The organism is Priestia megaterium (assembly GCF_023824195.1).
Lineage (GTDB): Bacteria > Bacillota > Bacilli > Bacillales > Bacillaceae_H > Priestia > Priestia megaterium_D.
Genome location: NZ_CP085442.1, coordinates 3,339,795 through 3,801,167 on the forward strand (window position 1 = coordinate 3,339,795; position 461,373 = coordinate 3,801,167).

The 461,373-nt window shown below is 37.3% G+C and carries 509 protein-coding genes, 1 other RNA gene, 13 pseudogenes and 3 riboswitches (2 of these 526 running past the window's edge); of the genes and pseudogenes, 175 read left to right on the plus strand and 348 right to left on the minus strand.

The features are described from left to right. Positions 1-405, plus strand: partial view of a dimethylsulfone monooxygenase SfnG gene (sfnG, locus tag LIS78_RS17185; protein WP_252284057.1) — the end only. The gene continues 669 nt to the left of window position 1, outside the view; only the last 405 of its 1,074 coding nucleotides appear in the window; its start codon lies beyond the left edge, outside the window; it ends in the stop codon at positions 403-405. Between the two features lie 42 nt (positions 406-447). Then, the gene (locus LIS78_RS17190; RefSeq protein ID WP_252284058.1) at positions 448-1,668 is read left to right on the plus strand and encodes an acyl-CoA dehydrogenase family protein; all 1,221 of its coding nucleotides are present in this window, start codon (positions 448-450) and stop codon (positions 1,666-1,668) included. 46 nt (positions 1,669-1,714) lie between these two features. On the opposite strand, the gene LIS78_RS17195 is transcribed toward LIS78_RS17190, so the two are convergent. Further along, positions 1,715-2,629 carry an NAD(P)-dependent alcohol dehydrogenase gene (locus LIS78_RS17195; RefSeq protein WP_252284059.1) on the minus strand — a complete coding sequence of 305 codons (915 nt, stop codon included), beginning with the start codon at positions 2,627-2,629 and terminating at the stop codon, positions 1,715-1,717. A 170-nt stretch (positions 2,630-2,799) separates the two neighbouring features. Between LIS78_RS17195 and LIS78_RS17200 the strand changes: the two genes are divergently transcribed. From LIS78_RS17200 to LIS78_RS17215, 4 genes are all read left to right on the plus strand, one after another. Then, a complete protein-coding gene (locus LIS78_RS17200) occupies positions 2,800-3,492 on the plus strand; it encodes a response regulator transcription factor (protein WP_252285353.1) in 693 nt (230 codons plus the stop codon). Continuing rightward, positions 3,485-4,489 (plus strand): sensor histidine kinase, encoded by a 1,005-nt coding sequence (locus LIS78_RS17205; protein WP_252284060.1) that lies wholly within the window; start codon positions 3,485-3,487, stop codon positions 4,487-4,489. The genes LIS78_RS17200 and LIS78_RS17205 overlap by 8 nt, the downstream gene beginning before the upstream one ends. A 100-nt stretch (positions 4,490-4,589) precedes the next feature. Next, on the plus strand, positions 4,590-5,351 hold the full coding sequence (locus LIS78_RS17210; RefSeq protein ID WP_195782558.1) for an ABC transporter ATP-binding protein: 762 nt from the start codon (positions 4,590-4,592) through the stop codon (positions 5,349-5,351). Further along, entirely contained in the window at positions 5,341-7,284 is a 1,944-nt protein-coding gene (locus LIS78_RS17215; RefSeq protein ID WP_252284061.1) for an FtsX-like permease family protein, read from the plus strand. Before LIS78_RS17210 ends, LIS78_RS17215 begins: the two co-directional genes overlap by 11 nt. 48 nt (positions 7,285-7,332) lie before the next feature. On the opposite strand, the gene LIS78_RS17220 is transcribed toward LIS78_RS17215, so the two are convergent. The 3 genes from LIS78_RS17220 to LIS78_RS17230 all read right to left on the minus strand — a co-directional run bounded on the left by LIS78_RS17220 (position 7,333) and on the right by LIS78_RS17230 (position 9,864). Then, positions 7,333-7,947 carry a GNAT family N-acetyltransferase gene (locus LIS78_RS17220; protein WP_195782556.1) on the minus strand — a complete coding sequence of 205 codons (615 nt, stop codon included), beginning with the start codon at positions 7,945-7,947 and terminating at the stop codon, positions 7,333-7,335. Between the two features lie 118 nt (positions 7,948-8,065). After that, positions 8,066-8,656, minus strand: a complete 591-nt coding sequence (locus LIS78_RS17225; protein ID WP_252284062.1) for a dienelactone hydrolase family protein — start codon at positions 8,654-8,656, stop codon at positions 8,066-8,068. A gap of 5 nt (positions 8,657-8,661) precedes the next feature. After that, complete coding sequence (locus LIS78_RS17230; protein ID WP_129710624.1) at positions 8,662-9,864, minus strand: aminotransferase-like domain-containing protein; 1,203 nt, start codon at positions 9,862-9,864, stop codon at positions 8,662-8,664. Between the two features lie 438 nt (positions 9,865-10,302). Here LIS78_RS17230 and LIS78_RS17235 point away from each other — a divergent pair, with 438 nt between their 5' ends. Beyond that, on the plus strand, positions 10,303-10,479 hold the full coding sequence (locus LIS78_RS17235) for a hypothetical protein (protein WP_165592324.1): 177 nt from the start codon (positions 10,303-10,305) through the stop codon (positions 10,477-10,479). A gap of 40 nt (positions 10,480-10,519) precedes the next feature. Here the strand turns inward: LIS78_RS17235 and LIS78_RS17240 are convergent, their stop codons facing one another. The 12 genes and pseudogenes from LIS78_RS17240 to LIS78_RS17295 all read right to left on the minus strand — a co-directional run bounded on the left by LIS78_RS17240 (position 10,520) and on the right by LIS78_RS17295 (position 17,715). Then, positions 10,520-11,296, minus strand: coding sequence for a sulfite exporter TauE/SafE family protein (locus tag LIS78_RS17240; protein ID WP_252284063.1), 777 nt, complete (start codon positions 11,294-11,296; stop codon positions 10,520-10,522). A gap of 70 nt (positions 11,297-11,366) precedes the next feature. Beyond that, positions 11,367-11,591, minus strand: coding sequence for a sulfurtransferase TusA family protein (locus tag LIS78_RS17245; RefSeq protein ID WP_195782552.1), 225 nt, complete (start codon positions 11,589-11,591; stop codon positions 11,367-11,369). 35 nt (positions 11,592-11,626) lie between these two features. After that, positions 11,627-12,754 carry an MBL fold metallo-hydrolase gene (locus LIS78_RS17250; protein ID WP_252284064.1) on the minus strand — a complete coding sequence of 376 codons (1,128 nt, stop codon included), beginning with the start codon at positions 12,752-12,754 and terminating at the stop codon, positions 11,627-11,629. A 62-nt stretch (positions 12,755-12,816) separates the two neighbouring features. Further along, positions 12,817-13,368, minus strand: coding sequence for a sulfurtransferase TusA family protein (locus LIS78_RS17255; RefSeq protein WP_252284065.1), 552 nt, complete (start codon positions 13,366-13,368; stop codon positions 12,817-12,819). Positions 13,369-13,423: 55 nt separating this feature from the next. Then, positions 13,424-13,576 (minus strand): annotated as a pseudogene (locus LIS78_RS17260) (rhodanese-like domain-containing protein); the annotation flags it as partial. After that, entirely contained in the window at positions 13,561-14,043 is a 483-nt protein-coding gene (locus tag LIS78_RS17265) for a DsrE/DsrF/DrsH-like family protein (RefSeq protein ID WP_195782549.1), read from the minus strand. The gene LIS78_RS17265 and the pseudogene LIS78_RS17260, both read right to left, overlap by 16 nt. Before the next feature lie 45 nt (positions 14,044-14,088). Continuing rightward, the gene (locus LIS78_RS17270) at positions 14,089-14,316 is read right to left on the minus strand and encodes a sulfurtransferase TusA family protein (protein ID WP_195782548.1); all 228 of its coding nucleotides are present in this window, start codon (positions 14,314-14,316) and stop codon (positions 14,089-14,091) included. A 91-nt stretch (positions 14,317-14,407) separates the two neighbouring features. Continuing rightward, positions 14,408-14,668 (minus strand): metal-sensitive transcriptional regulator, encoded by a 261-nt coding sequence (locus LIS78_RS17275; RefSeq protein ID WP_209150194.1) that lies wholly within the window; start codon positions 14,666-14,668, stop codon positions 14,408-14,410. Then, a complete protein-coding gene (locus LIS78_RS17280) occupies positions 14,658-15,002 on the minus strand; it encodes a hypothetical protein (RefSeq protein WP_013058043.1) in 345 nt (114 codons plus the stop codon). The genes LIS78_RS17275 and LIS78_RS17280 overlap by 11 nt, the downstream gene beginning before the upstream one ends. 365 nt (positions 15,003-15,367) lie before the next feature. After that, on the minus strand, positions 15,368-15,685 hold the full coding sequence (locus LIS78_RS17285) for a hypothetical protein (RefSeq protein WP_195782546.1): 318 nt from the start codon (positions 15,683-15,685) through the stop codon (positions 15,368-15,370). Positions 15,686-15,932: 247 nt separating this feature from the next. Then, positions 15,933-16,712, minus strand: coding sequence for an enoyl-ACP reductase FabI (gene fabI / locus LIS78_RS17290; protein WP_252284067.1), 780 nt, complete (start codon positions 16,710-16,712; stop codon positions 15,933-15,935). A 130-nt stretch (positions 16,713-16,842) separates the two neighbouring features. After that, entirely contained in the window at positions 16,843-17,715 is an 873-nt protein-coding gene (locus LIS78_RS17295; RefSeq protein WP_252284068.1) for a LysR family transcriptional regulator, read from the minus strand. Positions 17,716-17,828: 113 nt separating this feature from the next. On the opposite strand from LIS78_RS17295, the gene LIS78_RS17300 reads away from it, so the two are divergent. After that, positions 17,829-18,722: a DMT family transporter gene (locus tag LIS78_RS17300; protein ID WP_252284069.1), complete on the plus strand. Its 894-nt coding sequence runs from the start codon at positions 17,829-17,831 to the stop codon at positions 18,720-18,722. 75 nt (positions 18,723-18,797) lie between these two features. Here LIS78_RS17300 and LIS78_RS17305 read toward each other — a convergent pair whose 3' ends face one another. The 3 genes from LIS78_RS17305 to LIS78_RS17315 form a co-directional block, all read right to left on the minus strand. Continuing rightward, the gene (locus LIS78_RS17305) at positions 18,798-19,289 is read right to left on the minus strand and encodes a GNAT family N-acetyltransferase (protein ID WP_252284070.1); all 492 of its coding nucleotides are present in this window, start codon (positions 19,287-19,289) and stop codon (positions 18,798-18,800) included. A gap of 23 nt (positions 19,290-19,312) precedes the next feature. Then, positions 19,313-19,495, minus strand: coding sequence for a hypothetical protein (locus LIS78_RS17310; RefSeq protein ID WP_245210720.1), 183 nt, complete (start codon positions 19,493-19,495; stop codon positions 19,313-19,315). Between the two features lie 169 nt (positions 19,496-19,664). Next, positions 19,665-20,375, minus strand: a complete 711-nt coding sequence (locus LIS78_RS17315; protein ID WP_209150204.1) for a GntR family transcriptional regulator — start codon at positions 20,373-20,375, stop codon at positions 19,665-19,667. A 168-nt stretch (positions 20,376-20,543) separates the two neighbouring features. Here LIS78_RS17315 and LIS78_RS17320 point away from each other — a divergent pair, with 168 nt between their 5' ends. Both LIS78_RS17320 and bglA read left to right on the plus strand, forming a co-directional pair. Then, on the plus strand, positions 20,544-22,427 hold the full coding sequence (locus tag LIS78_RS17320) for a beta-glucoside-specific PTS transporter subunit IIABC (RefSeq protein ID WP_252284071.1): 1,884 nt from the start codon (positions 20,544-20,546) through the stop codon (positions 22,425-22,427). Positions 22,428-22,440: 13 nt separating this feature from the next. Further along, positions 22,441-23,880, plus strand: a complete 1,440-nt coding sequence (gene bglA, locus LIS78_RS17325; RefSeq protein ID WP_209150206.1) for a 6-phospho-beta-glucosidase BglA — start codon at positions 22,441-22,443, stop codon at positions 23,878-23,880. An 80-nt stretch (positions 23,881-23,960) separates the two neighbouring features. On the opposite strand, the gene LIS78_RS17330 is transcribed toward bglA, so the two are convergent. The 5 genes from LIS78_RS17330 to LIS78_RS17350 form a co-directional block, all read right to left on the minus strand. Continuing rightward, entirely contained in the window at positions 23,961-24,110 is a 150-nt protein-coding gene (locus tag LIS78_RS17330; RefSeq protein ID WP_013058052.1) for a hypothetical protein, read from the minus strand. Positions 24,111-24,310: 200 nt separating this feature from the next. Continuing rightward, complete coding sequence (locus LIS78_RS17335; protein WP_252284072.1) at positions 24,311-25,708, minus strand: NCS1 family transporter; 1,398 nt, start codon at positions 25,706-25,708, stop codon at positions 24,311-24,313. A 247-nt stretch (positions 25,709-25,955) separates the two neighbouring features. Then, a complete protein-coding gene (locus tag LIS78_RS17340) occupies positions 25,956-26,219 on the minus strand; it encodes an excalibur calcium-binding domain-containing protein (RefSeq protein ID WP_252284073.1) in 264 nt (87 codons plus the stop codon). A 101-nt stretch (positions 26,220-26,320) separates the two neighbouring features. Continuing rightward, entirely contained in the window at positions 26,321-27,253 is a 933-nt protein-coding gene (gene bla, locus LIS78_RS17345) for a class A beta-lactamase (RefSeq protein WP_252284074.1), read from the minus strand. 170 nt (positions 27,254-27,423) lie between these two features. Beyond that, entirely contained in the window at positions 27,424-27,969 is a 546-nt protein-coding gene (locus LIS78_RS17350; protein ID WP_209150212.1) for a cupin domain-containing protein, read from the minus strand. 136 nt (positions 27,970-28,105) lie between these two features. Here LIS78_RS17350 and LIS78_RS17355 point away from each other — a divergent pair, with 136 nt between their 5' ends. Then, the gene (locus LIS78_RS17355) at positions 28,106-28,723 is read left to right on the plus strand and encodes a LysE family translocator (RefSeq protein ID WP_252284075.1); all 618 of its coding nucleotides are present in this window, start codon (positions 28,106-28,108) and stop codon (positions 28,721-28,723) included. A 255-nt stretch (positions 28,724-28,978) separates the two neighbouring features. On the opposite strand, the gene LIS78_RS17360 is transcribed toward LIS78_RS17355, so the two are convergent. Next, complete coding sequence (locus LIS78_RS17360; protein WP_252284076.1) at positions 28,979-29,320, minus strand: MGMT family protein; 342 nt, start codon at positions 29,318-29,320, stop codon at positions 28,979-28,981. 348 nt (positions 29,321-29,668) lie between these two features. Here LIS78_RS17360 and LIS78_RS17365 point away from each other — a divergent pair, with 348 nt between their 5' ends. Next, a complete protein-coding gene (locus tag LIS78_RS17365; RefSeq protein ID WP_209150216.1) occupies positions 29,669-30,217 on the plus strand; it encodes a MerR family transcriptional regulator in 549 nt (182 codons plus the stop codon). 32 nt (positions 30,218-30,249) lie between these two features. Here the strand turns inward: LIS78_RS17365 and LIS78_RS17370 are convergent, their stop codons facing one another. Next, complete coding sequence (locus LIS78_RS17370; RefSeq protein WP_252284077.1) at positions 30,250-31,134, minus strand: LysR family transcriptional regulator; 885 nt, start codon at positions 31,132-31,134, stop codon at positions 30,250-30,252. A 253-nt stretch (positions 31,135-31,387) separates the two neighbouring features. On the opposite strand from LIS78_RS17370, the gene LIS78_RS17375 reads away from it, so the two are divergent. Continuing rightward, positions 31,388-32,605: an MFS transporter gene (locus LIS78_RS17375; RefSeq protein ID WP_209150220.1), complete on the plus strand. Its 1,218-nt coding sequence runs from the start codon at positions 31,388-31,390 to the stop codon at positions 32,603-32,605. Positions 32,606-32,718: 113 nt separating this feature from the next. Here the strand turns inward: LIS78_RS17375 and LIS78_RS17380 are convergent, their stop codons facing one another. Then, positions 32,719-33,108, minus strand: a complete 390-nt coding sequence (locus LIS78_RS17380; RefSeq protein ID WP_116075320.1) for a VOC family protein — start codon at positions 33,106-33,108, stop codon at positions 32,719-32,721. 225 nt (positions 33,109-33,333) lie between these two features. Continuing rightward, positions 33,334-33,722, minus strand: an RNA gene (gene rnpB, locus LIS78_RS17385) — RNase P RNA component class B. Positions 33,723-33,969: 247 nt separating this feature from the next. Here rnpB and LIS78_RS17390 point away from each other — a divergent pair. Continuing rightward, positions 33,970-34,788, plus strand: coding sequence for a histidinol-phosphatase (locus tag LIS78_RS17390; protein ID WP_209150221.1), 819 nt, complete (start codon positions 33,970-33,972; stop codon positions 34,786-34,788). A gap of 91 nt (positions 34,789-34,879) precedes the next feature. Here LIS78_RS17390 and LIS78_RS17395 read toward each other — a convergent pair whose 3' ends face one another. The 3 genes from LIS78_RS17395 to LIS78_RS17405 all read right to left on the minus strand — a co-directional run bounded on the left by LIS78_RS17395 (position 34,880) and on the right by LIS78_RS17405 (position 39,327). Next, positions 34,880-36,373 (minus strand): glycoside hydrolase family 1 protein, encoded by a 1,494-nt coding sequence (locus LIS78_RS17395; protein ID WP_195782528.1) that lies wholly within the window; start codon positions 36,371-36,373, stop codon positions 34,880-34,882. A 42-nt stretch (positions 36,374-36,415) separates the two neighbouring features. Beyond that, a complete protein-coding gene (locus tag LIS78_RS17400; RefSeq protein WP_252284078.1) occupies positions 36,416-38,356 on the minus strand; it encodes a beta-glucoside-specific PTS transporter subunit IIABC in 1,941 nt (646 codons plus the stop codon). A 119-nt stretch (positions 38,357-38,475) separates the two neighbouring features. Further along, positions 38,476-39,327, minus strand: coding sequence for a PRD domain-containing protein (locus tag LIS78_RS17405; RefSeq protein WP_116075312.1), 852 nt, complete (start codon positions 39,325-39,327; stop codon positions 38,476-38,478). Between the two features lie 329 nt (positions 39,328-39,656). Here LIS78_RS17405 and LIS78_RS17410 point away from each other — a divergent pair, with 329 nt between their 5' ends. After that, positions 39,657-41,237, plus strand: a complete 1,581-nt coding sequence (locus LIS78_RS17410) for a histidine kinase N-terminal 7TM domain-containing diguanylate cyclase (RefSeq protein WP_252284079.1) — start codon at positions 39,657-39,659, stop codon at positions 41,235-41,237. 144 nt (positions 41,238-41,381) lie between these two features. Continuing rightward, a complete protein-coding gene (locus LIS78_RS17415) occupies positions 41,382-42,143 on the plus strand; it encodes an MBL fold metallo-hydrolase (protein WP_252284080.1) in 762 nt (253 codons plus the stop codon). A gap of 303 nt (positions 42,144-42,446) precedes the next feature. Here LIS78_RS17415 and LIS78_RS17420 read toward each other — a convergent pair whose 3' ends face one another. After that, complete coding sequence (locus LIS78_RS17420) at positions 42,447-43,499, minus strand: DUF4003 family protein (protein WP_229754566.1); 1,053 nt, start codon at positions 43,497-43,499, stop codon at positions 42,447-42,449. A gap of 81 nt (positions 43,500-43,580) precedes the next feature. Beyond that, entirely contained in the window at positions 43,581-44,366 is a 786-nt protein-coding gene (gene gdh, locus LIS78_RS17425) for a glucose 1-dehydrogenase (RefSeq protein ID WP_252284081.1), read from the minus strand. A 447-nt stretch (positions 44,367-44,813) separates the two neighbouring features. Between gdh and LIS78_RS17430 the strand changes: the two genes are divergently transcribed. Both LIS78_RS17430 and LIS78_RS17435 read left to right on the plus strand, forming a co-directional pair. Further along, positions 44,814-45,440: a nitroreductase family protein gene (locus tag LIS78_RS17430; RefSeq protein ID WP_195782523.1), complete on the plus strand. Its 627-nt coding sequence runs from the start codon at positions 44,814-44,816 to the stop codon at positions 45,438-45,440. Positions 45,441-45,500: 60 nt separating this feature from the next. After that, entirely contained in the window at positions 45,501-46,805 is a 1,305-nt protein-coding gene (locus LIS78_RS17435; protein ID WP_252284082.1) for an aldehyde dehydrogenase, read from the plus strand. 41 nt (positions 46,806-46,846) lie between these two features. Here the strand turns inward: LIS78_RS17435 and LIS78_RS17440 are convergent, their stop codons facing one another. The 6 genes from LIS78_RS17440 to LIS78_RS17465 form a co-directional block, all read right to left on the minus strand. Next, positions 46,847-48,217 carry a DUF2254 domain-containing protein gene (locus LIS78_RS17440; RefSeq protein ID WP_209150231.1) on the minus strand — a complete coding sequence of 457 codons (1,371 nt, stop codon included), beginning with the start codon at positions 48,215-48,217 and terminating at the stop codon, positions 46,847-46,849. Positions 48,218-48,382: 165 nt separating this feature from the next. Next, positions 48,383-49,147 carry a TPM domain-containing protein gene (locus tag LIS78_RS17445; protein ID WP_434092362.1) on the minus strand — a complete coding sequence of 255 codons (765 nt, stop codon included), beginning with the start codon at positions 49,145-49,147 and terminating at the stop codon, positions 48,383-48,385. Beyond that, on the minus strand, positions 49,147-49,716 hold the full coding sequence (locus tag LIS78_RS17450) for a LemA family protein (RefSeq protein WP_195782520.1): 570 nt from the start codon (positions 49,714-49,716) through the stop codon (positions 49,147-49,149). Before LIS78_RS17450 ends, LIS78_RS17445 begins: the two co-directional genes overlap by 1 nt. A gap of 343 nt (positions 49,717-50,059) precedes the next feature. Next, entirely contained in the window at positions 50,060-50,680 is a 621-nt protein-coding gene (locus LIS78_RS17455; protein WP_209150235.1) for a polysaccharide deacetylase family protein, read from the minus strand. Between the two features lie 127 nt (positions 50,681-50,807). Then, positions 50,808-52,547 carry a glycosyltransferase family 2 protein gene (locus tag LIS78_RS17460; RefSeq protein WP_252284084.1) on the minus strand — a complete coding sequence of 580 codons (1,740 nt, stop codon included), beginning with the start codon at positions 52,545-52,547 and terminating at the stop codon, positions 50,808-50,810. Positions 52,548-52,762: 215 nt separating this feature from the next. Next, complete coding sequence (locus LIS78_RS17465) at positions 52,763-53,005, minus strand: spore germination protein (RefSeq protein ID WP_013084095.1); 243 nt, start codon at positions 53,003-53,005, stop codon at positions 52,763-52,765. A gap of 220 nt (positions 53,006-53,225) precedes the next feature. Between LIS78_RS17465 and LIS78_RS17470 the strand changes: the two genes are divergently transcribed. The 4 genes from LIS78_RS17470 to LIS78_RS17480 all read left to right on the plus strand — a co-directional run bounded on the left by LIS78_RS17470 (position 53,226) and on the right by LIS78_RS17480 (position 55,653). Continuing rightward, positions 53,226-53,543: a winged helix-turn-helix transcriptional regulator gene (locus LIS78_RS17470; protein ID WP_252284085.1), complete on the plus strand. Its 318-nt coding sequence runs from the start codon at positions 53,226-53,228 to the stop codon at positions 53,541-53,543. Positions 53,544-53,583: 40 nt separating this feature from the next. Next, positions 53,584-54,219 (plus strand): FMN-dependent NADH-azoreductase, encoded by a 636-nt coding sequence (locus tag LIS78_RS17475; RefSeq protein ID WP_028414603.1) that lies wholly within the window; start codon positions 53,584-53,586, stop codon positions 54,217-54,219. 152 nt (positions 54,220-54,371) lie between these two features. Continuing rightward, positions 54,372-54,506, plus strand: coding sequence for a hypothetical protein (locus tag LIS78_RS31460; RefSeq protein WP_268241092.1), 135 nt, complete (start codon positions 54,372-54,374; stop codon positions 54,504-54,506). A gap of 511 nt (positions 54,507-55,017) precedes the next feature. Further along, positions 55,018-55,653, plus strand: coding sequence for an FMN-dependent NADH-azoreductase (locus LIS78_RS17480; protein ID WP_195782519.1), 636 nt, complete (start codon positions 55,018-55,020; stop codon positions 55,651-55,653). A gap of 61 nt (positions 55,654-55,714) precedes the next feature. On the opposite strand, the gene LIS78_RS17485 is transcribed toward LIS78_RS17480, so the two are convergent. Further along, the gene (locus tag LIS78_RS17485) at positions 55,715-56,254 is read right to left on the minus strand and encodes a GNAT family N-acetyltransferase (protein ID WP_252284086.1); all 540 of its coding nucleotides are present in this window, start codon (positions 56,252-56,254) and stop codon (positions 55,715-55,717) included. A gap of 198 nt (positions 56,255-56,452) precedes the next feature. On the opposite strand from LIS78_RS17485, the gene LIS78_RS17490 reads away from it, so the two are divergent. The 3 genes from LIS78_RS17490 to LIS78_RS17500 all read left to right on the plus strand — a co-directional run bounded on the left by LIS78_RS17490 (position 56,453) and on the right by LIS78_RS17500 (position 57,894). Next, a complete protein-coding gene (locus tag LIS78_RS17490) occupies positions 56,453-56,662 on the plus strand; it encodes a hypothetical protein (RefSeq protein ID WP_195782517.1) in 210 nt (69 codons plus the stop codon). A 4-nt stretch (positions 56,663-56,666) separates the two neighbouring features. After that, positions 56,667-57,167: a hypothetical protein gene (locus LIS78_RS17495; protein ID WP_209150239.1), complete on the plus strand. Its 501-nt coding sequence runs from the start codon at positions 56,667-56,669 to the stop codon at positions 57,165-57,167. A gap of 541 nt (positions 57,168-57,708) precedes the next feature. Further along, on the plus strand, positions 57,709-57,894 hold the full coding sequence (locus tag LIS78_RS17500) for a YjcZ family sporulation protein (protein WP_374726314.1): 186 nt from the start codon (positions 57,709-57,711) through the stop codon (positions 57,892-57,894). A gap of 69 nt (positions 57,895-57,963) precedes the next feature. Here LIS78_RS17500 and LIS78_RS17505 read toward each other — a convergent pair whose 3' ends face one another. The 5 genes from LIS78_RS17505 to LIS78_RS17525 form a co-directional block, all read right to left on the minus strand. Further along, entirely contained in the window at positions 57,964-58,941 is a 978-nt protein-coding gene (locus LIS78_RS17505; protein WP_252284087.1) for a ring-cleaving dioxygenase, read from the minus strand. Between the two features lie 211 nt (positions 58,942-59,152). Continuing rightward, positions 59,153-59,776, minus strand: coding sequence for an FMN-binding negative transcriptional regulator (locus tag LIS78_RS17510; protein WP_252284088.1), 624 nt, complete (start codon positions 59,774-59,776; stop codon positions 59,153-59,155). 274 nt (positions 59,777-60,050) lie between these two features. Continuing rightward, positions 60,051-60,428, minus strand: a complete 378-nt coding sequence (locus LIS78_RS17515) for a hypothetical protein (protein WP_195782513.1) — start codon at positions 60,426-60,428, stop codon at positions 60,051-60,053. 33 nt (positions 60,429-60,461) lie between these two features. Further along, entirely contained in the window at positions 60,462-60,626 is a 165-nt protein-coding gene (locus LIS78_RS17520; protein ID WP_252284089.1) for a glycine zipper domain-containing protein, read from the minus strand. A 103-nt stretch (positions 60,627-60,729) separates the two neighbouring features. Further along, positions 60,730-60,954, minus strand: a complete 225-nt coding sequence (locus tag LIS78_RS17525) for a hypothetical protein (protein ID WP_195782511.1) — start codon at positions 60,952-60,954, stop codon at positions 60,730-60,732. Between the two features lie 270 nt (positions 60,955-61,224). Here LIS78_RS17525 and LIS78_RS17530 point away from each other — a divergent pair, with 270 nt between their 5' ends. Beyond that, a complete protein-coding gene (locus LIS78_RS17530) occupies positions 61,225-61,791 on the plus strand; it encodes a CBO0543 family protein (protein WP_209150244.1) in 567 nt (188 codons plus the stop codon). 181 nt (positions 61,792-61,972) lie between these two features. Here LIS78_RS17530 and phaZ read toward each other — a convergent pair whose 3' ends face one another. The 3 genes from phaZ to LIS78_RS17545 form a co-directional block, all read right to left on the minus strand. Continuing rightward, positions 61,973-62,869 (minus strand): intracellular short-chain-length polyhydroxyalkanoate depolymerase, encoded by an 897-nt coding sequence (phaZ, locus tag LIS78_RS17535; protein ID WP_252284090.1) that lies wholly within the window; start codon positions 62,867-62,869, stop codon positions 61,973-61,975. A gap of 207 nt (positions 62,870-63,076) precedes the next feature. After that, on the minus strand, positions 63,077-63,268 hold the full coding sequence (locus LIS78_RS17540; protein WP_013058089.1) for a hypothetical protein: 192 nt from the start codon (positions 63,266-63,268) through the stop codon (positions 63,077-63,079). A gap of 89 nt (positions 63,269-63,357) precedes the next feature. After that, a complete protein-coding gene (locus LIS78_RS17545) occupies positions 63,358-63,888 on the minus strand; it encodes an ECF transporter S component (RefSeq protein ID WP_028414615.1) in 531 nt (176 codons plus the stop codon). A 422-nt stretch (positions 63,889-64,310) separates the two neighbouring features. On the opposite strand from LIS78_RS17545, the gene LIS78_RS17550 reads away from it, so the two are divergent. Together LIS78_RS17550 and LIS78_RS17555 are read left to right on the plus strand one after the other, a co-directional pair. After that, positions 64,311-64,814, plus strand: a complete 504-nt coding sequence (locus tag LIS78_RS17550; RefSeq protein ID WP_209150248.1) for a YehS family protein — start codon at positions 64,311-64,313, stop codon at positions 64,812-64,814. Between the two features lies 1 nt (position 64,815). Then, a complete protein-coding gene (locus tag LIS78_RS17555; protein ID WP_195782507.1) occupies positions 64,816-65,523 on the plus strand; it encodes a M48 family metallopeptidase in 708 nt (235 codons plus the stop codon). Positions 65,524-65,579: 56 nt separating this feature from the next. Here LIS78_RS17555 and fbp read toward each other — a convergent pair whose 3' ends face one another. Next, a complete protein-coding gene (gene fbp / locus LIS78_RS17560) occupies positions 65,580-67,508 on the minus strand; it encodes a fructose-1,6-bisphosphatase (protein ID WP_195782506.1) in 1,929 nt (642 codons plus the stop codon). An 873-nt stretch (positions 67,509-68,381) separates the two neighbouring features. Beyond that, on the minus strand, positions 68,382-69,257 hold the full coding sequence (locus LIS78_RS17565; RefSeq protein ID WP_013084111.1) for a YitT family protein: 876 nt from the start codon (positions 69,255-69,257) through the stop codon (positions 68,382-68,384). 290 nt (positions 69,258-69,547) lie between these two features. Between LIS78_RS17565 and LIS78_RS17570 the strand changes: the two genes are divergently transcribed. Then, the gene (locus LIS78_RS17570; protein ID WP_013058096.1) at positions 69,548-69,748 is read left to right on the plus strand and encodes a cold-shock protein; all 201 of its coding nucleotides are present in this window, start codon (positions 69,548-69,550) and stop codon (positions 69,746-69,748) included. Between the two features lie 183 nt (positions 69,749-69,931). On the opposite strand, the gene LIS78_RS17575 is transcribed toward LIS78_RS17570, so the two are convergent. The 5 genes from LIS78_RS17575 to LIS78_RS17595 form a co-directional block, all read right to left on the minus strand. Further along, positions 69,932-70,102 (minus strand): hypothetical protein, encoded by a 171-nt coding sequence (locus tag LIS78_RS17575; RefSeq protein ID WP_195782505.1) that lies wholly within the window; start codon positions 70,100-70,102, stop codon positions 69,932-69,934. A gap of 321 nt (positions 70,103-70,423) precedes the next feature. Next, a complete protein-coding gene (locus LIS78_RS17580) occupies positions 70,424-70,627 on the minus strand; it encodes a cold-shock protein (protein ID WP_013056405.1) in 204 nt (67 codons plus the stop codon). 291 nt (positions 70,628-70,918) lie between these two features. After that, the gene (locus LIS78_RS17585) at positions 70,919-72,322 is read right to left on the minus strand and encodes an MFS transporter (RefSeq protein ID WP_252284091.1); all 1,404 of its coding nucleotides are present in this window, start codon (positions 72,320-72,322) and stop codon (positions 70,919-70,921) included. A gap of 1,194 nt (positions 72,323-73,516) precedes the next feature. Further along, complete coding sequence (locus LIS78_RS17590; RefSeq protein WP_252284092.1) at positions 73,517-74,422, minus strand: TauD/TfdA dioxygenase family protein; 906 nt, start codon at positions 74,420-74,422, stop codon at positions 73,517-73,519. 341 nt (positions 74,423-74,763) lie between these two features. Continuing rightward, positions 74,764-75,978: a threonine synthase gene (locus tag LIS78_RS17595; RefSeq protein WP_252284093.1), complete on the minus strand. Its 1,215-nt coding sequence runs from the start codon at positions 75,976-75,978 to the stop codon at positions 74,764-74,766. Between the two features lie 406 nt (positions 75,979-76,384). Between LIS78_RS17595 and LIS78_RS17600 the strand changes: the two genes are divergently transcribed. From LIS78_RS17600 to LIS78_RS17615, 4 genes are all read left to right on the plus strand, one after another. Beyond that, positions 76,385-77,611 carry a dicarboxylate/amino acid:cation symporter gene (locus LIS78_RS17600; RefSeq protein ID WP_209150256.1) on the plus strand — a complete coding sequence of 409 codons (1,227 nt, stop codon included), beginning with the start codon at positions 76,385-76,387 and terminating at the stop codon, positions 77,609-77,611. A 54-nt stretch (positions 77,612-77,665) separates the two neighbouring features. After that, a complete protein-coding gene (locus tag LIS78_RS17605) occupies positions 77,666-77,797 on the plus strand; it encodes an FbpB family small basic protein (RefSeq protein ID WP_195782501.1) in 132 nt (43 codons plus the stop codon). A gap of 273 nt (positions 77,798-78,070) precedes the next feature. Beyond that, a complete protein-coding gene (locus tag LIS78_RS17610) occupies positions 78,071-78,742 on the plus strand; it encodes a MarR family winged helix-turn-helix transcriptional regulator (protein ID WP_195782500.1) in 672 nt (223 codons plus the stop codon). A gap of 53 nt (positions 78,743-78,795) precedes the next feature. Further along, positions 78,796-80,322 (plus strand): MDR family MFS transporter, encoded by a 1,527-nt coding sequence (locus tag LIS78_RS17615; protein ID WP_195782499.1) that lies wholly within the window; start codon positions 78,796-78,798, stop codon positions 80,320-80,322. 267 nt (positions 80,323-80,589) lie between these two features. Here LIS78_RS17615 and LIS78_RS17620 read toward each other — a convergent pair whose 3' ends face one another. Together LIS78_RS17620 and LIS78_RS17625 are read right to left on the minus strand one after the other, a co-directional pair. Continuing rightward, a complete protein-coding gene (locus LIS78_RS17620; RefSeq protein ID WP_252284094.1) occupies positions 80,590-81,366 on the minus strand; it encodes an SDR family NAD(P)-dependent oxidoreductase in 777 nt (258 codons plus the stop codon). 553 nt (positions 81,367-81,919) lie between these two features. After that, positions 81,920-82,357, minus strand: coding sequence for a helix-turn-helix domain-containing protein (locus LIS78_RS17625; RefSeq protein ID WP_209150263.1), 438 nt, complete (start codon positions 82,355-82,357; stop codon positions 81,920-81,922). A 259-nt stretch (positions 82,358-82,616) separates the two neighbouring features. Here LIS78_RS17625 and LIS78_RS17630 point away from each other — a divergent pair, with 259 nt between their 5' ends. After that, the gene (locus tag LIS78_RS17630) at positions 82,617-83,123 is read left to right on the plus strand and encodes a CcdC protein domain-containing protein (RefSeq protein WP_374726315.1); all 507 of its coding nucleotides are present in this window, start codon (positions 82,617-82,619) and stop codon (positions 83,121-83,123) included. Between the two features lie 232 nt (positions 83,124-83,355). Further along, on the plus strand, positions 83,356-84,300 hold the full coding sequence (locus tag LIS78_RS17635; protein WP_195782495.1) for a phosphotriesterase family protein: 945 nt from the start codon (positions 83,356-83,358) through the stop codon (positions 84,298-84,300). A gap of 98 nt (positions 84,301-84,398) precedes the next feature. On the opposite strand, the gene LIS78_RS17640 is transcribed toward LIS78_RS17635, so the two are convergent. From LIS78_RS17640 to uxaC, 9 genes and pseudogenes are all read right to left on the minus strand, one after another. Beyond that, entirely contained in the window at positions 84,399-85,661 is a 1,263-nt protein-coding gene (locus tag LIS78_RS17640; RefSeq protein ID WP_209150265.1) for a SulP family inorganic anion transporter, read from the minus strand. A 464-nt stretch (positions 85,662-86,125) separates the two neighbouring features. Then, the gene (locus tag LIS78_RS17645; RefSeq protein ID WP_195782493.1) at positions 86,126-88,531 is read right to left on the minus strand and encodes a glycoside hydrolase family 31 protein; all 2,406 of its coding nucleotides are present in this window, start codon (positions 88,529-88,531) and stop codon (positions 86,126-86,128) included. Positions 88,532-88,655: 124 nt separating this feature from the next. Further along, the gene (locus tag LIS78_RS17650) at positions 88,656-90,068 is read right to left on the minus strand and encodes a glycoside-pentoside-hexuronide (GPH):cation symporter (RefSeq protein ID WP_209150266.1); all 1,413 of its coding nucleotides are present in this window, start codon (positions 90,066-90,068) and stop codon (positions 88,656-88,658) included. Between the two features lie 121 nt (positions 90,069-90,189). Continuing rightward, positions 90,190-91,659, minus strand: a pseudogene (gene larC / locus LIS78_RS17655) (nickel pincer cofactor biosynthesis protein LarC). Then, on the minus strand, positions 91,640-92,410 hold the full coding sequence (gene larB / locus LIS78_RS17660) for a nickel pincer cofactor biosynthesis protein LarB (RefSeq protein ID WP_195782489.1): 771 nt from the start codon (positions 92,408-92,410) through the stop codon (positions 91,640-91,642). Before larB ends, larC begins: the two are co-directional and overlap by 20 nt. Positions 92,411-92,457: 47 nt before the next feature. After that, on the minus strand, positions 92,458-93,267 hold the full coding sequence (larE, locus tag LIS78_RS17665; protein WP_195782488.1) for an ATP-dependent sacrificial sulfur transferase LarE: 810 nt from the start codon (positions 93,265-93,267) through the stop codon (positions 92,458-92,460). 36 nt (positions 93,268-93,303) lie between these two features. Next, positions 93,304-94,074: an SDR family oxidoreductase gene (locus LIS78_RS17670; protein WP_195782487.1), complete on the minus strand. Its 771-nt coding sequence runs from the start codon at positions 94,072-94,074 to the stop codon at positions 93,304-93,306. Further along, positions 94,058-95,356 carry a nickel pincer cofactor-dependent isomerase, group 22 gene (locus tag LIS78_RS17675; RefSeq protein WP_252284095.1) on the minus strand — a complete coding sequence of 433 codons (1,299 nt, stop codon included), beginning with the start codon at positions 95,354-95,356 and terminating at the stop codon, positions 94,058-94,060. Before LIS78_RS17675 ends, LIS78_RS17670 begins: the two co-directional genes overlap by 17 nt. 70 nt (positions 95,357-95,426) lie before the next feature. Then, positions 95,427-96,830 (minus strand): glucuronate isomerase, encoded by a 1,404-nt coding sequence (gene uxaC / locus LIS78_RS17680; RefSeq protein WP_195782485.1) that lies wholly within the window; start codon positions 96,828-96,830, stop codon positions 95,427-95,429. Between the two features lie 232 nt (positions 96,831-97,062). Between uxaC and LIS78_RS17685 the strand changes: the two genes are divergently transcribed. Beyond that, complete coding sequence (locus LIS78_RS17685; protein WP_195782484.1) at positions 97,063-98,250, plus strand: ROK family protein; 1,188 nt, start codon at positions 97,063-97,065, stop codon at positions 98,248-98,250. A gap of 374 nt (positions 98,251-98,624) precedes the next feature. Here the strand turns inward: LIS78_RS17685 and LIS78_RS17690 are convergent, their stop codons facing one another. The 7 genes and pseudogenes from LIS78_RS17690 to LIS78_RS17715 all read right to left on the minus strand — a co-directional run bounded on the left by LIS78_RS17690 (position 98,625) and on the right by LIS78_RS17715 (position 102,637). Beyond that, entirely contained in the window at positions 98,625-98,837 is a 213-nt protein-coding gene (locus LIS78_RS17690; protein WP_195782483.1) for a hypothetical protein, read from the minus strand. Positions 98,838-99,325: 488 nt separating this feature from the next. Beyond that, positions 99,326-99,631, minus strand: a complete 306-nt coding sequence (locus tag LIS78_RS17695; RefSeq protein WP_209150273.1) for a hypothetical protein — start codon at positions 99,629-99,631, stop codon at positions 99,326-99,328. 90 nt (positions 99,632-99,721) lie between these two features. Beyond that, complete coding sequence (locus LIS78_RS17700; RefSeq protein ID WP_252284096.1) at positions 99,722-100,156, minus strand: YhfM domain-containing protein; 435 nt, start codon at positions 100,154-100,156, stop codon at positions 99,722-99,724. Positions 100,157-100,453: 297 nt separating this feature from the next. Continuing rightward, the gene (locus tag LIS78_RS17705; protein WP_252284097.1) at positions 100,454-101,107 is read right to left on the minus strand and encodes an ABC-2 transporter permease; all 654 of its coding nucleotides are present in this window, start codon (positions 101,105-101,107) and stop codon (positions 100,454-100,456) included. Beyond that, a pseudogene (locus LIS78_RS17710) lies at positions 101,108-101,960 on the minus strand (ABC transporter ATP-binding protein). A gap of 233 nt (positions 101,961-102,193) precedes the next feature. After that, the gene (locus tag LIS78_RS31465) at positions 102,194-102,325 is read right to left on the minus strand and encodes a hypothetical protein (RefSeq protein ID WP_286676928.1); all 132 of its coding nucleotides are present in this window, start codon (positions 102,323-102,325) and stop codon (positions 102,194-102,196) included. Between the two features lie 21 nt (positions 102,326-102,346). Continuing rightward, positions 102,347-102,637: a hypothetical protein gene (locus LIS78_RS17715; RefSeq protein WP_252284098.1), complete on the minus strand. Its 291-nt coding sequence runs from the start codon at positions 102,635-102,637 to the stop codon at positions 102,347-102,349. 263 nt (positions 102,638-102,900) lie between these two features. Here LIS78_RS17715 and LIS78_RS17720 point away from each other — a divergent pair, with 263 nt between their 5' ends. Next, on the plus strand, positions 102,901-103,176 hold the full coding sequence (locus LIS78_RS17720) for a DUF4190 domain-containing protein (protein WP_252284099.1): 276 nt from the start codon (positions 102,901-102,903) through the stop codon (positions 103,174-103,176). 144 nt (positions 103,177-103,320) lie between these two features. Here the strand turns inward: LIS78_RS17720 and LIS78_RS17725 are convergent, their stop codons facing one another. Further along, positions 103,321-103,722 (minus strand): hypothetical protein, encoded by a 402-nt coding sequence (locus tag LIS78_RS17725; RefSeq protein ID WP_252284100.1) that lies wholly within the window; start codon positions 103,720-103,722, stop codon positions 103,321-103,323. Continuing rightward, positions 103,722-103,928: a helix-turn-helix transcriptional regulator gene (locus LIS78_RS17730; protein WP_252284101.1), complete on the minus strand. Its 207-nt coding sequence runs from the start codon at positions 103,926-103,928 to the stop codon at positions 103,722-103,724. Before LIS78_RS17730 ends, LIS78_RS17725 begins: the two co-directional genes overlap by 1 nt. Positions 103,929-104,297: 369 nt before the next feature. Here LIS78_RS17730 and LIS78_RS17735 point away from each other — a divergent pair, with 369 nt between their 5' ends. After that, positions 104,298-104,498: a hypothetical protein gene (locus LIS78_RS17735; protein ID WP_252284102.1), complete on the plus strand. Its 201-nt coding sequence runs from the start codon at positions 104,298-104,300 to the stop codon at positions 104,496-104,498. Positions 104,499-104,551: 53 nt separating this feature from the next. Here LIS78_RS17735 and LIS78_RS17740 read toward each other — a convergent pair whose 3' ends face one another. Then, positions 104,552-105,049, minus strand: coding sequence for a hypothetical protein (locus LIS78_RS17740; protein ID WP_252285354.1), 498 nt, complete (start codon positions 105,047-105,049; stop codon positions 104,552-104,554). A gap of 114 nt (positions 105,050-105,163) precedes the next feature. Between LIS78_RS17740 and LIS78_RS17745 the strand changes: the two genes are divergently transcribed. Both LIS78_RS17745 and LIS78_RS17750 read left to right on the plus strand, forming a co-directional pair. Continuing rightward, positions 105,164-105,334 carry a hypothetical protein gene (locus LIS78_RS17745; protein ID WP_252284103.1) on the plus strand — a complete coding sequence of 57 codons (171 nt, stop codon included), beginning with the start codon at positions 105,164-105,166 and terminating at the stop codon, positions 105,332-105,334. Between the two features lie 14 nt (positions 105,335-105,348). Then, on the plus strand, positions 105,349-106,122 hold the full coding sequence (locus LIS78_RS17750; protein ID WP_252284104.1) for a Cof-type HAD-IIB family hydrolase: 774 nt from the start codon (positions 105,349-105,351) through the stop codon (positions 106,120-106,122). A gap of 26 nt (positions 106,123-106,148) precedes the next feature. Here LIS78_RS17750 and LIS78_RS17755 read toward each other — a convergent pair whose 3' ends face one another. Then, positions 106,149-106,514 carry a cupin domain-containing protein gene (locus tag LIS78_RS17755; RefSeq protein WP_252284105.1) on the minus strand — a complete coding sequence of 122 codons (366 nt, stop codon included), beginning with the start codon at positions 106,512-106,514 and terminating at the stop codon, positions 106,149-106,151. A gap of 45 nt (positions 106,515-106,559) precedes the next feature. Further along, complete coding sequence (locus LIS78_RS17760; protein ID WP_252284106.1) at positions 106,560-107,618, minus strand: beta-carotene 15,15'-monooxygenase; 1,059 nt, start codon at positions 107,616-107,618, stop codon at positions 106,560-106,562. Between the two features lie 233 nt (positions 107,619-107,851). Here LIS78_RS17760 and LIS78_RS17765 point away from each other — a divergent pair, with 233 nt between their 5' ends. Continuing rightward, entirely contained in the window at positions 107,852-108,154 is a 303-nt protein-coding gene (locus tag LIS78_RS17765) for a hypothetical protein (protein ID WP_209150281.1), read from the plus strand. A 447-nt stretch (positions 108,155-108,601) separates the two neighbouring features. Here LIS78_RS17765 and LIS78_RS17770 read toward each other — a convergent pair whose 3' ends face one another. Then, entirely contained in the window at positions 108,602-108,928 is a 327-nt protein-coding gene (locus LIS78_RS17770; RefSeq protein WP_209150283.1) for an antibiotic biosynthesis monooxygenase family protein, read from the minus strand. A 261-nt stretch (positions 108,929-109,189) separates the two neighbouring features. Between LIS78_RS17770 and LIS78_RS17775 the strand changes: the two genes are divergently transcribed. Continuing rightward, complete coding sequence (locus tag LIS78_RS17775) at positions 109,190-109,978, plus strand: hypothetical protein (RefSeq protein ID WP_252284107.1); 789 nt, start codon at positions 109,190-109,192, stop codon at positions 109,976-109,978. 287 nt (positions 109,979-110,265) lie between these two features. Further along, complete coding sequence (locus tag LIS78_RS17780; protein WP_252284108.1) at positions 110,266-111,132, plus strand: alpha/beta fold hydrolase; 867 nt, start codon at positions 110,266-110,268, stop codon at positions 111,130-111,132. Between the two features lie 233 nt (positions 111,133-111,365). On the opposite strand, the gene LIS78_RS17785 is transcribed toward LIS78_RS17780, so the two are convergent. The 9 genes from LIS78_RS17785 to LIS78_RS17825 all read right to left on the minus strand — a co-directional run bounded on the left by LIS78_RS17785 (position 111,366) and on the right by LIS78_RS17825 (position 118,284). Next, positions 111,366-112,829, minus strand: coding sequence for a HAMP domain-containing sensor histidine kinase (locus LIS78_RS17785; protein ID WP_252284109.1), 1,464 nt, complete (start codon positions 112,827-112,829; stop codon positions 111,366-111,368). Then, positions 112,817-113,494 carry a response regulator transcription factor gene (locus tag LIS78_RS17790; protein WP_209150291.1) on the minus strand — a complete coding sequence of 226 codons (678 nt, stop codon included), beginning with the start codon at positions 113,492-113,494 and terminating at the stop codon, positions 112,817-112,819. Before LIS78_RS17790 ends, LIS78_RS17785 begins: the two co-directional genes overlap by 13 nt. Before the next feature lie 7 nt (positions 113,495-113,501). Next, positions 113,502-114,272 (minus strand): ABC transporter permease, encoded by a 771-nt coding sequence (locus LIS78_RS17795; protein WP_209150293.1) that lies wholly within the window; start codon positions 114,270-114,272, stop codon positions 113,502-113,504. 16 nt (positions 114,273-114,288) lie between these two features. Continuing rightward, positions 114,289-115,116 (minus strand): DUF2705 family protein, encoded by an 828-nt coding sequence (locus LIS78_RS17800; RefSeq protein ID WP_195782473.1) that lies wholly within the window; start codon positions 115,114-115,116, stop codon positions 114,289-114,291. Next, positions 115,113-115,838 carry an ABC transporter ATP-binding protein gene (locus LIS78_RS17805; RefSeq protein WP_195782472.1) on the minus strand — a complete coding sequence of 242 codons (726 nt, stop codon included), beginning with the start codon at positions 115,836-115,838 and terminating at the stop codon, positions 115,113-115,115. Before LIS78_RS17805 ends, LIS78_RS17800 begins: the two co-directional genes overlap by 4 nt. Before the next feature lie 63 nt (positions 115,839-115,901). Further along, the gene (locus LIS78_RS17810) at positions 115,902-116,165 is read right to left on the minus strand and encodes a YesK family protein (RefSeq protein ID WP_195782471.1); all 264 of its coding nucleotides are present in this window, start codon (positions 116,163-116,165) and stop codon (positions 115,902-115,904) included. Between the two features lie 67 nt (positions 116,166-116,232). Further along, entirely contained in the window at positions 116,233-117,312 is a 1,080-nt protein-coding gene (locus LIS78_RS17815) for a DUF4030 domain-containing protein (RefSeq protein ID WP_252284110.1), read from the minus strand. Continuing rightward, entirely contained in the window at positions 117,296-117,823 is a 528-nt protein-coding gene (locus LIS78_RS17820) for an RNA polymerase sigma factor (protein WP_252284111.1), read from the minus strand. The genes LIS78_RS17815 and LIS78_RS17820 overlap by 17 nt, the downstream gene beginning before the upstream one ends. A gap of 149 nt (positions 117,824-117,972) precedes the next feature. Continuing rightward, positions 117,973-118,284: a hypothetical protein gene (locus LIS78_RS17825; RefSeq protein WP_195782468.1), complete on the minus strand. Its 312-nt coding sequence runs from the start codon at positions 118,282-118,284 to the stop codon at positions 117,973-117,975. A gap of 444 nt (positions 118,285-118,728) precedes the next feature. Between LIS78_RS17825 and LIS78_RS31470 the strand changes: the two genes are divergently transcribed. From LIS78_RS31470 to LIS78_RS17840, 4 genes are all read left to right on the plus strand, one after another. After that, positions 118,729-118,860, plus strand: coding sequence for a hypothetical protein (locus LIS78_RS31470; RefSeq protein WP_268241091.1), 132 nt, complete (start codon positions 118,729-118,731; stop codon positions 118,858-118,860). 426 nt (positions 118,861-119,286) lie between these two features. Continuing rightward, entirely contained in the window at positions 119,287-119,769 is a 483-nt protein-coding gene (locus tag LIS78_RS17830; RefSeq protein WP_209150299.1) for a DUF2975 domain-containing protein, read from the plus strand. Positions 119,770-119,798: 29 nt separating this feature from the next. After that, the gene (locus LIS78_RS17835) at positions 119,799-120,278 is read left to right on the plus strand and encodes a DUF2975 domain-containing protein (protein ID WP_195782466.1); all 480 of its coding nucleotides are present in this window, start codon (positions 119,799-119,801) and stop codon (positions 120,276-120,278) included. Between the two features lie 10 nt (positions 120,279-120,288). Then, the gene (locus LIS78_RS17840; protein ID WP_195782465.1) at positions 120,289-120,507 is read left to right on the plus strand and encodes a helix-turn-helix domain-containing protein; all 219 of its coding nucleotides are present in this window, start codon (positions 120,289-120,291) and stop codon (positions 120,505-120,507) included. 270 nt (positions 120,508-120,777) lie between these two features. Here the strand turns inward: LIS78_RS17840 and LIS78_RS17845 are convergent, their stop codons facing one another. Next, positions 120,778-121,197 carry a GNAT family N-acetyltransferase gene (locus tag LIS78_RS17845; RefSeq protein ID WP_209150300.1) on the minus strand — a complete coding sequence of 140 codons (420 nt, stop codon included), beginning with the start codon at positions 121,195-121,197 and terminating at the stop codon, positions 120,778-120,780. 222 nt (positions 121,198-121,419) lie between these two features. Beyond that, positions 121,420-122,262, minus strand: a complete 843-nt coding sequence (locus tag LIS78_RS17850; protein WP_252284112.1) for a LysR family transcriptional regulator — start codon at positions 122,260-122,262, stop codon at positions 121,420-121,422. 117 nt (positions 122,263-122,379) lie between these two features. Between LIS78_RS17850 and LIS78_RS17855 the strand changes: the two genes are divergently transcribed. Next, complete coding sequence (locus LIS78_RS17855; protein ID WP_209150304.1) at positions 122,380-123,123, plus strand: SDR family NAD(P)-dependent oxidoreductase; 744 nt, start codon at positions 122,380-122,382, stop codon at positions 123,121-123,123. Positions 123,124-123,210: 87 nt separating this feature from the next. Here the strand turns inward: LIS78_RS17855 and LIS78_RS17860 are convergent, their stop codons facing one another. The 15 genes from LIS78_RS17860 to iolE form a co-directional block, all read right to left on the minus strand. Beyond that, a complete protein-coding gene (locus LIS78_RS17860; RefSeq protein ID WP_209150306.1) occupies positions 123,211-123,930 on the minus strand; it encodes a nucleotidyltransferase domain-containing protein in 720 nt (239 codons plus the stop codon). A gap of 169 nt (positions 123,931-124,099) precedes the next feature. Beyond that, positions 124,100-124,405 (minus strand): hypothetical protein, encoded by a 306-nt coding sequence (locus LIS78_RS17865; protein WP_195782461.1) that lies wholly within the window; start codon positions 124,403-124,405, stop codon positions 124,100-124,102. A 127-nt stretch (positions 124,406-124,532) separates the two neighbouring features. After that, positions 124,533-125,582, minus strand: coding sequence for a LacI family DNA-binding transcriptional regulator (locus tag LIS78_RS17870; RefSeq protein WP_013058160.1), 1,050 nt, complete (start codon positions 125,580-125,582; stop codon positions 124,533-124,535). A 252-nt stretch (positions 125,583-125,834) separates the two neighbouring features. Next, the gene (locus LIS78_RS17875) at positions 125,835-126,716 is read right to left on the minus strand and encodes a sugar phosphate isomerase/epimerase family protein (protein WP_025750868.1); all 882 of its coding nucleotides are present in this window, start codon (positions 126,714-126,716) and stop codon (positions 125,835-125,837) included. A gap of 89 nt (positions 126,717-126,805) precedes the next feature. Beyond that, the gene (gene iolG, locus LIS78_RS17880) at positions 126,806-127,843 is read right to left on the minus strand and encodes a bifunctional inositol 2-dehydrogenase/D-chiro-inositol 1-dehydrogenase (RefSeq protein ID WP_209150307.1); all 1,038 of its coding nucleotides are present in this window, start codon (positions 127,841-127,843) and stop codon (positions 126,806-126,808) included. Positions 127,844-127,920: 77 nt separating this feature from the next. Continuing rightward, the gene (locus tag LIS78_RS17885; RefSeq protein WP_195782459.1) at positions 127,921-129,108 is read right to left on the minus strand and encodes an MFS transporter; all 1,188 of its coding nucleotides are present in this window, start codon (positions 129,106-129,108) and stop codon (positions 127,921-127,923) included. Positions 129,109-129,222: 114 nt separating this feature from the next. Continuing rightward, the gene (locus LIS78_RS17890) at positions 129,223-130,680 is read right to left on the minus strand and encodes a CoA-acylating methylmalonate-semialdehyde dehydrogenase (RefSeq protein ID WP_013058164.1); all 1,458 of its coding nucleotides are present in this window, start codon (positions 130,678-130,680) and stop codon (positions 129,223-129,225) included. Positions 130,681-130,704: 24 nt separating this feature from the next. Further along, positions 130,705-131,712: a 5-dehydro-2-deoxygluconokinase gene (gene iolC, locus LIS78_RS17895; RefSeq protein ID WP_252284113.1), complete on the minus strand. Its 1,008-nt coding sequence runs from the start codon at positions 131,710-131,712 to the stop codon at positions 130,705-130,707. Positions 131,713-131,727: 15 nt separating this feature from the next. After that, positions 131,728-132,546, minus strand: coding sequence for a 5-deoxy-glucuronate isomerase (iolB, locus tag LIS78_RS17900; RefSeq protein ID WP_252284114.1), 819 nt, complete (start codon positions 132,544-132,546; stop codon positions 131,728-131,730). Positions 132,547-132,641: 95 nt separating this feature from the next. After that, on the minus strand, positions 132,642-134,564 hold the full coding sequence (gene iolD / locus LIS78_RS17905; RefSeq protein ID WP_209150311.1) for a 3D-(3,5/4)-trihydroxycyclohexane-1,2-dione acylhydrolase (decyclizing): 1,923 nt from the start codon (positions 134,562-134,564) through the stop codon (positions 132,642-132,644). 596 nt (positions 134,565-135,160) lie between these two features. Continuing rightward, positions 135,161-135,916 (minus strand): DeoR/GlpR family DNA-binding transcription regulator, encoded by a 756-nt coding sequence (locus tag LIS78_RS17910; protein WP_013058168.1) that lies wholly within the window; start codon positions 135,914-135,916, stop codon positions 135,161-135,163. Positions 135,917-136,332: 416 nt separating this feature from the next. Beyond that, positions 136,333-137,172, minus strand: a complete 840-nt coding sequence (gene fba / locus LIS78_RS17915; RefSeq protein WP_252285355.1) for a class II fructose-1,6-bisphosphate aldolase — start codon at positions 137,170-137,172, stop codon at positions 136,333-136,335. 46 nt (positions 137,173-137,218) lie between these two features. Then, positions 137,219-138,076: a 2-keto-myo-inositol isomerase gene (gene iolI, locus LIS78_RS17920; protein ID WP_209150313.1), complete on the minus strand. Its 858-nt coding sequence runs from the start codon at positions 138,074-138,076 to the stop codon at positions 137,219-137,221. Positions 138,077-138,098: 22 nt separating this feature from the next. Continuing rightward, positions 138,099-139,517, minus strand: a complete 1,419-nt coding sequence (locus LIS78_RS17925; RefSeq protein ID WP_057234685.1) for a sugar porter family MFS transporter — start codon at positions 139,515-139,517, stop codon at positions 138,099-138,101. Positions 139,518-139,537: 20 nt separating this feature from the next. Beyond that, the gene (gene iolE / locus LIS78_RS17930) at positions 139,538-140,431 is read right to left on the minus strand and encodes a myo-inosose-2 dehydratase (protein ID WP_252284115.1); all 894 of its coding nucleotides are present in this window, start codon (positions 140,429-140,431) and stop codon (positions 139,538-139,540) included. A 938-nt stretch (positions 140,432-141,369) separates the two neighbouring features. Here iolE and LIS78_RS17935 point away from each other — a divergent pair. Both LIS78_RS17935 and LIS78_RS17940 read left to right on the plus strand, forming a co-directional pair. Further along, positions 141,370-141,627, plus strand: a complete 258-nt coding sequence (locus tag LIS78_RS17935; protein ID WP_195782452.1) for an HPr family phosphocarrier protein — start codon at positions 141,370-141,372, stop codon at positions 141,625-141,627. 161 nt (positions 141,628-141,788) lie between these two features. Further along, positions 141,789-142,850, plus strand: a complete 1,062-nt coding sequence (locus LIS78_RS17940; RefSeq protein WP_209150317.1) for an NAD(P)-dependent alcohol dehydrogenase — start codon at positions 141,789-141,791, stop codon at positions 142,848-142,850. Positions 142,851-142,930: 80 nt separating this feature from the next. Here the strand turns inward: LIS78_RS17940 and LIS78_RS17945 are convergent, their stop codons facing one another. The 3 genes from LIS78_RS17945 to LIS78_RS17955 all read right to left on the minus strand — a co-directional run bounded on the left by LIS78_RS17945 (position 142,931) and on the right by LIS78_RS17955 (position 144,137). Beyond that, a complete protein-coding gene (locus LIS78_RS17945; RefSeq protein ID WP_209150319.1) occupies positions 142,931-143,320 on the minus strand; it encodes a MerR family transcriptional regulator in 390 nt (129 codons plus the stop codon). Positions 143,321-143,529: 209 nt separating this feature from the next. Continuing rightward, a complete protein-coding gene (locus tag LIS78_RS17950; protein ID WP_223260221.1) occupies positions 143,530-143,706 on the minus strand; it encodes an aspartyl-phosphate phosphatase Spo0E family protein in 177 nt (58 codons plus the stop codon). Between the two features lie 242 nt (positions 143,707-143,948). Then, positions 143,949-144,137 carry a hypothetical protein gene (locus LIS78_RS17955; protein ID WP_013058178.1) on the minus strand — a complete coding sequence of 63 codons (189 nt, stop codon included), beginning with the start codon at positions 144,135-144,137 and terminating at the stop codon, positions 143,949-143,951. Between the two features lie 275 nt (positions 144,138-144,412). Between LIS78_RS17955 and LIS78_RS17960 the strand changes: the two genes are divergently transcribed. Further along, on the plus strand, positions 144,413-144,940 hold the full coding sequence (locus LIS78_RS17960; protein ID WP_209150322.1) for a cupin domain-containing protein: 528 nt from the start codon (positions 144,413-144,415) through the stop codon (positions 144,938-144,940). A gap of 344 nt (positions 144,941-145,284) precedes the next feature. After that, the gene (locus LIS78_RS17965; RefSeq protein ID WP_209150324.1) at positions 145,285-145,596 is read left to right on the plus strand and encodes a hypothetical protein; all 312 of its coding nucleotides are present in this window, start codon (positions 145,285-145,287) and stop codon (positions 145,594-145,596) included. Positions 145,597-145,940: 344 nt separating this feature from the next. On the opposite strand, the gene LIS78_RS17970 is transcribed toward LIS78_RS17965, so the two are convergent. The 3 genes from LIS78_RS17970 to LIS78_RS17980 all read right to left on the minus strand — a co-directional run bounded on the left by LIS78_RS17970 (position 145,941) and on the right by LIS78_RS17980 (position 149,235). Further along, positions 145,941-146,648 (minus strand): hypothetical protein, encoded by a 708-nt coding sequence (locus LIS78_RS17970; protein WP_195782447.1) that lies wholly within the window; start codon positions 146,646-146,648, stop codon positions 145,941-145,943. Positions 146,649-146,663: 15 nt separating this feature from the next. Then, positions 146,664-147,818: a ParM/StbA family protein gene (locus LIS78_RS17975; RefSeq protein WP_252284116.1), complete on the minus strand. Its 1,155-nt coding sequence runs from the start codon at positions 147,816-147,818 to the stop codon at positions 146,664-146,666. 547 nt (positions 147,819-148,365) lie between these two features. Continuing rightward, positions 148,366-149,235, minus strand: coding sequence for an STAS domain-containing protein (locus tag LIS78_RS17980; protein WP_195782445.1), 870 nt, complete (start codon positions 149,233-149,235; stop codon positions 148,366-148,368). 233 nt (positions 149,236-149,468) lie between these two features. Between LIS78_RS17980 and LIS78_RS17985 the strand changes: the two genes are divergently transcribed. Further along, on the plus strand, positions 149,469-149,681 hold the full coding sequence (locus tag LIS78_RS17985; protein ID WP_195782444.1) for a cold shock domain-containing protein: 213 nt from the start codon (positions 149,469-149,471) through the stop codon (positions 149,679-149,681). 131 nt (positions 149,682-149,812) lie between these two features. On the opposite strand, the gene LIS78_RS17990 is transcribed toward LIS78_RS17985, so the two are convergent. The 3 genes from LIS78_RS17990 to LIS78_RS31610 form a co-directional block, all read right to left on the minus strand. Then, entirely contained in the window at positions 149,813-150,304 is a 492-nt protein-coding gene (locus tag LIS78_RS17990; protein WP_252284117.1) for a DUF2690 domain-containing protein, read from the minus strand. Between the two features lie 456 nt (positions 150,305-150,760). Further along, positions 150,761-151,192 (minus strand): VOC family protein, encoded by a 432-nt coding sequence (locus LIS78_RS17995; RefSeq protein WP_209150329.1) that lies wholly within the window; start codon positions 151,190-151,192, stop codon positions 150,761-150,763. Between the two features lie 377 nt (positions 151,193-151,569). Next, positions 151,570-152,892 carry an SH3 domain-containing protein gene (locus tag LIS78_RS31610; protein ID WP_350495068.1) on the minus strand — a complete coding sequence of 441 codons (1,323 nt, stop codon included), beginning with the start codon at positions 152,890-152,892 and terminating at the stop codon, positions 151,570-151,572. 348 nt (positions 152,893-153,240) lie between these two features. Between LIS78_RS31610 and LIS78_RS18010 the strand changes: the two genes are divergently transcribed. The 3 genes from LIS78_RS18010 (at position 153,241) to LIS78_RS18020 (ending at position 155,207) form a co-directional block, all read left to right on the plus strand. Further along, positions 153,241-154,452: an AGE family epimerase/isomerase gene (locus LIS78_RS18010; RefSeq protein ID WP_252284118.1), complete on the plus strand. Its 1,212-nt coding sequence runs from the start codon at positions 153,241-153,243 to the stop codon at positions 154,450-154,452. Between the two features lie 132 nt (positions 154,453-154,584). Then, entirely contained in the window at positions 154,585-154,887 is a 303-nt protein-coding gene (locus LIS78_RS18015; protein WP_013084193.1) for a hypothetical protein, read from the plus strand. Between the two features lie 17 nt (positions 154,888-154,904). After that, positions 154,905-155,207 (plus strand): hypothetical protein, encoded by a 303-nt coding sequence (locus tag LIS78_RS18020; RefSeq protein WP_229754560.1) that lies wholly within the window; start codon positions 154,905-154,907, stop codon positions 155,205-155,207. A gap of 46 nt (positions 155,208-155,253) precedes the next feature. On the opposite strand, the gene LIS78_RS18025 is transcribed toward LIS78_RS18020, so the two are convergent. After that, positions 155,254-156,195 carry a magnesium transporter CorA family protein gene (locus tag LIS78_RS18025; protein WP_195782439.1) on the minus strand — a complete coding sequence of 314 codons (942 nt, stop codon included), beginning with the start codon at positions 156,193-156,195 and terminating at the stop codon, positions 155,254-155,256. Between the two features lie 166 nt (positions 156,196-156,361). Here LIS78_RS18025 and LIS78_RS18030 point away from each other — a divergent pair, with 166 nt between their 5' ends. After that, a complete protein-coding gene (locus LIS78_RS18030) occupies positions 156,362-157,219 on the plus strand; it encodes an STAS domain-containing protein (RefSeq protein WP_252284119.1) in 858 nt (285 codons plus the stop codon). A gap of 43 nt (positions 157,220-157,262) precedes the next feature. On the opposite strand, the gene LIS78_RS18035 is transcribed toward LIS78_RS18030, so the two are convergent. Both LIS78_RS18035 and LIS78_RS18040 read right to left on the minus strand, forming a co-directional pair. Beyond that, the gene (locus LIS78_RS18035) at positions 157,263-157,487 is read right to left on the minus strand and encodes a YczO family protein (protein WP_195782437.1); all 225 of its coding nucleotides are present in this window, start codon (positions 157,485-157,487) and stop codon (positions 157,263-157,265) included. Positions 157,488-157,552: 65 nt separating this feature from the next. Continuing rightward, positions 157,553-158,422, minus strand: coding sequence for an SDR family oxidoreductase (locus LIS78_RS18040; RefSeq protein WP_192994671.1), 870 nt, complete (start codon positions 158,420-158,422; stop codon positions 157,553-157,555). 222 nt (positions 158,423-158,644) lie between these two features. Here LIS78_RS18040 and LIS78_RS18045 point away from each other — a divergent pair, with 222 nt between their 5' ends. Both LIS78_RS18045 and LIS78_RS18050 read left to right on the plus strand, forming a co-directional pair. After that, the gene (locus LIS78_RS18045; RefSeq protein ID WP_195782436.1) at positions 158,645-158,983 is read left to right on the plus strand and encodes a YflT domain-containing protein; all 339 of its coding nucleotides are present in this window, start codon (positions 158,645-158,647) and stop codon (positions 158,981-158,983) included. A 381-nt stretch (positions 158,984-159,364) separates the two neighbouring features. Next, positions 159,365-159,553, plus strand: a complete 189-nt coding sequence (locus LIS78_RS18050; RefSeq protein ID WP_252285371.1) for a hypothetical protein — start codon at positions 159,365-159,367, stop codon at positions 159,551-159,553. 27 nt (positions 159,554-159,580) lie between these two features. On the opposite strand, the gene LIS78_RS18055 is transcribed toward LIS78_RS18050, so the two are convergent. Further along, complete coding sequence (locus LIS78_RS18055) at positions 159,581-159,751, minus strand: hypothetical protein (RefSeq protein ID WP_195782435.1); 171 nt, start codon at positions 159,749-159,751, stop codon at positions 159,581-159,583. Between the two features lie 103 nt (positions 159,752-159,854). On the opposite strand from LIS78_RS18055, the gene LIS78_RS18060 reads away from it, so the two are divergent. Further along, on the plus strand, positions 159,855-160,784 hold the full coding sequence (locus LIS78_RS18060) for an SDR family oxidoreductase (RefSeq protein WP_195782434.1): 930 nt from the start codon (positions 159,855-159,857) through the stop codon (positions 160,782-160,784). Between the two features lie 44 nt (positions 160,785-160,828). Here the strand turns inward: LIS78_RS18060 and LIS78_RS18065 are convergent, their stop codons facing one another. The 5 genes from LIS78_RS18065 to LIS78_RS18085 form a co-directional block, all read right to left on the minus strand. After that, on the minus strand, positions 160,829-162,484 hold the full coding sequence (locus LIS78_RS18065) for a M14 family metallopeptidase (RefSeq protein ID WP_252284120.1): 1,656 nt from the start codon (positions 162,482-162,484) through the stop codon (positions 160,829-160,831). Positions 162,485-162,758: 274 nt separating this feature from the next. Then, on the minus strand, positions 162,759-162,938 hold the full coding sequence (locus LIS78_RS18070) for a hypothetical protein (RefSeq protein ID WP_209150339.1): 180 nt from the start codon (positions 162,936-162,938) through the stop codon (positions 162,759-162,761). A 157-nt stretch (positions 162,939-163,095) separates the two neighbouring features. Then, a complete protein-coding gene (locus tag LIS78_RS18075; RefSeq protein WP_209150341.1) occupies positions 163,096-164,175 on the minus strand; it encodes a DNA alkylation repair protein in 1,080 nt (359 codons plus the stop codon). Positions 164,176-164,177: 2 nt separating this feature from the next. Then, positions 164,178-164,660 carry a GNAT family N-acetyltransferase gene (locus LIS78_RS18080; protein ID WP_209150343.1) on the minus strand — a complete coding sequence of 161 codons (483 nt, stop codon included), beginning with the start codon at positions 164,658-164,660 and terminating at the stop codon, positions 164,178-164,180. An 80-nt stretch (positions 164,661-164,740) separates the two neighbouring features. Next, a complete protein-coding gene (locus LIS78_RS18085) occupies positions 164,741-165,226 on the minus strand; it encodes a DUF2306 domain-containing protein (protein ID WP_252284121.1) in 486 nt (161 codons plus the stop codon). A 160-nt stretch (positions 165,227-165,386) separates the two neighbouring features. Between LIS78_RS18085 and LIS78_RS31705 the strand changes: the two genes are divergently transcribed. The 4 genes and pseudogenes from LIS78_RS31705 (at position 165,387) to LIS78_RS18095 (ending at position 166,785) form a co-directional block, all read left to right on the plus strand. Then, positions 165,387-165,518: a GerAB/ArcD/ProY family transporter gene (locus LIS78_RS31705; RefSeq protein ID WP_434092310.1), complete on the plus strand. Its 132-nt coding sequence runs from the start codon at positions 165,387-165,389 to the stop codon at positions 165,516-165,518. 67 nt (positions 165,519-165,585) lie between these two features. After that, a complete protein-coding gene (locus LIS78_RS31710) occupies positions 165,586-165,792 on the plus strand; it encodes a GerAB/ArcD/ProY family transporter (RefSeq protein ID WP_434092363.1) in 207 nt (68 codons plus the stop codon). 4 nt (positions 165,793-165,796) lie between these two features. Next, positions 165,797-166,243: pseudogene (locus LIS78_RS31715) on the plus strand (GerAB/ArcD/ProY family transporter). A 74-nt stretch (positions 166,244-166,317) separates the two neighbouring features. Continuing rightward, complete coding sequence (locus LIS78_RS18095) at positions 166,318-166,785, plus strand: hypothetical protein (protein ID WP_209150346.1); 468 nt, start codon at positions 166,318-166,320, stop codon at positions 166,783-166,785. A gap of 87 nt (positions 166,786-166,872) precedes the next feature. Here LIS78_RS18095 and LIS78_RS18100 read toward each other — a convergent pair whose 3' ends face one another. The 8 genes from LIS78_RS18100 to LIS78_RS18135 form a co-directional block, all read right to left on the minus strand. Continuing rightward, positions 166,873-168,198, minus strand: a complete 1,326-nt coding sequence (locus LIS78_RS18100; RefSeq protein ID WP_245210614.1) for an MFS transporter — start codon at positions 168,196-168,198, stop codon at positions 166,873-166,875. Beyond that, complete coding sequence (locus LIS78_RS18105; protein WP_209150348.1) at positions 168,185-169,819, minus strand: PEP-utilizing enzyme; 1,635 nt, start codon at positions 169,817-169,819, stop codon at positions 168,185-168,187. Before LIS78_RS18105 ends, LIS78_RS18100 begins: the two co-directional genes overlap by 14 nt. Before the next feature lie 22 nt (positions 169,820-169,841). Further along, entirely contained in the window at positions 169,842-170,735 is an 894-nt protein-coding gene (locus tag LIS78_RS18110; protein WP_252284122.1) for a PEP/pyruvate-binding domain-containing protein, read from the minus strand. A gap of 218 nt (positions 170,736-170,953) precedes the next feature. Then, entirely contained in the window at positions 170,954-171,199 is a 246-nt protein-coding gene (locus tag LIS78_RS18115) for a hypothetical protein (RefSeq protein WP_029323294.1), read from the minus strand. Continuing rightward, positions 171,174-172,733, minus strand: coding sequence for a sodium:solute symporter family protein (locus LIS78_RS18120; protein ID WP_252284123.1), 1,560 nt, complete (start codon positions 172,731-172,733; stop codon positions 171,174-171,176). Before LIS78_RS18120 ends, LIS78_RS18115 begins: the two co-directional genes overlap by 26 nt. A gap of 281 nt (positions 172,734-173,014) precedes the next feature. Further along, a complete protein-coding gene (locus tag LIS78_RS18125; RefSeq protein WP_013058211.1) occupies positions 173,015-173,710 on the minus strand; it encodes a FadR/GntR family transcriptional regulator in 696 nt (231 codons plus the stop codon). 224 nt (positions 173,711-173,934) lie between these two features. Then, a complete protein-coding gene (locus LIS78_RS18130; protein ID WP_252284124.1) occupies positions 173,935-174,564 on the minus strand; it encodes a CPBP family intramembrane glutamic endopeptidase in 630 nt (209 codons plus the stop codon). Positions 174,565-174,668: 104 nt separating this feature from the next. Continuing rightward, positions 174,669-175,598 carry a hypothetical protein gene (locus LIS78_RS18135; protein ID WP_252284125.1) on the minus strand — a complete coding sequence of 310 codons (930 nt, stop codon included), beginning with the start codon at positions 175,596-175,598 and terminating at the stop codon, positions 174,669-174,671. 114 nt (positions 175,599-175,712) lie between these two features. On the opposite strand from LIS78_RS18135, the gene LIS78_RS18140 reads away from it, so the two are divergent. From LIS78_RS18140 to LIS78_RS18150, 3 genes are all read left to right on the plus strand, one after another. Beyond that, complete coding sequence (locus LIS78_RS18140; RefSeq protein WP_252284126.1) at positions 175,713-176,213, plus strand: GNAT family N-acetyltransferase; 501 nt, start codon at positions 175,713-175,715, stop codon at positions 176,211-176,213. Positions 176,214-176,286: 73 nt separating this feature from the next. Then, positions 176,287-176,973, plus strand: coding sequence for a YoaK family protein (locus tag LIS78_RS18145; protein WP_252284127.1), 687 nt, complete (start codon positions 176,287-176,289; stop codon positions 176,971-176,973). Positions 176,974-177,108: 135 nt separating this feature from the next. Then, positions 177,109-177,258: a hypothetical protein gene (locus LIS78_RS18150; RefSeq protein ID WP_252284128.1), complete on the plus strand. Its 150-nt coding sequence runs from the start codon at positions 177,109-177,111 to the stop codon at positions 177,256-177,258. A 60-nt stretch (positions 177,259-177,318) separates the two neighbouring features. On the opposite strand, the gene LIS78_RS18155 is transcribed toward LIS78_RS18150, so the two are convergent. After that, the gene (locus tag LIS78_RS18155) at positions 177,319-177,528 is read right to left on the minus strand and encodes a hypothetical protein (protein WP_252284129.1); all 210 of its coding nucleotides are present in this window, start codon (positions 177,526-177,528) and stop codon (positions 177,319-177,321) included. A gap of 52 nt (positions 177,529-177,580) precedes the next feature. Then, positions 177,581-178,339: a DeoR/GlpR family DNA-binding transcription regulator gene (locus tag LIS78_RS18160; protein ID WP_252284130.1), complete on the minus strand. Its 759-nt coding sequence runs from the start codon at positions 178,337-178,339 to the stop codon at positions 177,581-177,583. A 164-nt stretch (positions 178,340-178,503) separates the two neighbouring features. Here LIS78_RS18160 and LIS78_RS18165 point away from each other — a divergent pair, with 164 nt between their 5' ends. Further along, positions 178,504-179,379, plus strand: a complete 876-nt coding sequence (locus LIS78_RS18165) for a Cof-type HAD-IIB family hydrolase (RefSeq protein ID WP_209150363.1) — start codon at positions 178,504-178,506, stop codon at positions 179,377-179,379. A 29-nt stretch (positions 179,380-179,408) separates the two neighbouring features. Here the strand turns inward: LIS78_RS18165 and LIS78_RS18170 are convergent, their stop codons facing one another. Continuing rightward, the gene (locus LIS78_RS18170; protein ID WP_195782408.1) at positions 179,409-179,639 is read right to left on the minus strand and encodes a YczI family protein; all 231 of its coding nucleotides are present in this window, start codon (positions 179,637-179,639) and stop codon (positions 179,409-179,411) included. A gap of 11 nt (positions 179,640-179,650) precedes the next feature. Next, entirely contained in the window at positions 179,651-180,616 is a 966-nt protein-coding gene (locus LIS78_RS18175) for a 2-hydroxyacid dehydrogenase (protein WP_252284131.1), read from the minus strand. A 126-nt stretch (positions 180,617-180,742) separates the two neighbouring features. Between LIS78_RS18175 and LIS78_RS18180 the strand changes: the two genes are divergently transcribed. From LIS78_RS18180 to LIS78_RS18200, 5 genes are all read left to right on the plus strand, one after another. After that, positions 180,743-181,225 (plus strand): DUF2500 domain-containing protein, encoded by a 483-nt coding sequence (locus tag LIS78_RS18180; RefSeq protein WP_209150367.1) that lies wholly within the window; start codon positions 180,743-180,745, stop codon positions 181,223-181,225. 143 nt (positions 181,226-181,368) lie between these two features. Continuing rightward, on the plus strand, positions 181,369-181,554 hold the full coding sequence (locus LIS78_RS18185; RefSeq protein WP_195782405.1) for a hypothetical protein: 186 nt from the start codon (positions 181,369-181,371) through the stop codon (positions 181,552-181,554). A gap of 91 nt (positions 181,555-181,645) precedes the next feature. Beyond that, on the plus strand, positions 181,646-182,083 hold the full coding sequence (locus LIS78_RS18190; RefSeq protein ID WP_252284132.1) for a DUF5391 family protein: 438 nt from the start codon (positions 181,646-181,648) through the stop codon (positions 182,081-182,083). A 195-nt stretch (positions 182,084-182,278) separates the two neighbouring features. Continuing rightward, positions 182,279-182,911 (plus strand): LysE family translocator, encoded by a 633-nt coding sequence (locus LIS78_RS18195; RefSeq protein ID WP_209151761.1) that lies wholly within the window; start codon positions 182,279-182,281, stop codon positions 182,909-182,911. Between the two features lie 166 nt (positions 182,912-183,077). Then, on the plus strand, positions 183,078-183,218 hold the full coding sequence (locus tag LIS78_RS18200; RefSeq protein WP_013058226.1) for a hypothetical protein: 141 nt from the start codon (positions 183,078-183,080) through the stop codon (positions 183,216-183,218). A 119-nt stretch (positions 183,219-183,337) separates the two neighbouring features. Here the strand turns inward: LIS78_RS18200 and LIS78_RS18205 are convergent, their stop codons facing one another. From LIS78_RS18205 to LIS78_RS18260, 12 genes are all read right to left on the minus strand, one after another. Then, positions 183,338-183,751 (minus strand): DUF5301 domain-containing protein, encoded by a 414-nt coding sequence (locus LIS78_RS18205; RefSeq protein ID WP_252284133.1) that lies wholly within the window; start codon positions 183,749-183,751, stop codon positions 183,338-183,340. A 43-nt stretch (positions 183,752-183,794) separates the two neighbouring features. Then, a complete protein-coding gene (locus tag LIS78_RS18210; protein ID WP_252284134.1) occupies positions 183,795-183,980 on the minus strand; it encodes a hypothetical protein in 186 nt (61 codons plus the stop codon). A 168-nt stretch (positions 183,981-184,148) separates the two neighbouring features. After that, positions 184,149-184,349, minus strand: a complete 201-nt coding sequence (locus LIS78_RS18215) for a helix-turn-helix transcriptional regulator (RefSeq protein ID WP_195782400.1) — start codon at positions 184,347-184,349, stop codon at positions 184,149-184,151. 333 nt (positions 184,350-184,682) lie between these two features. Further along, positions 184,683-185,183 (minus strand): GNAT family N-acetyltransferase, encoded by a 501-nt coding sequence (locus LIS78_RS18220; RefSeq protein ID WP_195782399.1) that lies wholly within the window; start codon positions 185,181-185,183, stop codon positions 184,683-184,685. Between the two features lie 119 nt (positions 185,184-185,302). Further along, positions 185,303-185,920 (minus strand): acetate uptake transporter, encoded by a 618-nt coding sequence (locus LIS78_RS18225; RefSeq protein WP_013058231.1) that lies wholly within the window; start codon positions 185,918-185,920, stop codon positions 185,303-185,305. Positions 185,921-186,056: 136 nt separating this feature from the next. Further along, on the minus strand, positions 186,057-188,357 hold the full coding sequence (metE, locus tag LIS78_RS18230) for a 5-methyltetrahydropteroyltriglutamate--homocysteine S-methyltransferase (protein ID WP_252284135.1): 2,301 nt from the start codon (positions 188,355-188,357) through the stop codon (positions 186,057-186,059). Between the two features lie 152 nt (positions 188,358-188,509). Beyond that, positions 188,510-188,698, minus strand: a riboswitch (cobalamin riboswitch). Between the two features lie 79 nt (positions 188,699-188,777). After that, positions 188,778-188,888: riboswitch (SAM riboswitch) on the minus strand. Between the two features lie 80 nt (positions 188,889-188,968). Further along, complete coding sequence (locus LIS78_RS18235) at positions 188,969-189,220, minus strand: hypothetical protein (protein ID WP_028409523.1); 252 nt, start codon at positions 189,218-189,220, stop codon at positions 188,969-188,971. Positions 189,221-189,519: 299 nt separating this feature from the next. Beyond that, positions 189,520-190,395 carry a metallophosphoesterase family protein gene (locus LIS78_RS18240; protein ID WP_252285356.1) on the minus strand — a complete coding sequence of 292 codons (876 nt, stop codon included), beginning with the start codon at positions 190,393-190,395 and terminating at the stop codon, positions 189,520-189,522. 260 nt (positions 190,396-190,655) lie between these two features. After that, entirely contained in the window at positions 190,656-192,035 is a 1,380-nt protein-coding gene (locus LIS78_RS18245) for a sugar porter family MFS transporter (RefSeq protein ID WP_209150375.1), read from the minus strand. 151 nt (positions 192,036-192,186) lie between these two features. Beyond that, entirely contained in the window at positions 192,187-193,611 is a 1,425-nt protein-coding gene (gene araA / locus LIS78_RS18250) for an L-arabinose isomerase (RefSeq protein ID WP_252284136.1), read from the minus strand. Positions 193,612-193,640: 29 nt separating this feature from the next. After that, complete coding sequence (locus tag LIS78_RS18255) at positions 193,641-194,339, minus strand: L-ribulose-5-phosphate 4-epimerase (protein ID WP_209150379.1); 699 nt, start codon at positions 194,337-194,339, stop codon at positions 193,641-193,643. After that, positions 194,333-195,988, minus strand: coding sequence for a xylulokinase (locus tag LIS78_RS18260; RefSeq protein ID WP_434092311.1), 1,656 nt, complete (start codon positions 195,986-195,988; stop codon positions 194,333-194,335). The genes LIS78_RS18255 and LIS78_RS18260 overlap by 7 nt, the downstream gene beginning before the upstream one ends. A gap of 313 nt (positions 195,989-196,301) precedes the next feature. Between LIS78_RS18260 and LIS78_RS18265 the strand changes: the two genes are divergently transcribed. Further along, positions 196,302-197,408: a GntR family transcriptional regulator gene (locus LIS78_RS18265; protein ID WP_209150383.1), complete on the plus strand. Its 1,107-nt coding sequence runs from the start codon at positions 196,302-196,304 to the stop codon at positions 197,406-197,408. 90 nt (positions 197,409-197,498) lie between these two features. Here the strand turns inward: LIS78_RS18265 and LIS78_RS18270 are convergent, their stop codons facing one another. Continuing rightward, complete coding sequence (locus tag LIS78_RS18270; RefSeq protein WP_209150385.1) at positions 197,499-198,482, minus strand: HD domain-containing protein; 984 nt, start codon at positions 198,480-198,482, stop codon at positions 197,499-197,501. 239 nt (positions 198,483-198,721) lie between these two features. Between LIS78_RS18270 and LIS78_RS18275 the strand changes: the two genes are divergently transcribed. Further along, positions 198,722-199,102: a FixH family protein gene (locus LIS78_RS18275; RefSeq protein ID WP_209150387.1), complete on the plus strand. Its 381-nt coding sequence runs from the start codon at positions 198,722-198,724 to the stop codon at positions 199,100-199,102. A 44-nt stretch (positions 199,103-199,146) separates the two neighbouring features. On the opposite strand, the gene LIS78_RS18280 is transcribed toward LIS78_RS18275, so the two are convergent. The 4 genes from LIS78_RS18280 to LIS78_RS18295 all read right to left on the minus strand — a co-directional run bounded on the left by LIS78_RS18280 (position 199,147) and on the right by LIS78_RS18295 (position 202,098). Then, on the minus strand, positions 199,147-199,527 hold the full coding sequence (locus LIS78_RS18280) for a hypothetical protein (RefSeq protein ID WP_209150389.1): 381 nt from the start codon (positions 199,525-199,527) through the stop codon (positions 199,147-199,149). A 208-nt stretch (positions 199,528-199,735) separates the two neighbouring features. Continuing rightward, positions 199,736-201,103 carry a nucleoside recognition domain-containing protein gene (locus LIS78_RS18285; protein WP_425334723.1) on the minus strand — a complete coding sequence of 456 codons (1,368 nt, stop codon included), beginning with the start codon at positions 201,101-201,103 and terminating at the stop codon, positions 199,736-199,738. Between the two features lie 13 nt (positions 201,104-201,116). Next, a complete protein-coding gene (locus LIS78_RS18290; RefSeq protein ID WP_209150393.1) occupies positions 201,117-201,848 on the minus strand; it encodes a FeoB small GTPase domain-containing protein in 732 nt (243 codons plus the stop codon). After that, entirely contained in the window at positions 201,841-202,098 is a 258-nt protein-coding gene (locus tag LIS78_RS18295) for a FeoA family protein (protein ID WP_013058246.1), read from the minus strand. The genes LIS78_RS18290 and LIS78_RS18295 overlap by 8 nt, the downstream gene beginning before the upstream one ends. Positions 202,099-202,525: 427 nt before the next feature. Here LIS78_RS18295 and LIS78_RS18300 point away from each other — a divergent pair, with 427 nt between their 5' ends. Beyond that, a complete protein-coding gene (locus tag LIS78_RS18300) occupies positions 202,526-203,455 on the plus strand; it encodes a DUF3298 and DUF4163 domain-containing protein (protein ID WP_252284138.1) in 930 nt (309 codons plus the stop codon). A gap of 230 nt (positions 203,456-203,685) precedes the next feature. Here the strand turns inward: LIS78_RS18300 and LIS78_RS18305 are convergent, their stop codons facing one another. Then, complete coding sequence (locus LIS78_RS18305; RefSeq protein WP_164796049.1) at positions 203,686-203,853, minus strand: hypothetical protein; 168 nt, start codon at positions 203,851-203,853, stop codon at positions 203,686-203,688. Positions 203,854-204,186: 333 nt separating this feature from the next. Here LIS78_RS18305 and LIS78_RS18310 point away from each other — a divergent pair, with 333 nt between their 5' ends. Further along, the gene (locus LIS78_RS18310; protein WP_209150397.1) at positions 204,187-204,567 is read left to right on the plus strand and encodes a VOC family protein; all 381 of its coding nucleotides are present in this window, start codon (positions 204,187-204,189) and stop codon (positions 204,565-204,567) included. An 80-nt stretch (positions 204,568-204,647) separates the two neighbouring features. Here the strand turns inward: LIS78_RS18310 and LIS78_RS18315 are convergent, their stop codons facing one another. Together LIS78_RS18315 and LIS78_RS18320 are read right to left on the minus strand one after the other, a co-directional pair. Then, on the minus strand, positions 204,648-205,031 hold the full coding sequence (locus LIS78_RS18315) for a FixH family protein (protein ID WP_252284139.1): 384 nt from the start codon (positions 205,029-205,031) through the stop codon (positions 204,648-204,650). 201 nt (positions 205,032-205,232) lie between these two features. Continuing rightward, positions 205,233-205,580, minus strand: a complete 348-nt coding sequence (locus LIS78_RS18320; RefSeq protein WP_088567842.1) for a DUF6054 family protein — start codon at positions 205,578-205,580, stop codon at positions 205,233-205,235. 143 nt (positions 205,581-205,723) lie between these two features. Here LIS78_RS18320 and LIS78_RS18325 point away from each other — a divergent pair, with 143 nt between their 5' ends. After that, positions 205,724-206,143, plus strand: coding sequence for a MarR family winged helix-turn-helix transcriptional regulator (locus LIS78_RS18325; protein ID WP_252284140.1), 420 nt, complete (start codon positions 205,724-205,726; stop codon positions 206,141-206,143). A gap of 48 nt (positions 206,144-206,191) precedes the next feature. Here the strand turns inward: LIS78_RS18325 and LIS78_RS18330 are convergent, their stop codons facing one another. Together LIS78_RS18330 and LIS78_RS18335 are read right to left on the minus strand one after the other, a co-directional pair. After that, complete coding sequence (locus tag LIS78_RS18330) at positions 206,192-207,355, minus strand: DUF4179 domain-containing protein (protein ID WP_252284141.1); 1,164 nt, start codon at positions 207,353-207,355, stop codon at positions 206,192-206,194. Positions 207,356-207,374: 19 nt separating this feature from the next. Next, complete coding sequence (locus LIS78_RS18335) at positions 207,375-207,884, minus strand: sigma-70 family RNA polymerase sigma factor (RefSeq protein ID WP_252284142.1); 510 nt, start codon at positions 207,882-207,884, stop codon at positions 207,375-207,377. A 148-nt stretch (positions 207,885-208,032) separates the two neighbouring features. Between LIS78_RS18335 and LIS78_RS18340 the strand changes: the two genes are divergently transcribed. Beyond that, positions 208,033-209,046 carry a S66 family peptidase gene (locus tag LIS78_RS18340; RefSeq protein ID WP_252284143.1) on the plus strand — a complete coding sequence of 338 codons (1,014 nt, stop codon included), beginning with the start codon at positions 208,033-208,035 and terminating at the stop codon, positions 209,044-209,046. 142 nt (positions 209,047-209,188) lie between these two features. Then, on the plus strand, positions 209,189-209,386 hold the full coding sequence (locus LIS78_RS18345; RefSeq protein WP_195782378.1) for a hypothetical protein: 198 nt from the start codon (positions 209,189-209,191) through the stop codon (positions 209,384-209,386). Here the strand turns inward: LIS78_RS18345 and LIS78_RS18350 are convergent. Beyond that, entirely contained in the window at positions 209,346-209,699 is a 354-nt protein-coding gene (locus LIS78_RS18350; RefSeq protein WP_195782377.1) for a DUF4181 domain-containing protein, read from the minus strand. The genes LIS78_RS18345 and LIS78_RS18350 overlap by 41 nt on opposite strands. Before the next feature lie 193 nt (positions 209,700-209,892). Between LIS78_RS18350 and LIS78_RS18355 the strand changes: the two genes are divergently transcribed. After that, positions 209,893-210,543 (plus strand): DUF975 family protein, encoded by a 651-nt coding sequence (locus tag LIS78_RS18355; protein WP_195782376.1) that lies wholly within the window; start codon positions 209,893-209,895, stop codon positions 210,541-210,543. Between the two features lie 437 nt (positions 210,544-210,980). Continuing rightward, entirely contained in the window at positions 210,981-211,826 is an 846-nt protein-coding gene (locus LIS78_RS18360; RefSeq protein ID WP_252284144.1) for a C40 family peptidase, read from the plus strand. A gap of 57 nt (positions 211,827-211,883) precedes the next feature. Here the strand turns inward: LIS78_RS18360 and LIS78_RS18365 are convergent, their stop codons facing one another. Continuing rightward, the gene (locus tag LIS78_RS18365; protein ID WP_195782374.1) at positions 211,884-212,549 is read right to left on the minus strand and encodes an MOSC domain-containing protein; all 666 of its coding nucleotides are present in this window, start codon (positions 212,547-212,549) and stop codon (positions 211,884-211,886) included. 435 nt (positions 212,550-212,984) lie between these two features. On the opposite strand from LIS78_RS18365, the gene LIS78_RS18370 reads away from it, so the two are divergent. Continuing rightward, entirely contained in the window at positions 212,985-214,160 is a 1,176-nt protein-coding gene (locus LIS78_RS18370; RefSeq protein ID WP_192994763.1) for a NupC/NupG family nucleoside CNT transporter, read from the plus strand. A 267-nt stretch (positions 214,161-214,427) separates the two neighbouring features. Continuing rightward, a complete protein-coding gene (locus LIS78_RS18375; RefSeq protein WP_374726304.1) occupies positions 214,428-215,066 on the plus strand; it encodes a MarC family protein in 639 nt (212 codons plus the stop codon). Between the two features lie 449 nt (positions 215,067-215,515). On the opposite strand, the gene LIS78_RS18380 is transcribed toward LIS78_RS18375, so the two are convergent. Continuing rightward, positions 215,516-215,695, minus strand: a complete 180-nt coding sequence (locus tag LIS78_RS18380; protein ID WP_195782372.1) for a small acid-soluble spore protein H — start codon at positions 215,693-215,695, stop codon at positions 215,516-215,518. Positions 215,696-216,041: 346 nt separating this feature from the next. Here LIS78_RS18380 and LIS78_RS18385 point away from each other — a divergent pair, with 346 nt between their 5' ends. Beyond that, positions 216,042-216,248, plus strand: a complete 207-nt coding sequence (locus LIS78_RS18385; RefSeq protein WP_209150409.1) for a hypothetical protein — start codon at positions 216,042-216,044, stop codon at positions 216,246-216,248. A gap of 458 nt (positions 216,249-216,706) precedes the next feature. Here the strand turns inward: LIS78_RS18385 and LIS78_RS18390 are convergent, their stop codons facing one another. Continuing rightward, complete coding sequence (locus LIS78_RS18390; RefSeq protein ID WP_252284145.1) at positions 216,707-216,967, minus strand: Rpn/YhgA-type helix-turn-helix domain-containing protein; 261 nt, start codon at positions 216,965-216,967, stop codon at positions 216,707-216,709. A gap of 357 nt (positions 216,968-217,324) precedes the next feature. Between LIS78_RS18390 and LIS78_RS18395 the strand changes: the two genes are divergently transcribed. Continuing rightward, on the plus strand, positions 217,325-217,480 hold the full coding sequence (locus LIS78_RS18395) for a hypothetical protein (RefSeq protein ID WP_195782369.1): 156 nt from the start codon (positions 217,325-217,327) through the stop codon (positions 217,478-217,480). A 325-nt stretch (positions 217,481-217,805) separates the two neighbouring features. Here the strand turns inward: LIS78_RS18395 and LIS78_RS18400 are convergent, their stop codons facing one another. Continuing rightward, positions 217,806-218,420 carry a TetR/AcrR family transcriptional regulator gene (locus LIS78_RS18400; RefSeq protein ID WP_252284146.1) on the minus strand — a complete coding sequence of 205 codons (615 nt, stop codon included), beginning with the start codon at positions 218,418-218,420 and terminating at the stop codon, positions 217,806-217,808. 189 nt (positions 218,421-218,609) lie between these two features. Between LIS78_RS18400 and kynU the strand changes: the two genes are divergently transcribed. The 4 genes from kynU (at position 218,610) to kynB (ending at position 223,030) form a co-directional block, all read left to right on the plus strand. Beyond that, positions 218,610-219,896: a kynureninase gene (kynU, locus tag LIS78_RS18405; RefSeq protein ID WP_195782367.1), complete on the plus strand. Its 1,287-nt coding sequence runs from the start codon at positions 218,610-218,612 to the stop codon at positions 219,894-219,896. A gap of 129 nt (positions 219,897-220,025) precedes the next feature. Next, a complete protein-coding gene (locus LIS78_RS18410) occupies positions 220,026-221,468 on the plus strand; it encodes an amino acid permease (RefSeq protein WP_195782366.1) in 1,443 nt (480 codons plus the stop codon). A 48-nt stretch (positions 221,469-221,516) separates the two neighbouring features. Then, on the plus strand, positions 221,517-222,371 hold the full coding sequence (kynA, locus tag LIS78_RS18415) for a tryptophan 2,3-dioxygenase (protein ID WP_252284147.1): 855 nt from the start codon (positions 221,517-221,519) through the stop codon (positions 222,369-222,371). Positions 222,372-222,403: 32 nt separating this feature from the next. Then, on the plus strand, positions 222,404-223,030 hold the full coding sequence (kynB, locus tag LIS78_RS18420; protein WP_252284148.1) for an arylformamidase: 627 nt from the start codon (positions 222,404-222,406) through the stop codon (positions 223,028-223,030). Between the two features lie 117 nt (positions 223,031-223,147). Here the strand turns inward: kynB and LIS78_RS18425 are convergent, their stop codons facing one another. The 12 genes from LIS78_RS18425 to LIS78_RS18480 form a co-directional block, all read right to left on the minus strand. After that, positions 223,148-223,357: a 4-oxalocrotonate tautomerase gene (locus tag LIS78_RS18425; protein ID WP_195782363.1), complete on the minus strand. Its 210-nt coding sequence runs from the start codon at positions 223,355-223,357 to the stop codon at positions 223,148-223,150. Between the two features lie 84 nt (positions 223,358-223,441). Further along, positions 223,442-224,230, minus strand: a complete 789-nt coding sequence (locus tag LIS78_RS18430; RefSeq protein ID WP_209150415.1) for a 2-keto-4-pentenoate hydratase — start codon at positions 224,228-224,230, stop codon at positions 223,442-223,444. Positions 224,231-224,232: 2 nt separating this feature from the next. Beyond that, complete coding sequence (gene dmpG, locus LIS78_RS18435; protein ID WP_195782361.1) at positions 224,233-225,258, minus strand: 4-hydroxy-2-oxovalerate aldolase; 1,026 nt, start codon at positions 225,256-225,258, stop codon at positions 224,233-224,235. Further along, a complete protein-coding gene (locus LIS78_RS18440; protein WP_209150416.1) occupies positions 225,248-226,165 on the minus strand; it encodes an acetaldehyde dehydrogenase (acetylating) in 918 nt (305 codons plus the stop codon). Before LIS78_RS18440 ends, dmpG begins: the two co-directional genes overlap by 11 nt. Positions 226,166-226,188: 23 nt before the next feature. Then, positions 226,189-226,968, minus strand: a complete 780-nt coding sequence (locus LIS78_RS18445) for a 2-keto-4-pentenoate hydratase (RefSeq protein ID WP_252284149.1) — start codon at positions 226,966-226,968, stop codon at positions 226,189-226,191. A 141-nt stretch (positions 226,969-227,109) separates the two neighbouring features. Continuing rightward, positions 227,110-228,579: an aldehyde dehydrogenase gene (locus tag LIS78_RS18450; RefSeq protein ID WP_209150418.1), complete on the minus strand. Its 1,470-nt coding sequence runs from the start codon at positions 228,577-228,579 to the stop codon at positions 227,110-227,112. Beyond that, positions 228,576-229,049: a RidA family protein gene (locus LIS78_RS18455; RefSeq protein WP_195782357.1), complete on the minus strand. Its 474-nt coding sequence runs from the start codon at positions 229,047-229,049 to the stop codon at positions 228,576-228,578. Before LIS78_RS18455 ends, LIS78_RS18450 begins: the two co-directional genes overlap by 4 nt. Further along, positions 229,021-230,064, minus strand: a complete 1,044-nt coding sequence (locus LIS78_RS18460; RefSeq protein WP_252284150.1) for an amidohydrolase family protein — start codon at positions 230,062-230,064, stop codon at positions 229,021-229,023. Before LIS78_RS18460 ends, LIS78_RS18455 begins: the two co-directional genes overlap by 29 nt. Beyond that, positions 230,049-230,597: a 3-hydroxyanthranilate 3,4-dioxygenase gene (locus LIS78_RS18465; RefSeq protein ID WP_252284151.1), complete on the minus strand. Its 549-nt coding sequence runs from the start codon at positions 230,595-230,597 to the stop codon at positions 230,049-230,051. Before LIS78_RS18465 ends, LIS78_RS18460 begins: the two co-directional genes overlap by 16 nt. An 89-nt stretch (positions 230,598-230,686) precedes the next feature. After that, entirely contained in the window at positions 230,687-231,244 is a 558-nt protein-coding gene (locus LIS78_RS18470; protein ID WP_252284152.1) for an NADPH-dependent FMN reductase, read from the minus strand. A gap of 55 nt (positions 231,245-231,299) precedes the next feature. Further along, the gene (locus LIS78_RS18475; protein WP_252284153.1) at positions 231,300-231,845 is read right to left on the minus strand and encodes an FAD synthetase family protein; all 546 of its coding nucleotides are present in this window, start codon (positions 231,843-231,845) and stop codon (positions 231,300-231,302) included. An 87-nt stretch (positions 231,846-231,932) separates the two neighbouring features. Continuing rightward, positions 231,933-233,411 carry a 4-hydroxyphenylacetate 3-hydroxylase family protein gene (locus LIS78_RS18480; protein ID WP_252284154.1) on the minus strand — a complete coding sequence of 493 codons (1,479 nt, stop codon included), beginning with the start codon at positions 233,409-233,411 and terminating at the stop codon, positions 231,933-231,935. A 380-nt stretch (positions 233,412-233,791) separates the two neighbouring features. On the opposite strand from LIS78_RS18480, the gene LIS78_RS18485 reads away from it, so the two are divergent. Next, positions 233,792-234,421, plus strand: a complete 630-nt coding sequence (locus LIS78_RS18485) for a Crp/Fnr family transcriptional regulator (RefSeq protein ID WP_195783234.1) — start codon at positions 233,792-233,794, stop codon at positions 234,419-234,421. 102 nt (positions 234,422-234,523) lie between these two features. Further along, positions 234,524-235,189, plus strand: a complete 666-nt coding sequence (locus LIS78_RS18490; protein WP_252284155.1) for a Crp/Fnr family transcriptional regulator — start codon at positions 234,524-234,526, stop codon at positions 235,187-235,189. Between the two features lie 197 nt (positions 235,190-235,386). Here the strand turns inward: LIS78_RS18490 and LIS78_RS18495 are convergent, their stop codons facing one another. The 4 genes from LIS78_RS18495 to LIS78_RS18505 form a co-directional block, all read right to left on the minus strand. After that, positions 235,387-235,629 (minus strand): hypothetical protein, encoded by a 243-nt coding sequence (locus LIS78_RS18495; RefSeq protein ID WP_195782350.1) that lies wholly within the window; start codon positions 235,627-235,629, stop codon positions 235,387-235,389. 35 nt (positions 235,630-235,664) lie between these two features. Next, positions 235,665-235,787: a DUF8096 family protein gene (locus LIS78_RS31775; protein ID WP_491723625.1), complete on the minus strand. Its 123-nt coding sequence runs from the start codon at positions 235,785-235,787 to the stop codon at positions 235,665-235,667. A 157-nt stretch (positions 235,788-235,944) separates the two neighbouring features. Next, positions 235,945-236,451, minus strand: coding sequence for a MepB family protein (locus LIS78_RS18500; RefSeq protein WP_252284156.1), 507 nt, complete (start codon positions 236,449-236,451; stop codon positions 235,945-235,947). Positions 236,452-236,661: 210 nt separating this feature from the next. Then, positions 236,662-236,967, minus strand: a complete 306-nt coding sequence (locus LIS78_RS18505) for a hypothetical protein (protein ID WP_209150427.1) — start codon at positions 236,965-236,967, stop codon at positions 236,662-236,664. A gap of 763 nt (positions 236,968-237,730) precedes the next feature. On the opposite strand from LIS78_RS18505, the pseudogene LIS78_RS18510 reads away from it, so the two are divergent. Then, a pseudogene (locus tag LIS78_RS18510) lies at positions 237,731-238,027 on the plus strand (IS6 family transposase); the annotation flags it as partial. A 391-nt stretch (positions 238,028-238,418) separates the two neighbouring features. Here the strand turns inward: LIS78_RS18510 and LIS78_RS18515 are convergent. The 7 genes and pseudogenes from LIS78_RS18515 to LIS78_RS18545 form a co-directional block, all read right to left on the minus strand. After that, positions 238,419-239,270 carry a TIGR03943 family putative permease subunit gene (locus LIS78_RS18515; RefSeq protein ID WP_252284157.1) on the minus strand — a complete coding sequence of 284 codons (852 nt, stop codon included), beginning with the start codon at positions 239,268-239,270 and terminating at the stop codon, positions 238,419-238,421. A 15-nt stretch (positions 239,271-239,285) separates the two neighbouring features. Then, positions 239,286-240,155, minus strand: a complete 870-nt coding sequence (locus LIS78_RS18520; protein WP_195782347.1) for a permease — start codon at positions 240,153-240,155, stop codon at positions 239,286-239,288. 500 nt (positions 240,156-240,655) lie between these two features. Further along, a pseudogene (locus tag LIS78_RS18525) lies at positions 240,656-240,781 on the minus strand (permease); the annotation flags it as partial. Positions 240,782-241,099: 318 nt separating this feature from the next. Further along, positions 241,100-242,716: an FAD-dependent monooxygenase gene (locus tag LIS78_RS18530; protein ID WP_209150430.1), complete on the minus strand. Its 1,617-nt coding sequence runs from the start codon at positions 242,714-242,716 to the stop codon at positions 241,100-241,102. 584 nt (positions 242,717-243,300) lie between these two features. Then, a complete protein-coding gene (locus LIS78_RS18535) occupies positions 243,301-243,720 on the minus strand; it encodes a MarR family winged helix-turn-helix transcriptional regulator (protein WP_195782345.1) in 420 nt (139 codons plus the stop codon). 64 nt (positions 243,721-243,784) lie between these two features. Then, entirely contained in the window at positions 243,785-244,405 is a 621-nt protein-coding gene (locus LIS78_RS18540; protein WP_252284158.1) for an NAD(P)-dependent oxidoreductase, read from the minus strand. A gap of 107 nt (positions 244,406-244,512) precedes the next feature. Beyond that, a complete protein-coding gene (locus LIS78_RS18545; RefSeq protein WP_209150432.1) occupies positions 244,513-245,700 on the minus strand; it encodes an MFS transporter in 1,188 nt (395 codons plus the stop codon). Positions 245,701-245,808: 108 nt separating this feature from the next. On the opposite strand from LIS78_RS18545, the gene LIS78_RS18550 reads away from it, so the two are divergent. Beyond that, positions 245,809-246,687 (plus strand): LysR family transcriptional regulator, encoded by an 879-nt coding sequence (locus tag LIS78_RS18550; protein ID WP_252284159.1) that lies wholly within the window; start codon positions 245,809-245,811, stop codon positions 246,685-246,687. A gap of 1,094 nt (positions 246,688-247,781) precedes the next feature. On the opposite strand, the gene LIS78_RS18555 is transcribed toward LIS78_RS18550, so the two are convergent. Continuing rightward, entirely contained in the window at positions 247,782-248,126 is a 345-nt protein-coding gene (locus tag LIS78_RS18555) for a winged helix-turn-helix transcriptional regulator (protein ID WP_013058343.1), read from the minus strand. A gap of 146 nt (positions 248,127-248,272) precedes the next feature. On the opposite strand from LIS78_RS18555, the gene LIS78_RS18560 reads away from it, so the two are divergent. Beyond that, a complete protein-coding gene (locus tag LIS78_RS18560) occupies positions 248,273-248,857 on the plus strand; it encodes an NAD(P)H-dependent oxidoreductase (RefSeq protein ID WP_209150434.1) in 585 nt (194 codons plus the stop codon). Between the two features lie 1,070 nt (positions 248,858-249,927). Here the strand turns inward: LIS78_RS18560 and LIS78_RS18565 are convergent. Further along, on the minus strand, positions 249,928-250,410 hold the full coding sequence (locus tag LIS78_RS18565) for a hypothetical protein (protein WP_195782340.1): 483 nt from the start codon (positions 250,408-250,410) through the stop codon (positions 249,928-249,930). 386 nt (positions 250,411-250,796) lie between these two features. Here LIS78_RS18565 and LIS78_RS18570 point away from each other — a divergent pair, with 386 nt between their 5' ends. Beyond that, positions 250,797-251,804, plus strand: a complete 1,008-nt coding sequence (locus tag LIS78_RS18570; RefSeq protein ID WP_195782339.1) for a DUF3231 family protein — start codon at positions 250,797-250,799, stop codon at positions 251,802-251,804. A 370-nt stretch (positions 251,805-252,174) separates the two neighbouring features. Further along, on the plus strand, positions 252,175-253,287 hold the full coding sequence (locus LIS78_RS18575) for a type II asparaginase (protein ID WP_209150436.1): 1,113 nt from the start codon (positions 252,175-252,177) through the stop codon (positions 253,285-253,287). Between the two features lie 184 nt (positions 253,288-253,471). Here LIS78_RS18575 and LIS78_RS18580 read toward each other — a convergent pair whose 3' ends face one another. Beyond that, the gene (locus tag LIS78_RS18580) at positions 253,472-254,443 is read right to left on the minus strand and encodes a helix-turn-helix domain-containing protein (protein ID WP_252284160.1); all 972 of its coding nucleotides are present in this window, start codon (positions 254,441-254,443) and stop codon (positions 253,472-253,474) included. Between the two features lie 407 nt (positions 254,444-254,850). On the opposite strand from LIS78_RS18580, the gene LIS78_RS18585 reads away from it, so the two are divergent. Next, positions 254,851-255,015 (plus strand): aspartyl-phosphate phosphatase Spo0E family protein, encoded by a 165-nt coding sequence (locus tag LIS78_RS18585; protein WP_245210618.1) that lies wholly within the window; start codon positions 254,851-254,853, stop codon positions 255,013-255,015. Between the two features lie 618 nt (positions 255,016-255,633). Here the strand turns inward: LIS78_RS18585 and LIS78_RS18590 are convergent. Further along, positions 255,634-256,131, minus strand: a complete 498-nt coding sequence (locus tag LIS78_RS18590) for a P-loop nucleotide/nucleoside kinase family protein (protein WP_195782337.1) — start codon at positions 256,129-256,131, stop codon at positions 255,634-255,636. Positions 256,132-256,378: 247 nt separating this feature from the next. Between LIS78_RS18590 and LIS78_RS18595 the strand changes: the two genes are divergently transcribed. After that, positions 256,379-256,639: a hypothetical protein gene (locus tag LIS78_RS18595; protein ID WP_229754555.1), complete on the plus strand. Its 261-nt coding sequence runs from the start codon at positions 256,379-256,381 to the stop codon at positions 256,637-256,639. A 163-nt stretch (positions 256,640-256,802) separates the two neighbouring features. Further along, positions 256,803-257,207, plus strand: a complete 405-nt coding sequence (locus LIS78_RS18600) for a hypothetical protein (RefSeq protein WP_209150438.1) — start codon at positions 256,803-256,805, stop codon at positions 257,205-257,207. A 439-nt stretch (positions 257,208-257,646) separates the two neighbouring features. On the opposite strand, the gene LIS78_RS18605 is transcribed toward LIS78_RS18600, so the two are convergent. Continuing rightward, a complete protein-coding gene (locus tag LIS78_RS18605; protein ID WP_252284161.1) occupies positions 257,647-258,741 on the minus strand; it encodes a tetratricopeptide repeat protein in 1,095 nt (364 codons plus the stop codon). 385 nt (positions 258,742-259,126) lie between these two features. Here LIS78_RS18605 and lepB point away from each other — a divergent pair. Continuing rightward, positions 259,127-259,480 (plus strand): annotated as a pseudogene (lepB, locus tag LIS78_RS18610) (signal peptidase I); the annotation flags it as partial. Between the two features lie 446 nt (positions 259,481-259,926). Here the strand turns inward: lepB and LIS78_RS18615 are convergent. Beyond that, positions 259,927-260,592 (minus strand): annotated as a pseudogene (locus tag LIS78_RS18615) (YqcI/YcgG family protein). A 469-nt stretch (positions 260,593-261,061) separates the two neighbouring features. Between LIS78_RS18615 and LIS78_RS18620 the strand changes: the two are divergent. Beyond that, positions 261,062-261,787 carry a ZIP family metal transporter gene (locus LIS78_RS18620; RefSeq protein ID WP_209150441.1) on the plus strand — a complete coding sequence of 242 codons (726 nt, stop codon included), beginning with the start codon at positions 261,062-261,064 and terminating at the stop codon, positions 261,785-261,787. A gap of 254 nt (positions 261,788-262,041) precedes the next feature. Here LIS78_RS18620 and LIS78_RS18625 read toward each other — a convergent pair whose 3' ends face one another. The 5 genes from LIS78_RS18625 to LIS78_RS18645 all read right to left on the minus strand — a co-directional run bounded on the left by LIS78_RS18625 (position 262,042) and on the right by LIS78_RS18645 (position 265,868). Then, entirely contained in the window at positions 262,042-262,266 is a 225-nt protein-coding gene (locus tag LIS78_RS18625; RefSeq protein WP_195782333.1) for a hypothetical protein, read from the minus strand. Positions 262,267-262,331: 65 nt separating this feature from the next. Then, positions 262,332-262,922 carry an HMA2 domain-containing protein gene (locus tag LIS78_RS18630; RefSeq protein ID WP_057242558.1) on the minus strand — a complete coding sequence of 197 codons (591 nt, stop codon included), beginning with the start codon at positions 262,920-262,922 and terminating at the stop codon, positions 262,332-262,334. Continuing rightward, positions 262,894-265,008 (minus strand): heavy metal translocating P-type ATPase, encoded by a 2,115-nt coding sequence (locus tag LIS78_RS18635; RefSeq protein WP_245210722.1) that lies wholly within the window; start codon positions 265,006-265,008, stop codon positions 262,894-262,896. Before LIS78_RS18635 ends, LIS78_RS18630 begins: the two co-directional genes overlap by 29 nt. Then, complete coding sequence (locus tag LIS78_RS18640) at positions 265,008-265,541, minus strand: HMA2 domain-containing protein (RefSeq protein ID WP_209150444.1); 534 nt, start codon at positions 265,539-265,541, stop codon at positions 265,008-265,010. The genes LIS78_RS18635 and LIS78_RS18640 overlap by 1 nt, the downstream gene beginning before the upstream one ends. 18 nt (positions 265,542-265,559) lie before the next feature. After that, positions 265,560-265,868 (minus strand): HMA2 domain-containing protein, encoded by a 309-nt coding sequence (locus tag LIS78_RS18645; protein WP_229754622.1) that lies wholly within the window; start codon positions 265,866-265,868, stop codon positions 265,560-265,562. Positions 265,869-266,103: 235 nt separating this feature from the next. Between LIS78_RS18645 and LIS78_RS18650 the strand changes: the two genes are divergently transcribed. Genes LIS78_RS18650 through LIS78_RS18660 form a run of 3 tightly spaced genes read left to right on the plus strand, consistent with a single transcriptional unit; the run spans position 266,104 to position 268,289 of the window. Continuing rightward, entirely contained in the window at positions 266,104-267,090 is a 987-nt protein-coding gene (locus LIS78_RS18650) for a permease (RefSeq protein ID WP_252284162.1), read from the plus strand. Between the two features lie 10 nt (positions 267,091-267,100). Continuing rightward, entirely contained in the window at positions 267,101-268,063 is a 963-nt protein-coding gene (locus tag LIS78_RS18655) for a TIGR03943 family putative permease subunit (protein WP_195782330.1), read from the plus strand. Between the two features lie 25 nt (positions 268,064-268,088). Continuing rightward, positions 268,089-268,289: a hypothetical protein gene (locus tag LIS78_RS18660; RefSeq protein ID WP_195782329.1), complete on the plus strand. Its 201-nt coding sequence runs from the start codon at positions 268,089-268,091 to the stop codon at positions 268,287-268,289. Positions 268,290-268,466: 177 nt separating this feature from the next. On the opposite strand, the gene LIS78_RS18665 is transcribed toward LIS78_RS18660, so the two are convergent. The 3 genes from LIS78_RS18665 to LIS78_RS18675 all read right to left on the minus strand — a co-directional run bounded on the left by LIS78_RS18665 (position 268,467) and on the right by LIS78_RS18675 (position 270,786). Further along, positions 268,467-268,895, minus strand: coding sequence for a hypothetical protein (locus LIS78_RS18665; RefSeq protein ID WP_245210619.1), 429 nt, complete (start codon positions 268,893-268,895; stop codon positions 268,467-268,469). A gap of 1,166 nt (positions 268,896-270,061) precedes the next feature. Continuing rightward, the gene (locus LIS78_RS18670; protein ID WP_252284163.1) at positions 270,062-270,373 is read right to left on the minus strand and encodes a carboxymuconolactone decarboxylase family protein; all 312 of its coding nucleotides are present in this window, start codon (positions 270,371-270,373) and stop codon (positions 270,062-270,064) included. Next, positions 270,370-270,786 carry a tautomerase family protein gene (locus LIS78_RS18675; protein WP_252284164.1) on the minus strand — a complete coding sequence of 139 codons (417 nt, stop codon included), beginning with the start codon at positions 270,784-270,786 and terminating at the stop codon, positions 270,370-270,372. Before LIS78_RS18675 ends, LIS78_RS18670 begins: the two co-directional genes overlap by 4 nt. Before the next feature lie 106 nt (positions 270,787-270,892). Here LIS78_RS18675 and LIS78_RS18680 point away from each other — a divergent pair, with 106 nt between their 5' ends. Continuing rightward, positions 270,893-271,768, plus strand: coding sequence for a LysR family transcriptional regulator (locus LIS78_RS18680; RefSeq protein WP_252284165.1), 876 nt, complete (start codon positions 270,893-270,895; stop codon positions 271,766-271,768). 344 nt (positions 271,769-272,112) lie between these two features. Here the strand turns inward: LIS78_RS18680 and LIS78_RS18685 are convergent, their stop codons facing one another. Further along, entirely contained in the window at positions 272,113-272,544 is a 432-nt protein-coding gene (locus LIS78_RS18685; protein ID WP_252284166.1) for a terpene synthase, read from the minus strand. A 245-nt stretch (positions 272,545-272,789) separates the two neighbouring features. Then, on the minus strand, positions 272,790-273,572 hold the full coding sequence (locus tag LIS78_RS18690; protein WP_252284167.1) for a GNAT family N-acetyltransferase: 783 nt from the start codon (positions 273,570-273,572) through the stop codon (positions 272,790-272,792). A 302-nt stretch (positions 273,573-273,874) separates the two neighbouring features. Between LIS78_RS18690 and LIS78_RS18695 the strand changes: the two genes are divergently transcribed. Beyond that, complete coding sequence (locus LIS78_RS18695; RefSeq protein ID WP_195782323.1) at positions 273,875-274,774, plus strand: alpha/beta hydrolase family protein; 900 nt, start codon at positions 273,875-273,877, stop codon at positions 274,772-274,774. Between the two features lie 284 nt (positions 274,775-275,058). Here the strand turns inward: LIS78_RS18695 and ulaA are convergent, their stop codons facing one another. The 32 genes from ulaA to LIS78_RS18855 all read right to left on the minus strand — a co-directional run bounded on the left by ulaA (position 275,059) and on the right by LIS78_RS18855 (position 306,285). Continuing rightward, a complete protein-coding gene (gene ulaA, locus LIS78_RS18700) occupies positions 275,059-276,438 on the minus strand; it encodes a PTS ascorbate transporter subunit IIC (protein WP_221781106.1) in 1,380 nt (459 codons plus the stop codon). A 21-nt stretch (positions 276,439-276,459) separates the two neighbouring features. After that, complete coding sequence (locus tag LIS78_RS18705; protein WP_025753109.1) at positions 276,460-276,741, minus strand: PTS sugar transporter subunit IIB; 282 nt, start codon at positions 276,739-276,741, stop codon at positions 276,460-276,462. Next, complete coding sequence (locus LIS78_RS18710) at positions 276,741-278,783, minus strand: BglG family transcription antiterminator (protein ID WP_195782321.1); 2,043 nt, start codon at positions 278,781-278,783, stop codon at positions 276,741-276,743. Before LIS78_RS18710 ends, LIS78_RS18705 begins: the two co-directional genes overlap by 1 nt. Before the next feature lie 361 nt (positions 278,784-279,144). After that, on the minus strand, positions 279,145-279,981 hold the full coding sequence (locus LIS78_RS18715; RefSeq protein ID WP_252284168.1) for an alpha/beta fold hydrolase: 837 nt from the start codon (positions 279,979-279,981) through the stop codon (positions 279,145-279,147). Between the two features lie 36 nt (positions 279,982-280,017). Further along, a complete protein-coding gene (locus LIS78_RS18720) occupies positions 280,018-281,109 on the minus strand; it encodes a low temperature requirement protein A (RefSeq protein WP_252284169.1) in 1,092 nt (363 codons plus the stop codon). A 256-nt stretch (positions 281,110-281,365) separates the two neighbouring features. After that, complete coding sequence (gene ycaC, locus LIS78_RS18725) at positions 281,366-282,010, minus strand: isochorismate family cysteine hydrolase YcaC (protein WP_013058356.1); 645 nt, start codon at positions 282,008-282,010, stop codon at positions 281,366-281,368. 172 nt (positions 282,011-282,182) lie between these two features. After that, complete coding sequence (locus tag LIS78_RS18730) at positions 282,183-282,749, minus strand: NADPH-dependent FMN reductase (RefSeq protein WP_252284170.1); 567 nt, start codon at positions 282,747-282,749, stop codon at positions 282,183-282,185. A 155-nt stretch (positions 282,750-282,904) separates the two neighbouring features. After that, positions 282,905-283,843, minus strand: coding sequence for a ring-cleaving dioxygenase (locus tag LIS78_RS18735; protein ID WP_252284171.1), 939 nt, complete (start codon positions 283,841-283,843; stop codon positions 282,905-282,907). A 142-nt stretch (positions 283,844-283,985) separates the two neighbouring features. After that, complete coding sequence (locus LIS78_RS18740) at positions 283,986-284,384, minus strand: DoxX family protein (protein ID WP_016766319.1); 399 nt, start codon at positions 284,382-284,384, stop codon at positions 283,986-283,988. Between the two features lie 500 nt (positions 284,385-284,884). Continuing rightward, positions 284,885-285,841: a malate dehydrogenase gene (gene mdh, locus LIS78_RS18745; RefSeq protein ID WP_013058360.1), complete on the minus strand. Its 957-nt coding sequence runs from the start codon at positions 285,839-285,841 to the stop codon at positions 284,885-284,887. A gap of 35 nt (positions 285,842-285,876) precedes the next feature. After that, on the minus strand, positions 285,877-286,290 hold the full coding sequence (locus LIS78_RS18750) for a BMC domain-containing protein (RefSeq protein WP_252284172.1): 414 nt from the start codon (positions 286,288-286,290) through the stop codon (positions 285,877-285,879). Further along, positions 286,283-286,567, minus strand: coding sequence for a EutN/CcmL family microcompartment protein (locus tag LIS78_RS18755; RefSeq protein WP_209150457.1), 285 nt, complete (start codon positions 286,565-286,567; stop codon positions 286,283-286,285). The genes LIS78_RS18750 and LIS78_RS18755 overlap by 8 nt, the downstream gene beginning before the upstream one ends. Continuing rightward, entirely contained in the window at positions 286,564-287,229 is a 666-nt protein-coding gene (locus LIS78_RS18760; RefSeq protein ID WP_195782313.1) for a hypothetical protein, read from the minus strand. Before LIS78_RS18760 ends, LIS78_RS18755 begins: the two co-directional genes overlap by 4 nt. Further along, entirely contained in the window at positions 287,226-287,879 is a 654-nt protein-coding gene (locus LIS78_RS18765; RefSeq protein ID WP_057273746.1) for a phosphate propanoyltransferase, read from the minus strand. Before LIS78_RS18765 ends, LIS78_RS18760 begins: the two co-directional genes overlap by 4 nt. A 25-nt stretch (positions 287,880-287,904) precedes the next feature. Then, the gene (gene eutM / locus LIS78_RS18770) at positions 287,905-288,198 is read right to left on the minus strand and encodes an ethanolamine utilization microcompartment protein EutM (RefSeq protein WP_013058365.1); all 294 of its coding nucleotides are present in this window, start codon (positions 288,196-288,198) and stop codon (positions 287,905-287,907) included. Positions 288,199-288,214: 16 nt separating this feature from the next. Continuing rightward, positions 288,215-289,744, minus strand: a complete 1,530-nt coding sequence (locus LIS78_RS18775) for an acetaldehyde dehydrogenase (acetylating) (protein ID WP_252284173.1) — start codon at positions 289,742-289,744, stop codon at positions 288,215-288,217. Between the two features lie 34 nt (positions 289,745-289,778). Then, positions 289,779-290,432 carry an ethanolamine utilization microcompartment protein EutL gene (gene eutL / locus LIS78_RS18780; protein ID WP_057234380.1) on the minus strand — a complete coding sequence of 218 codons (654 nt, stop codon included), beginning with the start codon at positions 290,430-290,432 and terminating at the stop codon, positions 289,779-289,781. A gap of 12 nt (positions 290,433-290,444) precedes the next feature. Then, positions 290,445-291,470: an ethanolamine ammonia-lyase subunit EutC gene (gene eutC, locus LIS78_RS18785; RefSeq protein ID WP_252284174.1), complete on the minus strand. Its 1,026-nt coding sequence runs from the start codon at positions 291,468-291,470 to the stop codon at positions 290,445-290,447. 12 nt (positions 291,471-291,482) lie between these two features. Further along, entirely contained in the window at positions 291,483-292,847 is a 1,365-nt protein-coding gene (locus tag LIS78_RS18790) for an ethanolamine ammonia-lyase subunit EutB (RefSeq protein ID WP_252284175.1), read from the minus strand. 17 nt (positions 292,848-292,864) lie between these two features. Continuing rightward, positions 292,865-294,310, minus strand: coding sequence for an ethanolamine ammonia-lyase reactivating factor EutA (locus tag LIS78_RS18795; protein ID WP_195782309.1), 1,446 nt, complete (start codon positions 294,308-294,310; stop codon positions 292,865-292,867). 197 nt (positions 294,311-294,507) lie between these two features. Continuing rightward, on the minus strand, positions 294,508-295,005 hold the full coding sequence (locus LIS78_RS18800; protein WP_209150461.1) for a EutP/PduV family microcompartment system protein: 498 nt from the start codon (positions 295,003-295,005) through the stop codon (positions 294,508-294,510). Between the two features lie 20 nt (positions 295,006-295,025). Further along, positions 295,026-295,367, minus strand: a complete 342-nt coding sequence (gene eutS, locus LIS78_RS18805; RefSeq protein WP_195782307.1) for an ethanolamine utilization microcompartment protein EutS — start codon at positions 295,365-295,367, stop codon at positions 295,026-295,028. 41 nt (positions 295,368-295,408) lie between these two features. Further along, positions 295,409-296,698, minus strand: coding sequence for an ethanolamine utilization protein EutH (gene eutH, locus LIS78_RS18810; RefSeq protein WP_252284176.1), 1,290 nt, complete (start codon positions 296,696-296,698; stop codon positions 295,409-295,411). A gap of 215 nt (positions 296,699-296,913) precedes the next feature. Then, on the minus strand, positions 296,914-297,486 hold the full coding sequence (locus tag LIS78_RS18815; RefSeq protein WP_013058374.1) for an ANTAR domain-containing response regulator: 573 nt from the start codon (positions 297,484-297,486) through the stop codon (positions 296,914-296,916). Further along, a complete protein-coding gene (locus LIS78_RS18820) occupies positions 297,479-298,912 on the minus strand; it encodes a sensor histidine kinase (RefSeq protein WP_195782305.1) in 1,434 nt (477 codons plus the stop codon). The genes LIS78_RS18815 and LIS78_RS18820 overlap by 8 nt, the downstream gene beginning before the upstream one ends. A gap of 624 nt (positions 298,913-299,536) precedes the next feature. Next, on the minus strand, positions 299,537-299,818 hold the full coding sequence (locus LIS78_RS18825; protein WP_252284177.1) for a hypothetical protein: 282 nt from the start codon (positions 299,816-299,818) through the stop codon (positions 299,537-299,539). Positions 299,819-299,828: 10 nt separating this feature from the next. After that, positions 299,829-300,218 (minus strand): SHOCT-like domain-containing protein, encoded by a 390-nt coding sequence (locus tag LIS78_RS18830; protein WP_252284178.1) that lies wholly within the window; start codon positions 300,216-300,218, stop codon positions 299,829-299,831. Positions 300,219-300,229: 11 nt separating this feature from the next. Further along, positions 300,230-300,595, minus strand: a complete 366-nt coding sequence (locus LIS78_RS18835; RefSeq protein WP_057273752.1) for a DUF2089 domain-containing protein — start codon at positions 300,593-300,595, stop codon at positions 300,230-300,232. A gap of 376 nt (positions 300,596-300,971) precedes the next feature. Continuing rightward, positions 300,972-302,375 carry an MFS transporter gene (locus tag LIS78_RS18840; protein WP_195782303.1) on the minus strand — a complete coding sequence of 468 codons (1,404 nt, stop codon included), beginning with the start codon at positions 302,373-302,375 and terminating at the stop codon, positions 300,972-300,974. Positions 302,376-302,534: 159 nt separating this feature from the next. Further along, positions 302,535-303,542 carry a LacI family DNA-binding transcriptional regulator gene (locus LIS78_RS18845; RefSeq protein ID WP_195782302.1) on the minus strand — a complete coding sequence of 336 codons (1,008 nt, stop codon included), beginning with the start codon at positions 303,540-303,542 and terminating at the stop codon, positions 302,535-302,537. A gap of 106 nt (positions 303,543-303,648) precedes the next feature. Further along, the gene (locus tag LIS78_RS18850) at positions 303,649-304,596 is read right to left on the minus strand and encodes a dihydrodipicolinate synthase family protein (RefSeq protein ID WP_013058385.1); all 948 of its coding nucleotides are present in this window, start codon (positions 304,594-304,596) and stop codon (positions 303,649-303,651) included. 579 nt (positions 304,597-305,175) lie between these two features. Beyond that, positions 305,176-306,285: a Gfo/Idh/MocA family protein gene (locus LIS78_RS18855; RefSeq protein WP_252284179.1), complete on the minus strand. Its 1,110-nt coding sequence runs from the start codon at positions 306,283-306,285 to the stop codon at positions 305,176-305,178. Positions 306,286-306,410: 125 nt separating this feature from the next. On the opposite strand from LIS78_RS18855, the gene LIS78_RS18860 reads away from it, so the two are divergent. After that, on the plus strand, positions 306,411-307,280 hold the full coding sequence (locus LIS78_RS18860) for a LysR family transcriptional regulator (RefSeq protein WP_195782300.1): 870 nt from the start codon (positions 306,411-306,413) through the stop codon (positions 307,278-307,280). Positions 307,281-307,571: 291 nt separating this feature from the next. On the opposite strand, the gene LIS78_RS18865 is transcribed toward LIS78_RS18860, so the two are convergent. The 4 genes from LIS78_RS18865 to LIS78_RS18880 are packed head-to-tail and all read right to left on the minus strand — an operon-like array spanning position 307,572 to position 309,531. Beyond that, a complete protein-coding gene (locus tag LIS78_RS18865; RefSeq protein WP_252284180.1) occupies positions 307,572-307,742 on the minus strand; it encodes a hypothetical protein in 171 nt (56 codons plus the stop codon). Next, a complete protein-coding gene (locus LIS78_RS18870; RefSeq protein ID WP_252284181.1) occupies positions 307,742-307,894 on the minus strand; it encodes a hypothetical protein in 153 nt (50 codons plus the stop codon). Before LIS78_RS18870 ends, LIS78_RS18865 begins: the two co-directional genes overlap by 1 nt. A 45-nt stretch (positions 307,895-307,939) precedes the next feature. Further along, positions 307,940-308,830, minus strand: a complete 891-nt coding sequence (locus LIS78_RS18875; protein WP_209150468.1) for a prephenate dehydrogenase/arogenate dehydrogenase family protein — start codon at positions 308,828-308,830, stop codon at positions 307,940-307,942. Between the two features lie 20 nt (positions 308,831-308,850). Beyond that, on the minus strand, positions 308,851-309,531 hold the full coding sequence (locus LIS78_RS18880) for an RraA family protein (RefSeq protein WP_209150469.1): 681 nt from the start codon (positions 309,529-309,531) through the stop codon (positions 308,851-308,853). 437 nt (positions 309,532-309,968) lie between these two features. Between LIS78_RS18880 and LIS78_RS18885 the strand changes: the two genes are divergently transcribed. Both LIS78_RS18885 and LIS78_RS18890 read left to right on the plus strand, forming a co-directional pair. Further along, entirely contained in the window at positions 309,969-310,820 is an 852-nt protein-coding gene (locus tag LIS78_RS18885) for a MurR/RpiR family transcriptional regulator (RefSeq protein WP_063672422.1), read from the plus strand. A 722-nt stretch (positions 310,821-311,542) separates the two neighbouring features. Continuing rightward, entirely contained in the window at positions 311,543-312,841 is a 1,299-nt protein-coding gene (locus tag LIS78_RS18890; RefSeq protein WP_053487609.1) for a CitMHS family transporter, read from the plus strand. Positions 312,842-313,111: 270 nt separating this feature from the next. On the opposite strand, the gene LIS78_RS18895 is transcribed toward LIS78_RS18890, so the two are convergent. Further along, positions 313,112-313,573, minus strand: coding sequence for a hypothetical protein (locus LIS78_RS18895; protein WP_252284182.1), 462 nt, complete (start codon positions 313,571-313,573; stop codon positions 313,112-313,114). Positions 313,574-313,669: 96 nt separating this feature from the next. After that, positions 313,670-315,115 carry a DHA2 family efflux MFS transporter permease subunit gene (locus tag LIS78_RS18900; RefSeq protein WP_252284183.1) on the minus strand — a complete coding sequence of 482 codons (1,446 nt, stop codon included), beginning with the start codon at positions 315,113-315,115 and terminating at the stop codon, positions 313,670-313,672. Between the two features lie 564 nt (positions 315,116-315,679). On the opposite strand from LIS78_RS18900, the gene LIS78_RS18905 reads away from it, so the two are divergent. Then, positions 315,680-315,874, plus strand: coding sequence for a hypothetical protein (locus tag LIS78_RS18905; RefSeq protein WP_013058394.1), 195 nt, complete (start codon positions 315,680-315,682; stop codon positions 315,872-315,874). A 315-nt stretch (positions 315,875-316,189) separates the two neighbouring features. Here LIS78_RS18905 and LIS78_RS18910 read toward each other — a convergent pair whose 3' ends face one another. The 3 genes from LIS78_RS18910 to LIS78_RS18920 all read right to left on the minus strand — a co-directional run bounded on the left by LIS78_RS18910 (position 316,190) and on the right by LIS78_RS18920 (position 320,169). Continuing rightward, positions 316,190-317,893 carry an MFS transporter gene (locus LIS78_RS18910; RefSeq protein WP_252284184.1) on the minus strand — a complete coding sequence of 568 codons (1,704 nt, stop codon included), beginning with the start codon at positions 317,891-317,893 and terminating at the stop codon, positions 316,190-316,192. Between the two features lie 135 nt (positions 317,894-318,028). Further along, positions 318,029-318,661, minus strand: a complete 633-nt coding sequence (locus LIS78_RS18915) for a TetR/AcrR family transcriptional regulator (RefSeq protein WP_195782294.1) — start codon at positions 318,659-318,661, stop codon at positions 318,029-318,031. A gap of 692 nt (positions 318,662-319,353) precedes the next feature. After that, the gene (locus LIS78_RS18920; protein ID WP_252284185.1) at positions 319,354-320,169 is read right to left on the minus strand and encodes a DUF2935 domain-containing protein; all 816 of its coding nucleotides are present in this window, start codon (positions 320,167-320,169) and stop codon (positions 319,354-319,356) included. A gap of 164 nt (positions 320,170-320,333) precedes the next feature. Here LIS78_RS18920 and LIS78_RS18925 point away from each other — a divergent pair, with 164 nt between their 5' ends. Then, positions 320,334-320,813, plus strand: a complete 480-nt coding sequence (locus tag LIS78_RS18925; protein WP_013058398.1) for a hypothetical protein — start codon at positions 320,334-320,336, stop codon at positions 320,811-320,813. A 264-nt stretch (positions 320,814-321,077) separates the two neighbouring features. Here LIS78_RS18925 and LIS78_RS18930 read toward each other — a convergent pair whose 3' ends face one another. After that, complete coding sequence (locus LIS78_RS18930; RefSeq protein WP_098547158.1) at positions 321,078-321,311, minus strand: cyclase; 234 nt, start codon at positions 321,309-321,311, stop codon at positions 321,078-321,080. A 218-nt stretch (positions 321,312-321,529) separates the two neighbouring features. On the opposite strand from LIS78_RS18930, the gene LIS78_RS18935 reads away from it, so the two are divergent. Continuing rightward, positions 321,530-321,667, plus strand: a complete 138-nt coding sequence (locus LIS78_RS18935; RefSeq protein WP_252284186.1) for a hypothetical protein — start codon at positions 321,530-321,532, stop codon at positions 321,665-321,667. Between the two features lie 326 nt (positions 321,668-321,993). Here the strand turns inward: LIS78_RS18935 and LIS78_RS18940 are convergent, their stop codons facing one another. Continuing rightward, positions 321,994-322,512 (minus strand): DinB family protein, encoded by a 519-nt coding sequence (locus LIS78_RS18940; RefSeq protein WP_252284187.1) that lies wholly within the window; start codon positions 322,510-322,512, stop codon positions 321,994-321,996. 308 nt (positions 322,513-322,820) lie between these two features. On the opposite strand from LIS78_RS18940, the gene bioF reads away from it, so the two are divergent. The 4 genes from bioF (at position 322,821) to LIS78_RS18960 (ending at position 326,674) form a co-directional block, all read left to right on the plus strand. Then, complete coding sequence (gene bioF / locus LIS78_RS18945; RefSeq protein WP_252284188.1) at positions 322,821-323,999, plus strand: 8-amino-7-oxononanoate synthase; 1,179 nt, start codon at positions 322,821-322,823, stop codon at positions 323,997-323,999. After that, entirely contained in the window at positions 323,996-324,742 is a 747-nt protein-coding gene (locus tag LIS78_RS18950) for an alpha/beta fold hydrolase (RefSeq protein ID WP_286676930.1), read from the plus strand. The genes bioF and LIS78_RS18950 overlap by 4 nt, the downstream gene beginning before the upstream one ends. Next, on the plus strand, positions 324,735-325,559 hold the full coding sequence (gene bioC, locus LIS78_RS18955; protein ID WP_252284190.1) for a malonyl-ACP O-methyltransferase BioC: 825 nt from the start codon (positions 324,735-324,737) through the stop codon (positions 325,557-325,559). The genes LIS78_RS18950 and bioC overlap by 8 nt, the downstream gene beginning before the upstream one ends. Before the next feature lie 854 nt (positions 325,560-326,413). Continuing rightward, on the plus strand, positions 326,414-326,674 hold the full coding sequence (locus tag LIS78_RS18960) for a YnfE family protein (RefSeq protein WP_235567333.1): 261 nt from the start codon (positions 326,414-326,416) through the stop codon (positions 326,672-326,674). 425 nt (positions 326,675-327,099) lie between these two features. On the opposite strand, the gene LIS78_RS18965 is transcribed toward LIS78_RS18960, so the two are convergent. The 6 genes from LIS78_RS18965 to LIS78_RS18990 form a co-directional block, all read right to left on the minus strand. Beyond that, entirely contained in the window at positions 327,100-328,302 is a 1,203-nt protein-coding gene (locus tag LIS78_RS18965; protein WP_252284191.1) for an iron-containing alcohol dehydrogenase, read from the minus strand. 113 nt (positions 328,303-328,415) lie between these two features. After that, positions 328,416-328,925 (minus strand): GNAT family N-acetyltransferase, encoded by a 510-nt coding sequence (locus LIS78_RS18970; RefSeq protein ID WP_195782288.1) that lies wholly within the window; start codon positions 328,923-328,925, stop codon positions 328,416-328,418. Positions 328,926-329,080: 155 nt separating this feature from the next. Beyond that, positions 329,081-329,296, minus strand: coding sequence for a hypothetical protein (locus tag LIS78_RS18975; protein WP_229754553.1), 216 nt, complete (start codon positions 329,294-329,296; stop codon positions 329,081-329,083). A gap of 453 nt (positions 329,297-329,749) precedes the next feature. Next, complete coding sequence (locus LIS78_RS18980) at positions 329,750-330,730, minus strand: carbohydrate kinase family protein (protein ID WP_252284192.1); 981 nt, start codon at positions 330,728-330,730, stop codon at positions 329,750-329,752. 43 nt (positions 330,731-330,773) lie between these two features. Then, positions 330,774-332,168 carry an MFS transporter gene (locus LIS78_RS18985; protein WP_252284193.1) on the minus strand — a complete coding sequence of 465 codons (1,395 nt, stop codon included), beginning with the start codon at positions 332,166-332,168 and terminating at the stop codon, positions 330,774-330,776. 201 nt (positions 332,169-332,369) lie between these two features. Then, positions 332,370-333,431 (minus strand): NAD(P)-dependent alcohol dehydrogenase, encoded by a 1,062-nt coding sequence (locus LIS78_RS18990; RefSeq protein WP_078082457.1) that lies wholly within the window; start codon positions 333,429-333,431, stop codon positions 332,370-332,372. Positions 333,432-333,735: 304 nt separating this feature from the next. Between LIS78_RS18990 and LIS78_RS18995 the strand changes: the two genes are divergently transcribed. Then, the gene (locus tag LIS78_RS18995) at positions 333,736-336,261 is read left to right on the plus strand and encodes a tetratricopeptide repeat protein (protein WP_252284194.1); all 2,526 of its coding nucleotides are present in this window, start codon (positions 333,736-333,738) and stop codon (positions 336,259-336,261) included. Positions 336,262-336,552: 291 nt separating this feature from the next. On the opposite strand, the gene LIS78_RS19000 is transcribed toward LIS78_RS18995, so the two are convergent. The 11 genes from LIS78_RS19000 to LIS78_RS19050 form a co-directional block, all read right to left on the minus strand. After that, positions 336,553-337,347: a DeoR/GlpR family DNA-binding transcription regulator gene (locus LIS78_RS19000; RefSeq protein ID WP_195782283.1), complete on the minus strand. Its 795-nt coding sequence runs from the start codon at positions 337,345-337,347 to the stop codon at positions 336,553-336,555. A 275-nt stretch (positions 337,348-337,622) separates the two neighbouring features. Continuing rightward, positions 337,623-338,546, minus strand: a complete 924-nt coding sequence (locus LIS78_RS19005) for a sugar phosphate isomerase/epimerase family protein (protein WP_252284195.1) — start codon at positions 338,544-338,546, stop codon at positions 337,623-337,625. Positions 338,547-338,741: 195 nt separating this feature from the next. Continuing rightward, positions 338,742-339,764: a Gfo/Idh/MocA family protein gene (locus LIS78_RS19010; protein WP_252284196.1), complete on the minus strand. Its 1,023-nt coding sequence runs from the start codon at positions 339,762-339,764 to the stop codon at positions 338,742-338,744. Positions 339,765-339,913: 149 nt separating this feature from the next. Then, entirely contained in the window at positions 339,914-341,335 is a 1,422-nt protein-coding gene (locus LIS78_RS19015) for a sugar porter family MFS transporter (RefSeq protein WP_286676931.1), read from the minus strand. A 256-nt stretch (positions 341,336-341,591) separates the two neighbouring features. Further along, positions 341,592-341,756, minus strand: coding sequence for a Spo0E family sporulation regulatory protein-aspartic acid phosphatase (locus LIS78_RS19020; RefSeq protein WP_195782281.1), 165 nt, complete (start codon positions 341,754-341,756; stop codon positions 341,592-341,594). Between the two features lie 178 nt (positions 341,757-341,934). After that, the gene (locus tag LIS78_RS19025) at positions 341,935-343,149 is read right to left on the minus strand and encodes a Gfo/Idh/MocA family protein (protein WP_252284197.1); all 1,215 of its coding nucleotides are present in this window, start codon (positions 343,147-343,149) and stop codon (positions 341,935-341,937) included. Positions 343,150-343,258: 109 nt separating this feature from the next. Continuing rightward, complete coding sequence (locus LIS78_RS19030) at positions 343,259-344,200, minus strand: sugar phosphate isomerase/epimerase family protein (RefSeq protein WP_195782279.1); 942 nt, start codon at positions 344,198-344,200, stop codon at positions 343,259-343,261. A gap of 384 nt (positions 344,201-344,584) precedes the next feature. Then, complete coding sequence (locus tag LIS78_RS19035) at positions 344,585-345,484, minus strand: AraC family transcriptional regulator (protein WP_252284198.1); 900 nt, start codon at positions 345,482-345,484, stop codon at positions 344,585-344,587. A gap of 201 nt (positions 345,485-345,685) precedes the next feature. Continuing rightward, a complete protein-coding gene (locus LIS78_RS19040) occupies positions 345,686-346,063 on the minus strand; it encodes a hotdog family protein (RefSeq protein ID WP_195782277.1) in 378 nt (125 codons plus the stop codon). A gap of 75 nt (positions 346,064-346,138) precedes the next feature. Continuing rightward, positions 346,139-346,915, minus strand: a complete 777-nt coding sequence (locus LIS78_RS19045; RefSeq protein WP_195782276.1) for an AraC family transcriptional regulator — start codon at positions 346,913-346,915, stop codon at positions 346,139-346,141. Positions 346,916-346,940: 25 nt separating this feature from the next. Then, a complete protein-coding gene (locus tag LIS78_RS19050) occupies positions 346,941-347,516 on the minus strand; it encodes a LysE family translocator (protein ID WP_195782275.1) in 576 nt (191 codons plus the stop codon). A 381-nt stretch (positions 347,517-347,897) separates the two neighbouring features. Here LIS78_RS19050 and LIS78_RS19055 point away from each other — a divergent pair, with 381 nt between their 5' ends. After that, on the plus strand, positions 347,898-348,089 hold the full coding sequence (locus tag LIS78_RS19055; protein ID WP_195782274.1) for a hypothetical protein: 192 nt from the start codon (positions 347,898-347,900) through the stop codon (positions 348,087-348,089). Between the two features lie 401 nt (positions 348,090-348,490). On the opposite strand, the gene LIS78_RS19060 is transcribed toward LIS78_RS19055, so the two are convergent. From LIS78_RS19060 to LIS78_RS19075, 4 genes are all read right to left on the minus strand, one after another. Continuing rightward, a complete protein-coding gene (locus LIS78_RS19060) occupies positions 348,491-348,658 on the minus strand; it encodes a hypothetical protein (protein WP_192885621.1) in 168 nt (55 codons plus the stop codon). A 198-nt stretch (positions 348,659-348,856) separates the two neighbouring features. Next, on the minus strand, positions 348,857-349,240 hold the full coding sequence (locus tag LIS78_RS19065) for a hypothetical protein (protein WP_252284199.1): 384 nt from the start codon (positions 349,238-349,240) through the stop codon (positions 348,857-348,859). Between the two features lie 429 nt (positions 349,241-349,669). After that, on the minus strand, positions 349,670-349,816 hold the full coding sequence (locus tag LIS78_RS19070) for a hypothetical protein (RefSeq protein WP_165351634.1): 147 nt from the start codon (positions 349,814-349,816) through the stop codon (positions 349,670-349,672). Between the two features lie 43 nt (positions 349,817-349,859). Then, positions 349,860-350,780: a CPBP family intramembrane glutamic endopeptidase gene (locus tag LIS78_RS19075; RefSeq protein ID WP_252284200.1), complete on the minus strand. Its 921-nt coding sequence runs from the start codon at positions 350,778-350,780 to the stop codon at positions 349,860-349,862. A gap of 973 nt (positions 350,781-351,753) precedes the next feature. Between LIS78_RS19075 and LIS78_RS19080 the strand changes: the two genes are divergently transcribed. Both LIS78_RS19080 and LIS78_RS19085 read left to right on the plus strand, forming a co-directional pair. Next, positions 351,754-352,470, plus strand: coding sequence for a hypothetical protein (locus LIS78_RS19080; protein ID WP_252284201.1), 717 nt, complete (start codon positions 351,754-351,756; stop codon positions 352,468-352,470). A gap of 537 nt (positions 352,471-353,007) precedes the next feature. Beyond that, positions 353,008-353,592 carry a YitT family protein gene (locus LIS78_RS19085; RefSeq protein ID WP_195782269.1) on the plus strand — a complete coding sequence of 195 codons (585 nt, stop codon included), beginning with the start codon at positions 353,008-353,010 and terminating at the stop codon, positions 353,590-353,592. Between the two features lie 201 nt (positions 353,593-353,793). Here LIS78_RS19085 and LIS78_RS19090 read toward each other — a convergent pair whose 3' ends face one another. The 7 genes and pseudogenes from LIS78_RS19090 to LIS78_RS19120 form a co-directional block, all read right to left on the minus strand. Beyond that, the gene (locus LIS78_RS19090) at positions 353,794-354,108 is read right to left on the minus strand and encodes a CBO0543 family protein (RefSeq protein ID WP_209150479.1); all 315 of its coding nucleotides are present in this window, start codon (positions 354,106-354,108) and stop codon (positions 353,794-353,796) included. A gap of 23 nt (positions 354,109-354,131) precedes the next feature. Further along, entirely contained in the window at positions 354,132-354,278 is a 147-nt protein-coding gene (locus LIS78_RS19095) for a hypothetical protein (protein WP_195782268.1), read from the minus strand. Between the two features lie 1,050 nt (positions 354,279-355,328). Further along, on the minus strand, positions 355,329-356,192 hold the full coding sequence (locus LIS78_RS19100; RefSeq protein WP_252284202.1) for a DUF4097 family beta strand repeat-containing protein: 864 nt from the start codon (positions 356,190-356,192) through the stop codon (positions 355,329-355,331). After that, positions 356,182-356,745, minus strand: coding sequence for an HAAS signaling domain-containing protein (locus LIS78_RS19105; protein WP_252284203.1), 564 nt, complete (start codon positions 356,743-356,745; stop codon positions 356,182-356,184). Before LIS78_RS19105 ends, LIS78_RS19100 begins: the two co-directional genes overlap by 11 nt. After that, positions 356,732-357,061, minus strand: coding sequence for a PadR family transcriptional regulator (locus LIS78_RS19110; protein WP_013058428.1), 330 nt, complete (start codon positions 357,059-357,061; stop codon positions 356,732-356,734). The genes LIS78_RS19105 and LIS78_RS19110 overlap by 14 nt, the downstream gene beginning before the upstream one ends. Positions 357,062-357,378: 317 nt before the next feature. Then, positions 357,379-357,522, minus strand: a complete 144-nt coding sequence (locus tag LIS78_RS19115; protein ID WP_229754620.1) for a hypothetical protein — start codon at positions 357,520-357,522, stop codon at positions 357,379-357,381. A gap of 331 nt (positions 357,523-357,853) precedes the next feature. Beyond that, positions 357,854-358,705, minus strand: a pseudogene (locus LIS78_RS19120) (aldo/keto reductase). 319 nt (positions 358,706-359,024) lie between these two features. Here LIS78_RS19120 and LIS78_RS19125 point away from each other — a divergent pair. Then, positions 359,025-359,453: a MerR family transcriptional regulator gene (locus LIS78_RS19125; protein WP_209150483.1), complete on the plus strand. Its 429-nt coding sequence runs from the start codon at positions 359,025-359,027 to the stop codon at positions 359,451-359,453. A 182-nt stretch (positions 359,454-359,635) separates the two neighbouring features. Here the strand turns inward: LIS78_RS19125 and LIS78_RS19130 are convergent, their stop codons facing one another. Next, positions 359,636-360,538: a LysR family transcriptional regulator gene (locus tag LIS78_RS19130; protein WP_252284204.1), complete on the minus strand. Its 903-nt coding sequence runs from the start codon at positions 360,536-360,538 to the stop codon at positions 359,636-359,638. Positions 360,539-360,945: 407 nt separating this feature from the next. Between LIS78_RS19130 and LIS78_RS19135 the strand changes: the two are divergent. From LIS78_RS19135 to LIS78_RS19145, 3 genes and pseudogenes are all read left to right on the plus strand, one after another. Further along, positions 360,946-361,238 (plus strand): annotated as a pseudogene (locus LIS78_RS19135) (cyclophilin-like fold protein). 81 nt (positions 361,239-361,319) lie between these two features. After that, positions 361,320-362,489: an MFS transporter gene (locus tag LIS78_RS19140; RefSeq protein WP_252284205.1), complete on the plus strand. Its 1,170-nt coding sequence runs from the start codon at positions 361,320-361,322 to the stop codon at positions 362,487-362,489. Between the two features lie 98 nt (positions 362,490-362,587). Continuing rightward, on the plus strand, positions 362,588-362,827 hold the full coding sequence (locus tag LIS78_RS19145; protein WP_229754550.1) for a YrhK family protein: 240 nt from the start codon (positions 362,588-362,590) through the stop codon (positions 362,825-362,827). A 100-nt stretch (positions 362,828-362,927) separates the two neighbouring features. Here LIS78_RS19145 and LIS78_RS19150 read toward each other — a convergent pair whose 3' ends face one another. Further along, on the minus strand, positions 362,928-363,341 hold the full coding sequence (locus tag LIS78_RS19150; protein WP_252284206.1) for a general stress protein: 414 nt from the start codon (positions 363,339-363,341) through the stop codon (positions 362,928-362,930). Positions 363,342-363,579: 238 nt separating this feature from the next. Between LIS78_RS19150 and LIS78_RS19155 the strand changes: the two genes are divergently transcribed. Continuing rightward, positions 363,580-363,990 (plus strand): YndM family protein, encoded by a 411-nt coding sequence (locus LIS78_RS19155; protein ID WP_252284207.1) that lies wholly within the window; start codon positions 363,580-363,582, stop codon positions 363,988-363,990. A gap of 235 nt (positions 363,991-364,225) precedes the next feature. Here LIS78_RS19155 and LIS78_RS19160 read toward each other — a convergent pair whose 3' ends face one another. After that, positions 364,226-365,941, minus strand: a complete 1,716-nt coding sequence (locus LIS78_RS19160; RefSeq protein ID WP_252284208.1) for an NAD-dependent malic enzyme — start codon at positions 365,939-365,941, stop codon at positions 364,226-364,228. A gap of 326 nt (positions 365,942-366,267) precedes the next feature. Between LIS78_RS19160 and LIS78_RS19165 the strand changes: the two genes are divergently transcribed. Both LIS78_RS19165 and LIS78_RS19170 read left to right on the plus strand, forming a co-directional pair. Continuing rightward, on the plus strand, positions 366,268-367,458 hold the full coding sequence (locus LIS78_RS19165; protein WP_252284209.1) for a DHH family phosphoesterase: 1,191 nt from the start codon (positions 366,268-366,270) through the stop codon (positions 367,456-367,458). Between the two features lie 31 nt (positions 367,459-367,489). Then, the gene (locus LIS78_RS19170; protein ID WP_229754549.1) at positions 367,490-367,657 is read left to right on the plus strand and encodes a hypothetical protein; all 168 of its coding nucleotides are present in this window, start codon (positions 367,490-367,492) and stop codon (positions 367,655-367,657) included. Positions 367,658-367,833: 176 nt separating this feature from the next. Here the strand turns inward: LIS78_RS19170 and LIS78_RS19175 are convergent, their stop codons facing one another. From LIS78_RS19175 to LIS78_RS19210, 8 genes are all read right to left on the minus strand, one after another. Continuing rightward, positions 367,834-368,304, minus strand: coding sequence for a DinB family protein (locus LIS78_RS19175; protein ID WP_057273788.1), 471 nt, complete (start codon positions 368,302-368,304; stop codon positions 367,834-367,836). Between the two features lie 302 nt (positions 368,305-368,606). Then, positions 368,607-368,759, minus strand: a complete 153-nt coding sequence (locus LIS78_RS19180) for a YjcZ family sporulation protein (protein WP_013058439.1) — start codon at positions 368,757-368,759, stop codon at positions 368,607-368,609. Positions 368,760-369,047: 288 nt separating this feature from the next. Further along, positions 369,048-369,155 (minus strand): YjcZ family sporulation protein, encoded by a 108-nt coding sequence (locus LIS78_RS19185; protein ID WP_016766356.1) that lies wholly within the window; start codon positions 369,153-369,155, stop codon positions 369,048-369,050. A 201-nt stretch (positions 369,156-369,356) separates the two neighbouring features. Continuing rightward, positions 369,357-369,695 carry a CotD family spore coat protein gene (locus LIS78_RS19190; protein ID WP_252284210.1) on the minus strand — a complete coding sequence of 113 codons (339 nt, stop codon included), beginning with the start codon at positions 369,693-369,695 and terminating at the stop codon, positions 369,357-369,359. A gap of 186 nt (positions 369,696-369,881) precedes the next feature. Then, on the minus strand, positions 369,882-370,070 hold the full coding sequence (locus tag LIS78_RS19195) for a hypothetical protein (protein WP_013058440.1): 189 nt from the start codon (positions 370,068-370,070) through the stop codon (positions 369,882-369,884). A gap of 137 nt (positions 370,071-370,207) precedes the next feature. After that, positions 370,208-370,951, minus strand: coding sequence for an HAD family hydrolase (locus LIS78_RS19200; RefSeq protein ID WP_252284211.1), 744 nt, complete (start codon positions 370,949-370,951; stop codon positions 370,208-370,210). 221 nt (positions 370,952-371,172) lie between these two features. Further along, positions 371,173-371,352, minus strand: coding sequence for a hypothetical protein (locus LIS78_RS19205; RefSeq protein WP_195782258.1), 180 nt, complete (start codon positions 371,350-371,352; stop codon positions 371,173-371,175). Between the two features lie 133 nt (positions 371,353-371,485). Further along, positions 371,486-371,692, minus strand: coding sequence for a hypothetical protein (locus LIS78_RS19210; RefSeq protein WP_195782257.1), 207 nt, complete (start codon positions 371,690-371,692; stop codon positions 371,486-371,488). A gap of 186 nt (positions 371,693-371,878) precedes the next feature. Here LIS78_RS19210 and LIS78_RS19215 point away from each other — a divergent pair, with 186 nt between their 5' ends. The 4 genes from LIS78_RS19215 to LIS78_RS19230 all read left to right on the plus strand — a co-directional run bounded on the left by LIS78_RS19215 (position 371,879) and on the right by LIS78_RS19230 (position 373,058). Continuing rightward, complete coding sequence (locus LIS78_RS19215; RefSeq protein ID WP_165351636.1) at positions 371,879-372,043, plus strand: hypothetical protein; 165 nt, start codon at positions 371,879-371,881, stop codon at positions 372,041-372,043. Positions 372,044-372,085: 42 nt separating this feature from the next. Next, positions 372,086-372,292, plus strand: a complete 207-nt coding sequence (locus tag LIS78_RS19220; RefSeq protein WP_129703558.1) for a hypothetical protein — start codon at positions 372,086-372,088, stop codon at positions 372,290-372,292. A 314-nt stretch (positions 372,293-372,606) separates the two neighbouring features. Next, the gene (locus LIS78_RS19225) at positions 372,607-372,816 is read left to right on the plus strand and encodes an alpha/beta-type small acid-soluble spore protein (RefSeq protein WP_013084404.1); all 210 of its coding nucleotides are present in this window, start codon (positions 372,607-372,609) and stop codon (positions 372,814-372,816) included. Positions 372,817-372,899: 83 nt separating this feature from the next. Then, positions 372,900-373,058: a hypothetical protein gene (locus LIS78_RS19230; RefSeq protein ID WP_252284212.1), complete on the plus strand. Its 159-nt coding sequence runs from the start codon at positions 372,900-372,902 to the stop codon at positions 373,056-373,058. A gap of 220 nt (positions 373,059-373,278) precedes the next feature. On the opposite strand, the pseudogene LIS78_RS19235 reads toward LIS78_RS19230, so the two are convergent. Beyond that, positions 373,279-373,918: pseudogene (locus LIS78_RS19235) on the minus strand (esterase/lipase family protein). A 190-nt stretch (positions 373,919-374,108) separates the two neighbouring features. Here LIS78_RS19235 and LIS78_RS19240 point away from each other — a divergent pair. Together LIS78_RS19240 and LIS78_RS19245 are read left to right on the plus strand one after the other, a co-directional pair. Further along, the gene (locus LIS78_RS19240) at positions 374,109-374,471 is read left to right on the plus strand and encodes a DMT family transporter (protein WP_195782254.1); all 363 of its coding nucleotides are present in this window, start codon (positions 374,109-374,111) and stop codon (positions 374,469-374,471) included. Positions 374,472-374,475: 4 nt separating this feature from the next. After that, positions 374,476-374,886: a YvaD family protein gene (locus LIS78_RS19245; RefSeq protein WP_195782253.1), complete on the plus strand. Its 411-nt coding sequence runs from the start codon at positions 374,476-374,478 to the stop codon at positions 374,884-374,886. 133 nt (positions 374,887-375,019) lie between these two features. Here LIS78_RS19245 and LIS78_RS19250 read toward each other — a convergent pair whose 3' ends face one another. The 6 genes from LIS78_RS19250 to LIS78_RS19275 form a co-directional block, all read right to left on the minus strand. After that, the gene (locus tag LIS78_RS19250) at positions 375,020-376,534 is read right to left on the minus strand and encodes a glycoside hydrolase family 32 protein (protein WP_252284213.1); all 1,515 of its coding nucleotides are present in this window, start codon (positions 376,532-376,534) and stop codon (positions 375,020-375,022) included. 54 nt (positions 376,535-376,588) lie between these two features. Next, on the minus strand, positions 376,589-377,932 hold the full coding sequence (locus LIS78_RS19255; protein ID WP_252285357.1) for an alpha-amylase family glycosyl hydrolase: 1,344 nt from the start codon (positions 377,930-377,932) through the stop codon (positions 376,589-376,591). Continuing rightward, complete coding sequence (locus tag LIS78_RS19260; protein WP_252284214.1) at positions 377,929-378,402, minus strand: DUF3231 family protein; 474 nt, start codon at positions 378,400-378,402, stop codon at positions 377,929-377,931. Before LIS78_RS19260 ends, LIS78_RS19255 begins: the two co-directional genes overlap by 4 nt. A 214-nt stretch (positions 378,403-378,616) precedes the next feature. Then, positions 378,617-379,108, minus strand: coding sequence for a general stress protein (locus LIS78_RS19265; RefSeq protein ID WP_252284215.1), 492 nt, complete (start codon positions 379,106-379,108; stop codon positions 378,617-378,619). 462 nt (positions 379,109-379,570) lie between these two features. Beyond that, positions 379,571-379,957, minus strand: a complete 387-nt coding sequence (locus tag LIS78_RS19270) for a hypothetical protein (RefSeq protein ID WP_195782251.1) — start codon at positions 379,955-379,957, stop codon at positions 379,571-379,573. An 18-nt stretch (positions 379,958-379,975) separates the two neighbouring features. After that, entirely contained in the window at positions 379,976-380,239 is a 264-nt protein-coding gene (locus LIS78_RS19275) for a DUF1292 domain-containing protein (protein ID WP_013058451.1), read from the minus strand. Between the two features lie 605 nt (positions 380,240-380,844). Between LIS78_RS19275 and LIS78_RS19280 the strand changes: the two genes are divergently transcribed. The 5 genes and pseudogenes from LIS78_RS19280 (at position 380,845) to LIS78_RS19300 (ending at position 384,327) form a co-directional block, all read left to right on the plus strand. Then, positions 380,845-381,072: an alpha/beta-type small acid-soluble spore protein gene (locus tag LIS78_RS19280; protein WP_195782249.1), complete on the plus strand. Its 228-nt coding sequence runs from the start codon at positions 380,845-380,847 to the stop codon at positions 381,070-381,072. Positions 381,073-381,486: 414 nt separating this feature from the next. Beyond that, a complete protein-coding gene (locus LIS78_RS19285) occupies positions 381,487-381,696 on the plus strand; it encodes an alpha/beta-type small acid-soluble spore protein (protein ID WP_013058452.1) in 210 nt (69 codons plus the stop codon). A 331-nt stretch (positions 381,697-382,027) separates the two neighbouring features. Further along, a complete protein-coding gene (locus LIS78_RS19290) occupies positions 382,028-382,540 on the plus strand; it encodes a DUF3231 family protein (protein ID WP_013058453.1) in 513 nt (170 codons plus the stop codon). 524 nt (positions 382,541-383,064) lie between these two features. After that, positions 383,065-383,853, plus strand: a complete 789-nt coding sequence (locus LIS78_RS19295; RefSeq protein WP_195782248.1) for a hypothetical protein — start codon at positions 383,065-383,067, stop codon at positions 383,851-383,853. Between the two features lie 4 nt (positions 383,854-383,857). Continuing rightward, positions 383,858-384,327, plus strand: a pseudogene (locus LIS78_RS19300) (hypothetical protein). 479 nt (positions 384,328-384,806) lie between these two features. On the opposite strand, the gene LIS78_RS19305 reads toward LIS78_RS19300, so the two are convergent. Both LIS78_RS19305 and LIS78_RS19310 read right to left on the minus strand, forming a co-directional pair. Then, positions 384,807-385,211, minus strand: a complete 405-nt coding sequence (locus tag LIS78_RS19305) for a hypothetical protein (RefSeq protein WP_252284216.1) — start codon at positions 385,209-385,211, stop codon at positions 384,807-384,809. A 316-nt stretch (positions 385,212-385,527) separates the two neighbouring features. After that, a complete protein-coding gene (locus LIS78_RS19310; RefSeq protein WP_252284217.1) occupies positions 385,528-386,046 on the minus strand; it encodes a YfiT family bacillithiol transferase in 519 nt (172 codons plus the stop codon). A 280-nt stretch (positions 386,047-386,326) separates the two neighbouring features. Between LIS78_RS19310 and LIS78_RS19315 the strand changes: the two genes are divergently transcribed. Beyond that, the gene (locus LIS78_RS19315; protein WP_195782245.1) at positions 386,327-386,554 is read left to right on the plus strand and encodes a hypothetical protein; all 228 of its coding nucleotides are present in this window, start codon (positions 386,327-386,329) and stop codon (positions 386,552-386,554) included. A gap of 76 nt (positions 386,555-386,630) precedes the next feature. Here the strand turns inward: LIS78_RS19315 and LIS78_RS19320 are convergent, their stop codons facing one another. Then, a complete protein-coding gene (locus tag LIS78_RS19320; protein WP_252284218.1) occupies positions 386,631-387,128 on the minus strand; it encodes an ankyrin repeat domain-containing protein in 498 nt (165 codons plus the stop codon). 168 nt (positions 387,129-387,296) lie between these two features. Between LIS78_RS19320 and LIS78_RS19325 the strand changes: the two genes are divergently transcribed. Further along, positions 387,297-387,749, plus strand: coding sequence for a DUF4288 domain-containing protein (locus LIS78_RS19325; RefSeq protein ID WP_252284219.1), 453 nt, complete (start codon positions 387,297-387,299; stop codon positions 387,747-387,749). A 137-nt stretch (positions 387,750-387,886) separates the two neighbouring features. Here LIS78_RS19325 and LIS78_RS19330 read toward each other — a convergent pair whose 3' ends face one another. Then, positions 387,887-388,456: an MEDS domain-containing protein gene (locus tag LIS78_RS19330; RefSeq protein WP_252284220.1), complete on the minus strand. Its 570-nt coding sequence runs from the start codon at positions 388,454-388,456 to the stop codon at positions 387,887-387,889. A 427-nt stretch (positions 388,457-388,883) separates the two neighbouring features. Next, positions 388,884-389,465 carry a manganese efflux pump gene (locus LIS78_RS19335; protein ID WP_209150489.1) on the minus strand — a complete coding sequence of 194 codons (582 nt, stop codon included), beginning with the start codon at positions 389,463-389,465 and terminating at the stop codon, positions 388,884-388,886. Between the two features lie 119 nt (positions 389,466-389,584). Here LIS78_RS19335 and LIS78_RS19340 point away from each other — a divergent pair, with 119 nt between their 5' ends. Next, the gene (locus LIS78_RS19340) at positions 389,585-390,226 is read left to right on the plus strand and encodes a DUF1232 domain-containing protein (RefSeq protein WP_252284221.1); all 642 of its coding nucleotides are present in this window, start codon (positions 389,585-389,587) and stop codon (positions 390,224-390,226) included. Positions 390,227-390,409: 183 nt separating this feature from the next. Here the strand turns inward: LIS78_RS19340 and LIS78_RS31615 are convergent, their stop codons facing one another. Then, positions 390,410-390,541, minus strand: a complete 132-nt coding sequence (locus LIS78_RS31615; protein ID WP_350495069.1) for a DUF3973 domain-containing protein — start codon at positions 390,539-390,541, stop codon at positions 390,410-390,412. A gap of 193 nt (positions 390,542-390,734) precedes the next feature. Between LIS78_RS31615 and LIS78_RS19345 the strand changes: the two genes are divergently transcribed. Further along, positions 390,735-390,965 carry an SPW repeat protein gene (locus LIS78_RS19345; RefSeq protein WP_229754546.1) on the plus strand — a complete coding sequence of 77 codons (231 nt, stop codon included), beginning with the start codon at positions 390,735-390,737 and terminating at the stop codon, positions 390,963-390,965. A 375-nt stretch (positions 390,966-391,340) separates the two neighbouring features. Here the strand turns inward: LIS78_RS19345 and LIS78_RS19350 are convergent, their stop codons facing one another. After that, on the minus strand, positions 391,341-391,913 hold the full coding sequence (locus LIS78_RS19350) for an NAD(P)H-dependent oxidoreductase (protein ID WP_195782238.1): 573 nt from the start codon (positions 391,911-391,913) through the stop codon (positions 391,341-391,343). 119 nt (positions 391,914-392,032) lie between these two features. Here LIS78_RS19350 and LIS78_RS19355 point away from each other — a divergent pair, with 119 nt between their 5' ends. Further along, positions 392,033-392,410 (plus strand): winged helix-turn-helix transcriptional regulator, encoded by a 378-nt coding sequence (locus LIS78_RS19355; RefSeq protein WP_195782237.1) that lies wholly within the window; start codon positions 392,033-392,035, stop codon positions 392,408-392,410. Positions 392,411-392,702: 292 nt separating this feature from the next. Continuing rightward, positions 392,703-392,822, plus strand: a complete 120-nt coding sequence (locus tag LIS78_RS19360) for a YvrJ family protein (protein WP_306472928.1) — start codon at positions 392,703-392,705, stop codon at positions 392,820-392,822. 14 nt (positions 392,823-392,836) lie between these two features. Here the strand turns inward: LIS78_RS19360 and LIS78_RS19365 are convergent, their stop codons facing one another. Beyond that, positions 392,837-394,102: a molybdopterin molybdotransferase MoeA gene (locus tag LIS78_RS19365; protein ID WP_195782236.1), complete on the minus strand. Its 1,266-nt coding sequence runs from the start codon at positions 394,100-394,102 to the stop codon at positions 392,837-392,839. Positions 394,103-394,216: 114 nt separating this feature from the next. On the opposite strand from LIS78_RS19365, the gene moaC reads away from it, so the two are divergent. Then, positions 394,217-394,705 carry a cyclic pyranopterin monophosphate synthase MoaC gene (moaC, locus tag LIS78_RS19370; RefSeq protein ID WP_045293624.1) on the plus strand — a complete coding sequence of 163 codons (489 nt, stop codon included), beginning with the start codon at positions 394,217-394,219 and terminating at the stop codon, positions 394,703-394,705. A 15-nt stretch (positions 394,706-394,720) separates the two neighbouring features. Next, positions 394,721-395,233 (plus strand): MogA/MoaB family molybdenum cofactor biosynthesis protein, encoded by a 513-nt coding sequence (locus LIS78_RS19375; protein ID WP_252284222.1) that lies wholly within the window; start codon positions 394,721-394,723, stop codon positions 395,231-395,233. 33 nt (positions 395,234-395,266) lie between these two features. Here LIS78_RS19375 and LIS78_RS19380 read toward each other — a convergent pair whose 3' ends face one another. From LIS78_RS19380 to LIS78_RS19400, 5 genes are all read right to left on the minus strand, one after another. Next, a complete protein-coding gene (locus LIS78_RS19380; protein WP_195782234.1) occupies positions 395,267-395,929 on the minus strand; it encodes a sulfite oxidase-like oxidoreductase in 663 nt (220 codons plus the stop codon). 24 nt (positions 395,930-395,953) lie between these two features. Beyond that, positions 395,954-396,871, minus strand: a complete 918-nt coding sequence (locus LIS78_RS19385) for an ABC transporter permease (protein ID WP_098326200.1) — start codon at positions 396,869-396,871, stop codon at positions 395,954-395,956. Continuing rightward, on the minus strand, positions 396,858-397,925 hold the full coding sequence (locus LIS78_RS19390) for an ABC transporter permease (RefSeq protein WP_252284223.1): 1,068 nt from the start codon (positions 397,923-397,925) through the stop codon (positions 396,858-396,860). The genes LIS78_RS19385 and LIS78_RS19390 overlap by 14 nt, the downstream gene beginning before the upstream one ends. Next, a complete protein-coding gene (locus tag LIS78_RS19395; protein WP_252285358.1) occupies positions 397,900-399,432 on the minus strand; it encodes an ABC transporter ATP-binding protein in 1,533 nt (510 codons plus the stop codon). Before LIS78_RS19395 ends, LIS78_RS19390 begins: the two co-directional genes overlap by 26 nt. An 82-nt stretch (positions 399,433-399,514) precedes the next feature. Next, positions 399,515-400,525: a BMP family lipoprotein gene (locus tag LIS78_RS19400; protein ID WP_252284224.1), complete on the minus strand. Its 1,011-nt coding sequence runs from the start codon at positions 400,523-400,525 to the stop codon at positions 399,515-399,517. Positions 400,526-400,600: 75 nt separating this feature from the next. Beyond that, a riboswitch (SAM riboswitch) is annotated at positions 400,601-400,707 on the minus strand. 794 nt (positions 400,708-401,501) lie between these two features. On the opposite strand from LIS78_RS19400, the gene LIS78_RS19405 reads away from it, so the two are divergent. Beyond that, complete coding sequence (locus tag LIS78_RS19405; RefSeq protein WP_252284225.1) at positions 401,502-402,086, plus strand: YjgB family protein; 585 nt, start codon at positions 401,502-401,504, stop codon at positions 402,084-402,086. A 27-nt stretch (positions 402,087-402,113) separates the two neighbouring features. On the opposite strand, the gene LIS78_RS19410 is transcribed toward LIS78_RS19405, so the two are convergent. The 3 genes from LIS78_RS19410 to LIS78_RS19420 all read right to left on the minus strand — a co-directional run bounded on the left by LIS78_RS19410 (position 402,114) and on the right by LIS78_RS19420 (position 404,840). Further along, positions 402,114-402,956 carry a GNAT family N-acetyltransferase gene (locus LIS78_RS19410; protein ID WP_252284226.1) on the minus strand — a complete coding sequence of 281 codons (843 nt, stop codon included), beginning with the start codon at positions 402,954-402,956 and terminating at the stop codon, positions 402,114-402,116. Continuing rightward, complete coding sequence (locus LIS78_RS19415) at positions 402,953-403,618, minus strand: cyclase family protein (RefSeq protein ID WP_252284227.1); 666 nt, start codon at positions 403,616-403,618, stop codon at positions 402,953-402,955. Before LIS78_RS19415 ends, LIS78_RS19410 begins: the two co-directional genes overlap by 4 nt. A gap of 94 nt (positions 403,619-403,712) precedes the next feature. Next, entirely contained in the window at positions 403,713-404,840 is a 1,128-nt protein-coding gene (locus LIS78_RS19420; protein ID WP_252285359.1) for a 2-methylaconitate cis-trans isomerase PrpF family protein, read from the minus strand. Between the two features lie 184 nt (positions 404,841-405,024). Between LIS78_RS19420 and LIS78_RS19425 the strand changes: the two genes are divergently transcribed. Further along, positions 405,025-405,885, plus strand: coding sequence for a LysR family transcriptional regulator (locus LIS78_RS19425; protein ID WP_014458763.1), 861 nt, complete (start codon positions 405,025-405,027; stop codon positions 405,883-405,885). Between the two features lie 296 nt (positions 405,886-406,181). Beyond that, positions 406,182-407,498 carry a CitMHS family transporter gene (locus LIS78_RS19430; protein ID WP_057242832.1) on the plus strand — a complete coding sequence of 439 codons (1,317 nt, stop codon included), beginning with the start codon at positions 406,182-406,184 and terminating at the stop codon, positions 407,496-407,498. Positions 407,499-407,846: 348 nt separating this feature from the next. On the opposite strand, the gene LIS78_RS19435 is transcribed toward LIS78_RS19430, so the two are convergent. Further along, a complete protein-coding gene (locus LIS78_RS19435; RefSeq protein WP_252284228.1) occupies positions 407,847-408,527 on the minus strand; it encodes a hypothetical protein in 681 nt (226 codons plus the stop codon). A gap of 163 nt (positions 408,528-408,690) precedes the next feature. Between LIS78_RS19435 and LIS78_RS19440 the strand changes: the two genes are divergently transcribed. Further along, on the plus strand, positions 408,691-408,933 hold the full coding sequence (locus LIS78_RS19440; RefSeq protein ID WP_195782222.1) for a hypothetical protein: 243 nt from the start codon (positions 408,691-408,693) through the stop codon (positions 408,931-408,933). A 236-nt stretch (positions 408,934-409,169) separates the two neighbouring features. On the opposite strand, the gene LIS78_RS19445 is transcribed toward LIS78_RS19440, so the two are convergent. From LIS78_RS19445 to LIS78_RS19455, 3 genes are all read right to left on the minus strand, one after another. Beyond that, positions 409,170-409,814 (minus strand): Bax inhibitor-1/YccA family protein, encoded by a 645-nt coding sequence (locus LIS78_RS19445; protein WP_013058492.1) that lies wholly within the window; start codon positions 409,812-409,814, stop codon positions 409,170-409,172. A gap of 144 nt (positions 409,815-409,958) precedes the next feature. Continuing rightward, entirely contained in the window at positions 409,959-410,540 is a 582-nt protein-coding gene (clpP, locus tag LIS78_RS19450) for an ATP-dependent Clp endopeptidase proteolytic subunit ClpP (protein ID WP_195782221.1), read from the minus strand. A 29-nt stretch (positions 410,541-410,569) separates the two neighbouring features. Then, a complete protein-coding gene (locus tag LIS78_RS19455; RefSeq protein WP_252284229.1) occupies positions 410,570-411,235 on the minus strand; it encodes a sigma-70 family RNA polymerase sigma factor in 666 nt (221 codons plus the stop codon). A gap of 150 nt (positions 411,236-411,385) precedes the next feature. On the opposite strand from LIS78_RS19455, the gene LIS78_RS19460 reads away from it, so the two are divergent. Next, entirely contained in the window at positions 411,386-411,925 is a 540-nt protein-coding gene (locus LIS78_RS19460) for a DUF2199 domain-containing protein (RefSeq protein WP_252284230.1), read from the plus strand. Positions 411,926-411,963: 38 nt separating this feature from the next. Here LIS78_RS19460 and LIS78_RS19465 read toward each other — a convergent pair whose 3' ends face one another. From LIS78_RS19465 to LIS78_RS19475, 3 genes are all read right to left on the minus strand, one after another. After that, complete coding sequence (locus LIS78_RS19465; RefSeq protein WP_195782218.1) at positions 411,964-413,214, minus strand: C40 family peptidase; 1,251 nt, start codon at positions 413,212-413,214, stop codon at positions 411,964-411,966. Between the two features lie 179 nt (positions 413,215-413,393). Next, on the minus strand, positions 413,394-414,593 hold the full coding sequence (locus tag LIS78_RS19470; protein ID WP_195782217.1) for an MFS transporter: 1,200 nt from the start codon (positions 414,591-414,593) through the stop codon (positions 413,394-413,396). After that, positions 414,562-415,014 carry a MarR family winged helix-turn-helix transcriptional regulator gene (locus tag LIS78_RS19475; protein ID WP_252284231.1) on the minus strand — a complete coding sequence of 151 codons (453 nt, stop codon included), beginning with the start codon at positions 415,012-415,014 and terminating at the stop codon, positions 414,562-414,564. The genes LIS78_RS19470 and LIS78_RS19475 overlap by 32 nt, the downstream gene beginning before the upstream one ends. Positions 415,015-415,266: 252 nt before the next feature. Between LIS78_RS19475 and LIS78_RS19480 the strand changes: the two genes are divergently transcribed. Next, entirely contained in the window at positions 415,267-415,695 is a 429-nt protein-coding gene (locus tag LIS78_RS19480) for a hypothetical protein (protein ID WP_229754544.1), read from the plus strand. Between the two features lie 21 nt (positions 415,696-415,716). On the opposite strand, the gene sigH is transcribed toward LIS78_RS19480, so the two are convergent. The 3 genes from sigH to LIS78_RS19495 form a co-directional block, all read right to left on the minus strand. Next, positions 415,717-416,367 carry an RNA polymerase sporulation sigma factor SigH gene (gene sigH / locus LIS78_RS19485; protein ID WP_013058500.1) on the minus strand — a complete coding sequence of 217 codons (651 nt, stop codon included), beginning with the start codon at positions 416,365-416,367 and terminating at the stop codon, positions 415,717-415,719. Between the two features lie 385 nt (positions 416,368-416,752). After that, positions 416,753-416,908, minus strand: coding sequence for a DUF3934 family protein (locus LIS78_RS19490; RefSeq protein ID WP_162837669.1), 156 nt, complete (start codon positions 416,906-416,908; stop codon positions 416,753-416,755). A 77-nt stretch (positions 416,909-416,985) separates the two neighbouring features. Further along, positions 416,986-417,186, minus strand: coding sequence for a cold-shock protein (locus tag LIS78_RS19495; RefSeq protein ID WP_013058502.1), 201 nt, complete (start codon positions 417,184-417,186; stop codon positions 416,986-416,988). A 481-nt stretch (positions 417,187-417,667) separates the two neighbouring features. On the opposite strand from LIS78_RS19495, the gene LIS78_RS19500 reads away from it, so the two are divergent. Beyond that, positions 417,668-418,342, plus strand: a complete 675-nt coding sequence (locus LIS78_RS19500) for a hypothetical protein (protein WP_252284232.1) — start codon at positions 417,668-417,670, stop codon at positions 418,340-418,342. A gap of 40 nt (positions 418,343-418,382) precedes the next feature. Here LIS78_RS19500 and LIS78_RS19505 read toward each other — a convergent pair whose 3' ends face one another. The 4 genes from LIS78_RS19505 to LIS78_RS19520 form a co-directional block, all read right to left on the minus strand. Next, entirely contained in the window at positions 418,383-418,496 is a 114-nt protein-coding gene (locus tag LIS78_RS19505) for a YjcZ family sporulation protein (protein WP_013058504.1), read from the minus strand. Positions 418,497-418,723: 227 nt separating this feature from the next. After that, entirely contained in the window at positions 418,724-418,870 is a 147-nt protein-coding gene (locus LIS78_RS19510; protein WP_252284233.1) for a hypothetical protein, read from the minus strand. Between the two features lie 129 nt (positions 418,871-418,999). Continuing rightward, positions 419,000-420,388, minus strand: coding sequence for an amino acid permease (locus LIS78_RS19515; protein ID WP_042991972.1), 1,389 nt, complete (start codon positions 420,386-420,388; stop codon positions 419,000-419,002). Positions 420,389-420,427: 39 nt separating this feature from the next. Beyond that, positions 420,428-421,822, minus strand: a complete 1,395-nt coding sequence (locus LIS78_RS19520) for an amino acid permease (RefSeq protein ID WP_013058507.1) — start codon at positions 421,820-421,822, stop codon at positions 420,428-420,430. Positions 421,823-422,351: 529 nt separating this feature from the next. Here LIS78_RS19520 and pruA point away from each other — a divergent pair. The 3 genes from pruA to LIS78_RS19535 all read left to right on the plus strand — a co-directional run bounded on the left by pruA (position 422,352) and on the right by LIS78_RS19535 (position 425,885). Beyond that, positions 422,352-423,920: an L-glutamate gamma-semialdehyde dehydrogenase gene (pruA, locus tag LIS78_RS19525; RefSeq protein ID WP_209150494.1), complete on the plus strand. Its 1,569-nt coding sequence runs from the start codon at positions 422,352-422,354 to the stop codon at positions 423,918-423,920. A gap of 73 nt (positions 423,921-423,993) precedes the next feature. Next, positions 423,994-424,908 carry a proline dehydrogenase family protein gene (locus LIS78_RS19530; RefSeq protein WP_209150495.1) on the plus strand — a complete coding sequence of 305 codons (915 nt, stop codon included), beginning with the start codon at positions 423,994-423,996 and terminating at the stop codon, positions 424,906-424,908. A 173-nt stretch (positions 424,909-425,081) separates the two neighbouring features. Continuing rightward, positions 425,082-425,885, plus strand: a complete 804-nt coding sequence (locus LIS78_RS19535; RefSeq protein ID WP_195782212.1) for a YwqG family protein — start codon at positions 425,082-425,084, stop codon at positions 425,883-425,885. Between the two features lie 62 nt (positions 425,886-425,947). Here LIS78_RS19535 and LIS78_RS19540 read toward each other — a convergent pair whose 3' ends face one another. Continuing rightward, on the minus strand, positions 425,948-426,475 hold the full coding sequence (locus LIS78_RS19540) for a YcxB family protein (RefSeq protein WP_252284234.1): 528 nt from the start codon (positions 426,473-426,475) through the stop codon (positions 425,948-425,950). 172 nt (positions 426,476-426,647) lie between these two features. On the opposite strand from LIS78_RS19540, the gene LIS78_RS19545 reads away from it, so the two are divergent. Next, positions 426,648-427,034 (plus strand): VOC family protein, encoded by a 387-nt coding sequence (locus LIS78_RS19545; protein ID WP_195782210.1) that lies wholly within the window; start codon positions 426,648-426,650, stop codon positions 427,032-427,034. A gap of 123 nt (positions 427,035-427,157) precedes the next feature. Further along, positions 427,158-427,337: a hypothetical protein gene (locus LIS78_RS19550; protein WP_195782209.1), complete on the plus strand. Its 180-nt coding sequence runs from the start codon at positions 427,158-427,160 to the stop codon at positions 427,335-427,337. A 16-nt stretch (positions 427,338-427,353) separates the two neighbouring features. Here LIS78_RS19550 and LIS78_RS19555 read toward each other — a convergent pair whose 3' ends face one another. After that, positions 427,354-427,494, minus strand: coding sequence for a hypothetical protein (locus LIS78_RS19555; RefSeq protein ID WP_209150498.1), 141 nt, complete (start codon positions 427,492-427,494; stop codon positions 427,354-427,356). Positions 427,495-427,886: 392 nt separating this feature from the next. On the opposite strand from LIS78_RS19555, the pseudogene spoIIP reads away from it, so the two are divergent. Next, positions 427,887-428,870, plus strand: a pseudogene (gene spoIIP, locus LIS78_RS19560) (stage II sporulation protein P). Between the two features lie 25 nt (positions 428,871-428,895). Here the strand turns inward: spoIIP and LIS78_RS19565 are convergent. The 3 genes from LIS78_RS19565 to LIS78_RS19575 all read right to left on the minus strand — a co-directional run bounded on the left by LIS78_RS19565 (position 428,896) and on the right by LIS78_RS19575 (position 432,356). Then, entirely contained in the window at positions 428,896-429,045 is a 150-nt protein-coding gene (locus LIS78_RS19565) for a hypothetical protein (protein WP_013084503.1), read from the minus strand. A gap of 83 nt (positions 429,046-429,128) precedes the next feature. Then, positions 429,129-430,844 (minus strand): putative bifunctional diguanylate cyclase/phosphodiesterase, encoded by a 1,716-nt coding sequence (locus LIS78_RS19570; protein ID WP_252284235.1) that lies wholly within the window; start codon positions 430,842-430,844, stop codon positions 429,129-429,131. Positions 430,845-431,492: 648 nt separating this feature from the next. Further along, entirely contained in the window at positions 431,493-432,356 is an 864-nt protein-coding gene (locus LIS78_RS19575; protein ID WP_252284236.1) for a polysaccharide deacetylase family protein, read from the minus strand. A gap of 307 nt (positions 432,357-432,663) precedes the next feature. Between LIS78_RS19575 and LIS78_RS19580 the strand changes: the two genes are divergently transcribed. From LIS78_RS19580 to LIS78_RS19595, 4 genes are all read left to right on the plus strand, one after another. Continuing rightward, positions 432,664-433,182, plus strand: a complete 519-nt coding sequence (locus LIS78_RS19580; protein ID WP_252284237.1) for a ferritin — start codon at positions 432,664-432,666, stop codon at positions 433,180-433,182. Between the two features lie 22 nt (positions 433,183-433,204). Further along, positions 433,205-433,405 (plus strand): hypothetical protein, encoded by a 201-nt coding sequence (locus tag LIS78_RS19585; protein WP_195782203.1) that lies wholly within the window; start codon positions 433,205-433,207, stop codon positions 433,403-433,405. A 144-nt stretch (positions 433,406-433,549) separates the two neighbouring features. Next, positions 433,550-433,705, plus strand: coding sequence for a hypothetical protein (locus tag LIS78_RS19590; protein ID WP_209150501.1), 156 nt, complete (start codon positions 433,550-433,552; stop codon positions 433,703-433,705). Positions 433,706-434,173: 468 nt separating this feature from the next. Continuing rightward, entirely contained in the window at positions 434,174-434,899 is a 726-nt protein-coding gene (locus LIS78_RS19595; protein ID WP_209150502.1) for an AbrB/MazE/SpoVT family DNA-binding domain-containing protein, read from the plus strand. A 100-nt stretch (positions 434,900-434,999) separates the two neighbouring features. Here LIS78_RS19595 and LIS78_RS19600 read toward each other — a convergent pair whose 3' ends face one another. Continuing rightward, the gene (locus tag LIS78_RS19600) at positions 435,000-436,349 is read right to left on the minus strand and encodes a TcaA NTF2-like domain-containing protein (protein WP_252284238.1); all 1,350 of its coding nucleotides are present in this window, start codon (positions 436,347-436,349) and stop codon (positions 435,000-435,002) included. A gap of 156 nt (positions 436,350-436,505) precedes the next feature. On the opposite strand from LIS78_RS19600, the gene LIS78_RS19605 reads away from it, so the two are divergent. After that, positions 436,506-437,240, plus strand: coding sequence for a class I SAM-dependent DNA methyltransferase (locus LIS78_RS19605; protein WP_209150504.1), 735 nt, complete (start codon positions 436,506-436,508; stop codon positions 437,238-437,240). 404 nt (positions 437,241-437,644) lie between these two features. Here the strand turns inward: LIS78_RS19605 and LIS78_RS19610 are convergent, their stop codons facing one another. Continuing rightward, positions 437,645-439,195 carry an ABC transporter substrate-binding protein gene (locus tag LIS78_RS19610; protein WP_252285360.1) on the minus strand — a complete coding sequence of 517 codons (1,551 nt, stop codon included), beginning with the start codon at positions 439,193-439,195 and terminating at the stop codon, positions 437,645-437,647. A gap of 205 nt (positions 439,196-439,400) precedes the next feature. Between LIS78_RS19610 and LIS78_RS19615 the strand changes: the two genes are divergently transcribed. After that, the gene (locus LIS78_RS19615; protein ID WP_252284239.1) at positions 439,401-440,897 is read left to right on the plus strand and encodes a gluzincin family metallopeptidase; all 1,497 of its coding nucleotides are present in this window, start codon (positions 439,401-439,403) and stop codon (positions 440,895-440,897) included. 190 nt (positions 440,898-441,087) lie between these two features. Here LIS78_RS19615 and LIS78_RS19620 read toward each other — a convergent pair whose 3' ends face one another. From LIS78_RS19620 to LIS78_RS19630, 3 genes are all read right to left on the minus strand, one after another. Beyond that, positions 441,088-441,450: a Na-translocating system protein MpsC family protein gene (locus LIS78_RS19620; RefSeq protein WP_209150506.1), complete on the minus strand. Its 363-nt coding sequence runs from the start codon at positions 441,448-441,450 to the stop codon at positions 441,088-441,090. 2 nt (positions 441,451-441,452) lie between these two features. Continuing rightward, complete coding sequence (locus LIS78_RS19625) at positions 441,453-441,875, minus strand: phosphate-starvation-inducible protein PsiE (RefSeq protein WP_195782195.1); 423 nt, start codon at positions 441,873-441,875, stop codon at positions 441,453-441,455. A 383-nt stretch (positions 441,876-442,258) separates the two neighbouring features. Beyond that, positions 442,259-443,275 (minus strand): aldo/keto reductase, encoded by a 1,017-nt coding sequence (locus tag LIS78_RS19630; RefSeq protein WP_209150508.1) that lies wholly within the window; start codon positions 443,273-443,275, stop codon positions 442,259-442,261. A 297-nt stretch (positions 443,276-443,572) separates the two neighbouring features. Between LIS78_RS19630 and LIS78_RS19635 the strand changes: the two genes are divergently transcribed. Next, positions 443,573-443,827: a hypothetical protein gene (locus LIS78_RS19635; protein WP_245210623.1), complete on the plus strand. Its 255-nt coding sequence runs from the start codon at positions 443,573-443,575 to the stop codon at positions 443,825-443,827. A gap of 124 nt (positions 443,828-443,951) precedes the next feature. Beyond that, entirely contained in the window at positions 443,952-444,593 is a 642-nt protein-coding gene (locus tag LIS78_RS19640; protein WP_195782193.1) for a pyridoxamine 5'-phosphate oxidase family protein, read from the plus strand. Between the two features lie 11 nt (positions 444,594-444,604). On the opposite strand, the gene LIS78_RS19645 is transcribed toward LIS78_RS19640, so the two are convergent. From LIS78_RS19645 to LIS78_RS19670, 6 genes are all read right to left on the minus strand, one after another. Then, a complete protein-coding gene (locus LIS78_RS19645; protein WP_195782192.1) occupies positions 444,605-444,772 on the minus strand; it encodes a hypothetical protein in 168 nt (55 codons plus the stop codon). After that, positions 444,756-445,238: a DinB family protein gene (locus LIS78_RS19650; RefSeq protein ID WP_195782191.1), complete on the minus strand. Its 483-nt coding sequence runs from the start codon at positions 445,236-445,238 to the stop codon at positions 444,756-444,758. Before LIS78_RS19650 ends, LIS78_RS19645 begins: the two co-directional genes overlap by 17 nt. A gap of 27 nt (positions 445,239-445,265) precedes the next feature. Continuing rightward, positions 445,266-445,760, minus strand: a complete 495-nt coding sequence (locus LIS78_RS19655) for a GNAT family N-acetyltransferase (protein WP_209150510.1) — start codon at positions 445,758-445,760, stop codon at positions 445,266-445,268. 64 nt (positions 445,761-445,824) lie between these two features. Further along, positions 445,825-446,322, minus strand: coding sequence for a hypothetical protein (locus LIS78_RS19660; RefSeq protein WP_252285361.1), 498 nt, complete (start codon positions 446,320-446,322; stop codon positions 445,825-445,827). Between the two features lie 428 nt (positions 446,323-446,750). After that, the gene (locus LIS78_RS19665) at positions 446,751-446,918 is read right to left on the minus strand and encodes a hypothetical protein (RefSeq protein WP_195782188.1); all 168 of its coding nucleotides are present in this window, start codon (positions 446,916-446,918) and stop codon (positions 446,751-446,753) included. A gap of 53 nt (positions 446,919-446,971) precedes the next feature. Next, complete coding sequence (locus tag LIS78_RS19670) at positions 446,972-447,142, minus strand: hypothetical protein (RefSeq protein ID WP_195782187.1); 171 nt, start codon at positions 447,140-447,142, stop codon at positions 446,972-446,974. A gap of 184 nt (positions 447,143-447,326) precedes the next feature. On the opposite strand from LIS78_RS19670, the gene LIS78_RS19675 reads away from it, so the two are divergent. Beyond that, on the plus strand, positions 447,327-447,713 hold the full coding sequence (locus LIS78_RS19675; RefSeq protein WP_252284240.1) for a MerR family transcriptional regulator: 387 nt from the start codon (positions 447,327-447,329) through the stop codon (positions 447,711-447,713). 36 nt (positions 447,714-447,749) lie between these two features. Here LIS78_RS19675 and LIS78_RS19680 read toward each other — a convergent pair whose 3' ends face one another. Both LIS78_RS19680 and LIS78_RS19685 read right to left on the minus strand, forming a co-directional pair. Further along, positions 447,750-448,082, minus strand: a complete 333-nt coding sequence (locus LIS78_RS19680; protein WP_245210624.1) for an aldo/keto reductase — start codon at positions 448,080-448,082, stop codon at positions 447,750-447,752. A gap of 111 nt (positions 448,083-448,193) precedes the next feature. Continuing rightward, complete coding sequence (locus LIS78_RS19685) at positions 448,194-448,874, minus strand: CPBP family intramembrane glutamic endopeptidase (protein ID WP_252284241.1); 681 nt, start codon at positions 448,872-448,874, stop codon at positions 448,194-448,196. An 83-nt stretch (positions 448,875-448,957) separates the two neighbouring features. Between LIS78_RS19685 and LIS78_RS19690 the strand changes: the two genes are divergently transcribed. Together LIS78_RS19690 and LIS78_RS19695 are read left to right on the plus strand one after the other, a co-directional pair. Continuing rightward, the gene (locus tag LIS78_RS19690; RefSeq protein ID WP_209150514.1) at positions 448,958-449,701 is read left to right on the plus strand and encodes a MerR family transcriptional regulator; all 744 of its coding nucleotides are present in this window, start codon (positions 448,958-448,960) and stop codon (positions 449,699-449,701) included. Then, entirely contained in the window at positions 449,698-450,942 is a 1,245-nt protein-coding gene (locus LIS78_RS19695) for an MFS transporter (RefSeq protein ID WP_252284242.1), read from the plus strand. Before LIS78_RS19690 ends, LIS78_RS19695 begins: the two co-directional genes overlap by 4 nt. A 49-nt stretch (positions 450,943-450,991) precedes the next feature. Here LIS78_RS19695 and LIS78_RS19700 read toward each other — a convergent pair whose 3' ends face one another. Then, the gene (locus LIS78_RS19700; RefSeq protein ID WP_195782186.1) at positions 450,992-451,282 is read right to left on the minus strand and encodes a hypothetical protein; all 291 of its coding nucleotides are present in this window, start codon (positions 451,280-451,282) and stop codon (positions 450,992-450,994) included. A gap of 123 nt (positions 451,283-451,405) precedes the next feature. On the opposite strand from LIS78_RS19700, the gene LIS78_RS19705 reads away from it, so the two are divergent. Together LIS78_RS19705 and LIS78_RS19710 are read left to right on the plus strand one after the other, a co-directional pair. Beyond that, positions 451,406-451,594, plus strand: coding sequence for a hypothetical protein (locus LIS78_RS19705; RefSeq protein WP_013058545.1), 189 nt, complete (start codon positions 451,406-451,408; stop codon positions 451,592-451,594). Positions 451,595-451,680: 86 nt separating this feature from the next. Further along, positions 451,681-451,962 (plus strand): hypothetical protein, encoded by a 282-nt coding sequence (locus LIS78_RS19710; RefSeq protein WP_013058546.1) that lies wholly within the window; start codon positions 451,681-451,683, stop codon positions 451,960-451,962. Between the two features lie 50 nt (positions 451,963-452,012). On the opposite strand, the gene LIS78_RS19715 is transcribed toward LIS78_RS19710, so the two are convergent. Further along, the gene (locus LIS78_RS19715) at positions 452,013-453,488 is read right to left on the minus strand and encodes a glycoside hydrolase family 32 protein (RefSeq protein WP_195782185.1); all 1,476 of its coding nucleotides are present in this window, start codon (positions 453,486-453,488) and stop codon (positions 452,013-452,015) included. A gap of 329 nt (positions 453,489-453,817) precedes the next feature. On the opposite strand from LIS78_RS19715, the gene LIS78_RS19720 reads away from it, so the two are divergent. Further along, positions 453,818-454,291 (plus strand): YtxH domain-containing protein, encoded by a 474-nt coding sequence (locus tag LIS78_RS19720; RefSeq protein WP_013058548.1) that lies wholly within the window; start codon positions 453,818-453,820, stop codon positions 454,289-454,291. A gap of 43 nt (positions 454,292-454,334) precedes the next feature. Here the strand turns inward: LIS78_RS19720 and LIS78_RS19725 are convergent, their stop codons facing one another. The 3 genes from LIS78_RS19725 to LIS78_RS19735 form a co-directional block, all read right to left on the minus strand. Next, positions 454,335-454,673, minus strand: a complete 339-nt coding sequence (locus tag LIS78_RS19725) for a hypothetical protein (protein WP_013058549.1) — start codon at positions 454,671-454,673, stop codon at positions 454,335-454,337. 292 nt (positions 454,674-454,965) lie between these two features. Beyond that, positions 454,966-455,226, minus strand: a complete 261-nt coding sequence (locus LIS78_RS19730) for a hypothetical protein (protein ID WP_013058550.1) — start codon at positions 455,224-455,226, stop codon at positions 454,966-454,968. A gap of 135 nt (positions 455,227-455,361) precedes the next feature. Then, positions 455,362-455,970: a hypothetical protein gene (locus tag LIS78_RS19735; protein ID WP_209150516.1), complete on the minus strand. Its 609-nt coding sequence runs from the start codon at positions 455,968-455,970 to the stop codon at positions 455,362-455,364. Positions 455,971-456,144: 174 nt separating this feature from the next. On the opposite strand from LIS78_RS19735, the gene LIS78_RS19740 reads away from it, so the two are divergent. Then, positions 456,145-456,510 carry a DUF3221 domain-containing protein gene (locus LIS78_RS19740; RefSeq protein ID WP_209150518.1) on the plus strand — a complete coding sequence of 122 codons (366 nt, stop codon included), beginning with the start codon at positions 456,145-456,147 and terminating at the stop codon, positions 456,508-456,510. Between the two features lie 11 nt (positions 456,511-456,521). Here the strand turns inward: LIS78_RS19740 and LIS78_RS19745 are convergent, their stop codons facing one another. The 5 genes from LIS78_RS19745 to LIS78_RS19765 all read right to left on the minus strand — a co-directional run. Then, positions 456,522-457,454, minus strand: coding sequence for a patatin-like phospholipase family protein (locus LIS78_RS19745; protein ID WP_252284243.1), 933 nt, complete (start codon positions 457,452-457,454; stop codon positions 456,522-456,524). Between the two features lie 128 nt (positions 457,455-457,582). Then, entirely contained in the window at positions 457,583-459,493 is a 1,911-nt protein-coding gene (locus LIS78_RS19750; RefSeq protein ID WP_209150522.1) for an ABC transporter permease, read from the minus strand. Further along, a complete protein-coding gene (locus LIS78_RS19755; RefSeq protein ID WP_195782180.1) occupies positions 459,480-460,247 on the minus strand; it encodes an ABC transporter ATP-binding protein in 768 nt (255 codons plus the stop codon). The genes LIS78_RS19750 and LIS78_RS19755 overlap by 14 nt, the downstream gene beginning before the upstream one ends. After that, on the minus strand, positions 460,244-460,600 hold the full coding sequence (locus tag LIS78_RS19760) for a YxeA family protein (protein ID WP_116075514.1): 357 nt from the start codon (positions 460,598-460,600) through the stop codon (positions 460,244-460,246). The genes LIS78_RS19755 and LIS78_RS19760 overlap by 4 nt, the downstream gene beginning before the upstream one ends. Positions 460,601-460,687: 87 nt before the next feature. Then, positions 460,688-461,373 carry the 3' portion of a sensor histidine kinase gene (locus tag LIS78_RS19765; RefSeq protein WP_252284244.1) on the minus strand. The gene runs 349 nt beyond the window's last position, so 686 of the gene's 1,035 nt are visible here — the last part of the coding sequence; its start codon lies beyond the right edge, outside the window; its stop codon occupies positions 460,688-460,690.

Here is a 461,373-nt window from a genome sequence, read left to right on the forward strand (position 1 = left end):
CGGGATATTCAATTTGGCGTAAACGGATTTGTCATTGTCCGTGAAACAGAAGAAGAAGCAAAACAAGTGCTAAAAGAAATTGTTCTACAAGCAGATAAAGAAGCCGTTGAAGGGTTTGAAAGTCAAGTGAAATTTGCAGGCAAAGCTTCTCCTCAAGGTGAAGGCATGTGGGCAAACTCTTCATTTGAAAACTTAGTTCAGTATAATGACGGCTTCCGAACTGGCCTTATCGGCACAGCCGAACAAGTCGCCAATCAAATTATCGAACTGAAAAAAATTGGTGTGGATATTATTTTGACAGGCTTTTTACATTATGAAGAAGAAATCAAAACGTTTGGCGAAACCATTATTCCGCTCGTAAGACAAAAAGAACAGGAACTAAAAGAAAAAGCGGGCGCGTTGTAAATAGTTTATCACAATGAACATTAAAATCTTTGGAGGTATGTTATGTCAGTCGAAATTTCTGCACGTCCTGTATACAATCAATCTACGCGCGCTTATTACGCGTCCATCCGCGAGAAAATTGCGTCTCTCGTAGATGAAGTCATTCGGCCTAATGCAGCCCGTACAGATGAAGAAGGAGCTTTTCCACGAGAAAATTTAGAAGCGCTTATTAAAGCAGGCTGGGGAAACATTCTTGTACCAAAGGCATACAGCGGCTTAGAGCTTGATCACGTGGCTTTTGCAATTGTGGCTGAAGAAATTGCAAAAGCTTGTGCTTCCACTGCTTTAGTTTACGTGATGCATGTCGGAGCGGTTCAAACTATTACGCTGTACGGAAACGATGATCAAAAAAAACGCTGGTTACAACCAATTGACCAAGGGCTGATTGGTACGTATTCTACAAGTGAAAAAGCCTCAGGAGGACATTGGTGGTACAACTTCAGTCAAGCACAGCGAAATGGCGAAGATTATGTAGTTAATGCTGACAAATCATTTACTACAAGCGCCGGGCAAGCTGATTTTTATGTGGTCCAAACACGCAGTCCTGAAGCACAAGAAGCAACGGATATTAGCTTTTTTATTGTAGACGGAACATCAGACGGCATTACTGCAAGTCCATGGGAAGCGCTGGGCGTTCGCGGTAATCACAGCGGTCCCATTTCTTATAAAAATGTACACGTGCCAAAACAAGACCTTCTAGGCAGTGAAGAAACAGGGAAAGAAATCGTCTTAAACGGCGTTTCCCCTATTTATTTAATTGGCCTTGGTTCTGCTTGGCTTGGAGTAGCGGAACATGCGCTAGAGCTTGCGGTTAACCATGCAACGCGAACGATTCACCGCGATTTTAATAACCAGCTTAGCGACTATCAAGTCATTCGCCAGCAGATTGCTGAAGCAAAAGTCCTCATTGAAAGCACAAAACCATGGCAAATTGACTTGGCAGAACAGCTTGATATTTTACAAGCTGAACAAAAAGCACAAGGTGTTCTTACCCTCCCGCTGACTGAATTTAAAGTGCACGCTTCAGAAGTAGCCAACAAAGCAACGCGAATTGCATTGGATGTAAGCGGCGGATACGGCTATAAAAAAGGCCGTATTGAACGTTTGTTCCGAGATGCCAGAGCGGGCATTGCTATGGGCCCTTCTAATAATATTGCCAGAGAATGGATCGGAAAGAACCTTGTAGGGCTTCCGCTTGAACTTTGGATTAAAGGCGGAGAGTAAAGTTTAATATCGTAAAAAAGAGGATCTTTTATAGAGATTCTCTTTTTTACTTTTTTAACGTAACGACTACGCTCCCTATTTTATGTCCGGCTTCTACATACTCATGAGCTTTTGGAATTTGTTCTAAAGAGTAGCATCTATCAATCACTGATTTAATCTGCCCTTCTTCCATCAACTTTTTAAGAAGTAATAAATCTTTCGTCTGCACTTTGGCAATTCCTTGCCCTTCGACCGAAACAAAGCGTCCATTTAAGGCTAACGCTTCCTTGCACTGATTTTTTGTGATTTTCCCAACGGCATCAAAGATAAGATCGTATCTTTCTTCTTTTTCAGTAAAATCTTCGTTTTGGTAGTCGATGACGCGGTCTGCTCCTAAAGACTTTACTAGTTCACTATTTTTAGCACTGCACACGCCTGTCACTTCAGCTCCGTAATAGTTAGCAAGCTGTACAGCGGCAGTTCCTACAGCACCTGAAGCACCGTAGATAAGCACTTTTTGCCCGGCTTGAATGTTTCCTTTTCTAAAAAAATGCAGAGCCGTCGTGCCACCGAAAGAAATAGAGGCGGCTTCTTCATAGGTTACATTCTCTGGCTTTACGGCTATTGTCCCCTTTTCTGGTAAGCAGATATATTCCGCATATCCTCCGAACTTCATACCTGTCATTGCAAACAGCTGGTCGCCTTTTTTGAACCGCGTTACGTTCTTTCCCACTTCCTCTACTTCTCCGGCCAGCTCTACGCCTAGTATTGATTTTCTAGGCTTCCGTAATCCCAAAACTATTCGCATTGGAAGCCACAATAGCAGTGGACTATTAAAGCTCCTCACTCTGCAGTCGCCCGATGTGACCGTGGCGGCATGAATTTTTATCAGTATTTCATTCTCTTTTGGAATAGGCTTTTCCACTTCTTGAAGCTGAAGAACATCTGGTTTACCATACTTTGTACATACCATTGCTTTCATAACAGCTCTCCTTTTTTCACTAGAGTTCAATATATGTTTATAAACTATGCTCGTCGAAAGCTATTCTTTCACATTTTAAAAAGAACGCCGGTGAATCTACTGTCACATATGGTAAATAAAAGGATATTACTATAAAATAAGTATAAAAACAGAAAGCGTGGTACGTGTTATTGTTTAAACTTCTTTTAATTGAAGATGATGTAACGCTGTTTAATGAACTGAAAGAGCGGTTGGAGCAGTGGTCTTATGATGTCTATGGAATTCATGATTTCAGCAACGTGATGCAGGAGTTCAGCGAGGTAAAACCTGATTTGGTTATTATGGATATTCAACTCCCGAAGTATGACGGATTTCACTGGTGCAGAATGATTCGCTCTCACTCAAAAATTCCTATTATCTTTCTATCTTCACGAGATCATCCCTCGGATATGGTGATGTCTATGCAATTTGGAGCTGACGACTTTGTGCAAAAGCCGTTTCATTTTGATGTGCTTGTAGCAAAAATACAGGCTCTTCTTCGCCGCGTGTATAATTACAGCGTTGAACAAGTAAGTCTTCTTTCATGGCAAGGAGCAACGATTGATTACGAAAAAAATAAAGTATCAAACAAATCTAAAACTATTGATTTAACCAAAAATGAAATCTTTATTTTAAAATGCTTAATACATAAAAAGAATACGATTGTAAGCCGAGATGAACTGATTAATAGCCTATGGGAAGATAAACGTTTTATTAGTGATAATACGCTGACTGTAAACGTCAATCGCCTGCGAAAAAAGTTAGATGAAATTGGACTAGGAACGTTTATTGAAACAAAAGTTGGTCAAGGCTATGTAGCCATTGAAGAGGAACGCTATGATTAAACTTTTTATTCGCGAGCGCTTAAGCTGGATCCTTTTCTTTTTTATCATACATCTTTTTATGCTTTTTGTTGCTTATATTGATGAATCTATTCCGCTTTCTTCGATTCTCTATATCGTGTTTTTATCATCGATTACTTTTCTTATTTTTTGCGTATTCCGCTATCAGAAAGAAACGAAGTTTTATCAAGGGCTAAAAGATGAAGACGACTTCTTTGATTCTTCTACTCTTTCTCATCCGCTGCGTCCGTTTGAAAAGGTTGTTCAGCGAAACCTACTGCATCAATTAGAACAAGCGAAAAAAGGTGCGGTGCAAACTCAGCTGCACGTGACGCAGGAAAAAGATGAGCTGTTAGCTTGGATTCACGAAATTAAAACGCCATTAACTGCCATGCATTTAATGATTGAACGCTTAGAAAATCAAGAGGTTAAAGCAAACTTGACGTTCGAATGGCTTCGTATTCACTTTTTACTTGATCAACAGCTGCATCAAAAGCGCATTTTCTTTATCGAAAATGATATGTATATTGAACATCTGGATTTAGAGTCCCTTATTTTCACTGAGATCAAAACGCTGCAAGCTTGGTGTATGAGAAAAAATATTGGATTTGATTTGGACTTACAGGCAGAACGTGTACTGAGTGACGCAAAGTGGCTGGCATTTATTATGAGGCAGCTCTTAACAAACGCCGTTAAGTACAGCGAAGAATCTGACGTGATGATTAGAAGCTACGAGCATAATGGTCAAGTGTATATCGAGGTAAAAGATAGCGGGCGGGGAATTTCTCCACAAGATATGCCGCGCATTTTTGAGAAAGGTTTTACCTCAACTACGCAGCATGAAGACAGCCGTGCCACTGGCATGGGTCTATATCTAGCTCAAAAAGCTGCCCACGCTCTTTCGATTCACATTGGCGTGCAGTCAGTTCTTAACCAAGGCACGACGTTTACGCTTGCCTTTCCTAAATCAAATGATTTTGTTGATATGAAAAGCATGTGACAAAAATGTCACATGCTTTCGTCATTTGTTCGGTGAATCAAAGGAAAACAACAAGCCCTTTTTTTATAATAAACGTATCGAATCAAAGGAGTGAATACATATGAACGTATTAGAAGCTACTAATATTCATAAAAGTTACGGAAATAAGTTTAACAGACAAGAAGTATTAAAAGGTGTAGATATTACCATTATGAAAGGAGAATTTGTAGGAATTATGGGCGCTTCAGGCTCAGGTAAAACGACGCTTCTGAATGTCCTTTCCTCTATTGATAAGATCAACGGCGGAATGATTAAAATTGAAGGAAATGAAATTAGCAGAATGAAAGAAAAGCAATTAGCAAACTTTCGAAAAACCCATCTAGGCTTTATTTTTCAAGACTATAACTTGCTCGACACGCTTACAGTAAAAGAAAATATCCTCTTGCCGCTTTCTGTTGCGAAAACCCCTTCAGCAGTAGCTCACAAAAAATTTGATGCGCTAGCTAAACAGCTCGGCATCTATGAGCTAAAAGATAAATACCCAAACGAAATTTCGGGCGGACAAAAGCAGCGCACCTCTGCTGCAAGAGCCTTTATTCATGAGCCAAGCATGATTTTTGCTGACGAACCAACGGGTGCACTTGACTCAAAAGCGGCCAGCGATTTGTTAAACAAACTGACCGAGCTTAATGATAAAAGAAGCGCAACGATTGTGATGGTAACGCATGATCCAGTGGCAGCCAGCTATTGCAGCAAAGTCATTTTTATAAAAGACGGACAAATTTATACGCAGCTGTATAAAGGCGACCAAACGCGAAAAGACTTTTTTGAAGATATTATGAAAACGCAAGGCGTACTAGGCGGAGTTCAAGATGAATATTAATCAGCTCGTCTTCCGCAACTTCAAAAAGAATGTAAAAAACTATTATTTGTACGTTTTTGCACTGATTTTCAGCGCAGCTTTATATTTTGCTTTCGTAACGCTTCAGTACGATCCTGCTCTTGATGCAACCAAAGGTTCGATTAAAGGAGGCGCAGCAGTTCGAGCGGCTTCCGTTTTACTTGTAGCCATTGTCTCTATCTTTCTTTTATATGCAAATACCATTTTTATCAAACGACGCAGCAAAGAAATTGGCTTATTTCAGCTAATTGGCATGACCAAAACAAAAATTTTCCGTATTTTGACGGCTGAAAATTTTATGCTGTACTTTAGCTCGCTGATTGTCGGCATTTTAATTGGATTTTCGTTTTCTAAAGTAATTATTATGATTTTATTTAAAATCACCGATACAAAAGGCATTGCCAAGCTTCACTTTTCAGAAGAAGCCTTGATTCAAACGCTGATTGTGTTTGGAGTCATCTATTTGCTAATTATGACGATGAACTATCTTTTTATTAAAAGACAGACCATTTTAGCACTATTCCGCGTTACTTCATCAACAGAAGGCAAAACAAAAAAAATCAGTATACTTGAAATTATTATTGGAATTCTTGGCATGATCTTTATTGCTTCCGGCTACTATATTTCTGCTAAATTGTTTGACGGTTCTTTTACAAGCATGAATGCTTTGTCAATCGCAATGGTGTCTATTTTAGCTTCAGTTATCCTCGGAACCTATTTGTTTTATAAAGGCTCGGTTCGATTTTTATTAAATCTTATGCGAAAAAGCAAAAAAGGCTATTTGTCGATTAACGACGTATTATCTCTTTCTTCCATTATGTTTCGGATGAAATCAAACGCATTATTGCTGACGGTTATTACAACCGTATCGGCTCTTGCTATTGGTCTGTTGTGCTTGAGCTACATCTCTTATTACTCTGCTGAAAAGTCAGCCGAAGATTATGTCCCTAACGATTTTGCTATCAATAATTCAAAAGACGCTGCTTCGTTTAAAGCCGCGCTGAATGAAAAGAAAATAGCATATACGGAAAAAAAGATCGACGTCATCCAAGTAAAAGCAAACGTAAAAAACATCTTAGAAAATAATTTGGAAGGCCCAATGGTAGACTCGTCCGCTATGATTTTTTCGGTTGTGAGTGAAAAATCTGTTAGTGGTGTAAATGTAGCTCAAAATGAAACTTTGTTTACCGGCTATAATGATATGCTTCAACGAGTAAATTCATTTAAAGATTCCGGAGAAATTGAGCTAAAAGGAAAGAAAGAAGTCATTCCGCAAAAGTATATAGGTTTAAATCGAAAATTTCTCTTATCTACCTATTTTACGAGCGGTATGCCTACTGTGATTGTAGACGATTCCGTGTTTAATGAACTGGAAAAAGACGCGGATCCTTCTATTCAAAAAGAATCTTCTGTGTACACAGGGATAGACATATCACAAGAAAATGACTTACCAAAAGCAAATGAGATTTTCAAAGAAGTGAAATTGGGCAATCATACCTTCAATGACTCGCGTATCGAAACGGTAAAAAGCCAAAAGCAGACTATGGGTCTAATTATGTTCATTGTCGCTTTTCTTGGACTAGCCTTTTTAATCACATCAGGGTGCATTCTATACTTTAAGCAAATGAATGAAAGTGAAGATGAAAAGCCAAACTATACGATTCTTAGAAAATTAGGCTTTACCGAAAAAGACTTACTAACTGGCATAATAATTAAGCAGCTTTTTAACTTCGGCATTCCGTTAATCGTAGGCTTGCTTCACAGCTATTTTGCCGTCCAATCCGGCTGGTTCTGGTTTGGAACCGAGCTTTGGACACCTATAATTATCGTCATGATTGTCTATACCGCCCTCTACTCTATTTTTGGTATTCTGTCTGTTCTTTACTACAAAAAAATTATTAAAGCGGCTCTCTAAAGATAAAAAGCACAGGCTAAGCTTGTGCTTTTTCTTGTTTACATGCAATTAATTACTTACATTCTCTTTGTTTACCTTACTGGCTGCGTGCAAAAATTCTTCTAATCGCTTTTTTACCGCCGGCCATTCGTCATCAATAATACTGAAGATAACCGAATCTCGGACGTATCCTTCAGGTAAAACCATGTGTTTTCTGATAATGCCTTCTTGAGTGGCCCCTAACCTCATAATGGCCGCTCTGGACCGTTTGTTTTGCACATCCGTTTTAAATTGAACTCTATGAAGCTTCAGCTCTTCAAAACAGTATTTTAATAATAAATACTTACACTCCGTATTGACCCGGGTGCGCCACACGGATGGATGGTACCACGTCCACCCTATTTCTAGGCTTTTGTTTGGAAGTGATATATCTAAAAATCTCGTGCTTCCTACAATGGAGTTTGATTCTACGTCAAACACAGCATAAGGAAATTCTCTTCCTTCTTGCTTTGCTGTTAAAGCACTTTCGATCAGCTGTTTCATATCACTTAGACTATGAACTTTTACGGGGAGATGCTCCCAAATCTCTTTCGGTTTTGCAGCTTCATAGAGTCCTTGCTCATGCATTTTTTCAAGCGGCACTAGCTTTACCGCTGTTCCTACAAGCTCACCTGACTTTAGCATAACCTCGCTCCTTTTCGATACGTCTAAAGAAAATGTTAATACATGTATACGTACTGAAAAAGGGTCAGTTTCTGCTTATTGTAAGGTATCACTTTCAGCATATATAGCTAGTGATCAGCTAAGTTTTTTTGAGAAAATCACTTATTGTTTGGAAGGCTTGGTCTGCTGATTCTTTATTAAAGGTTTGTGAAAAAGGATTCATAAAACCATGAAATCCATAAAACTTTTTGATTTCCAAAAGCGGCTCTCTTTTTTGCTCTAATGAATTTATTAAAGAGTCTACATCAAATGTTTGCTCTTCAGCAGGAAAAATAAGAAGAGTCGGGCAAACAGGGCTTCTATTTACATAATCTCTAATACGCGATCCGTAACAGCCAATCACAAAGTTACACAAATTGTTTTCACTGCATAGCCACGACATTGTTGCTCCTACACTGAAGCCTATAACTCCTACTTCTTCATATTCTTGTTTTAGTTGAATTAACATGTTATTAATTTGTCTTGAACCCTCATCAATACCAATGTTTTGAACAAAGTTTTGATAAGCCATTCCTTCTTCTTCATAACTATAAGGAACGTCTTTAGATAATAAGTTAGGACAGATAATATCTGCCTCTAACTTAGACAATTTCTCTTTCATAAACTTCATATGATCGTTCACACCGTATATTTCATGAATCAATAAAATCGCTTTATTTGATTTTTTCATTCCTTTTATAAAACAGTCGTTTCCCTTGTCAATTCACGATGCAATACGTCTCCCATGCGCTTCATGCCTTCAACGATTTGTTCAGCAGACATATTAGAATAATTCAAGCGCAGCGCGTTGTTTCTTGTGCCGTTTGGAAAGAATGGTGTTCCCGGAACACAGGCTACGTTATTTTTTAGACATTCTGAAAAGATATGCGCCGAATCGATTCCTTGGGGCAGTTCCACCCAAATAAACAATCCGCCTTCTGGCTTACTGTAAGACAAATTCTCCGGGAAAAATTCTTCGATGCACGATAACATTTGGGTACATCGCTCTTTGTATACGGCTTTAATTTTTTGAATGTGCTCTTCGATATCATAAAGCTCCATGTACTTAGCCGTTACGCGCTGAGCAAAGCTGTCCGTATGCAAGTCAGCCACTTGCTTAAACGCCACATACTTATCAATAAAAGCTTCATCTGCACACACCCAGCCGATTCGAAGGCCTGGTGCAAAGATTTTAGAGAATGTGCTGATGTAAATAACTCTGCCTTCTGTATCAAAATGCTTAACCGGCGGCAGCGTTTCTCCTGCAAATCGAACGCCTCCGTACGGATTATCTTCTACAATCAGCACATCGTATGCGTTCGCAAGTTCGATCATTCGCTGACGTCTTTCCCGCGTTAATGTGCGCCCTGTAGGGTTTTGAAAATCTGGGATTGTATAGATAAATTTCGCATGCGGATTTTCCTGAAGTTTTTTCTCTAGCTCTTCCATAATCATTCCGTCTTCGTCCATATCTACTTCTACAAACGTTGCATTGTAAGATTTGAAAACGTTGATGGCTGCTAGATACGTTGGACTTTCACAGATTACCACGTCTCCGTCATTAAGAAACAGTCTTCCGGTAAGATCGATTGCCTGCTGAGATCCGGACGTAATTAAAATATTCGAAACAGTGGATTCGATGCCGATATGCTGCATTCGTTTAGAAATCGCTTCTCTTAAAGGAATATACCCTTCTGTTGTACTGTATTGAAGCGAAGCCGCTCCGTCTTCATTTAATACGGCGCGGCACGCATCGTTCATTGCTTCAACGGGAAATAGCTCCGGTGCGGGAAGTCCTCCTGCAAACGAAATGACTTCTGGTCGTTCCGTTACTTTTAAGATTTCACGCGTTTCAGAGGATTTTACAAGACTAGCTCGTTGGGCAAATTTATCTTTCATTGATGATCATTCCTTTTCTAGATTTTAACTTTTAATAACAGATTAATTATTCGAATAGTCAGAAAAATCAAAGCGGAAGCCTTGGAAGATGCCTTTTTAATAGACAACTAGCATCTGCTTGCTCTCTGACTCTTCATTTCTTCTTGATGTCACGTTCTCCTTTCGGTACATATTTTTCTCATTCACTATTTGTAATACAAATCAAAGGTCGTACGATAATTATGGCCTTGTATTTAATGTATGTTAAAAAGGATAACATAAAAATCAAATAAATAAACAATAAATTCTACAAATTCTTAATTTTTTATACAAATATATTTATCTCAGTAAATTATTTTGTAAGATTCCTTTCCTTTTCATTGACCTTCCGTATAAAACCCTTTATAATCCTTATTAACTCGATAAGATTTAAAGGTTTTAATACAGGAGTGATAAAAAGTGAAATGGCTTCATTTGCTGTTTAATGAACGATGCCCTAAATGCAAGCAAGTGTTAAATACATCAAAATCCAATGCGCTTCGCTCTACTGTTGTGAAAGTATGTCCGTCTAACCACTATCAAAAAGAATTTCATCCTGCGCTTGAAACGTTTGTGGAAAGTGATGAAGTACTATAAAAAAAGCTAAAGCTATGGGAATCCATAGCTTTAGCTTTTTTTATAGCAGCCCCCACCAAATCTTAATTGCCGTTGCTAAAATTAAACCGGCAAGGATCCACTGAAGCACTTTTGTATTCATTTTCTGCCCCACTTTTGCACCGATTGGAGAGGCAATTAGGCTTGCAGCAACTAAAATAAGTGCAGGTATAAATGGGACTTGATGCGTTATCAGCTTTCCAACCGTCGAACCAATGGAAGAAATAAAGGTAACGGCTAGTGAAGTTGCGATGGTAATTCGAGTTGGGATTTTAAGCACCACGAGCATCACAGGAACTAAAATAAAGGCTCCTCCTGCTCCTAACACGCCTGCTACGGCTCCGATAAGCAGTGATAAAATAGAAGCTAATCCTTTATTGAATTGAAGTTCGCCTTCTTCTATCTCATCTAAATTTTTCTTTGGAATAAACATCATAATAACCGCAATAAGAGCTAAAACTCCATATACAACATTTAATCCTTGTTCACTCATATAATGTGAGCTGTAGCTTCCAAGCATGCTGCCAATTAGAATATTGCTGCCCATATATAAAATTAATGATTTGTTTAAAAATCCGCTTTTTCGATACGCCCATACGCCGCCTATTGTCGCAAAGAATACTTGAACAGCTCCTGCACCTGAGACTTGATGAACCGTTACTGCTCCTACTCCTACTAATGGAGGAATATATAACAGCATCGGATAATTAATAACAGACCCGCCAATACCTACCATACCGGAAATAAACGACCCAATAAATCCAATAAGAAAAAGCGTGATGATAAATGTAAGATCCATCTATAGTCGCTCCGTTTCATATAAGGAAAGGGTACCTTTTACAAGAGATACCCTTTTCGTCCATTATTTCTTATCCTTTTTTAATCCAAAACTTAAAAACGTCGCCTTCTTCTGTATGAAGAAGCTCGTGACCGCCAGATTTTGCCCAGGCTGCAAGATCGGTTTTTGCCCCTTTATCCGTTGCATGAATTTCTAACACTTGACCTGCTTCAAGCTCATTCATTGCTTTTTTCGTTTTAACAATCGGCATTGGACATGCCAGCCCTTTTGCATCTAGTACTTTAGTTGATTCCATTTCTCTCTCTCCTTTGTTTAAGTTGAATTTTTTACTTAGCGAATCGCACAGCCGTTTGGTCCAATTTCCATTTCACGCTGTTTTTCTTCATCTGGGCTTACTTTTCCCATATTAGTTTCACGAATTTCTTGATACGCATTTGGCTGCGGCGGTAAATTATCTGTTACTAAGTGTCTGAACTCTGCTTCGTCTTCAATATTTAATCCATGATTTTCAGCAAACAAAGTACCTAACTTTTCAGCCACGCTGCCGTTGTCATTTAGCTCATCAATAATCATAAAATGAGCTGGCAATACGATTAGCTCATCTGATAATGCTTTATAGCGTTTATAAAGTGTCTCCCACAGATCGCCTACCCAGTCTTCAGCCATACCAGCTAAATCAGGACGTCCAATTGAATCGATGAACAAAATATCACCTGAAAGCAAGTATTGATCGTCTACGATAAAAGAAGTTGATCCAATCGTATGACCCGGTGAATAAAGAGGTTGAATCGTAATCGTTGTGTTACCAATCACGACATCGCTGCCTTCTTCTAGCGGCTTGTAGTCAAAAATCACTTCTTCTGCATCTTTTGGAGGCAGCCAGTACGCCGCATTAGTTTGTTCAGCAATGACTCTTCCTCCTGAAATGTGATCTGCATGAAGGTGAGTATCAAACACATGCTTAATTGTGACACCAAGTTCTTTGGCAAAGTTGATATACACATCCGCCATACGTGTCGCATCAATAATAGCAGCTTCACCGTTCGATACGATCATATAAGATAAGCATCCTTTGCCGATACGAACAAACTGATAAATTTCTCCGCCGTCTTTCAAATCGCCGACTTTAACAGGCTCTAAATATTCACTCCATGCTTTCATACCTCCCTTAAGGTACGATACTGTAAGGCCAGCTTCTGAAAGCATTTCAGCTACCATCACCGATGAACCTTCTTTGGCACAAACAACTACTACTTCTTTATCAGAAGGGATTTTTTCTAAGATTTCTTCTACTCCGTCTAAAAGATCGAAGTATGGAACGTTTAAATGATCGAAGTAATGACCTTCAATTTTCCAATCGCTAAAATCACTTTCGTTACGCACGTCCAAGATAAATAACGGTTCTTTATTAATAATTTTAGATGTAACTTCTTTTGCAGTAAGTGCATGCACTGTCATATTAAAATACCTCCTTAGGTATATAAAATATCAAAATTTTTTAATTCACTATGATTCATTGGTTATTCTACTTTACCGGTCCAGTCACGCATACCAGGAACCACGTTAATTAAGTTTTTAAATCCTTGCTTTTTCATCGTTTGCCCTGCCATTTCACTTCGTCTTCCAGAGTGGCAAATAATATAAATTTCATTCTCTTTATTTAATTCAATCGAACGTTTTTCTACTTCACCAAGCGGAATATGAACAACGCCTGGAATATGAGCTTCATCATATTCTTCTACTTCACGAACGTCTAAAATATGAAGGTGTTCATCACTTTCTACTTTTTTCGCAAATTCTTCTAATGAAATTTCAGGAATTGGCGTTACGTTTTCTTCGGCGCCGCCTTTACGAAGAAAGTGATGGAGAACGTCACCTTCTGTCTCTGTACCTAAATACTCATGACCTGTGCTTTTTGCCCACGCTTGTAAGTCCGCCGTAGAGCCTTTATCCGTTGCTTGAATTTCTAGCACTTGACCTGCTTCTAATTCATTCATTTTCTTCTTTGTTCTTACGATTGGCATTGGACACGCTAGTCCTTTTGCATCTAATGCGAAGTTTGCTTGCATCATTTCTTTTTCCTCCTTGGTTTAAATACTAGTAAGGGTATATTTTTCTCTAAAAAAATTAGACCGTTTCCCCTTTCCGCTCCATCATTCCGCCGGTCATATTCGTTACACTGTAGCCTTGCTGCTCAAGAAAACGAGCTGCCATTCCGCTTCTGCCTCCAGAACGACAGACGACAATGTAGTTCTTTGATTTGTCTAAATGAATAAGTTTACGTTTCCGTCTTCTGCATCGGCTAAATACGCCGCTACGCCCGCATATTCAATATTATCTAGCAGCTCTTTTTCCTGTAATCCTAGAAGATCCATCGTCATCGTACAAGCTACTAGCTTCACATCTTGTTCTTGCGCCATTTCAATAAGCTGCGGCAAGGTTAGAGCATTATGCTTTTTCATTACGTTTTTAATCATTTTAGGTCCCATACCTGCAAAGTTCATTTTAGATAAGCCCATTTTATCCGCACCGCGCGGCATCATTTTGCCGAATATCTTTTCTAAAAATCCTTTTTTCACCGGCACCATTTCTTCTTTACGAAGCGCATTCAATCCCCAAAACGTATGGAATATCGTCACTTCATGGTCATAAGCAGCCGCTCCGTTGGCAATAATATAAGCTGCCATCACTTTGTCATAATCACCGCTAAATAATACAATTGTTGTTCGTTTCTTTTGTTCAGTCATGTTGTCCCTCCTATTACCCTATGGGGTATATTTAATTCTAAAAAATTAGCCTTTTTGAATGTAAAAGATAAATGTGCTGCCTTCTTCTTTAAAATCAATAAGCTCGTGTCCTGTTGATTTTGCCCACGCTGTTAAATCACTTTTAGCACCTTTATCTGTCGTTTGCACTTCTAATAGTTGACCTGTTGTTAAAGTATCCATTGCTTTTTTTGTTTTTACGATTGGCATTGGACATGCTAATCCTTTTGCATCTAATACATGATCACTTTTCATAGTGTTTATCTCTCCTTTTTATATACATATACCTGTAAGGGTATATTATACTAAATAATTATATTCGTCAACTTTAATAAAGTGATGACAATTAGCGGCTTTTTACTAATAACTGTACAGCTTCTTGCACTAGCCCTGCCGTTGGCTCTCCTTGCTGAAGGCTCTCTCTGACGCACTGTTCAAGATTGCTGCTCACAATGACTCCCATTGTGCGATCAATAGCACTTCTTGCAGCGGATAATTGAGTCACGACGTCTCGGCAGTCTTTTCCTTGCTCCATCATGCTGAGCACACCTTTTAGCTGCCCTTCAATTCGGCGCAGGCGATTTTTCACTTGTTGGTTATACTCCATAATCGAATACCCCTTTCTTTCCTTTACTTTTACACTTACACGCTGCTAACTCATAGCTGCGCACTTGAAAACCTCTTTTTCGTAAGAACCTTACGCCTACATTTAATTCCACTCTATCTCCGGCAATTAGATGAACGCTGCCCTGTGGAATTTCTGAATAAAAGCGTTTGAGGTAAGCATACGGAATAACTAACCCCTTAGAATCATGAACTTCATGGTAATGGCGAATATCTACAACCGTTCGCCCAAGTTCTTTCCCTTCAGATTCACGCATGCACTGTATCCCTTTAACAGGATAATAACGTCTGTATGCAATAAATAAAATAGCAAGCAACAACACTGCTATATAGCAGCATAACAATCACCGCCTTGCTATCGATTTGATGTTGTTTACAAGACTTATATTATACCCCTATAGGTATATTGTCAAGCGAGAAAATTATATTTAATTTTGCTTATTTACATGGATGCTTTACTACGAACTAACCCACTTTATACAGCTTAGAAATCATGAATGTTTTCTTTAACCTGCTTTATTTGTGTACCCCCTCCCCTATAGAACAAACATACTTTTCCATTTTCATGCACCACGCGGGCTCGTATATAGCACTAAAAAATAAGCTGACTACGCCATTCACCATCTGCGCACAAAAAGTCCAGTTCCTAAGGAGAACTGGACCTTTTATGTTAAAAAGCTGATTAGCTTTGATGATAAATATTATGCCATTGATTCCATGAACTGTGTGGATGCTGCTGGTGCCATTGATTCCAAGGCACATATGGATTTTGCTGGTGCCACTGATGCCACGTGCCGTGCGGATACTGATGATGCCACTGATGCCAAGGTGTGTATGGATGTTGTTGATGCCATTGATTCCATGTGCCGTGCGGATACTGTTTGTGCCACTGCTCCCAAGGTACGTGGGGATGTTGCTGATGCCATTGATTCCACGTGCCGTGCGGATGCTGATGATGCCATTGTTCCCATGGAACATAATGCTGCTGTCCTTGATGCATGTTTCTTCAACTCCTTTTCCTTTGCCACATCATATGTTCATTCTTTGATTTAGAGCTTATCTTTTCTTAAATATGGGCGTTTTGATTTCTTATGTATTCATATTGACAGTTATAAAAAAAGTACGCTTTACAGCTATATAGTTCAATTGTGAATAAAAAGAACTGATCATTTTAATAGAGTAAAAGGCATTAAATTTCTGAACTTGGCACAAAAAAACACCTTCTCATTTAAGAAGGTGTCTAGGAATTAACCTACAATATTGTAACCAGCGTCTACGTGTACGATTTCTCCCGTTACGCCGCGTGAAAGGTGGCTCAGTAATACAACCGTCATGTCGCCAACTTCTGCTTGTGTTACGTTACGCTTAAGAGGTGCTTTTTCTTCAACTTTGTGAAGAATTTGGTTAAAGTCAGAAATGCCTTTCGCTGCAAGCGTACGAATTGGGCCTGCTGAAATCGCATTTACGCGGATATTGTCTTTCCCTAAGTCTAATGCTAAGTATTTTACTGAAGACTCAAGTGCTGCTTTCGCTACGCCCATTACGTTATAGCCTTCAACTGCGCGCTCTGCACCAAGATAGCTCATCGCTACAAGAGAACCGCCTTCTGTCATAAGAGGTTTTACTGCTTTCGCTACCGCGATAAATGAATAAGCGCTTGTATCTTGAGCAAATGCATATCCACTTCTTGATGTATTAATGAACTCACCGTTTAAATCTTCTGAATGAGCAAACGCAACAGAGTGAATCAATCCGTGAATTGTACCTGCTTCTTCTCCGATTTTTTTGAAAGCTGCTTCAATGCTTTCGTCGCTGTTTACGTCACATTCAGCAATTAATGTCGCTTGAATTTCATTTTTTTCTAGCAGCTTGTTTAATTTTCCTAGTGAACGTTCTTTACGGTATGTAAAAATTAAGTTTGCTCCTACTTGATGAAGGGCTTTTGCAACACCCCAAGCAATACTTCTGTCGTTTGCAACTCCCATAATAACAATGTTCTTGTTCTTTAATTGTAATAAATCTTCCATATTATCCTCCAAAAAAAATTAGTCATCATCGATGACTAATAGGTAATTGTATAGTTTTATTATAGCACAAAGATGCTCTTAGTTCCTAAAGGTCTTATGAATTATCCATTTTTGGTCTATAAATGATCTCTTACTTGTCCGAATTCTGCAGCCATGCTTGTGTTGCTTCAGCAAATTTTTTAGCTGCAGGTGAGAGATGATAACGAGTAGCTAGACCAATTGAACGGTAGCTGTCCACTTGAAACGGAATCGCACGCAGCTCTTGCGGGATGGAATCTAAAAGCATTTCAGGTAAAATACTAATGCCTAAGTGATGCGTAATCATAGATAAAATAGCACTTTCATCCATTAATTCAAAGCGAATTTCAGGCTGAACGCCCTGTTCTTCAAACAGTTGCTTAATATCATGATATCCTCCGTACGTCGGCATAATAAACGGCTCTTTCTCTAAATCTTCAAAAGAAACGTTTTTTTGATGGTATAGAGCACTTTGATTTGATACGACGCACAGCAGCCGGTCTTTTTTCAAAGAAATAATGTGAAATTGATTTGAATGCGTGATGTTAATAAAGCCGCAGTCGATTTCTCCGCTTAGCAGCCACTGTTCAATTTCAAGATAATCGCCTTCTTTGAGCTGAATTTGAATTGCCGGATAGTTTTTTTCCATAAGCTGAATAATTTCAGGAAGCCACTTGGTCGATACGCTTTTAAAAATGCCGATTTTAATCGTTCCTTTTGCAAGACCTAACAGACTGGCTGCTTCTTGATGAACTTTTTCATTTTCTTGGAGCACCTTGCGAATAGCAAGAAGCATCGTTTCGCCTTCTGTTGTTAAGGTAATACCCGATCTGTTTCGATTTACAAGCGGGAAGCCAAATTCCGATTCAAGGTTTGTAATGGCATGACTGACCGCTGACTGCGTGAGCGCCAGCGCATCTGCCGCTTTTGTAAAGCTTTTCACTTCCGCTACTTTATTTAATATTTCATATTTTACTAAGCTCATTTTATCCCGCCTAACATGAATTTAATTCATGTTCATCATTATAAAGATTCATTTTATTAATATCAATTTCCTTTGTATACTGTGAGTACATCATAAACAATGGAGGGTTGAACGTGAGTTACCGCACACGAGCAAATATGATGATGGTTGGTGTGAATGTATTTTGGGGCATGTCGTACGTGTTTATGAAAATGGGGCTGAGTTCGCTCGGGTCATTTACTATTATTGCGCTTAGATGTTTGATTGCTTTTTTTATTGCCGGACTCTTTTTTTATAAGCCTTTACGACAAATCACGCGCAAAACAATTGGGTCATCAGCTATTTTAGGCTTTTTACTGTTTTCCGTTTTTTCATTTGTCACGTTTGGCGTCAGCATGACGTCTGCTTCAAATGCCGGATTTCTTGTCAGTTTAACGGTCATTTTTGTTCCATTGCTCAATTGCTTGTTAGTAAAGAAGCTTCCTTCTTGGCCGATTGGACTTGGCGTTATCACTACCCTAACCGGTATAGGTGTTTTAACTTTAAAGCACTCCTTTCATATGAATGCTGGTGATTTACTTTGCATTGGAACGGCGCTATGTTATGCCATTCATATCACGCTGACCGGCACGTTTACGAAAAACGAAAACCCAATTGCTCTCGGCATTTTACAGCTAGGGTTTGCTGGATTATTTGCACTGATTTGCAGCTTTTTATTTGAACACCCTAGCATCCCAACTACTTTATCATCATGGATTGCAATATTAGGTCTTGGCGTTCTTTGCAGCGCGATTGGATTCATTTGTCAAGCTATTGCGCAGCGCTATACAACTCCTACTCACACAGGACTTATTTTTGCAACAGAGCCTATTTTTGCTGCGCTGTTTGCCGTTCTCTTTTTGCATGAGCTGTTTACGCTTAAAGAACTGATTGGTTCTGTTATTGTGGTTGCCGGGATTTTAATTGCTCAATTAGACGATTTACTATTTAAAAAAAGAGTTCACTATCAAGAGACATTGCCAAAGTAAAAGCCGCTAGATAAGAATCTAGCGGCTTTTATTTCTAAATTAAACGTCCTTCTTCCTAACCATAACCGGTTAGGCTTATACCTTATATGTATAAAACTTTTTATCTACGTCCATCACCGGGAAATTCGCAGGCAGATTTTCTTTCTCTATAGCTTGAAATCCATTTTTCTCATAAAATCGATGTGCAGCCCTATATTGTAACGTCGTTCCTAAGTATATTCTTTCCACTTCTCTCTCTTTTGCCCACGCGATGGCTGTATGCAATAACCGGTGAGCTGTTTTGAAGGTCGCTCCTCTATAAGACTTTGCTACAAACATTTTCCGTAGCGCTACTTGGCGGCTGCCAATGTCTATTAAAGCTACGCTTCCTACTACTTTTTCGTTGCAAACAGCAACCCAGAAGTTTCCGTTTCCCTGTTGATAAAAGCTTTCGATTTCAAACAAATCAGGCTGATCTTTTTCCGTTATTGGAATTTGGTATTCTTGCTGCTGAATATGAAGAATTAAATCCACTACTTCTTGTTGATACTTGCTAGCATATGGCTGAATAATGATACTTTCACTCAAAACCTCTACCGCCTCTAATCAGTTTACTCCATCTTATTTTTGGCTGTTTTTAATACTGCACAGCCTATGTTAATTATAAAACCAATCACAACACCTGCAAGAATCGATATCACACCTACAGCGATAAAATCGCCTTTAGTCGGCTGAAATACATTCATAGAAAGCAAACCAAACATAAAAAGCATTGGAATAAGATAACTCAGCATCTTTTTCAACTTAGCACCTCATTTCCTTATCTCTATAAACCCTGTAACCATTTTATCGTATATTAATTTCCTATTTATTACAATCTTTATCTTGTTTCATATTTTTATCAAAGAAATGAAAAAAAGTGCCTGCCTCTCGTTCCTTACTAATTGAGAGACGGGCACTTTTTTATAAAACATGACTCGTTGCTTGTAAAAAGAACTGAGACTGTTCGTAGTTATACGTCACTTTTGAAAAGTCAAACGGCTGTCCGTTGGCTAAGTGAAAAAGTGTTTCAATAAATAATTTAGGATCGCCTTCTTTTAACCCCAAGTACTTTGCTTCTTCTTCGTTCAGCTTACCGACGTGAAGATATAGATCAGAAAACCCGATTTTTAGGCCAAGTCCTTCTTTAATGTAATGAAAAATAGACTGAGAAACAATTTCGTTATTTAAGTATGTAACGATGGATTTATTATAAAACGATTCTTCTAGACAAAGCGTCTGGCCGTTAATATAACGGACTCTCTTCACATAATACGCGTCGCTATCTTCTGCTATGTTTAAATTTAACGCGGCTTCTTGCGTCGGCTTTCGTACATCTAGCTCAATTACTTCCGACGTTAACTGAAAATCTTCAAGTTCACTTGTAAATCCTTGATTGGAAAGCAAGCCAATATATCCTTTTCGTTTATGGCGGCGGACAAAAATGCCGCTTCCTCTTACTTGAAAAACAACGCCTTTTTTCTCCAGCAGATCTAGAGCTTTTGTTACTGTACTTTTACTCGCCTTAAACTGCGCCATCAGCGTTTCTAATACCGGCAGCTTGTCTCCTTGCTGAAGCTTGTGTTCTTCAATATAGGTTTCAATTTCAATTGCAATTTGTTGGTATTTAATCATAGCTATACCTCTTTACTGAATTTGTGTCAAGAATAACACGATTATACCATAATCTAACTCCATACCATAAACTTAAATTATTTATTGATTATTATTTTATTTAGGTATTGATAAATTGTATCGATACAATTATACTGAAAGCGTATACTCAACAAGGGGGTTAAACGTATGGGAGGTAAAATTAGAAATTATCACAAGCTTGCAGCAGACATTTTAGATGCAGTAGGCGGCGAAGAAAATATCGTAAGCGCTACACGCTGTGCCACGAGGCTGCGAATTGTGTTAAAGCGCTCGAAGCCAGAAGCCAAACGCAAGGTGTCTTCTATGCCTGGTGTCATTACGGTTGTTGAAAACAGCGGACAGTTTCAAGTTGTTATTGGACAGCACGTAGGAGACGTTTATGAAGAGTTTGCTAGTTTAGTAAACTTGGATACCACAGAGGAGCAAACTGAAAACAAAGGGACAATCTTAAACCGTATGATTGCCACGATGTCCGCTGTGTTTGCGCCGTTTGTATACATCTTAGCAGCAGCAGGAATTTTACAGGGCTCGCTAATTTTAATTAACTTAATTTCTAGCAGCTTTGCAAAAACAGGCACGTATCAAGTATTGAGCTTCATTTCGTGGGCACCGTTTGTTTTTTTACCTATATTTATTGCCATCACAGCATCCAAGCATTTTAAAACCAACACCTACATCGCAGTGGCGTGCTGTGCGGCATTAGTCAGTCCAACATGGGCAGAAATGGCGGCTAAAATTGCCGACGGAAGCAGCATTACGTTTTTAGGTCTTTCCCTATCCGAAACGGTCTATACTTCTTCTGTTTTACCGCCTTTATTCTTAGTATGGATTTTGTCTTATCTTGAAAGGTTCCTAAACAAGAGCATTCATGAAGTGGTTAGACCGCTGTTTGTCCCATTTTTATGTATGGTAATTATGGTTCCTGTAACGATTTTACTGATTGGTCCTGTTACAACAATGGGAGCTAATGGAATTGCTCACGGCTATAACTTTTTAGCAGAAAACGTCCCTGCCTTAGCAGGAGCCATCATTGGCGGCTTCTGGCAAATTGTTGTTATTTTTGGAGTACATTGGGGAATTACGCCGATGGTACTTGCAAACTTTGATTTAAACGGCAGAGATTCATTTCAAGCGTATCAAACAATTGCCGTGGTAGCTCAAGTTGGAGCGGTGCTTGGAGTTATTTTAAAAGCAAAAAGCCAGGAAGCACGCAAAGTGAGCGTGTCCGCTGGGATCACAGGGTTATTTGGTATTACCGAACCAGCTATTTACGGCGTAAACTTACGTTTTAAAAAGCCGTTTATCTTTGGCTGCGTTTCTGGTGCTATTGGTGCCGTTGTAGCAAGTTTCTTTCACCCTTACTACTTTGCTTACGCGGGGTTGCCTGGACCGCTGACTGTTGTAAACGGTATCAGCCAAGACTATCCCATGTCGATCTGGGGCATTTTAATTGGATGTGCCATTGCGATTATTCTTCCAGTTGTGCTTATTCAACTGTTCGGCTACGGAGAAGATGCAGCAAAAGACGCAGCTACTGCTCCTTTAAAAGAAGTAGCTATCAGTAACCCAAAGGAAAATGAAGAAACGATCAGCGCGCCATTTAGCGGGAAAGTCATTCCTCTTTCCAGCGTACCAGACGAAGTATTCAGCTCAGGTGCTATGGGACAAGGGTTAGCCATTGATCCTTCAGATAATAAGCTTTATGCACCTTTTGACGGAACGGTAGTCATGGTAGCACCAACCAAGCACGCCATCGGTCTTCGTTCAGAATACGGTGTTGAGCTGCTTGTTCATATTGGATTAGATACCGTTACGTTAGACGGCACGCCGTTTACGCTGCATGTAGAAGACGGTACAAAGTTTAAAAAAGGCGATTTACTTATTGAATTTGATAAAGAATTTATTGAAACAAAAGGATTAAAAACAATCACGCCGGTTATTATCACAAACTCAAGCGCTTATCGAGAAATAATCGTTGAAGATATTGAAAATAGCGGGCTGAATCAAACATTATTTACCGTAGTGAAATAAGGAGGAACTAACAATGACAAAGATGCCAAAGAATTTTTTATGGGGCGGCGCATTAGCAGCTCATCAATTTGAAGGTGGATGGAACCAAGGCGGAAAAGGACCGAGTGTAGTAGACGTTATGACTGCTGGTGCGCACGGTGTAGCGCGACAAATCACTGAAACAGTGGAAGACGATAAATTTTATCCGAATCACGAAGCGATTGATTTTTATCACCGCTATAAAGAAGATATCGCACTGTTTGCAGAAATGGGCTTAAAATGTTTGCGAACGTCTATTGGCTGGAGCCGTATTTTCCCTAAAGGCGATGAAGCTGAGCCAAACGAAGAAGGACTAAAATTCTACGACGATGTATTTGATGAACTGTTAAAGCATGGAATTGAGCCGGTTATTACGCTTTCTCACTTTGAAATGCCCCTGCATTTAGCTCGAGAATACGGCGGATTTAGAAGCCGAAAAACAGTGGATTGCTTTGTGAAGTTCGCTGAAGTTTGTTTTAACCGCTATAAAGACAAAGTGACTTACTGGATGACGTTTAATGAAATTAACAACAAAATGGACGTGAACAACCCTCTTTTTCTATGGACGAACTCAGGTGTCTCTGTAAAACCGGGTGAAAATGCAAAAGAAGTGATGTATCAAGCGGGACATCATGAACTGCTCGCAAGCGCTCTTGCCGTATCAAAAGGAAAAGAAATTAATCCAAATTTCCAAATCGGTGCGATGGTGTCACATGTGCCAATCTATCCGTATTCTTCAAACCCTGAAGATGTGATGTTAGCAGAAGAAACAATGAGACAGCGCTACTTCTTCCCTGACGTTCAAGTTCGCGGCTATTACCCAAGCTATGCGTTAAAAGAATTCGAACGAGAAGGCTATCATATTCCGTTTGAAGAAGGCGACGAAGAAATTTTACGAAACGGAAAAGTCGATTATTTAGGCTTCAGCTATTACATGTCAACAACGGTTAAAAGCGACGTTGAAGCTGATAACACGGGTGATATCGTAAACGGCGGATTGCCAAACGGCGTAGCAAACCCTTATATCAAATCAAGCGATTGGGGCTGGTCTATTGATCCAACGGGCTTGCGCTATACGTTAAACCGCTTCTACGACCGCTATCAAATTCCGCTGTTCATCGTAGAAAACGGATTCGGTGCCATTGATACGATTGAAGAAGACGGATCCATTCATGACGCATCGCGAATTGAATATTTAAAATCACACATCGAAGCGTTAGAAAAAGCCGTGACGTACGATGGTGTTGATTTAATGGGCTATACTCCGTGGGGAATTATTGATATTGTTTCCTTTACAACAGGCGAAATGAAAAAACGATACGGCATGATTTATGTGGATCGTGACAACGAAGGAAACGGATCGATGAAGCGCTACAAAAAAGATTCCTTTAACTGGTATAAACATGTAATTGAAACAAACGGCAAAGAACTATAAGAAATGAAAAAATCCGGGGTTCTGTGTGAAGACACAGGAACCCGGGTTTTTTAAAACGTGTAAAAATAAAGGCAAATACGTTATCTCGGTTTATCTACTAGCTGCGTTTGAGCGATTTCGGTTTGCTTAATTCCCGCTCGTTGAATTTCATCAGCAAACGATTCATGTTTCAGGGTTTTGATTACCTTTTCGCTTCCATCTCGAAGAGTATACACTCTAAATTCATACATACTCTGCCCTCTCCTTTAAGATATGATTGATGCGATACACTCGATGCTCTCCTGTTAAAAGCAACCTATACAGAGGTAACTTTTTACTCTTATTTACTTTACCCACTTCTTTTGGGAACTAGACAAAGAGTTTTAATCTGACGCGATAGAAAACAAACAAAAAGCCTTTGCGGCAAGCAAAGGCTTTTATCTATTGAATGTTATTGTTCAAAGATGGTTCCTTTTTTAAATTTTGAATGTTTAAAAGCAAATTTCGTCAAAAGAATATACGCAACTCCTGCAACTACTACTCCTATAATCCAGCCTAAATCAACTTCTATAAACGCAGCACCTGCACCGATGAGCATCGCAAGCATGGCGCACGGATTGTAGCCGGAAAACGGCCCTTTTTCTTGATACAATTCTTCTACGTTTACTCTTTGTTTCCGTAAAATATAGTAATCGACTAGTAAAATAGAAACAATCGGACCTAAAAAAGCAGAGTAAATCAAAATGAACAGCCCAAGACCTGCAGCTGACGAATCTTGAACAAGCACCCAAGGGAACGAGCAAAAGGCAAGCAGTCCAGTAATGGTAACCGCCACTTTATAATTTGCTTTTGTCAGCAGCGTAATAACATACGTAGGCGGAATAATATTTGCCACCATATTTACGGCAATAACCCCAATTACAATAAATGTCGATACAGCAGCGGTGATATACGAATTATCCACTACAACCGCGAACGCTTTGACAGGATTGGAAATACCTGTAGCAGAAGCAAGCATTGCCCCGATTGTAAGAACGAATCCGTAGGCTACTAGAATCGGTGTAAAGTATAAGAACCCACGCTTTGTGTCGCTAATTCCTGGCTTCAGTTCTCTAGAGTAATCGGCTGCGCTTAGAAAAATCGCCGCATAATTTCCCATAAACATCATAATGAAAGAAAAGAACGGAAGTCCCCATGAACCTTTGGTATTCACCCACTTCTCTGCTACTACCTCACTATGAGAGGTTAGAAGAACACCAAATACATAAACAAGGCCAAGCAATATGATGATTGAAGCAAGCATCTCTACCCATTTAACCGCATGGAAGCTGTACAGTGAAAGTACAATTTGCAGCAGTTGAATGATAATAAAACAAAGAACAAGGTTGTCAAAAGACCCTTTGCTCACAATTTTTCCAATTTCATTCAAAGCTGTACCACCTGTCCAGCTTTGGAAACCATACCAAATGATAGCTGGAATACCTCGTAAAAGTGACGATATAACGGAGCCTTTTATTCCAAAAGACATTCGAAGCTGCATTACATAGGGTATACCCGTCTTGTAGCCAATTCGATCGTTTAACATAAAAAAAGTAGAAATAATACCAATGGCAATAATCGCTGCCACAAACGTTTGGAAAAGATTTAATACCGCTGTGCCTGCTACTACCAAGCTCGCGCCAAGCGTCATATTTCCTAAATTAACGCCGTCTCCAATCCACATAAACATATAGGACATCGGAGTTAGCTTTCGATCACTTTCCGCTTTTGGCTGCAGTGACGGATCAAGACCTCTATCTTGATGAGCATGTACCTCTTCTATAACGGAACTTGTTGCATTTGTAGACACTATACACTCAACTCCTTTTTTATGATGTTTCCACTCTTATTTCTAACATTAGATGTGAGTTAACTTAACATGTACATAGTGTATACGAATTTCACCGTAAGTTCATTATTATTTATGTGAATTTTCTGATATTATTTTGTGCGATTTGACTAATTTTTAGGGAGACTTCAGCTCGCAACATACAGGAGTTGATGATAATAAAAAATCCAAGCGCTTACAATAAGCGCTTGGATGAGTCAGCTAGTATTTATTTTTCACAGGCAATGTAGTCTTTATCTCGATCTAGCTTTGTATTGGCATCATACAGTGATTTTGATACGTACGGTTTGTACTTTGTTTTGCCGCCTTTATTTGTTACATTAGCCGCACGAGCTACGCCGCCGTTGTAGTCTTTGTTTAATTCCGTGCAGTTTTTGTAAGATTTAGCTGCCGCATCTACGTTTGAAACTGTGCTAAAAGATACGCTTGTTAATAAACCGAAAGATAGAACAATTGGAAAAATCTTTTTCATAACAGATACTTCCTTCCTATATTTTGTCTAATTAATAATAGAATGTTCTATCAATCTTTTCAATCTTTTTTTTACATTTAAACTACTATTATCCAATTTTTTTATTTACGAGTAGCTTTAAGAGTCTTCACCGCTTGTTTAGCCGCTTCTGCAATCAGTTTATCATTATACTCGGCATCTTTTTCCGTACGATTGGAAAGGATCGCTAGAACAATTGGATCTCCGTTTGGCGGCCAAAGGATGGCAATATCATTTCGCGTCGCGTATGAGCCTGCGCCTGTCTTATCCGCTACTTCCCAGCTTTTCGGCACGCCCGCTCTTATCAACGCATCGCCTGTTGTATTTCGCTTCATCCAATCCGTTAGAAGTTCACGTTTTTCTTCAGGAAGTGCCTGTCCAAGTACATATGTTTGAAGACTTGTAGCGAGTGCTCTTGCTGTACTTGTATCATGGGTTTCTCCTCGATTCACTTCATTTAAATCCGGTTCAAACCGCTCAGGCAGCGTTACATCGTCTCCTATTTTTTCTAAAGCTTCTTTAAATCCATCCGGTCCGCCCAGCTGCTGCAGAATTAAGTTCCCTGCCGTATTGTCGCTGTAGCGAAGCGATGCATCCGCTAGTTCTTTAAGCGTCATGCCTGTATCAACATGTTTTTCTGTAATTGGGTTATAGTTCACAAGGTCATCGCGCGTATAAAAGATCCGCTCGTTAAGATCTTCGATTGATTTGTGCTGTAAAAGTGCACCGACAGCGAGAGCCTTATGAGTAGACGTATAAGCAAAACGCTCGTCCGGGTGATACATTACCGTTTTATTTGTACCCGTATCTAAAGCAAAAACGCCAAGATTAGCATCGTATTTGTCTTCAAGCTTAGCAAACTCTCGATCACTCTTAGTTTCTTGTCTTTGACATTTTACCGTTTCAGCATGTACCTCGCTGCTTGAAAAGCCTACAACCACCGCGCACGACAGAGCGAATACAGGCACCATTTTTTTAAGCTTTGAAGTACGAAACATCTCTTTCCATGTCTTCATTACCCTTCAACACCTTTCCAAAAAGTATTTAGTATGTATTCTCTTAGGTAGAGATTACCAACAATGCTATTTTATCAATTGTTTATCCCCACAAACATGATAGCTTTATCACATTTATATAATAAAAGTGTCTAACACTGAAGATGAACAGTATGAAAACCGTAAGTATTTTAAAAAATAGGCGGTGTAACTGAGAATAAAATCACGGCTTTCTCCTCAAATGGATTGTCCCATTTGTGCTTCAGATGTGAAGGAATTTTAACGCTATCTCCTTTTTCTAGCACGTATACTTCCTCTTCCAAATACACCTTAATTTTCCCTTCTAAGACATATGCTACTTCCTCCCCTTTATGCGCTAAAGGAGATTCTGATGAAGACTTCATCGGAGGAACTTCCATAATCGCCGTAGCTAGATTTCCCGTAAAGTCTGGTGATACTAGCGAATACGTTAACTCTTTTACCTTCATCGTTTTACGCTCGTTCGAACGTACAACTAAATGAGAAGTGTTTATTTCTTCAAGTAAAAAGCTAAAGGTAGGCACGTCTAGGCATTTAGCTAAAATTTTAAGCGTTGAAATGGACGGATTAGCTAACCCTCGTTCAATTTGACTTAACATAGACGGCGTAATCTCCGCTAATCTGGATAATTCTCGACTGCTTAGTCCCTTTTCTTTTCGAAATTTCTCTACTTTTTTTCCAATATCTATATTTTCCATTATAATTCCTCCACAAAAATGTTTAATTATATTTAATTTTATTAAATAACACTTAATAAACTGAGATAAGTGTGTTAAATTATATTTAATAAATAAAATGTAGTTTGATTTTATCACAGCAAGGAGGAAGAAAAAAATGAATGACATCTTGACCTTTTTGGTTCTTACATTGTTTGTTATTATGAGTCCCGGTATTGATACTGCTCTTATTACCAAACGAACAATGGCAGATGGACAAACGGGCGGCTATAAAATGGCATTAGGCTTAGCGAGCGGCTCTTTAGTTCATACACTCGCCGCCGCGTTTGGTTTATCTGCTCTTCTCCTTCAGTCAGCTCTGGCATTTGAAATCGTAAAATATGCAGGAGCCCTGTACTTAATGTACTTAGGAATCTCTGCTTTTCTTTCTAAAAAAAGCGATACAGCTTCTCCTGTAAAAGAGGAAAAGTCAAAAGAAACATCCGCTTTTCGTCAAGGTCTTGTCTCAAACGTCCTTAATCCAAAAGTGGCGGTGTTTTTCTTAACTTTTTTACCTCAATTTGTTCAAAGTGATCAAAATGTAGCGATTCAATTACTTCTGATGGGAATAACATATACGATTCTAGCTATCACGTGGTTTTTCGTATTTGTCTTTTTTATCAACTATTTACGAAAATGGCTCACAACACCTAGCGTTCAGCGCTTTATGGATAAAGCAACAGGAGTCGTTTTAATCGGGTTTGGATTAAAGCTCGCTTTTGAAAAACATAAATGACAAAAGTATTCTAGTTAAAGGAAGATCCGAACGAGTTTGATTCTTGATGGAGAATCAACTTCGTTCGGATTTTTTCATTGTGTTGGTGAACATAGGTTTCACGTATGTAGGTGCTTCTAGCGGTTGATTGTAGGGCAAGACGAAGACTCCTGCGGGAAAAGCGGAAGCGATGAGGAGGCTCATCGGCCGCCCGCGGAAAGCGAAGTCTTGCACGGAAATCAACTGCGATGTAACAAGCGATTCATACTAGATCAGTTATCTCATTTGTTCGTCTGTAGATTGGATGGTATGCACATCAGGTTCATAGAGATAGAGTTTGAGACCAAGCTTTCCATCCGAAGAAACGAGTATTCCTTCCGCTTCGAGTGAAAGTTTTTGAACAAAATGCATTTCTTCGTCTTTAAACCCAATTTCTCCTTTGGAATTAATGACTCGGTGCCAAGGCAGTTTATGTTTTTTACTCATCGAGTGCAATACTCTTACAACTTGTCTTGCGCCTCGCGGACTTCCGGCCAGGCGGGCAATTTGTCCGTATGTCATTACTTTTCCACGAGGGATTTGTTTAATAAGTGCTACTGCTCGTTCTGTAAAACTCATGCTGCCCCTCCTTTTATTCTTTAGTACAACATTACCATAATCATTAAACAGTGAAGTAATCACTCGATTTTTCTTCACCAACATTATAAGATAATAATAAGAAGTACGCTCATCATTGTTCAACATACTCCAAGCAAATGCTTACTGATTATTTCCTATTCTTCAACTAACAAATCTTTGTGCGAGTGGCAGCTTATACCTTATTTATGACACTATGATTATAAAAACGTTACAGAAATCAACACAGCAAGGTACGTAGAAGCGTTACATGATAAGATAAACAGTAATACTAGTACAATTTCAAATTGATGCTGACGAATAAGTAATCATTTAAAAAGTGGTGAGAAAATGACAAAATGGCTTAGTGTAAAAGAGTTATCTGAAGAAACGAGTATTCCTACTTCAACCATCAGAAGATATATAGATAAATTCCAATATTTCTTTATACAAAAAGAGGATCATCGACCAAAACAATATGAAGCTGCGGCTGCGACCGTTTTACTGAAAATCAAGCAGCTTTATGATGAGGGCTATCAAGCAGAAGAAATCAATGAAGCGCTGCAAAAAGAATTTTCTTCGACTACAAGCAAAGATCAAGCTGCTGTTTCTCTAGAAGAGGCTGAAGACACAGAGGACACAGCAGAAGCAGTTGACCACCCAGAAGCGGACAACCAACAGCCGACACCTCCCGAACAGCCGGTACAGCCTGCACCCCAACAAGAGCCTGATACAAAACAAATTCTTCAGGAAAAAGATAAGCAGCTTATTCAATCCTTGCGTAAAAGCTTGCGAGAACAGCAGGCCATTTCAGAATTAGTAGAAGCTTCAAAAGAAAGCAGCGTAGTAGGTAAAAAACGATCCATTTTAAAAAGGTTATTTAAAAGAAAAAAGCACTAGGTTTGTAAACAAACCTAGGCTAGAAAATACCTTCATTTCTGGGCATTAAACTTATGTAAAATAAATGTTTTAAACTGTTTAGCAGCCGGCGATAGATATCTCCCTTCAATCCATGCTAGTCCGATTACCCGGTGGCAATTGGCTTTAGCTAATGGGATTTTTACTATTTTGCTTTGATCTATCCCGTGTAAATCTGGAAGGATAGAAATTCCTAAGCCGGCTCCTACTAGTCCCGCTACGGTATCAGCTTCTTCTCCTTCAAACGTTATGTTAGGCGTTCTCCCTGTCTCTTCAAATAACTGCTCGAACGTAAGGCGAAGAGAAAAGCCTTCTTTTAAATGAATAAATGATTCTTCAGCAATTTCTTCTAGTAAAATACTTTTACGATGAGCATACCGATGATTTTTTGGCACAATCACAAACAGCTCTTCACTCCAAAGATGCTGCCACTTAATGAACGATTTCTCTTCCATAGGCGCAATCAAACAAAGATCCAATTCGCCGAGCTCCAGCTGTTCAAGAAGCACGTGCGAAGGGCTTTGCCTCAGCTGAAAATTCACCTTAGGATATGTACAGCGAAACGAAGCGATTAAATCCGGAATCAAATCTGTGCTGAGCGTATGTAAAAATCCAAGTGATACCTGCCCTCTTTCAGGATCTAGCAGCGCTTGAATTTCCTCTTGTCCTTTATCAAATTCTTTCATCATATTGTCTACACGCTTCAAAAAAACTTTACCATATTGATTTAATATAATGGAACGTCCTTGCCGGTCAAATAACGGAGCTCCTACTTCCTCTTCAAAACGAGCGATTGAACGACTGAGCGCAGGCTGCGTAATTAACAGCTCTTCTGCTGCTCGCGTCATATGCTGCGTACGTGCTAGCGTTTGAAAATATTTAAACTGCTGCCATTCCACTTCGTACCATCTCCTTATCAAGCGACTCTATTCATTACATAGATGTATGAAAAATATGATTATAATGAATTATACATTATAAATAGCGGGTGTTACTATAAAAAATGGAAACATACTCGAGGATGTTTTTAGTTCCTTTTAATGACTGCTGTATACGGCTCCTACAAAATTTTATAATCATCATTTTCTAGCAGAAAGAAGGATTTGTTATGAAACGTATCGTACATCATAGAAAGTGTAAGCTGATTGCTCTATGAGTTACATAAAAAAAGGAACGCCCGTTTTTCGCAAAACGAGCTTTGCATTTTTTGCAGCCGGGTTTAATACATTTGCAATTTTATACTGCGCACAGCCTTTAATGCTGGCGTTCACAAAAGAATTTCATATTTCTCCGACAACTTCTAGCCTATCACTTTCCGTTACAACCATAGCTTTGGCTATTAGTATGCTTATTTTCGGTTCGTTATCGGAAGTATGGGGAAGAAAGCCTGTCATGGTCTATTCCATGCTTGCTGCTTCTGTGTTATGCCTGTTGACTGCATGTAGTCCTACTTTTCACGTTCTATTGTTTTTTCGAACAGCGGTGGGAATTACGCTAGCCGGTCTGCCTTCAGTGGCAATGGCTTATTTAGGAGAAGAAATTGAAGCTAAAAGCCTCGGTTCGGCAATGGGTCTCTACATAAGCGGTAATGCAATTGGCGCCGTTGGAGGGAGAGTGATTTCAGGCACGCTTAGTGATTATTTCGGCTGGCACGGTGCGTTAGTCGGCATTGGCATTATAAGCGTCGCAGCGACCGTTATCTTCTGGATTAGCCTGCCTCCTTCCCAGCACTTTCAATCTCGTAAATTAGAGGTTGGAAAGCTAGGGAAATCGTTACTTGATCATCTTAAAGATCCAGGATTAGTTTGTTTATACGGCTTAGGCTTTTTGCTGTTAGGCAGCAACGTCGCATTATTTAACTATATTGGGTATGTACTGACCGCTCCACCTTATTCCTTAAGTCAAACGATTGTCAGCTGGGTCTTTTTAATTCTCATTATCGGAATGTTTAGTTCGATGTGGACCGGCAGACTGGTAGACCGCTACGGAAAACGAAAAATACTTATGATGAACCTTGTGATTACGCTAGTTGGTGTGATTTTAACGTTAGATCCTGCTTTACTTGCTAAAATAGCCGGTTTGGGCTTGTTTACGTTTGGATTTTTCGGCAGCCATTCGATTGCCAGCAGCTGGGTAGGTCAGCGCGCTTTCAAAAATAAGGCTCAGGCTTCTTCACTTTATTTGTTTCTATATTACACGGGTTCAAGTGTAGGCGGAACGCTCGGGGGAGTCTTTTGGTCAATGTTCGGCTGGAAAGGCCTTATTTGTATGATTATTGTTTTTTTACTGATTGCTTTTATCCTTTCTGGTTTTCTTTTGAAGAGCTCAGTAAAGGCAAGACGCGTGACAAATGTTAAGGAAAGTTATTAGCTCTCATAGTAAATACACATCAAAAAAGACCCTTCTATCATCATAAAAGAAAGGTCTTTTTTGAGAATGTAAAACACATTTTTTCTTGTATGTACCCCTTAAAGCAAGCTTTTTTAGACTTTAACCCGTTCTACTAACTGCAGCAATTCACCGTTAGGCCCGTGAAATAAAATCATACGTCCGCCTTCGAGCGTTGGCTGAGGCTCAGATGATAAAAATTCAATTCCTTTGTTCTTATAATGTTGAATTGCCTTATTTATATCCTCTACCGTAAACGCAAGGTGGTTAACAATTCCACTTTTGTTATACTCGCCAATTGGATCAATGTCGCGAATGAGCTCAATTTCGATACCCGGCTGTTCTTCAAGATACAAAAAAGCCATCTCTCTTTTTTTGGTAGAGCCTTGAAGGCGAACTTTAAAGCCAAACATATCACAGTAGTAGTGAATTGTTTCATCCATATTTCCAACAATAATCGCTGTATGTTCCATTTTTTTAATCATCGATATTCTCCCTTTCCCCCATAATTAGTAAGTACAAGTAAACTATACAGCAATTTAGGCAATATGTATTTACAAATACCTTAAGTCTCCATACTACGGTAAGGGAAATTCAAGCACTTTATCAATGAGTCTGCGCTATGATTTGAAAAAATAACAAATAAAAAAACAAACCTCATTGGTTTGTTATGGGTACATCTTATATAGTCAGTCTCTGTTTCAACAACGTTCGATAAGCCATGTTTTGTACCTTTGTACTGCAAACGATTTTACTCTCGTACTCAGGTGGTAATCATCTATCTACGATTACGCATGTAACCGTCCGTCTCTCCGTTGGATTCCTTCAAGACGGTTCCCCTACCATTGTTTGGGTTTCTCGCTCGTGGGGTTTACCGCGTTCCACCTTTGCTGTTTCCAGCAAAGCTTCGTCACTGTGGCACTTTCAGGGATACTCAACCATATCCGAAGACGTAGGCGTTTTTTCCCGCCGTCAGCTAAGCTATAAGCGAAGCTGCCCTAGCTTATTTTTTCACTAGGCACGAACACTACGGGCATCTCAGCACCGTGCGAGCATGGACTTTCCTCTACATCAAATTATGCAGCGATTACCTGAACGTTGTTTCAGATCGTGTATTAGTAGTATACGCATTTTAGCTTGCCGAATCAAATGTAACTTTTGGTATGGGTTCCATTTCAATTTTTGCAGCGAGTTAAATAAAATAACTTGTTTCTGTACACTCTTTTTAGTAGATGAAGCATCAGAAAGCCCAAGAAATATTCTCTTCATCCATTTCTACGGGGATATTTTGTTTCTTTGTAGAATATTCTATACGCTACATAAAAAGATGACAGAGGTGATGAAAAATGAACGCTGATTTAAAATTTGATTTTCATACCCATCACGACCGATGCGGACATGCTCGCGGAACCATTCGAGATTATATAGAGGCGTCTATTGATAAAGGCCTTGATATCATTGGGATTTCGGATCATTCTCCTTATTTTGCGAGCGAAGAAGACCAGCCGTATCCTCATATTGCTATGGGAAAAAGCGCATTCTCCGGATATGTAGCTGAGATTTTGAAACTAAAAGAAGAATATAAAGAAAAAATTGAAGTGCTGTTAGGCGTGGAGTCCGATTTCTTTCCCGAGCATGCAAAAATATACCAAAGCCACTATGAAAAATATCCGTTTGACTACATAATCGGCTCTGTCCATCAAGTTGAGGAAATCAGCATCTTCCACAAAAAACGGTGGGAAGGACTTTCTCAGCAAGAAAAGCAGCGCACGAAAGAAACGTATTATCGATTGATCGAAGAATCCGCCCAGAGCAGAATGTTTCAGATTCTTGGCCATATTGATGCCATGAAAGGATTCTATCCTTCTTTTTCTTCTATCGAGACAGCTGTAATCGATCAGACGCTAAAAGTGATTTCAGCACATGATATTGCCATAGAAGTGAATACATCAGGCAAAACCAAAGACTGCGGAGGCTGGTATCCTGCAGATGATATTTTGGAAAGAGCCCTGCACTACGGGGTACACATTACATTTGGCTCCGATGCTCATGACCCGGAACGCATTGGCGACGACTTTGAACTAGTAAAAAAGCGTCTTAAAGAAATCGGCTTTACAGATTGGGTCTTTTTTAGACAGAAAAAAATGCAGGTAGCACCTTTGTAAAACGGTGAACTTAAATAGACTGTACACCAATACAAATATGCCTGAAGACACGCAGATGAAGGAACATCTCGTGTTTTCAGGCATGTGTTTTTTACTGAGAAACTTTGACTTTTGGAGATGAAGATAAATCTTCTCCATTTGCCTGAATCACTTGTTTATACCAGTAAAAGGAATCTTTTTTAGATCGTTCAAGCGTACCATTTCCTTCATCGTCTTGATCTACGTAAATAAAGCCGTATCGTTTTGACATTTCGTTTGTTGACACACTGATTAAATCAATAGGTCCCCACGCTGTATATCCCATTAAGTCTACACCATCTTTGACGGCTTCTTTCATTTGTTCAATATGCTGTCTTAAGTAATCTACACGATACGGATCATGAATCGAGCCGTCTTCTTCTACTTTGTCATACGCTCCTAACCCATTTTCAACAATAAACAGTGGTTTGCCGTAACGGTTATGAAAATCTTGTAACGTATAGCGAAGTCCTTTCGGATCGATTTGCCATCCCCAATCGGACGTTTGAAGATGAGGATTTTTTACACTTCCTGCAATCATATTTCCTAGGACATTTTCTTCTTCACTTTGAGTTGTTACAGAAAGAGACATATAGTAGCTAAATGAAATAAAGTCAACGGGATATTGCTTGATAATCTCATCATCCCCTACTTCTTTTACTATTTGAATGTTGTTCTCTTTAAAGTAACGCTCCATTACCTTTGGATATTCTCCGCGTACTTGAACATCTGTAAAAAATAAGTTTAAGTCATTTTTATGTTGAGCTAATAAAATATCGTCCGGATGATTCGTCACGGGATACGTTGTCATACGTGCAAGCATACACCCTACTTTTACATCAGGAATAATCTCGTGAGCTAGCTTAGTGGCAAGTGCACTCGCAACAAACTGATGATGCGCTCCTTGATACGCAATTTGTTCCGCTGACTGATTCGGAACATTTTCAACTAAGATACCGCCGCCTGTATAAGGACTATGCGTAATCACATTGATTTCATTAAACGTCAGCCAGTATTTTACTTTGTTTTTATAGCGCGTAAATACCGTTTCGGCGTAGCGTGTATAAAAGCCAATTAGCTTGCGGCTGTACCAGCCATTGTATTTACGCGTAAGCTCCAGCGGCGTTTCATAATGCGAAAGCGTCACTAACGGCTCAATTCCGTACTTTAACATTTCATCAAATAGGTTATCGTAAAATTGCAACCCTGCTTCGTTTGGCTTCACATCATCTCCATTAGGGAAAATTCTCGCCCAGTTGATCGAAATGCGAAGAGTTTTAAACCCCATTTCTGCGAACAGTGCGATATCTTCTTTATAGCGATGATAAAAGTCGATAGCCGTACGCTTTGGAAAACGATCGTTTACTTTGTTGTTAAGCACATCTTCAATATAATCTGCTTTTACATCCATTGAATAACCAGTTCGCTCGTCTTTTGGGATAAATCGGATCATATCTGCAGTAGACAGCCCTTTTCCATCAACGTCATAAGCTCCTTCAATTTGGTTAGCAGCTGTTGCTCCTCCCCATAAAAATCCCTTTTTAAATACAGTATCATTTGTTAACATAGTCCCCACGTCCTTTTTTCATATTTTTATTAAAAATAGCATTTATTTTACTACAGAAAGTAGCTGTTCCCCTTCAAAAATTGGACCTATTTCATTGACAGACAGCACATCTAAATACTCTGCGGTGTTTGTGACAATAACCATCGTAACAGTTTCAAATCCAGCTTCTGCAATCGCATGTCGGTCAAATTCAACTAGCGGCTGCCCTGCATTTACATGATCTTTTTCTTTCACCAGTGCCTTAAAATGCTCTCCTTTTAAAGAAACGGTATCAATTCCAATATGAATTAAAATTTCCGCTCCGTCCTCTCCTTTAATGCCGATTGCGTGTTGAGAATCAGGTAACACCATAATCGTTCCAGCGATAGGCGAGACTACGCGGTTTTCACTAGGTTTAATCGCAATTCCTTTACCCATAATTTCTTGAGCAAATGTTGGATCTGACACTTGATGCAGCGGCACAAGTTCTCCGTGCAACGGAGAGAAGACGCTTTTTGTTTTACCACTTTTTTTCTCCTCTACTGCTAGAGAAACATTTTGCAGTAGCGCTTCTTCTTTGACAGGATGTTCTTCAAGTTTTATTGTATTTTTTTCTGGTTCTTCTGAAGCAATATCTTTAAACCCAAGAGTAAGTACCAAGACAGCTGGTAAAATAACGGCCGCTGCCAGTAGCGCTACTGCGACAATCAAATTACCTGCTGCCCCGCTTGGGTCTGCAAACGTAGGAATAGCAAATATTCCGACTAATCCTCCTAATGTAAAAGCTTTAAACCCATACCACCCGGCAAAGCCACCGAGCAGTGCGCTAGAGGCAATAGCGTAATAAAAAGGCTTTTTCAACTTCATGTTTACCCCGTACATGGCAGGCTCTGTAATTCCGATAACAGCTGAAATGGCTGATGAAAACGCAACTTGTTTTAAATCTTTATTTTTTGTCTTCAACGCTACTCCAAAAGCTGCTCCTCCTTGAGCAAGGTTGCTGATATACATCATCGGCATCAAAACATTGTCAAACCCATACACTTTTAGATTTTGAATCGCAATAGGAGCTATTGCATAGTGCATACCGGTCATGATAATAAGAGGCATAAGACCTGCTAGTAAAAGACCTGCCAGCGGACCTGCTGTTTCAAACATCCATGAGAACATACTTGCTAATCCGTCTCCCATATACGTTCCAAGCGGACCGATTAACCATAACGTAATAGGTGCGGCGATTAGAAGTGCAAGCAGTGGTGAAAACATGACCGTAACGGTAGCCGGCATCCATGAACGAACAAATTTGTATATATATTTTAATAGAAGTACACCTAAAATAATCGGTATTACACTAGACGTATAGTTAACCACTGGAATGGATATAAAATCGATTCCAAATAACGTGAATTCTTTTATTTTCGTAATGCCTCTCGCTGCATCTACAAAGGTCGGATACAGCATGGCAGCTGCTAAAGCAAGCGCTAAGTATTCATTTGTTTTAAACTTGCGAGCTGCTGAAACAGCTAAGAAAAATGGCAGAAAGTAAAAGACTCCGTCCCCAATTGCATTCAGCACTGCGTACGTATCACTTTCTATGCTCAGCCATCCTAGCGTAGCAAATAAAGCGACAAAAGCTTTTAGCATACCCGCACCAATAAGGGCTGGTAAGATAGGAGTAAAAATTCCTGAAATACTATCCATTAGAAGTGAAACAACGCCTTGTTTTTGGCTACTTTTATCCTCGGTAGCTCTTCCACTGCCCAGCAATGGTTCAACTTCTTCAAAAACTTCAGCAACTCTGTTTCCAATAATGACTTGAAACTGATCACCGGAAAATTGAGCGCCCATCACTCCTTTTATTTGCTTAATTTCCTCCACCTGCACCTTATTCTTGTCGTGAAGATTAAAGCGAAGTCTTGTCACGCAGTGCCAAGCCTGGTTAACATTTTGTGCTCCACCGATTTTATCTACTACTTGTTTAGCTGTTTCTTTATATGAAGTCATTTATATCCCTCCTTTTTTCAATAAAAAAACCCAAACAGATCACCGCATGTTTGTAACATGCAAATGTCTGCTTGGGTAATGCCTGATCGAGTCAGTAACAATCCTCCAATGAAGAACGATTATTCAGTTTCTACTAAATTCGTCACTCGCCAAATGTGTAGCGTTAAGTAAAGCTTTTCATCTGAAGTTAAAGACCAACCATGCTGTTTATGAAGTAAATTAGCCACTTTTTCAACAGCTTTATATGCTTTTTCATACTTTGTTTTTACGACATCCAGCAGCGTAGCATCAACTTCTGGAGAAACATGTGGGTTCTGATCCAGCTGACGTAAAACAAAAAATCGTAGATGCGTGACAAAGCGAGAATAATTCATGGATTCTTCGTCAAGTTTGAGCTGAAAATGATATTGAACAACATCGATAATTCGATTAATCACTTCAGTCATCTTCATCGTTTCTTCCACTTTTGCTTGTACATTCTGTGCGTTTACAAAATGATAGGTGAGAAACGTTTCTTCACTTTTAGGAAGCAGCACATCAAGCCGGTCATACACTAGTCGAATAGCGTTAACCGAAGCATTATACTCTTTCGGATAAAGCTTCTTGACTTCCCAGCGGCTTGGCTGCGCGTATTCAAGGCCATTATGGCTTCGTTCAATCGCAAAATTTAAGTGATCCGCAAGAGTCAAGTGAATATTGGTGCGAAAAGGCTCACCTATTTCCCTTTCTGCTTGCTTGATTAACTCTACAGAAACCTCGAGAATTTCTGGTTTGATGCTCTCTAGAATTTGAGCCAGCGGTCTACGAATATTGGACGACTCCGCCACAAACTTTCGTCGAATGACAGCCTTATCAACTGGATCACCTTTTTTCTTTTGGAAACCGACGCCTGTTCCCATGATGACCCATTCTACATTAGAGGAGTCTTTGACCAATGCTACGTTATTATTAAATACTTTAACAAATTTCATAGATGCTTCCCCCACATCAGAACAAACGTAAAAATCCCATCTTAAAAACACATGAACACATCACGTATTTTTAACACAGGTAATGCCTGATCGAATCAGTAACAATCCAGGTTTAAGTTATTACTGAAATTATATTCTACTATGAAAGCGATGTCAATACATAAAATACTGAATTTTTAATAATCTACTATTCTCATAAAGAAGCTGCTTATAAACGAGTTATCCCTCTACTATCTCCGGCACTGCTCATTTCCCACATAAAACATCCACATTTTATTTCAACTGTGCTACATTTAACTAAAAATGCTTTCTTAATGAGGGATACAATTGTGAATTTAGATTTAACAGCTTATATAACGCTTATCTGCACGTCCGGTGTTCTTAATCTATACTTATGTTTTTACGTATTCATTAAGCGTCACCACTACGCTAACATTGCGCATTTATTTATTCTTCATACGGGCTTCACCACCGTTTATTGTATTGGTGCGGCATTTAGCTTACTATCTGTTAACCTCGAGGAAATGAAATTTTGGACCGTTATTCAATACGTGGGCATGCCTTTTTCACCTCCTGCAGGACTGCTGTTTGTTATGCAGTATGTCGGCATAAAGGTGAGGAAAAAACATATTTTTGCACTTTTTATCATTCCGTTTATTAGTTTGATCATGGTCGCAACAAATGACTGGCATCACCTTCATTACCGAGTGTTTGAAGTTGACCCAGTTTTAGGTGCTCCTTACATTTATCAAGAAATTGGGACCTGGTACATGATTCATGGAATGTTCATCTTTTCGTCTATGTTTGTTGCTTTTTTACTCGCCGTTTACCGCTGGAAAGAAACAGCCAAAGCTTACCGCCTGCAGTTAATTGCATTAATGGTCGGGCAATTAGTCCCTATCGTCACAGCTTTTGTCTATTTAATGGGCTTTACGCCGCAGGGAATTGATCCAGTTCCGATGGTTTTATGGGTTTCTTCTTCTTTATATTTATGGTCCATTAACTCATCGCGTATGTTTACAGTCATGCCCGTTGCTAAAGATGCGATATTTAACAGCATCAATGACGGTGTTATCGTGCTTGATGAAGCTTACAGATTAATTGAATTTAACTTAGCGTCGAAGAACATGTTTCCGCAGCTAAAAAAAGCAATGTTTGGAAAACGTTTTGCTGATATTTGGTTCACGCTATCGGGCAGTTCATTTCCTTTTACATTAGAAAATAAAAAAAGCAGTCAAGAGCTGCAGCTTTTTTCTGCGGATCAATCTCAGTATACGTATCAAGTTCGCACCTCTCCTTTGCAGTATGCTAACAACAGTCACGGCTTGCTGCTTATTTTTACGGATATCACGGAGCTAAAAAGACTTCAGCTAAAGCTTGAAAATCAGGCTTATTACGATGAGCTGACGCAAATTTATAATCGCAGGGCATTTTTTCAGTACAGCAAGCAAGCATTCGATGAAGCAAAACAGTCCGCATCTTCTTTTACGCTTCTTTTACTTGATATTGATTATTTTAAAAAAGTGAACGATACGTATGGTCATTATACCGGCGATCAGGTGCTTGTACATGCCGTAAAATCCTGCCAGTCCGTATTACCGCAAGGAGCCCTTTTTGCTCGGTACGGCGGTGAAGAATTTGTACTCGCGCTAAAGGGCTATACTTTATCCGAAGGCGAAACGCTTGCTGAACAAATTCGCCGTCACATCGAGACTCAGCCCTTGCTGATTAATGAAGAAGCGATCTCTGTTACGCTAAGTCTTGGAGTAGCACAAGCGGAAAAACAAGAAAATGAAACGTTAGATGAGCTGTTGAATAAAGCAGATATCGCCCTGTACGCTGCCAAACAACATGGACGCAACCAAGTACGTGTATATAAAGAGATAAAAGAAATCCTAAAAAGAACCTAAACAGCACTGTTTCGGTTCTTTTTGCTTTTGACTACTATTCTTTCATTTATCAAGTGAAAGTGTTAAAAGACTTGATTTTATCTATGTATTTGCAACTAGAGTATCCTATAAACTATACGTAGATCAAAAAAAGGAGAGATACAGATGAAGATTACACATATTCGTAATGCTACTCTAATTGTTGAATACGGGGGAAAAACGTTTTTAATTGATCCCATGTTAGCGGAAAAAGGCACTTACCCTCCTTTCCCAAATTCAATCAGACAAGATCAAAACAACCCTTTAGTGAACTTACCGATATCCGTTGAAGAGATTATTGATGGTGTAGATGCAGTTATTGTCACTCACCTCCATTTAGACCATTTTGACGATGCGGCTAAACAGGCTTTGCCAAAGGACATCAAAATGTTCGTTCAAAATGAAGAAGATGCCGCAGTAGTGAAAGATGCTGGTTTTAAAAATGTAGAAGTACTTACACAAAACACCGTTTTTGAAGACATTCAATTAATCAAAACAAAAGGAGAGCACGGAAGAGGAGAAATTTTAAAGCGTACCGGTTTAGTATGCGGCGTTGTTCTTAAACACAAGAGCGAAAAAACGCTTTATGTAGCTGGTGATACGGTATGGTATTCCGCTGTTGGAGAAGAAATCAACACACATAAACCAGAGGTCATTGTCGTAAACGGCGGAGATAATCAATTTTTAGAAGGCGGTTCTCTTGTGATGGGGAAAGAAGATATTTACGAAGTATACAAAGCCGCTCCTCATGCTACGATTATTTCTGTCCATATGGAAGCTGTAAATCACTGGATGTTATCACGAGAAGAATTAAAAAGCTTTATCAAAGAAAAAGAAATGGCGTCCCGCGTCTTTGTTCCAAATGATGGCAAGGTTTATGCTTTTTAAGAGAGAAGATGAGACAAAAGTATTTTAGTTGAAGGTAAATCCGAACGAGTTTGATTCTTGGTTGAGAATCAAATACGTTCGGAATTTTCCATTGGTATGATGAACGTAGGTTTCATGTATGTAGGTACTTCTAACGGTTGATCGGAAGGCAAGGCGAAGACTCCCGCGGAAAGCGAAGCCTTGCATGGAAATCAACAGCGGTGTCATAATCGATCCATACGAGCTCATTTATCCCACTGGTTCATCTTTAGGTTAGATTGATGTGGTTATGTCTCAATCTCTCTTTTATAATCTTTTAATTTATCAAGTAGTAGTCGTAGTAGCAACTGCTGAAGTGCTCGCAATAACCGCTATCATAGCTGCTTGCTGAGCTTGAATAATTGTTTCAATCGATGTGTAGATGCCTGTTTCGACCACTCCAGAATCCTTCAGCTTTTCACTTATAACCAAATTAACCGCGAGCATAACATTGATGTCTTTATGCCACTTAAAAAGTTTGTCTGTATTTAACTGTTTCACCACTTCATAAATGATTTCAATTTCATTTTCTGGTTTTTCAAACAGTGCTAATAAGCCAATGACTGGATAATGCATCGCTTTCACTTTAATGCCTGCCGATTCACAGGTTTCTTTTACTGCTAGGCATCTTTCAATAAGGGTATCCCCATGTAAATTTTTATCGATTGCGAGAATATGACTTAAAAATTGAAGGTCATTCCCTCTTTTAAATCCATACTGTGCCAATGTGGTATAGAAGTGTTCAATTTCATGCATCAGATCATCAACAAATTCGCTCGTTTCAGCTAATAGCACAGCAAGAGGTACATCACCGCTTGATGTGAGGAAGAGATGCTTTTTTTTCATGCCTTGATAAATTTCTACTGACCTTCGAACCATTTCTTTATGACTTCGACTTGACTCATTCGACAGCATAGCGGAAGCCGCGATATACGTAAATGCGCCTCTAGTAAACCCGCCTTGTACCAATTGATCATATACATCCAGAAATTCATGAAACGTTTCTTTTGGATTCTCATAGCGGGTATCTAGCATGGCTGCGATCGTAAACCGCTGTGATGATTTTAATGTAGAAAACATTCCTACTTGATTTTTAATATAGTCACTTAACTCAATATAAGGCTGCAGCTGAAGTAATTTGCCTTTCACTACATACATAGAAGCGATGCCCATAAACTGCTTCGGATCTGCCACTTTCCATTTAAGCTCATTTTTTAAACGTGTATAAAAATCACTATACTGATCTACTTTTTGTTGAATCGTTTCCGGTAGCATATCAACACGTCCTTTATTAGTTGTTAGTTTATATACGTAATACTTCAACAGAAGTTTCAACATTTGGTAAATTCACCCTATATTTGTTGCATACAAAAAAGACATCGGGATATCCCGAGGTCTTTTTCCGTTCAGTTTTATTTATTAACCTCTTCCCGCTTGGAAAGAAGGATATTTTGTCATACCGCCATCAGCAAATAGTGTAATACCTGTTACATAGCTTGCTTGTGATGATGCTAAGAATGCTGCAACTGATGCGATTTCTTCCGTGTTGCCGATGTAACCCATTGGAATCATGCTTTCTACGTCTGCACGCTGCTCTGGATCTGCGAATTTTTCAGCGTTGATTGGCGTATCGATTGCACCAGGTCCAATGTTATTCACGCGGATACCTTTTGGCGCATATTCAAGAGCCAATGTTTCCGTCATTAGTTTCATACCCCCTTTACTTGCTGCATAGTGAACAAATAGTGGCCAAGGAATCATTTCGTGAACGCTAGACATGTTAATAACGTTTCCTTTAATGTCATTTTCAACGAAATATTTAATCGCTTCACGGCTTCCTAAAAACGCGCCTGTTAAGTTTGTATCGATGACTTGATTCCAATTTTCTAATGATAATTCATGAGAAGGAACGGGATTTTCAACACCTGCATTATTAATCATAACGTCTAATGTACCAAATTCTTTAACAGCTGTCTCTACAAGATTCACAACGTCTTCTTCTTTTGTTACGTCACCTCGAACAATAATCGCTTGACCGCCAGCTTGTTCAATTTCTTTTTTTACTTCTAGCGCTTCATCTTCATTGCTTCGGTAGTTTACAACCACTTTTGACTGTTCTTGACCAAAACGAACGGCCATTGCTCGGCCTAATCCTTTTGATCCGCCTGTTACAACAACTACTTTATCTTTTAAATCTGTATACATCTTGAAGTCCTCCTACTTTTCCTGTTTAATATGTCTTGCTATACTGTACTAATTAAAAATACAGTTTAGGTTTTAAAAAGAGAATAAACATTTCTCTATCTCTTCTTTCCCAAACGGTCATTCATTTGAAAAGTAGCAAATTCACTTTTGCTTCTTTTCGTTACTTATCGTAACCAAGAGAAATAAAGTAGTCAAACTTTTTGTTTTATCATTCTTATTATTTATTTTTACCACTTACTCTCTTCATGTCTGTTCCCCGTAGGATGTGGCTTCACACTTCCAATTAACACCACTTCAAAAGTTTAAACTTTTTCCCTTGCAATTCTTAAATCAATGTATTATATTGTTGATGTATCAATTATTGATATATCAAACAATCGTCCACAATCAAAAATACGGAAATGACAATAAGTAAGTTTAACGCCTAAAAAGAAAGGAATAATGACTATGACTATAAAAGACTTTAACGAAATTGCTTTAAAACGTCGTTCAATTAAAAAATATGATCCTTCAGTAAAAATTAGCCGTGAGGAAATGGAAGAAATCCTTACCGAAGCTATGCGCGCTCCTTCTTCTGTTAATATGCAGCCATGGCGCTTTGTTGTGATTGAAACACCTGAAGGAAAAGAAAAATTAGCTGAACTTGCGAAATTTAACAGCGAACAAGTTAATACATCTTCAGCTGTTATTGCTGTATTTGGTGACATGAACAACGTCGAATATGCAGACGAAATTTTTGGCAAAGCCGTAGAACTTGGCTATATGCCTCAAGACATTAAAGAACAGCAGTTAAATTTCTTCAAGCCAATTTATGAAAACATGCCAAAAGCAGATATGAAAGACATCGTTCTGATTGATTCAGGACTTGTGTCTATGCAGCTTATGCTTGTTGCTCGTGCTCACGGATATGACACAAATCCAATCGGCGGATACGAAAAAGAATTAATCGCAGAAGCATTCGGTCTGGATAAAGAACGTTATGTTCCGATTATGCTTATCTCAATCGGAAAAGCAGCAAGCGAAGGTCATGCTTCTTACCGTTTACCGGTCAATACGGTTACAACTTGGAAATAAGCAGCTAGTTCTATTCAATAAATAAAGAGCTAAAAATGTGAAGTAAAAGGAGACTTTCCAATGAATAACTATCAAGAACTTACAAAAAAACAACTTTCATTCTTTCGCAGCGGTAAAACAAAAGACGTTGCGTTCCGTATCGAAACGCTAAAGAAATTAAGAGAACTTGTTGTACGTCATGAAGACGACATTTTAAAAGCAGTAAAAGCTGATCTTAACAAACCAGAATTTGAAGCAAAACGTGCAGAAGTTGGTCTTGTGCTAAGCGAAATCGACTTTGCAGTTAAGAATCTTGCAGAATGGGCAGCGCCAAAAGAAGTAGAAACACCATCTACTCACGCCGGAGCAAAAAGCTATATTTATCAAGATCCGTACGGTTTAGCTCTAGTGATTGCACCTTGGAACTATCCGTTCCAACTTGCTGTATCACCAGTAGTAGGCGCGATTGCTGCAGGTAACTGCGTGGTGTTAAAGCCTTCTGAATTAACACCTCATACGTCAAGCCTTCTTGCTAAGATGTTTAATGAAAACTTCCCTGAAGAATACATGACTGTAGTCGAAGGTGAAGTGGAAACAAGCACTGCTTTACTAAAAGAAAACTTTGATTACATCTTCTTTACAGGAAGTACAATGGTCGGCAAAATTGTGGCAGAAGCTGCTGCTAAACATTTAACGCCTGTTACGCTAGAGCTAGGTGGAAAAAGTCCTACAATTGTACACGAAGATGCAAATATTGAAGAAGCGGCAAAACGTATTGCGCGTGGAAAATTTGCAAATGCTGGTCAAACTTGCGTAGCGCCAGACTACATTCTTGTTCAACGAAATGTAAAAGACGAGCTGCTAGCTAAGTTAAAAGAAGTGGTAACAAACACGTACGGTGAAGATGTTTCACAAAATCTAGATTTCCCTCACGTGGTGAGCGAAAAACATTTTGATCGCCTCAGCAATTTCTTAACGAACGGAAATGTCGTGATGGGAGGCAAAACGGACCGTTCTCGTCTGTTCATTGAGCCAACCGTTCTTGACAACATCTTATGGGAAAACGATGTGATGCAAGATGAAATCTTTGGACCAATTCTTCCAGTGATGGTATACGATGAAATCTCAGAAGTGATTGAGGCAATCGTAAAACGTCCAAAACCATTAGCACTTTATCTTTTCTCTGAAGATGAAGCAGTCCAAGATCAAATTTTAAACAGCGTGTCATTCGGCGGCGGTTCTATTAACGATACGATTAACCATATGACATCTCACTACCTTCCATTTGGCGGCGTTGGTGACAGCGGAATGGGTGCGTATCACGGAAAAGCAAGCTTTGATACATTTTCACATGCAAAAAGCATCTTAAAACGTTCAAATAAATAAATAAAAGAAAAGCCGAAGTCACGAGTTGACTCCGGCTTTTTTTACTCGTTCATTTGTTTAGTTATTTGTTCATATTGCTCTTCCTTTTCTGTAGAAATAGCTAAATCATAAAGAATATGTAAAAAATATTTTTTATCTTGAACAAATAAATATTCTTCTTCAAAGCCTTGAGACGTGTAGACGGCAAACTCCCAAATGTCGTCGTAATAAGCTGGACCAATGGCTTCAGCGAGATTTCCAAGCGTTTTAAGCAGCTCCATTGTAATGATAATATTACGTCTAGCATAGTGCCGGATATTGGCAAATCCATCATATAAAAAGTCCTCAAACTTTTTGTCTGGTATCACCATTCGTATGACGCCTTTATCATCAACTAAGTAAGAAGAAAATTGGCTAGCGTCACAAATTTCCCGAAGAATATCGCTAATTTGGTGAATCGAGTTAACCGCCGTTTTGAAGTCATCATTTCCTAATGATTTAATCGCCATCTCCACAAACTTCGTAATAATATACGTAGTGTCTTGAATATCAGTTTGAGATTTCCCTACATGGACATATTGGTGAAAAACGGTGCAATCCATTTCATCATGCTCTATCGAATCTCTATGCCAATAATAAAACAATACGGTTCCGTTAAGCACATAATCCCCTACTTCACGCTCCATTTTTATGACTAAATTATGCTCTTTGGCACAGTGAATCAATTGGCTGTAGTTCACTGTTTGAATATAGCCAGATGTTTGAATACATACCGGCTTTTTCTCTCCTTCTGGAAAGGAAAATTGTTCACTATGACTAGACTGCGTTCGATGAATCTCCAGTTCCTCGCGGATTGTTGTCTTAATTGCTTTTATGGACGCTGTTTTCATCGATTGAGTCATATGATTTACTTGCAGCCACTTAACAGAGTGATTAATAAAGTAGACAAACGTGCCCGCACTAAAAACCGATAGCGCCGTCGTCACAAACGGAATCGCAAAATACCCGTCTACTTGAGAACTGTTTAAAAAGAGAAAGACAAAAAGTGTATACAAAAAACTCCCTATAAAAATCCCCAGAATTCGCTGAGTAGATTTAGAAGAAGCAAAGTTTTTTAACACGCGCGGAGAAAACTGAGCTGCAAATGATGTAAACACAACAAGCATTAAATTAAACGTAAACGTCGTAATTGATAGAATTCCAGGCATAATTGTGCTCACTAACGTATTCGTTAAATCCATGTTAATTGAAAAAAATGAAGGAACTTTCTCTCCTACTTTGCAATAATAGTCAAGAAACAGCGTCAGTGCAGCTAAAAGAACAGAAAAAAAAGCATAAATTAAGGGACTAAACCATATTTGACTAGTTAACTCATCTTTAAAAGCACGAGGAGAAAGCTGTTTCCTTGCAGCTATCCATCTAAATGTATTCATACAAAACCTTCCTTTTTATTTGTAAATCTCTAACTTTTTTCTTAGTTCCCTTAATTTTTCTAATTATGCTTATATAATGGAAAAAATCTATTTTTTTAGCTATAGCCATACAGAGCAAAAAAACCAAGCAGGTTCTATATCCGCTTGGTTTTTTGTGTTATTTTATTACCAGCCTCGGCTCGCTCCGCCGCCTCCAGAGCTTCCCCCTCCGCCTCCTCGAGGACCGCTGCCACCTCCGCCGCCTCTTCCTCCAAACATGACAAGGAAGTTTAGCAGAAATTGAGTGATTGCTCCTTTAAAAAAGACAAAGTCGAGGATAAGCAAGCCCACAATAACAGCTGCAATCAGTAGTGTTTGAAGTGTTGTAAAATGAACACCGCTATCGGAAGGCGGAGATGCTTTTGGCACTTTTTGTTCAAAATCTGTTCCTAAATCATACTCTTTCACCACTTGGTTATAAACAGCTTTGTATGTACTTTCTAGAGCCGTATCGTATTTTTCATTTTTCAAGTTAGGAATGGCATAAGAATCTAAAATTTTTCCAGACTTGATGTCGGTAATGGCTCCTTCTAGCCCGTATCCTACTTCAATCCGAATTTTTCGTTCCTTTTTAGCGAGCAAAATGAGAACGCCATTATTCAGCTTTTTATCACCAAGTTGGTACTTTCGAAAAGCTTCATTTGCATACTCTTCTACATCCGAATCACCTAATGAATTCACGGTAAGAATAGCGACTTGAGCTTTGGTTTCATCATCTAACTTTTTGCCCATTTGGTTTATATCAGCTTTTTCCTGATCATTTAACAGATGAGCAAAATCTTGAACGTAAATATCGCCTACCGGATTCGGAATATCAGGTGCAGCAAAAGCAACGCTTACCGTATTACATAAAAGAGACAATAACAAAGCAAACGAAGCTAAGAATTTCATCATTTACCGCTCCCAAAATCAACTTTCGGCGCTTCTTTCTCTTCATTTGTTACTTCAAAGTATGGCTTTTTGTCAAAGCCAAACGTACGCGCTAACATGTTTTTAGGAAATCGCTTAACGGATTTATTGTATTGTGTGACTTCATCGTTATAGTCTTTACGCGCTACAGCGAGTCGGTTTTCAGTTCCTTCTAAGCTATCCATTAAGCTTCTGAAGTTTTCATTAGCTTTTAAATCCGGGTACTTTTCAACCACTACAAGCAAACGGTTTAATGCGCCGCTTAATTGTTGATCAGCATCAGCTTTGTCCTCAGGAGTTTTCGCTCCCGCTAGCTGCGCTCTTGCCTGAGTTACTGAGTCAATTGCTTCCTGTTCATGCTTAGCGTAGCCTTTTACAGTTTCCACTAAGTTAGGAATTAAATCAGATCGTCTTTTTAATTGGTTATCTACTTGGGAAAATTTATTATCTACATTCTCCTCTGCGCTAACGAAGCTATTGTAAGAGCTCACTCCGTAAATCGCAACAACCACTAACACAATGATCGTAGCGATCAAACCTTTGTTTTTCAATGTACTACCTCTTTTCCTCATCAAAATAATTACTCTATTTACTAATACGAGCCATGGGCAAAAAAGATTCACTATTTACCAATTTTATTTATTTTGAACGTATGCTGTAGATAAAGCATCTTCTAACACCCACTCCCTCTATAAGATGAAATACTTTCATACTACTCTCATCGCAAACTTCTCATTTCTCAAACACTTTTCTCTATCTAGTCTTTCTATAATTTAGCACACGTAATCCTTGTCGATTTTATTCCGTTTCATAATATAAAAAAGGAATGGCTAAGAACCATTCCTTTTTTGGCTTTTTCCTCGCTAATAACCAATTTCACGAATAATTTTTGGCTTAAGACCATCCTTCGATCTTGTAGGCCACTTGCTGAAATTCAGGAACCGTTATAAAACGATAATCGTTCTTTATTAAATACTTAATAAGTTTCGGCAATGAAGTAACAATGTGATCCCTCGCTCCGCTGCCGTATCGATCCCCATCGTGCATGACAATAAGATTCTTTTCTTTTAGGTTTTTAATAGTATGTTGATAGATGGCCAATGGATCTTCTTCACGCCAATCCTGACTATCTACATTCCACAGAACAGACGTCATTCCCAATTCCTTAATAGCAGCAAGAGTTGTATCATTTATTGAACTGTAAGGTGGACGAAATAGCTTTGGAGAATAACCTATTATTTTCTCTATTTGAACATTTGTAGAAGTAATTTCTTTCCACAATTCACGCTTAGAAAGCGTTGTGATATTAGGATGACTCCACGTATGATTTCCGATTACGTGCTTTTCTCTATGAATACGTCGGATCAACTTTGGAAATTTTTCCACTTCTGAACCTACGACAAAAAATGTCGCACGTACATTATATCTTTTTAGAATTTTTAAAATAGCAGCCGTGTAAGCTGAGGGTCCATCATCAAACGTTAACGCAACATACTTTGGTGAATTTCGGTTCATGTTTTCTCCCCTTATATAAAATAGATATAGAAATAAACCCCTCAATTGATTTGCGTAAGTTGAGGGGTTTTACGACGAGACAATTTTCACGAGGTGATGTTATATCTTCTTCTGAATGTAATAACCACTAAAGGTAATAGATTTGTTCAAAAGAACTCGCCAAGTAGTCAAATCCGCGAGGACGCAGCGTTTCAAACTGCTGATGAATTTTTATTCTTTCCTCTGAGCCTCCAGGAAGATCGTAAAGTTTCGTCACAGGCTGTCCATTATTTAAATATTCAATAATTCTAAAAAGCATGACGCGAAAAGCATGTTTAAGTTCATTATATTCGTCAGGAAAACGTTCCTCCAGTTGGTTATATTCAACTAGTGTTTGATGCATATGCATAAACGGAAGCTCTTTCCATTCAAGAGATAGAATAAGAACGTCTATATTTGGATGTTTTTTCACAAAACGATAGTGATTACCCCATTGTTCTTTCACTTTCCGCTTAGATATCCCATGTTCTTGATGATAAGCAACTGTAGAGGGATCTAAAACAAACTGCACGCCATTTTTATACAATCGATATCCAAGTTCCCAGTCTTCTGCCCCGTAGCCGACAAAAGTCTCATCAAAATAGCCGGATTTCTTTAATTGCGCTTTTCTTACTGATACATTTCCACTTAAAAATGCAATATAAGGTAGCGTAAATCCCTCAAGTCGCTCTCCGAAATGTTTTAGCCCGCTGTTAAGGAAATAGCGATTAGGAAATGATAAACGCTGAAAACGGTTTGTATCAATATCTTCTTTTGTTACAAGAGGGCAAGGACCATTTGAATGCTGCTTCGTCTGCTCATAGTTTTCATACAATCTTCTATACTCAGCATCGTTATTTACTAGTTCTTTTAAATGAGCCATTTGATCTTCATTATAGTCTGGCATAATAAACGTGTAGACTCCCTCATAATGCATGGCTCCGGTAACCACAAGATTTGATTCGTGCATATGATGTTTATAATGATTTTCAATAAAAGAAGGAGGAGCTAGCATTTCTCCATCTAAAAAGATTAAAAGATCTCCTTCAGCATGATTAATTCCTATATTACGTACTGAGGAACGCCCTTTATTTTGTTTCATTTGAATATATTTAAATTTGAACGGGACATCCACTTCTTTTAAAATATCAGAAGTGTTATCAGAAGAAGCATCATCTACTAGAATGACTTCATACTCAGCGTGGGAAAACGTTTGTTTTGATAAACCGTAAAGTGAAAGAGAAGTTTGATGATATTTATTATAAGTGGGCATAATGATACTAACTTTAATAGGATGTTTGTGATTATTTTTTATGCTCATTTTATATAATGAATGGTCTGTTTGATCAACTTTACTCATTTTTTCATCTAATTTATTCATTTCATTCGCTGTTTCAGCTTTGTCATGGAATTTATTCATTTCATTCACTGTGTTAGCTCTGTCGTGGGGTTTATTCATTTCATTCACTGTGTTAGCTCTGTCGTGGGGTTTATTCATTTCATTCACTGTGTTAGCTCTGTCGTGGGATTTATTCGTTTCATTCGCTGTATTAGCTTTGTTGTGGGATTTATTCGTTTCATTCGCTGTATTAGCTTTGTCGTGGGATTTATTCGTTTCATTCGCTGTATTAGCTTTGTCGTGGGATTTATTCACTTTATTAGTTGCATCGTCTGACCTATTCCCTTTATTCCCTTTACGTGTTTTATCTTTTCTATCCTTTTTATCCTTTGACTTATTAAGTTTGTCTTTGAGCTTTTTTAAGGAATGTGGACTATTTTTTTTCTTTCTAATATAATACTTTCCATCTTCAGGGTTGTAGTAGTATTTATACGAGTCTATTTTAATCATCCTTTCTTTGTTTTTCTCCTATATACTATTCAATAAGTGACAAGGTGCTTGTATTATATATAAAAAGTTTTAGAAAAGGCGTATATAATAGATTCGCGAACTTTTGTAGGTCGTTCTATTTAATTAACAAAACATTCTCTTATCATAAATAAATGTCCTACTCACCAACATGAAAAAGCTGCTTACAACTTCATGTGTTATAAGCAGCCTCCCTTTTATAGCTGATTTCCATATACCCCATCAATATTCGCAACAGCCGTTTGATCAAATATATCTGCATCCATATTTGTGTTTTTCATTCGCGCACAAGCAGCTGAAATGTCTCCGTATGTTGAGTTGATTCCAACAGATTTAACATCTGCTGTGTGTCCGTTGTGAAGAACTTCTCCAAAATTCATCGATCCGTTTCTTGCCATACCATTAATTCTCGTGTTACAGATGTTAATAACTCCTGCCATGACCATACCACCTTTTCTTAAAATGAATTCGTACATCGTATGTTGTGACAAGCCTATGTGTGAAAAGTTTTTATAAAACCAAAAGCAAGGTACAAACATTAGTGAATTTATTCATTTCCCCCTGCTTCACCCAAAGTTTCCACATGTTTTTATGCTTTTTCTGTTACAATAAATGCATAAGTTATTTTTCATCCATATTGTTTGAAGGAGGATACGTAATATGGACGAACCAAAAGATATTCAACCTAAAGTAGAAAAAAGTTTCGAACTGATTGGCAAGAAGTGGACAGGATTAATCATTTATGTGCTTATGAGCGGTCCTAAACGCTTTAGTGAATTAAATGAAAGTATACCAACCTTAAGCAGAAGGCTTTTGACAGAACGGATTAAAGAGCTTGAAGACCACGGAATCGTTGTCCGAAATGTCATTCCGGACCGCCCTATTCGTTCTGAATATTCGCTGACTCAAAAAGGAACAGAGTTAGGTAAAATATTAGGACCGATTAGCCAGTGGGCAGAAAGCTGGGTCCAAGATTAGTTTTCGTTATTAAAATTACTCCATAGAAAGGATGAGCATCATGGCAAATGTTCTCTATATTACTGCACACCCTTTAGCTGAAGACGAATCGCTTAGCATGGCTGTAGGGAAAGAATTTATTGACGTGTATAAGCAAACACATCCAGAAGATGATGTGGTGCATTTAGATTTATATCAAGCAGATATTCCATACTTAGATGCAGACGTATTTAACGGATGGAAAAAGCTTCGTTCTCACTCCTCCATCCAGGATTTATCAACGGATGAACGATTAAAAGTGGGACGATTAGCCGAACTAGGCGGACAGTTCGTACTCGCTGACAAATATATTTTTGTTACGCCAATGTGGAATTTCTCTGTTCCTGCGATTATGAAAACGTACATTGATGCGATTACCGTGTCAGGTAAAACCTTTACATATACAAAAGAAGGCGCTCAGGGATTGCTTAAAGGAAAAAAAGCAATTCACATTCAATCCCGCGGAGACGTGTATTCAGAAGGCCCTGAAATGGCAAGAGAAATGGGCCACCGCTATTTAGAAATCATGATGGACTTCTTTGGAATCGAAGCGTTTGAAAGCATTATTATTGAAGGGCAAGTAAAATTCCCGGATCAAATTCCGCAAATTAAAGAAAAAGCACTCCAAAAAGCCCATTCAATGGCCAAGACGTTTTAAATTCAATAAGAAAAGAAAAAAGGCTGGGACAAAAGTATTTTAGTTGAAGGAAGATCCGAACAAGTTTGATTCTTAATCAAGAATCAAACTTGTTCGGATTTTTTCATGGTTATGGTTAATGTAGGTTTCATGTATGTAGTGGCTTCTAGCTGTTGATTGGAGGGGAAGGCGAAGACTCCTGCGGGAAAAGCGGAATAGGTGAGACCCCGCAGGAGCGTACGCGACGAGGAGGCTCAGCGGCCGCCCGCGGAAAGCGAAGTCTTGCACGGAAATCAGCAACGGTGTAAAGAGTGATTCATATTAGCTCATTTATTCTATTTGTTCGTCCATTGATTTAGTTCTGTCTCACTCTCTTTTCCTTTCCTCTTCCCTACATTATATTTCCCTTGAAATAATCCTCTCTTTCCGGCTCGTTTTACGCTAAAAATATATCTTAAATGAATGATTAAACGCTGTTATTTTTTGTTACTATTAATAACGCACGCAACAAAAATATATGATTTTTCTTTCTCGTTTTTTAATTATCTACCTTCAAAAAAGATTTTTCCTCTAAAAGAATAACGTTCAAAATCACCCTTCAAAACGAAACATCCCCTTGTCTTTAAAGGATTAAGCTATAAAACCCAAAAGCGTAATACTCTTAAAGACGTTCGTGAATATGATAAAACCAAATAAAAAACCTTTGACTAAATTTGTTACGTAAGTTACTATTAATAACGTAGTAGATGTTTTCGAACATATTATCTTTAATTCATGAAACAACATTTATATATTGAAGACGGAAAGGTGAAAAGAATTATGGCAAAAGTATTATATATTACAGCAAACCCTAACGATGCTACGCAATCATTCAGTATGGCTGCGGGAGACGCATTCATTAACGAGTATAAAGAAGTAAACCCAACGGATGAGGTTGTTCATGTTAATTTATATCAAGAACATATCCCTCACATCGACGGCGATGTATTCAGCGGATGGGGTAAACTTGGAAGCGGCGTAGAATTTGACGCGCTTACTTCTGAAGAACAGCGCAAAGTTGCTCGCTTAAACGAGTTAAGTGACCAATTTGCTCAAGCAGACAAATATGTATTTGTTACACCAATGTGGAACTTCTCATTCCCTCCAGTGATGAAAGCATACTTAGATGCTGTAGCAGTAGCTGGAAAATCATTTAAATATACAGCAGAAGGTTCTGTAGGTCTATTAACAGATAAAAAAGCGTATCATATTCAAGCAAACGGCGGTATCTACTCTCGCGGCCCTGCTGGTGAACTAGAAATGGGTCACCGCTATATGCGCATTATGATGAACTTCTTCGGGGTTCCTTCTATCGGAAGCCTATTTGTAGAAGGACAGGCTGCAATGCCAGATAAAGCACAAGAAATTAAAGAAGACGGCATTGCTCGCGCTAAAGAAGCTGCACGTACGTTCTAATAAAAAATGTAAGCATAAAAAAAGGAACATCTCCCCATGTTCCTTTTTTTTATGCTTACAATTATATCTTGGCTTCCCCGCGCAGTAGCGAATAAACATATGTATCAAACGGGATGCCGTTTTGGAACATGTACTCTCTTAGCGTCCCTTCCTTTTTAAATCCTAATTTGCTCAACAAGGCGATAGATCCACTATTTTGCGTAAATACAATCGCTCCTATGCGATTTAATTGAAGTTCGTTGAAGCCATAAACAATGGATTCATGAACGGCTTCTGTTGCGTATCCTTTGCTCCAATACTCCGGAAAAAGAGCATAACTTACGTTTGCTTTTTTATGCTCGAAAGACCACTCTTGAAACCCTATTGTTCCAATCAGCTTTTCTTTTCCTTTTAGCTGAATCCCCCATTTAATCAATTGCTTTTCTTGGTAGCCTTTAGAAAAATTCTTAATGATCTTTTTCACTTGGTTGATCGATTCTAAAGATTTTTGCCCGTAATAGCGCAGCACCTCTTCATCAGAAAAGCATTCTAAAATCTCACCCGCATCATCTTCTACAATTTTTCTTAATATCAGCCGTTTTGTCTCTAATTCCGGAAACATTTTCTTCCCTCTTTTCTGCCCAGCTCATCTATCTACGGTAAACCATACTATTCTCCTCTCAACTAGCAATATCCTGCTAAAACCTCACCCGGGAGGACTCATTTCCTATCCAAATAGTCGATTTACAGCGGAGATAATGGTATTTTATATAGTGGGCATAAGTTGCTTTTTATCAACACAGAGGCGGTGAACGCAGAAATGAACCAAGATAAAGAATTGCTGTCCACGATACACGCTCTTCAAAAAGAGCTGCAGCAAGAAAAAGAAAACCGTGCGTATATGCAAAAAGATATGGACGAACTAAGAAGCGCTTTATTACAATCAGAACAAGTAAAACAAAACTTAATTGATCAGCTAGACAAGAAAGTAGATTTAATTTTAACGTTGATTCAAAAAGGAGAAGCATAAAGTAATGGATTTTTTAAAAAACAGCAAAATAGTATACACCATTGTAGCACTTGTTATTGCCCTCATCGCTGTATTTACCAACAACTCGCCCATTTCCCTCATTCAGCAGCATGAAAATTCAAGCAGCACATCGGACACTACATCAAGCAACCAATGCTCTGCAGAGACTCAAAGCGACAGGTTATTTACCGGCAAAGAACTTGTCTTACAAGAAGGAAATGATAAATACGGATATTGCCACATTGTCGCGCATATGCAAAAACCAGGCGTTGACAATTACCAAGGTAAAAGCCAATTCAGCAAGTATTTAAATGAAAAACAAGCGATGTCTATTGCCGAAGAAGTCATCAACGAAGGTGAAGACGGCACCAATAATAAATCTGGCAATTACGTTAAAGAAAAGTATATTAGTTCTTTAAACCAAGAAGTTAGAGTTGTGTACACCGACTACAGAGGCAAAGACTACGACTACAGCGTAACGACCATGTATCCAATTGGTCATTAATAAGGATGAAGTGAAAAAAAGCAGGCGCATGCCTGCTTTTTTTTATTATACCTCTGCTTATTATCTACAACTCTTAAAGAAGCCTCTGCAACAATAAATTGATCGTTTGGTTGATACATAAAAAATGTAAAATCTTGCAGGCATTACAGTAGCATTTTTACTTCTTGGACATATTCTGAATATAAAAAAGAAACAGCTGCTTTAGTAATTAAAACGTTCATAATAATCGTTTCTAGAAGCATCGGTTATATACTAAAAAGATTGAATAACTTTCCCTTCCGAAACAATTTAAACAGTCACAAGCCGCGCGAAGCTTTAACATGAAACCATCGTAAAACTCATTACTTCATTTCCATTCACCATAAAATATAGTCAATCAACCATAATTGGGCTGTGAATAAGCTTCACATAAGGGCCTTGGAACATATGAATAGTTTATCAAAGCTTTATAAAAGTTTTATACACGAAGGGAAGATATGAAATGCATGATAATGTAAACGCACCGTTTAGTTCTCACGAGAATATACCGTTCTCACCTGCTATGTCTCACGGCTATACAGCTCCTTCTTATGGGCATATGATTCCAGATTGTGGATATATAACTCCTGACTATGGATATGGGGTTCCCCACCACAGAGGTAATGGTTTTGCCATTATCATCGTACTGTTTATTTTACTCATTATTATTGGTGCATGTGGTTTCGGTTTCCATCACGATGATTGTTAATCTAAAAAACTCCAGTATAACTACTGGAGTTTTTTAATGTCTTAATAGTCAACAATCAATTTGGAAATCCTATAGCGTGTCATCCAAATCTAGCGGTCTCAGCTTCGCTTCAATTGCTTTGCGCTTCGGCTCTAAAAACGGCGGCAGGGCTAATGTTTTACCCATCGTTTCAAGCGGTTCATCGGTCGCAAATCCAGGTGTGTCCGTTGATAATTCAAATAAAATGCCGTTTGGTTCTCTGAAATAAAGTGCTTTGAAATAGTATCGTTCTACTTTACCGGAATTCGGCAGACTGTTTTCATTTAATCGACTTGCCCACTTATTGTATTCTTCTTCATTTGGCACGCGGAATGCAACGTGATGAACGCCACCGCGCCCTAAGCGAACTTTCGGCAAATCGGGTCTCGTTTCAATATGGACTTCGGCTCCGCTTCCGCCTTCACCTGTTGCATAAACCAAAATATCTCCATGATCTCCTGCAAGAGATGGATAAGAACTCACGTAGCGAAATCCCATGATGTTTGTCAGTACGTCAACAGTTGGGTCTGCCGTTCCCACGGTTAGTGTGACCGGTCCTAAGCCGATAATCGCATGTTCTAACGGAATGTCTTCGCGCTTCCACGGCACGCCTGCTCTTACCCCTTTTTCACCGTTGTCCGCGACAAGAAGCAAACGTGTACCTTCATAATCTTTAAATGCTAACGTATCACGATTAGCTCGTTTAGCTATTTCTTCATATTCCACTCCGTACTGCTCGAAGCGCTCTTTCCAAAAGTGTAAAGAATCCGTACTTTTAACGCGAAGCGACACAGTCGAAATGTCAGATGCACCTTGATTCGTTCTGGCAAGCCCCGGAATATCAAAAAACGTTACTTCCGTTCCTGGCGTCCCTTCTCCATCTGCATAAAACAAGTGGTAAGACTGAGTGTTATCTTGATTCACCGTTTTTTTTACTAAACGCATGCCTAAAACTTTAGTGAAAAACTGATAGTTTTTCTCAGCTTTTCCCGTCAAAATAGATACATGATGCAACCCTAACAATTCCATCTGCTCCGCCTCTTTTCATAATATATAAATTTTTAAACTTCCGCTGAAATTATCTTTAATTTAATTATCTTTAATTAAAGATAATTTTAAAGGATGTACAGCCTGTTTGTCAATAACAAGAAAATGTTGTGAACATAAAAAAGAAACTAAACACATAGTTAGTTTCTTTTTATCTTCCCTTTAACAAACTGCTGATCTTTTCCAACAGCCCTTACTTCTTAAGCACGCGCTGCACATTTTGCTTCATCAGCTCCGCAATTTTCGTTTCATTTTCACGAGACGTCTGCTCTAACTTTTCTATAACTAACTGCTGTCTTTCTACTGAATGATTTTGACTTATCTTTTGTTTGCCTTCCATTTTGCTGATGTCGATTTTAAACCCAATGATTCCTTTGCTTAAACCATTCATATAAGCAGGATCAACGTCATTTAGTGTATATGTACTGCTCGGGCTTTCATATTTCTCCACCATCTTACTCAGCAGCCCAAGCAGTTCAGTTGGGTCTTCAATCATTTTCATGGTTCCATACACGTGAACAGCTTCATAATTCCATGTTGGTACAGCTTGATTCGTTTCATACCAAGACGGTGAAATATAACAGTGAGGCCCTTGAAATACAACCAAAATTTCTTGATTTTCAGCATCTTTCCACTGTTGATTCGGACGAGCAAAATGTCCGTATAAAGCTTTTTCTTTCCAGTTTAACATCAGGGGCAAATGAGTAGCATAAGGCTTTTCATTATGATACGAAAACAAAGTGGCGAATCCATTGTCTTCAATAAAATCATACATTATTTGTTCATCATTCACTTTAAAATACTTTGGAATATACATCGGCGCTTCTCCTTTATCTCTTATTTAGTAAAAGATATAATACTATACGTGTTTGCAACAGCGTCAGTTATGAACTTTTTATGGAGGTCAGCGAACATTTAACCATTTATGAATCGATTTTTTATGAAGTTTATGCTACACTGCTGTGATGTAAACCGCTGCTTTTTTATATGTATTTATTTAGCACATGATGTAATTAGATACCTGTTGGTTAAATAAAGCTTCAGGAACTCAAAAAAAGAAGAGCTTGTTTAAAACAGCTCCTTTCTCACGTTTATCTATACAATTGAGGATTTCTTTCTCGTTTGATAGGTCCGCCTTTGGCTATATGCCACTCAATGACGCGGTCCGTCAAACGATCGTATACGTCGTCTTCTAAATACGGATCTTCTGCCGAAGTGAGCAAGGTGTGAACATCGGCTTTTATTTCGGCTAAAATAGCTGCGCTGAATACGGCCGGGTCATTTAATACGTCTAGTATATATAACACTAGCATCTCAAATCTGCCGTCCCAATTGGCATTTCCGTTGCCTTGAGCTTCACAGCGAAGCTTTTCAATGGCTCGGATGACCTCTCCTTCTACGATATCCGACTGCCCATTTCTCGGGACATAGTTTAACCATAGTTCTTTTGCTTCGTCAAAATATTTCATTCTGCACTCCTTCTTTCAGAATTTTATTCCTTTTTATTTCTTTGATTCATTTCCGTTCCAAAAAGCAACTCCTAAGGACGTTCCGATCGCAATACCGAACCCAATATTATCCGTCAGCATCCCAAGAGAAGCCCCCATCGCAACGCCCAGACCTAACCCCATTCCTAGATAATCAGTCTTTTTCTTTTCTTCAGACAAAAAACCACTCCTTTTTTCTACTATTTTATTGATACCTTTTATACGTAAAAACTGCGCTAAAAGTTTCATAAAAATGGAAAAAAGCAGTCGCTGTAACTGCTTTTTAAATGATGAGCTGATAAACGGCAACTCCAAGTAGCCAAATCGATGAAAGCATCAAGACAATCCCGAATACATATAGCCACTTACGCACAAATCGTTCAAACGATACGCCAAAGCGTCCTTTAGCTATCCAATACATGGGGATAAGAAGACCTTTAATCCGAACCCGCTTCATTGATTCATCGGATAATGACCGAGATAAAGAAAGAATAATTAAACCAACCATAGTAAAAAAACCGCTATCACTATGTCTAAAATATGACTATTCATACGCTCCCTGCTTTTTCTTTTTTCATAGCTACTATTTTAGCATAGCGGAAAGCCGAGGAGTGCCTATAGAAGAATGAAATACTACATACTTTACACTTAATGTACCAAACGCATAATTTCTCCTCAGAAAGTTACGAATATCTTAATAGGAAAAGGTATCCAGACCTTAAGAAAAGGGCATTTTAAAAATAAAAAAACTTTTCTTACTGAAAAAGGATGGATCACGTTGACAACCAATCAAAAGGAATATCTTGAAAAAATAAACGACCTACAGGAAAAGCTAGCCAAAACGTGGACTGAATACTGGCATCACTACTCCAGTCCAGGCTCTTGGCAGTTTTGGGCTACGTTGGCCGCTTTTATTTTACCTTTAGTTATTCTCTATTTTTTAATTGACCGAAAAAAAGCGTTTCATTTAGGATTTTATGGATTTAACGTGCACGTTTGGTTTCATTATATTGATACCGCTGGCGTTTATAACGGGCTATGGACGTATCCTTATCAAATGAATACCGTTATACCCGTAAGCTTTAGCCTAGATGCTTCGCTTATTCCCGTGACTTTTATGCTGCTTTATCAATGGACAATCAATCATCATAAAAATTACTATTTATATGCAGCTGGTCTTTGTCTTTTTCTCGCTTTTATTTTTAAACCACTGTTAGAAATGCTAGGCTTTTTTCAACTGCATGAATGGGCTACTTACGGCCATTTATTCTTGTTTTATCTCATTGTGATGCTGCTATCGAAATGGATTACCAATCTGTTTCTTTATTTTGAAAAACAGAATTGAATAGGGTAAGTGCAATCCAAAAAACGTAAGGCTCTTCAAAAAGACCTTACGTTTTTTATAATTGTTTTATTTACTAGTTGCCTGCTTTCTCAGAGGACAGAATGGGTTTCTCATGTTAATTTAGAACATGCTGCATCTAGCAATAAAAAAACTTCTGTTAGCAGCGAAAATCTCACTTTTTCTAAGCCCTGCTTAAATTAGAGTTATATAAGTCCATTAAACTGCTTAAATCATCTAACAACGGGCAGTGACCCACACCTTTCATAATTTTTAATGTTGCATTTTCCCCTATGCCTTTCGCGATGTCAGATGCATCTCTTGTCGAAACCATCTTATCTTCGTCTCCTTGAATAACCATAGTAGGAATCTTAATTTTTTCCACCTCTCCTGTTCCTTGAACAACACCATTAAAATCGTTTGAAATATTAAATCTCATTAGTGCGTAATTTATATCAATTAAATTTCGCTGCTTGATCGTTTCTTCTAAATACTTTTCAAATTGATCAGCAGACGGCTTATTTTTTGTATATAAAAATTGACGCAGCATCATTTTTAAAAACCATGTGTTTTTTGTTTCTTTCGCGTTTTCTACCATTCTAAATGCTTCTTTTACTTCTTCTTTGGTTTGTATAAAGTTGTTAGGAACAGGGAGTTCTAGAAACGTTCTTCTTGGAATGGGATATCCTTTGATGTTGACGGAGCTTAAGAGAATTAAATTTTTGGCATCATTCGGATGATCAATCACATATTGCATAGCGACTGCTCCTCCTAATGACCATCCGCTTATTGTAAAAGCAGACAACTTTAAAGCATCTGCAAACAGTTTGACATCATCTGATAAGTCTTTGATTGTGTGGATAGGTGTATGATAAGTGGAGTCTCCAAATCCTCTTAAATCGATCGCATAAGCTGTGATATGTTCTGGAAGTTCGTTCATTAACACATCCCAGTTAAGGGAAGAATTCATGTTTCCGTGAATTAACAAAAGTACCTCTTTTCCGCCCTTTTTCATTCGGTAATTTACTGTTTCTCCATTTGATAATTCTACTTTTGCTTGTTCTAAAGCAGATACGGTCATCGCTATTTTCCTCTTTTCTTATATAATTAGAACGATCGCTAGCATTTATTTTTTAATACCCTATTTATCAAGATTTAAGCAGTTAGACAGAAGTTGTGCAAAAGCCAAAATAATTCTATGTTATTCTATTTGCTAAAAAAGACAGCCAAATAAGCGATTTGGCTGCCTTTTTATGATGAAGAAATATACGAATGAGCAAGAAGGCCATTACTTTTTCGGTGCGTCTAATGCTTGGTAGGCAAGCTGATATTTCCCGCCTTCAGCAACTTCTGCATGGTACAGAGCTTTAAGGGCAAAGTTTTTTTCAAGACTGTGCTCTTTCATCAGTCCATTCAGCTTACCTTGCAGTTCCTGATTGTCTTTAATAAGCTGTTTCATCTGTGATTTTAAATATTTCATGGTGTCTTCCGCTCCTTTCACTTGATGAATATCTATCAAGTATATCACTTAAGGATAGGATAATGGTAAAACGACTTACGATTGACCAATTAAATCTGTACAGCTCTGTTCTTTAGACGTCCTACAAGCGGAACGACGATGATACCGGCGATAACAACTTGCATCACATTTCCTGGTATAGAGCCAAGCGGAAGGATCCAGTTACCGTAAAGAATCACTTCGGCAAAATAGTAGCCTACGATTTTTACAATCAGCGCAGCAACAACTGCCAGTGTGTTCACAAGTGCTCTTTTACCAGGTGCTTTTTCAGATATAAGACCTGCTAAAAAGCCCATGGCCCCTACGATAATAAATGTAAACGGCGCCCATGCTGTCCAGCCGGAGATCAGATCGAATAACCCCATCCCAAAAGCCCCTGCGATGGCTCCTGTTTTTTTACCGTAAATAAAGGCTGCTATAAAAAGAGGAACGTTGCCTAAATGGATGAGGCCTCCGTTACCCATGATTGGAAGCTTTATGTTGATAAACATTGTAGCTACAAACGTCAGTGCGATAAAAAGCGCATGCATGGATAAAGCTTTGATTTTGGTTGATTCTCTTGGTGAGTATGTTGAATTCATTTGTTGACCTCTTTCTTTTTTTACTACTATCATACTCCTAATTACATACTAAATAAATACGTAAAACTATTTATTTAGTAAGGTATATCATTCTAGCAACACACAGGGATCCTCCAACTTCAAAAATTTTCCTATCCGTTCTTAAAAAAATAAAGCTGCCTCTGCTTCCTTTAGCAGACTGCGGCGCCTAATTTTTGTTATGGTAAAGAGTCTGTTCGGGCATAATATGAGCAAATCGTTCTTTTTCAAGAGTTGACGAAGGCTGATAAATATGAGAAGTTATATGTTTGTAGAAATGAATGGAATAACCTAGAATTCCAGCGGAACCTGTTACTATAATTGTACTGATATTGACCAAGTCCGTTCAGATTGTGACAGTCATGATTTTTACATACAGCAAGCAAGTTATAGGAGGAGCAAGAATGGATAATAACGATATTTTAATTAGATTACGATATGCCTTAGATTTAAAAAATACAGAAATGGTAGAGATCTTTAATCTTGGCGGAGTAGACGTAACAAAAGAAGACGTATTAAAGATCCTTACGAGAACACCGGACGAAGAGGACGAAGATGCAGTTCATGCGGACGATCATATACCGTGCACGAACAGTATGTTAGATTCTTTTTTAAACGGTTTTATTACCTTTAAAAGAGGAGAACAAGACCCTAAACCAGGGCAAGCTCCTCCAGCGCCGGTTCAGAGCAATCAAAATATGTATAACGTCTTATTAAAGAAAGTAAAAATTGCTTTATCCCTAACAAGTGAAGAGATGTTAGAAATATTCGACGACGGTGGAATACGCGTATCTAAAGCAGAATTAGGTGCATTATTAAGAAAAAAAGGCCATAAAAATTATAAAGCGTGCAAAGAGAATTTTGCTCGAAAATTCCTAAGAGGCTTAACCGTACAATATAGAGGATAAAATGATACACACTTTTTCAAATCAGAGTATCCATTATGAAATACGATATAAAAACCGAAGTTCTTTTGCGATCAAAGTAGACGGATACGGAACGGTCGAAGTCCTTGCTCCTAAAGGAACATCTACTGAACAAGTACGTATGTTATTAGAGAACAACTGGGCATTGATTCAGCAAAAAATAAACGAAATGAAAGATAGAACGCGTGGACCAAAGAAAAAAGTCTATGAACACGGAGAAAGCTTTTTGTATGTAGGAAAAAACTATCCGATACAGATTCATCACGATTCGACCATTACAAAGGATTCTGTAGTGTTTGAAGCGAACACGCTTCAGATTTATGTCAATCAGCACGACGATGAAGCGATAAAACAAGCGCTCAAACGCTTTTACTATCAACAATGTAAAGCGCTAGTAACCAAGAGTATCTCCTCCTATCAAAAACATTTTAAAACAAAGCCGCGCTCCATCTCGATTTCGGATAGTAAAAAAGCGTGGGGCACGTGTGACTCTAAGCGTCAGCTAACCTTTAACTGGCGGCTGGCAATGGCACCGCAACACGTAATTGATTACGTAGTCGTTCATGAAATGTGCCACATGGTTCACATGAATCATGATCGGTCCTTTTGGCGTCTTGTCGGGAAAATCATGCCCGATTATCGTGAACAAGAGAACTGGCTGGAAATGTCGAGCTGGGAAATGACGGTGTAGTACCGCTAAATAAAAAAGAGCAGAAGCCCCAGGGGCATACTGCTCTTTTTTTATCTTTAACTATAGCGATATTTTCTTAAATCTTTTAAAATAGAAATTTCTTTTAACAATTCTTCTCCAACGTTTGTTTCTAAAACCATTTTTCTTTCTAGTTCTTTGTCAACCAATCGCTTTACGGATAAGACGTCCGTTCCTTCTAATAAAATCTCTTCTTTTGAATTAAAGTGTTTGTGAGCGACTAGCTGCATGCCGTAAGAATTATATAATAACGTGTAGCCAGCAATCCCTGTTGTGGATTGATACGCTTTTGAAAAACCGCCGTCAATAACAATCATCTTTCCATTTGCTTTGACCGGGTTTTCTCCTTCAATTTCTTTGACTGGCGTATGACCATTAATAATATGACCGTGATCAGGATTCAGATTAAATTCTGCGAGGATGTTTTGGCAGACTTCCTCATTTTCCCGTAAATAGTAGTATGGATTCTTCTTCTCTTTATGCGTTGTCTTATCACTTATAAAATATCTTTCAAACGTCGTCATTGCGCGTTTCCCAAAGAGTGATGAATATTCTCCTGTCCATAGGTACCAGACCATATCTGTTGCCAAATCATCCGTTTCTTCAGGATGTGCAAAAGCCTCTTGTAAATAATGTTCAAACACATCAAGCAAGTTACGGCCTGCATATGTTTTATCTTCTATCGTCATTTTTTCCATGTTTCCTTCTTCATCTAAAGGAATGCAGCCGTGTATTAATAAGTTTCCGTTGTATTTCAAATAAAGGCTGCCTTTTTTCATAAGAAACTTCATATGTCTCGCCAGCTTTTCCGAATGCTGGACAGAAAGCAGCAGTCTTTCCATTACCTGCTCTTCTTCTTCTAATAGCTGATCAGGCTGCGCCGGATTAATCGTTGCAAAGCAGCTGTTTTCTAGCTGATACGTGTTTCCGTATATCGTAATTTCATTTTTGTCATAATCAATTTTTTCAAGCAACAGCCTTTCTGACATATTAAAGAAAGGACGTCTTTTTATAATCGGACTTTCAAGCTTGAACTGAATCATCGCAATGGCCTGATGAATTTTAGTAATTTGTAAGCGTTCGTGATCGGACAGTTTGTCACTCGAGCTTACTTTTGGTCTAAAAGCGGGATTATCATCATAGTATTTCTCCGCCAGGTTAAGCAGCGGTCTCAGGTTAATGCCATATACGTCTTCAATAATATCTAGATTGTCGTATCTCGCGCAGATACGAATAATATTTGCCAAGCACACTTTCGAACCGGCAAAAGCGCCTAGCCATAACACATCGTGATTTCCCCACTGAATATCAACGGAGTGATAGTTAATCAGCGTATCCATAATTTTATCCGGTTCAGGTCCGCGGTCATAAATATCCCCTACTACGTGCAGATGGTCCACAACCAATCTTTGCGTCGTATAAGCAAGCCCTATAATAAGCTTATCCGCTTGTCCCAGAGAAATAATCTGCTGAACAATCTTTGTATAGTACTGTTCTTTATTTGTAAATTCATCCGTTTTATATAGCAGCTCTTCAATAATGTACACAAATTGATCTGGCAATGCTTTACGCAGTTTAGAGCGCGTGTATTTAGAAGAAGCGTACGAAATGAGATTAAGCATGCGATCGATGATTTCGGTGTACCATTCATATAGTTCTTTTTTGTTTCGAAACTGCGCTTTAATCAACGGTAATTTTTCTTCAGGATAATACACTAATGTCGCAAATTCATTGATTTCTTTGTCAGATAATACATTTTTAAAAAGGTCCTTGATTTTCTCTTTTACATTTCCTGAACCATTTCGCAGCACGTGCTGAAAGGCTTGATACTCGCCGTGTAAATCACTGACAAAATGTTCGGTCCCCTTTGGCAGATGAAGAATAGCTTCAAGGTTAATAATTTCGGTTACCACTTTTTCTTCCGTATCATACTTTTGTGCAAGTAAATCTAGATATTTTGTGTTCAAAACTATGTATCCCCTTTCAACGTTCACCATTTAGTATAATCACCGTTATAACCCTGTAAGATAAATTGTGATTATAATGTTACGCACCTCTTATTTAACTCTTTTCTCTCCATGCCTCACCTCTTTATTTTAACCTATTTTACGTATAGGTAAAATGGTATAAAGTCTATTTGTCTATAAAGATTAATCGATCTTGCCCCCTTGAAGATGAAAACTAGCTGGTAACATAAAAAAACCTGCTGATCTCAGTCAGCAGGTCCGATACATATGAAAGAAGCGCACATAATTAAGAAAGTTTACTCCGACCTCTATACAATAGCAGATTTTTTCTTCCCCCGCTGTGAGAAAACGCACAGCGCCAAGTCCTTGGTGATGGTACGATAAAGATGACCTTTCTGAGACAGGAAAAGTCATCCTTTGTATTATATAAGAACCATCATTCTGTTGAATCTCTGTTCTTTTATGTTCAGAGATTTTTTCTGCTGGATTTGTTAGATGAAGCACGATAGGAAAGTTAATACAAATACATATGGTACACGTAGGCTATCTGAGTCTGCTGTTTATTCATTAACGAAGGAAGAATTTGGATGCGTCTTTTACTAGTAGCAATTGCTTCTATTATAATATAGAGCGCTGTATCAAAAGAAATTGTTAAATCTTCAAAGAAGAAAAACAAAGGAACAATCATCACTTTAACTCTGACCGTTTCACTTTTTCAGCATATCCGGTTTTAAAACCCTCCGCTAAGCAAGTGGATTTTACGATATAAAAAAGCAGCGGATGTAAAACATCACGCTGCTTTTCTTACCTCTACACCCCCGTCTAAAAGTGGATTATTGTAGAGTGTTCGTACAAATGTAGTGATTTATGAACTTAGTGAATATTATTCTTTCTGAAATTACCGCCTTTAACTTCCGCTACGTCATATACCGTAACAAAAGCCGTTGGGTCAATTTCGTTGATAATTTCTTTCATTTTGCTTTCTTCCAAGCGGTTGATTACGCAAGTGATTTCCTTAAATTTTTCATGAGAATAACCGCCGTAAGCTTCTTTGTATGTAGCGCTTCGACCTAAACGATCACGTATTGTCTCTACCATTAATGCAGGCTGAGAAGTGATAATCTGGAAGGTTTTCGATCCGCTTAACCCTACCTCTACGATGTGAATAACTTTGGATGCAATAAAGTATGCAATTGCAGAAAGAATCGCGCCTTGCAGACCAAATACTAATGAAACGAAAATAAATACAAATGCATTTAAGAACAAAATAAGATCACTTGTTCCAAACGGCAGTTTTCGAGAAAGCAGCACGGCCAGCATATCGATGCCATCTAAGGCTCCGCCGTTACGAAGTGCAATTCCCATTCCAAACCCAAGGATAATACCGCCAACAACGGTTACGAGTAGTGTATCTCCTTCAATAATTGCTGGAGTGTGATGCATGAGGCTAGTACCGACAGCTAATGAGACGATTCCGAGGATGGAAAATATGGCAAAGCTTTTCCCGATTTGTTGATATCCTAACCATACAAAAGGAATGTTAATAACGGCAATGAGAACCCCGAGTGGCAAGCCAAATAGGTTTGAAGCAACGATGCTAATGCCTGTTACTCCTCCATCTGAAACATGATTTGGAATTAAGACAGTTTCTAAGCCGTAAGCTGCAATAATCCCTCCGATAATGACCATTAATGCTCGGAAAGCAATTTTTAGCCGCTTAGGCCTGTGATGTTTTTTAGGTGTGTTCATATAATTCCTCACTTTTAAATGTTTTTTACTATTTAAGTGTACCACAAACATTCTCTTTATTTGAACTAAGGAGGCTTACGTATCGTTTTTTAGCTCACATAGTGCAAACATAGATAAAGGAGAACTTCTAGCTGTACAGACTCTATCCTTGCAATAAGTCCCTATTTCTGTTAAGTTTAAGAAGAATTATTTTTGTTCGGTAAAGATTGATAAGTTAATTAACTTTCGTCTGTAGATTTGGGCAAGGATAGTAACACAATGTGTGCGTGTCACACTAGGAGGCAACACTTATGGAACAAGGTAAAGTAAAATGGTTTAACGCAGAAAAAGGTTTTGGATTCATCGAACGCGAAAACGGAGACGATGTATTCGTACATTTCTCAGCAATCCAAAGCGAAGGCTTCAAATCTTTAGACGAAGGTCAAGCAGTTACATTTGACGTAGAACAAGGTCAACGCGGCCCTCAAGCTTCTAACGTTCAAAAAGCGTAATCCATCATAAATATAAAAAGACAGACTCCATGGAGTCTGTCTTTTTCGTTTCCTTGAAAATGTAATAATAAAACCCTATCCACTGAGGAATAGGGCTTATTAATACAAAAATAGTAATCGGTAATACAAATGGTAAATTCAGTATAGCATAGTATAGACAAAATCCAAACTATAAATCAATATTTATTCATGTTTCATTAATTCTTCTTCAAAGAAAAACGTACTTGGATATTTATCCACTGTATAAGAGTATCTTTTCATGTTTTTTACATAATGGCTTTTTAAGATGATCACTATTTCATTAGATGCTTTTATATTTACAATTTCTCCATTAGTAAATAAGCTTATACTCATATCCCTCATCCTCTCTCCTATCAAAAATAATCAAATTTTTAACTTTATTTGTCGGGAAATATAATGTGCATCTCTCAATGGCTAATCCAGCGAAGGTTAGTTATTTTTGATACCTTCAGGCGTATATGTACTCCTAAAGCATATAGTTCTATAACCATAAGGGGTTTTTTCTATTTTTTGCGACACGGGATTTTACATATAGGTAAACCTTCGTTAATAGCATTCTGTCTCCAATGTCTGTACTTATTTTTTAAGTAATCTTTTTAAATTATTAAAATCCAAAGTAAAAAGACCCCTATGTGGAGTCTTTTTTAGTTTTAATTATGCTACTTTATGAACGTTAGCAGCTTGTGCTCCACGTTGACCTTGTTCGATATCAAACGTCACTTTTTGACCTTCTTCTAGTGATTTAAAGCCTTCACCTTGAATAGAGCTGAAATGTACGAATACATCGTCTCCGCCTTCAATTTCGATAAAGCCGAAGCCTTTGTCTGCATTAAACCATTTCACTGTACCTTGTTCCATAAGTGTTGCCTCCTGGTGTGGAATACTCCACGCTTGTATTACTACCCTTGTCCAACCATACTATCTTAAGATAAAAAATTCTATGGAAGAGATTTCTCTTCTCTCAATCTTATACCGAACAAAAATAATTAACTCAATCGTAACATACAGAATCAAAGATAGCAAATACAGGGAATGGGATAAATTATTGAATGATAAAAAGAGCCTTCTCTATGCTATACAAGGAGAAGGCTCTTTTTAAGTGTTCATATTTTGCGCAGCAGTTAATGTAGCAGCTGCTTTTTATTTACTTTATTTTTCTGTTTGCTCTGTGTGCCACCATAATGAATCTTTTGGATTTTCAACTGCTTCATTGTATTCAGATTTAGAAGCAACCGTTGGGTATGAACCTTTGAGTGATTTTCCTGCCGTGTTCGCAAACAAGAATAAAATCACGAAAAATCCGATGATGCTCACGATGGTTAAATAGAACGCTGGAGCCAAATGATTGCCTGTTGCGTGAACTAACCATGTCGCAACTAATGGCGTCGTTCCTCCAAAGATAGAAACTGAAACATTAAACGTGATCGCTAATGTTCGGTAGCGAATATCTGTGTAGAACATTGTTGGCAGCGTTCCTGGCATTGTTCCTTCATACGTAGCAAGGAGGATACCTAGAATAAGAATACCGATTGAAACAAAGACTAAACCATTTAAGTTGATTAAATAGAACGAAAAGGCTGACAGTAAGCTCAATCCGCCTAAACCGATTAAGAAAACTTTCTTGTTTCCGATTTTGTCGCTCAGTTTTCCAAACATAAGAGCAAGCGGCACCATTAAAATCATAACTGCCGTAATTAATACCGTACCAACTGTGTTTGATAAACCAATAATTTCATTTAAATAAGAAGGCATGTACGATAATAGCATATAGTTTGTAATGTTAAAGAAAGCCACGGCCACGAAACAAACAAACACATCTTTTTTGTGATTTTTTAAAATAGAGAGGAAGCTTTCTTCTTCAACTTCGTCTTCGTTGGAAAGTTCATTTTCAAAAATAGGTGTTTCCCCTAAACTTCTTCGTAAATAAAAACCAATAAGTCCTAAAGGCAATCCTAATAAGAAGGGAATTCTCCAGCCCCATGAGGCCATCTGTTCATCCGACAGAACAAAAAACAGTAAGCTAGCTAGCAGTGAAGCAAGAATATAACCAACAAGTGTACCGATTTCTAGTCCACTTCCAAGCACATTTCGCTTATTGTCTGGAGACGATTCTGCAATATACACCATCGCACCAGCATATTCACCACCAGTTGAAAAACCTTGAATGATTCGTGCAATTAATAAAAGGATGGGTGCCCATATACCGATTTGATCATATGTAGGTAACAACCCAATGAGTAATGTGGAAAAGGCCATTAAAATAATGGTGGTGGTTAAAACGACTTTCCTTCCTAACTTGTCTCCAATTTTACCGAATATAATACCGCCTAATGGACGCATTAAAAAGGCAATCGCAAATGTGGCAAATGTGAATACTAATTTGAGCTGATCATTTTCAACTGCGCTAAAAAAGTTTTGACTAATAATCACGGCTAAATATGAATACAAGCCAAAGTCAAACCATTCCATTGCGTTTCCTACTCCTGTAGCAAAGACGCTTTTTTTAGCTTTGTCAATATCTACGACGTTAATTTTTTTCTTGTTAAACTTCATTTCATTACGTCACCTCCGCGGTATACGATTATACAAGACTGAGTAGTAAAGTCAAATTTGACTTACTGTATTTCACACTTAAATGTGTTGGAACACTCCTTATTTTTAAGTAAAAAACGAAAACTATTCATCTGACGTTAAATATAAAAAAGGTTAGAGCTAAGGGGGTTAGAGCCAAAAAAATGCTGAAGAATGAACGTTGATAAAGAAATTAATTAAAACTAAAATAAATTTTTTTATTTCAGCCTGAATTAAGTTACAATCCAGCTCCGCTAAAGAAATAATCTTTATCAAACATAGAAATCGCTTTCTACGGGGTTTCACTCGCTGAAACAGTACCTTGTCGTTAAAAATAACGCATTTAGTTTATAATGTGCTCGTTATTAATTTTCACTCAGATCACCTGACAATTATTGTTATAATCTGTTAGATATAAACTTCAAGAGCTGGCTGGGGTTCTAGAGATAAAAATTCAACTCCTTTCTCGGTATAATCGTTCATGGCTTCAGGTAAGGCTTCTACTGTACAAGTAAGCTGATTTACAATGTGACTTTTGGCATATTCTTCAAGAAGAATACTATAAATGAGCTCAGCTTCCTCACCAAGCTGTTTCTCCAGATGGAAAGATGCCCTCTTTCTTTTCTTAGTTACCCCATAAGACGAACTTTAAACCTAAATATATCCGTATAGATTTGAACATAAAGATTCACACTTATTACAATTATTTACATATAATGAACGTCTTATCTATGATAAATGAAGACGATTTATAATGTGCTGAGTGTTGTATTTTTTTGAAAATTACTGATTTTTCTCGTCTTCTCTCTAAAAATAGAGAGAAACTAGCACCGCTGTTAATTTCCGTGCAAGGCTTCGCTTTCCGCGGGCGGCCGATGAGCCTCCTCGTCCCTTCTGCTCCTGCGGGGTCTCACCTATTCCGCTTTTCCCGCAGGAGTCTTCGTTTTGCCCTCCAAATCAACAGCTAGAAGCAACTACATACATGCAACCTGCGTTCACCATAACAATGAAAAAATCCGAACGAGTTTGATTCTTATTCAAGAATCTCGACTCATCGTTCGGATTTCCCTTCAACTAAAATACTTTTGTCTCAGCCTTTTCTTATAGGTGCCAAACTTTTATCTCACCTGCCTTTGTTTTAAAAGAAACATACTGATACAAAATAGAACCCTATTTTCATTCTTCTCTTTTATAAGTAATACTCGTTTGTCCATCGATACTCACTGGCACTTCACCAATTAAGGTAACTCGTCTCATAACGCGGTGCGTTTCCCCGTAGTCATTAATTGCATAATGCTGGGTTGCGCGGTTATCCCATATAGCAATATCACCAGCTTTCCAGTGCCAGCGAACTGTGTTTTCTAATCTTGTTACATGATCTTGCAGAACCGAAAAAAGATGATTTGAATCCGAAGAAGATAACCTTTTGATTTTTTTCACAAAATGTCCTAACACTAACGTACGCTCTCCCGTTTCGGGGTGAATTCTTACAACTGGATGTTCTGTTTCATAGACAGTAGAAGCGAATACTTTACGGTGACGTTCTAATTCTTCTTGCGAACGATTAGGATGTCTTCCGCCGTAATCATAGTCATTCGTATGCACCGCCCAAAGCTGATCAGCTAGCTGACGAAGCTCTGACGGGAGGCTTTGATAGGCAACTGCTGTATTTGCCCAAACTGTATCCCCTCCCGCTTCTGGAACAACTACGGCTCGAAGGATAGATGCCTTTGGATATGTATCGATGAACGTTACATCGGTATGCCAAGAATTAGCTCGTCCTCCTTGTTCAGAATCAAGTTCGAATAAATAATTGCTGCCTTCTTTGATAGGAACGGTAGGATGTGCTTCTGGTTCACCAAATAACGTAGCGAAAGCCTCTTGTTCAGCATCGTCAATATGCCCTTGTCCTCTAAAAAAGATTACTTTATGCTTTAGCAGCGCTTTGTTAATGGCATTGACTGTCTCAGCATCCAAATTCGAAGACAAATGTACTCCTTTTATTTCTGCTCCAATGTGACCAGCGATGGGCTGTACTTCTAAAACCGAATTTTTTGCTACGCTTTTGCTAACTGTACTCATGATACGTCCTCCTCGTAAGTTCCCTAAAAAGAGAGCTTTTCATTTTTTAATAACAAATTCATTTTCTCGAATATAGCCGTATTCCTAAAACGCAAAAAGGACCAGTCCATTCGCTTGAGCGATCGTCCGGCCCAAGTTGCCTGGTAGCATTACATACAGTTTAATTCCAAGTAAATCAATTTGTTTAATTGAATAATAGATTACCAGTGAAAATAAGTCAATATATTTAAAATAGTCTAAATTTTAAGTTTACTATTCATGATGTGAAAGAAGATGAAATTAAAAAATAGATCTCCGCTTAGACTGTTTAAAGTCGGAGATCTATTTGGGTGTTTCTTGCTTTATTTTTTAGTTAGGCTGCCATTTCGCTCTAAAATAGGTACTTCAATATCTACTGTGTTTGGATATTTAACTCCAAGTCCTGTATTTAAAGCAACAACCGTTTCATTTTCTTTAATCCATCCTTCTTCTCTCAAACGGCGTGCAGCTAAGAACGTAGCAGCACCTTCAGGACAAATGAACGAACCTTCAAGCTGCGCAACCTTTTTTTGCTCTTCAACAATCTTATCTTCGTCCACCGCAATAGCACATCCATTTGTATTGTAGACTGCTTCTAAAACAAGAAAGTCCCCGATCGCTTTTGGTACATTGATACCAAAGGCAATCGTTGAAGAATCTGGCCAAAATTCAGATTCTTGTTTTCTCTCATTCCATGCTTTTACAATAGGGGCGCAGTTTTCAGCTTGTACGGCAACTAGGCGAGGAAGATCACCTTTAATCCAGCCAAGCTCTTTTAATTCATTTAACGCTTTATAGATGCCGATTAAACCAACGCCTCCTCCTGTTGGATATAAAATCACATCAGGAAGATTCCAAGAAAACTGTTCAGCAATTTCCAGGCCCATTGTTTTTTTACCTTCTATTCGGTACGGCTCCTTAAGCGTAGAAGCATCATAAAGACCCCAGGCTTTAATAGCCTCACCGACAATTTTACCCGCATCGCTGATGAGTCCATCTACTAAGTAAAGGTCAGCTCCAGCGACAGCACACTCATTTCGTGTAATAACAGGCGCATCTTTTGGCATGACAACGGTTGCTTTTATGTCAGCGCGTGACGAATAAAGCGACCAAGCAGCTCCTGCGTTGCCATTTGTAGGCATCGCTAACTGTTCAACGCCAAGTTCTTTTGCTTTTGACACACCTACAGCGGCGCCTCTAGCTTTAAATGATCCCGTTGGAATAATGCCTTCATCTTTCATATATAAGTTTTGAATATTCATTTCTTTACCTAGCTTAGGCATTTTTATAAGCGGAGTCATCCCTTCTCCTAAGGAAACGACGTTTTCTGGATCCTCTACTGGAAGCAGTTCATGATATCTCCATAGATTTGGTTCTCTGCTTTGGAGATCTTCTGGACTTAGATTGTCTTTCAGTCTCTCTAAATCATACGCTACTAATAAAGGTGAGCCACATTCACATAATTGATGTTTTTCTTTTGGACTATATTCTTTTTTACATTTAGGACAATATAAATGAGAAACATAACTAAACGGCATCATACACACTCCTTTAAATTCTTTAAACATAATACCATATATAAAATATAAATTATAGTATTTTTATCAGAATTATAAGGTATGATATCTCCATCATGTTATTAGTCATTAATAAAAGCACAAAAACCCTAGTAAATTAGGGTTTTTGTGCTTTTTTCGACTTTATATATATTACTTTTTTTAGAATTAATCCCAGTAATTTTAGATAGAAACGTAAAAAATAAACGAAATTCACACTTTACTTATAGGAATAATTGTTTTAGTATGTAAAAAGATATTTGAAGGAGGTAGTTAAGGTGAATGCACTTTCGATAGTGAGTAAACGTAATAACAGAATCTGTACTTGTCTAATTCTCAAAGGTTACTAACACATAAACAATACTACACTACAAGGAGAATTAGACAGATGGCTGCAAAAAATAGATTTAAACTTAATTTAGGATTACAAGTGATTATTGGATTAATTCTTGGATTGATCGTTGGTTACTTCAGTAAAGAAGTTGGTTTGAAGTTAGAGATACTGGGAAAAGCTTTTATTCAGCTTATTCAAATGGTGATTGTTCCTCTTGTTTTTCCCTTAATCGTATTAGGGATAACAGGGATGCATGATACAAAAAAGCTGGGACGAGTAGCATTTAAAACCCTTCTCTATTTTGAGATTGTTACTACAGTATTGATTATATTAGGAATACTCATTGCTAAAGTAACAAATGTAGGTGGACATATGCATGTAGGTGCAGTGGATACTTCTTCGTTAGGAAACCTGGCAAAAGGCATCGATTTTGGAGAGTTTTTCTTAAGTATTATTCCAAGTAATATTGTAGAAGCAATGGCGCAAGGAAAGCTGTTGCCGATTATTTTCTTTGGCATTTTTGTAGGGTTAGCTCTTACATCACTTGAGGAGAAAGCCAAACCGGTTATTACATTCTTTGAAGCATGGTTACAAGCGATGTTTAAAGTAGTCGAATACGCGGTATCATTTGCCCCAGTTGGCGTATTTGGATTTATCTCTTTCAGCGTGGCTAAATACGGGATTGGCAGCTTGCTTTCTTTAGGTCAATTTGTAGGTATTACGTATTTATCTTTTGCCATTACGGCATTTGTGGTGTTTCCTATTATCGCACTTATTTTCCGTATCCCTTATAAAGAACTGTTAAAAAGAACGGCAGATTTAATTTTATTAACGTTTACAACGCGCAGCTCAGAAGCTTCTATGCCGCTGCTCATTCATCGATTAGAAAAGTTCGGAGTGTCACGTTCTGTCACTTCTTTTGTATTACCAACCGGCTACTCTTTTAATCTAGATGGAGCTAGCATCTATATCAGTGTTGCTATTATCTTTCTTGCCAATGTATATAACTTACCTCTTAGTCTTGAACAAATTATTGTGATTATTGGTTTATTAATGCTTATGACGAAAGGATTAGCAGGCGTCCCTTCAGCTGTCATCGTTGTACTGTTAGCTGCCGCGAAAGAAATTGGCTTACCTGCAGAAGGAGTCGCTTTATTATTAGCAGTTGATTTCTTTGTAGACATGGGCCGTTCAGCATTAAATGTCGTAGGAAACTCTTTAGCTACTGTTATTATCGCAAAGTCTGAGAAGTCGTTTCATTTTAATGCCGAGGACAAATAACAGTACATTCACCCTCATGATTCAAAAACACGATAGTCAGAAAGAAGTGTTAGTTTGTTTAAACAAAGAAAATCATTTGAAGAGCTGGTAAAAGAAAATAAACAAGCATTATTAAAAGACAAAAAAGCAATGGAGAAAATCGAAAAACGTATTGAAAAACGCCATGAAGTGATAAAGCTAACTTAGTACAGTTAGCTTTATCACTTTATTTTGTAATCATATCTTTTAGCAAACTTACTTAATCAAGTAAGGGATTTCTATAGAATATACAGCTTTTATGCATATGTTTAACTTTGTCAAAGTATCTTTTTTATAAGAAATTGACATTTTAGTAAGGTACCTTTATTATTTGATAAGGTACCTTATTTTTATTTCAAATGAATCCTTCCTATCTTATTAAAAGGATAAAATTTTTTATGTAGATAAGTGCAGCGTTAAATTAGTAAGGAGGCTTTTATCATGAATGAAAGAGATAACGAATATTTACACGAGCAAGATTTGATTGATCAATTTTTCAGGTTCCAGAGACAGCTGGCAAGATACCAGCGACACTACTTTATTAATCGAAGAGATGCTGGAGCACTAGGTGATCAGCACCGGGGGCAAGGACGGATATTAAAATTATTAAAATTGCAGCCTAAAACTACACAAAAAGAGCTGTCGTACTTACTGGATATGAGACCTCAGTCAATAGGTGAATTACTTAGTAAGTTAGAAAGAAAAGGTTACATTGTTCGTACGCCATCTGAGAAAGATCGGCGAGTACTTTCCGTTGAGCTAACAGAAGCTGGACTAGAAGCTATCGAGGCTACGGAGGAACAAAACAATAACTCAGGCATCTTTGATGTTCTTTCAGAAGAAGAGCAGGATACTCTTTCACATTTAATGCAAAAGTTAAATACTTATTTAGATGAAGAAATGTTAAAACAAGGTCATGATGAAAATCAAGAATTTCGACGCCATAATGACCTACGAGGATTTGGACCTCACCACAGATTCTTTGGTGGTGATCCAGAGCATGGGCCAAGAGGTTTTGGGCGCGGACCTTGGGGAGACGGTGCTGAATTTAGAACACCGAGATTTAGAAACCGAAATCCCCGAGAAACTAATAGAGATAATAACGAGAAATGATTCACATGCTGTTTAGTGATCATTTCTAATAATTTCACGAGAGGAAACGCAATATGGAAAACATCTCAAATGTTGGAGAACAAGTTTTAAATAATAAAAACAATAAAATACTAGTAATGACTGGATTAATGATTGGAATTATTTTTTCTGAGCTTGATGAAACGGTTGTAAATACAGCCATGCCGACGATTATACGTGATCTTGGCGGATTATCTATGTATGGCTGGGTTGCAGGCATCTATATGCTAGCGCTATCTGCTTTCATGCCTATACTAGGAAAATTAGCCGATTTATTTAGTCGAAAAAAAGTCTACTTCGCTTCTATGGCTTTCTTTATTGGAGGCTCCATTATATGCGGGCTTTCTCATTCAATGATTATGCTTTTAATTGGAAGAGGAATTCAAGGACTTGGCGCGGGTGGCCTCATGCCATTAGCCATGACGATTTCGAGTGATTTGTTCCCTGTTGAACAACGAGCAAAAGTTCAAGCGTTTATGGGTCCAGTTATGTTTATCCCTATGCTTTTAGGCCCGCTAATGGGAGGCTTTTTTGTAGATCAAGCAAGCTGGCATTGGATTTTCTTCGTGAATATTCCAGTGGGATTAATAGCAGTCATTTTTTTAGCAAGTGGGTTAAAAGAAGTACATGAAAGAAAAAAAGTAACAATTGATTGGGCAGGAGCTATTCTTCTAGTAGCTGCAATCATTTCGTTATTAATTACGCCTGTTTTAGTGGAGAACGAAGGGTATACGTGGAGCTCTCCATTTATCATTTCGCTACTATGTGTAGGCGTGATTTTAATTGGACTGTTTATTTGGGTGGAATCAAAAGTGATTGAACCTATTGTACCGCTGCATCTATTTAGAAATCGTAATATTTTAGTATTATCACTGCTTGTTTTTACTGTAGGCTGTGGATTAATGGGATCATTCTCATCTTTCCCTTACTTTGCACAAAACGTATTAGGCCTTACTCCTACAGAATCTGGGTATTTAACTTTGCCCATGATGGTAGGTGCTGTTGCAACCTCAATCGTTTCTGGGTTTCTATTAACAAAAGTGCGGTATCGCGAATTATTCATGATTTCTTTCATTATGCCTGTTATTGGTTTTTATTTATTCTCCAAATTAAACATTAGCACCACTACCCTACAGGTTATCATTTTCTTTTTCATCACGGGACTTGGCTTAGGGGTCATGTTTGGCGGAGATAATTTAATTGTTCAAGAATCTGTAGAAAAGGAACACAAAGGGATTGCATTAGCAACGGTTCCATTGTTTCAGTCTATCGGCGCAACTGTGGGAGTAAGTATGTTTGGTACGCTATTATCCTCCACACTTACTTCAAAGCTAAGTAGCTTAGGCAATGAATTGCCGAAAAGTATGGCAGATAATATGAATAGCCTAGCAGCAGGAGGAATTCCAAATGGCCTTACTCCAGAATTATTTATGAAAATTAAAATATTATTTATTGAATCATTTCAGCATATCTATACTTACGCATTTGTGCTTACAATCATTGCATTTGTTTTATGCTTCTTTCTAAAAAAAGAAGTGCTATCTTCAAAATCAGAAGAATAATAGATTATTGGCTTAGTTGGTTATAAAGAAAGCCTTTGCTACAATATTTTCTGTGTTAATGCACGTGTAATATACAAGAAGCAGACTGTTTATAGACAGTCTGCTTTTTATTGTCTCTATGAACATAATCACCGGCGAATTTGGTCTGAGAAAAGGTTATTTCTATTAACTATGAGTAAATTCCCTTTAAAATATTTCATACACTATTAATTAGTTACCAGGATGTCATCTATCCAGAGTAAGAAATAGTATCTTTACCCCTCCAACTTATTCAAACCTAAATCCAATTCCACCGTCTACGATAATGTTTTGACCCGTAACAAAAGAAGCATCGTCCGAAAGAAGCCACTTTACTGCTTTTGCCGCTTCAAGAGGATCACCAATCCTGCCCAGCGCGTTTAGCTTTTGATAGGATTCATTAAGCTTTACTTTTTCGTCCTCAGGTAGAGTTAAAAATTTTTCTTCTAACATAGACGTACGAAAGGCACCTGGGCAAAGAGAGTTAATTCTTATATGTTGATGGCCATATTCTTGAGCAACTGATTTCGTTAAAGCGATCACACCGCTTTTTCCAGCCGCATACACGCCTGTCCCTGCCGAACATAAAATAGCATCCATTGACGACGTATTCACAATAACACCGCTGTTTTGTTTGGTCATTACCTGCAGCTGATATTTCATACAAAGCCATACACTTTTTAACGTAACGTTAATTAAATGATCAAAGTCCTCTTCTTTGAATTCATGCGTAGCACTAGAGGAAGCCTCTGTGTTAGCCGGATTGTTAAAGCCCACATCAATTTTCCCAAATGTGGAGTATGTTTGGCTAACAAGGTTTTTGACATCTTGACTATTCGTTACATCGGTTTTGATAAAAATAGATCGAGGAGACCACTTTCTTAATATAGAAAGGGCTTCTTCTCCTTTTCCACTATTTCTAGAAGCGATCACAACGTGCATGCCCTCTTTTGCGAGTAATTCCGCTGTTGCTAAACCAATCCCCGACGTTCCACCCGTAATAATACCTACCTTTTCTTCAAACATATATTTCTCCCCTTTTGCGTTCAATAAGATCCCAAGAAATTAAATTTAGTAACACTAGCCATAGAAGTTATTCAGCTTTGGGTAGATTAATACCTGCTTGGAAACACCAAAAAGAGCACCTAATGAGCATATTAGGTGCTCGTGCATGATAAGTTAGCTACTACCTTGATGAGGAGAAACAGCTAAAGTAGATTTTCACTTCCATAAATAGAATGCATACGCGCTTAAAAATAAAGAAATTCCTCCTCCTTCTTAACTATGATTACACAAGGTACAAAAATGCACAAAATGCTGCCCATACAGTGTAGTCACTAAGATCCATTCTCTTGCCGCCCCTAACAAGGACACTGAGCGCCCAATTCAAAACACTTCCCTCAGACGTTTTGTCTACATACTTTCTGGCTAAAAAGTATGCGCCCACTCGAAATAAGTAATAGCTGGCTAAACATAAAAGAGATAGGATCACAAAATTCAATTTCAGTTCTTTCACCTGGTACACCTCATCATTTTTCTGCTTTTTCATAGAATTGCTTTTATATGTAGCTAGCTTCTTTTATCCTTGTTCATGAAAATCTTTTTTGACGTCTTTTAAAAGTTTTAAGATATCTTTATAAAAACAAGTAATTAACATTCCAGCGATGTTGGTCACCATCATAATCATAAGATTGCCGATAATCAGGCTAAGAAAAGTACCAAGAAATATGATGCCTATTCCAATATAAAAACCTGGGTGAAACAGTTCATCGTCGTCTTCTTTTTCTTCTTCGCTAATGTTTATTTTGTTCTGTAATGCAGCATCATTTTTAATAAATTCATCAATGGTTGTTTGATAGATGTCGCTTAACTTTAAAAGATGCTGAATTTCAGGATAGCTCTTATTATTTCCCCACTTATGTATATGCTGTACAGATACGCTCAGCCGTTGAGCACCCTCCTCTTGAGACATCTTTTGTTCTTCTCTTAACTTCTTCAGCTGATCTCCTAGCCTCAACTCATTCACCTCTATAAACCCGACAATGTGTAAGCTTGCCTTGCGTTTTCTCATTTTCTACAATTATAACATATTATGGTAAAAAAGAAATAAACAGTTAATGAGTCATATACAAAAACCTAAACGATAGTAATAAAAAATAATGAGAATTCTCATGTGTAAAAAATGAAAGAATGCACTTTTATCTCCGTCCTTTTATTGTTTATACTAAATAGTGGATTGTACGAACATAGAAATGAAAAAAGGAGGCAAAATGAATATGGAAATGCTGCTGATTTATATATTTGTTATCGCTCTTATTGGATTCATTATTTGGAGAAAAATGAAAAAGAGAAATAAACCCATTAAAAAGAATGGACTTGGTATATTAGCGCCCATTTTTTTCATATTGATTGCATTTTCACTTAGTCTAAGTCAGCTGATGCACATACCGGGCCAGCCCTTTCACTTACCTCCCTACTGGGAAATGGTGATTGCTGGTGTATTAGGTGTTATATTTGGACTTATTATGCTTAGCCAAACGGACTATGAAGTAAGAGAAGATGGCTTCATTTATTCAAAGCCAAATAAAAATTTTAAATATGTGATTATCGCTATTATCTTCATAAGAATGGCTTTGAGCCAATACTTCAAAGGCTTAGATTCCATAGACTTCGCGGTCTTAACAATGACGCTAGCCTTTATATATGTTGCCATTTGGAGAATTGGAAGCTATTTAAAATTCCGTAAATTAAATGGAGACAGCTACAGCGTAAATGCTGGGTAATGATGAATACTGCTTGCAACTAAAAAATCCTTCTTCCTGCTTGGAAAGAAGGATTTTTTGTCATAGTAAGTAAAAGGCCCTTGTGTTGTGTAAGACCGTATATATGTTGTATAATGCAATATGTATTTTTTATAATAGAAAGTCTATATATAGAAACAAACCAGATGAAATTAAAACTGTACCTAATCACCCCCTTTTTAATTTACAGGTATATCATGAAAGGAATCATACTATGACATTTATCAATTCTGTAACAGGCCCAGTCAAAGCGTCCGAACTAGGGCTAACGTTAATTCATGAACATATGCGCGTTCGTTCTGAATCTGTTTACGCACAGTTTCCTCATTTATATGATGAAGAACAAGAAGTTGCGAAAGCAGTCGAACAAGTAAATCGTGCGAAGGAGCTCGGAGTCAAAACAATCTGTGATCCTACGGTGATGGAACAAGGACGCGATATTCGTTTTATTGAACGAATTGCCCGTGAAACGGATACTCAAATCATTGCAGCTACAGGAATCTATACGTATAACTACATCCCTACCCATTTTCAAACTCGAAGCATTGACTATATGGCAGACCTGTTTGTTCGAGACATTGAAGTCGGCATTCAAAACACGTCGATTAAAGCAGGTTTTCTAAAATGCGCTACGGATGCACCTGGCGTAACGGCTGATGTAGAAAAAGTAATGCGTGCCGTAGCACGAGCTCATAAAAAAACGGGCGTGCCGATTATGACCCATTCACATCCTGCAAGCGGTACAGGCTTAAAGCAGCTTGACATCTTACTGGATGAAGGCGCTAATCCAAATCAAATTCTGATTGGACATACGGGAGATACGGATAATCTCGAGTATATTTCAAACATATTAAATCAAGGCGCTTTTATCGGGATGGACCGCTACGGCCTGACAAGAGAGTGTTCAACTGAAAATAGAAATGAAACAGTTATTGAGTTAGCTAAACAAGGATATTCAAACCGCATGTTTCTATCACAAGACTACTGCTGTACAATGGACTGGTTTCCTGAAGGCGTGATTGAAGAGCGTTTTCCAAAATGGTCGATGAGCTTTGTATTAGAAGAAGTCGTGCCTGAGTTAAAAAGAAAAGGCGTAACGGAACAGCAGATTCAGCACATGCTTTTTGATAACGCTCGCTGCTGGTTTGAAGGAAAGTAATTGGGATATTCTTTTTCTTTACTATAAAAAACCCCCACTGCGCAAGCATACAGTGGGGGTTTTTTCGGGCATTATTGATAAAGCATTTTATACCTGCGTTAACCAGTTTTTCTTAATAATTTTTGCTTTTCTTTGCTCTTTTTTATCATAAAGTTTACACCAGACAGGCATAACCCAACGGCTATTCCTACTGTTAAGTTTGTAAACACCGTTAACAAAAAGGTCGTGAGTAAAATCAGCGAATGAAATGATCTTTCTTTTACCATCTTTAAAAACTGTTCTTTTTTACTTATGTTCCATGCTACGACCATCAAAACTGGCGCGAGACTGGCAAGCGCCACGTATGAAGCGTACGGAGCGAGCACTAGCAGCACAATCAACACAAAGATAGCATGCGTGATTCCTGCAATTGGAGATGAAGCGCCGTTTTTAATATTGGTAACGGTTCTTGCAATCTCTCCTGCCGCGGGAATACCTGAAAACATCGGCGTTACCATGTTTACGATTCCCTGGCCAATCAGTTCTTTTTTGCTGCTGTGCTTTGATTTTGTCATTTCATCTGCAACGCGAGCTGTCAGTAAAGATTGTAACCCTACAAGTATAGCAATCACAAATGCAGAAGGTAAAAGAGTTACCACCCTCTCCACTGTTATATCTGGAAACGCTGGCGCCGGGAAATGACGAGGTATCTCTCCGTAAATGGAACCAATGGTTTCAAACTGATTTGCAAAGAAAAAAGATGCCAAGCCCGTTGATACAATAATTCCAAGTAAATAGGACATTCCCAACGACTTAGGTGAAAAGTAAAGAACAATTAAAATCGTAGCTAAGCACAATCCTGCTGTAGCGATACTATAGATGTTGATGAAGTGTAAATTACCAAAGATCTCTTTTATATTTAAATGAAAATACTGATATTTTTCAATAGCGTGTAATCCAAGGAAGTTTGGAATCTGCCCGCTAAAGATAATCAGCGCAATTCCCGACTGAAATCCTACAATAATAGAGGACGGAAAATACTTGATTAAAGCTCCTACTTTACATAGCGCAAAGATAATGAGGAGAATTCCGGACATAAAGCCGGCAATTAATAAGTTTTCATAGCCATATTGCAACACAATCCCTAATAAAACAGGAACAAACGCACCGGTAGGTCCCGCGATTTGAAACCTACATCCACCTAAAATAGCAATTAACAATCCCGCTACAATCGTTGTATAAAGTCCTGTAACAGGCGATATTCCAGAAGCTATCGCAAACCCTAATCCCAAAGGTATAGCTATAATACCAACAACGATACCCGATAGTATATCTTTCTTCAAATGATGCAAGGAGTAATTTCGAAAAACCTCTAGATTCATAAGTGTACATCAGCCTCCATTTTAAGTAGTGAGGTTACCCATTCGTATTTTCGTCATACAACCTTATTGAGCTTTCTCAAAATAAGGTGGGCTACTCGATTACTTCTATCTTAAAGGAGACAACTTACAAAAAAATAAAGAGGAAATTAGAAGTTTCTTAGCAAGTTATTAAAATTTTCTTAAAAATTCTTGCTATTTATTCTTTTAGTTATTTTTTAGATAGAGCTAGGTAAAACCGGTACGCTTTTATCAATATAAGGCTTTAAGAGCTATAAACTGAGCGAATAATGAAGTCTTTGTTCACGTAGACCCTAGGTAGAGGCTTGAAACAGAGTCTTCTAGGCATGCAATTTTTGATACTTATCGCTTTTAGTAAATAAATCTTTTTTACTCAACTACGCTATAAATGTAGAAATAAAAACAACTAGACCCTATAGTAGCTATAGGGTCAATGATTATATTTATTAACAGCTCAGATTATAACTAAATGTTCCTTTTCCAACATTTTGATCTAATCCATTGATAGTTAGCTTGCGCTGCTCTTTTTCCGGAAGGTAAAACGTAATCTGATTATAAGGTAATTCATAAGAACCTTCCTTGTTAATTTTTATTTGAATCTCATCTTCTGTAGTTTCCATATCAACATTAATGTACGCAAATGTGTGCAAATATTCGTTTGTTAACCCATCATCTTCGTATAAGCTATAAGAAGACTTCCCTTTTCCTCTACAAGGAAATAATAAAAATCCTCTTTCATCCATATTTTTCGTTGAAAAAGTAACTTCTGCTTGATTAATCGGAATGATTGCTCCCGCCTTAGCTAGTAACGGCGTGTAGTGTAAAGGTGCCGGAATTTCAACCTTCTTTCCTCCTTCATACCATGTTCCAATATGAAAATCGTACCACCCGCCAGGATTATTTGGCAAATACACTTCTCTCTCTTTCTTCCCTTTTTCAACAACGGATGCAACCAAAAGAGACTCGCCTAACATAAAATCATCATTTTCCTCAAAGGTAGTTTCATCATGTTCAAAATCATAAAAAGTGGGCCTTATAATAGGATGGTAGCTATTATAGGTCTGATGCAACTCACTATAAAGATATGGAATGATTTTTGTTCTAAATTTAATTAATTCCCTAATTGAGCCTAGAACTTCAGGATACATCCACGGTTCATTAACTGTTTGGTCATCGTTCCAAGAGTGTATAGTGAACCTTGGATGAACAATTCCATTTTGTATCCATCTTACGAATAGTTCAGGTTCAGGAGCAGGACCTGAAAATCCGCCTACATCATGTCCAAAATTATAAATACCCGATAAACTTAGTCCTATCCCCATCTTAATATTGAATTTCAATGTTTTCCAACTGGTGCGATTATCGCCTGTCCAAGTTTGCACATAACGATGCATTCCCACAGAGCCAGATCGTGATATTAAATAAGGACGCAACTGAGGATTATGCTCCAACTGTGCTTCATAGGAAGCCTTCATCATGAGCAGTGGATGAAGTGCACGAATGAGCTCAAACTCTTTTTGGTTTCCAAAACCGTGACAGGTGGCATCCTTACTCCAGATTTCAAACTCATTATTGTCATTCCAAGTGGAATCAATTCCATAATCCAATAGCTTTTCTTTTACTTGGTCTTTCCACCAGTCGTAGGTTTCTTTATTGGTAAAATCTAAATAGGCACCTATTTCATCCCAAAATTGTGCCATTTCAGGTTCTTCGTTATGACCATTTGTTATAAACATCTTTTTTTCTTTTAACTCATTAAATAAGGGATGATCTTTTAATAAACAAGGCTTAATATTTGCACATAAACGTAGACCCTTATCATGAAAGTCGTTTACCATCTTTTTTGGTGAAGGAATTTTTGATTGATTCCAATTAAACACATAACGCTTATCTTCAATTGACGTATAGCCCGACGACAACTGGAATGAATCACATAAGATATCATGTTTTTCACACAGCTTTAAGAATTCGTTCAACTGCATTTGTGCATCTGGAGCATCGGTATAACTCATTGTCGATCCAGAATACCCCAAGCTCCACTTCGGTGGAAAGATTGTTTGTCCAGTTAACCATGAAAATTTCCGAGTAACATCTTTAACTTTCGGTCCTCCAATAATATAATAATCTAAATCACCGTTTTTAGCTTGATAGTATCTGTATAGCTCATGATAGTTATCGAGTTCCGTACCTAGTTCGAAAATTGAACTGGACAAATTATCATAAAAGATCCCAAATGAAAATCCTGTTTTTTTATGCCTTGTGATGTAAAAAGGAATATGTTTATAAAGAGGGTCGCTATATTCTGCATCATACCCCATTGCATCAATTGACTGCATCCGATAACGCTTTCCATGTTTATCAACTGAACCTGTCTTTTCTCCCAATCCAAAATATTGTTCATTTAAATCACGCTTTAAATAATGAACGATCCCCTCACCAAGTGAACCATCAAGATTATACGCCTGAGTTTTTCGGTCATTCGCAAAATTCACCCACCCAGAATCCTCGCGGTAAAACCAGCTAATCTTAAATCCATCTAAATCAACATTAAGCTTTAACGCTGAAGTTTCTACGGTGCATTCACTGTTATTATTACTAAATTCATAGCTTGGTAGTGAAAAACCGCTTGTATCCAAACGTTTGCGCCCCTCCAATGGAACATCTACCTGCCCGGGTGCGACACTCCAAGTTTTATCTAGTTGTAATTCCTCACCGTCTGTAAACAAAATCCTGATAATGTCTGTTTCAAGTATCATAATTTTCGCATATATGTTATTCTCTGCTAGTTCAAATTGAAGAATGTTATCAGTTTCATTTATGAAAGTAAATTGATAATTTCCCTTAATACTCATGTGGTATCTCCTTTACTATGCATGTATTATAAAATAGTATGTCAAACTGCTCTCTAATAAGAGTTTATAAATATTGTCTTTAGTAGCTCCTATTAAAAAATACTTTTTTATCAAATCTTCTTTTTTAGTTAAAGTTGCTTCTCTCTTTCAAATCGGCAACAATTTTACTGTATAAGTTATCTGTAAGGTTATAAAAGAAAAATAAAATGATTAACCCAATAATATTAAGAGACGCCGGAGCAAGAAATAATAACCCTTTAAGACCTAACAATGTATCTGAAGACTGCTGAATATTTGGAACGTACCCAATTAAACTCAGTGCAACTCCTGGAATAAAACCTGCCAGCGCCTGCGCAAGCTTTCGGAAGAAACTGTATGTTGAGTAAACAATGCCTTCTGTACGTTCTCCCGAATTCCACTCATGATAGTCAATGGAATCAGCAATCATTACCCACGGTAGACCAAGCGCAAATGCTAATGCAAAGTTTCCTAATGAAAAAATAGTTAAAAATGTTACTGTACTGGTTGGTAATACAAAATTTAAAACATCACAGGCAACGCAAACTAAAAGCCCAAGCATAAAAGTATTTTTCTTCCCGATTCTTTTTACCATTGCTGGGATAAACATTGAACCAACTACGGCAAGCCCTATACTTAAAAAGGAAAGTATTGACATTAATTCCGGACTTTTTAAATTATACTCCAAATAGTACAACTGAACAGCGTTGCGAATATTTGAAGAAGCAATCATGAATAACGCTGCTAAACACAATACAATAAGAGGACGATTTGAAAACAATGCTTTGAATAGTTTAGATAAAGGCACCTTTTCTTTTCTTGGTGCTCTAATGACATTTTCTTTAGTATTACGATAGCAAATCAAATGAAATAATATTCCGAATATTGACATTACAGATATAGCTACGATGTACCCGACTTCTTTATTAGCAAATTGTAGTACAATAGGAATTACTACTACTCCTGAAATAAGAAGAGCTGTTTGACTACCAATTGCTCTAAATGAACCTAAAGATGCACGGTCAATTGGATCTTGTGTCATCGCTGCAGACAAAGAACCATATGGAATATTAACGAATGAATAGGCTAGCCCGAATCCCATATAGGTAGCGAATGCCCAAATAATCTTTCCTGTGTCTGAAAAGTTTGGAGCCAAAAACGAAATGACTGTCATTAATGCCAGGGGAACTGTGCCCCATAAAATGAATGGTCGGAACTTTCCTCTTTTTGAGATATTTGTTCTTGAATCTACAAATGCACCAACACTTGTATCCGCAAATGCGTCAAATATTTTAGAAATTAAAAATACCAGCCCTCCCCAGTAAGCAGAGATTCCCAAAACATCTGTATAAAATTTTAGAAGGTATAACTGCCCCATATCAAACATAAGTCCGTTACCAATATCACCAAAACCATAAGACATCTTTTCTTTGAAAGTTAGCTTTTTAGAAACAGTAACTACTGGCCTTTTACTTGGAACCACTGGTAATGCCATATAACTATCCCCTCTTTCTCTCATTTACAATCCCCTTTTTGTAAACCCTTTCATTAAGAAGCAGACATAGATGTTTAATACTTAAAATCTACCACACGCCTTTCAGATTTCCATTTTTAAGCTAGTAGCCCACAAGCTTAAAGCATCAATTTTCTCTTTTCTTTAACTCTTTCCATACTTGTTCATATACTTTTTTTAAAGGAACGCTGTAATTTTCAGCAATGGACTTACAGTCTTCAAATTCTGGTGCCCTTTGTACAACTTCACCTTTCATGATTCCGATTTTTACTGTAACAATTCCCCATTCTGTTTCTACTTTATGGAATTCTCGTTCCAGCCGGTGAACCGATAATGGATAATAGCGAATTCCCAATGTTGTTGTTTCCTTAAATAAAATCTCCTTTATCTTATCTACATACGCTTCTGCACAAAGCAGCTGAAGTAAAACACCCGGCCTGTTTTTTTTCATGTAAATAGGCGTGTAAAAGACGTCGTTGGCTCCGGACTCTAAAAGCAAGTCCATAACATACCCCAGCAACTCCCCAGAAATATCGTCGAGGTTCACTTCCATTTTTATCATTTTACGATCAATGTGCTCTGAATTAAGAGGAATGTGTGAAGGCAAAATAGTCTCTCCTTTCTTTTAGTTCTTGTTTAGTTTGAGATACGATACTTCAAATTTTCAATCTTCCTCACCAATAATTACTCGGAGCACATTAGGATGTTTTTCAAAATCTTTTGTTCCTGCTCCATACCCGACTGATTGTACTGTCATAGAAGGAACTGTGCAGAATTCTTCTGAAAGTACTGACACAATAGCTGCACCTGTAGGCGTGGTTAGCTCGCTTTTTATACTGCTTTGCTGAAGAGGAACACCCTTTAATATCTCTAAAGTAGCAGGTGCAGGGATTGGATAAATGCCATGATCAATATGCACTTTGCCAGTACCTACACAAACAGGTGATGATTTTATTTTTTGAATTTCTAATTTATTTATCAAAATAGAAGCTCCTACAATATCTATAATAGAGTCCACCGCCCCGACTTCGTGAAAGTGTACTTTTTCTAAAGAAATACCGTGAATGAGACCTTCCGCTTCTCCAATTTTTCTAAAAATGTTTAATGAAGTCTCTTTCACTTCTTGAGATAACTGACTTCTCTCGATTAGCTTTACAATATCTTGATAGGCACGATGACTATGGTGATGGCTGTGTTCGTGCTGATGGTCGCCATGTTCATGTTGATGATCATGTTCATGTTTGTGCTGATGGTCGCTATGTTCATGTTGATGATCATGTTCATGTTTGTGCTGATGGTCGCTATGTTCATGTTGATGATCATGTTCATGTTCGTGCTGATGGTCGCTATGTTCATGTTGATGATCATGTTCAGCAGCATACTTGTGCTCAACTGTCTCTGTTAACTCTACATCAAACTTCGTACTAGAGATTCCATTTTTCACGACTTTTCTCCAGCTCAATTTATACTCTTCAGAAATATTTAGTTTTTGAAGCTCCTCTTCTAAAAGAATTGAATCTCCTCCAGCATCAATAAGTGCACCAATGAACATGTCACCACTAATACCTGAAAAGCAGTCAAGATAAAGCGTTCTCATTATGTTTAGCTCCTTTTTGAATTAATCGGTGAATCAAAGCAGCGTTGTAAGCAGCGCCGAACCCATTATCAATATTAACTACGCTAATTCCGGAAGAACATGAATTTAGCATAGTTAACAAAGCTGATAATCCGTTAAAATTTGCTCCATAACCAATGCTAGTAGGCACAGCAATGACTGGATGGGAAACCAGTCCACCCACAACGCTTGGAAGAGCTCCTTCCATACCAGCTACGACCACTGTTACAGTAGCATTTTGAATCTCTTCAATATTATTTAAGAGTCGATGAATACCAGCTACTCCTACATCATAAATACGTCGAACTTTACAGCCGAGTATTTCTGCAGTTACTGCAGCTTCTTCTGCTACAGGCAAGTCAGAGGTTCCTGCACAAACAACAGCAATATACCCTTCAAAAGAAGAATCCTGATCTGAGTCCTTCCAAAAAAGGATTTTTGCTACTTCGCTGTATGTAAAACTTGGACATGCATCAAGCACTTGATTTGCTTTTTCTTTTGATATCCGTGTCACAAGTACAGACTTATCTTTCAGTTGTAACGCTTTAATAATAGAAATGATTTGTTCCGCTGTTTTCCCTTCACCAAATACTACTTCTGAAAAACCTTGACGTTTTTTTCGATGATAATCTACCTTAGCAAACCCTAGATCTTCATATGTAGCTAACTCTTTTTCAGCATCTCCCACAGTTAGTTTCCCTTGCTGAACTTGTTTCAAAATTTCTTTTATCATTGTTTGTCACACACCTTAGATTGTTTATTCAGTGAAGTTTAGTGTCACTATTCCACTTTTGACAAAGCTTGATTCATACTACCACTTTGATACCCAGTCAAATCTAATGTAATATATTTATAGCCTAGTCCCTTCAATTGCCTAGTAATGATATTGTTTTTTTCCATAATAAAGTTCATATCCTGAGGTTCCACTTCAATTCTAGCAATCTCTTTATGAGTTCGAACTCTCACTTGACCAACACCCAGCTCTTTTAAATAGGCCTCTGCTTTTTCTACTTTGGTTAATTTTTCTTTCGTAATATACTCCCCGTAAGCAATTCTAGAAGATAAGCAAGCAAACGAAGGCTTATTCCAAGTTGGTAACCCTAATTGCTGAGATAACTCTCTAATTTCTTTTTTAAACAAATTAGCCTCGAGTAAAGGTCCTCGTATTCCCTTTTCCTTTGCTGCTTTCATGCCAGGTCGGTGTTCATTCATATCATCAGCTATAGCCCCATATACAACCGTTTTAAATTGGTATTCTTCAATAATTGGCATCAGATGATCAAATAAGCTACTTTTACAAAAATAACATCTATTTTTGTTGTTTTCCGAATAGCCTGGAATAGCTAATTCCGATGTCGCAATGATCTGATGTCTTACTCCGATTTGCCTTGCTAATACCTTAGCTTCTTCTAGTTCACTTGATGGATAGGTCTCCGAATCTGCAGTTACTGCAATCACATTCTCATTTCCTAATGTTTCAACAGCCACCTTTAATAAAAAAGTACTATCGACTCCTCCTGAGAAAGCTACAACAACTGATTCCATATCCTTAAGAATAGAAGTTAAAGTCTCATATTTTTTGCCTACCATGTTCTTATCCTCCCGTCTTTGACAATCTTCTTGCTTTTAAATTGTCATGCTTCCAAATCCACCATCCACCCGTATTAGCGTTCCTGTTACGAAACTAGAAGCCTTTTCTGAAGAAAGCCAAACCGCTGCCCCTTGCAGTTCTTCTGGCTTACCAAATCGCTTCATAGGTGTATGTCCCATAATGGCTTCTACCCTCTGTGAACTTAGTAATTTTTTATTTTGTTCTGCTGGAAAAAATCCAGGAATAATTGCGTTGACCCGAATACCGGTCGGCGCTAATTCTCTAGCTAAGAATTGCGTTACACTATTAAGACCGGCTTTTGACACAGAATACGTAAATACTTTAGATAACGGAGTAGTCGAAGAAACAGAAGAAATGTTAATAATACTGCCTTTTCTTTTTTGTTCAATCATTTTTTTAGCGAAAATTTGACACGTAAGTACGATTCCTTTTAAATTGACATCCATAATATCATCCCATTCGTCCATATCTAGCTCAAAAAAAGGAGTTCCACTATTTTTACCAGGAGCGTTAAGAAGAATATCCCATCCTCCTGACCATTTTTCGATAGCACTAGCTACTTCAATTAAGGATTCACGAGCACTGACATCAGCTTGAAAAGCTTTTGCTTTTCCTCCGTTACGTTCTATTTCCTTCACTACATCTTCTGCTTTTTCTAGATTACGGCCTACAATAGCAACTGTTGCTCCATGATTAGCTAGTCCTATCGCTATAGATGAACCTAAAACGCTATTCCCACCAATTACGACTGCAGTTTTTTTAGTTAAATCAAATAATTGTTTCATTCCTGTCCTCCGCTCTTAAGAAGTTTCCTTCTTTATTAAATGATATAGAATAAAGCTCTGAACTTTGTTGCATGTGAGGATGAGAATGGATATGATTCAACAATGCCTCAGAAATCTCAATTTCACTTAACTCTAACGTATTTTTAATTCGCACCATCTTTACTTGAGTAAAGTCTAATATATTACTTGTTTTAATAGCTGCCTGAATTGCTTGGCGATCATTGGGTAACGTAGTAGGTATTTTTGTAGGCGCCACAACCGTTGAAGTTAAGCCATTGGCATACATAAATTCTAGGTTTGCCTTATCTACCAATCTTTGAGTTGTAAAGTCTGCAGTTCCCACTCCATTTGCATTTCCTTCTGTTTGAGGAGTCAAGTCCAAAACAACCATCTTATTAACGGCCGGTCCCCCATGAGCATATGGAGTTGGGTAGCGTCCTGTGACATTAGGGTCCATTCCATCCCCACTGATATTTTTGCCAATTTCATCAATAACCAGCACGTCTAGCTCATCAAAGTACAGTTTCGGTAAAAGCTGTTTAGCTATAATTTGTAGATTAGTCTCTTTATCCTCAATTTGTTCAGAAGGCAACACTTCTATTACAGCTACCTTATCAAATGAGTTTTCAATACTAGCAATACCAAATAGAATAGGAAGTTCTTGCATAATAACTTTAGCCATTGCAGGAACGTTTTCAGCCATATATTTAAACCCTAGCTGATGGCAAGCTTCTGCTCCTTTTTGTTTTCCTAAACCGATGCTAATCATTTTCATGAGACCACTTTCCACTGGACCGCGAAAAGCTGTATGTGGTTTTATTCGATTTACAACAATAATTCCATCAGCTTTTGAAGCATGCTTATCTACAAAGACAGGTAATCCATTGGATAATTGTCCAATTTCCACTACCTCCATTGAAGAACGAATCTCACATTGTACACTCTCTTCGGTTATTCCAAGATGGCGTAAAACTTCTTGCTGGCCTTCAGCAGTTGCTCCGCCATGACTACCCATGCTTGGAACAATAAAAGGAATAGCTCCAAGTCCTTTTATGAACTGTACTGTGGTAGCTGTCATTTCTACTATTTGATCAAGCCCTCTACTGCCTACTGCAATGGCAATTTCCATTCCAGGTGTTATTCTTCTTTTTATATTTTCTTGATTTAATTTTTCTGTTAATACATGTTGAACGTCATGGATTTTTTTATCATCAAATGCCACTTGTACCTTGGCCATTTTAGGAATAGGAATATCTTTTAATAAATCTTGCAAAATACCCATCCTTTTCCCGCCCTTCTTTTAATCTTCAACATCAGCATGATCTGTAATAAGAAAAAGAACTTTATTCATATTAACGTTGTAAAAAGTATTTCTCTGCATTGTAATAAGAAATATTTTCAATCAGCGCTTGCAGAATTGTAGAATCATTGGGAACCTTTCCTTGCTCTACCCACTCGCCAATTAGGTTGCATAGTATTCTACGAAAATAATCATGTCTTTCATAGGAGAGAAAGCTGCGAGAGTCTGTCAACATACCGATAAAATGACTGAATAACCCAACGTTAGCAAAATCTTTCATTTGTCGCTCCATTCCATCAATGTGATCGTTAAACCACCAAGCTGTACCAAACTGAATTTTTCCAGTAACGCCATTTTCATAAAAATTCCCCATCATCGAGGCAAGTACAGGATTGTCTTTAGGATTTAAATTAAATAATACGACTCTCGGCAGCGCATCTTCTTGATCAAGCGTATTAAGAAATTCCGATAATCCTCGTGCGATATCTGCTTCTCCAATTGAATCAAACCCTGCATCCGACCCTAAAAGTTTTTTCATTTTTGTGTTGTTGTTTCGCATAGCTCCAATATGTAGTTGCATTACCCATTGTTTGTGAGCGTATATTTTTCCTAGTTCTTTTAAAAGAAACGATCGGTACTTAATTAATTCATCTTGTGAAAGACGTTCGCCATTCATACGTCTTGTAAAAATTGTTTCTGCTTCGGCTAGAGTCACTTCTTGATATTGCATGTAAGGAATATCATGATCCGCTGCTCTTCCCCCATTGTCATGAAAATAATCAACTCGCTGTTTAAGCGCTTTTATTAATTCTGCTAAAGATGTTACTTGTTCCTTAGCTACGTGTTCAAGGTTCTTGATCCACTCCTGGAAAGTTGGACGTTCAATAAACATTGCTCCATCAGGACGAAAGGTTGGAACAACTTTTGTTTCAAACGTAGAATTCTGCTTTAGCAATTGATGATATTTAAGGGTAGAGGTAGGATCATCCGTAGTCCCTATAAATCGTACATTAGATTTCTTAATTAACGATTGAGGTGTAAAATCGGCACTTTGCAGTTTTTGGTTGCATTCGTTCCAAATTTCAAGTGCGGTATCTGGACTAAGTCTTTTATTAATATTAAAAAAATTCTTTAATTCCATGTGAGTCCAGTGATACAGCGGATTTCCAATTAAAGAGGGCACCGTCTCTGCCCAAGCAAAAAATTTTTCCCAGTCACTAGCTTCCCCCGTAATGAAATGCTCAGCTATACCATTCATTCTCATTGTTCGCCACTTGTAATGATCTCCTGCTAACCATAGCTGAGTAAGATTTTTATATTGTTTATTTTCCAAAATTTCTTTTGGATCTAAATGGCAGTGAAAATCAAAAATCGGCATTTCTTTAGCAAAGTATTTATATAACTTAACAGCTGTAGGCGTGTATAGTAAGAAATCGTCTGCTAAAAACTCTTTCATGTTATTTTCCTCCTAAGGAAACAAAATTGACTTTATGGATAAAAGGATATGTAAACACTTTCATTTTCTGTTATAATTAATTTGTTCGTTTACTAAACTAATTAATTATAAAAATAATTTAGCATGTATATAAAATTCAGTCAATTAAATATTTTAAATTTTACAATTATTTTTTTTCATATGAAGATGCTATAATAAAAAAAATGTCAACGAAAATTCGGAGGATATATTTATGCCTAACGGTGATGCAGCTTACATCAAAAAATTAAATCGATCTTTAATTATTAGCAAAATTGTAGAGACAGGAATGATTTCACGAGCTGAATTGTCTAAGGTTACAGCATTAACAAAAGCTACTATCTCAGCACAGGTTGCAAGTTTACTTGAAGAAGATATTATTATTGAGACACAGCAAGACTATTCAAACGTTGGAAGAAAGCCTATAATGCTATCTTTGAATGAAACTGCAGGATACGCACTAGGAATTGATCTAGATTATGGTCAAATCTCATTTACTCTCTCTAACCTTCTTGGTCGTCCAGTTTCTTCAGATACAGTCAAAATACATGATACAAATTACTCGAATATCTTTAATGTATTAGTAAAAAAAATTAACGACTATAAAGATAAATGTCTTATGTCTAGATACGGCCTGATTGGTGTAGCTATTTCCATACATGGTCTCGTTACCACTGATGAAATTATTCATTATATCCCTAGGTTGCAGTGGCATGATATTAGTTTAAAAGAGGACTTAGAAGCAGCGGTAAAAGTGGATGTGTATCTTGAAAATAATGCAAATTTACTAGCTTTTGCTGAGCGATCTTACACACATCATAAATCCGATAACTTAGTATGTATAACGCTTCGTTCAGGTATAGGTCTTGGAATCTTAATAAACAATAAATTATCTAAAGGCCATGATGGCTATGCGGGAGAAATTGGTCACATGATTGTTCAACCAAATGGAGAGCTTTGTGCCTGTGGAAACAAAGGATGTTGGGAGAAATATGCCTCTGAGTCAGTCTTTTTAAAGAACCTTTCCCAAAGGAAACAAGTTCGTAATATGACTTTTAAACATATTGAAGAAGAGCTCGATAGAAAAGATATTGAAACACATCAAGAAATGGAAAATTTTATTTATTATATTTCAATTGGTTTAAATAATATCATCAATATCTATAATCCTGAAATTTTGATTATTGATAGTGAACTACTTTCTCGATACCCAGATTCTATACAAAAAATTAAGAGCAACCTTTCTTCCTCTATAAGTCACTACCGTGAACTATTAATCTCCTCAACCGGAAAAAAGGCATATGAATTGGGTGCATGTGCATTAGTAATTAAGCATTTCCTTGAAATTACAATGCCGAACTTGGTATATTCTGAGTCAACAGAAAACTCTATTTTAAAATAATCGCCATCTACATTTCAGTTTGCATAGTAAGAATGATTAAAAAGGGTAACTATTTTATCTAGAGAGCAAACAAGAATTGACTCCTACTTACTAGGAGTCAATTGTTTTCCTTCTCTATTTTAATCACCATAATAAAACTTCAAAAAGTTCAGGATGGATAACAAGATGATCAAAATAACTAAAACTCCTCTTATTAATATCCTTCTTGCTTCTTTTGGGGATGTTTTTTGTTTTTCATGCGCATAAAAAATCAGTTTTCGAAAGGCAATGTGAAGTAAAATGACGAAGGCAAACATACCAATCTTTGCAAGAATAAACAGATCATCACATCCATTTCAACAAAATAAACAACTAACGGGCATTCGGTACGTAGCTTAGCTATGAAACTTTCTCTTTTCTTTGTTTTTTTGATACTCTATAAAAAAAGAGGCTGGGACTGCACCAATACCTATACCCATTGAAATAAACAGTGCCTGGTTCAGCTGAAGACTCGAGTCTGCCGTCACTTTACTATAAATCATAAAACATACGAAGCTTAAAATGCCTATAGCAAAAGGAATCAGCGCATGCTTATACCATTTCGTCATATTGTCCTCCCCTCTTCACATCTCATCTAGATGGTCTACACAATTTCAAGTGCGTATTTGTAGTGCATATTCTATTCATAAGCATTTTCTAGATTGAGAGATGCGCGCATCAGTATTTAATAAGACTCCTTTTTAGGAAAAAAAGTGATTTCCTGCAATAAAGCTGGCTAAAAGAACAATTACAGCTAGCCCTCTCATTATATAGGTTTGGCTTTCACTTAAAGGTTTCCCCTTGCTTTCGCTTATAGCAGGATAAACATAAAAAAGATAAAAGAAACCCCACACCTGCTGCCAAGGTTATGAATATTTCCAAATTATCACAGCTCCTTTTTCTTCCTTTTCCTTCTTTTTTTCTTGTTAAACAAGTCTCTTTAAGGAAAGCCAAATAGTTAGCAGCGCTTCTCCAGAAAATACGAATCAACTTGAAATCTCACAAAAATAAAAAGGCAGGATTTCTCCTGCCTTTTTGCATATGTAATTCCTCTTCACTATGTCAACTCAGCGCTTTTAGCGAGCATAAAAGCAGAGATACTAAACAAGACAATGAATAGAGAAGCGGCATGTAACAGTAAAAAAAGAAATTTTTGGCCGCCTTTAATAAAGAACGAATAAATCATTCCCAGGATTGTCACTAAGATTAAAAGTGCTGCTGCTATTTTAATTACTATAGCAAAGAAAGCTCCCGCAAATACAATTGACGGAATAAAAGACGCTACAATAATGACATACAAAATCAGCGTAGCAAGAAAAGCGTTTTTTGATACATTTGAAGCCTGTTTCAAGAAATTCCCCATATAATCTCCTCTCTCATTTTAAAACTGCATCTTTTACTATAATACATGTGTATAAAGGAAACAATTAACTTTTGTAAAAGCTCCCATAAATTAAGCTTTATCACCAATGATATCAGCTATATTTTTAAGGTCTTTTTTGCTCAGTTTATAAAATTTTATTGCTGTTTCTTTGTTTGAATTATTTGTTGATAAATAGCCTTGTTTTCCTCTGTCTGTTAAGGTTAAATGCATTTCTTTACGGGAAGAATCTTTGTATTCCACATAAATATCGTACATGGGTCTTAGAATCATCACGTCCTTATTGGTCGGAGCAGCTGATTCAATAGCTCTTTCTATCGTTTCTGTCACCTTTTTATCTCGTGAAGAGTAAAAATAGTCATTATAAAAACCATTGTATCCTTTCGATTGCGAAATAGAGATGATTTTTGGCTCCTTTTTTAGTTTTACGGTCTCATTGTTACTTTGACATGCAGTAAGTCCACATGCAAGAAGCACGCTGCTCAGGCTTAAAGCAAATCGTTTCAAGATCATACGTCCTTCCCTATCCGTGAAAATAAATGACAATACATAACATTTTTACACATTTCACCTAATTATAAAAGGTTTTGTTACCTTTAAGGTTCAACTTCTTTTTTATGATTCAATCGTAGAAAATATATAGCTAGATGAAGGAAAAAGCTGCAGGGCTCTCCTTAAATAGACGGCATAGCAGCTAAAAACAGCTTATGCAGATAGTGGTTACATCATAAAAAAACAGCCTCTATCGGCTGCTTTTTATTGCTTTATTTTATGAAAATGTAGAGATACTTCGCCATTAGTATACTAAAATTGTCTCTTACGATAGATAGACAGCGCAATAAAATAAGAAAGAATATATATCACAATTCCAAACAGTGTATATACGATAGGAATATAAAAAGAAGAAGCGACCGGCAAGCTTGATGCCGATAACATCTCAACTAAGTACCCAACGACTCCCTGTAAAGAAATCGCAACAAAGAGACCCCCCATGCCACCTCCAAGTACAATCCCATCAGATTTCTCTGCTCCGAATACGTAAAGAAGCGGATAAGCAAGTGCACCGGCAAAAAGAACGATAAATGTACCAAACGAAACGAGGTTTACTATATCCTCTACTCCACTCTTGGAAATAAGCGAATACATTGAAAAAACCGCATAGGATAGTATGGTTCCGCTGACGACAATCAAAGAGTAAAAAATATAGTGACTTTGCACCACATTTTTCCGACTAATCGGAAGAGTAAGAACGTATTTGTCATAGCCGGTTTTGCTTTCTAGTTTGATCACTTCAAGCGCCGGCATTGCCATCAATAAAATAATTAACATCGCTATAATACGGTAAAATGAAGGATCCGCAAAATAAAAGATGACCGCAGAAATAACTATGGCGAGGGCTGTGTACGTCAAAAAGCTTCGGTGAATGAGGTAGTAGTTCGTTAACAATAGACCTCTCATTTACGTTTCACTCCTTGTTAAAAGCACGCTTAGTTCTTCCATCGACACCGGTTCAGTTACAGTTCCTTCTGGCAGTTGATGCTTATCTGATACTAGTACACGGACAGACGTATCATACTTTCTTTTTGCCACTACTAAATCTTCAGGAAGTACATTCAGCTGTTCTTCATTCATGACGGCAATTGCATACTTCTGAAAAACCTTCTCTTTTTCTTCATTTAATAAGACCTCACCGCTTTTAATTACAACAAGATGGCTAGCGATTTTTTCGACGTCGCTCATAATGTGAGACGACAGCAGTATTCCGCTGTTGCCATCGCTGACAAATGCTTTTAACTCATCTAGTATTTGCCTCTCTCGACGACGGATCCAGTCCTCCTGTCGCTTCATCTAGCAGCAATAATTTAGCATGGTGAGACAGCGCTACCGCTAGAGATAATTTCATCGACATGCCGCGTGAAAACATATGTATTTTTTTATCTTCTGGCAATGAAAAAGAAGGAATCAGCCGGTAAAAATCAGCTTCTTCCCAAGAATTAAATAGTTTCTTAAAAACGTTGTTTAGCTGTTTTATGGTCAAAGAAACCGGCAGATTAATCGCATCAAACACGACTCCAATGTCTTCTTTAATCGTCGCATCTTTATTTAAATTGTCTTCACCAAATATTTCTACAGTTCCGCTATCTCTCGAAATTAATCCTAATACTGCTTTAAACGTCGTTGATTTCCCCGCTCCGTTATCACCAATAAATCCCACAATCGATCCAGGAGGTACATTAAATGAAACATCTTTTAAAACCTTATTTTGGCCAAACGATTTTTCTACGTTTCTAACTTCCAAAAGATTTGTCATTTGCTCACTTCACTTTCTCTATTAGTAGTTAGGTGTAATCATAGAAATCAAAAAGTTAATCATTTTGATGACATCCAAAATCACCTTTTATTTACAAAAATGAATATTCACTACCAATTATAGCTAGCAAACTATAAAAAGTCGATGACGACATAACCTTTTTTTGCTCCTCCGTTCATTCTTTATGACCGTAATATGTATGACAACATCTGCCTGTACTATTCTTGCCTTACTCATTTAGCGAAATCACAAATAAAAAAAGGATCTGCTATAAAAGATCCTTTTCCTTCACTTGCTGAATCACAGCCGGCAAGCAGGCAAATAGAAACGCCGATAAGCAAAATTATTTTTTTATATTTTAACATCTATATTCCTCCAGTATTTTTTTAGTTAAATGAAAAAAATACTGGTGAATGCGGACCTTCATCGTCTTGTTCACCTATTGCCTCTTGTCTGTGAACGGAATGTATAAATTTGTATTTATAATACACGCAGCAGATGAGGTCCTGAGCACGTAAAAGATTTACGTTTTGTATGAGATACATGTCTTTTTGCTGCAGGCAAACATGTTTATGTATTGTTTGAAATGCAGCTAGTTTAATAGCAGCATGTACAAAAAACGCTGTCATAATCACAAATGATAAATACACTAAAGCATCCGGTATAAACAATTCCATTTATTCACATCCTTGTGGATTATTCTATCATAATTTCCTTAATTTAGGTTAAATGATTTTGTGAGCAGATCTGCTATCTCATTAAATATACTCTACAATCCTGCGTTTCTTTTTGTACATACCTTCATATGTTTGATGAAACAACGCATAGAAAATATACGGAGACACATATAATTCTAAAAATTTCTAATTTTATTAGTAAAAAGGAGATTATTCCTTTTTATGGTATAATCAAAAAATATAATTCATAGGGAGTGAATATGTTGGAAACTAATACAAAACCTCAAATAAACACCAACTCTATTGTTTCTCTAACTCTAGGTGTCCTGTCCATTTTTATTCCAATCATCGGGTTTGTTACAGGTATTATTGGAATTATCCTCTACAAAAAAGCATCAAATCAAATAGCTGCTACCAATCAAGGCGGTAAAGGGCTCGCTATCGCCGGGCTGATTTGCAGTATAGTAGGCGTGATTTCTCAGCTGTTTTTTGTATTGGGGATTATTACGTTTGTGTTTGCGGGGACGACTGTAGACTAAAATGACTTACTTTTTATCACAAATGGCGAAAAGAAACGTACGAAGATAATGATCTTACATAAGGTTATTAGTATTTCTACGTTAGTTGCATACTACTAGCTTTAAAAAGCCTAGAAACATAGTGTTTCTAGGCTTTTTGACTGTTTATCTATATCGTCTAGCAGAAAAGAATTGAACGATTGGAAAGATAACCAATGCCAGACATAAAGCTGCAAATAAAGAGATATTTCCAAAATCATTTTTTCTTACAAAAATAATACGATCTAAAATCCAAAGGAGGAAAAGACCTATAGTTAAGATATGATAGCTTCTTTTAGCACTCAAAGTAGCAATTTTCTTACCCATCTCGTCTTTTTGAATTTCTCGATCAAATCCCCACGTAGCAAGTTGACATAAAGTAGTGATAACCAAGACTATTGCTATAACTCCCGTTACACCTAACCTCACTCCATCTTTAAAATCTGTTATATAAATTGTATACAATGCAAAAGCACAGCTTAGCAAAATAATGGCAGCCCATACATAATTGTTTTTTACATTTTTCATTATGAATTCCCCCTGTTTTTGTATAAAAATAATTCTTCTACACTAACCTCCAAATTATCTGCTAACTGAAATGCTAGCTCTAAGCTTGGATCGTACTTATTATTCTCAATCGCATTAATCGTTTGTCTTGACACATTGCAAGCAATAGCCAGCGCTTCTTGAGACAGCTTTTTAAATTTCCTTAGTTCTTTAATCCGATTATCCATTCATCCCAAACCACCCTTAAACTGTAAAACATGTTTTACATTTATAGTTTATGGTAATATTTTCATTATGTCAAATATATTTTACAAAAACAGTTATTTTTGTGTGCGTGGAGTTCATTTTTAGAGTGCGTAAGATATGTTCTAGAAGTAAAATAAGCGCTGATAAATGAATGCCAGCGCTTGCTTTGCTCGTCCTTATGGATTGAATAATTTATCATTCATTTTCTAACTTTCTTATAAACTTTATATTTTTTATAAAAAGTCAGTTAAAGATATAGATTACATATAAGTTTTATCATTTTTATAATTAATTGGATAATAAGTTATATTGTTACAAATATAAATTATGAATTGAAAGTTAGGATACATATGGGCTTATTAATAATTACTGTTATTATCACGTTATCTGTCATTTTAGATTACTTCATTTTTGACCATGATGATAAGCATTGGGGCTGGCTAAAAAAAGCTTCTAAACCAGTTAGAAGAAGTGTTATTGGCTGTTACTTGCTTATGTCATTTGTTATTTATGTTGGTTTAAGCCTTCCATATATCAAACCTTTTTTATAAATATCAGTCTGGTTAGCCTATAACTCTTATCCAAAAGTTACAGGCTAACCCACTCACTTAACCACCACTACAAATTGTTTATCTTCAAACTTAAACATTTCCCCTAATTCATAGATATACTTCTTTTTGTCCAATTTATAATGTTTTCCAAAATAAAGCGTTTTTAAGTTAATAATCATATTTAAATTGAGATCTTTTTCTTTGGTTTCATCTCCGTCTAAGCAAGAATATAATTCAATGTGACAACCCTCTATCAGCTGTTTTTCAATAAAAGCAAAAAGCTCTCTTATGGATTTAGGGTGCACATCGCAAGATAATTCGTAGATATATGGCAAGGTAAATGCATGCTTAATGTCGCTGTACCCGTCAGTTAAGCGATTGATACTAATACCGTACGCATCTTCTTCTTTCTCGTAGATTGTAATTAGCTTATCTTTCTTTTGATTTTGATCAAACGAAGCAACCTTGGATAAAGGCACCAGCGTTTCTTTTGTGCCAAAACTTCCTGTAGGCAATTCATAAGGAGAACCTATATAGTGATGTATCGTCATATTCGTCACTTCTCTTTCTCTTTGCTTATGTAAAATACTATTATTCTATCGCTCTCACTAAGGTTACATACAAATACAAGGAAAATATGTATAATAAAACCAGGAGGTGACAACATGAAGAAACTACTGCCTATTCTATTTTTAGCCGCTCTTTATTTGTATGACTCTTCATACAATCATACTGCTTTTTTACATAAACCGGTTGTTTCTGTGATTTTATACGTGGCAGCGATTTTAGCCTGTGCGCTATTGCTTATAAATGTAAAAAGAGATAAAGCTGTTTAAACAAGGAGATTACTATGAGCTATAAAATTGTATTCTTTGACGTGGACGGAACCCTTACGCACCACGAAAACGGGACTATTTCCGCTAAAACCCGAGAGATTATAAAATGTTTAAAGCACAAAGGATTAAAAATCGTAGCCGCTACTGGAAGGCCTTTATCTCTATGTGAAGAAGTTAAAGAATTAGGTATAGATACGCTCATTACCGCAAACGGAGCGTTTACTGTACATAATGAAAAAGTCATTCACAAGCTGTCCATGGATAAGCACGTTGCGCGCGAAGTCTTTGAATACGCAGCAACAGAAAATCACGGCCTTTCATTTTATACAAAAGAGCTCAGCATGAACGGGATTAAAGATGATAATATTTTAAAAGCACTGAAAGAAACATTATCGCTCAGTGATTATCCTCAAATTAATGAGCGTATTTATGACGAAGATATTTATTTAATGTGCTTATACGCTGATGACAAAACCGCCGAGCAGTATGCACAGCAATTTCCACATTTAATGTTTAAAAGATGGCATCCTTTTATAGTAAGTGTTCTTCAAAAAGAAATCACAAAGTCGGGAGCCATCCTGAAGGTCTTAAACTATTTTAACATCCATCAATCCGAGGCTATCGCATTCGGAGACGGAGAAAATGACATCGATATGTTAGAGTTAGCCGGCCTTGGAATTGCAATGGGCAACGGATCTGATAAGTTAAAAAGCGCCGCTGATTTTGTCACGAAGAAATCGAGTGAAGACGGGATTGAGTTTGCTCTCAAAAAATTCAGCATTTTATAAGAAAGCCGCACGCTTGGACAACTTATCTAAGCGTGCTTTTTTCTCTCCATAAATGTTTCAGGATGTAGCTCCTCCGATTGAATGACAATGGCAGTCATACCTTCTTCACTTCCCGACGTATGCCACTCTCCTTTTTCCCACAGTGCTGCTTCTCCACGTTTAATCGAAATTCGTTTTTGGTCCTCTCCTGTTACCCATCCTTCACCTTCGACAACGATAAATAGCTGGGGTATAGGAGCTTGATGATGCCCTACCGTTCCTTCTCCGTCTATATACATATAGCCAATGGTAGCTGCTTCATTTGTTTGTGCCATTTTTACGTAAGTGGCTAAATGCGACTGATATTTTTCTACTTTATTGCCATGTTCTTTACTGAATTTATAAATTTTCAATGTGCATGACCTCTTTGTTCGTTAATTTTGAATTCAATCCATCGATTACATACTTTGTTTATTTTTCTCCAAACGCTCTTTGACTATTTTTTTAAACGCATGAGGATCATCTACGCGAATGGCGACCTGCTGGTATTTCTTTTTGATTCCCATAAAAAGTGTTGCTTCAATTGGAGACTTTAATGTTAGTAAAAGATCAGGATAAACTTTTTCAAAATCGCGTGCGATAAATTCAATCGTGGTGTTAGGTATTTTTTGCTGGAGGATGTGAGTGTCTTCTACTATTTCTTCAATATCTTTAAAAGAGATTTCCATACGCTTAGCTAAACCAAACGAAATGTATATGCGATCATCTTCCACTCGTAAAGGGTTAAGCCTTAATGCTTGAATATCTCCTATGAAGAAAACAGTGCTATAAATATTAAGGATCAGTAAAACGATTGAAAGAGTCATAGACGTATTGTGCAGCAGCCAATGAAGCCCTAATGTTTCAATGACAATCGCATGAATAATCATAATTTGAAACGTAATAAAACTTGAGCGTTTATACAGAGTAAAGGTGTTGGCTTCAGCACTCGGCTTCTTCTTCCACGTTCCAAACGCGTAGTAAAACATTAGCATTTCTGAACACAGTATGTGTATAAAAATTTGTTTGGGGAATCTTTCGTTTAGAGCACGCGAAAAAGAAAATAAAAGCGGCAAAGAACTTGATTTGACTCTTTTAAAAATAGGCGGTACGTTTTTAACCAGCATAAACAGCAGTGAAAGTTCGAATAGAATGAGTACCCCTTCTATTCCAACACCTAGCCACATAACCGACTGAAAAGAAGCCAAGTATTCACTCGGAATGATAAAACGCGCAGCAATAAGGCCTGTGGCCATTAATACAATAAAATATTTTACGCTGAACTTACGCTGCCAAGCTAAAAACAACAGCGGAGCCACAAGGCTTAAATCTACAATAGAGCCTACTACTACTCCGTTGAGATCATCTGGCAAAGACTGAAGACCAAAAGAAGAGTGGTACAACACGTAATTTGAACTTATTACTAACAGCAGTAAAAAAAGAGCGACAAGTGACACTGTTTTTTTATGAAGAACCAAACAACCCACCTCACTTTTAGTTGGTGAAACATAATAATTCCTTTTACTTCCATTTTACCAGTGGAGTTGATTTAAGTCACTTTGTAACGCGGCATTGTGTTATAAAATCATTTTATATTAACCATTCTTTTATACAAATAATTTACAATGTAAAAAGAGTTTGACATTTTTGGAACTGATGCTACAACAATAAATGTAAAATACTTTTTACATTTATAATAAGGAGGAGTAAAATGGATTGGGTTAAAATTGTGTATTCATTCATCCTGTTAGTTTGCGGAATTTTGATTTTTGTTTCATCATCTTCTCGAAAGGGGGATGAAAGAAGGAAATTTATCAGCACGAAGGCTCAATCATATGCATTTGTGGTAGTTATAGGTATGCTAATTTTAGAAGTTGTAGAGTCAATTTATCGGACTTTTCAAGGGAAAAGTTCTTATGGTGGCAATGGTATTTCACCGCTAATATTTCTGACGATGATTTCAGTTGTATATTTGGTAACGTTTCTCACGTACAGAAAAAAATACGGTGATTAAATGAAAAATCCTAGTATGAAATTACGAAGTTTAGCTAATTTTTCCCGATGAAACGATAAATATAGCCTCCCTTTATAATTACAACCTTTGAATGACATACGACAGTAAATGAGCTTGTTATAAGGGCTTTTATTAAAAAGGAATAACTAGACCTCCTACTGAGGTTTTTTTTATGCACTCCTAAACATTTGTTTTAATATTAAACTTAAAATAAAACATCTCCCGTAACTAGAGTCAGGAGATGATATTATAAACGTTGAGTCCATTAGCGTTTTCTTACTTTCTATTCTGTTTCTCAAGTAATTCAATGAATCTATCATTTTGTTTGACAATCGTTCTTAGCTTTGCTTCTAACGAACACAAAGGGATAAAAACGGCTATAAATCCTATAACGCCATAAAACATAACGGCTTCTCCCCTTTTTTAAAGCAATCAACCATATACGCCTTACATCTCAAAAAAGCTATGTCTCTCCACTTTACAAACCCGAAGCGAAAACTTTTGATACCATTCTGTTTTCCCTTTGTGCTGTGCTGCGCGATGGGCTGAGTTTTCTTTCCATATTTTGATTGATTCTAAGGAATCCCAGTATGAAACGGTAATGCCTAAGTCTTGATCTCTGGCACTTTCTATTCCTAAAAAGCCTTTTTGTTTAGATGCAAGCTCTACCATTTTGTCTGCCATTATTCCATAACCCTTCTCACCTTCCGTTCTTTCAGAAGCAAAAATAACGGCATAATAAGGCGGTTCGGGGGTTTTAGCGATTCCAGCCATATTGATTTCCTCCTTTAGAAGTCAAATTAATAGTAAAAAAGTATAAGTGCATGGTTATTTGTTTGTTTTTTCTTTTAACACTATTTTTATAAATTCCATTATAATACTTTTTTTAGTTTATCTACACGAAATGTAACATTTAATAGTATATAAAGATAAATATTCCATTTATGTGATATAGTCTTTTATATGCAAGTAATAAACAAATAGAAATGAAGTTTCAACATGAGGAACATAAGCAAGGTAACAACAGGGACCATTATGATAGCTTTGGCGCTTGGATTAATGGGGTGCAGTCCCACGCGTTCAAGCAATGAAAGCATAGATGGAAGTGAGGCAAAAAAAGAGCTAGCCATAGAGCTGAAATTCCTGCAAAACGAGTCCGAACGCTTAATCAACAAAGACGGAAAGATAGAAGATAAAACGTTTCAAAGCTATAAAAATGATTTTAACTTGCTGTCTGCGTCTATTAATAGTACGTCAAAAGTAAAAACACAAAGTGATAGCGAGCTAAAAGAAAGCATAGCGCACTTAGCAAAAGACGTAGATACTTTAACAGAAAAAGAGTATGTAAAATCCTATAAAAAATTTAATTCAAGTAAGACTATCTATGAAGTTACGCTCATGAACAATATGCATGATATTATAGATGCAACAAAAGATTGGGATGAAGACCATAACGAGTTGGCCTTATTTGATAATAAACATATGCGTTCTTCTAAAGCACAAATAAAAAAAGATATGGGACCTGCGATTGATCATATTAACACCCTATCTAAATATAAAATAGAGCTTATGCAAGATGAAATCCAAAAACATCGTGACAGTTATACAAAACTGCAGCTCGAACAATTAAAAAAAGCCACTCATAATTTTGATTTGTCTTTAGACAACCAAATTAAATCTATTCAAGCTTATGAACCTATAGGTGAAGATTATAGTGTAAGTAGAGACTTTAGCTATAAAGCATCTGAAAAGTATACCAATGCCTGTGTGTACATTACCGACTTTGAATCTAATTTAGGAATTGCAAAAGCCGGTGATTTTTAAAAAAGCTCTCTAAAAGTACTTTTAGAGAGCTTTTTTGCTGTATTCATTACAAACGCGAGTTCTTTATTTCTAACGTTCTATAAATATTTGCTTCTCATGAGCCAGATAAACGTCGCGTATACCTTAGGAATATCGGGGTTATATTTCATAAATAATAACCAAAATAAGGGTTTTAAAAGAGCTTTATAGCTCATTTATCGCGTAAAGAAACCTTATTATTTGATACATCAACTAATAAAGAGTAAAGTTTTTCTATAATAAAGATTAAAAGCGAAAGGATGAGTAAGATGTTTAAAGACGGTTATGTGAAAGTGAATGATGTAAACCTTCATTACGTAACAAAAGGTGAAGGCGAGCTTATGCTATTTTTACACGGATTCCCTTACTTTTGGTATACGTGGCACCATCAGTTAGAAGAGTTTTCTAAAGATTATCGCGTGGTAGCTGTAGATATGCGAGGCTATAACTTATCAGATAAGCCAGAAGAAATTTCTTCTTACAGCATGCCCCTTCTAATGGAAGATGTAAAACAGTTAATTGAAGCATTTGGTGAAAAAGAGTGTGTGTTAGTGGCACATGATTGGGGCGGTGCTGTTGCATGGGCATTTGCTTATACATATCCCCAGTATGTCAAAAAATTAGTGATGTTTGATGCACCGCATCCTTACACATTTATAAGAGAGCTTGCTGAAAATCCTGCTCAACGAGAAGCAAGCAGCTATATGAGCTTTTTCCAACAGCCAAATTCTCAAGATGAGTTACTAGCGAATAATAGTGAAAAACTAAGAAAAATGCTGACGGAGCCCGGCATTAAAAAAGGCTATTTAACAAAAGAAGAAGAAGCTAAATATGTAGAGGCGTGGAACCAGCCTAATGCGATGAAATCCATGCTTAACTACTACCGTGCGTCTTCTCTTTATCCATTTGAAGAGCGCGTTCATAAACCTGTGGTACTGCCGCATAAAGTGTTCCAATCTCCAACTTTAATTGTGTGGGGAAATGCGGATGAAGCTTTTGAAAACAGTAATTTAGACGGCATTGAAGAGTACGTTCCAAACGTAACGATTCATCGCTTAGACGGTGTAGGACATGCTCCTCAACATGAGCAGCCAGAAAAAGTGAACGGATTTATGAGAGAGTTTTTAAGCAAATAAACTAGAGAAAGACTGCAGAATACGGTATACAGCCGCTTTGCAGTCTTTTTTATGAATGGTAAAAGCTAATCCAATCTTTTTTTACATTATTGGTTTATTTTTCAATGTTTTAACAGGTGTACACCGGGTATAAATTTCACTGTACAGATGCAGTCCCCCCAAAGGAACATGTACATTTCTTTCTTACTTACCCTTTTTGGAGCTCTCTTTTTGGAGGGTTCTTTTTTACGGTTTTATTCTTTCCCTATCGGAAGAACAATCTTAAACAGTGCTCCTCCCGTCTCCTTATTATCGGCTGTGATGCTTCCTCCATGGTTTTTCACAATGGAATGAGCAATATAAAGACCTAGCCCTAAGTTTCCGTGGCCGCTTGTTCTCGACGCATCTTCTCTGTAAAACTTTTTAAACAGCTGCTCTTTGTTCGATAACGTAAATCCAGGACCCGTATCATGTATTTCAAAGATTACTTCATTATGATAAATCATGGTATTCCAAGCTATCTCCCCTCGTTCAGGCGTGTACCGAATACAGTTTGTAATGATATTATCTAATACTTGAGAAATGCGCTGAGGATCTCCGTAAAATTGGGTTGACGCTTCTGTTTCACTAATTGAAGATACAAATGCAATTTCTTTTTTTTGACATAAAAGCTGAAATTCGTTTGCTTTTTCATGAACAAATGTGTTGATATCAATGGGCTCACTCTTTACGGTAAAGCCCGGATTTTCTATAACAGATACTTCTTGCAGCTGATTTAATAGTTGAATAGAACGCTGTGTATTTATGTAGATGGTATGTAAATATCTATCGAGCCTCTCTGGATCCTTTTTGCTTCCTTCTACTAAAATCTCCGTATGACCATGGATAATCGTAAGAGGCGTTCTTAAATCATGCGCAATCGCAGCGGTCATATCTTTGCGGTCTTCTTCTAGCTGCCACTGTTTAGATAGCGATTGCTTTAATTCTTTTCTCATTTCTTCAAAGGCATGCAGCAGCTGACTTAATTCTTTGGCGTCTTGAGTTACAGACAGCGAAAAATCCAAATTATTATGCTGAATGTTTTTTGCAGCGGTCATCAGCTCATTAAAAGGTCGTTCAATTTTTTTACTAAATCTTCTTCCAAATAAATAAGCAAACAAGTAAAAGTAAAGAAACGGACTGGCTAACGATAAAAACGTTACAAGCACAACCATCCATTTAATATTTGGGTTAGTAGAAGCCATATTTAATTGATATCTTAATGCAATGGCTCCATTTACTTCGTCTTTTGAATTAAAAAGCGGATAGACTTTTATAATATATTTACCTGCATGGATATTCGTATTGACCTGAGAATAAAAATCACGTTTGCTCTTAATATATGAAGTGGACATGGAGCCATACACGATTTGTCCTTCTTTATTTATAATTTGATAATCCATTCCTTCTAGCGGAACAACAGATTCTACTTGGCTTTTGGCACTTTTAGAAAGAAGCGCATCTTCCTTTTCGTTCACAAACTGGATAATTTCCGGAATTTTCTTTTCGTAATAATTGGCGGGATTCAGTGCTCCGGGCATAAAAAACCAGTTCACTGTGATGACAATTCCCCACGTTAAAAGCGTAGCGAGCAAGCTATATAGCAAAATCAAATGAAAAGATAAAACAAACTGAGCCTTTAACGTTGCTCGGTGCATCCATTTTTTTATTTTACCCATTTGTAGCCAATGCCCCAAACGGTCGAGATATAAGGTGTTTCGTCATATTTTAATAGTTTTGCTCTAATTTTTTTCACGTGTTCTGTAATAGTAGACGAATCTCCTTCCGCGTCGTAGCCCCAAACTTTTTCATACAGCTGCTCACGTGTAAAAACCTGTCCTGGATGAAGAGCTAAAAAATGAAGAATCTCAAATTCTCTCGAAGTAAACGGAATCACTTCATTGTTATGTAAAATTTGATAGCCATTTAAATCAATGGTTAACTCTCCAAAATGAAGCCTGTTATAGGAGTTACTGCTAATTCTCTGTTCTCGGCGCAGATGGGCATAAATCCGGGCTTTTAGTTCCTTCATGCTAAAAGGTTTAACTAAATAATCATCTCCACCCACTAATAGTCCTTTTACCCGGTCCTGCTCCGTTTGTTTGGCGCTTAAAAAGATAATGGGGCATGATATGCTTTTTCGGATCAGTTCACAAAGAGCAAAGCCGTCCATGCCTGGCATCATTACGTCCAGCACAATTAAGTCTGGATTTATTTTTAACTTTTTTAGCGCTTCCTGCCCTTCGTAAGCGAACAGCACCTCATATCCTTCATCCTGCAGCGCATCTTTCATAAATGAAATAATGTCTTTTTCGTCGTCTACTAGTAAAATTGTTTGCTTCATCTCCAGCTCACCCTACCCATTCTTTCTTTTTCCATACGAATAGGTTTATTATAAGGCTAATGAGTAAAATTGGAAATAATAGGTTTACTAAAAATTCAGAGTTTGAACTGCTCAATTCATGAAAAACAGAATCAGTTACGGAGAAAAAGAAGCTTAGTTTATCCGAAACATAAACACTTCCAATTAAAGCACCAATGGTTGCCACGTAAGATAAAATAGAGTTAGGCATTAGAATACTCATGATGCTGGCGATACTAATTACCGCTATAAAGATACAAAAACAAATGCCGTAAAATTTTAGCGAATATAGTAACGCCCCTAAAGTCCCTAGCGTATGTCCGCCTAAAAACGTTGTTTCATTCACGTGAGGCATAGCTACTTTTCCAAGGCACGTCCCCACTACCCAAGTAATACAAAGAATAAAAAAAACTAGCAAACATTGAACGGTCCATTTCACAAAAAACAGCTTCAAACGATGATGCGGTCGAATTAATACCATGCGCAAAGCTCCCGACGTGTACTCGCCGTTAAAACTATCTGCAACAAACATAGGAATGACAATAAACGTAATAACAAACGACAGCTCTCGAAGAAATAAAGGTGCGGAATTTAAAGAATCAATTTTTACGTCATGGTCTGCATCAAAAAAAGAAATACCTCCCATTTGAAATAAAAAGAGCCAAATAACAGCAAGTAACCCTGCGTACACGGCTAATACAGCCGCTGTCTTTTTTCGTTTAAACGTTCGCTCTAATTCACTGATAAAAAGTCCTGTCATAATTTCTTCTCTCCTTTTATAGAAATGATTCTTTTTTTCGAATAGCTAAATACGTTAAACCGCTAAAGAATAGAACATAAAACCCTAAAACGCCGAAATTCCAGCCTACAAACTGCGGTTTTTCTGCCATCATGACTGTGATCCCCTGCCATTGAATCATCGGTACGGAAGTAAAAAACAGCTGTCCAAAGAGCTCTTCACTCATCCACTGCTTAAACCCTGTTAATAAAGTCGGATACGAAAGCGAGATTAGTATAAAAGCAACACCAATTCCAACAGCCGTAGTAGCCGTTTTGCTGATGACAGAGATAAAAAACAGCACACAGCATATCGCAACAGTCGTTAAATAGGCATATCCATAGAATGAAAGATTATATAGCAGCGCTTCTTTTATGTTGAAAGCATGACTGTGATAAAACACAAAGTAGGTTTGCGGATGTTCAAACATCAGAAAGCCTATCGCATAGCTCATGCAGAAATACGTAATAAAAAACAGTAAATTAAACAGCAGAATCACTGCGGCTTTCGCTATGATGATTTCTTTAAACGAATACGATCGTATCATAACCATTCGCAGCTGTCCCGATCTGTACTCTCCGGTAACAACGAGCGTAATAAAAACTAAGAACATCGCATTAAAAACGGTAAATAACATTTCGGCTAAGCTTAGTACAGGAAAGTTTCCCGCAAACGTATACTGTGGTAAATCGACTGTAACTGTTCCATTTTGTTTTTGGAGATAAGAAGAAGCAACTAACAGCACCACCGGCACTAATAGAAAGGTCAGCCACGCCACTTTTCTTTTCCAGAGTCTTTCCCACTCCGCTACTAACAGCTCCTTCATTGTGACACCAGCTCTACAAACGCATCTTCAAGATTTTTACCGGATGCTAACTGATCCAAAGCCCCGTCCCACATTAACTCTCCTTCTCTCATCACGACAATTTGATCACATACTCGCTGTAATTCATCCAGCAAATGACTAGAAATCAGAATCGTTTTGTTATAGTCGCGTTTTAAGGTAAAAAGCAGCTCGCGGAGTTCACGTACGCCCATTGGATCTAAGCCGTTGGCCGGCTCATCTAGTATCAACAAGTCCGGGTTACCTAAGAGCGCTTGGGCAATTCCAAGTCTTTGCTTCATCCCAAGAGAATACGTTCGAACTTTATCGTTTTCTCTGCCCGTTAACCCCACGATATCAAGCACTTCTTTTACTCTTTGTTGCCTTTCTTGTTTTGTGTGAAATGAATGCAGGCGAGCTAAATTCGTTAGATTTTCTTTTCCCGTCATATAAGGAAAAAAGATGGGCGACTCTACAATTGCGCCAACGCTTTGCATCGCTTCTTTTCTTTGTGAAAGAATATGTTTATTATTAATAAAAACTTCTCCCGAGGTTGGTTTAATCAACCCCGTCAGCAAACGAATCAAAGTCGTTTTACCAGCTCCGTTTGGTCCTAACAGTCCGCATATTTCCCCTTCGTTAATTTGAAACGATACTTCTTTCACTAAGTGACGACGTCTTACTTTTTTTGAAACGCTTCTTACATCTAAAATGATATTTTTCATATTAAATCCCCCCTACACGTAGTATAGGAGGGATTTATAAAGAATTTATAAAGTTTATAAAAATTATCGTACAGGCTTTTTAGCTACGATATAGGATACCACTGCAAATAAAAGCAAAAATACAGATAAAAACAAATAGCCAGCACCTTCAAAGCCTCTTACCTCTACATAACCAATGTAAAAAAGAACAGCGGCAGCAATAACGGTTAGCATTGAAGGAATCATTCTAATGACCTTGTTCCATTTCATCTCTCTGAACAGCCAAGTTACAAGAAGTACAAGTACACCAGGCAGCAGTGCAATCAATAAAGGGGCGCCTATCATCATAATCTATCAACCTTTCAAGATATCTGTTATTGATTAACATATACAGAAAAATATTTAAGTGCTGTGTTTAATTTAGTTTTTTCTTCCCTTTTCCGTAAATCACAACTTTGTAAGGATCATCTTTCACTTTATTTTTCATTTCTTTTGTTTTAAGAAATTCATCGATAATTCCTTTAAGTTCATCAGCAAATTTCTTATTATCTTCCGAAATGCTTAATGAAGTGTAAATAAATACTTGTGGTTCGGGATGAACAGAATAGCCTACCATCTTTACATGATACTTCTCTTTCCCTAATAAATCTTCTCCCACATCTGTAACAATATTTCCCCATCGATTGTCTTGATCACGTTTCTTAAGGTTTATTTTCTTTATTTTTATTGAAGTATTCTCTGTCTTATTTTCAGCCAGGACAGCATGAATAACGGCTTTTATTTCTTTCACTCTCGTTTCTGTATTAGGAATTTCCAGCTCTACCCTTAGCAGAGAATGAAAACTAACGTTAGCTACTAAAAAGTCATAATGATGCTTCTCTAACTCTGTAGAAATATCAGTTTGAATCTTTTCAATTCTTTTCTCTTGCTCACTCGGTTCTGTATAGACATACGGCTCCATTCTTTCAATCTTGAAAGTGTAGGCATCATATTGCCTTTTGGACAAAATGTTGGTTGCAATATCAGTTATGTCTCCTCGTACCTTATTAAAATACTTCTCCGACCCTTCTACCGATACAACTAATTCTTTTTTTCCTCCATAATAGGTCTGCCCCACACTAGCCGTTTTATATCCCTTTTTCTCAAGTTCTTGATACAATACATCGGCTACAGGCTTTTGCTTAAAAAGCTGTCCTAAATACGGGATTTTAGCAGCCATTTGTGCCATTGCTGGAGAAACAAAAGCTGAACTAATGAATGCACCGCTCAAAAGAAAAAGGGCAATACCACAATATACAACATTTTTTAAAAGAAGATTTTGTTTTATAGAAAATAGATTTTTTTTAGACCTTACAGGTTGTGAAGATTCTAATTGATCAATTGTTTCTAAAAGTCTTTGTTTATGCTCTTGCTTCCTTTTTGGTTCCCAAATCAAATCCTCATTCAATTTTTCTAGTGAATTGTCATCTATATAAGAATTAAACGGTTTCTTCATATACATACCCATCCTTTACTAACTGCTTTCTTAAAGCAGGAATTGCCCTGAACTGCGCTGATTTCACTTTACTTTCCGACCATCCTAAAATCGCAGCTGTATCTTTCACGGAAAAACCTTGAACTTTACGCAGTAAAATAACTTTACGATGTGAATCTTTGAGCTTTCCTAATGCTTGATACAGTTCTAGAGAAGTTTCTTTAAGCTCAATCATTTCTTGAGGTAAACGAGCATGATCCTTTTTCGAAAGAAGAAAGTCTTTTAAAAGACTAGTAGGCTTTTGTTTTCTAAAATAATCAATCGTTACATTATGAGCAATACGAAATAACCAAGTCTTTTCACTAGCGTTTTGCTGAAATAAATCATAGGAAAGATAGGCTTTTACGAATGTTTCATGGGTCAAATCTTCAGCTTGCTGATAATCTTTTACGAGCATCAAAATAAATTTTAATAAGGCGTCACTATGTTCGTCATACCAACGCTCAATCTCTTCTTTTTTCGTATTTTCCAATGTCCTGACCATCCTTTTAACTAATATTCGTTACTTAGACGTAATCTAGAAAAAAAAGTTGTGGTTTTTATTTACAAAAATAAAAAAGCTCTCCTAATTAAGAAAGCTTTTACTATTGCAATCTATGAAATTTTTAGTTAATCAAAGGCTTACGGCTCAGAAATCCCATTCGCAATCGCTAATAAAAACATCAAGCCAGAAAGCAAAACAAAAAAGATACTGTTTGCTATAATGCTAAACCACACAACGCTCGGTTTTTTGGTTTGGACTCCTAAAACTAATGCCACAATAAAGCCAACGTCTATCGCGAAAAACAGCCCCAGCGGAATAGTTAAGTCACCGGTTTCACTTGGGAAAATTGAATTTTGAGGAAACAGCCAATTTGCAAAAAATACAACAAACGCAGCCGCCATCAAAATAACTGTCAGTAAAAATGGCTTATTTTCCTTTGGAATACTCATTTCAAATACCTCCTAACCAAAGAAAATAATACCATATATTATTAAATAGAAATATACAAATTCCATAGTCTCAACATCAAAAAGAAAAAAGGACATAGATTTTTATTAAAGGGTTCTTTTCTGAGGTGCAAAATTTAATTTCATAATGCATTTTTAGCGTGAATTCACACATGAATTCACGTTTTTTATTTGCTTGGTATTACTTCTATATTTGCTATTTCCCCTTAAATTCAAGCAGGAATTCGCATAAAAATTCTCGAATATGGAAATAATCATTTGAATTTAACCGTGAATTATTTAGTGAATTTTGGAGGATAAACGGATATGGAGTTTATTACCCCTAAGAAAACTCAAGGATGAAAAGTTAACTGGATAGTCTCTGAACACACTAGAGCAATCGTTGAATACTATACTCAATACACTGAATATAGCGAAGATGAAGTTGTGGATACATTCTTAAATAATCTGCTCAAAGACGAAGATTTTATGGAATGGATTCAAAAGAAGCGTTTTAACAAGCGAATTACAGACCAACTCTTAATCAATGCTGAGGAGGAAGAAGAACAGCTTGTCTAAAGTGAAAAGACTTGCTATCAAGGAAGATAATGTACTCAATAAGCTTTAACTATCCTTCGTATTTTCTACAACTATTGTTGGTCGTAAAATTCATGGGATAAAGTGAAGGCTACACCAACTCAAAGATTTGGGATTGCCAATAAACAATTTACGATGAAGGATATTATTTATTTTAAGTAGGTTCTGATATCTTTCGTTGTTGATTTACTTTATTAAACTGTTTGGAAGTTTTGTTGAACAAGTTGTAAATTTAACATTTTAAAGTAAGGGCATTTCTTTGTAATGAGAAATGTTTTTTATTTTGTTTAAAATTAAAAGGATATTTCAATAACAACAATAATATAATAAAAAACGATAACATTTTATTGTAAAACGATAAATTATATGTTAAATTCTTATTATTATTAAATAAGTGAGGTGTTTTTTATGAATGTTAAACCAGGTTCTACCACTTTCTTAAAGATAATAATTTTTCTGATTGGAATTGCAGTGCTTGCCGCATGTATATTTTTGTTGCCTGAAGCAGCCAGAAGAGATGCTATAGAGCGTCCTGGTGATTATTCGTTATATCCACTTTTGGTATGTATATATGGAATATGTATTACGTTTTCTTTGGCGTGGTATCAAATTTTTAAACTTTTAACCTATATCGAAAAGAATAATGCTTTCTCTGAGTTATCTCTTCAATCTTTGAAGGTAATAAAAAAATGCACTTTTACTGTCATTTTCTTTATTTTGTTAGCAATAGTTTATTTAAGAGTCCATGCTCAATTCACAGGTGATGATGCAGCAGGTCCAATATCTCTAGGTCTAATGGGCATCTTGGCAACAAGTATCATCGCAGCCATTGTGGACGTGTTTCAAAAACCTATAAAGAATGTCATGGATTCACAGCCAAAAAACAATTAACATTTCGAAATATAGGAGAGGTGTTTTTTATGAAGATAGCAACCACATTATTTTTGAAGATAGCAGTTATTCTCATTGGAATTCTGGTTCTCACTTTGTGCATATTTCTAGTTCCTGAACTGGCAGATGCGGTAGCGGATTTCTTAGGTATTCATTCCATAAAATATATCATTTTCATCCTTTTATATGGAGGAACATTACCTTTTTACTTCGCCCTTTATCAAGCTGTTAAACTGTTGAGTTATATTGACAAGAACATTGCTTTCTCTGAATTATCTGTTCGAATTTTAATGGGAATCAAATACTGCGCCATTTGTATCTGTAGTTTGCATGTCTTAGGTTTGCCCGTCTATTATCTCGTGGCAGATAAAGACGATGCCCCAGGTCTCATATTTGTTGGAATGGTCATTCCTTTTGCTTCGTTGGTTATCGCAGTTTTTGCTGCTGTTCTCCAAAGGCTTTTGCAAGAAGCGATTAACATAAAATCAGAAAATGATTTGACGGTCTGAGGTGGAGGATATGGCAATTATTATTAATATTGATGTGATGTTAGCAAAACGAAAAATGAGCGTAACGGAGCTTTCAGAGAGGGTTGGAATTACTATGGCGAATCTTTCCATCCTGAAAAATGGGAAAGCAAAAGCGGTTCGTTTTTCAACATTAGAAGCGATATGTAAGACTTTGGATTGTCAGCCAGGTGATATTTTGGAGTACAAAAGCGACGACGACAATCAATAATAAAAGACAACAAATTTCTTCAACCATGAGGATTAGGTAGTGAAATTAAAATGAAGGGGCAGCTTAATTGCTGTCCCTTCTCAGCTTTTATTGATTTATTTAAATAGAGAATTCCATTGAGAATTATATTAATATTGGTGACAAAAAGTGTGAGGTGATTTGCAATGTTTGCACCTCAAAAGGGAACACGTTAGATTTTTCTACGTCCTCTTTATTATTCATTTGGTACATACTCTAAAATGTCCCTTGGTTTACAATCTAACACATAACTTATTCTAAATATTCTTCCTCTAAAGCAGGTTTTAAATAACGAGCCATGCCGGTTTTCATTTTCCGAAATCCTGCTTTTCTATAAAACTCTTCATTACCCGCTGTGGAAACAAGATGAACGCATGAAATATCATTAAGCTGAGCAAGCAGGTTTTCTATAATTTGCTGTCCAATTCCTTGATTCTGAAAATGCTTGTCAACCACAACATCATAGATAGCAGCATTAAACACACCGTCTGAAAGAGCTCTGCCGAACCCTACTATTTTATTTTCATCATAAGCAACCGCTACTACATTGCTTGATTGAAATATTTTTTTGATTTTGTTTTTATCATGGTTCTTCCACCCTACAGATCGGTAAATTTCTTTCATTCTCGACCACTCAACATTTTCTATAGAATTTGAAAAGGAAACCTTCATAGAATCTACTCCTTTTGTTTTTATATAAACTATTTCGGCCTCCAAGATACAAGTCCCTGGCATATCATCCATTTATCTTTCAAATCATGACGAGTATTCTGCTATAAAAAACATATATTCAATATATCAAAGTAGATTTTAAAAGGAGTAACATTTAATCACAATGTAGACAAAAATAAAAGTTCAAATCATATAGATTTGAACTTAAGATAAAAACTTGATTTATAGACTCTCTAAAAAATGAATAAACTTTTTAAGACTTTGAGAGCGCTGCTTCCCTTTCTTTACTACAAAATCAATATGAACGTCTTCTGAAAGCTCTTGATATTGAATGCTCTTCATGTCACCACGAGATTTTACTACACTAGTGGGGACTACACTCATTCCAAGTCCATCACGGACGCCTTGTAAAATAGCTTCTAATGAATCAAATTCCATGATGTTGGCTTTATGTAGATGATGTTCTTTTGAAAACTCTAATAGTCTGTTTCTATAGATGCAGTTTACATCACTATTGATGAGTAGCGTTGGTTGGTCTTTTTCTTCTGGAGCTTCATATAGAGGTGAGATAAGCACCATTTTTTCTGCATAGTGATACACCGTTTCAAACTGAGCCTCGTTATAGGTACCGCTAAGAAAAAGTCCATCAATTTCTCCGTACGAAAGCATTTCTCGCAAGACTTGTTTTCTATCTGTTTTTATTTTAACTTCAATATTTCGATGTTCTTTCAGAAAAGATGAAAATAAAGAAGGAATTTTAATAGCTGAGACGGTCTGCGAGGCACCAATGATCAAGAATCTTTTAAACTTATTCGGATTAACTTCTGCTTTAGCTTCCTCCATTAAACGTAAAATACGCTGGGTGTAGCTAAACAAAGCTTCCCCTTCATTTGTTAACGTGACTCCTCGATTCGTACGTATCAATAATTTGGTGCCTAATTCTTCCTCTAGATTTTTAATCCGCTGGCTGATATGCGGTTGAACATATCCTAATACCTCCGCAGCTTTTGATAGTGATTTTGTTTCTGCCACACATTTGAAAATTCGTAAGTCTTGGCTTTCCAATTTCAATTCCCCCGTTGATATCATTTTAAATGATACCTCTCTTAGTATTACCTATTATATCCTTTTTCTGATCGAAGATATAATAAAAGATGTTAAGAGAAAGGAAGGTTTATAGAAGTGAACAATTTTAAAAATAAAGTATTTATTATTACGGGCGGCGGCACTGGTATAGGCAAAGCAACGGCTTTAAAGTTAGCAGATAGAGAGGCAAAACTTGTGATAAACTACAGTTCCTCAGAAACAGAAGCGAAAAAAGTTGTGGAGGAGATTGCTGAAAAAGGAGGCATTGCGTTTGCTTTTAAAGCGAACGTAGCCAGTGAGCACGAAGTTAATAATATGATTGATCAAACCATTGCACAATTCGGACGGTTAGATGGATTAGTGAATAACGCTAGTATTACAGCTCAAATCCCCATGAATGACTTAGAGTCTGCAACTGATGACGTATGGGACTCTTTATATGATGTAAACGTAAAAGGCATGTTTCACTGTGTAAAAGCAGCCGTTCCACATATAAAAAAGCAAAAGTCAGGGGCGATTGTTAATGTAGGAAGCGTTGCGGGTACAACTGGAATCGGCTCGTCTATTCCCTATGCAGCAACAAAAGCAGCAATTCATACGATGACGAAATCGTTAGCGATCGCACTGGCACCCCATATTCGAGTAAACTGCATTTCTCCCGGTGCAGTCGACACAGGATGGTGGTCTGGCAACGAAGATAAAATGTATCAGCTTGCAGGAAATCTACCTCTTCAGCGCATTTCTTCCCCCGAAGATATCGCAGATGCTATTCTGTTTCAGTTAAAGCAAGAGTCCGTGACGGGCCAAGTGTTTACGATTGATAACGGACAAACTCTTTAAGCATATATGAATATTCCTAAAAAACAAACCCCGCTACTAGCAAGAAATAGTAGTGGGGTTATAACAAGCTCTATGCTACTGATTTTATCATTCTTTCCCCAAGGAAAACCCTTCAAACAGCCGGCCTCCATGTGGTGCTAACACTTTATCGACTAGTTGAATCACTTTATCTTTACTCCCTGTTTTATAAAAGGTATCGAATGCCTCCACAAACTCTTTACTAAAGTTTTTATTATAGTCATTCAAAGATCGTACAATCCATTTAGAATCCCCGATCCAATGACCGTTTGTTCTTAAAACAAATTCGTGCGTTATGTAAGCGAGCGTGTTAGCAATAAAAAGCGCTTCACTTTCATTTGACGAACCAATTAAATCATCTAAGGCATCGCTTATAAAATACCTTTTTAATCTAATCGTCTCTTCCGGCCATTTTTCCGGACCTTTTTCAAGTAAGTGTTTTGCTTCTTTTTTTATAGACTGAACAATCCCATTATCCACTAAAATAATTCCCTCGGAAATCATTCTCGGTAGTGACGGTCTAGCCCTCTTACAGTCGCTTTTAAAAAAGGCTTGGTATGAAGTCAGATTATGAGCAAAAACTTCAATTGCCCATCCAAATTCAATGAGTGACTCCCTAAAAGAAGAGGTGAAATTCTCATCAAAAATAACAAGATCAAGGTCGGACGTGCGCGTAGCTTCTCCTCTCACCACGCTTCCAGCGAGTAATGCACCTTGACAGTTAGGGTAATGTTTAAAAATGAATTGTGTAGCTGCTTGCAGCGGTTCTAACCTTTTTAGCTCTTTCATCGTATTCCTCCAGAAAATGATATATATTCCTTTTCTGGTTAGAACGCGGAAATTCCTTTAAAAAATAGATTTGAATAAATATGTGATTTATAAGAAATTTCAGAATTCAATTCACATTAAAATGTACACATGGTTTATGATAATGAACAGCAGTTTTATGGCTGACAACTTAACTAGTTATCGGAGAAGGTTTTATTTCTTTAATTGTTTTGACGATAAACACAGGGACAGGCAGAAGGCTGAGTTTTCCTAATGAAGTAATGATGCGAATGTACTTCATTTCACCTTCCACATCAATTTCATCTCCAATATTCCAGCATTCCATTGATTTTTGACTAAGAACAGGAATGATTTTCAGCACATCGCCATCAAACTGGATGTTATCTTTCACCTCTAAAAAAGAAAGGTGATCCATCCTTTTATAGTGATGCTTTGGATATGTTCTTTTTTTGAATACCGTTCCCGTAATCCTCACTAAAGTCACCTTCTATTTTTTATCAAATTATCAATTCCGCTTTGCTGTAAACAAGAGAAGACAAAGATGATAGTCTCTCTTGTTTACTTCTCAGCAAAAAACATCATAGCATAGCATTTAAACAGCACTAGTTAATTTTCTTAGCTGAGCCTTCAAGCTGGATAAAATTTTTCACTGTAGATTTACTTCCGCAAGACTCGCGTACGATTAGTTCATCTTTTAATACAAACTTTTTTTGTTCTAACGCTTTTCCGCTCATTAACCCAAGCAATAATTCCATCGCTTTTTTTCCAATTTCATATTTAGGCTGTTCAATCGTTGTAATATGAGGTTCAATGATATCCGACATTTTTGAGTTATCAAACCCTACTACAGCTATATCTTCAGGCACTTTTAAACCGCTGTCTTTTGCCGCTTTTATCGCTCCTATCGCCATTTCATCGTTAAAAACAAATACAGAAGTTGGTCGTTGCTCTAACGATAATAGCCTGATCATTTGATGATAACCGGACTCTAAGCTAAAATCTCCTTCTTGAATAAAAGCGGAATCCACGGGTAAATCGTGACTAATCATCGCCTGGCGGTACCCTTTTAACCGGTCACGGCTTAAGATAACATTCATAGGGCCCGTGATGTGCGCGATTTTCGTATGCCCAAGGCTTATTAAATGCTCCGTTATTTTTCGCGCGCCGCTAATATTATCAATAGATACGGTAGAGATATCTAAGCCATCTATATACTCGCACGCAAGAACCGTAGGGAACTGTCTGGAGACTTGTTCAATTCTGTCTTTATCCATGCGGGCTGTTAGAAGGATCATGCCGTCCGCTTGCTTTTGGAATAATAAATCAACAAACTCTCCTTCTCGCTCAATGTCATTTTCTGTATCTCCTAAAATCACTCGGTAGCCGCTTTTAATGGCCGTATGCTGAATTCCTTTAAGAACTTCAGAAAAAAACGGGTGGGTAATATCAGGAACAACTACTAAAATGGTTTTTGTTTCTTTTTTTCTGAACTGTCTTGCGATGATATGGGGCTGATAATTTAATTCTTCAATGGCTTTTAAAACTTTTTCCTGCGTTTCTTTGCTTACTAGGTGGGGCTGACTAAGAACTCGCGAGACAGTAGCTGGAGCTACATTAGCTAGTTTGGCCACATCACTCATTTTAACTGACATACGTTCACTCACCTTTATCTGTAGTAATTAACATTTTATAATAAAAAGTTCTATCCGCTTTGCATCTATCTTTATTATACATTACTAGCATAATAAAGCCTCTCTTTATCATCATGATGGAGGCCGAATAGAACAATTAAGACTATTTTAAACTAGCTATGCCCACAAGTTCTGATCTTCTTTCAAGCATAAACCATGAAAAGTGATGCAAAACATATCTTTTTATGCTTCGCATCACTTCAGTCAATCACATTAAATGTTTAGGCCTTCTTTAATATTTAATCCTTCTCTAATTGACTTTAACGTTACTTCGTTTGACCATTCTGGTCGATCAGGGTAGGCAAATACAGAGTTTGTTACGATGCCGTCAAATTTAATTTCTCTTAATTTGCGATACAGTGCGTCAAAATCAATTTCTCCTTCACCAGGATTTAAATGCTGGTGAATCGTTACCTTCGCATCAGGCGGATTTACAATATAGCGCAGTCCAAACGCTGCTTTATGGTTCAGCGTATCAGCTATCAGAACGTGTGCAAGCAAATCACCTGCTTCATCGATATGCTTTGCTACATCACCAATGCCATCGTCATAAAAGAAAGCATGAGGGACAGAATAAACTAATTTAATCCAGTCTTTATCCAGCGCACGAATCATTGCAATAGCTTCTGTATTTAACTCAATAAAATCATTTGGATGCGATTGGAGGTTAAGCTTAATTCCTTCTTTTTCAAAAATCGGCATCAGCTCTTCCATCGATTTAACAAAAGCTGCTTCGCTTTCAACAGGCCGGCTCTTGTCGCCGCTGAATTCACTGTTCATTAAATCTACTTCCAGCTCAGAAGTAATTTCAATTGTACGCTTCCAGTTCCTTACTGCCGCTTCGCGTTCCTGCTCATTTGGTGAAGACCACTGCTGCACCGGAAGCACAGAAGAAATTTTTACCCCAGCATCGGCACAGTATCTTTTTAAGTCTTTTATACGCTGTTTATCAACTTTTGGGTATTCATAAAACCAAATAAAATCTTTGCGCGGAGATAACTCTACGTATTCATAACCTAATCTTGCAACTGTATCAATCGTATCTTTTAAACTTGTATTGTCACGGTAATGTGACGGATCATATGCTAAACGCAATGTAAAACTCCCCTTTCTTTTATGCACACTAGACGTGTCCATCCCCTAAGTTTTAATTAAGCTGTTTCGTAAGCAAAACGTTTTTACGCTTACAGTTTGCCGGCTGCGGTTAACGTTTTATAATAAAAATCCGGACGTTCGCCTAACGAAATAGGAACAATGTTTCCTGATTTTTTCGCTTCTAAGCAAGCATCTGAAGTAACGGCCGCAACGTAACCATCCCATGCTGTTGGTCCATTCACTTCGCCTTTAAGCGTTGAATTAATCCAGTCTTGCAGCTCTGTATCATAAGAGTCGATGAATCGATCTTTCCAATCTACTAAAATTTCAGTAGATTTTTTTGCTTCGCTGCGTAACACGACGCTTGAAGGTTCAGGTAAGTTGGCAATTCCTGTTTCTCCTACTACTTGACATTGAATATCATAGCCGTACTGGCAGTTTACAAAAACCTCAGCATCAATTCGGACGCCTTGCTTTGTTTCAAGCAGCACCATGATTGGATCTTGCAGATGTTCAAGTGCCTTGCTCGTTTTTCGCGGTGCCACGATTTGAACAGATACATAATCGTCATTTAATAACCAGCGCAACACGTCAATTTCGTGGATGAATGTATCAACAATTGACATATCGCCCGTGTATGTATCAGGTACCGTAGGATTTCTGTGTGCGCAGTGAACCATTAATGCTTCACCAATTTGCCCGCTTTCAATCACTTTCTTTAAAGCGCGATACCCTGTATCATAGCGGCGCATATAGCCGACTTGCACCAATGGCTTGCCGTGTGTAATTTCAGCGTCAACGATTCTTTTGCAGCCCTCTGCTGTTGTAGCAAGCGGCTTTTCGCAAAATACAGATTTTCCAGCTTGAATCGCTGCCAGCACAAACTCCTCGTGTGTCGGTCCCCAAGACGTAACAACAACTGCATCTACATCTTTTGACTTAATCAGCTCATGTCCGTCATCATAAATAACGGCATCCAAGTTTTGATTTTTTACAACAGCTTTTGCTTGTTCTTGATTTACATCCGTAACCGCAACAATTTTGCCGCCTGATAATGTATTGGTAATTCTTCTAATATGATCTTGTCCAATTGCTCCTGTTCCAATAACGCCAATTTTTAATACCATAATCAATGGCCTCCTTTAATATGTGAACTTAAATAATAGTGCTTAAAAATAGAAATAGATGCTTGCTGCCATACTTTTTATTTTGCTTTAAAAACTTTATATGACGCTTCTTTCTTATCCCATGCCGCTGCAAAAACAGTAGCAGTTAACCCTAAGGCTGCTGCAAAAAAGAAGCCTGCTTTAAGTCCCATCCAAGAATTTAATATTCCTGCAGCAAAAGGACCTCCGAATATTCCTAACGCATACAGCGCTTGGTAGCCTCCCATCGCCGTAGCTCTTTTTTCTACAGCTATTCTTTCAATAGACATTCCTAACATAAGAGGAAACACTAATCCTAATGAAAAACCGTTCACACTTTGAATGATACAAAGCAAAAGTTTATTTTCCGTCATAGGAATCATACAGGTAAAGAATGCGGCCAGAAAAAATGCGGCCTTCAAGATGCTCCATTTTCCAAAGCGCCAAACAAATAGCTTTTCCATAATAAGAGGAGCAGCTGCATGAGGGATCATAAAGGAAAAGACAATCAAACTCAGCTCGCTCTCTCTAAATCCTGCGCTTAATGCGTACGCAGGAGTAAAACCAAACATAGTCGTGAAAATAATGCTGTGTGCTAAAATAGACAGCAGCGAAATTTTTAATAGCGAAGGCTCTTTTATTACGCCGATTAATTCCTTAAGCTTTATAGGCGATCTCTTTATGTTCTGTTTAGGCTCGTGAATGAAAAGAGAAAGAACGGCGCCTATTACACTCAAGATCGTCCCTATCCAAAACGGAGCGTGCCATCCCCACTTACTCACGATGTAACCGCTTAAACTCATGCCCAAAAGCTGAGCCAAAACCACTATAAATGAGATGATATTCATAGCACGAGTAGTTTTTTCACGTTCAAAGTAGCTTGAATATAAAATCGTAAAGGCAACCCACGTTGCCGCTGCCAATCCAGCTAAACAGCGTGATATAAACACGCCTATTAAGCTATCGGTCAACGAAAATAGCAGGCAGCTCGACATGCTGGCTATCATGCCGAAGATAACAAACGGTTTTCTCATTTTCACAAAGTCTGAAAAGATCCCGAGCGGAAGGCGACATAACAGCTGCATGAGTCCATAGCTGCTTAACACTAAACCAATAAAGGCATACTTGCCTCCTAGCCCTTCCATATAAGGAGACAAAATAGGTACGTAAATAAACTGCGAGAACCAAAAGATAAACGAAACAGCTGCAAAAAGATATTTATCTTTGACGGTACTTATAGCACTCAACTAATCACTTCCATTTTGTTACTACGAAAAAACCGACTTTTATTTTTTTTATTAGATTGTACTACAGGGTACTAGCAAATGTCGCTAGTATCCCATAGTACAATAAGTGAATTCTTAGTAGCGGGCCGTAACCATTTTCTTTCTTGTATAGAACTCTACGCCGTCCGTACCGTTGGCATGAAGATCGCCGTAGAAAGAGTCTTTCCAGCCTGAGAATGGGAAAAACGCCATAGGTGCTGGCACCCCTACATTCACTCCTAGCATGCCTGACTCAATATTTTCACGGAACTCCCGTACGCTTGCGCCGCTGTCTGTATAGATACAAGCTCCGTTTGCGAATCGGGAGTTATTGGCAACGTCAATTGCTTCTTCTAACGTTTTTACACGTACGATAGAAAGCACCGGTGCAAAGATTTCATCTTGCCAGATTTTCATTTCTTGTGTAACGTTATCAAAAATAGTTGGTCCAACAAAATAGCCGTTCTCTTTTACTGCATGATCTTCACGGCCGTCACGAACTAAGCGAGCTCCTTCTTCTACGCCAGATTCAATATAGCTAAGCGTACGTTCTTTATGGTTTTCACGAATAACCGGTCCTAAGAAAACATCTTTTTCTAATCCGTTTCCAATGACGATGTTGTTTGACTCTTGAACAAGTCGTGAAATTAATTCATCTGCCACGTCTTCTTGCACCGTTACGACAGATGCTGCCATGCAGCGTTCACCTGCTGATCCGAAAGCAGCTCCGATAATTTGTTTTGTTGCTACGTTTAAGTCAGCATCGTTTAATACGATTGAGTGGTTTTTAGCACCCGCTAATGCTTGAACACGCTTTAAGTTTTCTGTACCTTTTTTATACACATATTCAGCTACTGGCTGCGAACCTACAAACGAAATAGCTTTCACTAATTTATGTTCAAGAAGGCCATTTACCACATCATGCGCGCCGTTTACAATGTTTAATACGCCTTTTGGCAATCCAGCTTCTTCAAATAATTCTACTAATCTTGCTGCTAAAAGCGGCGTGCGCTCAGACGGCTTTAATACAAATGTATTACCGCAAGCAATTGCAAGAGGGAACATCCAGCAAGGAACCATCATTGGGAAGTTGAACGGCGTGATCCCGCCAATAACGCCGATTGGATAACGATACATGCCAGACTCAATGCCAGTTGCAATGTCAGGAAGCTGTTTTCCCATCATTAACGTAGGAGCACCTGCTGCAAATTCTACGCATTCAATTCCGCGCTGTACTTCTCCGCGCGCTTCATTAAAGCTTTTTCCGTTTTCGAGCGTCACAAGTTTTGCTAACTCGTCCCAGTTATCTACTAATAGCTGCTGATATTTAAATAAGATACGCGCACGTTTTGGCACCGCAGTTTTTGACCATCCTTTGAATGCTTCATTCGCAGCTTGCACCGCTTGATCTACATCTGCTTTTGTTGAAAGAGGCACCTCTGCAATGACTTCACCCGTTGCAGGGTTATAAACTGGTTCTGTAAGACTTGTAGATGAATCCACCCATTCGCCGCCAATATAGTTTTTTACTGTTTTTACTGTTGTTTGTGTCATGTTCATTCTCCTCTCAATTTTTGATTACGCTTGTTGCAGTACTTCTTCAGCTGTTTCCATAAACTGCTTAATTTCTTCTACAGTTGGCATTGCATCGGAAGAGCTGTGTTTTGAAATAACGATGGAAGCAGAAGCACCGCCAAATCTCATAGCTTCAGGAATTGTAAACCCTTGCATTAATCCGTAAATAAAGGCAGATGCGTAGGAGTCGCCAGCTCCAAATGTTTTGAGCACTTTTGTTTTAAAGATGCCGCCTCGATGAGACTGGCCGTCTTTTGTATAAGCAATCGACCCTTCTCCTCCGTGCTTGATGACAACAATCTTAGCATGATGAGAAAACCATCGTTCAGCTGTAACTTGATCATTTGATTCTTCATAATTTAAAAGCTTTTCCATCATATCGAATTCTTCTCGCGTACCGATAATCACGTCTGATTTTTCTGCTGCTAAATTATAGTAGACGGCCGTTTCAGCTTCTGACTCCCACGTATACGGGCGGTAGTCAACATCAAAGAATACAACCACGCTATGTTTTCTCGCATATTCAAGAGCAAGAAACACAGCTTCTCTTGAAGGATTTTTAGCAAGAGCAGTTCCAGAGATGAGCAGCGCTTTTGATTGCTTGATGTACTCTTCAGAAACTTCCGTTGGATCAAGCTTTAAATCTGCCACGTTATCACGGTACATAAGGATGCTGCATTCTTCAGGACTTTTTATTTCAGTAAAGGCCAGTCCGGTTACGGCTCCTGTTTGATCAACTACAATGCCTTCTGTGTTGATGTTATGTTGATTTAAATATCTGGTGCTGAAGCGGCCCATTTGGTCATTTGACACTTTTCCAATAAAGCCTGTCTTCATTCCAAGTCTAGAAAGACCAATAGCAATGTTAGCAGGAGATCCTCCTACGTATTTTGTAAACGTCATCGTGTCTTCCATCGGGCGATTAAATTCATTTGCATTTAAGTCGATGCAAAGCCTTCCTACTGCAAGAAGGTCAAATCGCTTTTGCGAATCGAATGTTAAATAACTCATAGTCACGTCGTCTCCTTACTTTAATGCTAATTTTTCTTCCATAATCCATTCATGATCTTTGCTATTATTAAATTTCCATGTTCGAACAGGACCAGCCATGACGTTTAAATAATAAACTTCATAACCCGGAGGAGCAGATACCGGGTGATAGCCTTTAGGAACCAAGACTGCATCTCCATCTTTAATGACCATTGTTTCATCTAGAGATTGATCGTCCGTATATACCCGTTGAATCGCAAATCCATGTCCTGGGTTAACTTTATGATAGTACGTCTCCTCTAAATACGATTCATGCGGCAAGTTATCTTGATCGTGCTTATGAGGAGGATAGCTTGACCAGTTTCCTTCCGGCGTAAACACTTCGACTACTAGCAGACTATCAGCCGGCTTTTGTTCTGGAAGAATGTTATGGACTTGTCTCGCGATATTTCCTGCTCCGCGATGCTCTACGCCCACATCCTGCGGCGTAATTAAACGAGCAGGGTATGTACCTTTTCCAGGTGCTGCGCACACCGCAATTTCCAAGTCGGTTACAGCTTCTACTTCATAGTGATCATCATTCGATACATATACGGAGTACGGAGGGATTTTTTCAAAGATATCCATTCGCTGTCCGATGTTTTCCCATTTCTCTTCTTTTGTAGAAACGTTGGACTTACCGGTTAAAATCACAATACAAATCTCTTGATTTTCCGTGTTCTTTTTAAGCTTTTGACCTTTTTTTAATGAGTAAACGTCAAAGCCAATGTGCTCCCATCCTGCAGATTGTGGGGTGATGCTTAGTACGTTTCCATCACTGTCAGCTGTTTTTGTTGGTACGATTAAATCAGCCATTACTTTCCACACCTTTCTATTTCTTATTTTTTAACGTGTTTATGCTAGGGACACTCTTTAACCGAGTAAGCTAAAGCTTCTAGTTTTTTAAGAGCTTAATATTTTCTTGCTTTTTGCAACTGGCTTTCTTTGCCTTCAAACGCCGTTTGAACGTCTGAGCTTTCAGATACGGCTGCTACTCCTACATGCCACCAAGAATCGTAGCCGTCCGTCATTGTTTTTGGAAGAACTTTAATGTCAATCAGTGTACTAACACTTTGCTTTTTTGAATCTTCAATGGCACATTCAAGCTCTTCCATCGTATACACTTCATATGTTTTTGCTCCGTACGCAGCTCCAGATTGAGCAAAGTTGATGCGCATAATATCTCCATCAAGCTGCCCCGTTCGTGGATTACGAACGCGGAATTCTGTGCCGAAGCTTTCAATTCCATTATCCATTTGCAAGTTGTTGATGCAGCCAAAGCCGGAATTATCAAAAAGAACAATATTTATTTTAATTCCTTCTTGAATGCTCGTTACCAGCTCACTATGAAGCATTAAGTAGCTTCCGTCTCCTACCATCGCATACACTTCTTTATCCGGCTCAGCCATCTTAGCGCCCAAGGCAGAAGCAATTTCATAGCCCATGCATGAATATCCGTATTCAAGGTGATACGTATTACGTTCATTTGAGATCCACATGCGCTGAAGGTCACCCGGGAGGCTTCCCGCTGCACATGTAATAATAGAATCAGGTGCAATTAGTTCGTTTACTTTACCTAGCACAGTCGTTTGGACAAGTTCGGTGCTCAGGCTATCTTTATACTCCGACAGGCTTTGATCAAAATGCCCTTTAATTTCCGGAATAAATTCTTCGCCTGTGTATGCAATATTTTTTAGACGAGTCAGCTCTTGATTCCACTCTGATTTGGCTTCTTCAATTTCAGTTTCATAGCCTGATTTATAGCCTTCTAATGCAGACGAAAGAACTTCAAGACCCACTTTGGCATCCGCGACAATTTTAGTAGCCTCCAATTTTGATGCGTGAAATTCAGAAATGTTAATGGTTAATACATCCGTCTCAGCGTAAAACAGCTTTGAAGAAGTCGTAAAATCTGTAAAACGTGTACCCACACCAATAATTAAATCCGCTGATTGCGCTATTTTATTAGCAGCGCTGTTACCCGTTACGCCAACTCCTCCTAGATTTAAAGGGTGATTGCTTTCAAGACCGCTTTTTCCAGCTTGCGTTTCGCTAAACGGAATATGAAACTTTTCAGCAAATGCAGCAAATGTATCCGCAGCCTCTGAATAACGAACGCCGCCTCCTAAAATAAGAAGAGGCTTTTTCTTTGATTTAATCAGCTCCACCGCATTTCTAATACTTTCTTGCGAAGGCTCGCGGCGTTCAATCAGGTGGGTACGCTCACGGAAGAAACTTTCTGGAAAATCCCACGCTTCCCCTTGTACATCCTGCGGCAGCGCGATTGTAACGGCTCCTGTATCTGCCGGATCTGTTAATACACGCATCGCATTGATCATAGCCGACATCAGCTGTTCTGGACGGCTGACTCGATCCCAGTACTTGCTGACGGACCGGAAGGCATCATTTGTAGAAAGAGATAAATCATGCGTTTGTTCAATTTGTTGAAGAACCGGATCCGGCTGGCGAGTTGCAAACACATCGCTTGGCAAAAGCAGCACCGGAATATTGTTTGCAGTAGCCGTCGCAGCCGATGTAACCATATTCGCTGAGCCTGGACCAACGGAAGAAGAGCAGGCCATGATTTGCTTTCGATGTTTTTGTTTTGCAAAAGCTACTGCAGCATGAGCCATTCCCTGCTCGTTTCTGCCTTGATACACTTCAAGCTCCCCTGGGTTTTCCTGCAGCGCTTGCCCGATCCCCACCACATTTCCATGTCCAAAAATGGTGAATACTCCTTTGATGAAACGCTCTTTTTTTCCATCAAACTCTACATATTGCTGATTTAGAAATTTTACTAAAGCTTGACTAGTTGTTAACCTTATCGTTTTCATATACCTTCCTACCTTATCTTCTGAAATTAATCACCATCAGATTGATTTTTCTACCCTTTTTTCTCTTTTTTAAATGAAATCGATTTCATTCCATGTGATAAATGAGGTTCTATCCTCTTACTTCCTAGCTCTTTCCTTTGTTTCAGCTACTATTTAGCGATGAGACAAATACTTTCAATCCCTGTACTTTTTAATACTTGAAGATGGAGAAAAGCTCGAAAATTCATCATAAATTCCACTTTCTAATGAAATCGATTTCATTTGGTGTTAAAAAAATATTTTTCAAACTCCATCCTTAACTTCCCCATCAATTTTTCATGTTCTGTCTTACCTGTAAAACCAATCTTATTATACATTTAGCTTCGTTCGATGAAATCGATTTCATCTAGTTTTAAAAGCGCTTTCTTATCTATGAACCTAGTTTATAATATTCAGTTTACTTTGTAAACACTTTTTTAAAAATTTTGTTAGTTTATCTTTTTATTCACTGTAACCGCTTTATAGAGGAGCACGATGTGAAGAAAAAAGAAAAGGCATACTTCTATGTATGCCTACTGGCTCTAGATCTAAGCATATGTATAATACCTCAAAAACACTTATTCTTCCGCAAGGATAAGTGTAATCTCATTTTCTTTTGCATAGTGCTGATAGCTGACGTCCACTTTATCTGTAATTAAATAATCCACTTCATGCAGCTGACAATACGTAATCATTGCATACTTATCAAATTTCGTATGATCTGCTAATAAAAACACTTTTGTACTTCTTTTTATGACCGTTTCTTTGATTTCACTTTCAACGGGCGATGAATTGGTAACCCCATTTGATATGGAAATACCCGTAGAAGCCATAAATACTTTATCAAAGTTGTAGTTCTTTACAGGATTGGCATGGTTAAAGCTTGAAAATGATTGAGTTTCACGCTCAAGATAGCCGCCCGTAGAAATTACTTTTAACGCATCAAAAGGCAAGGCTTTTACTATAACATCTAAACTATTTGTAACAATCGTTATCGATTTGTCTTTTAGAAATTCAATCATTTCTAACGTGGTGGTTCCTGAATCAATAAAGATGACGTCTCCGTCTTCTACGTACTGAGCTGCCGTTTTGGCAATTAAACGCTTTTGAAACTGGTTTCTTGTTTGTCTTTCATTAAATGATTCCAGCTTCACATGATTAACGGCTACTCCGCCATATACTTTTTTAATATGCCCTTCATCCACTAACTTTTGAACGTCGCGTCGAATCGTGTTTTTGGAGACTTCAAACACCGAAACCAAATCATCTAATGAGACAGATTCATGTTCAAAAACATACTCTTGAATTTGTTGAATTCGCTTCGTTTTTAACATTTCTACCTCCCCCGCTTATCTTTCTTTTCGCTTTTTTGTTATTTACTATTATAACCTTTACAAAAGGCATTTTCTAGAAGAGTAACTGCTAAAACAAAGAGAGTTTGAGACATAACTACATCAATTTCAGCTAAAGACAAACAAGTTAGATACATAAGCTAGTATAAATCGTTTGTTGCACCGCTGGTGATTTTCGTGCAAGGCTTCGCTTCCTGCGGGGTCTCACCTCTTCCGCTTTTCCGGCAGGAGTCTTCGCCTTCCCCTCCAATCAACAGCTAGAAGTAACTACATACCTGAAACCTACGCTCATCATCACCATGAAAAAATCCGAACGAGTTTGATTCTCCATCAAGAATCTCCATTCATCGTTCGGATCTTGCTTCAACTATAATGCTTTTGTCCCAGCCTCTTTTTTATTAAGCCTTATGACTTGTATGAAACTCTCTCATTTTCTCTTTTACAGTCGCCATAACCGCTTCTTTTCCCGGTGTAAGAATGGTTCGCGGATCATACACTGCACTGTCGCTTTCCAATGTTTGACGGACAGCGCGCGTCCAGGCCTGAAGGCACTCTGTGTTCACATTGATTTTCGCATGTCCAAGAGCTATTGCTTTTTGAATTTGATAGTTTGGTATACCGGAACCGCCGTGTAAAACCAGCGGTACATCTGTTAAGTCAGCTATTTCTTTCATTTCATCAAAGCCTAGCTGCGGTTCGCCTTGGTACTGTCCGTGAACTGAACCTAAAGCAGCCGCTAACGCATCGACTCCCGTTTCTTTTACAAGACGCAGACATTCGGCAGGGGCAGCGTACACGATGTTGCCAACAAGCCCGTCTTCCATGCCTCCGACTGTTCCAACTTCGGCTTCAACGGAGACATACTGAGCAGCAGCATAGTCTACTACTTGCTTAGTCATGGCAATATTTTCATCAATTGGATAATGAGAACCGTCAAACATGACCGAGCTAAACCCAGCGTCGATAGCTTTTTTACACCTTTCTACACTCATACCGTGATCTAAGTGAAGCGCGACAGGAACAGTAATATTCATTTCCTCTAACAAACCTTCGATCATGCCTACAATCGTTTTAAATCCGCCTAAATAGTCCACAAGCCTGTCTGAAACGGCTGCAATGACAGGCGCTTTTTCCTCTTCGGCAGCTTGTAAAATGGCTTGTGCCCACTGCAGGCTGTTAATATTATACTGACCAACCGCATAGTTTCCTTTTTTAGCGGCATGAAGCATATCTTTCATTGATACTAGTTTTGAAGATACTAACGTCACCGACTGACACTCCTTATCATGAATATGATTTTGTTGTTTGAAAGCTGTAGTATTCCGAGATAGCCTTAATGGTTGTCTCTTTAGCTGTCTTAATTGCTTCTTCTGCGCTTAATTGATAATATTCAGGTCGAAATAGCTCTACAGATACCGCATCATTATAGCCTTTTTCTTTTAATGTTGAGAAAATAGCATCTAAATCAATCGCTCCTAGACCTGGCCATACTCGGTCTTCATCTGTTAAGAAGCCAATAGGAAAATCTTCCGTGTCATCAATATGAACGATAAATATTTTAGAAATATCCGCTTGTTTTAAGTCTTCTAGTTTTGATCCCATTGCATGGAAGTGGAAGCAGTCAAGTACTAAGCCTACGTTATCGTGGTTTACAGCTTGAACAATATCATAAGCTTGATCAAACGTATTAACCGTGCACTGAGGGTGTCCTACAAACTCAACGGCGATTTTAACTCCGTAAGGTTCAGCCAATTCCGATAATTCATTCAGCACTTGTACGCAGCTATTCTTAATCTCTGCTTTTACTATTTTTTGTTCCGTTACTAAAGGAACGGCTACAATATACTGAGCACCTATCTTTTGAGCGGTTTCTAGCATACTCTTAAACTCTTCTATCACTGCCTGGTACTCTTTTTCACTGCGGTTATTAAAGAAGACTAAAGCGTTCAACGCTAGCGGTTTAATATGATTTGTATTAAAAAACTGCGCTAAATCATCCATTGAGTGACTTTCTAAATACTCAGGCAGCTTATCCATTGTACGAATTTCGATATAATCATATCCGTGCTTGTTGCAATACTCAAGGTCCTTTACAAGATTTGAATTTTCTAATGTTGTTGCTTCGTTAAAACATAGTTTCATAATCATTCTCTCCATTCTTTGTTTAAATAATTTTATTGTCATTCATGACGTCAGCGTCTTCATTATCGTAGCTGCGGAACCTTTGCTCCAGTTCTTCAAGTGTAAGCCCTTTCGTTTCCGGTAAAAACTTTTTAACAAATAAAATCGCTCCGATTCCGAGTACAACAAAAACAAAAAACGTAGTGGATAAGCCAATGCTGGCCAGTAAAACCGGAAACGTTAATCCTACAAGGAAGTTAATTCCCCACAGACAAAATACGGTAACACCCATTCCTAAGCCTCTTAATCGTAAAGGGAAAATTTCTGAAAGCATTAGCCAGGTTACCGGAGATATAGCTCCTTGCTGAAACGCGAGGAACGTAATCGTTAGTGCTAATACGATATATGGAAGTGCCGCAGATCCTTCAAATACAAGAGAAAATATGCCAATCAGCAGCAGGGCAGTAGTGGTTCCCACTAACCCAGTTATAAGCATTGGTCTGCGCCCTACTTTACCTAACAGCCAAATCCCTACAAAAGTGGCTAAAACGGAGATGACTCCATTTCCGATATTTCCAATAAGAGCAGCTTCTGTTTGAAAACCTGCGTCTTTTAAAATTTCAGTGCCGTAATACATGATGGAGTTTACGCCGGTAATTTGCTGTACGACAGCAATTCCAATACCAAGGAAAACGACTCTTCGAACCCACGGAGTTGTTAAATCTTTAAACGTTGCTTTTTCCATTTTTGCTTCTTGCTCGTAAGCGCTCTCAATCTCCTGCAGCTCTGATTTGGCTCTTTTACTTTCTCGTATCTTTTGAAGAACCGTTAGCGCTTCGTTATTTTTCCCTTTTGACACAAGCCAGCGCGGACTTTCTGGTACTCTAAGCATGCCAAAGAATAAAAAGACAGCTGGAATGGCAGCGATTGGCAGCATATATCGCCAAACGTGAGGGTTTTCTCCTAGCATATTTCCGATAATCGCGTTAAACGTAAAGGCAAGAAGTTGACCAGTAACGATCATAAGTTCATTTTGAGTTACCATTTTTCCTCGACTTTCAGCTGGTGACATTTCAGCTAAATATGTCGGTACGGTAACAGATGCGCCCCCTACAGCAAGTCCTAATAGGAAACGGCAAAGAATCATAATGGCTGCGTTTGGCGAAATTGTACATCCAATTGTGGAAACAAAAAATAGAATGGCGAGATACAGAATCGTTTTACGCCGCCCGTTATAATCTGCTAGCCTGCCGCCTACTACCGCACCAAATGCAGCACCAAATAACAGAGCGCTCGTTACAAGACCTTGAGTAAAAGAGTTGAGATTCAATTGATCAGATTCAGACATATAAGGCAGTGCCCCATTAATAACTCCCGTGTCATATCCAAAAAGCAGTCCACCAAACGTAGAAACTAAAATGATCGTACGTAAAAATGAATGTTGATTTCCCTGTTTACCCATGCTAATTCCCCCGTCTTATTTTAAGAATGAATAACTAACTTTTCGTTAATGTACTTTCGGGCCATTAAAGCATATTCCAATGGATGCGCAATGGAAGGGTCCTGTTCCGCCTCAACCACAATCCATCCTTTGTAATTATAGTCAACTAACGCTTTATACACGTTTGTAAAATCTACACATCCATCACCCGGCACGGTAAACATACCCGCTAGAAACGACTGCAAAAATGACTTTCCTTCTCGCTTGCACTGCTCTAGTACGTTTCTTCTTGCATCCTTAAAATGAACGTGTTTAATACGATCTATATGTTTATGTAATAGCTCCATATAGTCTCCGTCAGAAACATAAATATGTCCCGTATCATATAGGAGATGAACATGATTTGCGTCCGTTCCTTCCATTAACCGATCAATTTCAGCTAATGTTTGTACACCTGTTCCCATATGGTGATGATAGACAAGGTGTAAACCGTATTCTGCTGCGATTTTTCCCAGCTCATTTAATCCTGCACATAAAGCTTCCCATTCTTGATCACTGAAATAAGGTTTTTCAGCAAAAACATTTCTTTCAATCCCTTGAACACTGTAAGTTTGCTCAGATACGACCGCCACGTCAGCATCCACTTCCTGTAGATACTGACAATGTTTGTGAAATAAACTTAACGTTTCCTCTATGCCATCACGAATGATAAAACTGCTAAACCATTGACCCGCAATTCTTAAATTTCGAAGCTCAAGCTCTTTGTTTAATATGCTTGGTTCAGGAAAAAAACCTCCCACTTCTGTTCCTTGAAAGCCCGCTACGACGATATCGCTTAACAGATGCTGCAATGTGTTTTCTGCACCAATTTCAGGAATATCATCATTTCTCCAGCCGATTGGAGCAATTCCCCACAAAATATTTTCGTTTCCCATTTTGATTCCTCTTTTCCCCTTATTGTGTAATGCTGCCTCACTAGCAATAGATAGTGATAAAACTTACCAATCTTATAACTCTACAAATGAAATCGATTTCATTTGTAGATAAAAAAACTCTTTTGTTATGTGTTGGTTAAATATTGGTTAAGTTTGAATTAATATTAATATTAAAAACGCTTTCAGTCAATAATAAAATTTCAGAATTTTTTATACACTGCATCTGCCTAAAGGCTTATTCCTTCTAAAAATGCTGGTTATAAAAGATATCACATCCACTTATATAACCACACAAAAAAGCTTTGTCTACTGTTATTTCAACAATAGACAAAGCTTTTATCAGCGAAGTTATATTTCTTATTTTAATAGCATTATTATTTAGTATGAATTTATGGAATGGATTTATAAAAAAATGACCTGCATCTTTTTATAATCAGTTTCCTTTTACTTTTATAATAGCTTCTCCGTAGCTTGTCATTGACGTTTTAAATTCAGTTATGAACTTCTCTACTTTTAAAATAGATTTTTTCATTTCATCGTCCCCTTTGCCTCTTATATAGCTCTATTATCAACAATTGTCTGCTGTTTGACAAAGTCAGTGGAAACGGAAACATTCCGCATGAAAACGTACACATACCTGTTAAAAGAGGCAAATCTTCTCATTTGCTTAGTATTTCATCATTTTTCTTTCTTTTTTGGGGTCTCTTCTTACGTGTTTTGCTCATCCAACAAAAGGATTTATGAGAACTTTCCTTTAAAAGCGGCATTACGCTTCGCTCGCATTCCCTCATACTAACAGCAGGATCACTATGTGCATTAACATTAGGCTTAGCTTTTATTCCCTTTCCTCTTTTTATCCAAATTACCTCTTGCATTAAAGTAGGCTTTAACGTTTAAGCTAGTTTTATAGCTTTAAAAAACAAAAAAGGAGAAATACTATGGTGATTAAAAGGATTACGGTGCAACTCCCCGGCGGACTTCAGGCTAGACATACAGCTTTATTTGTACATAGAGCTTTCTCTTTTAAAAGTGACATTCTTCTTGCGAAAGACGGAAAATCTGCGAATGCCAAAAGCATAATGAAGGTTATGGAGCTAGCTGTTAACGAAGGAGATGAAATTACCTTAATGACAGGTGGAATCGATGAACACGCCGCCGCTCGCACTCTTGAAGAATTTCTTTTAACTAAAACATAGATAAAAAGCTGCTACACTATTCCTTACTCTCCTTTTTTCATAAAATCATAGAAAGCAAGAGTTTTTTTAAAAAAACTCTTGCTTTAAAGTCGACTTTAACGTTTAAGCTAGTGTTGTAGCTTTTAAATACATCAAATTACGAAAGGATTGTGTTTTTACTTATGTGTAATAATCATCAACATACAACAACATCACGTGTTTTAAGTGCGCCGCATGCAAAGGCAAAATTTGAGAATACGACGATTGAACGCAGAGAACTGCGAGCAGATGACGTTTTAATTGATATTAAGTTTAGCGGCATCTGTCACTCTGATATTCATAGTGCATTTGATGAGTGGGGCGGCGGAATGTTCCCGATGGTTCCTGGTCACGAAATCGCCGGAGTAGTTGAAGCTGTTGGAGAAAACGTAACAAAATACAAGGTTGGCGATCGCGTGGGCGTTGGATGTTTCGTTGACTCTTGCGGAGAGTGCGAGTACTGTGTGAACGGTGACGAGCAATACTGTACAAAAGGCGTTGTTCAAACGTATAATTCGTTGGATTACGACGGAAATCCTACATACGGCGGCTACAGCCAAAAAATCGTCGTAAAAGAAGGATTCGTTGTTCGTATTCCTGATAATTTAAGTATGGATGCAGCAAGTCCTCTTCTATGTGCAGGGATTACAACATTTTCTCCGTTAAAGCACTGGAATGCTGGTCCTGGCAAAAAAGTTGCGATTGTAGGAATGGGCGGTCTTGGACATGTTGCGATTCAATTTGCACATGCAATGGGTGCTGAAGTTACGGTATTGAGCCGTTCTAACAATAAAAAAGAAGAAGCTCTAAGCTTTGGTGCAGATCATTATTTTGCAACAAGTGATGAGACGACATTTACTGAATTAGCGGGTCGCTTTGACCTTATCTTAAACACGGTATCGGCTAACCTGAACGTGGATCAATACTTATCATTACTTCGCGTAGATGGAACGCTTGTTAACGTTGGCGCACCTGCTAACCCAGATCAATACAGCGTATTCTCACTTATCATGGGACGTCGCAGCATTGCTGGTTCACTTGTAGGCGGCATTCGTGAAACACAAGAAATGCTTGATTTTGCGGCTGAACACGGCGTTGCTCCTATGATTGAAGTTATCGATGCTAATCAAGTAGACGAAGCGTACGAGCGCGTTCTTAGCAGCGATGTTCGCTATCGATTTGTTATTGACATTTCTACACTGTAAATTTAGAGAAAAGCGGGCAGCTAATTGGATTAGCTGCCCGCTTTTTATTTCTTTATAAAATAAGAAAAACAAACGGTAAATTAGGCTTTAGATGAAAGCTCTTCCTGATACTTTTGTTCTAATTTATCATAGTAGTCAATTTTCGTTTCAACTTTTCTAAAAGCTGCGTCCAGCTCTCTTTGTTTTTCCATCATTTTCTCTCTATGCTTTTTAAATATCTGCTTGCGCAAACCGATTGTATCATCGCCTTCTTGTGTTAATTCAACAATTTTACGTAATTCTAAAAGAGCGATATCCGTTTTTCGTAAGCAAATAATAAATTCTAGCCACTCGATATCGGACTCGCTAAAAATACGATTTCCGTTCTCGTCTCTTTTTATAAAAGGTAAAAGCCCTTGCTGTTCGTAGTATCGAAGCGTATGCGTAGGCAGCCCTACCTTTGCAGCGGCCTCTTTAATATGATATTCCATTCCACTATACCTCCATCGCCATTCTTAGTACGGCGTTTGCTTTATGTATCTAAGCTTCCCTTTTCACGGGCGCTTTCAACTCATTTTCTAGGTTTCAACTTTATATTTAGCTTCAATAGTATTATAAACATTAAAGTAAACAGTAAGGCAACTTATAAAGAGCTGCTTTGAAGTCAGCAGCTCTTTTCATTTTTATATAAAAAATACGATTAATCTGCGGCCATCACTTTACTTAGTTCATTTAATAAATAATCAAGGGTTTGACTGATTCGAACTGTATTACGACTTGTAAGACCTTCTGTAAGTCCTAACATAACCATATGCTCTCTTGCTGTTTCGATTTCTGTCATTAAGACTTGCATGACAACTCCTTTATACCACTTCACAGCTCATCACCCCTTTTTACTATACATATATCTCATATGCGGTAATCTTAAACCTATCATACAGGTTTTTGGGGGTGAATAGCGAGTTTTAGAGCTTCAACAGTTTTATTTTTTATAAAGTAAATATACTAATATACTTATTGAAATAGAAAGTATCACTCCACTTTCTACTAGAAGTTAAGAAAAGGCCTCCTAAATGGAGGCCTTTTCTTATTTCTCATAAAGCAGTCTAATACAAAGCCTTAGCCTCTAAAATATTCTCTATAATACGAACCTTTCTCACACTCTATCTCATAGCGCAGCCTAGTTTGCTTTCTGTAAAGCTCTTCGGACAGCTCATTAAATTCACCTTCTGTGATAGATCCATGAATTAAATTGTTGAATAAATTATTAAGATGTTCAGTTAATTCTTGAAGTTTTTTTTCTTTCAATGAACGTCACCCTTTAAAATAATTTTCATCTCCTAAAATTATATCAAATAAAACGTTTTCATACGATATATTTTTTAATGAATTATCGTATTAAAGTGATGAAAGTATTTTTTAACCACCGCAAAACAATCAAAGAGCTCAGATAAATTATTAATCACATGATTTCAGCAAAAAATAAGTGGATAAAGACCGCAGACAAAAAGGCAAATGGTATCAACCGTTTTGACAAAAGCATAGGATGAAAAGAAAAATTAAACGAGAAAAGGAGAATGAGTATGCACTATACACCTTATTATCATCAGTGGCAGACCCCAGTGTACTATAGCTGGCAGCCATATAGTTATTATGTGCCGAATCACTATCACACCAACGAACAGTTTCAGCAAAGAAACGGTAAATTAAAGGACTATGGACCAAGGCCATTTGTTATTAACATTAATGAAGCGTCAAAGCAAAACAATACGTACCGCACTGCTTTATGGACGGGAACACATTTACAAGTGACGTTAATGAGTCTCAAGCCCGGTGAAGATATCGGCTTAGAAATCCACCCTAACGTTGATCAATTCCTGCGCATTGAACAAGGGCAAGGCGTTGTTCAAATGGGCAAAAGTAAAAACAACCTAACCTTTAAACGAAAAGTCTACGATGATGATGCGATATTTATCCCTGCCGGAACGTGGCATGATGTAACCAATACCGGTACCACCCCGCTAAAACTTTACTCTATCTATGCTCCTCCAAACCATCCATTTGGAACGGTTCATGTGACAAAAGCAAACGCCCTGGCTGAAGAACATTAAAGATGAGCAGGGAGTTATGCAGGATTGGAACGCTTTTTCAGGATCATTACTAAGTAAATAGATGGATTTTCACTAAAAGAGCTGACTAGAAAATGAGTGCACCACGTTTTCGAGTCAGTCTTTTTTTATGTAGCTTATATATAAACGATGACTTCTCCCTACGTTATTATCAAAAATGCAGCATAAAAAGCTTTATCTATATCACTAAACAATAGGCCTCCACTCGATACATATAAAACTTGCTATACATAAAAGAGACGTAAAGGATTTTGTAGCCAAGGAAAGAATTATAGAATAAAATAATCTTTTTAAACAGCTTAAAATAACTGAAAGGCAAACAGGCGATGAAATTATTTTATAAAATTCCCAAATCAAACGTAAATCCTTCTCTTAAACTAGCAAGAAAAATTCTATATATATCTGTAGAAGCAGTCATTATGACCATGCTTGTGATTAAATCTTTTACTGTGGCCTATGAAAATGACATAAATTTAATTCTCAGGCAGCTAAATGAACTAAAAGCTTCGATTGGCGGATTTGGCATAAACGAATCGTTATTTTGGTTTATGATAGAATGCAGTATCTTCACCATCGTTACATTTGATCTTTGCTTATACTTCCGAAAGAAGCTAAAAAGAAACAAAAGAGCTTTATGATTTATACGCTAAAGCTTTTACATTGGTCCGCTGTTGATTTCAGTGCCAGACTTCGCTTTCCGCGGGCGGTGAGCTTCCTCGTCGCTTACGCTTCTGCGGGGTTTTACCTATTCCGCTTTTCCCTCAGGAGTCTTCGTCTTGCGCTCCAATCAACAGGTAGAAGCAACGACATATATGAAATCTACGTTCAACCTACCACTGAAAAATTGCAAACGAGTTGGATTTTCCATCAAGAATCTAGACTCATCATTCGGATCTTCCTTTAGCTAAAACACTTTTGCCCCAGCCCCATTTTAAATAGAAAAATAATAAAAGTAGAGGCATATCATGCCTCTACTTTCTGTTTAGAAATCTACATCGATATCTTCTTGAATGGTTCCGGTCACTTTTTCACTTTTAATTAATTGACCTTCTTTAAATGTTTCTTCTTCCTCATTTTTAACGGGTTTCAGCTGCTTATAGGAAGGAGCTGACGCAGAGCCAAGCTCTTTTTTAAGCAAATGAATTTCGCCTAACAGCTCGGTTCTTAAAGAATGAACTAACGTTCGAAACTCTTCTTCCTGGGTATTTGTTTCCCCGTTTTGTTTAACAAGCTTGGCTACATAATCCTGAAGTTCCTTTGCCTGCGAGGCCTCATACTCATCGCGATTTGCAGCAAGACGTGAATTCATTTCTTTTTTTAGTAAGTCAATTTCTCCCAACAGCTCTTTTCGAAGTGAATGAACTAACGTCTCCACTTCATTTTCTTTACTCATTTTTTGCAAGTCTTGCTGTATTAGTCTTACTATATAGCCCTGCAGCTCGTTTTCCTGCTGTTTTTCTTTCAGAAATGAAGACACTTCTGACGGAATGTCAGCAGTTTCGATTGTAAAATTTGCACGTTCATCTCTATTACTTACGGTCTTTTCCCTTGCTCCCATCATATCTGCTGATAGATTACCAGCTGTCAGAAACGCATTTGATAGTAAGTAAAATGGTGCAGCCATTTGGGAGCTTAGTTGACCGTACCAATCGTCTAATGCTTCCTTAAGGCGAGTGTTTTGATGACTCATGTATGCTCCCCCTTTTTAAACGTGAACTGCGTTTGTTTCATGTCTACTTAAAATTTCAAGACCGTATAAATTTAATTTGCGTGTCTCTGGCAAGAAAAGATGATTTTCTTCTCTGATTTCTTCCCCGTACATGTTATCAATCTGCTCTCCAATAAACTGTTGAAGGATAGGAGCCAGTCCTCCAATATAAATATATTTATAGACTTTATCTTTTGGCGACGGAAATAGATTTTCAACTTTCGTTAATAAAATTTGCGTGTATTCTCTAAGCGAAGCGTGAATAGGCTCCGTGAGATCTACTTTTTTCCCGCTATTGCCGTCTCTTTGCTCCATTTTTGCTTTATGGATATTGGCAATAATAAATTCTTCTAATGAACGAACATCGTCAAAATACTCAAGCAGTTTTTCATTTCTTAGCTTTTCAATATGCTTCAAATATGAAATATCCGTAAGACACTTCAACGAATTTCTGCTTTTAGGAGCTTGAAGCCCTGCAGGAAGCAACGCAAGGTCAACCGTGCCTCCGCCCAAATCTACAATTAGTGTTTCAAAATGTTTGAATGCATTTGCTTCTTCTCTATCTTGTAATTCAAAATCTTTTTTAATCGCCCAGCGAGCGACTTCGCTTTCAATACGGCATTTGCTCGTTTCAATGTTCACAGTGACCGTTTTTTCTAACCCAGGAGTCAATACCGTAACCGTATGCTCTCCTTGAAAACGTTCGGCCATCTTCTGCTGCATTTCACTGAATTTATTTGTTTTCTTAAGCAGCCAAATCGGAAGCATAGTCGAGAAATAATTAATCGTCACACTATTATCCTCTTTGTCTTTTCCTTTAAGTATGTTGTAATAAGCAACTGAAGCTAAAAACATCACATAAGGAATATCAGATTCAGTTTTATTATGTAACTTATTAATATGGATATTGCCTAGCACATGTTTCTCTGCTGCGTCTCCTACTAAATAATACTTTTCTACTCCTTCGATTGTTGTAGAAATCAGTAAATTTTGAAGAAGTAATTCCGGTTCATTTACACTTGAAGGAAAATGACCCTCTGCCTGATCTTTTGTGATTTCTACTACGTTTGTAGGAATTTCATAGTAATAACCATCCACTAGCGTTTGAAAAATTGAGTTACCAAAATCAACGTTTTGACGTTTGATATCCATCCTTGTTTCTCCCCTTTATCTTTTCGTGACAACACTAATAAGTATATATTTTCCTCATTTGTTTGTCTAAGTATTTAAATAATTTATGTTATTCGAAATTGACAATTAATTAATTTTAGACGACTAATGTGATTGAAAAGCGCTTGAAATGCTTCTTTTTACCAATACCCATTTTTACAAGGAATGTAACATGTGACGCTGTGAGTTATGCCTGGATTTTTCACAATAGAAGCCTTCTTTTCACCTTGTAGAGACACAAAAAAACAAGAAATTGAGACATAACTACATCCATCCCGATCAAATTGGATGAATGAACTGGTATGGATCACTAGCCTCCTCGTCGCTTACGCTCCTGCGGGGTCTCATCCCTTCCGCTTTTCCCGGAGGAGTCTTCACCTTGCTCTCCAAACAACCCATAGAAGCACGGAAACATCTGAAACATACGTTCACTATAACAACAAAAAATCCGAACCATCAATCAGATTAATAGTTCGGATTTAACTTCAACTAAAATATTTTTGTCCCAGCCTCTTGGTTTTTTTATTTATTAATAACGCCATTTGGCTCTTTTTCTTTGTGGATTTTCTGGCAGTTTACTAAAGCCTATTTCTTCAAGACCTTTTTCTAACGTCGCTCTTGTTTTGATTGTTCCAAAATCGACGCCTAAATCCACAACGGTTTGCGCGATTTCCGGACGTATTCCGGTAATCATCGTTTTAGTGCCGATAAGCTGTAAGGCTTTTACAATTTGAAAAATATTGTCTGCTACCATCGTATCGACGATAAGAACACCTGAAATATCAAATATTAAATAACTCAACTGCAGCTGAGCGCTTTTTTCTAAAGCCGTTTCCATAATAAGCTGCGAACGATGCGTATCAATTTGTCCAACGATTGGCATCACAGCGATTCCTTCAGAAAGAGGAACGATGGGAACTGATAATTCTTCTAGCGCTGCATAAGCGCGTTTTATGGTTTCCGTATTATGTTCTTCATAGATTTCGACAAATATATGATTAAGCTGATCAAGCATCGGATCAATTTTTTTACTTACATCAAGCATCGTAATAGGAGCAAACTGCTTCTGCTGCAGCTCTTCTGTAAAAACACCCCATATCACTGTTCGAAACAGCGCGAGTGATTTTAACGTTTGACTCAAAGAAAGTCCGTTTTCCACAGCCACTTTTCCTATATCTGTACCCCACTGAATGATTTTCTTTAAAACGACCGAGTGCTCTTCGAATAACGACTCGCCTAAATACTCAATGAGTTCTGCTCTCCATTTTAAAACTTCGCTGTCTTCGTGGTAAACAAGCTTCCGCTTATATTCAGAGTCCATCAGATCAGAAAATTGTATCGCTAATTCCTGTTTATTATCGATAATTTTCTTCCCTATATATAACAACTCATCCCTCATTTTTTTCTTTATCTCCTTTAGTTAGCAGAATTAACGATTACATTTTATAACAATAGTTATATCACATACAATATAAAAATATAACCGAAATGAAAAAATTGTTAAGCCATCACTATTTACTGTTATAAGTACTCTTCTAATCGGTATAAGTAACATAGAAATGATTGAAATTTCAGCGTTTGGGTAAAAAACTACTATGAATTTATTTCTATACTTATGAGGGGGATTTTTAAATGAGTAAACATAAAGGAACCGTTACATCGTTCAACGAATCAAAGAGATCTGGATTTATCACACCCGAGGACGGATCAAAAGAAGTGTTCGTTCACTCCAATGCGATCGACTGTGAGGAATATAAAAACCTGTCAGAAGGACAAAAAGTAGAGTTTGAAATCCAAGAAGGTGCTAAAGGACCGAGCGCTATAAAAGTATACCTTGTAAATTGATAGAATGGTTATTTACATATAATTACTCCGCATACACAAAATTACATGTTGATTTTCCTATCGATCTCTTTGAACACAAAAACACCTCTTAGATTTTTATTCCTAAGAGGCGTTCATTTATATTATTTCTATTAATGCCTGCCGGTCTGCGCTTGGGCAATAACCTTTCCATCTGAACTATAAACAAATACAACGGCTAAGGAATTGTACGGGTCTTTATCCCATAATTGACTTGTATAACATGACGTCTCTCCTTTGTTTACCATGCCGTTTCCACCGGAACTGCTACAGAATGTTCTAGCATTAGAAGAACTCGAAGACCCTTCATATCTGTACGTTCCGACGTTTGCATACCCGTTGTAAGGGGAGTTATTATAAAATTTTACATATCCCCATGCTGTATGGCAATAAGCGCTTCCTTTTAACTGAACATAACCAATTTTTACCCCGCTTTTATAAATATACTTCGTTTCATAAGTGATGGGGCTCTTGCTTGCACACCCTGTTGTGTAAGGATTTGAACCATCATACGATAATGCAGATGCCTTACCCGTAGGTCCAACGCCAAGAAATAAACCAAAAACCAGGAAAAAGAGAACTCCGATATTGAATACTTTCTTCATCAAAAACCATCCTCCTTTATTTCATTGACAAACACAACTATTATTTTATTTAAAATTTCTGAATTTTACATCGAACTATACTACTGTTACATCATAATAAATAGCCGTGTTTTTTTGGAGGAATATGGTTTGAGCTAGTTATTTTTGCTGATAAGGCCTGCCATGCTGATGAGCTGCGTATTAATGATACAAAAAATATATCAAATTATTTTTTCATTTGAGGCTACAGCTAAATGTATATGTAGGTAAATCATAAGAATATAAAACAGCTTAACAAATAAAAAAAGCGCGTTTTGAAAAAGATAATTCAAAATACGCTTTTACTATTTTATATGGATAATCTTTTCGTAAATGATGTTCTTTATTAATTTATGACTTTTCGTTCTAAGAAATCAGGCAACATATTTACTACTAATCTTCTTCTAAAGTTCTCTTGAGTCAGAAGAACGCTTGCTATCAGCTATCACTATCCGCTTGCGTTGAAACTTGCCAGGTTACTCCGAATTTGTCTGTTACTTGTCCATATAACGGACTCCAAAAAGTTTTTTGAAGCGGCATCATTACTTCGCCACCTTCTTGAAGCTTTGCGAATATTTCTTTCGATTTTTCCACATGACTTACCGTGATGGCTAAAGTGACTTGTGATCCAATCTGATAAGGCTGACCTGGAAACGTATCAGAAAACATCAGGTCAGTATTGCCCACTTTTAAATGTGCATTTAATATGCGGTCTTTGGCTTCAGCTGGAATGGAGGACTCTGAGTTTTTGGGCATTTCCCCGAAAGTTTGAACACTAATCACTTGTGCATCTAATGCATTCTCATAAAATTCAACTGCTTCTTGACCATTCCCATTCAAAACTAAATAAGGGTGGATTCCTAAAATCATACTGAGCACCTCTTTTTACATTTTAGTTAGCTGTTTAAAACTAACACAATACAGAACGTTTGTTCTACACTATGTTACCATTTCCTTTCTATTTATACAACAACTTTATTTCTGTATCCTGCTCTATCCGACAAGACAATTTCTAAAATGATGTGCTTTATTTTTGCTTAACATTCCATAAAGTTTGTGATATAATTCACAATTGTAGATATCCATAACAAACTAACTCTTGAGTACTTTCTCAAACAAGAAGCTACCTCGCTCCAATGCCAATGAAACGAGGTAGCTTCTTTCATACATAATTGATTTTAGTTCTACACTTTACGATCGCTTCTTCTCAGATTAAAGTCATTTCGTGCAGACTTATCCCTTTTCCATTACTTGATGCCGTAATATTCTTCAAGCGTAATACCTTTACTCTTAATCGCCTGCGCCACTGGTTTGCCTACATATCGCAAGTGCCATGGCTCATATTTATAGCCGGTTACCGCTTCTTTTCCTTTTGGATAACGAATAATAAATCCATATTCTGCTGCGTGAGCATCGAGCCAAGTTGCTTCTTTTGTTCCGCCAAAGCAGTCTTGAGCGGCACATGTACCGTCTCCTTTTGTTACGTCAATTCCAAGACCCGTTTCATGTTCACTCGTGCCTGGCAACGCGCTGTAAGTGGCCGCTTTGTCATAACCGTCTCTTTGGACATACGAACTAAAAAGCGCGCTTTGCGTTGCGTGTGAACGGTAAGCCGATACCCCAAGAAGCGTAACCCCTTGTTTTTTAGCACCTGCAAATAACTGTGCAATAGCTGCTGCTGCTTCACTGCGCATTTTTTTCTTCTCCGTTTGTTCTTTGAATGTAAACGGAATTGTTGTATATACTAAATCTTTCGGAACGTAGTTTTCCGGAAGCTTATTTTGTTTATTTACGACAACTTGTATGCTTTCAGGGTTCGAAACCACTTTCATGCCAGCTAATGCTCGTACGTATTGACCGCTTACATAGCCAACCTTACCTTGATAAGTAATTTTCAGCCAGCCGTTTGCTGCTTTAGCCGTTACGTCTAACTGTGTACCGGCTTTAATTGTTGCCATGACGGCACCAGCAGTTGAAGGAGTTGTTCGAACATTTACATTCGATGTCGCCACATAAACAGAAGACGCCGGAGCCGTTTCAGAAGAACCCGTTGATTCTTTTAGGTACTGTGTGCTTACATAGCCCGTTTTCCCTTGATAGCTCACTTTTAGCCAGCCGTTTGATGGTTGTTCCGTTGCCGTGAGCTGCGTGCCTTGTTTGACCGTTACAACAATCGAGCTTGACGTCGATGGACCGCTTCGGATATTTAAATTTGCCGTTGTTACATACGTTTTTGTCGTTGAAGTCACTGACTTTTTAACATAATCACTGCTTACGTAGCCCGTTTTCCCTTGGTAGCTTACTTTTAGCCAGCCGTTTGCTGCTTGTCCAACTACCGTTAGCTGCGTGCCTTGTTTGACTGTCGCAATAATTGCGTTAGACGTCGATGGACCGCTTCGAATATTTAAATTCGCCGTTGTTGTATACGTTTCCGCCGCTGCGCTTGCTACAGTTGGCTCACCCATTAATTTCGAAGAATGAAGACCTAGAGTTCCTCCCCCTACAAGTGTAAAAGCAAGGCCTGTTACCACTAACTTTTTGTAAAATGTTTGTCTGTTCACTTCTGTCATTTTTTATACCTCATTTGCAAAATATAATAGAAATACATGTTGCTAGTTTAATAGGTTAAGTGAAAACAGGATCCGATGTTTAAGCTAAACCTTAAACCAACAACATTAAATAAAATCATTCGACGTCTAGAGGCTTTGTACCATTACTTTGCTCCAGCTAGCACGTATCTTTAGAATACCGGATAATCGTGTCAAAAGTATATCAAAATATTTCAAACTTGTTTCCAAACTGATACATTTTCAACAAAAATAGAATAATAGAGCAAAAACAGCAAAAAAACCCTTACGTTTACTCTCAATTGCTTAGGGTAAAAAACAACTAAAAACAAAGATTGAGATGGTGATAAAATGGACACAGCAACGGATTTTTCCTCAACTACGTTTCGAGAACCTCACACATTAAAACAGCATATTTTTGATACTCTTCATTTTTACTACCCCGCTTGTATCGACCAAAAAAACGGCGGGTATATCCATGAATACTACGACGACGGCACCGTTAACAACACGCATTCAAAGCACTTGGTAAGTACGGCGCGCTTTATTTATATCTTTAGCGTAGGCGCTCTTTTAGACGGTCCGGATTGGTGCAAAGAAGCGGCTCAGCACGGCATTCGTTTTTTACAAAACAACCATTATGATAGAGATCACGGCGGGTATTTTTTTGAAGTAACCGATGACGGAGAAGTAAAAGACGATTCCAAACAAGCATACGGCCACGCTTTTGCCCTTTTAGCTTATTCCATCGCGTATCAAGCCGGCATTCAAGAAGCAAAAGAAACCATTGAACAGATATATGACGTGATGGAAAAGCACTTTTGGGAAGATGCGCACGGCTTTTACCGAGACGAATGGGACGCATCGTGGTCAGCTTCTTCTTTATATCGCGGACAGAATGCAAATATGCATATGTGTGAAGCGATGCTTTCTGCGTTTGACGCAACAAGAGATAAAAAATACTTAGAACGAGCGTACACGCTTGCAAAAGGCGTTACTCAGCAGCTTGCTGAACGATCTGGCGGCATGATTTGGGAGCATTATGGTACAGACTGGCAGCCAGATTGGGACTACAATAAAAACAATACAAAAGATGAATTTCGCCCGTACGGCTTTATACCAGGACATCAGTTTGAATGGAGCAAGCTGCTTTTATGGCTTGATCGGCACCGTTCGGAAAACTGGATGACAGAACGTGCAAAAGATTTGTTTGATAAGGGCTGGAACCGAGGCTGGGATGCTAAGTACGGAGGTCTTTACTTTGCGCTGCCTCCCCAAGAAGAGGTCATTGATCGGGATAAAAACTACTGGGTGATGGCCGAAGCCATTTCTGCGGCTTCACTGCTCGGGGTAAAAACCGGAGACAGCGGATATTGTAAAGCATACGACGCCCTGTTCTCCTACTGTCAGAAACACTTTATCGATCACACATATGGAGGGTGGTATCAGCTGTTAAATCAGCAAAACGAACGCTACAGCTCGAAAAAAAGCCCGGCTCCTAAAGCCGATTATCACCCTGTGGCAGCTTGCTATCAAACGCTGATAGCACTGAATTCTCGTTGAAATAATAATCATAAAGAAACCGTTTTTTCCAGATGCGTTTATTTCTTTTATTTAAGGGAATTTACTTACTAACAATCATTGTTTACACATTTTAGAAAAAGCTCGACTATATATATGCAAGGAGTGATGACGATGTATTTTTATGCGTTAGCACAAGGAACAGATTCTGGAGACCCAGTAACACTGCACCATGAGAAGAAATTTTCGAAAAAAGAATTTTTAGAGATGTTTAATGAAGCATTAGATGAGTTGGATACGCATCCAGCTCCAAGCGATGTCGGTGAATACCTTTGCCGTGCGTACGGATTTCAAGAAATTGAAATCGAGACGGGTGTTGTATGCTACTGCGCTCCTTTTAGAAAGCTAGACGACTCGGATATTATAGAAGACCGTACGTACATGGATGCCACGACCGGAACACTAAAATACAACTAATCAAAAAGAAAGGTTGGATGCGTGTGAAGACCGTACAGAACATTTATCGAACGAGTGAAGCTGTACCAAAATCGGGCGCTTACGTTTGTGCGGAAGGTGAAATTAAACTCTTTCAAAAAGATGACCTTTTTACACCTTGCCCCCACACACGTGAATCAACGACGTGGAAGCCTGTAGATGACGCCTTTTCAACCGGAGAATTGGTTCCGCAAACCGGTCGCTATACCGACGAAAACGGCAATCAAGTAAAGCTAAAAGAAAATGATTTATTTCCAAGATGCCTTCGTTCAGGTGAGCCTACGACGTGGAGACGAGGATAACAGACAACAAAGCAGCCGCTTATTAAGCGGCTGCTTTTATTAAAGCTTATTTAAAAAATGAATTCTTTTTTCTTCCTTTTAACAGATCGCCCGTCCACCCTTTCATTCGTAAATAGAGATAAATGGCAACGGTTGAAAGAACAATTAAAATGAGTGCATAGATATAGCCAAACTTCAAATCAAGCTCAGGCATCCCTTTAAAGTTCATTCCCCAAAGAGCTCCAAAAGCCGTTAAAGGCGTACTGATTGCTGTCAGCAGCGTTAAAGCTTTCATAATCTCATTTCCTCGATGAGTAGACACGACTTCTTCTAATTTAATTAACGCGTCAAATTCTTTTTGATATTGTTCAATTAGCGTTAAGCCGATTTCGATTTTTTTACACATCCGCTGATATTCGACCGTTTGGTTAATTTTTTTATGAAATGCTTCTTCTATTCCCATTGTGACTTCTCGAACAGAACTGATTAAATTTGTCCATATAAGCAGGTCATACCTCGCTTTATGAATATCATCTAATACGTCGGTGTTGTTATTATGGCGCACTTCCCACAGAAGCTCTCTGAAATGACTTTCAAACTGATCGAATCCATTTAAGTGCTTTTTCATAATTTCGCCTAAAAGAATAAAAAAGCTTTCTGCCGTGTTAGCAGACTGCTTCATGCGTTCAATCATTCGTTCATGATGGGTGTCTTGTAGGATTTCCAAATCAATTCCTGCCGTTATAATAAACTCCTCGGTGATATAAAAATGAAACGAATCGTAATTTTTTTGATCAAAAGACTCTTTATGATAAATCAATGAACCATAAATGAGCTCACTTTCTCCTACTACATCTACTTGAATATGATTAGAATTTTTCTTTTGCAGCTGCTGGCAAAACCATTCATTTCTTGGATACTGATAGTCTTTGATCACACCAGCTATTCCATCTGCTTCTTCTAAATCAAACTGATACCATTTCCACTGATCGTTCGTCACGGTATTCATACTTTCCCTCTTTCCCCTTTTATTAGGATTTTTCCCTATATACAATCACTTAAAACCTAACACGCAAAATAAACATACATTTCATATCCATCTTTATAAAAAAGGTGCTATAATAAATACGTTGCGCACATGCGCAATGCTTTATCAGTTTGAGAGGAGAATAACAGTGAAGAAAGATATCGCTTTACGTTCTTATCTGCTAGAAAATGCACCAAATATGACGGAAGAATGGTATGAATCTTTGGACAAAAAGTCTTCTGAAGGCGTATATACCTCTAGTGACCCCGATGTCATTCAACGCTTAAAAGCGCAAAACTATGAATTTCATTTATATATCAGCAACGTCTTTATAGAAGATGAAAAAAGCTTTTTTGAATCTTTTAACACGTGGCTGAATAAAGTTGCCAAAGACCAAGAACATATCAGAACACCCATTCAAAGTATTATTAAAGAATTTATGAACGTCCGCAAACAATACTGTGATTATATTCGACGGTTTGTAGAACTTCATGATGACGTTGCTCAGCAGCATCTCGATGTGTGGAATGAAAAAGTAGTAAGGGTATTTGATATTATTATTTTGAAATTCATCACAGAAGCGCAAGAATATGCATCAAATCGACTACGCTCTCAGCAGGAAATGATTCATGAATTAAGTTCACCTGTTATTGTGATTAAAAAAGACGTTGCTCTTTTACCGTTAGTCGGCGATATTGATACGGCAAGAGCCAAAATGATCCTAGAAAGCACGTTAAAACAGTGTGCAGAGAAGCAAATCTCTCATTTGTATATTGATTTGTCAGGAGTCGTGATGATCGATACAATGGTCGCGCACGAGCTGTTTCAGCTGATAAATGCGCTTGATTTAATCGGCGTTAAATCGATTTTATCGGGCATTCGTCCTGAATTAGCCACTACTGCGATGCAGCTAGGGCTGAAATTTGACCATATACGAATTAAATCAAATCTTGCTCAAGCATTAGAAGATGATTCAAAAATTGTAATTGCTTCTAGCACTCATTAATATAGGGATACAGACAAAAAAAACAGCCCGAGAAGGCTGTTTTTTATTTTCTATGATGAATGTTTTCAGAACCCGATTCATCTTTCGTTTTCGTTTTCTTTTTCTCTTCTTTTTGTTCAAGTCTTATGTCTTCCATTGGCATAGGATCCACCGTTTCTTCTTCTTTGAAACGTTCAAATAACGTTTCGTCTTGATCTGTTACACGCTGTTCCGTTTCATCTCTTTTTTTAGGTGTATTTGAAATAGATCTTTTCTGGCGTTCTCCCATCTTTTCTCCTCCTTTATTATAGGTGAAGCAATTATGTGTTCATGAAATTATTATAGGTGAAGCAATTATGTGTTCATGAAATCTCCGCCGTTAACATGAAGCGTTTGACCCGTCATATAAGATGAATCATTTGAAGCTAGCAGCACATAGCAGCCTACGTGCTCCACAGGATGCCCAGGTCTGCCCATCGGTGTATCTGTACCGAATTCTCCTACTTTATCACTTGAGAAAGTAGACGGGATAAGCGGTGTCCAGATTGGTCCCGGCGCTACAGCATTCACGCGAATGCCATCTTTGACAAGCGCTTGCGCCATACTGCGCGTAAAGCCGTTGATTGCACCTTTTGTCGCCGTATAATCGATCAGCTGAGGATTTCCACGGTAAGGATTAATTGACGTTGTATTAATGATCGCACTGCCTTTTCCTAAATAATCAAGCGCTTTTTTCGTAAAATAAAAGTAGGAATAAAAGTTCGTTTTAAACGTTCGTTCAAGCTGTTCACTCGTAATTTCTTTAATGCTTTCTTTTGGATGCTGCTCTCCTGCATTGTTCACAAGGATATCAAGCTTTCCAAGCTCACTCACCGTTTTTTCTACCGCTTCGTTACAGAACGATTCGTCTCCTACGTCTCCTGCAATCAGCAAGCATCTTACACCTTCTTCTTCAATGCGGGCTTTTGTTTCCTCGGCGTCGCTATGTTCGTTTAAGTAAACGATGGCTACGTCCGCTCCTTCTTTCGCATAAGCAATGGATACAGCTCGTCCAATTCCGCTGTCTCCCCCGGTAACTAGCGCTACTTTTCCTTTTAATTTTCCTGTACCAATGTAATTGTCATCCTCATAAATAGGGAGAGGATTCATCTCGCTTTCGATACCCGGCTGGCGGTCTTGCGTTTGTTGGGGCTGACCTTGTGTTTGTTGATCTTGTAAATTCATTTTAATCTCCTCCTATTTTTGATGGAACTTTTTAGTATAGTCTAGGTTTAGCCTTCTGTTTTGAAGTTCAAACATCTTTTTTTAAAAATTTATGATGTTTCTATTCTCTTTTACTATCTTAGAAAATTCATAGAAAACAAGTTTAAAGTTGGAAACAAAGGCTACATGATGAGTAGAAGATGTATTTCAGAAATATCTTTTATCAGGAGGTTTGGTTCGTGTATGAAACACATTCAAGTAGCAGAAAACCAAAAGGAGGCAGCCTGCGTCATCCGTTCTTTTTTAAAGAAAGGATTTACAAGCAAAGATATTTATCTGCTGGCCTACGATAAAGAATGGGCTCAGAATTTAACGGAGGCAACACATACAAAAAAGTACAGAATGGCAGAGCAAGGTATTTTTGAAACGGCGGTAAATATGCTTCTTTCAAGAGAAGATGAGCTTCTTTCAAAGATGGCTTCGCTCGGCTTATCCAATCAAGAAGCAAACCGGTATAAAGAAGAAATGAAACAAGGACATATCGTGGTTATTGGCGCACAGAGTCAATCAATTCCCTACTAAAACAGCGGAAACGTTTTTTATTAGCTTATAAGGGTATTTAGTAAAATAAGCCATTGTCTATCAAGAAAGGAAGTTATAACAATGTTAAATTATTTGGGAATTCAGATAGGCTCTCTTTACTTTCCTACTAGTATTTTGCTTATCACGTTTCTTGTATTAATCGGCTTTTTCATTTATTTCCTCTCTAGAAGAAGAAAAAACCGCCAGGAATCACGTGAGCAATCACGAGGAAAATAAAAGAGAATGTCAATTTAAAGAGGCTGGGACAAAAGTATGTTAGCCAACGTGAATGGCGAACTATTGATCAAAATGTTTGATTGGTGGTTCGTTTTTTGTTGGGATGGTGAACGTAGGTTTCATCTGTTTAGTTCCTTCTAGCAGTTGATTGGAGGGCAAGGCGAAGACTCCTGCGGGAAAAGCGGACTAGATGAGACCCCGCAGGAGCCTAGCGACGAGGAGGCTCATCGGCCGCCCGCGGAAAGCGAAGCCTTGCACGGAAATCAACAGCGGTGTAACAAGCTATTCATACTAGAGCGGTTATCTAATTTGCTCGTCTTTAAATGGAAGTGATTTAGTTATGTCTCAACCTCCTTTGTACTATAAAACAGGCAGATACTTCTCATAGCGAGGGTTTACATAAAAAGGCGGACGAGGTCCTAAAAGCGGCAGCAGAAAAGGCTGAGAGTCAGAGTTATAGGTTACTTCCACCGTCTGATTTGATCCGTCCATTAGCAATAGCTTCACTTCTTCACTGTAGTAATATCGCATGAACCCACCTTCTTTCTCGCATTCTACACTCTTTATACGTATGCATGAGAGATAGATCTATGTCATAGAGTGAAAGAGTGATGCTTTTTGAGGAGGTTGTTTTATGTGTCCAAACAATGAATTTTATCAGGACAAGCAAGGGTATCCGATGCAGCCGAATTACGGAAAAATTACGCGCTATGAAGACGTTCCGATTACGGTTCCTGAACAGCGGCAGCTTCGCCAGCCCGGGTTAGAAAGTTTGATGGTTCCGCGTCCTATTATCGAAAATCCGCATTACAAAGGAAGCGGCAAATTAAAAGGAAAGGTTGCTCTCATTACAGGCGGTGACAGCGGAATTGGAGCAGCCGCTGCCATTGCCTTCGCTAAAGAAGGAGCAAACGTCGCCATTGCTTATTTAGATGAACATGAAGACGCGAACCGAACGAAAGCACGCATTGAAGAACTGGGTCAAAAATGTGTGCTGCTTCCAGGCGACGTGCGGGAAAAACAGCACTGTAAAGACATCGTCGAAAAAACGGTAGAAACGTTCGGCCAGCTTGATATTTTGTGCAATAACGTAGGCGTTCAGTTTCAGCAGATGAGTCTTTTAGACATCACCGATGAGCAGTTTGATCATACGTTCAAAGTGAATATTTACTCGCACTTTTACACGACGCGTGCCGCTCTGCCGCATTTAAAAGCCGGCAGCTCGATTATCAATACTGCTTCAATTGTGACATATAAAGGCTATGAGCAGTTAATTGACTATACGGCAACCAAAGGAGCCATTGTCGGTTTCACTCGTGCGCTTTCCAATAGTGTGATTAAAGACGGCATTCGCGTAAACGCAGTAGCGCCGGGCCGCATCTGGACGCCGCTCATTCCATCAAGCTTTTCAGCTGATCAAGTAACGCAAGTGGACAATCCGATGGAGCGCCAAGGACAGCCGTTTGAACTTGCTCCGACCTACGTGTATCTCGCAAGCGACGACTCACGGTTTGTCACAGGGCAAACGCTTCATGTAAACGGCGGAGAGTGGGTTTCTTCTTAAGCATCTCAATAAAAAAAGCGTGAAGCCAAGCTCCACGCTTTTTTTTATTTACGGGATTCTTTTTGCAAAGGTGATTTTTCAATTGAACGCGTAAACCGGTAAACATCAAGTTCTTGTCCTACCTCTGAAGGCAAATACCCAAACGTTGTGAAGCTGTCCACAGATTCCGGCTCAAGTGATAGAGACAATAAATTGTTTTGAGGCTGAGACGTTAAAAAGACGTAGCTTCCTTTTGGGAACGTCACCGTTTTTGGCTTGACGATTGTTTGTACGTCTACATTTGGTTTGTTTTCGTAGGCTTCATTTTCAATGCGGCTGCTGACGTTATACGCTTCTACTGAAAGAGCCGTTTCTTTCGTTAACTTGAAGCCTTTTACTCCTTGTCCCTGCAGTTTTGCTGCTAACTCTTCATGTCCTGGTTTTAAAATATAAGCAGTCGGACGTTCGCGGACAAGCGTCGGCGTTGCTTTCTTTGCACTGTAGTATGTCACAGGAATTTCTTTAACAGACGCGCTTTCCACATCAACCATTTCTAACGTGGAATTTGGTATTTTTTTATTTTCACTGTTCACAACAATTGGATCATGATCATTTGCATTTTTTCCTTTTTTGACAAACGCTGCTTTTTCTTTTGCAATCAGCGCTTTAATTTGTTTGGCATGATCGGCTGTTTGCGTAATCAGCTTTTCTTGCGTAGCAATTTGCGCACTCACTCGCCGCGGAAAATCTTCTCGTCCAATGCCGATTCCCCTGCTTTCGACTAAAAACGAAAACGATGGATACAAGCCTAGTGAGTTTCGGCCGATCCGCGGTTCAACTGAGCCTTCTTCCACTTCAAGCTGCCCTTGTTTATTCACTTGAGACGTATAGTATACCTCTCCTGAATATCCTTGCTTTTCAATTGCTGTAAGCGTGCTGTTCACAAACAGCTCATCAGACATGTCTCGAATGCGCTGCGGAATATTTAAGTTTCGACCGGACTGCAGTAAAATATCGTGATACTTCCACACGCCTTCTTTACCGATATTTTTAAATCCGCTGCTGTAAGGCGTATATTCATGAGCGTCAATAACAACTTCTGGTGAAAAACGGTTAAATTCAGCTCGCACGCTCTGCACTTCCGGGCTTTCAAGCTTTATGTAGTCGCGGTTTCCGTCTAAATTATTCGCTAGCTGACGTTTAAATGCATAAGACCCGTCTGGATTAATGCGCGGCACAATGACAATGTTCACTTTATTTAGCACATCTTTCCCAAAGTCTTCTGTTAAACGCGTTGCAACGGCGAGTACGGATTCACCGCTTGCAGGTTCATTTCCGTGAATTTGACTTTGAAGCCAAATCGTTGGCTTTTTGGATGTCTTTCCATCTGCAAATTTCTTTTCCTTCGAAAAGTACAGAGCCGGAATGTCTCGCCCTTGCTGTGATTTACCGATAATCTTCAGCTTTACGTACGGACTTTTATGAGCAAGCTTTTGAACATAACCCATCATTTCTTCTTGAGTCGTAAACGCGTCTTGTCCTTTTGTAAATGCCGGCGTTGCTTCATTCACCTTTATTTCTGGATAAAGCGCTTTAATTTTTTCCGGCTGACTATAGTCTTTTCCGTAATAAGGCATCTCAGCTTGTACCGCAAGCGGCGACAGCAATAATCCAATCGACAAAATCGCCGGCGCCGCTGTTCGTTTTACAGTTTTTTTCATTCATTGACTCCTCCCCATCCCCTTGGTTAGACATTTTAAATTTTTAAAATATTTAAAATGTTACATAAATAATTATACCGTTTAAGGAAATAACTTCAAGATAAGGGAGCTGAACCTTTTTGACTATTTTAGTGTATTGTACGCTTTTTATAGATATAAGCAAAGATTGATTATACCTTATACTTTTATACGTACCTATTACATACAGAAAAACGAAATTTCCACCTCTACCTTATAGATAAAAGAGGTTGAGACATAACTGAATGAATTCAATCTAAAGACAAACAAATGGGATACATGACCTCGTATGGAGTGCTTGTGACACCGCAGTTGATTTCCGTGCAAGACTTCGCTTTCCGCGGGCGGCCGGTGAGCCTCCTCGTCGCTTGCGCTCCTGCGGGGTCTCACCTGTTCCGCTTTTCCCGCAGGAGTCTTCGCCTTGCCCTCCAATCAACTGCTAGAAGGAACTAAACAGATGAAACCTACGTTCGCCATAACAAAAAAATGAACCACTAATCGAACATGTTGATCAAAAGAGGCAGCAACCTATTGAATTAAGTTTCCTCATCAGCTCTATAGAAACATAAAAAGCTCTCTCCATGAGGAAAGAGCTACTCTATCACAAAGTCCGCTTCTGCTTTTACCACTCCGTTTACAATAACAGAAAGCGTATGCGTACCACTGTAATGTTTTCTTGTACTTAAATCTTTAAACGCATGCTTTTTTGTGACTGTCAGCGTTTGGGCTGCTTTTGCTTGAACATTTTTTAGCATAAACACTTTTTGAGTGCGGTTTCCTTTTGCTTTTACGTAATGAATTCCGTACTCTATGCGAAGCGGCATGTTTTTTTCTACCGATAGCTCAAAGGAAAAGTCAATGCTATCACCAATCGTAATGGCATGCGGCTGTAAGCTAAGCCCTGTGACATTCACTCCGGGGTCATCTCCATAGCCAAAAAGAGCAAGTGCTTCAGGATCTCCTTTTTTCAGCAGTGAACGGCACGCATGTTTAACGATCCAGTCGGTTTTAGAGTCTTTTCCGTACCAGCTTTTCACCACATCAAGCATCCAATCTTTTTCGATGTAAGAAATATCATTTAAATGATTGGCTACGCTTTTGCGGACATATAGCGATTCATCGCATTTTAACTGCTCTAAAATCGGCAGCGTTTGTTTTGGATCTTGCTTTAACGCAGGTACTGACTGTCCCCATGGAAGTCTAGGCCGGCTCCCTTCGCTTGCTAATCTGCGAATATGATAGTTTTGATCCCCCGCCCACTCAATCATTTGCTCAAGCATTCGTTTTGGATCTTGAATTAAAAATGGACGCACCGCAAATTCTGACGTAGAAAACGGCGTAAAAAAAGCGAGTGCTTTTATTGAAGCTTCCCAAGCGTTCAACCCGTAAAGCTCAACATAATCTGGAAAAATCGTACCTTGAAGTCCTCCTACCGTTGGAGCCACTTTATATAGGATATGAAGTGCTTCTTCATAATCCGCCGGCAGCACTTCATGCATGGAAAGGGTAATCCTTCTCATTCGCTCTTTCAGCGCCAACTCTTCCCAATCTTGTTGAAAAACCAGCTTATGAAATACTTCTTTATCAAAGGAACTCATTTCACGTGAAAAAGCGTCGCTTAAGTGCGTAATCAATTCTTCATTAAACACGCTTTTACGTAATTCTTCAGCCATACCTATCCCTCTTTTCCCGGTACCATGTTATTTTCTTCCGAATAAAGCGCTCGTTCGTACATGCCTTTTTTAAAAATTTGCATAAACAGCTGCTTATTTTTGACTTCTTTAAATCCATACTGACTATACAAACCGTGAGCATCTTTTGTCGCCAATAAAATTTTCCGTACGTTTTGAATCGGCTGATAGCGAATCATTTCTTGTACCAGCGCTTTTCCAAGCCCGTTGCCTCGTGCGTGCGGAAGAATAAACACATCCGCCAAATAAGCAAACGTCGCAAAATCTGAAATAATCCGTCCAAACCCTACTTGTTTATCGCACTCATCATACACGCCAAAACAAGCGGAATGTTCAATAGACGTTTGAACAAGGTGAAGCGGAATTCCTTTTGCCCAGTATGATTCATGATGAAGGTAAGAGTAGATGACATCTATATCAAGCTTTTCTTTATCCGTATGTATGGTAAACTGATGATTTTCTTTCATGCTGCATCCTCCTTGCTTCTCTATCATAGCACAAATGTTCGTAACAGAAAAAAGCCTTTTGCGGTAAAAGGCTTTTTTGGTTAGTATGATATTTTTTTAGAAACGGAAGGAGTTTTTCTATAGCGTCTTCCCACTATGTAAATAAGCGGACTGCCAATAATCGTCGGCAAAAACCAATATGAAAGATCGGGAAGCTTGTTTAACAGCGGAATACTGTCTCCAATATTCACAAGCAGCGCGGTAACGGCTCCGATATAAGACCCCAGCATACCGCGAATATGGTGTTGAAGCCAGCTCTTCCATTTTTGCTTACGGGCTGCATATCCATAAATCGCTAATCCGTATGAAAACACCGCAATATAAAATAAATAAGCAATTTCATTCCATTTCCAAATCGATAACATGATAGCCGTAGCTGCTAGTGCTGCATAAGCACCGTGATACACTTCTCCCCATTTTGTATGCCGTCCTTTTTTCTTAGCCGCTAGCATGGACACCGCTCCTGCAAGCAAACAAATCATGCCGAGTCCAATATGTATACTTAATATAACTTTAAATAAATCCAACGCGCTCTCTCCTTATACGTCCTTCTCTTTTATATCTTCGGCTAACACATCTATTTTTTAACAAAATATCCCTATTTATTTTCCAACTCTTTACTTACATGATGCATATGCTCCATATTAAGAAGCGCATACTAGCTGTAGAAAAGGAGGCGGATAGATAGTGGAAAATGCTCGAATTAGCGGATGGCAGCTGTTTGTGTTAATTACGCTCTTTGAGATTGGCAGCGCCTTTTTAGTCGGCTTAGCAATGGATGCTAAGCAAGATGCTTGGATTGCCAAGGAATTGAAGTAATGGCACGTTCGGCAGAACTGCTGTTTTTCTTCATTTATGTACTCTCGCCGTCGCTGGCTTTATTCTTATCTTCGTTTCTGGCCTCCTTGATTTTTCAAGCCTAAAGCCAATGCTTGAAAATGGTATTTCTTTAGTGCTGAGGGTTGCCTACAGCCAGACGCTGTATTTTCCTTTTGGCGAAGTCATTGTATTTGCCATGATTTTTCCTCATACAAAAAATGTAAAAAAAGACCGCATTCATTGTATTCAGCGCAATTACGTTAAACGGCATTAACCTTATGATTACTATGATTGTGAATATAAGTGTGCTAGGAGTTGCCCTAACGTCCAGATCTGCTTTTCCGCTTTTAAGCACTGTTTAAAGCATTCAATTCGCAGGTTTTTTAGAACGGCTTGATGTATTTTTTATGCTGGCTTTAATCACTGGCGGCTTCTTTAAAATCGGTCTGTTTTTCTACGCCACTGTGCTGGGCCTTTCTCACATGTTTAAAATTAAAAACCCGTCACCGCTTGTATTTCCAATTGGCTTAGTCGTTTTGTTTTATTCATTGTCTCTTGCTCAAAACTATTTCGAACACGTATATGAAGGATTAAAAATCATTCCGTTCACTTTACATCTTCCGTTTCAAATTGTCATTCCTGCTCTTTTACTCGTGATCGCATTTTTAAGAAATCGAAAAAAAGTACAGTCCGTCACTGTGAAAAATACCGCAGAAAATTCGTAGTATGTCCATTTCTCTATTGGATTTAATCTCCTAAAATTATACAATATAATCAAGAAGCCAAAAGGAGAACCAATATGATTGGATTAATTCTTTCTATTTTAGTATTCAACATTCTTGCTTTTAAAACAAACAAGCGCTTCACAGCAAATCAAATTGTACACATTTGGATGTTCACCATTGCTGCTCAGCATATCTTTGACGTCTTCATTAATTTCAAATTTCACGGCTACTGGTATTTTGCACAAGAGACAGACTGGCAAGGTATTTTTGCCTATACTGTTCTCATTCCGCCTGTAAACATGCTTTTTCTTACTTACTATCCTTTTGCTGGGAAACTCACAAAAAAAGCCGCCTATATTTTACTTTGGTCGGTTGCTGTTTTATTTTACGAAATGGTTGCTCTTCTCCCTGCTCCTTGGGGGTATTTTCACTATGGATGGTGGACGTGGTGGTATTCGCTTTTCTTAAACCCGCTGTTGTTTTGGATGGTGGTGCAGTATTACCGGTGGGTGTGTAAAATTGAAAAAAGAGCGATAACTTAAAAATAGAATAGCCTTTGGACCAGCACATCATCATTTTCAGCACGTGCAATAAAACGAATGTCTGCTTCTCCGCTGGCTATTCTTTTTTTATTTAAAAACGTCTTTGGACAAGGAAACTTGCTTTTCTTTTTCTTTTCCAACTAACGACACAAGGAATCCTGCTATTCCAGCTATACATAGAACCACCAATAGACCAGTAGTACCTACTAACAAGCTCACCGCAGCTGAAGCTAACATTCCTCCAACATAACGAAAAGTGGAATAAATGCCCGATGCAGTGCCTGATTGCTCTTTTTTGACAGATTGAATATTCATAGCCTGCATAGATGAAACACCGATCCCTGCTCCCACTCCTCCTACTAATAAAGATACAATTGTATAAGAAATGGAGGCATTCGCTAAGTGAAAATAAAGCATCGCCGCAAGCAGTGAAATAAGAAACGATAATCGTATCGGATGTTCTTTCCCTACCTTTTCTGCTAACAATCCTCCTAGCCAAGAAGAAATAGACATGGCTAATGAAAAAAAGAAAAGAAGCAAACCAATTAAACGAATATCATACTGCTTCTCTAGCAAAAGCGGAACAAACAAAATGGTACTATACATCATAAAATTACTGCATAAAATAGAAAGGTTTGAAGAAAAAAAAGGCCGAACCTTAAAAAGTTTAAAATCAATCAGCGGCTCTTGAACCTTGCGTTCTTGCACAATGAAAAGAACGATAGATGCTATGCATATGAAAATAGTCCAAGCATTAAACAAATCACGGTGCGTCAGCATTAGCGTAAAGCTCGTCATGCTTACTCCAAGTAAAAAAGCGCCCCCTATATCCAGCGTTTTTGCTTTTTGTTTTACGGTAGACGGCACATAGATAAATGAACAAATCAACGACAGAACAGCAAAAGGAACGTTAAACCAAAAAATCGACGTCCACCCAAGATACTTAATTAAAAAAGCTCCTAACACAGGTCCTACAGCTGCTCCTAGCCCCATTGATAATCCAAATAACCCAAGCGTCCTTCCAAGCTTTTCTTTTGGTAAACTGTGCCTCATAATCGCTGTTGCATTAGGCGTAGCTAGTGCGCCTCCTAATGCTTGCAGCGTTCGAAAGACCGTGAGCGAAAGTAAGTTATATGAAAACACACAGGCCGCTGATCCCACTAAAAAAATAATCATTCCAGCTACAAACATGGTCTTATTTCCATATAAATCACCCAGTTTCCCCGCGATGGGCTGAGCAACTGCCATCACAATTAAATAGATCGTTACCACTACTGATACATGTACGATGGAAAGATCAAGCGCTTGAGCAATAGACGGTAAGCCTACTGCAATCATAGTGGAATTAACGGGAATTAAAAAAGTTCCCGTTAAAATAGAAAAGATAATCAAAGACGGCTTACTGCTGTTCAATCGTCACCACTCCGTTGGTTCCGTCTACGGTAATAACATCTCCGTCTTTTAGTAGATCCACGGCTACTTTTGTGCCAAGAACCGCTGGAAGTTTATATTCACGAGCCACTGTTCCTGCATGAGATAAAATTCCTCCTGCATTGGTTACAATTGCGCCAGCAAGCGAAAATAACGTGGTCCAAGCGGGTGCTGTTGTTTCACACACAAGAATATCTCCTTGTTCAAGTTTAGAAAATTGACTTGGATCTGAAATGATTTTTACCACTCCCGTATAAACACCTCTTGAAGCGGCACTTCCTTTAAAGATTTTTTGAGTTTCATCTACTTCTGGAGGCCCCATTTTTCCGAATACCCGCTCCAATAAAGGATCTTCTCCTGTTTGAGGAGGCGTTCCATAAGCAGGCGGCGTCTTTTTATGACGATTTTCTTCAAACTCCTGCTTTCTATTGACGATAAGTTCATGAGATGCCACGGGTTTTTTTAATACTTCCAGCAATTCATCATAATAAAAATGAAAAATATCTTGAGGCTGATGAATCACTTGGTGATCAGCTAAAAGAGTTCCTACATTAAGCAAAAACAGTCTTGCTGTAGCAGGCAGCATCGCATCGATATAAAAATGATGATCTTCATCCAACCCCCATGCGTCCAAAGCCCATCCATAAAACAGCTTAAACTGCTCTTTTTCTTTGCACTCCGGCATTTTTGCGAGTACATCACGATAGCTTTCTTCTCTCTTTTTTACGACGTCTTCATAATTTTTCTTGAAGTCGTAATCTTTACGCACATAGCCAGCAATAATCGATAGCGCATGTAAAGGATTCTCTACCCACGTCTCATCAATAAACTCGTGCGAATTTGCAGAACGATAGCCATACTCATTCAAAAAGCTTTGCAGATTCTTTAAAAATTCTCTGCCTTCAGCTGTGCCTAATAGATTTGCTTCTATTTCTTCTGACTTCTGTTCCGTAAAAGCTTGTTTTAATGGGTCAGAACGCTTTACCGTGTCAGTTAGTTCCCACAGTGCTTGATCCGTTTCAAGTGACTTGTTCATTACGCCTTCCAGCAGATCATATACGTAAGCGGTATTCGCGTCTCCGGTCAAGGTTCCATATAGCTCTTCTAAAATCATTCCTAAATCATTTCTCGGCATGACAATTTCAAAGTGAAGCTGCCAAGCTTTTTTATAAAAATCATGCAGTTCTTTTACTTTTTCTTCTGCTTCTTTTAAAGATAAAGGACGTTCTGCATTTCTTTTGACTTCCGTATAAAAAGGTAAAAACACCTCATCAACGTACTCGTATAATCTAGGTTTAAGTCGAGGTAACAGCGGCTTAACTGCTTCTTGGTGCTCCTTTAAGCGATCATTTACGTCACCGGGAAACGGGATATTTTGCTGATACATTTTTCCATCAGCTAATTTCACTACAAATTGATAGATAGGCAGTTTTAACGTTTCAAAACCTTGCTTTGTCCCGTAAGTCATTGCCGGAAGCTGAAAGGAAGCGTATAAAGGGCTTAGCGCATGTGCGATATGTAGGTTGTCTTGTACCCAAAATCCCGTTTGTTTTTCTTCCTCACTTAAAAATAGGTCGTTTTGAAATGCAGATAATACGTTCATTTCATTTCCCCTTTCCTTTTCATTATGTAGTAACAGGTCTCACTTGAAGCAAATAAATATGTTCATTTTTTATGGCAAATTCAATGTCTACAGCGTACTGACAATACTGCTCTACTTGATTCGTTAAACGAAGCAGCTGTAATGCTGTTTCATCTGATATAGAAAATTCATTTTTTTCTTTATCCGTTGTCACAGCTTTTGTTATTCCTGTAAAACCTGACACTAGCTTATACTCTTTTAATCCTAGTTCTTTCATTATATTTTTTGTCTGTTTATGAATAATAAATAAATCCGGCGTAATAGCACCTGATACCATTCCCTCTCCTAAGCCGTACGCCACGTTAATGACTACTTCATCTTCACTTTCTGTAATAGGATTTACGCTAAAAATCACACCGGATACATCGGCTTCAACCATTCCTTGTACAAGGACACCCATCTGGGGATTAGAAAGCGAAATTTCTTTATCTTCGGCATACGCTTGAACCACGGATGAAAAATAAGAAGCCCAGCATTTTTTTATACTTGTCAAAAGTTCTTCTCTGTTTCTTACGTTTAATATCGTTTCATACTGTCCGGCAAAAGACGCATTCTCCAAATCTTCAAGTGCGGAAGAAGATCTTACGGCTACGGCTTTTACACCAGCACCTTGAATATTGGCATACGAAAAGACAATTTCTTTTTGCAGAGCTAAAGGAAACGTGCCGCTTTGAATCTTCTTTTCTATGACCCTGCTATCTTCTGCTTTTATTTCTATTTGGTTAAACGTTAAAAAGGAAAGTAATGCGTGAGATGTTAAAACAAATCCTTTAGGGATATGAGAAACGTGCTGAATCATTTTTGAGAGATTGTAAGCTTTTGAACCTACTGCTTGAAGTTCTGCATAACATGCTTTTTCTAAAGAGACGATGTGCAATCACTTCACCTCCTTTCATTTATGTCAAAGACAATCAAATTAAATAGAAAAACACCATTTAAAACCATAATATAATTTTATAGAACTACGTCTATTTTACTAAAAATTAACATAATTTTAAATATCTTTACAAAAAAATCACAAACCATATTCAATAGAATATGATTTGTGATTTTTTTTATAACTAACACATTTGAAATTCATATTGTTTTGACAAATTAAACTGTATCTCTCTCCTTCTTCTCCCTCACAAACTCCACCACAGGCCCCACAATAATACAAATCCCTGCGATAATCAGCCATCCAAACGCAAGATACGTCCAGCCTTTAAAAAATGAGAGCGTGTATTGATAGCCCGTTAAAAACATGACGCCTGGAAATAAGAGGACAAATAAGAATGTAAGTCCCAGCGCCCAGCGCGTACATAGCTTTGCGTCTTTATTTAACTGTTGTTGTGGATCCATAAGCCACTTCCTCTCTTAATGGTTCATCTCCATGTTCATCAAAGCTTTTGAATTTGTCTTTTAGTTCATCAAAGTCAAATTCTTTTTTAGCAAGTAAGCCGTGTCCGATTGATATGATTCCGCTGATGATAAAGACGGTAGAATTTCCAATAAGCATTGGATACAGTCCGCCAAGGGTTTCTACATTAATGTGACCGTTAATCAAGTAAGCAGATGCATTCCATGCGACAACGCCGCCAATCATCCCTAATAAAGCGCCGTAAAATGCACCTGTATTCGTCGCTTTTTTCCACATCAGTCCAAGCGTAACGGGAATAACGGCTCCGCTGACGAAAATGCCCATGGCCATATACACAAACCCGAGACTAATTCCTAAGTAAAACAGCAAAATGGAAAACACGCCCATCGCCAGCCCGAATCCAAGCGTCACTTTTCGAGACGTACTTAAGATTTTTTTGCTGCTTGCTTTTGGGTTGATGGAACGCAGGTAAATGTCCGTTACGATAATATTCGTGATCGCCGTTAATTCAGCCGCTCCTGTCGACATTACCGCCATAAACAGCATCGTTAAAAACAAAATAGAACCTAGATTTCCAAGCACATGTGACGCCATAACGGGCGCGATAGAATCCGGTGAATCTACAGCAATTCCAAGCCCAGCCGCACTTACACCTAGGAAAGTGGCAACGGCAAAGGGAATCGAAAACCAGGCAATTCCGCCGTAAATATACGCTTTTGAAGCAGCGCTGTTTTTACTTGCGATGGCACGCTGCCAGTAAGCTTGATCCACAAAGACCGTACCAAAGTTCCCGATAATATTGATCATCCCAAACAAAAGGCCCGGCACCGATGCCATTGTGAGCATATGCTGTGACGAAGGAAGGTTTTTCAGCCCTTCGTATACACTTGTCACGCCGAATTTATAATAGACGGCAGCAGCAAAAATAAATAAAATAATGAAAATAAAAACGGTGTTAAAATAATCAGCCACAAATGAAGCCTTTAACCCCCCAATCATGGTGTAGATGGTAAACGTAAGAGGAATTAAAAAAGCGGCAACAAAAATATTCATTCCGGTGAGAGAGTTTAAAGCAATTGCTCCTCCTAAAATAACCATGGCGGTGACAATAATATTCGTCATAAGAGCAAATCCAAGCATTAAACGATGATTTTTCACGTCGAAGCGCTGTGCAATAAATTCTAAAAATGTATGAGCGTTCGGTGCTTTTTTCTTCAGGTTAATCGCTACAATTGCAAACAGCAAAATTTGAATGCTTGCTCCCGCTGCGTACCAATACGGTCCACTAATGCCGTACTGATAGCCTGTGGAAGAAGACATCATTAACGTAGCGGCCCATGTCCATGCGGCAATAATGGACGCACTCGCTAGCCCAACGCCTACATTTCTTCCGGCTGTACTAAACTGCTCAGCCGTCATTTCCTTTCCTTGACGACGCTGCATAATGATTGTAACGGCCGTAAATCCTCCTCCAAAAATCAGTAAAATCAAATACCCTACGCTTGATGAAAGCATCTGATCCCTCCCCTTCTTCTTTATGTTACTCTTTATAACATAACATGTAAATAAAAGTAACATTTGTTAATAAAATACCATGCTGTAAAATTATTAACAATACTGTATTTTCTGATTATTTAAGAGTATAATTAGATATTTTCTCCTTTTACACACAAAAAAAGCGGCACATTCGCACCGGCTTGCGCGTAAATTTTCGTTTTCAACGTGTTGTATTTCCTCACATGAACGAACCACCTCAATAAAAAAACGATAACCACAAGGGCTATCGTTTTTTTTTATTATTGAGACACCATTACTTTTTGGCGAACGTGCTCTAAGTGATCACGAACCGCTTCAGCTGCTTCTTCTGGCTCTCCATTTTTAATCGCTTCAAAAATGCGTTCATGGTCAGCATCCGTTTGCTTGCGATTTTCTTTTTGACTTTTATTTAACGAATAAGCAAGCGCTTTTCGATATAAATGACCTAAATCTTCTACAGCATGAAGAAGGAATGAATTATGAGCAGCTTTTACAATATCATGATGGAAACGATAGTCCGCTTCATGTCCAATTTCTTCACTGTTGTGAACCGTCTTTTTAAACGCTTCTAACGATTCTTTAATTTCAATCAGTTCTTCATCCGTACGGCGCAGCGCAGCTAAGCTTGCAGCCTGCGACTCAATGATAATACGCATTTCAATTAGTTCAAGAACCTGATCTGCTTCCACCATTTCAAACGTCATTGGATCAAGCATACCAACTAAGTTTACACGCTTTACGTAGCTCCCTCCGCCTTGTCTTGATTCAATCAATCCGCTGGCGGAAAGAACGCTTAGCGCCTCACGAATTGGTGCGCGGCTCACTCCAAACATTTTTGATAATTCATGTTCCGACGGCAAACGAGACTCTGGCGGGAACGTTTTCTCTTTAATCATCTTTTTTAATTGATCAAGCACTTGACTAGACACTTTTTTACGCTCAATAGGTACAAACATACTTCTATTCCTCCTCCAAGTAATTATCTCTCTCTTTTTTATAGTGTTCATCGGATTCAGTATAACTGAGTGTATTCCGATTTATGTAAACGCTTCAATCTTTGTATTACAAGTATACATTATTTCAATTCAAATGTGTTGATAAAATTTTACTATTATTGTTATTATACCATGAAAACAAGTTATAAATGAATAACGATTCATGTTTTTTTGACATAATACCACTATCTTACATATAATCCATATACAATCATAATGGCCGCATCCGCTAACACATGGCTGATGATCGCCCCTTCAATGCCATATCGCTCTTTTATATACGCCCACATCATACCTGCTGAAAAGACGCCTGCAACTGAGATCCAATTAAACGGAAAAACAAAAACAGGGAGGATGATGAATACGTGATAAAGCGTATAAAAGCTTGATGTAACAATGCTTGAAGCAAGTACAGAAACATGCTTTTTTACTTTATTTTGCACATACACCCGCCAATACATTTCTTCTAAAACAGGATTAATGAAAATCAAAATGACGGCCAAAATGGTAACTTTCCATCCGCTAAATCCCCATATTTGCAAAACCGCTTGCATATCTTCTGCATGAAAGATTTTACCAGAAAAAAGCATACTACTTCCAATTATAGCAGCGACACATAGAACTCCGCTGAGAGTTCCCACATACAGAGATTTTTTTGTAAGCGCTACCTTTAAGTTAATTTTATTATTCGCATATAAAATCATAAACATCCAGCCGTAAAAGCAAACAAATGTTACCAACACATTTTGGATAAGCCACAAACCGAAAAAAACAAAGATTGTTGGCATGAACAGCAAAAACAAAAATTTTATCATGTTTATGGCGCACCTTCTTTAAAAGCGGCTTTTCTTTTACTTAGTAAACCTTTCGTATTCAAAAGGTTTACTATCTTTTATCTTATAAAAGTCCAGTGGGATTTTCAATTATTTTTTAATTCCCGCTCCAGCTCACGAAGACTTTCAGCAAGCTTTTTCTTTTCTTCTTCAAAGTGAACATCGTCTTTAAAAGCAGGAGCTGAAGGCTCTGTCTCTTCATTTTCTCTTAGCCAATCCGGCGTCAATTCCTTGCGAATGACACGCTTTTTATTAGCGTAGGAAAGCGGCTTTTCAGTCTGCTGATTTGCAAGCGTACGCTGTGACGTTAAATAATGCTTATGAAAAAGATGCTGTTTAATATAGGCAAATGCTCGAATGGTATCGCCGCTGTACTTAGGTGCGTAGTGATCAAATGCTTCATGCAGTCCAGCTAGCGCCTCTTCTACAGGTATTTCGCTTTTTGCGACTTCGTACATATGCTTCAAGTCACTCGCTGAAGGATACACTCCTCGGTTTCTTCTAGCAATAAAAGCGGCTTCTAACGTTTGTACATAAGCGTCATGCGCGGCTTCTTCTCTTTTTATTTGATTTGTATTTTCTGCTGTAGTCTCTGTTAATGAAGCCTTCACTGTGACCGGCTCCGCTGCTTCAATTTGACTATTCCCTTCTGTCAAATTGACATCTTCGAGCTCTTCAAACTCATCGCTTGGCATAAGCTTCTCTAATTTTGCGTAATCAATCCGGTACCAAACGGTGTTGTTAAATTTAGAGCGGTTGTACTTTCCTTTTATAATCAACCCTTCTTTTTCAAGCTTTGAAATGATGCGTTGAATCGTTGAAAGCGACCAAAACGGAAACTGCTGCAGCCACTGCTGATTTGTATTATAAACCCACGTATATCCGTCCTGCACATTTACGCTTTTTTCAAGCCAGTAGTGAAGCTGCTGAAGAAACAGTGCTCCGTTCACTCCTACTTTAACTGCAAGCGCCGGCAGTACAATTAACGGCTGATCTTTTAATAATAATTTACTCATTATATCATCTCCTTTGTTATGTAAAATAGCTACTATATATATACAAAGAAAACGGAAAAACAGGGATGCCCGCTTTAAAATTATGTTAAAATATAGAAAAAATGAGGTGAGCATATGATACGTCAAGGCAGAATTGGCGATGAAGCAGGCATTGCGAATGTACACGTAGAGAGCTGGAAATCGACTTATAAAGGACTTGTTCCGGATTCTTTTTTAGATTCTTTAAGCGCTGAAAAGCGAAAACCTCTTTGGAAAAAGCAGCTGGAGTCAAATTCTATTTTCGTTGCAGAAGAAAACGGCCAAATCGTAGGCTTCGCTTCTTATGGCAAAGAAAGAACCAGCAAGCATCCTTCCTATACCGGAGAACTGTATGCCATGTATTTACTCGCAGAGCATCAGCGAAAAGGAATTGGAAAAGCGCTCATGCATAAAATAGCGCAAGAGTTGGCAAACCACCATATACATACGATGCTCACATGGGCTTTTGAACAAAACAGCGCCTGTCAATTTTACGAGGCGCTTGGCGGAAAAAGAATCGATCGTGCTGACGTGATCATTGAGGGTACGTCTCTATCTGAAGTAGCTTTTGGATGGGACACGCTTAAAAATTTGTAGGACAACTCTCTGGACAGATTTTTTTCTTCACGGTAAACTGTTTAGTTGGTATAAAAAGAAAGGATGACTTACCGTGACGAATTCTACTTATCGAAACATTATTTTGCTGGTTCTTTGCGTAACGGCAGGTATTGTAGATGTGATCGGCTACTTAAGCCTTGGCCATATCTTTACCGCAAACATGACCGGAAACATCGTGCTGCTTGGATTAGCAATTGGAAACTCACTTGAAACAACTGTTTTTCATTCCCTGACAGCTTTAGGAGGTTTTATTGTAGGAGTTGTAGGCGCTGCAATCCTTGTTGGAAACAAAGAAAAAACATTTTGGCCTAAAGCCGTAACGATCGCACTTGGAATAGAAGGATTACTTTTACTTGTTTTTGCACTTTTATCTTCGTTTTCTCCTTCTTTACACTTAACTTACTTGTTTATTTTTTTATTAAGCTCAGCAATGGGACTTCAAACAACAGCTGCTCGAAAGCTTGGCGTAGCCGGAATTTCAACAACCGTATTAACGGGAACGCTTGCTAACTTCTTTGAAGACGTAACGGCACGTTTGCGCAGCCCTCGCTACCGCAAAACGTTTACAACCGATGCAGTTCTCCGCGCGCTGTCTCTTGTACTTTACTGCTTTGGCGCTGTTATCGCCGCACTTGCAGAGCCTGCTTATAAATTTGAAATTATTTGGCTGCCAATTGTTATTTTGTTAGCCATTATCATTTTTGTCAGCACGAAGTTTCGTTCTGATTCAGAAAAATAATAATAAAAAAAGGCTGGGACAAAAGTATTTTAGTCAAAGGAAAATCCGAGCGAGTTTGATTCTTGATTGAGAATCAAACTCGCTCGGATTTTTATTAGTATAGTGAACGTTCATATATGTAGCGGCTTCTAGCTGTTGATTGGAGGGCAAGACGAAGACTCCTGCGGGAAAAGAGGACTAGGTGAGACCCGGCAGGAGCGAAAGCGACGAGGAGGCTCACCAGCCCTCGCGGAAAGCGAAGTCTTGCACCGAGATCAACAGCGGTGTAACAAGCGAACATACTAGATCATTTATCCAATTTGTTCGCCTTGAGATTATATTGATTTAGTTATGTCTCAACCTTTTTCATTTTCCCGCTAGTGCCGCTAAAACGCCAAGAATGATTGCTGCTACAGGTCCTACAATGAATAGTCCAATTAAAATCGATCGTATAGCTTCCCATAATGACCGCAAAGGACCTTGCTTGGACTCTGCTTTTTCCACTCTTTTCTCTAGGTGTTCGACTCTTTGCTGAAGCTTCGCTAATTCATGCGTAACATCTACTTGTTCGCTCATCGCTCAAGCTCCTTTTTACTCTACATTACCATATACTTCCTCACTAAAACTACTATTTATTTGTGATCACTTCAATGCCGATTTCGCGGTAAGCATTTAACAAGGTTTCGTTCACATGCTCTTCTGTAATGAGCCAATCTAACGAGTTGGCTGAGCTGAACGTGTACGTTGACGATGTATTGAGTTTTTTAGCTGTTACAATAGCCGCTACTTCACTCGCACTTTTAATCATTTGGCTTTTAATGTGCATTTCTTCAAGCAAAGGAATGCTCATGCCGATTTTAGGATCGATTGCGTATACGCCTAAAAAACAAAGATCCGCTCGAATTTGTTTAAGCGTATCTACCACGCTTTGTCCTACCGTAACCATCGATTCTTTTCGAAACGTCCCTCCAAGAGAAACAACTTCTACAAAGTCATGTTCTGCTAGTGCAACGGTAATTAACGGACTGTTTGTAATAACCGTAACGTTTAAATTCTTTGGAAAAGCTTTGACGAGCTGAATATTTGTTGTACTTCCGTCCATCAGCAGCACCTGCCCGTCTTTAATTAAAGGAAGCGCCGCTACGGCAAGTGAATGCTTAACATCCATCAATTCGTGTTTTCGCTCTTTGTAATCAACCGCAGACGTGGAACGCGGAAGCGCTCCTCCGTGTACGCGCTGCAGCAGACCAAGCGCGTCCATTTCCCGCAGATCTCTGCGGATTGTATCTTCTGAAACATTCAGCGTTTGGCTAAGCGTAGTAGCCACAATTCGCCCTTCTTTTTCAAGCAAATTCATAATTTGTTTGCGTCTTTCTTGTTTTAACATTGCTTGTTCACCTGTTTTCTTTCTGCTTTTTACTTCATTATACTTGTTTCTTTTGTAAAAACAATGTAAAAACGCTTGATTATCAGTGTTTTTTCGTTTATTGTAGGATAAACAAGATAAAACATGCAAAAACAAGTAATAATAGTCAAAGGGAGAGATATTTTATGAAGATGATTTTTACAGACTTAGATGGAACTCTTTTAAATAGCAGCAGTGAAATTAGCACAATTAATGCAGAAGCAATTAAAAAAGCGCAAAAACACGGAGTTGAAATCGTGGTTGCTACAGGGCGCGCTTATTTCGACGTGCAGGAAATTTTAAAAAAAGCTGAGCTTTCAAATCTTTGGGTGATTGCCGCAAACGGAGCGACTATTCATGATCCAAACGGACAGCTAAGACATTCTGTTCCGATTGATGCACATCACGTAAAAGAGGCGCTTCAGTGGCTGGATGCAAACGAATTTTACTATGAAGTGTTTGCCGAACATGCGATTTATACGCCAAACTCGGGCCGTGAGCTGCTGGCCATTGAAATTGACCGAGTAAAAAGCGCCAATAAAAACGTGGATGAAGAAAGACTTCATCACGCAGCGGCTAAGCAATACAGCCAAACGGGATTTGCCTTTGTTGCATCTTATGAAGATATTTTAAATACAAACGCTGAGCTTTATAACGTATTGGCTTTTTCATTTGATGATGAAAAACGAAAAAAAGGCTGGGATCACTTTAGCAAGCAGCATGATATGACCCTTGTCTCTTCCGCTGATCATAACTTTGAACTTGAACACAAAGACGCGTCAAAAGGAAACGCATTAACATACGTGGTAAAAGATCTTGGCGGCTCTCTTCATGATACCATCGCCATTGGAGACAGCTTTAACGACGTATCGATGCTGCAAACGGCTGGAAAAGGAATCGCTATGGCAAATGCGCACGCGGAAATTAAAGCGTTAGCTGATGATGTTACATTAACGAACGATGAAAACGGAGTAGCTTCCGTCATTGAAAAAGTGTTAGAAGCACAGCTGGAAGCACATTAAAAAAAACGCTTGGCGTATGCCAAGCGTTTTTAAATGGTCATGCGGTAAATACCGACAAACCAGCTAAACAGCGCAACTAAAAACAACAGCCACGCGCTGGTTTTCTTTCTTTTTTGCCACTCGATTGCTCCTAAAACTAGCATGGTAAACCCGAGCAGTATATTTAAAAACGAAAGAAACTGGTATCTGTGAGTGAGCATGATATAAAGAGCCAGTCCAACAGTAATAATTGAAAAAATAAGCTGTAATGCTTTTAACAAAAAATCTCTCCTTACTTGTAATTCACTTCTTCATTTACACACGTCACTAAAGGTTTTTTTTCAAGACCTAAAAGCAGGTTCTGGACGGCTAAATCTGCCATGCGATTGCGCGTTTCGTACGTAGCACTTCCAATATGCGGTGTTACCAGCACGTTTGAAAGCTGCAGCAGCTTATGATCTGCCGGAAGCGGCTCTGGGTCTGTTACGTCCAGTGCGGCATACGCAATTTCTTCATTTTTCAGCGCTTCGTACAACGCTTCAGTGTCCACTAATCCTCCGCGCGCTGCGTTCACAAAATACGCGCTGCTTTTCATTGCTTTAAATTCAGCTTCTCCGAACATGCCTTTACTTTCATTTGAAAGCGGCACTAAGCATACGATACAGTCCGCTGTGTGAAGCAGTTCTTCAAATGAAAGGTATACGGCATCAAGCTCTTTTTCGACTTCATGCTTGCGGCTTCGGTTGTGGTAAACGATGTTCATGCCCGATGCCTTTGCTCGTCTGGCAACGGCGCTTCCGATATCGCCCATTCCAACAATACCAAGCGTTTTTCCAAATAAATCGACGCCAAATACCGTTTCCCAGTTTCCTTGTTTCACTTTTTCATAGCCTTCATGAATGCGGCGAGCTGCTGACAGCAAGAGACCAAACGTTAAGTCAGCCGTTGCTTCTACTAACACGCCTGGCGTATTACTAAACGGCACGCCTTTTTTGGTGCATGCTTCGACATCTACACTGTCATACCCTACGCCTGATTGAGAAATAACGCGCAGGTTCGGTGCTGCTTCTAACAGCTCTTCATCCACTGTGATGTGTCCGATATTAAAAAAGCCGTCGGCGTCACGAAGCCAGTCGCGCAGCGTTTCTTGTGGAATCTTTCCTTCTCCTTCCCACATTTGAATATCGCAGTGCTCCGCTAGCTTCTCGTAAGCGTTTGGCCACGTTTTTCCAGACATAACAACTTTGTATTTCCCCATGTGTATCTCTCCTTTTCCTTGTTCACTCATATGTATGAATAGTAACTAGCTATCCTATCATAAGCCTACTACAAAGATGAAACTTTTTCCATTCAGTAATCGTATTTATAGTAAGGGGGAATACGAATGTTTGAAGATGAAATCATATTTGAAGACGATCCGTCCGGAGATGACATTGTTTTTGAAGGTGATGCTGACCTAAGCGGAGGCGCTTTTTTTCCAGACGATGCGTTATTTAACGGAATGCCTACGTTTGTGATGCTGTTTTTTGTTATTGTTATTGGTATTTTTTTATTTTCTATTTTTAAAGGAATCAGCACGTGGAGTAAAAATGAGCAGTCTCCCCGTCTATCCGTAAAAGCAAAAATTACGGGCAAACGGACAAATGTCCACCGCCACAACAGTCACGCTCACGAACATCATCACTCTCACACGTCTACAACCTACTACGTAACCTTTCAGTTTGAAAGCACCGATCGCTCTGAATTTGTTGTTTCAGGCAGCGAATACGGCATGCTTGCAGAAGGCGATGAAGGAATGCTGACGTTTCAAGGAACTCGTTTTTTGGATTTTCAAAGGAATCCAAGTGAAGAACATACAGATGCCTAGCTTATAACCTCTTGCTTTTAGAGGTCTTTTTGAGCATTCATACAGCCAATGACCTATTTGTGCCCTTTTTACGCTGTAGAAGAACGTTAATCAGTATAAAAACATACCGTGTAACACATTCATTTAAATAAGCAGGTGATTTTATGTATTCTCCTTATTCAGGCAGCGGCCTCTACTACGGACATTACGGAGAAGCCCCTCATTCGCATCCTATTCAAACGCTGCTGACGCAATACTGGCACGAAACCCACTATCCAGGTCCACACAAAAAATATGTTCACGTGTATTATCTTAACCCGGCTTCTCTTCATTATTATCCAACCTATTAAACATTTTTTTGTAAAAAATTGGTGATTTCCAAACTTTTGTATTGTAAAATTAATCCATATACTTATTTACTGGAAAGGAGGTTAAAAAACAGTGCGTAATTCTACAGCAAAAAATAGTGTGGCAATCACCACTTTGCTTTCTGCCCTATTTTTCTGCTTTATTTTAGTTCTTGGTTCGCTTTCTCCCCTAGCAGATTCAGGCCCCAACGTTAATACGTTCGGTTCAACAGGGCTGTGGTTATCTCTTGGCATGATTCTGTTTTTATATTTGTTGCCTTTAGCTTTTTATCTGATAGGAATGCATTTCTTAAAATTTGTGATGGCTGCTTTTTGCAGCATCGGACTTTTAATTGCTGCTAGTACTCTATTACTAATGCCGGCTCTGTTTTTATTCGGATTAGAAGATTTCTCAGGAAACTTAGCTTCAATTATAGGAATAATGATTTCTTGTTTAGGTTTGCTGATCACGAATATTGTGTGGTTTGTTGTTGCTTTTAAAAGGCAGTCTACCGTACAGGAAAGCGTTTAAAATGGTGAAGAGGAGCAGCAGCTGCTCCTCTTTTTATAATTCCCTAAGCAAAAGGTACAAAGATATATCGAAGCAGCCTTTGTGCTTACTGTTTTTATACATAACATCAAATTTTATTACATATTTTTATATAATGAAAGACCACTTAAACGGAAAACGATAGTAGATACGAGATTGAAAGAGGTTTTGTTTTTGGTGACGTTATTTTTAACAAATGTACTGCTCGGTCTTTCGATTGCCCTTCCCGTTGGCACGGTGACGATTGAAATGACAAAGCAAGGTTTAAAAAACGGGTTTCTTCACGGATGGGTTGTCGGACTTGGGGGCATGACGGTTGATTTATTATTAATTGTGCTGCTTTACTCTGGACTGGCTTCTTTTTTATCCGCTCCTTTTATCCAACTTATTATGTGGCTTGTAGGGGCACTTTTTTTATTTTATATTGGCTATGACAGCATTAGACATGCGGATCATGATATAACGGCTCCTGGAGAACACGTAAAAAAGTCGTTTGCATCTTCTTATGTGAACGGGATCTTTGTTGCGATTTCTCCTAGCAATCTCATTTTTTGGCTGAGCGTGTTTGGAACGGTGCTTACCAATTCGCTTCAATCCTCTCACTCTTTTCACTTCCTGCTGATTGCCGCAGGAATATTAACCGGGATTTTAATTCATGACTTGGGCTTAATGACAATTGTCTCTGGAACTAGAAAAGTGCTGAATCAGCTTTATATTAAATGGGTTTCTGTAGCAGCTGGATGTATATTGATTGGCTTTTCATGCTATTTTCTTTATCGTTTCATTGGGAATCTGCGCATGTATTTTTAATTTTTCTACATATTTTATGACTTATAATGCCCCCTCTCTGTCTAGTACAAAGAGGGGGTTTTTATCATCTAGTCGTGACTATCAGACAAAAAGTTCACAATTCCGTCACATTTCTATTGATTTTTTTCTCTTTTTATACGAAAATATAAAAAAGGGAGGAAATATCATGAAAATCAAAAAAGCACTTCGCATCTTTATTGGATCAAACGTTCTTGTATTATTAACATTCGGCCTTCTTCCAGCACTATTGGTTAACCCTGATATTGACCTAATACAATCATTTATTAATTATATAGGCAAGGATTAATTCCGCTTTAAATAGTCATAATTTTCAATCTATTATTTCAATAAAAAAAAGACAGCCTGCGCTGTCTTTTTTGGTAGGTTTGAAAAACCCTATGGCACTTTTCCCTATCAATACAAGGTTTATTTAGTTGAAAACAGCTTTTCAACATCTATTTTTTGGTCTTTAACGATCGTATACGTAGCCTGCTTTTTACTTTTAAAGTTAAATGCTTTTATGTAATCATCATCGTAAATCGTCAAACCATACGCATCTTTTCCGTTTTCAACGATTTTTACCCAGTAAGCCTGGTCAAACTTTGGATCGCGCTCCTTGCTTTTTTTCACTTCTACCTGTGACAAAGAGTGTACGATCTCTTTCATATTCTTTTTATCGTCTACTACACGCTTTCCTTCGTCCGTATCTATTTCAATACGCGTAACGCTTGCTTCGTCTACTTTTATGACATCTTTTAACTGATAGGTTTTCCCCGTATATGTAAAGTAAAATACTACGATAAATAGAAGTACACATATAATAACCGTTCTTTTTTTCAAAAGAATCCTCCTTTCTTTCACCACTTCACATCTATGAAAACTTTTATTGTGGAGCCTTCTGCGTTTTGTTTATTCTTCTTTTTATTACTCCTGTTCCACAGCCCTTTAGTAGAATACTGCTTCCCATAAGCAAGCTATACGTTAATCCTGGAACAGGAAGTACTAACGTCGCCATTAACAGTACCATCCCCGTGCTTGTAAGAGCTAATCCTGCAGCTCGATTTTCCATTCATCTCATCACCATCGCTCTGTAAATCTTTTTTTATATAAAGTGATCGAACTATTTTCGATTTTCTGTTCACTTATTAGCTATGTACTTTTCGCTTATAATACAGAAGTGTCAAAACGCCTACTAGTAAGATCGTTGCTTCAGATTACCTTCTACTCTTTAACTAAATCATGATTTTCTAAATAAAAACAGCTCATCTACTGTTGCTCCAAGCTCTGCAGCCAGTTGAAAAGCAAGGGTCAAGCTTGGATCATACTTATTGTTTTCAATGGCATTAATCGTTTGTCTCGATACGCCGCATACTTTTGCCAGTTCATCTTGAGACATTCGCTTGCTTTTACGCAGTTCTTTAATTCGGTTTTCCACCATTCATCACTCATCTCTAAAATGTAAAAAACTTTTTACATTCATATCTTATATTATCTTCCTCGTTACTGTCAAATATGTTTGACAAACTAGTATTTCTTATATACTTGAAATAGAGGCTGGGACAAAATTAGGTTAGTTGAAGGACAATCCGAACGAGTTTAATTAAGAATCAAACTCGTTCGGATTTTTTACTGCTATGGTAAATATTTCGTTGCTTCTAGCTGATGATTGGAGGACAAGGCTCACCTGCCGCCCGCGGAAAGCGAAGCCTGACACGGAAATCAACAGCGGTGTAACAAGCAATCCATACTAGATCATTTTTCTTGGCTAACATTAAAGATTTTTACTCATATTAAACCACTGCACGCCTGCATGCTGAGACTCCGCAACCCCTTGATTCACATATCCGTTTTTTTCGTAAAAAGGAATCAATTCTTCTTTACATGTTAATGTAACCGTTAAGCGCTGTTTATCCTGCGCTTGTTTTTCAAACTCGCTTAACAGCATACTCGCAATTCCTTTGTGATGATGCTTGGGATTTACAACGATACCTAAAATACTTTGATAACCGCCTGTCTCAGGGTTCGAAATCGTTTTTTCAAACAAATCATCCGTGATAAACGGAGCTGAAATGACGGGACCGTTCACATATCCGATTAATTCTTCATTTTCTTCGGCAATGATAAACGTATCAGGAATGGTTTTGATCCGCGTCATAAACGCGTCTTTTGATGCAGCTTCTTCAGGTGTAAAGCCTTTGTTTTCTAACGTAATTAATTGGTTTAAATCCTTTTCATCTACTTGTCTTATAATCATTGGAACGTTTCCTTTCATTAAAAGCTACTATTATATATCTCTCTTTCTACTATATATAAAAACGCCCAAACAAAAAAGGATTGACCTCTGCATCATACAGAATTCAACCCTACTTCGCTTTTTAATTAACGTCTTGATTATTTGATAAATGCACCAAATGGCTTGCCCACCGGAAGCACAACTCGACCGTAGTGAGTATTTAATACAGCCGCTGCAGATCCATAGAATGAAAACAGAGCAATTAATAGCTCTGACACTGCTGCTAGTAAGTGCGTGTATTCATATGCTACACCAAATGTACTTAGCGATAATCCAATGAATAAGAAATCAATTAACACAAAAATAATAAATAATACTTTATGAGTGCCCATTGCTCCAACTGTCATAAAAACGCTGAAAATCAAGTAGCCGACAAAAGCAAATGCGAGCTGCTTTGGATCCGCTTCTTTTGCGAGCGCTTCCCCAAATGCTCCAAGCTGAATAAGCCATGTCATAGCTACACCTAGCCAAAATAACCCGAAGGCACCAAAAGCAGTTGCGCCGAAGGTATTATTATGTTTGAAATCTTGCATAGACGCGATTAACTGTCCTATTCCGCCTAAAAAAATCGCCCATGGCAATACCAATGAAACACCGTCGGTTACCCCAAGCTTTTGAAACGATGCAACAAGTGTCACCATGGCAAGTCCAAATAGACCTAGTGCTGATGGATCCGCTGTTACAATTTTAACGTGCTGCGTGCTGTTGTTACTCATGTTGTACCTCCCTGATTTTAAAAACACCTTTAAAAAGATACAAAAATGTACGGGAAGTGTCAATGGATATTTTTGGCCTTTTAAAATCCCGTAAAAACAAGCAGTGTAAACGCTACACTGCTTGTCTTTTAATTCCTTATGATTGAACGTTTTGTAATAAATTTTGTCTTGTTTGTTTTGCTGAAGCAACCATCACTTTTAAAGCTTCAACCGTCTCGCTGATTCCTCTTGTTTTAAGGCCGCAGTCAGGATTAATCCAAAATAATGCAGGATCAAGTACCTGCAGAGCGCGGTCAATGTTTCGCTGAAGCTCTTCAAGCTTCGGTACGCGCGGGCTGTGGATATCATACACGCCAAGCCCGATTCCTTGATTGTACGTATGTTTTTCAAACGCATAAATTAATTCACCGTGGCTTTTAGACGTTTCAATGGAAATCACGTCCGCATCAAGCGCTTTAATCGCATCAATAATCTCTTCGAATTCTGAATAGCACATATGCGTGTGAATTTGCGTCTCGTTTTGTACCGATACCGTCGCTAGTTTAAATGCATACACCGCAGCATTTAAGTAGCTGTCCCAGTTTTCTCGTTTTAACGGCAATCCTTCACGCAGCGCCGGTTCATCTACTTGAATCATCGAGATGCCCTGACTTTCAAGTGCTTCTACTTCTTTTCTAAGAGCAAGCGCGATTTGATTTGCGACGTCGTAGCGCGGGATATCATCACGCACAAACGACCAGTTTAAAATCGTAATCGGACCCGTCAGCATTCCTTTAACCGGCTTATTTGTTAGAGACTGTGCGTAGACCGTTTCTTTTATCGTCATCGCCTGCTCGTACGATACATCTCCGTAAATAAGCGGCGGCTTCACGCAGCGAGAACCGTAAGATTGCACCCAGCCAAACTTCGTAAACTGAAAGCCTCCTAATTTTTCACCGAAGTATTCAACCATATCCGTACGCTCAAACTCTCCGTGCACAAGGACATCTAAGTCGATTTCTTCTTGAATTTTAATCCATTTTTTTATTTCATCGTTAATGTACGCTTCATACGCTTCGTCTGTTAGTTCTCCTTTACGCCACTTTAGACGCTCTTTTCGCACTTCTTTTGTTTGCGGAAAGCTTCCAATTGTTGTGGTTGGAAGAAGCGGCAGTTGAAAAGCTTCTTGTTGAATGCGCTGACGTACGTCAAACGGCGCTTGTCGCTCTGCTTTATAGCTGTGTAGCTGCTTCAGCGCTTCCTGCACGTCCTGATGATTTCGAAAAGATGATCCATTTAATGCTTGAATCGCCTGTTTGCTTACGCTTATTTCTTCTTCTATTGTTTCTTTTCCTTTCTGCACTGCTTTTGTTAAAAGCGTAATTTCCTTCAGCTTTTCATCTGCAAAAGAGAGGGCATTTTTTAACACTGGCTCAATGGTTTCTTCATTTTTCACTGTGACAGGAACATGTAATAAACTTGATGAAGGCTGCAGGATCAAACGGTCTTTTGATACGGCTTCTTCAATTTCACTAAGCGTTAAAAGCTGTTCGTCCAAATTTTCACGCCAAATGTTCCGTCCGTCAATAATTCCTGCTGCCAGCACTTTATCACGTGGAAAACCATATTTATTAAGCGCAGTGAGATTTTCTCCGCGGTCATGCACAAAGTCTAAACCAATTCCTTCAACAGGAAGAGAAACAACTTCTTTGTAATGATCAACGCTGTCAAAATACGATTGTAAAATAATTTTTATATTCGGTACTGCTTCCTTCAAAGCTTGATAGACTTCTTTGTACAGCACCAGGTCTTCTTTTGATAGCGTTGTAGCTAAAACCGGCTCATCTACCTGTACCCACTCGACGCCTTCTGCCTGCAGCTCCGCTAAGATAATTGCATAAAGAGGAACAAACTGTTCAACTACTCTTTTAAACTCACTTTCTTTATATCCTTTTGACAGCTTCACAAATGTTACTGGACCTAAAATCACGGGCTTGCCTTCAATATTCAGCTTCTGTTTTGCTTCTTTGTAAAACTGAAGCGGGCGATTTTCTACAAGAGACGGCGTACCTTGGTCAAGCTCTGGTACGATGTAGTGATAATTTGTGTTAAACCATTTTGTCATCGTAGAGGCTACCGCACCTTTTGTTCCTCGGGCGATGTCAAAATACGTTTCAAGCGATACCGGTCCTCCGTCATAATCAAAGCGCTTTGGCACCAAACCAAACATAGCCGCTGTATCTAACACGTGGTCGTATAAACTGAAATCGCCGACTGGAATTAATTCAATTCCTGCGTCACGCTGTTTTTTCAGATGCCCAAGACGAAGAGCCTCAATTTCCTGCAGAAAGATATCTTTCTCTAGCTTTCCTGCCCAAAACTGCTCAAGCGCTTTTTTCCATTCTCGTTTTTCACCAATTCTTGGATAACCTAAGTTTGAACTTTTTACACTGCTCATTTTTTCCACTCCCTGTCGTTTCTTTTTTTTCGCTAAACTAAAAAATCTCTCTTTTCGAAATGAAAAGAGAGATGATACGCATACTTAACTAGAGTTGAGATAGCCTGTTTTTCTCAACACGTATTCCTCACTCCTCTCTATATCCCGTAGAGCTTAAGTGCATACAACAGGCAGGTCTCCTGACTTAGGTTCATCGCTTCCTATCCCTTCCCATTTCAGAATGAAACAGTGGTTAATAAGTTGCTCTCCATTACAGTGGCGGGACCGCGCCGGCTTTTCACCGGTCTTCCCTTTTAAGCTGGTCACATTCGTTACACAGCACCTGATGCATTTTTATAAAATTGTTCATTCAAAACATATTCACATAAAATAAAAAGCCTCTCTATCACGAATAGAGAGGCATAGTATCTATGAAATCCTCTCTTATTTTTCAAAGCTGTACGCTTTGCAGGATGTAGCACCTTTTCAACAAGAATGTTAAATGGTTGCCGGGCTTCACAGGGCCAGTCCCTCCGCCTCTCTCAATAAGAGTTTTAATTGTTTATAATATTTTGAATGTAGAGTCATCTTAACACCTTACATTTACGTTGTCAAAAAAAATTTCAAAAAAATCAGTTTTCAGGAGGTGCTGACGCTAATTTTTGCCTTAACAATTTGTAATCATCTTTTCGATGTGTTTCAATTAAATCTTTTGCTCCTTGGTGATATCCTGACGAATAAATATACTCTACCGCTGTTTCGATAAGCTTTCTTTTTTCTTCGGCACACTCCCGGTCCATTAAGGGGAACAGTCTACCTAAAAGGTCATTTAAATCTTCCTTGATAAAACGATCAAGTCCTTCTTGCATCTTTTCGTTTGCCATGATTGCTCCTCCATTTGCTGTGTATGTTCTAAGCCTCTATAAACAGGCATTTCACTGTAAATTTTAAGATAAAGTTAAGTCATTAAACAGTATATCAAGTGAATGTTTTTCTTCAATTACATATGTAATACAAATATATGACAAATATAGAGAATATATCATCATTCATTATCTATTATAACGTTTGACTGAGCCTTCTGCTACAAGGTTTCTTTAAACATTATGCATAATCTTCCAAAAGTCTGCCTGTGAATTACGGGCAGGCTTTTGGCTAAACATAGCTTTCTATTCTCTTGTTTTTACAAACAATTTCTTCGAGGTCGTCCAAAATCCTTCCAAAGAAGAGGTCCTAATATGTTGTACCTGCTTACAAAAAACTCCGTAAAATTATAATTATTTAAAATTAAAGGCAGCTCAAAATCAAGAGGAGCACCGGCGCCTCCTGACAATACAAAATTAGTGCCTCTTCCAAGCGTAAATGTCCCGTTTCTATTTTTTCTAATAAACTGTTCGTCATATGCATGCACGTGGCTAATGAGAACTTTTTTCACGCGGTGCTCTTGAATCAAATCAAAAAACCGCTGACTTTGAGGAGTCGTTACAGGAAACCCTTCAAGATTTGACCACCGGCCAATATTTGGCTGCGCATGCATGGCTACAACGGTATTACGAGGAGCATCCTCTAGCTGCTGCTCTAAATAATTCAGCTCTCTATCTGTAAATCCATATATTTTATTCTTGGGACTGATGACATTATTTAATGCGATGCACCGAAAGTTGAAGATAGGAATATCAATGACCCAGTGTACTTTTCCGATAGTGGCTCTGAAGTTTTCGAGATTGCTTTCATCAAGGTACAGTTCATCATGATTCCCTACGCATACAAACACAGGAATGTTTGGTGCGATTTTTTCAACAACCTTAACAAAGTGCTCCAAATACTCTTTTTTCCCTGTATAGACGGTGTCTCCCCCATGAATAATAAACAGCGGGTCCAATTCCACCGCCTTTTTTAATACAAGCTCAAATTCACCGCTCATCGTGTAACAATTATCGTTTGGTCCGTCACCTCTACTGTCGCCCATAAAAACAAAGTTAAATGGATCTCTCGGATTTAATTGTTTAATTCTTTGCTTTAATAACTTTTCAGAACGTTCATGAAGCGTCAAATTCATCAACTAGTTAATCCCCCTATTAATAAATATATTTAGTTAAAAGTAAACAAGCTTACTTATTTATATGAGAATTTGTTGATGAAGGTCACTACCTTCTTGTAAGCAGAACTCACATTTAAATTTAGTTTCCATAGCCTATCTATCCCTTCATTTTGTTAAGCACTGATAGGACAACATAAAAGCTAGAATCCTACTAATCTAAAAAAAGAACCCCTTGCTGAGATAGCAAAGGGTTCTTACAATTAGAGCGTTCACAATAATCAAACGTATTTATTACGCTCAACCGGACTTAAAGACTTCCTTGCAGAACGAGCTGCCATGTCCGTTTCAATTTGCTCTAGGCTACGTCCTTTTGTTTCAACAACTACAAAGCGTATGAAGAATAATCCGAGAATACAAATGATCCCGAACGTTGAAAAGATAACGCCTAAACTAAATTGGTCAGCTAAAATTGGGAACACAAGCCCTACTGCCAGCGATCCTGTCCAGTTAAAGGCAGATGAAATCCCAGCACCGATTCCGCGTACAGAAAGCGGGAAAATTTCTCCTACGATGATCCACGTAAGCGGCGCCCAAGAAAACGCATAGCAAAGGATGAAACAGCAAAGAGCAATTAACGTAACCCAGTTAACAACGACTTCATTAACGCCTAATGCTCCTAGAATAGCCGGTGTGAAAAATGAAAGAGCCATACCCGCGCCGCCAATCGTAAGAATGGTACGGCGGTTGAATTTATCAACAAACTGCAGGAAGATAAGTGTTGTCACCACGAAGATTACCCCAACAATAACCGTAAAACCAGCAGCTACCTGCGGGGCTAAACCAACTTGACGAGCAATGCTTGTTGCATAATAAACAATTGAGTTTGAGCCTTGAATCTGCTGAAAAGTTGCCATTCCGACGCCAATTATTAATGCTAAACGAAACTTTTTATGAAACAGCTGCTTGATGCCTGATTGTTCATGAACAGCTACGCTTTCAATTTCAGACACTTCAGCTTCCACTTCAGCTGTTGACCGGCGAAGCGTGCGAAGCACTTCACGCGCTTTATCTGCCATTCCATTTTTAATTAAGTAGCGAGGCGACTCTGGAAGCTTGATCATACCGATGCATAAGACGATCGCAAAAATACCGGCACTACCAAGCATGAGTCGCCAGCTGTTTGGAACCGGCTCAAAAATAAAGGCTACGATATAGCTTAATAATAGTCCAATTACAATCATTAGCTGATTCAAACCTGAAAGCTTCCCGCGAATATTAGCAGGTGCGATTTCTGACATATAGGCAGGAACTAAAGAAGAAGCCGTTCCTACTGCTGTACCTAAAAAGACGCGCGCAATCGTTAACGTAATTTCCTCTGGTGCAATCGCGGAACCGATGGAGCCTAAAAGAAAGATGATAGACGAAATTAAAATTAACTTTCTTCGTCCAAACTTATCCCCTAATAATCCGCTTAAAATGGAACCGATAATTGCTCCGCCCATTAAAGACGAAACCACAATTCCTAGCCACAGCGGACTTAAATGAAACGCTTCACGGATATGACCTTCTGCACCAGCAATAATCCCAATATCATAACCGAATAAAATACCGGCAAATGAGCCGAAGAAGAAGATAAACTTACTTGATACTTTACTCATGATTATATATCCCCTTTTGGTTGTCTTAGTTTTGCTTCCTATCACACAAATTTAAAACGCTTTCATTTATTTCTAAAAACGGCATTCTTTTACTAAGTTGCGTTATATTTTCACTTCCAAGGAAGCAGCGCTCCCTCGGAAGTAGTGATGCTTACTTAATAATGACGTACTCTAGATCAACAAGCTTTGCATAGCTCACGATTTGATCGGTCGTTAAATTCAATGAAAGAACCGTATGATGGCCTCCTCCGTTTTCAATCCACGCTTTAACGCCGTCTTGAAAGTTCGGCTTAATGTTCCAAAGCACGCGCGCTACCGGAAGATTTGGAGCTGGAACTTCCGGCTCAAATGCCGATACTTCGTTAATTAACAGCTTGTAATGCGTGCCGAAGTCAGCCATGGAAACCACTACGCCTTCTCCTTGTTTACCGTCAAACACTAAGCGGGCCGGATCTTCGCGGTTACCGATACCTAGCGGAGAAACGATTAGTTTTGGCTTGTTTACCGCTAGCGTTGGGTCTACTTCAAGCATGTGTGATTGAAGCACAGACTCACGTCCGGGAGCCAATTCATACGTGTAGTCTTCCATAAAGCCAGTTGACTGATTATGGCTCATTACTTTGAGCAGGCGGTCAAGCGCCGCTGTTTTCCAGTCTCCTTCACCAGCAAAGCCGTATCCCTGTGCCATCAAGCGCTGGACAGCAAGACCAGGAAGCTGTTTCATACCGTATAAATCTTCAAAGTTAGTGGTAAAAGCGCTGTAGCCGCCTTCGTCTAGAAAACGTTTAATCGCAATTTCATAGCTTGCCTGTACTTTTACGCTAGATTCCCAGTCTTCTACAGAATAATCGCCGTAGACAAACTCATACGCGTTGGCATATTCAGCAAATAAATCATTGATTTCTTCTTCCGTAACGGCATTTACATATTGAACAAGGTCGCCGATTCCAAAGTAGTCAACCGTCCAGCCAAATTGAATTTGCGCTTCAATTTTGTCTCCTTCCGTTACTCCGACGTTGCGCATATTGTCACCGAAACGGGCAACTTTGATGTTGAAGCTTTCATTATAAGCAGCGGCTACATCCATCCATTGTGCAATTTGCTGCTGTACGTCGGGGCGCTCCCAGTAGCCTACTACAATTTTATTTTGCTTGTTCAAACGCGCGTTGATAAAGCCGTATTCACGATCACCGTGAGCGGACTGATTCAAGTTCATAAAATCCATATCAATCGTTTCCCAAGGAATGCTTTCATTAAATTGTGTTGCTAAGTGAAGCAACGGTTTTTGCAGTAATTTTGTGCCGCGGATCCACATTTTTGCAGGCGAGAACGTATGCATCCACGTAATTACACCGGCAACTTCATCTCGGTAATTCACTTCTTTCATCATGTTTGTAATTGTATCCGCATTAACAGCTAAATCTTGCAGCACAAGCGGATAAGATAAGACACCGCTTTCATTTAAAGCATCAGTCATCGTTTGCGCGTGTTCTTTTACTTCTGCTAGTGCTTCTTTTCCATAAAGATGCTGTGAACCAACAATAAACCAAAATTCTTTTTGAGCTGTTTTTAACATGATAATCCCCTTTTCTGCATGTAAGTCTTTTACTGTCCTTGCCCGTAATACGCGTTTTGCCCGTGTTTTCGTAAATAATGTTTGTCTAATATACGCTGTGGCAGCTCTTCAGCCAGCCCGTTTAATTTTTGTGTAAAGAAATTCATTTTGGATACTTCGTCTAGTACGACGCTGTTCATTACCGCCGATTTGGCATCTTTTCCCCACGTAAACGGCCCGTGCCCTTGAAGTAAAATACCAGGAACCGCTAACACATCTAAGCCGCGCTCTTCAAACGTTTCAATAATCACCTTGCCCGTTTCCACTTCATATCCGTCATTCACTTCTTTTTCTGTCAAAAAACGCGCGCACGGTACGGAACCATAGAATGTATCAGCATGAGTGGTCCCCATTGCCTGCACATCAAGTCCTGCTTGAGCCCAAATGGTCGCCCAGGTTGAATGTGTATGGGCAATACCGCCGATTTGCGGGTAGTGCTTATACAATACGGCGTGTGTCAGCGTATCAGATGACGGATTAAGCTCACCTTCTACCACGCGGCCATCTAAATCAACGACTACCATATCTTTGGCTGTCATTTTTTCATACGTAACGCCGCTTGGTTTAATTACAAACAAACCGCTGTCTCGATCAATTGCACTTACATTTCCCCACGTGTACTTAACCAGTCCGTGTTTTGGCAAATCGACGTTTGCTTGAAATACTTCTTCTTTTAATTTATCTAGCACATTAACTCCTCCCGTTCTTCGCTGTGGTGCTCTGCAGCTGCTTTTTCAATCACTAACCCTTTTTTATATCTTTTGATAAATGCTTCAAACCCTTTTACATCTAGTTCGTCAGGATAAATTTCTTGTGCGGTCACTTCTTTAAAAACTTTATCATCCAAGAAATCTTCTAAACTTGCATTCTCACTTTTATTGAGCATATAAGAAGAAAGAATAGCCATTCCCCACGCGCCTCCTTCTCCTGCTGTATCCATGACGGAAACCGGGGTATTAATTGCCGCTGCCATCATTTTTTGACCAACTACCGGCGTTTTAAATAATCCTCCGTGCGCTAAAACACTGTGAATCTTTACATTTTCTTCTTTGACTAAAAGATCCATCCCTATTTTTAAAGCGCCAAAAGCTGTAAAAAGATGCGTACGCATAAAGTTTGCTAGATTAAAATTGCTTTTTGCTGAACGGACAAATAATGGACGGCCACTTTCTACTCCTGTAATATTTTCGCCTGAGAAATAGCCGTAGCTAAGCAAGCCCCCTCCATCAGGATCAGCTTCTAGCGCTTTATTTAACATCACTTCGAATAATTTATCCGCCTCTACTTTTTGTCCCATAGCCTCCGAAAATTCACGAAATAATCCGAGCCAAGCGTTCAAGTCGCTTGAGCAGTTATTCGCGTGAACCATTCCAACTGGACTGCCGTTTGGCGTAGTAACCAAATCAATTTCGGGATAAACTTTTGAAAGCTTTTTATCTAGTACAATCATCGCAAAAACGGACGTTCCTACTGAAACATTTCCCGTGCGCTTTCTTACGCTGTTTGTCGCAACCATTCCCGTTCCTGCATCTCCTTCTGGAGGACAAAATGGAATGCCAGGCTGCAAGTTTTTAGACTGATCTAAAATGCTAGCTCCTATCGCTGTTAACGTACCTGCTTGTTTCCCTGAAGTATGGACTGCAGGCAGAATATCTGATAGTTGCCACGGATACCCTTTATGACAAATGAGGTCATCAAACTGCTTCATCATAGCTTCACTGTAATTTTGCGTGCGTTCATCAATTGGAAACATCCCTGAAGCATCTCCAATACCAAGCGATTTACTGCCTGTTAGCAGCCAGTGAATATAGCCGGCTAGCGTTGTCATGTAATCAATGCGCGGCAGGTGTTTTTCTTGATTGATGATTGCCTGATACAGATGCGCAATGCTCCATCGTTCAGGAATATTAAATTGGAAATGTTCAGTTAATTCTTTTGCTGCTGTGCTTGTTGTTGCATTACGCCACGTTCGAAACGGAACTAGCAGCTCACCCGTTTTATCAAACGCCATATATCCGTGCATCATAGCTGAAACACCAATGGAGCCAACTGTTCGAATGGTGATCCCGTAGCTTCGTTCTACTTCTTGCTTCATTTCACGGTAAGCACTTTGCAAACCTGTAATAATATCGAGTAAGTTGTACGTCCAAAAACCGTCTTCTAAAAGATTTTCCCATTCATAGCTGCCCGATGCGATCGTTTCAAAATTTTCGTTAATCAGCACCGCTTTGATACGAGTAGATCCAAGTTCAATTCCAAGTGACGTTTTCCCTTTAGCAATTGCTTGTTTTATGCTTTCTTGAGTTGTTTTCACGTTATTCTCCTTTCTGATAGCCATAAAGATACCTATAGCAGTAAGGAAGCGCTTTCCGTTTTATGTAACGCTGTTTGAATTTGTTAACAACCTAAGTATATTTATTTGTACGTACATTTGTCAATAATAAAATTATATATGCAAACAAATATCTAAAACGACCTACCTTTCCTTCTTTAGAGTTTTAAACAACGTGTATCCAATCGTTAAATCATTCTGCTTTCAATTAAAAACCAGAGAAATCTTTTCAATTATTCACGTTCATGATAAAATATGTCCATACAAATTCTACACACAGAAAAAGTTGAATGTATACAACTACGAAAGAAGTGAAAACATGAAGCCAAAATATCAGGTGATTATTGAGGATATAAAAAGCAAAATTCTTTCAGGAGATTACAGCACCGGCGAACAAATCCCTACTGAATCGGTCATGCAAGAAACGTATAACGTCAGCAGACATACGGTTCGAAAAGCCATTTTAGAGCTGTCGAATGAAGGATTTTTAAGAAGCGAAAAAGGATCTGGCACCTATGTAAGTAATCAGTATCAATCAAAAGCAAGCGGGGCTTCTGCAAATAAAACAATCGGCGTTATTACTACGTACATTTCCGACTATATTTTCCCTTCTATTATTCGCGGAATTGAAAGCAGGTTAAATAAAGATAACTATTCGCTGCTGCTGGCGAGCACAAATAACGATGTGGAACAAGAAAAAAAAGCGCTGGAAATGATGCTTTCCTACGGAGTAGACGGCTTAATTGTTGAGCCTACAAAAAGCAATTTGTACAATCCAAATATCTCTTATTATTTGTCATTTAAGGAACAAGACGTTCCGTTTACGATGATCAACGCCTACTACGAAGAATTAGACGTTCCGTTTTTTTGTCTAGACGACGTTCAGTCAAGCTACCTTGCCACAAACGAATTAATTTCAAAAGGGCACACACAAATTGGGCTGATTGCAAAAATGGATGACCTGCAGGGAAAGTACCGAATGAAAGGCTACATAAAAGCGCTCGGTGAAGCAAAGCTCCGCTTTCAGCCTGAGCATATTTTGTCTTTTAATACAGAAACAAAGCTTGATTTGTACGCTAATTTAAAAACGTTTCTCACTGAAAACAAAGACCAAATGACCGCTCTTGTCTGCTATAACGATGAAGTCGGATTAGAAGTCGTAAATGTATGCAGACAGCTTGGTATTTCCATTCCGGACAAGTTGTCAATTATTGGTCAAGATAATTCATACATGGCTAAAAATGCGACGATTAATTTAACAACTTTAACACACCCGCAGGAACAAATGGGACACGACGCAGCGGATTGGATTATTAAAAAGCTGCAGGGCAAAAAAGACTTGCCAAATGAAACTTACTATCAGCCTGTGTTAGTCGAAGGAGAAACGATTAAAGAGTTGAATGCGAAGCGTGATGAAGTTCGTTAAGAGAAGGCTTCCTTAGAGGTCTATAAAACTTCTTATGAGATAAGGGGATGCACTTTATTATGCATCCCCTTCTTTATGTAATGATTCCCTTTATAACGGAGCCGGAATGTTGAGATATACTCCTTTTTCTATCCTTTGTTTTGCTTCTTCTATTACTCTTTTAGCAGTAATAGATAGTTTGGATACAGGAACGACTTGTTCTGAAACGACAACAAGAGGATCAACCCAGCGCATTTTTGTCTTTTGGTGAACGTCATGACAAGACGCCGTTCCTTTTTGTACTTTGCTGTTAAAAAGAGCAGATAACATCCCTTCAATGCTGCTATCTCCAGCATTTTTCAGCAACCGAACCACATCTTCATCCTGCTTTAAAAAATCTTCTATAGATAAAATATCTTTTTGCAAAGCGAGCTTGATAATTTCCGTCAGCTGATAGTTTCCAAACATATTAAGCGGATTCATAAAAAAGCCAATCACTTCTTTGTAGTAAGCATCCACAAACCACTCTGCCGCTGATAAATTACTGCACGCCATTTGTCCATTAAATACGACAAGCTGACCCAAAAACGCATGCACTTCTTGTAAAGTAATCTCCCCACATACGTACAAATCCCGCAATGTATAATCAACGCGATCAGCGCATAAGTGCGGAGCTTTCAGTTCGAGCAGCGTCCATTGGCTTTCATCAAGTAAGATATCTCGCCAGTTTAAACCGGCGCTCTTTAAAATATGAGGAATAGACGACTGGGTCACAATTTGTTCGTAAATCATTTCATGATAATTTTCTTCTTTTTGTTCCAAAACATAGTCAATCACATGAGAAAATGCCGTATGTGAAACATCATGTAATAAAGCCGCTATTTGCTCTTCCAAAGAGCCTCCTAATCTGTTGACAAGCATCATCGCACCAACGGAATGATCATATCGAGTAGTATTCCAGTTTTCATTTACAAACCGGCTCGCTCCGCCTTGGTAAATTCCTTTTAAACGCTGTACGGGATCACTTTGAATGAGTTCTAAAAGAACGCCGTCTATTTCAAATTTTCCGTACAGCTCATCATAAAGTATGAGCATATTTCTCTCTCCTTTTACTAGCTTATTATTTTTAATCCTAAACGTATGGCACAATGCTGTAAAGCACCTCTCGTCGTGTTGTGATAGTAAACTATTTTTTGTAACAAAATGTTCAATTCTTTCACATGAACAATCGTAAAAATCACTCATTGGGATGATTTTATTTTATGACTTCAGTGATAAAGTTTTATGGAAGAATTTATTTACTAATAGGATATAAGATAAAAAAGGAGATATTTATGAAAAAACTTAGCATTCTGCTGCTCGTTTTAGTCATTGCCGTAGTCGGCTGTTCAAAAGGAAATGAGCAAAAGTCACAGGAAGTTAAAGGGGAAATTGAAGTACCCCAAACCATTAATGCCAATAAAACAGTTTCTATTGAAGTACTCGTTACACAAGGAGACAAAAAGATAAAAAATGCAGACGCTGTACAGATTCAAGTTGAAAAAGAAGGCTATATTAATCAAGAGATGATTGATGCAAAACATCAGGGTAACGGCGCATACAGCACCGACTATACGTTCAAAGACGACGGCGAATATACGATTACCGCTCATGTTACGATAAAAGGCGACATGAAAATGTTTACGAAAAAAGTGACGGTTGGCAAGAAAGAATAAACTATATATCAAAAAAACGACCTCTTCTTGTCAGAGGTCGTTTTTTATGATTCACTTGACGCTTTAATACGATCAAAATACTGCTTCGCATGAAGCAAACCAAGATTTTTTTCTTTCCGTATGTATTTAATAACATCAACGTCTCTTCGGCCATTTCGAATCAAAAGATTGACTTTGTTTTCAAAAGCCTCGTCTTTGTCTATTTCTAGCTGCTTCCACTCTTCATTAGAATCGCGTTTAGGTGTTTTAAGCAGAAATACCACTAGTATAACAAGGATACTGCTTGTGGTCATATAAAGCCAAAACCAATCGAGAAACCAGCTGTTGATCACATTCACTATGATGAGAATGGTGAAGCAAGAATATAGCCTTGTTTGATACTTATTAGCTTTTTGTGAATTTGTTTTGCTGAAAAATAATCCCACAGTCAGTCTCCTTTTAGCAATCTATCTGCACGTTTTGTCTATTAATTTCTCTTATAAGTGAAATGAATCTACATCATACAAATTACCATTTAACCTAATAAATAGCAATTAAGTTCACCCTATCATACTATTCATCTCATTGACTACTTATAAAAAAAGCAGGGCTCTTTTCAAAGCCCTGCACTTTTATTTCATATACACTTTATATTTAAATAAGGTTAAACGCTTTTACCACTTGAGCAACAGTAAACGTAACGCCAATCGCAATCACTGTTGGAATCGCAAAAGCAAGAAACGTCCACTTTGCATTTTTGGTTTCTTTATAAATATTCACAAGCGTCGTTCCGCACGGAAAATGCAGGAGTGAAAACAACATCATGTTAAGAGCCGTTAACCACGTCCAGTGGTGATCAAGAAAAATTTGCTTTAATCTTGTGGCATCTTCAATTTCAATTAATGAGCCTGTTGATAAATAAGCCATTAATAGAACCGGTACAACAATTTCATTAGCCGGTAAACCAATAATAAAAGCCGCTAGTATATAACCGTCTAGTCCTAGCGATTGAGCAAACGGATCAAGAAACTGAACAAAATGCATTAAAATGCTCGTATCACCGATATAAATATTGGCCAATACCCACGTTAACACCGCTGCGGGTGCTGCGACAATAATGGCACGCTTTAACACGTATAGCGATTTATCAAGCGTCGCGCGCACGATTGTATCCACAAATTTCGGCTTGCGGTAAGGCGGAAGCTCTAGCGTATAGTGGGTTGGAACTCCGCGCAATGCCGTTTTAGACAGTGCCCACGATACGAACAGTGTCACCACAATTCCAAATAACACTGTTCCGACCACAACAAGCGCCGTTACAAAGGTTTTAGCGCTCCCTGTAAAGCCGGTTGCCATAAATAAAGAAGCTAATAAAATCAGCGTAGGCCATCTGCCGTTACACGGAACAAAATTATTCGTTAAAATCGCCATCATACGTTCACGCGGCGATTCAATAATACGCGTCGACATAATCGCTGCGGCGTTACATCCAAATCCCATCGCCATCGTCAGCGACTGCTTGCCGTGGGCGCCTGCTCGTTTGAACAAACGATCCATATTAAACGCTACCCGAGGCAAGTAGCCGTAGTTTTCTAAAAGCGCAAAAACAGGAAAAAAGATTGCCATTGGAGGCAGCATCACGCTAATAACCCATCCCGTGCCTCGAAACAGTCCTAATACAAGAATTCCGTGCAGCCATTCTGGCGCGTGCATCGCTTGAAAGAAAGCTGTTAAATACCCTTCGGCCCAGCCAAAACCTTGTGCGATTAATCCGGAAGGAACGTTTGCGCCTGCTATGGTGATATAAAAAATCACCGATAAAATACCAAGCATAATTGGAAATCCCCAGATTGGCGAAGTGAAGACTTTATCCAATTTCTCCGTGCGCTGAAGCTTTGATCGATCTTCGTACACAACCGATTTTTTACATATTTGCTGCGACGACTTGTAAATACTTGCGACCATATTTGAACGATGATCTTTTTCTTTTGCCTGCTGCGCATAGCGCGTTAGCTGTTCCATTGCTAATGAGTTTTCAGGAGTTAACGGATTTCCCATATGCGCTGTTCCTCCTTTCTGTGTGAATGATGTCTTTTTGCTGACGCTGCTGAATCGTTTCTAAAAATGACGTGTCTCCATCAAGAACCCGTAAAGCAATCCAGCGCAAAGGAAATTGATTTCCAACAATAGAAGCGACTTGAGGTTCTAGCTCCTTTAGTGACGCTTCAATTTCTTTTGTGTACTGCACCTGGTAAGGATTAAGCTTTACTTGCCCTCGCACGACTTGTTCAATCGCATCTAGCAAATTCGTAATTCCTTTTTTATTACGTGCTGATATAGGTACAACCGGTACGCCTAACGATTCAGCCAGCTTTTTTTCGTTAATCACAATTCCTTTTTTCTTTGCTTCATCCATTAAGTTCACGCAAATCACGACGTTTTCAGTCATTTCCATCACTTGCAGCGCTAAATTAAGATTTCGTTCCATCGCCGTCGCATCCACCACAACAACCGTAACGTCAGGTCTTTCAAATAAAATATAATCACGCGCTACTTCTTCGTCCGCCGAGTTTGAATACAGTGAATACGTTCCAGGCAAATCGACAATTGTATAGAGCTGCTGGTGATGTTCAAACGTCCCTTCTGCTTTAGCTACTGTTTTTCCCGTCCAGTTTCCCGTATGCTGCTTAAGACCGGTTAATCCATTAAATAACGTGCTTTTTCCTGTGTTCGGATTTCCTGCTAATGCAATACGATACTTACTCACCGTCGTCACCTACTTTTTTTACATAAATTTTTGAGCTTTCTTCTTTTCTAAGTCCAATCGTTGTATGACTTACTTGATAAGCAACAGGATCTCCTAGCGGGCTTTTTTGAAGCACTTTAATGATGGCTCCTGGAATAAATCCTAAATCTAACAAGCGGCGCTTTAAGGCACCTTCTATCTCAATTCGCTCTAGCTGTACTGTTTCACCTGTCGTAAATGTAGACAATGGATAATTATTTACACTAGCCATCTATTTTTCATCCCTTCTCTTTTTTTATCTGAGGTTATATTTTTTTCATTAGACCAACTTTTAGAGTGAAAAAATATGCTCGTTGATTTTTAATAGGGTATTCTGCTGGTGCAGAAAAATGAACATGTCAGCATCATTTATTTAAAATTTTCAGTTTTTACTTGTCATGATACCGAAAGTTTACCACAGGAAACTTTTTTAGTCTAGGGTAAAATACGATGTTTTTTTCTGCTTTCTACCGGGGGCATAAAGTGTTAAACGGTGGTTTATTTTATTTAATAATGTAGTAAGGAAAATGAGGTCAAAAAATAATTTAGTAAAAACGAATTCAGAAAAGTAAAAAAATGTAAAGGTGTGCTATACTAGTGAATGAGCTTTTTTGGAAAATAAAGTTTTAAAACCTACAAAATCACTTTAGGGGGCTTTTATGAAAATGTTCAAAAGGGTTAGCGCAGTTGTTTTAGGTTTTGCTTTGTTATTCTCACCGCTTGCACCGCAAACCGTTGCAGAAGCAAAAGTCGTGTGGGGGAATCAGGAACTGGTTAAAGGGCAAATAGGACGCGTTACAGTTTTAAAGAACACTAATCTTTACAACATTAAAAACAACAAGTTAGTAGCGGCTAGAAAAGTGACAAAAGGGCAAGTATTCCGCGTGTATTCTGAATCTAGTAAATTTGGTGGTCTTTACGGCGTATCAAAGGGTACCTATGCTCAAAAGTCAGCAAGTATTAAGTATGAAAAAGCGCCTAGTGACAAAGTTCAGGCCTTAGGAGTAACGGTCACGAAGAAATCTTTAGCAAGCAACATTAGTTATCCGCAGGTATCTGGCCTTATCAATAAACCATTTGAGGCTAGCTATAATCGAAAGTTTTTAAACATTGCGAAAGAAGCACAAAAAGAACATAACGAGCTAAAAGAACAAGAGAAGGAAGACCGCAAAAACGGTTGGGCACCAGGTCCTTATTCTCGTAATATGACATACTCTGTACCTTACAACCAAGATAATATTTTAAGTGTTGCTGTTACGAATGATGCGTACGCTGGCGGCGCTCACGGCAACGCTTGGATTGATACTTACAATTACGATTTGTTAAAAGCTCGACAAATTAGCTTAAAAGATATTATTAACAATAACACTAAGTTAAATAAGGTTAATAACTATATTCGCAATGAAATGATTGCCCGTAATAAAAAAGGTGCTCAGTTCTGGGTTAATGAATTTAAGTCTGTAAATTTAAAAGAAGATCAGTTTTATTACACAAGTGGCGGCATTGCCATTATATTTGGTGAGTATGAGTACGGCCCGTATTCTAACGGCATTCATACGTTTAAAATTCCGTCCAGCGTTTATAAATAAGATAATCGTATAAAACAAAAAAGAAGCTTACGAATCATCAGTTCATAAGCTTCTTTTTGTTTTTTACAAAATAAGCGGAGCAAAAAAGAAAGGTGATTCCTAAGCCGCTTCCCTTTTACCATCATTTTTTGGGATGTTGCAGAAAACCGAATTATACAACCATGGAAGAACTCAGAACTGCCCAAACTACGCTTCTTGTAGCTGCTGAAAAACCGCTTTTTGAGATATTTTTATAGTGTTTGAAAAAGTGAAATGGTCAGAACTAACGTCAGCAAGGAGCCTGCGGATGTTAACATCATTATTTTTCGGTTACTCTGATTCTTTTCAGGTTTTAAAAACTCTTGAATGGCTACAAACCAGATAACAAAAGTGATTAAAGAAATAATCCCCATAGACATATGAGCATCTCCATTCTTATATGTATTTAAATTTTCAACACATCTACTCAACAAACTTTCCCGACCAAGTTACTAAAATAAATGCTACTCTCCACCTAATATTAACATAAAATTCCATAAATTTTTAGTGTGCGATGTAAAAACCGCAACATTTTAGAAAACAGGCTATATATAAAACGCTCTTTTGACGCAGAAGCCGCTAAAAAATCTGCCTTTGACTATTCTCCACTTTACAGATGATATACTTATTTATAGAAAAGCCTTTCAGATCTTACCTACAGCGATTACTCTACTGTCAGAGGAAGAAAGTTTACATTGTTAGGAGGAAACGAAATGATTAAAAAATTAGACCATTTTGTGCTAACGGTAAAAGACATTGAAAAAACCATTCACTTTTATACGGTTATTTTAGGCATGCAAAAAGAAACGTTTGGAGAAGGAAGAATAGCGCTTCGTTTTGGTAAACAAAAAATAAACTTACATGAAGCAGGCCATGAATTTGAGCCAAAAGCAAAGCACCCTCTTCCGGGCTCTGCTGATTTATGTTTCATTACAGAAGAAAAAATCGAAAGCGTAATCCATCACTTACAAAAAAATAATGTAGATATTGAAGAAGGACCGGTCAAACGAACAGGTGCTTTAGGGCCTATTGTTTCTGTCTATATTAGAGATCCAGACCACAATTTGATTGAACTATCAAATTACGTAGATTAAAGCAACCCTATAAAAAAAGAGAATGCGCGAGGCATTCTCTTTTCACATGGCTATATAAGCACCTTATTTAACTATAAATTTTACTCTTTAGACTTACCTACCTCTACTTTTTTCGTGAACATTTTCATGTCACCGTCTACCGTCACGTGAGCTGTGATTGTATATTCACCGTTTTCTTTAAACGTATAGTCCGTGCTGTAGACGCCTTTTCCTTCGTGCGGTGCTTTTGTCATTTCTTGATTGATGTAGCCTTCTTTTTCAACTTGGAACTGCACGTCATCGGCGTTTTCCACTTTTTTGTCTCCTTGCGTCACAAGGACTTTAAGCTTCACTTTTTCATTTGGCTGAATGGATTCCGGTGCTTCAATTGTTCCTTTTACTTCTTTTGAACTTGAATCATTTCCTTTTGAACAGCCTACTATAGCTATCATTAACACAAATAATACAATGCTGAGTTTTTTCATTATGTTCTCCTTTATTATGTAAATGTGAAGTCTTCCTGCAATTTCATATTATACCCATTTATCCGGTGAAAAGAGAAAAAATGCTTATTGTCCACATAAAGTTCTTATTTCTACAGTAGTTTTTACATTTTTTCATTTCTCTAATCGTCATTTCCTTCACAAAAAAGCTGAAGAAGCTTATTGCCTTCTCCAGCTTTGCCTTTATCTTTGCGGTTCTTCTAACGTGTACGACGACAGTGCGTTTTCTACCCATCGTACAAAATCCTTGCTTGCTCCCCAGTCAATATTCAATACCCCTTCTGCGCTTCCTGAAGGAATACACTTAACTTTGTTTGGACCGGACACATTTTCTAAAATAATCGTTAGTGATCCTCTGCCGCCGGTGCGGAAAAAATAGCGTTCAAACACAAGCGTGCACATCTGCTTGCCGTCTCCGAGGTCATAATATTCCTTGTATAATAAGTCACTTTCAGAATTATTTGCGTTCACAAGTTTCTTTGCTCCATCAAAAGGAAGCAGCGTCGTTTTAAACTCAATTACCTTTTCCATCACTCAAGCCCCTTTCTATCGCAACAGATATCTACTACTTCTCTTTTTCTCTCTAAAAAACCTGCCGCTTCTCTTTATGTACAATATGGTACAATAGAAAAGAAAAAGAATTGTTTGAACGGAAAAAGGAGCATACAACCTCTATGAATACACGAGATCAACTTATCCAAAATGTGGTTTCCACGATGCGAAACCAAACGAAAAAAATGCAGCTATCGGTTATTCCCATTTTAAAATCATATATTCCTTTAAATGAATTTTTAGCGCTTCGCCTGCTGTATAAAGAAGGCAATCATATCGTTTCTGAGATTGCAGAGCATATGCACATCTCAAACAGCAGCATGACGTGCGTCAGCGACCGTCTCATGGAAAGAGAATTTGTCACGCGCGTACGCAGTCAAAAAGACCGCCGCGTTGTCTACTTATCCATTACGGATAAAGGAAAAGCGTTTGCAGAAGAAATGGAAAAAGTGCTCACCAAAGAATATGGTGAAAAGCTTAGCCATTTTACGAATGAGGAATTACAAACGTTTCTTCGCTTGTTAAATAAAATGGATATTTAGTAAAAAACCAGATGCCCCTTACACAGCAGGCATCTGGTTTTTATTTTGTTATTTGTTATTTACCTTCAAATTAAATGCGTCTGAGGTTAAGTCTTTTGACGTTTCACTTTTTTCGTCGTAAACATAAGGAATAAACCGAAGCATAGTCACGTCTTTATCATTTCGGTACTCTCCGTCCATCTCTAGCACTGTGTCTGTTCCTCCTCCACTGCCGCTTTCAGAAAGATCTCTTCCATTTTGGTCTTTGATTTTGACATCGACGTCCGTTCCGCCTCGGATGCTTCCTTTTGACGATGTAAACGTATAGTGCATTTTAATCGAAACAGGCGATACGCGAACTTCTTTAATAGACAATACGCCTTCTATTCCTTTTTCGTTAATCGGAATTTCCTTGTTTAACGGATACACTTTAGTATCAGCGATAATTTTTGAGCCGTTTACGCTTGTGTGTACCGTCCAATTCCCTTTAATTTCTCCGTACGAATCCCGGTAGTTCCCACTTTTCGTCTTAGCAGGATTCTTTTCAAAATCAAGGCTCGTGAACTGAGCGCTGATTTGATAATTTTTATTTGGATCAATATGGTCTAGCACGTTGTAGCCATGAACATCAATTTTCCCGTCTCCGTCCGTGTCCGCCTGCGTTAATTGTAATGCGTACAGATAGCTCCAGCTTCCGTCTTTGTTTTTGATTGTTTCATTCGTAATAGTTGTAGCTGAATCAAAAAACGACATATTGCCAATTTTCACGCGCAGCTCTCCCGGTCGAATTGGGGTGTCTTGGTTAAGACCTAGTGCCGTTTTTCTAAATTCATCTGCGCTAATTGTTAACCCAAGTAGCACCTGTCCGTCATCAAGCATCAGTTCATTTATTTTCACTTGAATGCCTTGGTCCGTTGCCGTTTCATTTACCGTTTTTTTATAGCTGCTCAAGCTGCCTTCAGGCTTGTTCATAAGCAGCTCGATTTGCTGACCAAGTTGCTGACTGATTCGCACAGCCGATGCCCATACCGTTTCGTTTTGCATCATCACAGGCGTCACAGCAAGCAGCAGCACCGCAGCGGCAATCAGCGGACGTACTTTTTTCCGCGCCGGCTTTATGTCACGTTTTAAACGTTTTTTCATTCGTTTTTTCTCACTTGCCGTTAGCTCGATCTCTTCATATTCCTCAAATTCTACAGAAGATCCGTTTAATAAGTCATATTGATTTTTCATACCTATCCCTCCTTGTTTCTCATTTAAAAATCGCTTTTAATTTTTTTCGTCCGCGCGACAGCCGGTTATATAAATTGCTGATAGTCGTCTGTTGCTTTTTCGCAATTTGTTTTAGCTCGACTTCCTGTAAGTAATACGCTTTAAACAGCTCGCGGTCTCCTTCATTTAAGTGACCTAAAAGTTCTTCCACGTCGTCTGCTTGGACGTTACCTCCTGCTTTTTCACCAAATTCCGCTTCGTCAAACGCTTCGTGCTGCGTTTTTATGTATTTGCGCTGATAGTCAATGGCTTTGTACTTGGCAACAGCCGCAACCCAATTTTTAAACGTATTTTTCTCCGAATCAAAGCGATCAATATGATGCCACACCGCTAACAATACGTCGTTTATGCACTCTTCTTCATAGCTTTTTAACGTACCTAAGTGCTTGCGTACAATAGAGGTAATTAATCCTCCGTACTGATCGATTAACAGCTCCAATCCTTTTTCTTTTTTACGCGTTATACACGCAATAATCCAGTCATCTTCCATGGTATTGCTCCTTTCCGCTTGCTTTTACATCTATTAATACGGATTCTTTTTACAAAACCTATCAATCTTCCTAAATTAAATTAAAAATAAGCTTGTTCAGTATTTATCTCGCTGGTAAAATAAGCTAAAACCTTTGAAGGAGGCCGCTATGATTACTTATCCTTTTCTTACATCTAACCCTACCGTCTGCATAACCGCACCTTCTTCTGGTGTACCTCAAGCTCTTCATTCCATGTTTTCTTTATCGTGTGAACGAATGAAGGAAAAAGGCTTTTCTGTCATACCGGGAGAAACCGTTTGGACGCAGCATAAAGCAAAATCCGCTTCTCCTAAAAAACGTGCGAATGAACTTCAAGCCATGATAGAAGATGAAAACATTGATATCATTATTCCTCCTTGGGGAGGCGAGCTGCTGATTGAAATTCTTGAACATCTCGACTTTACAAAATGGACAGCAAAATGGGTGCTTGGCTATTCTGACACCAGCGTTCTTTTGCTGGCTATTACACTTAATACCGGGATTGCAACAGCTCATGGAACCAACTTTGTGGATTTGCGAGGAGAATACTGGGATCCAACGACTGCGATGTGGCAGCAGGTGCTGACGACCAAAAAAGGAGAAAGCGTGGTTCAAGTGTCTTCCCAGCGCTATCAAAAAAAATGGCAGCACGACAATCCGTCACCATGCGTGTTTCATTTAACGGAACAAACGGCTTGGAAGCATACAGAGTCAAGCGACGTTCACATCGAAGGGCGACTGCTCGGAGGATGTATTGACGTGATTAGGCACTTAGCAGGCACTCCTTTTGGAGATGTAAAAGTCTTTCGAGAAAAACATATTCCTTCAGAACCGGTCATTTGGTACTTTGACAACTGTGAACTGACGACCGCTGACCTTCGCCGTTCACTTCTTCAGCTTAAGCTAGCGGGCTGGTTTGATAACTGCTCGGGTATTTTATTCGGAAGAAGCAGCGCTAATGAGCCCGTTGATTCCTATACCGCTGAAGATGTGTATCGCGACCTTGCCTCTGACTTACATATTCCAGTTATCTATGACATCGACTGCGGCCACCTCCCTCCTCAGCTCACGCTTATTAACGGCGCGTATGCGAGTGTTAACGTAGAGAAAAATAAAGGGACAGTTGTTCAATACTTTACGTAAAAAAAGAGGCTTGTATAAAAGTAGTTTAATTGAAGGAAGATCCGAACGAACTTGATTCTTGATGGAGAATCCAATTCTTTCGGATTTTTTCATGGGTATGGTGAACGTAGGCTTGTTCCATATATGTAGGTGTTTCTAGTGGTTGATTGGAGGGCAAGACGAAGACTTCTGCGGGGAAAACGGAACAGGTGAGACCCCGCAGGAGCGCACGCGACGAGGAGGCTCACCGGCCGCCCGCGGAAAGCGAAGTCTTGCACGGAAATCAACCGCTGTTCATTTCGTTGTTTCTCAATCTTGTTTTACATATCTCTCATCAACGCTAAAAACGAAGCAAACATGAAAAAAGTTGCACCAAGCCACGAGTGATAGTGCTCTTTTTGATTTCTTTCAAACTTCCATTCTTCGAATCCTCGAAGCACGTACAGGAGAAACAAGAAAAGAAACATAAAAACAGAGGTGTAGGCTGGAGGTATAACGAAGATCAGCACTAAAAACGAAGCAAGCATCACCATTTCAATTGTGATAAACAGCGGCCGCCTTCCTTTAAAGCTTCTCCAATAGCTTTTTGTCATCTTTGTATGCAGCTTTTTTCGCAGGCAAAAATCCAGAAAGATATAGACGACTGCCAAAATCAGCAAATACACAAGCGTCATTTTTATTCCTCCTTCCGACTAAAAATATCCTTATACTTCCATCTCAAAGAACTTTCCACAAATTTCAAGCGTATAAAAAATCTTTATACAACTTATTGGTGCAAGCATTCATATATTCAAAAATCGCTAATATATTGACTAATGTACAGGTTAAATTCTCTGTATAAACTCACCTATAGGGGGACATCAAGTTATGAGAATAAAAGAAGTGAAGCAAGGTGCACTCGCAGCGCTGAAAAACCGCTGGGGATTCGCCGTACTGCTTACGTTCGTTACGTATCTAATTGCTGCCGGCATTCCAGCACTTATTGACTTTTTAATCAACGGATTTCCAAGCGGGTCCGAAACTGAATACTCTCAGTCTACCTTAGCTAATATTGTATCCCTGCTGCTCGTACCGCTCTTTTTTTCTTACTACTGGGTACTTTTGCGTTTAGTGAGAGGAGAAAGCGTCCGTGTTGGAAATGTGTTTGATTCGTTTTCATCTGCGGGATTATATTTTAGAACACTCGGACTTTACTTGCTAACGATTATTTATACCGTGCTATGGAGTATTTTATTAATCATTCCTGGCATCATCAAAAGTCTTGCCTATTCACAGGCTTACTACGTATTCCGCGATAACCCAGATTATTCGGTCAACCAGTCTATTACCGAAAGCAGAAGGTTAATGAACGGCTATAAGTGGAATTACTTTTTACTCCTTTTAAGCTTTATCGGCTGGGGAATTTTAAGTATCATTACGCTTGGCATCGGGTTATTATGGCTCGTTCCGTACGTAACGACTTCGCTTGGCGTATTTTATGAAAAGCTAAAAGCGAATGAAACTGAAGCTGCTGAATAAACGAAAAACCGTATTCGAGTTGCGAATACGGTTTTTTTATTTAGTTTTGGTATTCTCTCTATATACATTAGTTGAAATTTACAACCTGTTATTCACTAAATGAGCTGGTAAACTATATTACCATCGAACTATATCTCCTAGAAACAGTAGCTAAATAGCCGCTGTTTTTTTAATTCCCCCTCTTTTTTAACATAAAAATAGAAAAATTCCATACCCTTTACATATTTTCTAATAAATCTATGAATTCCCTAAACATTTCTACCTAGATAAATTGTCAGAATTATTACAGAGAAGGTGACAGTTCTACTTATATCGCCCTTTAATATTAAAACTATGTTACAAAATGTCGTAATTTGGAATTAGATGTTTACTTTTCCTGTAAGGATTGATAGACTCACAGTTGTGAATAAAACAAGTTATGGAAAGGGAGAAAGAACATGCTAAAGAAAGCAAATCGTACAGTTATGAATATGGGGTTAGCAGCATTACTTGTTCCCGCTGCCCTAACATTTAGCACAACTTCAGCAAGTGCAAATGACGGAGGCGCTGCACCAGCACCCGTACAAGAAAAGGTAACGCCAAGCGTACCTCAACAACAAGCAACTACTACTAATCAAAAAGTCATCGTAAACGTGAGTGCGTTAAATATTCGTCAAGGAGCTAGCTTTTCATCTCCAGTCGTTGGAACTGCAACACAAGGTCAAGAGTTTGCTATTTTAAAAGAAGCAAACGGCTTAGTTGAAATTGCACCAAACAAATGGATTTCAAAAAGCTCAAGCTACGTAACAATTGCATCAGGTAAACCAAGCACAACAAGCCAAGTAAAAGGTGTAAGCACATCAACTCCTTCTACTTCTACAGCGTCTGCATCTACATCTGCAGCACAAGAAACAAGCACACCAGCACCGGCTCCAACAACAAGCACGGCTTCTGGAAGCACAGTAAGTGTTGCACGTAGTTTAGTAGGATCACCTTACCAATGGGCAGGAAACACACCAAGCGGATTTGACTGCTCAGGCTTTATCGCATACGTGTTCAACCATAGCGGTCACAGCATTTCACGTACAAGCGTAGCAAATTATTGGAACATGGCGACAAAAATTTCGTCTCCACAACCAGGCGATCTAGTATTCTTCCAAAACACATACACAAGCGGCCCATCTCACATGGGAATCTACATCGGAAACGGCCAAATGATTCATGCTGGTTCACACGGTGTAGCTGTAGCTGACCTAGATGTTTCTTACTATCAAGATCATTTCTTAGGATACGGACGTTTCTAAGAAAAAAATGCCCTCTAATCGTTAGATACGTTCTAACGATTAGAGGGCATTTACTTTTTATCGCTGCGCTACGGAAAGCGCCTTTTCAATACGCGTTTGAAATTTATGCTTCCAGTCTTCAGCAAGCTCAGCCACTTCTAAAGCCCGCTTCATCCCTTCTACATCTTTTGGACGATGGAAATATAAATCAAGCGTAAACCAAACGGATACTTGGTTTGGATGAGCTTCAATCAATTTCACTTCTGAATCCTGTGTAATCGTACCTTCTTTCAGCACGCGGCAAAGATAGCCGGTATAGCTTGTCTCAATCATTCGTTTTAAAAGTCCTTTTACGCCCGTTCGTTTTGTAATCGTGTCGCATGGATTTCGCCCTTGCGTCACTTGAATGACGGCGTCTCCGACTCCATAAATGTCTCCAATGCATACTTCTTTTTCAAGCATGCCTGCTACAACAAGATTTTCTCCGAACGCAGACATCGGCAGCTCCGTATCAAACTCTTCGTTCCATTTTTTATAGTGCTCATACGGATACACGCACACCGCACGATCCGGTCCGCCGTGATACTTTAAGTTCGCTACGCCGTCGCCTTGAAACCCTTCTTTTGCTAAAAAGGTCTCGTCTACTTGCTTCTTGCATATGCCTGTGCGCATTTCTTTGTCAGGACTGTATGCCATTTGTTCAGGCATGCCGGTTGCTAAATGAATTATTTTACGTTGATTCATTCGTACCTCTCCCTTCCCCGTTTTCCCTTACTAATTACGTCATATTTTACCACATTTTAAAGATGATGCTCTTATTTTTCATGTATTCCACTAAAATCTTGGCAATATCATGAAAATTTTAAAAAATATTTCACAATTATATTAAAAATATCTTCATTTCCTCTTTTTCTTTTGTTCGAAATGATTTAAGATAGTAAGGGCTGTCGAAATATAAGTTATTATGTCAGTTCTGCATGTTTTTTTACATATTAGCACATAGTAAATATTATTTTACAATTACGTCATTTTTTACAATGGCCTAAAAAATTTTGCCCATTTTTACTAAAACTAGCGTGAAAGTCCTGATTTTTATATAAAATAGAGGCCGATTTACATAGTCATTTCTATGCACGTCCCTCTTTTATAAATATAGAGTACATGTAAGGAGAAAAGTAAATGTCAATTTTAATGGGAATTATCGGAATTTTAATTGTCTTAGCAGTTGCGTTCCTCATGTCAAACGACAAGAAACTTATCAACTACAAAGGCATCGCAGTTATGCTGGTTATTCAGCTCGCTATCTCTGCTTTTATGATGAATACATCGATTGGTCGCAAGGTGCTTGACTTTATTACGAGTGTATTTACAAAGATCTTATCATTTGGTAACGACGGAATTTCGTTCGTGTTTGGAGATCTTGCAGGAAAAGGCATTTTCTTTATCCAAACGTTAGTTATGATTGTATTCGTTTCAGCATTATTAAGTATTTTAAACTACTCTCGTATTTTACCCTTTGGGATCAAATATATCGGAGGACTTGTTTCAAAAATTACCGGACTTCCCCAAATTGAAAGCTTCACAGCGGTGAATGCCATGATTTTTGGTGATACAACGGCGCTAATTGCGGTGAAAAACCACATCGGAGGTTTAACACCAAACCGTTTATTTATCGTCACAACAACATCTTTAGTATCCGTTTCTTGTTCAATTCTAGGCGCATACATGCAGATGATTCCGGCGGAATACGTATTAATTGCCCTACCGCTAAACGTATTCTCTGGTTTAATTGTTTCTTCTATCGTTGCACCTGTAAAAGTGGAAGATGAAAACGAAGTCGATATCAAAGCGCCTGCTAAGCAAGGCACGCTGTTTGAAGCAATCGGTGACGGTGCCCTAGACGGCGGACGCGTTGCGTTAATCGTAGCAGCGATGCTTGTGACGTATGTTGGTCTTTTAGCATTAGTGAACTATGTATTAAACGGCGTCATCGGATTAACTGTTCAAGACATTTTAGGATATATCTTCTACCCAATTGCCTTTATCATGGGTATTCCGGCAGATGAACTAATGAGAGCCGGCGGCGTAATGGGAACAAAAGTAGTAGCAAACGAATTCGTTGCCATGCTTGACTTCCAAAAAATGATGCCTCACCTTTCTGAAAAAACGGTCGGTATCGTATCAGCTTACTTAATCTCATTTGCAAACTTCAGCTCAATTGGAATTGTCCTTGGTACTATCCAAGCGATCAACGGCGAACAAGCTTCACGAGTTGCCAAGTTCGGCTTGAAGATGCTGTTAGTCGCTACAATGGGCTCTATTTTAACAGGTATTATGGTTGGATTGTTTATTTAATGAAAAAGCACTCACTTTTAGTGAGTGCTTTTTTTCTGTTTGGGTTGTTTCTTTTGGAATTATAGGTGTAGTGATTTGTTCGCTCTTCAAGACTCAATTACCTTATGTTGTTTAATGGTTCTTGAACAGGATATGAAGCTAAAGACTTAAAAATCGTTTACATAACATAAAAGTTTCTTTTTAAGATGGTCCTTTTTTACTTAAAAGTAAAAATACAGATGAATAGGTTAAGGGATAAAACCAAGCGGGTATTCTTTTACTATTAAGATGAAAGGAGTTTTTACTGTGTTAGCTTTAATTCTTAAACTTACTGTCTCATTTTTTGCTGTGATGAATCCACTAGGAAACATACCTATCTTCATCACTCTTACGAATGATTACTCCCTTCAGGAAAGGCGTCATAGCGCGAGGAAGGCTGTCATTATTTCTTTTATTATTCTTACTCTATTCTTACTTTTAGGCGGTTTCATCTTTTCAATGTTTGGCATCACAATTCATGCTTTTCGCGTAGCGGGAGGAATTTTAATCTTTGGCATCGCATATAGTTTGCTGCATGCTAAACCGTCTAATGCACAAAGCCCTCATTCGCATGAGCAAGAAGCTGCAGCTTCTCAAAACGATATTTCGATTACTCCTCTTGCTCTTCCGATTATGGCTGGACCTGGAACAATTGCGACAGTCATGTCTCATAGCTCATATTCGATAGAAAATCTGGGGAGTGTACTCATTAGTTACACACTTATACTGGGAGTAACGTTTCTCCTTTTTTATTATTCTACATCCATTATTAACAAGCTTGGTCAGAATGGATTAAACGTTATTTCACGGTTAATGGGACTAATATTGGCTGTAATGGCTATACAGATGATTGCAGAAGGAGTTCACGGCTTATTTCCTCATCTGTAATACTTAAGAAAACAATCATATGAATAAGCGTACGGCTTTTTGTACATATTGTATTTACTCATCCATTGAATGTTATTAAATTAAAGGTGTATAAAAAGCTGCATATTAAACAAAAGAATCCTTACCGGCACCCTGGGACTGCCTCTACTGCTGCAAGGGTTCTTTTTGTATTGGATTCTTATAAGAGACATTATTTTAACTAAGAGTGTGTATTATATACAGCCCAAAATAGAAAGACCTACTGCACCCAGGGTAGCTTTTTATTTTGCCGTCTTTTAATCTAGAAGAAATATAAGATTATAGGGTATTTTATATTTGCACATGTTTCATCTTTTATCGAATATTTGTAGAAACCACACACATCAGAAAAGCTCTCATTAATGAGAGCTTTTCTGATGTCTTTATTTTTTCTTCCCATCCTCTATACATAAAAATGGGAGAAAAATAAATTATTGTTCTGTTAGTTCAGATATAGAAACACTTTGCTTATTATTTGGTTCATCCAGGTTATGAATTGTAGCTACCTCATTTTGTTGGTCTACATGCTCAATGTAAATACTTTTCCCATTATATATTACATTGGCCATGTCCACTGAATCGGCAATTTCTTGTGCTCTTTGTGCATCCACCTTTATCTAGCCTCCTTTTTATTTATGACAGTGAAAGTATTTGTTTTTAATTAATTTTTATGCATCTAATTCCCCTATATAAAATCAATTTTAATTTTTCAAATGAGACATTAAGTAGTAAAGAGAATCTCGATAAATGAATAAAATTTATTAAAGGATTTGCAAAACTTTTAGTGTAGTATATAGACCATAAAGCAGGCGGTATTCAATGTCATCAACTAGCTTATTTAATACAAAAGAAAATCAGCAGCATAGTAGCGGGGCTTGTTTTTTTGTGGTAAAATCTATAGCTTCATAAAATCATTATGTCATTTGTTGATGAGTTGATCAAAGGAGGAGCTGTTACATGAATAAAATCAGAGTTTACACCTTGGTAGATGGAAGTGAGCGAACCATCAAAATGAAAAAAAGAATGACATTAAGAGAAGAGATGAATATCTTAAGGATAAGAGAGTCAGATATATTACATATAAAATTAATTTCAGAGGATAAAAATAGAAGGTTAGATACATGGACTGAAACACTTACTAGTAGTGGATTTTATCGTATATAGTTCAAATTGAAAATGAACAATGTAAGCCAGGAAAAAGACCCTTTTATCTTACATATGAAAATAACGTTAAACATATTTTATTTGTAAAAGATCCACTTATTATTTACCTTGTAGGCAAACAATTTATTTTGCTACTTAAAATAATGCCTCTTAAAGTAAAGAAGCTATCTCCTTCATTATTTGAGATAGCTTTTTATTTTATTATTCAGTTTAATCTTCTTCTGGAATCTTAATTAAAATGGCTATAGCTATTGTTGTCAAAAATATAACCCCTAAAGTTATCAATAGACTCGTACTCATGTGCCTCATCTACCCTTCTATCTTCATCCCTATGATTCCATTTTAGCAGAGGAAATTAGTTAATAAAATTGGAAATGATAGCGTTTTACTAAAAATTTTATACATGTTAAAATAATTTAGTTGGTTTAATATTCCTTCCTACCCTCGGTTTACATTCGTTATTTACGAATCTGTTCAATCTCTTCTTCTGTAAGCTCAGTTAATTCAGATATTGTTTGGTTATCCATACCTTTTTGTACCATTCTTAACGTCACTCTCTTAATAGCTCTTTTTTCCCCTTGTTTTTCAGCTTTTTTTAATGTCAATTTTTCATCTACTTGGAATTCCTGGTTTACTTCATAAGTCATTAAAATTTGTGGATCCTCAGTTACACGTGCCCATTCATTCATCGCATTTTTCAAAGTTTGATCTTTCTCCATGACAACTTCCTCCAAAAATGAGTAAAATCTTCATCTCTTGACACATTAAACAACAGTAATTGTTTCACTAATTATGTGTCCTTTTTACGATACTATTCTCACTTATTCCAAAATCAAATTAATCCCATAAAGCTTGTCCGTTCACCCTAAAACTAAAAAAGAAAAATTACTGCATTAGGTGAGGAATAGGTAGTAATGTAAGATGTGCTCGGTTGTTTATATGCTGGAGTTAGCCTAGTGGTAAATAGGGCTTTGATTCAGAAGCAAATAACAATTTATTTATTTAATTTATATGTTTTTTTCTTATAGTTGCACATATTAAAAACAATACTAGATGAAAGCGAGATGAGATAAGTAATGTCAAAACAAGGGATACAGAAAAAGAATCAGACAAGAGAGCAAATAGAGAAGCAAGATAAAAGAAATGATGTTGAATTAGGTAATGAATTTCAAATTGGCAACACAAGTTCCCAGAGCCAGAAAAAAAGTGGACGTCAAGTAAATAAAAAATAAACTCAATCTTTCGAGGATAATAAGAAACCTCAGTTCAAATTTATGACTTGAACTGAGGTTTCTTTTATAGAGTGAAGAAGACTTATGTGCAAAAGAGGAACCAAGCTAAAGAGAATTTAAATTCTATTATGAAAACAGAATTAAAATAAAAAAGAAAGTATATCACATTAGATAATCGTTAAGTAATGAGGAAATATTTTTTTGGAAACCACCTGTCCAAAATCAAGTCAAATTCATTCATCACCTATTTGGATTAGTTTCACAAAGTTGAATATTAATGGGATATTATATACTTGTTTCAAACAAATGTAATTTACGCACCAAATTATAAATAGAGTCCTTTAATATAAATAGACGCGATATTCTTAGCAATTTGTTCTACAGGGTGCTCATATTCATTACGAACAATTTCCCAAAGGTACATTTCATTAGTGAAAAACCACCCTCTTGCTACTAACTCGTTATGTACATCTTTACGTGCTAATCCATTGCGCTGCGCATAGGCAATGTCTTGTGAAATTCGTTGAATAAACTTTTCCCGAATGTTCTTCCATTTCTCTGAAACGAGAGGAGAAATGCCAATAGCCTGCTCAAACACTTGCAGCATTTTTCGTTCATCCTCAGCCATTTTTAAAAATTCATTTGTTTGTTTATGAATCATTCCTTCTGCTTCATTTACAGATGCGGGTAAAAATGCAGCCTCGGCAATTTCATAAAATTTCTCCATAACATTCTCCATTAATACAACTAAAAAGTCTTCTTTTCCTTCGAAATGAACATATGCAGTACCATACCCAACCCTTGCCTTTTTTATTATTTGAGTGATAGTTGCTTTGTGAAAACCTTCTTGTATAAATACTTCTCTTGCAGCTTCTAATAATTTTTGTCGAGTCTTTATTGAACGTAAATGCCGTTTATCTGCAATGTTATTTTCATTCATTAAGGTTCATTCCTCCCTATCCGTTTTACTCTCTAGGATATAGAAGTTTTCACAAAACTAAAAGAAATAAAGAGAATTTATTACAAAAATTATTTTTTTAATTTTCAAAATTATATTATTGACACTATGTCATATTCTTTGTTACGATTCTTCTAGGATACATATTAAGTAATGCAGAGGAGGAAAATTATGCAATTAAATACCTTTAAACCCACACTAGAGTATGCAAAACAGTTAGATCAAGAAGACTCACTTTCAAGTTTTCGGGATGAATTTTATTTAAAGCCTCATTCAATATATATGGATGGAAACTCATTGGGGCTTCTTTCTAAAAGAGCTGAACGCAGACTTATAGAAGTTTTAAATGATTGGAAAGAACAAGGAATTGATGGATGGACTCAGGGGAAACACCCATGGTTTTCCTTGTCCGAAAAATTAGGTGAAATGAGTGCGCCATTAGTTGGGGCTTCCAGCGAAGAAGTCATTGTAACTGGTTCGACGACGGTTAACCTTCATCAGCTTGTAGCTACTTTCTACAACCCAAAAGGAACACGCACAAAGATCTTAGCTGATGAATTGACCTTCCCATCTGATATTTATGCGCTTCAAAGTCAGCTGCGAACCCATGGATACAGTCCAGATACTCACCTTATACGTGTAAAAAGCCGCGATGGCCGTTTTTTAGAAGAAGATGACATTATTGAGGCTATGACGGATGAGATTGCTTTAATTATCTTACCGACTGTACTCTATCGCAGCGGCCAAATATTAGATATGGAACGGTTGACGGCTGAAGCACACAAACGTGGAATTTTGATTGGATTTGATGGCTGCCACTCTATTGGTGCGATTCCTCACTCCTTTAGTAAATGGGATGTTGACTTTGCATATTGGTGTAATTATAAGCACTTAAACGGTGGACCTGGCTGTGTAGGCGGTTTATATGTAAATAAAAAACATTTTGGAACAGCACCTGGTTTAGCAGGCTGGTTTAGTTCAAAAAAAGAAAAGCAGTTTGATATGGAGCACACATTAACACCTGCTGATTCAGCCGGTGCTTATCAAATTGGAACACCCCATGTTTTAAGTCTTGCGCCTTTAATTGGATCGCTAGAAATTTTTACTGAGGCTGGTATAGATAATATTCGATTTAAATCTCTTAAAATCAATCATTATTTAATGTATTTATTAGAAAAAGAGCTCAGTGGCTTCAATTTTACCCTTGGAAGCCCTAAAGAAGATAAAAAGCGTGGAGGGCACGTAAGTCTTGAACATAAGGAAGCAGCACGCATTTGTAAAGCATTAAAAGAGAATGGTATCATTCCAGATTTTCGCGCTCCAAATATTATTCGTCTTGCTCCTGTTGCTCTTTACACTTCTTATACAGAAGTCTGGGAAGTAGTACAAACTTTGAAGAAAATTATGAATGATAAAGAATATGAAAAATTTAAAAATGAACGTGAAGTAGTGGCATAAAACCTAAACTACTTGTTTTTCTAACAAAAAAGTAAGCGCTTTCTAAACTTTAAGAAGACTATTTATAAAACGTAAAATATTTAGATATGCAGCCAAAACATTATTTTGAAACTATGAGGGAGATGAAATATGAAAACCCACAATACTCAATTGCCAAACAAAAATGAAGCAGAAAAGGGATTAAAACGAAATTTAAAAACAAGTCAATTAACAATGATTTCAATGGGCTGTGCAATTGGCACTGGACTATTCTTAGGCAGTGGACTTGCGATTCAAACAGCTGGACCTAGTGTATTGGTTAGTTATGCCTTAGGAGCTTTTGTTGTATTACTTTTAATGGGCTGTTTGGCAGAAATGACTGTCGCCCACCCTACTTCTGGATCGTTTGGAACAATTTCTGAAAAATATGTGCACCCCATGGCAGGTTTTTTGGTTCGCTATTCATATTGGATAGCCAACGTTCTCGCCGTTGGAGTAGAAGTAAGTGCAATAGCCGTGTATATGAAGTACTGGTTTCCAAGCGTTCCGGGTATTGTCTGGATTTTAGTGTTTGCTATTATACTAATCTATGTAAACGCAACTAGTGTTAATACGTTTGCTACTTTTGAGTATTGGTTTTCTATGATAAAAATTAGTGCAATTGTGGGCTTTATTCTTTTAGGGTCCTATATTCTATTTGGAACAGATGCACGTCCTAATATGGGTACAGGTAATTTTGTAAATGATGGTGGATTCCTTCCTTTCGGGTGGTGGGGAATGTGGGTAGCTGTCTTTATTTCCCTCTTTAGTTTCTTAGGAACAGAAATGATTGCAGTTACAGCTGGAGAAGCAAAAGAGCCTGATATAGCCGTTCCGAAGGCTTTAAAAGCAACTGTGTTTCGTTTAACTACTTTTTACGTTTTGACTATAGGCATCATGTTAATGATTGTTCCATGGAAGTTAGCTCAAGTTGATAAAAGTCCATTTGTGAAAGTAATGGAAATTCTGAATATCCCGGCTGCCTCTGGAATCATGAATTTTATTATTTTAACGGCTGCTTTATCAGCTATGAATAGTCAGTTATATGCTTCAACACGTATGATGTTCTCACTCTCTCAAAGTAAACATGCGCCAACTTTTTTAGGGAGACTAAGCAAGAAAGGTGTACCGCTATGGGCCCTTGCTGTATCAACTCTGGGCATTTTTCTTGCTGCAGCAGTTAATGGACTGCTCCCAAGCTCTTCATATGCCTTCATGATGGGTATTTCAATGTTCGGAGCTATGTTCACATGGCTTATGATATTTGTTTCTCACCTATACTTTCGAAAAAAATGGGAGAAATTAGGTGGAAGGAAATTACCCGTAAGAATGCTTGGTTTCCCTTATTTAACGATTTTAGGAGCTATCTTATTACTCGGTTTGATGATTACAACTTGGTTTACAGATTTTAAAATTATGCTTCAGTTTGGAATTCCTTGGTTAGCATTCTTATCAATTGTTTATTTTATCTCTAAAAAAAGAAAAGTTAACCATCATTTTGTAGAAGATATGGCTAATAGCAACTTGAAAGAGGAATTAGAGGAATTACGTTAAAGTTCGTCATTTAAAAGTTATTTTACATAAAAATAAGGGGGATACAAAATGAAAACGGCAAATAATAAGGAACCAAATGCAATTGAACTAGAGAAAGAACTTCAAACGGACTTTCAGAAAGCTATGTCGTACGGAGATTACCTGCACCTTGATAAAATATTATCTAGTCAGCATAGACTTTCTAATCACCATGATGAAATGCTGTTTATTGTCATCCATCAAGCTAGTGAACTATGGATGAAACTAATTATACATGAGGTAACAGCTGCTATTCAGTGCATCCGTGCTAATAACCTGGAACCTTCATTTAAAATGTTATCACGTGTTTCAAGAATTCAGCAGCAGCTAATTCAATCTTGGAGTGTTCTCTCTACATTAACACCAGCAGAGTACATGGAATTTAGAGATAAATTAGGTCAATCTTCTGGATTTCAATCTTATCAAAATCGCCTAATAGAATTTGCTTTAGGAAATAAAAATGTCCATACACTATCTGTTTACCAGCATGACACAGATTTGTATCAAAAAATGCAAACGGCTCTTCATGAGCCTAGTATCTATGATGCTGCTATTAATGCTCTTATGAAACGCGGACTGCCGATAGATCAAGAAATCTTACAAAGAGATTGTTCACAGCCTTATGAACCGAATGCCAGTGTAGAGGATGCGTGGCTAACTGTATACCGGAATGTAGATCAGTATTGGGACTTATACGAATTAGCAGAAAAATTAGTCGATATCGGAAATCAACAGCAAATGTGGCGATTTAGTCATATGAGTACAGTAGAAAGAATTATTGGAAACAAACAAGGTACAGGCGGATCTTCTGGAGTGAATTACTTAAAGAGAGCTCTGGATCAGCACTTCTTTCCAGAACTATGGAGCCTGCGAACTAAGTTATAAATATTCTATAAAAAGATAGAGAGGTAGTAAGAATGAGCAGATGGATTGATATTTCACAACCTCTAGACGAAAAAATAGCAGGATGGCCTGGTGATACTCCCTTTTCTTATGAAGTGAATTGGAGTAAAGAAGAGACCGGTTCTGTAAATGTTGGAAAAATAACAATGAGTATCCATACCGGCACTCATATCGATGCACCTTTTCATTTCGATAATCAGGGAAAAAAGGTTATAGATTTAGACTTAGATTTATATATTGGACGTACAAAAGTTGTCCATATCCCAGCTAATAAGAGCATTGGAATAAATGAATTGTCAGATGTTGATTTAAAAGGTGTTACACGCTTATTGATTCGAACAGAAGCATGGCAAGACCGAAGTGTTTTCCCTGAAACCATTCCTTATATTGAACCAAGCTTAGCTCCTTACCTTGCTAAGCTTGGAATTCGCCTGCTAGGAATTGATTTACCTTCAGTAGATCCACTCGATAGTAAAGAACTAGCTGCTCACCATGAACTTGCATACCACGAAATTCATATTTTAGAAGGTGTTGTACTAGATAAAATCCCTTCAGGGGACTATGAACTAATCGCAGCTCCTCTTCCTCTAGCTGAAGCTGATGGAAGTCCTGTGCGTGCGCTTCTGAAAAAAATCAACTAACTTAAATCAACTATTGAAAGAACGAATCTTTTTCCTTAGATAGTTTCTGATGTATATAAAAAAGAACGGTATATAAACATACCGCTCTTTTTTTATAGCTAATCAAATTTTTTCAACTCATTTTTTATTAACCTTATCTATATCTATTTCTTTTCTTGATACTCCTGCAATTCCCCAGTGTGAGGATGGAACCTCGTTGACAATGATCCTTACTCTCTCCTTTTCAACGTGAAGGCTGTTAGAAATTGCTTCGGTTACTTCTAATAACATGTTTTTAATATCTTTTTCTTCTCTTCCTTCCAAAAGGTGAACTTGTACAATCGGCATACTATAGCCTTCCCTTAAAGTTTTCTATACAACAAAGGGTCTTTATTTCTATTTTAAAAACAAAATAATTATAATAAATTCTAGTTAGCTGCAACTGAATGATACGCTTCCTAAATCAGCGAACTGTGCATGGATACTATCACCTGATCTAAAAGAAATTGCTTCAGATACTGCCCCAGTTAATACGATATCCCCTTTTCTCAACCCTTCTTTATGTTCACCTAGTTTATTAACCGCCCAGGCGACAGCTTTAGCGGGGTTTCCTAGCACGGCAGCACCCGCGCCTACTGTAGCAACCTCCCCGTTTTTAGACATCACCATTCCGATATGAGCTAGATTCACTCGGTCAGGCTTTACCCAATTGCTCCCTACAATGAAACGTGAAGACGAACAGTTGTCAGCTACTACATCAGGAAGAGTAAATTTAAAATCCAAGTAACGGCTGTCAATAATTTCAAGAGCTGGTGCAACATATTTTACTGCTTTTAAAACATCTTCTTCAGTTAGGTTAGTTCCACAAAGGTCTTCCCCCATTAGAAAAGCAATTTCAGGCTCAGCCTTTGGATGAATAAGCTGATTAAATACTATAGGTTCCCATTCAAGTCCTAGCATGTCGCTTGTTAAATATCCATAAATCGCTTCATGTACCCCCATCATTTCCTGCTTAGCTTTACTTGTTAAACCAAGCTTTACACCTACTCGTTTTACACCGTCTTGCACTTTTCGTTCAATCAATTGTTTTTGCAAGTTGTAAGCGTCATCAATTGTCAAATCAGGGTAGCGTTCCGTCACTTTTGTTACTTCATACCCTTCTCTTTCTGCAGATAGAAGATAGTCAACGATTTCTAAATTTCCGCTTTTCGTTAAAGGCATTATCACATTTCCACCTTTCTTTGAGCTAACTCAGCAGCCACGTCTAGAATCATATCTTCTTGACCGCCGACTGCTTTTCTTTTACCAAGTTCAAGTAGAATATCGCGTGAATCCAAATTAAAACGCTTTGCAGCACGCTCTGCATGAAGTAAGAAACTGGAATACACGCCTGCATAACCCATTGCGAGGCTGCCTTTTCGAATCTCTTGGGAGCCCGGCAGAATAGGTGCTACTACCTCTTCAGCCAGATCCATTATTTTATACAGATCAATACCTACATCTATTCCTAAACGGTTTAACACGGCTATTAGTGCTTCAGTTTGAGTGTTACCTGCTCCGGCTCCTAAACAACGAACACTTCCGTCTATTCTCGTGGCGCCTTCTTCAATAGCAGCAAGCGTATTTGCAACAGCTAACGAAAGGTTATTATGAGCGTGAAAACCTACTTCAACTTGAAGAGATTGACGAAGTGCTCTAACACGTTCACGAACTTCATGAGGCAAAAGAGCTCCTGCTGAATCAGTTATGTAAACCCCTTGTGCCCCATACCTTTCCATTAACTTTGCTTGCTCCACAAGCTTTTCTACGGGTGCTGAATGGGCCATCATCAGAAAACCAAAGGTTTCCATCCCAAGTTTCCGAGCATATTCGATGTGCTGAGCAGAAACATCTGCTTCCGTCACATGTGTAGCTACTCGAACTAAGCCTGCCCCAAGGCTATTTGCTTGCTTTAGCTCATGTACCGTTCCAATTCCCGGAATTAAAAGAACAGCAACGGTGGCTTGTTTAGCTTCTTCTACCGCAGCCTCAATTAATTTCATTTCGTCAACAAGGGACTTTCCGTATTGCAGAGTCGAGCCTCCTAACCCGTCCCCATGACTAACCTCTATATAGTGCATCCCTGCATCGTCCAGCGCTCTCGTTACACTTTTTACTTGTGCTTCTGTGAATTGATGTTTGACTACGTGACTTCCATCTCTGAGGCTGACCTCTGTAATCTTAATAGGCTTATCACTGTTACGTTTCATTCGTCATAGCCCTCTCTTTCTTTATTCCTCCATATAAGCTTTCTTCGAGTTTATAGCGGGCATAATCTTCCGCAACCTTCGCAGCAGCAGCCGTCATAATATCTAAGTTACCGGCATAAGAAGGAAAATAATCTCCAGCTCCAGTTACCTCTAAAAAGACTGTTACTTGATTACTATCAAATAATGGTTCCTGCTTTAAATTATAGCCTGGTACATATTCTTGTACTTTTTTGACCATATCCTTAATAGCCTTTTGAATAGCTTCCTTATTCATATTTTTCACTTTACAATAAATTGTATCGCGCATTAAGATAGGTGGATCAGCCGGATTTAAGAGAATAATAGCTTTTCCGCAGTCTGCACCTCCTACTTTTTCAATAGCTTTTCTTGTGGTAACAGTAAACTCATCAATATTTGCTCGTGTTCCTGGTCCAGCGCTTAGGCTAGAAATAGTAGCTACAATTTCTCCATATGTTACATCTGCAACTTGGTTGATTGCATAAATGATAGGAATAGTCGCTTGGCCGCCGCACGTAATCATGTTTACATTTTCTGATTCAAGATTTTCTCCAAGATTAACAGGAGGACACACGAAAGGTCCTTTAGCAGCAGGAGTTAAGTCGATAACCATTTTTCCTAAGTCTTTTAAAATCTTTGCATGTCTAACGTGAGCCTTAGCCGATGTAGCATCAAAAACAATTTCCGCCAGGTCTGGATTTTCAGCAAGGGCTTTTATTCCATTGCTGTATGTTTTATATCCTGCTTCTCTCGCTCTCTTTAGACCATCTGAATCCGGATCAATTCCAAGGACAGCTGTTAACTCGATAAATTCGCTGCGCTGAAGCTTATACATTAAATCTGTCCCAATATTTCCTGAGCCAATAATTGCGGCTTTTACTTTTTCCAACACTCTTCACCTTCTTTCCTGTATTATTCAAAACGTACGGATACTGAACCAAGTGAGCCAAATTCTGCTTTTACTACATCCCCACTCGTGACTGGTACTGCTGCAGATAGAGCGCCTGGTAAGATTAATTCGCCGGCTTTTAAACAAATATCGAAATCAGATAGCTTATTTGCCAGCCATGCAACCGCATGTGCTGGATGTCCAAGGGCAGCTGCCCCAGCTCCTGTTGCGACAAGCTCTTTGTTTTTATAGAGAAGCATACTAGTGGTACGTAGATCGGCTTGCTCAATTGTGGAATATTTATTCCCTACCACTACTTTGGCAGAGGAGCCATTGTCTGCAACCGTATCGACTAATTTGATTTTCCAATCGGCAATACGGCTATCAATTACTTCGATGGTCGGCACCACGTATTTCGTTGCCATTAAGACATCTAAGTAGGTAACATTTGGCCCTTTTAAATCTTCCTCTAGAATAAATCCAATTTCCGCTTCAATTTTTGGAGCCACCATTGAATTAATGTTGATTATTTCATTATCAGTTACTTTCATATCATCAAATAAGTGTCCATAATCAGGCTCACTAACTCCTAACATATCTTGCATTGCTTTACTGGTTAGACCAACTTTTTTACCAATAATTTTTTTTCCTTCTTCCAGCTTTCTTTTTACAATCTCTAATTGAATATGGTAAGAATCAGTTACTGATAAAGAAACATGTCGTTCTGTAATAGGAGAAATTGGCTGATTCGTCTTTTCTGCTTCTAAAAGTTCTTCTGCAAGCTCACTAACGAGTGTACGCATCCGTTAACCACCTCTTTTTTTGATACAACATAACTCACCAGGAGAAAGAAGTAAGCTATGTGTTTAAACTAAGTTCTATACACATAAAAGAATGAGGAAACTCTTTAAATGAAGTCTAGCTAGTTACTTCTAACTATAGAGTTAAAGTTTCATCGTAATTGTTTTGGCTTCGGTATAAAATTCAAAGCTGTGTCGGCCGCCTTCACGACCAATTCCACTTGCTTTTGCTCCACCAAATGGCGTTCTTAAATCACGAATATACCAGCAGTTGATCCAAAGTAATCCAGCAGTAACTTGAGAAGCAACTCGTTGTGCTCTTCGTAAATCATTTGTCCAAACGACCCCTGCTAATCCATAAATAGAATCATTAGCAATTTGAATCGCTTCCTCTTCTGTTTTAAATGGAATGACAACAAGTACAGGACCAAAAATTTCTTCTTGAGCTACACGCATTTTGTTATCTACGTCGTAAAGAACAGTCGGCTCATAAAAATTTCCTGTTTCTAAACCTTCTACTCTTTTTCCTCCGCATGCAAGTTTAGCTCCTTCCGCCAAACCAATTCGGACATATTCATCGACCGTTTCTAAGTGACTTTGTGATACAAGTGCTCCCATGTTTGTCTCTTCACTCAGGGGATCGCCTACTTTAATATTTCTTACCGCTGCTGTGAACTTTTCAAGAAACTGCTTATAAATGCTTTCTTGTACAAGCAAACGAGAACCTGCTAAGCATATCTCTCCTTGATTTCGATAGATTGCTTCGATAGATCCTTTTACTGCTTCATCCAAATCCGCATCTTCAAATACAATATTGGCTGATTTGCCTCCAAGCTCTAGCGAAACAGGAATGAGGTTTTCTGCTGCATTTCGCATGACCGTTTTTCCTGTATTACTTTCCCCTACAAATGAAATACGACGAACGGACGGGTGAGTAGACATAGTAGTCCCTACCGTATTCCCTGGACCCGTAATAATATTCAATACACCGGGAGGCAATCCAGCCTCCTTAGCGATTTCTCCAAGCATCACTGCACTTAATGGTGTATAAGAAGCGGGCTTAATAACCACTGTATTACCAGATGCCAAAGCAGCTGAAGCTTTCCATGTCATCTGCATAAAAGGTAGATTCCAAGGGATAATGAGGCTTGTAACTCCCGCTGGTGAATACTTGGCATAAGACATTACATTATGCTTTTCGTAATGCTCATGCACCATGTATTTAGCCATCTCAGCAAAGAAACGGAAGTTTTGAGCTGCTCGTGGAATATCAAACTCTCGACTTTCTTTAATAGGTTTTCCTACATCTAGAGTTTCTAAATAAGCAAGTTCATCTACTTTCTCCATAATTAAGTCAGCCATTTTACAAAGGATGGCAGAGCGCTCTTCAACGGGCATCTTGCTCCAAATACCGCTTTCAAATGCACGTTGAGCTGCGTCGATAGCGCGCTTTGCATCTTCTGTGCCGCCATTAGCTACAGAAGCTAATTTCTCGTTCGTTGCTGGATTAAAGGTATCAAAGGTTTGACCGGATAGAGCATCTACGTATTCTCCATTAATAAAAAGCTTTGCATCTTTTACTGTCATTTTTTCAATAACTGCCTCTTTACTCATCGGATATCCTCCTCATCCTCAATCTCTAAAACCATTTCAATCTCTACAGCTGTGTTATTGGGGAGCTGGGCCATTCCTACAGCTGAACGGCCGTGTTTCCCTTTATCCCCAAATACTTTTACGAGCAAGTCTGAAGCGCCATCCATTACTTTAGGCTGGTCTGTAAAGTCCTCTGTACTATTTACAAAACCAAGAATTTTAACGATACGTTTCACTTTGCTTAACCCGTTTAACTCATAACTTACCGCACTCAATAAATTCAGCATGGATTGCTGAGCGGCCTTATAACCTTCTTCAATTGTTAAATCCTTACCTAACTTGCCGTGATATTGATCTACACCTTGGCCAGCAGTAAACAATAAATTACCTGTTCGTACACAGCTGACGTAGTTTCCTACTGAAGGACGAACCTTTGACAGCGTTAAGCCAAGTTCTTGTAATCTATTCTCTGGTGTTTGCACTGTTGGCATAAATGTCACTCCTTTTCTCTTGCCCAATGTTTAAAAACTTCGCGGCATTTCCACCTAACATATCTAACCTTTGTTGTTCAGTTAAATCTAGCGTTTCATCCAGAACTTTTCCAGGAATCACTTCACGTAGTAAAAATGGATAATCTGACCCCATAAAGATCTTTTCGTGTCCAAAACGTTCAATCATGTACTTTATGTTTAGTGGATCGTAGTTTAACGAATCAAAATAAAATTGCTTTGCATAATAACTAGGAGGATGTGTTGTCAATCTGAGGTGTGGCCACACTTCCCACCCTTTATCTAATCTAGGAAGAATATAAGGGAAAGATCCTCCTCCATGTGCAAAACAGACTTTTAATTTAGGGAATTTCTCCATAATGCCGCTCCATAGAAGAGTTGCAGCCGCTAGTGCTGTTTCACTTGGCATTCCTACGGTATACATAAAGTTATGGTTCGGCATTCGATCACGGCCTAACGTTTCCCATGGGTGAATGAAAATTGGCACTTCCCACCTTTCAGCCATTTGAAAAAACTCAATGAAAGATGGATGGTCTAAATTTTGACCATTGACGTTTGTCCCAATTTCAATTCCATGCAGTTTTAATTCATTCATGCACCGTTCCATTTCTTTAATAGCCGTAGGTCCGTCTTGCATAGGAACCGTCCCTAACCCAACAAAGCGATCAGGGTACTTAGCAACTGTTTCTGCAATAAAATCATTTTGGATTTTAGCCATTTCTAATGCATGTTCGGGCTGAGCCCAATAAGAGAAAGTAACAGGGATAGGAGATAACACTTGAATATCTACTCCTTCTTTATCCATGTCAGCTATACGTTTTTCAGGGCTCCATACTTGGTCCGTTACGTCTCTGAAATTTTTTCCTCCAACCATAATCGATGCGCCGCATGTGCATGTACGTTCTAGCACTGGCCAGCGTTCACCGCCATATTTTTGAGCAAAATCAGGGAAACTTTCCGGAATGATATGTGTATGAAAATCTATTCGCATTTCCATTCACTCGCTTCCGGTGCCATGACATGATTACACTTTTTACATGTGCGTAATTCTAAACTGCTGTTGAACTCCTGAATGGCTTCTTTTACTTGAATTTCAATATTGGTTAGCTGAACTTTCACACGATGCATCTCCGTATCACATTCATCACAGAACCATACAAAGTCTTCTAACTCCCCTTCACTTCTGTTTCGCTCGATAACAATACCGATTGTATCTGCTACACGGTGTGGAGAATGCGGAACGTTTGGAGGAAGTAAATACACTTCTCCTTCTTTCACCGTTACAACTTCACGCTTGCCTTCTTCATTAATGATTTCAACATAGCAATCACCTTTTAATTGATAAAAGATCTCTTCGGAAGGATCTACGTGGAAATCACGGCGTTTATTTGGTCCTCCCAAAACCATAAACATCAATTCTGAATCTTTCCATACCACTTTATTGTTGACAGGTGGTTTCAACTGATCTTTATGCTCTTCGATAAACTTCCAAAGATTTAATGGCTTAGATGATTGAATAGTATTTGTCATTGAGATAATCTCCTTTTAATAAATTTTAATTTCCAAAAAATAAAAGTTATTTTTCCTGCACTTGAAAATACTAAAATCTTAAAATGTGATTAATTAAGGATTTCCAGCTCGCTTACTTTTAGCTTTTTCTGCATGTAGACGACTTCATTTGCTAAATTCTTAATGCGATCTAACACTTCCGGATCTCCTACCTCATTCTTTTGATTAAAGTGAGTGGTATGAGCGTATACATAACTCGGTGCCACAAAAGCACGAAAGTAACCCGCAATAGGCTTTAACTGATTTTCAATTACTAAATAATGCTGATAAGTCCCGCCTGTGGCAATGAACCCCATTACTTTATTTCGGAAAACCTGGGGATGTATTAAATCAAATACATTCTTAAGAGCACCAGTGATTGAGCCTTGGAAAATAGGTGAACCAATTATATAAAAATCAGCACTAGAGATAATTTCAATGACTTTTTTAGTATCTTCTGAATAAGCAGAGGGATCGCGACCATCACAAAATTGAATAGTGTAATCTCGTAAATCTAAAAATTCAATTTCGATGTCTGGATGCCGCAATTTAGCTTCTTCAAGTACTTGTTGAACAACAGCGCCTGTTTTAGAACCTATAATCGTGCCTGATATGCCTAATAATTTCATTTTCACTTTCCTCCTTCTAAAGAAGTATCATACTTAGCTTCAAACACTAATTTTTCTATACATATTCCTTTTCTAAAGACCAGCCTAATAAATCATTTGATTGTTCAATTGCGCCTTGCTGGAGTAACTGACGAATTCTAGTAGAAGAGATTCTTGTTCCTTCTGCACAACAGACAGGCGGGATGATATCTACTAGAAAGTGCTTTGCTAGCAGTTTGATATCTCCTTCTCTATTTCGGCCGAAACGAAAATCGTTGCCTACTATGATCTCCGATGGATTAAGCTTTTTTAAGTTACTGATAAAATCGATTGATGGGCGCTTAGCGTATAACTCATCAAAATGGATAATAACTGCGTAGTCTACTCCTAATCTAGCTATCAGATGTACCTTTTGATCAATAGGCGTTAACACTTGATCTTTTTGAAAATGAAAACGAGGAGGAGGATCAAATGTATAAACAACACTGGGTACCTTTAAAGCTTTACTTCGAGTTACAGCTCGCTTAATTACTGCTTGATGTCCTTGATGCACGCCATCGAATGCACCTATAGCTATTACTGATGCTGGTAAAGTTAGTATTCCGTCCTCATACCTTTGCATCTTTACACCTCCCTTATTAAGAACGTGATGAACCTAGGCTCTGTATCTATTAACAAAGTTCATTTTTAGATAAAAGGAGTATGGGTATCAGCTATTTGTTACTTCTTTCTTTTTAGCTTCTGTATTTAATACAGCATCTACCATGTCAAATGAGTGGCTGCGCTTGTAGCTATTGTAGAAAATAGCTCTTTTACGGATTGGATCTCCTGTATAGTATCGCTCGTATTGAAGTAACCTTTGGCCAAATGCTTCTCCACATAGGTCCCATGCTAATTTAAATAATTGAACACGATCTATAGCAGGTACTCCTTCTCGGCCTCCATAATAACGATTTAAATCCTCTCTTAATTCAAGATTTTCAAAATCTGCTCCTGTAGGAGACATAAGCAAACCGCCTGCACCAATTGTTTGCATGACTTCAATAGCACGAGGGTACATTATAGGAAGCAATCCACGAATTGTTTCTAAAGCCGTTTCATTTGGAAGAGCTTCTCCTTTTTCATTAATCGTATACTCATACTCTGATGTTCGAAGCAAAGCCCTAATAGATTCTACTGACTGTACCAATTCCCCTAAGCTCTCTTGAACGTTCAGATATCCATCTACACCGATTGCATCCGCTACTTTACAAGCTACTTCCGTTGCAAATTGGAGTTTGATTAATCCTCTTACACCAGATTGATGTGCAGGTTGTTGAGCGATTCCTGTTTTAGGATAAAGAAGATTTGCAGCTTCAATATTGTTATATAAAAACACTCGGTTCCAAGGAATCAGCACATCATTAAAAATCAATACTGCATCCATCTCTTCAAATCGAGAGGCTAGTGGATGATCAAACACTGATCTTGTTCCGTCTTGCATAGCTTCCCGGCAAAGAATTCGAAGTCCCGGTGTATCAATTGGCAGCGCAAAAGCAAGTGCGTAACGTTCATCTCCAGGTTTAAATCCTGGGAATGAATAAACAATAACTTCATCGGTAATAGGTGAAAGTGTAGCTAGCATTTTAGCTCCCTTTACAACAAGGCCATCTGGTGTTTCTTTGACAGCACCTAAATGAGTAAAGAGATCTTGCTGTTCATGTGAGGCTTTGCTTCGGTCATTCTGCGGGTTAATAATAGCATGAGTTAAAAACAAGTCATTATCACGAATATAACGATAATAATCTCTTATATTTTTGCCCCACTGTTCATTGTAATTATCTAGGAAACTAGCATTATGAAATAAAGAAGTGACCACAACATTTAAGAAATCCGGTGTTCTTCCCATCAGTCCAAAGGTAGCTTTTGCAAATGCTTCAAACACTTCTCGGCGAGCTACTAAATCTTCGTAACTTTTAGGAATTAAGAAGGCATTTGATATTCTCTCTCCTGTTTCTTCGCAAATATGAGTAATGTTCTCTTGGTAAGCTGGGTCATGCTGCATATCGTACAGCTTAGCAATTTCTAAAATAGGCTGTTGAAATACCTTTTCCTCAAATACATTCGTAATTTTTCTTCCCCCTAACCAAATTTCTGGCTGGCGTGATCTTAATGCACCGATATATTGAGCACCTGTACGAATCCCCATATTTGTTCATCCCCCTAAGGTTTAATAGTAATTAATTGAATTATAGTATTTGATTTTTTTTAGGGGTGTAGTCCCGTTAACATTTTTTTGGAGTTTTTTATTTTTGGAATAGACGGAGTAACTCGAATAAGAATAAGAAATTTATATTATTGCTTTTAAGCATCTTTCGCTTTAAGATATTGTAAAGAGCTTAACGTTTTTATAAAAATATTGGCTTTTTAAAAAAGAGATCAAACAAAGCGCACATATTTGTAAGCGCTTACTTATTTTGTTTTTTATAGCAACGTAAATAAAATGCCCCACTCTATAGTTTGTTACTTGATCTTACAATTGCCTTTTCAATTTTTAAGCGTATCTTATATTTTGGTTAAGGAGTGAGTATTATGGCTATTCTCTTCAATCATGAAAATAATTTCAAAAACTACTTAATGTACGGAAAAAGGCAATATATGAAACAAAAAAATGTGGTATATGAACAAGGAGACATAGGAGAAGGATTTTATTACCTGGACAGTGGATTAATTAAAGTCCATACCTCTACCCCATTAGGGAAAGAGCGTGTATTAAACATTGTATTGCCAGGTCAATTGTTGGGAGTTCAAGCAATGGACCAACAAGCTCATTTCACTACTGCTACTACGGTAAAAGATTCTGTACTATATTATTTTAGTTATGACGATTTCAAAACGCTTATAACTCTCCATCCGCCCATACTAAACCTTATTACAAAGAGTATTATTCAAAAAATGCATATCTTAGCCGAACAAATTAATTTAAATACATTAACTACCGAACAGCAAATCGCCGCTGTGCTCTTAAACATCTATCATGACTTTAAAAATTATGAAATTCCTTTAACACAAAAGGACTTAGCAACATGTACCGGTTTAACGAGGGTTACTGTTTATAAAACATTAAAAAAATGGAAAGAAAAAAAACTAATAGATAGTAAAAATAAAAGATTTCTAATTAAGAACCCGGATCTGTTAAAAAATTATCTCTTTCATTGATAAACGCTTTAGTCACGTTATCAAAATATAGAATAATACTTCTGCTTCATCTATTAAATGTTTCTATAAGTTTAAAATACACTTTTATAGAAAGGTGATTGAATGGTAAACCTTCGATACATATGGCGTCCCTTTTTAAAGTACGGACAGATGATAAAATTAGAAGAAAACACCACTATCTATTATCAAGGAGAAGTCGGTAAAGGATTTTATTATTTAGATAAAGGAAGTGTAAAGATTACTCTCTTAACTGAGAAAGGAGCAGAACGTACGGTTAATTATGTACCTGAGGGCATGTTATTAGGTGAAAATGGGATTAATAAAGAGCCTTATTTAACAACCGCCGTAACCACAACTCCATCCGTTTTATATTATTTTACTAATGAAGCAATGCTAAAAATATATGAGAAGGAACCGAAGGCAGTAATTCACTTTACAAATTCTCTTCTCTATAAGTTTAGACTGCTAGCAGAAATTATTACGTTTCTTAATCTTCCCGTCGAGCAACAGATGGCTCATTATTTATTAAAGCTCGTAAAAGAAAATGAGGAATTTCCCTTTAATCAAACATCCTTTGCCCGCTACGTTGGGACTTCCCGTATTACTGTGAATAAAATCATTCAAAAATGGAGTAAAGAAAAATTGATTGAGCTGTCTAATCAAAATATCTATATTAAAAACATCAGTAAACTTAAAGAAATAAGAGATCAAAACAGCAAAAATATAGGAGATTTAGATATGCTAATGCTCCCCTTAATGCCATTATAAATATACTTATGATACTGCTTCGCAAACAGAAGGTATGGAGGGAAATACAGCGCAAGTGAAAATATAATTGAATAAAAAAGAGGTTGAGACATAACGAAATGAATCCAACCTAAAGACGAACCACGAATCAAATATTTTGATCAATGGTTCGTTTTTCACTTGGGCTAAAATACTTTTTTCCCGCCTCTTTCCCCCTCTTAATATGCATGTGTTATCACGATAAAAAGGAAAAATAAGGACCAAACAGTCCCGAAAATCATAAGCGAGATACGCAAAAGTTTCTCTGCTGAAATCTTAAATATTTTTCCGATGATATCAAAGAAGATTTCTACTATCCATATATCAGGAGCCGAACTAATTTCATCATACGAACGCTTCCATCCTCCATAAATAAAGATAAACCCTACTAAAATCATGCAACAAATAATAACAACTGCCATTTAAGTCCCGCTTTCTTTTATAGTCCAAATACTAACTAAATGATTTTCTTCATGCTGCTGTCTCGGCATTCACGTAAGAGAACCTCAACTTTTACGGAGCTTTTGAAGTAAGCTGAATTGCGATTGTCGCATCGCTCACTTACCTTATTATTAAGAATAAATTTTAAATAATATAGATAAACTAAGAGGAATTACATACTAGACATATATAATTTGTAATAACCCTTCTATTCAACAAACTCCCTCGTTACTTTAATTATACTTCTTCACAAATTATAATTTTAACAGGTCATTTATTATAAGAATGTTGACACCTTAGGAATATAGCTTTAATAATTCTTGGTGAGGCCAACTATTGATATTATTCATCTCAACAAAATATTCTAATTGCCATTTTTGTGTTTCAATAGCTTGTTTGCTAGTTGGTTTATCCCATATCGGATACACTCTAATTGCCATTTTACCTTTTGTGGTAGCCGTTTTAAGAATTTTTTGTTTTAAAAGAACTTCTTTTGGAAAGACGAATTGTCCAAATCTTTTTTTACTAGTGAAGGTATTAATAACCAATAAATCGGTAGCTTTTCCATATGAAAAGGCTTGGTTTTTATGATTCTCATCTTTCTCCCAAAAGGATACAAACTGCCCTACCTTATTAGGTGTATTTTTCGCCACCCTAAATCGTACAGATTTTGAATTTAGTTGAAATATACCAGCACCATAATCTGAATTCTGAGCTTCTTCTTGAATAGCTTTTATAGCGAAGTGATTTGGTTCATAAAAGTTCTCATTTACATATGTTAATGCATTATAAAATTCATTCATTATTTTCACCCCTTGTATTTGCAGCCGAGACTCAAGGCCTTTTTAATCAATAGTATGTAGTTGTATTGCTTTTTTCTAAGCAGCATCTAAATATTTTAAATAGCTTAGTACTGGTAGTATAGGAAAGCTATCCACATCTACTAACATTTCTTGAACCCTCATAAGCTGCTATCTTTCCAACATAGTTAATACCGTACATATTAAATTAATTTATTTTATCTTGAATATGCTCTTTCTGTGATCCTGTTTTATACGTTTCAAGCGCAGCTCTATTTTTCTATCTAACATTTTATGTGCGATTTGGAAAGTTACACATATGAACAGTAAGATGACAGTAATAATTATAGCTTCTGGCACTTGAAAGCAAAAACATAATATTGCTAAAAGAAAAGATATAGTACAAGTAAAGTTGATTATCCATTTTCTATTTCTATGAGCTTGAAGACTTTTTTCAAGCAGCTGCTTTTGTCCTTCTTCCCTTTTTATATCTTCTGAATTATTGAGTGTAGAGTTCAATGTTATTTCTCCTTAGAAAACTAATTTTATATAATTTGTATACTGGTTATCTTTGCCCTTTAAGATGATAGTATAGTTGGGTACTCTTAAAGAGAAAGCCAACTTCGAATAATCATTTATATTTACTGCCTCCATGCATCTATCCTATACGAATCGAACATCAATAAGTTCGTTTAACCTCATTTTATTTTTTAACTCAAATACGTCATCCATAAAAACAAATACATCCCCAAGGGAATCAACAAACTGAATGAGTCCTGTCTCTTTTATGCATTGGCCTCTCGTATAATATATAAGGTACACTTCTTTATTTGTATGTAAGGCTTAAGGGGAAATTAATCTGTTCCATTTGCTCTTCTGTTAAAACAGGTTGAAAGCCAAATTTCATCAATCGTTTTGGCAAGCGCATAGGCTTCTTTCACGCTGATCACAATATCCTCAAACAAGCTCATTTTCTCCTCTTCCTCAATGCTTGTATTTGATATAGAAAAAACCAAAGCAAAGAATGCCTTCATGTCGATACATATAATGACTCCGTTTGGTAGCTGCCCATAATCGACCGAAAGAACTCCTCAAACAAAGACAAAGAACGTTCGTTCTCTATATTATACAAGAACGAATGTTCCCTTTTCAATAAAAACTCTAAAGTTTTCCCAATTATTCCTATGAATGGTTCTGGTGCAAAAAATCAATCTAACTTGCAATTAATCTCTAAACCTTGGACATACTGATACTAGTACTCTAAAAAAGGGACGTGATCAGTATGGAAAAGCAGAATCTATTTAAGTGGAAACATTATCAGCCGGACATTATTTTACTAACCGCCCGATGGTACCTGCGGTACAACCTTAGTTTTCGTGATTTAGTGGAAATGATGGAAGAACGAGGTTTATCAATAGCTCACACTACGATTATGCGTTGGGTTCACCAATATGGACCAGAGTTAGATGAACGCGTGCGACGTCACCTTAAGACAACAAATGATTCTTGGCGAGTGGATGAGACCTATGTGAAAGCGAAAGGAAAATGGATGTACCTCTACCATCGATTTATTAAAAAACGAGTTCGATCTATATTCTCCTATCTATATTCGTAAAAACGTGGTGGATTGCCTTTTTTGCGCAAAAAAAATGACGCCTATAATGGCACCTATATCGAATGAAATAGTTTGGGAAAGGGTAAAGAAAAAAACATACGTTATAAGTAAGAAAAATAAGCTACTTAAATTCTCTATTCGATTCTGTTGCTTTACCTCTACAATGTTTTTTACACTTAATGTGAAAAAATATCGAATGTGTCTTCTCCATTATTGCATTAGTATTAGGCGTTATTTCATTGATCTTTAGTTTAAGAAGAAAGAAGCAGAACTAATTATTTTTATTAAAGATCTAATTATACAGTAATCTAAAAACGCAGGTTAACATTTGTTAGCCTGCGTTTTCTATTCTTATTTATTGATTATTACGATATACATAAGGATCATCTGGTTTTTCTTCACGTTTTACTTTTGTTACTTTTACAATGGGGATTGTCTTTTTAAATGGTTGATAATACATCGTACTTACTTCACCAGTTACCATTACCCAATCATCATTTTTAAATGATACATCATCCGGAAATTGAACTAACATACCAAATACGCCTGAATCAGCTATACAATGAATGATTCCAAAACGAAATAAAAAGTACTGATTGTCTTTTAATTCTTTGGTGTGGTACATAAATCCCTTAAACTTAATTTGTTTTCCAGTAAACTCACCAGGATATCGATAAATGGTTTCCATCGCATTTAAAAATTCTTCATCTTCTAAATTAATGGTTTTCCCTTTTGAAAACTTTTTTAAATCTTTATGAATCATTTTATCGTATGCATCTTCTCCATAAAAAGAACTCGTATCTGGTTGTAGAAACTGATGTGAGGAGTAAGGATCTTTTTTATCATAAATAGGAAAATGAAATCCTTTTGCTTCAACAATATTTGAATCAAGTGTAGCTACAGGCAAAAAGAAGACGGTTAAAACAGGTAAGAAATAAAGAGGGTACCATGCCCGTCTTTTCCACTTGTTCGGTGATTCATGACTATGACCGCATCCGGAGTCACAATTATGGTCATGACCTTGCTCTTTCTCATCAGATCCTGTCATATAAAAAACTAGCTCTGCAATAGTTAAAAACCACAGTAAAAAAATTGTTCCATATGAAATCCATGAATATTTCATGTTAATATATTTTGAAATATCTCCAGTTGCATGAAGGTGCATAAAGATCATAGTAAAGCCTAACAAAATCAAAACTCTAAACATTAATATCCCTCCTTTTTAATGAATGATTAGTAGAGATAGGACTAATACTAGAATAAACACGTATACAAATAGTGAGAAAACAAATTTTGTCTTAAATTGGCTCAACATCATTAATGTATTTTTTATATCGAACATAGGACCAAATACTAGAAAGGCTATAATTGCACTATCATTAAATGTACTTCGAAACGATGAAGCAATAAAAGCATCAGCTGAAGAACATAGCGATAAAATATAAGATAGGCCCATCATTACTACATTTGAAGATACTACTCCGTGCCCGAGATCCATCAGGGTAGAGGTCTTCACATAAGTTTGCATGACAGCCGCGATTAACCCACCGATAATAACAAATTTTCCAACAGAAAAGAATTCATCAATAGTATGTTTAAGAGCATCTCCTATTTTTTCACTCATCTTCTTGGAAGCAGTGTGTACATGTATTTCATTTTTAACTTGTGGCGTTTTAAATTGAAAGGCTAAAATTAAACCTACTATTAAAGATACAAGAAAGGCAACAACACCACGTTCAATCATGATTTTCCAATCATTACCGAAAGCCACAAATGTCGCGAATAGGACAACAGGATTAATAATAGGCCCTGTTAACATGAACGGAATAGCAGCATATAAGGGAACACCTTTTGCCATTAAACGTCTTGTAATTGGGACAATCCCACATTCACAAGCTGGAAATAAAGCCCCAATTACACTTGCTAGAACAATTGCGCCAAATTTATTTTTAGGGATAGCTTTTGCCATCATTTCGTCCGTTACAAAAATTTGAATAATACCGGAAATAATTACACCTAATAATATAAATGGTAAAGCTTCAATTAGAATACTAATAAAAATGGTGTTCATTTGTAAAAGAGATGAACTCATTATACTCACTCCAACTAAGAAATAATCATGGTGCTTTATATTTAAATTTTCTATTTGTTTCTAAACATAGAAAAAGCCCCTTTAAATAGAGAGTAATATCACTTACAAACATTGATATTACACTATTTACCTAAAGGGGACAATCTCACAATAAAATGCATATATACAATAGCCGTAATAAAAAATTATCTTTATAACATAAACAAATAGTAGTCTCAAGGAAAGTGAGCTTAATCAAAACCATAAAGACCATATTATTTAAAAATGCAAATTCAAACAAATCTTTGGATATCATATTCTTTTTATACAAAGATCATTTAATATTTACATGAACATTTCTTTTTACATTTGTACTTTATCATAGAAAAATGAAAGAATGGTGAAAAGTCATTTAATATTTGTTACTTTCATTTCTAGTCATACGTTTCGCAGCACTTTAACATAATAATAGAAGAATATAACTATTTTGAATGCGTATAGCTTATCATTAATGAAGTAGGTCTATCTAAAAAGGTTTGAAATAAACTTGCTACGAGTGCACCAAATAATAAGTATATGCCCATGTCGAAAAATTCATCACTGGCATGATACAACGTTTGTTTTAACTTATTTCCTACTTTTGCTTCCTACTTTTGCTTCCTCGTGTTTGTGAACGTATAGTTTATAGTCACTGTTTACACCTTTCTAATTATGCAATTGTATCTAATTCACTAATGTTATCCAACTAAATCCATTTAATTGATTATATTTCCATATTTAAAATCTGGAATTTATTTGATAAAATAGTTTTCGACAAACCCTATATGCATTATCTGATATTTATAATTTGGGATTTTTTATGAAAGCTCACTTAAAAGGCATACGTTTTAAAACGTATGCCTTTTAAGATTTTTATTATTTAATTTTTAAACAAATTTAAATCAGAAGCATTCGTATTAGTTTATTTACCATAGTATGCTAGTCATGACTTGTTTAAGGATTAGAGGAGGATTTGATTCTCCCTCTTTTGTACGCCATGCTACAAAACCGTCTGGTCTTATCAATACAGCTCCTTGAGAGGTAACATCGTACAATGCTTCCCACTTATCATTATAATCAACACAATCCCCTTGTAAACCGATACCATAAACATTAATAGGGATACCTAAGTGAGAAGATACATTTCGGGCAGCAGTGCGCCAAAGGCTATTATCTTCTCCCGTAAATAAAACGAAATTTTCACCTATTAAATCTAAGGTAGATATACACTTATCTTGATACTTCAACCACATATGCGGAGCACGTGTACCTGGTCTTCCGTTTAGTTCTAATTGATCCATTCTATGTGTTGTATCGGAGTTTTCCTTGATAATGGCTGTTGAGTTATATTTATACCCTACAGTAACTGCAAGATGATCCATACTATTGAGGGTGCTTACACCTTTCTTTATAGCACTAAATAACAAATCACTGGCATATTTCGTTGTTAATTCTGCAGCATAGTGTCTTTCATCATGATAAGTCTGGAGCAATCGTGGATGAGCTTGTTTGTGTATCACTGCAGCCAGCTTCCAAGCTAAATTATGAGCATCTTGAATACCTGTATTCGAGCCAAATCCGCCAGCAGGTGGCATAAGATGAGCTGCGTCTCCAATTAGAAAGACTCGATTATCTTGAAAACGAGTGGCTGTCTGTTCTGCAGCTGCCCAAGGTAAAATACTAAAGATGACAATATCAAGATTTGAAACTCCTATAGCTTTTTTTATAATCTCACAGCATCGCTCTTCAGAAAAATCTTCCGGACTTTCTCCCTGTGAGGGATTATAGGCCACGTGGTAAACCCATTCATCAAGATTATTAACGGTGATAAGCGCACCAAATACTTCTGCCTTTAGGATTTGAATCCAACCGAACTGGCTGCCTTTCAGAAAATGACTCAGATCTGCCTGAAAATAGATATTAATATAATGTCCACCGATGACGCCTCTTCCGGTAGTTGGAATTTTTGTATATTGACGAATTGTACTTTTAGCACCATCTGCCGCAACTAAATAATCACTTCGGATAATTTCCTTCATTCCTGTCGCTCGATTCATTATAGTAGCTGTTACCCCTAAATCGTCTTGTTGATACTCTATAAGTTCAGTATTATAGCGTATATCCCCCTTTCTTTCTTTAGCAGCTTGAAGAAGGATAGGTTCTAATTCCATTTGATTACAAGATGCTGGCTTTGAAGGGCTAACCTTTTCAAAATTTTCTATTCTCTCTTTGTCAATAGCCTTTTGGGAGTCCTCCGCAGTTTCTAATTTCTTAGGGTCTATGCTTTTGATTGTCTCTACAGCAATCCTTCCGCGAATATTATCTAACGGTTCACTAGCAGTACGGATAGCTGCCTCTAGTCCAAGTTGTCTAAATACTTCCATCGTACGAAATGTAATACCTCCGGCTTTTGGATGCATAGCTGTTCCGGCGTGTTTTTCAATGAGTAAATAATCAATGTTATGACGTGCCAAAAAAAGAGCAGAGGTAAGTCCACTAAGACCTCCCCCCACTATTAAAACAGGAACGTGTTTGTGTGTCATAGAAATTTTCCTTTCAATTTTAAATGTACCCATGGGCATTACTGAATTCAGTAATCAAACTATAATATAAAAAAAAATGAAATTGTAGACTTTTTTTAGGTTATGTTTTATAATAACAATAGAGTGCGCCCCAAATAAGGGGCGTTTTTTTTTGCTATAATTTCACTAAAATATACAATTCATAAAACCTAATTAAGTAACCAAAACACCTACTGACTAGGCCTAGTCAGTAGGTGTTTTGGTTTTAAGATATATATCGTATACCACTTTAGTTAACATAATAAGTATTACAATAACCAGTAAAAGTCCGTAAAAGTATACTTTTGCGGACGATTGATTTGATTATATTTCAAAATGCAAAAAGAACAAAATTAAGGATTTTCTTTGAATTGTTAAATTGATTTTAATGATTCGTTAGATCTTCTGGATTATAGTGGTATTTCCAACGTGTTTATCTTTCTTTTAACTTGAAACAATTCACGCGACAGTCATGCTAAATCGTATTTCATCATAAAAAATTCCTGCATATCAATACAGGAATTTTAATCAAAATAAAGAAAGTTTATATTTATAAGGAATATTGATTAACATGGAGTATTATATACCTTATTTAACAATGTTTTGAGTTGATCAATCTCTTCATCACTTAATTGACGCGTAACGAAGAGATGAGCGTCTTTAACTAAAGGCGAAAGGGTCTTCTTTATCTCTTCCCCTTTTTCTGTAAGAAACAGATAATGTGAGCGACGATCCTGTTCACTGAATATTCTTTTTATTAGTCCTTTTTCCTCCATAGCATAAATCATTTCTACGATAGTTGTTTGTTTCTTATCAATAACTTCTGCTAGTTCTTTTTGAGTTATCCCTTTTTGAGTGTCTAGAACGCTAATAATGGTCCATCGCACTGGAGTCATGCCATAAGGTTTGAGCTTTTTCTTAAAATAATTCATTAATCTTACATCTGTACGATGAATAAGATAACCTGTTAAATCATGTAAATCCATAACGTCACCTCTGAAAGATAGAAAAATATATCTTAAGCTAATAACCGAGTAATATAAGACTTTATTAGTAGGCGATACCTACACGTGATTTTATGTAATCGTTACTTTTTGTCTGGCTAAATGTAAATTCTGCTGTATCTGACACGGATATTTCAGTTCCGCCCTCTGGCAAAAAGTCATAGTCCACGCGATATTTACCTATGCTTTCTCCATCCGACAAATACGTAGGGCAGACAATTGTCCATTCGAGTCTGGATTGTTTTAGCATATTGTAAACTTCATGATGTTCTTTTGCTGCACGGACTGACTTATGCTTTGATTCCCTTAACTGATAACGCATTGATTGTGGAGTGCTTCTACTTTGTAAGATACCAGCAGTTCCTATAGTTATAATCCGTTGTATACCTTCGCTTTTCATTGCTTCGATAATTAGTGGCATACTTTCTGACAGAGTAGTTGTCCCATCAGTATTTAGTGCACTAATAATTACATCAACCCCATCTATTGCATGGACAAGATCGTCTTTATTTAAAACATTCCCTTGAATAATCGTTAAATTTTCATTATTTATTTGAATTTTCTCTGGAGTGCGAACTAATACAGTAACATGATGTCTGTCATGAAGAGCATGATTCACTATTTGACCTCCAACTCGTCTAGTTGCACCTAAAATTAAAATATTCATGAGACCAAACCTCCTCTTGCGAATACAAATATTACTCTATACTTTAAAAGTTGTTATATTATCTTTTTCAATAGCTAAAATAAAAACCACGAAATAGAACGTGGTTTTTATTTCACAGGTAGGCTCTCTACTTTAACCTTAGCTGGTTTAGTGATTTTCCATCCTAGTAAGATAACAATGAATCCTATAATTATAAGAAGATATAATGTCGGAACGAAACTTCCTAGATAATCATGAAGAAATCCAATTATAAATGGGCCCACTGCACCAATCATATATCCAATCGCTTGAGTCATCGCTGACCAAGTACTTGCTTCCATAGGGGAAGATGCCTTATCTATTGGTAACAATAAGGTTAGCGAGACAAGACCGCCGCCACCAATCCCTAAACATATACTTGAAACAATAGGTGTTAAGTTTGTAAAACATAAAAGGGATAAACCAATAATTACACTAAAAGTAAAGAATGTAATCCAAAATCTTCTACTCGGTATTACTCTCAAAAGACTAGGCAACAAAAGAGTAGCTGGTAGCTGTGCAATCATAACTATTGTACCTACAAGACCACCAAATGCTGGCGTCCACCCTTTTTCCTCTACAATTGCTGGTAGCCATGCTGCAAAACAATAAAATAAAAGAGTTACAAGTCCTACAAAAGAAGTTAATAACCAGGCCTTTTTATTTTTTAATGGTAAAGAAGCATTCCTCTTTTGTGAAAATTTACTTGTATGCGTATGAGAGTGTTTTATTACCATAAACCAAAGTGGAATAGCGAGTAGAGCAAGAATACTCCAAAATGCTAATCCATTTTTCCATGAATTATTGAGCCAGTGTTGAAGTGGTGTGGTTAGCCCAATAGAAATGGATGCACCAACTACCATTGAAGTAGAATATATGCCGATCATAGATGCTGCCTTCTCTGGAAAGTAACTTTTGATGAAACCAGAAAGTAAAGGACTTACAATACCAATTCCTGCACCAATTAATAAAGCCGTTATTAATAGGTAGATTGAGGAATTTGTAAAGACGCGTAGAAACGTTGCAATACCTATACAGGCTATAAAAAATGTAATAATTTTCTCTGATTGATAACGATTTGCTAAACGGCCAGCAAATAACGAACAAAAACCAAAACATAATAAAGGAATAGAAGTGAGCAAACTAGCTAAAGTAGAACTCATACCTAGTTCCTTCGTTATCCCATGTAAAACTGGGCTAACTGAAGTTATACCAGGCCTAAGGTTAAATGCAGCTAGTATAAGTGCAAATAGAAATAATATATTACGATTAATCATACTAATTACCTCCGGTTAATTTCTTGAAGTTTAATTCTCTTTTATGGTACATTAGGTTCTAACATAAATAAAATGCATATTAATTATATAGGAGATAACAAAAATGATATGAATAAATCACAAATTCAACTTATTGTTCAGATATCGGAAACAGGAAGTTTTACAAAAGCTGGTGAGGAACTACATATGACACAACCTGCGGTAAGTCGTGCCGTAGCAGCTATTGAATCAGAATTAGGAACGACGTTGATTAAGAGAAATAAGAAGAATGGATTATTTTTTACGGATGTTGGAGAGCTTATATTAATTATTTTTAGAAATATTCTGTGTGAATTACAAAAAGTAGATGAATTAATTGCGGCTGAAAAAGGATTAGAAATTGGAAAGGTTCATATTGGAGCTTACCCAACTGCTTGTACTAGGTTTATTCCCAAAATTATACGTACAATGGAAGATAAGTATCCCGGTCTAGAAGTCAAGCTCTCAGAAGGAAGTGTAGATCAAGTGAAAGAGTGGTTACGTTCTAAATCCATTGATGTAGGAATTATTATTCCTCCTGATAAAGATTTTGATATCGTACCCTTAATGAAAGATCAATTGATTGTAATTATGCACTCGAGTCATCCTTTATATGAGAAAGAAACAATAGGTATTCCCGATTTACAAGGTGAAGATATAATCCTTGGAAGAGGCGGTTATGAGGTACAAGTCCATGATTTATTCAAAGAATTTAAATTGAAGCCTCAAATACGATTTGAAGTTGATTATATAGACACGGCGTTAAGTATGGTACAAGAAGGGTTAGGGATTACAATTACAACTAAAAAAAATATTTTGTCGCTACCAGAACAAGTAGTTTTTCGTGAGTTGAAGCCAAACACGTTCAGAGAAATTAATATAGCAGCGCTAGATATTAAAGGTATATCAAAAGCAACAGATGCCTTTATCCAAACAGCTCGTACTCTTTTTACTAACGAAGATGCTTAAATCTCGCTCGATATCTTTTAAAAAGGAAAGTTATAAAATAGTACTTAAATAAATGATCTTGTGTTGGTATCTATTCAGTTCGTATATACAGAGAAAGACAGCCACTTTTTAAATTGAATGGCTGTCTCCTTATTTCTACTATTTTTAAAGGTTGTTAACCACACAAAAGAACGCTGTAAAAATCAGTACATAATCCCCCATCAGAGAAATAGACACTTTCGATAAAGTGTTACTTGAAGTCATTGCTTCCACGAATCCAACTTTAAATATGTTCATTACAAACAATACACATGTCATACTTAATGCTAACATCAAAATAAGTAGTGTCACCTGTACCAATATCGTCAACTCCTGTTTTAATCTGCGGGTAAACGCTTATTTACTTTCGATAATTTTACATATAATAAATTAATAAACAGTGTATAAGTTAAATTAGCAAGGGCAAACTACAAAAGATGTTTTCAAAAAAGCATCGCCTTAAAATAATGGTATGCAAGACAGAAAAACTACTGATCTCTGATGATCGGGTAGTTTTTTCTTTTTTAAGCTGTATATGATGTACAACTGTAGTTAACATAAAATATGTTACAGGTACAAAAAAACACAAACTAGTTGTTCTCCAACCAATTTATGCTTTTTCTTTTCCTTTAGTTATACTATTACGGGCAACATATTCAAATCTATTACAAAATGTTAAAGTAATTATTATCGTTAACAAAATAAAAAGCCACCCAGTATTTGCAGGACAGGTGGCTTTTTACTATAAAATGCATGTGCATATAAATAATATCACATTTTTTCCATATGGACTATATTTTTCCGTGCGAGCATATGTATAAAAGGTGCACTTCTTATACATTAGTTTCTCAACCACCTACTGAGAAAACGTTGATAAATCAACAGTGTATAAAAAGCTGCATACTCCGGAAAAAGAACCCTTGTCAGAGTCCTTCTGCCACATGGGTTCTTTTTTGTGGTGTGTTCCGGAAAGAGTGATTATGTTAACTATAAGTGAATATTACATACACTCTAATTTTGATGTTCTTTAAAGCTAAAATAGAATCTTCTTTTCCTTGGAAGAGTAATATTCCTGTTTATTTACTCTTTAAATATTTTTTGCTCCATTCGCCCATACTATGCAGGATAGGAAGGAAACTTTTCCCTAAGGGTGTTAAAGAGTATTCTACTTTTGGAGGAACTTCTTTATATACTTCTCTGTGTACCATTTGGTCTTCTTCTAATTCTCTTAGCTGACGTGTTAGGATTCCTTTTGAAATATTAGGTAGCAGCCTTTGAAGTTCATTAAATCTCCTGGTTTTTGTGCTTAAATGCCATAAAATGATGATTTTCCATTTTCCTGCAATTATGTCTTGAGTTTGTGTAACTGGACAAACTTCTTTATGCTCTTCTGGAGGTTGAGTGAACCAACTTCGTGCCATAATCAATACCTCTCCTTCTTTATGGTTCTATTTTTGTGACTATGTTATAAAAAAATGACTACTTTTAAAAAAACGTCTAAGACTATAATATTAGATTACCCCTAATAATCAAATGAAAATAAATAAATACTTGGAGGTTATTTGAAATGAAACATCTTATTGTTTATGCACATCCAAATCCAGAAAGCTTAAACCATGCAATCTTGGATACAACAGTTAATACATTAAAGAAAAACGGTCACGAAGTTGTTGTACGTGATTTATATGCACTGGATTTTCAACCTGTATTGAAACCAGAAGATACTGAAGCTATGAAAGCAGGACACACTCCTAATGATATTAAAACAGAACAAGAATTTATTTCTGAAGCAGACGCTATAACATTTATTTATCCTATTTGGTGGACAGGTCTTCCAGCCATTCTTAAAGGATATGTAGATCGAGTATTTGCATACGGGTTTGCTTATGCTCCTGGTGAAGAAGGGATCATTAAGCTTTTGAAAGGTAAAAAAGGCTTTATCATTAATACTCACGGCACTCCTAATGAAGTTTACGATGAGATTGGAATGACTGCTGGTCTGAAAATAACATCTGACATTGGAATATTTGATTTCACTGGAATTGAGACTGTAGAACATTTACTGTTTGGAAGTATTGGATACCTTGATGAAGAAGGATATAAAGGTATGTTAAACAAAGTTGAAGATACAATTAATCGTCATTTCTCATAAAAAGATAAAAATACTGCCTAATTAGGCAGTATTTTTTGATGGCACCTCTTTTATTTAGTGAGCTTTAAAAATTGTAATATTTAGCTCTTTAGGTTCCTAGAACATCCATTATGGTGCGACAAGATGTCGCTTTTATATAGTGTGGCTTATGCCACTGGTTTAGACGCAAAAGCTATCCCCGTCCAAAACTGCGTTTCTGGTAACGGATTCGTGGGTTGCATGCGGAAATGCGGAAACAGAGAGTCAGTGCACGACTCGGAACACTGCTAGGGGAAGATGAGCATGGTGAACATTAGTGAAGGTTTGTAAGCTTCGTCAATGTTAGCTCAGGATAGTGCACAGATTTGCCTGGGTATTGGCAAGAGGAAAAGCAGATTCATAATGCTGCTGTGACGCGTCCCGTATCTTGCCCGGAGTAAAGAACCCACCTAACCTCGTTGTATCTATAAGATGCGGAACTTGGTAAGCCCTTTGTCATCTGTGTAAACAGTAGGATGACTGCAAAGTCAAACGATGTGGCAGAGGGTAAAGGATACGAGAGAAAGCAAATGCCATTATCTCGAAAGAGAACAGGAAAGCAGGAAACTGTATAACTGGATGGATACTATCGTCCTTACGGACAAACCCATGATAGGCCCGAAAAGGAGCTGACTTCTCGTTGGTCTCTCGTAGGAACATAAGGTTGTGGCTATCTTCTGACGAAAGAAACGTACTGTTATGTATACCTCCATTTGGAGCGTCGGCGTACGTTTTACTTACCGATATGGTATGTGATGAGGATACGACAGCAAATGGATCTGCAATGGGAGGCTTGAGCCGATGTGTCTTGAAAGGGACTCGCACGGTTCTTAGGGGAGGCAGGGGCAGCGATGCCCCTAACTTACCCGACTGAACTTAAAAAGAAAACCCCTTACATTTGAGGGGTTTTCTTTTTTTAGATATTAAGGGTGTAATTGCTTATTACTTACATATCATTTAATATTTTTGTAGATATTCATTATAACCTATCCAGTCATTTCGATAAAGTATAAATGAAAGCGATTACGAAATATTTAAATTGAGGTAGCTTTCTATTTTTCCTTCTTACATACTAATAACTTGCTTTCCAGCTTACATATCCACTTATAACACCCTAACATAATGAGTAGGAGCACAGGGTCAATAATAGCTGAATAACCTAAATTCCACCAGCCATAGTGAAAGTACCCCCAGGGTTCTGGGAGTAATGTAATCATTTCATAAAGTAAAATACCTACTAACCAAAAGATAAGGTAGCAAATCTTTTTCATAATTGGCATCTTAAAAGGGTACCAATTAAGAAACATCATGTTAACAGGTGGAAGCAGTACAGTATGGACAAGGATCCCCTTCCAATCAGCATGTTTTGTAAAATACCAGTAGGCGTGATATTTCAAATCAATAAAAACATCAAACATATGTTGAAAGGCAATGGTAAACATCCAAATATGAAAAATTTGATTTCCTGTTAATCTTTTATTTGTAGTAAATGCAATAAAATTAAATGCAATAATAGCAATAACAAGTCCTGTCATATCCTGTATTTTCCTTTTCAGCCTAGAATATCGTATATTATTGAATGTAAAATTATCTTTAGGCTAATGTTTTTTATGAGAAAAGTTACAATTTGAATATAGAATGAGTTTTTAATAAAGGAAAGAAAAAGATAAGCATATTTTATACAGCTTCAAAAAAGAAAAAGATTACCTCTGTACAGAAAAGCATAACTTTTTTTGAGTGGTAGTAGTTAACTGACGTTTTTTGTAATTTGCCCACAAAATAAAATCTCATTCAAATAAAGAAAAGATGTCTGAGGGAGTGGAAGATCTTTCTTCTAGAGAATGAAAGTGAGCATTTTAAGAATACTTACAGATTGATTTCACATACTAAAAGAAGATTAAATCTGTGAGGAGATAAGTAAATGGAAACCGAACATAATGTTAAATTGAGTGCTTCAGAGATTGCTCAACTGTGGTCATCTTACATGAATAGTAGCATGTGTCACTGCTTATTTACCTATTTTTCAAAAGTGGTAGAAGATACTCAGGTACAATCAATTCTAGCTAAGGGTTTAGAATTAACGGAAAAGCATTTACAAAAACTAACTACTATTTTCCATAAAGAAAGATTCCCTGTACCCCAAGGGTTTGTAGTAAAAGATGATGTAAATACTTCTGCTCCAAAGTTGTTTTCAGATAGCTTTATGTTATATTTCAGCTACAGTATGGGGGCAATGGCTCTTAATTTTTATGCTGTTGCGAAGACAGTATCTGTACGTTCAGATATAGATACATACTTCTCTGAATGTATCCATGAACTCAGTGAGTTTGAGAGTTCAACTAAAAATTTATTGTTATCAAAAGGTTTATTCATCCGTTCTCCATACCTGAACCCCTCTCAAGAAGTAAGCTTTGTTAAGGACCAAAAGTTTATGTCTGGTTGGTTCGGTGACAAAAGACCTTTATCAGCAATTGAAATTACACACCTCTTTTTAAACTTGCAAAGAAATGCTTTGGGGAAAGCTGTAATGATAGGATTCAGTCAAGTCGCTCAGTCCAAGGAAGTAGGAAAGTTTATGCTGCGTGGAAAAGAAATTGCGTTTAAACATACAGAGGTATTTGGTTCCGTGTTAAAAGATAATGATTTGCCAGTCCCTATGACTTGGGATAACGAGATAACGAATTCAAAAACGGCTCCTTTTTCAGATAAATTGATGATGTTTATGACTACAGCTTTGATCGGTCTTAGTATAGGCTTTTATGGTACAGCAATGGCAACAAGCACAAGAAAAGATTTATCTGTGCATTATGTTCGTTTGTCTGCGGAAATTGCTAAATATGCAGAAGATGGCGCAAAGATTCTGATAGATAATGGTTGGTTAGAGGAACCACCACTTTCCGAAGATCGTGACAAATTAGCTAATACGTAAACTATAAGCCATAAGGATAGTACTTAGAAGTGAAACATACTGATAAAACTCCTCATCTTAACTAGGAAAAAGATATATTATATACGGGCTAAAATAAGAAAAAACTACCAACCGGAAAGGAAGGTAGTTTTTTCTTTTCGACTTTATCCAATGATGCCTCACGGCGTCTTGAGTAGTTTACTCAATTAAGATATAAACCATTCAAATAAATGTTTCAGCAAATATGGAACATTTCATGTAGCAGAAGGAAGCTTAAATCGACCACTTTAGTGATCTTTCTCGTTTATTAACAAATAACTTTAGGATATTCTACACGTGAATCACCAATAATACCATTAAATGTATTTTGCGTGGAAGGAGATAAATACGTATGGAACTAAAAAAGATAGTAGGAATCACGTTTTTATCAAGTGTTATATTATTTTCCGGACCTTTATCATCAGTCAATGCATCAGTAAATACTTCTAAAATGACTGTAAAAAATTCAGTGAAAGAAGAGTTGCCGAATATAAAGATTTTGGCTACTGGGGGTACTATTGCAGGTTCTTCTGAAAGTAGCACAGATACAACTGGATACGAATCAGGAGCTCTTGATATTAAAACCATAATCAAGGCTGTTCCTCAGTTGAAAAAACTAGCAAATGTAAGTGGAGAGCAGATTGTAAATGTAGGGAGCCAAAATATAGATAACTCCACTTTATTAAAGTTAGCCAAACGAATTAATACTTTATTAGCATCTAAAGATGTAGATGGGGTTGTAGTGACACATGGATCCGATACTATGGAGGAAACGGCTTATTTTCTAAATTTAGTAGTAAAGAATGAAAAACCTGTGGTTGTGGTTGGCTCAATGAGACCAGCTACAGCTATAAGTGCGGATGGGCCACTAAACTTATATAATGCAGTGAAAATTGCTTCTACCAAAGAAGCAAAAAATACCGGAGTTTTAGTAGCGCTTAACGACCGAATTGGGGCAGCTCGTTATATAACAAAAACACATACAACGGCAGTAGATACGTTTAAATCTCCAGAACAGGGATACGTAGGAGAAATAGCCGGAGATAAGGTATTATTTTATAACAAACCAACTCGTAAGCATACAACACAATCAGTATTTGATGTTTCAAAATTTGATAAACTTCCTCAAGTAGACATCATATATGGGTATCAAAACGATTCTAGATACTTTTATGACGCAGCCGTAAAAGCTGGAACAAAAGGAATAATAGTTGCAGGAGCAGGAAATGGGTTACTATCTGATGCTGCTTTAGCAGGCGCTAGGGATGCAGTAAAAAAAGGCGTAGTGATTACTAGATCTAGCCGCGTAGGAAGTGGGGTTGTGACACATGAGAAATCAGATGATAAAGATCAGTTTGTTACGTCCGATTCGTTAAATCCACAAAAAGCCCGTATTCTCTTAATGCTTGCTTTAACGAAAACAAAAGACCCTAAAAAAACCCAAAAATATTTTAATGAATATTAATAAAATCAAGAAAATATCATTCATCATCTGTTCTGACTAGGTTTATAAGAACAATTATCGACGAGAGCTTATAAACCTATATTCAAGCTCCCTCCTTTGTATGGAAAGGCATAAACCCATGTTAATAGCTATTAACATGGGTTTTAAAAACAAAAGAAATCATCAGTGGACTTCTTATTCTATTTTATAGTCTTTGTACTGCGTATAGTAACAATTCCTCGATGTTTCTTTTCCCTAGTTCTTTCGCTTTTTGCTGTAATTCTTCCTTTAAATCGCTTGTTACTTTTACTCGTACGACTTCCAGGTCGCTATCAATATAAATGCCACGGCTACGCTTGTTAATTTTCCCTGATACAAGAACCGACTCTAATAACTCTACGAGTTCCTGCGAGGATTCTGTCAGCAATACCGGTTTGGTTTCAATGATAAATTGCTCTTTCTCTTCTTGTGGCGTGATTCGCATATTGGTCGGACTGAGATACTGATAAAATAAATCCATGAGTTTATAAAGGTGCGATTTTGCATAAGCTGTTTGCTTAAAGGCAAACGTGGCATAACCTTCTTTGGTAATCATCTTTTTCGATTCAATCGTATAAGCTGATTCAAATCCTTGATCGATTAGTTCCTCCAACGTTAACTCTTCGTGCTTTTCTGTAATCGCCATAATCGGATCTTCTACCGAGATAATACGGGCGAACTCTTCTTTTTCGTCCTGCTTGTTCACAAAAAGCTGAAATAACGCAATGTTTTTCTCCGCATGATAAAAATGACGCTTACTCGGTTTGCGTCCGACTTCATGCGTGCGCTTAAACTGCTCTAAATCTTCTTCATAAACAAAATAACAATTCATTCCCCGGTATTCTGCTTGGAACGCAGGTAATAGTTCTTGTTTAATGTATTTATTGACCGTTGTGACCGATATATCGAGTTGCTGCGCCACTTCTTTTGTTGTAAGTCCTGGCTTTTTTAATTCTTCTTGTAAACGAACCACATCTTCTAGATCAAATTCATAACGTCCTTCGATATGCCAGTCATCTTTATTAATCGGATGCAGTTTTCTTTGTTGAATATATGTATAAATGGTTTTCTTCGATGAAATAGCTAACATATCCATGACATCTTCGATTGTAATGATTTTACTAGGATTCTCAATCACAAGAAACACTCCTTCTATATTTCTATTAATCAATAATTTATTATACCATATTATCTTATGGTCAATAATTAAATGTTTTTATATCATGTGTGTAAATAGTATAACTAACTTATAAAAAATAATGTTTTATGTTTTATCTTTTACTCTAACTGACGATAAATAAGCAATTTTTCTACAATATAAATAATAGTTAACACTAGTTTTAAGAAAGTATGTTAACTATTACATACTTTCTTAAAAGAATATCATTAAATTCAGTTAGTTATTACGTAGTACTTTACCGTTATAAAAATTATAATTTTCTCCTTCTCAAATTGTAAAAATTTGAGTATTGAAAAATACATTATAAAAAGTTAGTGTAAAATTTATCAATATTTAACATGGGAACTAATTAGGTGATGATGGGGATGGGAAATAAACATGTAACACAGGAAGTTCTATTAGAAGAAATAGAGCGTATTAGGGAAATTATGATATATACTGCTTTAAAGGAAGGACTTGTAAGTGATAACACAGTAAAGGTTAGTCAAGTATTGGATAAGAAGTTAAATGAATTAGAAGAAATTTATTAAAAAAAGCCCTTATTTATGAAATAAGGGCTTTTTTGCATGTGGTTTCCGATACCTGAACTTTATTAACTAGTAAGCTTTTTTCTCAAATTGTTCTTTCACATAGATACAATTTCGTTTATGTTCACGAGAAAAGAAATGATCATGTTTATAATGTACTGTGGCTTCACACGAAGGAAAGACAAAAAAAACCATCTTGTTTTATCTTGATTGACCTCATGCGCATAAAACTCCCCTGTAGCTTTAAACATGACCACATGTTTAGCTTTTTCGGTTTTTGCTCGCATAGCCCTATCCTCCTTCACCATATTTTTCATCTATTTCTATGATAAGGGCTATATGGAAAGAAGGAAGACAAAGAAAAAACAGCATCCCGTCACACGGAATGCTGCTTAATCATTAATTATTTTTCAACTTGTAACCCTTAAATTTATAACCATAAATTTCTGTCAATTGGTTGTGAATTAGAAAAAACGAGTTCATAAGGCGAAGATCAAGGTGAATCGCGTGTTTTAGACAACAAAACCACATAGAAAAACGCAGAGGTTTTAGCATCCTCTGCGTTTTTTATACTCTAATGACCTGTTCTTTCTATTTCTATAACGCTGTGTTGAAACTTTATTATTCCTTTCCACTAGACTCTAAAATATTTAAACCCTCAGATGCTTCTGGTTCTTCAAAAAAACCCGTAACATGAATAAACATGGCTTCAGTGTCAAAAGCCGCCCTTTCTGGCTGCTCCTTACGCCTTTGTGCGATTTGACGCAAGCATTGCTCGTTATTTAGATTAAGGAAAATTAATTGATGGTTTGCGTTTACCTCTGACGCCATATCCAAAAACCACTTCCGCAGTTTTTGAGTGTTAGCTGGAAAATCCATTACTACATCTGTACCGACACTTAATATGTTTTGGACATGCTTTTTCAAAAATGGCTTGAGTAGCTCTGAGAATTTTAGATAGTCCTCAAATGATGCGACTTGATTTGGATAAAGAGATGAAATCCATTCATCCTCCGACAGCAGTACAGCATGTTTATCTAACGCCAGTTGTTTTGATTTAGTTGATTTTCCTGCACCCATTTTTCCACAGAAAAAGTATAGCGTCCCCGATGGTTTCATATTTTTAACCCCCTACTTATTTTAGTAGTTTTTGCTCGGACTTATAAAACTATCATTTTATTTTTTACATTTTTTCATTAATGTGGCACTTATTTAATGTTAACACTAAAGCAACAATCTTTACGTAAGCGGCCATTTATAAAAAGGTATGCTTTTGGGACAATCACAATCATATAAAAGATAAGCACCTTTTACATCATTATCTACGGATCCCCTACTGCTGCAGTAAGGTTTTTTTATTTTTTGAGTGAACAGGCAAGCCGATGCCACAAATGAGAAATTAGTGGGAGTGATGAAAGCAGAAGAAATTGATATAGCAGCCACATTCCCTTTGGTTATTTTGATTACACCAGTTCGTTATACGGTCTCTTCAGAGCACATCCGCATCTTACAAGTAACAAGTATTCATGGATTAATGGAGAAATACAAAAATTCAGCTAAACAGCAAAGAGATGAAAAACCAAGAAGTGCGTCCTCTTCGGGTGGAATTAAAATCAACTTAACGTAGCTTATTCATATATTAAATAGAATAATAGTGAAGCTTGAATAAAACCTGATCATCTATAATAAAATCTAGGGAAAAACCTTTTTGATAATACTATGTAGGTTTTTATTAGGTTAATTCTATGAAATTTGATAGATTATTCAGATGGGAAAAGGAGTGAACACAAATGAGCTTAGCCACCTATATAGGTTCGAATGTAGAATTACCTATTAATGATGAATTGGATGATGTAGTTACTATTGGAAGTTGCTTTTCAGATGAAATGCATCGATTAAACATAAAGAAACATCATTTTACTACTCCTTATGTTTATGAAGTTTCAAGTAACTGGGGAATTGAAATTACGGAGTATATGAATAAAAGCAGACTTAAAGAATCAAAAGAGAAACTGATTGCACTGTGTCAATTAATGGACGGCTATCTTAAGTCAGGAGATTTTTTTGAATTGTATAGTTGTTGGATAGGGGAAGAAGCTGAAGAGCGAGAAGGAGAACTAACTTTAAGCATCCATTATTTTGATATAGATGCTATTGAAATGCCTGAAAAAACATTAGTTAGAATCGAGAAATAAATTTCCCCTATTATGCTAACAATTTTTTTCGTATTTATAATCTGAACGTAAAAAAGCTATTTCAATCGTATTGGCATCGGAGTGAAATAGCTTTTCTACTTTACATTCAAGAGTGTGTTAGATCATTATGGATATCTTCACATGTGAATTATATCACAAACTTTTCTGCGTGTGAAGATGAAAAGCATAATTTGTATGACAAATATCACAAAATAAAAAAACAACCTCGTTTGCCAATGGCGAGATTGCTATTTATAAGGGTTCATTCATACGTATTCGAGTACGAACGATAGCAGCATTATAACATCTGCTTTATTTTAAACCCCACCATTTTATAAAACTCATCGTTTAAATGTTCTTCTTCAATCCAAACTTCACTCATATAAAACCTCCTTCACTTAATCATTTTGTGTATTCATTCTAAAAGAGTTGTACCATCTTATATAGAAAAATAGCTAGGGTTTGCATCTGTATGTCTAAAGCAGCCATACAAATAACAGCGAGTTTCCAATGTAGGTTCATACTTTACAGTAGGGGCTTTTCCCCAATACACTTCTTTAACTGTATTTTTAATGAAAGCAATATCTTCTTTTGTTACTTCTTCGCACTCTACTTTAAACTCTTCTTCTTCATCTGTATCTTGAATAACTTCTTTCATTTCTTTTTCTTTCCTTTGGATAGTCTTAGAAGCAAGTTCTTCAATTTCTTTTGTTTTTGAAAGCTTCCATAACGAATAAAAATAAGTCGGAAAGAATTCTTCTGAATAAAATTCCCAATCTAACTTGGAGTAGATTTTAACAACCTCTTCATAATCCTCCAGAATATAATATATCTCTGCTATATCAGCTTCTAATGCCTCTTCCTCTTTTTCACTCAGCAGCAGTAATTCTTTTGCAGCTTCTTTTGCTTCTGATTTCTTTCCCAAATGCGCTAGACAAATTCCATAGCTAAGGAACGGAAACAAACTATAGTTGTTAGAAGATCGCAGTAAGTGCGCTTTACGAAAACATTCCGCTGCTTCAGGTAACCTTCCTTTTTTGTAGTAACATAACCCAAGATTATTTAGATTTTCTAGTGACGGGGTTAAAGTGATGGCTTCTTCTAATATGCCTATCGCTTCTTCATACTTTTCTTTTTTAATATACATTTCACCCATTACGTTATAGGGAAAATAATGCCTTGGTTTGTTTTTCAATAAATCTTCTACTATATCAAATGCTTCTTTATCCGCTATTTCCCATGTATAAGACATTTCTTCCTCTTCTGCATCTTCTTCAAAACTTCCTGATCCTATGTCTTCTATAATTGGTTTGCCTTCTGCAAAATAAAAATAGCCTAAATTATAAAGGGTTTGAACAGAAGGTTTTATTTCAGCAGCAGCTTGTAGCTGAAAAAAAGCATCCTCATACTGATTTATTTCCATAAAAACGATAGCTAGCTCATTTCTTAGCTGTACGTTGTTTGGGTCTTTTTTGACTTGCTTCTGCATTTGAAGCGCAATTTTTTCAAAATCTATTTCATCATACTTGCTCATAGTCATACTCCTTTTAAATAGCAAACTTAATTTTATATCTAGGATTAGTAAAGCCCTTCACGTACTAAAACTTAAAAGCCACCTCGGATTGTCAGGGAAGGTAGCTTTTAAGAGGCATTTAATATAGATTTGTTTCATTATGAATTATAGTATATTTTTCCGACAAAAACTATATTTTCCTGTAAGGACACACCCGTAAAACCTAAGATTTTTATACATTTTGTTAGTTAATCCTACCAATTAAAATTTAAATCTATCAGCGATGTATAGAAAGCTACATATTCTAGAAAAACGACTCTACTCTAAACCCTTTTTCCGTAAGAGCTCGTTTTTTAGGTGTGTTCCGAAAACGTTAATTGTGGTAACTAGCATATAAAACCTTTAATTGTTAAATGCTACAAAGGAAAAAGATTATATTAAAAGGGTAATTGGTTTACCTGGTGATCATATAGAATATCGCAATGACACGCTATATATAAACGGGAAAAAATATGAAGAGCCCTATCTAGACCAATACAAAAAAGAAATGGTAACAGGTCCCTTAACTGAGGATTTTAAACTTGAGGATTATACAGGCAGCAAAACAGTTCCAGAGGGTCAATTATTTGTCATGGGAGATAATAGAATGTATAGCTTAGATAGCAGATCACCTAAAGTAGGAACAATCTCCACAGACAAAATCGTAGGAAAAGCTAAAGTAGCTTATTGGCCTATAAAAGAATTTCAATGGATTAAGTAAAGTCTTTAGAAGCTCCCTTACCAGAGGGAGCTTTTTCTATTAAAAACAAACTAAAAATTAGTGATATTTATCTTCTTTATCTTCATTATTGCTTCCCTACTATATTTAATGCTGCAGATGCTTTTGGCCACCTTACGTAAAAAGCTATATGGATTAGTAATGCGATGCTTTCTTTCAGCAGCTTGGACTCAATACGGCTATTCATTTTTACTTTTCCTTATTTGGATTCACCATTTCCTTATCAGTTATTATGAACAGCTCATGAAAAAACTTCCCCTTGCAAGGTCGGAGAAGTTTTTTTCTTTTATAGATAAGGGTTTGAAGAAAGTAAACTCACTATTTAATCCATAGTGAGTTTATTTTTATTTGTTTTCTTTATTAATCAAGCCTCTTAAAAAGGGACACTTAGGCAATTCGCTATCGTCATCTCTTAAAAAATATTGTTTCTACTCATGATTATCTATATTTCCATAGCTGTTTAAAACAGAGTGGGTAGCGATATGATCATATTTCTTCAGTCTTTTCCTTACTTGTTCCTTAATTTTTTTAGCATATCTTTCGTTCTCATTAAATTCTTGAAGAACCCAACGCGGAGTAATAGCCATCATCATATAAGGGAAGTATCTACTCTTTCTATTCTTATGCTTGGGAGTAGCACAGTACATAAAATATTGTTCTCCGTGAAAACAATACTCCCATTCATGTTCTGAGGGATTATGAGGAATATGGTTGGGCCAATCTTTTTTATCTAATTTATTTAGATTACTAAGTTGCTTCCAAAACAATAATTCAAAATCTTCGACAGTACGATTAGTAATGAGATTCTGAGGAGTTTCAAAGAATATAATTAATGTCGTTTATTTTCCATACTGTTTACAATTTATAGTGAATTCTTTTAATAAATCAGCTAATTCAATAGATGTTTGACTGCTTTCAAGGTGACCTACAAACCCATATCTTAGATGTCCAAGTGAAAAAGATTGAGTAGCCGGAATACAAGGAAAGAGATGTTCTCTATCTTTTATTTTTGCACTAAAAGCTTTTAGTTCATTGTTCTGCCAAGGCAAAAGATCTGTTTGACTTACTTTTTCAATATCTTTAAATAATCTCATTATACAATAGCCTTCTTGATGCCTTATTAGACTATTGCATAAAAGTTGTATAGGTGAATGTCCTATTAACAATTGGGCGTTCGACCTTAGATGTATGCTAATAACACGTTTTATGCTACTTGATAGATAAATAAATGGTGTCCTTAACCATCTATTTAATTCTTTGAGGAACAAATTGAAAAGACTTTTGAATCAATATTCATTGTGGTTATCGATGCTTGGAATTTTTATAAGGGTGGGACACTATTTTACATCAATATATAGCTCAAATATTCTTTATGTAAGAGTTGTTATTTATCTTGCAGGTTTTTCTTGTGGAGGAATTCTTTTGGAAAACATAAAAAAGGAGAGAAAAACATCAAATATGTTTATCTACTATGCTGAGAAACGCTCTCTGAGGGAATGAATTATCCGTCCTTTGAATAGGTTATTTGTAAAATACTAATATAGCCGAAAGGAAGTAACAGCTATGCATATCGAAATGAATATCTTGTTCACTTTAGGTTCTTTACTGGGGTTATTAGCAGGAGGAGGACTTCTTAAATTAGTAAGTCATCTGGCTCGGGGGAAAATTCAATTTATGTATGCTGTATGCGGAGGAATCTTATTAGGCTTATTGTTCTTTGATATCCTTCCGTCTACTTGGCACCTATATGATTTAAGAGGGGTTTTATTAGGAATTGTAGCCGGATATATTATCATGCTATGCATTGACCTCTTTTTGCATAAGCAGAACACAGAAATTTCACCTTTACAAGCACTTATCTTATTAACGGTTGCTATCTTTTTTCATAATGTCATCACAGGTATTACCTTTGGAATAACAGATATGCACCAGTCAGCTTCCGTATTCGCAGCTACTCTTTTACATCAAGTTCCAGAAGGAATGGCAATTATGACTGTTCTCTCTATAGCAAAAGTACCTAACATCTTCTTTTTACTGATTATTGCTCTCTTATCCCTGTCCTTAGGCGGCAGTTTACTAATCGGTGAAACTGTACAAGCTTCCTCGCTTAAAGTACAAGCTTTATCCACTGGCGCAGCAATTGGTACACTGTCTTTTGTGATCTTTCATGAAATAATAGGCAAGACCGTCACTCACTTTAGAAATCTGCATGTGTGGCTATTAATTTTACTAGGCGTGTTAATCATTTATGTTTATCAATATTCCCTCTCACTGTTACACGGACATTAGAATGATTAAGTTTAATGGTATTAAAAGGAAACTGTGAATGTATAAAAATTAATCTGTCCATTTATAAAATCAGAACACTTTCTTTCATAATTATTGATAATTTTCAAATCACAGAATATAATAATAACAAGAGTTTACCCAAGGAAACTTTTTAGCGTTCGGTAAATAAGCGCTTCATCATTTAAACATGATTCCCTCATTACGAATAAAAAGAGTGAGAGGTAGCCTGGAACTACCTCTCACTCTTTTTAACATTATTTTACTTGTAGCTCGGCAATCATATCTTCTAAACGCTCTTTCTGTGCTTGAAGTTCTTCCATAGAAGGTTGATAAGATGAAATAGCTTGTTGCCCGCCATATCCCTGTTTAGGCTGGACAAGACGTTGTAGCTGTCCACCATTCTGTTCATATAAACGGTAGCCTACTGCGCCTACTACTGTTCCTGATACGAATCCCATTAGAAAATCGCGATTAATCATTCTAAAACTCCCCCATAATCCTAAGTTTTTTATATCAATTCATACAAAAGGTATGAATGAATATCTTACGTAATTGTAGATAACTTTTGTGATTGCACTTTCTGCTTCTCGTGTAACAATTCCAAAACATTTACAATCCATGTAATCATTGCTACATATAGCATATTTGATGGCCCCAGAGATAACATCGTAACAATGCCAGTTAAAATGTCGGGATGCCTCATTTTATTGCTCGTACCATGGGATAAGACCGTATAGCCTGTTGCAACTACTGCTCCATATACGAGTGCATCTGGTTTATAAAAAGATGATTTTCGAATACCTGCTAGTAGGAGTAGTCCCCCAGAAAACAATGTACGTAGCCAATCATTTCGTGTGGCAGGATCCATTTGAATCATAATATCATCTAGTGGATCTAAACGCGTTTGCTGAAAAAAGATAGATACATAACGAAAAATGGTATTGCGAGAAAGTTGTGAAACATCATAGTGAATAAGCATGGTTTGAATGGTGGGTTCTATTCTCACACTCGTTATACCTTTTAAAGCAGAAAACATATGCTCAATTTCCACATGGTTTTTCTTATCTCTCAATGCTGGGATATGAAATCGAATACGACCTGGTATATCATGCAGAACGTAGAATTTGGGATTCATTGGTTTCCCTCCCTAACCATAAGATTCTTGCACTATTTATTACTACACCAATAGTGGCCGCATTATGAATAGCCGCTCCCACAATTGGAGAGAAGATACCTAAAGCACCGAATAAAATTGCCATACCATTAATAGCAAATGTAGCAATAAAATTTTGTTTAATGATGTTCATGGTTTTTCTAGATAATCCAACTAACTCAGAGAGCATCTCTGGATTATCAGACGTGATGATAACATCGCTGGCTTCTGAAGCAATGTCTGTTCGTTTAGCCCCCATGGTTACACCTACATGAGCATGAGCTAAAGCTGGAGCATCGTTAATGCCGTCACCTACCATCATGACAGCCCCTGTTGTCCTATACCTTTTTACATAAAAGGCTTTATCCTCTGGCAAAGCTTCTGCATGGTACCAGTTCAGTTTTAAGCGACGCGCCATCTCTCTTGCGACCGTTCTCTTGTCTCCAGTAAGCATAATGATATCGTTAATACCTTGATGCCGAAGATTGTTCACTGCGCGATGCATCCCAGAACGTATTTTGTCAAAAATGCTAACTACCCCTACAAGTGTTTGATCATAGGCTACATAAATTGCATTTTCGTCGTTTTGAATTTGTTGAAGTAAGCTATTCGTCTTAATCTTTAATTCATTCATAAAACGTAAACTTCCAACAACAACTCTTTTACCATTTAGCCAAGTGGAAATTCCTTTTCCTACCGTTGTTTCTACCTGAGCATTATTGTCTCTAATCGGAATTAAAATGTTCCAGTCCTTCGCTTGCTTCATAATTGCATCAGCAATAGGATGGGTAGAGTTTTTCTCAGCTGCTGCAGCTAAACGAATGACATCTTCTTGATTAAAGCCTTCAGCAGCAATCACCTGCTGAACCACAGGTGTTCCTTCTGTAATGGTTCCAGTCTTATCAAGAATGACTGTATTTAGTTTAGACATCTTTTCAATATGATCACTGCCTTTAACAATAGCCCCTTCTTTTGCAGCGCGTCCAATTGATGCGTATAAAGCTGTTGCCGTTGATAATTTAATTCCGCAAATAAAATCAATAACTAACATATTCATCGCTCTATTAAGATTTCGAGTGAAGAAAAAAGTAAGTAGTGCCAATCCAAAAGAAACAGGTACCATTTTTTCAGCTACTGTATCGGCTATATTCTGAATAGGAGCGCGTTTATCTTGCGCTTCCTCTAACAGTTTTATAATTTTAGAAAGAGACGTATCCTCTCCTACTTTCTCCACAGTCACTGTAAGGTGTCCACTCTGCAAGACACTTCCAGCATACACGTTATCTCCGCCGCTTACCTCGCGTGGCATATACTCCCCGGTAATTGAAGCTTCATCCGCTGTACCGTTCCCGTCTATTATGATTCCATCCACAGGAATTTTTTCTCCAGTAAACACAACAACCTGATCACCAACTTGAATATCCTCGACTAAAACCTTCTCCTCAACGCCCTTTTCCTTTACTCTCCAAGCATATGAGATATCTAATTTTAAAACGGAGTGAATATAATGTTTGGTTTGTTCGGACGTATAGTCTGTTAATAGCTCACTAATAGCAGACATCAAAGTAATAATTAAAGCCGATCCTGGATTCTTCATATACAACGAAGCGAATATAGAAGCAGCTGTTAATGTATTAGCGTTCCCTTTTCGTTCTTTTACGACATGCACAATCCCGTCTTTGATTACATCATAGGAAGTACTAATAGCAGTAAAGGTGCTAATCCAATAAGAAAGTGCCTTTAATATTGCAGAATACGAAGAACGTTGCAGATACCAGTTAACTAAAAATACGGTTCCACAAGCTATGATTGGTATAGCTTTTTTCCATGAATATGCTGCTTGCTTAAGTGTATGTTTATATTTATAGATGAACGATTTTAAGTTATATAAAGAAAGAGTAATATGATGATAAATAAGTAGACTTCCCGTTACTTGATTATAGCTTGCAGAATATACTCCTGGAAAAGAACGCAACCAAGTTTCAATACGGCTTATTTCTAGCTGTTTAGGTATATAAAATCGGGTTCTTCCAGGGAGAGAATGAGCTACCTTTACCCCGAACATCATCACCTATTCTTTTCCCCCTTATCCTTAATGATGGTGTACGACCAGTAAAGTAAGCTTGCAGAAAAAGCAGGCGAACTTCCAAACGTCTGAATTCCTTTTCCTAGTAAAAACAAAACAAATAAACTATCAAAGTCAGCAAAACCATTGGTTTGCTTTTTAATTCCTTTATCTATAAATCCAAGTGTATTGGTCATGCCATTCATCAATGCAGCATCTTTGTTTAAAATGGCGTTAGATGCTATTTGTACGATATAACTCATCAGTTCATCCAGCTCTTCTTGGTTAATATGAGGTACAACAAATTGAAGCACTAAACTTCCAGTTAGTTCTGAAGCTTTTGATGTTAGAATAAGAGGGTGTTTTTTTACTTCTTCCGTTAGAGCCTTTGCAATGATACGGTGCTTCCAACTGTCACATTGTATACGCAGTCGCCCCGGCATCGCATGCAGTACTTTTATTTTTTGATCACGGAATTGAGACATAATTTTAGGAGCAATAAAAGAGGCACCTAAACCAATTACAGTAGGAAGCATGCTCATTCCTCCCTTTCCTTAAGCTCTATATTCTTCTTGATATATTTGCTCAATAAGTTGAAACCACTCTTCAATCTCTTTGTTATTTGTCATATGAGAAGCCTTATATGTAATAAGTAAACTTCCTGTATCTGGTGTAAATACTGCATCATACACAAGGACTTGAGACTTCAAATTTAAAATAATTAATTCAACTAGTTTTTTATTTTCTTTCCAAACAGCTGATCGAAGTCTAATTCTTCCTGGAATGAAATGTACAAGATCAATTTGTAATTTATGTAATTTTCTTTCTGCATGTTTCATTAGTATCTTTTCTTTAATACTCATCAATGTCTAACGACCACCAATCATTTTTCTTCATTTTACCAACTTACGTATTTTATAACAATATAAGTATTAAAATACTGTAAATTTTATTACGTGCAAGTAAGCAATAAAACATATGTTTATAGTTATTTTATAGGTAATATAACCATCATTATATTAACTCTTTTTAATTAGCGGCATAATTTGTCCAAACTCTAGCATATAGTTCTAGTAATTGGAGGTGGAATGATAGATTATGACAACTCTCTCACAATTAAGTAAAGACCTAATAGGTATGTTATTACTACTGCTTTTTGGTTATTGTTTTTTCTTTGTAGATATAAATACGAAAGATTTAGCTATTCCAGTATCTCTATTAAATGTAAACTCCATTTTTTTAAGCATTGTACTTGAAGCTATCCCTTTTATCCTGCTTGGAGTATTTGCATCTGCTCTTATTCAAGTATTTGTCTCAGAAGAACTTATTCAGCGTCTGATTCCAAAAAATCCATATATAGCTCTTTTACCAGCCGTTCTAGTAAGTGCTCTTTTACCCGTTTGTGAATGTGCCATCATTCCAGTTATAAGGCGGTTATTAAAAAAAGGAATGCCTCTTCATATTGGTGTTGTTATTCTAGTCGGGGCACCCATTTTAAATCCAGTTGTATTTGCTGCTACTTTTTATGCATTCCAATCAAATACGTCCATCGTCTACAGCCGTATGGGGCTAGCTGTTGTTGCTTGTCTATTAATTGGTCTATCCGTTTATTTCTTCTTTAAAAACTCCAATCAGTTACGAGATGTATACCTTCACGAACATGAGGAAACAAAAGCAGGAAATAAGTTAAAACAAACGTTGTATCATGCCAGTGATGAATTTTTCGATATGGGCAAATACTTATTATTTGGTGCACTTGTAGCAAGCCTATTTCAAACCTTTTTAGATAGACAACTATTAACGAACCTTGCAAGTAACGAATTTATGTCTTCTGCCGCTATGATGGGATTTGCTTATGTACTGTCACTTTGTTCAGAGGCAGATGCTTTTGTTGCTTCATCTTTGTCTCATACATTTTCACCTACAGCTCTTCTTGCCTTTCTACTGTATGGACCTATGATGGATTTTAAAAACACCATTATGCTATTGTCTTTTTTTAAAAAACGTTTTGCATGTAGCCTGATTCTTATCATTACTGTGATTGTGTACCTTATTGTCATGACTTACGGAATAGTTAGCAGATAGGAGAAGTGGTATGAAAAAAATTGATCAGCAATTTGTCATTTATATAAGGGGCATATTACTAATTGGTTTTTCCCTCCTTATGTTTAAACTCATGTTAACAGGTAAAATCATTCAATTTATTGCGCCTAAAATGATGCCTTTTATATTGTTTTCTTCTGGCACCTTTTTTTTGCTGGGCATTATACAAATTTGGCGAAGTAGTGTAAATAAAGATTTATCATGTGAATGCGGTCATGACCATATGGAAAAAGGAAAAATCCGAACAACTTTTATTTACTCTCTATTTCTATTGCCTATTATGACTGGCTTTTTATTTTCTAATCATACACTTGATAGTTCGGTTGCAGTAAAAAGAGGGTTAAGTTTTTCAGTTATTAAACCTGATACTCAACAACAAGCCGGAGGTGATGGTAAAATTGACACAACTAATTCAACATTAGAAAAGGATACGAATGATTTATTAACTGGAAATTCAGAGGAAACACCAAAGGACGTTCCAACAAAACATCAAAACAGTATTACTCCTAAAGTAGCACCTAAAGGCTTTTATGAACTGCTTCAAAAGAAGATACTCAACCAATCGGTAATTTCTATAAATGACAATGATTATGTTCCAGTCATGAATATTATTGAAAACAACACAGATCAATTTGTTGGAAAAACAATCGAAGTCAGTGGCTTTGTCTATCATGAAAAAGGATTTAAAGATAATCAATTTGTTGTTGCTCGTTTTGGAATATCTTGTTGTGCAGCAGATGCATCTGTATACGGCTTATTATCTACAATAGAAAATGCGTCAGCATTAAAAAAAGATACTTGGGTTCATATAAAAGGAATCCTACAAAAAACTACGTACAACGGAGAAGATGTCCCCTATATTCAGGTTCAACAGATTAAGTCCATTCATCAGCCTGATAATCCGTACGTATATGAACTTTATCAAGGTGAACAGCTCATAGGTCCTAGTGAGTAGAAAGACTATAAAGAGTGATTAAATGATGTCCAAGAAACTGTTTGATTCACTGATGAATAATAAACACAGGCGTTATAGTAGCCATGATTATAAAAGAGGAAAATCAAACCCTTTTAAGAGTTATAGCAGTAGTGGTAACTATAGGAAGAAACGTGACTACCACGGAAGTTATGGATATCATCATTATAAGAGAAAAAGAAAGAGTGGCAGTTTTTTCAGCAGTTAAAATTGTAAATACCTTCTATAAAAATTATAATACGAAATTTAATAAAGCTCATCTAACAATAATCTAAGATGGGTCTGCAATTCTGTAAGATGAACTTTACTTTTTGTATAAATTCCCTATAAAATCCATTATGGCAACTAATTTTGTATATCATATTTATCCTAAAAAAAGAAAAACTTAGTGTTTTCTTATGTTAAACATCTTAGTAACATTGTTTAAATGCTTTTCTGATTCTTCTAACCGTTTTTGAGTATTTACTAAAGATTTTTGAATAGATAAAACCGATGGAACTTCAATATTTTTGGCTTCTGTACATACTAGATGACCTATACCATCTTGCCATTGGATCGTACATTTGAAATTCATAAATAGCTTGTTACTTGTTTGCAACATGAGATGTTGAGTTACAGGACGAGAATTAGTGTTCTGTGACAGCATTACTATTGCTTTATTTCGGTCTTCTTTATAGATGATATTCCATATATTAGAGGCAGGCTGAACATATGAATGAGTTATATTCGAAAAATTTAGAATCGTACCATCTTGCTTAATTTGAAAATAAGGAACGGGCATCCATTTCGCTATACTACTAATATCCATATCCATGTTCTAGCTCCTTTTAAGTTAATGAATTTTTTTACTTACGACAATAGGTCTCTAGAGCAGTAACCATGGTAAATTAAGATGTATATAGCATACATCTTAAAAGTTAAAAAACTATCCTACCTAAAGATGTCCCGATAATCCATTTTATTAAAACTGCATATACAGTCTAAAAAAGTGAAAAATCACTGTTTTCGTCAGTGATTTTTCTAGTTACCAGTCTACTATTTATTATTCGTACTATAATTATCAAGAAAAGAAACAAACTTTAAAAAATGTTTCTTTGAAATTCAACCCAGCTTAGTACTATACCCCTATTATAAGAATCCAAACATATTTTTATAAAATATGTTTGGATTCTTATAATTTGTTTTCTGTTAACTAAAGATATATATATCATATACACCTCACAAACAGAAAAAATTAACGACCCATCAGAGGACTGACCCCAAATCAGATAGTTTTTTCTTTTTTAATACATAAGTTGTCAATAGCTTGAACAAACTAAACAAGACGCTGTGATAGAGTCAATTACGACTACAATTCAACGAACGGGAGAAGTCCATCTCTTTTGACTGGGAAGAGATGGTCTTTTTCTATTTTTAAACTGTATATAATGTATAAATTCAGTTAGTGTACTCACAATTATTAAAAATAAGACAACAAATATACTTAACATGAATAAAGCACGAAAACTTGATCAAACTATTGACTAAATGGAGAGATGTTCATTCTCAATTTCTCATTGTGTACTATAAGCAACCTATGAACAGAGCTTCCCTTAGGCAGACAGGGGAAGTTTTTCTCTTTATATCATATTTTAATCATCACGATTAATGTTACTAGAAATCTTCTTAACAAAAATAAAATGTTTCTATAGTGAATATAGTCTTCCCGTAATAACTAATGAAAATTTCATTGATTTTAAACGCTTGAGAACCAATAGGAAATTGTGTTGAATGAACTGTCAGATAGAAAAAGATTATAACTTCGTAAATTGCATTATCCTTAACGAAAAAGTATTCATTAGCTGATTTTGGAGTGAAAAAAGTAATATGTTGAAACGTGAAGCTAAACTTAACAAAGATTCTAGGAAGTAGCCTCTCTAACCTCTGGGTCACCAAAGGTTACACACACTGCCTTGTTTTCACACGTGATTTTTATTTTTGTTATTGCTTCGCTACCATATTCAGTGCTGCAGCTGCTTTTGGCCAGCCCACGTAAAAAGCCATATGGGTTATCAATGCAATCATTTCTTTTTCAGTCACTCCATTCTTTTTTGCCAATTGCAGATGGAAAGGTATTTGTTCAGTGTTGCCAATACTGATTAAAGCAGAAAGTGTACTCAAGCTTCTTTCTTTTGAAGTCAAGGTCGGGTCTCTCCACACTTCCCCAAATAAGATATTTTCTCCATATTTCACGAAGTCAGGAGCAATATCTCTCATGTCGTTCAGTAGCTTTGACTCAATACGGTCATTCATTTTTGTTGTCCCTCCTTTTGCGTCACCATTTGTGCTATTCCTTGCCCAAATGACCAGTTTTCAAGGGGTGTCTCGTTTAATGTAATAAAAATATTGTCTGTAGAAATATCTAAGTCAGTGTGAAGTTCCTCTGCAATGGATCGATATAGCTTCTTTTTCTGCTGAATCGTCCTTCCCTGCCCACATGTAATGGAAATATAAATCATTTGATTTGTTCTTTTTTCTCCGTTTTCTAAGAGGTACTGTGAGTCATAGAAAAAATGCTGAGATGGATACGGTAAAAATAGTTGGAAATAATCGTCTTTTGGGATGTGAAAATGTTGGATTAAAGACTGATGAATACAATTGCTTACTTTTTTTAGTTCCTTATCGTTTAATTGATGTTCTAGATAATAAACGTTAACAAATGGCATCTATCATCTTCCTTTCTATATTCAGTGTACTTCCATACTCTTCATTTGTATAATTGAAAATAAGTCAAATAATTATCGAAAAAACCGATAGAGATGGGGTTAGAAAGTGGAAATTAAAGAATTAACGACGTTTAAAACAATTGTTGCCGAAGGAACGTTTTCACTTGCAGCAAAAAAACTAAACTATGCCCAGTCTACCGTCACCACTCATATTAAAAAGTTAGAAAAAGACCTTGGGTTTCTTTTATTTGAACGAGGCTGGGAAGCAAAATTAACAAAGGAAGGTACGTTATTTGTAGAAGAGGTAGATAGCTTGTTGAAGCACTGGGAGTATTCAATATCTCAAGCGCAGCGTATAAGCAAAGAGGAAAAAGGCACGGTCAAAATAGGCTTGTCAGAATCGATTGCTCAAAAGCTCATGCCTTCTATATTAAGCTATTTAAATGATGAAAAACCGTACATACACTGCGATTTCACCATTGGAAACACCGCCCTTTTATCGGAACTATTACATCAAGATAAAATTGACTTTGCTGTTTGCGGACAGAATAAAAACCTTTCCGGCGTGACTTTTACTCCGCTTGGCAAAGAAAAAATCGAATTTATTGTGAATACGCCTAACCATCCTTTATTACGACAAGAAACAGTGGAAATAGCAGATGTTATTCACTATCCCATTTTAATAGGAGAAAATAGCTGTTATTACTATCAATCCGTCAACCATTTTTTAGCAGAGAATAATTTAGCATTTAAAACAGTTTACAACTGTAGTGCCTTGCACCTTATTCCAGAAATGGTGTTTGGACATACAGTAGGAATTATCCCTAGAGGAACTAGTTTAAAACCAAGTAATATCTCGTTTAAAGTAAAAGGGTTTGATCCTCAAATGCCCATAGGATTATTGATTTCTTCTGAGAAAAGAAGCTATTTGAGTCAGACAAAAAAACAGATTATAGAGGTAATTAAATCTTCGTTATCGTAGACGGAAACTTATTTAACGTCATGAATTTATTCACAAAAAAATCCTTTGCTTCCAGGGCAAAGGATTTTCAAATTTATAGGAATATTTAAGTCTGTACTTGTCTTTTCATAAATCAACATACTATGAGTATACCTATCTGTTCCGGATTTTTAAATTAAATTACGTCTCCAGACTTTGCATTCTTAATAATATTAAATTTACTTGTACTAGAGTATGCACCTTGGTTTTTATTACTTTACTTGAATTTACTGAAACCATACTATATAGACTAAAGATAAAAAGCTGCATGCTCTGAAAAAGTGTTTATGTAAACTAGCTTTGTATATGGTACACACCGTTATATTTTAATCTTGAGATAAATAAATCCAATTCATTTCATCAAATTCTTCAATAATATAATTCGAACCTACATGTTGTAAAATTTTATTAAAAAATTTTATATTAACTTCATGATCATACAAATCTTCTTGAATATATTCCGTAATAATAAAATTTGTTAAATTTGTATTATTAACAAAATCTGAAAAGAACGATCTTAGAAAAAGTGAATCTTCTTCATTTAATTTTTCATCATTGATTAATGAAATCCTAAACACATTTAAAATCGCGTTAATATCTTCTTCCTCCATATAACATAATGGATCTAGTTTTTTATCTTCTTCTGTAAATGGATTTCTAGTGTCTTCAATGACTGCATAAGAAAAGATTTTTCCGTTTTTTGATACTCGAAAAATTTCCAAATCCCGCAATTTTATAATTCTATTAAACGATATCATAAGTTCCTCCTGCCCAAATAAGAATTCAGGATATTTTAATAAATTAGATACTGTTAAACCTAACGAGTATAGTATTCAGTTTACAGTAAAATCATCTTGTGTGCTGTTAATTGGAGGGCAAGGCTTATCGGCCGCCCACCGAAAACGAAGTCTTGTACGGAAATCAACCGCGGTGTAACAAGCGATTCGCTCATGCATTCCATTCGTTCGTCTATAGGTGTATTGATTTATTTCTCATTCTCTTTTCATTTTAATACATATAAAGCGTAATCCTCTTCATTAGAAAATCCAAGTTTATTGGCTAATGCTTTCGACGCTTTATTGTTATTATCGCAATCCCAAGCAGGCATAACGTTCTTTTCTAAACATTTATTTATAAACGCTTGGCCCACTATCTTTCCCAATCCTTGTCCTCTATAGTTAGGATTAGTAACAATATCGATTTCAGCTATTGCTCCACTATGAAAAATAGACACACATTCAGCGATAATATTTTCTTTGTGGATAAGACAAACTCCTAATCCGTTTTTCAGAAAATTACTCTCTGATCCCCAGTACTCCACTGTATATAATTCATTGAAATTCTCACTTTTCCTTAAAGAATCAGCGTTAAAGTCTTTTAACTCATAGAGATTAGACAGGCTGTACTTAGAATGAACTTTTGAAGGAAGAAACCTATACTTAGAACGCGTCATTTTCTTTACATACGTCTTGAAAGTTTCGTCAAAAAAAGTTTCCCAGTCAGTCGATGGAGTAAAAACCGTAAACCGTTTCTCCTTACCATACACGTTCTCAACAAAATAACGATAGAGAAAGTTATTAAATACCACGTCATTTCCTTGTCCAAATACATAATAGTCACCTGCACGTATTCTAAGAAATCCTGATGAAGGCCTCATAATATCATTTACGTACACAGCTCCTTCAATAACATGATTAACGACAGAAAAAGCAAATGTAGGAGTCTTAAATGACGCTTTTAACATGCGATTTATCTTGTAATAATCTTTTGGTTCTAAACAATACATTTTATTTCCCCCCCTTAATAAATATCACTGTCTTCATTATATAAGTGCATGCACAAATTTAGTTATTATAATGTGCCTTATCGGTACAAAAACAGCCCGATGAATAATTAAAATACATCTTAACTACCAGGTTGTTCTTCAGAATTTATTTTATCGAGTTCATATAAAAACAAAGTGAAATATATTCCAATATACAGAATTAAAATAAAGGTTAATTAATATTTTTCAAGAGAGCTAAATCAATAAAATTTCATATATAAGTTTGTTATAATAAGGATTGTTAAAAGCAAGGAGGAGTATAAGTGCACATAAGAAAACATGAAAGACAGTCATTTTATGCCGGATGTCAATTCGTAGATATAGAAGATCAAGCAAATGAACACGCCTTGCCTCTGCTTATTATGTATCCTACATATAAAGAAGAACAAGTTGAAAAGATGGGACCTTACACGATAAGCGCTGCTCAAGATGCTCCACTTTCAAATGGATCATTTCCTTTAGTCATTATTTCTCATGGAGATGGAAGCACACCTCTTGCTTATCGAACAATTGCTCAGTTTTTAGCACGTAATGGGTTTATTGTAGGGATACCTCAACATCCGTTTAATAATCGAGAGAATAATACGCTATCTGGAACAATAGATAATCTAAAAAATCGGCCTACCCATATACGTACTGTAATAGATTGGTTTTTTAAAAAAAGTTCTTTTTCTCCATCCATTAAATCAAATACCATTTCTCTTATTGGCCATTCAATGGGAGGATATACGGCTCTTGCTGTAGCAGGTGGGGTCCCCACTTCTTTTCCTTCTGAATCTCCTGATCAAAAGCCTTATTGTTTATCTGTTGATCATGATAAACGTGTTCAATCACTTATTCTTTTAGCCCCAGCCGCTGGATGGTTCAGGGAAAAAGGAGCCCTTGAAGATGTGGATCTACCTATTTTAATGATTACAGGCGAAAAGGATACGATTACTCCTTCTTTTCATGGAGAATTTGTGTTAAATGGAGTTCTTGATGCGGAACAAGTTCAGCATATAGTTGTAAAAAATGGAGGACATTTTTCATTTCTCAGCCCATTCCCCGACTTTATGAGATCTCCTACCTTCCTTCCCTCTCAGGATCCGGAAGGTTTTAATCGTAAGGAATTTCATGAGGACCTGCAAAACACTATATTGAACTTTTTATTACATTCTTGTTAACTATTTTTATTCTATATATTCTTGAGACTTTTAAAGATGCTAGAGGCATTGTTAAATCCCCTATAAATAAAAAAGAATCCATTTTGATTAACGTTCTTCAAAATGGATTCTTTTCAAATAGATTAAGATCTATAAAAGTTGCCCGTTTTTTCGTCATCTTCCGTTCGTTTAAACCCGCCTCTAAAAGCGCCCAATTATCATACCCTCCATCGCTCCTTTGACAATTGCATTAACTGATAATGAACAGATTGACGATACTGCTTAAAGCTTTGACGTATCAATTTTTATTTCTCAACTTTTTTGTAGGGCACCGCATGACTTTCTTGCTTGCGTATACTTGCCAAGATCATTATCAGTAACACTAAACCAATGCCAACCATAATTGTGGTTTTCCCACCGAAATGAGCTAGTCCACTTAAGAATAGTCCCACTATACCGAAGTCTGAATCTGAAAATGTAGCATTTGATAGACCCAAATCTCCCAACACAGGTATTAATAGAATTGGCATGAAACTGATTAAAAGACCGTTCACAAATGAGCCTAAAATCGCACCGCGTACACCACCCATTGCATTTCCAAACACCCCTGCAGCAGCACCCGTAAAGAAGTGAGGTACTACACCTGGTAAAATAATGATTCCTCCTGATAACACTAGTATTAACATACTAACAATACCGCCCAAAAAACTTGAAAAGAAACCAATTAATACAGCGTTTGGTGCATAGGTATATATAATTGGAACATCTAATGCCGGTTTTGAATTTGGCACAATTTTAGAAGATATTCCTTTAAATGCTGGTACAATTTCAGCTAATACTAATCGTACACCAGCTAAAATGACGAAAACGCCGGCAGAAAACATTCCTGCTTGAAGTACCGCAAATAAAATATAGTTTTTTCCGTCACTTAATTTACCTTCGACATAACCCGGCCCTGCAAAAAGAGCCACAATAACGTAGAAAATCGCCATAGTCAACGCAATACTAACTGTACTGTCTCGTAAGAAGCCAAGCCCTTTTGGAAAGTTAATTTTTTCTGTTGATACAATCTCTTTCTTTCCCTTTACAGCCATCCCCACAAGACCGCCAACTGCAAAACCAACTGCCCCAGAATGTCCCAGTGCCACGTTGTCATTACCTGTTAATTTACGGATAAAAGGTTGAACGAGTGCTGGAGAAAGCGTCATGAAAATCCCCACTGTTAAAGCACCGAAGAGAATTAATGAAAACGATGTAAAACCACTTACGGATAAAATGATGGCAATCATACATGACATGTACAAAGTGATATGTCCTGTCAGAAAAATATATTTAAATCGTGTAAAACGAGCAATCAGCAGGTTTACAATCATACCAAAAAACATAATTAATGCGGTTGAAGAACCATATTTACTCAGTGCAATCGCAACGATGGCTTCATTATTTGGAACGACACCGTTTACGTTAAATGCTGCTTTGAACATTTCTCCAAATGGAGCGAGGGCTTGTTGAAGAATCCCTGCACCTGCTGTAATAACAAGGAATCCAACAAACGTTTTTGTTGTTCCTTTTAGTGTATCTGAAAGATTTTTCTTTTGTGCAAGTAGACCTACTAAAGCAATTATGGCTACTAAAACTGAGGGTTCACTCAGAACGTTAATTAATACATTTAACACCTGATTCATCTCTATCACCTCTCAATTTCTTTACAGCAGATTTTTTTCTTGCAGAACCCCTGTTAATTTGGTGCGTAATTCTTCTAAGTCAATAATATTATCCAAAATTACGACGTTTCCTAAGCTTGCACCGCCCTCTGCAATATCTTTTGCAAGGAAGAACACGTCTGCATCCTCTGGTGTTGCAGAACCTAAATCAGAATGATTTACTTCTACGCCACTTACTCCCATCTCGTTCAGCAACTGTTGAATATTCATTTCTACCATAAAACTTGTTCCTAATCCTGATCCGCATACTGTTAAAATTTTCATTATTCATCTTCTCCTTTTTTTCGCATCATAGCTATAATTTCAGCTGAGGTTTCAGCGTCTTTTAAACGTTTTAATGAGTCTTCATTTACTAAAAATGATGTCAATTCTGACAGCGCTTTTAAATGTAATTTGTTATCAATGGCTGCTAGGCAGATAAACAGGTCAATTGCATGTTCTTCTTGGTTCAGTAACAAAACTGGTTCCTTCATTCGTAAAAGGGACATACCAAGCTCTTGTACACCTTGTTCTGGCCGGGCATGAGGAATAGCAATTCCTTTCCCTATATGAATAAAAGCTCCCATTTCTAAAACTCTATCAATCATTGCTTGAGTATAGGCTGAAGTAATATAATGCTGTTCCTCCAAAGGTTTTGCTGCTAATTGGATTGCTTCTTCCCACTCTAGTGAAGCGTCAGAGAATTGAATCTTATCCTCTGTTAAAAGTTCAGAAAGCATAGGCGCGTAACTCCTTTCACGTGTATGGCTCTGTCTTAAATGTTTCGTTAAATCTTCATAAAGCGCTTTTTCATTTTTAATAGTTGCATATTTTCGTATGGTCGCCATTACCTTATCCATTGGTATAGTTGATTGAACCGGCAAATTAAAATCAGCTGCAACAGCCTGTTGCAAATAGTTTTCCTCCAACGCTGTTAATAATGGGCGTGTTAAATAAACAGGTTTTGATGATTCCAAATAAATAGTTGAAAAAATCATATCGTAACTGTCTGGTGACAGTTTTTCGATTTCCGCAGCTGAATATGATTCCGTAAAATGCAATTTTGGAAACAATTGTCGTAATTGAGTTCGCAGCATCATAGAGGAACTAATCCCGTTTGGGCAAACGATTGTGGCTCTATACACTTTAGGTTTAGCCTCTAGTTTTCGAACATGCCCACCGAATAAAATCGTAAAATATCCTATCTCTTCATCTGAAATACATTTTCCCGTATATTCAGAAAGTGGTTTCAACGCCTGTTTAACAAATTCAAAGAGTACACCGTGCTCTGTTTTAATTGTGTCAATCAACGGATTTGATAATGGCACTTCACAGATGATTCTAAAATAGGCTGGAACCAAATGTTTATATAAGAGCGATTTTAAAATAGGCTTTTCCTTAAATGGTACTAATGTTAAGCGCTCTACTTCTGAAATGATAGTACTCGATACAAGGTCAAGCGTTTCATCAATATGGAGCTCATCTATATTCTGCATAGCAGATAACAATTGAATCGTTAGATAGATAACCTCTGCTTCAGCCACTTCACCAAATAAATAAGCTGATAGCTCTTCCCCCATTTTTAATAAGGGCTGTTCTGTAATTAATTTGATTTGCTTGATTGGTAGAATCAGTTTATGATGCCCAGACCTGCACCGTAGAAATAAGAGTTCATAAACTAGCTGATCTAGTCGGTTACTAACAAAATTAACCCTATATTTTTCAGCTAAATCATTTACGTTCTCTCTAATTGCTGAACCCGTATTATCATAATTCCAACTATCAAGAACTTGCTTCATCCCTGAAATGCCCATTGGCAATTGCAAAAGCGTTCCGATACAAATAGTTGCAAATCGACGCTTAAGCCGCTCTTCTCCCTCTAGGTGAAAGCCATCTGTCCGGTTATAAGATAACTGGATGCCTTCTTTCTCACAATACGAACGGAGCTTTTTAATATCCGCTAGTGCTGTATTCCTGCTTACCTGCAGAAAAGACTGATAATGTATATTTGCTATCGCTTCTCTTCGAATATACGTGTATAAATAAATCAAGTATATTCGCTCAGTCTCTTGAAAAACTGACTGCTGGCGGTTAAGCGATGTTCCTTCTTGTTTCCAATAATTTTTAATTCTTTCATCAACCTTAAATTCTATATCAATCACTTGAATTTTTGGTAAGTCTAAATTACTTAATGCATTGTTCAACTTATCAAGCGTATAGGCAAATTGTCGAGGTGATAAATTTATTTGAAGTCTCAACTCCGGAATTGACAACTTCGGGTAATTAATCATCTGCTCAAGCAGCTGCAATGATTTATGATCAAACATCTTATTATCCTCCTCATATTTATTATAAAATAGAAGTGTTAGCGATTACATAACTGTTCAATCCAATCTTTGTTGTGGTTTTAGAATAGCTATTGGACTGAAGGTTATATTTTCCATTTAAAAGTTTAATATAAGCCCTCGCACCACAGAATGACAAACGTTTATTTTTCATTTTGAGACTGATTTTTATCTTTTAAAGTTACAGTAGAGCAATTTAAATTGCCTCCCCTCCCTACCTATAGTAAGCATTTCTATCTACGTAAAAAACAAAAAAGAAGCGACCCTTCGGCAACTTCTTCCCTCTTTTACTATTCACACATCATGATCCGAATTATTGCACCTGCAAAATAATCACTTGTATTTAACTTCTTAAAAACGACAGCAGCGCTTCGTTAAATTCTTGTGCATGCGTTGCATTTAAGCCGTGTGGACCGCCCTTTATTAAGGCTACCTTGGAATTAGGAATTGCTTCATGCGTTCGCATTCCGCTATATTCAAATGGGACAATGGCATCTGAATCACCATGAATAACAAGCGTAGGTATCGTAAACTTGGCTAAATCTTCTCTGAAATCTGTTTTGCTGAAAGCAGCTATACAGTCTAGTGTGCCTTTAGGCGATGCAGCTGCTGCAATATCCCAATTGTACAGTCGAAATGGTTCACTGACTAAGTCAGTTCGATCTCCAGCCCCAAAAAATGTTTTTGTAAAATTATCAAGAAAAGCTAAACGATCATTTTTTACGCCGTTTTCAAATTCTTGAATGGCTGCATCATCCAACACTCCTTCAGGATGATCCTCTGACTTATAAAGAAATGGTGGTACTGCTCCTGCAAATACAGCTTTTTCTACTCTATTTGTTCCATAAGTTCCTATATAGCGAGCTACTTCTCCGCCCCCCATTGAAAACCCGACTAGTGTCACATTTGTTAGATCCAAATGTTCTAGTAACTGATGTAAATCAGCCGCAAAGGTATCATAATCATAGCCGTTCCATGGCTGAGAAGACTTTCCGAATCCTCGGCGGTCATAGGTTATAACTCTGTGTCCCGCCTCAACAAGAGCCGGAACTTGATATTCCCAAGATCGCCCGCTTAGTGGCCAGCCGTGAATTAAGACAACCGGCTTCCCCGTACCATGATCCTCATAGTATAGTTCAATAGGTGCTTTATTTTCTGTTCCTACCGTAATTTTTGCCATTTCGCTACCTCCAATATATAGTCTTTCTCTATTCGGTTAAGTGGTTGTAAACCTAGCATAGATAATAAAAAAGATCGCTAATTCTCCTATAATAAAAGTGCTGGGAACAATCAGTATTAAGTTAACAATGAAAAACAGAGCTAAAATCCCTAAAAACAATCCTAAATGATAAACTTTCAAACGATGTTCTTCGAATCTATACTGGTGAAAAACAAGAGTCGTTGCTGTGAAGTAGAGCAGCACGGAGCCGAATACAAAATATAAGCTGAATGTATAATGAACTTCATGTAAAAACATGAGTTTGATCGATGCTGCAATCATGCTTAGAGACATGAGGATAATTAAATGTCCGTAAATAATCGTTTGTCCCGCTCTTTGAATGGCCTTGTTTACTTTCTTTTCTACGTTCTCAAAGTATTGCCACCACATTGCGATGATCAGGACAAATGAAATACCCGCAAATAAAATGGTATTCCAATCCCCTTTTTGAGGCTGTATCACAGCAAGAATGCTGACAACGGATTCTCCAAACAGGATTAATGTTAATAAAGCAAAGCGTTCTAACAAATGAGCGGTGTTGGTCGGTAATTTCGCTAACCGTTTATGCCCTAAAATAGGTAAAATCATGTCCACTGCAATTCCTGTATACAACACGGCGTAGCGGACCCACGAATCAAAAAAGAGCGAAAGAAGCGAGATGAAAATCCCGATTCCAAAGCATGTGCCTAAAAACACTGCAACTTTTTTTCTCTCATCTCGTTCAAATTTCTGCACGATAAGATATTGAAGAGCCGTTAACGCCCTTAGCCCAATATAGCCAATTAAAAAAGAGACGTAATATTGATCAAAATCTACGGACAAACTTGAAATCATAATCAGGACAAACAGCATTTGAAGAATCATAAAGATGCGCTGATGCAAGAAATCCTGTCCAAACCGATTGATAAACATCGTTTGTCCCGTCCACGCCCACCATATCGGGATAAAGATCAGTACAAACTTTAGCAAGTACTCCGCATGAATATGCCCTTGTTCAACGTGAAGCAAAACATGAGTAGCAGTCGCAACAGCTGCCACAAACAACAAATCATAAAAAAGCTCCAGCCACGTAACTTTTTTTTCTTCCACTACTCCGCATCCCTTCTTATCATTTATCAGGCTGTCGTTAATGTATTTTATTTTATATACAAGAGACGCATACTTCATGACAGGTAGCGTAGTAAAAGATAGGTGAGCCAACTCTTCATCAGTCGGCTCACCTACCTAACAATTGCTTTTATGTCGTTACGTTTTCTCCGTCACATAAATGCTCCACAGATGCCATTCTACTTTCATGTCTTATATGTAAAGAGAACGACCTATGCAAAACTTAGTTTCTGCTAAGTTAGACACTTTGCTTGCTGAAATCGCGCTGAGCTCCTCTATAGCTGCCCATTAAGTTTTGATAACCAGGAAGATGACTAGAAATTAAATTGCCAAAACCTTCAACGTCGTTGCGCCAGTCACGCTGAAGCTCGCACGCTACGCTAAACCAGTTCATAAGCTGTGCGCCCCCGTGAGCCATACGCGTTAACGCTGCATCTGCGACTTGCTTATTAAAAGTGCCAGAAGCATCTGTCACAACAAACACTTCGTAGCCTGCTTTAATGGCAGAAAGCGCAGGAAAAGCAACGCAGACATCTGTCACTACACCGGCGATAATCAGCTGTTTTTTGCCAGTTGCTTCAATGGCTTTAACAAAGTCTTCGTTGTCCCATGCGTTAATTTGTCCGGGACGAGCTATTTTTGGCGCATCAGGAAACAAATCAACGAGTTCTTGCATGAGCGGGCCGTTGGGTCCATTTTCAAAGCTTGTTGTTAAAATAACCGGTAAATCAAAGAATTTAGCCGTATCACCAAGAGCCAAGACGTTGTTTTTAAATTCATCAACACCATAGTCACGTACAAGGCCGGAAATAAGACCCGTTTGATGGTCAACTAAAAGCACGGCAGCATCATCTTTTGAAAGGCGAGAGTAAAGATCAGACATTTTATAATCCTCCTTAAATTAAGGCAAGTAAGGATACATGTACCTCTTCCATTCCTTACAAGCGGTCTATAATTTGAATGGTTTTTTGGATTTCATTTATGATCTGTTAGGTTAAAACATGTATAAAAAGAAAAGCTATTTCTGAGGTGAATATTCGTGAAGTCTGCATCTATTAATCTAGAACAGGAACAGGCGCTTGATCAATCCAATGAATGAACTGCTGTAAGTAGCGTTGAAGATAACGTTTCGTTGATTCATCGGTCAGTATTTTTTGTTGAGAATCAAATTTTTCATGAACTTGCGAAATCAGCATTTTTTGAAATGGTAAAACGTTGACTTGCATAGCTTCCAGTACTTCTCTCGTTTGCATTTGAGCAAAGGCCGTACCGAAGCCTCCAGGGGTTGCGCCAATTAGACCAACTGGTTTTCTGTTTAAAACAGAAGAGGTGCGAGGTCTTGATGCCCAGTCCAAGGCATTTTTTAACACTCCTGGAATTCCGGAATTGTACTCTGGACTTACAATGATGACGCCGTCAACGTCTTGAATCGCAGCTCTAAAGGATGCGACAGATTCTGGTGCTCCATCAGCTTCTAGGTCTTCATTAAAAAAAGGCAGGCTGCTTATTTCAATCCAGCGATATTGAGCTGAGTCATCTAATGTAGTTAATGACTCAGCAATCATTCGATTATACGAATCTTTACGCAAGCTTCCACAAATAAGACCAATGGTTTTCGTCATATATTCACCTCCTTACTTGGAATTAATTTCATATTAACACGGTGTTTCAAATATAGATATTAGTTTTATATATAGATAAATTAATTCCTTCTTTATACCTAAATTACGGTTGAACTAGCGTTTTACTATTACTAAAAGAATTTTCTCGTTAAAGTCTAATCTAATTCTCTCACTTCAAAAGGAATTAAATTTCCTTCAATTTTATCTCGATGGATTTCATACTGTTCAGGCAGCATGAGTTTTTCTCCCATTGTTTCGATTGACTCATCATGAGCAAAACCTGGAGGGTCTGTTGCAATTTCAAATAGAATTTCTCCGTGCTCTTTAAAATAAATCGCATTAAAGTAATTTCGATCTCGAACAGCCGTCACTCCGTATCCGCTGTCGGCTACGTATTTCTGCCACTCTAACTGATCTTCATCATCTTTCGCTCGCCATGCAATATGGTGAACCGTTCCAACACCCATTTGCCCGCGTCCAACTGTTGTTAATTTTAAATCGATCACATTTCCAATTTCAGCTGATGATTGAAAACGTATAAAATCGCCTTCTTCGCCTATCTTTGTTAGCCCCATTACTTCTTCTAATAATTGAGCTGTTTCATGAGGCTTAACAGATAGTAACGTGGCGCCTCCGAATCCTTTAATAGCAACATCAGGTTTAATTTCACCGACTTGCCACGTGTTCTTTTCGCCTTCTTCTCTTTCAACAATCTCTAGATGCAAACCATGAGGGTCGTCAAACTCTAAGTACTGTTCTCCAAATCGCTCCATCTTTGTAGCTGGAACCCCAAACTTAGCTAATCGCTGTTCCCAAAAGTCCATCGCACCTTTTGGAACCACATAAGAAGTTACGCCAACTTGCCCGTCACCTATTTTTCCTTGTCTTGCATTTGCCCACGGGAAGAATGTGATAATCGTTCCAGGTTTTCCGCCTTCATTTCCAAAGTAAAGGTGATACGTTCCTGGATCATCAAAGTTTACCGTTTGTTTGACCAAACGTAACCCTAACACACCTGCATAGAAATCAACATTTTCCTGAGGATGACCTACAATCGCCGTGATATGATGAATACCCGCTGTTTTTTTACTCATTACTACCATCTCCTTTGATACATTTTTCGTCATATGTTTCGTTATCCCTCTTAAAATTACAACTATTTATCATAAATATCTCGAATTCGAGATATTAATCAAAAAATAAAAGCGTCTTTCTTATTCCAACCCATTTTCTCTTTTAGAAAATAAAAGTGTCTATCGCATAATAACCTGGTCCAGCAATTGCTACACCAATCGCTACAACTAAAAGCGTAAGATTATATTCATACCCATTTTGTGTTGCCCAGTATCCATTTGGACCGTGTACTTTCACAATAGCCATTACCATTGTTCCCGCAATCAAAAGCGCTCCTAGCGGTGTAAGAAGTCCTGCAGCAAACAAAGCCCCGCCTACCAGTTCTGATAAGCCAGCCATTAAAGCCATTCTAACACCTGGTTTCATTCCGATGGATTCAAACCACCCGCCCGTTCCTTTTAATCCGTGGCCGCCAAACCATCCGAATAATTTCTGAGTTCCATGGGCCATAAAAGATAATCCAATGACTAAACGTATTAATAATAAACCAATGCTCACCATTTTTTATTCCTCCTATTTTTTCATCACTTTAAAATCTCGAATTAAAATATCTTTAATTAAGGATAATTATAAAACCATATGATTCCACTGTCAATATGAATTTTTATATTTTTTTGTAGCTAGTTGAAACGCTTAACGACGTATTAAAAACATATTCATGATTTTATATGGATATGAGCATGGAAGCGGAAAATATAACGGCTGAACTTTGTTGTTTATTAATCATATTAAAAAAGGAAGCAAGGAAGGTTTATTTACTTTTCGGTGAAATATAAAAGTAATATCACTTATTCATACAAAAATGCACCCTACAAATGTAGCAGGATGCATTTCACTCAGTTTTCTGTATCGTTATTATTTTTTCTGCTGAAAAGTTCCTTAACACACTCAAATGATTAGAAAATATTCAGCAGTTTCTATTGGTCCAATTCCTTCAAGTACGTAACTTGAAAATACCTCTAAATTTTACTACTAGGCAACTAAAATAAAAAGAAGTTAGTTTAGCTGAATACTTCTGATGATTCTAAGATAGCCATAACACTTTGTACGGATTCGATTGAACGTTTTAGCCCTTCATTTTCCTTTTCCGTTAAAGGAAGTTCAATGATATGTTCAATTCCATCTCCCCCTAGGATTGTTGGTACACCTAAGTAAAGATTATTACAGCCATACTCACCTTCTAGATAAGCTACGGAAGGGAGAATTCGCTTCTTATCCTTTAGGATCGCTTCTGCCATTTGAACCATAGAAGCAGCAGGAGCATAATAGGCACTTCCATTTCCAAGCAGGTTAACGATTTCTCCTCCACCTTTGCGTGTTCGCTCTACAATAGCTTCTATACGTTCAGGTGAAATGATTTTATCAAGTGGAATTCCTCCGGCATACGAATAACGAACTAATGGTACCATATCATCTCCATGGCCGCCTAAAACAAATCCTGATACATCTTCAACAGAGATATTTAATTCTTGAGCCACAAATGTATTAAAGCGGGCTGTATCTAATACACCAGATTGACCTATTACTCTATTCTTAGGGAACCCAGTAGTTTTATAACAAACGTATGTCATTGCATCGACTGGATTACTCAGCACAATAATATAACTATTTGGTGCGTGTTTTTTTACATTTTCCGATACTTCTTTCATAATTTTTGCGTTTGTTGAGACTAGGTCGTCACGACTCATTCCCGGTTTTCTTGGAAGTCCTGCAGTAATTAATACTAGATCTGCATCCTGAATGTCCTCATAGCTAGATGTTCCCTTGATATTAGCATCAAACCCTTGAACCGGGCTTGCCTCTAACATATCAAGTGCTTTTCCTTTGGTTGGGTTAGTCTGGGAAGGAATATCAACTAATACTACGTCTCCAAGTTCTTTTTGCGCCATCATTAATGCTGCAGTGGCCCCTGTAAATCCCGCTCCGATTACAGCTATTTTTTTACGCTTAAATGCCATGATTTATCCCCCATTCCTCGTCGTTTATATGTATGTTATTCTACTTTTTGATCTTCTTCTACAGTAGCAGAATCTGCTTTTGCTTTATATTGAATACTGGATTTTGTCTTAGCAGCCGATGATTTTTTAGCCGTTTTATTTTCTTTAAGTGCTGCTTTTGACTGCGATTCTTTAGTCTCATCTTTTAATAGGCTATTTCCAACTTCTTCGTCGGGATGGGGAATTACGTGTGCTGACACTAATTCTCCAACACGAGCCGCTTCTTCTTTTCCCATATCTACAGCTGCCTGTACTGCACTAACATCACCTTCAACTAACACTGTTACAAGAGCTGCATCCACTTTTTCTTGCTTCACTAAGCGGACATCAGCTGATTTTAGCATCGCATCCGCTGCGACGATCGAACCTATTAAGCCTCTTGTTTCAATCATGCCAAGAGCTTTAGCCATTCTCTCCACCTCTTTCTATATCAACAGAGTCTATAATCCCGATAATAATTGCATCAATGGGTAATGGAGTGTCGGATGCCATATGTGCTGCAGCACTTCCTTGAGTAACCATTACCTTATCACCAATCCCGGCTCCAATACGATCAACTGCAATAAAAGAAGAGTCTTTATTCGATTTATTTAAAAGTTCAGGTTGAACAACTAAAAACTTTAAACCGCGTAAATTATCTTCTTTTCTTGTTGCCCAGACGTTGCCAATTACTGTCCCTATTTTCATAAAACATCCGCTCCCTCTACGTCTATCACGCAAATTTCTTTTCCTAATTCTCTTGCTGTATCGCGCGCTAGAGGAGTGATAATCGTTTTAGGTAAAACGGTAATTTTTTCTTCTTCTACTAATTTCACATGTCTTTGGGTTAGCACTCGTTCTGTAAATGATAAAGAATGTCTGTTTAAGCCTGATTGCAAAAATCTCTCAAATGATTGGATTTTTACCCCAAAGCTTTCTAATGTATTTTTATAAGCGATTAAATGTGCTGCATATTTGTTGTTTACTGGTTTTTTTTGATTACTGGATAGCAAAACGTTTCCTAAAGTTACAGAAGGAATGAGTGAAACAGAAATTCCTGCTAGCAAAGCCTCCGCCAAAAGACAGCTTTCTAGTGTATCTGTAATACCAAGAGCCCCTTTTACTAGGAGGTCCTGCTTTGCTTCTGCAAATAAAATACTTTGTATATCTTTTGGAAGGTTTTCTTTTTGGTCATCGCTGTAAACCAGTGTCCAGCTTGTTTCTAACTTTTTGATTTGAATTGGATCGATTGCTGCCGACTCTTTCACGATCAGCAGCTTTGGCTTTACCTTTAGGTGCTGCTTGTCTGATTTATCTAATCGTTTTAAAACTTCTACTACAATTTGTTCAATCAGAGCATGATGGTTCATAAAGCTTCCTCGTATAGAGAAAGAACCCCTGTAGCTCCAGTAGAAATTAGCCCAGCATTCGCTTCATCTGTATCAATATGCATTTCAAGCTTAAACTTTGGTGAAACTCGAATTAATACACGTTCGAGCGTAGTAGGTCTTTCTCCTTGAGAAGTAATGCGAACACACTGACCATTTTTTACACCATAAGCTTCAGCATCACCTGGCGTCATATGAATATGAGCTCGTGCAATGATTAACCCTTCTTTCTTGTAAATGCTCCCCTTTGGTCCAACTAATGTAATCGCTTCTGAATTCTTTATATCTCCAGACTCACGTAGTGGAGGAACAGAACCAAGTTTAATTGAATCTGTTTTACTGACCTCCACTTGAGTTATACTCCTTGCTGGGCCAAGGACTCGAACCTTTTCGATGCTTCCTTTAGGCCCCACAATAGTAACTGTTTCATTAGCTGCAAATTGCCCAGGCTGAGACAGGTCTGATTTTTTTGTTAGCTCATACCCTGCTCCAAAAAGAGCTTCTACATCTTCTATACTTAAGTGACAGTGTCTAGCAGATACAGCCATTGGGACTGTATTGCTTTGCTTGGTTGTTTGACTTAACTGCTGAACAACCTCTGCTACAATCGATTGAATGGCCTGCTTATTCATGCGCTATGCTCCTAACTTTTTAAGCTTATAGTTCACTATCAATTTTTGGTAAAATACTTTCTAATTCATTGTGTGGGCGTGGGATAACATGAACGGAAATAAGTTCTCCAACGCGCTGTGCAGCCGCCGCACCAGAATCTGTTGCTGCTTTTACCGCGCCTACGTCACCGCGTACTAAAACCGTTACAATTCCTCCACCTACGTGCACTTTACCAACTAAATGTACGTTTGCTGCTTTTACCATTGCGTCTGCTGCCTCTACTGATGCTACTAATCCTTTTGTTTCAATCATTCCTAATGCTGTTAGTTCTCTTGCCATTTTTAATTCCCCCTAATTAGTTTGTTTGATATTTTTGAAGTGCTTGATTAACCATTTCAGAAATTGCTGCCGAATCAATTGGTCCCTGTGGTTTTAATTGATTCATAACTTCGTTGACAATTTCCTGTACGTCTTGATGATCTTTTGTATCTGAGGAAGCAGAGGTAAAAGATACGGATGGTTTTGGAATTGTCACCTCTTTTGTACCATAAGCCATTCGCTTAATATTTAATAAATGTCGAGCGGTCACATTGTCTGACGTAATGTTACCTCCGAACGAACCACATCCTAGTGTAAAGGAAGGCTTAAGTCCCGTCGTACCACCCACAGCTCCAACTGACGAGAGTGTGTTAACCATCAGTCTTGAGACCGGCATTTCAAGAGCAAACGTTTTAGCTACAGCATCATCGTTTGTATGAAGCGATAAGCTGTGACCTCTTCCTCCAAGATTTAATAAGCTTAAACATAATTCCCTTGCTTGTTCGTCGTTCTTAGCTGTATACAATGGGAAGATAGGTGCTAGCTTTTCAATCGAAAATGGTACATCCTTTGCCACCTTTGTTTCTTCAGCAACTAAGATGCGTGTATCAGAAGGTACTGTAATACCTGCCATTTCAGCAATTTTCACAGCACTTTGACCAACAATATTTGGGTTAAGCTTCTTTGGAATGGGTGAAATCACTTTTTCCATCTTGGCTTTCTCTTCTGAATTTAAGAAGTAGGCTCCATTATTCTTTAATTCTCTAATAGCCATTTGTTGAATATTGAGGTCGACAACAATCGCTTGCTCGGTTGCACAGATCGTGCCGTTGTCGAACGTTTTGCTATCGACAATCATTTTTACTGCTTGGTCAACCTTCGCAGTCTTTTCAATATATACAGGTACATTTCCTGGACCTACACCATAAGCTGGTTTCCCAGAACTATACGCTGCGCGAACGAGGCCACTTCCACCTGTTGCTAAAATTAAGTTCACATCTTTATGCTTCATTAATTCATTGGTTGCTGCCATAGAAGGATTGGAAATCCACCCAATAAGCCCTTCTGGAGCTCCTGCTTCAACTGCTGCACGGGAACAAATTTTAAGCGCTTCCACTGTACAATTCATTGCCCGAGGATGAGGACTGACCACTAAAGCATTTCTAGTTTTTAAACTAATTAATGTCTTGAAGATAGCCGTTGAAGTTGGGTTAGTTGTAGGAATAATTCCAGCAACAACTCCAAAAGGAGAGGCGACTTCTACCACTTTGTTCGCTTTATCTTCGTGAACAATACCTACTGTTTTTTCATTTTTAATTGATTCATAAACAGCTCTAGATCCTACCTCATTTTTGATTTTCTTATGTTCTACAACACCCATTCGCGTTTCTTCCACTGCCATTTTCGCTAGTTCTAACGCTTTAGAATAGGCTGCTTCGGCCACTCGTTCAACAATGCGATCTACTTGCTCTTGTGAAAAATTCAAGTATACCTGCTGTGCGGCTTTTGCCTTTTCCACTGCATCTCGCATCTCTTGTAAAGATTGAAGATCTTGATCAAACTGCATATCCAACAACTCCTTTCTACTGTCTATAAGCTTTTTAATAATGAACTGGATTTCTTGCAATGTCTAAAATAGCCTGGCGAAACGCATCAGCAGCTGCTTGACAGGCTGATTGAGACCCTGTTAAAAACCCACCGCCAAAATTTGTTTCAGAAGGAGGGCCAAAAAATTTCACAAGTTCTACATCAGCTGCTTTAAGCGCTACATCAAGTCCATACATAGCCTCTAGTGGAGGGGCAATTAAATAAGCTAGTGGTTCGCCAATATCGATTCCTGCTTCTTTAGAAAGGTAAGAACCTGTCCTTGCCACCACATGTGCATACAGCGCGTGATTTTTCTCTTCATCTAACGCTTCAAAATAAGCATCGGATTTTGTCACTTGTAAAACAGCCTCAATGCCAGCTTTAACTTCATCTGGGCTTGGACCCGCTAATACCCCAATCATTTCACCTGATAGCGGACCTGACGCATGGGCAGCGCCAGCATAAAAGGAACGGGCATAAGCTACCTCAACGTCTGCTCTTTTAGTGGCTTCATCTAAAGCTGTATAGCCCACGTCATCAATACTTGATGTAAACATGGCTAAACTTCTATGGTAAGGCTGCAAGTTAAACTGTTGAACTAAGGCGTCATCCACATTTGGAATCACACGAACAGCTAAAATGTCAGCATGGATACGTGTTAAAGCCACTCTTATTCACCTCTATTGTTCTTTTTGAACAAGCGATACTCCGCTAGCTTCATATTTTAAAATTTTTTGAACCAATGTACCGAGATAAGCACCCGCTTCAACTGGAGGAATACCGCCTTTATGAATATTGGAAACCACCATTCTCTCAGCTTCGATCATTCCTTTTCTCGGTTCATAGCATAAATAGGCACTTAAAGATTCTGCACTTATAAGTCCTGGGCGTTCTCCAATCAAAAGCACCACCACTTTTGGCGTCAGAAGTTCTCCGATGTCATCCATTACAGCAACCCGGCCTTTTTCTATGTAAAATGGAATGCCTACATCTAAATCTGCGCTTTTTAAGGATTGTTGAAGAGATAAATAAACATCTTCCACATTTTCCTCAATGGCTTTGGAGCTTAAACCGTCAGAAACAATAATTTGAACAGTTGGTGATTTGGTACATTTTTCTTGAATGCACTTTTTTGCTTCATCTGATAGCTTTCGTCCATAATCCGGTCGGCGAATGTACACTTCTTTATCTTTTACCTGAGTATTTACTTTAAATAAATTCAATCGTTTTAAAAGGTCGTCGTTCACATTGCCATACACAGCGTCAACGGCTGCTGCATGGTCATAGCGGAATTTCAGCCATGTCTCTGTTCGTGGACGCAAGCCTGCTCTGCCAATCCCGATTCGAGCAGGTGTTTTCTGAATCAATGTGTCTAATTCTTCTTGATTCACTGGATTTTTAATACCAGACACCTGCTGTTTTGATTCAATATCTTCTTCCTGTTGAATAGCCATTTTACTTTCAGGCAGAGATGTTAAATTATTTTCTTGAATATTCGGAAATTTAATTAATTCCTTTACCGAATCATCTTCTACTACTTCAGCTAGAGGACCATTAATTACTTTCTTATTTGCACTGGATGTATGATCCCAGAAAGTTACGCTGCTTTGACGATCGTCAGTAGGAAAGCTTTGTTCGAAACAAGATTGTTTTTCTAGCTTTTCGACAATGGATCGTGTAATTTTTTCAATCAATTCAGGATTCATCTTCTTTATCACCTACCTTGTAAAAATACTTGGATCTCCTGCATATTTACTTAATTTCCCTTGTTCAAAAATCCCCATTTTCTCGAGCCACTCTGCAAACAAAGGAGAAGGCTGTTTCCCCAATGTTTGCCTTAAAGTCGCTACATCATGGTAGCTCATTGATTGGTAGTTAAGCATACAATCATCACCCATTGGTGTTGCGATAATAAAATTAACGCCTGCAGCTGTTAGCAATACACCTAGATCTTCAATATCATTTTGATCTGCTTTAATATGATTGGTGTAACAAATATCTACACCCATTGGAATTCCATGCATCTTTGCCATAAAATGATCTTCTAAGCCTGCGCGAATAACTTGCTTGTTGTTGTATAAGTACTCGGGTCCAATAAAGCCAACCACGGTATTTACAATGTAAGGGTCGTAATGACGTGCAAACCCATAGTTACGCGACTCTAACGTTAGCTGATCCATTCCAAAGTGCGCTTCAGCTGATAGCTCGGAACCTTGTCCTGTTTCAAAATATAAGCACTGAGGCCCTGTTCCTGTTCCGTGACTCTTAGCTAATTGATTTGCCTCTTCTAGTAAGGCTGCACTGATTCCAAATGAACGGTTAGCGGCTTCTGTTCCAGCGATACTTTGGAAAATCATATCCGCTGGTGCTCCTTGTTCAATGGCTTTCATCTGAGTCGTAACATGAGCTAAAACACAGTTTTGAGTTGGAATCTCCCAATCATTCATAAAGTTTTTTGTGGCGTGGAGCAGCCGTTTTACACTTTCAACCGAATCATCTACAGGGTTAATACCAATAACGGCGTCTCCAATTCCGTAAGACAGGCCTTCTTTTAACGAAGCAATCATGCCTTCTACATTGTCTGTAGGATGGTTAGGCTGCAGTCTAGAAGCTAAGACTCCTTTTTGGCCAATCGTAATATTGCATTTTGTTAAAATTTCAATCTTATTTGCGGCGTGAACTAAATCGAGGTTTGACATTAATTTTGCTACTGCAGCAATAATTTCACTATTTAACCCTCGACTAATCCTCTTTAAATCCTCACTCGTTGTTTCATCACTTAAGATATACTCTCTAAGCTCTGCTATGGACCAATTTTTCATTGCTTGATAGATAGGTTCATTTACTTGACTCTCAATAATTTGAGATACTTCGTCTTCTTCAGGTGAGATCATTGGGTTTTCGCGAATATCAGCAAGTGTTAATTCACTAAGCACTTCCTTTGCAGCAATCCTTTCTTGAACGTTTTCTGCAGCTAGACCCGCCAGACGGTCACCAGACTTTTCTTCATTTGCCTTAGCAAACAAATCTTTTAAATCAGAAAATTGATAGACAGCACCTAAATAATGTGTATGTAACTTCAACAGTGAAGCCCCCTTTCTTATGAATGGAACGTAAGGGTTTTGACTACTACCGGTACCACACTTGTTTGTAGCAATTGGCCAATATCTAAGTAGTCACCGTGTTCCACCTTAATTTGATCAATACAAATAATGCTTTGCGACGAATCTTGGGCAACAAGCGTTTGGCCCAATACCTTGGCATGATCGCTCTCAAGAACAATAATCAGCGGCTGATCTGTTTTGTTTTTTTGTTTCACTGCTTCTAGCAGACCTTTTGCCAATTGTTGAATATCTCGAAATCCTACGTATGGAAGCCCAGATAAGTACAAGGCAAAATTTTGTCCCTCCTGTTGTGGGTCATGTATCTCAATTGCATCTTTTACAGCATCCTTTAAGTGATGAACACTTTTTTGAAACCCATCCTTAAAAGAAATTTGATAAACAGGTACATTTCGTACAGGTAAATCTTTGGTTTCTACTTGAATCGTGGCTCCACTGATTTCAGTCGTTTGTGTACCAGCACCAAGAACAGTTGCGCGAACGGTTTCATCAGGCTGAATCCATGACCATCCTTTCAAACTCTGACTATCTCTTAAAGAGTCCGCAAGCATCATTCCTATGTCGTGGTAAGGAGCTTGTTCAAAACCTTTAGACTCATATCGATAGAGGCACTCACTGATTCCACCAGAAAACATAATGACATCAATTTCTTCTTTCCAATTCGGTTCATGACCTAAAAGTAGTACCTTGTCTTCTGCTGTCATGGTACGTGTTAGCATTCGACTAATCACATCAGCCATATAATTTGTTATTTTCTTTACCTCTTCTTCCACCAGTACATCACCTGTTGCAAGAGTACTATTCCATTCTTTTAATAGGTTTCTAACGGGTGGCGAAATGCTGCTGATTTTATCTTCCGAAAACTCTATCAACCTTCCGCCTATATGTAGTGTGCAGGTTCCACACAGCCTTCCCATTCGATAAACTGCTACATTAGCGGTTCCTCCACCAACATCTACATTGGCAATAGTTTTGCTCGTTTTTTTAGAGTATTGGTAAGCTCCTGATCCTTTTGCAGCAATAATCCCCTCTAGATCGGGGCCTGCAGTTGCTACTAAAAACTCACCGGCATGATTTGAAAGATGGTGAATCATTTCTTCCGCATTTTGCTTAGTTGCTGTTTCACCTGTAATAATCACTGCACCTGTTTTAATATCTTCAGAACCAACGTTTGCTTTATCATACTCATCTCTAACAAGCTTCTCTATTGCTTCAATATCGACTGTTGTTGATGTGAGAAGTGGTGTTCGATAAATTGGGCTGCGATGAATAATTTCTTTATCAATAATCTCAATACGCGGCAAGTGTGTTCCTCCTGCCATATTCATCAGAGAAAATTGGCTTAACACAATTTTGGTTGTGCTTGTTCCTATATCAATTCCTGCGCTGATAATCTCCTCTTTTAGCGGTTCGTATTGTTTCATATCCCTCCACCTCGTCAACCTTCAATCAGCAAAAGGTTTTATTCATTACTGATTGCTAATTAGTCGTGTTTTAGTCAAATAAAAAAGGCACCTCATACGAACTATCTCCTGAAAGATAGCTGTATAAGGCGCCTTTGCCCGTATTTTTTTGTATATTTAGAATATAACTGATTTCTTACAAATTGTAAAGGTTTTCATTAAAAAATAATATATTTCGATTTCCAGTTATCACTACACTCTTTCATCTCTTGTAAAGACTGACACTGTACCAAAGCTCGAACCTCTTCAAGCCCTTCTTTATTGCGGGAAGAAGTGACAACAATAGGCCCATTTACAACTACTTGTTTTGCTTTTTTAATAGCTAAGCTTACATCAGCACCTTCCGCATCACTTTTTGTAATGACCCCAATAGCTAACTTATTGATGCCTGTACTAAAATTGGGTGGAAAGACTGTCTTTTTCTTTGTGGCGTCCTGCAGGTATAACACATGTGTAACTTCAAAGGCGGTTGCCATAATATTTTTATAAAAAAAAGGGTTTTCAACATACTCTCCTGGTGTATCAACGATCCAATCATAGTAGATTAAAGCTTGAGTTTTAACTGCCTCCACCGACTTTCCAAGCAGAGCATTTGTTAATGTTGATTTGCCGGCCCCAATTGAGCCAATGAGCATGGCTCTGTTTTTTTTTTGCATAATTCTTCCCTCCTATATTATTAGGATTTTGTAATAATTGAAGGCGTGTACCCTAATGTTTCGGAGAGAAAACGATTAATTTCTCTCATGGCCATATCTACTTCTGAAACGCTTCCTACAATAACAAGACTTCCTGTAAAACGATCTAAAAAACCTAATTGAACATGTGCAGCTTTTGTAGCTAAATCACCTGCAATGATAACCGTCTCGCTTGGAGTCAATGTTAGAATACCTAGAGCTCCTTCTTGTTGTATACCTAATTTATCAAACATATCCGGATCTGGATTTGCAATCAAATGGCTCAATGTAATTTGTTTTCCAGGCACAAACTCTTGAATAAAACGCTTTTTTTCTTCACTCATAAAAATTATCTCTCCCTTATCGTACAAATTCTATACATTGCTTACATCACTTGTGTCTTACTTCTTTTCTCTTCTATCTTTTCGTTTTCTTCAGCCGCTGAACTTAAGTACTCGTCTTTTCCAATAATACCTGCTTCACGGTCCTTCCTTTCTAGCTCTAAGGCTTTTGGAACAGATAGCCAATATGCTAAACCGATGCCTATCACACCCGCAGAGAACTTCCCGATAATAACGGGGAGAATTAATGTTGGCTGGAAATTGGCTGTAAAGGATAAATGATCTCCTAATAAAAATGCCGAGCAAACTGCAAACGAAATATTAATAACTTTGTCTTTTGGAGGCATGCTGCGAATGAGCTTAAACATCGCCAAAATATTAGCAATTGTAGCTAAAATACCTGCACTGCCTTCTTTACTTAATCCAAGTTTTTTCCCTACAGCTTCAAGCGGCTTTCCTGCATATTTTTGAAGCAAATAAACCATTGGAAATGCACCAGCAAGCATGATGCCAATATAACCTGCTGTTTCTAGCGCACGGAATTGATCCGCTTTATCTGCCATGATCGGATGAAATCCCCAGCTTCCAAATAGATGAGAGAATAAGCCTGTAAAAATTTCAACGATGGAGAAAACAAGAACTAGCTTAATTCCAGCATCCATGATACGCCCAAACCACATAAACCCTTTAATCATTAAATCAGGCAAGAAATATAGTCCTACCGCTAACAACACAACAAATAATAAAAGTGGAGATAAATTCAAAATAATTTTTAAATAACTTATCGTAAATTCGTATGTTGAATCACTTGTAGTGGAAATAATTTTACGCACATCAGAATTGGTTACCATAATTAAAACACTTGAAATAAAAGCACCAATAGGAATCGTTAATACACCTGACATAACGCCCAGCGCCATATACTTATGGTCGCGTTTATCAAGCATGGCCAGTCCTACTGGAATCGAGAATACAATGGTTGCTCCGGCCATAAAACCTACTATCATGGCCATAATCCATCCTTCGTACGACTCCTTTAATACGTGTGCTAATTGATATCCTCCCATATCCGTTGCCAAGATAGACGTGGCAGCAATAGCAGGATCTGCCCCAATAGCTGAGAAAAAAGGACCGCATACAGTACTAATAAACCAAGAAAGATATGGAGTTGCGGCCATAATACCAGCTGCTGGTATAAAAATGTACCCGATAGAATGCAAACCCTCCATAAATTGCTTTCCTAATCCTTCATCACTATTTCTAATCGCAGCAATAGCCCCACACACTGCACAAGTCATGATAATATAAATCACGATTTTTCCAATGATAACCACACCCAATTCCCCCTATATGATGATTTTTTATTTAAACAGATAATAGTTTAACTATTTCTATCTATTTAAAGCATATGAAATAATCTGTTAAGAGCTTTGCTACGAGAGAAAGATTAAAATTGTTCCCTTAAAAAAGACAAAAAGGTGCCAGGTGGTTTTTTATCACTTAAAACCACTAAGCACCTTTGCTCAAACTATTTACTTGTACAGTGAGGTTAAGTTCCATATTTCTCAATGATGTGTTTTGCTAACTTCTCTAGTGTAACCTGTTTTTTCATGCTAATAGTCCGCATTTTTTTGAAAGCACGATCTTCTGTTAAATTATATTTATCCATTAAAATTCCTTTTGCTTTTTCAACAATTTTTCTTTTCTTCAGTTCATTATTCATTTCCTGAACTTTTTGCTCATACATTTTTGCATTTTCTGCTTGCTGTAGAGCGATTTCAACTGCTGGAATTAAATTTGATTCAGCTATCGGTTTTACTAAATAGCCTACTATATTCGCTTTTTTTGCTTTATCAATAAACTCCCTCTGACTGTATGCCGTCAACAGCAGAATAGGAATATTATATTTATTTGAAATAATTTCGCTTGCTTTTAGTCCATTTAACTTAGGCATTTTTATATCCATAATAATTAGATCTGGCTTTAGTGCAAAAGCTAATTCAACCGCTTTTTCTCCATCTCCAGCTTCTCCTACTATTTCATAACCATTATCAGAGAGCATCATTGATAAATCTAGACGTACAATTGACTCATCTTCAACAATCATAATTCGTTTAGTCATGGTGTCCCCCTCTTTCTAATGGGAACCTAGCTGATGCCATGGTGCCATTTGAAGTTCTCTCAATCGAAAATTGACCAGATAAATCATGAGTAACCATCATGGTAACTATATCTAATCCTAAAGATGGTTTGGCTTCTTTTGAGTACCCAATACCATTATCTTTAATTGTAACCTCTATCTCACAGTTATTCTGTTGAAAAGAAACGTGGATCTTACCTTCTTCTCGCCCCTTGAACGCATGTTTCATACAGTTTTGAATGAGCTCATTAATAATTAATGCTATGGAAACAGCTTTATCCGACTTTGTAAAAAGCTGAGTGCCCGAATATTCAATTGAAATATTTTTATTTTCATCAGTAGCGCTATACACTAGCATATTACCAATTTTCTCAATCAAACTAAGAATATCTACATTGTCTACGCTAGAGTTAGAAAGAATAATCTCGTATACAGAAGCGATACTTAAAATCCGGTTAAGACTCTCGACAAAATGAGCCTTGCTTTCTTCAGGAAGGCCCCTTCTCATCTGAAGCCTCAATAAACTCGCAATAGTCTGTAAATTATTTTTGACGCGATGATGAATTTCTTGAATCATGACTGATTTGACAACAAGTTCTCTTTCTCGTTCTCTAAGTTCAGTCATATCTCGAAATGTAATAAAAGCACCATTTGTCGGGTTTTCTTGTTTTAAACTAACTTTTTTGACTTGAAACACCTTATTTAAAATAGTCACTTCTTGCATAAACAACTTTTCCCGATGATAAAATAACTCTTCTAAACAAGGGAAATATTCGATAATTTGATTCCCTACCTTACATTCTGAGGAACAGACTTCAGAAACCAAATTAAAAGCAGCTGAATTAAAATATAGAATGTTTAAATTGGGATCAATAAAGAAAAGTGCCTCTCCAATAAACTCTGGAATAAGCGAAGCATTTTCTGTCATCTCCATTAAAATTTCGCTTAACGTATCATTTGTATTTGATAACGTTTTCATTTTTTCTTGACGTTCAACTACTTCACTGATATCTTTCTCCATAATCAATGTAGCAATTACACGATTATTAAACCCTTTAATAGGAACCACACTTTGTTCTACCGTTTTTCCTTCTTGTGTTAAGGCACGATTTAAAGACATCGGTTTTCCATTTTTCAGCGTGTAAAATACTGCTGGTTCAAACGCTTCGTACACAAATTTCCCTGCGACTGGACGTTCATAAACTGACGGTGCAGTTTCTGGTGCCGCTTCTGCCACTACAACTGCATGCTGTCCTTCTTTTGTTAAACAATCAATAAACACATTTGCTCGGTTTAAATCAGCAATAAGCGGCAAATTTTTAGCAACTTCATCAATCTTTTGAATATCGACTTCTGCTAGATTTGTATGAAGCCTGCATAAAGAATTTAAGGATAATGTATGAGTCATATGTAAACTCCTAGCTGCTTTTAAACATTTAAGCATTAAAATATTAGAATATAATAAGTATTATATTTTTCTGAACTTTCTTTGTCAATGACCCATTTTGACGCGAAAATATTTACTTTGTGAAGGAAACCTTATTTCTTCTATGACTTATCACTTCTTTTTCTAAAGGTCAAAGGGGACAATAGTGGTATATCTATCAGTTGAATTTGCACAAATATGGTCCCTTTGCTTTAGAACTTTTTTACATAAAATTAGTATTCTGTTATTTTGTTAGTAATAGCTTATATAGTGAGTTTTAGATTTAACAGAAAAAGATAAAATCAATTAAGGAGCTGCTTGATAAAAAGAAATACTTAATAAAATCATGTAGCAAAGGGGCGCTTTAATACGATTTCGGTGTGAATAGGAATCTAGATCGTTACATTTGTTTCCACATTTTAGGGCACATACTCCGGGTATAGATTAAATAGAAAAAGGAAAGAAGCAGAAAAAAAGAGATTATACAGCAAGATAGCACGCTGTGTAGTCTCTTTTTTCTGCCTTTTCGTTTTTATATAGACTAATAAGGTTTCATTTTTACACGAAGGTAGACACCTGAAGCGATTTTCACTTTACAAAGCTACATCATAGTCTAACTCTTACCTCAGTACCATCAGTAGCTTTAACATCTACTAGCACCATTCCCTTATGTTTCTTTAGTTCCTTAACGATAGGCTTTAGCTCGCTTTTATCTATTAAAGGAAAAGTAAAATTCAGCTCTTTTCTTTTGAAGTACTCTTTTGTCCATTTATCTACATGCTTCTGAAAAAATTCCAAACTCACAATGCTAATAGCAACGTTTAAAAGAGCATATGGAATAGGGATGTTAAACCGAGCTTCTTTGGTTTTCACTTTTACATGAATCATAAGCGAACCATTACTCAATGATGACTGAAACGGTATCACCGTTTGCCGATTTAATATCAACAATTTGACCATCTAACTCGTTTTCGATTGCTTCAACAATAAGGTTTATGTCTATATCTTTCACATATTTTTCTGATTGAGGAATACTCGCTGCTATGCTGTGTCCAGCCATTAATACCAGCTTGACAAGCTTTATAGGCAAATTAACCTTCACATTGTCGTTTTCAGTTGACACAACTCGAATTTTTAACGTTTTGTCTAAATACGCAGTCGGTTTCTTCAAAAGCTTATCGCCTGTTTCTTCTTTTTCTTTTAATACTTGTATCAGTTCTGATCCCTTTTCTGCATCAATTTTACCTTCTTGAACCATTGTTAACACTCTTGTAATTTCCTCTTTCATAAACTATCCCCCTATTCTTCTTTTAACAGCTTGATGGCTTCTTCTGCTGTAATTTCACCATTTTCTAGCATAGACACAACTTTTTTCTCATCTACTTCATTTTTCTTCTTTTCTACATATCCAAGAGATGAAATGATGTCAGTCAGCTTGCCTCGGACCGTTGGATATGAAACGCCCAGTTCTTTCTCAACTTCTTTGATATTTCCTCTGCAGGTTAAAAATACTTCTACAAAATGAAGCTGATCACTTGATAAGGATGCCAGCTTAGATAATTCAAACTCATTTTCAATCGTAGTGTGACAATGGGTGCACTGCAGCTTTGTAATTTTTAACGTTTCACTGCAGACAGGACAATTTGTAATTACTTTATAAGCCATAATCAAATCTCCTTCTTTTAGTTAATTTGATTATATAACAAATAATTAAAATTAAAATTAAAAACAATAAAATTAAACTATCTTAATAAAAAAATTAAAAATTTCAATCTTAATTTTAAAAATGTTAATATTCTATTTTAAATCATACCCACTAAGAAATGAGATGCTTCAAACCTACAAAAATGAACATAAGATAAGATTAAATAAAAAAAGAGAAGGATAAAACCCTTCTCTTAAAACACATACTTGTTTTTAGCTATCATTCAAACCATCTATTTATCCTGCTTTTCAAAAAGTATATGTGCTGTCTTCAGCGCAGACTTCACTAATAAAAGAGGTAAGATTGGCTTAACCTTACCTCTTGGAACTTGCTCTTTTATGGTGCAATATCTTCTAACACCTTCTCACGTGTTTCAATCATCTTAAATGCCATAAATGCCCCGACCGCAGCTACACAAGCAAACAGAACAAAAACAGAAGTAATCCCTTTAGCTCCTAACACAAAGCCAAGTATCGTAGGAGCAATAGCTGAAGCTAGTCGTAACCAGGCTGTCGCAAACGCGATTCCAAGTACTCGCATACGCGTTGGATAAATTTCTGGTGTATAGAGGTAGAGAAGAACCGTAATTGTTCCCATGACGCCGTATGCTGCTGAACCTAAATACATAACACTTTCAGCAGATTTGGCACCGTTAAACCAAAGCGTTGTTAAAAGTAACCCTACAACTAGAAAAGCGATAGTTGCCCACCTTTTACGTCCAACTCTATCAATAAGTAATGCGCAAGCAAACACAGCCACGGTTTGAATCACATTCGTTAGTGACGCTGCGTGTAGAGAATCCTCTAATGGAAGATTATAAACTGTTTTATATAAACTTGGGAGCCAGTTGTTAAGTCCATTCGCAACAAAGTAGGAAGAAAACCAAAGTGTCCAGACAATTAGCGTTCTACTGCGGTAAAAAGGGGAAAATAATTCTTTCCAATTTCCTTTTACTACAGCTTGAGGTGCACTAATTTTTGCTTCTATACGTTTATCCGTACTCGATTCAATTTCTTCAATTACTCGTTCTGCTTCGTCAAACCTGCCCTTTGAAATTAACCAACGAGGCGATTCACGCAGCTTAAAGAAAAATAAAAAGACAATTAATCCGCCGATACCACCGATCAAAAACATCCACTTCCACCCAAAGCTAGGTACAACTAAAGCACCAATCTGCGCGGATATCATTAACCCTAGCGGAAAAATCATCTCATACAGCATAAAAAAACGTCCCCGTCCTTGTGCAACTGAAAGTTCATTTATATAAGCTGCAGCAACAGGAACTTCACCACCTACTCCGATGCCTTGTACAAAACGCAGCCATAGTAGGGCATGGAAATTCCCCGCAAACGCACAAGCAATGCTCATTACTGACATTAAAAAGATGGTCCATTTAGCACTATAAACACGCCCAAACCGTTCAGCTAACCAACCAAAAAAGATAGCTCCAATCGCTTGTCCAAGGTATCCAGAACCAATAAGAATACCGATTTGACCAGGAGTTAAATTCCATATTCCAATTAATACAGGTAAAACGAACGCCAGAGATAGCGCATCGAAAGCATCAAAAAACGTGGCTGAACCCATAATAACACGTGGTTTAATATGCCAACGTGAAAAGGGAACGCTCTCTATACGTGTAAGCAGCTGGGTAGCACGATTTGACAAGCCAATTTCTTCGTGATTATAGTTGATATTCTTAGTAGGTTCTGAAGAATTTCTGTTCAATTCTGTATTCATACATAAATCCTCCTTAGTAGCGATTCCCTCAAATCGGAATGACATTGACCCTAAGATGCGTGAAACAAAACTTATTAAACTAGGAATTCAATGAAAGGGTTTACAGTTAAAGACAGCAAATAGCAGACTCTAAAATTTTTTAGAGCCTAGGTATAAATTTTAGTTATATTTTGGACTATCGGTTGTGGACCTGTTGATATATTCCATCTTAAATACGACATCTTTTTTTCGAATCTGTTTTCCTTCGAGCATATTCATCAGTATCGAGGTTGCTCTTTGACCAATACCTAATAAATCGACATGAACTGTAGATAAAGCAGGCGTGATAAAATCTGAAATTGGAACATCATCTGCCCCAACCACAGATAGATCTTTGGGTACAGATAGTCCAAGCATATTGGCTGCCTTAATAACACCGATGGCTAAATAATCAGATGAGCAAACGACCCCTGTAATGTTGCTATGTTTCTTTAAAAATGTCGCTACTTCTGTTGTTGCTTTTAGAGCGTCAAATTCATCAATCTCAAATACGTTTTCAGAAGAAAAAGGTAAACCTAGTTCATCCATTTTCTCTTTATATCCATTTAAACACCTGACACTATGCATGGAACTCATCGGTCCATTTACGATTCCGATATTCCGGTGTCCTAGCTGATAAAGAGCATCCACTGCTTGTTTGATACCATCTTCATCATCCGGTCGTACGCATGGAAAAGGAGATCCTTCTAAATAGCTCCCTACTACGACAATCGGTAACCGGATACTTTCTAACCATTCTAGACTTAGCTCTTCATTTCTAGGTGCAAAAAGAATAACACCATCTACAGCCTGAGTTTCAAGCAACCGCTTCTGTTGAGAAGAGGTAAATGACATCATCATATTATAGTCTGTTTGGTCGATCCCTTTCGCTATTCCTTCTAAAACGGTTGAAAAAAATGGATTGTTCAGAATAAATGATCCCCGCGGAACCACAACCGCAATATTTCCTGTGTTTTGTTTAACAAGTCCTCTAGCTCCTAAATTAGGGCGATAATCTAATTCTTCCATTACTTTACGAATTCGTTCTGCGGTTTTCGCGCCAACACCAGGTTTATTTGTTAATACTCGTGAGACAGAAGCTGTTGAAACACCAGCTTTAAGTGCCACGTCCTTAATACTTACACTCATAGTACATACCTCCATGGGTCAAGTATATCTATCTATTATAAACGAGTCCCACCTAAATACTAAAGAATAGTGGTTGCAATCTTGCAACCACTACCTACAATATTTATTACGCTTTCACTTCATCTTTTAATAATCCGACTTTTAGTAAGCCTTGACGAATTTCTTCTACTTCCTCTTCTTTTAAAGGTAATACTGGACGTCTCGCTAATGAACTACTAATTAATCCACGTTGATACATTGCTTCTTTCATACGTAAGTGAGAGGTAGAAGAAGGCTCATCCATTTTATATACAGCCTGCTTTAATTCAAAAATACGGTCATACACAGCATTCGCAGCCGTTAAGTCTTGATCTTTCACACATTTCACTAGTTCTGCAATTAAATCTGGCACAAAACAACCAAAGCCAACTAATGCACCGTCAATTCCTTGAACTAAAGTAGGTAACAAGTATTCATCATGGCACGTTAACAGTGAAACATCAGGCGCATTCTTTTTTAATGCTCGAATATCTACTTCATATTGTGCAATATCTCGTTGGCCGACTTTAATAGACACAACGTTTGGAATAGCAGCCATTTCTAATAATTGACTGGTTGTATACGAAGTTTTTGTCCAAGTTGGATATTGGTGAACAACGATTGAGATGTTAATAGCTTCTGCCACATCTTTAAAAAACTGAACAGGTGATTCTTCTTGCATCCCAAAACGCAACCAAGAATGTGGGGGCATAAGTAGGATTCCACTTCCTCCTGCTTTTTCTACAGCTTGCGCATGTTGGATGGCCTCGATTGTTCCTTCTGCCGATACACCAGAGATAACAGGAATACGACCTTTTAATTCGTCAGCTGCAATTCTTACAGCCTCTGCACGTTCTTCAGGTAGTAAAGTCATAATTTCTCCTGTATGTCCATTTACTACAATTCCATTAACCCCTTCATGACTTGCAACCCAGCGAACTAAAGAGCGAAAACCTTCTTCATCGATTGAATAGTCGTCCTTAAATGGGATAAGAACTGCTGGAAATACGCCACTCCATTTTACTTTGTTTTTCATTAAAAACATCCCCTTTGTTATTTTAGTTTTTAATTTCAATTTATAGTAAACGTTTACGTAAATAATCATAAAATGAAAACGCTTAATTGTCAATATAATTTTTATTTTCTGATAAAATAAGACAAAAAAGCTTTCAAGCGCAGAATATACCAATGAAAATATAATTATCACAGAATAACTTAATAGTAAACGTTTACTATTAAGTTTATAGGGGAGATTCAAGGTTTAAAGTTTAAATTGTCCTTGGGCTTTAGAGGATTTCTTACATAAAGGTTAGTATTTCTGCTGTTATTTCTCTAGCAATAGCTTATATGATGGGTTGTGGATTCAAAAGAAAAAGATAAGGTCAACTAAGGTGCTGCTTGATAAAAGAGGGTTTCTAACATAGCTTTTATATTTGAGGGAGCAATGCCAAATGACTTACATGAGAATTTACACAAATATAATTCTAGTTGTTCAAATTACTGAGAAGGCAGCCACATAACACCTTTAGCTGCCTTTTACCTTTAATTGTATACGTTCCAAGAAGTGATAAACCTAAATTATTTTACATAATATACATGTTGTTATGAATATGCCTTACCTATCAAGTACTACTTTTTCACCAGTCTCTGCAGATGTCCGAACCGCATCCAATAGCTGATGAAGCTTAACGGCATCATGGAAGTTGGGAATTTGACCTCTATTTTCGAATATATCTTTTGCCAACATATTATAAGCCTTTTCAACATAGCCTTTTGGATTATTATCTTTTACTGAAGATACGTTTATTTCTTCAAAATAAACACCTTTAGCACTTAATAAATAAGTAGGATATTTAACTTTTTCGACTTTGAGATCACCAAATTGCACGTGTCCTGAGGAATGATTTTGTGTTAAACGAAAAACCCCCTTTTCCCCTCTAATCTCTAATTGAAAAGCTGGATAAACTCCGCCTTGAATATGGACAGAAGCCGAAATGTCATCGATGAGTGTCCCCTGTATTAAGATTTGGTCCGCTGTATCTTTTGATATCGTAACTCCTGTTCCTTGTATGAGAGCTTCTGTATAATGCGTATTCATTACAGCCGATAACTCTCTAAAATCACCTAAGATGTAGCAAAGAACATCAAGCGAGTGCCCACCGTTAATGGTAAGAAGGTTCGCTCCGTTTTCTTTTTTCAAAATATAACTGTTTGCTTCATCTGTTACTCCCCCTTTCCCTTGTGTGGCTACCTGCATGGTGCAGGAAATGATTCTCCCAATTTCTCCTTGTTTAATAGCCTCCTTTATATAATTCACTTCGGGAGATTGTCTTGCTTGTAATCCAATAGCATGGTGAATGTTCGCCTGACCCGCTAACCTTGCTAGTTTAACAGCCTGCATAGTATCTATGCCTAACGGCCACTCGCAATAAATATGTTTATTTTTCTCTATGGCTGCAATTGAAGCTTTGTAATGGAATGGAACTTTTACACTAACTACTACTAAATCAACATCTCTAGATTGGGCTAATTTCTTATAATCTGTGAAACTATGGGAAGCATGAAGTACCCTCGCACTTTCCTTTGCGGTTTCTGCTTTTGATGTTCCAATCGCGGTTATTTGATAAAAAGGGTTTTCTTTAAGTACTGGAATATGTGTTTTACTCGCCCATTGATTATTCAAAGATCCTCCTATAATTCCTACTTTTATTAATTGATCCGTCATTAGACATTCCTCCAAAATTTTGTAGAAAATCTTACCTTTTAATCAAGTATAATTAAAATGAATCATCATTTTAAATGTTAAAATATGATGGATATATCACTTTTTTTGATGGATGGTGAAAATGAATGGATATTGAAAACATGAAAGCTTTCGTTTCAGTGGCGGAATTAAGAAGTATATCTGCTGCTGCGATGAAATTGAATCATCTGCAATCTAATATGACCGCAAAAATAAAGAAAATTGAAATATATTATAACCAAGAACTGTTTATCAGAAATTCAAAAGGAGTTAAATTAACAAAACAAGGAGAAAAATTGTACCATCAATTTAAAAAAATATTGCATCTTTGGGAAGAAACTGAAAATAAAATGAAAAAACAAGACGAAAAACTCCGTATTGGCACCATGATATCAGTTGGGGGAACTGAATTCTCAAGCGCTTTAAACAAACTTTATAACACATATCCCGATTTAGCAGTAACGTTAAAAACCGGTTCAACCGAATATATTGAAAATCAAGTTCTACTTGGACAAATTGATGTAGCTTATACAATTGGATCATTAAACAACAAAAAGATAAGGTATAAAGAAGTAGGAGTAGAAGAAATGGTTGTAATTGGTCGAGGGATTGATCAACACACAACATTTGATGATTATGTAAGACAAAAAAATATACTTGTACTATCTGATAAGTGCTTGTACATGACAATACTACATAATATTTATGTGAGCTTAAATATTGAACAAGGTGACATTATTGAAGTGGGTGATCCAGAAACATTAGTACAATTTGCATTAATGGGTATGGGTATTTCCTTAGTATCTAAGCGTATCGCAAATCGTTATAACATCAACAATTATTTAGAAGTTCCATCACCCTATAGATACACTGACTTTTATCTCATCTCTCGCCTCAATTATGAATTTACCCCTATAGAAAAACAGTTTATTGAGTTAAATAACTTTAGCGACACTTTTAAAGGAATGGAAGTTTAACATCGAGGTTACAGTTTTTCCTGTAACCTCTTTTACAATTCCTTACCTGCAATTATCTTTTATATAAGAGTCATATGGGGTATTTTTTAATTTCCACAAGTTTGATCATGGGAAGCAGCCTTTCTAATTCCTGTGCCGCCATTGGTTACCAACACTATCTTATTTTTAAACATAACGTTTACATCTCTTTTATTGTCAAGCTCTGGAGAATTACTATATTTGCGTGTTCATTCATTTTGCTTGGCCTTCTTCACTATCTTTTCTAAGTAGATCTCCTAAACCTAAAAGAACTCAGTTAACAACTAGAGTAGAAGCTGGATTATAACAACAGATAATTTCAGAAAAAATTTTATGGTTTTGTAATTTCATGAAAGTTTCTTTTGCCTCCCTTTCTGTTTTAAATTCAAACATGATAATATTATTTTCTCTTGAATAAGCATTGATTACAGTAACCACCCACATTAAAAATCTCCTAGGGCTGTTACAATTAAATTTGATTCTGATAAATGAATATCTCTGGCATTCTTATGAGTAACTGTTATACCGGTAGACTTATTTGGAATGAACCCCTTTTCTAACCAAATAGAACCGCTTTGAAAATTCCATGTTCCCAAGTAAATCCCCCCGTATCTTACTATTGATACAATAAATTAGTTTATTTAATTGTTTACAGCAGCATCTTCTTTACACGCTTTGATAACATCCAACCAGTGATCTGGCTTTTGCCCTTTAAACTTCTCTTTCAAATTAAATGATGCTAATGTTTCTAACTTACTTTTTGCTGCTTTAGACATAACCGAGTTTAAATTAGAAGCCTCTAGCATTTGAATAGAGCCGTCTAACTCAATTGATCTTCTTAACGCATGTATAGAAGTCCCCGTTACTAATCGGTTCATTGTTTCTCTAAAGCTCTTACTATCTAGAGTTTCACTAATAGAATCTAAGACTAATTGTTCTACATTAAATTCATGAGAAGCTTCTAATAACTCTAGATAAAGAGCAACTACACCTTTCATATAAATGCTGCGAATTAGTTTTACAGCAGAGGCATCACCAGGTTTTTCACTTACTTTAGTTATGTCCATACTGTACGGAGTCATTAAGGAAATCAGTCGATCTACACCATTCCCACTTGCTGAAATAGGAACCTTATGCTTATAAACCGGCAAGGGACCTAGCATTGCAGCATCCACAAAGAATGCATTCTTTTCTTGTATATTTGTGTTGATTTTTTGTTTCACGATAGGAGTGGAAGCTGATACATCTACATAGATACATTCTTTCTTTATAAATGGTTTTAGCATCTCACTAACTTCAAGTGCTTTATCTGCGGGTACTGCTACCATTACTATATCTACTTGTTTTAAAACTTCTTCGGGTCTATAAAGAAGTTCTACTTGAGCTTGAGCAGCCCGTTCTTTAATTTGTGGACCATATGTAGGATGGTCTATCATAACATCATGAGCAAAAATGGTTTCTAAACCTTCGCCTTTTAAGCCAACTGACAACTCAAAAGCCGCCTCTCCAAATCCAATAAAACCTAATTTCACTTTAAAGCTCTCCCTTCTGTTTATAATCCGTATGCTTTCATCTGTTCTCTTAACCATGAAGGCTGAATGTTACCTTCAGATTCACCTTGCAGACGCGCTCTTTCAAATGCTTCGATTGTTTCTAAACGTGTTTTCTCATACTCTAGTTTTTTTTCAGCTTTAAAAAGAACCTCTTCAATCTTTTCTTTTGGAACTACAACAACTCCATCGTCATCACCTATAATTAGATCTCCTGGAATGACGGATACTCCTCCACAAGAAATAGGCTTATGCAACTCACCTGGCCCGTCCTTAAGGGGGCCATTTGGAATAAATCCTTTTGAGAAAATAGGAAACTCTGATTGGCTAAGAGTCTCCTTATCACGAACTGCCCCGTCTATAATAATGCCCTCTATTCCCATAGCTTTAGCTGCAGCTGCCATTAATTCTCCAAGGTAAGCATTTGCGGTATGACCCTTTCCATCAGCAACTAATACATAACCTTCTGTCCCGTCATAGATCGCCTGGTGAAGAAATAAGTTATCTCCAGGTCTTAAACTTACAGTTAGAGCGGTTCCAACTACCTTCATTCCTGTAGATACAGGCTTAATTTTATAATCCATTGAGCCTGTACACCCCATTGCATCGGATATAAGAGTTGTGTTAAGAAGTTTTGCTCTCTTAATAATGTCTTCAGATAATACTGGTGCTAAATTACTCACTGATATACACTCCTCTTCTCTTTTAATATATTCTAATCAATGCCCTACTTAGGATAACGCTTACAAAAATTAATTTAGTAAAATTAGATATTGCCCCCCTATTCGCAGAATATCTACAGTTTATTTGCTGCATTTTCGAAAAAGATAGAGAAACATCGTAAAAAATAAATAAAGTAATAAAAATTACTACATTTCATATTTATGTAATATTTATTACCACAACCTTAAATGTATCTTATCACCGGTTCTTAATAAAGTAAATCTATTTTTGTAAATACAACACAGGAAAAACATATCGTAAGCTTTATTACTTAGAAGAAACATTTTTACATAAAAAAGTAAACATGCTAAAATTCAAGTAAGTATTGTGATAAATACTTTTTATATACTTAAAAAAATAAAATTTACAATATAATCTGTTTAATTGGAGCGAAGGTATGGAAAATCCAATATTAAAATTAAAAGATAATATCTCACAACTAACAGAAACTCAACGGAGAGTAGCAGACTACATCCTTAAAAATCCTGTCGATGTAGCTTTTTTAACGGTTGATCAATTGGCCTTGACAGTAAAAACTAGTACGACCACGATAATGAGATTAACTTTTAGTCTAGGTTATTCTGGATATGCAGAGTTTCAAAAAGGACTTCAGGAGCTTTTACGTAACAATGCTGCTCCTCAAATCAGATTAGAAACAAATTTGAAGGGCTTAGATGAGAGTGATTTGTGGATGCGCTGTGCAGAAAGTCAATTCAATAACATTCAATCAACAGTAGAAATGATTTCTACAGAGAGTCTAAATAAAGCGTTAGAAATGATTGTCTCTGCAGACCGAATATTTTGTACAAGCGTTAGAAGTGGTTTACCCGTGGCACAGCATCTATCTTTTGGACTTAACCGATTACTCGGAAACTGTGAGCTAATTGTCTCTGACTTAAGTGATTGGGTGGATAAAGGAATTACTTTTACTTCTAGAGATTTAGTTATTGCAACCTCTTTTCCAAGATACGCTAGAAGAACTGTTGAGTTTGTAACAGCTGCCAAAAGCAACGATGCCAAGGTCATTTCAATTACTGACAGTTATTCTTCTCCTTTAGTTAAGTACTCAGATTTAGTATTACCTTGTAGCTCTAGTAGTATTGCTTTTCATAATTCGCCCATATCATCACTACTCGTAGCCGATTACCTTGTAAGTGCAATAGCTATAAATTATCCCGAAAAGACAAAAGATCGTCTGGATAAAATCAATTCAGTCCTTACAAAAATTAATTATCATTACACTGATTAAATTTACGAATGTGGTAAAAGTATGAAATATCGAATGTATAAAATAATTCGACATTTCATGTTTTTACCACTTTTTTATTTTTTTAATTAAGTCTAATACTTCCCTTTCACTTTTCATTTCTGTAAAAAAACATTTACTTTTCATTAGAAGCCATGATAGTATACTTTTAAATAGTCACAATTATTACAACAATTAAATAAAAAGTAATAATTATTACTTTACACTAAGGGTTGTAATAATGAATATAGTTAGTTCTGTAAAATCATTTTTAGATATCATCCGGAGATATCTGACTACTCCATTACTTAGATACTACAAAGTGACTATAAGTTTATTAACTCTAACATTTGTATTTTGCTTGTTAAAACGCAAATGATACGAGCACTACCGTTGGTTCTGAGCAATCATCAACAAAGGATTTTAGTAAAGGAGTGATTAGTTCAAGGAACACGAGAATAGAAGATAATTTGTTAATGATTCTATATATCCAGTAGGCTTAAGGGGGAATTCACGTTAGATTTTTTGTAAACCCTTACATTTATTCCAGGAACAGAATTTACAATAAATTATAAAAGTTCCTAATTATTTTTAATCATAAATAATTGTGAAAAGCAGCTTTATAATAAAGAATGATAGTTAGATAGTTTCATGAGAATTTAAAAAGTATGACATTAAAGATAAACAAGAGGGAAAATGAAGGAAAGTTCTAGAGGGGGTATAATATGTTAACATTTTTAGGTTTTTCGATGATTGTAGTATTTATGTATTTAATTATGAGTAAGCGTTTGTCTGCCTTTAGTGCATTAACGGTGGTTCCTATTGTTTTTGCTTTATTGGGCGGATTCACTGATTTAGGACCAATGATGATGAAGGGTCTTGAAACCATTGCTCCGACAGCAATTATGATTATCTTTGCCATTCTCTATTTTGGCGTGCTGATTGATACAGGGTTATTTGATCCTCTGGTCGCAAGAATTATAAAGATGGTTGGCGGCGATCCTTTAAAAATCGTGATGGGTACTGCGGTGCTTTCTCTGATAGTTGCTCTAGATGGTGACGGTACCATTACATATCTAATTGTAGTAACTGCCTTTCTCCCACTATACAATCGATTAGGTATGAATAAACTTATTTTAGCCTGTATTCCTGCACTAGCAATGGGTATCATGAATTTGACTCCGTGGGGTGGTCCTGCTGTACAAGCTACGGCGGCGGTAAAAGCAGATGTAACGGACTTACTGTTACCACTTATTCCTTCTATGATTGCAGGCACGATTTGGGTTTTAGGGGTTTCTTATTTTCTTGGACGACGTGAACGTAAAAGACTAGGAGTTATCAATATAGATACAGAATTTAACGATGAAATTGCTGCAGCTCTTGATGTAGGAATGGATGCATCAATAAAGCGCCCAAAATTATTCTGGTTCAACTTAATCCTAACACTTTTACTTCTAACTGCTCTAGTTCTAGGGTTCTTGCCGTTACCAGCTTTGTTTATGATTGGTTTTGCTATCGTGATGATTGTTAATTACCCAAATTTACAAGATCAAAAAGAGCGCTTGCACGCTCATGCAGGAAATATATTAACGGTGGTTTCCATGATATTTGCTGCAGGTATATTTACTGGAATTATAGATGGAACAGGTATTGTTAAAGCTATGGCGGATACTTTAATAGCAGTTATTCCTGATGCTCTTGGACCAAAATTAACAGTAATTGTTGCGCTTATAAGTATGCCATTTACTTTTTTTATGGCAAATGCTCCCTTCTATTTCGGGATTATTCCTATTATGTCTGAAACGGCTGCGCACTTTGGTATCCCTCCACTAGAAATTGGCCAAGCTTCTCTACTGGGACAACCCTTGCATCTATTAAGTCCGCTTCAAGGTTCTATTTATGTCTTAGTGGGACTCCTAGGTATTGATATAGGTGACCATATTCGCTTTGCTGCCAAGTATGCCATTGGAACAGCGTTAGTTATGACGATTGTGGCTGTATTATTTGGAATACTATCTATATGAATGATTTATAGAAACATAAAAAAGGAGGGCTGATTCTTGAAAACAGCTCTCTCTTCTATATATTTAACTTTAATTACATTAAAGATTGAAATACAGCATAAGCCAATTACTAATCAATCATGACTGATACAGTATCTCCGTTTGTCAATTTGATCTCAACAATTTGGCTACCTAATTCATTTTCAATTGCTTGAATAATAAGATTGGTGTCTATATCTGTAAAACTTTAAAAGGTGCTTACATAGTTCTACTTAAGTTTTTAAATCAACTTCATTTTTTTGCCTTTTCAAATAAATACTGCACTCCATATAACAAATATGCTTTGTAGTGAAGGTAGATAAAAAATTGAAAATGATTTAACCGGTTTAGACTTACAATTTTCAACCTTTTAAGAACATCAATGAAGAAAAAAGCAAAGATTCCATCAACTACAATATTCAGTAGTAAAAACTTCTTAAAGTTTCCGTATGAACATTTAAGTAACCACATTGAAAGAGGCATATAAGGCCCAATGCTAAAAGGAAGTTCATCTTTTATAAACGAATTTTTTTTATCATAAAATTTCCACCACTTCCTCTGATGCCCATACAAATGATTAATAATTTCAAAGATAATAATAAAAATCCCTGCTAAAGAATAACGTCTTATGCTGCGTTTTCCTATAAAAAACAACGATAACCACGGAATTGCTATTATAGATAAGTTAAATCCTAAGTGTTTTCTTGATATCATAAGTGAACTCACCTCAATGTACTTTATCTGGTTCTTCTTATAGTGTCCGCCTATTACAAAAAAACACAAACCATATATAATGGTCTGTGTTTTTTATTAATGCGCCTTCTGTTCAACATTGACTCTCTTGATAAAAAACGAGATAACCAATCCAACAATTGAAACAATGATCGCAAAGATGAACGCATGTTGAACACCGTTGGTAAAGGCAAGAACTTGGTTTAATGGATCCATTTTATCTGATACCGTCTCAAGGAAGCTTCTTGAGCCTGATGAAAGAATGGAAATTCCAACAGCTGTTCCAATTGCGCCTGAAACCTGCTGTAAAGTGTTCATAATCGCTGTTCCATGCGGATACAGCTCCGGTGGAAGCTGGTTTAATCCATTTGTTTGAGCTGGCATCATAATCATCGAAATGGCTATCATAAGCGCAATGTGCAAGGCAACGATAAACCCTGTTGATGTTTCCAGCGTTACGGTTGAGAAACCATACATGGTGCCGGTTACAATCACAAGTCCAAGAATAACTAGCCATTTGGGACCAAAACGGTCAAATAATCCGCCCATAACCGGTGAAAGAATTCCGTTAATAACTCCTCCAGGAAGAAGCATTAGACCAGCGGCAAAGGTTGATAAAGCTAATGATGTTTGTAAGTACAAGGGTAAAATCATCATCGCAGACAGCAGTACCATCATGCAGACTAGAATTAATAAAAGACCAATTGTAAACATCGGATACTTAAAGGCTTTAAGGTCTAACATTGGCTCTTTCATCTTCGTTTGACGAATAGAGAATGCCACTAATGCAATAGCTCCAATCACAAGAGTTAGAACAACTTGTAAGCTTCCCCAGCCTCCACCTTCTCCGGCACTGCTAAATCCAAACACAATTCCTCCAAAACCTACTGTTGAAAAAACAACAGAAATCATATCGATTTTTGGCTTCGTTGGTGTGGTGACGTTCTGCATAAAGAAAGCTCCAAACACTAAGGCAACAAATAACAGTGGAAGTGAAATCCAGAAAATCCAGTGCCACGTTAATGTTTTTAAGATTAAGCCTGATACGGTTGGTCCAACAGCTGGCGCAAACATAATAACAAGGCCGATAATCCCCATTGACTTTCCACGTTTATGCGGCGGGATAATAACAAGAATCGTGTTAAACATAAGCGGTAAAAGTAAAGCAGTTCCAACGGCTTGCACTACACGGGCAATCATCAGTACCCCAAACGTTGGTGCAATAGCGGCAATAAATGTTCCAATGATGGAGCAGATTAGAGATGCTATAAAAAGCTGTCTGGTCGTAAATCGCTGAAGAATAAAACCTGAAATAGGTACCAGAATTCCTAACGTTAACAGGTACCCTGTTGTCAGCCACTGTGCGGTTGTTTCGTGAATGCCAAAGCCAGAAATTAGCTCCTTTAACGCCATATTTAAAGCTGTTTCACTAAATAAACCAATAAATCCGGCAATAAGAAACGACGTAATAATCGGCAGCGCTTTGATGTTAGAGCTTTCGGCTACTGTTTGTTGATTACTCATATTAAATTGTCTTCCTCTCTTTTACATACTCTTTTTGTTGAACGTTTTTTCTATCTCAATGATAAGTTGATTAGCAGACAAACAATGCATATTGATATAAAGATTAGTGATAGGTTTAAGGCATTATGTTGACTAAGCTTTTTCTTTCTCTTCTCTTTTGACCGAAGTGCTTTTTGTCTTCTAAATTCGTTTCTTTCCACAGATACCTCTCCATTTCATTTCTAAATTAGCTTTAGAAACCTTCGTATGTAAACTAATTTCCATTCATAATATGGACTTTTTAATAAGTAAGTTAAAACGAAATAGAACTATAAAATGAATTTCACTCTATATAACAGGAATATTGTAACACAGCTATAAGTACTGTTTCTATCTAAAATATACTAAATAACAACAGCTATATACCTAACTTGGTGCCATGTGACAATTAAAATTTGTTTCTGTTATATACTTTTTGCTCTGTTCGCCCTAACAGAACACAACTAACTTTTTAATCATCAGTCAAAAGAAATAGTATCAGAAATTAAGTAATAGTAAAAATTGATACTATGGAGGTGTTTTCTTATGAAAAAGTATGAAGTAACGTTTCATCTAATTAATGGTGAAATAAGTCATTTAGTTGAAGCTAAATCACTTATTCGTGCAAAGAACTACATACAGTATAGGTTTGAAGATAAAAGTAAAATATTGGATCTAGCAAATGATTTAGTCATTGTTAAAAGGAACGTCCAATACTTTACGGTAGTTGAAAAAGAATAATTAGCTATGTAAAAGGACGTTATCTACAAAAGTAATGTCCTTTTATATCGATATAATATCTTATAGGGTAGTCTCTTTTTTTCCATTCTGGTCACTAAAATTTTTCTCCAACTCGAAGCCAAAATAGATTTGTCTCCCTCCAAACGTATTTTTAATTTAAGCTTATAATACATGCTTAAATTCAGCATAATATGTTTTATGTTAACTATTGATTTACATAAAACATATCTGTGGTAGTAAAAAAAAGCAAACTCCCTGCCACCCGAGTTTGCTCTTTCTATTCTTTACTCAAATTCCTTAAGTTCAACTTTTGACTTATTTCCCTATATCTTTAATCCTTTTAAGAGCTTTTCTATATTCTTGATCTCTCATATGCAACATTTTATCAGGAGAAGATTTAGGCTGATCAAATTTTTTCAAAGCTTCTCTATACTCGCTATCACCAATAACTTGATTAGAAAACGACTCTTTTGATGAACCCTCAAACGGCAAAACGGGAGTAGCTTTTTTACTGTGAAGCTCTTCCGTACTCAGCTTTTCTTTATTTTTTTCTTTGTCGTGAGGCTTATGAGCCAGCTTGTGGCCTTTCCCTGTTAGGAACATCAAAACCGAGAGAATTAATACTACAAAGCTCAATGCACACGAAAACGTAGAAAACGTATGATAAGTAATGATTTCAGATTTTACATGTAGAGATTGAGTGAAATTTTCTTTACTAGCAATCTGGCTCTCTGCGCTTACCGTCGCAAGGTGATCTTTATATACCTTTGCAAAGACGATACTACTGATTACAGGGATTACTGCAGATACTGTAACTCTTATAAATTGAACCGTGACCATTCTAGGGACTAAACTTGGTAGCGGTCCGCCTAAAGCTGCACCCATAAGACCTGCAGCAACTGTGAACCCTACTCCTGCGATTAAAGCTGCAAAGCTGCTAACAAAGAGAAAAGCCGGAACATTACCGTCTAAATAAATCCACTGTATGTTCACTCCCATAATAATGACCGCTCCTATAATACCTAATACGCCCGGTCCAACTTTATCATATAATACGGCACTTAATATGGCCGCAATTACTATTCCCGCAAAAAGCCCTATATATATAAGTGAAATGTCTCCTTTATCAAAACTAGATCCATTTTTAAGCAATCCCTGTAAGGATAAAAGAGTTAAACTCATACTAATATTGCCTATAATAGCGATTAGGATTGCAAGAGCTGGTTTTCGAGAAACCACTAACCTAAAGGGAATTAAAGGATTTTTAATATGCCATTCTGCTACGAATAAAAAGCATAAAAAAATGATGCTTCCTACTATGCCTATCCATACATAAGTAGATGTCCATCCTGATTTTTGGAGATTAAGTAATGTAAAAGTAATAAATGCGGTAACCATAAACATTAACGTTACACCTATGATGTCAAATGGGTCATGATTTTTGTGCTGTTGCTTGGCGTGATCATTTGTTAAAAATTTGTAGCTGAAGCATATTCCTAGTAAGGAAAGTACGGCCGCTATATAGAATAACCCTCTCCAATGTCCGTAGCTGTTCACTAACATTCCCAGAAAGATGCCCGCAACGCTAGATCCATAAAATCCGCCAATAAGGATCAGTAATGCCAAATTCCGTTTATGAATAGGAAAAGAAAGAACGAGCATTGGAATCATCATCATAAGTGCTAAACCAGTTCCTATTCCTTGTAAAAAACGCCCAATGCCCATTCCTAAGAAGCTGTTGGAAGCAATGCTTACGATAGCTCCTATAAGAAACAAACACATCGAAAGAACATAAGTCCTTCTCTCCCCTAGCTTATGTCGAAGGATAGGTCCAAACGGAATACAAAATGCAAAGCTCATAACCCCTATTAAAACCGGTGTTATCGAAATATAAGATTGATCGTTAAACGTTTTTTGGAGAATTTCACGTATAGAATTTAATGAAGTGTTTAACATTAAACCAGGACCAATAGCTAAAACTGCAAGTAAAGCAATCCCCCAGTGTTTTTCTATTTTCATACTACAATTCCTTTCTGCCTTTCATGATTGTAAAAAACTAAAAATGCGGCGTTCATGTTTCTTCAAACCATCACAGTAGCTATGGTAAAGAAGAAAGATATTTATCCGCATTTGAACAAACTAAAAAATAAAGCTTCAGTAAGGAAGCTTTATTTTATTTTCTAAACCTGCCACTCGAATTGGCCCTAAAAGTGTTAGGCTGGTTAATTTTTCAGCCATAAATGCAGGGCTAAATTTCATATCACTTTCTAACCAAGAACAAATGACACCTATATGAGCTGATGTGATATAACTAATCAGAATATCTTTAGGGATATCAAGTCCATCCTCTGCTTCTCCAATCGAAGAGATTAGCTCTCCATACACTCTTTTCTTTACAATTTCCGTCATATGACTTCTAAATTGAGGTAATCCTCGATCACTTAGCATAACTTTAAAATAATCGGCATGATCATAGATGAATTCAAAAAGCTTTAAGAAAGAAACGGATTCATTTTTTTCTTCTACTGCTGCGGAATCCTCATTATTTTGTTTTGGTTTTACTTTCTCTATTAGCTCTTCTAGAACTTCATTCATACTCTGCATAAGAAAGTCTTGCTTATCTTGATAATGCAAATAAAATGTTCCCCGCGTTAATTCCGCTTTTTCCGTAATTTCTTGAATCGTAATGGATGTAACGTCTTTCTCTTTAAGAAGTTCGACTAAAGCGTCTCTTAAGTATTTATTTGTTCTTTTTATCCTAGGATCTACTTTTTCTTTTTTAGTCATAGTTGCTCTCCTTGTATCACTGTTATTAAGTATTAGACATATGATTATGACTTGTATAGGTGTAGCCATTTAGGCCTTTTCTGATGGTTGACTATTTAAATTAAACTACCCTGTATCAACAACATACATTCTGCACACGATGTAAACTAATGAACATTATGTATATTAAGTCTCACAAAATATAATCAATCTGTCAATATCAAAAACTGATTAAGAACGAATCATTTGGTTGTTAGATATGGATGGCGCGAACGTAAGAGCAAAATCTTTGGTAATGAAAGAAAAAGAACTAAAAGATATAACTGGCGATGTAAGAAGTGCTGGTTTTTATATGCTGGAGATTGGACTATTGAGATAGCTTTTACATAGCAAACTACTCAAAAAGCAGAGACTGGGGCAAAAGTATTTTCGTTCAAGGAAGATCCGAACGCGTTTGATTCTTGATTAAGAATCAAACGCGTTCGGATTTTTTCATTGGTAGGGTAAACGTAGGTTTCATATATGCTGTTTCTTCTAGCTGTTGATTTCCGTGTAACAAGTGATCTCTACTAGCTCATTTATCCCATTTGTTCATCTTTAGATTGAATGGATATAGTTATGTCTCAATCTCTTCTTTTATATGCCTATAAATAAAGCTTACAGAAATATAAAATAGGAATGGATTTAGGTCCTATGAAATGTTTTAGCTTATCTTAAAGATAAGAAATTCTTCTTAATGAGCATTGGTTGGCTTCTTGCTGCAATTCGGGAGCATAATAACTCAATTTTTTAATGAAATAACAAGTCTCAGGGAAATGATGTATCAGAAACCTTAACGTTTCCTTATTTAAAAGCTTGTTCTCCTTATATTTTTCGGTCATAGCATAAACAAACCGGCTCATTTCAATAGTTGTTTTCCCTACTTCTAAGGCAAACTCTGTTTGTCTTGCAAAACCTGGCTGCTTAAATCGTAAATAACCTTTTAAATGATGGTTTTGCACAATGAATGTTTGAAACTTTCCGATATATGAATCCGCTTGTTTAGATATCATAATCTCAATCGGGTCAAGCAGGTTTTTAAACAAAACAGCATGTCCGAGCTGATCTTCCAGCCATAAATCCATTAATTCGACTAAGCTAAGAGGAACAGGCTCCTTTCCTTGTACTAAATAAGATAGAAATCTTAAATATTCCTGATTTTCACTTAACGTACCATTAAGATAAGTAGGAGATAAGTTTAGATTCACTGCGTTTTCAATTCGAAGAGCCTGAAGAGACCCTTCAAAATCAAAATACCCTTTGGCAATTGGCCAGGCCTTTCTTGAGAATTCTATTAATGCAGGATCGTTATGCATAACATCAGGGGATAAATAGTTCAGTTGTTTTAGCAAGTCATCAAACAAATGAATATATTGCTTAGCTGTTCGGACGTATTCGACTTCCTTCACCGATAAGTGATCTCGAACAAAATAAGTATGGTCCTGAATTATTTCTAACCAAAATAAATGTTCCTCCCATAATGAAATCATTACTAGCTCTCCCTTCGGTTTTCTTATTACTACATGTTTATTAGAAGCTCTAGAAGAAATGAACCAAAGTAATAAAAAACAGGATCTCTTATTTCATCACATAAACACTCACGAAAAAGGGAATATATATACATATCCATATTTTTAAAAAGGGAGAATATCATTTGAAGAAAAAAGATAAATTGCTAATCATTTTAATGACCATTTTACCTTGGCTTAGTATTCCGTTTATTGGTAAAAGAACGCTAAAAAGATTCCTTCCAGGAAGTCTTTTTATGAGTTTATATCTTATTGCCGAAGGCAGGTTTGCAGAGAAGAAAAAATGGTGGTGGTTTCCGTACTCAATCAAGCCCAATGTTCTAGCAGAATTACCGTTAATATTTGGCCCCTTTTTAGTTGGAGCTTTGTGGATATTAAAATATACTTACGGAAAGTTCAACTTATATCTTTTAGTAAATATACTTATTGATTCTTTTTTTACTTACTTCGGACTAAAATGGTTAAAAAAAATAGGATACGTCTCTTTAGCCCGGTTGACTAGATTTCAATTATCCATTGTTTTTTTAATAAAAACGTTTGTGCTGTATGGGTTTCAGATTGTTTATGAAAAGTGTTGCCATCTATCAAAGAATTCGTCCTTATAAATTTTGCAGTCTAAGATACAAAAAACAAAACAAAATGTCTATAAATGGGAGTATATTAAAGAAAAACATTAATGAAATAGATACTGATTGCTAAGTGGAATTATGATTTTTTAGATACTATGTAGTTACCTCAGGAACCTAATGAATCATATGCCTTAAGGCTTAAAAAGAGTGAAAACAAGGTTAAATAAAAAAGAAGTCACCTTTTGGTAACTTCTTTTTTTACTATGCATATGTGGTTAAAACAAAAAACATATAAGTTTTTTATTTTTCACTATCTTCATCAGCAGGTTTTCGTTTATGTTTCTCACTAATAATTCTCTTGTTCAGTATCCTTACCTCACCAACCATTAGCAGCCTCATATCTTTTACAATATATTTAGCCAATTCTTCATCAGAGATATCATCACCATCAATATCAAGACGAAATTCCTGCCCTTGTATTCCACCGCCATTAGTAAAATCGACTTCAAAGTCAAAAATGACTCTTTTATCCATGTCTAATCCACCTTACTTTGTTTTAATTACCTAATATATATTCGGTTTAGGAAAACAAATTCCCGGTCTAACTATCTAAGGAAGCATATTGTCTGATAAGTCCCGATAAAAGAACTTTTAAGTTCTAGAATGTTATTTAAAAAGGACAATGGGTTGAATAAGCTCCGCTCTATTAACTCATCTTAACAGTGTAACTACATTTGAAGGGAGATTTAAAAATGAGTCAGAAACGCGATAAAGGCAATAGTCAGAAAGGCAAATCAACTAGCAATACGGTAGATCCAGTAATCGCAGCAGAAGACGTGGAAAAAGCAATTTTTCCAACTAACAAGCCTCCTGGCAATACAAAACCTTAAATGAAAATTAAAGCTGTATTATTAGCTGCCTATTTGGCAGCTTTTTCATTAAGAAAAGAAATTAATTAATAAATACGAATATGCTCAGACTTTTACGTTTTTTATACGATTTTTAGTACAAATGTTGGGACTTAGATGATGTAAAATCCTCTCTCATTTCTACTTAATTACTCTTCTTCAGCCCGCATTCTCAACATTCCTATAAGAATACGCGACCCTTTACAGAACTTTTGAAGTAAGATGAATTGCAGTTGTCAAATCGTCCTCTTAACTTATTATTAAGATTAATTTTTAGAGAGTTTTTAACTTAGAACGCTTTAAGATATCTAACTGTTACTTACCTTCATTGCATATAAATAAGCAACATAGTCAGTCATAACTCCAGGATATCCCATTTGGCGTAACATAGCTGTTATATTTCCACGATGATATGTTCCATGATTAACTACATGTTGGATTAATTCAAATAGATTAGTTTCTAGCTGGCCAAAATTAGGATGTGCGCAGAAAACGAGTTGATCAAGGTTATCTTGGTGGTCAAAAAATGATTTAAATTGCTCAGATAAGTTAAGAAACATCATCTCCATTTCCTCGATGCTTTTGCCTTTTATATTCTCTCTTAGTTGTTTTCCTGATTTGATAATTTCATCAAAACTATAACCTGACATGACACTTAACCATATAGTATCAGTAGCATAAATATGTCCTAACACCTCCGATACAGAAGAAAAAACATTCTTAACCTCCTTGTGGTAAATATCCTGAGGCAAGCCTTTTAAGTGACTAAAAATCCTTTGATTTGCCCATACATGGTAGTTATAAAACTGTAATTCTTGACCCTTCACTTGAGATTCCTCCCTATTCTAAAATCCACGACCAATATTAGGTATTCCTCATTGTTTTCAAAACACCTTCAAATGATTATTGAAAAAAGTATTGATTCTTTACGTTTTATTTAGGTACCGAAGTAAGGCTGCATGTGTACTCATGAGATTCAAAAAATGAACTGTAGTAGGCTATGTGGAGACAATCATCTAGTATCTCTTCTTTAAACTATTTTATCTTGACACTGTTCCAAAGGCGTGATTAGATATAATTGTTAACTTTGAATAAAATTAAGTTAACATATATTATTTTCGGTGGTGAAAGTGCATTGTATTGGGAAGAAGATATAAAAAGAGAACTTGCCTATTTAGATGAAATTTTTCAAAAACGGCACCTTGTTACTACAGAATTTGCTGAACAACCATGGCTTACAGTCAATGGACATAGGATGTTAAACCTTGCCTCTAATAACTATTTAGGCTACGCAGGAGATAAGGGGCTGAAGAAAACAATGAGTGATGCTGTGATGACATATGGAATAGGAGCAACAGCTTCACGCTTAATAGTAGGAAATCACTCTCTTTATGAGAAAGCAGAAAGAGCACTTGTTAATTGGAAGAAAGCTGAGGCAGGACTTATTATCAATAGTGGTTATAATGCAAACCTAGGAATCATCTCAGCCTTGGTTCCGCGTAATGGCTTCATCTTCAGCGATAAGTTAAATCATGCAAGTATCATTGATGGAGCCCTACTGAGCCGTGCAAAACTTCAACGCTATCGCCATAACGATATGAACCACCTAGAAAATTTATTGAAAAAAGTTCCATTTGAGTCAAGGAAGTTGATTGTAACAGATACTGTTTTCAGCATGGATGGTGATTTTGCCAAGCTCGAGGATCTTGTTCAATTAAAAGAGCAATATAACGCCCTACTAATGGTTGATGAAGCTCATGCAAGCGGTGTATACGGAAAAAATGGTGAAGGCTACTCGCATTTTCTTGATCTGCAAGATAGAATTGATATTCAAATGGGAACGTTTAGTAAAGCGCTAGGGTCATTTGGAGCTTATGTTACCGGAAAACAGTGGCTCATAGATTATTTGAAAAATAGAATGCGAGGATTCATTTATTCAACTGCACTTCCCCCTGCTATACTCGGTGCAATAACGGCTGCGATTGAAAAGGTACAACAAGACACAGAGCGTCGCGCACTTCTTCAACAAAATGCATTATTTTTTAGGAAGGCACTTACATACGAAGGATTTAACACATGCAAAAGTCAATCTCAAATCATTCCAATTTTGACGGGAGAAAACAAAAGAACAATGCAGTTTGCAGAGCGTTTACAGAAAGAAGGAATTGCTGCTATTGCAGTTAGGCCCCCTACTGTTCCTGAAAATAAAGCAAGAATTCGTTTTACTGTAACAGCAGATCATACTCGCGAAGATTTAGATTGGGCCATAAAGAGAGTTTCTCTAATTGGAAAAGAAATGAGTGTGATTCAATGAAACAATCCACTATTATAATATTTCCCGGATGGGGAATGGAAAAAGCAGCGTTTCACCCAATAATAAAATCATTATCTACTATATGTAACGTTTTGTGTACAGACTGGAGAGGTGTAAAAGAACTAAGTGACTTTAGAGAACGAGCAATTCAATTGCTTACTTCCACTCAAGGTACTGTTTATTTAATTGGTTGGTCATTAGGTTCCCTTGTAACGCTTGAACTTGCAAGTCTATACCCTAACAAGATAGAGGGACTCATATTAATTGGCGGAACTAGTCGCTTTACGAACGACGTGCATAATACATTCGGATGGGAGCAACGTATCGTTGAACTTATGAAAAAACAACTACAGCGTAATAAGGAAAAAACACTTACTGCATTTTATAACGCTATGTTCACTAAATCTGAAAAAGAAGAAGAATTTCATCAACAATTTATTGAAGTTGCTCAGCGTAATTATCAAGGAGACAGTACGTACTCCCTCCTTACAGGGCTGGATTATTTACTCCAAAAAGATGTTAGAATGCAACTCAGTCAAATTCAAACTCCTTGTTTATTAATCCATGGAAGAGATGATCAAATATGTTTACCTGAGTCTTCTTCTTTCATAGCTGAAAGGATTGGTGAAAAAGCGCAGCTGTGTATTCTAGAAAAAGCTGGCCATATTCCTTTTTTTACGAAGCCTCAGCAATGTACGCAACTTATAGAGAAATTTCTAAAAAAGGAGCTCATTTATGATTAATAAGCAACTCTTAAAGAAAAGGTTCAATAATCACGCCACCACGTATGATGCTTACGCCGATGTACAAAAAAGTATGGCAAACCAATTAATAGATCAACTTTCCACCAAATTCTTCAATCAAGAAATAACGATTCTTGAAATTGGCTGCGGTACGGGTTATTTAACACAATTATTGTGCAAAAACTTTCCTAAGGCTACTATTACAGCAGTTGATTTGTCATCAGGAATGATTGAGTTAGCAAAGAAAAAAGTAATGGAAGATCGAGTTTCTTTCATATGCGGAGATATCGAGGAACTAAGTATAGAAAGACATTATGACCTTATTATTTCGAATGCAACATTTCAGTGGTTTAATAGTCTTCATACGACAATGAAAAAATTGTATAAACAACTTAAGCCTACAGGCATCCTGCTATTTTCAACCTTTGGAACTCGTACATTTCAAGAGCTTCATTCATGCTACAGCCATGCGAAACAAAAGCTTGGTCTTTTCAGTAACAGTTCACCTGGCCAATCGTTTTTTTCTCTTGAAGAGTTGTCTCAAATTTGTGAACAAGCATTAGTTCCATTGAGAGAGCATCCATTTAAACTATCAAAAATGGAGAAACTAGAGGTTCAATACTTTCCAACGGTTCAGGCATTTTTTACATCAATAAAAAAAATTGGAGCAAGTAACAGTAACGAGGAAAGCTACTGTCAACGCCCTTCTTTTTTTCGTGAATTAATCAACCTATATGAAAATGATTATCGTAATGAGAACGGAATAAAAGTAACCTACCATTGCTTAATATTTAATGTTACAAAAACGAACCAATAGTTAATCCTGCCCTGGTTACTCTCTAGAAGTGATGAATTGCAACTAAATTAAAAAGCTTAATACAAGAAAGTATTTCATATAAAAACTTGGATCAACTCATATCAATTTCTATGTGAAAGAGCACGTTTCTTCATACTGTTATTTTGTTTAATAGGTTTTTGCTCAATCTGAGAGAAGATATAAATTGAGATTATAGTTGCTTGGAACATATGCATTTTCGTATGAAACATCTAAAATTATTCTCGTAGTAATATATCGAGAAGGATTATAACACTTTTTGTCGAAATTACAGGCAGAAAGTTGGTGAATTAGAGGATGAAAATTCAATTTGATTTTAAAGTGCTAAATATTATAGAGGAAAAAGGCGTAAAGTGCTACACTGTACAATGCTCAAGGGAGAAGTTCAAACGTATTATTAAAGCACGTTATGATGGAAGTGTATATATACCTGATTACAATCAACAATTATGGAACATACCAGCTCTACATCGGACCTTTATTGATATTGAACTAGCAAGCTTCATCATGAAAACTGAGAGACGCAAAGTATAGCAAATCTCCTCAGGATTTACGTTGTGAAAACAGCACCTTTTCCAGTAGTGTGCTCCTCTTCTGTTTTACGTATAAATTTAAGAAAATAACACATACTATAAGCAATCCGCCGTTCCCTTTGCGGGTGAATGGTCTCTCCTTTCAATAAAGAAGGTTTTCTAAAAGCACCCTTTATGGGTGTTTTAGTTTTCAAATGTATAATTTCGGAAGGTTAACACAATATTTATAAAGGGAAAGTGTCCCTTTACCTTCCCAGTGTTTCATATTTTTGACCTATGTATTACTTCAAAAATGTAAGGAGAATGATAAGCGTGGAAGAATTAAGACGGTATGTTGATGTTGTTAAGAAAAATATCGAAACTATGAAAGCTCCTGATTACGAAGGGAAAGAGAGGGATTTAGAAAACCAGCAAGAGGAACTAGAGCAGTATGAGCGATATCTCAAAGCAGAAAGTATCTCACCTGAAGGTTTTGATGGAATTGTGGATGCTGCTGTAGGTTATGCATCTAAAGATATCTCTTTTTCAGAACTAGAAGAAGTGTATAATCAATTAACTAAATAGTATTTTGATAATGGATGCCTGTTGAATTACGTGAAATACGTATAATTACGAATATAAAAAGATATATTAAAATTTAAAATAAAAAGAAGCCTTAGTCTTTATGTAACAAGGCTTCTTTTTGAGGTTATGTTCTGGATACGTTTTATATTAACTAAAGGCGTATATCATACACTACTTAAAAATAGATAAAGCTTTTGTTCCTAAACTAACCCTAAACTCCCCCCCATCAATAGACACAGACTAACAATTGGGGTCCAGTTCATTTTATCTCTATTTTTATTATCTTTTTTTGTTTCCTTTTATTTTACGTATATTTAATCTTTATCCTTAATTAAGGTTAATTCATTGGTTTGAGCTATTAAATCAATTTTCTTATTTCCTTTTTCATAATAAGTGAAGGCCCCTTCTCGGTCCCTCTCCTTCCATTAATTCAAGCTCTCTACTCCAGAATCCCAATTTCTATCTACACGGTTAGAGTAAGCGTGTTCAAGAATTTGCATATAATCAGTCTCCGTAATTAAACGGACGTTACTTGATGTTGAGTTGTTTTGCATGGCCAACCTTACAATGCTCGGAAAGTCTTCTTTCTTTACACCCTCTAAATCTTTCAATTTAGGAATGTTTAATGATTCTGTTAATTCTATAATCCCTTGAATTAATTTTTCAACAGCTATTTCATCTGAATCTGAATCCTTGGCAAAGTTCATATACCTTGCTAATGTAGCATGTAGTTGCTTATTCTCCATAGAATTAAATCTTAATACGTATGGTAAAAATATTGCATTGGCAACTCCATGTGGAGTATCATAAAGTCCTCCAAGCGCTTCTGCTAAGCAGTGTACTGAGGCAACATCTGCAGATCCAAAACAAAGGCCTGCTAAGAGACTTCCTTCCAGCATATCTTGACGAGCTGCTTCATTTTTACCATCGTAGAAAACGATAGGCAATGCCGAAACAATGGTTCTCATTGCTTGAGCCCCAAGTGCTTGTGAAATAGGATTTGTTACTTTACATGTATAACCTTCAATCGCATGAACTAATGCATCAATGCCAGTAGCGGCAGTAACAGAAGGAGGAAGACTTAATGTTAGTTCAGGATCAAGAATCGCCAAGACGGGTCTTAATGAAGCATGTTTGAGTGTCATCTTTCGATGTGTAGATGCTTCCGTAATAACAGCAGAACGAGTAACCTCTGAGCCCGTACCTGAAGTAGTTGGAATACAAATAACTGGTGCAATGTTTGTATATAGGAGTCGGCCGTCTGCATAGTCAGATGGTATCCCACCGTTTGGACCGCACAGTGCAATAACTTTTCCTGTATCCATTGCACTTCCACCACCAATGGCAACAACTGCATCTGCACCAAAGTCACAAAATAATTTTGCACCTTCCAAGCAATTCTTATCTCGAGGATTTTGTTCAATGGAGTCGAATAACAATACTCGATAACCAGAAGCCTCCAGGGCCGTTATAATTGGTGAAACTAGTCCTGTACGGACCACACCTGGATCACTCACAATTAAAATTGATGAACCAATATTTAAGAATTTTAACATTTCTGGTAATTCTTTAGCTTTCCCCATCCCTACCTCAATTTGAGTAGAACAAAAATAGTTATAGGACTTCATTTATACCCCTCCCATTGTCTGTTGTCTAAAATTAAATACCTATCTTAAGAAGCACTAGTTTTTTAATTTCATGATAGCAAGTGCATTTAGCTTTTTGTGTTAAAGAAGTAAGTTTACTTGTTCCATTCTGAGGCCAGTATACCCATAAAATATGTATCTACGTACTTCCCATCCACATAAGCATGATTTCTTAATTTTCCTTCGGTAACAAAACCAATTTTTTCATATAATGCAATCGCCTGTTCGTTTATTCCTCTTGTTGTTAAATAGATTTTATTTAGACGAAGCTGTTTAAACCCTAGATCAATCATTTGCTCCATAGCCATTCGACCGTACCCGTGACCCCTAGATTCTGAAGATAAAAGAATCCCTATACTAGCTCTTCCATGTGCGTAGTCTATATCTTTCAAAAATACCCATCCAACTAATTCTTTTTCATCGCTTTCAATTCCTAAAATTAAATCGTTGTTCATTCTTTTCTTTTCTACTTCTTGTACCACCTCTTCATAAGTTAAAGGTGTCCTGCCTATCATTCGTATTGCTCGTTCATCATTTAACCATTTATGTAAATATTGAATGTGAGTTGTTTCAAATGGCGTAAGGTATATTCTTTTTGTACTCATTTATTTATCTGCTCCTTCTAAAAAAGTTAACCATAAACTATAATCCATTCCATACTTGATTCAATAAATATCGCTGACAAAAGTAAATATGTATTTCTAATTACGATACACAACAGTCAAATTAAAATAAGTAGATGCATAATTGAATTAAACCATTAATCTGTTTTTAATTTTGAATATACATTATCTTTTCCTTTATAGATCATACTGCCTTGCCCGTTTTGAGTATTCTCTCCTTTATTTAAAAGATATAAAGCTTTCCAATGATCTCCTTCACCTTCGAAACGCACACTTTCTTCCTTGCTACCACAGCTACCCAATACTAACAAAAGAATAGATATAAGTCCTAAAAACAAAAACTTCCTTTTCAATTTAAATCCTCCTACACGGTAAAAAACACCCACCTATCCTATTAGGTGATTTTTTGTTATTATCTGTTCTTTTTTTCAAGTAATTTAATTAATCTATTATTTTGTTCGACTATCGTTCTTACCTTAGCTTCTAACGAACATAAAGTTACAAAGACGGCTATAATCCTATAATGATAAAAACATATTAGCTGATATCCCCTATACATCATTTTATTTGTGAATCCACAACTACATAATAACATTTTTTCCGTATTTTACATATTTATGTTGTATACATTCTTAGTTATCCTAATGTTCTTTACTAGAGCAAAAAGGCTCTTCTAGCCTATATAAGCTATGAAATAATACGTGAATTACCTAATGTATTTAACGTAGCAAAAAGCCACTTATGTAATAACAAGTGGCTTTTGTACTGTGCGTGTTTTAGTTATTGTATTGTTACGGCTAGGATATTTATATGGTACTAATTTCTATTTCTTCAATACTTGGCAGTGCCTCAATTGCGCCTATTTTTGTACACACAAGCGCTCCAATCCGATTTGCAAACGTGATAATGTCGAGTAACTGATCAAAATCTTTTTCAATGAATTTGATATCATGTATGTTCGATAATTTGAATAAAGTTGCACCTACAAAAGCATCCCCTGCTCCTGTAGAGTCAATTGACATAATAGGAATACTTTTTACTAGTTTCTTTTTGCTACTGTTAGATATTAATGTTCCTCTTTTCCCAAGCGTAACCGCTACAATTCTAGCTCCAATGCGATGAAGGATATCAACACCTAACTCATGATTCTTAGTGCCTGTGATAATCTCTAATTCCTCATCACTTACTTTTACAAAATCACTTAAAGAAATAGCTTTCTTAGCAATTGAGATGAAATCAATCAATCTTTCCTTCCATAAATCCCCTCGATAATTAGGATCAAAAGAAATAAATTTCTCTTTTTCTCTAGCACTAGATATAAGGCTTAAATAAGTTTCACGGAATGGAGAAGTTAACATAGCCGTGGCTGAACCAAAATGAAGGATTTCAGCTTTATTTATTTCATTTAGGTCAATGTCATCCATTGTCATTAAAGCGTCAGCTCCTCTATGAAACACAAAGTCTCGCTCACCATTTTCTTGTAGTGACACAAAGGCTAGAGTAGTTGCTGTTTTCTCATCCCAAGCAAGCATGGAAGTATCTACGTTTAATGAATTTAAGGTTTCTTCTAAAAAGTAACCGAATGGGTCCTTACCTACTTTACCACTAAATGATGCATTACCCCCTAGTTTGGCTATGGTCGCGCATACATTTGCTGGTGCTCCGCCGGCACTTTTTAAAAATTGGCGTCCCTCTATTAAATTGGAATTAATATTGCTACAAAAGAAATCAATTAATAATTCTCCTACACAAACAACTGGAGCATTTTCACTTATGCTATTTTGCACTTATATCACACTCATTTACTTAATTTTAAAATTGAATCAATTTTTACCTGGATTTTTTCTCTAAATCCAAAATTATTTTATTGTATGTTTTTTCAGTTAAAGGATAAAAGCATATTATTAATACAGAAAGTAAAATAAAAATTCCTGGCACTAAAGCATTCATATTTTTAATAGCATTTAGCGAAGCTGCGGTTTGTTCCGCATTAGCTACATAACCTGCTATGCCCAAATAGATGGCTGAGAATGATCCAGCAAGTGCAACCCCTAACTTATTAGTAAAACTCATTAAGGAAATAACAACGCCATCTGCTCGAACTCCAGTTTTCCATTCAGCATAATCTACACAATCGGCAACCATCCCCCAAGCTAGTGTGTTTAGTGGAGTGGTAAAGAATCCCGAAACAAACAGCCAAAATAAAATTAAAGAAACTGAATTAAAAGAAGTAAATTGGAGTCCTATATATGAAATAAGAGATATGGTAGCTGATACAATCATCACACTCTTTCTACCCCATTTATCAGAGAATAAAGGAATAAATAAGTTACTAATTAGTGCAGCTCCAAAAAATAAAACAGTGCCCCAAAATACTAATTCCTTTTGATGAACATTGTAAGTAAAATAGTAAACCATTGTACTAAGTTTAATATTAAAACCAATAGCAAATGCCAAGAAAGATGAAACTAATACTAGTAGTGGCTTGTTTTTAACCAAAACAGATAAAGTTACTTTAAGTCCATGCTTTTTAATCTTTTTAGGAGCAATACGCTCTCGTACTGTAAAGAAGCTAAATAAATTTAAAATTATACTTACAACAGCATAGACTAGCGCAGTCATCTGAAATCCAAATTCTTGATTTTCTCCTCCAATAGCTGTTACAAGAGGGGTTGCGCATGAAATGGAGAGAAGTATTCCTACATAAACCAATATCATACGAATAGTTGTTAAAACTGTACGCTCCTGAACATTGTTAGTAATTCGTCCTGTTAAGCTATTAACTGGAATCGTTTGCATACTAAACGTCATCCCTAGTAAGATGTAGGTAATATACATATATATAATATTTCCAGTTGACCCTAAGTGAGGGTTGGTAAAACATAGGATAGTGAATAACGCAAAAGGAAGTGAGACCCATAACAAATATGGTCTTGCTTTTCCCCAACGTGTATTAGTTTTATCTAAAATAACTCCCATTATAGGGTCGCAAATAGCATCCAGAACTCGTACTACTAAAAATAATGTCGCAACAACTGCAGGATGGATACCTCCAACATCAGTATAATAAAAAAGTAGATAGGCATTAACGAATTGAAAAACAATATTATATGCCATGTCTCCTGATCCATATCCAAACCGTTCTAACCAGGATAACCTAGTAATAGAATTAGATTTATCTTTATTTTCAGCCTCTAATATTTGTGATTGTTCTGCGTTTAACATAGGTAATACCCCCAGAATGCGTTTTCAAAAATATGCTAAGAAAAATAGTAGAAAGTCCGTATTATCAACATTAATCTTAAAGAAAAAACAGATGCGGTTTAGTTGCAATTGTTCTATTTTTAAATCCGCATCTGAAAATTAGAAGTTCAAGAATTTTGTTGTAAATACCAACTAGAACTTAGCTTTCAAGTATAATGTTTTTTATTGGTTTGGATACACTATAATTTTTAAACATTCGTTTTTAAAATTTAGTGCTCTCTCCATCGCTTCACGTGTGTCAGCTAATGGATATCTATCTGTTACAAGGTTCTTAGTATCAGTTACACCAGAAGCGAGAAATTTAATTCCTTTAGGATAAGTGTTGGCATAACGGAAAATACCATATATATCAATCTCATTATCAGCAATAAATGGTACATCGAGTGGAATTTCGCTTTGAGAAGGTAAACCTACGATTGCTAATTTTCCACCACGACGAACTGAAGCTAGTGAAGATTGTAATGCTTTTGGATTCCCTGCTGTCTCCCATGCAACGTCAACGCCTACGTTTTCAGTAATATTTTTAATTTCATTAAGAGGATCTTTCTCTCTAATATTAATAACATGAGTCGCTCCCATTCGTTTTGCTGCCTCAAGACGCAATGGTTCTAAGTCTGTTGCTATTATTGTACTTGCTCCAAATGCTTTTGCTGCTGCTACAGCCATTAGACCTACCGGTCCCATTCCCATAATAGCAATTGTTGACCCAGGCTGAAGTTTTGTTCTCGTCGCTGCATGAATGCCAACTGAAAAAGGCTCTATTAAGGCAGCATCTTCGTAGGAAAGGGTATCTGGGATTGAAAAGATAAAATCCTGACGCATTTTTATATATTGAACAAAGGCACCATCAACCGGTGGTGTTGCCAAGAATTGAACATCTGGACAAAGATTATATCGTCCCTCTTTGCATGCTTCACAATGTCCGCAGGTTACTCCTGGTTCAACGGCTACGCGGTCCCCTACTTTAAATCTTTCAACAGATGATCCGATAGCTACAACCTCACCTGAGCACTCATGTCCAAGGATAAATGGTTTCTCTACTTTGTATTTACCGATTCTACCATGGGTATAATAATGTAAGTCTGAGCCACAAATTCCTACAGCCATTACTTTAATTAAAACTTCATTATCATCAATTTGTGGTACAGGCAATGTTTCAATACTGATTTCTCTTGTGCCGTGCATGACAGCTGCTTTCATGGTTTTAGGTAAGTTGTTATTCATCAATAATTTTCCTTTCTTTAATAGAATTTCTATATAAACTCACAACGTAAAAATTAATATGAATTTATTTTTAACTCATAAATCTCTAATGTACTTAACTGTAACTTAAACATATTTCTGCCGTCATGTAAGTGCATACATTTTAGTTTTTTTTATTACATGAGCTAATTTTACCTGTTAACGTTACGTTACCAATAGCTTTTTGTACTGTATAAAAGTACAGTAGCACTGTACTTTTCTTTTTTATATACAATAAAAAAAGATATAGCGTTAAAATAAAGCTAATAGGAGGTGTAAAATTCTTATGGCTGAAATTGAAGATCAGAAGAAGTTTGCGGAACTGTTATCTTTGGGTGTTAAAGAACTAAAACTTCACCCTGATTATAAGATTAAAAGAAAAAAGGGCGAAGATAGCTCACTAGGACAATCTTATATAGCTAATATCGCAAATGAATTAGGTGTATCTTCTAATACAATTAAAAGTTGGATAGGTCAGATGGGAGTAAAATATATTCCTGGTCGTATTGACGATGGAAAGCTCTTCGGCATCATATGGATAATACTAAAAAAAACGAATTTAGATATAAGTTGGTTCTCAAAACTGATGGAAACAACTTCTATACCCACTCTTAAACCTGCTTTACCTGCTTGGGTGTCTTCGTGTCTAGAAAAGGCAAAAATATTAGGGGCAGACAACTCATTTGGTACACCTCTTGATAAAGATATTGAGGAAGTAGTTAAAAAAATATTTCATAGTAAACTTCAGACTGAGGATGCTACTCCAAAGGAACATTCTACAATACATAACCTACCAACACGCTGGTCAGGAGTTTTTATTGGAAGACACTTTGACTTAGAGGCAATTCGTCAGTGGGTAATTTCTCCTTCTCCATTATGTTTAATTTCTGGATGGGCTGGTATTGGAAAAACAACTATTGCTCTTGAGGTAGCATATGCATGTGTTCAGGAGCATCATAAGGAAGCAGAAAACCTTGAAATGGATTGGCCAAAATTCAACTCAATAATATGGTTTAGTGCCGATTGGAAAGGACTAACCTTTAGTGACTTTCTAAATACAATTGCTTACCAACTTGGACGGATAGAACAAATAAACCGATCAATTAATGAAAAACGTTTTGTGGTTCGTAATGCACTGGCTAATTATGCAAAAGAAGAATCCGTATTACTTGTTATAGATAGCATCGATACAGCTGAAAGTGAAATTTATGAATTTATTACTAATCTTCCACAAGGCGTTAAAGTATTACTCACATCTCGTGAGAACCTACAACAAAAATATAGAAACAACTTTAGAGATATGGTAACCATTCAACTAAAGGGTCTGGAAAAAGATGACGCTCTTAACTATCTTTCTTATGAAGTGCAACAACATATGAAAATGTCTAATTCTTCAACTAAACAAGAACAAATGGAACAGTTATTAAATAGCCCTCGCGAAATTCGCGAAGAGCTAATTTCGGCTACTGCTGGAAATCCTAAAGCTATCGCGCTTAGCATAGCTTACATTGCAGATGATGACATTCCTGCTCAGCAACTCATTGAGGAACTAGGTAAAGCAGGTTACTCTCTGTTAGAATTATTTGATTTTCTTTTCGGACGCACGTGGGAGCGATGTAATGAGGACACTTTACTTCTATGGAAAGTGTTATGTTTTTTCAGTAAACCTCCTGAAGAGGAAAGTTGGGCAACAGTGGCTGGACTAGACGCTCGAAGATTCCATTTTGCTGTTGATCAAATGAAACTGTTTGCACTTATTCAAGGAGAACGTATAGAAGGAAAAATTCATTATTTAGGGCATCAAACCGTAGTAACGTATGGTGAACAACGATTGTTAGAAGATAAACAATTTGAAAATATAGCACGTAAGCGTTGGAGCCAATACTATATCCAGTATTTAGACAACCATTTAAAACGAGATCTTCCTGATTCTATTTATTGGAGTTATTTACTTGGTCGTGATTTGGAGGAAATTAAGAAAGAATGGCTAAATATACTTAAGATTATAAAATGGGCAAACAAATCCGACCAAAAAGAGCTTTTGATTGAACTTGTAATTCGTATAAGCCATTTTCTAAGTCGAATTAATTTACCTTTAAGGATTAAATATGGGAAAATAGCAGCTGATTATGCAAAACAACTTAGAAAACATACCCATGAAGCATTTTTTCGAATCGACACATTGGGATGGGCACTGATGGAGGTCAATAACCTAGATGATTCCCTACTACAAATAGATTCCGGTCTAAAGACACTAGATCAGTTAAGCTCAGACAATTCTGATGTTTACGATTTGAAGGCTTGGGGACTTGCCTTAAAAGCAAGGCTTTTTTTAAAGAAGAATAATCCTAAGAAAGCAGAACGTATTCTTAAAGAAGTTAGGGAGATTTCTACTACACCAGTTATTCAGCATAGAATTTTGCTAGTGCGCGGTGATTTGTTTATGCTGTATAAAAATTATGAAGCAGCCATCCGGTTATATGAAGAAGCTAATGAAATCAGTTTAATCTATGGAGGAGAAAAGACCATTGAAGCTTACTTCAATTTAGGAGTAGCTTATGTCATTTGTGATAAGCGTGAGGAAGCAGAAAAATGCTTTAATAGCCTTCTTTATCAGAAAGATAAAGCCAACCAAATTGAGTTAATATATTACCACTATGGGATGGCCCAAGTGTTATTGCGAAAAGGAGAGCATATGGAGGCTTTACAATCAAGCCAAAAAGCTATCAGCCTTATTGATTCTTGGGGACCAACCATTAGTATTCGAAAAGAAGTAGAAGAATTTAATGACGTCATTAAACATAATATTTGAAAGAATTAAGTAGCAAAAAGCCACTTGAATGAAACAAGTGGCTTTTTGTTTGTATATATTGCTTCAATCAAGGTGAAATTAACCTGTTCCATTTACTCTTGTGTTAAGGGAGGTTGAGATACTTCTACTTGCTTATTTATCACTTTCTGTAATCCCATATTGCTCTGGCATAGAGGCGAATGGGCAAGACACAATTTGTTTATCAAATGGAAAGTCAACTAGTTTCATGAAGAAAAACACTCTCTAAAGAAATTACTTTTGATAACTGATCACTCGATGCAAATTTAAAATTCAGCGTTCTAGAAACTTTTGTTTTCTTGCTATACAATGATTAACAATGACGATTTCAATATTATTTTTTGTAGCACACTCTTGATAACTTTCATCTAGGAAATCATCTGTTATTAAGTAATCAATTTCTTCCAATCCGCAATAAGTGAAAATAGCATATTTTTCAAATTTAGTATGATCTACTAATAAAAAAACCTCTGCATTTCCTTTTACTATTGTTTCTTTAATTTCACTTTCAATGGGCGATGTGCATGTGACTCCTTTTGATACTGACACACCTGATGAAGCCATAAATACCTTATCAAAATTATATTTTCCAAATGAATTTCGTTTACTATAAGTAGAAAATGATTTCGTGTCACGTTCGAGTAAACCATCAGTTGAAATCACGTTTAAATTTTCAAAAGGCAAGGCTTGAACTATAATATCCAAGCTATTAGTAATGATAATTACGTGTTTGTTTTTTAGAAATGTAATCATTTCTAATGTGTCTGTTCCTGAATCTATAAATATTACCTCTCCATTTTCTACATAATTAGCTGCAGCTTTAGCAATTAAATGCTTTTGAAACTGTTTTTTTGTTTTTTCCTCGTTAAATGATTCAAGTTCTGCATGATTATTTATAGCTACCCCGCCATATACTTTTTTAATAGTCCCATCATTAATAAGCCTTTGAATATCACGTCTTACTGTGGTCTTAGAGACACCAAAAACGGTACCGAGATCATCTAACGAGACAAATTGGTGTTTGAAGACATATTCCTGCATTTGTTGAATTCGCTTTACTTTTAACATTCCTATCCTCATCCTTAACTTGTAAATTTCAAACCTTCTTCGGAATGAATCTCTCGTTAAATTTGCTGAAGGTCTTTAACTTTTATTATTTAACATGGTAATTTTTTAACTTCGGGAAAATGAGTGGTGAGGTTAATGCTCAGTTTTTCCAGAGAACAAAAGATTAAAAAGTGCTTTACCTCTTAGTTGAAGTAAAGCACAGTTAGATGTTGTTTCTTATCATTTGTTTAATTATCAAAAGAAATCCAAACTTGCTTTTTAAGCATAAATTCTGATTAATAGCCGACACTCTTTAAATAGTCAACGCTTTGTTTAATATCACGTAAACTCGTATCAGAGTTTCTAGGATCCCGCTCTTGCTCAATTGTGATGTATCCATGGTAATTAATGTCTTTCAATAATTTATGAATAGAGTGATAATCAATGATACCTTGTCCAATCGGGCACATAACCCCTTTACCGCAAGCATCGAAAAAGCGAATACGTTCTTCCATTACTTGTTTATATATATCGGGATTAATATCTTTAAAGTGAATATAATCTAGTCGATTTGCACACTTTTGAAGCCACTTTATTGGATCCATTTTTGAATAATATAAATGCCCTGTATCTAAGCAAAGTCCTGCTATTTCATAAGGTATATCTTCTAAAAGTTTTTCAATTTCGTCTTCAAATTCAATGTAACCGCCCGCATGCGGGTGAATAACCGAGCGTACTCCATATTTTTCCCATGCCCTTACTGCTAGAGCACGAATATGAGCCATCATATTGTCCCAGTCTCTTTCAGACAATCGTACCGCTTTTTCTGGATGCCCTGCATCATACTCTCTCTCATCGTGTCCCCAATCAATCATTACTAAATAAGGAGTTGGAAATTTTTGTCCTTTTTCTTGAAGAGTTGAAGGCAGCTTTGTTATTAATGAACAAATATCATCTACTTGAGGCAGTAAATTTTCTAAATTAGACTCTGATACTAAATCATCAAAAATTGTTCCTGCTATTATCGTTAAATCATTTTTAGAGAGCTCTGCTTGCACTTTTTCGATGTTCATGGGTATATATCCATAAGGACCCAGCTCAATCCCTTTATAACCAGCTTGCGAGGCTTCATGTAAAACCCTTTCCCAAGGTGGTAGATAGGGATTTTCGGGATTATCAACGCCCCAACAACAAGGCGCCCCTGAAATTTTTACACTCATCTATAACACTCCTAGCTCCTATAATAAAATAGATACTACTCAATGAATTGAAAAAACGCCATTGAAATAAATCGATGTTTTATTCCTTCTAATCCAACTGTAAGGAACATACTTTCCTTATGTAAAAACCAATATATAAGCGATGGAATTTGGAAAACACACTTTAATATATTTTCGTTTCGTTCAATTGATTGTTTAATGAGAAACCTTTAATTCCTCTGATGAAACGTCTACAAGAGCTCCTTTTTCAACAGATTTAAAGCAGGCATCAATAACTTTCATATTATAGCTCGTATTTTCTGCAAAATGGTTAGGTATTTTCCTTTCTAATATACAGCTAGAGAAATATTCAACTTGAAGTTTATACTGATCTCCAAAGACCTTTTCTTCTCTGTATCTTCCCTCCTCTGTATATGTCAAAATAAGCGCCTCGCCATTAAACAATTGCGGTGCAAAAGCTCTTGGCACTTGAATACTACCTTTTGTTCCAATAATTTTGTAATAATCTATTACTGTACGGTCCATGGCAGCATCAAATATAGCTTTCATACCATTATCAAGCTCCATTAACCCAGTTACGGAAATATCTACTTGACTATCGTGATCTTTCTGCATAGAAGCAAAAACTTTCTTAGGATTCGAGCTTAATAGAGTTTGAATGGCATGAATACAGTAGCAGCCCATATCATATAAGCTACCCCCACCTAATTCACCATTCATACGAATATTTCCATCCTGGTTTTCAAGATAGGATGAAAGACTTGCCTTCATCATTTTTAACTCTCCAATTTCTCCGGAATCTATAATTTCTCTTACTCTTTGATGCTGTGGATGAAACTGATACATAAATGCTTCCATAAACATAACGCCATTTTCTTTGCATATCTCAATCATTTCCTCAGCTTCTTTGAAAGTTAATGCTGCTGGCTTTTCACAAAGTACGTGCTTCCCTTTTTTTGCAGCTTTCTTTACCCAATGTGAATGAAGTGCATTTGGCAATGGAATATAAACAGCATCAATGTCTGGGTCTTCCAATAATTTATCGTAGGAGTCATACATTTTTGAAATCCTGAATTTTCCAGTAATTCCCTTAACTTTTATATTCGAACTAGCTATAGCTGTAGCTTCTGCATTCGTGGCCTTCATATAAGCAGGCAGTAATTCATTTTGTGCAATTTGCGCAGTACTTAAGATTCCCCACCGTACGTAAGTTTTCACTTATTCCAACTCCTTTGACTATTATTTCTTTATCTATATATAAGTCAAACTCCACTCACTGTAAGGGCAAGCTTTCACAGGATTAAGTGGAGTATATCTAACTAATTGAAACTGGATTCAAACTTTGTAAGCTCTATACATTTAGTAAATTAACTCTTTTTAAAGTTAGCCTCTATCTGCTCTAATGACAGCCCTCTAGTTTCTGGTAAGAATTTTGCCACATATATTATTCCTACAATACCAAACACAGCGAACAGGAAAAATGTTGATGATAAACCTACTACATCTAGTAGAAGAGGGAAGAATAATCCTACTAAAAAGTTGCAAAGCCACAAAAATAATACAGCTAACCCCATACCAATACCACGTAAACGAACAGGGAAGATTTCAGCAAGTATAAGCCATGACATTGGACCAATAGCTCCTTGAAAGAAGGCTAAGTATACTACCGTCATTGATAATACTACATATGGCAGCACCGGAGATCCTGTAAGTAGTAGAGCAGAAATACCAATCGTGAGAAGTGCAACCGTAACACCTGTTAAACCTGTAAGCAACATAGGTCTTCTATTCACTTTATTTAGTAGTGACATACCAACAATAACTGCTACAACGGCAATTAATCCGTTTGCTACGTTTGCAATTAACGCTGTTTTTGTACCAAAACCAGAGTTTTCAAGAATTTGTGTTCCATAATACATAATAGAGTTGATACCCACTAGTTGTGAGATTGAGCCAATAAAAATACCAAGAACCACAATCCGGCGAATCCAAGGAGTCCTTAAATCTTTGAAGCTCATTTTTTCTATTTTTTGCTCTTCTGAAATATGTGCTTTTATATCCTTTAATTCTTGTTGAGCAATACTTTCACTACGAATCTTTTGGAGGACTTTCAATGCGTCGGCCATTTTTCCTTTTGATGCTAACCATCGAGGACTTTCAGGTAAAATGAGTACTCCAATCCAAAGCGCCAAAGCTGGCAATGTCGCAATCACTAACATATAACGCCATGCATGTCCTGCATCTCCAAAAACATTACCAATAACTGCATTAAATATATAAGCAAGGAACTGTCCAGTAACAATCATCAATTCATTTTGTGTAACCAAAATGCCGCGCCTGTCTGTTGGTGCTATTTCAGCAAGATAAGAGGGGATGACCACAGAAGATCCGCCAACAGCAAGTCCCAACAGAAAGCGGAAAACAACCATTATAGTTGTATTTGGCGCTATAACACAACCAACTGCGGAAAAGAAAAATAATATCGCAAGGTACAAAATAACCTTCCTTCGTCCTTTGTTATCAGATAAGCGTCCACCAAATATCGAACCAAAAGCCGCACCTAATACTAAAGAACTTGCTACTAGACCTTCCGTAAAAGGATTTAAGTTTAATTGATCAGGACGAGCCATAAATGGAAGCGCACCATTAATAACCCCTGTATCATATCCAAATAATAGCCCTCCAAACGTTGACACAATGGTGATTAATTTCAAAAACTTTTTTGATTCCTTTTCCTTTACCTGTTCCGTTTGGGCTGAGTACTCACTAGGCAATTTGAGATTTTCCACGTTAAATTCCCCCTTTATTAATTGTATTTCTTCTAATAAAACCCTTATTCATCAAGCTTTTTACTAAATATAAGTACAAAAGAAATACCTCTCTTTTAACAAACATTGATAACAAATGTTCTTACATCTAAATAAAAACCACCAACTAGGATATATTGTAAATAAAATCCTTTTTCGATTTACCCGAACCTTTAAAACGCTTTCATTTTACTCTTCGGCTACACTTTAACCGAGTGTATATGTGTAGAACGAATGATTATCCCTTTATTATATTTTTAATATTCTGAATTTTAAAATCTAACTGTTGGTTGATTTTTAATACATCTGGATCAGAGAAACCTTTATTCTTTGCTAGTTCATGCATATCCACACGATAGTTTGCTATGCTTTTACTTAAATCTAGTATTTCCCTCAAAATCATCAGGACTCTTTCCCTTCTACTATTTTAAATTTTTTAATTCGCTCTTTTCTTTAAAACACTAAAAATTCATGATTCTTTTTCATATCCTTTTATTAAAAGCCGTGACATTAGCTTTCAAAACCAATTCCACGGCTTTAATTTACTATTTTGATGCTTTTAATTGCCTTCTCACCTAAATTTAAAGAGTTTTCCCTACCAATGCAGCTTCTTTGTTACTCTCGAAATCTACCCATACGGATCCTTGATCTGCTGAACGTACACAATTTTCAATCCAGCGAACGCCTTCGAGTCCTGCATTAATGTCTGGGTAAACAAGTGTATCTAACGTTTCTTGATCACCACGCATTTTTGCATCAATTGCAATCGCAAACTTCAGGTAAATATTTGACCATGACTCTGAAAGCCCTTCCTGATGTAAAGCACCTAAACGCTCATCCGCATTACAGCTTTCATCTAAGTAAGGCATTGATCGAATCAGCGTTTGGATTGGTTGCCCTTGCACTTCATATCGTAATTCATTCGGCTTGCTGTCCCACCATTCTAAGCTTGCTTTTGAACCCACAATGCGAATTCGATGACCATCCATACAACCCGCATCAATAGAAGATGTCCACAGTCTACCTACCGCTCCATTTTCATAGTGCATTAAAACGTAAGCATTGTCTTCTAGGGGCGCACGACTGCCGATAAAACTCTGGCGATCACATAATAACTTTTTAATTTTCATTTGAGGCATAATCAACTGTGACATATAATACGTGTGGGTAGAAAGATCGCCTAACACATAGCTTGGTCCTGCAATTTTAGGATCCACGCGCCACTTTTGCGCAGCATTTACTTTGTCACCGTCATCAGTGGCATTAAATCCATGCGTATACTGCAATTCAACTACTCGTACATCGCCGATTTCTCCTTTTTCAACCATTGCTCTCATTTGAAGCAGCAGCTGATTACCAGAGAATCCATACGTTACCCCAACGATTTTCCCTTTTTCTTCAGCTAATGCTTTAATCTCTAGCACCTCATCACTTGTGAAAAACAAAGGCTTTTCGCAAATTACATGTAAACCTGCGTGTAATGCCGCCTTACAAATTTCATAATGAGTACCATTAGGCGTAGCAATTGATACAACTTCAAGTCCATCTTTTCGCTTCGCTTCTTCTGCAAACATCATTTCATAATTTGGATAACAACGGCCCTCAGAGACTCCAATATTCACACCAAAGTCTTTTCCTCTAGCAGGATCAATATCGAATGCCCCAGCTACCAGTTGAAAAGCCGTGTTATCTCTAAGTGCCCCAATTCGATGCTTATAGCCAACCTGCCCTAGTCTTCCTCCACCAACCATACCCCATCGTAACGGTCTTGCAATTTTTTTCTCTCCATTTAACATAGTAAAATTCCTCTCTTTCACGTAGTATTTATTTTAGATAGCTCTGATAAAAATTCTAATATTCAGAAATATATAACCTCACGTACTCAAAGCAATTCAGCTCTTTTACTTAAAAGCTAAGTGTTTGTTTTAATGCATTAATTGAAGTTCGAACCCCGGCTTCAACCGACATTGTTAAATCTTCCATTTCTAAAGAAACTTCTTCATCATAGCCCATCATCTTAACAACAGAGAAAAACTCTTTCCACCACTGTAAATCCTGTCCACAACCTACTGCTACGTAATTCCAAGCTCTATTTGCTACATCCGTCACTTCTTTTGTTTCCATTACTCCGTTAACTCCTGATAGATGTCTCTCAAGGCGCACGTCTTTTCCATGAACATGGTGGATAGCTGCCCCTAATTCTCTAGCTGACAAAATTGGGTCTGCGCCCATCCAGATTAAGTGGCTTGGATCTAAATTTAGTCCTACAATAGGGCCTACCGCATTACGCAATTTAAATAATGTTTCAGGATTATAGACTAATTGAGAGCTAAAGTTTTCAAGAGCGATTTTTTCAATACCGCAGGATTCCGCTTTATCAACCAGTTTTTTCCAGTAGGGTATAGCTACTTCATTCCATTGATAGTCTAAAATATCTTTTAACACTGGAGGCCAGCTTACCGTATACGTAATCCAGTTTGGAATTTTATCTTCAGGACTTCCAGCTGGTAATCCACTCATCATAATTACTTTTTTTACACCTAACAATTTGGCTAATTCGAATGTTTTATCTGTCACTTCTCGATGCTCTTTACCCAACTCACCTGGATCCAATGGATTCCCAGAACAATTTAATGCACAAAGTTTAATATTGCGTTTTTCCAATTCATTTAAAAATTCAGCTCTTTTGTAATCGCTCTCCAAAAGTTCATGTAGTCTCAAGTGAGGCGCTGGTGACCAACCTCCTGTGGTCATTTCAATCGTATCGATTCCCATCTCTGCTATCACGTCTAACATTTCTTCAAAAGGTAAATGTCCTAAACTGTCTGTTACATAAGATAATTTCATGATTTTCTCCTCCTAAAAAATCTGTCTAAAATCACTCACCAAGATTATAATTATAGGACAAATATTTTCAACAATTTTTATCACTTAACAACTTTGTTTATAACTTAGCGATATCGTTGTTGGTTAACTAGACTTGTCCATTTTCATAAGATAATCTTAATACATTGAGAAACAAGTGATTGGAAACGCTTTTATTTAATTGAGTATTCAATAAATTTCGTTTCTATAGTAATTAGTATAAATTATGAAATCTTAATCGTCTTTGTTTTAAGAGGACTACTTTTTATCTTTTAAGGACAATTTTATAAAACATTACTAATTTTATTTAATAAAAATAACCCTTCTCTACTTTTTCATAAATGACCTTGAGTAGAGAAGGGTTGACTAATCTTTATATATAACCGTTTTTAACTTTGTATATAGGGCACGAAAACGCCCTGGTGAGCTGTGCATCGAAGCAGTAAAAACACGTGTAAAGTAATGAACGTCTGGAAAACCTGTTTCTTGAGCAATATCTCTAATAGATAAATCGGTTGTTTTAAGCAATGTAGCAGCTTTTTGAATTCTTTCATTTTGTACATACTCTGAGTAGCTGATCCCTAATTCAGCTTTAAATAGCCGAGAGAGGTGTCGACTAGATAGGTGTAAATAAGTGGCTGTATCCGTAAGTTTAATAGAATTTGATAAATTATCTTTAATATATAATTTCGCAAGGGTAAGAATCAAAGAAGACTTTTTTGGAACAGTCTTCTGACTATGGTAATTCGGAGACACAACAAAGGTTTGTATTAATGAAAGAATAAGAGAATGAGCTAAATTGGATAGTATCTCCTCAAAAAAAGCGCTTTCACTCTTTGCTGCTTGAATTAAAAGAGACTTCCACATTAACGGTGCAGCGGTATCGTCTTTTACATCTATCACTACTTCCGAACATTGTTTTGCCTCTTCAATTATTGTTACCCACTTTTCACTTGATTCTGATTCATTTAGTTCAAACCCCACATATAACAGAAAAAGTCCGGTGTCGCTTTTTATTTGATGTAAAACACCCGGTTTTGAAAGAAACATTGTATTTTCTTTTAATTGATATGTACATCCCTGGTCTATATAAGTTCCTTCTCCTTCGAGAACGTAACACGCCTCAAAGAATGAATGTTTATGAAGTAAATTATTGTAATGCTTTGGCATAACTCCCCAGTAGTGAATATAAAAAGATACTCCATTGCTTTCTGTACACTGAATATATTCATTTAAAGTGATTTTCCCCGAGACAAACTTATCCAACAAAACGCCCCTCCCTTTATAAAATTAGAAAATTTATTCATTAATTATAATTATTAATACACACTATAATTTAAATGAAAAAATTTGTCTATAAGGACTCTAAATGAAAGTAAAGAACAATAAATTGAAGAAGAATTAAATAAAAAGCTAAATAGAAACCTTTTAATTTGTGTAAGTTATTATATGGGATCTGAGGAAAGATTAATTTTTTATAATTCCCGAGAAATCCCCTTTTAAAACTTCTTTCTCATTTTGATTGTGACATATAAAAGAAGCAGTAATAAGAGTTCGTTCACCCTGCTTTTCGAATTGTTCGATTGTGACTTCACAACGAATAGTATCGCTCGTAAAGACGGGCCGCAAAAATTCAAAAGTCATTTTACGAGCAAGTACACTGTGATCACCGCCAATTTTTGTTGGCAATGTAGCAGTTAGTAATCCTTGGATGACAAGCCTTCCTTGTTCACCGGGCGTCACATGATGAGATCCTTGATCCCCTGAAACCTTTGTAAACAGTTCAACATCCTCTATTGTGAAAGTCCGTTCAAATGTAATGATATCTCCTACCTTTAAAGACAATTTTATTCCCCCTTTATTTGAAAACCATTTATCTTCTCTAAGTATAACTATAAACTTAGTAGTGAAAATTCCTACTTAATTTAAATGTGACATATATTCAAAAGCTGTTGTTCCATATACGCTTTTAAAGTGTTTGTTTAAATGAGTTAAATCAACAAAACCACACTCAGCCACTGCTGCATAAATATCTCTATTCTTCTCTATTAATTGTTTTGCACGTTCTATTTTGTAGTTAAGAAAATACTGATATGGTGAAATGCCAGTATGAGCTTTAAATATCCGTATAAACTGAAACTTTGATAAATTAAGCTCTCTACATATTTCTTCAAGTTTAAGCACATTTTCTAAATTATGATGAAGGATATCCTTTGCTTTTCTAATTAGAGCGTTATCTTTCTTAAAACCACTAGAAAGATCAGTTTGGATAAGGCTTTCTGTCAGCGATAACAGTAATTCATTGCACAAAGCCTCATCTTTTTGGTTTAATATTGCATCAGCAAGACTTAATACTCTTTGTTCAAGTCTATAATCATATACAATAGGGTTTGAAAAACGTACGATATCCTTTTTCTCAATAACTTCTAATAGCAATTCTGGATCAATATATAGCATTACGTAATCAAGGCCTGTCTTATCATGTGCCATTCCGTCATGTGCTTGTTCTGGATTAAAAAGCATAATACCATTTTGATGTGATAAGTGTAAGCTGCCATCTAAGTTATATTGTTGAATACCACGCAGTGTAACCCCTATTGCATACTCTTTGTGAGAATGTTTTTTATACGTAAAATCGGTCATACTTGCTGACAAAGCTGTAATCCCTGCTGATTTTTTATAAATAAATTTGTCCATTTCTTTCACCTCCTGAGTAGCTTACCTACACCCATATCATAATTGCGGCATAAACTAAAAACAATGCCATCAATACATTAACAACCTTTTTATGCTTCTGTAAAAACTCCTTGAAGATTGCACCGAAAAGTATCCAAGTAATAAATGCTAAAAATCCAATAACAGTTATAGCCACAACACCTATGGTAATCGCAGGCATTGAAACATAATAAGGCAGAATATAGGTAGGAATAACGGTCAGTGTAAATAATACGACCTTTGGATTTAAAAACTGTGTAAGGAAGCCAGATATAAAGGTACCCGTGTGGTTTAAAGTTGGCTTGGATGAATCCATTTTATAAACTTGATGAGCAAGATACAACATATAAAAGCTTCCAAGTATCTGCATAACAATTAAAATTTTGGGTATTACTGCTGCAAGTAATGTATTCAGCATGGAAGAAATAGCAAGTAAGAAACCAAAAGCAATCGTTGCTCCATACGTATATTCCATCGCCTTTTTGGCCCCAGAATTATGCACGGTAGATAATATGACGATATTAGTAGGGCCTGGTGTAAAGGTAACAATAAAACAATAAAAGATAAAAGATGTAATATTCATGAGGGAAACTCCTTTCAAGATATCCTCATATAATCGTACATCTGAACATTCATTGGTATATAGTATATTATTGCGGGATTATATAAAGCTGCAGTTTTATCTTTGCTACCTCTGTATCATATAACTATGAATTAGGAAAAAACTTATTTGATACTATTTTACTTAAGCTGTATTATGTACATAAAAAAGATGTTTTTCATCCAAGAATTGCATCCTCAAATGTAAACTAGCTCTGTATATAATATACAGAGCTTTTTATTCTTAACTATTGGAGTTGTTCCTTCTGATAACCCCCATTACGTTAATCCGATTTAATAGAAGAAGGATTTTTTTAAAAAAAGATAGAATAGTTCCTTAAAGAATCATAAAGGAGTTGATTTCATGTCTAAACAAATAAAAGATAGAAAAGAAATAAAGCTTTTGGATTCTCAAATTTATTTATGTGATGAAATTAGAAAGTTGTTGAGGAAAAAAGAAAAAAGAAGTCTAGCCTTTGAACAAGAGTATACAGAACATGATATATTACACATTGCTTTAAACAGATTAATGAGCGAGTTAATCTCTAGACATTAAAAATTTCACCTATCATATTTGATATTATTCGAAATAGATAAGTTTAATATAAAAAATAGACAGAATATTTCATCAATATCTTTACTTTGTAAACGCTTTCGTTTATACTAAGTATAGGTTGGATGGCATGAGTGGCTGTCATAGTATTTAGCGTAGGCGGGGCTGATACGAGGGAACAGGACATAGAAGAAATGTCCTTTTTTGTCTGGGCAATATTTCTTAGAAACTAGGAAATATTATAAAATGCTTTCAAACGCTTTTTTTTACTTAGTATGCCCTATCCAGTCTGGAAATTGAAAAAGACCACCTCTTCCCAGTCAAAAGAGGTAGCCATTTTTTAAAGTTGAATTAACAGTAGTCGTTAGATAATGCTTTATTGCATCTTGAGTAGTTTGCTTAATTTAATAAACTGTATTCGTAGACAACATATTCACCGCTTTTTCTAAAAGTAAAATATCTTCTTTAACCATTCTTTTCACATCGTCGAGATCAAGTTGAATATATTCTTCTTTTAAACGTTCTAATTCCCTGACGAACAGGGATCCCGTATAGTACCTATAATTTGTCACTAATATTTATCCCCTTTGTGTGCTCTTAGTATATGTAATTCCCCTATATTTAGATTAACAACCAATAAAAGCAAGATTTATAAAAAAATAATCCTTCCCTGATGTAGGCAAAGGATTTTTAACTTTATTAGAATAGGGAGAATACGTTATTAGTGTGGCCAGAATTGTAGTTTCATATACATACAACGTTTTATCGTTCTACTTTGATGTTAAATCAAATTTATCTTCTTTACCATTCCATTTTATTGTCACATGAAAAGGAGCGTTGCTGCTTTGGGTCGAACACCCACTGCAGCTCCCATTTAAATTAATTTTCCCTTCTGTCTCGTCATCCGTACCTGATAATTTACTTGTTCCCCCTTCCACAACATAAGAAACTTCTCCTACTTTCTCCTTGTCTTTTCCTTTATAGATGATACTGCCTTGCCCGTTTTGAGTATTCTCTCCTTTATTTAAAAGATATAAAGCTTTCCAATGATCTCCTTCACCTTCGAAACGCACACTTTCTTCCTTGCTACCACAGCTACCCAATACTAATAAAAAAATAGATATAAGTCCTAAAAACAAAAACTTCCTTTTCAATTTAAATCCTCCTACACGGTAAAAAAGCACCCAAATCCTATTAGCTGATATCCCCTATACATCATTTTATTTTTAAATCATTATCTATATAATAACATTTTTTCCATATTTTATATCTTAATTTTGTATATATTCTTAGCTAAGATACTGCAGGAATAAAAAGAGGTTGAGACATAACAAAATGAATTCCATCTAAAGACGAACAAATAAGATACATGAGCTGAACCGCTTGTGACATCGCAGTTGATTTCCGTGCAAGACTCCTGCGGGAAAAGCGGAGTCTTCGCCTTGCCCTCCAATCAACGGCTAGAAGGAAGGAAACAGATGAAACCTATGTTCACCATAACAAAAAAAACGAACCACTAATCAAAAATTTTGATCAGTGGTTCGTTTTTCACTTCAGCTAAAGTACTTTTGTCCCAGCCTCTTCTAAAGTATTGTTTTTATAGCTAGATACACTGCAGCAATTGATGCAAGAACGATAAGTACATTTAAAATACGATGTTGAGTAGCTAAGTGGCCTCGCTTCATTTCTGCACGAGTCAATGGTTTCTTTTCATCGTGATTTCCACTCACTATGTTACATCTCCCATCTTATTTGGTTATTGGTTCCACTAATTTAAGCAATAAGCTGATCTTTGTTAGCTGCTTCTTCCTTTTTTATTTTCCCTCTACATAAGATATAAAAAACACTAAAGGTAATAATCGACCAAATAAGGTTAGCTCCTGGTTCAGTGTTAGCTACCTTAAACAAACTTGGTATAGATCCGAAGACAGAATCGTCGGTTGTAAGGAACAGAGCCAGAAACATATTATTTGCTGCATGTGCTCCAATGGTAATTTCTAAACTTTTTGTTTGAATGGCGATATATGTAAGAGCAAAACCAGCTACAATGTACTCCAGTCCGACTAATATAATGGATTTATTCATTTCAGGATTAGCAAAATGTCCTATTGAAAACATTAATCCAACAATAATAGCAAGTAAAATAGGGCGTTTCACTCTCTTGCTCACCCATTGGAGAAGAAGCCCCCTAAAGAACAGTTCCTCCGTTGTTGTTTGAATAGGTACTAATAAAAGCGTAATAAGAATTAAGAAAACATACTCTTTCAGACTTACATGATTCCATGAATAATCCGAATGGTTAAACACGACATCAATTACTTGCCCGACCATTAATAACAGGCTGAAAGCTCCAAAGGACCATATTATTTTCTTCCAGTTCACACGTTTGTTAGAGGTTATTAATGATTTCATTTTTCTTTTATGAATAAAACGAATTCCGATCCACAAACCAAAAATCCAACATATGTACACAATATGAGATAACAGAAAATCAAGATTAGCATTGATTCCTACAGCAACTCCACTATCGAAATCAAAGTATGACTTTCCACTTTCATCTGCTGCAACCATAACCATGTCAGCTATAATATAAATAATCGACCCTAATAGCATGAACGCAGAAGCCAGTATCGCTGTGCTTAAATAACGCTTCCAGCCATTTTTTCCTTCTTCCACATCTAGATAGTTCTTCATTTTATTCTTACTCCCTCAGCGTTCTCTTCTCAATCAAATATTTCTTCTCTACTTCGTTTTCGTCCAGGCAATATATAAATTTATTAGGACGAGTAGCCCTGTATATATTTTAAATACCGCTGACGTAGCCCTTTTCAAATGACGCTGCCTTTAGAGATAAACCCAAAGAGACTGCCAAAGCCAGTAAAGCATCACCTTATTTATCCCTTGATTCTTCACACAGAATTTTTTCTTCTTCTCTTACTTAGCGTCATGGAAGCCGTTAAAAAACAGCTTTTTCTGAAAGAAGACTAGACAGCAAATCATCTTGAACAGTTATATGTTGCTCATATGTACCCGCATACACATAATTTTGAAGAAAGTACTTGCTACTCAAGAATATATATCCTAAAACAACTAAAATAAATATTTTTTTCAACATTTTCCTCACCTTTTTATTCAAACTTTTACCCTCATGGCTGTTACCACAACACCTAAGAGTTTATCCATAAACAACTTTTTTAGTTTTTAAATTAGCAACCAACTTATATAACACTATAAAAATGTATATAAGTTACAATAATATTACATTATTATTACAAATGTAACAACAATATTATAACTAAGAAAAATAGGATAATCAATAAGAAGTGTCTAGTAAAACTGATAAAATTGCTAGATTCGTATCATGCGGTAAATAAATCGAAAACTTTTGGAAAAAGGGTGTTAGTTGTCCCGCAGGAATATTTAAAGAAACAAAAAAGCAAACTCCCTATCATTAGGAGTTTGCTTCTTTTATTTAAATCTCAGATAGAGTTTTTATAACCTTTTTCATCTCATTTAGTATGGAGATAATACGTTTTAAGAAAATAATTAAGGTACAATATCCCCTTAATGAATGCGCCTCTTTAAGAAGTATCCACCCAAAGTATGGTTTCTCTTTTTCTTCTAAAGGGAACTAAACCCTAAAATTCAACCTTAAAAGGAGACAATCATGGTTACAATTGAATCAATTATAATAGGCATTGTATTTATCCTCATTCAACTATACGCATTAACAATTGTCGAACGTTCTCCAATCGGGGAGCAAAAGCTGCTCTCATTATCAGGTGGTGTCGCTATTGCTTATGTGTTTATTTATATCTTACCGACGCTTCATAAGAAACAAGAAGAGTTTGGAGGATCGCTGGCCCTTGATACTGAACTATATTTTCTTGGTCTTCTCGGCTTACTCGTCTATTTTTCCGTTTATTCATTCGCTCAGACGAAGGCAGCAGCCACACACCTAACGGAACTGACCGTTTATATGGTACAGGCGAGTTTCTTTATGGTTTATTCTTTTATCATTTCTTATGTTGTGTTCTCAATCGATGTCAAGCGAGTTGAATCACTATTCTATGGATTGGCTATCAGCCTTCACTTTATCGGGTGGTCCTACCATCTAGGAAAAAAACATCATCGCTTGCACAAAAACAGAGGTCGCTATATGCTTGCCGGGGCAACTTTTCTTGGATCAATCATGGGCGTCTTCGGGCCCTCATCCGGCCTGCTTATTGAGTCGATGATTGCATTTAGTTCAGGTGCAATGTTATTTAACGTTATCAGTAAAGAACTACCTTTTGAAAAACACGCGCACTTGCCAACCTTTTTAATCTCATCTCTTGTCTACGCTGCTACAATGATTGCGTTAAAAGCTTTTTTTGATTGGTAATTAAGTGGCGATAGAGCAATAGATTTTTCGTCTAATACATTAGGTTTTCCAATTTCCCAACAGTTGTGATATAAAAATGGCCACTTTACTGAATTCAAGAAAGAAGGCCTTTGAACATCTTGGTTGTATCTATGGGGACATACTAGACTGGGTCTCTGGCTCCCTAGAAATTTTTCTTCGTTAGAAGAAATAAAACAAGTTGATAACACTGACTTATGAAACTTACTTTTCTTTCTCCGAACTCCTCACTTAAACTTTACAGCCAAAAAGTTGTATGAACTCTATCACTTCGTAAATTATCTACGTTTAAAACAATAAGTAAAGATCTAAACAGTTTAAAAATAAAAAAGCTACTAATTAGGGACTTCCCCTCTAATTAGTGGCTTTTTCTTTCCTCCTAAGGAGTGGAGAGCTATTTTATGATGCCCTCACGGCGCCTTGGGTAGTTTGCTCAAGAGATAAATCTTTATTCATTTACATAAAAAGAAAAAAATTCATAATAGGTAGTAAAAACATATAAATATAGTAAGAGATAAATTGATTAAAAAGGTGATTATTATTTTCCAAAAAATACTGATTGTTTTTGTAGGAAGCTTATTATTAAGCATAGGAATTAATGGATTTTTAGTTCCTCATTATTTATTAGATGGAGGAACAATTGGAATTGCTCTCATCCTTCACTATTATTTTGAATTCCCTACAGGTGTAACGATGATTATTTTAGGTCTCCCATTATGTTGGTTTGCTTGGATTTATGAGCGTCATTATTTTTATAATAGTTTTTATGGGCTAATTATTTCTTCTTTATTGATTGATTGGCTAGAACCTATTAAAAACCAGTTCCAATTTTCTGTTTTTCCTAGTGTAATCTTTGGAGGGATATTTATTGGGACGGGGGTTGGTCTTATGCTTCGGTATGAGACAAGCACTGGAGGAACAGATTTACTAGCTCAACTAATATCAAAAGCTTTTTCTTTGAACATAGGGATAGTTATTTTAAGTATAGACGGTTTGATTATAACAGCAGGTCTTCCTTTATTAGGACCTAAAACGTTTCTTTTTTCATGTTCAACAATTTTTATAGGGGGAATGACGACTTCGTTAATTACTAAAAAAAAATGATTTGAATTATAAAATTAGTACCTTCTATCCCCTGTTTTTTTAAGATTTCTTTATTTTCACAAATAAAAAAAGACCATCTCTTCCCACTCCAAAGAGATAGTCTTTCTCTATAAGTTGAATTAACAATAGTCGTTAGTTGATGCTCTATTGCATCTTGAGTAGCTTGCTCTAATTATTGAACATTAGTCTTAGCATTTCCACCTATAGTTTTTCAAACTTTCTTCTAGAAGCTATGTAAGATGCAGCTAAGTAAATAACAATTAGAATAGCAAAGGAATAAATGTACCTCCAGTGCAGCGGTTTATAAATGCCAATCCAATTAAGTAGTGGAAGACCAATAAAAGCAGCTACTGCTGAATAAATCAGTGCTTTGATTACAGGGTTAATTTTAGGCTTTACTTGTATAAAAACCATCATGGAAATGGGTAATAAAAATAAGTCCCACGGCAAGTAGTTAGAAGTTAATGGAAATACTTCATATCGGTAATCCCACAGCCCTAAAAAGTCTCCAATCATATCAAGAAATGAAGAAAAGATCGCTACAAAAAGAACTGAGAAAAGTTTTGACTTAGCTGCGAAATTGCTTGATGAATGCTTCCCAGTTCTTGTCCTAATTCAGTATCAGTAATATTCCCTCCAAGCAGCTGAGCATCTTTTTGCTTATAACGTTGATTGTTTTTAGTCATTCTTAAAAACCTCCTTAAAGTAGATAGAACGTACTTGTTTATAATTGTCTGTTCCTTGAAGAAAAATGTTTGGGAAAAATGAACAATTTTTTGTTCACAAGCTATTTATTATAACTGGTAGAAAAATGTTTATTTTGTATGGTTTTCTGCTGATTGTGAGGAATAAGAACATATATTCGATGCAAGTTAAAAAATGGAAAACACACTGTCGTCTCTTATTGTTTGTTCGGGTCATTAGGAGTTAGATGCAGAATAGCGATTCCTCTATGGTGAGTGATTTGTTCTAGCTACAAATTTTTATTTATTACGTTTTATGAAGAATTATATAATTATTTCAAGATCTTCTATCATGTTAATTCAAACAGTATCCTTTACAAGTAAGAAAACCTTTATTTTTCTTTTCTACAAATCTTACATTTTCGATCGAACTTTTAATGTACGATTTTTTTTAAAAAGATATTATATTAACTAAATTTTATAGAGGATCCAAATAGAGCATGTGATATTTATTATAGAAGAAGTTAAATTATAGGAGATTTACATAAAAGAAATTGTAGTTCATCATTATCATGCCCTTAGTAAAACACTAAAAAAGAACCCTGCAGCATGAGTAAATAAGAATATAATCATGGGGGCAGTTTTTATCTCAGGAAATAGGATGGAGAAATTAGTGATATCATAAAACAGGTAAATAACTAATGATAAAGCAGTCTGGACATTACTAGATTGCTTTATCTTTTTCTAAAATCTGTTCTATGTTTACATCTAGAACATCAATCTACATTCACCTATCAAATTATAAATTAAGTTGAATAAAAATTCAAAAAAAATATGACGTTAATGTTCGTTTTTTTGTTTAATGATAAGCTTTTAACTTATTAAACTTGCATAAAAAAAGTTCCACTCATCAACGTTCAATGAGTGAAACCTTTTTAAAATTATTTTAGGCTAGCTATACCCTAGCTTTTTTTACTATAGTTTAAACAAAAATGCACGAATTATTTAACACACTTTTATGCTGGATGCGCTTTATGCTAGATAGCTAACAGGTTACTTTGTTACTGAAATACTGCCGTTATGAGTGGCTAGTTTAATCGTATTCTTTCCTTTTCCAATAACAGCGTTCCTATCATATTTATTTAAGATATCTACTTTCCCGTTGTCGACAGAAACGTTAAATTGAACGTCACTTGGTTCTTTTTTCGTTCTAATCTTAATCTTTCCATTGTGCGTTTGAAAGTCAATATTTCGATCAAGTTCTTCGGTTTCTAAAGCAATACTTCCGTTATGAGTTTCACCTTTTAAACTACCTTCCACGTTACTCAGCGTTATTTTTCCATTATTTCCTTTTGCTTGAACCGTTTTTGCTGCAACATTTTTTATGCTTGTAAGTCCATTGTGTACGCTGGTTTTCAGGTTTTGTGAATCGATGTCCTCTAATTCCACACGTCCATTGTTTGCACGAACAGACACATCTGCTGCGCGTAATTTTTTAACAGACACATACCCATTGTTACTGGAAATTCCCAATGAATTATATTGCTTTTCAGGCAGATAAACGTTGATGGATAGCGGTTTTAATACACTAACAATATCAAAATTGACCCAGCTTCGCTGCTGTTCACTATAAGAGATAAAAAGGGTTGAATTTCTAACGTCAGTAGTGAAGTCTCTTTTTATGTTAGGAGATGTTTCACCTTTTAATGTTACTTTGATATCATTGCCTTCGATAGGGTACATATGAACACGAGTATTATCCGTGTCGATGTTTATTTTTGATACTTGATTGCTGTTAATGACTTTTTCTTTTGAAATAGGTTGAGGATCAATAGCACGATAGGTAAGGAGGCCTCCTACCATCCCAACAAGGATGAGAATGCCTGCAAGAACAGAGAGTTTCTTTTTATTCAACACGTTTTAAACCGCCTTTCACCAGTGATACATTGTATTTTAGATAACGTACAAAGCCTTTTATAACTAGCTTCGTTACAACTAACATACCTAACATAATAAAATATCCAAGTCCGCAGAATGCTAAAGACATAAATAAATTAAAGAGAAAAAAGCCGCTTGAATGTACAATAGCCTCACCTAGAACTAGAATAGGAGATAGCAAGAAACATAGGCCTATGCCCCAAGCTGACAGAATGAAGCCAGCTAATGCAACGGCAGGCCCAAGAACAATCACTACATTGAAAAAAGCTAAACCAATTACGGCCCAAGTAGCTCTCAAAATATTTTGAGTTGTTGCCTTAGCTGTTGCTTGCTCAACGTGATAATCTGCCAGCAATTCTTTAGCTATTTGATTCGGAGAACCTAGCGACGTTACAATTTCTTCTTCTGTTTTTCCTTCCTCTAAACCAATGGAGAAATGTTCTTCATAATCTTGTAAAATATCTGCTCGTTCTTTTGCGGATAATGGTTTTAAGGATTCATTTAATTGTTGTAAAAATTTACTCTTCGACATTGTTCACACCTTCTTTAATTAATTGATTAACACCTCTTGAAAACTCGTTCCATTCATCGATAAGTTCGTATAAATAATCCCTGCCTTTAGCTGTAAGCTGATAATATTTCCTTGAAGGACCTTCTGTAGATTCTTTTAAGTAGGTTGTGAAGTATTCTTCTTTTGTTAATCGGCGCAGAAGAGGATATACTGATCCTTCTGATATTTCAATTTGATCGGAGATTTTTTGAACTAATTCATATCCATAGCGGTCTTTCTTATCAAGTAACACAAGGACACAAAGCTCCAAAACTCCTTTTTTAAATTGTACGTTCAACGTTCTTCACCCTTTTCTTTTCAAATTCGACTACTGTTTATTGTATAGTACTGATTCACAATAATCTTCCTAATAATTACAATATATCACCAGCTATTGTTTATTGCAAGGTACTGTTTAATGTTTTTTAAAATTTTAACCATTTTTACAGTCGTAATGAAGTTTTAAACCCAGATGGATAATAATTAAATAAGGTGTTTTTTATGAAGTAAGGTTCAACCTTCTTTTTCTAATTAGCTTATAGATGGAATTATTTTTAACGCGGTCAAAAAAAAGCAGCCTATAACTATAGACTACACAGCAGCGATCATTCTAGGCTATTTTTCTTTCGCTTGTTTAATAAATAAAAAGAAAACCGTTATTAAGATAAAATAATTTAGCGGGTTTTTGAAAACAATCCCGCCTAAAGCCAATTGTAATAAAATCCATAAAGCGAATATAACTAGTATGGCTGGTATTATAAATTTGTTCTTACATCACTCATCCTTCGTTTAAGAGTAATAAAGCAATCGTGGCTCTCCATATTTTTTATACTGTAAAATCAAATCCATAAATAGCTTTGAAAGCATACTGATTGAATGTTTATAAGAATATCACTTTTAAGATAAAATTTAACAGCTGTTATCACAATTGATAGAAATGTCTTAAGTAAATTTGATTTTTTTGTAATAAGTTGAAGAAAAAAGCAACCGTTATTTTACATTTGTTAATAATAAAAAACAGTCAATTTTATGACTGTTTTAAGTAGATTGCTATCAAAAATTTAATTTTCTGGGTGGTGCAAGTATTTCATTATTCATGAATTTTCCATCCATTTAAGGCTTTAGCCGTATCGGCGGTAAAATGATCAATAATTTCACTTTTCCCGCTGTCCATAGCAGTAATTGCTGCTATGTCTTCATCACTTAAAGTGAAATCCCAGATGTTAAAGTTTTCAGCAATGCGTTCTTTACGAACAGATTTTGGAATAGTAACAACCCCACGTTGAATGTGCCAGCGTAAAATAACTTGTGCTACTGTTTTTCCATATTTCGCTCTGATATCAGAAAGTAATTCATTTTGGAAGATATTATTCTGACCTTCTGCAAATGGTCCCCATGCTTGCATTTGCACACCGTATTCTTCCATAACTTTCTTTGGAGCTTCCTGTTGAAAGAACGGATGGTTTTCCACTTGGTTTACAGCCGGAACAACTTCACTATTTAGGATTAAATCAACTAAACGATCCGAATAAAAGTTGGATACACCGATAGCACGCATTTTCCCTTACCTATAAAGTTCCTCCATTGCGCGCCAAGAACCATAATAGTCATTAAATGGTTGGTGAATTAGGTATAAATCAAGATAGTCAAGCCCTAGTTTTTCCAAAGAAACATTAAAGGCTTTTTTAGCACTTTCATAACCTTGGTCCTGAATCCAAAGCTTTGTTGTGATAAAAAGCTCTTCTCTTGGAATGCCACTTTTTTTGATGGCTGCACCAACTGCCTCCTCATTCATATAGGCCGCCGCTGTATCAATTAGACGATATCCTGCTTCAAGCGCATTGGATACTGCTTGTTCACATTGAGCTGAATCAGGAACTTGAAATACACCGAAGCCTAAGATTGGCATTTCGACACCATTGTTTAAAGTAACTTTTCGCATATAAAATTCCTCCTGTTTTACATAGTAAGTTTCGTTAACCTTGCACAAGTATTATCCTAATACCTTCGTGTAACACGAGGTCAAGGCTTTTAAATAAATTACGTTAAATCTCTTAATGAAAAATTAAAGCGTATACGGTGAAGGAAGTGGATAAACTATACTTCAGCTTTATGTTCAGCTGGGTGTTTGTATAGATTACTTTGATGGTACGAACAAATTTATTAACTTGAACGATAATCATCCTATTGCCTTCGTGTTACATGAATGTGATAGGATTTTAAACAGTAATGAAGAAAAAATGTTTATGGGAGTGGCTAAAATGTATACGGTGAAAGATGTAGCTAAGCTACTTGATATAACAGAACATACCGTTCGTTTCTACACGGATAAAGGATTAGTTCCGAGTGTACAGCGTGATAAAAACAATATTCGCCTTTTTGATCAAGAGTCCATTAACTGGCTTACAGGCGTAAAATATTTAAAACAATGCGGAATGACAGTGGAAGACATTAAAACTTATGTAGATTTGTGTTTAGAAGGTGGCAGTACCATTCATGAGCGCTATCAAATCATTTTAAAGCAAAAAGAGATCGCTCAAGCTCAGTTAGAGGAAGCTAAAAAAACCGTAAAGTATATGGAGGAGAAAGCAAACCACTATCTTGATATTATTAACGGGTTATCTCCAGATGACACTAACCCTGGCGAATGGGAGTTAATACATGCTAATAAAACATCCAAAGAATCTTAACATCACCTCTATATCAGCATGTATTTATATCAGCAGTAAAAAGACTTATCTATCATACCGTATAGATAAGTCTTTTTACTGTCCTCGGTTTTCAACTTTAACTCTCTTTAAAATGTCCCGGGCGATTACAAATCAGATGGAAGCTGTTTTACTCCATTTGTTTGAGCTAGACCGATGCCCTGTCAGTTTAGAGTGTGTGAAAATTCCTCCTGCAGTTCTTTTAAAAACGCATCAGCCGCAGCTGAAAGAACATGATGCTTTTTCCATACAATATTTAAACCTGATTCAAGCCTTGGCTGTAAGGGCCTGAAACAAAAGTTACTATTAGTAGATGTATTGACTATTTTATCAAGTGTTATTGCATATCCAACGCCTTCTTCAACCATAATGGCAGCATTATATGCAAGATTGTATGTAATGACGATGTTTAATTTATGAAAATCTTCGCCAAACCAATCCGCAAATTCATTTTTTGAAAAAGTCTGTTTCATGGCCTGTCGTGAACAAATCAGTGGAACTTTTAATAAATCCGCAGCTTGAATGCTTTCTTTGACGGCAAGAGGGCTGTCTTCTCTCATAACAACGCCCCAAACATCTTTGGCAGGCATGTTAAGATAATTGTATTTTGAAATATCGGCTGGCTGAATTAAAATACCGAAATCAAGCAGACCCTTGTCAAGCCGTTCCGTTATATCTTCTTCGTTTCCGCTGTAGAGGTGATATCGTATATTGGGATAACGTAACTGTACATCTTTTGCTACTCGTGCAATGTGTTTCATCGCTTCAGTTTCCCCGCCGCCTATATAGACATCACCACCTATTGTTTCTTCCATAGAACTAAATTCTGCCTCTAATTTATCCACCATATTAACGATTTCCTCTGCCCTGTTTCGCAACAGCATTCCTTCATCTGTCAGAATGACACTGTGACTGCTGCGAATAAATAGTTTTTTACCTAACTCTTGTTCAAGATCTTTTAATTGTCTCGACAGAGTTGGCTGTGTCACATGCAAAAAATCAGCAGCTCTCGTGATGTTTCCTTCTCTTGCAACCGTAAGAAAATAGCGCAAAACTCGAAATTCCACATCCCCCTCCTCCTTTCACATTTCACAAGCTTTAGTATATACATTCCAGAAATGCTTATCAAACATATCAGGATATAAGATATAAGTATTTTTTATATCCTGAAGGAACCGTTAGAATAAATATCAATGAAGTTCATATCACAAAAGCAACACTTTAAATTATTCAAAATTGAAAGGAGCTTAAAATGAAAAAGCTGTTGGGCCTAGCTTCTATCTTAGTAATAAGCGCTGCCCTCGCTTCTTGTGGCAACAATAATTCATCTGCAGCGGACAAAGATCATAATGCAAGTAATCCTTTAAACCAAGCACCAGAACAACAAAAAGAAGATAGTATTTCAGATACAAGAATGAAATTGACGTTTAACAACAAAGAAGTATTCGTTAGGATGTACGATAACCCAGCAAGTATGGCTTTTCTAGCTCAACTGCCTTTAACAATAACTTTTGAAGATTATATAGGCAAAGAGAAAATTAGTATTTTACAAAAAAGATTATCAGCAGATGATGTACAAGCCGGAGATCTATCAAAAAAAGAGACTTTGCTTATTACGCTCCTTGGGGAAATGTAGCTATTTTTTATAAAGATTTTGAGGATGCCACAAATGACCTTATCATACTAGGTCAAATTGAATCAGGAAAAGAAAACGTGGAAAATATTCATGGTGATTTTACAGTTACCATCGAAAAAGTGACTAAGTAAAAACATGACAATTGCTCTTTAAACAGCCTGCTTTGAAGCAGCTAGAACATAACACTTTTTAGAAAGAGGGAAATTTATTTTATGGCTAAACAAAATAAGTTACTTATATTTATCTTAACCCTAGGAGCTTTCGGTATTATAAATACCGAAATGGGGGTTATAGGGATACTGCCCTACATTGCTGATCACTTCAATATCAGTGTATCGAAGGCCGGGTGGCTAGTGAGTCTCTTTGCGCTTACTGTATCAATATCCGGTCCAACTATGCCGTTATTATTTTCAGGAGTCAATCGTAAGAAGGCGATGTTGCTTGTACTTGGTATTTTCGTTTTAGGTAACATTATCTCTATATTTACCTCTAACTTTGCTATTGCCATAATTGCGCGTGTGATTCCAGCCATCTTTCATCCAATTTATTTTTCAGCAGCTTTTACAATGGCTGCGAACTCAGTTAGCAAGGAAGACGCTCCAAAAGCTGTCTCAAAAGTCTTTATTGGCGTATCTGCAGGTATGGTACTTGGTGTACCGATCGCAAGTTTTCTTGCAAGCACAGTTTCGTTTCAAATATCAATGACGTTTTTTGCTGTCATTAACGCTATAGTATTTATTGCTACGTGGGCATTCTTCCCTTCAATGCCTGTTAAAGAAAGACTTTCATACGGAGCACAGCTAAGCGTATTAAAAAAATCTGTTACTTGGCTTTCCATTATTGCTGTCCTTTTACTGAATTCAGCAGTATTTGGGGTATACAGTTATCTTGCTGAGTATCTTAAAACCGTTACAAATATCTCTGGAAAATTAATTAGCTTCATGTTGATTCTATTCGGTGTGGCAAATATTATTGGAAACATTATCGCAGGGAGGTTGCTTACAAAAAACGCCATCAGAACTGTAGTAGTATTCCCTTTCGCATTGGGAGTCGTTTACATCATTTTATTCTTCACCGGACAGTTTACTTGGCCTATGGCTATCATGACTTTAGTTTGGGGAATATTCGCTGGTATAGGAACGAATATTAATCAATATTGGATTTCATCAGCAGCTCCAGAAGCTCCTGATTTCGCGAACGGATTGTTTTTATCATCCGTTAACTTAGGAACAACGATTGGTACAGCTGTAGGTGGACTGTTTATATCAGAAATGGGTACACAATACGTTGTACTAGTGGGGATCTTGTCATTAGTATTGAGCGTAGTATTTATTTTACCAAGAAGCTACATGCATCGTCCTGTAAGTCAACTTTTAAAATAAGACATCAATGCAACTTTTCTTGGGGGACCCTATGTAGGGTCCCTTTGTTTTCTTTTATTACATGATGAGAGTGCTTACTAATCTGCCTATAAATTAAAGTGATTAATTGCACCGTAAAAATTATTGGTCATTATAAAGTTATAAATACGATTAATGACTTCTTGATAGGCATCTGGTTCCTAATTGGCAGTATTTTATTCTTCTATGATTCCTTAAAAAATATAGGGGTTTGGTTATTTATTCTTTGGAGCGTGCAATTGCTCATTCGTTCAACGATTAAATTAGTGCATGATTTTCACTTACGAAAATATTTAAAGGCAGGTTATCGTAATAAATAATCTTCTTTGTGAAAAATTTTTCTTATGAATTCTATATATCAAAAGGGGGTGTAGGCGTTAGCCTACACCCCCTTTTGATTTCATTTTTAAATCAAATATATCACTCTATGTCTAACCCTTTTTCATTCAATTTATGAGAAGTCACAGCAATTACAAACTTTCCATCATCTAAATCTTTTTTATGAGAGGTTAGCTCCTCTGTGGGAATACCTAAATTTGCTGCACGGTCTTCTTCATTTGAGTAATTTTGCACCACAAAAAATTTCTTTAATTTATCTAAGAAAGAATCCGGCTGGGCCCCTCCAGTCATATCTTCATGAGTGACTTCATCTTGGTCAACAGCAGATAGCTTATCCACGTTTACATTCGTTCTATAAGCTAGATTGCCCGCTGCGGTCTCTTGATTAGTTAGAACTGTAATTTCATTATCCTCATACCCTATCATTCTTAATTTCTCAATTCTAGTTAATGTTTCTTCTGGCGACTCATATACACCTATAATACTTTTACTCATAGAGCTTTCCTCCTTCATTAAGATCTTTTCTCCTTACTTTTTATGTACCCGCTATTCTACCCTTATTAACAATAGACCCGTAGTTAAAAGAGTGAATAAAATGATTTTCCCTTTTTAAGGAATTCGATTAAATAAATGCTAGCTTGCTTAAAGCAAAACGTTTATCTAAAAAAGATTGCCTCCCCTTGGACTGGGTATATATTCATTAAAAGATAATAAAAGGGAGATGAGAAAAAAGATGAAACATGTAAAGGCTCTTATTATAAAGTTTGTAATGAGCGCTGTGGTCTTAGGTACAGTATTTACAGGCATTTATAATTACGATTTTAGTGACAGCATACTAATCGGTTTAGTCCTCACAGTTGTCGCTTATGCCCTTGGCGATTTGTTAGTATACCGCAATGCTGCTGATGACTCAGACTACAAAAAAAGAAACATTGTTGCTACAATTTCTGATCTTATTTTATCTTTTTTAGTCATCTGGATAATGGGGGCATCCTTTTTTGGAAATACCATAACTGTTATTCAGGCTTCTGTAGTATCAGCTATTGTTATAGCCGTCGGTGAATGGTTCTTCCATAAGTATCTAGATAAACATGTTCTTAACACTGATAACTATAAACATACCGATGCGACATATAATAAATAACTTATTAACAGGAAGAGCAAACATCAAAAATAGACAGATTAGTAAAAAGAGCCGTATATATAATAAACGGCTCTTTTGTAATTCTGAGAGATGCAATTATGGTAGAGAATTCATATATCATATAAGAAAAAGCCCACTCCTTTTCAGCTGAAAGAGATGGGCTCTTCTTAACATTGGATGTATCTGTTTATATCAACTCACGAAAGGAATAACCTTAAAAAAACTTACTGGGAGATCAATTCGCTTCTGCCTTACTTATTGGTCGGATAGTCTTATATTCTGGTTTCCACATAGCTTTTTCTATTAATTTTTCTACATCCTGTTCTTGAACTCTAGATACACCATCTTTAATAGCAGCTTTTGCAACAGCTATAGCCACTGTTTTGGATACGCTTTGAAGATCTTTAATATGAGGAAGTAACGTATCACCTTTGGTTTGAGTTTCGGCCATATGGGCGACTGCATTTGCAGCTTCAGCGAACATCGTCTCTGTAAATTTTTCAGCTTTTACAGCAATTGCGCCTAGACCAAGACCGGGAAATACAAATGCATTATTAGCTTGGCCAATTTCATATGCTTTTCCTCTATACTCCACTGAATCAAATGGACTTCCTGTTGCAATTAATGCTTTGCCATCTGTCCAATTTATAATATCTTTCGGGATAGCTTCAGCTAACTTAGTAGGATTAGATAAAGGCATAATCACAGGTCTTTCTACATGGCGAGCCATTTCTCTAATAATTTCTTCCTTAAATGCCCCTGTTATCCCCGATGTTCCAATTAGGATAGTAGGTTTTACTTGTTTGATTACTTCTAACAAAGGTACTTTATTTTCCTTATCTTTTTTCCAATTCTTTATTTCTTCTAATTTACGGGCATAAGGCTGCTGGAATGAAGCTAAATCATTTATCTCCTCCGTTAACAGTCCTCTATAATCATAGGCCCAAAACCTATCATATGCTTCCTCTTCCGAAAGACCTTCAAGAACCATTGCACTGTGGATTCGATCAGCGTTTCCAATACCTGCAGAACCTGGTCCAAAGACAACAATACGATGATCTTTTAGGGAGGTCTTTGTAATTTTTAAAGCAGTCAATACAGCACCTAATGTAATCACACCCGTACCTTGGATATCATCGTTAAATGTTAAAAGATAATCCCCATACTCTTCTATAATGCGTCTGGCATTTTTATTCCCTAAGTCCTCCCAATGTAACAATGCTTTTGGGAACTTATTTATTATTTTATTTACAAATTGATCGATAAATTGATTGTAAGCTTCGCCTGTCACACGCTCATGGCGATTACCTAAATAAAGCGGATCTTTAAGTAATTCTTTATTATTGGTTCCTACGTCTAACACAATGGGAAGAACACGGCTCGGATCAATACCAGCAGCAGCTGTATATACTGCTAATTTACCCACTGCAATGTTAATTCCGCCTACTCCCCAGTCACCTATCCCAAGAATACTTTCAGAGTCTGTAACCACGATTAAATCAATATCCTCTGAGCTTAATTCTACATTTCCTATCGCTTTGTCCATTTTATCCGCTTCATCAATAGACAAATACAGACCATCAGGACGGTGATATTGATGGCTATATTCTTGAATAGCTTCTCCGACGGTTGGTGTGTAAATAATCGGTAGCATTTCACTTAAATGATCTTTTAATAATCGATAAAACAATACCACATTTCGATTATGCAGATCGTTTAATAAATTATTTTTTTGCAGATCATTTGATGCATTCTTAAACTGTTGATAAGCACGTTGTACCTGTTCTTCTAATGTCAGTACGGTGGGCGGTAATAATCCATCTAAATTGAGTTCTTCTCTTTCTGTTTTTGTAAATGCAGACCCTTTGTTTAGATAAGGTCTCGATAAAATATTTTTCCCTTTTAATGGTGTTTGAACGAAACTCTTTTGTGCTTCAGCAGAAGATCTCATATATTATCCCCTTTCCGTTCTTAAAAGAATGTAAAAAACCAATGTTTTTCTTATACCATAGATATCATTATGGTTAACCAAGATGTTTTCTTGTTGCATACAATACTTTTAAACGGAGAAGCTCTTCCTTAAACATATAATTAAGGCGGCAATTTAGTTTGTATTCAGATAGATCAAGTGGAAAGAAGCTTTATATGTTATGCTCTTGGGACGTTAACATAGTTAACTAAAGAAAAATTAGTTTTACTATAGTGCTCTTCAGCAATCTAAAGCTTCAGTGGTTAAAAATCTTTCTCTCGTATCATAATAATTTCGAGGTGAAAGATATGTATAAACTGTTATCGCATACGGATTTAGATGGAGTTGGATGCGGAATTTTAGCAAAGTTAGCTTTTGGAGACAGAATAAAAATTCGTTATAACTCTATTGCATCGCTTAACCGTGAAGTAGAATGGTTTTTAGAAAATGAAGAAAGAAATACACATTTATTTATTACGGATTTATCAGTAAACGAAGAGAATGAAAAAAGACTTGAAGAGTTTTATCAAACAGGAGGAAAAGTCCAGCTGCTTGATCATCATAAAACAGCTCTTCATTTCAACGAATATGAATGGGGACACGTTGTCGTGGAAGATAACGAAGGGAACTTAGCCTCAGGAACGTCCTTATTTTATGAATACCTTATAGAAAATGAACTTATACAGACTTCCAATGCGGTTGATGAATTTGTAGAACTAGTAAGGCAGTATGATACTTGGGAATGGGAAAAGAACAACAACCAAGAGGCACACAGGCTAAATGCTCTCTTCTTTTTAATATCTATTGACGAGTTTGAAGAAAAAATGGTTAATAGGCTTCAAAACAGTGACCACTTCTTTTTTGACGAGTTTGAACAGAAGATATTAGATATGGAAGAAGATAAAGTAGAACGTTATATTCGTCGAAAAAGACGAGAATTGGTGCAAACCTCTATAGGTGACTATTTAGCAGGAATCGTGTACGCTGAATCGTATCATTCAGAACTTGGAAACGAATTAGGAAAAGAATATCCTCACCTTGATTACATTGCCATGTTGAATATGGGAGGAAAGAGAATTAGCCTTCGGACTATTCATGATCATGTGGATGTATCAGAAGTTGCTGGTCACTATGGAGGCGGAGGTCACGCAAAAGCTGCTGGATGTTCGTTAACTAATGAGGCTTATAACCAGTTTGTAACAGATACATTTCATCTGGATCCTGTGCGAGAGGATGCAAAGAGAAACCGATATAATTTGAAAGAATCTTCATCTGGTTCTCTCTACGAAACTCAAAATGATGATATGTTCCTTGTTTCTCTTCAGGATGAAGATGAATGGATAATTGAAAATAGCAAAGGGCTATCGGTTCATACATTTAAAAGCTTTAAGGAAGCAGAAATTTTTCTAAAAAGGAATTATGCCGCTTGGTTAGTAAGAGATGATATCTTTGTAAAGTACTTAATAAGGTATATAAAAAAACTAAAGCACGGAGAATAAGCACCGAAACATATTTTGTTTAATCTAATGAATGAAAGACGTAGAAAAGCTATTAAACGAAAATGAAGCAGCTTTCCCCCCAGCTCCGCCTGAACGTTCAGAAGCAGGTTTGGATGATATTCCATGCGGGGCACGTTTTCAAAATCCAGAAGTCGCAGCGGCTATCTCCATGGAGATAGCCGCTGGTATAGTTTTATAGCTAATTAATTGGCTCGTCTATTCGGAAAGATATTGCAGCGATGTTTGGTCAAATTCACATGCAAAAAGCACAGATTACAAACAATGAGCTTTCTATAAATACAAAAAATGTTTCTTAGCAAATAGGGACATTACGATAACTAACTTTATCTATGATATACATATTATTTAATTGATTTAATCCCATATTCTAGGTCGATCAACCTCCATGATTCTCAAATACTGTAAGAGTTGTCCAGCGTGTACCGATTCATGATAGCCTATCCGCATCAACATATCCCCTAAAGAACGAATATAACCAACATCTGAACGGTCTATTTGAATGTTAGTTAAATCTTCTTCAGAAAAAGTAGTAATCATGTCTAAAAATTGTTGGTGGTATGATGCTGCAAACTCCAATTCATCCTTTATAGATTGTAATGGTCTTTTTTCAAAAGGAGAATCAAATTCCTTTAAGCTGCCCAAATTTTTGATAGCTAGATGATAATAGTATTCTGACTCCAAGACATGACGAACCATTTCTACGCATGTCATAGCTTCTTTATCTGGCTTCCAATCGAGTTTATCATCAGGAATTGCTTGCCAAACCTTTATACTTCTTCTTCTAATCTCTTTTATATTTAATACTATTGTGTCTGTTCCATTCATTTCCATTCCTCCTCTTATCATTATTTTACATGATTTCTCCAAAACAAAGAGGTGAATTTTCAACTAAACTTATTTCAAATATTCATGGTTCTTATGCTGAGTATAATAACTTTCATACTTTAGGAATCGTATATTCAATTCTTTTATGTAAAAAACTCCATAAACGCTTAGTAACAAGCTGTAAACCATTGGTTAACACAGAAGGTATTAGTACTAATCACTATACATGTCCCCATTTAACAAATAAAAAAAGCTAGCATAAAGCTAACTTTTTTAAGTTAGAGATAAAGGCAGGCTAATAATTAGCAACCGCCAAATCCTCCCCAACAAGCACAGCCAATAATGATTAATAAGATAAACAGCACGATAATTAAAGCAAAACCACTGCCACCGCCGTAACCGCAGCCGCCGCCATAACCATAGCCACAACCTCCGCCATAACCGCCAAAGAACATAAACTTCACCTCCTTCTCGTTCATACATTTAGCATATGATGAAAAACGAAATTTGCTCCACGAAGTGGATAGACTACGTTTTATATCACTATAAATAAAAAAATAATAACCTTTTAGTTTCTTTTACATACAATGAAGCATCCTCAGATCCCATATATGAGTTTTACTCCCTCTGCAATAGATTGTTTGAATTCCGCCCAATCAGTTCTATTGCGTATAAAAGCACTCCCTGCACAACCTAGAATAAAAAAGTCTTTCTCAAATTAGAGAAAGACTTTTTTATTGTTATTAATAGCCAAATCCGCGGCCGTAACAGCTGCATCCAATAATGACAAGAAGAATAAACAGGACAACTAATAAAGCAAAACCAGAACCAGCTCCACCATAACTAGACATATAAACACCTCTTTTCGTGGTATTTAACTAAAGGAAAAAACTTTAAATATACATGGGTTAAGGTATTATATGTAGACATAGCTCATATCGATTGGATTTTGGTCTAAAATAGGCTACTTTGTTTAACGATAGCTAGATAACATCATAAATTTCACATAGTAAAAACCCTTCATTGTTAAAATGAAGGGGCTTTTTTGGCTATCAGCACCAAGGACGTGGTCTAGGAGGACAGCTTGGAGCACAAAAATGTTGATGCGTTTCCTGACATACAACGGATTCTATGTGCGGGAATGAGTGCATATATTTATAATTTTTTTGATAAACATTTGTGGTATGACTAGGATGAACCACTGGCACAAACACATGTTGACCAGTAAAAGATGTATTTTGTTTAACTGGGTCATACTGAGCAGGCATGGTTTGAGGAGGCAATTGACCACAAGGTTTAGATTGAGGATAACCGCAGTTACCTTGCTGAGGATACATAGCCCCTTGATAACCACCGTAATTAGAGTGCTGATAAGGATAGTTGTTTCTCATATTAAAAATCTTCTCCTTGCTGTTAGTAGACTCCTATTACTGTATCTGAAACAACCATAGAATGTTTGGGGAAATACCTAAAAAAGACCCTAATTATTTAAGGTCTTCTTTACTAAGAGAAAAAGAAATGTGTATCCTTAATAACATAGCTATGATATTAAGAAATAGAAGGTTTTTTTATGTCCATTATTCCTCAAGATTCACATCCATCGCTGCGTTATCAATATTATTTAAAATGGTTTTGTTTTTATCGTCTAATTCATTGCGTAAAAGTGAATTACGGGTCGCTTCGTATAAATCGTAGCTTCTTTCATCAACTGGAGAATTATGATCTTCACATATCATTTTTTCTGATTCTTTGGATTGATCTGCCATATCAGTCACCTCCTTTGTATATTATGTGAGTTGATTAAGAAAAACATAAGAACTTTATCTGCTTATTGTTGAGTAAGGTTTAGATTTATATCAACGGTTAGCTGCTTCTGTGCATTGTGTTTACATATGACCTAATATTAGGTGGACACAACCGTTTCTTGAGCATGCTTTTGAATGATTTCTGGAACTTCCAGCAATGAATTAACGGTTATCAATTTACCTTTTGGCGCAATATCAATTTTAACTTGGTTGTAGCTCCACTCCAGTTCAGAAGGTACGTGAATCGCATGTATTCCAACTTCTACTGCCGGTCTTATATCGGTTTTTAATGAATTGCCAATCATCCAAGTCTTTTTTGGATCGTACTTAATTTGGTTTAGTATTTCTTTTAATGCAGGTGTATCTTTTTGTTCAGAAATGAACACCCTTTTTTCAAAGTATTTAGCTAGCTCTAGCTGAACAATTTTTCTACCTTGATTTTCCTCGTCTCCACCTGTGTGTAAATAGAGATTATGTCCTTGTTCTTTAAGCTTATCTAATACTTCATACATATTTGGCAGAGGCTCTATCGGTACTTCAAATACACTTTGACCAATTTTCTTGACTCTTTCGACTCTATCTTCATGGATATCTTGATGATTTTGTTCACTAAAAAATAAATAAGTAGCTGCTAATGATTCTGGAAAACGAGAAGAGTGAAGGCCATACTTTTCGATACTTTTTAAATCTATCTCTAACTGCTTTTGTTTTATTTCTTCCTTAGTCAGATTCTCAAACCATTCCTGCAATTGAGCCACAAAAGCATTTATGGTGTCTCTAAAATATTTATTACAGTGAACAAGCGTATCGTCTAAATTAAAAATTAAGGTTTGCTTCTGCATTTCGTTAAATCCTTTCTACAATGGATGTACAGACAGTATATAAAAAAATACTAACCACTTTTATTACCTATCCACACCTAAAACCAAGATGAAATCTCCAATACGTTAGGAATAAGCAGTTGATTTACTATACTGAAATGAGAATATTTAGTGGAAAGATCCTTCTAGCGTATAAAATAGAAGGATCTTTTTATAAGATAAAAAGCTGCAGGATATCCCTGCTAATAAATATAACGTTCAAAATGTTTTCTATTCATGTTTGTTTTGAACGTAGAGGTACTCAGTCCTGAACGATTTATTAGCGGTTGGCTGCCTTCTTCTTTAGGTATATTCATTTCAAGACCTTGTATAGTGAAAGGATCATACATATACGTTGTTCGTTCAGTTTCTGTATGCGACATTAACTTCACCTCTATTAATAGCCCTCATTTTTTTAAATCATGTTAACTCGTTTACAGCAGGTTCTTTAATGAAAATATCTACGTTTCATAGGTCTTTTCGCTAAAAAAGATCCGCCGTTTTCTACTTTTTTTATTAAGTTGTAATTTCTTGTGTCTCTTCACCTTCAAGGTCAGTAAAGAAATTTTCTAAGGTTTCCCTTGGGTCAAGAGCACGCCCATCCTCTTCGACGACACGGTTAAGCGTAGGATCATTATTGCTATCCTTATTTTTATAGTTGTTATAATCGACTCTTTCTGCAATTCCTGAATTATCAACGCCTTTAAAGTCTTTCTTTGGCATAAAAACACCTCCTAGCCCTATTGTTTGAAAATTTGAAGAGAAAATAAGTGGAAGGTTAAGTTATATTTTTATTTCCCGAGAATTAAATAGATACTTGTTGCTAAGAGACATGTACAACATGCTTAATTGTTTTACGAAATGGGGAAACTAAAACGTCAAAATTTAATTTACTGAGGAGGAATATAAGTGGAAAGAAATCCAAGCACAAGACAGTTTCAGGATGATTTAAAGCAGTATCAAATGCCAGAGTCAGTAAAGCAACAAAAATCAGGAACTTATCGAGTCGGATTTGAATCAAACACTGGAATTGAAAAAGTACAAAATCAGCAAGAAGGAAGAGAAAATAAATAAGTTTGATCACTCTATACTTTTACATGACGAGGAGGGCATCCCATGGATCAACAAAAAATGTTAGCAAATGAATTAAGTAACATGCTTACAGAAAATAAGCTGCCGATTACAATTGAAGAAGATATCCATGAAATTTGCAGAGGTTTACAATCAGGTGAAATTAGCGTGAATGATTTGAAAGAAAAAGACCCTTTTGTTGTAAATGCAGTTCAAGAAGCAATGGGTAGAATAACTAAACACAATTCTTAAAATAGCTATAAAAAGCAATCATTTTTATTAAGCCAAAGACTAACTCTTTAAAGAGTTAGTCTTTTATCATTCAAATGGTATACACATGAACATGAAAAAAGAATGACAAACGAAATGTCATTCTCTCTCTTACACATGGCAAGCGTTTAGTTTTTAGTCACAAGGAAATGAAACATCTAATCCCACTTTTTACAGTGTCGGTTGTTTCTAAAAATTAGTATGTCATTCTAATAAGGAAATATACATCCATTATTTACCACGAATGCATTTCTTCCACAATAGGAAACTTAAGAAAAACAAGGAGGTGACACAACATGGCAAACAACAAAAGCAGCAACAACAATGAATTATTAGTATACGGTGCTGAACAAGCAATCGATCAAATGAAATATGAAATCGCTAGCGAATTTGGTGTAAACCTTGGTGCTGATACAACTGCACGTGCAAACGGATCAGTAGGTGGCGAAATCACAAAACGTCTTGTACAAATGGCTGAGCAACAACTTGGCGGCGGACGTTTCTAAGACAACTTTATAATTGATGGCTGAAGGAAGAATGGGTCTCCATTCTTCCTTTTTGTTCGAATAAAAAAGGAAGGAGAGATTATATGCAGCAAAATCAATCAGCTAAAGAAAATGCGGGTTTTACTGAGAAACCAGCAGCTTCTGCAACAAATGCACAAAAAGTAAAACAAGAAATCCAAAGAGACGTAAGTGAAGGACAAGGTGCAATGACTTCTCGAGAAGCAGGTGCAATGCGCGATTAAAAATCAATTTGAGCGGTTTTTAATCACGGACTCTTTGTACAAAAACCTAAAAAAGTACCTCGATTAACCGAGGTACTTTTAGCAGTCTACTCTATTTCGATGCGGAAGATGCTGTGATTTCGGCTGTGTTTCATCGGGTCCATACTGTTGAAAAACAAAGGAAAACAGTCTAATCCCTAATATATATAAGTCGAGCCTGCCTTGTCCACCTGAAAAATGATTAGTTTGTATTTTGTCCCCCGCCATTCAGCCCTTCTTTTATGTACGCGTTAACCTTACTATTTGAAAGCAATCCAATATGTCCAATGCCATAAAGCTGAATATTTCTTGCTCCTTGCAGCCTAGAGAGACTATTAACAACAATTTGATCATTTATGCTGTAGATCGACGTATAAAGAATTTTTTGATTGAGATCTGTACCTGGGAGTGCTGTCGAAGAAACTAAACCATTCGCTCCTCCTAACGTCACGACATTTTCAATCTTATCCCCTCCCCCTAGATATTTAATATAGTACAGCGTGTTTGCTCCCCCCATACTATGAGCAACAATATCTACCTTCTTAGCTCCCGTCTCCCGTCTCTTTCAACACTTGATCAACGTATCGAGCAAGCTGAGGTCCATTATTCAAATTGTTGCCTGTCTTATCTATAAAATCAATAGCATAAAGATCATTGCGATCCCACCCTTGAGCAATTAAATAGTTTTTGATAGCAATAAAGTTATAGGACGCACCGCTGATTCCATGAACAAGAACAACCGGATTGTGATGTGCTTCAGCCTTAACATTCGAAGGCTGAATTCCTAATGCAGATACAACCAGGGATAAAGCAAAAATTAATGCGACAAACTTTTTCTTCATTTCTTTTCTCCTCCTCAAAATATGTAAATAACAACATCTATAGATTATATATAAAAATCCTAATATGGTAAACTTATACTTATGAGGTATTTAAAGTTATATCCATTTGTTATCTATGAGTATTTTTATAATTTATATGACAAAAATCCTCACCTAAGCTTTTCTGTAAAAAATAAGGAGGCGAAGAAAGTTGCATTGGATTTATCTATGTTTAGCTATTCTTTTTGAAGTTGCTGGAACTACGACCATGAAGTTATCAGACGGCTTTACTAAAGTTATGCCAAGTGTATTGCTTATACTTTTTTATATTTGTAGTTTATGCTTTTTGACATTAACGTTAAAAAGTTTAGAGGTTTCAATTGCTTACGCTATTTGGTCAGGTATGGGGATTATAATTATTACGCTAATTGGATTTATGTACTTTAATGAAAGTGTAAGTCTGCTAAAGATCGTTGCTATAGCTCTAATTATTATCGGCGTAGTGACATTAAATATAACCGGGGAAAAAGAAGCTGATACTAGTAAATCCACTTTGGAAGAACACATTAGATAAAAAGATGAAATATTTAAAACCTTTTTTTCTTGTCACCGATATAGGATTTATTATCTATTGGATTGTTACTTATTTTCAGCTTATACCTCAAAGTGCAGCTTTTAAAGATTATAATAATCCCATAATCATAGCTTGGAACTGGTCGTTCTTCCCTCTAGATATTCTTATTTCATTCACTGGCTTATTTAGTCTATATTTATACAAGCTAAATAAGGAATCATGGAAGGGATACGCTTTAATTTCTCTGGTTTTAACATTTTGCTCAGGGCTACAAGCTATTGCGTATTGGGCATTTATTAAAGATTTCGATTTCACATGGTGGGCTTTTAATTTGTACTTGATGATTTATCCTCTATTCTTTATAAAACTATTTATAAAAGATAACAGTAATCAAAAAAAGCACCTTTCCAGGTAATAAAGATATTAATGTATATATAAAAAGAACAGATCCCCTTAAGGCGATCTGTTCTTCAAGTTAATTTAGTTGCATAAATTGTTGTAATTTCTTTCTTGTACGTTGCTTGGCTACTATCTTTATATAGTTCCTATTAGCCTTTAAAAATCAGTGGGGAAACGGCTTTTCCTAAGTTCCATTTATTTAAGGTAATCAATTCAATTTCTTGATCTGCAAAGAAACAAATACCTTTTGCATTGTCTCCAGGATAGATTCTGCCTGTCATCACTTTCTCGCCTTCATTAATAAAAACTTCAATGGACGATTTATCAACAAACAGATGAAGATGCAAGTGATTATCATTCAATTGAACAGATACTTTTCTTACTCCCCCATCACCTTCACCTGATTTATCACGATTAAAGATAAACAAACTTTCTAGCCTATCATAAGTTAAGAGAGTTTCCTGGTGAGTTTCATTATCTGTTCTCAATTTTATTCCGAATTGTGAAGCAGCTTTTACGTTAATTTTCACTTCAAGTTCGTAACAATCACCTGAAATACCTGCAAGTTCTTGTTCTCCGTTAACCGTGATATTTTTATACTGTACGTGATGTTGACGAAGCTGCTTAAGCTCTGAAATTGGTTTACTAATTATATCCCCGTGTTTAGTAGAAAGCTCACGCGGAATAGTCATTGCTCCTGCCCAATTGTGTTTTTGTTCAGGCATGCTGCTTTCCCACATAGCCATCCACGCTATCATAATTCGTCTACCATGTTCATCTTCTGTTGTTTGAGGAGCATAAAAGTCAAACCCGTAGTCCAAAAGCTGAAAGTCTTCGTGTTGAAGCAGCCCTGTTTTATAGTCTAATTTCCTTTTTACATATCCAGCCTGATGTAAGTTATGATAGAGATTCCCTTCTGGTTTTACCCCTTGAGGCGACATGACAAGCACGTCCCGTCCATCGAGACTAAAAAGATCCGGACACTCCCACATAAAACCAAGATCTCCTTGACTTTTGGCCATTATATTTATAAACTCCCATTTCATCAGATCCTTTGAACGATACAAAAGAACTTGGCCCTCATGATCCTTTGTGCGTGATCCAAGAACGCAATAATAATATTCACCCTTTTTCCATACTTTTGGATCCCTAAAATGATAAGGGTGAATATCCCCTTCAGGCACTGAATCAATAACTGGATTTTGAGGCACTTTATTAAAATGAACGCCGTCTTCGCTTACAGCAAGACACTGAACCTGTCTCAAATCTGTATCATAGTTATCCCCTGTCCACACATTCCCTGTGTACATTGCATAAAGCTTTCCGTCTTTTTCAATTGCACTTCCTGAAAAACATCCATCCTGATCGTATTCTTCACTCGGAGCAAGAGCGATAGGAAGGTGTTCCCAGTAAGTAAGATCCTTACTTTTTATATGCCCCCAATACATTGGCCCCCACTTGGGAGAGTAAGGATGATGTTGATAAAACAAATGATACTCACCTTTATAAAAGCTGAATCCGTTTGGGTCATTCATCCAGTATGCTGGTGTAGACACATGATATTGTAGTCGCCAATGATTCTGATTAACAGACTCCTGCTCGTTTAGCACAGATTCCATTGCCTTTAAGATTTTTTCTTGATGTTGATTTCTTAATGTTTTCAAAAGATTTCACCCTGCCTTTCTATACGTGAATAAGTTAATTGTGATAAAAAGAGATTAAAATGATAAATCGATTTCACAAACAATGGACTCGTAAGGTCGTAATTTTATCTGATTTAGGTGTAATTCTAAATGATCATAGTTCGATAAAATAACCTTTTTAATATTAAAATCTAAGTTTAGAGTTAACTCTTTATTATCAAAGTTAGCAATCACCGCTATTTTTTTATCGTTAAACTCTCTCGTGTAGGCCATGATTTGTAGGCTATCTTTAAACATGTCTTCGTATTTACCAAAAGCAATAACATCTGAATATGGACTGCTTTTTCTTAAACTAATTAAATTTTTATAGAAATAAAATAAAGAATTACGATCTTTTAAAGCATTCTCGACGTTAATAGAAGAGTAATTAGGATTTATCTCTAACCACGGTGTGCCTTGGCTAAACCCTGCATATTCAGAATGATTCCACTGCATAGGTGTTCGAGAATTATCACGACTGCGTCTCCAAATCGCTGCTAATGCTTCCTCTTTTGAGAATCCTTCTTTCAGCGCAGAGTAATATTGATCGATTGAAGCTAAGTCATTGTAATGCTCAATTGATGGATACTCTACATTTGTCATTCCAATTTCTTGCCCTTGATAGATAAATGGCGTCCCTTTTAATAAGAAATAGACGGTAGCTAACATTTTAGCTGGAATAGGCCCTATATCTTCTGGTTTAATAAATTTGTTTAAAGAACGAGGCTGGTCATGGTTTTCTAAATAAAGCGCTCCCCACCCTGTGTTGTTATAGAACGTTTGACTGTCAGAAATGGCTTTTTTGAAATCAAGTAGATTCCAATTATACGGTTCATACCATTTTCCTCCTTTTCCTACATCTAGATCGACATGATCGAACTCAAAAAGCATACTAAAATGCCCGTCTTCTCCCGCATAAATAGGCAGTTCTTTGTGTGATACCCCAGGTGCTTCTGCCACGGTTAAGATATCATGTGAAGTAAAAGCTTCTTTACTTAGTTCACTTAAAAATTCATGAATGCCTTGTTGATTTGTTTCAATTACATTCATTCCATCATGCGAATCAGCAAATATATCCTCAAAGTCTTGTCGTTTTTTTATAAATGTAATGGCATCTACTCTAAAGCCGCTAATTCCTTTATCTAACCACCATGTGACCATTTTATGGACGGCATTTCGAAGATCAGGGTTTTCCCAATTAAGATCAGGCTGTTTTTTAGAAAATGCATGAAGATAATACTGTCCGGTTTGCTCATCATACTCCCAGCACGAACCGCCAAAAATAAATTTCCAATTGTTAGGCGGAGTCCCGTCTTCTCTTCCGTTTCTCCAAATATACCAATCTCTTTTAGGATGATTTACATCACTTTTTGATTCTATGAACCATTCATGTTCATCCGTGGTTGCTGATAAAGTTGTTTTGAAACAAGAAGGTCCTTAGATTTTTTATAAATCTCCATCGCATCAAGGTTGCATTGATAATAAAAATCTACAATGTCTGGGCGTAAGGAAGTCGTAAAAGATAGGCTCATTTCATTATGTCCGTGTGTGCTCATCATATAAAGGGATTTCAGACACAAAACGTCCGTAAATAGAGGAGGAGCTTCTAAGTTCACGTCTTCTTCTGTAAATCCTTTAGGAATAGGAAACTTCTCTTTCTTAAATAATGCTTTTAAAGCATCTATGTGTTTAAGTGAATAGTGAAGAGCTGTTTGAAAAAGGCTATGTATCTCAGGATCTTGGATCGTGTGAAGCATATATTTATTTACACATACAGATAATGTTTCACGGATATAGTGTGTCCATAAATTTGCCATTTCAGGAGATGTTAATCGATTCTTTTTTTGCAATTTTCTGTTCCTCCGTATCAAAGCTCATTTTTCTTAGCTTCCCTTCCTTTTAAGCTTTCATACAAGAAGTCAGCTTTTCACCTAATATTTCCGCTAAAAAAGAAAAAGCTACTCAAATGAGCAGCTTTTAAAAAAACACATACTTAGGGAAAGATGAGGAATTGGGGTTCCTATATCCTTAGTGTGCTCACAAACTTGAATTTTATTCTTCTTTCTATTCATGCTTACGATGTTCTCCGTATAATGATTTATCATAAACGGAGTCACCCCTTGCAAAAGGAGAATCTTCTCTATTTCCTAAGAACTGATTTGTTTTTGTCTCTCTATTAGCTCTTACTAGCAATAATACTTTTCCTTTTTGCAGATCATCTGCATAAGGTCCCGCTTCTGTAAGAGGGACACCTAAGTTAATTAAACGCTTTTCTACTCTTGCTTTATCCCTATGAGTCTCTTTAGGGTGATCTGGTGAAAACATATGTTTAATTTTATCCATAATCGACTCATCGTGATGATTTTGTGCTGTGGTTTCAACTTTCTTTACGTCAATGCCCTCTCTGCTTTCTACGCCCGAATAGTCCTCTTTATCGATATCTTTGCTGGTTACAAGAGAAAGATCCTTCTCTTGAAAACCTTGTGTTTTTAAGTTTTGAATAGCCGTTACAATAGCTTCTTCATTATCATACGTGCCTATCACATTTTTTGTCATGAGTAGTTCCTCCTTCTAGTAAAAAATGGTTTATATCAATTAATTCGTTTATGGTACTTGTAATACCCTGGCATCTTTTTCTAAAACATTCAAAAAGTTAGACGATCATTGTTTAGATAGTCCTTATGGAAACGGCAACACCAAAAGTTCGCAAAGTATTAAAAAGCAAGTAGACGAAGCTATTGAGCTTCATAAAAAGATCGCTCATTATATGATTGATAATGAAATGTATCCTGCCTATGATATTGAAGAGTAAGTATGGATCGCTTGTGACGCCGCTATCGATTTCCGTGCAAGACTTCGCTTTCCGCGGGCGGCCGCTAGAAGCAACAAAACACATGAAACCTACGTTTACCATCACAATAAAAAAATCCGAACGATTCATCGTTCGGATCTTTCTTCAACTAAAATACGTTTGTCCCAGCCTCTTTTTAACAGAAGATTTAATTGAATAAATCAAGATTAATTATTGTTTTGTTTATATTCTGCATCAAAAGAGTTTTCACCGGCATGAACAGACAGCAAGGTGTCAGCATAGCCAACCAGCCTGTTGACCAGCTCATCTGCAATTGCATAAACAAGAGGATGGATTTCTGCTCTAAATAGTGCTGGATCATCTAAGATGACTGTGGTGTTAATAAACATATCTCTATTTCCATAAAGGTTATAATGAATCATTGCTTTTCCTGCAGCTCCACCTGTTCTTGGATCTTTATAACCTGGAAGAAACACGTACCATTCTTCTGCTGTAGCAGACCGGAAATTTTTCGTAAAGGTCATTCCGTTGATCACTTTTTCAATCTGCGTTTTTTGCTCCAAATGAGCTGCATCTACAATTTTCTTCTTCATAACGCACTCCTCATAACATTAGCGAAATTCTTCGTCAGCAGGCGTAGCTTCTACAGCGATTTGATAAGCATCTAAAATGGAGTCACGTTCCTCAGGATCGGTCAATCCAACAAGATATTGTTCACCCTTTTCATCTTCAACGCGCATCAACAGCGCTTCCCCGTTTGATTGCAGCAAAGCATAAGTCTGATTTCTCATATCAAATAAAGCCTCAACTGCATATTGTTTTTCAATACCTTTTTCATCTTCAATGGTTATAAGATCTCTTTCCCTACTGCTCACTTTTCGTTCACCTCCACTAAAAATCTTCCCGGTTACTTTACCCGTTCTTCTCTGCTTCTATAATCGTACAAAATGAAATTCAATAGCGAAGGCGAATAGGGAGTTTGGTTATGGATATATCTAAAAAAATAGTTATTTATTCGTCTATTGGAGAATGAAACTTTAAGAAATGATTAAAAAAATGTTTTTACGATATCGTGTTGTGAATGACATTCATGGCAATAACAATTAATTTCTAAAGCATCTTCTGTGAGGGTATGTATAGTTTCTTTTTTGCACTTTTTACAGTATTCTTTTTTCTGACGTGTCTTTGACAATATAACCTCTTCCTCTCTTACATTTTTATTTTATGCTTAGTAGAAGAATAACCATTGATACGGTGCCTAAAGAGGATTGCAATAGCAATTGCAATCCTCTTCTCACATGGAAACTTTTAGATAACAAGGAAATGAAGGAGGTATTTCGATTATTTACGGAGAGAAATATATCCATCACTTTCTTTATTATCACAGTTCAAACACCTTTTATTCAGTCAATACTTTCCGTGTATCTATTTTCGCTTAACACAGATGATAAAAGCATACACATAAGGGAGGTGAAAGAATATGTCAAACAACAGTGGTAATAACAATGATTTATTAGTACGTGGTGCTGAACAAGCAATCGATCAAATGAAATATGAAATCGCTAGCGAGTTTGGTGTAAACCTAGGTGCTGAAGCGACTGCACGCGCAAATGGATCAGTAGGTGGCGAAATCACAAAACGTCTTGTAGCAACAGCTCAGCAACAATTAGCTGGTGGCGTTTCAGGACAATCAGGTACTTCTCGTTAATTTTGAGACTTACAATTAAACTTAATACCCTTTATGGCTTTAGCTGCCTGCTCTATAAGCAGGTAGCTTTTTCTGCATGTGAACCTCTCCTTCAATTACCAGATATTTTTATACTAAATTTGCTGGTGAAGTTAAAGGCTATCTTCTTCTTTACTTTCGTAGCAGTGCACCATTCTACATACACTAAACGAAATAAAAAAAGAATGACAAACGAGTTGCCATTCTTTTTCCTACACATGGCAAGGATATAGTTTTCTTCACAAGGAAATGAAACATGTAATTCCACTTTTTACAGTGTCGGTTGTTTCTAAAAATTAGTATGTCACCCTGATAAGGAAATAAACATCCATCATTTACCATGTATATTCTTCTTGACCCCTAGGAAACTTAAGAAAAACAAGGAGGTGATACAACATGGCAAACAACAAAAGCAGCAACAACAATGAATTATTAGTATACGGTGCTGAACAAGCAATCGATCAAATGAAATATGAAATCGCTAGCGAATTTGGTGTAAACCTTGGTGCTGATACAACTGCACGTGCAAACGGATCAGTAGGTGGCGAAATCACAAAGCGTCTTGTACAATTAGCTGAGCAACAACTTGGCGGCGGACGTTTCTAAGACAACTTTATAATTGATGGCTGAAGGAAGAGTGGGTATCCACTCTTCCTTTTATTATGGACATTTTCTATTTATCATCACAAGCAGAAATCCACATAAAGCATGACAAAACAAAAAACTGCCAAAGAAGGCAGCTCTCTGTATAACAAGGGTATTGTGACTAATGCCCTTATAGGCATCTTGAATAGTATACGTAAAATAGTAGATTGTATTCACTGATAAAATTCCTTTTTTATATCTAGAAGAATAATAAAACATGATATGGAGACGTTAAGTGTGTGCATAGTAAGAAAGGTGGCACATTATTATGAATATGTTAAGGAGGATAACAATGGGTATTTTAAGTGGAAATCCTACAGATGAACCGATGCATTACGGTGAAGTGTTTGGAACATGGTCGTTTCTTTCTGCTTCAAAAGGATTAGTAGCTGGTTATCAAACGTTTCTAAATCATGTAGGAGACAAGGATCTACATAAGTTGGTACAAGAAACGATTGAACAATGTCAGCAGGAAATGAAAGGTGTAGAAAAGCTATTAAAAGAAAATGGAGTAGCTTTACCTCCAACTCCGCCTGAACGTCCAGAAGCTTGTTTAGATGATATTCCAGTAGGTGCACGTGTTCAAGATCCCGAAGTTGCTGCGGCTATTTCACTGGATATAGCTGCTGGTCTAGTTGCTTGTAGTCAACTGATTGGCCAATCTATTCGTGAAGATATTGCAGCAATGTTTGGTCAAATTCACATGCAAAAAGTAGCTCTTGGTGGAAAGTTTTTGCGACTTAACAAAGAAAAAGGCTGGTTAGTTCCACCACCTCTTCACAAGTCAAAAAACACGGATTGTTGATAATGAAATTACTATAAAACGTGAAGATTTCACTTTAAGTGAACCATACCACATGCTACGAAACATTGCTTGGAAATCCTCATTTAAGGTGTATTTTTCTTTTTAGTACATGAGTTATTGATAACTTGAGCAAACTACTCAAGATGCAATAGAGAATTATCAACACAACATCTATATTTCAACGACTAGGAAAACTACTGCACAGGAGCAGTAGTTTTTTCCGTTTTTATGTTGTATAGAATATAAAAACATAGTGAACATAATGCTAGATCATGAACAAACGAGTCAAGACGCTGTGAAGCATCTAACTACTTCTTTATTAACATAATACCAATTTTCAAAAATAACATGTAAAGAAGCTCTCTATGGAAAAATAAAGAGCTTTTTCTTGTCAACGAATTCTCCATTTTGATAAAGATTAAGTGTATATCAATGGATTGCATAAAATAAGTAAACAAGACCATATTAAATATGAATGATAGGTATAAAAAGTATAGTCCCTTCCAAACTATAGGAGATCGTATATGAATAATTATAAAAATGACAATACTGCAAGACGCTATATTGCTCATGTTAGTACCTTTGGAACGACTCAAATTCATTTAAGAAACCCCTATATTGTTGCTTGGTGGTCAGCAGCTTTTCCAGGGTTTGGGCACTTACTACTGTCTAAATACCTTCGCGGCTTTGTATTATTTATATGGGAGGTCGTTATAAACCTTAAATCTCATGTGAATTTAGCCATGATTTATTCTTTTCATGGAAACATTGATATGGCCAAAGACGTGCTTGATACAAGATGGCTTCTTATTTATATTCCCGTTTATATTTTTGCTATATGGGATAGTTACCGAACAACCGTTGATTTAAATAAAATATACGTGTTAGCTGAAAGAGAAAATCATCAGTTCAACTCCTTTAGTATAGGATCCATGGAAATAAACTATTTAGATAAACGGAATCCCATCTTATCCGTTATCTGGTCCTTGTTGATGCCAGGTCTAGGACAACTCTATATTCATCGGATCATTGGTGCTTTCTTTGTTATCATTTGGGCAGTCGTTTTCTTTTATTATTCTCATCTACTTGAGGGTATTTCTCTTCTATTTTTAGGAGAAATAAAACAGGCTACTTCCGTTTTAAATAAAGAATGGTTGTTATTTTTCCCTTCTCTATATGGTTTTGCTACCTTTGATTCCTATATGAATACCGTTGAGAATAATAAACTTGTTGAAAGAGTGCAGAAAAACTTCTTCGAGAAAATGTATCAACACCCAAGCTTTGGTATTGTGAAAGGAAAAAAGGTGGAGTGAAAATATGCAAATCTTTTCTACATTTGAATACTCCAGTTACATAGAATTAGCTATTTCCGAGCTAGAAAAAAAGGAATAAAGAAAGAGGACATATTTATCGTTCCTCTTAATAATCGAACGGAAGACCGCCGGATTTTTGATAGCCTTCATCGAGCAGATGGTGTTTCTCTTATTGATTTAGGAATGGCTCTAGCCACAGCCTTTTCAGTCATTGGTGCAAGTATTGGTTTTAAACTAAGCTGGGGACCTATTTATTGGGGGATTATTAGTGCTTTTAGCGGATTTATCTTAGGATTAGGAATTAAACTATTTATGTTTAAAGTAATCAGGAAAAATCAACGGCTTCTACGTGGCAAACATTCCGAAGTCATACTCATTGTTGATTGTCATGCTGCGGACGCCGAAGCGGTTGAACAAACTTTGTGGAAAAATCTTGCCTTAGGTGTTTCAAAAGTTGGATCTGATGGCTTATAAAAATAAGTCATCACCGTACAATATAATGGCCAGATACAGGATGAATGAATTACTATTCAGGATTAGAGATAACTTCCTTAACACATTGAGGGAGTTTTTCTGTTTTTAAGCTGTATACTCTTTAGTTAGCATAATGTCATTTATTAGAACCAAAAAAGCTGCATGAAGAATCTTATTCAGGCAGTCTTCTGTTTAAAATTTTATTGATTGCGACTCTCTAACTTCTGCATATTTTCCCATATCATTTGAATTTATTAAATGTCATTACAATTTCCTTTTATTTCTTAATAAAATAACAATCGATATCAAAGCAACAGTATTAATTAATTCTAAAAGAGGACTTATTCTGTCTAAAAATAAACTAATCATGTTCTATAACATTTGATTCTCACAACCTTCTAATTAAAATCAAAAGATTAAAAACAAATTATAAAACTACTTTTAGGCAACCTATTGAAATATTTCAAGAAAAAACACTGTTAATCGGGAAGTTCTAAAAAATCATCTAAGTGTGTTTCAAGCTCAACTTTTATATTGCTAAGTGAATCATCAACTAATTCTCCTATTACTTTGCTTCCAAAGATTTTTTTCGAGAGTGGTATACCTAAAAACGTACGGCTACATTTCCAAACTACTACGTTATAAAAATCAAGCATATCTCCTTCTATATCATCATTGATAAATATAATGACTACAGATTCATACCCTTCATCAAAATGATCACCGTTCGTAACCTCAAACTTCACAAAAAGGTCTAAGTTTTGTTTCTGAAATAAAGGCGTATATATTTGCTCGAGTTTCATCGTGACATCTCTTAATTCTTGTTCGATTTTATTGATTCTGTTTCTTAGCTGTAACGTAAATTCTCTCTCACCGTATTTCATTTATAATCACCATTTTCCAAAATTAAGGTTGAGTAACAATTCTACGCATAAAAACAAAATTTCTGTATTGTATACTTCATACATCCTTAGTTAGCATACTCACCGCTATTGGTACTAATAAAAAAAGAGATTGAGACATAGCTAAATCAATCGAATCTACAGACGAACAAATGGGATAAATGAAACCTACGTTCACCCAATCAATAAAAAATCAGAACAATTAATCGATACTATTGATTAATTGTTCTGATTTTCCTTCAACTAAAATACTTTTGTCCCAGCCTCTTTTCAGAAGTCACATATATTAAATGTTATTCTACCATCCTTTTTGATTGCTTAATGTGGTAATATGAGCAATATGATGCTTTCCATGCCAAGCGTAAGTGGCTATTAATTGCTCAATCGTCACTTCCCCGTTTTCAGGATGGTGGATCGTTCTCTTTAAATTTATTTCATCAAGTGAGTTTAACACTTTATGAAGCCGCTTATGTAAAGCTGAAAAAAGTTGGAGAGAAATTTCTATCGGTAACTCATTATCAGGAAGATTCGACCAAGCCACTTCATCATATGCCTTAATAGTAGGCTCTTGCTCTGTTAACCCTAATTTAAAACGGGTATAAGCATTCATATGGGAGTCAGCTAAATGATGGACAACTTGACTTAATGTCCAACCGCCTTCTCGATAAGGCGTAGCTAACTGCTCACTCGTTAGTCCTTTTACAGCATCAGCTAATTGCTTTGGTGCATCTTCAATGTCATGAATCCAATTTTGAATATCCTCTTTTTGAATATCTTCTTTCACCGTAAATTTCCCAATCGGATATTGATTAAACATACACCCTCATCCCTTTCTATTGCTATCAATATCTATTATAGCAACTTTAGGTGCATATGAGTTTAAATATTCAGAATCCAAACTTCCCGATAAAGTATTCCAAATTATGAATACAGTGTACACTTTCAGTTAGCATATTGCCGTTTATCCGCAATAAAAAATAATGTAGTCTCCCTTTACTATGGTTCATGATAAGTATTCCTCTAAATTAAGGCCACTTTCAACTAAAATAATAACCGTATAGATAAACATTCCGTAAGATTAAGGTGAGGTGATTAAAATGAGCAATAATTATAAAAGCTATTTCTACAGTAAGTTCTTTTTAGTATATTTTATTACACTTTCATTATTTATTATCGTTGATATCGTAGACTCAGGAAGAATTACACTTTTTTCTTTTGGAGACAGCTGGAATTTCATTTTATATCAAATTGGTTTTTGTTTAATTTCTATTGGCTTTTTTAGTGCATTCATTGCAAACTTATTATGGAAAATGAAAAAAAGATAAGTAATTAATTAAAGATTGAAAATAGAAAATACATACTATATATGTTTTTAGTTAACATAAAATCTCCTATTATATATTAAACTTTATTATTTAAATACTGAGTAAGTAAATGAACTACACTGTCTTGTTTTTTCTCTATTGCAACCTCTAAAGGTGTTTTACCATCATCTTTTTGTATCTCGATATCTGCACCTTTTTCTATGAGAAGTTTAATCATATTTTCATCTCCTAGCAACGAGGCCTCATGAAGACTCGTCCATCCACCGCTTTGTTTTGCATTTACATCTGCACCTTTTGTAAGTAACAAGTCTACAGCTTGAATTTGTTTATTTGCTACTGCTGCATGAAGAGGCATGTTTTCATTCGAATTTTTAGCCTTAATATGAATATCTGCCCCTAACGATAACAATAACTTGGCGCTATCCACTTGCCCAAAATAACAAGCTAAGTGTAAAGGCGTCCATCCATCTAAATTAAGAGCGTTAAGTAAAGACGGCTTTTTATTTAATAGAGCTCTTATCTCTTCACTCTTTCCATTAACTGCAGCATTTGTTATTTGATCAATATATTCCATTTCACATCCTCCTAATATATAGAAATAACTTGATTATATTTCCATTTTATCATAGATTAGCGGATGAACACGATATACAAACTTAGTTGTATAAGTAAGAAGGACGATAAGGAATACGATGATAAAATTAAGTATTATAGTTCCTTTAGTTAAGAGTGGAGAGTTGATATGAAAACAAATAGTAGCGAAGAGTTAGACGTCCCATGGTATGGCGTAAAGGTTCTTTATAAGTACTTAGTAGTGGGTAAACCTAATATAGAAAAGATTGACGAAAATTATGAAGAACATCAGATATTTGAAGAAAGTATTTTATTAATTAAAGCCCAATCATTTGATCAAGCCTATGAAGTTGCAGAAAAGAAAGCAAAAGAATGTGAAGACAGCTATACCAACGTTTATGATCAGACTGTGAATTTCCAATTGATTAAGAGTTTAGATGCCTTCCTCTTATGTGAAGAAGATGAGTTACCAAGTGGTACGGAAGTATATTCACGTTTTTTACATATACCTAAAGAAGAAAGTTTAGCTAATGTCTTATCTAGGCACTATCCAGAAGTTATGGAAAATGAAACAGAGCGGATACGAAAAAACTTCATTTTAAGGAATAGAGATTTTAATTGAAGATTCACACTAGATATAACGATATTATGGTATACATACTCTGTAGAAACAACAAATAAGGAGCCTTAAATAAGGCTCCTTATTTGTTCTCTATTTACCTTTTTCTTTTTAAAAATAATGCCCAAGTACATTATTAATTACACTGCATCTGTCATTACATATAAATTGGATGGAGTAATTTTGTTTTCTAAAATTAAGTATGGATGACATTTCATTAAAGCAAGTTTAAGAACTTCTGGTACTCTCTCTTCATCATACGCGCATACTAGATATAATCCGCCTTTATTTACTAATTTATCTGCCTCATTTTCAAACTCTTCTAAAATAGGTATGATTCCTTCTTGCTGCCCCCATTCTACATGAGCCCATATTTGAAAAGACCTATTGTTTTTATAGAAAGGATCTAAGTATTTAGAAAGATGTTCAAAAATTATAGCAGGCTGAAAACTTCCACTTGAACAGTAATAATCAAAATTATTAATGGTATGTATATATGTTAATTGGTCTTTAGTTAGAATTCCCTCTAATCTTTTGAAAATCAGCGGAATTAGTCTTTCACTTTCTATAACTAAGGTATGTCTCTCCTGTTCAATCCCCGAAACAATATAAGACACAAGATTGTCTAAGTACCTTCTCATATCGTCAATATTATAGTAAATATGAACGCTTTCATTATTCTCTATCAATTGAGCAAACTGATTTTTCAAGTGTGTACGCTCCCTTATATAAAATCAACCTAAATTTTAAGACTCTTAAAATCGTAAATTGTCTATTCGTTAGAACAATTCTACGCTTTGCATTCTTGTCTGTCAAAACTAGATGTTTTCCCCTTTGTTTTAGGGTGTACGGCTGTTTTTTAGAATAGTATGCCTATGTTGTAAATGAGATAACGTTTACGCTAGTTATTTTGGCGCTTTGACTAAAGAATACTTTACCCTTCTCAAATACGATTAAAACTTAATAAGAAATAATGAAAGAATTAAGTTCATTTATCCTTTTATTCGATAAATTCTCATGTAGCATTGATAGGAGCATTAGTCATCTATTTTTTAGTTTGTATAACCTATGGAAAACTAGTTACTACAAAATACAAAGAAAAAACACCACTTGCTTTAGTAAGTGGCGCCTTTTCTTTTAAAATATTTGAGTAAAAGCTACAATTAAAATCGTAATCCCACTTATTAACGTTCCAAATTGCCCTAATGTAAATTTCCCAATTTGAACATTTGCTGCTTTTTTCCCCACCATTACTCCTAGCCATACTGTTATAAAACTGCCAAATGCTGATGTAAGCGAAATAGCTAAAGGTGATAAACCAAGTAAACCCGCTCCTAGACCGTTTGTAAGTGCATTTGCTGAAAGTGCAACACCTAGGACACTGCTTTCGATCCACCCAACATATCGTACGTTTTCTTGACCACTACTATCTAATTCATCACTTCCGTTATTTCTTTGGGATACAACTAATAAAATAATGCGAATCCCAATTAGCGTTAATAATACGACGGCTACAACAACATGGAACACTCCTGGCAAGATTGTTGAAATCCACCTGCCAAACATAATCCCCACCATGCTAAAGAGGAAACAAATAGCTGCTATCAGTAAATTAGAAAGCCATTTTATCCTTATCTTTCGAACTCCATATGATATTCCTACACCAAAGTTATCTATACTTGATGATAGTGCAAAACCTAATATGAATAACCATTCCATTTTGTATTCTCCTTTTGTTGATAATGTTGAGGAAATTTGCTTACTTGTTGCATATATTGTTGATAAACCTTCAATAAAATGATTACTGCGCGTTGAAAAATATAAAGAGGTGAATCGCGATGTCTAACACCCAAAACGATCAAAGCCTTGGTTTGTTATTAAGGTCTTTATTAAAGGAAAATACTCTATCTATGCGGAAACTTAGCTCACTTACGGGGATTGATACGGCAACTATTTCACGGATTATAAATGGAAAACAGCAAGCAAACCTACATCATTTGAAACAATTTGCGCACTATTTAAATACTCCTCTTGAAGCATTAATTGACCCTGCTGGATCTGCTTCAAACAATCAAGAAAATGAATTAGAAACAGGCATTCATTACTCCATTGATAAAATTCAAGAAATACTTAAATCTTTTAATGTAGTAGATACAAACTTTACGATTGAACGTGTCGAACAAGAACTAACAAAATATAAGCAATATGCACAGACAGACGAAGGACACAGGATGATTTGTAATAATTTTCAAACCAAAATAGAGCAAGTCGGCAGCGTCGGAACCTTTATTGATCAATTAAAGCAAATGTATCTTGAATATTGTGATGAAAAAACCTCAGCTGCCAAGCGCTCGATATTGGGAAGTGCGCTATTGTATTTTATTTTGCCTACCGATATTATCCCAGACTATGTCTTTCCAATCGGCTATTTAGACGATGCAATAGCTGTACAACTGGTAATGAATCAACTTACGGAATAAAAACGGCTTTCTATTAAGTGAAATGAATGCGGCATACCGTTCTCTATTTATTGTGAAAATGGAACTTTTTCTTGATCATGACGATGGGCAGGTAAATATTCTATTGCTTTCTTTAATTTAAATAATTCCTTTGGCGCAATCTTTTCAATTATGTTTTCTTTTTTGCATGGCTCATGGTTACATTTATGTGCACACACACATACCTAAAGGGATTTTTTCTCCTAAAGATGGATCTATATAGACTTCATTTTCAAACAGCTTACTCTTAATAACATTTTCATTTTGCAATCTGCAGCAAGTAACGCAATAGTACATTCGTTTTCCACTCTCTTTCTTATATTTGATTTTGAAACATCTTATGAGAACTCATCAACAGAAGTGCTTGTTCCTACATTAAAAGTTGAAAAAAACTCAACAGGCGTTGAAGAATACTCAACACACATCAGTTACAAACATGTAGTTTAATAATGACATCATGAAGAGTGTCATACTTTGAGGAGAGATAAGGATGAAAACAAGAGGTGTTGTGAACGCTGTAATTGGAATTTGGTTTGTTATTGCCCCTTGGATGCTTGGTTTTTCATACAATGCAGGAGCTACTTCATCGAGTAATGTATTTGGAACCCTTCAAGTTATCATGTCTTTTTGGGGAACTAACAAACTAGGGTGGAAGCCACGACAAAACTGGGTTTCGCTCATTACCGGATTATGGTTTGTTCTTTTTCCCTTTATTTATTAACAGATGGGGTACTTTGGTCTAGCATTATACTTGGGTTAATGACCGTACTGCTTAGCTTATGGAGCTTGAGCTCTACATCAAAACTAAAAGCTGTAAATTAAAAAGTGAATAATATTCCATTATTTACTTAAACTATTGAAGATGCCGCAACGTATCGACCTATGTGAGAAACAATTCTTGTAGCAGAAAAGCTCCCTACGGAAATAGGGAGCTTTTTCTGCGTTAAAAAAAGTGATGATTAATTTTATCTTCAACTTTTTTTAACATATCTTTATACGCGTCATCCTCAAGATATCCAATACTTCTAAATAGTAAATGATCTACCGTCTCAATTCCCGTAAAATCAAATATTCTATAAAGTCAGTTCCTCATATATTATTCAGCTAGCTGTTTTAAATAGTTACGAAGACGAATTTTCGGATTTAATTCTGTATTTGTAATATGCTTTACATAGCGAATTGAACTTTGAATGATATCATAGTCACTGATTTTATTTGCACGATACTCGACAAAAGGAGGAAGATAGCTCATCCCAACTAAACTAGCAGATGCCTGGAACGGCTTTGTTAATTCGCTTACTGAAAATAAATTATATCCCCCCGCTTGATAAGAATGTTCAGGCGAACCGATAGAAATAGCCAATACCCACTCCTTTCCTGTCAGCTTCGTTCCGCCAGGACCATGAGCCCAGCCAAAGGTAAACACTTCATCAAACCACTGTTTTAAAAGTGGCGGACTGCTATACCAGTACATTGGAAACTGAAAAACAATACGATCATGGGCAAGGAGCAGCTGTTGTTCAAATTCCACATTAATGGGCCGATCACAATATGTTTCATAAAGGTCATGAACCGTTAGATCCGTTTCACTCAAAACTGATTCCTTCCACTTTTTATTTACTCGGGAAGATTCAATATTTGGATGTGCAATGAGCACTAATGTTTTCATATCTAGACCTCCTTGTTATTTTTGGTATGATTATATTGTATATTTTGTAATAAATTAGAGGAAGTACGCACATTAATTAAACATAGTATAAAACTGTATACTACAGGGAGTGAAAATGGATGAGAAACCAAAAAGTAGGATTTAATTATCCCCCCACTAAAATCGGGTGCCCGGTCGAAACCACATTAGACGTAATAGGAGGAAAATGGAAAGGGATTATACTTTATCATCTTATTGATGGAAAGAAACGTTTTAATGAGTTCCGAAAACTGTATCCTGCCATTACACAGCGGATGCTGACCTTACAATTAAGAGAATTAGAAAAAGACGGGATTGTCCATCGTGAAATCTATAAAGAAATCCCTCCAAAAGTAGAGTACTCCCTAACCGAATTTGGAAGATCTCTCGAACCAATCATTTTACTTATGAAAGATTGGGGAGAAACGCATAAGAACAGAATCATTAGTGCGAGAACAATAGAAAAAGAAGAAATTTAAATATGAAATCTATTAATTAATAGATTAGTGTATTTTAGGTATGGCCTATACCCGAGTAGTTACCGTAATAGAATTTCTAGGAACATAGTCATTTATACTTGGATACGTATAAATGAACACTTACAAAAAAGCAGCCTCGCTTGCCAATGCCGAGGCTGCTTCTTCTTATTTTTCAAGGACTTTTGTCTTAAAAATGGACGTATGCCCTGCGAACAAATACTTAGAAATTACATATTATAATATATCTTCTAAGTGAAGGAGGTATGCTATTATAGAAAACTTAGTTAGCTATATTAAAGATTTAGGCTTTCCAATTGCCCTATCTTTTTACTTACTTGTTCGCATTGAAAGCAAATTAGATCGAATTACAGAGCTGCTTCAAGTTCTTATTGAAAAAAAGGACAAGCAATAAGCAGACTGCTATTTTTATACCCAAAGCGAACTCGTGCCTTCGTTTTCAAGATGCAGCACGTTCACTTCTGTTCCTTTATCATATTCATGCTCTCCACCTGGGAGAACAATCAGCGCGTTTGCTGCAGCTAATGACGAAATAGCGCCTGACTTGTCCATGCCAACAGGCGTCACGACAAGCTTTCCACCTTCATCTGAAATCTCTCCTCGCACCATTCTCGTAAAAGCATTCGGTTCTTTGAAGCGGCCGTTTAACACCGCTATTGTTTTATGTAAATGGGGCCGTGGTGAATGTAAAAAGCTGCGAACAATCGGACGAACAAAAAGCTCAAACCCAACATAGCAAGCAGATGGGTTTCCAGATAATCCAAACAGCAGCTGCCCGTTTCGTTCTGCGACTGTTGTGACGCTTCCTGGCCGCATCGCAATTTTGTTAAATAGCACATTCGCACCAAGCTTTTCATAAATAGCCGGCAGGTAATCATAGTCGCCAACGGATACGCCGCCGGTCGTTAGTAGAATGTCCACTTTTTCAAGCGCTTTTTCTACCGCTTCATAGCAGCGGTCAAAATCATCTTCAAGCTTCCCTAAATATTTCGGAATCCCGCCGCTTCTTACGATTTGTGCAAGTGCCATATAGGAGTTACTATTGCGGATTTTTCCTGGCTCTAACGGCTCGTTCACATCAAGCAGTTCACTTCCTGTTGTTAACACGCCAACCACCGGCTGCTTCAACACAGCTACATCCGCATAGCCAAACGTAGCTAAAAAAGCTGTGACGCCTGGATTGATGCGCGTTCCTTTTGAAACAAGCACGTCTCCTTTTTTCGTTTCTTCTCCTTTTAACGCAATGTGCTCCCACTTTGAAGCCGGCCTGCTTAACGCCATACACGTTTTCCCTTCTTTTTCATACGAAGTTGTGACTTCAAGCATTACAACCGCATCACACGAATGAGGCACTTGCGCTCCTGTCATAATACGCACCGCTTGAAAAGGCTTTACTTCTCCTTCAAAAACAGAGCCTGCACCGATTTCACCTACTACTTCGAACTCAACAGGATGTTCACTCGATACTTCTACGCAGTCTTGCGCTCGAACCGCAAAGCCGTCGTAAAGCGATTTATTAAAATGAGGCACGTTTTGATCAGCGATAATATCTTCTCCTAAATAGCGTCCGTAGCTTTCGGTGATCGATACGCGTTCGATACTGCCTTTTCTTTTATATGTCATAACTTTTTCAATTGCTTCAGGAATTGAAATAGGTGTTCTGCTTTCTAACATACATTCTTCACTTCCTTTTTGTCTGTTCACTTTTTGCGCTATGGTGTAAAATCATAGCATATCTCACTATTTCTATCATACAACAAAATTTACTGAAAAAGGATGAAAACACGGATGTCTTCTTTTACACATTTTAATGACCAAGGCCGGGCCAATATGGTCGATATTAGCGAAAAATCTATCACTCGCCGCGTTGCAACAGCTCGTTCAAGTATACTTGTCAACAAAGAAATTCACGAAGCCATTGTAGAACATAAAATCGGAAAAGGCGACGTCCTTGCTGTCGCACAAGTAGCGGGAATCATGGCGGCAAAACGCACGTCTGACATTATTCCGATGTGTCACCCTCTTTTATTAAAAGGCGTAAACCTTTCATTTGACTGGGATACAAGCAATAACCAGTACCGTTTATTAATAGAAGCAACTGTTAAAACCGAAGGCTCAACGGGTGTTGAAATGGAAGCTTTAACCGCCGCTTCTGCCTGTGCATTAACCGTTTACGATATGTGCAAAGCCATTGATAAAGGAATGATTATCGGCGAAACGTATTTACTTGAAAAATCAGGCGGTAAAAACGGTGACTACAAACGCACGGAAGCGTAGTAAAGGAGGTACACAATGAGCGTACACGAACATAAATCTAAAGCAACGCAGCCCGTTCGCTGCAAAGTCATTACGGTATCAGACACACGCACAAAAGAAACCGATAAAAGCGGCGCGCTGATGATCCAACTTCTGAAAGAACACGACATGCAGGTCGCTTCCTATGAAATTGTAAAAGACGACCAAACGTCGATTCAACAAGCGATACTTGCCGGATGCAGTGATGAGGGCATTGACGTTGTTCTCACAAACGGCGGGACTGGCATCACAAAACGAGACGTCACGATTGAAGCCGTTCAAGCGCTGATTCATAAAGAAATCGTTGGGTTTGGCGAGCTGTTTCGCATGCTGAGCTACACCGAAGACATTGGCAGCGCAGCGATTATGAGCCGGGCAATTGCCGGGACAATTAACGAAAAAGCCGTTTTTTCTACACCGGGATCAAGCGGTGCTGTTCGTCTAGCTATGACCAAGCTGATTTTGCCTGAACTTCGCCACGCTGTGTGGGAATTAAACCGCCAGCGCTGACAAAATGCCTATGCATACGCATAGGCATTTTCATTAATCATAGTCTTTATGTACCCACTCATCTTCTGGAATGCCTAAATCTTCTCCAGAAAAACGCTCTTCTTTAAACGGATCTCCTCTAAGATGAAAGCCGTTTTGCTCCCAAAAGCCAGGATGATTTTCATCAATGGCTTCAAAGCCTCGAAGCCATTTGACACTTTTCCAAAAGTACAAATGAGGCACAATCAATCGCAGCGGATATCCATGCTTAGGTGTAAGCGGCTCTCCGTTAAAGGAATGAGCGAGAAGAATATCGTCTCTCAGTAAATCTTTCACTTCAATGTTTGACGTATAGTCATTATCTCCGTGCAGCATGATGTATTTACTTTTTAACTCCACGCCAACTGCTTTTAAAAAGTCTGTAAATAGCACGCCCGTAAATTCATTATCAAGTCTTGTCCATCTCGTTACGCAGTGAATATCGCATTTCACCGTCGTTTGCGGCATGTCCAATATATCTTGATAGGAAAGCGTCACTTCCCTGTCTACCAATCCAAACACCCGAAGCGTCCACTCTTCTAAGTTATACTTCGGCACGTCGCCTTCATGTAAAATCGGAAAGCGCTCTGTCACTACTTGCCCCGGAGGCACTCGTCCTTCATACTTTGGGTCAATTTCCGGTGTTTTCATTCGTTTAATACGGTCTGCTTTGTTCATAGGTACCACCTCTTTATTTTTTTATCAGCGTGCACTTTGCTGACTTGTTTGATTCGTTTCGACTCCTTTATCTCGTAAGAAAAACATCGCTGCTAATGTCAGCACGTAAGGGACCATCATCGTAAACTCGGTCGGTATTGAAAAACCTTGTAGCCGTGTACTCACAGCATCCATTAAGCCGAAAAGTATACTTGACGCTAAAATACCGAGCGGATGAGACTGACCGAGCATCATCGCAACAAGTGCAATAAATCCACGTCCTGAAGTCATACCTTCTGAGAACATCGTGACTTGTCCTAATGAAAGCTGTGCTCCTGCAATCCCACACAGGATTCCGCATGCTGCAATCGCAAACAGCTGATATCTTATTGCTTTTAAACCAAGGGTACTTGCTGCTACTTTATTGTAGCCTACTGCTAAAAGACGGAAACCGAAAATCGTTCGATAAAAGAAGATATAAAAAGCAATAGCTGCTAAAAAAGCAAAATAGACAAGCGGCGACTGTCCGGAAATAATGTCGCCGATTACAGGTATGTCTTTGATCAAAGGAATATCCCATGTGCCTATCCCCTGCATATTTTTATCGTAATAGGCACCTTTTGTATGAAAAATAGTCCGGAGTAAAAATGTCGTTAAGCCCAGCGCTAAAAAATTGATGGACACCCCAACAACAATTTCATTCGCTTTAAACACCACGACCATCATTCCAAAAAGCAAAGCAAAAAGTAAACTTGCTCCAGCAGCAATCACGATAGCAAAAAAGACATTATGAGTATAATAGTTGCCGGCAATCCCGCTAAAAGCCCCAATCAAAATCAGACCTTCTAGTCCTACATTAAATATGCCCACACGCGCGCAAAGCATTCCGCCCAGCGCCGCTAATAAAATAGGCGCAACCATTCGTAACGTTGCATTTAACAGTGACCAATCAAGCAGCTCCACGAATATCAGCTCCTTTCTTTTTTGCTTTCCACCACTGCTTTGTGAATTTTGCTGAGATAAATAGAATGAGTACAGCTTGCATAATACTCGCAATTTCTAACGGAATTTCTGTATTACGCTCTAGCCCCATCGCTCCTGTTTGCAAAGCGGCAAGTAAAAGAGACGTAAAAACAATTCCAATTGGATTCGAGTTGGCTAACAGGGCTGCCATCACTCCAGTCCACGCATATCCGGGAACGGTGAGCGCACCGTCTACAAAACGGTACTGTGAACCAAGCACTTCAAACCCTCCGGCTAATCCAGCCAAGCTCCCGCTAATAAACATACTGAACAGCATGACTTTTACTTGATGAATACCACCATACGCCCCGAACAACGGATTTTTTCCGGATGCGTTCACTTCGTACCCAAACACAGAGTAGCGAAGCACGGTCCACAGCAGAAGCGCACCGATTAGGGCAATGATAAATCCGATATGAAGAGGCATTCCTTGAAACACTTTTCCAAGCCACGCCGATTGCTCAATCATAGGCGTTTGCGCGAGAGCTGCTGAACCTGTTTTGTCTTGAAAAGGATGACCTGCTAAATAGCTTGCAAATAAAACAGCGATATAATTTAATAAAAGTGTCGAAATGACGAGCTGAATTTTAAACGCGGCTTCCATCCAGCCTGCTAAAACAGAAAGCAAACCTCCTGCCACAACAGCAGCTGCAATAGCCGCTATAAGCTTGACTATCCCTGGAGCTGGTAGGTAATAAGCGACAATTGCTGCGCTAATCGCTCCAACGACCATCTGTCCTTCTCCCCCTAAATTAAACACACCTGCTCTAAAAGCAAACCCGACACCTAACGCAATTAAAAGAATAGGCGTAGCGCGAGCCAGCGTAGTGGTGAAGAAATAAAAATTACCAAACGCTCCATTCCAGAGCTCTGTATATGTTTGGAAAACCGAACCACCTGTTAAGGAGATAATAATGCCTCCTATTGCTAAGCCGAAAATGACCGCAATAACCGGCTGGATTAATGATTTAAGAAGTTTCTGCAACTGTATCACCTTCTACCGTTCCTCCTGCCATTAATATGCTTAGTTTCTCTTCCGTTGCTTCTTCCCTTGTAAGCTCTCCGACAATACTGCCTTCGTACATAACTAAAATTCGATCTGATAGTGAGATAATCTCCGACAGTTCCGAAGACACAAGTAAAATAGCGGAGCCATTATTCCGTTTTTGAATCAAGGCATCATGAATACGTTCCATTGCCCCAATATCCACTCCTCGCGTTGGTTCAGCAGCAAGTAGAAAAGAAGTGTTTTGCCCAAGCTCTCTGGCAACAATCAATTTTTGCAGATTTCCCCCTGACAGTTCTCCAGCTTTTTGCTTAGATGAAGTGGCTTTAATCGAAAATTCATTTATCCATTCCTCCACGCTCGACTTGAATATCTTTCTTTTAAGCCAGCCCATCTTCGAGTAAGAAGCTTTATACTGATAGCCCATCAGTGCATTTTCTTCGATCGTATCGTCCTTAGAGGCTCCCCACATATAGCGGTCTTCTGGAATATGAGCGATTCCTGCCTCTCTTCTTTCACGCACAGATCGCCCTGTAAGATCTTCATCTCCAAGTTTGATACTCCCGCTGTCTGTTTCTACTAATCCAGCAATTGCTTGAAGCAGCTCCGATTGTCCATTTCCCGAAACGCCTGCAATACCGACAATTTCACCTGTAGAAACGTGAAGAGACACATTTTGCAATACGTTTTTTTGTCCTTTTCCTTTTAAAAAGAGATTTTGTACGTTTAAATGAGAGGTACCTTGTGATGGCATTCTTGCAGGACGCTCTTTTAATTCTCGCCCTACCATCAGCCTGGCTAAGTGGTGAGCATTGGTATCTTCTTTACTTATGACGCCGGCTACTTTACCATTTCGAAGAACCGTAATGCGGTCCGCTACTTCCATCACTTCTTGCAGCTTATGTGTAATAATAATGATACTTTTACCTTGAGAAGCTAAAAAACGGATTGTTTTTAATAGTTCCTTCACTTCATGAGGAGTAAGAACGGCGGTAGGCTCGTCTAAAATAATAATTTCTGCTCCTTGATACAGCACTTTTAAAATTTCAATTTTTTGCTGTTCTCCAATTGAGCAATGTTTTACTTTCTTATGAACATCTACTGAAATTTGATAGGTTTGGGTTAATTGCTGTACATCTGCTTTCGCCTGCCTTCTATTAAAAAAGAGGCCTTTCTTTGGCTCATGCCCCAAGACAATGTTTTCAGCCACTGTAAAATGAGGAAAAACCATAAAATGCTGATGCACCATGCCTATTCCATTTTTGATCGCATCTGCAGGAGATGAAAACGAGACGGTTTTCCCATGTAGCTGAATACTTCCTGAACTCGGCTTTTCCATTCCGTAAAGTATCCTCATCAATGTCGTTTTCCCAGCGCCATTTTCTCCAACCAGCGCGTGGACCTCGCCTTTTTTCAGTTTAAAGGACACGTTATCATTTGCTAAAAATGAACCGTATTTTTTCGTCAAATTCGTTAACTGCAGCAGCTCACTCATTCCATTCATTGCTCCTTTCCCCATTAGGATTTTTTCAAAAATAAGAAAGAGAAGCCAGCCTTACTCGACTTCTCTTTTCAACTCACTTTGCTAACGGATCTTTTACCACTGTTTTTCCATCAATAATCGAATCTTTAATTTCTTTTAATTGATCAATTACATCTTGCCCTACAAAGTCATTAAGAGGCGTCTTGCTGTCTTGAGTCACATACGTTAACCCAACACCTTTTTCTTTTAAGCCGTATGTCACTACGCCCGATTTAAATTTGTCATTTGCAAGTGCTTCTACCGTTTCATAAGCAGCCGCATCAGATCCTTTCAACTGCGATAAAACGATATGCTCAGGATCTACTTCCGTACGGTCAATATCTTGGCCTGCCGTATAAAAACCTTTTTCTTTTGCTGCTTCAAATACACCCAAGTCGCCTACCGCTGAAGCTCCGGCGATAAAGTCAGCTCCTTTTGAAGCCTGTAAAATAGCAAGTTCTTTTGCCTTAGCTGGGTCAGAGAAGCTTCCAACATAGTTTACTAGAAACTCTGCTTTTGGATTTGTTGATTGTATTCCTTCTTTAAAACTTACCGTCCATTTTTTTAATAATGGAATATCATCAGCTGCAACCATTCCTACTTTATTCGTTTTTGTAACCAATCCTGCCGCTGCTCCTAATAAATATGAAGCTTCTTGTTCACGGAATACAACGCTTCTTACATTTGGTAAATCGACCACTGTATCAATAATCGCAAATTGACGCTGCGGGTTTTCTTGAGCTACTTTTTTCAACGCATCTTCGGATTCAAAAGAAGATGTAATAATCAAGTCATAGTTTTCTGCTACGGCAGCACGCAAATTACTTTCAATGGCTGCTTGGTCCGTAGATTCAATTGTCTTTACATCAATGTTATACTTCTTCCCAGCGCGTTTTGCTCCATCATCCATTTGTTGAAAAAACGGGTTAACTCCAATCTTTTCAGGTAAAACAAGAGCAATTCGCTTCTTTCCTTTCTCTTCGCTTCCACTGCTTTTTGTGCTTTTTGACTGACAGCCAGTTACGAGTAGTACAAGCGCAACTGCTAAAATAAGAAACCTCTTCATTTAACTTACTCCCCCTATAATATAAAAAAAGCTCTTCCTTTATATAAAGGAAGAGCTCGTTAACCAAACGTCTCTTCCTCATCTTCAAGAACATACTGTTCTTAAGGATTTGGCACCATTCTGTCATAGACAGCGGTTGCCGGGTTTCACAGGGCCAGTCCCTCCACCTCTCTTGATAAGGAAAACAATAGCTATTTGTTTTATGTAATATAGTCAATATTAATAGTTTTTTAACAATTGTCAATATTATTTTTCTTTTTCGCATAAAAAACTTTAAAAACAGATAGGATTATAGGGTTTTATTCTACTAAAATACAATCTAAGGCCTTTACCCTTCTCCATCAATCATCGTATATTTCCTAGCAAAACGTTTATAGTAAATTGCTGATTTTCTTATTAATAAAAGAATGTTTATTTGTAGCAGATTACTTTTATTACACCTCTTCAGTTAATGGGCTATGGATTGAAATCACTTTACCAAGAATGTTGGAATGGTAGTTATTTTTATTACTAGTATTGTAGTAACAGGTATAACAAGAGCGAAACTAAGATAAGATAAAGAAAACACCACCTTTTATTAGTAAAGCGGTGTTTTCTTTTGGCTGCTTTAGTATATAGTAATCTCGGTTAATATCTAATGCTTTATAATGAATTATGATCCTCCCTATATTACGTTTTTTTACATAATAAAGGAATATAAACCAATCTTTCCACCTATGATAAATGAATCGTTTTTTGCTTTTCACTTTAGCTGACGTTTACATTCTGCAAGGCATGTTAAAGTATATATAACAGTTACTAACTCAACTAAGACTCCTTGACTATTCCCACAAGGGTTTAGGGTTTACCTATGCGAATGCTACCTACCCCGCAAGGGGGGTGGCAGACGCTTAGGTCTAGCACCCCGGACCCACCTGCTCTTTAGGTGGGTCCGGGGTGCTAAATCGATGTATATAAATAAAAGGAGGAAAAAATCATGAAAATGAAACAGCGACTATCAAAAGCAGCAGCTGCTGCAACGATTACAGGAATTGCTGCGTTTGGATTTGCTCCTGTCGCTCAGTTTGATACACCAGCACACGCAGCTACATCTCAAGAAGCAAGCAGTCAAAGTCAAACAGCTGTAAAAAATATCAACGAAATTTATAACGCCGCAGTAAAAGGTGAAGTGCCGCGATTAACAGCAGACTTTAAAATTGGCAAAACCCTGCGTCAAGACGTTCGCGATCAGTTCGGTCCGCCGCCTGAAGGTTCATCAAATAGCTTTGACTACTATCACGCGGAAATGGGCCATCCTGGGTATGCATTTGGCTATGACCAAAATAACGTCATCAACGAAATTCGCTATTTTGGTACGAATGTAGAGCGTCAAACAAACTTAGGGTCCATCACGCAAGCTAACTTAAAGAAAGAATTAGGTCAGCCGAACTTTACAAGTAAGGTAAAAGGTGACGGTACGACTCAAACGAAGTACACGTATCATGCCGGCGCCTATGATCTTGAATTTATTTTTGATGATAGCAAAACATTAAATCACGTAAACTTAGTTACGAAACCTTAATTCATAGAAAAAGTAGCAGACAGCCTGCTACTTTTTTTCATGAAATAAAACTAATGCTGAATCAGCTACGTGTTCATAGCCAATCTCCATATAAATCTTGTTAGACGTAGGGTTTGTCATGTCTGTGTATAGGCTTGTTGTTTGAAAACCGCTGTCTAGCATGAGCTGAGAAAGCGTGGACACACAGCTTGAGGCATAGCCTTTTTTACGTTCTTCACGAGGCGTGTACACATAGTTAATCGTGACATTATGTACCGTTGGACGCGCGGCATTTGCCATGGATACGTACTTGCCATTCACTTCCCATAAAAATAACCGTCCTGCTTTAATAAAAGCTTCTCCTGTTTTGACAGCTTGTTCTTTCGATATAGGCTCCCAAATGATATACATAAACTCTCGAACCCACTCCGTTACGAGCGAAAGGTGCTCCACCCTTGCTTTTACCAGCATTCCTTCAGCATCCGCAGCTTTTTTTACTTTGTCTAACCGGTAAATGCGCTGATCCATTTTCAAAGAAGCTTCTTGATTCTTTAAATCTGCTAGTTTTTGAGAAAGATATAAAACTGTTTGTCTTTCTCCAACTAAGCCGGGTACTTCAGTTTCTTGTAATAGCTCCGCTGCTTCGCTTAGTTCACGCTCCGTTAGCTGCTGTATTTGAGACAGGATGATTTGCTGAGGATGCGTTTGCAGTAAAACAAGCACAGCACGATTATTTTTTAAAATAACACCCATAAAATTTGGTTTGCTGTTTTCATTTAAGCTGTATAAAATGCCAAGCGCTAAGTTATGAAGAATTTCATTCTTTGATAAAAGCGGCTCTACTTGATTTTTAAACTCCTGCACTTCTCTGTATCTATGTAGCTGTATCATTTTCTTTCTACCTCCGCAAATGCTCTTACCGGAAACGTTCCGGCTCCTTTTATTTTAGGAGGCACGGCGTAAAATAAAAAGGACTCCGTTAGTTGATCTAAGTGACATAAGTGTTCAGCAATCACAATATCCGATCCTAACAGCAGCGTATGAGCTGGTCTTGCTTTTCCTTTTGTATCGTCAATGTTCATCGAATCAATTCCAACAAGAGCGGGCTGTTGAGACACTAAATAAGCTGCTGCGCTTTCCGTTAAGTATGGATGATTTTCTAAATAATCGTCTGTATTCCAGTAGCGATCCCATCCCGTATGAATTAATACCGCTTTCCCTTTTACGTCTACATGTTGAAAATGAGATTCATCAATAGCCGTTAAAGTCGGGTCAACCGAAACAACTATTCCTTCTAACCCGGCTGTTTTATCAATAGCCGTTTGAGCTAAATCAGTTCCGTCTTTGTATCGGTGAAACGGCACGTCAATATACGTACCGGTATTCGTGATCATTTCAATTTTACCGATTTGAAATTCAGTCCCTGGTTCATAAAGCTTCTTAGACGCTTCTCGGCTCAAGTAATCACAAATGATTGGTGCCGGCAAGCCTTTGTGTGTGATAACTCCGTCTTCAATAACGTGACTTAAATCAATATACGTTCTTTTTTTCATACTCCCACCCACTTTTTCAATATTCAGTAAAAATAGTCTAACATAAAAAAGCTCTTTCTAGTTTCCTAGAAAGAGCTTTTTTTAGAGAGCGTTATTAACTTGATAAACACACATCGTACGCATGCTTTGTATAAACAAAACCTTCGAAAATTAGGCGGGCTGTACGCACTACTTTGATTCCGTTAACCTGTCCATTCTTTAAATCCACGCTGGTTTCCATAATTCCCATTGGATGAGCAAGTCGAACGGTATCGCCTTTTACCTTAACCATTTCCGACACCAGCGTGCCTTTTGTATAGATAGCCGCCGTTGTACAAATTGCTCCTGTAATCGCAAGCGTTTGATGCGGTTTTTGCATTGACATCATGCGAATTAATACGTCCATTTGAGAAGCATTTTTCTCTCTTCCGGTCCCGTCGCAGTGGTTCCTAGGAGGCGCAATAATCGTCATTTTCGGAACGGCTGGTGATAGTTTTGTTGCTTTGTCTCGAGGTGCGAGCCCCGCTTTTTCCGCTGCAATGGAACGAATTTCTTCAAATATCTGGAGCTGTTTTTCCGTGTATTCATGCGGAAGTTCTGTTCCCTTTAGGCCAATATCCGCTGCTTCAACAAATACAAGCGGATTTCCTACGTCAACAATCGATGCTTTTACTGTCCCGATGGATGTTTGCAGGAGGTCAATTGTATTTCCCGTTGGAAGCAGCTTTCCAGTAACGGCTCCTTCTCCGTTTTCAAACGAAAGATAAATAGGTGAACCCGTACCTGGCACTCCAGGAATCATACACGATCCTTCTGTTTTCACTTTTCCGTTTTCTACTTCTACTTCCGCTACGATTACTTTTTTGGTATTCGTATTATAAATCCGCACTTTGGTCACCGGTTCCACAGGTTGTACAAGTCCTTGTTCAATGGCATAAGGCCCCACCGCTGAAGAGATATTGCCGCAGTTTCCTTTAAAATCAACGAGGGATTCGCTGATGCTGACCTGCGCAAACGTGTAATCTACGTCAGCTTTCTCTAAATCTGATTTTTTTATAATCGCAATTTTACTCGTCAGCGAATTGGCTCCGCCTAACCCGTCAATTTGACGTTGATCCGGACTTCCCATTATATCTAGCAAAAACGGTTCCCAATCAGATTTGTTCACAGGCATTTCTTCATGATTGATAAAAACCCCTTTACTCGTTCCACCTCTCATAACCGTTACAGGAATGCGCGTCATATTAATCACCTTTCTCCCCTACTAACAAACGCCGAGGCGTTCATCAAACCATTTTATTTTTTTACTATTTAGAACCGGTTCATTTGCCATTTATCGTATAATAGAGGTGGTCATAAGTAAAATACATAAAATTTATTGTCTTTTTAAAAATTTTTTTATAATCTACATACAAGGGGGAATTGGGATGGATCAAAAAGATTGGATATTAATTAAAACGCTTCACGAAGAAAAGAACATTACGCGAACGGCTGAAAGGCTCTACGTATCGCAGCCTTCTTTAAGCTACCGCCTTAAAAATCTTGAAGAAGAATTTGGCGTGACGCTGTTTTTTAAAACGAAAAAAGGAATTGAATTTACATCTGAAGGTGAGCACCTCGTTCGCTATGCGGAAAATATGTGGAAGCAGCTGCAAGAAACAAAAGACAGCATGCGAAATATGAGCGAAACCGTTACGGGAACACTTCGCTTAGGGGTATCGAGTAACTTTGCACAGCATAAGCTTCCTAAAATTTTAAAACAGTTTTCTCTTCACTATCCAAACGTGCAGTTCAGTGTGAATACGGGCTGGAGTACGCAAGTTATGAATCTATTAGACTCTTCGCGTGTTCACGTTGGTATTTTACGAGGCAATTACCCGTGGAACGGAGAAAAATCACTGCTGACGAAAGAGCGACTTTGCTTAATTTCGAAAAAAGAAATTGCGATCGATGACTTGCCGAACCTGCCTTATATTAATTATAAAACTGATACGTCGCTAAAAGATCTCATTCAAGACTGGTGGCATGACAAGTTTTCAGAGCCTCCGTTTGTGGCGATGGAAGTTGACCGGCAAGAAACGGCCAAAGAAATGGTTAAAAATGATTTAGGCTTTGCGATTTTACCTGAAATTTGCCTTCACTCCAGCGACAATTTATATACATACGGACTTTCATACCGAGATGAATCACCTTTGCTTCGAAACACCTGGCTCATGTATGATCCTTCTTACTTGAATCTATCGGTCGTGAAAGCATTTATTGACTTTTTAAAGCTAAGTGAAAAATAAAGCAAAAGCTAAAAAGTTTGCGTCTTGGGAGAGTCTCTCTTTTGGACCAAGCTTTTTTCTAGACTACCATTATAAAAATTTTTTATGAACTTTCTAAAAAAACCTATATTTCCTTTATTTTTCAAAATGTACTAACATGAAAACAAGAAACATCAGCGGGGGTAAAGAGCGGCTTTAAAAATTCTTAATAATCAAACTACTGCTCATACTTGGGGATGAGAGCTGTTAGGCACGTTTTTTTACTCTAAAAGAAAACGCTTTCAGAGAAAAGAGGGAAAATAAAGGAGGTTGTTTACATGCTAGCACTACTAGGTTTTACAATGATTATTGTCTTTACGTATCTGATTATGTCAAAAAGGATGTCTCCTATCGTAGCTTTAATGGTCATTCCACTTCTTTTTGCCGTGATTGGAGGGTTTGGCAAAGGCGTCGGAGACATGATGCTAGAAGGGTTAAAACAAGTAGCTCCGTCAGCTGCGATGCTGCTGTTCGCCATCTTATATTTCGGGGTTATGATTGATGCCGGACTGTTTGATCCATTAATTAAGCAGCTGTTAAAAATCGTAAAAGGCGATCCGCTTAAAATCGTCATCGGAACGGCTCTTCTATCGCTTTTAGTTGCACTAGACGGAGACGGTACAACCACTTATATGATTACGGTTTCTGCTCTTCTTCCACTTTATAAACGCCTGAATATGAGTCCGTTAGTGTTAACGACAGTTGCGATGCTTTCTCTTAGTATCATGAGCAGTATGACGCCTTGGGGAGGCCCAGCTACTCGTGCGATTGTCGCCCTTCACCTCGATGCATCAGAGTTCTTTATTCCACTTCTTCCAACGTTAATTGGCGGAGCTTTGTGGGTAATCTTTACAGGTTATATTCTTGGAAAAAAAGAGCGCAGACGACTTGGTGCTATTGACATCGAGCAGTTTGAATTAAAAAGCTCGCTTGCTTTTGCTGAAGACGCGTCCTTAACTTCTCAAGAAGATATTACACAGCCTAAAAAAATCTGGATTAACTTAGCTTTGACCATTGCATTAATGGTTGTATTAGTTTCTGGTATTTGGTCTGTTTCTGTTTTATTTATGATTGGCTTTGCGCTTGCTCTTATGATTAACTATCCAAAACTTGAGGATCAAAAAGAACGTTTAATGGCTCATGCAGGCAACGCACTAACCGTTGCAGCACTTGTTTTTGCAGCCGGTATTTTTACAGGAATACTATCCGGCACTAAAATGGTGGATGAAATGGCCAGTTTGTTAATTCATTTAGTTCCTGATTCACTCGGTTCCTTTTTACCGACGATTGTCGCTTTAACAAGCATGCCGTTTACATTTGTGATGAGTAACGACGCCTATTACTTCGGTGTTTTACCAATATTTGCTGAAACGGCTGCTTCTTACGGAATTGATCCGTTGGAAATTGCGCGAGCTTCAGTACTCGGACAACCTGTTCATCTGTTAAGTCCACTCGTTGCCTCTACCTTTTTACTTGTAGGTATGGTAGGTGTTGATCTTGGTGAACATCAGCGCTTTGCATTTAAATGGGCAGTTTTAACGTCTCTTGTTCTGATTGTCCTTGCTATTGTGACAGGCGCACTTACGCTATTTTAATAGTGAATAAAAGCTGTTATAGCTTTTTATTAATAAATGATAGACGGAGGTACTTCTTAAATGTATGTGATTACGTGTTATGTCAGAAAAGGTGAAATGAAAATGTACGAGTTTGACAGTAAGGAAGAAGCGCTTAGTCAGCTTAAAAAGCTGAAAGGCTGCAGTATTCTTTCAGAAGTTGTTTACTTTAATGATTCATCGGTTATTCCGATAGCTATTTAATTGTGCACTCAACCCTATAGGTACAAACTTGATAAGCTTCCTTTCGCTCAAAAGGAAGCTTCTTTTTTATATTTTTTGCACGCCCCAGCCCAGCGGATTAAAAAGCTGCTGCCAGCACCTTTACTCTCATGAGCGTTTTGTTAAGTCTGGTTCATTTTGTTTTCTTGCTTCAATCATATGAATAATTCGATTGGTATGTGGAGTTAGCACTGCGCACTTTTGATAGAAGGCTCCGTCTACAACAAGCAGCTCTTCATCCATCCCGCAAAACTTACAGCGCAGCTCTTGTGGTCCTGCGTAAGAGGTATGATAAACACTATCGTTAAAGATGGTATAAAAAGTATTTCGTTGCTGCGCATCGTAAAAGCCATATTCTTTATTACTGTCATCACGGTAATTAACTCCATAGTTCCGTTCAAATTCTTCTTGAGTAAATCCATCCTGCAAAAGTTCATTTTGTACTAGTTCCCTTAAACAATCCTCTATTTCCTCACCGTTAAATGAACAATCATGCACGTAAACTTCTGGTTCTTCGCTACTGTTCTCTTTTACCATCATTTCGCTGCCGCAAATCTTACAGGGGTGTTTAGGACGCTGTTGATCAAAATAAGAGAGAGTTCGGACCTTTTCAACTACTATTCCATCGTTAACCTTTTTAAATTTGATGATCACATTTTCCGTTTGACTGACGTTTTCGTTATATAACATCACTTCGTATTCATCTATATTCTTTCCGTTTTCTTGTCGACTACAATATTCAACTATTTCATATGAAGAAATAGCAAAAAACTCTTTAAAATTCACCACTAGCATGCATCCTTCCAAAAAAGTTTACGTTCTCTGTGTACCAAGCATGCTCTATACTACCATTTTTTCAAAGACTCGCACCACTAAACGAACTTCTTTTAGATTCGCATATCCTTTCTTTATCCGGCATACATAACACTAACCCTTTTATAAGGAGGATTTCATGAATACGTATGTAATGATCAGCATTGGCGTTGTTGCCAGCGCATTTTTATTTCGGAAATACCGCAAGCAAGTCGTTGAAATATATACAATCAGTGAATTTATTCACGCTAAAAACGGTGCAGTCGCTACAAGTTCCACGTGGCTTGGCAATTTTTTTAAAGAGACCTACGCTACCGGTCCACATTATGACAAAACAGAGAATGACGTTAGCGAGGATGGAGATGGAGACGGCGGCGAATAAATCAAACAAAAAAGAGACTGAGGCATAACTACATTAATCCAATCTAAAGACGAACAAATGGGATAAATGATCGAGTATGGAGGATCGCTTGGTATACCGCTAGAAGCAACGAAATAGATGAAACCTACGTTCACCCCACCAATAAAAAAATCCGAACGAAGTTGATTCTCCATCAAGAATCTTCACCGTTCGGATCTTCCTTCAACTAAAATACTTTTGTCCCAGCTTCTTTCGTATTAATCATCGCTTCCTAAAATACCGAAAAAGCGAAGCAAGTTGATGAATAGATTAATAAAATCTAAATACAAAGACAGTGCCAAAATCGGAACAAGCTCTTCTGTGATTTCACCGTGCTTCATTTTATTAAAATCATACAGCACATAAAGTGAGAAAACGATGGTACCAATCACTGAGAATGCCATGAGTCCAGGCGTTGTTAATGGACTAAACAGCGAGAAAATGCTGATACAGACCAGTGCTAACAGCGCTACTAATAAAAAGCTGCCTAAAAACCCTAAATCTTTTTTCGTTTTTGCGCCAATTACACCCATCACCGTAAAAATAACGAACGTGCTTCCAAACGCATAAAGAACGACCTGCGCTCCCGCTACTGACGCATAGTGGCTAACAATTGGAAAGAGCGTGATGCCTGATATAAATGAAAACGCATATGTAAAACCGTATCCTACGCTTTTTTTCTTTCTTAACATAAATGCCGCAACCAGCATCACAAGTTCAGCAATCGCTAACGGAATAAAATAAGCCGGCGGCACATATTGACCTACGTATAAGCCAACTGTTGAAATAAATAACGAAAAAATAAATGTTACTAATACTTTTTGAAACAGAGACCGCTGCTCTACTCCAATCACTTCTTGCATGTGTAAAACCTTCTTTCTAAAATCTGTTATATTTTATATAATACCTACCTTTTTAAGAAAAATAAAGATAATACTAAGGTCTTTTTTCTTATTTCTATAGAAAGCAAGCATAGACGCTGCCGTCTATGCTTAATTGTCATACCTTTATTTCGGCAAAAGAATACCGTCAATAATTCCGTACTCCTTTGCCTCTTCAGCACTCATAAAATAATCTCGTTCCGTATCGTTTGCCACTTTTTCAACCGGCTGTCCCGTTCGTGTTGATATGATTTCATTAATATGCTGCTTGAGCTTTAAAATTCGGCGAGCGCTAATTTCAATTTCAGTCGCTTGCCCTCTAGCCCCTCCTAGCGGCTGATGAATCATAATTTCGCTATTCGGCAGTGCATAGCGCTTTCCTTTTGTTCCTGCTAACAGAAGCAGTGCGCCAAAAGAAGCGGCCATGCCCGTGCAAATCGTTTGAACGTCCGGCTCGATGTACTGCATTGTATCATAAATCGCAAACCCTGCTGAAGTCGAACCTCCGGGGCTGTTAATGTAAAGTGAAATATCTTTTTTAGGATCATCTGCCGCAAGAAACAGCAGCTGCGCAACCACGCTGTTGGCAATATGATCATTGATTTCATCACCAATTAAAATAATTCGGTCTTTTAACAGCCTCGAATAAATATCATACGAACGTTCACCGCGGTTACTTTGTTCAATCACATATGGAATGGTGCTCATAGATATCCTCCTTATCACACGTAATATGGCTATGCAGCCATGCAGAGAGTGCACGTCGGAGTATACGCCGGTTTTTGGATGATGCTTTTTAAGGAAGGTAGAGCATGAATCAAAAGTGCTGGATCCTGCACTTCTAGCGTCTTATAAAAAAGCTCTGACAGCTCTTTTCGTTCTTTTTCATCCCAAAAAGAATCTGTGGAAAACGGTTCACTCCCTTTTTCTAACCGCTGCTTGGCACGATGCAAATTGCTTTTTACCGCTGTTTCTGACGTTTGTAAAATCGAAGCGATTTCTTTCAGCTGATAGCGGAATCCTTCTTTTAAGAAAAAGATAACCGCTTGCTTCGGCGTAAATTGACTAAGCAGCAGCTCGACCGAGTGTCCCTTACTATCAAACGTATGCTTTTCAGCTTGTTGTTCCAAAGCTTTTTCTTCGACTATTCCTTCACGCTTTCTTTTTCGCAGCAGGTCGATCCAGTGGTGATACGCTATTTTGTTTAACAGCGCGGAAGACAGTCTTTGCTCTTCACCTTTATATCGCTGAGCCTTTAAAAACGTTTCTTGGGCAATATCGTCTCCATCCCACACATTCTGCGCTAAAAAGCGGCAGTACTGCTGCAATTTTGGGTAATGCTCGTTCCAGCAGGCATCGTCAAAGCTTTCTGTTTGTATTTCGATTTTTTTTGAACGTGACATGATTTTCACTCCTTTTGCACTCTCTATTTAATAAACGATTAAAGGAAGTTCAAAAGATACGGGGGATCAAATTTTTTTACACATTATACGCTTAAGCAGCCATTTTTTTGTATTAATGAAGATACTTTTATCTGAGGAGTCTAAAATAATATGCGAAGAAGACGATTATATGGCAAGAAGAAAACGAACAAACTTCACTATAAAGACTTAACCTGTGAATACCCTCAGCCTGCTTTGCCTATGAGCTATACAAGTGAAGCTCCTTTTTACTATTATGACGCGTCAGACGACGAAAGACAAAACGACTTTGAACTATATTCAGAGATTTGTATCATGAATCAAGAACATTTTTTCATTAGAGGCTGTGTTGAAATTCCTGTTCTCAATGAAGAAAATCCTTTCATTTGGAACGTCTGGGTTTCTTTAAGTGAAGAAAATTTCCGCCGAATGATAGATTTATGGGAAAGTGACAAAAGAGAAAATGAACCGCCTTATTTCGGCTGGTTTTCAGTTTCAATTCCAGGCTATCCGGAAACGTTAAATTTAAAAACAAAAGTGCATACAAGATCTGTTGGAACACGGCCGCTCATTGAATTAGAGCCGACCGATCACCCTTTAGCCGTCGAGCAGCGGGAAGGGATAACTCTAGAGCGAATCAAATACATACAAAAACAATTGACTTCGTATTAAAAAAACAAGACAGCCCCAGACTGTCTTGTTTTTTACCTTTATGGCATGCGCTTTGCTCCGTAGTATTTAGGCGCCCAGTAGCTGTCTACTTTATAGTTTGTAATTTTCACGCCTTGGGATGTAGATACGTGAACGACGTAATCATTTCCAATATAGATAGATGGAATAAGCGAACTTCCTTCAAAAAAGACGAGATCTCCCGGCTTCAAGTCAGATTGTGAAATGGTTTCTCCTGCTTCCCACTGCTGACTCGCATAGCGCGGAATGTCTTTTCCAGCTGCTTCTTTGTAAATGTATTGAACAAAACCAGCCGTATCAAAGCCTGCAGAAGGACTTGTCCCCCCTTGTGCGTAAGGTACTTCTCCTACATATTTAAGAGATTCCGTCACAAATGGATTGTCTTTTGACAGCGCTAAGTCATCGTAGCGCCTTGCTCCTGCGTACTTAGATGTCCAGTAGCTGCTTGTCAGGTAATCCACCGTCACATTTTCGCTGCGCTTGGCATGAATAAACTGATTACCGCCTGCATAGATGCCGACGTGTGAAATCCCTTCACGATACGTGTCTTTAAAAAAGATAACGTCTCCTGGCTTTAAATCTGCGCGAGCAACTTCTTCTCCAACTTGCCACTGCTGATCGGTTGATCTCGGAAGATAGACGTCCGATGCGTGTTGAAATACATACGCAACAAATGCGGAACAGTCAAAACCGTCCGTTGGCGACTCGCCTCCAAATACATATGGTGTACCAAGATGTTTTAATGCTTCTGCAATCACTTCATTATCTTTTGCAATTTCCGGTGCTTCTGTAATGCGCTTTGCTTTGGCGAAATGTGATGACCAATACGCGCTGCTTGAAATGTTTTTCACAACGACTTTTCCGTCTGAAGAAGATGCATAAATCATCTCATCGTCTCCGATATAAATAGCGGCTACGTTCACTTCACCGTTTTCATTGGTGTCAAAAAACAATACATCGCCTGCTTGCAGCTCGTTTTTATCGACGTCTGTTCCAAGCTCTGACTGTTCTTTCACGGAACGAGGAAGCGTTGTATCGAGCGCTTGCTTAAACACATATTGAACGAAGCCAGAGCTGTCAAACCCTTCGCTTAGCGTCTCTCCTCCAGACGTATAATCCGCTCCTTCATACGTTTTTGCTTTGTCAGCAATCACGTTTTCATCTGTGGCAGCCTGTACTTGCACAGCTTTTTCTGCAGGAAAAGCGCCTTCATAAAAAGTGGCAAGACTAAGTCCTAACGCTGTGACCATAAGAGGTTTCATTACTTTCATGTTTGTTCTCCTTTGTTTTTTATTTCATCCAAGAAGTTTTATATGTAAATGGTTCTCCTGTTAAAGTATGGTGCAGATGGATAGGAATTGGCTAGTACCTTTTGACTTAAATATGCTTCCCTTCCAAAGTCCTGTAAAAAATCCATAAAAAAACTCGGCGCATATTACGCCGAGCTTTTTTATTTCATGCCTACCTGGATATTCGCTGCTTTTTGTTTTTGACGTAAATTTGCAATCCACTTATAGTAAAGTGTAATCAAGAGAACAAAAATCCCAAGCGCAAAGTACAGTTTTGAATACCCTAAAGCACCTGCTGCAATTCCTAATACAAATGAACCAACCGCAATACCGCTATCATAAAACGTAAAGAATGTGGCAGTTGCATATGCGCTTCGGTGAGCAGGCGCCGCTTGAATCGCAAGCGTTTGGAAGCTAGGAAGCAGCGTTCCGTAGCCTAGACCTACTAACGCACCTGAAAACAGCAGCATCCAAGAAGAATGTGTAAGGCTTAAGCTAAATAGACCAATCGCAAAGACAATACATGATGGAATAATCACAATGTTTGGGCCAGATTTATCAAATAATCTTCCTGTAAACGGTCGTGAAATCAGCATTGCAGCTGCGAACACGACAAAGAAAAAGCTTGCTGTTTTAATCAATCCAAGCGACTGTGCATACACAGAAATAAAAGAAATAATACTTGCATACGAAAAAGAAACGAGAATACCTACAGATGAAATCGGCATGGATTTCTTTTCAAACAAATCGCTCAGTGAAAATGATTTCTTTACTGACGGAGCAGCGTTTTCTTGAAGATTTTTGACCATCATTCCGCACAGCCAGCCAACGAGCATAATCACGCCAAATACAAGGAAAATAATGTTGTATGCCATGTATTGATGAAGCGTTAATGCTAAAAACGGCCCTGCAACAACGGCTAAGTTCATCGACATTCCAAAGTAGCCAAGTCCTTCTCCTCGTCGTTTAGCGGGAACTAAATCCGCCGCAATCGCTCCGGTGACGGTTGTCGCTAAGCTGAATGAAATTCCTTGAAAGAAGCGCAGTAATAACAGCACGTTAAAATGGTGGATGAACATATATAAGAAGGAAGAAAGCGCAAAAATGAGGGTACTAAATACAAGCGTTTTTTTCTTTCCAATGTTTTCAATGACTTTTCCTGAAAATGGTCTCACAATAATCGCTGATAATAAAAAGATTGTAACAACAAGCCCTGCCTGCGTACTCGTGCCGTCTAAGGCGTCTAATACATAAATCGGCAGCAGCGTCAACAGTGCATAAAACACGACAAAAATAAAAAAGTTGGTAATTGCAATGCTGATAAAGCTTTTAGTCCAGATTGGCTCCTGCTGGTTCGTCATTCATTTCACCCTTTTCTGTAGATTTACAAATTTTCTTTAATAATGAAATAAGCTGATCTTGTTCGTTGTCGGATAAAGCAATCAGCAAATTTTCTTCCAAACGTTGAATTTCTTGCTGAATTTCCGGAAGCTTTTTCTTCGCTTGAGGAGATAAATAAACGATGCGCTCTCGTTTATCACTGCCTGCTTTTCGAACGATCCATCCGCTTTTTTCAAGCCTTGTTAACGTGCGGGTAACCGTTGGCGCTTCGACATTTAAATACTGCCAAATCTCAGTTTGCGTCATCGAACCGAATCGCTTTAAACAAAATAAAATTGAATACTGTGAACTGTATAGCCCGTACACTTTTAACACTTCATTTACTTCTTTAATAGACAATCTCGACTTTTGATGAAGCTCATGAAACACCAAGTTATTCACTTTTCCCACCTCACCTTTCATTTTATTTACCTAGGTAACTAATTGTTCTTTTATTAGTATATGTGCTACTACTTAATGTGTAAAGGTAGCCAAAGAGAGCGAAAAACAGCTGTTTTCTCTCATTTTCGACTAATGATTTACGCTTTCACTTCTGTTTTCTTATTCTTTCGTATCACGAAACTTTTTGTATATATTTACATGCACCTGCAAACTCTGTTAAAGAAGACGAAACAATATGCGGGAGGCTGGTATATGTTTTCACTGCGCGGCGATGCTCATAAAGTCTACCTTAAACTGAAAAAAGCGGCTCATCAAAACCAAAACGCAGAAGAAATTGATGAATTAGCGGAAATGGAAGAAATTCGGCAGCTTTACCTTACGCTCGACAGCGCTATTTTGCGAAAAGTGTATTACCGAATGACTAAAGAAAAAAACGGCTCCGGCGTCATTCCCATCCTTGTTTCTGCCTTGCCTTGGCTCTTTTTTTTATTTTCGCAGCGACTGCAGCAATTTTTATTTAAAGACGGGAGCTGGCTTTGGATTATTTTTGTGCTGCTGTATGTTTTTATTCTCATTCCAAGCGTGTTTCTTCATTTCCGTGAACAATCGTGGGCTTCTGTTCATATTGAAATTATTCAAGACATTTTAAAAGACCGTGAAAAAGAGCCGAAACCCCTTTAAGGTCCGGCTGTTTTTTACCTATTATGAAATAGCTTGTCTGCTTTCTACGTCTCGACCTAACTTTCTTTTGATACGCTGCAGCGCGTTGTCAATTGACTTGACGTGCGTATTTAATTCTTTCGAAATTTCAGCGTATGAATGGCCGTCCATATACAGCGTCAATGCTTTTCTTTCCAATTCACTAAGTGTTTCCGCAATTTTTAACTCGCGGTCTTCCACTTTTTCTTGATGAATCAGCACCGCTTCCGGGTTAGCAATTTGATCGCCAGGAATCATATCCATCAGCGTATAGTTTGATTCTTCATCATACAGAGGCTTGTCCAATGAAATGTACGAATTTAACGGACCGTGCTTTTGACGAGTAGCCGTTTTAATCGCCGTAATGATTTGTCTTGTGATACATAACTCCGCAAACCCTTTAAAAGATGTTAGCTTGTCTTCGTTAAAGTCGCGAATTGCTTTGTATAGTCCAATCATTCCTTCTTGGACGATATCTTCTTTTTCAGCACCAATCAAAAAGTATTTTCTTGCTTTTCCCCTTACAAGATTTTGATACTTGTTGATTAAATACTCTAATGATTTTTCGTCTCCACTATGAACCATTTCAACCAAAACATGATCTTCTAACATAGCATAATTTTGAACTTTTTCAATTACGATGCCTACGCTCACTCATATCCCCCCGTTACACTTAGTTGAGTTTTGATGTGTTCTAAACTGATGCATGATCTACTTGTTACGACGCTACTGCAATACGGTCCAGAAACGTAAAAAGCGTACAGAGTAAACTGTCGCTTTCCTCTCTCACTTTATGCTCCCCTGCATCTTTCTATAATCTATTATAAAAGAGTATAACCGATAAAAATCAAAAAGGTTGTCGAAATATGAAAGTGTTTGCAAAAAAAATCAATTTTTATAGAAAATTCACACAAATCACTTTATTATTTCATATAGTGACAGCAATCTGTAAAAAAAGCAATAAAAAAACACTTCCATATGAAATAAACTTACTCAAGCAGAGTAAGTCGAAGTTGCAGATGATACTGCGCATATAGGATTAGTTGCCTTCCGGCTTATCAGCATTTTTTGTTCCCTTGCTTTTATAAGGCTTTGCATTTTTCTTCTTTTTTGCACTCGCCTGCCAGCGGTTCCACCCTTTTTTTCCGGTGCCTCGCCCCGTGCCGCCTTTACCTTTTGCTTTACTCATACGTATTCCTCCGTTACCTGCGTGTTTGCTACAATAAAAAAAGACCCCGTCCAAAGTCGGAGTCTTTTTTGGATTGCATAAAATTATGCTTTTACAACGTTAGCAGCTTGTGCACCGCGTTGACCTTGCTCGATGTCGAAAGTCACTTTTTGACCTTCATCTAAAGATTTGAATCCGTCGCCTTGAATTGCGCTGAAATGTACGAATACATCTTCTCCGCCTTCAATTTCGATGAAACCGAAACCTTTTTCTGCATTAAACCATTTTACTGTACCTTCAGTCATACTATTTCCTCCAGTGGTGGAATTACTCCACGCATATATTACTACCCTTGCTCAATCGTACTATTTCCAGATAAAAATTTCTATTGAAGAATATTTCTCTTCTTTCAATTTCATACCGAACAAAAATAATTAACCTTAGTGTAACATATCAATTTAGAAATAGCAAGTTTCTGTTCTAAGACAGGTTTTATATTAATTATACATCTGCTAAAAGCCTACGGGGCAGCCTTGAGGCTACCAATATTTCTGGATTGTGATGCGGCATAAGGTTTTTTCATTCAGCAATATGTATCATCTCCACAAAAATAAATATTTCATATCCTGCTTTCTAAGAACTATGCCACTTATAAATGGACATGCACATTTTTTATCAATTTATTTTCTACTCTCTTTCCTCCCACGCAATAAAATAACCATTAATTACAAAATAAGATAATAATAGTATATAATGATACGTGATTTATAGCTAAGAAGGAACAACATGATTCGTGAACGATCACTTTTGATAAAAGGACTCACCTTTTTACTAGCTGTTTTTATTTTAAACATCCCTTTCCCTAACTCAACGCCGCTCAGTCATTCTGTCTTTCCTTTTTTAGGTCTTCCCATCTATGGAGATAAAGAAACAATGACGGGAATTCAACACGCTAGCAATGCGTGGGGAATTATACTTTCACTTGGTCTTTTTGCCCTTTACAAAAGTTTAAATCGTCATCGTTTAAAATTAACGATTTTAGCTGCGTTTATTGTCATATCGGGTCCTGGTCATATGGTTGAAGCGATGCAAAAGACCGTATTACCAGGTATGTATGCCGTTTCTTACGATGCGGAAAACAGCATTTGTACATTTGAGAGAAATAAAAAAGAAACCGTATTAACGGGCACCTGTGACCTTTCATTTGAAAATCACAGCTCAAAACCTGTTACGTTTGAAGTAGCACTGGATGAGCGCTCCTATTTTAAAGAAGATACCCCTTTTTTACTTATGATGAATAAGCCTAGGCTTCATACTGTTACGTTGGAACCAAAGACGTATCAAACTGTCGAAATCACTTCATCTGTCAAAGTAGCAGACTTTCCTTCTAAAATCCCTATGAGTGAAGTAAACGGTTTTCATGTAAACATTTATCAAAAAGAGAAAAAGCGTTATTTATAAGCATAGAAAAAGCCCTTATAGGGCTTTTTAAATGAGTGAATTACCAGCCAAAGCCTCCGCCGTAGCAGCTGCAGCCGATGATCACTAATAAAATAAATAATACAACTAATAAAGCAAAACCAGATCCATGACCATATCCAGCGTTTCCAGACATACGAACACTTCCTTTTCTTTAGTTACTCTTTCCTCAAGAAAAATGCCGTTTGCATTTCGCTTGAGTTGAATTATCTTATGCCTGAACACACCGTTTTGACTCTGGTTTTTTCTTTTTTCTTTTTCCTTCTTGCCATGCACCTCATTAATAAAAGAAGAAAACAGCCTAAGAAAAGCCCTGACTTCGCTTCTTCTTCTCTGTCCAAAAGAGATTAAGACATAACGAAATCAATCCCAGCTAAAGACGAACAAATGAGATAAATAATCTGGACTGCTTGTTACACCGCTGTTGATTTCCGTGCAAGACTTCGCTTTCTGCGGGGTCTCACCTATTCCGCTTTTCCCGCAGGAGTCCTCGCCTTGCCTTCCAATCACCAGCTAGAAGCAGCTACATAGATGAAACCTACGTTCACCATACCAATAAAAAAATCCGAACGAGTTACATTCATCGTTCGGATCTTCCTCTTAAACTAAAATGCTTTTCAGCCTCTCTTACAAAATCATTTATTTTACTAACTTACGTCTTTCAGAAGAACGTACTTCCGTGCGCTTACCGATACCTAGTACGTAGTAGCTCAGCACGACAATAGCTAAAAAGATAATGCCGACAATCAGCGATATGCGCGTTTCATCATTAAACCACATGCCTACAAGCACCATAAATAAAAACGCGATTGTTACGTAGTTCGTCACAGGAGCAAAAGGCATTTTAAATGGATGTTGGTCCATCGCCGCTCCTTTTGCTTTTCGAAAACGAATTTGACTGATGAGAATCACAAACCATGGAATCATACCTGGAAGCACGCTCGCACTGTACACGTACACAAAAACGTTTGGCGGTGCAATATAATTTAAGACAACGCCCGCAGCTAAGCCAATCATCACCGCAACGGTACTATAAATAGGCACACCGTTTCGAGAAACCTTTGTAAAAAAGGCCGGAGCCTGACCGTTTACACCTAGCGTGTAAAGCATACGTCCTGCACTGAAAATTCCGCTGTTGCACCCAGACATTGCCGCTGTGATGACAACAAAGTTAATAATGCCCGCCGCTGCCGTAATCCCTACTTTAGCAAATGTAGAAACAAACGGACTGCCAAGCGAATCCAGCTCGTTCCACGGATACACCGTTACAATCACAAAGATGGCGCCGATATAAAAAATTAAAATACGCCAAATTAAGCTTTGAATCGCACTTGTTAACGTTTTTTTAGGATCTTTTGCTTCTCCTGCTGTAATTCCAATAAGCTCTACTCCTTGATAGGCAGCAATAACAAGCGATAGGGCAAAGAAAAAGCCTGACCATCCGCCTGTAAAGAAACCGCCGTTTGCCCACAAATTCGACAGACCAAGCGCTTCGCCGCCGTTTCCAAGACCGAAGAAAATAAGCCCAAGACCGGCAATAATCATAAGAACAATCGTAACAATTTTAATCATTGCAAACCAAAACTCAAACTCTCCAAACGATTTCACCGAAATTAAATTGGCCCCACCGAGAATGACCATGGCGACAATTCCCGGAACCCACGCCGGTAAATGCGGGAACCAGTACTGCATATAAGCTCCGACCGCAATAATCTCTGCCATGCCGACAATCACCCATTGAAACCAGTTGCTCCAAGCCGTGATATAACCCGCTAACGGATGAATATATTTATGACCAAATGTCGCAAACGAACCCGTACTTGGCTCTAAATAGAGCATCTCACCCATTGCACGCATAATAAAGAAAATAAAAACGCCGCAAATAGCATACGCAAGCAGGACGGATGGCCCCGTCCATTTAATGGTGCTTGCTGAACCCATGAATAACCCTACCCCAATCGTTCCTCCAAGAGCAATCATTTGGATATGACGAGATTCAAGCCCTCTTTTTAACTCTTTGTTTGCCAATTTACTTCCTCCTAGCCCTCGTGATGATTTTCTCTTCTATTAAGAAATTCTTTTATTCCCTTGTCCTGATAGGGAACTATCATCTTTTTTCTTTTTCATAAAGAAGTACGAACATACCACAAATACAGCAATCAGCAGCGTGAGATAAAACTGAGTGCGAAGTGAATCAATAAATGCCATCGCAATAAAGATACTTGTGATCGCCGCAATCGTTCCATACGTTAAATAAGGAAACAGCCACATTCTGATTTTTAATGCTTCCGGCTTTTCTTTTTCGTATTTCTTTCTCATGCGAAGCTGTGAAAAAGCAATAACAAGGTACACAAGAAGCGCTACGCCTCCCGATGCGTTTACTAAAAATAAAAAGATTTTATCAGGTGAAAGATAGTTAAAACCAACGCTGATGTAAGAAATCACGGTACATCCTACAATGGCATTAAACGGAATGCCTTTTTTATTCACTTTCAAAAACATGCGCGGCGCGTCTCCTTTTTGCGCCATTGAGTACAGCATACGAGAACTCGTGTATAGACCTGAATTTAAGCAAGACAAAACAGCAGTCAGTACGATAAAGTTCATGATTTGAGCCGCTGCCGGAACGTTTACTAGCTCTAATATCGAAACAAACGGACTTTTCATCAAGCTTGAAGAATCCCACGGAAGGATAGTTACTAAGATTAAAATGGACCCAAGATAAAAAATTAAAATACGATAAATAACGGTATTTGTTGCGATGGTGATCGCTCGCTCAGGCTGAGCCGATTCTCCAGCGGCTGTTGCGACAATTTCTGTCCCCATAAAAGAAAACATTACAATCGCCACTCCTAAAAAGACGGAGCTGATTCCATTTGGAAGAAATCCTCCTCTATGAAGAAGATTCGACGCTCCCGGAGACTCTACTCCTGGTATTAAACCGAGGATGATCGCCCCTCCTAAAAGTAAAAACAGCACTAAACTAACTACTTTAATGAGCGAAAACCAATATTCAAATTCACCAAATGATTTAACAGAGTATAAGTTCGTTAAAGTTAGTAAAAACGTCAGGATCAGACTCACACCCCAAGACGGTAAAGACGGAAACCAATATTGAATAATCGTTGAACCCGCAATCGCTTCAACTGCAATAACAATTACCCAGAAAAACCAGTACAGCCAGCCGATTGTGTAGCCGGCCCACGGCCCAAGCGCTTCTCTGGCATATGTGGCGAACGAGCCGCTTGAAGGATTAGCCGTAGACATTTCCCCCAGCATTCGCATAACTAAAATCACCAGCAAACCGGCAAACGCGTACGAAAAAATGGAACCAGGACCCGCTGCGTTAATGAGTGATCCGCTTCCAATGAACAAACCGGCACCAATGATTCCCCCTAAAGAAATCATGGTTATGTGTCGAATTTTTAATTCTTTTTTTAACTCAGGCGGTTGATGACTCATGTTAAAATCCTCCTTATAGGAACCGTCATTTAAAGAATTACACGTTCTTCGCATCGCGCGTTAAATATGTAAGCCCTTACAATATCATGAACAAATAACTGGTGTTTTTCTACCCTCCCTCTATCTGTACATTCAAATGAGGCCTTCACTTGACGAAAAAGATAGCTTCATTCGACAAAAATTACTTTTCGAATTATATGATAATTTATATTGAACAACTTTGTCTATTGTTTTTTGAAAGGAAGATCATTTTAATTTACTAACGATAAACTCTTTCTCCTATCGTAATTCTTTACTTCAAAACATCTTTTCTTATATTTTACCGCCCCCCTTTCTTTTCGTTTTGTTCAAAATCACTATAAAAACCATAGATTCATTGGAACTTTAAACAAAAGTGTTTATTTTTAAATTTTTTGAACATTTTTGTTAAAAAACTATGTACAAAACTAGAATAAGGTGATTATAATACAGGTATAGGGTGTTGGAATATTAATTATGTTGCAAATTTTCTAAAAAAGGGGTAATGAAAATGAACACAATGAATATCAACGAAATCAAACAATACAAACACGAACCTTTCACGGACTTTACGGTTGCAAAAAACAAAGATGCGTTTGAATCTGCATTAGAGCTTGTACAATCAGAGCTTGGAAAGGACTATCCTCTGGTAATTGGCGGAGAATTAATTACAACAGAAGATCAAATTCAGTCCATTAACCCGGCAAATAAAACAGAAGTTATCGGCCGCGTGTCAAAAGCAGATCAAGACTTGGCTGAAAAAGCAATGCAAGCAGCACTTTCTACCTTTAATACGTGGAAAAAAGAAGCGCCGGAAGCACGAGCAGATATTCTTTTCCGCGCAGCGGACATTATTCGCCGCCGCAAGCATGAATTTTCAGCTTACCTTGTAAAAGAAGCAGGAAAACCGTGGAAAGAAGCAGATGCTGATACAGCAGAAGCAATTGACTTCCTTGAATACTACGCTCGCCAAATGGTGCAGCTAAAAGACGGCGCGCCTGTTGAGAGCCGCGATGGTGAAGAAAATAAATTTAACTACATTCCGCTTGGTGTCGGCGTTATTATTTCACCGTTTAACTTCCCGTTAGCGATCATGGCTGGAACAGCTGCAGCAGCAATCGTAGCAGGAAATACGGTTCTATTAAAACCGGCAAACAACACACCGGTTATCGCAGCAAAATTTGTAGAAGTAATGAAAGAAGCCGGCCTTCCAGACGGCGTACTGAACTACGTACCGGGAAGCGGAAGCGAAATTGGCGACTATTTAGTAGATCATCCAAAAACGCGCTTTGTTTCATTTACAGGTTCTCGTGAAGTAGGCTGCCGCATCTATGAACGCGCGGCAAAAGTACAGCCTGGTCAAATCTGGCTAAAACGCGTTATTGCTGAAATGGGCGGTAAAGACACGGTCGTTGTAGATAAAGACGCTGATTTAGATTTAGCTGCTTCTTCTATTGTGTATTCAGCATTTGGCTTCTCTGGACAAAAGTGTTCAGCAGGGTCTCGTGCGGTTGTTCACCAAGACGTATACGATATCGTTCTTGAAAAAGCAGTTGCGCTGACAAAAACATTAACAATGGGCAGCCCTGAAGATGTGAACACTTATATGGGACCTGTTATTGATCAGGCTTCTTTCAACAAAATTACAAAATACATTGAAATCGGTAAAGAAGAAGGCCGTTTAATGACGGGCGGAGAAGCAGATGATTCAAAAGGCTACTTCATTCAGCCTACGATCATTGCAGATGTAGATGAAAAAGCACGTTTAATGCAAGAAGAAATCTTCGGCCCAGTCGTAGCATTCTGCAAAGCGCGCGACTTCGATCATATGATGGAAATTGCTAATAATACAGACTACGGCTTAACAGGTGCCCTTCTTTCAAATACGCCTGAGCACATCGAGCGTGCAAAAGAAGAGTTCCACGTCGGAAACCTTTACTTCAACCGCGGTTGTACAGGTGCCATCGTTGGGTACCAGCCGTTTGGCGGATTTAATATGTCAGGTACAGATTCAAAAGCTGGCGGTCCTGATTACTTGATTCTGCACCTGCAAGCAAAAACAACAAGCACAACGCTTTAATACTCAGTAGAGCAGCCCTAGGCTGCTCTATCTTAAAACAACAAGGGATTTTTTTCTATAGGGGGAGATATTTATGTTAGCAGAGGTATCTAAAAATGTGTTTCTTCACGCTTCCCAAAATAAAGCGCTAAACAAAGCGGCGAAAAAATGGGGTCTTCGCTTTGGTGCAGCTCAAGTGGTAGCTGGCGACACGATTGAACATGCGATCAAAAAAGTACGGGAACTGAATGAAAAAGGACTCGTTTGTACGCTTGATCATTTAGGGGAATTTGTTTCAAGCAGAGAAGAAGCTATCGAAGCAACTCAATATAATGTCAGAACGCTGGAAGCTATGGGGCAAGCCGGTGTAACGTGCAACTTATCTGTAAAAATGACGCAGCTTGGTTTGGATATTGACCGCAGTTTTTGCGTTGAGAACATGCGCCGCATTCTTGAAACGGCGAAAAAATACGATAACTTTGTTCGAATTGACATGGAAGACTATGCCCACTGTCAAATGACGCTAGATATTTTACGAGAGCTTCGCGAGACGTTTGATAATGTTGGAACGGTTATTCAAGCTTACCTGTTCCGCGCTGAACAAGACGTAAAAGAGTTAAAAGGCGTTCCTCTTCGATTGGTAAAAGGCGCGTATCAAGAATCACCAACCGTGGCATTTCAAGATAAAGCACAAATTGATGAGAACTATATGCGAATTATTGAAGAGCATTTGCTTAGCGGAACATACACGGCTATTGCATCTCACGACCACAATATTATTGCAAAAGTAAAAGAGTTCGCTCACAAAAACAACATTCCGCGCACGCAGTTTGAATTTCAAATGCTGTACGGATTCCGAACAGATATGCAGCTGAGCCTTGCAAAAGAAGGCTATACAATGCGCGTGTACGTTCCATTTGGAAACGACTGGTTTGGCTACTTTATGCGCCGCTTAGCGGAAAGACCGCAAAACGTCGCATTTGCTTTAAAAGGATTCTTTTCTAAATAAGCAATCTATTCAGTAAGTATCATAATGAAAACGCTATCATTTCTTTGTACCCTTTGCAGATGCTTCTGCAAAGGGATTTTTTATACTATTTCTCTTCCCTTTCAGTATGTATTACGATAAAATATAAATACGAACAAACGTTCTTTTTATTACAAACAAAAAGGAGAGTACATATGAATCCTCTATCAAAATTAGCACTGCCTCCTAAGCTAGAACCTTACCGAAAAGAAATCGAAAAAACATGTAAGCCTTATATCCACATCAATACGGTCATGAACAGTCCAAAATTATATGAAAGCAAGTTTGGCGGCAACCCCTACCTTCCTCTAGAAGCGAATCATCCTCTTGATTCTCAGGGCAAGCCGATGCTGCTGATGGCACAAATCAATTTTTCTGAAGTTCCTTCCTATGAAAATATGCCCATTCAAGGCATGCTTCAATTTTTTATTTGCGGAGCTGATAACGAAAACACCGGCGATGTGTACGGACTTGATTTTGACCATCCTACGACTCAAAAAGACTTTCGCGTCGTTTTTTACGAAGACATAACCACAGACGAAAAAAAGCTAACAACCGATTTTACGTATCTTGAAGACATTGACCGAGATATGTTCCCTATTCCTCAAGAAGTAGGCTTACAGTTTGAAATAAGAATCGAACCCGTTTCCCCTACTGACTATCGATATAACGATATAGAATCAGATTTATTTGAAGATGAAGAAACTGAAGAAATCTACTGGGATGAGCTTACGGGCGAGTATCATAAAATGGGTGGATACGCTTTTTTCACTCAAAGCGATCCTCGAGACTACGATGAAGCGCTGCGAGCATACAACGTTCTGCTTCTTCAATTCGCCATGGACGACGAAGCGGATATTATGTTTGGTGATGCGGGGGTGGCCAATTTTTTCATTAAAGAAGAAGATCTTCGCAACCGTAACTTTAGAGATGTTTTGTACAACTGGGACTGCTGTTAAAAAAACGCCCTCTTAGAAAAGTATCTAGGAGGGCGTTTTTTCACATTATTATTATTTACTACTCAGCCTGTTTTTTCGGCTCTTGCAGCATTCAGCGTTTCTTTAAACTGCTGTAGCGCTTTTACATCTGCAAATGTACTTGTAGGAATAACATATCCGCTCATTGCACTAACAAGGATAAAGATATGTTTATCTGTTTCTCTAATTTGAGTGATGCTTGACCAAGGAGTCTTCACTTCTCCTTTTGAGCTTTTCTCTACCAAGCCACCTTCCGTAACCATCATAGTATGCTCACCCGTCAGACTGCTGTTATCTCCTTCATTTATTACCTTTACAATGTTCTTTTTAATACTTCCGTAAAAATATTTCGGATAAAATAAAAACCACAGCACCGTAAGCAGCGCAAACGCTACGAACATACCAAGTAAAAATTCTCCTTCAACCCACGAAACAAGCAAAGGAATAAGAAGAAAAATAAGCGACATCCATCGCTGAACTCTCAGCACTTTTTGTACTCTTTCCGAATGTTGAGCGTGATGCATGTTAAAAGCTACGTAATCATCTTTTGTTAACGTATAGTGATATTCCATATTAATCTCCAATTTTCCTAAATAGCAATAAAATAAAATATACCTCATTTGGTGTTATATGTATATAAAATAATAAGCTTTTCTTATGAAAAACATCATCTTTTTGTCATTTATTTACACGGATACATCACGTAAACTTAACTAGTACTCTACTATTTAAGGAGGAATGTTTATGACTTTTACACTGACGCATATTGATCATATTCAGCTAACTGCACCACCGAATTCAGAAAGCGAAGCACGACACTTTTTCGGAACCGTTCTTGGCTTAACAGAGGTCGAAAAGCCAGAAAGTCTAAAAAAGCGCGGCGGCGTGTGGTTTGAATTCGGTTCTTATCAGCTGCATATTGGTGTTGAACCTACCTTTTCACCCGCAAAAAAAGCGCATCCAGGTTTTTTTGTCAAAAATCTCCCTGCGTTCAAAGATCATCTGACTAGCTTCGGTATTTCTTTTATAGAAGACAAAAACATTCCCGGCGTCGAAAGAATTTACGTAGCTGATCCTTTTGGCAACCGAATGGAATTCTTAGAAAGAAAAAACCTTCCTTTTTCCAGCTGACATTCTGACAAAGAGACTGTGACAAACGTATTTTAGTTGAAGGAAGATCCGAACGATTATTCGTTCGGATTTTTTCATTGGTAGGGTGAACGTAGGTTTCATGTATGTAGATGCTTCTAGCGGTTGATTGGAGGACAAGGCGAAGACTCCTGCGGGAAAAGCGGAAGGGATGAGACCCCGCAGGAGCGCAAGCGACGAGGAGGCTTAGCGGCCGTCCGCGGAAAGCGAAGTCTTGCACGGAAATCAACAGCGGTGTCACAAGCGCTCCATACTAGCTCCTTTATCCCATTTGTTCGTCTTTAGATTAGATGCCTCAATCTCATTGTTTTGGCCCTTCTTTTTGCTTTTCTTTCCACAGCATGTATAGCAACAGTCCTAGCACACAAAATGCCACTCCAAACATTGTTAAAGGAAATAAAAATGTATTAATAAAATGATGATAAACCCATGAATCGTTCATCTAACCAGCTCCAATACGCACCGTTTTTTTTACAGTATGCCCTAATATAAACTTTTTTATATTGTGTTAAATATCATGGTTTCTATCATATTTCTTTTCCTTTTTAATAGAGTAAATAGTAGATACATAACATTCTCCTCTTAGAGTTCTCATCCGCTGATTTCAAAATTTTATTAGAGGAGGTTTACTCTATGAAAAACAAGTTCACCGAAAAGCCTAAAAAGCTTTTTTGGATCCTTTCTTATAAATCATTAATTATCGCTATACTATTTGTTCTCTTAACATCTGCTGCTATTTTTACCGTCACGTATTCAACTCTTCAGCATACGCTGCGCTCAAACGTTGTCTATCAAGCACTATCAAATTATAAAGCCCAAAGCTTGTTCTACTTCATGCATACGGAAAACCATCATTTCTCTCATGCCTTTGAAGAAGACTTCTCTCCGCCTCCTCTCTCTTCTGTCGCCCTGCAGCTTGCGACGAATATTCGCGTGGCGGATACAAGAAGTCTATTTGGATCAGAACTGCCCGGCTTTTCTATTTTTGATTCTCATATTCTATTAGCCGGTGAAGGAACGGATTATACCACGATTCCTCATGAATCGGCTCCTCCTCTCGAAAGCATTTCCGGGGAGCGTGATTTGGATCCTGCTGAAAGCAAAACGTACGAAGAAAGTAAAAAACAGTCTCAAACACAGGCCAAGCAAAGTACGGGAGACAAAAAAGTTGTGTACATCTACCACACGCACAGCTGGGAATCTTATTTCCCTTTACTTGGTATACAAGGTGAAGCGAACGAAAATAAAGCCGTTGATAACAAAACCAACATCACGCTCGTTGGTCAGATGCTAGGAATGGAATTAAAAGCAGATGGAATCGGCTCGGAAGTAGATACAACTAACATGACACAAAAGCTTAATGAAAAAGGCTGGGGTACAGGACGAGCCTATGCGATGTCTCGCAGCGTGGTGGAAACGGCTCTTCAGCAAAACAAAGACGTCGATTATTTAATTGATATTCATCGTGATTCGCTGCGTCAAGAAAAAACAACGGCTGCTATCAACGGCAAATCGTACGCTAAAATGATGATTGTATTAGGTGAAGCGAACCCGAAATTTGATGAAAACGTTAAAATGGCCAAAGCGATTCATGAAAAGCTAGAGTAAAAATATCCAGGCCTTAGCCGCGGAGTGTTAAGCAAAAAGAAAACAAGCGGCAATAATGGGTTATATAATCAAGATTTATCCGACCGCTCCATTTTAATTGAAGTAGGCGGCGTCGATAACAATATGGAAGAACTCACAAACACCGTCAAAGCTTTTTCAGATGTGTTCAGCGAGTACTACTGGCAAGCTGAAAAAGTAAATGCGCAGTAAATAAAAAACTAGCTACCCAAGGTAGCTAGTTTTTGTTTTTATGAGAGTCACGCTTCTCCTCTTCTTCACAAGCAAAGCACACAAGCTTGCCTTCAACAACCACACCGTTCAAAAACCCTTCTAAGCAGTACACGTTCTTTTGACATACCGTGCAGATTCCAACGTACTCTTTCACGACTTTCTCACTCCTTCCATACTATTAAAAACCATAAAAAAAAGCTCTATTAAAGAGCTTCTTTCCGTACATAGGATTTTCCTTCATTTCAACAAACGGCCCATTTCCTCAGGAGAAAGCGGCTTATCAAATATATAGCCTTGACCGATATGACAGCCTTGTTCCGTCACAAACTGCAGCTGTTCTTCGTTTTCGATTCCTTCTGCAGTTAGATCAAAGTTAAGTTTCTTTCCCATTTGAATAATTGTTTCCACCAGCACTTTTCCAACTTCGTCTAAGTCGTCAATAAATGATTTATCAATTTTTAACGTATTAATCGGCAAGTGTTTAAGATAGCTAAGGGATGAATAGCACGTTCCGAAATCATCCATCGCCACTTTTACCCCTAGACTCCGCAGGCGGTTTAACACTTTTTTCGATTCTTGACTGTTTTGAATAACGCTTTCAGTGATTTCAAGTTCCAGAAAGTGCGGCTCAAGGCCCGTTTTTTTCAAAATCTGTTCAATATCCGCTACGAATCGTGAGGACTTCAGCTGAATAGGTGACACGTTCACCCCTATTTTACTCGCTTTTGAATTCAGTTTCGTCCATGTTTTCATTTGCTTACACGCTTCTTCTAATACCCATTTGCCAACCTGCACAATTAGACCTACTTCTTCTAAAATGGGCAAAAATTCATTTGGATAGACGGTACCAAATTCTGCGCTATTCCAGCGGATAAGCGCTTCTGCCCCTATGACATCAGACGTCTTTAAATCGATTAGCGGCTGATAAACGAGCTGAAACTCGTTTCTTTCTAGCGCATACTTTAACTCATTCTCCATGCTGATTGTTTTAATTATTCGTTCATTTGATGAAGACGAACTCATTTCATATGTGTTTCGTCCATTTCGTTTTGCCACATACATGGCAATATCTGCTTGCTTGACCAGTCGATCAATTAGTTCGTCTGCATCTTTTGGAACAATATGCTGCTGACATTCCTTTGAAAATAGGCTGATGCCAACGCTTGTAGAGGTTAGCACTTTATCTCCGTCTATATAAAAAGGAAGCGACATTTCTTTTACAATCTGCTCAGTCATTTCTTCAATTTCCTCAACATTTTTTAGTGAATGCAGCACTAAAATGAACTCATCGCCCCCGTGCCGCGAGATAAAATCAGAGGAAGGAATACATTTTTTTAATCTTTCTGCTACGCGCCTCAGCAGCACATCGCCGTGATGATGGCCAAGCGTATCATTTATTGATTTAAAGCGGTCTAAATCCAAAAATAAAATGGCTAGCAGTTCAGGAGATTCTCGATCTAAAAGCAGTTTTTTCAGCTGCTTGTTTAACCAGTAGCGATTAGGCAAATTGGTTAAAGGATCATAATAAGCCATTTGCTTAATTTTTTCTTCATATGCTTTTCGTTTTGTAATATCATTGCGAATCGATACGTATTGATACGGCTTGCCTCGTTCATCTAAAAAAGGAACAATGGTTGTATCCACCCAGTAATACGAACCGTCTTTTGCTTTATTTTTTATTTCTCCGTGCCATACCTTACCGGATCTGATCGTGCTCCATAACTCCTTAAAAAACAAGCTTGAATGATGTTTCGAATTAATAATACGATGATCCTGACCGTGAAGCTCATGTCTTTCGTACTTAGAAATTTCACAGAATTTATCGTTCACGTGATTGATGAATCCGCGACTATCCGTAATCGCTACAATCGATGATTCATTTAACGCAAGTTCAATATCATTTAGTTTTTTCAGCGCTTCTTTAAATTTATATTCAAAATGCCTGTTTTCCATAGCCTATACACCTTTATCAAAATATTAACGATAAAACAAAACCCATGACGAAATGATAGAGAGGAATCGTGAATAATGAATACAATTTAATCAGCAACGGATTAATCTGTCCGATTACCTTACATTATTAAAATAGTAAGCGTAGGATCGCTTCTTTTCCTCTTTTCACCTTCACAAACTTATTACAAGAAGTTCGTAAAAAAATTGATAGATTGTTTCGTTTATCCATGTCTTTTATCACAACTTTTCTATGGTACCATTAAAATGATTTTTATAGAAATGAAAGTGTACTTTCTTCACGTAATTGCCATACCTTTTGTATCGTAAATAGAAAAAGTGGTTGAAACATAATTAAATGAATCCAATCTAAAGACGAACAAATGGGATACATGAGCTAGACTGCTTGTGACACCGCAGTTGATTTCTGTGCAAGACTTCGCTTTTTGCGGGGTCTCACCTCTTCGGCTTTCCCCGCAGGAGTCTTCGCCTTACCCTCCAAACAACAGCTAGAAGGAACTAAACAGATGAAACCTACGTTCACCATAACAAAAAAAAAACGAACCACTAATCAAAAATTTTGATCCATGGTTCGTTTTTCACTTCGGCTAAAATACTTTTCTCCAAGAGGCTTTTTCCACTTTCTTCTTATTAGCCCGTATGCGTCAGCCACGGAAGAATGAGATTTTGAAAGATTTTGTTGTATACAACAATCCGGTTAAGATAATACGGATCGTTGTCTTTTGTAATAACGTGAGGGGCTAAAATAGCTGCTTGGTGAAAACCAGCATCTTTCACAATCTTAGCTACATCATCATTTGTATTGCCGTATGGATACGCAAAGTAAACCAGGGCTATTCCTAAATGGTTCTTAATCGTTTCTTTGCTTTTTCGTAAATCACGAGCAAACGCGCTGTATTTAGCAGGCGTCAGAAATAAAGGCTTGTCTTCTTCTAAACGGTGCATGTCATATGTATGAGAACCGATTGTCGCAAGGCCACTGTCTTTCATTTCTTTTAGCTGACTCCACGAAGCCATGTTTAAATTTTGAAAATCAGTTGCCCCCACTTGTCCTGCGATTACATATAGGGTAAACGGAATGTTTTCCTTTTTTAAAATTGGAAACGCGTTTTGATAAACAGTACGGTCAATATCATCAAATGAAATCCATACGCAGCGTTTTGGAAACGTGCCTTTTTGCTGATACGTTTCAATATCTTTTGGCGTAACAAACGTAGCGTCAAGTTCCTTCAGCTTTTTTAACTGATGTTCAAAATCATTGCTGTAGACGCTGTACTCTGTCAGTTCGTCAGACTTTGTAACTGAGCTGACAATTCGATTAAACCAATTATGCTTGCGCACGCGATGATAATTTAAGCCTAAGCATCCGTTCGTCTCAAGCGCTGGCTCCACGGTCGTTGTTGCTTTCGCCTTGTCTTCCCAGTTCACTACTTTAAAGAAAATAAAGCCAACTACCGCTGCCGCAATCAAAAGAAAGAATACATATTTCTTCATGCGTGCTTCCTCTCCTCAGTATGTTTTAACGGATTAACATCACACTCGATGTACTGTGCACGCTGAAGCTCTTGAATTTGATCCTTGGATAAAAGCTCAAGACGCTCTAAATCTTTGATACTCGTATACGCCGGCTCTTTTTTTATTCCTATATTATACAACCCTTATATGTAAGTAAGAAGCACCAATAAAGGATGGGCAAGTTACCTACTTAAAGAAGTGACATATAGTATCTTTGTAGATTAAAAGCGTGATGGTTGCAGGTAGTATACTAAAGAAACCCTTTCCCTAAGGAGGAATAACAGATATGGACGAACAAATTCAAAAACTGCTCAATAACTTAATTCAACTTGAACACGTCTCTTCGACTTTATACCTAGCTATGTCTAACTATATGAATCGATTAAACTATAAAGGAATGGGCAGCTGGCTGCGTTTGCAGTCTGAAGAAGAACGCACTCATATGCTAAAACTCATTGACTACTTAGTTGACCGCGGCGGAACGGTGGAATTAAGCTCTTTGCCTGCTCAGCCAAGTGAGTTTGGGACACCGTTAGAAACGTTTCAAAAAGTATTGGAGCATGAGAAGTTCGTCACGAATTCTTATCGTCAAGCGTTTCAATTTATCAGCCAAGCGAATGACCCTCAAACTTTAGTCATCGTGCAGGACTTTTTACGAGAACAAGTCGACGAAGAAGCTCAAGCTCAAACGATTGTAGACCGTCTAAAAATCGCCCAAAATAACCCTGCAGCTATTTTTATACTTGATCAAGAACTAGGACAGCGAAAAGCTGCACCAGCGGGTGGAGCAGCTGCGCAAGGTTAAAAGCGCAGAAGAGTGTAGAACAATGTGCAGAACCAATAACACGACGCCCGTTTCCTTGTTTCGAGTTGGTATTCATCACGGCTATTATGGCTATCCGCCCAATGTGTATAACGCCATTCAAAGACTTATGAATCAATATATGCATCAGCTTCACTATGATCGTCCTCAATACGTTCACGTCTACTACGTGCACCCTTCTCTTATTCATTACTACCTTCACTAAGTTAAGGAGAGTAGGAATTTTGCTTCTTGAAGAAATTCACCGTTTCTCCACCCTAATTCAGGAATTCCAATCAAAAATATGGATATTTATGCTAATATAGATTTTGTTAATCAAATAAAGAAACAATTATTAGCGGGGTGTCATATGGATAATCAATACGTTGTAGGATGGGGAACGGTGGCTTTAATTAATGCCGGATTAGCGCAAGGTAAAAATCGAACGGGTCTGAACTGGTTCTTATTATCTCTTGCTTTAGGACCGCTTGCTACCTTCATCTTACTGCTGGTTGAAAAAGGATGAAGATTGGTTCAAAGCTCATTGCTTTGAGCTTTTTTCTTTATTCTTCAACTATAACTGCTCTCCAAAACAAGTAAAAAAAGCACCGCTTGAAATTTTTTTCTAGACTTAATATGCATAAATCTATTCATCATTCAGCGTAAATCCGGCTGCATTTTGTTAATAAAAAACCTACTCTGTAGAAAAGGGAGGAAGCTCCTTTTTAAACCTTTGTTTCCGACAATAAAATCAAAAGAAAGAAAAACGCTTTTATTCTATGCTTTTCTAACTAACAGATTAACTGTTTTCTTCAGATGTTTACCATTTACACGGGACAGCTGTGCATCTACTGAATGAGGTCAAACTTCCTGTATTTCTCAATCTGTAGGATGAATAAATACTCATTTTCTTCATTTGACAAAGAAATAAATGCTGTGTAATTTAAGTAACATACCCCATCTAAAATGTTTTTAGAAAGGATTAAGTAGCAAGATGCGTACAAAAAAAGAAGAGTGTATAATTGACGAAATGGGAAGAGTATCCCTTCCTTCTTTGTTTATGCAACTAACGAAACTCAAGACGAACGACAAAGTTTTTTTACGAAGCTGTGATGATTGGATTATTATCGATCATCATGATGAAAATGTCCCCGTTCCTTCTCATATCTTCATTCGAACAATTGACCATATGGGTAGAATAGTCATTCCGAGATCCCTGCGAGATGACTATGAACTTAAGCCCTTTGATTATGTAGAACTATACGTGGTAGAACAGCAAATTGTTATGAAAAAAAGAGACGAAAAATCGATAGCGCTTTCACAAAAACCTGCGGCGTCTCCTCCTTATTATGCAACATTAACTGGACGGCAGATTCAGCTCACTTCTGAACTTTTAATGTCAGTCGAATTGGATGCAAACATGGAGGTTCAATTTTTTATTAATCAAGAAAATAACATTGTGATTCAAAAATATGAAATGAGTTTTGGCAAGAAAACGACTTTAACATTTACGGCTCAATCTCGAAAAATTGATGACCGTTTTCGACTTACTATTCCTAAAAAGCTGCGAGATGATTTCTCCATCCACTCAGGTACGATGTTAAAAATAAAAACAGGTAATAAGCAGCTAATTTTAGAAAAAGTGGAGAATGAAAAAGAGATTAGCAGCGTATTATCTCAGCAAATAGACGCAGCAATTGTTGAAAAATTATCGAAATAAGAACGACGCAAAAAACAAATGGTTCCCTACGACTTCAAAGCAAAAGCTAAGAGTTACGCATAGACTGACCCTTTCTATACTCAACTCTTAGCTTTTAGACTTATCTTTTTATTTCTCTATATATTGTCTCTACTGGATAATCGCTAAAGCGGCTCATCCACTCTTTTACTGTGAGTGTGATACGATCTCGATATGTGGGATTATTCGTGTAGAATTTTACTTTGTCACTGTCAACAATTAACGCTACGTAATAATAGCCTTGCTTATCATACTCAATGATTCCTTCCATAAGCGTGTACAAACCGGTTACTCCACCTGATAGCGCTGTCGCTCCTAAGCCGTCTAAATCTTTTTCTTCATGTACGATTTGAAAGTTATCAACAAGCGCTTCGTAGTCATTTCCTACAAGTTTTTTCACATTTTCATCATGTTCGCTTGGAAGGATATCGAGCTCTGATAATGTCTTCGTATGTTCTGTGATTTTGCCTTTTTTATACGTGCCGTCAAAAGAAACATTTAACCCGCCGTAATAGGAACAGCCTGCAGTAGCATCAATTTTGACTTCTTTTTGGCTTAACGTGAAGTTTAGTACGCATTCCGTAGCTTCTTCCGTGTCTTTATAAATAGCTTTATTTCCTTCCACCTCTGCTTTTCCTTCTATTCCTCCTGCATTCGCACCGTATACTGCACTCATTGTAAAATCAAAAGAGCTGCTTGTTGAATTAGTGATGGTTAATCCTGCTTCTTGATGATGAATATCTCTTGACCATTCTCCGTCATAGTTTCCGCTGCTTTGCTTCGATGGTGCTGATGCTTTGATTGAAGCAGTGTTTCCTACCTTAGAAATATCCTTCAAGCGTAATTGATCACCCGACCATACCGCTGAATATACCCAATCATACTCTTTTATCGTTTCTGAACCATTAGGCTGAACAATCATAATCACTTCATGGGTTTGGATATCATAAGCAGAGCCTGCTTTTTTAAAGTCAACCACTTCATAATCTACTAATCTTTCTTGAATTCCTTTGCCATGTAAATGACTAATTAAAGACTGCTGATCTCTATAAAGAGAACTTCCTTTCACCAGATAGCTGTTTACTCCTTTGAAAGCACCGTTGTTGATTCCTTTTATTAAACCTTGCAAATACGACTTGATTAATACATTAGCCGTTTGTTTTGTAGGGGTGGATACGTTGTTTTCATCTTTAGCAGAAGCTGTAGTACTTATTGAAGGAGTGCTTGACTTTTGATGGTTGCCCTTTTCCTTATCATCATTTTGCTCCGATGTGTGAATAGCACTTTCTTTTTGTTCAGGATGTTGAGCACTTGAAGTGATGCTTTCTTTTTCGTCGCGGGAAGATACCTCATTTTGCTGACAGCCGCTTATAAATAAACTAACCGACAGCAGAATACTAACCACACTGACGCTTATAGTGGAACGTTTCATGACTTCTCCTCTTTTCTTCTCTAGTTACACAGAACGATTCATTAACACTACAATTATACTAAAATAAAACACTATTTCCATATTTATCAAAATTATTGTAAGTAATTTGAATATATGATTATAATAAGATACTTTGCATAGAGGAGGCTGATTTAGTTGAAGATCTCAACAGGAGCTGAATTTTACGATAATGACGAGACGTTTTTGGCCTATACAAAACGCCGGCAGCAAAAAGAAAATGCCAACGATACGATTGAAAAACCGGCCATTTTACAGCTTCTAGGTGATGTTACAGATGCAAACGTTTTAGACTTAGGGTGCGGAAACGCTGGATTTGGCGCGGAGCTTCTTGCACAAGGCTGTTTCTCTTATAGCGGAGTAGACGGCTCTATCAATATGATAAACGCGGCTCAGCAACAGCTTTCAAACTATCCAAATGCAAGAGTGATCCATGAATCGATGGAACATTATACTCCCCCACGCACTGAATACGATTTGGTTACTGCAAGACTGTCTCTCCACTACATGGAAGACTTAGCCTCCATTTTCACTAAAGTGAATCAAGCACTCAAACCTGCAGGAAGGTTTATTTTTTCCGTTGAACATCCAGTCATTACGTCTACTCTTCAGCCTTCCACTCTGCGCACAAACTGGACGGTGGATAACTACTTCTCAATGGGATTCCGTCAGCAGCACTGGATGGGCGGATACGTTCAAAAGTATCATCGCACGCTTGAAGAGTACTTTTCTTTGATGCAGCAAAGCGGATTCACCGTTACAAATTTAAAAGAAGCATGTCCTCAAAAAGAACATTTCGACAGCGCTGAAACTTACGAGCGCCGAATGCGTATTCCTTTGTTTTTACTGATGAGCGGCGTGAAGAATAGATAAATGAAAGAGATTGAGACATAACGAAATCATTTCAATCTAAAGACGAACAAACGGGATAAACAATCTAGTATGGATGGCTTGTTACACCGCTATTGATTTCTGTGCAAGGCTTCGCTTTCCGCGGGCGGCCGATGAGCCTCCTCGTCACTTCCGCTGCTGCGGGGTCTCACCTAGGCCACTTTTCCCGCAGGAGTCTTCGCCATGCCCTCCAATCAACCGCTAGAAGCACCTACATACATGAAACCTACCTTCAACCTAACCATGAAAAAATCCGAACGAGTTGGATTCCCCATTAAGAATCTCAATTCATCGTTCGGATCTTCCTTCAACTAAACTACTTTTGTCCCAGCCTCTTTCCTAACTTTCTTCGTATAAAACCGATTTTTGTTTAAACTTAGCGTATGTTATTTAGTCACGCTCACGTTATAAAATACAGGGCCTAAGTTGAAATCATAGCCTTTTACATGTGTAGACACGGCGTTAATATTGACTTTATGGCCAATTAACGTAAACGGAAGCTCATCCCATACGTATTTTTGCGTAGCATCAATGGCTGGTCGTGCATCTTTTACAGAAGCAGCCGCTTTGATTTTTTCTAAGTATTTTGTTGATTTTTCAACCGGAGCTCCTCCTGACGTCCAAAATCCTTGGAAAATGGTTGAACGCGCCGCCCAGTCTACGGGGTAAATATCCCATGCTTTAGGGTCATTTACTTTATCTGTAAACGTTGCCCAGTCATACACTTCTAGCTTTACTTTTACACCGATTTTTTCAAGCTCTTGCTGCACAATAACAGCCGCATTGTACTGATCTTGATAATCGCGTGAAGTTAAAAGACGCAGTTCCTGCCCGCTGTATCCAGCCTTTTTTAAATAGCTTTTTGCTTTCTTTTCATCATGCTGATTGTACTCTTCTTTTCCTGCTTCACTGTAATAGTTCGGAAACTTTTTATTCACAATCGATGAAGTCAGTTCATAATAATCGGAATCGCCGTATGAACTTGATAAAATATCTTTTGCATTAATCGTGGCATTTACGGCTTTTCTAGCATTTAAATCGCTAAAGAACCCTTCTTGCGTATTATAAAATAAACCAATGAATCCGCCTGGAGCCAGCTTGTTCTTAACGTTTTGCGTACTTTCAATTTGAGCCGCATTGTCGCTTGAGACACCTAAGGCAATGTCAAACTGTCCAGCTGTAATGCCTGAAATTCTAGTAGATTCATCGCTTAAAAAGCTAATTTTAATTTCATCTACGTGAGGAGTCTTTTTAATTTTTCGTCCTTTTGAAGAATAATCTTTAAATCTCTCTAGCGTGATATATTGATTCTTTTTCCATTCCTTCACTTTAAATGGTCCTGTACCAACGAACTCAGTAGCTCCTTCAGCAGGTGCTTTTTCGATGATTTCTTTTGGAAAAATAGCGGCTGCTGGAATTGGATCTGCTAGTAGTGCCAGCGTATTCACATTCGGTGTTTTCAAATGAAGCTCAACCGTATAGTCTCCTGTTTTTTTGACTTGTGCACCAACAAAGTTTGTTTTGCCAAGTGAAGACAGCTTAATCCAGCGGTTAATCGAAGCTTCTACATCGGCTGCTGTCATTTCCTTTCCATTATGAAACTTTACGCCTTTTCGCAGCTGAAACGTGTAGACTTTTTTATCATCGCTTATATCAATTTTTTCTGCTAAATCAGGTTCTACATTACCTTTACTATCAAAAATAACGAGTCCTTCGTAAATATTTCGCGCCGCATCTTTAACCGAAGAATTCCCAGTAATCTGAGGATCTAAAGTTGTTGGCTCGCTTTGAAACGCAATGTTTAGCGTACCTCCATCTTTTTGAGCCGCACTGGTGCTTTTATCGCCTGAGCTTGCTTGATTATTGCTGCATCCGGCAACCAATAAAGCAATCACAATAAATAATAACCATTTCATCTTAACCTGTTTCAACGTCATTCCCCCAATAGTTAAAATCACTTTTCAAAACCTACTATTTTCGTAAGGTTAGTAGGAATATTAACCATCCTACCACCTTTCCATTTGTTTGTGAAATTAGCAAAATTAAACTGTTTCTTTGCAATTACTGATTCAATTTGTCTTGTTTCAATTCTTAATTCTTAGTATGTTTGTAAGTAAAGTATTTTATCTAAAGGAGGATATTATGAACTCTGCTATCCGTCTTCATACTAAAGAACATATTGCAACGATTGAACACTACAAGCAAGCTTTATCTCTTCTATCGTGGGACGCAAAAACATCCGCTCCTCTTAATAGCCAAAAGCAGCATGCAACCATTCAAGGCACGCTTTCAAAAGAGCTTTACCTGTTGCAAACAGATCCAGCCTTCGCAAAAGAATTGCAGCATCTTCAAGAACAAAATTTAAATCAACTACAGCAAAAACAAGTACAGCACTATTGGAACATCTATCAAAAATTTTCCGCTGTACCACTGGAAGACTATCATCAATTTTCCGTTTTAAAAGCTTCTACTCATGCTCTTTGGTCACAGGCTAGAGAGCAAAATGAATTTAAGCTCGTCGAAGACAACCTGCAGCAGCTGATTCATATGCATAAAAGATTTGCGGAGTACCGTAATCCTCACCTCGCTCCTTACGAACAGCTTTTAGAAGAATATGAGCCCGAAGTTTCTAGTGAAACCATCGATTCGCTTTTTCAACAAATTAAAGATGCTATTCTTCCTTTGCTGACAAAAATCAAACGCTCTTCGGTTACACATGATACATCGTTTCTCAACGAGCCGTTTTCAATCAAAAATCAGCAGAAGCTCGGAAAACACCTTTTAACTGCTATTGGCTATAACTTCAAGTCCGGCCAAATTGGCACCACGACCCACCCGTTCAGTGCAGACATTCACCCTCAAGACGCACGGCTTGCAGTGAGATACGACGAACACAATGTAAAACTGGCAGCTTTTATGTTTTTACATGAAGGCGGACATTCTATCTATAACCAGCAAATTAGCTCTGACTTGCTTGACACGGGGTTAGGCGCATACACTTCTATGGGACTGCATGAATCTCAGTCTCTTTTTTGGGAACGTATCATTGGAAAACACGAAGGCTTCTGGAGAAATCACGCTCACTTATTTAAAGAGTTAGAACCTGCGATCTACGGTGATATTTCATTTGAAACTCTTTACTTTGCCTTAAATGAAGTCACACCTTCTTTTATTCGTTTGCAAGCAGATGACCTTACGTATCTGCTGCATATTATCATTCGCTACGAGCTAGAAAGAGATTTATTTGCAGACAAGCTTCGCGTTTCAGATCTTCCTTTGGCATGGAGTACAAAATATGAAGCGTATTTAGGGATCAAACCGGAAACAGACCGTGACGGGGTATTGCAGGACGGCCACTGGTACGGAGGAGCATTTGGCTACTTCCCTTCCTACAATCTAGGTTTCATTTATGCAGCTCAGCTAAGAGAATCCGTGATCAAAGTCCATCCTGACTTTGATGAAATCATTTCGAGTCAAAACTTATCGCTTATAGCAGACTGGCAAAAACAGCATATCCACCAGTACGGAAAACTAAAAACGCCAAGAGAGATATTAACTAGCCTTTCTATAGGTAGAATTGATGCTCAGCCGTTAATTAATTATTTGAAGAAAAAATATGAAGGGTTATACAAGCTTTAAATTCACCATCAAAAAAGCTGTCGCTAAGTCAAAAATTTGACTTAGCGACAGCTCCTTTTGTGATGAATAAACAATATCTCTATTAAAGCGATATCAATCGTCTATCTTCTTTCCATTCAAACCATGACAGCAAATATGCGCTATGTCTCTGCTGTTTCTCGCAGCTGAATTCCTCCTTACCCCAAAGAATTTATTTTAGTTTATCATCTAACTTTCTATCAAAAACAAAAGTAGTCATTGCAACATCTTCTTCAATGTTAATGTCTGAAAAAACTCTTATAATTTTTGCATGGACAAGTTTTTCAAACTTATCTCGTATCTCTGAGCAATCATAAATTTTTTTCACTAGTTCTGTACGTGCCTCATGAACCATCCGTTTGCCTTCAGGAGAAGTTATCATAAACTTTTCTACATTCGTAAGATTGCCTTTCATTTCGCTAACAGCCCATGTATCTACAAAACGAGTAGTGATTTCTCTCGGTCCGTTTCCAACCTGCTCTTTACGGATTTCGCGCACTAAATTACTAAATTCATGCTCCCTATTTCTACTCATGTTCAAATTCTCCTTTCATTATCTTCTAATCTTTTTTTCGTTAACATTAAGTAACTAATCGTTAAAGCGATAATTCCTAACGATAAAAATAAACTTCCAATTTGATAATTGTTATTCACAATAATAAATCGTATTGTAGCTGTAATTCCAATGTATAAAAGGTAACTTAACGGGAAATGACAGCTTTCTTTAAAGTAAGTCATAATCATCGAAACAAAAGCAAAATATAAAAAGAAAATCAATACTTTTCCGAGGATTTTATGAACGTTATTATTTCCTGTTAAGGCATCATTCATAATATAAAAAAGCTCTCTCAATAAAAAATAAACGAGTATAAATCCAAGGACAATGAGCGAGACATTTAAAATAAATTGATATGTCGCAATTAGATACTGCCTTTTTTTACATAAAAATAGTTTAAACACCTTTGTATCCCTTCCTTTTATCTAACTTCCTTACATTGATTCTATTCATGTTAGTAAAACGCTCAAAAGCTATTAGCCTGTTATAGAGCTTGCTGCTTTTTTAGTTGTCTCCAACATCTCCACTCCTCAACAAAAAAACCCATCATAAAGAAATTTGTGCATAGTTGTACAAATTTCTTTATGATGGGTTAATGACTCAGCATTTTTCAATACTTGTTATCCAGCCCGTCATATATCTACATATAGTCAAGTCACCAAAGATAAAAAACTCTATGTGATGAGTTCCTATCAATAAGCTTCTTTATAGTTAATTATAGCGCAATACGTCAAAACTTCAAATAAAGATTTACTTAGCGTCTGTGATGATATAGTTTCTAATTACTTCATCTTTGTTTAACGTTACTTGGAAGCGGGGCATGAGCCGCTACAAGCTGCTGTTCACGCATTTCTTCCCAGAAGGCTGCCGGAATTACTGTGTTTAATGCCGCTTTGTCTTCAGCAATACGCTCTGGACGACTAGCGCCAGGAATAACAGCAGCAACCGCTGGATTAGCCAGTGAAAATTGGACAGCAGCAGCCTTAATGCTAATCTGATGACGATCTGCAATACTTTTGATTTTTTCTACTTTTGCCATAATGTCTGAAGATGCTTTTTGATATTCAAAGTGTGTACCTCCAGCAAGAACGCCTGAGCTGTATGGTCCACCGACAACAATGTCCATATTATGCTTTACGGCTTCGGGCATCACTCGCTGCAGCGCACGTTCATGATCTAACAAAGTGTATCGGCCCGCTAGCAACGATACATCCGGCTTTGCTTCTTCTAACTCCAGCATGATTTCAATTGGTTCTACTCGGTTTACTCCAAGTCCCCATCCTTTAATAACTCCTTCGTCACGCAAGCGTGTAAGCACACGAAATGCGCCCGTTCGAGCAGATTCAAATTGTCCTACCCACTCATCTCCATAAAAATCTTGCGCGGCATCATGAATATACACAAAGTCCAAGCGATCTGTTTTCAAACGATTTAAACTTTGCTCGATTGAACGAAGTGTAGCATCTGCACTGTAGTCATTAATAATTTTGTTTTTACGGCCGAATTCAAAAAGCCCGCCTTTTTCTCCCATATCACGTGAAGATGTGTCTTCCAGTTCATCTGAAATGACGCGACCTACTTTCGTACTTAGTACATATTCATCGCGATTTCTTTTTGACAGTGCTTCACCAAGGCGCATTTCTGCTAAGCCAGCTCCATAAAGAGGGGCTGCGTCAAAGTAGCGGATGCCGCTTTCCCAAGCAGCATCCACTGTTGCGATGGCTTCTTCTTCTGGAATATTGCGATACATATTGCCCAGTGGTGCTGTTCCAAAACCTAGTTTCCCTTGCAGTATCTCTCTCATATGAATAAAACCTCCTGAAATTTTTATAACTCTATTTTAGAAATTGATCAGTATGAAGGTAAACTCAACGACTGATCTATTCATTAAATGTCATGTTATCCCCTGACAAAATTTATTATGAAGGATATAAACAAGAAAAAAAAGTACGCACTTTAAAGTAATATGGGAACTAAAAAGTAACCTACTAAGGAGTAAATGAGCTTTTCAGACTCTCCTTTTATTTATGTACTTTCTACTTCTTACTCATGCAAACAAACATTGTGCATACAATAAGCAGAAAGCTACTTTATAAATGAGGTGAGAATTTTGAAAGATGAATACTTCAAAAAAATTGAAGATAAGCTCGATAAGCTTGATGAAATGGACGACTCATCAATGAAAGAGGAAGAAAAAGATGAGTACTTTCAAAGTTTGCTAGATGATATGGATGATTTGTTGAAAGACATGCGCCAGCGAGAAAAAGACTCGAATCATCTTGTTAGCGAACATATGAAGACGGTTAATGACATATTTGATAACGCAATCAAAAATTTTAAAAAAGACCGAAGCTAGCGTTATAACACTTCTACTTCGTTTAAATATACTGACTTTTCTGTTTTTTAAATATAAAAATATAGTATTTCATATGTGAAAATGGTATTTTCAGTATACGCAAAAAGTAGGAGTGAAAAAAAGAATGGAAAATAGTCACTTTAAAGAACAAGTAGAAACGAAAGAAGAGCTTCGTCGTATAGTCGGCCCGCCTAACAAATTGGCACATCAAAAAATAATTCCTTATCTAGATCGACACTGCCGGGAATTTATTAAACATTCCCCTTTTGTCATCATCGCTACAGCTAATCATAAAGGAATTTGCGACAGTTCTCCGCGGGGGGATCACGCTGGTTTTGTACAAGTAGTTGATGAGAAAAGGCTCTTGATTCCAGAGAGACGCGGGAATCAAAAAGTAGATTCAATGGAAAATATTTTATCTAACCCTCAAATAGGCCTGCTTTTTTTAATTCCAGGCATAGAAGAAACGCTGCGGATTAACGGCAGAGCTTGCATTGTAAAAGAAAAAGCAATAATTGAAACGATGGCGGTTAACAACAAAGCTCCGCTGCTCGCTATCGGGGTCGAAGTACAAGAATGCTTTCTCCACTGCAGCAAAGCGTTCAAACGATCAAAGCTGTGGGATCCAGAATCTTGGGAAAGAGTCGAAACGCTTCCTCCCGCAGCTAAAATAGTCGCAGAACACGCAGGCATTGCCACCATGGAGATCAGCAACGAGTCCAAAGAAGGAAAAACTGAGCATTTCTATGAAAAAAAGCCGCTATAATGCGGCTTATGTTATTTAATTATCATAAAAAGTATACCTCCAGCAATGATTAGAACCGGTAAAAAAGCAAGAAGCACGCCTTTTTTCGAACTTCCTATGTATTCATGATCACCATAGGCGCGGCCTGCTCTAAAATCTACTTTCACCTGAGATTCTTCTTTTTTATGTTCTTTTTTCATCCTCTTTGCCTCCTAGCGGCATTTGAGCGTCAATTTGCTTGATATGATGCTCTAAATGAGCGATATAATCTTTAGCCAACCACTCAAGCGAAACGAACTTTCCATCTCCTATGTCGAATTGATACATATGCTTTTCTGTTGGTATATGCGAAAGAACGGAAGCAATTTGCTTATTTAAACTGCGCCATAGGGCAACTACTTCTGCCATCGGCGTAGCTTGATAATGCTGCAGCTCTACCCATTCATCTTGTTTATAAGGCGTCAGTACACAAGGATTTTTTTCATGTTGCACGTTGATAAAGCGCTGCAAATTGTGGATAGCCGAGTCACATAAGTGTCCCACAATTTCTTTTGGTGACCATTTCTTAGGGGCAGGACGGTTTGACGCCGCTGCTTCAGAGAATACTTCAAGCTTTTTAGGAAGCTTTATCATCCATTCATTTAACTCAACAACCGTCGTTTTCATGTTCATTTCCCCTTTAAGAACGTTTTTTCAAAAAACCTTACCCATATAATATTCATCGACTGATTTTCCATCTACAACGAGCGAACATATTTTTTTCCCTTCTATTTTAAAACCCATCTTTTTATACAGCGAAATGGCCGGTTCATTGTGTGTCATAACCGTTAGCTCTACTCGTTTGATGCCGATACGCGCCGCCCAGTTCTCCATTTCTTCAAACAATGAAGTACCAATCCCCTGGTTTCCATAAGAACGCAGCACGCCAATAGCTAAGTATGCGCTGTGTTTTTTTCGGTTAACGCTTCCCCCAATCACAGATAAATGCCCGACAAGCTGTCCGTCTTGTTCCGCCACTAAAATGGTGGAGTTCGGCATCTTTAAAAAAGTGGTAATCATTTTTTTCTGCTGTTCAAGCGTTGTCGCGCGCTCATTTTCTTCGTAGAGCATATATGCTGTTTCTCGATCAAGCTTTTTATTTAACGTTAAAAAAGCGGCTGCATCAGAAGCTGAAATTTCTCGAATCACGTTTAACCCTGCTTTCGTGAATAGTAGTTAACTAGAAAAGAACGTTAATAAACGGATGATATCATTACACACGTGCTGAACGTTTTCCAAGAAACGCAGTGAAGATGAAACATATACTAAAAGCGACGGCTGAAACGAAAAAGCCAAGCATCCACCCTAAAGCTCGCATAAACGTATCTTCATTCGGATACAGAGGCTTAACGCTCAGCCACTGTATCACCATAATCAATGCCAATATTAAATAAAAGCTGCTTCCCGTTAAAGCCATTTTAAGACGGTTTTTAAATGATCCTGTCCACGCAGTACTAACGATGTGCCACGTAAAAATACTTACAATCGTCGCTAAAAACATAAGAACAAGATGCAGATAAGGAATATCTGTAAACATAAGAAGATAGAGTAAAAACATCGTAGTCCCAAAATATAAAGCATTAATGCCAAACAAATAGCCTCCGCTCAGCCAATGGTTTTGAAAACACTTTTTCTTGCTAAGACGTTCTACCATTCTGCTGGGCATCCACAGCGTACGCGCAAAAACAATCATCACCAGCACAAGTACCATGCCGGCCAAAAAGAATGTTAACACCTTTCCATCAGCCTTTCTATTCAAAATAAATATGGTTAATTATACTATTAATAACAAAATTAAACTATTGTTTTCTTTACTACTTAAAGAGGCTGAGACATAACGAAATTACTCCAACCTAAAGACGAACAAATGGGATAAATAAGCTGGACTGCTTGTTACACCGCTGTTGATTTCCGTGCAAGACTTCGCTTTCTGCGGGGTCTCACCTATTCCTTTCCCGCAGGAGTCTTCCCCTTGCCCTCCAATCTACAGCTAAAGGCGCCTAACATACATGAAACCTACGTTCACTGTACTAATAAAAAAACCCGAACGAAGTTGATTCTCCATCAAGAATCTCGATTCATCATTCGGATCTTCCTTCAACAAAAATACTTTTGTCACGGCCTCTTTTTTATGCCTATTTACATTCTCCCTCCGGTAAACGGATTAATTTCTCCTGTTAAATCACGCCCTGCTTTCTTTTCTTCATATGCGATGCGCTTGCCAATCGCAACTTTATTCCAGATTATTGGCACCCAAATGCAGGCTCCGAAAAAAATCATCCAAAAAAGCTCTCCCATTTCTTCCATCCTTTCATTTCCTGCTCTTATTTTGAAGACAATAAGAAACGCACATACGCTTTTTACTCTTGATTTGAATTATTCATGCCGTATGAAAAGAAATAAACCAGAATTGATAAAATCATTCCATAAGCGGTCCAAGCCGCTAGTAAAATGGCGTACTGATGATTGATAAAAAACACTCCGCTTGAAATCAGCAGCAGGATAAAACTAATCCATTTTATTTTTTTCATTGCTCTATCCCCTTTACTTAACCTTTTATAGTAAGTTTCTTATTGTCTACTTTTTATTACGGACAAACTGTATAAAAGTTCCATATTTTTCAACAAACGAAAAAGAATTTGATAAAATGTTCACCTATCGATTATCATATACCTTAAAGTAAGCTTTACGATTCATAAGTGGGAGTGAACAATCTTGTCTTATAGCATGAAAGAAATGAATGAAAAAACAGGGCTTTCCGCACCGACTTTACGCTACTACGAAAAAGAAGGAATCCTTCCTTTTGTAGAGCTTGATGAAAACGGAAAGCGCCTCTATAATGATACAAATATTGAATGGATCCGTTTTATCTTAGCCCTGCGCTCAACTGGTATGCCGCTTGCAGAAATTAAGCGCTATGTAGAGCTCTATAAACAAGGCGAAAGCACGATTAAAGAGCGAAAAAACATGATGCTTCATCATAAAGAAGCGGTAGAAGAAGAAATGGCCAAAACATTTAAATACCTTGAACAAATTAACTATAAGCTAGCTTTGTACGACTCACTAGAAGCAAAATTAAAGCAAAAAGAAATTAAAATTTAAAAACAAAAGTCCGCAGAAGCACCTGCGGACTTTTTATCAATATAGTGAATTCACGGTATTTAACAGCTCTTCTGACCATGTCCAATCGCTGATTTCAACCGCATCTGTTACGTGGAGCAATTTACTAGCTCCGATAATGCTTGATGTCACAGCGGGCTGATTTAGCACCCACGAAAGAGCAAACTGAGACAGACTTACTTCATTTTTTTCTGCTAACTTGCGATACTGCTCCACCAGCTGAAAGTTTCGGTCTGTAAAGTAGTTTCGCAGCAGCTTTTCACCATGTACAGCGCGGCTTGCTGGCGGCACTTCATTTGGTGTTTTATATTTGCCTGAAAGCATGCCACGCGCTAACGGACTGTATACCATGACACCTATACAAGTACACTTTACCTGTTTCGTTTATTTTTTTACAATTTGCTTCTTTAGTATACATAATATGGTAAGATAAATCGTAGCTTACTCGTCATCGAAACTAAATCAAGCTGCCGCTGTTAAGATAACGGCGATTCCATTAAAACAAGCGTGAATCATCATACTTGGAAGCAACGACTTTGTTTTTTCGTACACCCACGCAAAAACGAGGCCAGAAAGAAAGTTAACGGGCAAGGTATTGTACGTTGGAATATGCACCAGCATAAAGATAAACGAACTTCCCCCCAATCCAAATACAATCCCTCCTTTACGTTTCAGCCACGTATAAAAAAATCCTCGGTAAATAATCTCTTCATAAAAAGGTGAGATCACAGCGGCTGAAACAAAAGCAAGTATAAATGAAAACAGCGACAGGTCGTGCTGTAAACTGGCTGTTTTTTTATTTTCATATGTTATACCAAACCATTCCATTAGCACAACAATTGCCACACTTCCTAAGATCAGCACAAAAAGCCAAAAAAGAATGAGCCGCCAGTAACGCTTTGAAAACGATTGAAAACCAATTTTTCTATCATCAGCCTGAACCATCAGCCAATACAGAGCTGATAAAAACACAGCTGCCATGACAAATCCAGTAGCTGTTCCAGCATAGAGCTCACTTTTAAATAGCGACTGTAAAGCTTGCTGTAATGCTCCTTTAATGAAAACAGGCACAGCAATAAACGTGACCACCAGCATTATTACGAATGATTTTATTGTCCATAATCCTTGATTTTTTTGTTTCAATTTACTTCGCCTCCCTTTTACATATATTCAGTGTAAAAGGTGACGTAACGTTACCTGCAAGCATTTTTTTGGAGGGGTTAAAAATGATTTATTTTTCTACTGGGCAAGCCGCTAAAAAATTAGGCCTCACGGTGCGTACGCTTCGTTACTACGATCAAATCGGCTTGCTTCATCCATCGTCAAAAGCCGAAAACGGAAAGCGATCCTACTCAGAAACAGACTTAATCACATTAGAAAAAATTACCCTTTTAAAAAACTTAGCCGTTCCTTTGCGAGATATTGAACTTATTCTTCATCAAGTGAGTATTGATGAACTTCTAGCGATTCACCAGCAAAAACTTCAGCAAAAAGCTTCAGAAATTCAACGAGCTTTAGAACATACTCACACTCTTCGCAACAGTATAAAAATAGAAGGTGAATTAAACTGGAAGCAGCTCCTTCCCTTAGTTCACAATCAGTCTACTACTAAAAGCAGCTGGACTGATCTGCTTTCGCTTTCAATAGAAGAAAGTGAGATTCTGCAGCATAATTTGCCTAAAATGGAGAATGCGAGTGCCGATAAATGGATTAACATCATAAAACGAGTTCAGCTTTGCTTAAAGCACCAGCGTGCACCTCAATCTGAAGATGGACAACTAATTGCAGCTGATATACTGCTTTTATCCAGTGAACTGTTTGGTCATCATACGGCTTTAGAAAAAGCCTTTTGGGATGTTCGCAAATCTCCTGAGGCATCAAGTTCACTTAATCTCTACCCTATTGACAGCGAAGTCCTTCAATTTATTGAAGATACGATTATTTTTTACGAACAACATATAAAGGAATGAAGGTATTGAAAAAAGAAAAGCTGTTTGCTAATTCTTCTTATAAAAAATTATTTATTTCAAGCACTGCGGCAAGCTTCGGAGATTTATTTGATATGTTTGCGGTGATGACGCTTTTTACATACATGTGGCACGCAAATTCCCTATGGATTACCCTTATTCCTGTCGCGTACGCTTTGCCTAGCATCCTGCTAAGTCAAGCAGCAGGAAATTTAGCGGACCGCTACGATAAAGTACAGCTGATGTTTCTGTCTGAACTAGTCCGTCTTCTGTTCACATGTCTGTTATTTTTCACAGATGAACCGCTTTTGGCACTAGGAGTACTGACCCTGCGCTCTATGAGTTCTGTTATGAAGGTGCCCGCACAGCTGGCTTACGTTCGAGAAGTGGTCAAAGAAGACCAGCTGCTGCAGGCCTCTACTTTACAAAACATTATGTTTCAAATTGCCAAAGTTGTAGGGCCGTTTCTCGGAGCCGCCGCACTGACGTTCACAACGCCAAAAGCATGTATTTTAGTTAATGCCGCAGCTTGTATGATTTCTATTTCGGTGCTGTTTTCACTTAAAAAAGCAGGTAAAAACATTCAAGGGCAAGCTGCTCGTTCTTCCCATCAAACGAAAGAAACGTACTCAAACGGCTGGAAAATCGTTTTTCAGCACTCAATCCTTTTACGCGTCGTTATTTTGTTTCACCTTTCGTATTTTGTAGTCATGCTTGTTGACGCTCAAATTAGCATCTTCCTTCGAGATGTGCTGCCTCGCCATCCGGAAATGCTCGGCTGGCTGCTTTCTGGAATCGGGCTGGGAGCGCTAGCAACAGGAGTGTATCTTAATAGAAAAAAACAGGTTCACCATCCATTTAGACTTTTATCACTGGGACTGCTTCTATTTGGAGGGGCTTTATTTTTCATTAGCTGCTTTAATCCAGCCGTTATGTCACGCTATTTCATTTTGATTGCTGCACCTATTGGAGGGGCCGGAGTTGGGCTTAATTTACTGCTGTTTAACTATATCGTTCAAACGTACAGCGACAAGAAACACCTCGGAAAAGTGTACGGATTCATTAACACCTTAACGAGTGCCGTTCTACTTACTGCTCCTCTTCTTGGAGGCATGGTCGTAAAGCTTGCAGGTGCTCAGACGACTTTTTTAACGGCGGCAATCATCGTCGTAAGCGTTGGATTTGTGAGTATGCTGATGCCGCCGCGTGATAAACGGGAAAGAAACGTTCAGATTGACGCATAAAAACAGCTTGAGGTTATACCTCAAGCTGTTTTTTATAGACTCCTGTTCATCAACCAGCGACTACATAAATCAAAGCAGCTAATACGTTCGGTACTGCAATAGCTCCAAATCGTTTTGCATCTTCAACTCGGCTCACCTTGCGCGTCTTTTTGGCTGAAAAGAATGTGCCTGTACTTCCTAGCACGATACTGTCAATAAGGTATGCCAAAGCTAAAACCAGTGATACTGCTCCCATCGTGCCTGACACAAAATAGAGATAGCTCCACTTCGCTGTAAAAGCAGCAAGAGCAAGAACAATCCCGACCGTCACGATACCTGCTATAAATCCTTTTTTAATCATTGCATCCCTCTTCCCTTCCTACTCCTTAAACTTTACCATATACTTCTTTTTTTGTATGATATCTTACATTTTATTCTACTATACTCACATTTTATGGTAAAATTAGTAAGAGAGGTGGTACATATGAAAAAACGTCAAGGAATCACGCTGCTTTTATTTATACTCGGAGCAGCCTCTATTTCTTTTGGGATGGCTTTAAAAAATATCTTTCCTTATTCCCCTGCAGCTGGCTGGATTCTAGGGACACTGCTTTTGCTAGGAAACTCGTTTTATACGAGAAGATACTTACATAGAAGGTCAATTAAGAAGTAAATATCCGCCCCGAGCCGTATATACAAACCTTCATTCGGTTATGGTAAAATAGATAAGCAAAAACTGGATGTAAGGAGATTTTGAGTTTGAAAACAGGATTAATATCTGGCATTATATCTTTAATTATTGTGATTATCATTTCTATTACAGCAGGCAACTGGCAGTATATTTACTATATTTCAGGCCCTCTTGGCATATTACTTACGGCAATTGCACTCGTAACCTTACTGGACGCATTTCGATTTGAAACGAGAGGACCTTACTTTACCCCGGTCCGGCAGCGAGAGGATACAGAATGGATGAAACGTTTTATTATTGCAGCTGTCCCTCATTTAGTTGCTTCATGTATTTGTATCTTATTTTTATAGAAACCAAAAAGCCAATGAATGATCTTCATTGGCTTTTCTTATTTATTATATTAAATACCGCGCGACATACCGTAATAATCAATACGGTAATCCACAGCTCCTTCTGCAAATACATTTACAGCTGATTTGGAATCTTTTTTCGGGAATACCCGGGAAGTGAAGACAATTTTGCCACCGTTTATATAAATTTCGACGATGCTTTTGTCGACAAATACGCGAACACCGACTTCATTTGACGCTGTCCATTTTTCAGAGCGAACCACACCGTATTCCGTTGCATATTGATGGTGGAATGAAGAGCGGTCGAGTCGCACTTCTTGCTTTTCTGTATCAAACACGAGGCGAAGCTCTTCTTCTTTACTATTAAACAGCTCTAAACCAAACTGTTTGGCCGCTATCTCGCGGAACGTCATATTGATTTCATATGCATTGTTTGTTGCTTCATCAATGATCACTTCTTCATTTTTTAGCGTTCCTCTAAAATGAACCGCTTGATCTCGAAGCTTATTTAACTCTTCTACAGGCTTTTGAACAAGTTCATTTCCTTCAAGCGAAAGCTCACGAGGAAGCGTTAATGCATGGGACCATCCGTATTCGTCTGACGGATAGTCAACATCCGGGTTTCCAATCCATGCAAATAGCAAGCGACGTCCGCTTTCATCTTGGAACGTTTGCGGTGCATAAAAGTCAAACCCTTTATCAATTTCACGGTAATACTCCATTTCAAACGTTAAACTTTCCACATCAAATGTTCCCACCGCGTAAATCACATTATAAATATTATGAAAATCGTGGCCATCCGCTTTGATTCCTTGCGGTGAAAAGACAAACACATCTTTTCCGTCCAGTTTAAAGTAATCCGGGCACTCCCACATATAGCCAAAGTCAGGAAGCGATGTTTTAACTTCGCCTTTAAATGACCACTGAAGCGCATCGCTTGATTCATACACAATTAATGCGCCCGTTTCGTTTTCACGCTGAGCGCCTAGCAGCATATAATATGTATCATTTTCTTTCCATACTTTCGGATCGCGCACATGTCCTGTATACCCATCAGGAACGCCTCGTACCGCTGGATTATGCGTGTATTTTTCCACACTTCCATCTTCGTTTAGCATCGCGATACATTGATTAGCTGAACGTGAGCCGTCTTCGTATTTTACATTCCCCGTATAAAACAGCAGCCCTTGACCATCTTTTTCAATCGCACCGCCTGAGTATGCGCCGTGCGATTCATATTCTTCCGTTGGCGTTAACGCAACCGGAAGGCGTTCCCACGTTACTAAATCCGTAGATTTCACATGAGCCCAGTGCTTCATTCCATGCATCGCACCGTACGGATACCACTGATAAAACACGTGATATTCACCGTTTAATTGAATCAATCCGTTTGGATCATTCATCAGCCCGTACTGTGGATGAATATGATAAATCGGCTGCCAGCTGTCTTTGATTGCTTTCTCTTTTAATGCTTCTAACTCTCCAGATTTTGCTTCTAAAATTGTTCTGTACTTCGATTCAGCCATCTCTTCAATCCCTCCAGCATCTAAAAAAAAAGAGAACGTATTCTCCTTGCACTCTATGATATAAAATTTCAAGTGAAAATGCTACCAAAGAACGAATGTTGTCGTTTTCTTGTGTCGGATTTTATAGATAAGTTTTTTTCTGTTTTTATAGCAGAAAAGAAGGTTTTTCTGTCAGGTGGTTGAATACTATATACAATCAAATTTCACCAGCCTGTACGAGCGTCCGACGGCACTTGCAGATTTTTTTAGCGAATCATTTGCGTTTTACAGGAAGTATTCAACAAAATGGTAAACCCTTCATATTACATATTATAAAAGGAGGAAATGTCATGACAAAAGAAAACGTAAAAGAAACAGTAGGTAAAGAAACAAAAGGTGGAAGCAAAGAGTTATTAGTCGGCACGTTAGTAGGTAGCGTAGTGGGTGTAACAACAGCTTTACTAGTAGCGCCAAAGTCAGGAAAAGAGCTGCGTGCTTCTATTCAAGACGGAGCGAATCAAGCACTCGCTAAAACAGGTCAAGTGAAAGAAACGGTATATGCAAAAGGCCAAGACCTCAAACAGCGCACGGCTCGTCTTTCACAAAAAGTCTCCGAACAATCTTCGCAAGTTGTCAACAAAGTGAAATCTCTGCGCACTGCTAAAGAACAGCCGCTTGCAGAAACGGCTGCAGCAGAAGAGCTTGAAACGACAGAAATCGTTCAAGATCCTGTTCTTGAGGCTGAAGCGGTGCAAGAAGAATTAAATACAATTACGCAAGAAGTAAGTGACTTAGAACAATCTGTCGATGAAACAAGACGTTAATAACGAGCTGTAGAGATATCTCTACAGCTTTTATGTATATTCGCTATCCTTCCTTCCACCCTTCAAAAAAATAGCCTCCGTACGGACACGGCTCTGATTCCGGCAGTTCTTCATAACGCTGCCCACTGTAATACTTCGCCAGCACAATCTTAGGCTTAAAAGCCGCTACCCCTTCACTGTCTTCTTTCTCCGCTCCGCTTTCTCTCATCAAACAAAAAATATCCATTCCCGCAAACTCTCCGTACCCTTGATAGCACGACTCATAATAAACTTTACCAGGTGTCACCAAATAACACTCCCGCTGCCACGACGGCTGCTTACTGTAGACACTCGCAATACTTATTCCACTCACTGCACACTTCCAGCTGCAAATTCCAACCATACAACGCCTCCAACGACTTGATAGTCTATTCATCTACAACTTTTGATAAAATCAAACATTCTTTAAAATGTACAGAATTCTCTCTTCAGCCTAAAAGCCACACTACCAGATTCCCATTCCCCTTGACTTCACCCCAAAAGGTTCACCTATGCGGAAGTTGGCAGCCCGCAAGGGAGGGCAACTTCCGCATAGGTCTAGCACTTTATACTTGGCTGCACTTTAGCCAAGTATAAAGTGCTACATCGATAAAAATATAAAAAAGGTCTGATAAATCGACCATTTCTGGTGATTATCAGACCTCAAGTTTTTCTGCATTTGAGCGGCTTATTTGCTGTTCAAGCGATTTAGCCAGCTGTACGATTTCGTGATCTACATATTTTGTTTTGATTTCTTCGATTTCCATTAATGTTTTAGAAAAGCTTTCTGCGTTATTTCCCTGTCTGTGCTGCACATCTTTAAAGAAATCAAGCAGTGCCTCGTTAGACTGCGTTGGACGGCTAAAATCAATCGTGTACATTTTGTACCCCAGTGTTAAATTTGTTGTAGTTGTCATAATTATTTCCCCCATTCTTCCTATAGTGATATATCTTCTACTCTTTACCCTTTAATTCCTTCTTTTTAACCTAAATTAATTATTTTTTTAAAAAAACTTCCCATTATAAGAAAAAACACCCTTATAACAAGGATGTTAGAGTATTCTTCCCTTCGGTACAATTCCAGATGCGAAGTCATCTTTGAACTTAAAGCTAGCAGAATTGTTTTCCGTTAGAAAATGTATTTCCCATTTAAAGACCGGATATTCGGGCTTGTACATTTCTACTTTCTGATCGGGATTTTCTTCTAATCTTGCAATTACTCGTTTGAATCCTTCATATGCAATCCACCAATCGCTTCCGGTTTCATCGGTAATAAAACAAATAGAACCGTCAATTAAATGAAGGTTTTGCTTGATATCATCAGCATTTGTAAAATACGCATTTCCAAACGTTTGAAGACAATGATCGCAATAACCTGCTTTGCCTCCGTCTTTATAAATCCAGTGCGCGATTGGCTCACTGCAGTCTTTACACGTATTCGTCACTTCTTGAAGAAATGTTTTTCCGCTCCACTGTTCTTTTTCATTTTCAAAAACGGTCCATACTAAATAGCTTTCCGTTTGTTCTGAAATAAAAAGGCGAAACGGCTCGTCTCGATGCCAAAAGTGAATATTTTGTTCGTCTGATTCTTCAAAGTCAATGACAAAATTATCTCGTTCTAATATATGTCGAATAACATTGGTTAAAAAGGTAACATCCATATAAGGACCTCCCGTACTAAGCGTGGCTTCTAGTAAAAATAGCGTTTATGAGTTAAAACATATCACGCGCGCTGAAATAACGTCAACGATTACCTCTTGCTTTCTCCGAAAACTGGAAAAGAAATGGTCAAACGCGTTATAATGGTAGTCATGTTGAAACGGAAAGGAGATTTTATGAAGTTTACCGTTCAATCAACTGCACTTTTTCTTCTCTTTTTTATTTGTTTAAGCGGCTGTTCTGATAACGCCGAGCAGTCAAAAAAGCCGGCCGGCTATTTAGTTCAAGGGCGCATTTTAGAAGTGAAACAGGAGGAAATTCTTATTGCAAACGTCATTCCGCGAGATACCGCGCTTGACTATACAACAAAAGAAATACTTGGTTCTAGCGATGTACAGCCTATTTATGTAAAAGTTTCGGATGATCAAACATACAAAAAAGGACAGCTTGTTAAAGCATGGCTCAAAAAAGACAAAAGCGTTCAGTATTCCGTTCCGGCAAAAGGCGAGGCTGTTGAAGTCAACATTTTAAAACAGCCGTAGAAAAGCTCCTGTTACGGGAGCTTTCTTCGTGTCAGCTGACGCCCGGTCCGATTCATTTTATGCTGTTCAAAATCCCACTTTTCTAAAAAGCGCTTTGCTGATATATAACCAGATTCATATAAAAATTCGATTTCTTCTTCCTTTAAGGCAAAATCCGTTGCCGTAATCACACCCGTTGGAATTTGCACCGTTCGTTCTTTTGTCTCCGCGTTTAAGTACCGCAAATCGTGAGCTTGCAGCATCGTTGTAAACATACTTTTAAATAAATGGACCGGCGTCGGAATAACAGCGGCTGTATCAATTTCTTCTTTTACAAATCGAAAACCAAACGTCGGGAAACGCGGATGCTCCGTATCAAACAGCCAAATCGGAAAATTGCTTAAAAGCGCTCCGTCGACAATGTATGACCTCTTGAACCCTTTGGATTTCCAGATGATGGGACGAAAGAAAAAAGGAATGGACGCACTCATCATCACAGCTTGTGAAATCTTCATATCGCTTGGCTGCATTCCGTATCGGGGCAAGTCGTCAGGCAGCACAAGCATCTGTCCGTTCGAAATATCTGATGCAATAATTTTCAGCTTATCCGCTGGCAAATCCGCAAACGTTTCGATTCCTTTTTCACGCAGCAGACCGTGCACCCATTTTTCCAAATAATCATTTTTATAAAAACCTAAATGAATCATCAGTTCAATCAAGTTCCCAATCAGAGGAATTCGGTTAATAATTGTTTTCCCGCGAAATTTATCGTAGTCCATGTTTTGAAGCTCCTTGCGAATTTCACCACTTTTATAGCCGCTCGCTAAAAGTGCCGCTATCAACGCTCCGGCTGACGTACCTGCTAGACGCTGCCATTCTACATTGCTTTCTTCCATCGCTTCAATTGCACCCGTGAATGCAATTCCTCGAACGCCTCCCCCTTCAAACACAGCATCTGCTTTCACATCTTTCTCCTCCTATACAACTCTCTAGTTTTTATATACCCTTTTTTATATTCAGGTTTTCGCTACTCCATACCTTTTATTTTCCCAACAAAAAAAAGACTGTTTCATTTATCGAAACAGTCTTTTCTTTACAGTCGCTTTATTACCATTCGGTAGTAATTCATTGTCAGCCAGTAGAAAATGAAATAAATAACCCCGTATACTGCATCCGCTATTAAAACAGGGATTATCAGACTTTCACCGGTTAGATTAGTAATGACCTTCAGCGCAAATAGACTGTGCAAGATGCCAATTACTAAAGGCAAACCAAACGTAAACAGCTGCTGCTTTCGAACGGCGCTCATCATTTGAGACACTGAAAACCCAAGCTTACGCAGAACTTCAAATCTTTTGCGCTCTTGTTCGGCTTCGGAGATTTGCTTAAAATAAATAATGCTGCCCGTTGCCATCAAAAAGACGAGCCCTAAAAATCCTCCAATAAAAATAAACAATCCTTTACTCATTAAGCCTGCCTGAAACACATCATAGTATGAAGTACGCCTTTCTCCAGCTTCTTTTGCGATTTGATGATAGTTCTTAGTAAGTTCATTTTGTTTGTTTCCATCATCCGTATTAAATACGTACACCGCTTGCTTTTGTCCAGCCTTTGAAAGTTTGATAAACGTGTCGTGATTGACTACAAACTGATAGCCGGCACTCTCAGAGTCAAGAATAAGCGAAGGTTCTGATTTAACGACTTTTAAAGCAAGCTGTTCTGATTTGTTCAGCTGCACAGCCGCCGTTTTACCTGTACTAGGTTTAAACACTTTTCCTTTTGCCATCGAATCAAAAACAACGGTTTCGTTTGCGTTTAACGCAGGAACCGAAACGCCATTTTTCCGCACTTCTTCTTCATCTAAAAAGCTTATTCGCTCACCATCTCCATAATAACCAGATGTAATAAATCGAAAGTCTGATAAATCAGCAGAGTGCTTCACGATATGATAGACATACTGATTTGATTGGATATCTAACTCACGCAGTACATCCATAAATTCTTGCGCTGCGTTTTTGCTGTGCAGCGTATAGTCATAAGGCTGCATACTTCTGGCGTCGGCTTTTGTGTTATAGTACGAGGAATACGTCACACCAACTGCTACAAGTGTAGTAGCCGACAAGATCGTAATTAATGTTAACACTCGTGCATTTGCTTTAATTCGATACATCATAGTAGAAACGCTTAGCATATTTGCAAACGAATAATATCCGCTTGCATGCTCTCGGTAAAGCCCCATCAGCCACTCAATTGTAGCTTTAAAAAGTAAAAACGTCCCGAAAATAACCGAAAACAGTACAACTGCTACAATTAGAAAAAATTTAGGCGTCACAATGTTTCCCGATGAAAGGTAGTACCCGTAGCCAACGAGTAAAACACCAAGCCCTCCCACTACAATTGAGCGTTTCGAATTTATTTTATTTACGCGTTCACTTTTACTTTCCGCTTGAAACAAATCTAATAGCGTATAGCGGTACATAATAAAATAGCCTTGAAACGATATAAAAATGGTAACAATCAAAAACACTACGGCTGTTTTTAAAACCGCTTGAAGAGAAAATGTGAGCGTAATAGAAAGCGACAGTCCCATAAGCTTTAGTAAAAACAGCACAAACAGCCTTGAAAACACGGTACCTAGTAAAATACCGACCACCAAAGAAAAAATCCCCAGCAGCATATTCTCATAGAAAATCATTTTCCCAATCGTACGTTTTTCAATGCCGACTAAATGATACAGCCCGAGCTCTCTCTTACGCTGCCTGATAAAAAACGAGTTTGTGTACCAAATAAAGACGACAATAAAGGTAAGCAGAACGTAATTTGAAGCATTAAAAATGCCCTGCAGCCTCATCTCTTCTCCAATAACCTTTGAAATCGATTGGTCGTACTGAAGCGTAGCAAACACATAGTACACAATAATACTAAAAATCATTGAAAAGAAATAAAGGCTGTACCGGCTAATATTTTTGCGCATATTCTTTTTAACAAGATCAAATACGGTCATAGCCTTCACCGCCTAATGCGCCTTGAATGTTCATAATCCGTTTAAAAAATGCTTGTCTCGTTTGTTCGCCTTTAAACAGCTCCGTGTAAATTTGTCCGTCTTTAATAAACAGCACGCGGCTGCAGTAGCTTGAAGCCAGCGGATCATGCGTCACCATAATAATCGTGGCACGGTCTTCTTGATTTAGTTGCGACAGCTTTTCAAGCAGGCTTGAAGCGGCTTTGGAATCAAGAGCTCCGGTAGGTTCATCGGCAAAAATAACGGCTGGATTCGTAATCATCGCTCTCGCTGCTGCAACGCGCTGTTTTTGTCCGCCAGAAATCTCATACGGATACTTATCCGCCAGCTCATAGATGCCTAGTCGCGTTGCGGTGTCTTTAAGCTTGGTCTCCATCTCTTTCTTAGACATTTTTGTAACCGTAAGTGGCAGAAGAATATTTTCTTTTACCGTTAACGTATCCAATAAATTATAATCTTGAAAAATAAACCCTAAATGATTGCGTCTGAAAGCAGACAGCTTCTTATCTTTTATGAGCGCCACGTTTTCTCCTTGAATCCATACCTCGCCATCTGTAGGGCGGTCAATCGTTGAAAGAATGTTCATCAGCGTCGTTTTTCCCGCTCCAGATGGTCCCATAATACCGACAAACTCTCCTTCTTCGATTGTAAAATCAATTCCTTTTAGCGCTTCATATACGTTTCCTCTTGATCCAAACGTTTTAGTTACATTTTTCCCTTCAAGGACAATACTCATTTTCCTTCCTCCTTTCGTTCTTTTGTAGGCCACACGCTTTTCACTCGCTGCGGCAGCTCATTTTTTGTTATAATGTCATATTTCCGAACTTCATTACCTCGAACAAAAAGGTCAATAATCGTTCCTTCTTTTAACTGTTTAATCGTTGTAAATGTTTGAAACGTTGTTTGTCCTTTTTCGTTTATTACTGAAATTGTATATTGAACTCGTCCATAGTCGTCCACTTTTTTTGCTTCTTTTGGGATAATCCCGTATTGATGCTCCGTTGCGGCTTTTTGATAAATCTTTACTCCTCCTATACCTGCTCCCACAATAAAAATCAGGGCTAAAAGGCTAATCCACTTTCGCTTCATGTACGTTCCCTCCTTGTGTATAGCTCTATCTTACTTTGAATCAAGGAAAGATTCGTTTGAAGCAGATGACAATCTCAGCTTGCAATCTTACATTTTTGAAAGGTTATCAAAAGAATTCGGTTTGTAGAAGGTCAAAATCACTGTGGTTCCTTCGTGTAAAAGTGAATTTATCTCTATTCGATGGCCAAGAGCATCTGTGATTTTTTTTGAAAAATACAGCCCTAGCCCCGTAGCTCCCTTCGTTTTTCTTCCCGCATTTCCTGTGAATCCTTTTTCAAAAACCCGGGGAAGATCTTGAGTTGGAATCCCTTTCCCTCGGTCAGCGATAAATAACTTTACGTACTTTGGCGTTTCTTCACCAAAAAAAGAAAGCTTTCCTTCTAGAGGGCTATATTTAATGGCGTTAGACAGCACTTGCCTCACAACAAACTGCATCCACTTTGGGTCAGTATGCACCAGTGTGTCTAGATTTTTTTCATCAATATGCAGTTTCTTTTCAATACACCATTTTGAGAAGTACGCAACGTTTGGAAAAACAAGTTCACTTAGCGACACTGCCTGCACCTGATAATCTTTTTCTAAGTACTGCAGGCGTGCGGAATATAAATTCTGATCTACTAACCCGTCAATTTTCATCCACTCATCTTCAATATCCTTTAGCCAAGGCCATTTATAAAGCTCTGTACGATGAGCATTAATAAGCAGCTTCATCGCAGTAAGCGGCGTCTTGATCTCATGAACCCAAGTCGTTACATATTCCTGCTGCTCTCGCT

Bases quoted from the DNA above. Each gene is read 5' to 3' on its own strand.
- LIS78_RS17190 (WP_252284058.1), top strand. From the start codon at position 448: ATGTCAGTCGAAATTTCTGCACGTCCTGTATACAATCAATCTACGCGC.
- LIS78_RS17195 (WP_252284059.1), bottom strand. From the start codon at position 2,629: ATGAAAGCAATGGTATGTACAAAGTATGGTAAACCAGATGTTCTTCAG.
- LIS78_RS17205 (WP_252284060.1), top strand. From the start codon at position 3,485: ATGATTAAACTTTTTATTCGCGAGCGCTTAAGCTGGATCCTTTTCTTT.
- LIS78_RS17210 (WP_195782558.1), top strand. From the start codon at position 4,590: ATGAACGTATTAGAAGCTACTAATATTCATAAAAGTTACGGAAATAAG.
- LIS78_RS17215 (WP_252284061.1), top strand. From the start codon at position 5,341: ATGAATATTAATCAGCTCGTCTTCCGCAACTTCAAAAAGAATGTAAAA.
- LIS78_RS17220 (WP_195782556.1), bottom strand. From the start codon at position 7,947: ATGCTAAAGTCAGGTGAGCTTGTAGGAACAGCGGTAAAGCTAGTGCCG.
- LIS78_RS17225 (WP_252284062.1), bottom strand. From the start codon at position 8,656: ATGAAAAAATCAAATAAAGCGATTTTATTGATTCATGAAATATACGGT.
- LIS78_RS17230 (WP_129710624.1), bottom strand. From the start codon at position 9,864: ATGAAAGATAAATTTGCCCAACGAGCTAGTCTTGTAAAATCCTCTGAA.
- LIS78_RS17240 (WP_252284063.1), bottom strand. From the start codon at position 11,296: ATGGATCTTACATTTATCATCACGCTTTTTCTTATTGGATTTATTGGG.
- LIS78_RS17245 (WP_195782552.1), bottom strand. From the start codon at position 11,591: ATGGAATCAACTAAAGTACTAGATGCAAAAGGGCTGGCATGTCCAATG.
- LIS78_RS17250 (WP_252284064.1), bottom strand. From the start codon at position 12,754: ATGACAGTGCATGCACTTACTGCAAAAGAAGTTACATCTAAAATTATT.
- LIS78_RS17255 (WP_252284065.1), bottom strand. From the start codon at position 13,368: ATGATGCAAGCAAACTTCGCATTAGATGCAAAAGGACTAGCGTGTCCA.
- LIS78_RS17265 (WP_195782549.1), bottom strand. From the start codon at position 14,043: ATGACTGAACAAAAGAAACGAACAACAATTGTATTATTTAGCGGTGAT.
- LIS78_RS17270 (WP_195782548.1), bottom strand. From the start codon at position 14,316: ATGAAAAGTGATCATGTATTAGATGCAAAAGGATTAGCATGTCCAATG.
- LIS78_RS17275 (WP_209150194.1), bottom strand. From the start codon at position 14,668: ATGGAGTATAACCAACAAGTGAAAAATCGCCTGCGCCGAATTGAAGGG.
- LIS78_RS17285 (WP_195782546.1), bottom strand. From the start codon at position 15,685: ATGCATCAAGGACAGCAGCATTATGTTCCATGGGAACAATGGCATCAT.
- fabI (WP_252284067.1), bottom strand. From the start codon at position 16,712: ATGGAAGATTTATTACAATTAAAGAACAAGAACATTGTTATTATGGGA.
- LIS78_RS17295 (WP_252284068.1), bottom strand. From the start codon at position 17,715: ATGAGCTTAGTAAAATATGAAATATTAAATAAAGTAGCGGAAGTGAAA.
- LIS78_RS17310 (WP_245210720.1), bottom strand. From the start codon at position 19,495: ATGCTGAGTTATCTTATTCCAATGCTTTTTATGTTTGGTTTGCTTTCT.
- LIS78_RS17315 (WP_209150204.1), bottom strand. From the start codon at position 20,375: ATGATTAAATACCAACAAATTGCAATTGAAATTGAAACCTATATTGAA.
- LIS78_RS17320 (WP_252284071.1), top strand. From the start codon at position 20,544: ATGGGAGGTAAAATTAGAAATTATCACAAGCTTGCAGCAGACATTTTA.
- bglA (WP_209150206.1), top strand. From the start codon at position 22,441: ATGACAAAGATGCCAAAGAATTTTTTATGGGGCGGCGCATTAGCAGCT.
- LIS78_RS17330 (WP_013058052.1), bottom strand. From the start codon at position 24,110: ATGTATGAATTTAGAGTGTATACTCTTCGAGATGGAAGCGAAAAGGTA.
- LIS78_RS17340 (WP_252284073.1), bottom strand. From the start codon at position 26,219: ATGAAAAAGATTTTTCCAATTGTTCTATCTTTCGGTTTATTAACAAGC.
- bla (WP_252284074.1), bottom strand. From the start codon at position 27,253: ATGAAGACATGGAAAGAGATGTTTCGTACTTCAAAGCTTAAAAAAATG.
- LIS78_RS17350 (WP_209150212.1), bottom strand. From the start codon at position 27,969: ATGGAAAATATAGATATTGGAAAAAAAGTAGAGAAATTTCGAAAAGAA.
- LIS78_RS17355 (WP_252284075.1), top strand. From the start codon at position 28,106: ATGAATGACATCTTGACCTTTTTGGTTCTTACATTGTTTGTTATTATG.
- LIS78_RS17360 (WP_252284076.1), bottom strand. From the start codon at position 29,320: ATGAGTTTTACAGAACGAGCAGTAGCACTTATTAAACAAATCCCTCGT.
- LIS78_RS17365 (WP_209150216.1), top strand. From the start codon at position 29,669: ATGACAAAATGGCTTAGTGTAAAAGAGTTATCTGAAGAAACGAGTATT.
- LIS78_RS17375 (WP_209150220.1), top strand. From the start codon at position 31,388: ATGAGTTACATAAAAAAAGGAACGCCCGTTTTTCGCAAAACGAGCTTT.
- LIS78_RS17380 (WP_116075320.1), bottom strand. From the start codon at position 33,108: ATGATTAAAAAAATGGAACATACAGCGATTATTGTTGGAAATATGGAT.
- LIS78_RS17390 (WP_209150221.1), top strand. From the start codon at position 33,970: ATGAACGCTGATTTAAAATTTGATTTTCATACCCATCACGACCGATGC.
- LIS78_RS17395 (WP_195782528.1), bottom strand. From the start codon at position 36,373: ATGTTAACAAATGATACTGTATTTAAAAAGGGATTTTTATGGGGAGGA.
- LIS78_RS17400 (WP_252284078.1), bottom strand. From the start codon at position 38,356: ATGACTTCATATAAAGAAACAGCTAAACAAGTAGTAGATAAAATCGGT.
- LIS78_RS17405 (WP_116075312.1), bottom strand. From the start codon at position 39,327: ATGAAATTTGTTAAAGTATTTAATAATAACGTAGCATTGGTCAAAGAC.
- LIS78_RS17415 (WP_252284080.1), top strand. From the start codon at position 41,382: ATGAAGATTACACATATTCGTAATGCTACTCTAATTGTTGAATACGGG.
- LIS78_RS17420 (WP_229754566.1), bottom strand. From the start codon at position 43,499: ATGTTGAAACTTCTGTTGAAGTATTACGTATATAAACTAACAACTAAT.
- gdh (WP_252284081.1), bottom strand. From the start codon at position 44,366: ATGTATACAGATTTAAAAGATAAAGTAGTTGTTGTAACAGGCGGATCA.
- LIS78_RS17430 (WP_195782523.1), top strand. From the start codon at position 44,814: ATGACTATAAAAGACTTTAACGAAATTGCTTTAAAACGTCGTTCAATT.
- LIS78_RS17435 (WP_252284082.1), top strand. From the start codon at position 45,501: ATGAATAACTATCAAGAACTTACAAAAAAACAACTTTCATTCTTTCGC.
- LIS78_RS17440 (WP_209150231.1), bottom strand. From the start codon at position 48,217: ATGAATACATTTAGATGGATAGCTGCAAGGAAACAGCTTTCTCCTCGT.
- LIS78_RS17445 (WP_434092362.1), bottom strand. From the start codon at position 49,147: ATGAAATTCTTAGCTTCGTTTGCTTTGTTATTGTCTCTTTTATGTAAT.
- LIS78_RS17455 (WP_209150235.1), bottom strand. From the start codon at position 50,680: ATGAACCGAAATTCACCAAAGTATGTTGCGTTAACGTTTGATGATGGA.
- LIS78_RS17460 (WP_252284084.1), bottom strand. From the start codon at position 52,547: ATGATTAAAATAGACTCGTATAAATACTACTACAACCCTGAAGATGGA.
- LIS78_RS17465 (WP_013084095.1), bottom strand. From the start codon at position 53,005: ATGGCAGGAGTTATTAACATCTGTAACACGAGAATTAATGGTATGGCA.
- LIS78_RS17470 (WP_252284085.1), top strand. From the start codon at position 53,226: ATGGACGAACCAAAAGATATTCAACCTAAAGTAGAAAAAAGTTTCGAA.
- LIS78_RS17475 (WP_028414603.1), top strand. From the start codon at position 53,584: ATGGCAAATGTTCTCTATATTACTGCACACCCTTTAGCTGAAGACGAA.
- LIS78_RS17480 (WP_195782519.1), top strand. From the start codon at position 55,018: ATGGCAAAAGTATTATATATTACAGCAAACCCTAACGATGCTACGCAA.
- LIS78_RS17485 (WP_252284086.1), bottom strand. From the start codon at position 56,254: ATGTTTCCGGAATTAGAGACAAAACGGCTGATATTAAGAAAAATTGTA.
- LIS78_RS17490 (WP_195782517.1), top strand. From the start codon at position 56,453: ATGAACCAAGATAAAGAATTGCTGTCCACGATACACGCTCTTCAAAAA.
- LIS78_RS17495 (WP_209150239.1), top strand. From the start codon at position 56,667: ATGGATTTTTTAAAAAACAGCAAAATAGTATACACCATTGTAGCACTT.
- LIS78_RS17500 (WP_374726314.1), top strand. From the start codon at position 57,709: ATGTCTCACGGCTATACAGCTCCTTCTTATGGGCATATGATTCCAGAT.
- LIS78_RS17505 (WP_252284087.1), bottom strand. From the start codon at position 58,941: ATGGAATTGTTAGGGTTGCATCATGTATCTATTTTGACGGGAAAAGCT.
- LIS78_RS17510 (WP_252284088.1), bottom strand. From the start codon at position 59,776: ATGTATATTCCAAAGTATTTTAAAGTGAATGATGAACAAATAATGTAT.
- LIS78_RS17515 (WP_195782513.1), bottom strand. From the start codon at position 60,428: ATGAAATATTTTGACGAAGCAAAAGAACTATGGTTAAACTATGTCCCG.
- LIS78_RS17525 (WP_195782511.1), bottom strand. From the start codon at position 60,954: ATGGTTGGTTTAATTATTCTTTCTTTATCTCGGTCATTATCCGATGAA.
- phaZ (WP_252284090.1), bottom strand. From the start codon at position 62,869: ATGACCGTATCTGCTTTAGAACAAGCAAAAGTAGAATTATCAAATGGA.
- LIS78_RS17540 (WP_013058089.1), bottom strand. From the start codon at position 63,268: ATGAAATATTTAAAATCACAGATGAAACAGCTTATTAAAGACAATCAG.
- LIS78_RS17545 (WP_028414615.1), bottom strand. From the start codon at position 63,888: ATGAATTCAACATACTCACCAAGAGAATCAACCAAAATCAAAGCTTTA.
- LIS78_RS17550 (WP_209150248.1), top strand. From the start codon at position 64,311: ATGGATAATAACGATATTTTAATTAGATTACGATATGCCTTAGATTTA.
- LIS78_RS17555 (WP_195782507.1), top strand. From the start codon at position 64,816: ATGATACACACTTTTTCAAATCAGAGTATCCATTATGAAATACGATAT.
- LIS78_RS17565 (WP_013084111.1), bottom strand. From the start codon at position 69,257: ATGAACACACCTAAAAAACATCACAGGCCTAAGCGGCTAAAAATTGCT.
- LIS78_RS17570 (WP_013058096.1), top strand. From the start codon at position 69,548: ATGGAACAAGGTAAAGTAAAATGGTTTAACGCAGAAAAAGGTTTTGGA.
- LIS78_RS17575 (WP_195782505.1), bottom strand. From the start codon at position 70,102: ATGAGTATAAGCTTATTTACTAATGGAGAAATTGTAAATATAAAAGCA.
- LIS78_RS17580 (WP_013056405.1), bottom strand. From the start codon at position 70,627: ATGGAACAAGGTACAGTGAAATGGTTTAATGCAGACAAAGGCTTCGGC.
- LIS78_RS17585 (WP_252284091.1), bottom strand. From the start codon at position 72,322: ATGAAGTTTAACAAGAAAAAAATTAACGTCGTAGATATTGACAAAGCT.
- LIS78_RS17590 (WP_252284092.1), bottom strand. From the start codon at position 74,422: ATGAGTACAGTTAGCAAAAGCGTAGCAAAAAATTCGGTTTTAGAAGTA.
- LIS78_RS17595 (WP_252284093.1), bottom strand. From the start codon at position 75,978: ATGCCGTTTAGTTATGTTTCTCATTTATATTGTCCTAAATGTAAAAAA.
- LIS78_RS17600 (WP_209150256.1), top strand. From the start codon at position 76,385: ATGGCTGCAAAAAATAGATTTAAACTTAATTTAGGATTACAAGTGATT.
- LIS78_RS17610 (WP_195782500.1), top strand. From the start codon at position 78,071: ATGAATGAAAGAGATAACGAATATTTACACGAGCAAGATTTGATTGAT.
- LIS78_RS17615 (WP_195782499.1), top strand. From the start codon at position 78,796: ATGGAAAACATCTCAAATGTTGGAGAACAAGTTTTAAATAATAAAAAC.
- LIS78_RS17620 (WP_252284094.1), bottom strand. From the start codon at position 81,366: ATGTTTGAAGAAAAGGTAGGTATTATTACGGGTGGAACGTCGGGGATT.
- LIS78_RS17630 (WP_374726315.1), top strand. From the start codon at position 82,617: ATGGAAATGCTGCTGATTTATATATTTGTTATCGCTCTTATTGGATTC.
- LIS78_RS17635 (WP_195782495.1), top strand. From the start codon at position 83,356: ATGACATTTATCAATTCTGTAACAGGCCCAGTCAAAGCGTCCGAACTA.
- LIS78_RS17640 (WP_209150265.1), bottom strand. From the start codon at position 85,661: ATGAATCTAGAGGTTTTTCGAAATTACTCCTTGCATCATTTGAAGAAA.
- LIS78_RS17645 (WP_195782493.1), bottom strand. From the start codon at position 88,531: ATGAGTATTAAGGGAAATTATCAATTTACTTTCATAAATGAAACTGAT.
- LIS78_RS17650 (WP_209150266.1), bottom strand. From the start codon at position 90,068: ATGAGAGAAAGAGGGGATAGTTATATGGCATTACCAGTGGTTCCAAGT.
- larB (WP_195782489.1), bottom strand. From the start codon at position 92,410: ATGATAAAAGAAATTTTGAAACAAGTTCAGCAAGGGAAACTAACTGTG.
- larE (WP_195782488.1), bottom strand. From the start codon at position 93,267: ATGGTAGGCAAAAAATATGAGACTTTAACTTCTATTCTTAAGGATATG.
- LIS78_RS17670 (WP_195782487.1), bottom strand. From the start codon at position 94,074: ATGAAACAATTATTTGATTTAACTAAAAAAACTGCAGTCGTAATTGGT.
- LIS78_RS17675 (WP_252284095.1), bottom strand. From the start codon at position 95,356: ATGGGTATTTTGCAAGATTTATTAAAAGATATTCCTATTCCTAAAATG.
- uxaC (WP_195782485.1), bottom strand. From the start codon at position 96,830: ATGAAAGAGTTTTTAGCAGACGATTTCTTACTATACACGCCTACAGCT.
- LIS78_RS17685 (WP_195782484.1), top strand. From the start codon at position 97,063: ATGCCTAACGGTGATGCAGCTTACATCAAAAAATTAAATCGATCTTTA.
- LIS78_RS17690 (WP_195782483.1), bottom strand. From the start codon at position 98,837: ATGACGAAATGGTATAAGCATGCGCTGATTCCTTTTGCTATAGGCATT.
- LIS78_RS17695 (WP_209150273.1), bottom strand. From the start codon at position 99,631: ATGGGGAATTTCTTGAAACAGGCTTCAAATGTATCAAAAAACGCTTTT.
- LIS78_RS17705 (WP_252284097.1), bottom strand. From the start codon at position 101,107: ATGAGAGGTCTATTGTTAACGAACTACTACCTCATTCACCGAAGCTTT.
- LIS78_RS31465 (WP_286676928.1), bottom strand. From the start codon at position 102,325: ATGTTAAAATATAAAAAAATAATTTTGCTTATCGGCGTTTCTATTTGC.
- LIS78_RS17715 (WP_252284098.1), bottom strand. From the start codon at position 102,637: ATGGAATTGTTTATACCGGATGCTTTAGTGTATTTATCATTTGTGATT.
- LIS78_RS17725 (WP_252284100.1), bottom strand. From the start codon at position 103,722: ATGAAAAATGTAAAAAACAATTATGTATGGGCTGCCATTATTTTGCTA.
- LIS78_RS17730 (WP_252284101.1), bottom strand. From the start codon at position 103,928: ATGGATAATCGGATTAAAGAACTAAGGAAATTTAAAAAGCTGTCTCAA.
- LIS78_RS17735 (WP_252284102.1), top strand. From the start codon at position 104,298: ATGGGCTTATTAATAATTACTGTTATTATCACGTTATCTGTCATTTTA.
- LIS78_RS17740 (WP_252285354.1), bottom strand. From the start codon at position 105,049: ATGACGATACATCACTATATAGGTTCTCCTTATGAATTGCCTACAGGA.
- LIS78_RS17745 (WP_252284103.1), top strand. From the start codon at position 105,164: ATGAAGAAACTACTGCCTATTCTATTTTTAGCCGCTCTTTATTTGTAT.
- LIS78_RS17750 (WP_252284104.1), top strand. From the start codon at position 105,349: ATGAGCTATAAAATTGTATTCTTTGACGTGGACGGAACCCTTACGCAC.
- LIS78_RS17765 (WP_209150281.1), top strand. From the start codon at position 107,852: ATGGATTGGGTTAAAATTGTGTATTCATTCATCCTGTTAGTTTGCGGA.
- LIS78_RS17770 (WP_209150283.1), bottom strand. From the start codon at position 108,928: ATGGCTGGAATCGCTAAAACCCCCGAACCGCCTTATTATGCCGTTATT.
- LIS78_RS17775 (WP_252284107.1), top strand. From the start codon at position 109,190: ATGATAGCTTTGGCGCTTGGATTAATGGGGTGCAGTCCCACGCGTTCA.
- LIS78_RS17780 (WP_252284108.1), top strand. From the start codon at position 110,266: ATGTTTAAAGACGGTTATGTGAAAGTGAATGATGTAAACCTTCATTAC.
- LIS78_RS17785 (WP_252284109.1), bottom strand. From the start codon at position 112,829: ATGGGTAAAATAAAAAAATGGATGCACCGAGCAACGTTAAAGGCTCAG.
- LIS78_RS17790 (WP_209150291.1), bottom strand. From the start codon at position 113,494: ATGAAGCAAACAATTTTACTAGTAGACGACGAAAAAGACATTATTTCA.
- LIS78_RS17795 (WP_209150293.1), bottom strand. From the start codon at position 114,272: ATGACAGGACTTTTTATCAGTGAATTAGAGCGAACGTTTAAACGAAAA.
- LIS78_RS17800 (WP_195782473.1), bottom strand. From the start codon at position 115,116: ATGAAGGAGCTGTTAGTAGCGGAGTGGGAAAGACTCTGGAAAAGAAAA.
- LIS78_RS17805 (WP_195782472.1), bottom strand. From the start codon at position 115,838: ATGAAAAATATCATTTTAGATGTAAGAAGCGTTTCAAAAAAAGTAAGA.
- LIS78_RS17810 (WP_195782471.1), bottom strand. From the start codon at position 116,165: ATGATGATAGGCGCCCCTTTATTGATTGCACTGCTGCCTGGTGTACTT.
- LIS78_RS17815 (WP_252284110.1), bottom strand. From the start codon at position 117,312: ATGAAGAAACCGTTTAATTCTTATATAGATGACAATTCACTAGAAAAA.
- LIS78_RS17825 (WP_195782468.1), bottom strand. From the start codon at position 118,284: ATGAGTATTCCAAAGGAAAATAAGCCATTTTTACTGACAGTTATTTTG.
- LIS78_RS17830 (WP_209150299.1), top strand. From the start codon at position 119,287: ATGAATGTTAAACCAGGTTCTACCACTTTCTTAAAGATAATAATTTTT.
- LIS78_RS17835 (WP_195782466.1), top strand. From the start codon at position 119,799: ATGAAGATAGCAACCACATTATTTTTGAAGATAGCAGTTATTCTCATT.
- LIS78_RS17840 (WP_195782465.1), top strand. From the start codon at position 120,289: ATGGCAATTATTATTAATATTGATGTGATGTTAGCAAAACGAAAAATG.
- LIS78_RS17845 (WP_209150300.1), bottom strand. From the start codon at position 121,197: ATGAAGGTTTCCTTTTCAAATTCTATAGAAAATGTTGAGTGGTCGAGA.
- LIS78_RS17860 (WP_209150306.1), bottom strand. From the start codon at position 123,930: ATGAAAGAGCTAAAAAGGTTAGAACCGCTGCAAGCAGCTACACAATTC.
- LIS78_RS17870 (WP_013058160.1), bottom strand. From the start codon at position 125,582: ATGTCAGTTAAAATGAGTGATGTGGCCAAACTAGCTAATGTAGCTCCA.
- iolG (WP_209150307.1), bottom strand. From the start codon at position 127,843: ATGGTATTAAAAATTGGCGTTATTGGAACAGGAGCAATTGGACAAGAT.
- LIS78_RS17890 (WP_013058164.1), bottom strand. From the start codon at position 130,680: ATGACACAAACAACAGTAAAAACAGTAAAAAACTATATTGGCGGCGAA.
- iolC (WP_252284113.1), bottom strand. From the start codon at position 131,712: ATGAGTTATTTAACATTCGATTCGCAAAAGCGATTTGACCTTCTTGCA.
- iolB (WP_252284114.1), bottom strand. From the start codon at position 132,546: ATGGCTGATTTAATCGTACCAACAAAAACAGCTGACAGTGATGGAAAC.
- iolD (WP_209150311.1), bottom strand. From the start codon at position 134,564: ATGAAAACGATAAGGTTAACAACTAGTCAAGCTTTAGTAAAATTTCTA.
- LIS78_RS17910 (WP_013058168.1), bottom strand. From the start codon at position 135,916: ATGTTAAAAACGAAGCGAATTCAACAAATTCAAGAGTATGTTTTTGAA.
- fba (WP_252285355.1), bottom strand. From the start codon at position 137,172: ATGAAAGATATGCTTCATGCCGCTAAAAAAGGAAACTATGCGGTTGGT.
- iolI (WP_209150313.1), bottom strand. From the start codon at position 138,076: ATGAAACTATGTTTTAACGAAGCAACAACATTAGAAAATTCAAATCTT.
- LIS78_RS17925 (WP_057234685.1), bottom strand. From the start codon at position 139,517: ATGGGTAAACAGGGAAATCAACATTCATTTTTACGTACGATCATTTTA.
- iolE (WP_252284115.1), bottom strand. From the start codon at position 140,431: ATGGGAAACGAAAATATTTTGTGGGGAATTGCTCCAATCGGCTGGAGA.
- LIS78_RS17935 (WP_195782452.1), top strand. From the start codon at position 141,370: ATGGTGATTAAAAGGATTACGGTGCAACTCCCCGGCGGACTTCAGGCT.
- LIS78_RS17940 (WP_209150317.1), top strand. From the start codon at position 141,789: ATGTGTAATAATCATCAACATACAACAACATCACGTGTTTTAAGTGCG.
- LIS78_RS17945 (WP_209150319.1), bottom strand. From the start codon at position 143,320: ATGGAATATCATATTAAAGAGGCCGCTGCAAAGGTAGGGCTGCCTACG.
- LIS78_RS17960 (WP_209150322.1), top strand. From the start codon at position 144,413: ATGCACTATACACCTTATTATCATCAGTGGCAGACCCCAGTGTACTAT.
- LIS78_RS17965 (WP_209150324.1), top strand. From the start codon at position 145,285: ATGAAATTATTTTATAAAATTCCCAAATCAAACGTAAATCCTTCTCTT.
- LIS78_RS17970 (WP_195782447.1), bottom strand. From the start codon at position 146,648: ATGAGTCATCAAAACACTCGCCTTAAGGAAGCATTAGACGATTGGTAC.
- LIS78_RS17975 (WP_252284116.1), bottom strand. From the start codon at position 147,818: ATGGATATCAAACGTCAAAACGTTGATTTTGGTAACTCAATTTTTCAA.
- LIS78_RS17980 (WP_195782445.1), bottom strand. From the start codon at position 149,235: ATGAGGGATGAGTTGTTATATATAGGGAAGAAAATTATCGATAATAAA.
- LIS78_RS17985 (WP_195782444.1), top strand. From the start codon at position 149,469: ATGAGTAAACATAAAGGAACCGTTACATCGTTCAACGAATCAAAGAGA.
- LIS78_RS17990 (WP_252284117.1), bottom strand. From the start codon at position 150,304: ATGAAGAAAGTATTCAATATCGGAGTTCTCTTTTTCCTGGTTTTTGGT.
- LIS78_RS17995 (WP_209150329.1), bottom strand. From the start codon at position 151,192: ATGATTTTAGGAATCCACCCTTATTTAGTTTTGAATGGGAATGGTCAA.
- LIS78_RS31610 (WP_350495068.1), bottom strand. From the start codon at position 152,892: ATGACAGAAGTGAACAGACAAACATTTTACAAAAAGTTAGTGGTAACA.
- LIS78_RS18010 (WP_252284118.1), top strand. From the start codon at position 153,241: ATGGACACAGCAACGGATTTTTCCTCAACTACGTTTCGAGAACCTCAC.
- LIS78_RS18015 (WP_013084193.1), top strand. From the start codon at position 154,585: ATGTATTTTTATGCGTTAGCACAAGGAACAGATTCTGGAGACCCAGTA.
- LIS78_RS18020 (WP_229754560.1), top strand. From the start codon at position 154,905: ATGCGTGTGAAGACCGTACAGAACATTTATCGAACGAGTGAAGCTGTA.
- LIS78_RS18025 (WP_195782439.1), bottom strand. From the start codon at position 156,195: ATGAATACCGTGACGAACGATCAGTGGAAATGGTATCAGTTTGATTTA.
- LIS78_RS18035 (WP_195782437.1), bottom strand. From the start codon at position 157,487: ATGGGAGAACGCCAGAAAAGATCTATTTCAAATACACCTAAAAAAAGA.
- LIS78_RS18040 (WP_192994671.1), bottom strand. From the start codon at position 158,422: ATGAATTTACAAGATCAACAAACACAAGGTCAGCCCCAACAAACGCAA.
- LIS78_RS18045 (WP_195782436.1), top strand. From the start codon at position 158,645: ATGAAACACATTCAAGTAGCAGAAAACCAAAAGGAGGCAGCCTGCGTC.
- LIS78_RS18055 (WP_195782435.1), bottom strand. From the start codon at position 159,751: ATGCGATATTACTACAGTGAAGAAGTGAAGCTATTGCTAATGGACGGA.
- LIS78_RS18060 (WP_195782434.1), top strand. From the start codon at position 159,855: ATGTGTCCAAACAATGAATTTTATCAGGACAAGCAAGGGTATCCGATG.
- LIS78_RS18065 (WP_252284120.1), bottom strand. From the start codon at position 162,484: ATGAAAAAAACTGTAAAACGAACAGCGGCGCCGGCGATTTTGTCGATT.
- LIS78_RS18075 (WP_209150341.1), bottom strand. From the start codon at position 164,175: ATGGCTGAAGAATTACGTAAAAGCGTGTTTAATGAAGAATTGATTACG.
- LIS78_RS18080 (WP_209150343.1), bottom strand. From the start codon at position 164,660: ATGAAAGAAAATCATCAGTTTACCATACATACGGATAAAGAAAAGCTT.
- LIS78_RS18095 (WP_209150346.1), top strand. From the start codon at position 166,318: ATGATTGGATTAATTCTTTCTATTTTAGTATTCAACATTCTTGCTTTT.
- LIS78_RS18105 (WP_209150348.1), bottom strand. From the start codon at position 169,819: ATGAACGTATTATCTGCATTTCAAAACGACCTATTTTTAAGTGAGGAA.
- LIS78_RS18115 (WP_029323294.1), bottom strand. From the start codon at position 171,199: ATGGATCCACAACAACAGTTAAATAAAGACGCAAAGCTATGTACGCGC.
- LIS78_RS18120 (WP_252284123.1), bottom strand. From the start codon at position 172,733: ATGCTTTCATCAAGCGTAGGGTATTTGATTTTACTGATTTTTGGAGGA.
- LIS78_RS18125 (WP_013058211.1), bottom strand. From the start codon at position 173,710: ATGTTTGTACCTATTGAGCGTAAAAAAGTGTCTAGTCAAGTGCTTGAT.
- LIS78_RS18130 (WP_252284124.1), bottom strand. From the start codon at position 174,564: ATGATAAAATTTTTGTTTTTGCTGTTCATGCCAACAATCTTTGTTTTT.
- LIS78_RS18135 (WP_252284125.1), bottom strand. From the start codon at position 175,598: ATGAGTAAATTATTATTAAAAGATCAGCCGTTAATTGTACTGCCGGCG.
- LIS78_RS18140 (WP_252284126.1), top strand. From the start codon at position 175,713: ATGATACGTCAAGGCAGAATTGGCGATGAAGCAGGCATTGCGAATGTA.
- LIS78_RS18155 (WP_252284129.1), bottom strand. From the start codon at position 177,528: ATGAGCGAACAAGTAGATGTTACGCATGAATTAGCGAAGCTTCAGCAA.
- LIS78_RS18160 (WP_252284130.1), bottom strand. From the start codon at position 178,339: ATGTTAAAACAAGAAAGACGCAAACAAATTATGAATTTGCTTGAAAAA.
- LIS78_RS18165 (WP_209150363.1), top strand. From the start codon at position 178,504: ATGAAGATGATTTTTACAGACTTAGATGGAACTCTTTTAAATAGCAGC.
- LIS78_RS18175 (WP_252284131.1), bottom strand. From the start codon at position 180,616: ATGGGGAAATACAAAGTTGTTATGTCTGGAAAAACGTGGCCAAACGCT.
- LIS78_RS18180 (WP_209150367.1), top strand. From the start codon at position 180,743: ATGTTTGAAGATGAAATCATATTTGAAGACGATCCGTCCGGAGATGAC.
- LIS78_RS18185 (WP_195782405.1), top strand. From the start codon at position 181,369: ATGTATTCTCCTTATTCAGGCAGCGGCCTCTACTACGGACATTACGGA.
- LIS78_RS18200 (WP_013058226.1), top strand. From the start codon at position 183,078: ATGAAAATCAAAAAAGCACTTCGCATCTTTATTGGATCAAACGTTCTT.
- LIS78_RS18210 (WP_252284134.1), bottom strand. From the start codon at position 183,980: ATGGAAAATCGAGCTGCAGGATTAGCTCTTACAAGCACGGGGATGGTA.
- LIS78_RS18215 (WP_195782400.1), bottom strand. From the start codon at position 184,349: ATGGTGGAAAACCGAATTAAAGAACTGCGTAAAAGCAAGCGAATGTCT.
- LIS78_RS18220 (WP_195782399.1), bottom strand. From the start codon at position 185,183: ATGAAAGGAAACGTTCCAATGATTATAAGACAAGTAGATGAAAAGGAT.
- LIS78_RS18225 (WP_013058231.1), bottom strand. From the start codon at position 185,920: ATGAGTAACAACAGCACGCAGCACGTTAAAATTGTAACAGCGGATCCA.
- metE (WP_252284135.1), bottom strand. From the start codon at position 188,357: ATGAGCAGTGTAAAAAGTTCAAACTTAGGTTATCCAAGAATTGGTGAA.
- LIS78_RS18235 (WP_028409523.1), bottom strand. From the start codon at position 189,220: ATGGCAAACGAAAAGATGCAAGAAGGACTTGATCGTTTTATCAAGGAA.
- LIS78_RS18240 (WP_252285356.1), bottom strand. From the start codon at position 190,395: ATGAATTTGACGCTTCATGAACGTTCTGAAAAGTTATTAAAGCAAAGA.
- LIS78_RS18245 (WP_209150375.1), bottom strand. From the start codon at position 192,035: ATGAGTAAAGTATCAAGTAAGTTTATCTTCTTCTTCGGCTCATTTGCC.
- araA (WP_252284136.1), bottom strand. From the start codon at position 193,611: ATGTTAAAAACAGCTCAAAAAGAATTTTGGTTTATTGTTGGTTCACAG.
- LIS78_RS18260 (WP_434092311.1), bottom strand. From the start codon at position 195,988: ATGGCTATCAGAAAGGAGAATAACGTGAAAACAACTCAAGAAAGCATA.
- LIS78_RS18265 (WP_209150383.1), top strand. From the start codon at position 196,302: ATGAAGCCAAAATATCAGGTGATTATTGAGGATATAAAAAGCAAAATT.
- LIS78_RS18270 (WP_209150385.1), bottom strand. From the start codon at position 198,482: ATGCTCATACTTTATGATGAGCTGTACGGAAAATTTGAAATAGACGGC.
- LIS78_RS18275 (WP_209150387.1), top strand. From the start codon at position 198,722: ATGAAAAAACTTAGCATTCTGCTGCTCGTTTTAGTCATTGCCGTAGTC.
- LIS78_RS18285 (WP_425334723.1), bottom strand. From the start codon at position 201,103: ATGGAACAGCTAACGCGCTATGCGCAGCAGGCAAAAGAAAAAGATCAT.
- LIS78_RS18295 (WP_013058246.1), bottom strand. From the start codon at position 202,098: ATGGCTAGTGTAAATAATTATCCATTGTCTACATTTACGACAGGTGAA.
- LIS78_RS18300 (WP_252284138.1), top strand. From the start codon at position 202,526: ATGAAAATGTTCAAAAGGGTTAGCGCAGTTGTTTTAGGTTTTGCTTTG.
- LIS78_RS18305 (WP_164796049.1), bottom strand. From the start codon at position 203,853: ATGTCTATGGGGATTATTTCTTTAATCACTTTTGTTATCTGGTTTGTA.
- LIS78_RS18310 (WP_209150397.1), top strand. From the start codon at position 204,187: ATGATTAAAAAATTAGACCATTTTGTGCTAACGGTAAAAGACATTGAA.
- LIS78_RS18315 (WP_252284139.1), bottom strand. From the start codon at position 205,031: ATGAAAAAACTCAGCATTGTATTATTTGTGTTAATGATAGCTATAGTA.
- LIS78_RS18320 (WP_088567842.1), bottom strand. From the start codon at position 205,580: ATGGAAAAGGTAATTGAGTTTAAAACGACGCTGCTTCCTTTTGATGGA.
- LIS78_RS18325 (WP_252284140.1), top strand. From the start codon at position 205,724: ATGAATACACGAGATCAACTTATCCAAAATGTGGTTTCCACGATGCGA.
- LIS78_RS18330 (WP_252284141.1), bottom strand. From the start codon at position 207,355: ATGAAAAATCAATATGACTTATTAAACGGATCTTCTGTAGAATTTGAG.
- LIS78_RS18335 (WP_252284142.1), bottom strand. From the start codon at position 207,884: ATGGAAGATGACTGGATTATTGCGTGTATAACGCGTAAAAAAGAAAAA.
- LIS78_RS18340 (WP_252284143.1), top strand. From the start codon at position 208,033: ATGATTACTTATCCTTTTCTTACATCTAACCCTACCGTCTGCATAACC.
- LIS78_RS18350 (WP_195782377.1), bottom strand. From the start codon at position 209,699: ATGACGCTTGTGTATTTGCTGATTTTGGCAGTCGTCTATATCTTTCTG.
- LIS78_RS18355 (WP_195782376.1), top strand. From the start codon at position 209,893: ATGAGAATAAAAGAAGTGAAGCAAGGTGCACTCGCAGCGCTGAAAAAC.
- LIS78_RS18360 (WP_252284144.1), top strand. From the start codon at position 210,981: ATGCTAAAGAAAGCAAATCGTACAGTTATGAATATGGGGTTAGCAGCA.
- LIS78_RS18365 (WP_195782374.1), bottom strand. From the start codon at position 212,549: ATGAATCAACGTAAAATAATTCATTTAGCAACCGGCATGCCTGAACAA.
- LIS78_RS18370 (WP_192994763.1), top strand. From the start codon at position 212,985: ATGTCAATTTTAATGGGAATTATCGGAATTTTAATTGTCTTAGCAGTT.
- LIS78_RS18375 (WP_374726304.1), top strand. From the start codon at position 214,428: ATGAAAGGAGTTTTTACTGTGTTAGCTTTAATTCTTAAACTTACTGTC.
- LIS78_RS18385 (WP_209150409.1), top strand. From the start codon at position 216,042: ATGAATAAAATCAGAGTTTACACCTTGGTAGATGGAAGTGAGCGAACC.
- LIS78_RS18390 (WP_252284145.1), bottom strand. From the start codon at position 216,967: ATGGAGAAAGATCAAACTTTGAAAAATGCGATGAATGAATGGGCACGT.
- LIS78_RS18395 (WP_195782369.1), top strand. From the start codon at position 217,325: ATGTCAAAACAAGGGATACAGAAAAAGAATCAGACAAGAGAGCAAATA.
- LIS78_RS18400 (WP_252284146.1), bottom strand. From the start codon at position 218,420: ATGAATGAAAATAACATTGCAGATAAACGGCATTTACGTTCAATAAAG.
- kynU (WP_195782367.1), top strand. From the start codon at position 218,610: ATGCAATTAAATACCTTTAAACCCACACTAGAGTATGCAAAACAGTTA.
- LIS78_RS18410 (WP_195782366.1), top strand. From the start codon at position 220,026: ATGAAAACCCACAATACTCAATTGCCAAACAAAAATGAAGCAGAAAAG.
- kynA (WP_252284147.1), top strand. From the start codon at position 221,517: ATGAAAACGGCAAATAATAAGGAACCAAATGCAATTGAACTAGAGAAA.
- kynB (WP_252284148.1), top strand. From the start codon at position 222,404: ATGAGCAGATGGATTGATATTTCACAACCTCTAGACGAAAAAATAGCA.
- LIS78_RS18425 (WP_195782363.1), bottom strand. From the start codon at position 223,357: ATGCCGATTGTACAAGTTCACCTTTTGGAAGGAAGAGAAGAAAAAGAT.
- LIS78_RS18430 (WP_209150415.1), bottom strand. From the start codon at position 224,230: ATGCCTTTAACGAAAAGCGGAAATTTAGAAATCGTTGACTATCTTCTA.
- dmpG (WP_195782361.1), bottom strand. From the start codon at position 225,258: ATGAAACGTAACAGTGATAAGCCTATTAAGATTACAGAGGTCAGCCTC.
- LIS78_RS18445 (WP_252284149.1), bottom strand. From the start codon at position 226,968: ATGCGTACACTCGTTAGTGAGCTTGCAGAAGAACTTTTAGAAGCAGAA.
- LIS78_RS18450 (WP_209150418.1), bottom strand. From the start codon at position 228,579: ATGAGTAAAGAGGCAGTTATTGAAAAAATGACAGTAAAAGATGCAAAG.
- LIS78_RS18455 (WP_195782357.1), bottom strand. From the start codon at position 229,049: ATGCCAACAGTGCAAACACCAGAGAATAGATTACAAGAACTTGGCTTA.
- LIS78_RS18460 (WP_252284150.1), bottom strand. From the start codon at position 230,064: ATGGAAATGCGAATAGATTTTCATACACATATCATTCCGGAAAGTTTC.
- LIS78_RS18465 (WP_252284151.1), bottom strand. From the start codon at position 230,597: ATGACAAATACTATTCAATCATCTAAGCCATTAAATCTTTGGAAGTTT.
- LIS78_RS18470 (WP_252284152.1), bottom strand. From the start codon at position 231,244: ATGAAATTATTAGGCATATCAGGCACGATTATAGGTTCTAAAACAGGC.
- LIS78_RS18475 (WP_252284153.1), bottom strand. From the start codon at position 231,845: ATGCAAAGGTATGAGGACGGAATACTAACTTTACCAGCATCAGTAATA.
- LIS78_RS18480 (WP_252284154.1), bottom strand. From the start codon at position 233,411: ATGGGGATTCGTACAGGTGCTCAATATATCGGTGCATTAAGATCACGC.
- LIS78_RS18490 (WP_252284155.1), top strand. From the start codon at position 234,524: ATGGTAAACCTTCGATACATATGGCGTCCCTTTTTAAAGTACGGACAG.
- LIS78_RS18495 (WP_195782350.1), bottom strand. From the start codon at position 235,629: ATGGCAGTTGTTATTATTTGTTGCATGATTTTAGTAGGGTTTATCTTT.
- LIS78_RS18500 (WP_252284156.1), bottom strand. From the start codon at position 236,451: ATGAATGAATTTTATAATGCATTAACATATGTAAATGAGAACTTTTAT.
- LIS78_RS18515 (WP_252284157.1), bottom strand. From the start codon at position 239,270: ATGTTTAGAGTTTTGATTTTGTTAGGCTTTACTATGATCTTTATGCAC.
- LIS78_RS18520 (WP_195782347.1), bottom strand. From the start codon at position 240,155: ATGAGTTCATCTCTTTTACAAATGAACACCATTTTTATTAGTATTCTA.
- LIS78_RS18530 (WP_209150430.1), bottom strand. From the start codon at position 242,716: ATGACACACAAACACGTTCCTGTTTTAATAGTGGGGGGAGGTCTTAGT.
- LIS78_RS18535 (WP_195782345.1), bottom strand. From the start codon at position 243,720: ATGGATTTACATGATTTAACAGGTTATCTTATTCATCGTACAGATGTA.
- LIS78_RS18540 (WP_252284158.1), bottom strand. From the start codon at position 244,405: ATGAATATTTTAATTTTAGGTGCAACTAGACGAGTTGGAGGTCAAATA.
- LIS78_RS18545 (WP_209150432.1), bottom strand. From the start codon at position 245,700: ATGATTAATCGTAATATATTATTTCTATTTGCACTTATACTAGCTGCA.
- LIS78_RS18550 (WP_252284159.1), top strand. From the start codon at position 245,809: ATGAATAAATCACAAATTCAACTTATTGTTCAGATATCGGAAACAGGA.
- LIS78_RS18555 (WP_013058343.1), bottom strand. From the start codon at position 248,126: ATGGCACGAAGTTGGTTCACTCAACCTCCAGAAGAGCATAAAGAAGTT.
- LIS78_RS18560 (WP_209150434.1), top strand. From the start codon at position 248,273: ATGAAACATCTTATTGTTTATGCACATCCAAATCCAGAAAGCTTAAAC.
- LIS78_RS18565 (WP_195782340.1), bottom strand. From the start codon at position 250,410: ATGACAGGACTTGTTATTGCTATTATTGCATTTAATTTTATTGCATTT.
- LIS78_RS18570 (WP_195782339.1), top strand. From the start codon at position 250,797: ATGGAAACCGAACATAATGTTAAATTGAGTGCTTCAGAGATTGCTCAA.
- LIS78_RS18575 (WP_209150436.1), top strand. From the start codon at position 252,175: ATGGAACTAAAAAAGATAGTAGGAATCACGTTTTTATCAAGTGTTATA.
- LIS78_RS18585 (WP_245210618.1), top strand. From the start codon at position 254,851: ATGGGAAATAAACATGTAACACAGGAAGTTCTATTAGAAGAAATAGAG.
- LIS78_RS18590 (WP_195782337.1), bottom strand. From the start codon at position 256,131: ATGAAACCATCGGGGACGCTATACTTTTTCTGTGGAAAAATGGGTGCA.
- LIS78_RS18600 (WP_209150438.1), top strand. From the start codon at position 256,803: ATGAGCTTAGCCACCTATATAGGTTCGAATGTAGAATTACCTATTAAT.
- LIS78_RS18605 (WP_252284161.1), bottom strand. From the start codon at position 258,741: ATGAGCAAGTATGATGAAATAGATTTTGAAAAAATTGCGCTTCAAATG.
- LIS78_RS18620 (WP_209150441.1), top strand. From the start codon at position 261,062: ATGCATATCGAAATGAATATCTTGTTCACTTTAGGTTCTTTACTGGGG.
- LIS78_RS18625 (WP_195782333.1), bottom strand. From the start codon at position 262,266: ATGATTAATCGCGATTTTCTAATGGGATTCGTATCAGGAACAGTAGTA.
- LIS78_RS18630 (WP_057242558.1), bottom strand. From the start codon at position 262,922: ATGAATCCCAAATTCTACGTTCTGCATGATATACCAGGTCGTATTCGA.
- LIS78_RS18635 (WP_245210722.1), bottom strand. From the start codon at position 265,008: ATGATGTTCGGGGTAAAGGTAGCTCATTCTCTCCCTGGAAGAACCCGA.
- LIS78_RS18640 (WP_209150444.1), bottom strand. From the start codon at position 265,541: ATGCTTCCTACTGTAATTGGTTTAGGTGCCTCTTTTATTGCTCCTAAA.
- LIS78_RS18645 (WP_229754622.1), bottom strand. From the start codon at position 265,868: ATGAGTATTAAAGAAAAGATACTAATGAAACATGCAGAAAGAAAATTA.
- LIS78_RS18650 (WP_252284162.1), top strand. From the start codon at position 266,104: ATGACAACTCTCTCACAATTAAGTAAAGACCTAATAGGTATGTTATTA.
- LIS78_RS18655 (WP_195782330.1), top strand. From the start codon at position 267,101: ATGAAAAAAATTGATCAGCAATTTGTCATTTATATAAGGGGCATATTA.
- LIS78_RS18660 (WP_195782329.1), top strand. From the start codon at position 268,089: ATGTCCAAGAAACTGTTTGATTCACTGATGAATAATAAACACAGGCGT.
- LIS78_RS18665 (WP_245210619.1), bottom strand. From the start codon at position 268,895: ATGGATATGGATATTAGTAGTATAGCGAAATGGATGCCCGTTCCTTAT.
- LIS78_RS18670 (WP_252284163.1), bottom strand. From the start codon at position 270,373: ATGAATGACCGTATTGAGTCAAAGCTACTGAACGACATGAGAGATATT.
- LIS78_RS18675 (WP_252284164.1), bottom strand. From the start codon at position 270,786: ATGCCATTTGTTAACGTTTATTATCTAGAACATCAATTAAACGATAAG.
- LIS78_RS18685 (WP_252284166.1), bottom strand. From the start codon at position 272,544: ATGATATCGTTTAATAGAATTATAAAATTGCGGGATTTGGAAATTTTT.
- LIS78_RS18690 (WP_252284167.1), bottom strand. From the start codon at position 273,572: ATGTATTGTTTAGAACCAAAAGATTATTACAAGATAAATCGCATGTTA.
- ulaA (WP_221781106.1), bottom strand. From the start codon at position 276,438: ATGAATCAGGTGTTAAATGTATTAATTAACGTTCTGAGTGAACCCTCA.
- LIS78_RS18705 (WP_025753109.1), bottom strand. From the start codon at position 276,741: ATGAAAATTTTAACAGTATGCGGATCAGGATTAGGAACAAGTTTTATG.
- LIS78_RS18710 (WP_195782321.1), bottom strand. From the start codon at position 278,783: ATGTTTGATCATAAATCATTGCAGCTGCTTGAGCAGATGATTAATTAC.
- LIS78_RS18715 (WP_252284168.1), bottom strand. From the start codon at position 279,981: ATGGCAAAAATTACGGTAGGAACAGAAAATAAAGCACCTATTGAACTA.
- ycaC (WP_013058356.1), bottom strand. From the start codon at position 282,010: ATGTCTGATCTTTACTCTCGCCTTTCAAAAGATGATGCTGCCGTGCTT.
- LIS78_RS18730 (WP_252284170.1), bottom strand. From the start codon at position 282,749: ATGACGAAAACCATTGGTCTTATTTGTGGAAGCTTGCGTAAAGATTCG.
- LIS78_RS18735 (WP_252284171.1), bottom strand. From the start codon at position 283,843: ATGAGTAAAAAAACAGCGGGTATTCATCATATCACGGCGATTGTAGGT.
- LIS78_RS18740 (WP_016766319.1), bottom strand. From the start codon at position 284,384: ATGGTGAGCATTGGTTTATTATTAATACGTTTAGTCATTGGATTATCT.
- mdh (WP_013058360.1), bottom strand. From the start codon at position 285,841: ATGGCATTTAAGCGTAAAAAAATAGCTGTAATCGGAGCGGGATTTACA.
- LIS78_RS18750 (WP_252284172.1), bottom strand. From the start codon at position 286,290: ATGGCTAAAGCTCTTGGCATGATTGAAACAAGAGGCTTAATAGGTTCG.
- LIS78_RS18755 (WP_209150457.1), bottom strand. From the start codon at position 286,567: ATGAAAATAGGGACAGTAATTGGCAACGTCTGGGCAACAAGAAAAGAA.
- LIS78_RS18760 (WP_195782313.1), bottom strand. From the start codon at position 287,229: ATGAACCATCATGCTCTGATTGAACAAATTGTAGTAGAAGTTTTAAAA.
- LIS78_RS18765 (WP_057273746.1), bottom strand. From the start codon at position 287,879: ATGAATAAGCAGGCCATTCAATCGATTGTAGCAGAGGTTGTTCAGCAG.
- eutM (WP_013058365.1), bottom strand. From the start codon at position 288,198: ATGGCAAGAGAACTAACAGCATTAGGAATGATTGAAACAAAAGGATTA.
- LIS78_RS18775 (WP_252284173.1), bottom strand. From the start codon at position 289,744: ATGCAGTTTGATCAAGATCTTCAATCTTTACAAGAGATGCGAGATGCA.
- eutC (WP_252284174.1), bottom strand. From the start codon at position 291,470: ATGAATCCTGAATTGATTGAAAAAATTACACGATCCATTGTCGAAAAG.
- LIS78_RS18795 (WP_195782309.1), bottom strand. From the start codon at position 294,310: ATGAAACAATACGAACCGCTAAAAGAGGAGATTATCAGCGCAGGAATT.
- LIS78_RS18800 (WP_209150461.1), bottom strand. From the start codon at position 295,005: ATGCAAAAAAAAAACAGAGCCATGCTCATTGGCTCAATTGGGGCCGGC.
- eutS (WP_195782307.1), bottom strand. From the start codon at position 295,367: ATGAGTGAAGAAAAAAAGCGTTTTATTCAAGAGTTTGTGCCTGGAAAA.
- LIS78_RS18815 (WP_013058374.1), bottom strand. From the start codon at position 297,486: ATGACTAAACGAATTATGATTGTTGAAGATGAGTCAATTGTACGTCTA.
- LIS78_RS18820 (WP_195782305.1), bottom strand. From the start codon at position 298,912: ATGACTCATACATTATCCTTAAATTCTTTATGCAGGCTTCATACAAAT.
- LIS78_RS18825 (WP_252284177.1), bottom strand. From the start codon at position 299,818: ATGATTCATGTAAAAGTGAAAACCAAAGAAGCTCGGTTTAACATCCCT.
- LIS78_RS18830 (WP_252284178.1), bottom strand. From the start codon at position 300,218: ATGAAAGAGGAAATTACAAGAGTGTTAACAATGGTTCAAGAAGGTAAA.
- LIS78_RS18835 (WP_057273752.1), bottom strand. From the start codon at position 300,595: ATGGCTTATAAAGTAATTACAAATTGTCCTGTCTGCAGTGAAACGTTA.
- LIS78_RS18840 (WP_195782303.1), bottom strand. From the start codon at position 302,375: ATGAATACAGAATTGAACAGAAATTCTTCAGAACCTACTAAGAATATC.
- LIS78_RS18845 (WP_195782302.1), bottom strand. From the start codon at position 303,542: ATGAGTGTAAGTATTAAGGACGTGGCACTTAAAGCTGGTGTTTCAACA.
- LIS78_RS18850 (WP_013058385.1), bottom strand. From the start codon at position 304,596: ATGAAAAACAAAGTAAAATGGAGTGGCGTATTTCCAGCAGTTCTTATC.
- LIS78_RS18855 (WP_252284179.1), bottom strand. From the start codon at position 306,285: ATGACGGATCAATTAATAAAAGTAGGAATTATAGGAGGATCTTTGAAT.
- LIS78_RS18860 (WP_195782300.1), top strand. From the start codon at position 306,411: ATGGATATTGAAAACATGAAAGCTTTCGTTTCAGTGGCGGAATTAAGA.
- LIS78_RS18865 (WP_252284180.1), bottom strand. From the start codon at position 307,742: ATGTGGGTGGTTACTGTAATCAATGCTTATTCAAGAGAAAATAATATT.
- LIS78_RS18885 (WP_063672422.1), top strand. From the start codon at position 309,969: ATGGAAAATCCAATATTAAAATTAAAAGATAATATCTCACAACTAACA.
- LIS78_RS18890 (WP_053487609.1), top strand. From the start codon at position 311,543: ATGTTAACATTTTTAGGTTTTTCGATGATTGTAGTATTTATGTATTTA.
- LIS78_RS18895 (WP_252284182.1), bottom strand. From the start codon at position 313,573: ATGATATCAAGAAAACACTTAGGATTTAACTTATCTATAATAGCAATT.
- LIS78_RS18900 (WP_252284183.1), bottom strand. From the start codon at position 315,115: ATGAGTAATCAACAAACAGTAGCCGAAAGCTCTAACATCAAAGCGCTG.
- LIS78_RS18905 (WP_013058394.1), top strand. From the start codon at position 315,680: ATGAAAAAGTATGAAGTAACGTTTCATCTAATTAATGGTGAAATAAGT.
- LIS78_RS18910 (WP_252284184.1), bottom strand. From the start codon at position 317,893: ATGAAAATAGAAAAACACTGGGGGATTGCTTTACTTGCAGTTTTAGCT.
- LIS78_RS18915 (WP_195782294.1), bottom strand. From the start codon at position 318,661: ATGACTAAAAAAGAAAAAGTAGATCCTAGGATAAAAAGAACAAATAAA.
- LIS78_RS18920 (WP_252284185.1), bottom strand. From the start codon at position 320,169: ATGATTTCATTATGGGAGGAACATTTATTTTGGTTAGAAATAATTCAG.
- LIS78_RS18930 (WP_098547158.1), bottom strand. From the start codon at position 321,311: ATGGATAAAAGAGTCATTTTTGACTTTGAAGTCGATTTTACTAATGGC.
- LIS78_RS18935 (WP_252284186.1), top strand. From the start codon at position 321,530: ATGAGTCAGAAACGCGATAAAGGCAATAGTCAGAAAGGCAAATCAACT.
- LIS78_RS18950 (WP_286676930.1), top strand. From the start codon at position 323,996: ATGAAACAATCCACTATTATAATATTTCCCGGATGGGGAATGGAAAAA.
- bioC (WP_252284190.1), top strand. From the start codon at position 324,735: ATGATTAATAAGCAACTCTTAAAGAAAAGGTTCAATAATCACGCCACC.
- LIS78_RS18960 (WP_235567333.1), top strand. From the start codon at position 326,414: ATGATAAGCGTGGAAGAATTAAGACGGTATGTTGATGTTGTTAAGAAA.
- LIS78_RS18965 (WP_252284191.1), bottom strand. From the start codon at position 328,302: ATGAAGTCCTATAACTATTTTTGTTCTACTCAAATTGAGGTAGGGATG.
- LIS78_RS18970 (WP_195782288.1), bottom strand. From the start codon at position 328,925: ATGAGTACAAAAAGAATATACCTTACGCCATTTGAAACAACTCACATT.
- LIS78_RS18985 (WP_252284193.1), bottom strand. From the start codon at position 332,168: ATGTTAAACGCAGAACAATCACAAATATTAGAGGCTGAAAATAAAGAT.
- LIS78_RS18990 (WP_078082457.1), bottom strand. From the start codon at position 333,431: ATGAATAACAACTTACCTAAAACCATGAAAGCAGCTGTCATGCACGGC.
- LIS78_RS18995 (WP_252284194.1), top strand. From the start codon at position 333,736: ATGGCTGAAATTGAAGATCAGAAGAAGTTTGCGGAACTGTTATCTTTG.
- LIS78_RS19000 (WP_195782283.1), bottom strand. From the start codon at position 337,347: ATGTTAAAAGTAAAGCGAATTCAACAAATGCAGGAATATGTCTTCAAA.
- LIS78_RS19005 (WP_252284195.1), bottom strand. From the start codon at position 338,546: ATGAGTGTAAAAATTTCAGGGGCGCCTTGTTGTTGGGGCGTTGATAAT.
- LIS78_RS19020 (WP_195782281.1), bottom strand. From the start codon at position 341,756: ATGATTTTGAGGGAAATACTAGATTTAAGTAAAAGCATAGCAAACTAT.
- LIS78_RS19025 (WP_252284197.1), bottom strand. From the start codon at position 343,149: ATGTTAAATGGAGAGAAAAAAATTGCAAGACCGTTACGATGGGGTATG.
- LIS78_RS19030 (WP_195782279.1), bottom strand. From the start codon at position 344,200: ATGAAATTATCTTATGTAACAGACAGTTTAGGACATTTACCTTTTGAA.
- LIS78_RS19045 (WP_195782276.1), bottom strand. From the start codon at position 346,915: ATGGACAAATTTATTTATAAAAAATCAGCAGGGATTACAGCTTTGTCA.
- LIS78_RS19050 (WP_195782275.1), bottom strand. From the start codon at position 347,516: ATGAATATTACATCTTTTATCTTTTATTGTTTTATTGTTACCTTTACA.
- LIS78_RS19055 (WP_195782274.1), top strand. From the start codon at position 347,898: ATGTCTAAACAAATAAAAGATAGAAAAGAAATAAAGCTTTTGGATTCT.
- LIS78_RS19075 (WP_252284200.1), bottom strand. From the start codon at position 350,780: ATGAAGAACTATCTAGATGTGGAAGAAGGAAAAAATGGCTGGAAGCGT.
- LIS78_RS19080 (WP_252284201.1), top strand. From the start codon at position 351,754: ATGGTTACAATTGAATCAATTATAATAGGCATTGTATTTATCCTCATT.
- LIS78_RS19090 (WP_209150479.1), bottom strand. From the start codon at position 354,108: ATGATTGGAGACTTTTTAGGGCTGTGGGATTACCGATATGAAGTATTT.
- LIS78_RS19095 (WP_195782268.1), bottom strand. From the start codon at position 354,278: ATGACTAAAAACAATCAACGTTATAAGCAAAAAGATGCTCAGCTGCTT.
- LIS78_RS19105 (WP_252284203.1), bottom strand. From the start codon at position 356,745: ATGTCGAAGAGTAAATTTTTACAACAATTAAATGAATCCTTAAAACCA.
- LIS78_RS19125 (WP_209150483.1), top strand. From the start codon at position 359,025: ATGTATACGGTGAAAGATGTAGCTAAGCTACTTGATATAACAGAACAT.
- LIS78_RS19140 (WP_252284205.1), top strand. From the start codon at position 361,320: ATGGCTAAACAAAATAAGTTACTTATATTTATCTTAACCCTAGGAGCT.
- LIS78_RS19150 (WP_252284206.1), bottom strand. From the start codon at position 363,341: ATGAGTAAAAGTATTATAGGTGTATATGAGTCGCCAGAAGAAACATTA.
- LIS78_RS19155 (WP_252284207.1), top strand. From the start codon at position 363,580: ATGAAACATGTAAAGGCTCTTATTATAAAGTTTGTAATGAGCGCTGTG.
- LIS78_RS19160 (WP_252284208.1), bottom strand. From the start codon at position 365,941: ATGAGATCTTCTGCTGAAGCACAAAAGAGTTTCGTTCAAACACCATTA.
- LIS78_RS19165 (WP_252284209.1), top strand. From the start codon at position 366,268: ATGTATAAACTGTTATCGCATACGGATTTAGATGGAGTTGGATGCGGA.
- LIS78_RS19170 (WP_229754549.1), top strand. From the start codon at position 367,490: ATGAAAGACGTAGAAAAGCTATTAAACGAAAATGAAGCAGCTTTCCCC.
- LIS78_RS19175 (WP_057273788.1), bottom strand. From the start codon at position 368,304: ATGAATGGAACAGACACAATAGTATTAAATATAAAAGAGATTAGAAGA.
- LIS78_RS19180 (WP_013058439.1), bottom strand. From the start codon at position 368,759: ATGTTCTTTGGCGGTTATGGCGGAGGTTGTGGCTATGGTTATGGCGGC.
- LIS78_RS19185 (WP_016766356.1), bottom strand. From the start codon at position 369,155: ATGTCTAGTTATGGTGGAGCTGGTTCTGGTTTTGCTTTATTAGTTGTC.
- LIS78_RS19190 (WP_252284210.1), bottom strand. From the start codon at position 369,695: ATGAGAAACAACTATCCTTATCAGCACTCTAATTACGGTGGTTATCAA.
- LIS78_RS19195 (WP_013058440.1), bottom strand. From the start codon at position 370,070: ATGGCAGATCAATCCAAAGAATCAGAAAAAATGATATGTGAAGATCAT.
- LIS78_RS19200 (WP_252284211.1), bottom strand. From the start codon at position 370,951: ATGCAGAAGCAAACCTTAATTTTTAATTTAGACGATACGCTTGTTCAC.
- LIS78_RS19205 (WP_195782258.1), bottom strand. From the start codon at position 371,352: ATGTCGCATACAGAAACTGAACGAACAACGTATATGTATGATCCTTTC.
- LIS78_RS19210 (WP_195782257.1), bottom strand. From the start codon at position 371,692: ATGCCAAAGAAAGACTTTAAAGGCGTTGATAATTCAGGAATTGCAGAA.
- LIS78_RS19220 (WP_129703558.1), top strand. From the start codon at position 372,086: ATGGATCAACAAAAAATGTTAGCAAATGAATTAAGTAACATGCTTACA.
- LIS78_RS19225 (WP_013084404.1), top strand. From the start codon at position 372,607: ATGGCAAACAACAAAAGCAGCAACAACAATGAATTATTAGTATACGGT.
- LIS78_RS19230 (WP_252284212.1), top strand. From the start codon at position 372,900: ATGCAGCAAAATCAATCAGCTAAAGAAAATGCGGGTTTTACTGAGAAA.
- LIS78_RS19245 (WP_195782253.1), top strand. From the start codon at position 374,476: ATGAAATATTTAAAACCTTTTTTTCTTGTCACCGATATAGGATTTATT.
- LIS78_RS19265 (WP_252284215.1), bottom strand. From the start codon at position 379,108: ATGACAAAAAATGTGATAGGCACGTATGATAATGAAGAAGCTATTGTA.
- LIS78_RS19270 (WP_195782251.1), bottom strand. From the start codon at position 379,957: ATGAAGAAGAAAATTGTAGATGCAGCTCATTTGGAGCAAAAAACGCAG.
- LIS78_RS19280 (WP_195782249.1), top strand. From the start codon at position 380,845: ATGTCAAACAACAGTGGTAATAACAATGATTTATTAGTACGTGGTGCT.
- LIS78_RS19285 (WP_013058452.1), top strand. From the start codon at position 381,487: ATGGCAAACAACAAAAGCAGCAACAACAATGAATTATTAGTATACGGT.
- LIS78_RS19290 (WP_013058453.1), top strand. From the start codon at position 382,028: ATGGGTATTTTAAGTGGAAATCCTACAGATGAACCGATGCATTACGGT.
- LIS78_RS19295 (WP_195782248.1), top strand. From the start codon at position 383,065: ATGAATAATTATAAAAATGACAATACTGCAAGACGCTATATTGCTCAT.
- LIS78_RS19305 (WP_252284216.1), bottom strand. From the start codon at position 385,211: ATGAAATACGGTGAGAGAGAATTTACGTTACAGCTAAGAAACAGAATC.
- LIS78_RS19310 (WP_252284217.1), bottom strand. From the start codon at position 386,046: ATGTTTAATCAATATCCGATTGGGAAATTTACGGTGAAAGAAGATATT.
- LIS78_RS19315 (WP_195782245.1), top strand. From the start codon at position 386,327: ATGAGCAATAATTATAAAAGCTATTTCTACAGTAAGTTCTTTTTAGTA.
- LIS78_RS19320 (WP_252284218.1), bottom strand. From the start codon at position 387,128: ATGGAATATATTGATCAAATAACAAATGCTGCAGTTAATGGAAAGAGT.
- LIS78_RS19325 (WP_252284219.1), top strand. From the start codon at position 387,297: ATGAAAACAAATAGTAGCGAAGAGTTAGACGTCCCATGGTATGGCGTA.
- LIS78_RS19335 (WP_209150489.1), bottom strand. From the start codon at position 389,465: ATGGAATGGTTATTCATATTAGGTTTTGCACTATCATCAAGTATAGAT.
- LIS78_RS19340 (WP_252284221.1), top strand. From the start codon at position 389,585: ATGTCTAACACCCAAAACGATCAAAGCCTTGGTTTGTTATTAAGGTCT.
- LIS78_RS31615 (WP_350495069.1), bottom strand. From the start codon at position 390,541: ATGTACTATTGCGTTACTTGCTGCAGATTGCAAAATGAAAATGTTATT.
- LIS78_RS19345 (WP_229754546.1), top strand. From the start codon at position 390,735: ATGAAAACAAGAGGTGTTGTGAACGCTGTAATTGGAATTTGGTTTGTT.
- LIS78_RS19350 (WP_195782238.1), bottom strand. From the start codon at position 391,913: ATGAAAACATTAGTGCTCATTGCACATCCAAATATTGAATCTTCCCGA.
- LIS78_RS19355 (WP_195782237.1), top strand. From the start codon at position 392,033: ATGAGAAACCAAAAAGTAGGATTTAATTATCCCCCCACTAAAATCGGG.
- LIS78_RS19365 (WP_195782236.1), bottom strand. From the start codon at position 394,102: ATGTTAGAAAGCAGAACACCTATTTCAATTCCTGAAGCAATTGAAAAA.
- moaC (WP_045293624.1), top strand. From the start codon at position 394,217: ATGTCTTCTTTTACACATTTTAATGACCAAGGCCGGGCCAATATGGTC.
- LIS78_RS19375 (WP_252284222.1), top strand. From the start codon at position 394,721: ATGAGCGTACACGAACATAAATCTAAAGCAACGCAGCCCGTTCGCTGC.
- LIS78_RS19380 (WP_195782234.1), bottom strand. From the start codon at position 395,929: ATGAACAAAGCAGACCGTATTAAACGAATGAAAACACCGGAAATTGAC.
- LIS78_RS19395 (WP_252285358.1), bottom strand. From the start codon at position 399,432: ATGAGTGAGCTGCTGCAGTTAACGAATTTGACGAAAAAATACGGTTCA.
- LIS78_RS19400 (WP_252284224.1), bottom strand. From the start codon at position 400,525: ATGAAGAGGTTTCTTATTTTAGCAGTTGCGCTTGTACTACTCGTAACT.
- LIS78_RS19405 (WP_252284225.1), top strand. From the start codon at position 401,502: ATGAAAATGAAACAGCGACTATCAAAAGCAGCAGCTGCTGCAACGATT.
- LIS78_RS19410 (WP_252284226.1), bottom strand. From the start codon at position 402,956: ATGATACAGCTACATAGATACAGAGAAGTGCAGGAGTTTAAAAATCAA.
- LIS78_RS19415 (WP_252284227.1), bottom strand. From the start codon at position 403,618: ATGAAAAAAAGAACGTATATTGATTTAAGTCACGTTATTGAAGACGGA.
- LIS78_RS19420 (WP_252285359.1), bottom strand. From the start codon at position 404,840: ATGACGCGCATTCCTGTAACGGTTATGAGAGGTGGAACGAGTAAAGGG.
- LIS78_RS19425 (WP_014458763.1), top strand. From the start codon at position 405,025: ATGGATCAAAAAGATTGGATATTAATTAAAACGCTTCACGAAGAAAAG.
- LIS78_RS19430 (WP_057242832.1), top strand. From the start codon at position 406,182: ATGCTAGCACTACTAGGTTTTACAATGATTATTGTCTTTACGTATCTG.
- LIS78_RS19440 (WP_195782222.1), top strand. From the start codon at position 408,691: ATGAATACGTATGTAATGATCAGCATTGGCGTTGTTGCCAGCGCATTT.
- LIS78_RS19445 (WP_013058492.1), bottom strand. From the start codon at position 409,814: ATGCAAGAAGTGATTGGAGTAGAGCAGCGGTCTCTGTTTCAAAAAGTA.
- clpP (WP_195782221.1), bottom strand. From the start codon at position 410,540: ATGAGCACCATTCCATATGTGATTGAACAAAGTAACCGCGGTGAACGT.
- LIS78_RS19455 (WP_252284229.1), bottom strand. From the start codon at position 411,235: ATGTCACGTTCAAAAAAAATCGAAATACAAACAGAAAGCTTTGACGAT.
- LIS78_RS19460 (WP_252284230.1), top strand. From the start codon at position 411,386: ATGCGAAGAAGACGATTATATGGCAAGAAGAAAACGAACAAACTTCAC.
- LIS78_RS19465 (WP_195782218.1), bottom strand. From the start codon at position 413,214: ATGAAAGTAATGAAACCTCTTATGGTCACAGCGTTAGGACTTAGTCTT.
- LIS78_RS19470 (WP_195782217.1), bottom strand. From the start codon at position 414,593: ATGACGAACCAGCAGGAGCCAATCTGGACTAAAAGCTTTATCAGCATT.
- LIS78_RS19480 (WP_229754544.1), top strand. From the start codon at position 415,267: ATGTTTTCACTGCGCGGCGATGCTCATAAAGTCTACCTTAAACTGAAA.
- LIS78_RS19495 (WP_013058502.1), bottom strand. From the start codon at position 417,186: ATGACTGAAGGTACAGTAAAATGGTTTAATGCAGAAAAAGGTTTCGGT.
- LIS78_RS19500 (WP_252284232.1), top strand. From the start codon at position 417,668: ATGATTCGTGAACGATCACTTTTGATAAAAGGACTCACCTTTTTACTA.
- LIS78_RS19505 (WP_013058504.1), bottom strand. From the start codon at position 418,496: ATGTCTGGAAACGCTGGATATGGTCATGGATCTGGTTTTGCTTTATTA.
- LIS78_RS19520 (WP_013058507.1), bottom strand. From the start codon at position 421,822: ATGAGTCATCAACCGCCTGAGTTAAAAAAAGAATTAAAAATTCGACAC.
- pruA (WP_209150494.1), top strand. From the start codon at position 422,352: ATGAACACAATGAATATCAACGAAATCAAACAATACAAACACGAACCT.
- LIS78_RS19530 (WP_209150495.1), top strand. From the start codon at position 423,994: ATGTTAGCAGAGGTATCTAAAAATGTGTTTCTTCACGCTTCCCAAAAT.
- LIS78_RS19535 (WP_195782212.1), top strand. From the start codon at position 425,082: ATGAATCCTCTATCAAAATTAGCACTGCCTCCTAAGCTAGAACCTTAC.
- LIS78_RS19540 (WP_252284234.1), bottom strand. From the start codon at position 426,475: ATGGAATATCACTATACGTTAACAAAAGATGATTACGTAGCTTTTAAC.
- LIS78_RS19545 (WP_195782210.1), top strand. From the start codon at position 426,648: ATGACTTTTACACTGACGCATATTGATCATATTCAGCTAACTGCACCA.
- LIS78_RS19555 (WP_209150498.1), bottom strand. From the start codon at position 427,494: ATGAACGATTCATGGGTTTATCATCATTTTATTAATACATTTTTATTT.
- LIS78_RS19570 (WP_252284235.1), bottom strand. From the start codon at position 430,844: ATGGAAAACAGGCATTTTGAATATAAATTTAAAGAAGCGCTGAAAAAA.
- LIS78_RS19575 (WP_252284236.1), bottom strand. From the start codon at position 432,356: ATGAAGAAATATGTATTCTTTCTTTTGATTGCGGCAGCGGTAGTTGGC.
- LIS78_RS19580 (WP_252284237.1), top strand. From the start codon at position 432,664: ATGGACGAACAAATTCAAAAACTGCTCAATAACTTAATTCAACTTGAA.
- LIS78_RS19585 (WP_195782203.1), top strand. From the start codon at position 433,205: ATGTGCAGAACCAATAACACGACGCCCGTTTCCTTGTTTCGAGTTGGT.
- LIS78_RS19590 (WP_209150501.1), top strand. From the start codon at position 433,550: ATGGATAATCAATACGTTGTAGGATGGGGAACGGTGGCTTTAATTAAT.
- LIS78_RS19595 (WP_209150502.1), top strand. From the start codon at position 434,174: ATGCGTACAAAAAAAGAAGAGTGTATAATTGACGAAATGGGAAGAGTA.
- LIS78_RS19600 (WP_252284238.1), bottom strand. From the start codon at position 436,349: ATGAAACGTTCCACTATAAGCGTCAGTGTGGTTAGTATTCTGCTGTCG.
- LIS78_RS19610 (WP_252285360.1), bottom strand. From the start codon at position 439,195: ATGACGTTGAAACAGGTTAAGATGAAATGGTTATTATTTATTGTGATT.
- LIS78_RS19615 (WP_252284239.1), top strand. From the start codon at position 439,401: ATGAACTCTGCTATCCGTCTTCATACTAAAGAACATATTGCAACGATT.
- LIS78_RS19620 (WP_209150506.1), bottom strand. From the start codon at position 441,450: ATGAGTAGAAATAGGGAGCATGAATTTAGTAATTTAGTGCGCGAAATC.
- LIS78_RS19630 (WP_209150508.1), bottom strand. From the start codon at position 443,275: ATGAGAGAGATACTGCAAGGGAAACTAGGTTTTGGAACAGCACCACTG.
- LIS78_RS19640 (WP_195782193.1), top strand. From the start codon at position 443,952: ATGGAAAATAGTCACTTTAAAGAACAAGTAGAAACGAAAGAAGAGCTT.
- LIS78_RS19645 (WP_195782192.1), bottom strand. From the start codon at position 444,772: ATGAAAAAAGAACATAAAAAAGAAGAATCTCAGGTGAAAGTAGATTTT.
- LIS78_RS19650 (WP_195782191.1), bottom strand. From the start codon at position 445,238: ATGAAAACGACGGTTGTTGAGTTAAATGAATGGATGATAAAGCTTCCT.
- LIS78_RS19660 (WP_252285361.1), bottom strand. From the start codon at position 446,322: ATGGTACTTGTGCTGGTGATGATTGTTTTTGCGCGTACGCTGTGGATG.
- LIS78_RS19665 (WP_195782188.1), bottom strand. From the start codon at position 446,918: ATGGAAGAAATGGGAGAGCTTTTTTGGATGATTTTTTTCGGAGCCTGC.
- LIS78_RS19670 (WP_195782187.1), bottom strand. From the start codon at position 447,142: ATGAAAAAAATAAAATGGATTAGTTTTATCCTGCTGCTGATTTCAAGC.
- LIS78_RS19680 (WP_245210624.1), bottom strand. From the start codon at position 448,082: ATGGTATACAGTCCGTTAGCGCGTGGCATGCTTTCAGGCAAATATAAA.
- LIS78_RS19690 (WP_209150514.1), top strand. From the start codon at position 448,958: ATGATTTATTTTTCTACTGGGCAAGCCGCTAAAAAATTAGGCCTCACG.
- LIS78_RS19695 (WP_252284242.1), top strand. From the start codon at position 449,698: ATGAAGGTATTGAAAAAAGAAAAGCTGTTTGCTAATTCTTCTTATAAA.
- LIS78_RS19700 (WP_195782186.1), bottom strand. From the start codon at position 451,282: ATGATTAAAAAAGGATTTATAGCAGGTATCGTGACGGTCGGGATTGTT.
- LIS78_RS19705 (WP_013058545.1), top strand. From the start codon at position 451,406: ATGAAAAAACGTCAAGGAATCACGCTGCTTTTATTTATACTCGGAGCA.
- LIS78_RS19715 (WP_195782185.1), bottom strand. From the start codon at position 453,488: ATGGCTGAATCGAAGTACAGAACAATTTTAGAAGCAAAATCTGGAGAG.
- LIS78_RS19720 (WP_013058548.1), top strand. From the start codon at position 453,818: ATGACAAAAGAAAACGTAAAAGAAACAGTAGGTAAAGAAACAAAAGGT.
- LIS78_RS19725 (WP_013058549.1), bottom strand. From the start codon at position 454,673: ATGGTTGGAATTTGCAGCTGGAAGTGTGCAGTGAGTGGAATAAGTATT.
- LIS78_RS19730 (WP_013058550.1), bottom strand. From the start codon at position 455,226: ATGACAACTACAACAAATTTAACACTGGGGTACAAAATGTACACGATT.
- LIS78_RS19735 (WP_209150516.1), bottom strand. From the start codon at position 455,970: ATGGATGTTACCTTTTTAACCAATGTTATTCGACATATATTAGAACGA.
- LIS78_RS19740 (WP_209150518.1), top strand. From the start codon at position 456,145: ATGAAGTTTACCGTTCAATCAACTGCACTTTTTCTTCTCTTTTTTATT.
- LIS78_RS19750 (WP_209150522.1), bottom strand. From the start codon at position 459,493: ATGACCGTATTTGATCTTGTTAAAAAGAATATGCGCAAAAATATTAGC.
- LIS78_RS19755 (WP_195782180.1), bottom strand. From the start codon at position 460,247: ATGAGTATTGTCCTTGAAGGGAAAAATGTAACTAAAACGTTTGGATCA.
- LIS78_RS19760 (WP_116075514.1), bottom strand. From the start codon at position 460,600: ATGAAGCGAAAGTGGATTAGCCTTTTAGCCCTGATTTTTATTGTGGGA.